Here is a 461373-nt window from a genome sequence, read left to right on the forward strand (position 1 = left end):
CCGGGGCCTTGAGCCCCCTGAAGGGCCGGAGGAGACCACTCCGTCGATAGGGCGCCCGTGGACGGCCAGCAATGGCTTCCAAGCGTAGCGCTCCTAATCGCCCGTGCGGCTTGACTACTCCCCCATAGGGGTAGACGCTTCGAGAGAAGCCGCAATACGACACGCCACTCTGCGTGTTCAGATTCCGATTCTCATCACTTCCACATCGTTTGCCAGTTTCGCTGGCGACTAGAGCGTCAGGGCCACACCCGTTCCCATCCCGAACACGGTCGTTAAGCCTGACAGCGCCGATGGTACTCCGCTCGAGAGAGCGCGGGAGAGTAGGCCGTCGCCGGCACCTCATTCCGAAGCCCCCGCGTCATCCGTGACGCGGGGGCTTCGTGTTTGCACCCCATCCGACTTTGTTTCGGTCGGCTCGGACGTCGTCGCGCGCCGCGGCGGCCACCGTCCATCCGTTGCACGTCCTCCGCCCCCACGCCCAGCCCCGCATGCCACGCGCCGGGATCGTCACCGTCGTCGGCAAGCCGAACGCCGGGAAGTCCACGCTGCTGAACCGCATCGTCGGCCAGAAGCTCGCCATCACGAGCCCGAAGCCGCAGTCCACGCGCGATCGCGTCGTGGGCATCCGCAGCACGGACGACACGCAGATGGTGGTTCTCGACACGCCCGGCCTGCTGGAGCCGCGCTACGCGCTGCACGCCGCCATGCGCGGCACCGCGATGACCGCGCTGCGCGACGCCGACGTCGTGCTCTACCTGGTCGACGCGACCGAGGGCGAGCCCGCGCCGCTCGAAGACGTCGCGGGCCTGAGTGCCGCGGAGCGGCCGCGCGCACCCGTGCTGCTGGTGTTGAACAAGGTCGACGCCCTGTCCGCCGAGCAGCGCGCGGGGCTCCAGGCCCGCTTTCCGGATGCGGCGCTCGTCTCCGCGCTCGACGGCCACGGCGTCGATGCGCTGCTGGATGCCGCCGCCGCGCGCCTGCCGGAGAGCCCGTTCCTCTATCCCGACGACGAGATCAGCACGCAGACGCTGCGCTTCTTCGCCGCGGAGCTGGTGCGCGAGACCGCGCTCGAGCAGCTGGACGACGAGGTGCCGTACAGCGTGGCCTGCGAGATCGAGGAGTTCCGGGAGAGCCGGTCGCCGGTGTACATTCGGGCGGTCCTGCACGTCGAGCGAGACAGCCAGAAGCGCATCCTGATCGGAGCCAAGGGGGCGCGCATCCGCGAGATCGGCCGCGCCGCGCGCGCCAAGATCGAGTCGCTGCTCGAGACGCAGGTCTACCTCGACCTGTGGGTGAAGGTCCTTCCGAACTGGCGTCGCGACCAGCGCGCCCTGCGCCGGCTCGGATACCACCTGCCGCCGGACTCCGACGCATGAGCCTCGCCCCACAACTGCTGGCCATCCTGGTCTGCCCGAAGTGCAAGGGAGAGCTCGAGTACCGCGAGTCCGAGGCGTCCCTCGTCTGCCGGCACTGCGCGCTTCGCTATCCGGTGCGCGAGGACATCCCGATCATGCTCGTGGATGAGGCCTCGCCGCTCTGAGGTCGTGACGACGCGCGCCCGGCGCGCGCTCGCGCTGCTGACGCTCGCGGGCGCCACACGCGTTGCGGACGCGCAGTCGATCAACGAGGCGGGCGCGCAGTCCCTCGTGCTCCCACTCGGCGCGCGCACCGTCGGCATCGGCGGCGCGGCCGTCGCGGGGCAGTTCGGCACCGAGAGCCAGCTCACGAATCCGGCGGGCCTCGGCTTCGCGACGTCGCGCGAGATCGCGCTCCTGCACGGCCAGGACTTCTTCGCGCGGCGCGACCTGCTGGGCGTCGTGCTGCCGTCGCGCCGTCTGGGGACGTTCGCGGCGTCGGGATACCTGGTGAACCTCGCGGAGACGCCGGCGACCGACGACTTCGGGAACCAGATCGGCACCGCGTACGTGCGCAGCGTCTCGGCCGCCGCGAGCTACGCCAGCACCGTCGCGCACGACTTCTCGTTCGGTCTGACGTACCGCGTGATCCAGATGCGCTACGACTGCAGCGGGACGTGCACCGTGCCGGGAGCCCCCGTGGAGGACGAGCCGGTGCGCGGTACGACCAGCATGGTCGATCTCGGCGCGCAGTACGACTTCCGGAAGCGCGTCCCGATCGCGGTGGGCGCTGCGGTTCGCCATCTCGGGCTGCGGCTGCAGACCAAGGATGCCGATCAGGCGGATCCCCTGCCGACGCAGCTCGCGGTGGGCGCGCGCTACGACGTCACCGCGCTCGCGCGGCGCGTGAAGGATGCACGCCTGCGCGTCTCCGCGGACTTCGTGAACGGCCTTGGCGCAGGCGGCGCGGACCCGGCGGTGCATCTCGGGGCCGAGGGGACGTTCCGCAGCATGATCGCGCTGCGGGGCGGCTGGGTGCAACGCACGGGCGACAGTGGGCCGAGCGTGGGATTCGGCTACCAGGGGAAGCGCCTGGGCTTCGACGTCGCGCGTCAGCTGAGCGGGTTCTCGGTGGAGGTCGGCGACCCGCCGACGTACGTGGCGCTGCGCTACCTGTTCTGATTCCGACATGCGCGCTCGTCGACTCGTACTCGCCGCGAGCATGCTCGTCGCGCTGGCCTCCAGCCGTGCGGCCGCGCAGCGTGCGCAGATGGCCGGACTGGCGCGACCTGCCGCGCCCGCGCACGACGCCGACTCCGCCCGCCATGTTGCATCGCGGGTGCTGGCCGACACGCTGCGTCGCTCCGTGCCCTGGTGGACGCCGGTGGCGTCGGCGGTGCTGCCCGGCTCCGGGCAGGCGGTCATGCGCCAGACGCGCGCGGCGGGATACGCGGCGCTCGAGCTGTACACGTGGCTGCAGTTCGCCGAGTCGCGCCGGGATGCGCGGCGCGCGCGCGGCGAGTACCGGCGCATCGCGCGCGACATCGCGCGGCAGCCGTGCGCCGCCCCGTGTCCGGACGGCGACTGGGACTACTACGAGCGCCTCGAGAATCCCGATTTCGTCGGCAGTGGACGCTTCGACGTCGTGCCGGGCGGCGAGCTCGATCCCGAGACGACGGACAGCACGTACAACGGCTCGGTCTGGACGCGCGCGCGCCAGCTGTACTTCGGCGGCAACGCGTCGCTTCCGACGACGGACCCGGCGTACCAGCGTGCGCTGGCCTACTACCGGCAGCACGCCTACGGCGACGCCTATCTCTGGAGCTGGCGCGACCGCCAGAACCTGCTCGGCGAGTACCGGCTGACGATCAAGCGGCAGAACAGCGCCGACCGGGCAGCCACGAACGCGATGGGCGTGCTGATCGCGAACCGGATGCTGAGCCTCGTCGACGCGTTCGTGACGCTGCGCGTGCGACGCCTCGGGCCGAGCGGGCCGTCGGAGCTCTCCGCAACGGTCCCGTGGGAGCGCCTCCCGGGGCTGGGCCGTCCGCGGCGCTGACCGACCGTGGCGGCGCGCTTCGTACCCTTCCGTTTCCTGGCCGGAGCGCCGATCGTCGTTCATGACCACCGCCCGCGCGGCCGCGCCGGCGGTTGCCGTCGCGCCCATCCCGTCTCCTGACACGACCGCCTCAGTGAGCGCCGTGCCCCATCGACTGCCGCCGGACACGATGCTCGACGACGCGCCGGACGCGTCGTCGGGGGCGCCGTCCGAGCCGCGCGGTGGAGCCGCGATCGAGGGAGCGCGCGTGCGGACGGTCCGGACCGGCCACCTGGTCGTCCTGGCGGTCGCGACGGCCGCGCCTCTGCCGACCGAGGTCGCCCGCTGGATCGGAGCACAGGCGCTCCGTCGCGTGCGCTACACGGCGGCGGACCAGGTGCTCGATGACGCGCTGCGCGTTCGGCCCGAAGCGATCATCGTCGACGGACGGGGCGGGGGCGCCGCGGAGGCGGCCGCCGCGTGCCGGCGTGTGAAGGCCGACTCGTTCACCGGGATCGTACCGGTTGCGGTCGTGGTGGACGACGCGCTCGCCGCGCGGGAGGCGTTCGCGTACGGCGCCGACGAGGTGCTGCGGTCCGATGCGGCCGCGTGGGAGGTCGAGGCGCGTCTGGACGCGCTGCTGCGGCGCGCCGCGCGCGACGTGGGCGTGCACCCGACGACGCGGCTGCCCGGCACGCCGGAGATCGAGGCCGAGCTGGGGCGCCGACTCGGGGCGGAGGAACGCTTCGCCGCGTGCTACGCCGACCTCGATCACTTCAAGGAGTTCAACGACCGGTACGGCTACAACGAGGGCGACCGCGTGATCCGCATGGTCGCGCGCATCCTCCACGACGCCGTCAAGGGCGTATCGGGCGAGGCGGGCTTCGTGGGCCACATCGGCGGCGACGACTTCCTGTTCATCGTGCCGCTGGACGACGTCGCGCCGGTCTGCGACATCATCGTCGAGACGTTCGAGCTGCTGACGCCCTACCAGTACTCGGAGGCGGACCGCCGCGCCGGGTACTACTTCGGGAAGGACCGCCGCGGTCAGCTGCACCGCGTGCCCCTGATGTCGCTCTCGATCGGCATCGCCACCAACGAGCGCCGCCGCTACACCGAGGCGACGCAGATCAGCCGTCTGGCTTCGGAGATGAAGACCTACGCCAAGGCGCAGCCCGGGTCGCTGTACGCCGTCGATCGACGGACGGACGCGCAGGCCGAGGGCGGCCCACGTTCTGGAGACGAGGGATGAACGTCACCTGCCCGGAGTGCCGGTCGATCTTCCGCGTGGACCCGGCGAAGGTGCCGGCCGGCGGCGTCCGCGCGCGCTGCTCCGTCTGCGGCGGCATCTTCCCGGTGGCGCCCGAGGCGCGGCCGCGCGCCGTCCACGCCGCCGCGGAGGTCGACCGTCGCCGCACGCCGCAGATGCCCGCGCCGGCGATCCCGACCCCCGCCGCGGCCATGCCGAGCGTTTCCGCGCCGAGCGCGCCCGAGCGCCCGGTGCCGCGGCACGAGCCGCCGGCCAACCCGCTGCCCGAACCGGCGAAGGACGCCTCGATCTGGGGCTCCCCGGCGGCGGTGCCCGCACAGCGGTTCACCGCGCCCGCGGCCCCGGAGTTCGGCGCGCCGAGCGCCCCCGCGATGCCGACGCCGCCCGCGATGCCGGCCGTGGCGGCCGCCGCACCTGCACCTGCACCTGCACCTGCACCCGCGCCGGAGCCGCCCCCGACGCCCGCGCCGGCTGCCGCTCCCGCGGAGGCGCCCACGCGCCGGCCGGTGAATCCGTACCTGTCGAACGACCCGAACCAGAAGGCGCGCCGCCTGGCGCGCGCGCTCGTGTCGGATCTGATCGCCTACCACCCGCAGAAGCGCGAGGAAGGGCTGCGCGCCGGGACGCTCAAGCAGCTGTTCCGCGACGAGATCCGGAAGAGCTGGGAGGAGTACGTGGAGCAGGTGGGCGCGCCGCTGGCGGAGTCGACGCCGCACTTCCAGGATGCGCTGAACGACCTGCTCGCCGGCGGGCGCAAGGTGTTCTAGGACGCACGGGGCGGCCGCGTCGCGCCCGCACGCGCGCGCCGGCCGGTCCTGCTATAATTCGGACACCTGGCGACCGGTCCACCGGGCCGCCCTCCGCGGGAGGGCGGCCCGGTGGCACACGTGGCGCCGGTGTGCGTGCGCTCCCGGCGGTCCGACCGATCGGACCCGGACGCCACGCCCCTTCACGAACCCCAGAGGATCGCCCGCGATGGACATGGAGCGCGTGCGGCAGCTCGACAGGCAGACCGAACGGGTCGCCGAGCTGCGGAGGTATCTTTGACGTCGACGGCAAGCGGGACCAGCTGGAGCAGCACGAAGCGCGGATGAGCGAGCCGGGCTTCTGGGACAACCAGGAGCGCGCGCAGGACATCGTGCAGCAGGTGAAGACGCTGCGCAGCTGGCTGGAGCCGTTCGACACGCTGGCGGCGCGCGTGGACGGCGCGCGCGAGATGCGCGAGCTGCTGGAGGTGGAGCCGGACCCGGACATGGAGTCCGAGGTCGAGCGCGAGATCGACGCGGCCGAGGACGAGCTCCGCTCGTTCGAGCTGAAGTCGCTGCTCCAGGGTCCCGACGACCACCGGGACGCGCAGGTCGAGATCAGCGCCGGCGCCGGCGGCACGGAGGCGCAGGACTGGGCGCAGATGCTGATGCGCATGTACACGCGCTGGGCCGAGCGCCGTGGCTTCGAGATCGAGATCCTCGACCTGTCCGAGGGCGAGGAGGCCGGCATCAAGGGCGCCGTGCTGGAGATCAAGGGCCAGTACGCGTTCGGCTTCCTGCGCGCGGAGACGGGCGTGCACCGTCTCGTGCGCATCTCGCCGTTCGACGCGCAGGCGCGGCGTCACACGAGCTTCGCCTCGGTGTTCGTGTATCCGGTGGTGGACACGGACATCAACATCGAGGTGCGCGACGAGGACATCGTGATGGAGGTCTTCCGCGCGAGCGGCGCCGGCGGCCAGCACGTCAACAAGACGTCGTCCGCGGTGCGCCTGCGCCACACGCCATCGGGCGTGGTGGTGTCGTCCCAGCAGGAGCGGTCGCAGTTCAAGAACCGCGCGACCGCGATGAAGATGCTGAAGAACAAGCTGTACAACATCGAGCTGGAGAAGCAGCTCGCCGCGAAGGCCGCGATCGACGCCACCAAGAGCGACGTCAGCTTCGGGAGCCAGATCCGCAGCTACGTGTTCCAGCCCTACACGATGGTGAACGACCACCGCACCGAGCTGAAGATCCCCGACGTCCAGAAGGTGATGGACGGCGCGATCGACCCGTTCATCGAAGCGTACCTGAAGGAGCACGGGGCCGGCGGCTCGTCGGGGAGGGCGGCGTGAGCGAGACCGAGCGACCGGCGGGCGACGCCGAGGAGCTGAACTTCGTCCTGCGCGCGCGGCGGGAGAAGCTCGCCGCGCTCGAGGCGCGCGGCATCGAGCCGTTCGCCTACAGCTACGACCGTACGCACGAGACGACGCAGGCGATCGCCGCATTCACCGCGATCGAGGAAGACGCGCGCGCGGTCGGCGCCGACCAGCCGAACGACGTGCCGCCGCCCGAGCCGGAAGGCCCGGTCGTGCGCCTCGCCGGGCGTCTCGTGTCGTGGCGCTCGCAGGGGAAGACCGCGTTCGCGCATCTCGCGGATGCCGCGGGTCGCCTGCAGTGCTACTTCCGCAAGGACGTCCTGGGCGACGAGCAGTTCGACGTGCTGAAGTCGCTGGTCGACATCGGCGACGTCGTGGGCATCGAGGGGCCGTGCTTCCGTACGCGCGCGGGCGAGGTGACGGTGCGCGCGGAGAAGGTGCAGCTGCTCGCCAAGTCGCTGCGTCCGCTGCCGTTCGGCAAGGAGCAGGTCGTCGATGGGCAGACGGTCCGCTACTCGGGCTTCAGCGATCCCGAGCAGCGCTACCGCCAGCGCTACGCGGACCTCGCGGTGCATCCGGAGATCCGCCAGAAGTTCGTCGCGCGCACCCGGATGATCTCGGCCGTCCGCGGCTACCTGGACGGGCTGGGCTACCTGGAGGTCGAGACGCCCGTCCTGCAGCCGCTGTACGGCGGTGCGGCGGCGCGGCCGTTCACGACGCACCACAACGCGCTCGACATGCCGCTCTACCTGCGCATCGCCGACGAGCTGTATCTCAAGCGGCTGATCGTGGGCGGCTTCGACCGCGTGTACGAGATCGGGCACGACTTCCGGAACGAGGGGATCGACCGGACACACAACCCCGAGTTCACGATGCTCGAGTTCTACGAGGCGTACGCCGACTACACGGTCATGATGGACCGGGTCGAGCGGCTCCTCGTGACCGTGGCGGACGCGATCCGCGCCGTGCCCGGCATGGCGACGCACGTGCCCGCGCTCACGCCGCCGTTCCCGCGCATCGAGTGGGTGGGGTCGCTGAACCGCGGCTTCGGCGGCGACGTGATGAGCATGGACGACGCGGCGCTGCGGAACGCGGCCGAGCGGGTCGGGGTTGAAAAGGTCGGCACGCTGAGCCGCCCGAAGGTGCTCGACGAGATGTTCCAGGCGCTGGTGGAGCGGAAGATCGACACGCCGACCTTCGTCATCGACTACCCGGTCGAGCTGTCGCCGCTGGCGAAGCCGAAGCGCGGCGCGCCGGGGCTGACGGAGCGCTTCGAGCTGTTCGCCAAGGGGCGCGAGCTGGCCAACGCGTTCAGCGAGCTGAACGACCCGATCGACCAGCGCCGCCGGTTCGAGGCGCAGGCCCGCCTGAAGGCGGCCGGCGACGAGGAGGCGGTCGAGGTGGACGAGGACTACCTGCGCGCGATGGAGTACGGCATGCCGCCGACGGGCGGCGTGGGCATCGGCATGGACCGGCTCTTCATGTACCTCACCGACACGGCGCACATCCGCGACGCGATCCTCTTCCCGCTCATGCGCCCGGAGTGACCTGGCCATGACCACCGTGACCGCGCCGCGCCCGCGCGTGCGGACGCCGGCGGTGCCGGCGCCGGCGCGGTCGCTGGCGCGCCTGGAGCTGGCGATCGCGTGGCGCTACCTGCGCAGCCGCCGCGGCTCGAGCCTGCTCTCGCTCATCAGCATGATCGCCATGGGCGGCGTGATGGTGGGCGTGAGCGCGCTGATCCTGATCATGGGCGTGATGAACGGGCTGCAGCGCGACCTGCGCGACAAGATCCTCGTCGGCAGCCCCGACATCCGCGTGCTCACGTTCGGCGAGGGGCTGAAGATGGACGGCTGGCGCGACGCGCTGGCGAAGGTCAAGGCGAACCGGAACGTCGTCGCCGTCGCGCCGGTGGTGCTGACGCAGGGGCTGATCCGGAAGCGGGGGAGCGCCGGCTTCGACGCCGGCGCGCAGATCGCGGGCATCGAGCCCGAGGGTCCGGGCGTGCCCGACGTGACGTCGATCCGCCAGCACGCGATCATGGGCAACTTCCGCTTCATCACCGGCGACGGCGAGAAGCGCGGCGCGGTGCTCGGCAAGCGGCTGGCGGAGAGCCTGAACGTCTGGCCCGGCGACTCGATCACGATCGTCACGAGCGCGCAGGGCGCGACCAACCCGCTCACCGGCGAGCCGACGCCCATCTTCGAGAACTTCCAGGTCACGGGCGTCGTGGAGACCGGGATGTTCGAGTACGACAACGCCTACCTGTTCGTCGCGCTGCCCCACGCGCAGCGCATGGCGGGACTGGGCGATGCGGTGACCGGGCTCGAGGTGCGCACGCGAGACCGCTGGCACGCGAGCGAGGTCGCGCGCGAGCTGTTCGACACGCTCAAGTTCCCGTACCGCACGGTGGACTGGCAGGAGCAGAACAGCTCCCTCTTCCAGGCGCTCAAGCTGGAGAAGCTCGGCATGGGCGTGATCCTGCTGCTGATCGTGCTGGTGGCGGCGTTCAACATCGTCAGCACGCTCACGATGGTCGTCACGGACAAGACGCGCGAGATCGGCATCCTGAAGGCGATGGGGCTGCCCGCGCGCAGCGTGCGGCGGATCTTCTTCCTGCAGGGCCTCGTGATCGGCCTCGTGGGGACGGTCGGCGGGATGCTGCTCGGACTCGGCGCGTCGATCGCGCTCGGGCACTACAAGTTCATCAAGCTCGATCCCGCGGTGTACTTCATCGATCACCTGCCCGTGTCGACCGAGCCGCTGGACGTGCTGATCACGGTGGGCGCGAGCGTGCTCGTGGCGGCGCTGGCGACGCTCTATCCGGCCAACCAGGCGGCGAAGCTGTATCCGCTCGAAGCCATCCGTCACGAATGAGCGGCGCGCTGCCCCTGGACGACGCGCTGCGGAGCGGCGAGGGCGACGCCCCCGTGCTCGAGGCGCGCGACGTGACGAAGGAGTACCGCGGCGGCGACGGCGCGGTGCTGCGCATCCTCGACGGCGTATCGCTATCGGTGCGGCGTGGAGAGATGGTGGCGATCGTCGGCGCGAGCGGGGCGGGCAAGAGCACGCTGCTGCACGTGCTGGGCGCGCTGGAGCGCCCGACGCGCGGTGACGTGTGGCTGGCCGGCCGCTCGATCGCGGGGCGCGACGACGAGACGCTGGCGGCGCTGCGCAACCACGCGGTGGGCTTCGTCTTCCAGTTCCACCACCTCCTGCGCGAGTTCAGCGCGCTGGAGAACGTGATGATGCCGCTGCGCATCGCCGGCCACACGCCGCAGGAGGCGGAGGGGCGCGCGGCGGACCTGCTGGAGCGCGTGGGGCTCGGCGGCCGGCTGCACCACCGACCGGCGGCGCTCTCGGGCGGCGAGCAGCAGCGCGCCGCGGTCGCGCGCGCGCTGGCGGCGGATCCGGCGGTCCTGCTGGCCGACGAGCCGTCAGGCAACCTGGATCACGCCAACGCCGAGCGGCTGCACGACCTGTTCGCGGCGCTCGCGCGCGACATGGAGCTCGGGATGGTCGTCGTCACCCACAACCGGTCGCTCGCGCAGCGCGCCGACCGCGCGCTGCTGCTGGAGGATGCCCGGCTGGTGGACGCCGACATGCGGGAGGGCGTCGCATGAGCGCCCGCCGCGCGGCGGCGCCGCTCGCCGACGGGGCCGGCGCGCCCCGGATGGCGCCGTCCGCCCGGGCGTGCCAACTTCCGGGTGCGGGTCGGCGCGCGGCCAGCGCGCGCCGTGTCGGGCGAGGTGACGATGCTCTGTGAGAATTGCAAGGAACGGGACGCGGTCGTGAACCTCACGCAGGTGAAGAGCGGCGCGGTGACGCAGCTGCACCTGTGCGAGAAGTGCGCGGCCGAGCAGGGGGTGGAGACGAGCGTGGCGTCGCCGCACAGCCAGATCGGCGACTTCCTCCAGGCCGTGCAGCAGCAGTCGCTGACGGTGCCGGGAGACCAGAGCTCGTGTCACTTCTGCGGCGCGACGACGCGCGACTTCCGCTCGTCGGGGCGCCTGGGCTGCGCGCGCTGCTACGGCGCGTTCGAGCGCAGCCTGCGCGAGCTGCTGCGGCGCCTGCACGGCAACTCGCGGCACACGGGCCGCCGCTACGAGCCGCCGGCGCCCGAGCTGCTGGAGCAGGCGAGCCTCGTGGGACAGCTGAAGGACCGCCTCCGCCGCGCGGTGGAGGCGGAGCAGTTCGAGCTCGCGGCCGAGCTGCGAGACCGGCTGCGCACGTACGAGTGACGCGCGTGGTGGTGCACGTGTCGCGCGCCTGCCCGAACGGGCGACTCCCGATCGGCGCGGCACGCGGTGACGTTGCGTGGTGGGCGCACTGAACCCGAGATGACGTTGGACCTCTCCCTGCTGCCGGATGGCGGCGTCGGATGGCTGGACGCCTCCGGCGATCACGCCGACATCGTGCTCTCGACGCGCATCCGCCTGGCGCGGAACGTCGAGGGGTACGCGTTCACGCCGCGCGCGCGCGACGGCGAGCGGCTGCGCGTGCTGTCGCAGATCCGTGAGGCAGCGCAGCACCTGCGCCCGTTGCAGGCGGGGATGCTGCTGCGCGTGGACGAGCTGCCGACGCTGGACCGGCAGCTACTGCACGAGCGGCACCTCGTGAGCAAGGAGCTGGCGGGGTTCGACGGACCGGCCGGCGTGCGCACCGGCGCCGCCGTGCTGCTCGGCGACGACGTGAGCCTGATGGTCAACGAGGAGGACCATCTGCGGCTGCAGGCGCTGCGCTCCGGGTTCGAGCTGCCGGCGGCGTGGCGCGCGGTGGAGCAGCTGGATCAGGACCTTGGCGGCCGCGTGCCGTACGCGTTCCACGGAGAGTTCGGCTTCCTGACCGCGTGCCCGACGAACACGGGGACGGGGATGCGCGCCAGCGTCCTGATCCATTTGCCGGGGCTGGTGCTCACGAAGGAGATCCAGAAGGTGCTCGCCGGCCTGCAGCAGATCGGCCTCACGTACCGCGGCCTCTATGGCGAGGGGAGTGAGGTGGTGGGCAACTTCTTCCAGATCTCGAACCAGACGACGCTCGGTCGCTCCGAGGAGGAGCTGATCGACCACCTGGCGCAGGTGGTACGGCGTGTGATAGAGAAGGAGGAGGAGGCGCGCCGCGTCCTCCTGCGCGATGCGGGGACCACGGTGGAGGACAAGCTGTGGCGGGCCTACGGCACGCTGCGGTACGCACGGAGCCTGACGTTCGAGGAGGCGATGAACTACCTCAGCGGCGTGCGGCTCGCGGTGGGACTGAAACTGATCAGTGGCCTCAGTGTATACACTCTCAACAAGCTCCTGATCTTCTGCCAGCCGGCACATCTCGCCTATCTGGAAGGGCGGGCGCTGACGGAGTCCGAAGTCCACGTGGCTCGTGCACGCTACGTGCGACAGGCGCTCAGCAGCGAGGCGGGGACGGCGGGGTGACCGTGCCCCGCCGGCGGCGCATCCGTGATGTCTCCGTGAGATGCGGCCGGCCAGGCGTGTGACGACGCGAGGGTCGCGATAGTCCGCAAGGATGACCGGGAGACCCACCCGGGCGGTCCCACCCGGATACGAGGGGAACCATGAACGGCTACAACTTCACCGAGCGTGTGCGGAAGGTCCTCGCGATGGCCCGCGAGGAGGCCGCGCGCCTCCACCACGAGTACGTGGGGACGGAGCACATCCTGCTCGGCCTCATCCGAGAGGGTGAGGGCGTCGCCGCGGCCGTCCTCCAGAACCTGAACGTCGACCTCGACGAGATCCAGCAGAAGATCGAGGAGACGGTCAAGAAGGGGAAGGCGGCGCAGGCTACCGGTCCGGACCTCCCCTATACCTCGCGCGCGAAGAAGGTCCTCGAGCTGGCGATGGCCGAGGCGCGCGAGCTGAATCACAGCTACGTCGGCACCGAGCACCTCCTCCTCGGCCTCCTGCGGGAGGAGAAGGGGATCGCCGCGCAGGTGCTGACCGACACGGGCGTGAACCTCGAGGCGGCGCGGGCGGAGACGCTGCGCCTCCTCGGCAACGAGTCCCCGCAGGCCAACGCCGGCGGCACCGCCGACAAGGGCGGCAGCGGCTCGACGCCCTCGACGCCGACGCCCAAGGGCGAGAAGAAGTCCAAGACGCCGGCGCTCGACCACTTCTGCCGCGACCTCACGGCGCTCGCCGCCGAGGGGCAGCTGGATCCGACCATCGGGCGCGCGAAGGAGATCGAGCGCGTGATGGAGATCCTGACGCGCCGCAAGAAGAACAACCCGGTGCTCATCGGCGAGCCGGGCGTCGGCAAGACGGCCATCGTCGAGGGGCTCGCGCAGCTCATCGCCACGGGCGAGTGCCCGGACTCGCTGCGCGACCACCGCGTGCTGTCGCTCGACATGGCGGCGGTGATCGCGGGGACGAAGTACCGCGGCCAGTTCGAGGAGCGCCTGAAGGCGGTCATGAACGAGATCGCCCAGAACAAGAACATCATCCTGTTCATCGACGAGCTGCACACGCTCGTCGGCGCGGGCGCGGCCGAAGGCGCGATCGACGCGAGCAACATGCTGAAGCCCGCGCTCGCGCGCGGCGAGCTGCAGTGCGTCGGCGCGTCCACGCTCAACGAGTACCGCAAGTACATCGAGAAGGACGGCGCGCTCGAGCGCCGCTTCCAGACCGTCGTGGTGGATCCGCCCTCGATCGACGAGACGGTGCAGATCCTCCAGGGCCTGCGGAAGAAGTACGAGGACCACCACCGCGTCACGATTCCCGACACGACGCTCTTCTCGGCGGCCAAGCTCTCGGAGCGCTACATCACCGACCGCTTCCTGCCGGACAAGGCGATCGACGTGATCGACGAGGCGGGGGCGCGCGCACGCCTGGCCAGCCAGGCGCCGCCGCCGGAGGTGGCCGCGCTCAAGGAGGACCTGGACAAGGTCAACGCGGAGAAGGAAGCCGCGGTCCGCGACCAGAACTTCGAGAAGGCGGCGAGCCTGCGCGACCGGGAGCGCGAGCTCCAGGCCGACATCCGCAAGCAGCAGGAGGAGTGGGAGCAGCGGCGCCAGTCGCACCGCCCGGTCCTCGGCGAGGAGGAGATCGCCTTCATCGTCAGCCGCTGGACGGGGATCCCCGTCACGCGCCTGCAGGAGGCGGAGACGGCGCGGCTCCTCAACATGGAAGAGGAGATGCACAAGACGGTCATCGGGCAGGACGAGGCCATCAAGGCCATCGCCCGCTCGATCCGCCGCAGCCGCGCGGGCCTGAAGGATCCGAAGCGCCCGATCGGCACGTTCATCTTCTCGGGCCCCACGGGCGTCGGCAAGACGGAGCTGGCGCGCTCGCTGGCGAAGTTCCTGTTCGCCGACGAATCCGCGCTGATCCGCGTCGACATGAGCGAGTACATGGAGAAGTTCTCCGTGTCGCGGCTCATCGGTGCGCCCCCGGGCTACGTGGGCTACGAGGACTCGGGCACGCTCACCAAGGCCGTGCGGCGCAAGCCGTACAGCGTGGTGCTGCTCGACGAGATCGAGAAGGCGCACCCGGACGTCTTCAACATCCTGCTGCAGGTGCTCGACGAGGGTCACCTCACGGACAACTACGGCCGGGTGATCGACTTCAAGAACACCGTGGTGATCATGACGTCGAACGTCGGCGCCAAGGACATCACGCGCGGCAAGTCGCTCGGCTTCACGCAGGGCGATGCGTCGGTCCGCAACTTCGAGCGGATCCAGGAGAAGGTGAAGGAGGAGATGGGGCGCGTGTTCAACCCCGAGTTCCTCAACCGCCTGGACGATGTCATCGTCTTCCACCCGCTCAGCAAGCCGCAGATCGGCCAGATCGTCTCGGTGCTGCTGCGCGACGTGCAGAAGCGGCTCGGCGAGGAGGAGATGAAGCTCACCCTCACCGACGCGGCCACGGAGTTCCTGGTCGGGAAGGGCTACGACGAGAACTTCGGCGCCCGTCCGCTGAAGCGGGCGATCCAGCGCTACATCGAGGATCCGCTCTCGGAGAAGATCCTCCTGGGCGAGTTCTCGAAGGGCGACGAGATCGAGGTGGACGTCCACGCGTCCGAGAAGGACCGCCTCGAGTTCCGGACGCTCACGAGCACGACGAAGTCCTCGGATCCGTCGGACCTGCGGACCTGAGCCGCGCCCGACGCCCGACCCGCGCCCCCGCGACCGATCCCTGGTCGCGGGGGCGCGGTGCATTCGGGGCCTCAGCTGGCGAATCGGCGCGCGAAAGCGACAACCCCGTCCGGTGGCGTGGGTGTCTCATGCGGGGTCCCCTGGACGGAGCGCCGCGCGGCGCCGCGCCAACGCGCCAGAGCCGCCGCGCCCGGAGCGGCCGCCGAGGCACGGCCGAGGCGGGCGCGGAACTCCTTTCCGGGCGTGGACCTACGCCTTCGCCGTCTGTGTATATTCCGCCCATGCGATTTCCGCTCTTCCGGATCCCGGCCGCCAAGGGAGCCGGCGCCCTGGCTTTGTGCCTCGGCGCCGTGTTCGCCGTGCGTGCCCTCCCGGCGCAGGTTCCGTCGACGTCGGCGCCCGCCGCGCGGTGTGCCACGCCCGACTCCATCGCCGTGCGCGGACTGTCGCGCGTCACGCTCAGCTCCGCGCTGGGCGACCTCGGGCTGACGCCGGGCAGCACGCTCGCCAGCCCGCAGGTCCAGGGCGCGATCCGCCGCCTGTACGGCACCGGGCAGTTCGACGACGTCCGCGCCGGCTGCGAGCTGGCCGCCGACGGCGCGAAGGCGACTCTGGTCTTCACCGTGCGCGAGCGGCCGCTGCTCGCCGACGTCGCGGTGACCGGCACCAAGGCGCAGTCCGAGGGGACGATCTCGGGGAAGGTGGACCTGCTGGTCGGCCAGCCGCTCGACCCGGCGAAGGTCGCGCGCGCGATGCAGCGCATCGACTCCGTCTACCAGAGCAAGGGCTTCTACCTCGCGCGCATCAAGCCCGAGTCGACGTTCACGAACGACGGCCGCGTGCGGCTGCTCTTCCGCATCGACGAGGGGCGCCGGCTCGCCATCTCGGGCGTGCGCGTGAACGGCAACACCGCGCTCTCCGACAAGACGATCGTCGGCGCCATGAAGACGAGCCCCGAGGGCTTCTTCTGGTGGAAGGACGGCGAGTTCGACGAGGAGGCGTACCAGGGCGACCTGTCCGAGCGCCTGCCCGCGCTCTACGCGTCGCGCGGCTACGTCGACTTCCAGCTGCTGAAGGACACCGTCATCGTCGACCGGCAGCGCGGCAAGGCGTACGTCGACCTCACGGTGCGCGAGGGGCCGCAGTACCGGATCGGCACCTTCGAGATCATCGACAACCGCCGCTTCTCGACCGAGGAGCTGGAGCGCTACTACCCGTTCACCGGCGCCGGCCCGACGCTGACCGAGCGCGTCGTGGGCCTCACGCGCGGCCGCCTGCGCGGGCCGGACAACGACGTGTTCGACCAGGCGCGCTGGGACGCGGCGACGGAGCGCGTGCAGACGGCCTACCGGAACGAGGGCTACATCTACGCCCGCATCAATCCGGTCGTCGAGCGCACCAAGACGGGGCCCGACTCGGTGCCGACGGTGAACCTCCGCTGGCAGATCGAGGAGCGGAACCCGGCGATCATCAACCGCATCGACATCGCGGGCAACGACTACACGACCGAGGAGTGCATCCGGCGCCAGCTGGTGCTCGTCCCGGGTGACGTCTTCAACCAGGACCGCCTGCTGCGCTCGTGGCAGAGCATCGGCAACCTGGGCTTCTTCGACACGCCGCTGCCGTTCCCGGACACGCATCCGTCCAACGAGCAGGGCGACCTGGACGTGACGTTCCGCGTGAAGGAGAAGCGCACCGGCTCGTTCAACTTCGGCGCGTCGATGGGCGGCGCGGGCGTCGGCGTCGGCGGCTTCATCGGCGTCGACCAGCCGAACCTGTTCGGCCTCTGCAAGCGCGGCTCGCTCAACTGGAACTTCGGGCGCTTCTTCAACGACTTCCAGCTGAGCTACAGCGACCCGGCGATCCGCAAGTCGCGCGTGTCCGGCACGGTGAGCGCGTACCGCCGCCAGAGCCGCTTCTACGTGCAGGGCTTCGGGCAGAACATCACGACGGGCTCCACGCTCCGCGTCGGCCTCCCGGTCCCCGGCTCGTACTTCTCGACGCTCGGCGTCTCGTACACGGCCGACGCGATCACGCTGCGCGACGTCGACCCGTCGATCTTCGGCATCGGCACCTGTACCAGCAACTGCTTCCGGTCGAACCTCGGCCTCGACCTGACGCACGACACGCGCATCGGGCTGCCGTTCGCGAGCGCCGGCGGGATGCAGACGCTGACGGCCGACTTCAGCGGCGGGCCCCTCGGCGGCACGACGGCGTTCCAGCGCTACACGGGCGACTTCCGCTCGTACGTGACGGTCGGGCAGTTCGGCGGCAAGGCGCCGGGCTCGCAGCCCAAGCAGTTCGTGCTCGGCCTGACGGGCAAGGCGGGCGCGCTGTTCGGCTCTCCAGGCGCGTTCTTCCTGCAGCAGGGCTTCGCGCTCGGCGGCGTGCAGTACGGCCAGCCGCTGCGCGGCTATCCCGAGTTCTCGATCACGCCGCGCGGCTTCGACCCCGACGCCGAGCAGTTCAACGCGACGTCCGGCCGCCAGGCGTTCGGCAACGCGTACCTGACGATGACCGCGGAGCTGGGCCTGCGCGTCAGCCAGCAGCTGTACGCGAACATCTTCTACGACGCGGGCAACAACTTCGCGCGCGCGAAGGAGTTCAATCCCACGCGCCTGTTCCGCGGCGCGGGCATCGGCGCCAGCGTCGTGACGCCGCTTGGACCGCTGGGCCTCGACTGGGCCTACGGCTTCGACCGCCTCTCGCGCGATCCGATCACGGGCCGGCTGCGCCCCGATCCCAAATGGCAGCTGCACTTCCGTCTCGGCCAGATGATGTTCTGAGCGCGATCGCGCTCGCATCTGTGCCGTCGGCGTCCACGTCCTCTTCTCCCTCGTAGGCAGGAGTCCTCCCCGAATGCGTTCCTCCCTTCGCGCGGCCGTCGCCGCGCTCTCGCTCGGTCTGACCTTCGCCGCGGCGCCCGCCGCCGCGCAGGGCGCGCTCAAGGTCGGCTACGTCGACGTCGCCTCCGTGATGGACCAGGTCCCGGGCCGCGCCGAGGCGCAGGCGTCGTTTGAGCGCGAGGCGCAGGGCATCCGCGCGGAGCTGCAGCGCATGAGCGACTCGCTGCAGACCGCCGTGCAGGCGTACCAGAAGGAGCAGCCGACGCTGACGGCCGCCGTGCGCCAGACGCGCGAGAAGGCGCTGCAGGACCGCCAGCAGTCGTACCAGCAGCGCGCGCAGGCGCTGCAGGAGCGTGGAGCGCAGCGCGAGCAGGAGCTGGCCGGCCAGTTCGAGACGCTGGTGCGCGACGCGATCAACGACGTCCGCACGACCGAGGGCTTCTCGATGATCTTCGCGTTCGGCCCGAACTCGGCGCTGCTGTCGGCCGACAAGTCGATGGACGTGACGGACAAGGTGCTCGCGCGCATGCGCACGATCGCGTCGTCGCGCCCGGCCGCTCCGGCGGCGCGTCCGGCGGCGACGCCGACGTCGGGCCCGGTCGCCGCGCCGGCCGGCGCCGCGCGCCCGAAGACGCCGCCCGCGAACTGAGCTCGTGACGGCAGACCCGGCGCGGGCCGCGGCTCCGGCCGGAGCGGCCCGCGACGCGACGCGCGGCGGTGGTGAGGGGACCTCCCTCACCGCCGCCGCGGTCGCGCATCTGGTGGGCGGCACGGTGCGCGCCGGCGACGACGGCAGCGCCGTCGTGCGCCGCATGGCGCCCCTCGACCGCGCGGGCGCCGAGGACCTCTCGTTCTACGCGCGCGCGAAGTACGCGGCGGTGTTCGCCGCGTCGCGCGCCGGCGTGGTGCTCGTCCCGCCCGACCTCGCCGACGCCGAGGGTGCGCCGGGCGCGGTGCGCGTAATCGTCGAGCGGCCGCACGAAGCGATGCTCCGCGTGCTGCCCGTGCTCTACCGGCCGGCGCCGCGCGAGCCCGGCATCCACCCGACGGCCATCGTCGGCCGCGGCGTGACGCTCGGCGCCGACGTGACGGTCGGCCCGTACGCGATCCTGGGCGACGGCGCGACGCTGCACGACCGCGCCTGGGTCGAGGCCCACGTCGTGCTGGGGGCGGGGAGCGTCGTCGGCGCGGACAGCCACGTCCATCCGCACGCGACGCTCTACCCGAACACGGTGCTCGGCCAGCGGGTGGCGATCCACTCGGGTGTGCGGCTCGGCAGCGACGGCTTCGGCTACGTCTTCGCCGACGGGCAGCACCGGAAGATCCCGCACGTGGGCCGCTGCGTGGTGGAGGACGACGTGGAGATCGGCGCCAACACGACCATCGACCGCGGCAGCATCGGCGACACCGTCATCGGCGCCGGGAGTCGCATCGACAACCTGGTCCACCTGGGGCACAACGTGCGGCTCGGCCGCCTGTGCCTGGTGATGGCGCAGGTCGGCGTCTCCGGCTCGACGACCATCGAGGACGGCGTGATCATCGCCGGCCAGGCGGGCATCCAGGGGCACGTCACGATCGGCAAGGGCGCACGCATCGGCGGCCAGGCGGGCATCCTCGGCGACGTGCCGGCCGGCGCGACGTACAGCGGCTATCCGGGCCGCCCGCACAAGGAGTCGCTGCGCGCGTCCGCGGCGCTCTTCAAGCTTGCCGGGATGACGCGCGCGCTCGAGCGGCTGCTGGCGCGCGAGCCGCGCGAGCAGGAGTCCACGTCGTGACCGCCGTCCTCCCGCCCGGCATCACCGCGGACGAGATCGCGCGCGAGGCCGCGCGCGTCGCGGCGCTGCCGGAGACCGGCGGACGCCGCACGATCGCGCGTGCCGCCACTGTCTCGGGCGTCGGCCTGCACCTGGGCGCCGAGTGCCGGCTGACGTTCCAGCCGGGCGCCGCGGGGCAGGGGATCGTCTTCCGCCGCGTCGATCGTCCGGGCGCGCCCGAGATCCCCGTGCACGTGTCGCAGGCGGTCGCGAGCGAGCGCCGCACGGTCATCGGGCATGACGAGGACGCGCTGCACACGGTGGAGCACGTCCTGGCGGCGGTCGCCGGGCTGCGGATCGACGACCTCGTGATCGAGATGGACGCGGCCGAGCCGCCCATCGCCGACGGCAGCGCGGGGCCGTTCCTGCAGGCGCTGCTCGATGCGGGCGTGGTGTCGGGCGACGCGCCCGCGCCGGCGCCGCTGCGCATCACGGAGCCCGTGCGCGTGATCGACGGCGAGAGCGTCTACGAGGCGTATCCGGCGGACGCGCTCTCGCTGGAGGTCTCCATCGACTTCCCGCACCCGTTGATCGGCCCGCAGGCCGGCCGCTACGTTGTGACGCCCTCGGCGTTCGCCGCGGAGCTGGCCTGGGCACGCACCTTCGGCTTCCTCCGCGAGGTCGAGGCGCTGCGCGCGAAGGGCCTGATCCAGGGCGCGTCGACGTCCAACGCCGTCGTGCTCGACGAGCACGGGCTGTTCGAGAGCACGCTGCGCTGGCCCGACGAGTTCGTGCGCCACAAGGCGATGGACTGCGTGGGCGACCTCGCGCTCGCGGGCACGCGGGTGCAGGCCCGCATCGTCGCCTACAAGCCGAGCCACCGCGGCACGGTCACGCTCGTCCGCGAGCTGCTGCGTCAGGCCGTGCCCGCGGACGCGCCCACCGGCGCCGACGCGGCCGCGGCACCCGCCGTTTCCCCTTCCACCGCGCGGCCCGCTCGTGCCGCCTCCGAGGAGCGTCGATCTCCCGTGCTCGGCATCGAAGACATCATGAAGGTGCTCCCGCACCGCTACCCGTTCCTCCTCGTCGACCGCATCCTCGAGATCGACGAGAAGCACGTGGTGGGGCTGAAGAACGTCACGATCAACGAGCCGTTCTTCCAGGGCCACTTTCCAGGGCATCCGATCATGCCCGGCGTCCTGATCGTCGAGGCGATGGCGCAGACCGGGGGCATGCTGCTGCTCGGCAACGTGCCGGAGCCGTCGCAGAAGGTCGTCTACTTCATGTCGCTGGACAACGTGAAGTTCCGGCGGCCGGTGAAGCCGGGCGACTCGCTGCGCTTCGAGCTCGAGATCGTCCAGATCCGCGGCATGGTGTGCAAGATGCGCGGCGTCGCGAAGGTGGACGGCGAGGTCGTGTGCGAGGCGGACATGGCCGCGATGGTCCGCGATCGATGATCGCGGCGAGCACGCTTCCTTCAGACGCACCTTCCGTGAGCGGGACCCGCATCCATCCGTCGGCGATCGTGCATCCCGACGCCGTGCTGGGCGAGAACGTCGACATCGGCCCGTGGGCGATGGTCGGCGAGGGCTGCACCGTCGGCGACGGCTCGGTCATCGCGGCACGGGCGACGCTCGAGCGCAACGTGCGTCTCGGGCGCAACGTGAAGGTCGGCATCGGCACGATCCTCGGCGGCGACCCGCAGGACCTGAAGTTCGGCGGCGAGGAGACGTGGGTCGAGATCGGCGACGACACGACGATCCGCGAGTACTCGCACATCAACCGCGGCACGAAGCAGTCGTACAAGACGACGGTCGGCAAGGGCGCGTTCATCATGTCGTACGTGCACCTCGCGCACGACTGCCACGTCGGCGACGGCGTGATCCTGGTGAACGGGACGCAGCTGGCCGGGCACGTGACGATCGAGGAGAAGGTGATCGTCGCCGGGCTCACGGCGGTGCACCAGTTCGTGCGCATCGGCCGCCACGCCTTCGTGGGCGGCTGCTCGCGCGTCGTGAAGGACGTGCCACCGTTCGTGAAGGCGGTCGGCAACCCGGTGAAGCTCTATGGCCTGAACACGCTCGGCCTCCAGCGCAGCGGCTTCACCGAGACGACGCTGTCGGAGCTGAAGAAGGCGTACCGGCTGCTCTTCCGCTCGGAGCTCAACCTGGGCGCGGCGATCGAGCGCGCGCGCGCGGAGGTGGACGTCGAGAACCCGGACGTGCGCGCGCTGCTCGACTTCGTCGAGAGCAGCCCGCGCGGCGTGGGCTTCTGAGCATGGCGGACAACGGCCGCACGCCACGGATCGGTGTCGTCGGTGCCGGCGCGCTCGGCTACCACCACGTCCGCATCCTGCGCGACCTCCCGGGCGCGCGCTTCGCGGGCTTCCACGAGCAGTCGGCCGAGCGCCGCGCGCAGGTGGCGTCGGAGCTCGGCGTGCCGGCGTTCGAGTCGCTCGACGCGCTGATCGACGCGTGCGACGCGCTCACCGTCGTCGTGCCGACGCCCGCGCACTACGCGGTGGCACGCGCGGCGCTCGAGCGCGGCAAGCACCTGCTGATCGAGAAGCCGATCACCGCGACGCTCGACGAGGCCGACGAGCTGCTCGCGCTCGCGGAGCGGAACGGCGCCGTCGTGCAGACGGGGCACGTCGAGCGGTTCAACCGCGCGGTGCGGGCCGCGCTTCCGTACGTCGACGCGCCCCGGTTCATCGAGAGCGACCGGCTGGCGCCGTTCTCGATGCGCGGCGCCGACGTCGCGGTCGTGCTCGACCTGATGATCCACGACATCGACCTCGTACGGACGCTCGTGGGCTCGCACGTGAGCGAGGTGCGCGCGACCGGCGTGGGGGTGCTGACGCCCACGGTGGACATCGCCAACGCGCGCCTCGCCTTCGAGTCGGGCGCGGTCGCCAACATCACGGCCAGCCGCGTGTCGCGCGAGCGGCTGCGCAAGATCCGCATCTTCCAGCAGAGCGGCTACCTCTCGCTCGACCTGGCGGCCGGCAACGGGGAGTTCTTCCGCATGCGCCGCGACGTCGACCTGGCGAAGGTGGCGGCGAGCGTCGCGTCGACCGCCGGTGCGCCCGCCGGCCCGCTGGACCTCGCGCTGTTCGTCGAGCGCGTTCCGCTCGACGCGCCCGAGGGGGAGCCGCTGCGCCTGGAGTTCGAGAGCTTCGTGGCGGCGATCCGCGGCGAGGCGCCGCCGACGGTCACCGGCGCCGACGGGCGCGAGGCGCTCGACGTCGCACTCCGCATCGTGAGCGAGATCGAGCGCACGCTTCCGGCGCTGCGCGGTGTCGCGGCGCAGCCGGCCGTCGCGTCGTGAGCGCGTCCGAAGCGGGTGCACGCCGGGAGGTCCTGTTCGTCGCCGGCGAGGCGTCGGGCGACCTGCACGCCGCGGGAGTGGCGGCGGCGCTGAAGAAGCTTCGGCCCGACCTCCACCTCACCGGCGTCGGTGGGCACCACATGCGCCAGGCGGGCGTCGAGCTGCTCGAGGACACGGGCCGCATGGCGGTGATGGGGTTCGTCGAGGTGCTGCGCCACGTGCCGGCGCACTACGCGCTGCTGCGGCGGCTGCGCGCGCGGCTGCAGAGCGGGCGCGTCGCGCTGCTCGTGCTGGTGGACTATCCCGGCTTCAACATGCGCGTGGCGGCCGAGGCGCGCCGCGCGGGCGTGCCGGTGCTGTACTTCATCACGCCGCAGGTCTGGGCGTGGCGCAAGAACCGCCTCGCGCGGATGGCGCAGGTGATCTCGCGGGCGGCCGTCATCCTCCCGTTCGAGGAGAAGCTGCTGCGCGAGCACGGCATCGATGCGACGTTCGTCGGCCACCCGCTGCTCGATCGCGCCGAGGGGCTGCCGACGTGCGAGGAGGCGCGCGCGCGGCTCGGCATCCCGCCGGACGGGCCGCTGCTGGCGCTCTTCCCAGGCAGTCGCGTCCAGGAGATCGAGCGGCACCTCGACGCGTTCGTCGCGACCGCGCGCCGGCTGGAGTCGGAGGTGAAGGGGCTGCGCGTCGTCGTCAGCGTCGCGCCCACCGTCACGATCGATCCCGCGCGCTGTCCGTATCCGATGGTGCAGTCCGGATCGCTCATGCTGCTGCGCGCGTCGACGGCGGCGCTGTGCAAGAGCGGCACGACGACCCTGGAGTCCGCGGTCGCGGGCTGCCCGCTCATCGTCGCCTATCGCACCAGCAGCTGGACGTACGCGATCGCGCGGCGCGTCGTCGAGATCCCGCGCATCGGGCTCGTGAACGTCGTCGCCGCGCGCGAGGTGGCGCGCGAGTTCGTGCAGGACGACGTACAGCCCGACGCGATGGCCGACGCGCTGCTGCCGCTGCTGCGCGGCGGCTCGGAGCGCAATCGGATGCGCGACGCGCTCGCGAAGGTCCGCTCGTCGCTCGGTCGTCCGGGCGCTGCCGGACGCGTCGCGCAGATCGCGAGCGAGATGCTCCCGTGAGCGACATGGCGGGTGCCGTGCGGACGGCCGACGCGCCGTCCGCGGCACCTGCGGTGCCCCTGCGCGTCCGCCTCGGGGTGGCCGCGGGAACCGTCGTGCTGCGGCTGCTCGCGCTCACCTGGCGCTTCCGCGAGGTCGGGCGGGAGGGGTGGCATGCGCTGCGCGCGACGCCCGGCACCGGCGTCGTGGTCGCGTGCTGGCACGGGCAGCTGCTGCCCCTCGTCTGGCACCACCGCGGCGAGGGCGTGGCGGTCCTCATCAGCGAGCACCGCGACGGCGAGATCATCGCCCGCGTCGCGCGTGCCCTCGGCTACGACACGGTGCGCGGCTCGACGTCGCGCGGCGGCGGCCGCGCGCTGCTGGAGCTGGTCGGCGTGCTGCGACGCGGCCGCGAGATCGCCGTCACGCCGGACGGCCCGCGCGGCCCGCGGCACACGTTCGCGCCCGGCGCGCTGATCGCCGCACAGCGCGCCGGGGTGCCGATCATCGGGGTCGTGGCGCACGTCGACCGGAGCTGGCGGCTGCGGAGCTGGGACCGCTTCGAGATCCCGAAGCCGTTCGCACGCATCACGGTGGCGTACGGCGATCCGACGCCGGTGCCGGGGGCGACGCCGCGCGAGGCCGCGGAGCACGGCGCGGCGTTCGCGGCGCTGATGGACGCGTTGGGCGCGCGTGCCGAATCGGCCGCGCGCGCCGCGCGATAAGCGGAGCACGGCGCGTGGATCTGGCCCGCCTCGCGGAGCGCGTCTGGTATGGTGACGACGTGGCGGCCGGCGTGGCACGCGCGGCGCTCGCTCCGCTCTCGATGCTCTTCCGCGCCGGCGTCGCCACGCGCGGCGCCCTGTACGACCGCGGGCTGTCCGCGACGCACGCGCTCCCGCTCCCCGCGATCTCCGTTGGCAACCTCACCGTGGGCGGCACCGGGAAGACGCCGGTCGCCGCCTGGATCGCACGCACGCTGCGCGAGCGCGGCGCGCGGCCGGCGATCGTGCTCCGGGGCGTCGGCGACGACGAGTCGCGGGTGCACGCGCTGCTGAATCCGGACGTGCCGGTCGTCGTCGCCCCGGATCGCGTCGCGGGTACCGAGCAGGCGCGGGCGCTTGGCGCCGACGTGGTCGTGCTCGACGACGCATTCCAGCACCGCCGCGCCGCACGCACGGTGGACCTGGTGCTGCTCGCGGCGGAGCGCGGGCTGCGGCACGCGCGGCTGCTGCCCGCCGGCCCGTACCGCGAGGGGCTCGACGCGCTGGGGCGTGCGAGCGTCGTCGTCGTGACGCGGAAGTCGACGTCGCGCGCGGAGGCCGACGCGCTGCTGGCGGCGCTCGCGGCGCGCGCGCCGGGCGCCGGGCACGCGCTCGTGCACCTCGCACCCCACGAGCTGCGCGCGTGGGAGGACCACGCCGGGACCGCGGAACGTGGGGGAGCCGCCGACGTCACGGCGCTCGCCGGCGCGCGCGTCCTCGCGGTCTCGGGCATCGGCGACCCGCGGGCGTTCGAGAGCCAGCTGCGCGCCGCGGGCGCCGAGGTCGTCACAGCGGCGTTCGCGGACCATCACGCCTACACGGCGGCGGACGTCGACACGCTCGTGGCGCGCGCGCGCGCCGTCGATCGGGTCGTGTGCACGCTCAAGGACGCGGTCAAGCTCGGCCCCTTGTGGCCTCGCGGCGCGCCGACCCTGTGGTATGTTTCCCAGCGCGTGACGGTCGAGCGCGGGGAGCGGGTCCTGGAGGACTCGCTCGGCCGCCTGCTCGCGGCGCGAACGTAGCGCGAACGTAGCGTCCCACCCGGCCGGTCCGCCGGCCCGACCGCCCTCTCCCATGGCCACCGATCTGCGCCTCCCCACGTCCAACATCGTCCTGCCCGACAAGGACCGCTTCCTCAACGAGGAGAACCCGTTCGAGGCCATGATGTCGCGCTTCGACCGGGCGGCCGCGCTGCTCGATCTGGATCCCGGCATCTACCAGGTGCTGCGGCATCCCGAGAAGCAGATCACGGTGAGCGTGCCCGTGATGATGGACAACGGCGAGGTGCGCGTCTTCACCGGTCACCGCGTGCTGTACAACACGTCGCGCGGGCCGGCCAAGGGCGGCATCCGCTTCGACATGGCGGTGAACCTCGACGAGGTGACCGCGCTCGCGGCCTGGATGACCTGGAAGTGCGCCGTCGTGAACCTGCCGTTCGGCGGCGCGAAGGGCGGCGTCGTGTGCGATCCGCTGCAGATGAGCGTCGGGGAGCTGGAGCGCCTGACGCGTCGCTACACGGCCGGCATCATCGACACGCTCGGTCCGGACTCGGACGTGCCCGCGCCCGACGTCAACACGAACGAGCGCGTGATGGCGTGGATCATGGACACGTACTCCATGCACGTCCGCCACACGGTCACCGCCGTCGTCACCGGCAAGCCGGTGGAGATGGGCGGCTCGCTCGGCCGCCGCGAGGCGACTGGCCGCGGCGTGATGTTCGTGGTGCGCGAGGCGCTCGCGCATCTCGGCCGTCCGATGGCCGGCGCCACGGTCGCCGTGCAGGGCTTCGGCAACGTCGGCTCGGTGGCCGCGAAGCTGCTGGCAGAGCAGGGGTGCCGGATCGTCGGCATCAGCGATCGCACGGGCGGGTTCCACAACCCCGAGGGCATCGACGTCGCGGCGGCCATCGCGCACGTGCAGAAGCACAAGTCGCTGGACGGCTTCAACGGCGGCGACCAGCTGTCCAACGAGGAGCTGCTGGAGCTCGACGTCGACGTGCTGGTGCCCGCGGCGCTGGAGAACGTCATCACGAGCAAGAACGCCGCGCGCGTGAAGGCCCGCATCATCGCGGAGGGCGCGAATGGCCCGACGTCGGCGGGCGCGGACGCGATCCTCGAGGAGAAGGGGATCTTCGTCATCCCCGACATCCTCGCCAACGCCGGCGGCGTCACCGTCTCCTACTTCGAGTGGGTGCAGGACCGCGGCGGCTACTTCTGGTCCGAGGACACGGTGAACGAGCGCCTGCGCGACATCATGACGCGCAGCTTCCAGGACGTGCTCGCGCTCTCGCGCCAGCACCGGGTGAACATGCGCACGGCGGCGTACATGCTGTCCATCACGCGCGTGGCGACGGTGCACAAGCTGCGCGGCATCTACGCCTGACACTCGCGGCGGGGCGCATGAGCGCCCCGCCGTTCCCGCTTCCGCCCGCGCCCGCATGCGCATCGTCCTCGCCGTCGTCGGCCGCCCGCGTGGGGAGCTCGCGTCCGCGATCGCGGACTACGAGACGCGCGCCGCGCGCTACTGGCCGCTGGCGGTGCACGAGGTGCGCGAGGAGTCGGCGCGCTCGCTGGCGCCCGAGCAGGTGCGCGAGCGCGAGGCCGAGCGTCTGCTCGAGCGCGCCGTGCCCGGGAGCGCGCTGGTCGCGTGCGACGAGCGCGGCGAGGCGTGGACGTCGCCGCGCTTCGCCGACTGGCTGCAGCGCCAGCGCGACGAGGCTCGCGACGTGACCTTCGTCGTCGGCGGGGCGTACGGCCTCGCGCCCGCGGTGCGCGACCGCGCGGCGCTGCGGCTGGCCGTGGCACCCTGGACGCTGCCGCACGAGCTGGCGCGCCTCGTCCTCGCCGAACAGCTCTACCGCGCGGGCACGATCGCGCGCGGGGAACCGTACCACAAGTGAGCGCCGGCGCCGCGCGCCGCGCGAGAGATTCCATGATGAGCCACATGCGATGTCGCGCGATGGAGAGCGCGTCGTGAGCGAGCGCTCGCACGCTTCCGCCGCGCCCGCGCGCGCGCCCGGACCGGCGACCTCGCCGCGCGCCGACGTCGGCGTCGCCGTGCGCACGGAGCCGCTGGGCGGCTCGCCGCTCGCGCGGGCGGCGCTCGCCGGCACGCTGCCGCACGCCTGGTATCCGCCGATGCCCACCGGCACGGCGGAATGGCGGCTGCACGCCGACGCCGTCCGTCTGCAGTTCTCGGCCGGCGCGTGGTTCGAGCTCCTGCGCCCGGCGTTCGATGTGAGTGGTGAGGCGGCGGCGCGGCTGGAGCGGAGCGCGGCCGGTGCTGGCATCGTCGTGACGACGGGACAGCAGCCGGGCCTCTTCGGCGGTCCGCTCTACACGCTCTCGAAGGCGATCTCCGCGCGCGCGCTCGCCGACGCGCTGGAAGAGCGCACGGGGCTTCCGGTGGCGCCGGTCTTCTGGGCCGCCACCGACGACGCGGACTTCGAGGAAGCGCGGGGAACGGTGGTGGCGCTCGACGGCGCGGTGCGCACGCTGCGTCTCGAGGCCGAGCCTATCGAGGGCACGCCGATGAGCGCCGTCCCGATGGGTGATGACGTGCGACCGCTCTTCGACGTGCTGGCCAGGGCCGCCGGCTCCGCCGCGTTCGTCGAGGCGCTCGACGCCGCGCGCGCGGCCTACGTGCCGGGTGCCACGGTCGGCGACGCGTACGTCCGGCTGCTGCGCGCGCTCCTCGAGCCGCTCGGCATCGCGGTCATCGACGCGTCGCATCCCGCGGTGCGCGAGGCCGGCTTCAACCTGCTGCGTCGCGCGCTGATGCAGTCGGCGGCGATCGAGACGGCGCTCGCCCAGCGGACGGCGGCGATCGAGGCCGCGGGCTTCGCACCGCAGGTGCCGGACGTCGCCGGACGCACGCTGGTCTTCCGCGACGACGCGGACGGCCGCAAGGCGCGCGTGGCCGTCGCCGATGCGCGCGCCATCGTGCCCTCGGTCAAGCGCGGCTCGCTCGGGCCCAACGTGCTGCTGCGCCCCGTGATGGAGCGCTCGATCCTGCCGACGGTCGCCTACGTCGCCGGACCGGGCGAGTACGCCTACTTCGCGCAGGTCAGCGCCGTCGCCACCGCGCTGGGCGTACCGCAGCCGCTCGCGGTCCCCCGCTGGTCCGTCACGATCGTGGAGCCGCACGTGCGGCGTGCGCTCGACCATCTCGGGCTCGACGTGGACGACCTGCGGCACCCGCATGCGCCGGAAGCGGACCTGGCGCGGCGCGCGATGCCGGCCGCGGTGTCGCAGGCGCTCGACGCCGTGCGCGACGCGGTGGCGCGCGCGACCGACGCGCTCCGCGAGCACGACGAGGCGCGCGCGCTGCTGCCCGCGCCCGCGGTCGAGGGTGCGGCTCGGAGCCTCGAGCACCGCATCCAGCGACTGGAGCGTCGCTACCTCGCCGCGCTGAAGCGTCGCGACGACGTCGAGACGCGTGCGCTCGCGGTCGCGCGGTCGGCGCTCTTTCCCGACGGCGTGCGGCAGGAGCGCGCGCTGAACGCGCTGCCGCTCGTCGCGCGCCACGGGCCCGCGCTGCTCGATGCGATGCTAGCGGCGGCGCGGACGCACGCGGACGCGCTGGTCGACGGAACCACCCGCGCGTGACCGGCGGCGGGCCTCCCGAGGCATTCGGCGACGACTCGCCAGCGCGCGAAGCGCCAGGCGCCATCGATCCGACGCCCGCACCGGCACCGGCGGTGCGTCGGACGATGGGCGGTGGTCGCGCGGCCGCGCTGGTCGGCATCGGCATCCTCGCGTCGCGCGTCCTGGGGCTGGTGCGCCAGGGGACGTTCAGCCACTACTTCGGCGCGGGCGCCGTGGCGGATGCGTTCAACGCCGCGATGCGCATCCCCAACTTCCTGCAGAACCTGTTCGGGGAAGGCGTCCTCTCGGCGTCGTTCATCCCGGTCTACGCGGGGTTGATCGGGCGCGACGAGCGCGAGGCCGCCGACCGCGTCGCCGGAGCCGTCGGCGTGCTCCTCGCGCTGACGACCGCGGTCCTGACGCTCGCCGGGATCGTCGCGACGCCGCTGCTCGTGCGATCCGTCGCCGTCGGCTTCGATGCTCCGACGCGTGAGCTGACCATCCAGCTCGTGCGCATCGTCTTTCCCGGCATCGGGCTCCTCGTCGGATCGGCGTGGTGCCTCGGCATCCTCAACAGCCACCGACGCTTCCTGCTGTCGTACCTCTCGCCGGTCGCCTGGAACCTGGTGATCATCGGCGCGCTTGTGGCGTGGGGTGGACGCGCGGCCGAGGCGCGCCTCGCGACCATCGTGGCGTGGGCGGCGGTCGCCGGGAGCGCGCTGCAGCTGCTCGTGCAGGTGCCGACGGTGCGGCGGGTCGCCCCGCTGCTGCGCGCCTCGCTCGGCCGCGGTGACCCGAACGTACGACAGGTGCTCCGCAGCTTCGCACCGGTGCTTGTCGGGCGTGGCGTCGTGCAGATCAGCTCCTACATCGACAGCAGCCTCGCGAGCCTCGTCGCCAAGGGCGCGGTGACCGTGTTCACCAACGCGCAGTCGCTCTCGCTGCTGCCCGGGAGCCTGTTCGGCATGGCGGTGACGGCGGCCGAGCTCCCGGCGATGGCCAGCCTGCACGGTGCGTCGGACGAGGTCGCCCGCCAGCTCTGCGCGCGGCTCGCCAGGTCGCTCCGCCGCATCGCGTTCTTCGTCGTGCCGTCGGCGGCGGCCTTCCTCGCGCTCGGCGACGTGCTGGCGGGGGCGGTGTTCGGCTACGGGCGCTTCACGCGCACGGACGTCCTGTGGGTCTGGGCCACGCTCGCGGGCTCCTCGATCGGGCTGCTGGCGTCGACGCAGGGACGGCTCTACGCGTCGACGTTCTACGCGCTGAAGGACACGCGCACTCCCCTGCGCTTCGCGCTCGTGCGCATCGCGCTCACGCTGATCCTCGGCTACCTCGCCGCGCGGCACGTGCCGCGGCTGCTCGGCATCGATCCACGGTGGGGGACGGTGGGTTTGACGGCCAGCGCGGGCATCGTCGGCTGGATCGAGTACGCGTTGCTGCGTGGAGCGCTGGCGGCGCGCATCGGAGCGGTCGGGGTACCCGCGCGCACGATGACCCGCTTCTGGCTCGCCGCCGCGGTGGCCGCGGGGGTGGGGTGGGGGACCAAGCTGCTGCTCGGGTCGATGATCCGGGGCCCGGCCGCACTGGTCACGGCCGCCGTGACCTGTGGCGTCTTCGGCGCGACCTACCTCGCCATCACGGCCGCGCTCGGTGAGGGCGAGGCGGCGGAGCTGTTGGCGCGGGTGCGGGCGCGCGTGGGCGCGCGGGCGCGGCGATGAGCGACGACGGCCTGCGTCGTGCCCAGAACGCGACCGACCCCGACGGGTATTACGACCCGATGATCGCGCCTCCCGAATCCGTCGTCTCCAAGCTCCCGCACCTCCCCGAGTCGCCCGGCGTCTACCTGTGGAAGGACGCCGAGGGCGTCGTGCTGTACGTGGGCAAGGCCAAGCGGCTGCGCTCGCGCGTGCGCAGCTACTTCGCGAGCGACCACGCCACGAGCCCGAAGACGCGCGGGCTCGTGCGCAACATCCGCGATCTCGAGACGATCGTGGTGCCCACCGAGGCGCACGCGCTCATCCTCGAGGCGAACCTGATCAAGGAGTACCGGCCGCGCTTCAACATCGCGCTCCGGGACGACAAGTCGTATCCGTACATCAAGGTCACCGTCCAGGAGCCGTTCCCGCGCGTGTTCGTGACGCGCCGGCTGCAGAGCGACGGCGCCCGGTACTTCGGGCCGTACACCGACGTCGGCGCGATGCGGCGCGCGCTCAACGTCGTGAAGCGCATCTTCACCGTGCGGTCGTGCAACTACGACATGCCGCGCGAGATGCCCGAGCGCGCCTGCCTCGACTTCGCCATCAAGCGCTGCAAGGCTCCCTGCATCTTCAACCAGACGCAGGAGGACTACGGCACGATGATCGACGAGGTGCTCGTCTTCCTCGACGGGAAGACCGCGGAGGTCGCCCGCCGCATCAACGCGCGCATGGCGGAGGCGGCGGAGAACCTCGACTTCGAGCGGGCGGCCGAGCTGCGCGACGCGCTGCGGCACCTGGAGCGCATGGAGGAGCCGACGGTCGTCCTCGAGATCGAGGGCGGTGACCGCGACGTGGTGGGCTACGCGCGCGACGGCGACGACGCCTGCGTGGCGATCATGCGCATCCGCGGCGGCAAGCTGCTGGCGCGCGACCACCGGTTCCTCGAGAACACCGACGGCGACGAGGACCCGGCCGTGCTCGCGGCCTTCCTCGCGCGCAGCTACCTGGGGAGCGAGGAGCGCGCGGCGGAGCTGCTGGTGCCGTTCGACTTCGAGGACCGCGAGGTGCTGGAGCAGTCGCTGCAGCGCACGCGCGTCGTGGTGCCGCAGCGCGGCTCGCGCCGGCAGCTCGTCGACCTCGCGCAGCAGAACGCCCGGCATCTGCTGGAGGAGTTCAAGCTCTCGACGATGGAGGCCGACGAGCGCGCCGCCGATCCGGTCTACGAGCTGCAGCGCGAGCTCGGGCTGAAGAAGGTGCCGCGGGCGCTCGTCTGCTTCGACATCTCGCACGCGCAGGGCACGGACACGGTCGCGTCGTGCGTCTGGTTCGAGAACGGGCGCGCCAAGCGCGCCGAGTATCGCAAGTTCAAGGTCGAGACGGTCGTCGGCATCGACGACTTCGCGTCGATGAAGGAGGTCGTCGGCCGCTACTTCCGCCGCCGCCTCGAGGAGGAGCGTCCGCTGCCGGACCTCGTGGTCATCGATGGCGGAAAGGGGCAGCTCAACGCCGCGAAGGAGGCGATGGACTCCGTCGGCCTGTCCGACATGCCGATGATCTCGCTCGCCAAGCGCGAGGAGGAGGTCTTCGTCATCGGACGCAGCGACCCGCTGCGCATGCCGCGGCGCTCGCCCGCGCTCCGGATGCTGCAGCAGGCGCGCGACGAGGCGCACCGCTTCGCGGTCACCTTCCAGCGCAAGCGGCGGACGATCCGCACCGTCACGTCCGAGCTGCTCAAGATCCCCGGCGTCGGGCCGATCAAGCGCCGGCAGCTGCTGACGCACTTCGGCAGCATCCAGGGGCTGCGCGAGGCGACGCCCGCCGCGGTGGCCGAGCTTCCGGGCTGGACGGAGGCGAGCGCGCGCAAGATGCTCGACGGCCTCGCGGCGAGCGACCCGACGAAGCCGTCCGCACCGATGCCAGCGCCCGCGCTGGCTGCGGACGACGAGGGCACGGCACCCGCGAGCTGAGCGTCGCGCGGACGCTCGACAGCCGGCGGTCACGGCGTGTAGCCTTCACGCCGACCTCAACCCCGCGCACTCGTGCCCCTCTGGACTCTGCACTGCTCGGCCTGCGACTACGCGCAGCCGGGCGACCAGCCCGCCGGCGTCTGCCCGGCCTGCGGCCAGCCGCTCCTCGCGCAGTACGACGCCGTCGCGGTCGACGCGCGCGCCCCGCACTGGAGCCTCTGGCGCTACGCGCCCGTCCTGCCGCTCGCCGCCGGTGAGACGCCGGTCACGCTCGGCGAGGGGATGACGCCGCTGGCCGACGCGCCGTCGCTCGCGCGTCAGGTAGGCGTGCGGCGTCTCTGGATCAAGGACGAGGGGCGCAACCCGACGGCGTCGTTCAAGGCGCGCGGAATGAGCGCGGCCGTGACGCGCGCGCGCGCGCTGGGCGCGGCGGGGCTGGTCGTTCCGACCGCGGGCAACGCCGGCGCCGCGATCGCCGCGTACGCCGCGGCCGCGGGCCTGCCGGTGAAGGTCTTCGCGCCGCGCACCACGCCGCCCGCGATCCTCATGACGATCGCCGCGCTGGGCGCCGACCTGCAGCTGATCGACGGCCACATCGGCGACGCCGGCAAGCTCGCGACCGCGTTCGCGAACGAGAGCGGCTGGATGAACGTCAGCACGCTCCGCGAGCCGTACCGCGTCGAGGGCATGAAGACGATGGGCTACGAGGTCGTCGAGCAGCTCGACGGCCGCGTGCCCGATGCGATCGTCTATCCGACCGGCGGCGGCGAGGGCACGATCGGCATCTGGAAGGCGCTCGGCGAGATGCGCGACTGGGGCTGGCTGCGGTCGGACGTGCGCATGCCGCGCATGATCGTCGCGCAGAGCTCGGGCTGCGCGCCCATCGTCCGCGCCTTCGCGGCGGGCGCCGACCGTGCCGAGCCGTGGGAGAATCCGGTGACGTACGCGGCCGGCCTGCGCGTGCCCGGGCCGCTCGGCGACCGGCTCCTGCTGCGCGTGCTGCGCGAGAGCGCGGGCGACGCGGTCGCGGTACCGGACGACGTCACGCGCGATGCGACGCGTGCGCTGTCGACGGCGACCGGCATCGATGCCGCGCCGGAGGGCGGCTGCGCGCTGGCGGTCGTCGACCGCATGGTCCGCGAGGGGCGACTCTCGCGTGACGCGGAGGTCGTGGTGTTCAACACCGGCAGCGGCGCGTCGTATCGCCGGGAGAGCAGCGACCTGGCGGCGGAGGCGCGCGGGTGACGCAGCGCATCGCCATCCTCGACCCGTTCAGCGGGATCGCGGGTGACATGCTCCTGGGCGCGCTCGTGGCGGTCGGGCTGGACCCCGACTGGCTGCGCGCGCTGCCCGCGACGCTCGGGCTGGACGGCGTGCGCGTCGACGTCCGGTCCGTGCAGCGCGCGGGCATCGGCGCAGTGAAGGTGGACTTCGAGATCCCGCCGCAGCCGCACGGCCGGCACCTCTCGCAGATCCGCAAGCTCGTCGCGGCGGCGGGCGCCGTACCCGAGCCGGTGCGTGAGCAGGCGGACCGCGTCTTCACGCTGATTGCCGAGCAGGAGGCGGAGATCCACGGGACGACGGTGGAGCGCGTGCACCTGCACGAGGTCGGGGCGGTAGACGCGATCCTCGACGTCGTCGGCGGCGTGTGGGGCCTTCACCTGCTCGGTGTCGAGCGCGTGTTCTGCGGACCGATCCAGGTGGGCGACGGCTTCGTGCGCGCCGCGCACGGCGTGCTGCCGGTGCCCGCGCCTGCGACGCTCCGCATCCTCGAGGGGCTGCGCGTGCGTCCGGGCCCCGACGGCGCGGGCGAGCTCGTGACGCCGACGGGCGCCGCGCTCGCGCGCGTGCTCTCGGAGGGCGCGGCACCACGCGAGTACGTGCCGCGCCGCAGCGGCTTCGGGGCGGGCACGAAGGAGTTTCCCGACCGCGCCAACGCGCTCCGCGTCGTGCTCGCCGACGTTGCAACGGTGGAGGACGAGCAGGTGCCCGATCACGAGGCGCTCGCGCTGCTCGCCGCTGACGTCGACGACATGAGCGGCGAGTATCTCGCGGCGGCGGCGGACGCGATCCGTGCGGCGGGCGCGCTCGACGTGGTGCTGCTGCCCACGATGATGAAGAAGGGGCGTCCCGGCACGCGCCTCGAGGTGCTCGCGCGACCCGAGGACGTGCCGCAGCTGGAGTCGCGCATCTTCGCGCACACCACCACGATCGGCGTCCGCGTCTCGCGCGTCGCGCGACTCGCGCTCGCGCGCGCCGAGCACCGAATCGCGGTGGATGGGCACCACGTGCGCGTGAAGGTGAGTCGCACGCCGGACGGCCGGGCGCGTGTGAAGCCCGAGTTCGAGGACGTGGCGGCCGCGGCCGCCGCGACGGGGCGCTCGTCCATCGAAGTGGCCGAGTCCGCCATGCGCGCCGCAGCCGCGCTGATCGCGCAGGGAACGTTGCCTGACGCGAGGTAAGTCGTAGCGGCTGCTTGATTTCGGCCCTGTGCCCTCATAGGTTCAGTGAGCCCGCCACGGTGGGCGTCATCGGGCCGTCCGACGCGAGGTCGCCGGCCGGCAGAGTCTCTGCGGGGGAAGCCAGCCGCCCGGCGCTTCCCCCGTTCCGTGTCCGTGAGGTCGCCCTAGTGGTCCGCGTCTCGAGAGTGCAGCCCGGTAGCTTCGCCGATCGACTGGGCATCGTCGTCGGCACGCAGCTGCTCGCCATCAACGGCCGCGAGCTCGCCGACTTCATCGACTGGGAGTTCCTCAGCGGCGACGACCGCTTCGTCCTCGACGCGAAGCAGCCCGACGGCGCGACCGTCGCGCTCGAGGTCGTGCGCCCGGAAGGCGAGTCGTTCGGCCTGGAGCTCGAGCCGCCCACGATCCGCCGCTGCGCGAACCGCTGCGAGTTCTGCTTCATCGAGGGGCTGCCCAAGGGGCTGCGGAAGCCGCTGTACGTCCGCGACGACGACTACCGCCTGTCGTTCGCGTACGGCAACTTCGCGACGCTCTCGAACCTCAAGGACCGCGACTTCGAGCGCATCATCGAGTACCGGCTCTCGCCGCTGTACGTCTCGGTGCATGCGACGCCGTGGGAGGCGCGCAAGGTTCTGCTCAACAACCCGCGCGTCCCGAACATCATCGAGCAGCTCACGCGGCTGAAGGACGGCGGCATCCAGTACCACTGCCAGATGGTCGTGGTGCCGGGCCTCAACGATGGCGACGTCCTCGAGGCCTCGCTGCGGGACCTCTGGAACCTCGGCGACGCGGTGCTGTCGGTGGCCCTCGTGCCCGTGGGCGTGACCCAGTTCTCGCACCTCTACACCGGCAAGCCGATGGATGCGGAGAACTCCGGGCGCATCCTCGACGCGGTGGAGCGGTGGGAGGCGCGCGCCCTGGCGGAGCGTGGCGACCGCTGGGTGTTCGGCTCGGACGAGCTGTACCTGCTGGCGCGCCGCGAGCTGCCCGACGCGGAGCACTACGGCGACTTCTCGCAGATCGAGAACGGCGTCGGCGCGGTCACCGCGCTCCGCGAGCGCGTGGCCGAGGGGCTCTCGACGCTGCCGCGGCTCGAGGGAAAGCGCATCGGCGTCGTCACCGGTGTGTCGATGGGCGACCTGATGCCGCCGCTGCTCGACCAGCTCACCCGGCAGACCGGCGCGCACTTCGAGCTGATCCCCACGGTCAACTCGCTCTTCGGTCCCACCACGACGACCGCCGGCCTGCTGGTCGGCGCGGACATCCGGCGCGCCCTCGATGGCCGCGACGATCTCGATCTCGCGCTGATCCCAGCCGAGTGCATCAACGACTCGGGCGTGTTCCTCGACGACGAGCCGTTTGTCGTCGTGCGCGAGTCGCTGCCCATGCCCGTCTATCCGTCGTACGACTTCATCGACGTGCTCGCGCTCGAAGGCGAGCCGGCGCTGTCCAGCGCGGCCTGACGCGCGATCGCTCCCGCAAGGAATTCATGAGTCTTCCGGTCGTCGCCCTCGTCGGTCGTCCGAACGTCGGCAAGTCGCAGCTGTTCAACCGTCTCGTCGGGCAGCACCAGGCCATCGTCAGCGAGGAGGCGGGCACCACGCGTGACCGGCACTTCGGCCGCGTCGAGTGGAATGGGCGCTCCTTCTGGCTCGTCGACACCGGCGGCCTGGTGGAGGACTCGACGGTCCCGATGGACGTCGAGATCCGCAAGCAGGTGGTGCAGGCGATCGGCGAGGCCGATCTCCTTCTCTTCGTCGCCGACGCGCGCGTGGGCGTGCACCCGAGCGACGCGCGCGTGGTGGACCTGCTGCGCGGGTCGGGCAAGCCGTTCCTGCTCGTCGCCAACAAGGTCGACAACCCGCAGAGCTCGGACTTCTACGAGTTCTATCGGCTGAACGCCGGCGATCCGATCCCAGTGTCCGCCGCGAACGGCACGAACTCGGGCGACCTGCTCGACGAGATCACGCAGCGCCTGCCCGACCAGGACGAGGCGATTCCGGAGGCGCTGCGCGTCGCGGTCATCGGCCGTCCCAACGTCGGCAAGTCGTCGTTCGTGAACCGCCTCCTCGGCGAGGAGCGTCTGGTCGTCACCGACGTCGCGGGCACGACGCGCGACTCGATCGACACGCCCATGCGCTACCACGGGCGCGACCTGATCTTCGTCGACACCGCCGGCCTGCGCCGCCAGTCGAAGATCGACGACGGCGTCGAGTTCTACTCGTCGCTGCGCACGCGGCGCGCGATCGAGGGCGCGGACATCTGCGTCCTCATGATCGACGCGACGCTCGGCCTCGAGAACCAGGATCTCAAGATCGCGACGCTGGCGTGGGAGGCCGGGCGCGGGCTGATCATGGTCGTGAACAAGTGGGACCTGAAGGAGAAGGACGGGAAGACCGCCGACAAGTTCAAGAAGGAGGCGATCGAGAAGGTCCCGTACCTCGCCTTCGTGCCGTGGATCTTCACCTCCGCGCTCACCGGCCAGCGCGTCACGCGCGTGCTCGAGACGATCGTCGAGGTCGAGTCGGAGTGGCGCAAGCGGATCCCGACGTCGCAGGTGAACGAGACGCTGGAGTCGCTGGTGCAGCGCCTGCAGCCGCCGCAGGCGGCCGGTCGCGAGGTACGCCTCCTGTACGGCACGCAGGTCACGGCGGCGCCGCCGACGATCGCGATCTTCGGCAACAACCCGGACGCGGTCGCGGAGCACTACATCCGCTACCTGCACAACGGCTTCCGCGCGGAGTACGGCTTCACGGGCGCGCCGCTGCGCATCGTGATGCGCCACAAGAACGCGCCCGACACGGACCACCGCCGCGTGCGGGAGTAAGCCACCATGCACCCGGCGCTGGGACTCGTGGCGGCGTACCTCCTCGGCTCCGTGCCGGCGGCCTACCTGGCCGGCCGCGCACGAGGCGTGGATCTCCGGGCTCACGGCTCGGGAAACCTCGGCGCGACGAACGCGCTGCGCGTGCTCGGCTGGAGGATCGGGGTGCCGGTCTTCCTGTTCGACGCGCTGAAGGGCTTCATGCCCGCCTTCTGGTTCCCGACGTGGTTCGCCGCGCCGGGGCACTGGGCGATGGCGTACGGCCTGGCCGCGATCGTCGGACACGTGAAGCCGGTGTTCCTGCTCGGGCGGGGCGGGGGAGGCGGGAAGGGGGTCGCCACGGCGGCCGGCGTCTTCCTCGGGCTCGCCCCGCTCGCGACGGCCGTCGCGATCCTGGCGTTCGCCGTGGTGGTCGCGGCGAGCGGCTTCGTCTCGCTCGGCTCCATCACTGCGGCCTTTGCCCTCGTCCTCGCGCTCGCGGCGACCGTCGGGGTGCGCGCGCCGGTGTTCGCGCTCGGCCTCGCGGTCGCGGTGTTCGTCGTCTGGTCGCATCGCGCGAACATCGGCCGGCTGCGGCGCGGCGAGGAGCACAGCTTCCGTCGCCGGCGGGAGGCATCGGCGCACGAGCCCGCGCAGGGGCCGACGCGATGAGCGCGCCGACGAACGGGAACGGCGTGCGCGCCGCGGTGGTCGGTGGCGGCGCGTGGGGGACTGCGCTGGCCGACCTCCTCGCCCGCAACGGACACGAGACCGTGCTCTGGGCGCGCGAGCCCGACGTGGTCGAGGAGATCAACACGCACCACGCGAACCCGCGCTTCCTCGGAGGCTTCGCGCTCGCGCCGTCGCTGCGCGCGACGACCGACCTCCGCGCGGCGGTCGACGGCGCGGCGCTCGTGGTCTACGTGGCGCCGTCGCACGTGCTGCGCACGGTCGCGGCGAGCGCCGCAGACGCAGTCGCGCCGGATGCGGTGCTCGCGGTCGCGTCCAAGGGCATCGAGCGCGAGTCCTTCGCGCTGATGACCGACGTCGTGGCGGAGGCGGTGCCGGGTCGACCCGTCGTCGCGATCTCGGGGCCGAGCTTCGCGGCGGAGGTCGCGGCGCGACAGCCGACGGCGATCGTGGCGGCGTCGGAGCAGCCCGACGCGGCGGCGCTCGCGCAGCGCGCCCTCAGCTCGCCCGAGTTCCGCGTCTACACCCATGACGACGTCACGGGCGTCGAGCTGGGCGGCGCGCTGAAGAACGTGATGGCGGTCGCCACCGGGATCATCGAGGGCCTCGGGCTCGGCTTCAACTCGCGCGCGGCGCTCATCACGCGCGGCCTCACCGAGATGACGCGTCTCGGCGTGGCGCTCGGCGCGCGTCCCGCGACGTTCGCGGGCCTCGCCGGGCTCGGAGACCTCGTGTTGACGTGCACCGGCTCGCTGAGCCGCAACCGTTCGGTCGGCGTCGAGATCGGGAAGGGGATCCCGCTCGAGCAGGTGATCTCCACGCGCGAGACGGTGGCCGAGGGCATCCTCAACACGCAGAGCGCGCGTGCGCTCGCGGCGCGGCTCGACGTCGAGATGCCGATCGTCGAGGCAGTGCACCGCATCCTGTTCGAGGGGACCCCCGTGCGGCAGGCCGCGGCGGAGCTGATGACGCGCGCGCTGCGCGCGGAGCAGGACTGAGGTGGAGGGGCCCCGTCGTCGCGGCGCGGAAGCGCGGCGCGAGCCGGTGCAGGAGTTCTTCAGCATCGGCGAGGTGTGCGAGCTGACCGACCTCAAGCCGCACGTGCTCCGCTACTGGGAGACGCAGTTCAAGGTGCTGAGCCCGGCGAAGAACCGCTCGGGCAACCGCGTGTACGCGCGGCGCGAGGTGGAGCTGATCCTCTTCGTGAAGCACCTGCTGTACACGGAGAAGTACACGATCGACGGCGCCCGCCAGCAGCTCGACGCGCAGCGGAAGGGCGGGAGCCTCCGTTCGGCCGCGCGCGCCTCACTCGCGCGCGAGACGGTCGACTCGATCGAGCGCGAGCTGCGCGCGATCGTCGACGTGCTCGAGGGACGCGTGCCGCTCACGCCGCCGGCGGTCGCTGAGCCTGCAGAGACGATCGCGGAACCGGTGGCGGAGCCGGCGAGCGCGACCGAGACGCCGACCCGTTAGATTCGCCCCGCACGCGCCGGCGGCCGACGGGCCGGCGGCGTCCCGACCCGCCTGGCCGTCCTGGAGATCCGCTCGCGATGCGTCTGCTGTGCACGAACGACGATGGCATCCTCGCCACCGGTCTGGAGACGCTGGCCCGCGCCGCGGAGCCGCTCGGCGAGGTGTTCGTCGTCGCCCCCGACCGCGAGCAGAGCGCGACCAGCCACTCGCTCACGCTGCACCATCCGTTGCGCCCCGTGCAGCGCGGCGACCGCCGCTGGCAGGTGGACGGGACGCCCACCGACTGCGTGATGCTCGCCGTCGAGGCGCTGCTGCCGGAGCGGCCGGACTTCGTGCTCAGCGGCGTGAACCACGGTCAGAACATGGGGGAGGACGTCCTCTATTCCGGCACCGTGGCCGCCGCGATGGAGGGCCTCTCGCTCGGCATCCCCGCGATCGCGGTCTCGTACGCTTGGGGCGACCTGCGCGCGGATCCGGCGCGACTCGCCGCGCAGGCGGACCTGCTGTCGTCGCTCCTCAAGCATCTGCTGTCGCTGCCCGACTTCCCGCGTGACACGCTGCTCAACGTGAACCTGCCGCCCGTCCCGCCCGACCAGGTGAAGGGCGTCCGGCTCACGCGCCTGGGCCGCCGGGTCTACTCGAACTCGATCACGCCGATGAACGATCCCTGGGGTCGCCCGATCTACTGGATCGGCGGCGGATCGGCCGAGTGGCGCGGCGAGCCGGATTCGGACTTCCAGGCGGTGCGCGACGGGTACGTCTCCGTGACGCCGCTGCACCTCGACCTCACGCACTATGATCGTCTCTCCAGCGCGGGGTCCTGGTGGCGGGAGCTGTAGGCCCCGAGTTCCGGGGGGCGCGGCGGCGGCTCATCGAGACGCTGCAGGCCAACGGGATCACCGATCTCGCGGTGCTGCGCGCGTTCGACATGGTAGCGCGCCACGCGTTCGTCCCGACCGGCGTCGCCCACCGCGCCTACGAGGACGCGGCGCTCCCCATCGGGAACGGTCAGACGATCTCGCAGCCGACGGTGCATGCGCGATCACTGCAGGAGCTGCGGCTGACCGGTCGCGAGCGGGTGCTCGAGGTCGGCACGGGCTCGGGCTACCAGACGGCGCTGCTGTCGCACTTGGCCGCGCAGGTCTTCTCGATCGAGCGTGTGCCGGCGCTCCTCGACCGGGCCCGCGAGATCCTCGCGCAGCTCGACGTGCGCAACGTCTCGCTCCTCCTGGGCGACGGCACGTTGGGATGGCGCGACTACGCGCCGTACGACGGCATCGTCGTGGGGGCGGCGTCGCCCGACGTCCCGCTCCCGTACGCCGAGCAGCTGGCGGAGGGCGGGAGACTCGTCATCCCGATCGGTACCCGTGACGAGCAGACGCTGTGCGTGTTCACCAAGCGGAACGGCGCGCTCGAGCGCCGCGACGTGGGGCCGGTGCGCTTCGTCCCGCTGCTCGGGGCGCACGGCTGGCAGTCGTGAGCGACCCGCCGGCGGACCGTCCCGACTCGGTGCACGTCCGGGTCGAGGGCCGGGTGCAGGGCGTCGGCTTCCGCTGGTTCGTCCGTGAGGCCGCGGTGGGGCTCGGCCTCTCGGGCTGGGTGCGCAACCTTCCCGACGGCTCGGTGGAAGTGCTGGCCGCCGGCGACGCGACCGCGCTCGCGACCCTGCGCACCCGGCTGGCGGAGGGACCGCCGCACGCGCGCGTCGATCGCCTGGTCGAGCTGGGCGAGGCCGCCGCATCGCCCGCCGTGGGTGACTCGTTCGAGATCGTGCGCGGCCCGCGGCCCTGAGCGCGACGGGACCGCCCTCGTTCCTCCTCAAGGATCCAGCGATGACCGTGACCCCGGCAGCGGACCTGGCGACGCGGCTGCTCGCGCGGCTGCGTGACGTGCCGGACTTTCCGAAGCCCGGTATCATCTTCAAGGACGTGACGCCCGTGCTGGCCGACGGCGCGCTCTTCCGCGACACGACCGAGGCGATGGCGGACTGGTACCGGGGGGAGGGGATCACCCGCGTCGCCGGGATCGAGAGCCGGGGCTTCATCCTCGGCGCGCCGGTCGCGCAGCACCTCGGCGTGGGCTTCGTGCCGCTCCGGAAGCCGGGCAAGCTCCCGTACGACCGCCGCAGGGTCGAGTACGCGCTCGAGTACGGCACCGACACGCTCGAGGCCCACGTCGACGCCTGTCCCGGCGACCGCGTGCTCGTCGTCGACGACGTCCTCGCCACTGGAGGGACCGCGGAGGCGGCCTGCCGGCTGGTGGAGGCGGTCGGCGGGATGGTCGTCGGCTGCGCGTTCCTGCTGACGCTCGGATTCCTGGACGGCGAGCGGCGCCTGGAGGGCCGGGCGGTGCGGAGCGTGCTGCGACTCTGAACGGCTGCGAGGCGGGGGCCGCTCCCGAGGCTCCCTTGGCGGGCACAGGGCAATGCCGCTAATTTCAAAGGCTTAGCCGCTCGACCCAGGCCGAGCTCGGCCCCTCGCCCTCGTAGCTCAGGTGGATAGAGCAGCGGTTTCCTAAACCGTTGGCCGCAGGTTCGAGTCCTGCCGAGGGCATCCGGTGCGCGACGCGCCGGCCGGCGATCACCCCTTCGTGCGTTTCCATGGCCTCCACGTCCCGCCTCGCTTCCTCGTCCGGCTCGCTGGACGACGCCACCGAGAACCTCACCGACTGGCTCCGCGACCACAGCCGTCCGGTGGCCATCGGCGCGCTCGCGATCGTCGCGCTCGCGGCCGGCACGTTCTTCTGGCGCAACGCGGCGGCGAGCAAGAACAGCCGAGCGGAGCAGGCCTACTTCCAGGCCCAGGCGCCGATCGCCCAGAACGACCTCGCGGGCGCGGAGCGCGAGCTGAAGGCGGTCGCCGACCGGTACGACGGCACGGCCGGCGGTGCGCAGGCTCAGCTCCTTCTGGCGCAGGTCATGTACGAGCAGGGCAAGTACCAGGCGGGCATCGACGTCCTGAAGGGCGCCGACGACGCACCGCCGGCGCTCCGGAACAGCGCCAAGGTCCTGATGGCCGGCGGCTACGAGGGGCTCGGCAAGCCGGCGGACGCGGCCAAGCTCTACGAGGAGGCAGCTCAGGCGGCCGCGGCCGGCCAGCGCGACGAGCTGCGGGCGAGCGCGGCGCGAGCCTATCAGGCGGCCGGCAACGCCGAGGCCGCGCGGAAGATCTGGGCGGAGCTGGCCAAGAACGAGTCCAGCCCGCTGGCCGACGAGGCCCGCGTGCGCATGGGCGAGGTCGCCGCCAAGCCCGCCAGCTGAGCGCTTCCGGCCTCCGCACCCGACCATCGGCTGGGTCGCGGAGGGGCCGCTCCGACCTGCGCGGCGCGCCCGATGTGAGCACCCAGACGGTCCTTCGCGCACGGGCGCGGGGGACCGTCTTCGTCGTTCCGGGCGCAGATTCGAGGCTCTGCGAGGGCTGCTCCTGTCGCCCGGCTGTCGGGTGCAGTGCTCGTATAATATATGTTATGTAAAGTGCGACTGTGGATAGCTGTGGGGAGAACTGCTCTGGCTCCATCCCCCGCGTTCAGGCGGCGCCATTCAGGCGCCAGTGATCCTCAGCCCAGATCGCCCAGGCGGCCGCGGAAGACGATCCGCCCCTCGCCCGCCAGCGTCGGCCCCACGCCGGCCGTCGCCGGCTGCCGCACCTCGAGCGCGCGGCCGGAGCTGGTCACGATCACGGCCGAACGTTCGGCGTCCTGCCAGGCGGCGAGCATGGCCGCACACGCGACCGCACCGGTCCCGCACGCCAGCGTCTCGCCCTCGACGCCGCGCTCGTAGGTCCGCATGCGCCAGCCGTCCCCGGCCGGCGACGGTGACACGAAGTTCACGTTGGCGCCGGCCGCGAGCGTCGGGTCGAACCGCAGCGCCCGGCCTCGCGCATCCAGGTCCACCTCGGCCACGTCGGCCACCCGGACGACCAGGTGCGGGACGCCCGCGAGCGCGAACCCGATCCGTGCCTCCCCGGCCGCCGCAGCGATGCCGGGCGCGTCGGCCACCAGCTCCCGGACCGCGGGCATCTCGATCTCGGGCCGGTCGTGGACCAGACGGGCGCGGATCGGGCCGGCGTCGGTCTCGATCACGAAGCCGGTCGGCTCGACGATCCCGAGCTCGACCGCGAGCCTGGTCGTGCACAGCGTCGCGTTGCCGCACAGCGTCGCCCGGGATCCGTCGCTGTTGTAGTACGCCATGCGGACGTCCCCGACCGTCGACGGCTCCAGGAAGACCACGCCGTCTGCGCCGATCCCGGTCGCGCGGGCACAGAGCCGCTGGATCGTCGCCGGCTCGGCCAGGGCGCCGGCCGGCTGCTCCCGAGCGTCGAAGAAGACGAAGTCGTTCCCCGAGCCGCAGAGCTTGAAGAACTCGCGGCCGGCTTCCTCGTTCGACCCGGTGTGGTCGGTCATCGCGTGTCGCCCCCGTCAGTCGGCCGGTCGCGTCAGACCCGGCCCGTCATCGCCCACCACCGCAGCCGCCAGACCATCCAGACGGCCTCGCGGACGATGCGCTTGGACATCTTGCTCTCGCCCTCCGTCCGGTCCACGAACACGATCGGGATCTCGGCGATCCGGAAGCCCTTCTTCCAGGCCCGGAAGCTCATCTCGATCTGGAACGCGTAGCCATTCGACCGCACGTCCGCGAGGTCGATGGCCTGGAGGACCTCGCGCCGGAAGCACTTGAAGCCGCCGGTCGCGTCGAAGAGCTGCAGCCCCGTGACGAGCCGCGCGTAGATGTTGGCCGAGTAGCTGAGGATCAGGCGGGTGATCGGCCAGTTCACGACCGTGACCTTGCCGAACCGGTAGCGCGACCCGAGCACGAGGTCGGCGTCACGGATGGCCGTCAGGAACTGCGGCAGGTGCGCCGGGTCGTGCGAGAAGTCCGCGTCCATCTCGAACACGTACGAGTGCCCGCTCGCGAGCGCCCAGCGAAAGCCGGCGAGATACGCGGTGCCCAGGCCGAGCTTCTTCTCCCGGTGGAGCGCGCGGACGCGCGGGTTGACCGCCGCGATCCCGTCGACGATGGCGCCGGTGCCGTCCGGTGAGTTGTCGTCGACCACCAGGACGTCGATGCGCGGGTCCTGCGCGAGCACCTGATCGATCAGCCGGCTGATGTTCTCGCGCTCGTTGTACGTCGGGACGATCACGACCGCGCGGCCGTTCCCCTCGGCCCGCGCACCGGCGTGTTCCCCTGCTGCCGTTGCGGACGCGGCCTCAGACACGGCGGCGACGCTCCATGGCGAACCCCGCGCCCATCGCCAGGAGCGACAGCGTGAGGACGCCGAGCGAGATCGCGAAGCCGGTCTCGACGCGCGGGCTGGTGAACGTCAGCAGCACCTCGCGCGCACCCGTGGGAAGCGCGACGCCGATGAGCGAGTAGTCGGCGCGGCCGATCTGCGCGGGACGGCCGTCGGCGGTCGCCGTCCAGCCGGGATAGAAGTTCTCCGACACCACGAGCGCCGCGCCGGCCGGTGCCGGACGGTCCAGCGTCAGAGCGATGCGCCCCGGCGCGCGCTCCTTCACGCGCACCGACAGGTCGAGCGGCGCAGGTAGTTGCGACGGGACGTCTTGCGTCGGCACGGCTGCGGCGGTGTCGAAGAGCGCGGCGCGCCGAACGTCGAAGCGCGGATCGAGCACGGTCGCGAGCACACTCTCGTCGGGGGCCTTCACCGCGATCGGTGCGACCCACGCCGGCGGGTTGTCGCCCGGCAGACGGAAGACGTACGACATCGTGCCGACCGCGTTGCGTGCTGGGCCCGCGACGCGCGTCGCCCCTTCGATCGGCAGCTCGGGCGTGTTCGTGAGGAAGAACCGCACGTTCGCGAGGCGCCAGAAGTTCGGGTTCGCGATGTTCTGCGCGCCCGACTCGATGCCGTAGAGCTGCTGATAGCGACCGAGCTCGTTGCCGTGGTAGCCGAGCACCTGGCGCACGCGGTGCACCATCAGCGCGTCGCCAGTCAGGAACGGGTCGCGCGGCGTCAGCCCCTCGGACGCCAGCGGCGTCGCGATCACGCGGCCGGAATCCGTCTGCGCCCTCAGGAAGTCGATCGTCGGGTCGCTCGCGAAGAGCTGCGCGGCCGGCGGCGAGAAGCGCCAGTACAGACGCTCCACGGACCAGAGGTCGATGGCGATCACGCCCGCCAGCGCCCAGGCGGCCGTGCGGGCCGGGAGCGTGCCGCGGCGCATCGCCAGGAGGACACCGGCGACCGCGACGACCGCGAGCAGCGACCGCCACGCGCCTACCGTGAGCGCGCCGCTGTTCTGGTCGACCAGCGCCGCGAGCTGCGGGTTCGCGAAGGATGCGGCCACGTTGGTCAGCATGCCGCCGGTCGCCATCAGCGCCACGAGCGCCGCCACGGCGACCCACGCGATCAGGTAACGCGGCCGGAAGCGCAGCGCGAGCGCGCGCTCGGTACCCATGGCCGCGAGCACCGCCACGCTGAACGACACGACGTACAGCATCGTGCTCGGCGCACGGAAGAACTTCGTTCCCGGGACGAGCGCGTACACGAGGTGGTAGAAGGGCGTGTGGCCGCCGAGCGCCCAGAGCGTCGCCACCACGAGCGTGGCGACCCAGAACCAGAGGAACTTCCGGCGCGCAGCGCTCACACCGAACGCCAGCCCCGCGAGCACGAGCACCGCCGCGCCGATGTACTCGCTGTGGAAGTGAATGCCGTTGCGACCCGTGTAGTGATCGAGGATCCCCGAGAACTGCGGCAGGTACGTGTTGATCAGCTCCTCGGGCGGCATCGAGTAGGAGATCGCGTGCTCCCACCCCTTCCCGCCCGCGCGCGGCGACCACGGCGTGTACTCGAGGACGGGCCAGAACTGCACGGCGCCGCCGAGCATCCCGACCGCGACCGCGACGGCTGCGAAGCCTAAACGACGGAGCGCCATGGGACGGGGCAGCGCGCCCCCTTCCCCACCGGCCGAGAACGCGCAGAAGAGCGCGTACGCGCCGGTGACGAGCAGCAGGTACTGCAGGAGCTGCGGGTGCGGCGTCAGCACCGCGAGCATGACGCCGAGCGCGAGCCCGCCCCACGCCCAGGCGCGGCCGTTGCGGGTGCCGCGGTGCACCATCAGCAGCACCAGGGGCAGCAGCGCCGAGATGAAGATCTTGCCGTCGTGTCCCGGCGAGACGAGGCCCGCGACGTTCCCGCCCAGCATGTACGCGAGGCCGCCGACGAGCGCGCCGAAGAAGCCGAGGCCCACCGCGCGGAGGAACGCGAAAGTGAACAGCCCCGCGAGGAACACGTGCAGGATCATGCCCCACGTCATGCCCGCGTCGGCCGGCAGCACGAGGCGCAGCAGGAACGTGGGATAGAAGATGTCGCCGTGCATCGCGGCGACGTACGGCATCCCGCCGAACAGGTACGGGTTCCAGAGCGGGAACGACCCCGTCTCGCGCATGAACGACGCGGCGAACTCGCGGAACGCGTAGCCGGCGATGTACTGGTCGCTCCGCGGGTTGACCAGGAACTGGCCGAGCAGCGCCGGCCAGGCCAGGAGCAGCGTGGCGATGGCGTACGTCGCGGCCGCCCAGAGCGTCGGGCGCGCGGGCGTCGCGAGGACCGGCTCGGCCACCTCGTCACGGCGGCCGGCACGCGCGGCGGACGTGCGCGGCGACGCGGCGGCGCCGTGCGTCGCGGCCGGCGTCGCGTCGGCGCTCACGGCGGGGTCAGGACGGGACATCGGTACGGGAAGGCGGGAAGCGGAGCGAGGCGTCGCGCGCGAGGAACAGCAGCCCGGGCGCCACCTCGAGCACGGTCAGCCACAGACGGGATACGAAGGCCAGCAGCCAGGCCTCCACCGGGGTCGTGAGGCCGAGGGCGGTGAGCGAGCTGACCATCGCGACCTCTCGCACGCCGATCCCTCCGGGGATGACGAGCGCGAGGTAGCCCGCGAGGTAGGAGCCGGTGAAAACTGCGACGTACTCCAGCCAATTACCAGCGGAGGCGGGCGCGAGCGAGAGCGCGAGCAGGCGGAAGGCAACGCCGTAGCCGACCCACGCGGCGACGTTGCTCAGCACCACCAGCCAGAGCACGCGCGCGGGCGCGTCGCGGACGGGGACCTCCCGCTTGAGCAGCCGCGCCATCAGGCGGAGCGCCGGCGTGAGCGCGACGGGCAGCAGCACGAGCCCGATGGTCGCGGCGACCGCGATCGCGACAGCGGCGCCGGCGCCCCCGGGGGCCACCGAGCGGAGCACCGGCAGGCCGGCCAGCAGCATGACCGCGAACCCGGCCGCCAGGTTGACGAGCGTCCCCGCGACCGCAGCGCCGGACGCGGCGCCGGCCGAGACGCCGGCCTGCCGCGAGAGGAGCCCCATCGCGGCGATCGACCAGACCTTGCCCGGGAGGTAGCGCCCGAGGTTGGAGACGGCCCAGATGCGCGACGCCGGCCAGAACGCGAGCCGTGAGCCCCAGGCGGCGACCAGCGTGCGCCACGCGTGCACGAGCAGCGCGTACGTCGCCAGCACGAGCGCGGCGGACGCGAGCACGAGCGGCCACTCCGGCCGGAGCGAGCCGGCGCGCATGCGCACCTCGTCCCACTGCCCGCTCAGCTGATCGGCAGCGCGCCAGAGCACGAGTGCGACGACGGCGAGCGTCGCGAGCCAGATCGCCGTGCGGCGCGCGCTCGCGCGGGCGGGCCCGGTGGACGTGCTCATCGCGCCGCCAGAGCGTGCTCGTAGATCGTGCGGTAGCGCGCCGCCACCGCGGACGGCGCGAACGACGTCAGCGCTGCATCGCGCCCCGCGGATCCCAGTCGCCGCGCGAGTGCCGAGTCGCCGAGCACCGCACCGATCGCCGTCGCGAGCGCGTCGACATCGCCGGCGGGAACGAGCAGGCCGTCCCGCTCGTGGTGGACGACGTCGACCAGCCCGCCGGACGCGAACGCGATCACCGGCGTGCCGCACAGCTGCGCCTCGACGGCCACGAGGCCGAGTCCCTCCTCGCGCGACGGGATGACGAGCGCCTGTGCCGCCCCGTACAGGGCACCAAGGCGCTCCTGCGGCTGGCTCGGCACCCAGCGGACGCGCGACGCGACACCCAGGCGATCTGCTAACGCGCGCAGCGCCGCCTCCTCGGGACCGGAGCCGACGATCGTCAGCGTCGTCGCGCCGGCTGCCCGCGCGAGGGCCTGGAGCAGTGCGTCGACACCCTTCTGCGCCGTCAACCGGCCGACGAACAGCAGCCCATCGCGCGGCGTGCCGGGCTCCGGGAGCGCGAACCGTGCGACGTCGACGGGCATCGGCGCGACGTCGCACGCGAGTCCCGGGGCCATCTCGATCGCCTGCTCGCGCAGCCAGCGGGACACGGCGGTCACCGCCGACGCCTGCCGGACGACGCGCGCGAACAGCGTCCGGGCGGGACCGACGCCCGCGGCCAGCCGCACGTCCGAGCCGTGCATCGTCACCACGAGCGGGGTTCGTCCGCGCCCGCCGGGCAGCGCCGCCGACAACCCGCCTGGAAACCACCAGTGCGCGTGCACGACGTCCGGGCGCCACTCGCGCACCTCGCGACGGATCGCGCGCGCGCCCGACGCGACGAGGCCCGCGAGCGCCAGCAGTCCGCGCGCGCTGCCGCGCGCCTCCTCCGCCATCGCGCCCGTGTACGCGAGCGTCTCCCACGAGCGCGGCGCGTAGCGAAAGCGCCGGACTTGGACTCCCTCGATCACGTCCTCGAGCGCGAGCCCCGCCGCGGCCGGCGCGAGCACGCGAACGTCGACGCCCTCGCCCTTCAGCGCGACGGCGAGGCGGAGCAGGAACGAGCCCGCGAGGTCACCCGCGTGCCGCGGGTACGAGTGCGCCACGAAGAGGACGCGCACCGGCCGGCCGGTCGCCGCCGAGCGGTCAGCGCGCGCCGTCGGGCGGGCGGACGGTCCGCGCGGCGCGCGACTCGTCCAGCTCCCGCCGCAACTCCGCGAGCTCCGCGCGCATGCCCGCGATCAGCTCCCCGAGCAGGCCGCCCACGAAGAGCACGACGCCGACGATCACGCACGTCGTGACGATCGTCCACACCCAGCGCAGCCCGACGCCGGTCGCAGCCAGCCACGCGAGCGCGCCAAGGCCGAGCAGCACGCCGAGCGCGAACAGGCCGGCCCCCGCCATGCCGAACAGGAGGAGCGGCTTGCGGCCGAAGCGGAGCTCGAACCAGACCGAGAGCATGTCGAGCACGCCCACGGGGATGCGTCCGATGCCGAACTTCGAGCGGCCCGCGTGGCGCGGATACAGCGGCACCGGGATCTCGGAGACGCTGTACCCCTGCGCGGCGGCGATCACGATCATGTAGCGATGCCAGTCCGGGCGGATCGGCAGCCCGGCCATGATCTCGCGGCGGTACGCCTTGACGTTGTTCAGGTCCTTCACGCGCACGTCGAACAGCGCGCGACTGAGCCGGTTGTAGATGCGCGAGACGAACGCCTTCTCGTACTTCCCCTGCTTGAAGCCCGTGACCATGTCGCTCTCGCCGGCGAGAATCGGGGCGACGAGCCGCGGGATGTCCTCGGGCTTGAACTGCAGGTCGGCCGGGTAGAACACCAGCGTGTCGCCGCGCGCGTGCAGGTACCCGGTGCGCAGCCCGTCCGCGATCCCGCGCCGCGCGCGGTGGCGCGCCATGCGCAGGAACGGGTAGCGCGTGGCGAGCTGCTGGAGAACGGCCCACGTGTCGTCGTCGGACCCGTCGTCCACGACGACGACCTCGTAGCGGACGCCCGGGTCGGCGGCGAAGGCGGCGGCCGCCTGCTCCATGAACAGGGGGAGGTTCTCCGCCTCGTCCTTGGCGGGGACGAGCACCGATACGTCGACGGCCCGGCCCTCCTGGACGGAGGAGCCGGGCGCGGTCGGGGCGGACGGGTCGTGCACGGGGGCGGCGAGAGTCGGGGTCGGCGTCATGGACGCCGAATCATACTCGCTTTCGCATCCGGGCGGAGAGGACGCCGAGCTGGTCGCGGTACTTGGCGACCGTGCGGCGGGCGATGTTGACCCCGCCCTTCTTGAGGATGTTGACGATCGCCTGGTCGGTCAGCGGGTTCTTGGAGTCCTCGCCCTGGACGAGCTTCTGGATCTGGTCCTTGATGCCGCGGGCCGAGACGTCCTCGCCGTCCGTGGTCGAGAGGCCGGACGAGAAGAAGAACTTGAGCGGGAGCACGCCACGCGGCGTCTGCACGAACTTCTCGTTCGTCACGCGACTGACCGTGCTCTCGTGCATGTTGATCACCTCGGCCACCTCGCGGAGCGTGAGGGGCTTCAGGAACTGCACGCCCTTCTCGAAGAAGTCGCGCTGCCGGTCGACGATGTAGTTCATGACCTTCAGCATCGTCTGGCGGCGCTGCTCGATCGCCTGGATCATCCAGTTCGCCGAGTTGAGCTTCGAGGAGATGAACTCCTTGCTCTCGCCGTCGAACTTCTTCTTGTCGCGCGCGATCTCCTGGTACGCCTTGGACAGCTTGAGGCGCGGGAGGTTCGCGTCGTTCAGGAAGACGTGGTACCGCTGATCGATCTTGTCGACGATCAGGTCCGGGATGATGTAGTTGTCCGTGCCCGCCGAATAGAGCAGACCGGGCTTCGGATCGAGCTTCGCGATCTCGTCGGCGGCGCGCTGCACGTCGCTCGGCGCGATGCCGAAGCGCTTCGAGATCTCGCTCCAGCGGTGCGCGATCAGCTCGTCGAAGCAGTCGCGCACGAGACGGTACGGCACCGAGTGCTCCAGCCCCGCGTCGCGGAGCTGGAGCATCAGGCACTCGCGCAGGTTGCGCGCGCCGACGCCCGGCGGATCGAGGCTCTGCACGATGCGGAGCATCTCGTTCGCCTCCGCCTCGGTGAACACCGGCGCCTCGTCGGGATCGAGGTCGCGCTCCTCGGCGGACGCGCGCACGACGTCGTTGATGCTGGCGACGATCTCCTCGACCGGGCAGTCGAGGTAGCCGTCCTCGTTGATGTTGCCGAGGAACTCGTCGGCGAGCATCAGCTGCCGCGGGTTGAGATCGAGGAGCGTGATCTGGTCGCGGAGGTGGTCGCCGAGGTCGCGCGTGTCGACGGTGACCGGCTCGTAGTACTCCTTCTCCTCGTGCTCCTCGCGCCGCCCGCCGGTGTCGAACCCGTCGAGCAGGATCTCCTCCCAGTCGATCTCGTCGTCCTTCTCCTTCTGCTCCTCCTGCTGCTCCTGCTCGGCCGCAGGCTCCTCGGTGCCCTCCTCCTCGTCCTCGTCGTCCGGCTCGACCATGTCGAGGAACGGGTTGTTGAGGAGCTCCTGCTTGAGGTGCTGCTGGAGGTCGAGCAGGGGCATGTAGAGCAGATCCATCGCCTGATAGAGGCGTGGATTGATCTTGAGCTCCTGCTTGAGCTGGGTGCTCTGGTTCAGGCCAGCTTTCATGGCACCAGTCCTTCGGTCGTCGGGCGGATGGCGCGGCGCTCAGGCAGCGTCGGCCGCGCCCGAGGGCGGCGGCGATGGCTGCGAGGGCGCGGGAGACGGGCCGGCCGGCCCGTCGTCACCGCGGTCGGCGAAGCGCGCGCGAAGTCGCGCAGTGAGTGTGGGGCCGAGGTAGATCCGGGCGACCTCGTCGTCGAAGACGAGCTCGCGCACGGTGCCGCTGACCTTCACCTGGCCGTCGAACATGATGTACGCGCGGTCCACGATGTCGAGCGTCTGCTCGACGTTGTGGTCGCTGATGAGGACTCCGATGTCGCGGTTCCGCAGGTCGGCGACGATGCTCTGGATGTCGTGCACCGCGATCGGATCGACCCCGGCGAACGGCTCGTCGAGCATCATGAACTTCGGACGGGTCACGAGCGCCCGGGTGATCTCGAGGCGCCGGCGCTCGCCGCCGGACAACTGGTACGCCTTGCTCTTCCGCAGATGCCGGATCTTGAGCTCGTCGAGCAGCGCCTCCAGCCGTTCCGCGCGCTCCTGCTTGCCGAGGTCCAGCGTCTCGAGGATGGCCAGGATGTTGTCCTCGACGGAGAGCTTGCGGAAGATCGACGGTTCCTGCGAGAGGTAACCGATGCCCAGTCGCGCGCGGCGGTACATGGGCATGTCGGTGATGTCGGCGCCGTCGAGCCGGATGCGGCCGGCGTTGGGCGCGATGAGGCCGACGATCATGTAGAACGTCGTCGTCTTCCCCGCGCCATTCGGGCCCAGCAGTCCGACGATCTCCCCCTGTTGCAAGTGCAGGGCCACGTCGTTCACGACCCGGCGGCTGCGATAGATCTTCACCAGGCCGTCCGCCGACAGCTTGCTGCCGTGCGGGCCGACGCGAGTCGCGGAGGCCGCCGGCGCCCGGACCACGTGGTGCTCGCCGGTCTGGCGGAAGTGCGCCGCGGCGTGCTCGCGGATCGGTGCCGCCTGCGCCCAGAACTCGGGGGCGAGCCGCACGTGCGTCGGCGGGGCGTCGGCCGGGACCAGCGACAGGATCCCGTGCCCCGCCAGCCGCGGAAGGACAGAGGCGATCAGGTGCTGCCGCACCTCGTCCAGGCTCAGGCGCCCCGCCTCGCGCTCGGCCTCGGTCGCGCCGTCGTGCCGGAGGGCCGCGAGGTAGTCATCGCGGTAGCGGAGGGCGAGATCGTCCAGGGGCGCCTCGCCGTGCTCGTCCGCGGCGGCGAGCGCGGCGTGCACGGCGAACGCCGTGGAGCGGTCGTCGCTCACCTGCTCGACCGCGGTGTGCACGGCGGGCGGAAGGGAGTGCATGTCCGGCCGGGGCGTCGACGACGAGTCAGCGGCGGTCAAGAGAGGGCTCCAGCGGTTCGTGGCGGAACGGCGCGGCCGCGGGCGGCGGCGTGCCGGCCGGACGGGTGGGCGCCGCCGGCGTCGGCGTCGCAGGGCTGCCCGGCGCCGGATTGCCCGGCGCCGGGCGCCCGGGGAGCGGAGCGCCCGGCCGGGCGGGCACGACCGTCGGCACGGCGATCGAATCCACGCGCGTCGAGTCGCGCGTGCTGTCCACGGGCTCGAGGTACGCGCCGGCGGCGGAGTCGGTCACGGTGACCGTCTCGACCTGCCCACTGTCGAAGTCGACGGTGATCGTCCGACCGCGCACGTAGTTGATCGCGGGCGGCGCCGTCCGTCCCTTGCTCGACGCGACCTGGTACAGCGAGCTCGCGTGGCCCGCGGCGCGGATGCGGCGCACCGGCGGCGTCTTGGTCGTGTCGCGCTTGGCGGCGAGCGTGTCGAACTGCGCGTGGATCGTGTCGCCGCGCAGCAGGTCGCGCTCCTTCGAGACCAGCTTCGCGGTATCGGGGATCGAGCTCGCCACGGCGCGGCGCACCGCCCACAGCTCGCGCACGCGCTGCCCCGGCAGCACGGCCGCGATGGAGTCCGCGGTCACGTCGCGGTCGGGCGACGTCGCGATCGCACGCGACGGACCCCACGCGAACGCCCGCTCCAACCGTCCCTCCGTCAGCCGCAGATCGACGGTGTCGGAGCGAAGGTTGATGTCCTCGCTGACGATGCGCGCGGAGTCGCGCGAGACGACGCGGGTCAGCTGCCGCTCGCGCGCGTACAGGTCGATGCGCGCGCCGGAGAGCGTGAACGGCCGGTCGCGCGTCCCACGGATCGTCGCGCGGCGCAGCAGGCGCGCGACGTCGGTCCCCTGATCGAACGTTGCGGAGTCGGAGTTGGAGAGCACGTCCGTGCGCTCGATCTGCACCTGGCCGCTCGCGTAGACGACGCTGTCGGCCTCGTTGACGATCGTGTTCGCCACGATCGTCGTGACGGACGTGTCGGGAGCACGCGCCGCCGCGGTGCCGCGCGCGGCGCCGCCGACGACCTGCAGCGTCGGCCGGCCGATGGCGGTGAGCCGCGACGCGGGCCGTACGCGCGTGACCGCGCGGAGGTACTCGACGCTCGGCCCCATCATCGTCGTGCCGCTCGGCATCGTCATGACGACGCTGCCCTCCGCCATGAGGCGCTCCTCGTTCGTGTAGTACGTGAGGCGCATCGAGGTAAGTCGCGCGCGGCGCGGCTCGTCGTAGACGACGTTCCCGACCAGGATGATCTGCCCGAGGCTCTCGTACGACTCGGCGCTGTCGGCGCGCAGCGTGCTGCCGACCGCCACGCAGCGCGCGAACACGCCGCCGCCGAAGAAGGTGATGTACTTCCCCTGGCCGTCGCTGAGGCGCTGGAGCCGCGACGTCGGATAGACCTGCGGCTCGTTGAACGTCACCTCGCCGCAGCGCGACGACGGATCGACCGACGTGCGGCGCGGCCGCCCCGCGATGCTGTCCGCGCGGGCGCTGTCGGTGCGGACACTGTCGGCGCGCCGGATCGAGTCCGCGCGGGCCGCCGAGTCGCGTACGGCCGCGGCGGGCGTCGTGTCGCGGCGCGTCGTGTCGACGGCGACGGGCGCCGTGTCACGGGGCGCGGGCGTGCCGCCGCGACGGCCCGGGAGCCGGGAGCAGGCGCCGGCGACTGCGGTCAGCAGCGCGAGCGCGCCGAGCGCCCACGCACGGGCGGCGGGGCGCGGCATCAGCGCGACCGCCCGGCCCGCCCGGCGCGCGCGGGCGGCGTGCCCACCGGCGCGCTGCCGCTGGCGCCGCGCAGCACCTGCAGGTTCCGCAGCTGCGGATCGGTCCGCAGACCGATGCCCGACATCGTCTTCTTGCCGTCGGTGAACGTGAAGCTGGTGTCGCTGGTGACCTGGTTCGACAGCCGCTCGTACACGAGCTGCGGCGAGGACAGCCGCCGGCCGTCGACGGTGCTGATCTTCACGTCGCCGCGCCCCTCGAGGCGCTGGTTGCGGACGTCGAAGCTGCCGCGCTGCGCGGTCATGACGCCGTTCGAGTCGCCGTTCACCGTGTAGAAGATCGTCCGCACGTTGCGCAGCTCGATCCGGTTCATCTGGTCGTAGAAGAACGCGGTGTCGGACACGAGCTGCGCGCGCCGCAGGCCGCCGCTCCAGACGAAGTGCCGGAGCCCGAACATGACCTGGTCCGCCGAGTCGGGGATGGCGCTTCGCGCGGGCAGCGTCGGCGGCTTCGTGTCCTGGCAGGCCGCGGCGAGCGCGGTCGCGAAGATGGCGACGCCGACGAAGCGCGACGGACGGTGGGGCATGATCGGTGATCCGTAAAGCCGGAACGCGCGCGCGCCGCTCAAGCGGCGCCCGCGCGCATCAGGTCGTGAAGGTGCACCACGCCCACGAGGGTGTGCGCCTCGTCGACGACGGGCATGGCCATGATCCCGTGGCGCTCCATGCGGTACACCACGGCGCTGCCGAGTTCCTCGGGGCGGGCCGTCTTGGGGGAGCGCACCATGACGTCGCGGACCGGGATCGCGAAGAAGTCCTCCTCGCGCTCCATCAGGCGGGTGAGGTCGCCGGCGGTGAAGACGCCGACCACCCTGCCCTCCTCGACGATGATCGCGATCCCGCGCCGCTCCGCCAGCGCGACCACCGCGCGGCGCATCGTCTCGTCGGGCGCGAGCACTGGCAGGTCGCTCGTGAGCATCACGTCCGCCACACGCGTGAGCAGCCGGCGCCCGAGCGCACCGCCGGGGTGCAGCCGCGCGAAGTCCTCGCGCTGGAAGCCCTTCACCTCGAGGAGCGTCACGGCCAGCGCATCGCCGAGCGCGAGCGCCGTCGTCGTGCTGGTGGTGGGCGCCAGGTCGTGCGGGCAGGCCTCCTCGCGCACCCATGCGTCGAGCGCGACGTCCGCGTTGCGAGCGAGCGACGACTGCAGGTTGCCCGTGATGGCGATGATCCGGACGCCGAAGCGCTCCAGCTGCTCCAGCAGCGGCAGCAGCTCCGCCGTCTCGCCGCTCTTGGAGAGGAGGATCGCGACGTCGGACGGGCCGACGATCCCGAGGTCGCCGTGCACGCTCTCGACCGGATGCAGGAAGGTCGCGGGAGTGCCAGTCGACGTGAGCGTCGCGGCGATCTTGCGGCCGATCAGCCCCGACTTGCCGACGCCGGCCACGATCACGCGCCCGGGCGACGAGCGGATCAACTCGACGGCGCGCGCGAACGCGCCGTCGAGACGGCGCTCCACCTCGGCGAGCGCCTCGGTCTCGAGCCGGATCACACGGCGGCCACGCGCGACCACGTCCTCGGCGGACTCGATCGCCGGCGCGTGCGCCACGGCGCGCTCGTCGAGCGCCAGGGCATCGCTCACGGCAGCCCCACCGCGGGCTCCACGTCGGCCGAGCAGACCGCGACGTAGCGCTCGGTGACCTCCTCCCACTGGCCGCGGGCGCGCAGCAGCACCTCGGCGAACTCGCGCACCGCTCCGTGACCGCCGCGACGCGACAGGCGGATGCCGTGGCTCGCGGCGCGCCGCGCGTCCTCCGTCGCGTTGCCGACGGCGACCGGCAGCCCGACCTCGCGCAGCACGCCGACGTCGGGCAGATCGTCGCCGAGGAAGGCCATCTCGTCGAGGCCGATGCCGCGCTCGCCGGCGATGCGCTTCAGCGCGGGCAGCTTGCGCGCCTTCGGATCCTGCACGAGATCGTCGACGCTCAGCTCCGCGGCGCGCAGCCGCACGCTGTCCGACACGCGGCCCGTGACGATGGCGACCTTGATGCCCGCCATCCGCATCATGAGGATGCCGAGGCCGTCCTGGATGTCGTAGCGCTTGAACTCCATGCGCTCGCCCGCGACGTCGCCCAGATAGATGCCGCCGTCGGTGAGCACACCGTCGACGTCGAGCCCGACCCACTTCACGCGCATGGCGCGCGCGGCATCGAGCGTGGGCGCCGCATCGTGCGTGCGTCCGGCGGACGCCGAGATCGTGGCGCTCATGCGCGCGCGGCCTCCCACAGCCGCACCATGCGCGCGACCAGCGCGTCGAGCTGGTCGAGCGGGATCATGTTCGGGCCGTCGCTGGGCGCATGATCGGGATCCGGGTGCGTCTCCATGAACAGACCGTCCGCGCCCGCCGCGACCGCCGCCGCCGCGAGCGTGGGGATGAACTCGCGCAGGCCGCCGCTCGCGCCCGCCTCGCCCCGTCCGGGCTGCTGCACCGAGTGCGTCGCGTCGAAGATCACCGGCGCGTCGCATGCCTCGCGCAGTCGCGTGAAGCCGCGCATGTCGACGACGAGATCGCCGTAGCCGAAGAAGGTCCCGCGCTCCGTCACGGCGACCGCGTCGCCCGACGGCAGCGAGAGCCGCTCGTGGCCGCGGCTCGCGCGGCGGACCTTCTGCACGGCGCCGCGCATCCCCTCCGGGTGCATCCACTGGCCCTTCTTCACGTTCACCGGCCGACCCGTCGCACCGGCGGCCTCGAGGAGGTCCGTCTGCCGGCAGAGGAAGGCCGGGATCTGCAGCACGTCGACCACCTCGGCGACGGGCGCGCACTGCTCGGGCAGGTGCACGTCCGTGAGGATCGGCAGGCCGGTCGCCTCCTTCACGCGCGCCAGCGCCTCGAGGCCCTGCTCCATGCCGGGCCCGCGCATGGCGCCGGGGTTCGAGCGGTTGGCCTTGTCGAAGCTCGCCTTGAAGACGATGCCGCCCGGCACGCGCTCGGCCAGGCGCGCGAGGTGCTCCGCGACGCGCAGGTTCAGCGCGTCGTCCTCGAGCTGGCACGGGCCGGCGATGAGGAAGAGCGCGCCGCGCGGAAACACCGGCGCGTCCGGCCGGCGCGTGCGGGCAGTCGAGGGGACGGAGACGCTCATCGCTCGCGCCTCAGTTGGAGCGGTCGGCCGTCGCCGGCTCCAGCGCCGACGTGTGGGCCGCGCCCGTGCCGTTGGACGCGCCGTCTCGCGCTCCCGCATGTCGCGCGGCCGCGCCCACGAAGCCCGCGAAGAGCGGGTGCGGCCGCGTCGGACGCGACTTGAGCTCGGGGTGGAACTGGCAGCCGAGGAACCACGGGTGATCCGCGAGCTCCACGATCTCGACCAGCGAGCCGTCGGGCGACAGCCCGCTCAGGCGCAGGCCGTGACGCTGCAGGAGGTCGCGGTAGCGGTTGGACACCTCGTAGCGATGGCGGTGCCGCTCGCTCACCTCGTCCTTGCCGTACGCCTCGCGCGCGTGCGTGTCCGGCGTGAGGCGGCAGGGATAGGAGCCGAGGCGCATCGTGCCGCCCATGTCCGTCACGTGCTGCTGCGACTCCATGAGCGAGATGACCGGGTGCGCGCACTCGGGCGCGAACTCGCTGGAGTGCGAGTCGTCGAGGCCCGCGACGTTGCGCGCGAACTCGATGATCGCCGTCTGCATGCCGAGGCAGATGCCGAAGTACGGCAGCTTCGTCTCGCGCGCCGCGCGGATCGCCTCGACCATGCCCTCGACGCCGCGCACGCCGAAGCCACCCGGGACGAGCAGGCCGTCGAAGCCGGCGAGCAGCTCGCGCGCGCGCTCGCCGTCCGTGAAGCGGTCGCTGCTGATCCAGCTGATGTCGACGCCGACGTCCTGCCCGATGCCGCCGTGGATGAGCGCCTCCTGCACGCTCTTGTAGCTGTCCACGTAGTCGGTGTACTTGCCGACGACCGCGATGCGCACGCGCGCGCGCGGCTTCACGACGCGGCGCACGAGCTCCTGCCAGGTCGAGAGGTCGGGCTCGGGCGTCTGGAGGCCGAGGCGCTGCACGACGCGCGTGTCGAAGCCCTGCTCGTGGAACGAGAGCGGGATCTCGTAGATCGACGGCACGTCGACGCTCTCGATGACGCTCCCGAACTCGACGTTGCAGAACAGCGCGATCTTGCGCTTCACGTCGTCCGAGAGCGGACGCTCGGCGCGGCAGATCAGGAAGTCGGGCTGGATGCCGATCTCCATCAGCTCGCGCACCGAGTGCTGCGTCGGCTTCGTCTTCACCTCGCCGGCGGCCGCGATCCACGGGACGAGGGTGAGGTGCACGAACATCGCGTTCGCCTTGCCCACCTCGTGGCGGAACTGGCGAATGGCCTCGAGGAACGGCAGCGACTCGATGTCGCCGACCGTGCCGCCGATCTCCACGATCACGACGTCGTTGCCGGGCGCGATGCGCTTCATCGCCCCCTTGATCTCGTCGGTGATGTGCGGGATCACCTGCACCGTGGAGCCCAGATACTCGCCGCGGCGCTCCTTGCTGATGACGTTCAGGTAGATCCGGCCCGTCGTGACGTTGTTCGCCTGCGACAGCGAGCGATCGACGAAGCGCTCGTAGTGCCCGAGATCGAGGTCGGTCTCGGCGCCGTCGTCGGTCACGAACACCTCGCCGTGCTGGAACGGCGACATGGTACCGGGATCGACGTTCAGATACGGGTCGAACTTCATCATCGTCACGCTCAGCCCGCGCTCGACGAGGAGCCGGCCGAGCGAGGCCGCCGCGATGCCCTTGCCGAGCGAGGAGACGACGCCGCCCGTGACGAAGATGAACTTCGGGGGCGCGGCCGGTGGAGCAGCGGAGGCGGAAGGAGCGGCGGTCATGCGGGCAGGGTCAGCGGCGCGCCGGAGCGCGCCTCGGAAGCGGGCGTGTGCGAATGCGAAGAGGACGGCGTCGAACCGCCACCGACGCCCGCCGCCCACTCGGGCCAGCGCGCGTTGGCTTCGACGAGGTCGTCCTCGGTGTCGATGCCGGGTGGTGGTGCCTCGTGGACGACGGCCACGCCCATCGCCATGCCGTCGGCGAGGGGGCGCAGCTGCTCGAGCCGCTCGATCTGCTCCAGCGGATGCGGCGGCAGCGCGACCCAGCGCGCGAGCGCGTCGCGCGTGTAGGCGTAGATGCCGACGTGCCGACGCACCAGCGCATCGCGCCGAGCCCGATCCGCCGCGTCGTCCGGCTCGCGGAGGAAGGGCAGCGGCGCGCGCGAAAAGTACAACGCGCGCCCCGCGTCCGTGGCGACCACCTTCACGACGTCGGGCCGCACGAGGACGTCGGCCGGCGCCGGGCAGGCGACGGTGCCGAGCGCGAAGCCCTGCTGCGTCACGAGGGACGAGGCCGCGTGCACGACTCCTGCACTGGCGAAGGGCTCGTCGCCCTGGATATTTACCACCGCGTCGTAACCGACGAACTCGTCGCGCATCGCCACCTCGGCGACGCGGTCGGTGCCGGAGGGGTGGTCGCTGCGGGTGAGGACGGCCTCACCACCGGCCGCGCGCACGACGGCGGCCACCTGCTCATCGTCGGTCGCGACCACGCAGCGTTCGGCCACGTCGAGCGCGGTGATGCGCTCCCAGACGCGGACGACGAGCGGTTGGCCGCCAAGGAGGCGCAGCGGCTTGCGCGGCAGGCGCGTGGCGCCGAGCCGCGCGGGGATCACGGCGAGCAGGCGCATCGCGAGCGGGCGGGCGCGGACGCAAAATTCACGCCATTTAACCTATCCGCTCGCGCGGCCGAACGCAAACGCGGCCGCGGTGTCCGCGCGCTCGCGCGGACCGAGCTTCGAGGATTGAGATGACGCAACCGTGGTGGCTGTGGGCGGCGTTTACCCTGTTCGTGCTCGGGGTGCTGGCGCTCGACCTGGGCGTGTTCCACCGGAAGGCGCACGCCGTCACCGCCAAGGAGGCGGGCATCTGGACCGCCGTCTGGGTGTCGCTGGCCGCGATCTTCTGCGTCGGCATCGCGATGACGATGGGACGCCAGGCGGCGCTCGAGTTCGCGGCCGGCTACCTGGTCGAGGAGGCGCTGTCGGTCGACAACCTCTTCGTCTTCATCCTGATCTTCACGTACTTCCGCGTCCCCGACGAGCTACGCCACCGCGTGCTGTTCTGGGGCATCATCGGCGCGCTCGTGATGCGCGGCGCGATGATCGGCGCGGGCGCGGTGCTGATCGACCGCTTCCACTGGATCATCTACGTCTTCGGAGCCTTCCTCGTCTACACGGGCGTCAAGATGGCCGTGCAGGGCGAGCAGGAGATCGATCCCGAGCACAACCCCGTGCTGCGCCTGGTGCGGCGCGTCACGCCGGTGACGAAGGGCTACCGCGGCCAGCACTTCTTCGTGCAGGAGCGCGTCGGCGGCGCGGAGGGCGCGCTGCGCTGGATCGCGACGCCGCTGTTCGTCGTGCTGGTGCTCGTCGAGACGACGGACCTGGTGTTCGCGGTCGATTCGATCCCCGCGATCTTCGGCGTCACGCGCGACCCGTTCCTCGTCTACACGTCGAACGTCTTCGCGATCCTGGGCCTGCGCTCGCTGTTCTTCCTGCTGGCCGGCGTGATCGAGAAGTTCCACTTCCTGCGCTTCGGGCTCGCGGCCGTCCTGGCGTTCGTCGGCCTGAAGATGCTGATGTCGTCGGTCTTCCCGATCCCGATCGGCGTCTCCCTCGGCGTCATCGCGGCGCTGCTGGGCGGATCGATCGTCGCGTCGCTCCTGTTCCCGCGCGCCGCGGACGTGGCGCACCTGCGCGGCCCGCACGACATCGAGGACGTCGCGGACGGCATCCCGGACCCGGACGAGCCGGACGCGCTGCCGCGCCGCGACTCGGCCTGAGCGATCGGTCAGCGCAGGCCGACGCCGACCGAGAAGTCGTTGCGACCGCGCCCGCTCGGGTCGAAGGTGTAGTCCAGGCGGATGAGCGCGACCGTCACGCGGATGCCGAGGTTCTGCGTGAGCGCCGGGAGCCGATCGACGCCCGCGCCCCCGACGATGTGGCGGAGCATCACGGTCGGCGTGCCCACGAGCGGCACGCGGATGCCGTGCACGGGAACGGTGTAGCGGCTCTCCAGCCACGCCAGCTGCGATCCGCCCTGCTCCAGCAGCCGCAGCGACGGGATGGTGCCGCCGCCGCCGAGGTACGCATAGCGCTGCGAGGGAACGTCCGGCCCGAGCGATCCCACCGCGTGCCCGAAGAGCGCGATGGTGTGGTCGCGGAAGCCTGGCAGCGAGACATCGGCGTCGACGGTCGCCTGCGTGAACGGCGACCCGCGCGCGACGGACACGCCCTGCTCCACGCGCAGCGTCACGTCGGTGCGCGCCTGGTCGGCCTCGGCGCGCCAGCGCGCGCCGGCGAGCACGGAGGCGACGCGGCCGCCGCTGACGCCGGGATTCGGCCGGCGGATCCCTTCGGGGTCGTCGCGGTTGACGATACTGAACGGGACGCTCGCCGCGCCGGAGTCGCGCGGGGCGGACCAGGCACGCTCCGCGAGCACGCCGACGAAGGGCTCCACGACGTGGCGCGTGGTCTCGTAGCGGCGCGACGCCGTCAGCTCGCCGCGATCCGCGCGGTAGTAGTTCCGGACGTCCGCGCCGACGCCGAGCGTGAGCGCCGAGTTGATGATGTCGCCGCGGATCCACGCATCGTTCGTGTACGTGCCGCGGGCCGCCCGCAGCTCGAGCGACGTGCGCCGCGAGAGCTCCGCCGTCGCGAGCAGGCCGGGATCGACCACGCCGAGGTGCGAGCGGTAGGTGACGGTCGGCTCGACGCGCACGCGACCCGTGTCGAGGCGGATCTCCGGTCCGAAGGTGAGCACTGCGCCGTCGATGCGGTCGTAGCCGGGGATGCGGAGGCCGGCGACGCCGGGCAGCGAGATGGCCGGGGCATCGCTGCGGTCGAGCGCGCGCACGGCCAGGGCGAGCGTGTCCCCGGGTCCGCCGGTGGCGACGAAGCCGAGCGATGGGTACGCGGTGATCCCGCCGCGCACCGTGGCGAGCGCCGAGGGCATCACGCGACCTCCGATCGCGACCGCGCGGCCCTCCACGAGGGCGCCGGGCCGCAGATACAGGTCGCCGAGCACCACGACATCGCCACGGACCGTGGCGGCGAGCCGTGCCGGGCCCACGATCACCAGCGTCCGGTCGACGCGGAGGTCCCGTCCGAGAACCAGCCCGGAGTCCGGCGCGACGACGAGGAGGTGCGGCTGCGTGAGCGTCGCACGCAGGGTCCGCCCCGCGAGACCCGGCCCGAGGTCGCGAACGAGGGCCCGTCGCGGGCTGGCTTCGGCAGCCTGGAGCTCCCGCGCGCCGAGGCTGTCCGCAGGGAGCTGTGGCAGCCCCGGCTCACCCGGCGCGAGCGGGCGGTCCGGAACCGGCGGCGGGGCCGGTCGCTCCTGGGCGCGGAGCCGGCCCGGCGCGCAGAGCGCGGCGCCGAGGAGCGCGACCGTGGCACCACGTCCCACCGTGTCGCGCAGGGGCACCGGAGTTTAGGGGGCGAGTCGGAGGAAGTTGGCGAGCAGCTCGCGCCCGCCGGTGGTCAGGATCGACTCGGGATGGAATTGCACGCCCCATACCGGATGGGTCCGGTGGCGGAGGGCGTGGATCTCGGTCGGGTCGTCCTCGGCCCGCGCGACGACCTCCAGCGACTCCGGCAGCGACTCCGATTCGACGACCAGCGAGTGATAGCGCATGACCGGCAGCGGGTCGGGCAGCCCCTCGAAGAGCTCCGTGCCGCCGTGGCGGATGGTCGACGTCTTCCCGTGCATGACACGCCGCGCGCGCACCACCCGCCCCCCGTACGCCTCGCCGATGGCCTGGTGGCCGAGGCAGACGCCGAGGATCGGGATCTCCCCGCCCCACCGCCGCACGACGGGCACCGTGATCCCCGCCTCGGACGGGGTGCACGGCCCCGGCGACAGCACGATGGCGCGCGGCCGCAGCGCGCCGATCTCCTCGACGCCGATCGCGTCGTTGCGGCGGACGACGGGCTCCACCCCCAGGTCCCCGAGATACTGGACCAGGTTGTAGGTGAAGGAGTCGTAGTTGTCGATGACGAGGATCATGACCGGGGATGATACTGCCGATGCACGCTGCGCAGGTACTCCCGGTCGACGTGCGTGTAGATCTGCGTCGTCGCGATGTCGGCGTGGCCGAGCATCTCCTGGACGGCGCGCAGGTCCGCGCCTCCCTCCAGCAGGTGTGTCGCGAACGAGTGCCGCAGCGTGTGCGGCGAGACGGCCTTCGCGATGCCCGCGCGCTCGACGTGCTTCCGCAGGATCGTCCACGCGCCCATGCGCGACAGCGGCTCGCCGCGCGCGTTCAGGAAGAGGACGCCCTTGCCCTTCCCCTTCTCGAGCGTGGGACGCAGCTCGCGCAGGTAGACCGCGGCCGCGCCGATGGCCGAGCGGCCGATGGGGACCAGCCGCTCCTTGCTCCCCTTCCCGAAGACGCGCAGCAGCTGGTCCTCGAACAGGACGTCCTGCACGCGCAGCCCGATCCACTCGGAGACGCGCAGGCCCGCGCCGTACGCCAGCTCCAGCATCGCGCGGTCGCGGAAGACGAGCGTGTCGTCCAACGACGGCGCGGCCAGGAGCCGCTCCACCTCGGCGACCGTCAGCACCTCGGGCAGCGTGCGCCAGCGCTTCGGCGTCTCGAGCCGCTCGCTGGGATCGCGCTGCACGTAGCCCTCGGTCAGGAGGAACCGGTAGTACGTGCGCACGGCGCTGACGGTGCGCCGGATGGACGCGGGCGAGAGGCCGAGGTCCTTCAGGTGGAAGACGAACTCGCGCAGCGCGCGCGGCGTGGCGTCGCCGGGCGTAGCCACGCCGGCCGTGCGGGCGAAGGCGGCGAAGCGCGCGACGTCGCGCGCGTAGGCCTCCTGCGTGGTGTCGGCGGCGCCGCGCTCCAGCGCGAGGAAGTCGTGGAACTGCTCCAGCCGGAACGCACGCGCCACCTCGTCGGGGACGGCGAACGCGCCGGCGGCATCGCGCGCGGTGCTCACGCGCTCACGCCGTGGCGCGCCGGCGGCGCAGCCACCACACCGCGAGCGCCGCTGCCACGATCACGACCGCGCCGATGCCGAGCCACTTCTGCCCCTGCGCGACCTTCGCCTGCAGCGCCTCGAAGTTGGCGCCGGCGGTGAACGCGAAGTAGGTGATGGCGCCGTACCAGACGGCCGACGCGACCCCCATCGCGACGGCGGCCTTCGCGGCGCCGAGCCGCAGCGCGCCCGCGAACGGCGGCACGAGCGCGCGCACACCGGGCAGGAAGCGGCTCACGACCAGCGCCCACACGCCGTACTTCCCGTACAGCGCCTCGAGCTTCTGCGAGCCCTTCTCGCCGCCGCCGAGGCGCTTCAGCACGCGCTCCGCGCCGTAGCGCGCGCCGACCCAGTACATGAACATCGCGCCCGCGAGGTTGCCGGTGAGCGTGGCGACGAACGAGCCGATCGCGCTCGCCTGGCCGCGCGCCGCGATGAAGCTGCCGAAGGCGACGACGGTGTCGGCCGGCAGCGGCGGGAAGACGTTCTCGGCCGCGGCGGTGACGGCGAGGGCGGCGTACAGCGCCAGCGGCGGCAGCTGCGCGAACCAGTCGAGGAGTCGCTCGAGCACGGCGGGAGGGGCGTGTGCGGCGCGCGGGCGCCGCGCGCTCAGTCGGTGGGCGCGCCGACTCGCACGAGCGAGGCCACGGCGTGGGCGGCCAGCCCCTCGCCGGCGCCGATCCAGCCGAGGCCCTCGTTGGTCTTCCCCTTCACGAACACGGCCTCCGGCGCGACGCCGAGCGCCTCCGCCAGGCGCGCGCGCATCGCCGGGCGGTGCGGCCCGACCTTGTGCCGCTCGGCCACGACCGCGACGTCGACGTTCGCCACCCGCCAGCCGCCCGCACGCAGCCGATCGACCGCGAGGCGCAGCATCTCCATCGAGTCGCGGCCCGCGTTCTCGGCGGCCGTGTTGGGAAAGAGCTCGCCGATGTCTCCCAGCCCAGCGGCGCCGAGGACCGCGTCGGTGACCGCGTGCGCGGCGACGTCGCCGTCGGAGTGCGCCACGACGCGTGCGTCACCCGGCATACGCACGCCGGCGATCACGAGCGGATGGCCGTCGGCGCCGAAGCGGTGCGAGTCGTAGCCGATGCCGACGCGCGTCTCGCCAGTGGTCACGCGGCGGCCATCGCGCCGTCGGGCGCGCCGTCCGGCAGGATGATCTGGTACGACTGCGTGCGGCGCGCGGCCGTGAAGCCGGCGTCGCGGATCAGGCGCTCCATCTCGTCGATGGTCGTGCGATGCGTCGTGTTGGCGGCCGAGACGACGTTCTCCTCGATCATGAGCGAGCCGAAGTCGTTGCAGCCGAAGCGCAGCGCCATCTGGCCCACCTTCATGCCCATCGTCACCCAGCTCGCCTGCAGGTTGGGCACGTTGTCGAGCGCGATGCGCGAGATGGCGACCGTGCGCAGGTACTCCGTGGCGTCCGTCTTCTGCATGTGCGAGAACTCGGGCGTGTTCTCGGGCTGCAGCGGCCAGGTGATGAACGCCGTGAAGCCGCCGGTGCGCGCCTGCAGGTCGCGCACGCGCTGCAGGTGCTCCAGCCGCTCGGCCAGCGTCTCCCCGAGGCCGTACATCATCGTCACCGAGGTCTTCATCCCCTCCTCGTGCGCGATCTCCATGATCTCGAGCCAGCGGTCGGCGCCGGCCTTCTTGGGCGCCGCGTAGTCGCGCACGCGCTGCACGAGGATCTCGCCGCCGCCGCCCGGAATGGAGTCGAGGCCCGCCGCCTTCAGCTCGCGCACGACGTCACGCGCGTCGAGTCGGAAGCGCGTCGCGAAGAAGTCGACCTCGCTGGGGCTGAAGCCGTGGATGTGGATCGGATGGTGCCGCTTGATGTAGCGCAGCAGCTCGAGGTACCACTCGAACGGGATGTACGGGTTGTGTCCGCCCTGGATGAGGATCTGCACCCCGCCCAGCGCCTTCGTCTCGTCGATCTTCTGGCCGATCTGCTCGTACGAGAGCGTGTAGCCCTCGCCGTGCTTGGGCCGCCGCGCGAACGCGCAGAAGCCGCAGTCGGCGACGCAGACGTTCGTGTAGTTGATGTTGCGGTCGACGATGTACGTCACGACCCCGTGCGGGTGCTTCGCCTCGCGGATCGCGTCGGCGGTCGCGCCCAGCTCGAGGAGCGGCGCGTTGGCATAGAGGTCGAGGAGGTCGCGCATGGGAGGCGGCGGAGAGGGCGCGGTCAGGCGGCCGGCAGGAACGCGAGGCGGCCGTCGGGCACGCGGCCGGCGAGCACGAGGCGACGGAAGAACTCCGTCAGCCCGGCGAGGTGCGGATACGACAGCCCATAGTCGAGGCCGGCGAAGTACTCGACGCACGCGGAGTGCGCGATGCCCGTCGCGCGGTGCGCCTGCGCGGCCAGCTCGTCGAGATGGGCGAGGCCCCAGTCGCGGCTCTCGATGAGCGAGGCGTGCACGCGCAGCGACCGGGCGACCGGCGTGGTGCGCTGCGCGACCCAGACGGCGAAGACGAACGGCTGGCCCGTCCAGCGCTTCCACTCCTCGCCCAGGTCGTAGACGTGCGCGAACGGCGGCGGCGCATCGGCGTCGTCGCCACCGCGCGGGCCGGCACCCAGCAGCAGCGCGGCGTCGCCGATGACCAGGCGCGCCGGTCGGTCGCCGCCGCGCTCGAAGCGCGCGAGGTCCGAGATCTCGGCGTCGCCCGGCACGAACTCCGGGCGGCAGCGCCACACGTTCTCGAACAGCAGCTCCAGCAGCGCGACGCTCGTCATCGAGCTGGTGCTGACGACGACGCGCTTCCCGCCGAGCTCCGTCGCCGGGACGTCGCTGAACAGCAGCACGCTGCGCACCGGTCCATCGCAGGTGATGCCGAGGTCCGGCAGGAGCAGCAGGTTGCTCGCGTTCTGCGCGTACTCGACGGCCGAGACGACGCTGACGTCGAGCGACCCGTCGGCGATGCCGCGGTTGAGCGCCGTCGGCACACCGTCGATCAGCGTCGCGTCGAGCGGCACGATGCCGCGGTCGATCGCGCCGTAGACCGGGTAGCAGTTGATGTACGGGATGCGGCCGACGCGCAGCATCGCGGCGCTCATCAGGCCGCGGCCACGGCCGGCGTCGGCCCGTCGAAGGTGCGCAGCGTCCGGTAGAAGGAGTCGCGCTCGGCGGGCAGCTTCCCCGCCCCGCGGATCAGCCGGAGCAGGTCGTCGAGCGACATCGACTGCGAGGTGCGTGCGCCGACGGCGTGGTAGATCTTCTCGCGCACGACGGTGCCTTCGAGGTCGTTGACGCCGAAGTGCAGCGCGACCTGCGAGACGGCCTGCCCGACCATGATCCAGTGCGACTTCACGTGCGCGAAGTTGTCCAGGAACAGCCGGCCGACGGCGAGGTTCTTCAGGTCGTCGAAGCCCGTCGTGGACGTCCCCTGCCGGCCGAGGCGCTTCCCGAGCTCGTTGTCGTCGGGGTGGTAGGCGAGCGGGATGTACGCGAGGAAGCCGCCCGTCTCGTCCTGCAGGTCGCGCAGCATCTGCAGGTGCTCCAGCCGCTCCTCGAACGACTCGACGTGGCCGTAGAGCATCGTGCAGTTGGAGCGGATACCCAGCTGGTGTGCCGCGCGGTGCACGCCGATGTAGTCGGCGCCGCCGAGCTTCTTCCCGGCGATCTGCTCGCGCACTGCGGCGCTGAACGTCTCGGCGCCGCCGCCAGGCAGCGTGTCGAGCCCCGCCTCTCGCAGCGCGACCAGCACCTCGGACCACGACATCTTCTCGATGCGCGCGATGTGCGCGATCTCGACGGCCGTGAGCGCCTTGATGTGGACGTGCGGGAAGTTGGCCTTGAGCGCGCGGAACATCGCGTCGTAGTACGCGAGGCCCGCCTGCATGTCGAGGCCGCCCACGATGTGGAACTCGCGCGTCAGCCCGTCGGCCGCGTGCGCCGCCTCGGCCAGCACCTGGTCCAGCGTGTAGCGGTACGCGCCGTCCTCCTTCGGAAGCCGCGCGTAGCCGCAGAACGCGCACGTCTTGCGCAGGACGCAGACGTTGGTCGGATTGATGTGCTGGTTCGACGCGAACGTCACCACGTCGCCGTGACGCGCGCGGTTCACCGCGTCGGCCATCGCGCCCACGCCGAACAGGTCGTGGGAGCGAAAGAGCGCCACCCCGTCCTCGCGCGTCAGCCGCTCGCCCGCGCGCACCTTCTCGGCGATCGGCCGGAGGGCCGGGTCGCGCAGACGGTCGACATCGAAGGCTACGGGCGACGGCATGTGCTGCTCCTCGTGCGGGGGCTGCAAAGGACGGGCTGCTGCGAAGTGCACCCTGCAGGCGATTCGCGCGGCGGCCGGCTGGGGGCCGGCGCGCCGCGCGTCGCGGTCAGGCTTCGAAGCGGCGGACGGCGAGCGTCGCGTTGTGTCCGCCGAACCCTGAGCTGTTGCTGATCGCCACCGTGATGTCGCGCTTGCGTGGCGCGTTCGGCGTGACGTCCAGCTCGATCTCCGGATCCGTCTCGACGTGGTTGATCGTCGGCGGCACGGTCTGATCACGGATCGCCAGCGCGCAGGCGATGAACTCGATCGCGCCCGCGGCGCCGAGCATGTGGCCCGTGCACGACTTGGTCGAGCTGACGCTCAACCCGTTCACCGAGTCGCCGAACACGGCGCGGATGCCGCGCGCCTCGTTCGGGTCGTTGAGCGGCGTCGAGGTGCCGTGCGCGTTGACGTACTGCACGTCCGACGGCTGCAGCCCCGCGTCGGCGAGGCAGCGGCGCATCGCACGCTGCAGCCCGGCGTGGTCCTCGCGCTGCCCGGTGAGGTGGTAGGCGTCGCCGGTGGCGGCGTAGCCCACGATCTCGCCGTAGATGCGGGCGCCGCGCGCCTGCGCGTGCTCCAGCGACTCCAGCACGACGACGCCCGCGCCCTCCCCCATCACGAAGCCGTCGCGGTCCTTGTCGAACGGGCGCGAGGCCGTGGACGGGCTGTCGTTGCGCGTGGAGAGCGCGCCCATGTTGGCGAAGCCGCCGATCGACATGGGCGTGACCGCGGCCTCGGAGCCGCCGGCGATCATGACGTCCGCGCTGCCGTACTGGATGGCGCGGAACGCCTCGCCGATCGCGTGGGCGCTGGTGGAGCACGCCGACACGATGCCGAAGTTCGGGCCCTGCGCGTTGAAGCGCATCGACACGACGCCGGCCGCGATGTCCGAGATGAACATCGGGATGAAGAAGGGGGAGATGCGCTTGGCCCCCGACTGCATGTACGTCGCGTGCTGCTCCTCGAACGTGCGCAGCCCGCCGATGCCGGAGCCGATCAGGACGCCGGTCTCCTCGGGCACGTAGCCCGTGCCCTCGCCGAAGCCGGCGTCCTGCATCGCCTGCACCGACGCCGCCATCGCGTACTGCGTGTACAGGTCGGACCGCTTGGCCTCCTTGCGGTCCATGTACGCGCCGGCGTCGAAGTCCTTCACCTCGCACGCGAAGCGGACGGCGAACGTCTCGGCGTCGAACTTGGTGATCGGCGCCGCGCCCGAGCGCCCCTCCAGGAGCGAGCGCCAGGTCGTCGGCACGTCGTTCCCGACCGGCGAGATCGCCCCGAGTCCCGTGACGACGACCCGCCGTCGCATCAACCGGCGACCTTCGAGTTCAGGTAGGCGATCGCATCGCCGACCGTGCGGAGCTTCTCCGCCTCCTCGTCCGGGATGTCGATGTTGAACTCCTTCTCGAACTCCATCACCAGCTCGACGATGTCGAGCGAGTCGGCGCCCAGGTCGTCGATGAAGCTCGCGTCGTCGGTCATCTTCTCGCGCTCGACGCCGAGCTCCTTCTCGATGATGTCCTTGACCTTGTTCGTATAGTCGGGCATAGGAGTGCCGAATGGTGGTGGGTCGTGGATGGATCGAACGGCCCAAAGATACTCGGCGCGTGGGGCGGATGGAACGCCGGAACTGGCCACCGGGCCAGCATTTCCGCCCCCACGCGCCCGCTGCGCTACCGAACGCCGCTCGCCGCGCGAAAGTGCCGGTGCCGGCTCACATCACCATGCCGCCGTCGACGACGAAGACCTGGCCGGTGATGTAGCCCGCCAGCGGCGAGGCGAGGAACGCGACCGTGCCGGCGATGTCCTGCGGCGTGCCGAAGCGCTCCAGGGGGATCATGCCCGCCATCCCCTTCTTCGCCTCCTCGGTCATCGCGGCCGTCATGTCCGTGGCGATGAAGCCCGGCGCGACGACGTTGGCGAGGATGTTCCGGCTGGCCAGCTCCTTGGCCACGCTCTTGGTGAGGCCGATGAGCCCCGCCTTGCTGGCCGCGTAGTTCGCCTGCCCCTTGTTGCCGGTGATGCCGACGACGCTGGCGATGTTGATGACCCGCCCCCAGCGCCGCTTCATCATGCCGCGCGTGGCGGCGCGCGTGGTCGCGAACGCGCCGCGCAGGTTGGCGTCGATCACCGCGTCCCAGTCGTCGTCCTTGAGGCGCATCAGCAGGTTGTCGCGCGTCAGGCCGGCGTTGTTCACCAGCACGTCCACGCGGCCGAGCGCGGCCTCGACGTCCTCGATGAGCTTCGTGGCCTGGGCGACGTCGGCGATGTCGGCCGCGAAGCCGCGGGCGCCGCGGCCGATCTCGGCGGCGGCCGCCTCAGCGCGGGCGAGGTCGCGGCCGACGACGGCCACGGTGGCGCCGCACTCGGCGAGCGTCTCGGCGATCGCGCGGCCGATGCCGCGCGTGCTGCCGGTGACGACGGCGACGCGGTCCGTCAGGTCGATCTGCATGTCGGGCGGAGTGCGGAGTGGCTCAGGCCGAGGCGGGGGCCGCGACGCGGGCGAGCAGCGCCTCGACCTCGGGCGCGGTGCCGCAGGCGACGGTCTCCACCTCGGGCGCGATCTTCTTCACCAGGCCGGCCAGCACCGTGCCCGGGCCCATCTCGACGAACAGCGCGCCCGGATGGCTCGCGGCCAGCGTGCGGACGACCTCCGTCCAGCGCACGGGCGCGCCGAGCTGCTCGGCCAGCAGCGCACGCGCGCGGGCGGCCGTGGTGACCGGTGCAGCATCGACGTTGGCGACGACCGGAAACGCCGGATCCTGCATGGGCGCCTCCGCCAGCGCGGCCTCGAGGCCGGCGCGAGCGGGCGCCATGAGCGGCGAGTGGAAGGCGCCGCTGACCTGCAGGCGCACGGCGCGCTTAACGCCCGCGGCCTTGGCGAGCTCCATCGCGCGCTCGACGCCCGCGACCTCGCCCGAGATCACGAGCTGCCCCGGGCAGTTGTAGTTGGCCGGCACGACCTCGCCCGCCTCCGCCGTCGCCTGCGCGCAGATCTCCTCGATGGGGCGATCGGGCTCGCCCAGCAGCGCGGCCATCGCGCCGGGGCGCGCGACACCCGCCTCGTACATGAGCAACCCGCGACGACGCACGAGCGCGGCGCCGGTGGCCGCGTCGAACGTCCCGGCCGCATGGTGCGCCGTGAACTCGCCGAGCGAGTGGCCCGCGGCGGCGACGACGCGCCCGCGGATGGCATCGCGCACCGTCGCCCACACCGCGGCGCCGTGCGCCAGCAGCGCGGGCTGCGCGTTGTGCGTGAGCGTCAGCTCGTCCGCGGGACCGTCGAACATGACCCGTGACAGGGCGACGCCGAGCGCGGCGTCGATGGCGGCGAGCGTCTCGCGCGCGGGCGCGAACGCGTCCGCGAGGTCGCGCGCCATGCCGGGCTTCTGCGAGCCCTGTCCCGGGAAGAGCAGTACGAGTGGCTGCATCGATCGAGTCTGGAGGCGGGTCAGAACCGCACGACCATCGAGGCCCACGTGAAGCCCGCGCCGAACGCGACGAGCAGCGCCGTCGTGCCCTCCTTCACGCGCCCCTTCTCGATGGCCTCGTCGAGCGCGATGCCGATGGACGCCGACGACGTGTTGCCGTAGCGGTCGACGTTCACGTAGACCTTGTCCATCGGGATGTTCGCGTGCTTCGCGGTCGCCTCGATGATGCGCACGTTGGCCTGGTGCGGGATCATCACGTCGATGTCGGCGCCGGTGAGCTTCGCGCCGTCCAGCGCGCGGTCCGCGGCCTCGCTCATCGAGCGCACGGCGTGCTTGAACACCTCGCGGCCCGCCATCTTCACGAAGTGCGAGCGATCCGTGAGCGTCGCCTCGGTGAACGGCTCCGTCGCGCCGCCGCCCGGACGCCAGAGCAGCTCGGCGAGCTGGCCGTCGCTGCGCATGAACGACGACAGGATGCCCTTGGCCTGATTCGGGTCGCTGATGCGGCGCGCCGTCTTGGAGGCGCGCAGCACGACCGCACCCGCGCCGTCGCCGAACAGGACGCACGTGTTGCGGTCGGTCCAGTCGACGATCGCGCTCATCTTCTCGGCGCCGACGACGAGCGCCGTCTCCGCGGCGCCGGTCGCGATCAGCCCTTCGGCGACGGTGATCGCGTACAGCCAGCCGGAGCAGGCGGCCGAGAGATCGAACGCCGCCGCGCGCTGGGCGCCGAGCGCGGCCTGCAGGTCGACGGCGGTCGCGGGGAGCAGCCGGTCCGGCGTCGCGGTGCTGAGCACGATGACGTCGAGATCCCCCGCCTGGACGCCCGCGCGCTCCATGGCGCGGCGGGAGGCCTCGGCGGCCATCGAGCAGGTCGACTCGCCGTTGGCGGCGATGCGGCGCTCGTGGATGCCGGTCCGCTCGACGATCCACTCGTGCGAGGTCTCGATGCCGCGCGACGCGAAGTCGTGGTTGGTCAGGACCGTGGCCGGGACACCACGGCCGGTGCCGGCGACGTACGCGACGGGACGCTTCACGGGCGATGAGGCTGGGCGGCGCGGCGCGGGCGAGCCCCTGAGCCGGGGCGCGCGGGGCCGGGCGCGCGGTGGGACGAAGACGGCGCCGGGACGGGCCGCCTCAGGCGGCCGGCGCGCCGTCGGTGGCGGCGCGGCTCGCGGTGCCCTCCGCGAGGCGTCGGCCGACGTGCTCGCTCATCCGCGACTCGCTGGCGCGCAGCGCGACCCGGATGGCGTTCTTGATGGCGCGGGGACCGCTCTTGCCGTGCGAGATGATGCTGACGCCCTTCACGCCGAGGAGCGGCGCGCCGCCGTGGTCCGAGTAGTCGAGCTCACGGAACGCCTCCTCGAGCGCGGCCCGCTCGGCACCGAGCGCCTTCGCGAACATGCCCATGAGGGTGGGCGCGAGCGCCTCGTAGAACTTGAGGAGGACGTTGCCGACGAAGCCGTCGCAGACGACGACGTCGATCGGCCCGCGGTCGCACTGCCCGACGGGGATGTCGCGCCCCTCGACGTTGCCGAGGAAGTTGAGGCCCGAGGCGAGGAGGAGCTGGTGCGCCTCCTTCACCGCCGCGTTCCCCTTCTCCGCCTCCTCGCCGATCGACAGCAGGCCGACGGTCGGGTTGGGGCGGCCGAGCATGTCCTCGGCGTAGACGGTGCCGATGCGCGCGAACTGGACCAGCTCCTCGGCGGAGCTGTCGACGTTCGCGCCCGAGTCGAGCACCACGACCGGCTTGCGCGCGGTCGGGAAGAGCGTGCCGATCGCGGGCCGGGCGAGGCCCTCGTGGCGCCCGAGAACGAAAGCGGACGCGGCCATCTGCGCGCCGGTGTTCCCGGCGGAGACGAACGCGTCCGATCTCCCTTCGGCCTGCAGGCGCAGCCCGACGACCATGGAGCTCTGCGGCTTGCCGCGCAGCGCCACGGACGGCTTGTCGGTCATGGTGATGACGTCGGGCGCCTCGACGAGCTCGAGGCGGTCGCGGAGGGCGGCATGCGCCGCCATCTCCCCCGCGAGCAGCTCGTCGATCGTCGCCTGGACGACCGCCGACTGCCCGACCAACTGCACAGTGTGCTCGCGCTCAAGCTCCGCGAGCGCGAGGAGCGCGCCGGCTACCGTCGCCCGGGGAGCGAAGTCGCCCCCCATCGCGTCCAACGCGACGCGCGCCAAGGTCAGGCTTCCTGGGCCGCGGCGCGCAGCTCGCCCGCATAGTAGCCGCACTCGTCGCACAGACGGTGGGGACGCTTCGGGCTGCTGCACTGCGGGCACGCCTGCAGCGCGATGGCGGGCGCGGCCTTGTGCGTGTTACGGGCGCGCTTCTTCCGCTTGGAGGTACGGCGCTTCGGGACGGCCATGGCGGGATACCAGGAGACTAGAGGATCGGTTGTCGCGCGGCGGCACCGGATGGCGCGCGCCGGTCGGCGACGCACCAGACCGCGCAGGGGCGCGGCCCCGCGCGGCGGTCGGTTTTCGAGATCAGCTGGAGATCGGCGGGTCGCCCGCCGCGCCGCCGGTGGCGTCGCGCAGGGCATCCCACCGCGGGTCGGACGCGGCGTGCGTGTGCTGCGGGTCCTCGTTCAGGTCCGCGCCACACTGGGGGCAGAGCCCCCGGCAGTCCTCGCGGCAGAGCGGGAACGCGGGCGCGGCCAGGAGCCACTCCTCGCGAATCGCCGGCCGGAGGTCGAGCAGCCGCTCGCTGGGGTCGAACGGGTACGCATCGGACTCCTCGCCCTCCGCGTCCAGCTCTTCCTCGGCGAAGATCAGGTGCGCGTCGATGTCCACCTCTGACGTCACGTCCGTGAGGCACCGCCGGCACTCGCCCGTCGCCGTCCCCGCCATCCGCCCGCTGAAGTAGAAGCGCCCGGCACCGGCCGCGGACAGACGGCCGGTGACCCGGATGGGCCCCTGCGGAAGCGGATCGCCCTCGACCCAGACCGGGTCCGTGGGCGGCAGCTCCCCGTCGACGGCTTCGGCCTTCGACTCGAGCGAGCGGATGTCAAAGGACAGCATAGCCGCTGAACCTAGCGGCCCCCGGGGGGCAATTCAAGTCGCGCCGGGGCGCGCACTTAGAGCCAGCGGTGCGCCGGCCCGCGGTGCGCGCCCCGCCCCGGCTCAGCCGACGATCTCGGTCTGGGCGAAGAAGAACGCGATCTCGCGCGCCGCGTTCTCGTCCGAGTCCGACGCGTGGATCGCGTTCCGGCCCTTCGACTCCGCGTAGAGCTTCCGCACCGTCCCCTCGGCCGCCTCGGCCGGGTCGGTGGCGCCGATCGCCTCGCGCAGGGCGGCGACCGCGTCCGCCTTCTCGAGCACGATCGGCATGCACGGGCCCGAGGTCATGAAGCTGACGAGCTCCCCGTAGAACGGGCGCTCCTTGTGGACCTCGTAGAACGCCCCGGCCTCGGCCTGGGACAGCTGCTTCGCCTTCCCGGCGATCAGGCGGAAGCCCTTGTCCTCGAGGAGCGCGAGGACCTTCCCCGCCTTGCCCGAGCCGAAGGCGTCGGGCTTGATGATCGCGAGCGTGCGGTTGCCGGCCATTGCGTGAAATCCTGTGAGAGGGGCCCCTGGGCGCGCGGCGAGCCGCGCCGTCAGGAGCCGATCAGTTTGCGGACGATGTCCCCGCGCGTGAGGAAGCCCACCAGGCGCCCCTCGCGCACGACCGGGACCCGGTCGACGTCCTTGTTGGTCATCATGGCGGCCACCTCCGCCACCGGCTGCTCGGGCGAGACGCAGAGCACCTGACGCGTCATGACGTCGCGCACGGTGCGCGAGCGCGCATCGACGACGCCGGGCGCGCCCGGGGCCGGGGCGGCGTGGCCGCGCTGAAGATAGCTGTTCAGGAGGTGCTGCAAGAGCTCGCGCTGCGAGAGCATCCCCACCACCCGCCCGCCGTCGTCCACCACGGGCAGGCCCGCCACGCCGGCGCGGACCATGTCCAGCGCGGCATCCTTGAGCGGCGCGTCCGGCGAGACGGAGCGCGGACGCTCGGTCATCAGGTCGCGCACGATCAGCTGGTCGCGCAGCGCGACCTGCGCGAAGACCGGCAGCGCGGCCAGCGCCTCGGGCGTCGGCTGCGCGACCACCGTGCCCACCACGTCGGGCTTCGAGAGCACGCGCGCGAACGCGCCGACGACCTGCAGGTAGAGCGCGGCCTGCCGCGGCGGCGCGGCGATGAGCAGCACGATGCGCGCGGACTGCGTCTCGTCGCTCTCGCCCAGCTCGCGCTCCACGGGGAGGCGCGTGATGCCGACGGCGACCACGAGCTCCTTCACCGCGTCGCTGCGGTAGTGCAGCAGGAACGCCCGGTCGCCCATGCCCACGAGGTCCTCCGCGCGCTCCTCGGCGAGGCGCGCGCGCAGGCGCTCGGGATGCGCCACCGCGCCGGCCGCGATCAGCCGGTCGAGCAGCGCGCCCGCCGCGTCCTGCAGCGTCGATCCGGGGAGCGGAACGACGACGCGGTCGGGGCGGATGAAGTCGGAGAGATGCATCGCGAAAGAAAACGCTGCGGACTGCGGGCTGCGGGTTCGAATCCGCAGCCCGGAGTCCGCAGCGCGTTCCTCAGTTCAGGCGCTCGCGAACCAGCTCGACGAAGTCGATCGGACGCTGCGCGACGCCCATGCCGGCGGCCCTGAACGCGTCGATCTTCTCGGCCGCGGTGCCCGACGAGCCGGAGATGATCGCGCCCGCGTGGCCCATGCGGCGGCCCGGCGGCGCGGTCTGGCCGGCGATGAAGCCGACGACCGGCTTGGTCATCTTCTCCTTGATGAACGCGGCGGCGTCCTGCTCGTCCGTGCCGCCGATCTCACCCATCATCGCGACGACCTTCGTGTCCGGGTCGTTCTCGAACGCCTGCAGCACGTCGATGAAGCCCGTGCCGTTGATCGGATCGCCGCCGATGCCGACGCAGGTGCTCTGGCCGAGCCCCGCCTTCGTCAGGTGGTTCACGACCTCGTAGGTCAGCGTGCCCGAGCGGCTCACGACGCCGACGTTGCCCGGCGTGCAGATGCGGCCCGGGATGATGCCGACCTTCGCCTGGCCCGGCGTGATCGCGCCCGGGCAGTTCGGCCCCAGGAGGCGCGCGCCCTGCTCGATGACGTACGGGCGCACCTTGAGCATGTCGATGACCGGCACGCCCTCGGTGATGCAGACGACGAACTTCACGCCGGCGGCCGCGGCCTCCATCATCGCGTCGGCCGCGAACGGCGGCGGCACGTAGATGACGGACGTGTTGGCGCCGGTCTCCTTGACCGCCTGCTCGACGGTGTTGAACACGGGCACCGAGCCCTCGAACTTCTGCCCGCCCTTCCCGGGCGTCACGCCGGCGACGACCTGCGTGCCGTACTCCATCATCTGCTTGGCGTGGAACGAGCCGTCGCGGCCCGTGATGCCCTGCACGATGAGGCGCGTGTCCTTGTCGATGAAGACGCTCACTTGCCGCCCTCCGTCGCGAGCTGGACGGCCTTCTTGACCGCCTCGTCCATGTCGGTCAGCGCGGTGAAGCCGTTCTCCTCGAGGATCTTCACCGCGATCTCCTCGTTCGTGCCGGTGAGGCGGATCACGATGGGCACCTTGAGCGGGTTCTGCTTGGTCGCCGTCACGATCCCGTTGGCCACGTCGTCGGTGCGCGTGATGCCGCCGAAGATGTTGAACAGGATCGCCTTGACGTTCGGATCGGCGGTGATGATGCGGAGCGCGTTGACGACCTTCTCGGGATTCGACGAGCCGCCGATGTCGAGGAAGTTCGCCGGCTCGCCGCCGTAGTACTTCACGAGGTCCATCGTCGCCATCGCGAGGCCGGCGCCGTTCACGATGCAGCCGACGTTGCCATCGAGCTTGATGAACGTGAGGTTCGCGTTGCGGGCATCGACCTCGCTCGGCGCCTCGGAGCTCTCGTCGCGCAGCTCCTCGAGGTCCGCGCGGCGCTCCAGCTCGTTGTCGTCGATCACCATCTTCGCGTCGACCGCGATCACCTCACCCTGCGGCGTCACCACGAGCGGGTTGATCTCGGCGAGCGAGCAGCCGTTCTCGACGAACGCCTTGTAGAGCTGCGCCATGATCTTCGCCGCGGCGCGCGCCTGCTTCGCGTCCTGATACAGGAAGAAGCCGAGCTCCTGCGCCTCGAACGGGAGCAGCCCGTAGCGCGGATCGACCGGGAAGTACTTGATCTTCTCCGGGGTCGTCGCGGCGACCTCCTCGATGTCGATGCCGCCCGCGGCGCTGACCATGAAGACGGCCTTCTTGGTCGCACGATCCACGATGATGCCGACGTACGCCTCGGTGCCGATGTCGGCGGCCTCGGTGACGAGCACCTTCTCGACGGTCAGCCCCTTGATGTCCATGCCGAGGATCGCCTGCGCCTTCTCGCGCGCGGCCTCGGGGGTCGGGCAGTACTTCACGCCGCCGGCCTTGCCGCGCCCGCCGACGTGCACCTGCGCCTTCACCATGACCGGCTTGCCGACGCGCTTGGCGATGGCCTCGGCCTGCTCCGGCGTCGTCGCGACCTCGCCGGGCGGGATCGGCACGCCGTAGCGGCGAAGCACGTCCTTCGCCTGGTACTCGTGGATGTTCACTGGGATCTCCGAAAGGTGAGTTGTCGCGCGGTGCGCGTCCCGAACGCCCGCGCCTCGCGCTCGGCCTCCGCGCGATGTCCGCAGCGGGGTCCGACGCGCCCGGCGTGGGCGTCAGGAAGCGGGCAAGCTACCCGGCCGGCGGGCCGGCGGGCAAGCCAGAGGGGCGCTAGCGCGGCCGCGCGCCGACGGCAGCGCCGAGCGAGTCGAGCGCCGCGCCGAAGCGCGCCCAGTCGCCGCGCTGAAGCGCCTGCCGCATGACGTCGTACAGGCTCCGCGCGCGGCCGAGGCGGTCGGTGCCGGACGTCGTATCGCCGGGGATGACGACGCCGCCGAGGACGCCGGACAGCGACCGGCCGGCGCGGACGCTGTCGGCGGTCGCGAGCGCCACCGCGGCCACCGCGGGCGCGTCGCGCGACTGATCGTACGTCGGCTGCAGGAACGTGAGCGCGCCGCGCACCGGCAGCGCGCGCAGCTGCCCGCGCACGGTGCCGGCCGGCGGCGTGGTCGCGGGCCGCGGCGCATTGGGCTCCGGCGCGGCGCGCGCGGGCTCCAGCACCGGCGTGGTGACCTCGCGCATCCGCTCCGTCAGCTCGGGCCAGCGTGGGAAGGCGCCGTTGGCGGGCATCCAGAGCGTCCGCGGCGCGGCGCCGCCGACGGCAATCAGCGCCCCGTCCACGCGGCTCGCCGCGTCGAGCAGCGGGATGGTCCACGAGGCCACCGGCGCGCGCGCGAGCGGCGGCAGCGAGTCGCCATTCGCGCGCGCGAACGCCGGGAGCGGGAGCAGCGTGACCGCCCGCGGCGCCAGCCCTGCCGCGCTGTCGCCGGCGGCGCCGCCGCTGAGCCGGCGCGGCGCGACGCTGGTCGCGCCGCGCGCGCCGTACTGCGCGAAGACCCAGCCCTGCACCAGCACCGCGTCGATCGGCGGCGGGATCGCGCCCGCGAGATCGGGCGGCAGCGCGGCGCGCGGCTGGAAGAGCCCCGGGAAGCGTCGGATCCAGACGCGCGCGAGCGCGCCTGGCGCCGCGTCCGCGACCAGCTGCACCGCGCCCGACTGCGCGTTGACGATGGCCACCGCCGCGTGCTGGAAGTAGCTCCGCTCGCGTCGCGTCACGGCCCAGTGCCCGCTCAGCGGATACGCGTCCGTCGCCGCGTAGAGGTGCACGATCCAGTGCAGCGAGTCGGCGTGCAGCGCGGGATAGATCGCCTCGCCCTGCGTGAAGAAGGGCACCAGGGCGCGCAGCCGCTCGCGCGGATCGCGCCGGAGCACCAGCTCGGGCGACGCGGTGCGCTCGAGCGCGACCGAGAAGGCGAGCCGCAGGTCGCGGCGGGCCCACGCGTGCGCGAGCCGCGCGCCCCATCCCACGACGGGATCGCCGACGATGCCCTGCGCGGGATCGCTCATCACCGCGGGGCCGATCGCGTCGGGATGCACGAGGACGCGCACGCCGCGCCCCGCGTCGCTCAGCGGCCGCGAGTCGCTCGTGACGGCGAGCGGCGAGCCGTCGCTCTCGGTGCGCACCGCGTCCACCGTGACGACCGTGAACTCGGGGAGCGTGTCCTCGGTGGGCGTGACCGCCGGGCGCTCGACGACGATCGCGCGCAGCGCGCCGTCCGGTCCCGCCGCCCATCCGACGTCACCGACGGCGGCGCCGCCGCGTCGCAGCCGCTCCATCGCGCGCAGCAGCACGGCCGGATCCCACACCGACGTCGCGCCGGAGAGCGCCGCCAGCGAGTCCAGACCGTAGCCGGCCGGCGCCGCCGTGACCGCATCCGCCGCGTAGGCGCGCCGCGTGTACAGCGCGCGCGTGGCGGCGTACGACGCCTGGAGGCGCGTCAGCTCGTCGGGCGCGGTGAGCTGCGTGACGACGACGGGCGCGAGCCAGCGCGACGCGAACGTCACCACGAGCACGCCCGTGACGACCCAGAACGCGAGCCGCGGCTGCCCTGCCCATCCGGCGCGCAGGACCGCGAGGCTCGAGAGCCCGGTGAGCACCGCGAGCGCGAAGCGGATCGGCAGCCCGATGCGATGGTCCGCGTAGGTGAACAGCCCGCCCTCGCCGCTGCCGGCCACCAGCAGCCCGAACGCGTCGAGGCGGTGGCCCCACGCGAGCAGCAGCAGCAGGCCGACGCCGAGCACCGTGACGTGGCGCCGCACGTGCCCGCTCATGCGGATGCGCCCGCGCACGATGCGAAGGCCCGGCGTGAGCGCGTAGCACGCGAGCACCAGCGCGCCCACGGCCAGCAGCACGAACAGCGCCCACGTGTACAGCGCGTGCTCCAGCGGCAGCCAGTGCACGTGAAACGCGAGGTCGTGGCCGGTGAACGGCTCGATCTCGCCGAACGACGCGCCGGCGCCCAGCGCGACGACGGGCATCCAGGTGTCCAGCGGCAGCGCGAGCAGCGCGCCGATCGCGAGCGAGATCGCGGCCGCGCTCCACAGCAGGCGCCGGCCGGGCACCGTCTCGCCGATCTCGAGGTCGCCCAGCCGGCGCGGGAGCACGACCTTCTCGACCGAGCTCACCACGCCGTACAGGTTGGCGAAGCAGACCGCCGCCGCGACGGCCGCGCACAGGCCGCGCAGCAGCCAGAGCGCCGCCTCGCGGGCGCGCCACACGTCGAGCGCGCCCGGCCCCAACGCCGCGTACCACCGCCGCTCCACCACCACCTCGGCCACCGCGCGGCCGAGCAGCAGCAGCGCGGCGATGCCGAGGAGCAGCGCCAGCCAGTGGCGGCGCGTCACGCGCGGGGCGTCCTGGTGTCGCGCCTCAATGCCCCACGCCGGGCGTCGGGTCCACGCCCTGCGACCGCAGCCATCCCTCCATCTCGGCGCGGATCTCTTCCAGGCGCTCCTGCGTCAGTGCCTCGAAGCGCATGACCAGCACGGGCTGCGTGTTCGACGCACGGATCAGCCCCCAGCCGTCGCCGAAGAGCACGCGCACGCCGTCCACGTCCACCACGTCGTGCGTGCCGCGGAAGTGCCGCACCGCGTCGTCGACGATCGCGAACTTGCGCTCCTCCGGCACGTCGACGCGCAGCTCCGGCGTCGAGACGAACTTCGGGACGTCCGCCAGCAGCTCCGAGACCGACTTCCCCGAGTCGGCGACGATGCGCAGCAGGCGCGCCGCGCCGTAGAGCGCGTCGTCGTGCCCGTAGAAGCCCTCGGCGAAGAACATGTGGCCGCTCATCTCGCCGGCGATCGGGGCGTGCGTCTCCTTCATCTTGTCCTTGATGAGGGAGTGGCCCGTCTTCCACATGATCGGGTCGCCGCCGGCGGCGCGGATCGCGTCGGGGAGCGCCTGCGAGCACTTCACGTCGAAGATCACCTTCTGCCCCTTCCCCGTGCGCGCCAGCACGTCGCGCGCGTAGAGGATGAGGATGTGGTCACCCCAGATGATGTCGCCGTTGTCGTCGATCAGGCCGATGCGGTCCGCGTCGCCGTCGAAGGCGATGCCGAGGTCCGCGCGCTCGCCCTTCACGGCGGCGATGATGTCGGTCAGGTTCTCGACGACCGTCGGATCCGGGTGGTGGTTCGGGAAGGTGCCGTCGCTCTCCGCGAAGAGGTGCGTGACCTTCGCGCCCAGCTTCTCGAGCAGCTGCGGCCCGACGATCGCGCCGGCGCCGTTGCCGTAGTCGGCGACGACGTGGAGCGGGCGCGAGAGCTTCCCGGTGCGCTGCACCACGTCGTCGACGTAGCGGTCGAGCACCGCGACCTCGCGCACGCTTCCCTGCCCGCTCGGGAACGCGCCCGCGACCGCGAGCTGGTAGAGCTCCTGGATCTCGTCGCCGTGCATCGAGTTCTTGCCGACGGAGATCTTGAAGCCGTTGTACTCGGGCGGGTTGTGCGAGCCGGTGATCTGGATCCCGCCGACGACCGGCTCGTTGTGCAGCGCCCAGTAGGTGATGGGCGTCGGCACGACGCCGATGTCGACGACGTCGAAGCCGCACTCGTTGAGGCCCGCGACGAGGCCGTCGCGGAGCATCTGCCCGCTGGGCCGGTTGTCGCGGCCGACGGCGACCGCGCCCGAGATGCCGTGCTTCGCGAGATAGGCGGCGTAGGCGCGGCCGAGGGTGCGCGCGACGTCGGCGGAGAGGTCGCGGCCGACGATGCCGCGCACGTCGTACTGTCGGAAGATCTGCTGCCGGAGCTGGTCGGCCATGCGACGAAAGGCGGAGGTCAGGGGAGCATCGCCCCGGCGAGCACGCCGCGGAGGAGGCGGCGTCGCGCCGGCGAGTATCGCCAACGACGGGTGTCCGGGCAAGCCGAGGGCCGGCGCGCGGCCGGCCCTCGGGAGCGTGCGTGCCGCGCGACCGGCGGCGTCAGCGGGCCGTGACGCGGAGCGGGTCGGCGTCGGGCCGCACGGGCGCGGGCGACGGGCGCGTGACCGCCGTGGCGGGCTCCAGCGAGCTGGAACGGGCCCAGCGCACGATCGGCGTCGGGTAGAGGCCGAGCACCAGCAGCAGCCCCGCGGCCCCGAAGATCACCGTCTGCGTCCAGCGCGGCGCCGCCGGGAGCGCGGGCGCGTCGGCGGCGCGCGGCCGCATGAACATCACCATGATCACGAACAGGTAGTACCCGGCGGAGATGACCGAGGTGATCACGAGCAGCACCGCGAGGCGGGTCTGCGGCGCGGGCGCCTGCAGCGCGGCCTGCAGGACGTACCACTTGGCGAAGAAGCCCATGCCGCCCGCGATCGGGAAGCCGAGCAGCGCGAGCATGAACACCGCCATCGCGATCGCGAGGCCCGGCCGGACCGAGAAGAGCCCCGACCAGTCGCGCACGTCGGTCGGCCGCTCGGCGCCCTCGTTGAGCGCCATGACGACCGCGAACGCGCCGACCGTCGCCAGCGTGTACGCGAACAGGTAGAAGACGAGCGCCGCGGCGCCGGCCGTCGTGTTGGTCACCAGCGCGACCATCAGGTAGCCGGCGTGCGCGATGCTCGAGTACGCGAGCATGCGCTTCAGATTCCGCTGCGACAGCGCGATCAGGTTGCCGAGCACCATCGTGATCGCGGCCATCCACCAGATGACGTCGTGCCAGCGGACGAACATGCCGGCGAAGCCCTCCATGAAGACGCGCGCGAAGGTCGCGAACGCCGCCGCCTTGACCGCCGCCGCCATGAAGGCCGTGAACGGCGTCGGCGCGCCGTCGTACACGTCGGGCGTCCACATGTGGAAGGGCGCCGCGGCGACCTTGAAGGCGAAGCCGACGAGCATCAGCGCGAGCCCGATCACGAGCATCGAGCCGGGGCCCGTGGGCGCGCTCGCCATCGCCGCGCCGATGCCGGCGAGGTTGGTCGAGCCGGTCGCGCCGTAGACGAGCGCGACGCCGTAGAGCAGGAACGCCGTCGAGAACGCGCCGAGCAGGAAGTACTTGAGCGCCGCCTCGGCCGACCGCGCGCTGCGGCGGTTGATGCCCGCGAGCACGTAGACCGCGATCGACATCAGCTCGATGCCGAGGAAGACGAGGATCAGGTCGCGCGCGCCGGCGAGGAGCATCATGCCGGACGTCGCCAGCAGCGTGAGCGCGTGCGACTCGACCGCGACCGGCTCGCTGCGCCGGCCGTAGTCGTCGGAGAGCGCGATGCTGAGGATCGTGCCGACGAGGATCACGATGTCGGCGGCCCAGCGGAAGTTGTCGATCGCGATGACGCCTGGCCCCGCCGTGACGGCGTTCAGCGACATCCAGCCGATGGCCGCCATCGCGGCCAGGCAGACGCCGATCGCGCCGACGGCCACCGGCCGGCCGGGCGCGCCCTCGGGTCGCCAGACGCCCCAGAGCAGCAGGAGCATCGCTCCCCCCACGACGACGAGGTCGGGGAGGAGCGCGGTGAGGAGCGCGGACGGGACGGTCAGGTCGAGCGGCATGGGGTCAGGGCTGGACGGCGGTGCTGGTGTCCGGGACGGCGGCCAGCTGCGCGCCGCGCTCGACCTGCTGGACGAGGCGGCTGGCGGCGGGCTCCATGCGGCGGAGCACCGGGCCGGGCGCGAGCCCGAGCCAGAGGATGGCCACGGCGAACACGCCGACGACGGCGAGCTCGCGGCGGTTCAAGTCTACCAGGGTGGCGTTCGCCTCGCCCCGGAGCGGATTGAAGAGCACCCGCTGCACGCCCCACAGGAGGTACGCAGCGGCGAAGACGACGCCCGTGGAGGCGATGATGACGAACAGCGGCGCCGTCTGGTAGGCGCCGAGGAGCGTCACGAACTCGCCCACGAAGCCGTTGGTGCCCGGCAGCCCGATGGAGCTGAGCGCCACCAGGAGGAAGAACGCGGAGAACATCGGCACCGAGCGCGCGATGCCGCCGAACTTGGCGATCTCGCGCGTGTGGGCGCGCTCGTAGAGCATGCCGATCATCAGGAAGAGCGCGCCCGTCGAGATCCCGTGGCTCACCATCACCATGAGCGCGCCCTGCACGCTCTGGGTGGTGAGGGCGAAGATCCCGAGCATCACGAAGCCCAGGTGGCTGACGCTGGAGTACGCCACGAGCTTCTTGAGGTCCGGCTGCACCATCGCCACCAGCGCGCCGTAGACGATCGACACGACGGCGAGGCCGAGGATGATCGCGCGGACCGTCGGGTGCATCGCGGCCGCCGGGAAGAGCGGCAGCGCGAACCGCAGGAACCCGTAGGTGCCCATCTTCAGCATGACCGCGGCGAGGATCACGCTGCCCGTCGTCGGCGCCTCGACGTGCGCGTCGGGGAGCCAGGTGTGGAACGGGAAGAGCGGCACCTTGATGGCGAAGGCCAGGAAGAAGGCGCCGAACAGCCAGAACGTCGCCGCCCCGGTGTGCCGGAAGTTGGCGAGGATGTGCTCGTAGGCGAAGCTCGTCGCGCCGGTGCCGGCCCACAGCCAGATGATGGCGAGGAGCATCAGCAGCGAGCCGAACATCGTGTAGAGGAAGAACTTGACGCTCGCGTACGTGCGCCGCTCCCCGCCCCACATGCCGATGATGAAGTACATCGGCACCAGCATGATCTCCCAGAAGATGTAGAAGAGCAGCAGGTCGAGCGTGACGAACACGCCCACCATGCCGGTCGTCAGGATCAGCAGCAGGATGTAGTGCGTCCGCAGCTTGGTCCGCACGCTCGTCCAGTCGCCCATGAGGGCGAGCGGCATGATGAAGGTCGTGAGCAGGATCATGAACAGCGAGATCCCGTCGACGCCGAGCGTGAAGCGCGCGCCCCAGTCGGTGATCCAGGGGAAGTCGACGCGGAACTGCCACGCGGGATCGGCCGGGTCGAACGCCCACCACATCCCGGCCGACAGCAGCGCCTCGATCAGCAGTGTCCCGAGCGCGATGGCGCGGACGCGCCGGCCGTCCACGTACTCCTCCTCCGTGTCCGGATGCTTCGCCGGACGGACCGCGACGCCGATCAGCAGCGCGCCGATCAGGGGCACGACGAGGAGCGCGGGAAGGATCCACGTGGCGTACTGCACGGCGGCGAGCCAATCACGCATGTACCGACCTCCCGGTGGACGTCCCGGGACGCGCGCGTCCGGCAGGGCGCACGCGCCATCGAGACGATGACGCGAAACGAACCGGTGCAACGGCGGCAAGTTGCACCCCGGCCCAGGATGCCGGAAGGTGCGGGCGGACGGCGTCGGGACGCACCCGGGGAGGCTCGGGCGGATCCCCTACGGCTGCGCGGCGGGCGCGCGATCGGGCGCGTGATCGAGCGCCGCGCTGGAGGCCGTGCTCGACGCGTCGCGCGTGACCTGCTCCACCACGCGCGCCGCCGGTCCCTCGAGGCGGCGCAGCACCGGCGCGGGCGCGATCCCGAGCCAGAGGATCGCCACCGCGAACGCCGCCATGACGACCATCTCGCGGCGGTCCAGGTCCTTCACGGTCCCGGTCTCCGCCGGGTTGTGCGGGTTGAAGATCACGCGCTGGAGCGCCCACAGCAGGTAGACGGCGGCGAGCACCACGCCCGTCGTCGCGATCACCGACGCGACCGGGTACACGCGGTACGAGCCGATGAGCACCAGGAACTCGCCGACGAAGCCGTTCGTCCCCGGGAGGCCGATGGTGCTGAGCGCGGCCAGCAGCAGCGACGCGGCGAACAGCGGCGCGATGCGGGCGATGCCGCCGAAGCGCTGGATCATGCCGGTGCCGGTGCGGTCCTGCAGCATGCCGACCAGCAGGAAGAGCGCGCCGAGCGAGACGCCGTGGCCGATCATGACCATCATCGCGCCCTGGATGCTCTGCACCGTCAGCGCGAAGATCCCGAGCACCACGAAGCCGAGGTGGCTCACCGAGGCGTACGAGACCAGCTTCTTGAAGTCGGGCTGCACCATCGCGACCAGCGCACCGTAGATGATGCCGGCGACCGCGAGGCCGATGATCGTGACCCGGACCGTCGGATGCAGCGCGGCCGCCGGGAAGAACGGCAGCGCGAAGCGCAGGATGCCGTACGTGCCGACCTTCACGCCCAGCGCCACCGCCCCGCTGGTGGGCGCCTCGTGCTGGGCGTCCGGGAGCCAGGTGTGGAACGGGAAGAAGGCGCTCTTGATCGCGAAGGCGAGGAAGAAGCCGAGGAACAGGTACGTCTGGACCGACTGGCTCAGCGCCCCGCGCGTCGCCACCAGCAGCGCGTCGTAGTTGAACGTCCGCGAGCCGCCGGCGACCCAGAAGGCGACGATCGCGACCAGCATCAGCAGCGAGCCGATGAAGGCGGCGATGAAGTACTTGTGGCTCGCGCGCGCGCGGTCCTTCCCGCCCGAGATCCCGATCATGAAGTACATCGGGATCAGCACCAGCTCCCAGAACACGTAGAACAGGAGCAGGTCGAGCGAGAGGAAGACCCCGATCATGCCGGTGACGAGGATCAGCAGCAGGCCGTAGTAGCTGCGGATCTTGCTCGTGACGTTGCTCCAGCTGGCGAATACGGCCAGCGGCATGAGCAGCGTCGTCATGAGCACCATCACGAGCGAGATGCCGTCGACGCCGAGCGTCACGCGGGCGCCCCACTCGGGGATCCACGGCATGTCGACGCGCGCCTGCCAGTCGGTGAGCGTGGGGTCGAAGATCGCCCACAGGCCGAGCGCCATGAGCGCCTCGCCGATCAGGACGCTCATCGTCAGCACGCGCACGTCGCGCCAGGGCGCGAAGCCCGGGTCGCGGCCCGGAAGCGCGGTGCGGCCGAACATGAAGATCAGCAGCGCCCCGAGGAGGGGCCACACGAGCAGCGCGGGAAGCACCCACTGATCGAGGTGCAGCGCGGCGATCACGTCACGCATTCCGCGTCGGGTCGTTCGGGGAGAGGAGAGGAGCGGTCACGGGCGCCGGCCGGTCAGCGGAAGGCCACGGCGCCGATCACCACCAGCGCGCCGACCGCGATGATCCACGCGTAGTTGCCGACGTTGCCGGTCTGGATGCGCGCGCCGGCCCACGCGACGCCGCGCATCAGGAGCGCGCTGCCGTTCACCAGGACACCGTCGATGAGCCCGACGTCGAGGCCGCGCCACAGCACCTTGCGCGAGATCGCGACCGTGGGCTCGATGATGAGACGGTCGATGCCCTCGTTCACGTAGTACGCGTGCTCGACGGCGTCGCCGAAGCCCACGGCCGCCTCGGCCTCGCGCTTGGGCCGCAGCGGCGCGCGGTAGCGCATCGCCGCGAACAGGATGCCCACCGCGCCCACCGCGACCGCGGCGCCGATCAGCGCGTACTCGGTGGAGTGCGAGAGGTGCGCGGCCTCGCCGCCGGCGAGCGCTTCGGACGCGCGGCCGACGACGGGCGCCAGCCAGCGGTCGAGCGCCCCCACCCCGCCCATCCAGCCGAGGATCGCCGGGATGTTCAGCCACCCGCCGAAGACCGTGAGCACGCCGAGCACGAGGAGCGGGCCGGTCATGATCCACGGCGCCTCGTGCAGGTGGTGCCGCTCGTCCTCCCCGGTGCGGTTCGCGCCGTGGAAGGTGTAGAGCATCATCCGCGTCATGTAGATCGCGGTCAGCAGCGCGGTGATCAGCCCCAGGACGTAGATCGCGTACAGGATCGCCGAGCCCGGGATGCCCGCGATCGACAGCTCGGCGATGGCCGAGTGCTGCGCGGCGGCGAACACCGAGCCGAGGATCTGGTCCTTCGAGAAGAAGCCCGAGAAGGGCGGCACGCCCGAGATGGCGAGCGTCGCGGCCCACATGAGCGCGAACGTCACCGGCATGAACCGGCGCAGCCCGCCCATGTTGCGCATGTCCTGCGCATCCTCCTCGCGGTGCGTGTGGTGGTACGCCTCGTGGAGGGCGTAGATCACCGAGCCGGCGCCGAGGAAGAGCAGCGCCTTGAAGAAGGCGTGCGTCGCGAGGTGGAAGACGGCCGCCGAGTACGCCCCCACGCCCGCGGCCACGAACATGTAGCCGAGCTGCGAGACCGTGGAGTACGCGAGGACCTTCTTGATGTCCCACTGGCGGAGGCCGATCGTCGCCGCGAACAGCGCGGTCAGCGCGCCGGTGAGCGCCACCAGCAGCGAGGCGAACGGCGCGAGCGCGAACAGCACGCCGCTGCGCGCGATGAGGTAGACGCCCGCCGTCACCATCGTCGCCGCATGGATGAGCGCGGAGACCGGCGTCGGACCGGCCATGGCGTCCGGCAGCCAGATGTAGAGCGGCAGCTGCGCGCTCTTGCCGGCGCACCCCAGGAAGAGGAAGAGGCAGATCGCGGTGATGACGGCGCCGTTCGCCGCCAGCGTCCCCGCCGCGGCGTTCACGCCCGCGTAGTCGAGCGCGCCGAGGTTCGCCCACAGCAGGAACATCGCGACCAGGAAGCCGAAGTCGCCGATGCGGTTGACGATGAACGCCTTCTTGCCGGCGTTCGCGTTGGCCTCGTCCGAGAACCAGAAGCCGATGAGCAGGTACGAGCAGAGGCCCACGCCCTCCCAGCCCACGAACAGCACCGGATAGCTGGCGCCGAGGACGAGGATGAGCATGAAGCAGACGAACAGGTTCAGGTACGCGAAGTAGCGCGAGTACCCGGGATCCGTCCGCATGTAGCCGATGCTGAACAGGTGGATCAGGAAGCCGACGCCGGTGATGATGAGCGTCATCAGCATCGACAGCTGATCCAGCTGGAAGCCCCACTCGATGCGCAGGTCGCCCGCGGGCATCCACGAGCCGTAGGTGCGCGTGAACGGGCCGGCCGTCCCCAGCGCGCTCCCCGCCCCGCGCATCGCGAGGAACATCATCACGGCGAGCACGAACGCGACGCCCACGACCGCGGGCCCGACGAAGCTCGACAGCCCGTTCCAGCGCGAGTGGAACGTCGCCGTCTCGGCGTCGTACGCCTCCTCGTGCGCCATGTCGGTGTGACCGGCCTCGGGATCGTGCGACGGATCCTCGGGCCCGACGTGGTAGGCCGGGAAGATCGAGAGCGCGCCGTTGATGACGAAGCCGAGGAGCGGCAGGAGCGGCAGCAGCCAGACGTACTCCGCCACCGTGCCCGCCAGCGGGTGGGCCGCCGGCGCGGACGCGGAGGCGGCCTCCGCGGCGGCCTGCAGGAGTGGGAGCAGCATCAGCCCTTGAGCAGGTTGATGTTCGCGAGGTCCACGGTCCCGAAGTGCCGGTAGACCGCGATCACGATGGCCAGCCCGACCGCCGCCTCGGCGGCCGCCACGGTCATCACGAAGACGACGAAGACCTGCCCCAGCGCGCCGCCGTGCAGCTTGGAGAGCGCCACGAAGCTGAGGTTCACGGCGTTGAGCATCAGCTCCACGCACATGAAGATGATCAGCGCGTTGCGGCGCGTGAGCACGCCGACCACGCCGACCGTGAACAGGATGGCGCTGAAGAAGAGCGACTCGGCGATCACGCGCGCCCCCGGCGCTTGGCGAGCACCACCGCGCCGACCAGGGCGGCCAGCAGCAGGATGCTCGTGACCTCGAAGGCCAGCAGATGTTCGGTGAACAGCGCCTCGGCCACCGGCGCCACGACGTTCGTCTCGCGCACCGTCACCGGCTCGATGACCGGCAGGCGCAGGTTCGACAGCGAGAGCAGCATCGCGAGCAGCACGATGCCGACGGCGCCCGCGCCCAGGCGCACCTTGTTCTCGCGGAAGTCGGCGGCGATGTCCGCGCTGCCCAGGTTCAGCAGCATCACGACGAACAGGAACACGACCATGATCGCGCCCGCGTACACGAGCACCTGGATGGCGCCGACGAACTGCGCGTCCAGCATGATGTACTCGGCGGCCAGGGCGAACATCGTGCTCACCAGCCAGAGCGCCGCCGCGACGGGGCTCTTGCGGGTGATGAACAGGATGGACGACGCGACGGCGAGCAGCCCGAAGAGGTAGAAGTGGAACTGGTAGAGAAGGCTCATGCGGTCACTCGCCCTTCGGGTCGGCGGGGTCCCACAGCTCGCTGACGGGGTGCGTCTGCGCCATCAGCCGCTCCAGGTCGTAGACCATCCCCTCGCGGCTGTACTCCGAGTTCTCGTAGTGCTGCCCGACGTGGATCGCCTCCTCCGGGCATACCTCCTGGCAGTAGCCGCAGAAGATGCAGCGGAACTCGTCGATCTCGAACACGAGCGGGTACCGGTTGCCCTGCTCGTCCTCGCCGGGCACCAGCTTGATGCAGTTCGCCGGGCAGACGGTCGGGCAGAGGCCGCAGGCGACGCACTTCGCCTTGCCGCTCTCCGTCGTGAGCATCCGATGGGTGCCGCGCCAGCGCGGCGAGAGGTCCCACTTCTGCTCGGGGTACTGCACCGTCACCTGGTGCCGCTTCTCGCGGTTCACGAAGTGCTTGAGCGTCATCGCCATGCCCTTGAGCGTGGCGCGCACGTAGCTCACCTCCTCGACCGGCCGGTCGAGGACCCTCACGTTGATCGTCATGGTCGCCTCGTAGGGCCTCAGTCGGCGGCTTCGCCGGCCAGCTGCCCGGCGCGGTTCGCGGCGGCCCGCTGCAGCGCGATCGCGCGCAGCCGGCGCACCTCGTCGGCGCGCGCGCGGGTGTTCGTCGGGCTGATGAGTCGCCCGCGGTCGATCCCCACGAAGACGCCGACCGCCAGCACCGCGTTGAGCGCGAAGAGGATCAGGCCGAACAGCGGCCCGCGCGCCACGCCGAGGTAGTCGAGCGTCAGGATCGCCGATGCGATCACCACGATGTAGCCGAGCGCCAGCGGCAGCATGAACTTCCACCCCAGCGCCATCAGCTGGTCGTAGCGGAAGCGCGGCAGCGTCCAGCGGATCCAGATGTACGTGAACAGGAAGAAGAGCGTCTTGGCGCCGAACATCAGCAGCGTGACGAGCGTCTTCACCCACGTCCACGGCGGCGTGTTGTCCCAGAGCGTGAACGGGACGTCCCAGCCGCCCACGAACAGCGTCGTCATCAGCCCGCTGGCGGTGATCATCGCCACGTACTCGGAGAGCGGGAACATGGCGAACGCCATCCCGCTGTACTCCGTGTGGTAGCCCGCCACCAGCTCCGACTCGGCCTCCGGCAGGTCGAACGGCAGGCGGTTCGTCTCCGCGAACGCGGCGACGAGGAAGATGAAGAAGGCGATGGAGAGCAGGAACACGTTCCAGCCCATCGTCGCCTGCTGCTGGATGATCTCGGGCAGCGAGACGTTGCCGGCCAGCAGCAGCACCGGGATCGTCGACATGCCCATCGCGATCTCGTACGACACCATCTGCGCGCTCGAGCGCAGGCCGCCGAGCAGCGCGTACTTGTTGTTCGAGCTCCAGCCGGCGAGCGTCAGCCCGTACACGCTGAGCGACGTCACGGCGAGCACGTACAGGAAGCCGATCGGCAGGTCGGCGACGACCATCGGGATCAGGCCCCACGGCGTCGGCAGCGGCGACGCGAACGGGATCACCGCGAAGGTCGACATCGCCGGGATGAACGCCATCGCCGGCGCGATCAGGAAGATCGGCTTGTAGGCGACGCCCGGGAACGTCTTCTCCTTCACGAAGTTCTTGAGGCCGTCCGCGACGGGCTGCAGCAGCCCGCCGGGCCCGACGCGGTTCGGACCGTGCCGGTCCTGGAACCACGCCGAGAACTTCCGTTCGGCCAGCGTGAGCAGCGCGGCGAGCACCATCGTCACGCTGAACACGAGGATCATCTTGATCAGGCTCGCGACGAAGAACGTCCCCGCGCCCGGATGCTCGACCTGCGGATTGTACGACTGCAGCAGCGCGAGGGCGCCCGCGACGTGGACGCTCATGCCGCCCCCGCCATCGCCGGCTCCGCCGCGAAGCGCTCGGCGTCCGCCACCAGCGCGCCGCGGAGGCCCAGCGTGTCGTACGACAGGCCGGCGAAGCTCGCGTGCGCGCCGGCGATCGCGCGGAACGCGTCCGACGCGGTGAAGTAGCCCTCGCCGTCGCCCATCGCGGCGAGCAGGTCGCCGAGCACGTACCAGCTGGGCCGCGCCAGCCCGGGCGCCGCCTTCGCCTGCATGAATCGCTGCACGCGGCCGCGGATGTTGGTGAAGGTGCCCTCCTCCTCCGCCATGTTGGCGATGGGGAGCACGATGTCGGCGCCGGCCGCCCACGCGGGGACCGTCGTGCCGAGGACCAGGATGCGCACGCCGGCGGGAAGCGTCGGCGGCGCGGCCGCGAGCTCCTCGTCCGCGACCACCAGCACGTCGCCCGACTGCAGCCCATTCAGCATTGCCGCCGCGTCGCGGCGCTCGAAGCCGAACAGCTCCGCGCCGATCACGTTCGCCGCGCGGTCCGCGCGCAGCGACAGGTCCGGCACGCCGGGCAGCGGCGCCTCGGGACCCGTCGCCACGGTGTAGACGCCGGTGCCGCCCGTGCGCGCCACGAGGCGCGCGAGCAGGCCGAGCGACTCGTTCGACAGCATCGGCGACACGAGGACGTGCGCGCGGCGGCCGTTCAGCAGCGCCGCGGCGTCGCGCAGCGCCACGTCCCAGTCGGCGGCCTTCAGCTCCGTCGCGTCACCGCGGCCGTTGGTGCGCACGTACGGCAGCTCGGCGCGATCGCGGCGCTCCAGCCAGCGGTAGTCGAGGCGGCCCTGGTCGCAGAGGAAGTACTGGTTCACCGCCTCGTTGGGACGCGGCCGCATGCGCACGACGGTGTCGTCGCGCGTCTCGAGGATGCTGTTGCACCCCTGCGTGCAGTTGGGGCACACCGAGGCGGTGCGATCCAGCTCCCACGCGCGTGCCTTGTTCAGGAAGTCCTTCGAGACGAGCGCGCCCACCGGGCAGAGGTCGATCACGTTGCCCGACCACGCATGGTCGCCGAGGTCGTGCTCGGGATGGATGCCGATGACCGCCCGGTCGCCGCGCTCGCTGACGTTGAGCACGGAGTCCTGCGCCACCTTGTCCATGAAGCGCACGCAGCGCGTGCAGAGGATGCAGCGGTTGGTGACGTACAGGACGTCGCCGCCGAAGTCCTCCACCGGGTTGAAGCGCTTGGGCTCCATGTACCGCGAGTCCGCGCGCCCTTCCTGGAAGGTGTAGTCCTGCAGCTCGCACTCGCCCGCCTGATCGCAGATCGGGCAGTCGAGCGGATGGTTGATGAGCAGGAACTCGAGCACGCCCTTGCGGGCCTCCAGCGCCTTCTCGGAGTGCACGTGCACCACCTGCCCCTCGCCGACGGCGGTGGCGCACGCGGGCGCGAGCTTCGGGAACTTCTCGACCTCGACGAGGCACATGCGGCACACGCCGGCCACCGGGAGCCCCGGGTGGTAGCAGTAGTGCGGGATGAGCACGCCGGCGTACTTCGCCGCTTCGAGGATGCTCGTGCCCTCGGGGACCACGACCTGTCGGCCCTCGATGGTGAGCGTGACCTGCTTCACGTCGGCCATGGATGGTATCGTGGCGAGGTCAGGCCGTCGGGCTCGCGGCGCGGGGCGCCGCGGCGGCGGTGGCCGTGCTGCCGTAGCCCACCACGCCCGGCGTGGGCTTCAGCTTGGCCTCGAACTCGTGCCGGAACTTCTTGAGGCCGGACACGACCGGCGTCGCGCAGCTGTCGCTGAGCACGCAGATCGTCTTGCCGGTCATGTTGTCGGCGATCGAGAGCAGCGTGTCGAAGTCGCGCACCGTGCCGTCGCCGGCCGAGATGCGCTCCATGATCTTCGTCGTCCACGCGGTGCCCTCGCGGCACTGGGAGCACTGCGCGCAGCTCTCGTGAGCGTAGAAGCGGCACAGGCGCGCGATCTGCCGCACCATGTCCTGCTGATCGTCGAAGACGATGACGCCGCCGGAGCCGAGCATCGAGCCCGCCGCGACGAAGCCCTCGTAGTCCATGATCGCGGTGCGGCACTCCTCGGCCGTCAGGAACGGCACCGAGGAGCCGCCCGGGATCACGGCCTTGATCTCGCGGCCGTTCGCGGCGCCGCCGCAGAGGTCCCACAGGAACTCGCCGAAGTTGAAGCCGAGCGGCACCTCGTAGTTGCCCGGGCGCGCGGCGTTGCCGCACACCGAGAACAGCTTGGTGCCGACGCTCTTCGGGTTGTCCGGGCGGCCGAACTGCTTGTACCACTCGGCGCCGTTGTTCAGGATGTGCGGCACCGCGGTCAGCGTCTCGACGTTGTTGATCGTCGTCGGCTGCCCGAACAGGCCCGCGACCGCCGGGAAGGGCGGCTTGATGCGCGGATTGCCGCGGCGCCCCTCCAGCGAGTTCATGAGCGCCGTCTCCTCGCCGCAGATGTAGGCGCCGGCGCCCTGGTGCACGTGCACGTGCACCGTCTTGCCGCTGCCCATCGCGTTCTCGCCGAGGATGCCGGCGGCATACGCCTCCTTCACCGCGGCGCGCACCTGCTCCAGCGGCTCGGTGAACTCGCCGCGGATGTAGATGTAGGCGACGGTGGCGTAGATCGCGTACGCGCCGAGCGCCACGCCCTCGACCAGGGCGTGCGGCGTCCAGCGCATGATCTCGCGGTCCTTGAACGTGCCCGGCTCCGACTCGTCGGCGTTGCAGCACAGGTAGTGCTGCTTGCCGTCGGGCTTCATGAAGCTCCACTTCACGCCCGTCGGGAAGCCGGCGCCGCCGCGGCCGCGCAGGCCGGAGTCCTTGACGATCGTCTGGATCTCGGCCGGGTCCATCTTCAGCGCCTTCTCGAGCGCGACGTAGCCGCCGCGCTCGCGCCACCCCTGCAGGGTGCGCGCGGCCGGGTCGCCGAAGTGCTTCGAGAGGACGGGAGTCTCGCGCTCGTGCGAGCGGTGGGGATAGCCCATGGTCAGGTCAGCGCGGCCAGGATCTCGGGGACGCGCGCCGGCGTCACCGACTCCAGGAACTGCTCGTTGATCATCACCGGCGTGGCGAAGCCGCACGCGCCGAGGCACTCGACCTCGATCACCGTGAAGCGGCCGTCGGCGGAGGTGACACCGAGCTCGCCGCAGCCCGTGTGCTGCAGGAAGGCGTCGACGACGCCCTCCGCCCCGCACACGTGGCACGGCGTGGTGGTGCACACCTGGATGAAGTACCGCCCCACCGGGTGCTGGTGGTACATCGTGTAGAACGTCACCACGCCCTTCACGTAGGCGGGCGTCAGCGCCAGCACGTCGGCCACCTCGGCCATCGCGTCGTCGCTCACCCAGCCGCGCTCGCGCTGCACGATCCAGAGCGCGGGCAGCAGCGCCGCCATCTTGTTCGGGTAGCGCGTCAGCAGCTCGTCGAGCTCCGCGCGCGCGGCGCCCGTGAACACCGCCTCGTACGGGCCGTGGTCGTGTTCCGCGCCGTGCGCCGTCAGCTGGTCGGGGGACGGCTTGGGCGTCGAGGGGCCGAAGGTCACCGGTCCACCTCGCCCATCACGATGTCGATGCTGGCGTTGACCACGATCACGTCGGAGAGCAGGTGCCCCTCGACCATCTTCGGGATGGCCGACAGGTTGATGAACGCCGGCGGGCGGATGCGCCAGCGCACCGGCTTGCTGGTGCCGTCGGACACCATGTAGTAGCCCTTCTCGCCCTTCGGGCTCTCGACCGGCACGTAGCACTCACCGACCGGCGGCCGCGGGCCCTCCATCACGAGCTTGAAGTGATGGATCATGCTCTCCATCTCGCTCGTCGCCTTGCGCTTGGGCGGGAGGATGATGCGCGGGTCCTCGACGTTGATCGGGCCGTCCGGCAGCCGCTCGATCGCCTGCTCCAGGATGCGGATGCTCTGCAGCATCTCCTCCATGCGGACCAGGTAGCGGTCGTACACGTCGCCGTGCGTGCCCACGCAGACGTCGAAGTCGTACGTCTCGTAGTCGAGGTACGGGAAGTCCTTGCGCACGTCGTACGCGACGCCGGACGCGCGCAGCATCGGGCCCGAGAGGCCGTAGTTCAGCGCCTCGTCGCCGGTCATCACGCCTAGGCCCACCGTGCGGCCGACCCAAATCGCGTTCCGGGTCAGCATCTTGTCCGCCTCGGCCAGCGTCTTGGGGAAGCCCTTCACGAACTTGCGCAGCCCGTCCATCCACCCGTCGGGGATGTCGGCCGCCATGCCCCCGACGCGCGTCAGCGACGTCGTGAGGCGCGCGCCGACCCAGCCCTCGAGCAGGTTGTAGATGTTCTCGCGTTCCTGGAACGTCCACAGGAACGGCGTGAACGCGCCCAGGTCCACCGCCGTCGTGCCCATCCAGACGAGGTGCGACATGATGCGCGACAGCTCCATCGTGATCACGCGCAGCACCGTGCAGCGCGGCGTGATCTCGATGCCGAACAGCCGCTCCGCGCCGAGCGCGAAGGCGACGTTGTTCCCCGGCGAGTTGAGGTAGTCCTCGCGGTCCGTCCAGGGGATGATCTGGTTGTACTGCCGGTACTCGCCGATCTTCTCGAAGCCGCAGTGCAGGTAGCCGACGTGCGGGATGCAGCGCACGACGGTCTCGCCGTCCAGCTCGAGCACCAGGCGCAGCACGCCGTGGGTCGCCGGGTGCTGCGGGCCGATGTTGATCAGCATGTGCTCGCCCGCGAGGTCGGGCTCCAGCCCGGGCGGCGCCTCCATCGGCACGACCTGCCCGCGGTCGTCCACGACGAGCGGCACGCGCTGCGGCCGGCCGTCGGGACCGAGGCCGGTCGTGGAGAGGGCGACTTCGACGGTTCGCTTGGTGGTGGGCATCGGGCTCCTTACTCGCCGGTCACCTCGCCGCTGGCGAGGCGTCGGCGCATCTCGTCGGGCAGCTCGGCGAACGCCTCGGCGACCGTCAGCTCCTCCATCGAGTAGCGCGCCTCCGGATTCGCGGCGAGCGCCTGCTTCAGCTGCTCCGCGCGGCTGAAGCGGCCGCGCAGCGGGAAGTCCTTCCGCAACGGGAAGCCTTCCTTGTACTGCTCCCACATCAGGATGCGGCGCAGGTCGGGATGGCCGGCGAAGCGGATGCCGAACATGTCGAAGCACTCGCGCTCCAGCCAATCCGCGCCGTGGTACACGGGCCACACGCTCGGCACCTCCAGCGGCGCGCCCTTGGGCAGCAGCGCCTTGAGGCGGAGGAAGCGGCGGTACGGCAGCGAGCGGAGGTGCCAGACCACCTCGAGCGGCTGCTCGAGGTCGCGGAACTCGACCGCGGTGACGTCGACGAGGTAGTCGTAGCGCTGCGACGGGTCGTCGTGCAGCCAGCGCACGATGTCGAGCACGCGCGCGGTCTCGACGACGACGGTCGTCTCGCCCCACACGACGTCCACGCGCAGCACGGCCGCGCCGAACTGCGCCTGCAGGTCGGCGGCGCTGGGGTTCGGCGTGCCCCCACGATGGGGGATCTGCTTCGGGGTCCGGGGCGCGTCGTGCGGAGCCGCGGACCCCGGGATCTGGATCGGCGTCGTCGGGGTCACGGAAGTCGCGAGGGGGTGGTGCCGGTCGTACGTCGGGCGAGCGCGCCGTCGCCCGAGGCGGTCACAGGCCGGACCGCGTCTGGTGCACCGAGTTCCCGAACGGCTCCGACAGCTCGTCGATGGCCGACGGCGGGATGTAGAGCTGGGACTCGGGGTCGGGGATCATCTCGTGGCGCAGCGCCTCGTCGCGGAGCCGCTCGCCCATGACCTTCTTCTGCAGCATCATGATCCCGTACATCAGCGCCTCGGGCCGCGGCGGGCAGCCGGGCACGTAGACGTCGACCGGGATGATGTTGTCGATTCCCTGCACCACCGCGTAGTTGTCGAACATGCCGCCCGTGCTGGCGCACGCGCCCATCGCGATCACCCACTTGGGCTGCGGCATCTGCTGGTAGATGCGGCGGATCACCGGCGCGAGCTTGAGCGGCACGCGCCCGGCGCACAGCAGCACGTCGGCCTGGCGTGGCGAGAAGCTCAGGCGCTCCATGCCGAAGCGCGCCAGGTCGTACTTGCTGGCGGCCGTCGCCATGAACTCGATGGCGCAGCACGCGGTCCCGAAGGGCATCGGCCACATCGAGTTGGCGCGCGCCCAGTTGACCAGGAAGTCGAGGCGGGAGGTGACCCACCCTTCCTGCGTCACGGGGTCGACCGAGACGACCTGCCGGCCGTCGTCGCGGCGCTCGGCCGCGGTCCCGTCGGGGCGGGTGATCAGTCCCATTGCAGCGCCCCCTTCTTCCAGACGTAGGCGAAGCCCACGAGCAGGATGCCGATGAAGACGAGCATCTCGCCGAGGCCGAAGAACGACACCTGCCCGGCGGGGCAGCCGGTGGGCGTGAGCGCGACCGCGCAGGACAGCTGCCGGAACGCGACGCCCCACGGGATCATGAAGACGGTCTCGATGTCGAAGATGATGAACAACATCGCGACCAGGTAGAACTTGACGCTGAAGCGCTCCCGGGCGTCGCCGAGCGGGGACATGCCCGACTCGTAGGGCTGCGACTTGATCGGGGTCGGGCGCGGCCGGAGCGTCACGGCGCTGATCCCGAGGATCAGCACGGCGTTCAGGGCCACGAAGCCGAACAGCAGGAGGAGCGGGAAGTAGGACCGAACCATGTCTGTCGCGTTGTCCGCCCAAGCTCGTGAAATTTTTCACGAGCGATGGAGAGAAGATAACGCGCGGCGCAACCGGAGTTCAACCCGAACGCTCGCGCCCGGCGCCGCGCGCCGGCTGTGTACGCGCGGGCCCGTCGTCAGCACCTGCCGCGCGTGCGTCCGCCGGGGCTCAGCCCGTGAACATCCCCGCGCCGTAGAGCACCGCCGCCAGCGCGGCCAGCAGCCCCACGATCCAGGCGACCGGGTTCAGCCCGCCGCCGGCCGACGAGTTGGCGACGACCGGCCCCTCGCCCTTCCGAACGCCGACGCGCGCGAACTCCTCGCGTCCGTCCGGTTCCGTACCGTGGCCGACGCCCCACGTCGTCTTCTGCACCGAGTCCGCCCCGCCGAGCGCCGTCTCCGCCTGCTCGTACCGATCGAGGTCCGCGCGCGGCGCGAGGCCGGTCCCGTCCGCGCGCGCCGCGCGGTCCACGGGCACCTCGCGGTCGAGGTTCCGCGACTGCGGCGCCGTCAGCTCCGGCCCGCCCTGCTCCAGATTCTCCTCGGCGGGCACCTTGTCAGGGGTGGCCATGTGGCGTGCGCTCCTGGTTGGGGTCTGCACCCAGGGTCAGCAGCAAGCGGGCCACGCACCGGAGGATGCGTGGCCCGCTCGTCGCTCCGCCGCGATCGCGCGTGCTAGCCCGCGTACTCCACCGACTTCGGCGCCGCGGTGAGCGAGGCGCGGATGTAGTCGCGGTTCATCCGCGAGATCGTGTCGATGCTGATCTCCTTCGGGCAGGCCTCCTGGCACTCGCCGTACAGCGTGCAGTGCCCGAAGCCCTCGAGGTCCATCTGCTCGACCATCGCCAGCACGCGGCGGAAGCGCTCCGGCTGTCCCTGCGGCAGGTGGCCGAGGTGCGCCACCTTCGCGGAGGTGAAGAGCGACGCCGACGCGTTGGGGCACGCCGCCGCGCACGCGCCGCAGCCGATGCAGGCCGCCGCGTCCATCGCGGCGTCGGCGTCCGGCTTCGGGACGAGGATCTCGTTCGCGTCGCGCGCGCCGCCCGTGTTGACCGACACGTAGCCGCCCGCCTGGATGATGCGGTCGAGCGCCGAGCGGTCGACGACGAGGTCCTTCATGATCGGGAAGGCGCGGGCGCGCCACGGCTCGACCCAGATCTCGTCGCCGTCCTTGAAGCTGCGCATGTGCAGCTGGCAGGTCGCCGTCCCCTTCATGGGGCCGTGCGCGGCGCCGTTGATCATCATCGCGCACGAGCCGCAGATCCCCTCGCGGCAGTCGTGGCTGAACGCGACGGGCTCCTTCCCTTCCTCGACGAGCTGCTCGTTGAGGACGTCGAACATCTCGAGGAACGACATGTCGGGCGACACGTGGCCGAGCTGGTAGGTCTCCAGCTTGCCCGCGGCCTTCGGACCGGCCTGTCGCCAGACGTGCAGGGTGATCTTCATCGTCACTTGTAGCTGCGGGTGGCGAGCGGCACGTTCTCGAACACGAGGGGCTCCTTGTGCAGGCGCGGCGCGCTCACGTCGCCCGTGTACTCCCAGGCGGCGACGTACGCGAACTCGTCGTCGTTGCGGAGCGCCTCGCCGTCCGGCGTCTGATACTCCTCGCGGAAGTGGCCGCCGCAGCTCTCCTCGCGGTGCAGCGCGTCGCGGCACATCAGCTCGCCCAGCTCCAGGAAGTCCGCGACGCGCGCCGCGATCTCGAGCTGCTGGTTGATGGTGCCCGCCTCGCCCACGACGTTCACGTTCTGCCAGAACTCCTCGCGCAGCGCGGCGATCTCGCCGATCGCCTCGGTGAGCCCCTCGCGCGTGCGGGCCATGCCGCACTTGTCCCACATGATCTTGCCGAGCTGCCGGTGGATCGCCGTCGGCGTGCGCTTCCCCTTGATCCCGAGCAGCTGCGAGACGCGCTGCCGCGTCTCCGCCTCGACCGACTTGAACTCCGGCGCCGACGTGTCGACCGGCGTCGGCTTCAGCGTCGAGAGATAGTCGCCGATCGTGTACGGGAGCACGAAGTAGCCGTCCGCGAGGCCCTGCATGAGCGCCGACGCGCCGAGGCGGTTCGCGCCGTGGTCGGAGAAGTTCGCCTCGCCGAGCACGTAGAGGCCCGGCACGGTGCTCATCAGGTTGTAGTCCACCCAGAGGCCGCCCATCGTGTAGTGCACGGCCGGGTAGATGCGCATCGGGACCTCGTACGGATTCTCGTCCGTGATGCGCTGGTACATCTCGAACAGGTTGCCGTAGCGCTCCGCGATGGCCTGCTTGCCCAGGCGCTTGATCGCGTCCGAGAAGTCGAGGTACACGCCGAGGCCGGTCTCGCCGACGCCGCGCCCCTCGTCGCACACGTACTTGGCCGAGCGGCTGGAGATGTCGCGCGGCGCGAGGTTGCCGAAGCTCGGGTAGCGGCGCTCGAGGTAGTAGTCGCGCTCGTCCTCGGGGATCTGCGCCGGCGGCCGCTTGTCGCCGGCCTTCTTGGGCACCCACACGCGGCCGTCGTTGCGCAGCGACTCCGACATCAGCGTCAGCTTCGACTGGTGGTCGCCGCTGACGGGGATGCACGTCGGGTGAATCTGCGTGTAGCAGGCGTTGGCGAACGCCGCGCCGCGCTTGTGCGCGCGCCAGATGGCCGTGGCGTTCGAGTGCTTGGCGTTCGTCGACAGGTAGAAGACGTTGCCGTAGCCGCCCGTCGCCAGCACGACGGCGTGCGCCGCGTGCGTGCTGATCTCGCCCGTGTTCATGTCGCGCACGACGATGCCGCGCGCCACGCCGTCCACCGTCACGAGGTCGAGCATCTCGTGGTAGGTGTACATCTTCACGCCGCCCTTCGCGATCTCCTTCTCCAGCGCCTGGTAGGCGCCGAGGAGCAGCTGCTGGCCGGTCTGGCCGCGCGCGTAGAAGGTGCGGCTGACCTGCGCGCCGCCGAACGAGCGGTTGGCGAGCAGCCCGCCGTACTCGCGCGCGAACGGGACGCCCTGCGCGACGCACTGGTCGATGATGTTCACCGAGACCTGCGCCAGGCGGTGCACGTTCGCCTCACGGGCGCGGAAGTCGCCGCCCTTCACCGTGTCGTAGAAGAGGCGGTGGACCGAGTCGCCGTCGTTCTGGTAGTTCTTCGCCGCGTTGATGCCGCCCTGCGCCGCGATCGAGTGCGCGCGGCGCGGCGAGTCGTGGTAGACGAAGCACTTCACCCGGTAGCCGAGCTCCGACAGCGTCGCGGCGGCCGACGCGCCGGCCAGGCCCGCGCCGACGACGATGACCTCGTATTTCCGCTTGTTCGCCGGATTGACCAGCTTGAGGTTGAACTTGTGCTTGTCCCACTTCTCCGCGATCGGGCCCGCGGGAATCTTCGAGTTCAGCTCCATGACGGTCTCAGTGCCCCGCGAGCGTGGACGGCTGGGCCGGCGCCGGCGCGGCGGCCGCCTCGATGGCCTCGGCGGGCACGCCCGCCTCGGGCGGCGCGGCCTTCACCGCGCCCAGGAAGACGCCGAGCGGCACGGCGGTGAAGCCCAGCGTGATGATCGCGGCGACGAGCGTCGCGACCGCGCGCTGCGTCGGCCGCGCCGACGGACGGTTGAGCCCCAGCGTGCGGAACGAGCTCCACGCGCCGTGGAACAGGTGCAGCGCGAGCGCCCCCATCGACAGCACGTAGAAGCCCACGATCCACGGCACCGTGAACGCCTTCACGACGTTGTTGTACACGTCCGTCTTGCTGTAGTCCGCGAACAGCGAGAGCGTCGTGAACTGCAGGATGTGGAACACGATGAACGCGAGCAGCAGGAAGCCGCCCCAGCGGATCGTGCGCGACGCGAACGTCGAGATCTGCGGCTCCAGCTTCGCGTAGCCCTGCGGCCGCGCGGCCTGCTTCTGCCGCGTCAGCTGCACCGCCGCGACGACGTGCAGGATCACCGACGCGAGGAGCACCCCGCGCACCGCCCACAGCGCACCACCCACGGTGTGCTTCAGGAAGTACCCGTAGGCGTTCATCTTCGCGGCCGACTGGAACATCTGCAGGTTGCCGACCATGTGGCCGAGCACGAAGCCGACGCCGATCAGGCCGGTGATCGCCATGACCACCTTCTTCCCGATCTGCGACTGCCAGAAGTTGCGAACCAGCTGCATCTCTCGGTGCGGAGAAAGGAAACGCCGCGGGCGCATGTGCCCCCGCGGCGTCGGAGAACTCAGAGCTTGATCGCGGCCATCGGGTCGCGCACCGCCTGCGCGCTCTGCTCGAGCGCCGCGCGCTCGGCGTCCGTCAGCTCGACCTCCACCACCTGCAGCAGCCCACCCCTGCCCAGCTTGCACGGCACGCCGAGGTAGAGGCCCGACATCCCGTACTCGCCTTCCAGCCACGCGGCGCACGGGAGGATGCGGCGCTGGTCGTTGACGATCGCCTCGACCATCTGCACCGCGCCGGCCGACGGCGCGTAGTACGCGGAGCCCGTCTTGAGGTGCTTCACGATCTCGGCGCCGCCGTTGCGCGTGCGGTCGACGATCGCGTCGAGCTTGTCCTTCGCGAGCAGCTGCGTGACCGGGATCCCGCTGACGCTCGTGTAGCTGATGAGCGGGACCATCGTGTCGCCGTGGCCGCCCAGCACCATCGCCTGGATGTCGCGCACCGAGACGTCCATCGCCTCGGCGAGGAAGCCGCGATAGCGCGCCGTGTCGAGGACGCCCGCCATGCCGATCACGCGCTCGCGCGGGAAGCCCGTGACTTCCTTCGCGACGTAGCACATCACGTCGAGCGGGTTCGACACGACGATGACGATCGCGTTCGGCGACGTCGCCTTGATCTGCTCGCTGACCTGCTTGACGATGCCGGCGTTCGTGTTCAGCAGGTCGTCGCGCGACATGCCCGGCTTGCGCGCGATGCCCGCCGTGATCACGACGATGTCCGAGCCCGCCGTCTCGTCGTAGCCGTTCGAGCCGATGACGCGCGAGTCGAACCCTTCGATCGGCGCCGACTGCCACTGGTCGAGGCCCTTCCCCTGCGGAATGCCTTCCGCGACGTCGACCATCACGACGGTGCGGGCGAGCTCCTTCTCCGCGATGCGCTGCGCGGTCGTGGCGCCGACGTTCCCGGCGCCCACCACCGTGATCTTGTTGACCATGTGGCCGGGTTGCTGAGGTTTTTTGGGGGACAGCGCCGGAAAGCTATCGGGGCCGTCCACATGCGGCAACGGACGAGCTTGCGCGTCGCGGCGTGGACGACGCGCGGATCAGCCGCCGACTTCCGAGAGCGCGCGCAGCCCGCCGATGCGCCGCGTCAGCAGCGCGTGCTCGAGCGGCTTCCCCGCCAGCGCCTCGTGCACCAGGGGTCCGAGCGGCCGCCCCGCGCGCAGCGCGTCGCGCAGCCCGACCTCGTGGTCGCCGTACAGGCACGTGCGCAGCCGGCCGTCGGCGGTGAGCCGCACGCGGTTGCACGAGCCGCAGTAGGTGTGCGTCATCGGCGTGATGACGCCGACGCTGCCGGCCGCCCCCGCGAAACGGTGATACGCCGCCGGTCCGTTCCCGCGCGCCGGGGCCCCGCCCGCCTGCAGCGGCCGGCCGAGCGTGCGGCCCATCGCCGACAGGCGCGCGAGCACGTCGTCGGAGGGCACCACGAGCGCGAGGGGATCGCGCCCCGTCGCCGCCTCCATCTCCGCCAGCTCGCCGACCGGCATCAGCTCGATGAATCGCACGTGCCACGGGCGGTCGAGCGTGAGCGCGGCGAGCATCTCCAGCTCGTCGTCGTTGCGCCCAGCGATGACGACGACGTTGATCTTGATGGGCGCGAGCCCCGCCGCCTGCGCGGCCTCGAGCGCGGCGATCGGGTCGAACGGCTCGCGGCGGCGCGCCAGCTCGGCGATGCGCTCCGGGCGCAGCGAGTCGACGCTCACGTTCACGCGGTCGAGCCCCGCGCGCCGCAGGTCGTCGGCGATCGGCGCCAGCCGCGTCCCGTTGGTCGACAGCGAGAGATCCTCGATCGCCGCGACCTCGCGCAGCCGCGCCACGAGGTCGACGAGCCCGGGGCGCAGCGTCGGCTCGCCGCCCGTGAGTCGCACGCGCCGCAGGCCGAGCGGAGCCAGCTCGCGCACCACCTGCACGATCTCGTCGTCGGTGAGCAGCGTCTCGCGCGGCAGCCACGGCAGCCCCGCCAGCGGCATGCAGTAGACGCAGCGGAAGTTGCACCGGTCCGTGACCGAGACGCGCAGGTACTCGATGCGCCGGCCATGCTGGTCGCGCAGCGCGCGCTCGACGTCCGCGGCCGCGGCGGCGGCGATCACGGCGTGGCTCCGGTCGTCGGCGCGCCGGCGGCGCCCGCGGTCGACGCGTCCACCCAGGCGCGCGTGCCGTCGACGTAGTGCTCGCGCTTCCAGATCGGCACGCGCGCCTTGATGGCCTCGATGGCGAAGCGGCAGGCGTCGAACGCGGGCGCGCGATGCGCATGCGCGACCGCGATGCCGACGCTGATCTCGCCGACCGCGAGCGTGCCGATGCGATGCTCGATGGCGATGCGCACGCCGGGCCACCGCTCCGCGGCCTCCGCGGCGATCGCGGCGAGCTCGGCGTCCGCCATGGGCTCGTACGCCGCGTAGTCGATGCCCGTCACCGCGCGCCCGGCGTTGTGGTCGCGTACCGCGCCGAGGAAGGCCGTCTGCGCGCCGGCCGTCTCGTGCGCGACGGCGTCCAGCAGCGCGGCGCCAGAGATCGGCGTGCGCACGAGGCGCCCGCTGACGGCCGCACTCACCGCGACGCGTGACACCAGCGTCATCCGCCCGCGACCGGCGGCAGCAGCGCGACCTCGTCGCCGTCGGCGAGCGCGGTGGCCGGCGCGGCCCAGCGCGCGTTCACCGCGAGCATGGGCGCGGGCGGCAGCGCGACGGCGCCGGGGCGCGCGCGCAGCGCGGTCACGACGTCGGCGGCCGTCGCGCCGGCGGGCAGCTCCAGCGGCAGCGGGCCCGGTCCGAGTGCGTCGGCATAAGAGGCGAAGAGCAGCACACTTACGCGCATGCGCGCAACATAATCGCGGGTCGGGAATGCGACACGGCCCCGCGCGGGTGCGCGGGGCCGTACGTCGTGATCCGTGCGTTTCAGCAGTTCGAGCGACACACCGGACGCTCACTGCGCGCTCACTCGGCGCCTTCGTGCTCGTAGTCGTGCAGGTCGCTGTCGTGCAGCTCGCTGATGTCGATCCCCGCCACCAGCGCCCGCAGCTCCTTCGAGGGCTTGAACACCGGGACCGGACGGGCGGACACCTCCACCGGGGATCCCGTGCGCGGGTTGCGCGCCATCCGCGTCTTGCGCTGCCGGATCTTGAAGGTGCCGAACCCGCGGACCTCGATGTTGCGCTGCTCGTGCAGCGCGTCCTTGATCGACTCGAGGAATGCGTCGACGACCCGCGCGCAATCCTTCTTCGAGATGGTCGGCCCGGCCGTGCGGGCAATGGACGCGGTCACGCGCTCGACCAGGTCAGCTTTGGTCATCAGGGTGCTCTCGAAGTCAGACGAACCTGCCGCGCGCCGGCCCGAGCCCGCACACGCTCCGACCCCGATATTAGGAGCTTACTCATTGTGTGTCAACCGCTTGGCTCACTTCTGCCCGCTTGCCGCGCGGGCCCGGACGGTGGCCAGGAAGCGGTCGAAGAGCGGGCGCGCGTCGTGCGGACCGGGCGCCGCCTCGGGGTGGTACTGGACGCCGAAGATGGGCAGCTCGCGGTGCGCCAGCCCCTCCACCGACCCGTCGTTCAGGTTCACGTGCGTGACCTCCAGCGCCGGCGCTCCCTCGACGCCCTCGGCCGAGCCCGCCACGGCGAAGCCGTGGTTCTGCGACGTGATGATGACGTGGCCCGTCGCCAGCTCCTGCACCGGATGGTTCCCGCCCCGGTGGCCGTAGGGCATCTTCAGCGTCCGGCCACCGAAGGTAAGCCCGAGCAGCTGATGGCCCAGGCAGATGCCGAACATCGGCACCTCGGCGTCCGCGATCGCCCGGATGTTGGCCGGCGCGTACTCGACGGCCTCGGGGTCGCCCGGGCCGTTCGACAGGAACACCCCGTCCGGCTGGTACGCCAGGACGTCCTCCGCCGGCGTATCCGACGGGACGACCGTGATCCGGCACCCCTGCTCCTCGAACAGGCGCAGGATGTTGCGCTTGATGCCGAAGTCGTACGCCACGATGTGCTGCGGCGCCTGCGGGTTGCCCCAGACGTACGGCTGCTTCGTGCTGACGCGCGTGGCGAGGTCCAGCCCCTCCATCGATGGGCAGGCGTCGAGCGCCGCCAGCACCTCGGCCGACGGCTCGTCGCCGGCGGCGATGGCGCCGCGCATCACGCCCACGGTGCGCAGGTGGCGCGTCAGGCGCCGCGTGTCGACCTCGGTGAGGATCGGCACGCCCGCGGCGCCGAGCCAGCTCGCGAGGTCGCCGCTGGCGCGCCAGTTCGAGTGGACGGGCGACAGCTCGCGCATCACGACGCCCGCGATCTGCGGCTGCGCCGACTCCGGATCCTCGGCGTTCACGCCGTAGTTCCCGATCATGGGCGCGGTCATGACCACCACCTGGCCGCGGTACGAGGGGTCGGTGAAGACCTCCTGGTACCCCGTCATGTTGGTCGTGAAGACGACCTCGGCCACGGAGAGCGCCGACTGGCCGATCAGCTGGCCGCGAAAAAGGGTCCCGTCCTCGAGGAGGAGGAACCCTGGAGTCTTCTGCACGGGCGGGCGGGTTGCGAGCGGAGAACGAGGCGCGGTCCGGGCGTGGACCGCGCCGCGGAACCGATCACGGACGGGGCGCCGGCGTCGTCGGGGCGGCGGGCGCCTTGGTGCCAGTGGCCGGCTGCTGGCCGGCGGGCGTCAGCGGGACCGCCGGAGCGGCGCCGGCGGGCGCGTTGGGCGAGGCGGGCGCCGCCTGCGTGGCGGGCGCGGTGCCGAACGAGCGGTCGAGCACCGACTCCGGCGTGCGGCCGCGCGAGCCGGCCAGCTGCAGGATGAACGCGAGCCCGACGAAGATCCCGCCGGCCCACCAGCTCGTCTTCGTGAGCAGGTTGCCCGCCTGCCGGCTCCCGATCACCGACTCGGCCGCCGACGAGGCGCCGCCGAAGCTCGCCGCGAGCCCGCCGCCCTTGCCCGACTGCAGCAGGATCGCGGCGATGAGGACGAGCGCGTCGAGGATCAGCAGGACGAAGAGGAACGTGTACATCGCGCGGCGGGCGAGGAGAGGGCGGGAGGCGGCGCGCCGTGGACGCACTGGCGCACGCAAGCTCCGAATATCACAGGAGTTAGGCGCCGGGGTCAAGGGCGCCGCCCACCCGCAGCTCCCCGTCTACTCCGTGACGATCGCCGCCCAGTTCCCCGCGTCGAGGCTCGCGCCACCCACCAGCAGCCCGTCGATGTCGGGCGCCTGCAGGAGGAGCTTCGCGTTCCCGCGATTGACGCTGCCGCCGTACAGGATGGGCATCGTCAGCGCGCGGTCGCCGACGCGTTCGCGCAGCCAGCGCCGGATGGCGCCGTGCACGGTCGACGCGTCCTGCGGCGTCGCGGTGCGCCCCGTGCCGATGGCCCACACCGGCTCGTAGGCGATCAGCGCGTTCCCCGCGTGGTGCGCGTCGAGCAGCGAGAGCCCGGCCTCCAGCTGGCGGAGCACGACCTCCTCGGTCTGCCCGGCCTCGCGCTCCTCCAGCTTCTCCCCGACGCACAGCATCGGGATCAGCCCCGCGCGGACGACCAGCTCGCACTTCTTGGCGGACTGCTCGTCGGTTTCGCCGAACACGTGCCGGCGCTCCGAGTGGCCCACGAGCACGAGGCGGGCGCCCGCGTCGCGGGCCATGCCGACGGACGTCTCGCCCGTGAAGGCGCCCGAGGCCTCGTGGTGGACGTTCTGCACGCCGACGAGGATCTCGTGGCGGTCCTGCAGCTGCTCCTGCACCGCGTGCAGCGTGAGCGCCGGCGGGAAGAAGGCGAGCGTGCGGTCGGACGACCGCGGCACCTGCTGGAGGAACTCGCGCAGGAACGCGCGCGCCTCCGTCGGGCCGTGGTTCATCTTCCAGTTGGCGGCGAAGATCGGCTTCAGCATCGCGAGTGACTCCTCAGGCGTCGTCCAGTGCCGCCACGCCGGGCAGCTCCTTCCCTTCCAGGAACTCCAGCGAGGCGCCGCCGCCGGTCGAGACGTGCGTCACCTGGTCCTCCAGCCCCGCCTGCGCGATCGCGGCGGCCGAGTCGCCGCCGCCGACGATCGTCGTGGCGCCGGCGCGCGTCGCGTCCACCAGCGCGTGCGCGACGCCCAGCGTGCCGCGGTCGAACGGCGGCGTCTCGAAGACGCCCATCGGGCCGTTCCAGAGCACCGTCTTCGCGCCGCGCACCAGCGCCCCGTACTCGGCCACCGTGCGCGGGCCGACGTCGAACATCGCCTCGTCGGCGCCGACGCCGTCACGCGCCACGGTGCGCGACGGGGCTCCTTCCTTCAGCTCCGTCGCGACCTCCGCGTCGCTCGGCAGCACGAGCTTGTCGCCGGCGCTCGCCAGCAGCTCGCGCGCGAGGTCCACGCGGTCCGGCTCGACGAGCGACTTGCCCGTCTCGAGCCCCATCGCGCGGAAGAAGGTGTTGCCCATCGCGCCGCCGATGAGCATGTGATCGACCTTCGGCAGGAGCGCGCTGATGACGTCGAGCTTCCCCGAGATCTTCGCGCCGCCGAGGATCGCGACGAACGGCCGCTTCGGCTCGGCCAGCGCGCGCCCGAGGTACGCGAGCTCCTTCTCCATCAGCAGGCCGGCGACCGCGGGGCGCAGGTGGCGCGCGACGCCTTCCGTGGACGCGTGCGCGCGGTGCGCCGCTCCGAACGCGTCGTTGACGTAGACGTCGCCCAGCTGCGCCATCTCGCGCGCCAGCGCGTCGTCGTTCGTCTCCTCGCCCGGGAGGAAGCGCGTGTTCTCGAGCAGCACGACGGCGCCTAGTGCCGCCTCCTCGGTCGTGCGGCGCGCGTAGTCGCCCACCGTGCTGCGCACGAAGGTGACCTTCGGCCCCTCCAGCAGCTGCGCGAGGTGCGTCGCGACCGGGAACAGCGAGTAGCGGTCGTCCGGCGCGCCTTTCGGGCGGCCGAGGTGCGACATGAGGATCACGCGCGCGCCGCGCTCCAGCAGCGCGTGGATCGTGGGAAGCGCGGCGCGGATGCGCGTGTCGTCGCCCACCTGCCCGTTCTCGAGCGGGACGTTGAAGTCGACACGGACGAGCGCGCGCTTCCCCTGCAGCTCGTCGTCGCGCAGGTCGCGGATGGTCTTCTTGTTCATCGGGGCGGCTGGGGCAACGCGGGTGGTCGGAAGGGGCGCAAACGCCGACGGGGCGCGCCGGGGGAGACCCCGGCGCGCCCCGTCCGCATCGCGCTCAGAGGCGGGCGCCGATGAAGCGGAGCAGGTCCACGCAGCGCGAGGAGTAGCCCCACTCGTTGTCGTACCAGCCCGAGACCTTCACCATCGTCCCGTCGATGACGTTCGTGCTGAGCGAGTCGAGGATGCACGAGTGCGGGTTGCCGATGTAGTCGCTCGAGACGAGCGGCTCCTCGGTGTACGCGAGGATCCCCTGCAGCGGGCCGTTCTCCGCCGCCGCCTTGAACGCCGCGTTCACCTCGGCGATCGTCGTGCCGCGCTCGACCTCGACGGCCAGCTCGGTGAGCGAGACGTCGGGCGTCGGGACGCGGATCGCGATGCCGTCGATCTTCCCCTTCAGCTCGGGCAACACGAGCGACGTGGCCTTGGCCGCGCCCGTGCTGGTCGGGATGATCGACATCGCCGCCGCGCGCGCGCGGCGCAGGTCCTTGTGCGGCAGGTCGAGGATCGACTGGTCGTTGGTGTACGAGTGGATCGTCACCATCGTGCCGTGCCGGAAGCCGAAGCTGTCCTTGACGACCTTCACCATCGGCACGAGGCAGTTCGTCGTGCACGACGCGTTCGAGACGATGTGGTGCTTCGCGGCGTCGTACTTGTCGCTGTTGACGCCCATCACGATCGTCAGGTCCTCGCCCTTGGCCGGCGCGGAGATGATGACCTTCTTGGCGCCCGCCTGGATGTGCGCGCCCGCCTTGTCGGCGTCGGTGAAGCGGCCGGTCGACTCGAGCACGATGTCGACGCCGAGGTCCTTCCAGGGCAGCTTGCCCGGGTCCTTCTCGGCGAAGATCTTCACCTCGTCGCCGTCGATCGTGATGCTCCCCTCGCCCGCCTCGACGTCGCCCTGGAAGGTGCGGTGCACCGAGTCGTACTTGAACAGGTGCGCGAGCGTCTTGGTGTCCGTGAGGTCGTTGACGGCGACGAAGTCGAGGTCGGCGACGCCCTGGAGCTTGGCGGCGCGGAGGACCTGGCGGCCGATGCGGCCGAAGCCGTTGATGCCGACGCGAATGGCCATCGCGGTGGATCTCCTGTCGAGGCGGACGGCCGGACATGCGGAGCGGCCCCGCGCGCGCCACCCCGGACGGGCGACCGCTCAGGACCGTGCCCGGCCGAAGGTCACGTAGCTGACGATGCGCGCGCCGCCGTCGACGAGCGCGGCGGCGCAGGCGTTGAGCGTGCACGCGGTGGTCACCACGTCGTCCACCAGCACGACGTGCGTGCCGCGCAGCCTCGGACGGGCCGACTCCACCACCCCGAAGGCGCCGGCAACGTTGCGCAAACGGTCTGCCGGTGTCAACCGCGCCTGCGCCGCGGTGGACCGCGTGCGACGCAGCACGTCGTCCCACACGGGCACGCACCACGCCGGTGCGAGCGCGTTCGCAAGGAGCGTGCTCTGGTTGAAGCCGCGCTCCCGCTCGCGCTCGCGCGCGAGCGGCACGGGCACCAGCGCCGCGCGCTCGTCGCCCACGTCGCGCGGCCACTCGAGCGCCGCCATGCGGCGCGCCATCCCGGTCGCGACGGCGGGCCAGTCCTCGTACTTGCACGCGTGCACGAGCGCGCCGCCCGCGCCCTCGGGCACCCAGCAGACCGAGCGCACCGCGCGCACGTACGGCGGCAGCAGGTCGCACCAGCGGCAGCGGCGTGGCTGCGCGGCCGCGGGCAGGTCGCGCACGCGGGTGGGATGCCCGCAGCGCTCGCACTGTGGATTGGCGAGGCGCGGCAGCGCGGCCCAGCAGCGGCCGCAGATGGGCTCCGCACGTCCACGCTCGACGGCGCGGCCGCACGCCGCGCAATGGCGCGGCAGCAGCAGGTCGAGGAACGCGTCCGTGACGGCGGCCGCGAGCGCGGCCGGCGCGCTCAGGACGATCCCGCGGGGCGCCCTCCGACGGCCGCCCACATCGCCTCGGTGTCGGGCGCGACGCCGAACCAGCGGACGAACGACGCCGCACCCTGCGCGATGAGCATCGGCAGTCCGTCGATCGCGCGGCGCCCGCTCGCGCGCACCGCGTGCACCCACCGGGTCTCGCCGGGGCGGTACACGAGGTCGAGCACGGCGGCGTCCGTGCCGAGCGCGGCGGGCGGCGCGGGGAGCACGTCGTCGGGGCGGATGCCCAGCGGCGTCGCGTTTACCACCAGCGTCGCCCGGTCGAGCGCATCGGCGAGCGCGTCGACCGCGTGCGCGACCGCGGGAAAGCGCTGCGTCAGCGCGTCGGCGCGCTCGCGGGTGCGCGACCACACGCGTACGCGCGCGTCCGGCCACGACTCCGCCGCCGCGAGCACCGCGGCCGCGGATCCGCCGGCGCCCAGCAGCGCGACGCGCTGACCGGCCGGCACCCGCCCGCCGAACAGCTGCCGCACCGATGCATCGACGCCCGCGACGTCGGTGTTGTCGCCCCAGAGCGCGCCGTCGAGCGTGCACCAGTAGGTGTTCACCGCGCCGACGCGCGCCGCGAGCGGCGTGCGCAGGTCGCAGCGTGCGGCCACGGCCTCCTTGTGCGGGAGCGTCACGTTCCCCGCCGCGCGCGCTGCGACCAGCGCGTCGAGCACGCCGGGCAGCGCGTGGGGCGCGACGTCCGCGGCCCGGTAGGTCAGCGGGATGCCGGCCGCGCGCAGCGCCGCGTTCTGGAAGCGCGGCGAGAGCGAGTGCGCGACCGGGTGGCCGAGGAGGACGAGCTGGCCGATCGCGCTCGGGACGTCGGGCTGGGCGGCGCTTGGCGGTGCGAGCGTGGCGGGCATCGGCGGCGGGTGAAGCGACGCCTCAACCTCGCCCGTCGGCGCGCGATCGGTGGGATCCGGCGGACGCACCGCGGTGTGCGGCGACGCGGTCGAAGGGCGAGGCGGCGCCGGTCAGCCCGCGTCGCCCGCGGCGCCGGTCGGCACCAGGCGGTCGAACGTCGCGCGGATCTCGCGCTCCAGCTGCTCGAACGTCACGCGGTACGCCGTCAGGTCGCCCCCGAAGGGATCCTCGATCCCCTCGGCCAGCGCACCGTTGCTGGCGAAGGAGGTCAGCAGGTGCGCCTTGGACGAGCCGCCCAGCTCCGCGACGCGCGCGAGGTGCCGCTCGCCCATCGCCAGCACGAGGTCCGCCTCGTCGACGAGGTCGCGCGTCAGCGGGCGCGCGCGGTGGCCCGCGAGGTCGATGCCGTGCTCCAGCGAGACGAGGATCGCGCCGTCGGACGCGCCGAACTCCGGCATCGGCGTGCCGGGTGGGAACGGGTTGGCGCCCGTCCCCGCGCTGCCCACCGCGACGTCGCTCAGCGCGCGCTCCGCCACGACGCGGCGCGCGATCGCCTCGGCCATCGCGCTGCGGCAGGTGTTGCCCGTGCAGACGAAGAGAATGCGCATGCCTGTGATACCTCAGCAGTCCCCGATCAGGTCCGGCGCGCTCTCGCGCAGCGTGGCCGCGGCGATCGCGCCCGGACGGATGACGCGCGGATGCCGGCCCGTGCAATCGACGACGGTCGACGGCGCCGATGGCGGGATCCGCCCCCCATCCAACACGCGCAAGATGCCGCGATTGACGGCGTCGGGCCACTGCGCGACGATCTCGCTCGCCGCCATCGCCGGGGGCACGCCGGGCCGGTTCGCGCTCGTCGAGGTGATCGCGTCGCCCAGCGTGCCGATCAGACGCGTGAGGCCCTCGTGCGGCGTCCAGCGGACCGCGACCCCACCCTCGGGCCCGCGGAGCCGGCGCGGCACTCGGCGGTCGCCGCCGGGAAGCACGAGCGTCAGCGGGCCGGGCCAGTGGCGCGCCGCCAGCCGCGCGGCGGCGGGCGGAAGGTGGAGTCCCAGCCGGTCCAGCATGTGGCTGCCGGCGATCAGCAGCAGGAACGGCTTCGAGGGCGGCCGCTGCTTGAGCCGCACGAGCGTCTCGACCGACTCGTGGTCGATGGCCGTGCCGAAGCCGTACACGGTCTCCGTCGGGTAGGCGAGCACGCCGCCCGCCTCGAGGTGCAGCTGCGAGCCGCGCAGCGACGCCGCGACCTCCTCGGGCGACCAGAACGGGACCGCGCCCGGCGCCGCGATCATGCCGGCAGCGCGAAGAGGGCCTCGGCGCGCGCGAAGTCGCCCTCCTCGGTCACCTTCATCGCGCGCTCGCTGCCGGGCACCACGACGACGGGAAAGCCGAGCCGCTCGCACAGCCCAGCGTCGTCGGTGGCGACGATGCCGTCGCGGCGCGCGACCGCGTGCGCCTGCTCGATCATCTCGCGCGGGAAGCCCTGCGGCGTCTGCACCCGCCAGAGACGCGCGCGCTCCACGGTCCGCACGATGCGCCCGGACTCGTCGACCTCCTTGATGGTGTCGACGACCGGGAGCGCCGGCACCGCGCCGTGCCCGCGCCGCGCCTCCTGCACCACGCGCTCGATCAGGTCGTCCGGCACCAGCGGCCGCGCGGCGTCGTGCACGAGCACCGTGCGCACGTCGTCGGGGATGTCCTCCAGCCCGTTGGCGACGCTCTCCGCGCGCTCGCGGCCGCCGGTGGACACGAGCAGCCGGTCGATGTCGCACTGGAAGAGCCACGGCGGCGGATCGGCGGCGTGCGACCGTGGCAGCACCACGACCACCGTGTGCACGTCGGGCCGCGCCATGAACGTCTGCAGGCTGTGCAGCAGCATCGGCTTGCCGGCGACCCAGCGGAACTGCTTGAGCTCCGTGCCGCCGGTGCGCGTCCCCTGCCCGCCCGCGACGATCACGACGCCGACGTCGCGCACGACGTCGGACGCCGCGCGCGACTCGGCGCCCGGGCGGCTGGTGATCGCCGGCGGCGGGACGATGCGCCGCGGCGCGGAGGGCGGGAGGTCGAAGTCGGACACGCGCGAAAGCTAATCGCGCCGAGCACGCGGCCGGCGCACGCCCGACGCCCGCCGTTACGAGAAGACGCGCTCGAAGAGGTCGCGCACGGTGCGCACGCCGACGGCGCGGATCCCGGCGGGCGGCCGCTTCGGCACCCCGCGCTCCGCCACGTACGCCACGGTCATCCCCATCTTCGCCGCCTCGGCCAGCCGGCGCTCGGTCTGCGAGACCGGGCGGATCTCGCCGCCCAGGCCCACCTCGCCCAGAAAGACCGCCTCGCGCGGGAGGGCGCGGTCGTAGAGGCTGGACGCGAGCGCCGCCGCGACCGCGAGGTCGCCCGCCGGCTCCTGCAGCCGCATGCCGCCGACGACGTTCAGGAAGACGTCGAGCTGCGAGAAGTTGAGCCCCGCGCGCTTGTCGAGCACCGCGAGGAGCAGCGCGAGACGACGCCCGTCGTAGCCGGTCGCGACGCGCTGCGGCGTGCCGTAGCCGGCCTTCGCGGCGAGCGCCTGGATCTCGACCAGCACGGGCCGCGTGCCCTCGAGCAGCGCCGTGACCGCGCTGCCGGAGGCCGCGTCGTGCCGGTCGCCCATGAACAGCTCCGACGGGTTCTCGACGGCGAGCAGCCCGCCCTGCGTCATGCGGAAGACGCCGATCTCGTCGACCGAGCCGAAGCGGTTCTTGGTCGCGCGCAGCACGCGGTGGTCGAGCGTGCTCTCCCCCTCGAAGTAGAGCACCGTGTCGACGATGTGCTCCAGCGTCTTCGGCCCGGCGATCCCGCCGCCCTTGGTGACGTGGCCGACGACGAAGGTCGCGGTGCCCGTCTCCTTCGCGAACCGCATGAGGCGCGCGGCGCATTCGCGCACCTGGCCGACGTTTCCGGGCGCGCCCTCGAGGTCCTGCGTGAAGACGGTCTGGATCGAGTCGACGATCATCAGGTCGGGCGCCGACGCGGTGCCCGTCGCGATCATCGTCTCCAGCAGCGTCTCGCTCAGCAGCGCGACGTCGCCCGCCGGCTCGTCCAGGCGGTCGGCGCGCAGCTTCACCTGCAGCGGCGACTCCTCGCCGGACACGTAGAGCGTGTTGCGCCCGGTCTGCTGGAGCCGCGCCGCGATCTGGAGCAGCAGCGTCGACTTGCCGATACCCGGCTCGCCGCCGACGAGCACCATCGACCCGGGCACGATCCCGCCGCCGAGGACGAAGTCGAACTCGTCGAGGCCCGTGGTCCAGCGCTCACGCTCGGAGCCCGAGACGTCGCGCAGCCGCGGCGCGACGGCGACGCTCCCGCCCTCCCCCAGCGACGCGCTGCCGCCCATGCGCCGCGCGGAGCCCGCGCCCTTAGCGGCGACCTTGGGCGCCGCGACCTCCTCGACGAGCGAGTTCCACTCGCCGCAGGTCTCGCAGCGACCCTGCCACTTGGAGTACTCAGCGCCGCACTCGGTGCAGCGGTAGACGGTCTTCGACTTGGCCATGGGGAGCGTCGAGCGGTGAGCGGCGAGCGTCGAGTCGGCTCCGTGCCGGTCTGCGCCTCCCCGTTCCCGATTATACACCGAAGGCGACGCCGCGGGCGACCGCCGGAACGCACGAAGGGCCGGCGCCACGCACCGGCCCCCCTCGACGCTCGCCGCTACACGCTCGACGCTGCGGTCGCTACTCCCCGTGGTACTGCTGGCGCGCGAGGCCCTCGAAGCGCGTGTACTGCTTGTGGAAGAAGAGCGGCACGCTGCCGATCGGGCCGTTGCGCTGCTTGCCGATGATCACCTCGGCCTTCCCCTCGACGCTCGGGTCCTTGAGGACGCCGTTCTCGCGCTCCGCGTAGACCTCCTCGCGGAAGAGGAACATGATCAGGTCGGCGTCCTGCTCGATGGCGCCCGACTCGCGGAGGTCGGAGAGCACCGGGCGTCCCTTCTCCGCGCCCGCGCGGCTGTCGACCGCGCGCGAGAGCTGCGACAGCGCGACCACGGGGACGCTCAGCTCCTTGGCCAGCGCCTTCAGGCCGCGCGAGATCTGCGACACCTCCTGCTGGCGGTTCTCGGCCGACGGGCCGGTCATCAGCTGCAGGTAGTCGACGATGATCAGATCGAGCCCGTGGTCCGACTTCAGGCGCCGCGCCTTGGAGCGCATCTCGAGCACCGAGATGCCGGGCGTGTCGTCGATGAAGACGGGTGCGTGCGACAGGATGCCCGCCGCGCGCGCGAGGCGGGGATAGTCGTCGTCGCGCAGGCGGCCCTTGCGGAGCGTCTGCGCGTCGATGCGCGCCTCGGACGTGAGCATGCGCTGCACGAGCGAGTCCTTGCTCATCTCCAGCGAGAAGAACGCGACGCTCTTCTGCTCCGTGATCGCCACGTGCTGCGCGATGTTGAGCGTGAACGCCGTGTTGTGCACGCACACGTCGTTCGCCACGAAGTTGTGCGTCTCCGGGATCGTCAGGTCGTAGACCTGCTTGATGCCGACCGATTCGATCTCGACGATCTCGTCCCAGTACACCTGACTGCCGGACAGCTCGCGCAGCGGCGCGTCGTCCAGCGCGAGCGCGAACGCCTCCAGGCGGGCGCGCGAGAGGGCGCGCGTGCCCACGTGCACGTTCGACTCGCCGGCGATCCCAGCGCGACCCGCGAGCGACGCCCAGCTCTCGTCGCCCGTCGCCTCGCGCAGCTGCTCCCAGATCTCCGCCGGGATCAGGTCGCGGTTCGTCTGGTAGCGGCGACGCTCCGTCGCCTCGACGGCCGCGTCGAGCGCCGCCTCCTTGCCGAAGATGCCGATCTCGCGCGCGAAGGTACGGATGGCGCGCGCGTCGGTGACGTCGAGCTGCCACGCGATGCGGCGCTCGTCGCGATAGCGCACGGTGCGCCGGCGCAGGGACGCCACGACGCCGAAGCGCAGCAGCAGGTGCTGCACCTGGCGCGCGAGACGCTCGCTCACCGACGCGAAGCCCAGCTGCGCCTGACCGCTCGCGAGCACCGTGGCCCAGCCGTCCGTGGCGAACAGCCGGTTCACGAAGACGGCGAGCTGCTCGCGCGGCAGCGTGAAGACCGGTGTCGGGACGTGCTTCTCACGCGCGCCGCAGCCCCACACGCCCAGCGCCGTGAGCCAGCCGGTGAGCGGGTTGGGCATGCGCGAGCCGCGAGGGCCGCCGCGCACCGACAACGTCGTCGCGCGCTCCGGCCGTGCGTCCTCCGTGACCTCCACGCCGCCGAACGCCGTCACCGCGTCGCGGAAGTCGGCGAGCACGCGCGGGTCCGTGTTCGTGAAGCGCGGCGTGGTGCCCGTGAGGCCGCCGTCGCCCAGCAGGTAGCCGAGCAGGCGCACCTCGGCGTCGCGCATCGGCTGCGCGCCGAAGACCGGGAGCTCGCGCGGCACCGCCACGCGCGTCCCGACGCCGATCTCCGCGAGCGGACGCCAGCCGTCGGCCGTCAGGAACGGGTGCGTGATGGTCGTCTCGATCGTGCGACCCAGGCGCGTCCTGACGCGAAAGACCGGCTTCATCCCGTCGTCGACGTACGCGCTCGGCCACGTCGCCGAGAACTTCCATCCCTTGCCGAGCGTGAGCACGCGGCCGCGACGACCGCGATGGATCTCCTCGATGGTCGCGACGCTGCCGTCCTCGAGGAGGATCTCGGCGTCGTGCGCGAGGCACTTGCCCATTGACGGGCGAGCCGCGACGATCACGAGGTCCGACGGCTGGAAGCCCGACGTCATCTCGTCGAGGTCGCGGAAGCCGGTGGCCACGCCCGTGACGGCGTTGCCCGCCTTGCTCTGCGCCTCGATCTTCTCCATCGCGGGCCAGAGGAGCTCCTTGATCCGGGTGAAGTTCCCGGAGTTCTGCTGCTCGCCGATCTGGAAGATCTTCGCCTCGGCCTCGTCGAGCAGCTCGTTGGCCAGACGGCGGCCCTCGAACGCCTCGGAGACGATACCGGTCGAGACCTCGATCAGGCGCCGGAGCGTCGCCTTCTCGCGGACGATCTTCGCGTGGTACTCGACGTTCGCGGCGGTCGGCACCGCGTCCACGAGGAACGCGATGTAGTCCTTGCCGCCGCTCGCTTCCAGCTCGCCGCGGCGCGCCAGCTCGTCGCTCAGCGTCAGCGGATCGACGACCGCGCCGCGCTCGGAGATCGAGAGCATCGCGCGGAATATCCGCCGATGGCCCTCGCGGTAGAACATCGTGTCGTCGACGTGCTCGCCGGCGCGCAGGATCGCGTCCTGGTCGAGCAGCATGGCGCCCAGCACCGCCTGCTCCGCCTCCTCGGTGTACGGGGGGCGGCGGTCGCGATACGGGTCAACCCGCGGCGGCGGGGCGATCGAGAATTCGACGGGCAAGCTGGACATCTTTCCAGGTTGGACGCTTCCAGGCTTCGTTGCGCAGGAGCGCGGCGGGATGGTAGGTCGCGATCAGCGGCACCCCGCGATAGAGGTGCACCTGCTCGCGCAGCTTGCCGATGCCGAGCTTCGTGCCGAGGAGCGTCTGCGCGGCGAAGTTCCCCACGGTGAGGATGACCTTCGGGCGCACCAGCTCGAGTTGACGGGCGAGGTAGGGACTGCAGGCCTCGACCTCGTCGGGGGTGGGGTTCCGGTTTCCCGGCGGACGGTGCTTCACCACGTTGCAGATGAAGACGTCCTCCCGGGCCAAGTTAATCGCGCCCAGGATCTTGGTAAGAAGCTGTCCCGACGCCCCCACGAAGGGGCGTCCGGAGGCGTCCTCGTCGGCACCCGGCGCCTCTCCCACGACGACGAAGTCCGCGTCGGGGTTACCCTCGCCGGGGACCCCGTGCGTGGCGGTCCTGTAGAGGGGGCAGCGGGTGCAGTCGTGGACCGTCCGGGCGATCTCGTCGAGGTCGCGCAGATGGTCGAACTCGCCGCCGATCAGCCCCAGCTCCGCGCCCGCGACGATGCCGATCGGCACGTCGGTCCCTGGGTAGGGGCTGCCCGTGATCAGGCGGCCCGCGTCGGCGGCGGGGCGCGCGGTCGGGCGAGCGGGTGGCGGCTCCGCGGCGCGTGGCGCATCGGCCGGCGGCGTCGCGGGAGCGCCCGGTGCCGTCGGCACCGTGCTGCCCAGCCCCGCGGCACGCAAGGCGGCGCGCCAGTCGCCGGTCTCGGCCCCCGCGACGTCGATCTCGCGTGCGAGCCCGCCGCGCTCCTCCATCGCGGGCTGGGCGCCGGGGCGCGGCGGCAGCTCCTGCACGCCCGGCTCGCCCTCGCCGCGCAGGCGCGGATGGTCGGCGGGTGCCGCCGCGTCGTCGTCCGCCGCGGCGGCGGGCGTCGCCGGGCGATCGCCGCCCAGGGGACGCATGGGCGACGCGGGCTTGGCGAGCGGCGCGCCGGGCTGCCGCAGCGCGCCCATGACGCCCAGCACCTCGTCGATGCTCATGCCGTCGAGCACCAGCTCGGACTCGCCGAGCTCGCGCCGCTGCTCCAGATAGCGGCGCAGCCGCTCGCGTGCGTCCATCGAGGCTCTACTCCTGCGGCCGGGGCGTCCGGCTCAGCGCACGCCGCGCGCCGCGAGCAGCGCGGCCACGCGGTCGAGGATCGCGTCGGCGACCTCGCCCTTCGGCAGCAGCGCCTGCGGCGCGACGGCGCCGTCGGGCGTGAGGAAGGTGACGCGGTTGGTGTCGACGCCGAAGCCGGCGCCCGGCTCGGTCGCGTCGTTCAGCACGATCAGGTCGAGGCCCTTGGACGCGAGCTTCCGGCGCGCATTCGCCTCGAGGTCCGTCGTCTCGAGCGCGAAGCCGACGATCACCGCGCCGTCGCGCCGCCGCTCGCGCGTGCCCGCGAGGATGTCGTCGTTCGGCGTCAGCTCGATGCTCAGCGCGCCGGCGCCGCGCTTGATCTTCTGCGACGCGACGTTGGCGGGGCGGAAGTCCGACGGCGCCGCCGCCATCACGAGCGCGTCGGCCTCCGGCAGCTCGGCCGCGACGGCGTCGTGCATCTGCTGCGTGCTCTCGACCGGCACCACGCGCACGCCGGCCGGCACCGGCACCTGCAGCGGACCGGCGACGAGCGTGACGTTCGCGCTGCGGCGCCACGCGGCCGCGGCGAGTGCGACGCCCATGCGCCCGCTGCTGTGGTTCGTCACGTAGCGCACGGGATCGATCGCCTCGCGCGTCGGCCCGGCGGTGACGAGCACGCGCCGCCCCGCGAGCGCGCCGTCGGATTCCAGCAGACGGCCGACGTGCGCGAGGATCGTCTCAGGCTCCGGCATGCGCCCCGGGCCGGTCCCCTCGCCCACCGCGAGCGCGCCGTCGTCCGGATCGAGCACGTGGTACCCGATCTCGCGCGCGTGCGCGCTGTTGCGCTGCACCTGCGGATGCGCCCACATGCGGTCGTTCATCGCCGGCACGAGCAGCACCGGGGCGCTGGTCGCGAGCAGGCACGCGGACAGCAGATCGTCGGCGTGGCCGTGCACCGCGCGCGCGAGGAAGTCCGCGGTGCACGGCGCGACCACGACGACGTCGGCCGCACGCGCGATCTTGATGTGATCGAGCGCGTGCCCCGCCGCGATGAGCGCCGTGTGCACGGGGCGACCGGTCAGCGCCTCCAGCGTCACCGCGCCGACGAACTCGGTCGCGGCGCGCGTCATCACCACGTCCACCTCGGCGCCCGCCTGCTGGAGCAGGCGCGCCAGCCACGCGGCCTTGTAGCTGGCGATGCCGCCGGTGATGCCGAGGAGGACCCGGCGGCCCTGGAACGGACGCATGGCGGCGGACGCCGGCGGCTGGAGCGGCGGGACGTGCTTACGGCTCGCCGGCGCGGCGACGCGGCACGACCTGGTAGTCGATGTTGCCGCCCGACAGCTCCTCGAGCGCGCGCGTCGTCAGCTTCTTCTCGCCCGTGCGGCCGGGGACGCGCGGGAACTCGTTCAGGACGCGCGCGTACTTCGCCGCCACGAGCACCGCGAGGTACTTGTTGGCGGAGTGCTTGGCGATCTCGTTCGGCGTGAAGACCTGCATGCGATTGCCTCTCGGTGTGATGTAGAACGAACTCAGTGGGCGCTCAGTGTGCGGCAGCGGGCACGCCGTCCAGGCCGCGCTCGATCTCGGCGATCAGGTCGGCGACCTGCTCTTCCAGCGCGCGCAGCCGCTCGCGCCGCGCGCTCTCCGCGTCGATGATCGAGGCGACCTGCGCGACCGCGCGGTCGAGGTCCTCGTTCACCACGACGTAGTGGTAGTCCGCGATCGCGCGCAGCTCGTCGCGCGCGTTGCGCAGCCGCAGCGCGAGGATCTCGGGCCCCTCGGTCGAGCGCGCGGCCAGCCGGTCGCGCAGCACGTTCGCCGACGGCGGCAGGACGAACACGAGCACCGAGCTGGGGAAGGCCTCGTGGAACGCCTTCGCGCCCTGCACGTCGATGTCCATGATGACGTGCTGCCCGCCGTCGAGGACGCGCTGGACCTCGCTCTTCAGCGTGCCGTACATGTTGCCGTGCACGCGCGCCCACTCCGCGAACTCGCCCGCCTCCCGCCGCGCCTCGAACTCGTCGAGCGTCAGGAAGTGGTAGTCCTTCCCGTCCACCTCGCCCGCGCGCGGCGTGCGCGTCGTGCACGAGACCGAGTAGCCGAGGTCCCGGCGCGTCGCCAGCAGGCGGCGAGCGATGGTCGTCTTGCCGCCGCCCGAGGGCGCGGAGAGGATGACGGGAAAGTGGATCACGACGCGCGGTGCGGGGGAATCATCACTCGACGTTCTCGACCTGCTCGCGGATGCGCTCCAGCTCTTCCTTCACCAGCACCACGTCGTGCAGCATGGCCGCGTCGTTCGCCTTGCTCCCCGTCGTGTTGGCCTCGCGCAGCATCTCCTGCAGCAGGAAGCCGAGGCGCTTGCCCACCTGGTCCGCGCCGGCGTCCGACAGCGCGGCGCGGAACGCCGTGATGTGAGACCGGAAGCGGTCCAGCTCCTCGTTCACGTCCAGCCGGTCGGCGAGGATCGCGATCTCCTGCGCCAGCCGCTGATCGTCGACCTTCACGTTCTCCACCAGCTCCTGCACGGCCGTGCGCAGCCGGTCGCGCTGCTCGGTCAGCCGCTCGGGCGCGCGGGCCGCGATGCGGGCCAACGCCGCCTCGACGATCGCGATGCGCTCCAGCAGCACGACCGCGAGCCGCCGCCCCTCGTCCTCGCGCATCGCGGTCAGCGCCGCGCCCGCGCGATCGACGATCGCGAGCAGCTCCTCGGCCGTGCCCTCGGGCTCGGGCGTCGCGTCGGTCGTGATGACGTCGGGGAGCCGGAGCACCGTCGCCACGTCGAGCGTGTCGGCGATCCCGTGCCGCTCGGCGAGCGCGCGCAGCTGCGCGACGTAGCCGGCGAAGCGCGCCTCGTCGATCGCGAGCCCGCCGCGCGCCTCCTGGGCGTCGCGCTCGTGCCGCGCCATCAGCGTCACGTGCCCGCGGGCGACGCGCTGGCGCAGCGCCTCGCGCACCTCCGACTCCCAGCGCGCCAGCGGCGCCGGGAGCTTGAGGCTCGGGCTGAAGAAGCGGTGGTTGACGGTGCGGACCTCCACGGTGACGCGCGCGGCTCCCACGCGCCCGTCGGCGGTCCCGAACCCAGTCATGCTGCGAATCATGATGAACCGCGCAAGCTATTGGGGCGCAACGACCTGGTCAACCGTGGAGCCCGCCGGCGCCCCGTTCGGATCGCGGGTCAGTTGAAGAAGTACCAGCGCACGCCGTAGAAGCTGAGGGGCCGCGGCATCCGGATCCCCGGCACGAGCTCGTACTCGCGGTTCAGGGCGTTCCGGATCTGGTAGCTCACCGTCGCCTGCTGGATCCGGATCTCGAGCAGCGCTCCGAGCGTGTTCGAGGCGCTCGTGAACAGCTCGGCCACGCCGGTCGCCGAGGAGTCCGATCGCACCGGGAAGAGCGTGCGACTGCGGTACTCGTCGGTGATGGCCAGGACGAGCCCGAAGTTCCCGGTCGGGAAGCGGCGCAGCCAGTTGGTCTCCAGGCGGACCTCGGCGCGGGTCTGGTACTGCGGCCGGTAGGCGCCGCCCGCGTCCCAGGCGGTCCCGTGGACGTCGAGCACGATGTCCTTGTAGACCCGACCGCGCAGCGTCACCACCGTGCCGTTGGCCCGCGGCTCGGCCACCGTCACGAGCGGCAGCGGGTTGGCGGCGTACGCCTGGAAGTCGACGGTCGGGACGCGCGACAGCGCCTGCGGCGGGAAGACCTCACCGCCGCTGCGTATCACGCGGCCGCCGGTGAGCCACAGCCGCCCAAGTCGCACGCCCACCTCGCCGCGCGCGACGTGACGCGTCGCGTCGCCGGCCGTGTACTCCACGGTGGTGCGGCTGACCGCGCCCAGCACCGCGAGCCAGGGCAGCGGCTGCAGGCGGCCGTTGACGTCCAGGCGCAGCGTCGAGTCGGGCGCGCCGCGCTCGCCGAACGCGGACACCGAGAGCCACGAGCGGTCGAACGACGCGCGCACGGCCGGCGAGTGCCAGTTGCGGCCCGCGTAGACGCGCCAGCGATCCGCCGCGGACAGTCGCACGCCCCAGCGCGTGAAGCCACCGGTCAGGAGGTACTGCGTCCGAGAAGCGCCGCTGTCCGGCGCCACGAGCGTGTCGAGCGCGGTGATGACGCCGCCCGCGTCGCGCGTCGTGTCGACGCCGACGACGTAGCCCGTCCCGTCGAGGCGGAAGCGCATCACGTTCGCGACCGCCTGCACCCATGGCCCGGCGTCCGGGGTGCCGAGGCCGATGCGGACGTAGCCCTCGTCGCGGCGCGACTCCGCGCGCACGAGGATCGTGTCCGCCTCGTTGAACGGGAACGTCGGGTTGCGCTGCCGGTCCAGGCGCGAGAGGTAGGCGTCGATCGAGAGCCGCCCGCGCGCCCAGCCCACGCGCGCGAACGCGGACAGCCCGTCGCCGCCGCCGCCGGTGCGGCGGTTGCGCGCGCCCGACCCGAAGTTCTGCGCGCCGATCTGCAGCGCGCCGCCGTTGCCGAAGCGTCGGCCGAAGAAGCCGCGGTACAGGTTCGTGTCGTCGTCGCCCGTGGAGATGTCGACGCGCGTCGCGGGCGTCGTGCTCCGCACGCTCCACGTGCGCATGTGCAGCCGCACCTCCGCGGCCGCGCGCTCGATCACGACCTCCTCGAGCTGCCAGAGCTGCGCGTCGTGCAGCTCCAGCGCGCCGCCCATGCGCGGGTCGACCGGGTCCAGCTCGATCCCGTCACGGAAGACGCGCAGGCGCTTGAAGTCGCCGAGCACCGACGCCGTCTGCAGCGACGCGAGCCAACCGGTGCGGAAGCCCGTGAGCTCCGGCACGCGGTCCAGCAGGTCGAGGGCGGTCAGGCTGCCGGTGCGGAAGAGCGAGTCGCGCGTCCAGCGGTACGGCTGGCCGACGCCGATCGTCGGCGGCAGCTCCGACAGCGCGAGCGGCGGCTGGATGCTGTCGGCGCGCGCGCGGCGCGTCGCGAGCGAGTCCGGGATGCCGCGGATCGAGTCCGAGCGCGCGGCCGCGGCCGAATCGCGCGGCGGCACCGGGACGGCCACCTTCACCGTGTCCCGCCTGAGCGTGTCGGCGGGCGGGCGCGGCGGAGGCGGGACCGGCTGCTGTGCGCCGGCCGTCCCAGACGCGCCGGCGCCGATCAGGAACGCCGCGGCCGCGGCGAGGAGCCCGCGGCCGCGCCACCAGCGGCGACTCAGCTCGCCCTCCCCCGCACGAACTCGATGAACGTGCCGGTGGGCGTGCCGGTCGGGCCCTTCGGCAGCCAGCCGAGGTCCGTCTCGGAGTACGCGGTGCCGGCGACGTCGAGGTGCACCCAGGGGTACGCGTCCTCGACGAACTCGCGCAGGAACCAGGCAGCGGTGATGGAGCCCGCCGCGCGGCCGCCGACGTTCTTGAGGTCCGCGACGTCGCTCTTGAGCTGCTCCTTGTAGTCGTCGAACATCGGCAGCTCCCAGCCGCGCTCCGAGGCGCGCCGGCCCGCGGCCAGCACCTCCTGCGTCAGCGCGTCGTCGCTGCCGAACACGCCCACCGTCGAGTTGCCGAGCGCGATGACGATCGCGCCCGTGAGCGTCGCGGCGTCGATGACGGCCGCGGGCTCGTACTTCTTCACCCAGTGCAGCAGGTCGCACAGCACCAGGCGCCCCTCGGCGTCGGTGTTGTGGTTCTCGATCGTCTTGCCAGACATCGCGCGCACGACGTCGCCCGGCTTCATCGCGGTGCCAGACGGCATGTTGGTGGTGGAGCCGATGACGCCGACGACGTTCACCGCGAGGCCGAGCCGCGCGATCGCCTCCATCGCGCCCAGCACGCCCGCCGCGCCGCACATGTCGAACTTCATGTTCCACATGCCGTCGCCGGGCTTGATGTTGATGCCGCCCGTGTCGAAGCACAGGCCCTTCCCCACCAGCACGATCGGCTTCGCGTCGCCGCCCTTCCGGTACTCCAGCGCGACGAGCTTGGGATCCTGCGGCGTCCCCTGCGCGACCGAGAGGAACGACCCCATCCCCTCGGCCTCCAGCTCCGCGCGGCCGAGCACCGTCAGCGCCATGCCGTGCGCGTCGGCGATCTCCTGGCCGACCTGCGCGAACGTGTCGGGTGTGCAGACGTTGCCGGGCATCATCGCGAGGCGGCGCGCCGTCGCGTAGCCCGCGGTCACCGCCTCCGCCGCCGCGAGCCCCGACTGGTGGGCCGCGTCGGCCACGACGGTGACCGTCGAGACCTGCGCGCGCCGATCCTTCTCGGGCGGCTTCGCCTTCAGGTCGTCGTAGCTCCAGGCGCCCAGGCCCATGCCGACGGCCGCCTCCTCGACGCCGCGCGCGTCGAGATCGGCCGCGTAGAACGCCAGCGCGCCGGTGCCGAGCTTCGTCGCGGCGCGCGCGGCGACGGCGCCGGCGCGGCGCAGCGCGACGTTGCGGTCGGTCGCCTTCCCCATGCCGACGAGGAGCACGCGCTCGACGCCCTGCTCGCCGCCCGCGAGGTGCAGCGTCTCGTCGCGGCCGCCGCGGAAGTCACGGCGCGACAGCGCGCGGCCGAGGGTGCCGTTCAGGCGCGCGTCGAGGTCCGCGAGCGCGGCGGGCAGCGCCTCGTCGGCGGCGAGCGCGATGGCCAGGAGCGGCGTCGACAGCGCGTCGGGCGCGTCGGAGGAGAGCGCGAACTGGAGTGGCATCGGATCGGATGGACGTACGGGGACGTACGGGGACGTACGGAACGCGGAACGGGCGGTCGCCGGGAGGAGTCCCGGGACCGCCCGCCCCGCCGCAAGCGTCAGGCCTGCATCGCCGCGATGATCGCGTCGCCGAAGCCCGAGCAGGAGACCTCGGTGGCGCCCGGCATCTGGCGCGCGAGGTCGTACGTGACCGTCTTCTTGCCGATCGCCTTCTCCATGCCGCTCACGATCAGCTTCGCGGCCTCGTCCCAGCCCATGTACTCGAGCATCATGACGCCCGAGAGGATCACGGAGCCCGGGTTCACCTTGTCGAGGCCCGCGTACTTGGGCGCCGTGCCGTGGGTGGCCTCGAACACGGCGAGGCCGTCGCCGACGTTGCCGCCCGGCGCGATCCCGAGGCCGCCGACCTGCGCCGCCGCGGCGTCCGACAGGTAGTCGCCGTTCAGGTTGGGCGTCGCGATCACCGAGTACTCGTCGGGGCGCAGCAGCAGCTGCTGGAACATGGCGTCGGCGATCACGTCGGTCACCGTGATCCCGCCGTCGGCGATCGACTGCCACGGGCCCTTGTCGATCACCTGGCCGCCGAACTCGTCGCGCGCGACCTCGTAGCCCCAGTCGCGGAACGCGCCCTCGGTGAACTTCATGATGTTGCCCTTGTGCACCAGCGTGACCTTGTCGCGCCGGGTCTTCTGGGCGTACTCGATCGCCATCTTCACGAGGCGCTTGGAGCCGAACGCGGAGATGGGCTTGATGCCGATCCCCGAGCCCTCGCGCACGTCCTTCCCGAACTGGTCCTTCAGGATCCCGCGCAGCTGGTCGACCTCGGGCGAGCCGGCCTTGAACTCGATACCCGAGTAGACGTCCTCGGTGTTCTCGCGGAAGATGACGATGTCGAGCTTCTGCGGCTCCTTCACCGGTGCGCCCACGCCCTCGAAGTAGCGCACCGGGCGGATGCAGGCGTACAGGTCGAGGATCTGGCGGAGCGCCACGTTGAGCGAGCGGATGCCGCCGCCGACGGGGGTGCTGAGCGGGCCCTTGATGGAGACGCGGAACTCGCGCAGCGCCTCGATGGTCTCCTCGGGCAGCCACTCGCCGGTCGTCGCCACGGCCTTCTCGCCGGCGTAGACCTCCATCCAGGCGATCTTGCGCTCGCCGCCGTAGGCCTTGGCGACGGCCGCGTCCATCACGCGGACCGACGCGCGCCAGATGTCGGGGCCGGTGCCGTCGCCTTCAATGAAGGGGACGATCGGGCGGGCCGGGACGGAGAGGACGCCGTTCGAGTACTCGATGGGCGCGCCGTCGGCGGGCACTTGGGCGAAGCGATAGGTCGCCATGGGACCGGAGGGCGGAGAGACGACGGGCGGGCGACGCCGGAGGCGAGCCCGCCACGGAGGCGAAATCGGGACCGGCGTCACGCTGCCGGCCGCGGACGGGGCGCCCCCGCCGCGGGGCGGAAAGCTAGCGGCCGCCCGTCCGGGGCGGCAAGCGCGCCTCCGACGCACCAGCCGCGGCGCGCCGCGCGTCCCCGACCGTCACGCTGCGCGCCAGCCCCTCCGACGGCGTGACACCCCATGCGCTTCGCGTGACGATCTCGCGCTCAAGTTTCTCGCGAAAGCGCGAAAAAGCGCTCAAGTGCGTGCGGGTGAACGTCGATACATGACGGCGAGGGAAGAATGGGATCCTCCGACATGCGGAGCCGATCCAGCCCCCCTCCAACACACCCACGCCCAGGACGCCCGCATGACGCCCCTGCGCCACACGATTCGCTCGCTGTCGCCCGCCCGGCTGGCCATCGCCGGCGGCGCGATCGCCATGACCGTCCTCGGCGCCTGCGCCGACGGTCCGACGGCGCCCGCTGCCGCGCCCCTGACGCCCACCGCCGCCCCCCAGACCGGTCGCATCAACGATGTGCTCGGCGCCACCGTCGGCAGCCTCGCCACGGTGCTCAAGCGCAGCACGCCGCTCCCGGCGCAGCTGACCGCCAGCGCGACGATCGGCAGCGCCGGCGGCACGCTCTCGCTCCCCGGCACCGGGCTCACGCTGACCGTGCCCGCCGGCGCGGTGCACGTGCCGACCGTCTTCACGATCACGGCGCCCGCGGGACGCGGCATCTGGTACGAGTTCGGCCCGAGCGGCGCCCACTTCGACGTGCCGCTGACGGTCACGCAGGAGCTGCCGGCGACGCTCCTCAGCAAGCTGTTCGGCGGCCAGATGCTGGACGCGGTCTACTTCGCCGACGGCACGCAGAACGAGGCCACGGGGACGGCGCTCGCCAAGGAGATCCTCCCGATCACGCTCAACGCCACGGGCACGCGGGCGACCTTCAAGGTCAATCACTTCTCGGGCTACATGGTGTCGAGCGGCCGCTCGCGCTCGTTCTCGGACGAATAAGGAGACCACGACATGACGCGCATGCCGAAGATCCGTACGCTGGTCTCGCTGAACGTCGCGGCGCTCTCGCTGCTCGCCGCCTGCAGCGATGCCCCGACCGTCCCGACGTCGTCGCGCCTCGCGCCGGCCGACGCGCCGAGCCTCGCGAGCTACACCATCGCCGACACGACGGTCAGCACGTTCGACTACAACCCGCTGCTGTCGTACGACCTGTCCCTCGGCGGCGGCGACCGGCTGTCGGTGCCCGCGGGCTCCGTCTGCGACCCGAACCTCTCGGGCTACGGGCCGTCGCTCTGGGACGCGCCCTGCGTCCCGCAGCTGCTGCCGTTGCAGTTCACCGTCCGCACCTGGCGTGACGGCACCGGCCGGCCGCGCATGGTCGTCACGCCGGACGTCCGCTTCGTGCCCGGCAGCAACGTCGTGCTCCGCTTCAAGGACGACGTGGCCGCCGCCGGCGGCAAGAGCGTGATTGTGTGGTGCCCGACGGGCGCCCTCACCTGCGTGAACGAGGGGCTCCAGGATGCCTCGATGATCACGAAGTCGAATCCCAACAACGGCTTCGTGTACCGCCGCCTCAAGCACTTTAGCGGCTACAACGTGGTCGTCGACCGCTCGGGCGAGGAGCCGATCAGCGACACCGGCTTCGGGTTCGAGTAACCGAGTCGGGACACGAGCGACCGGGGGTCGTCGGGCGGGTTGCCGACGACCCCCGGTTCGCGTCCTGTGTGGGTCCGGGCGCACCACGAATGTGTGAGGTTTGCCCGGACCTGCCGACACTCTCCCCGGTACGCTTCGCCACGCACGCGCCCCGAGCCCCGATACCGTTGATCCCGCGCCCCGCTCCCGCCGCATCCCGTGGCGCCCACCTCTCGCTGCTCCCCACCGGGGACGGCGCGGGGGCGGGACGGTCGGCGAGCGCGTGGATCGCCGAGGCGCGCGCCGCCGAGCGGGTGGGCCAGCGCGAGCAGGCGCGCGGGGCGTTCGAGCGGGCGCTCTACGCGATGGCGAGCCTCGAGGATGCCTCGCAGGCCTCCGCGACGCTGCGCTGGATCGCGCGCACGTACGTGGAGGACAGCAACTTCGACGCGGCGTGGGACTGCCTCGAGGCGGCGCTGGCCGTCGCGGAGGCGACCGCCGACGACGCGGCCGCCGGGCACGCGACGAACCTCCAGGCCATCGTGCGCTGGCGGCAGGGCGAGCTGGACGAGGCCGAGCGCCTGTACCTGACCGCGCGCGGCCGCGCGCTCCGGGCCAAGGACGCCAAGCTGGCCGCCATGACGGCGCAGAACCTCGGCGTGCTGGCGAACGTGCGCGGCGACTACGAGGTCGCGCGCCGTCACTACGAGGCGAGCCTTGCCGAGTACCGCGCGCTCGGCCTCCTGCGCGACGTGTGCGTGGCGCTCAACAACCTCGGCCTGCTGCACACGCACGAGCGCCGCTGGGAGGACGCGCACCGCGCGTTCGCGGAGGCGAGCGAGATCGCCGACCTCGCGGGCGATCTGAGCACGCGCATCATGCTCGACGTCAACTTCGCCGAGCTGTGGGTCGCGCGCGGCGAGTACGCGTACGCGCAGGGCGCCGTGCGGCACGCCCTGGACCTCGCCGCGCGCACGGGCGACGCCGCCGCCATCGGACAGGCGACGAAGCTCCAGGGGATCATCGCGCGCGAGGCGGGCGACCTCGAGGAGGCCGAGCAGCACTTCATCCGCGCCGAGGAGATCGCGGCGTCCCGGACCGACATCCTGCTGCAGGCCGAGATCGCGCGGGAGCGCGCCGACCTCGCGCGACGGCTCGGGCGCAACCGCGACGTGCTGCAGCAGCTGAACCGCGCGCACAACCTGTTCGAGCGGCTGCGCGCGGCGCAGGAGCTGGCGGACATCGACCAGCGCTTCGCGGGGCTCGAGGATCAGTTCCTCCACGTCGCGCGGCGCTGGGGCGAGTCGATCGAGGCGAAGGACCGCTACACGCAGGGTCATTGCGTGCGCGTCGCGGACCTGTCGTGCGCGATCGCGGAGCTGGCCGGCTTCGAGGGGCGCTCGCTCTTCTGGTTCCGCATCGGCGCGCTGCTGCACGACGTCGGCAAGATCGTGATCCCGGCCGAGGTGCTTAACAAGCCCGGGAAGCTCACCGACGAGGAGTGGGCGCTGATGCGCAGCCACACCACGGCGGGCGTCGAGGTGCTGGCCGACATTGAGTTCCCGTGGGACGTCCGCCCGATCATCCAGTACCACCACGAGCGGTGGGACGGCACGGGCTACCACGGCCTGAAGGGCGAGGAGATCCCGCTCGTCGCGCGCATCCTCTGCGTCGCCGACGTCTACGACGCGCTGACGAGCGTGCGCAGCTACAAGCGCGCGATGTCGCACGACGAGACGATGACGATCCTGCGGCGCGACGTAGGCACGATGTTCGACCCGCAGGTGTTCGCGTGGTTCGAGACGCTCGCGCCGGCGTGGGCGAAGCGCACGCGCGAGGCGCACGACGCGGCGGCGCAGGCCCCGGCCGAGCCGGTCGCGCGCGCCGAGGCCGCGCCCGCAGCCGCGGCGCCGGCCGCGCCCAGCGCGCCCGAGGTCGACGACCTCACCGGCATGCCGCTCCGCCGCGCGTTCCGCGAGACGGCGGAGCGCGTGCTCGCCGCGCGCCGCACGACCGAGCGCCCGGTGTCGCTGCTCGTGATCGACATCGACCACTTCAAGCTGGTCAACGACACCTTTGGCCACCTGCAGGGCGACGACGTGTTGCGCCTGGTGGCCGACCAGCTGCGCGTCAACACGCGGCCCACGGACTACGTCGCGCGCTACGCCGGCGACGAGTTCGTGGCGATGCTGCCGGGCACGCGGCTCGAGGACGCGGTGATCGTGGCGGAGCGCATCCGCGTCGCCGTCGCCGGCCTTGCGTGCCCGCGCCGCGACGCCGAGGGGCAGTTCGTCCAGGTCTCGCTCTCGATCGGCGCGGCGTCGGCGCCCATGCACGGCGACCAGCTGGACACCCTGTTCGCCTCGGCCGACGCGGCGCTCTACGACGCGAAGCGGCGGGGCCGCAACGCCGTGGGCACCGCGTCCACGGGCGGCGACGGGCGCGATGCGCGGCTGCTGCTCGACTGCTTCGTGGGGCGCGGCGAGGAGCGCGCGCGCCTCGGCCGCCTGTTCGACGAGGCCGCGCGCGAGAACCCCGCGATGGTCGCGCTCGTGGGCGAGGCCGGCGTCGGCAAGACGACGCTGCTGCGGCAGCTCGCGCCCGACATCGTCGTCCGCGCAGGCGCGCTGCTCACCGGGCGCTGCATCGAGGCGGACGTGCAGCCGCCGTACGGGCCGTGGACGGAGGTCATCACGGCCGCGATGGCCGCGGGGCTCGTGCAGCCGGCCGCGTGGCCGCAGCTGCGCCGCCTCGTCCCCACCCTGCCCGGCGCGTTCGCGACGCCCACCGACGCGCTCAACGACGGGACGCGCTTCGCGCTCCTGCAGGAGCTCGAGACGCTGCTGACGCAGGCGTCGTCCGAGCGGCCGCTGGTGGTCGTGCTGGAGGACATGCAGTGGGCCGACGGCGCGACGTGGGACGCGCTCGAGTACCTGCAGCAGCGCTTCGAGAAGCAGCGCGTCCTCGTCTGCCTGACCATCCGGACCGAGGACCTCACGGACGCGGGCGTCGCGCGCCGTCGCCGCCTCACGCGCGCCGAGCGCTTCAGCGAGCTGCCGCTCGCGCGCCTGACGCGCGACGAGCTCGCGCACTGGCTGAAGACGATCTTCGGTGGCCAGACGCCGGACGACGCCCTCGTCGACCACCTGGTGACGCACACCGAGGGCAACCCGCTGTTCGCGGTGCAGACGGTGCGCGCGCTGTACGACGACGAGCGCCTGCGCTGGGCGGACGGCCGCTGGCAGTACGTGCCCGACGGCGGCATCCCCGTCCCTACGGCCGTCGAGGACCTGCTGTCGCGGCGGCTCGACCGCCTCACGCCCGCGACGCGCGACGTGCTCATGGTCGCCGCCGTCATCGGGCGCGAGTTCGATGCGGAGACGCTGCTCGCCGCGTCCGAGAAGGACGAGGGGACGGTGCTGGACGCGATCGACGCCGCGCTCGCGGGCACCGTGCTGGTGCCGACCGCCGGCCGTGCCTCGTCCACGCTCGCCTTCGCGCACCGCCTGCTGGCCGAGGTGCTGCTGCGCAGCGCGAACCCGCTGCGGCTGCGACGCGCCCACGCGCGCGTCGCCCGCGCGATCGAGGCGCGCGCGGCCGGCACGTCGGGCGAGGTGGCGCTGCACTACGACCGCGCCGGCATCGCGGCCGAGGCGTACCGCAGCGCGATGGAGGCGGCGACGCACGCCGCCGGCGTCTACGCGTTCGAGACGGCGCTCGACTTCTTCGCCATGGCGCGCCGCCACGCGGATTCGCTGGGCGAGAACGCCGACGTCGAGTGGCGCCTGGCGCAGCTGCATGAGCAGGCCGGCCGCTACGTCGAGGCGGAGCGCCACTGCCAGTTGGTGCTCTCCAACTACTCGGCCGGCGCGGCGACGCTCGGCGTGCTGCCGGCCGCGCGCCGCATGCTGGAGCGCCTCAAGCTGCAGCGCGGCGTCGCCGCGCACGACGTCCTGGCGGCCTGCTTCGAGCTGCTGGAGGAGGCGCGCGCGCGCGAGGACCGCTCCGAGATCGTCGCGCTGCTGACGATGGTGTCGCAGGCGTACGGCCGGCTGGGCGACGTGGAGGCGTCGGAGCAGGTCGCCCGCCAGGCGCTCACCGAGGCGCAGCAGAGCGACGACCTGCGGCTGCAGGCCGACGCGATCATGCGCGTCGGCTCGACGCTGCTCGGCGCCAACCCGGCGGACGCGGTGCCGCACTACCGCCGTGCGCTCGACCTGTTCACGCGCCTCGACGACCGGCGCGGGCAGCTGCGCTGTCACATCAACGTCGGCGTCGCGTGCGACCGCGCGGGCAATCACCCGGCCGCCGAGGTCTCGTACGCCACGGCGCTCGACATCGCGCGCGAGGTGAACGCGGCCGACCTCGCGGGTGCGACGTCGCTCAACCTCGGCGTCCTGCAGATGAAGTCCGGACGCTTCGCGCCCGCGCGCGAGCGGTTCGAGGAGGCGCTGCGGCTGTTCGCGTCGATCGGCAACGAGCCGTTCCGCCTGATCGCGCTCTACAACCTGGCGCATCTCGCGCGAGAGGAGGAGAACCCCGCGGGCGCGCTCGAGCTGTACAGCGCCTCCGTGTCGCTCGCGACGTCGCTGGGGCAGCGCGACGTGCACCTCGGCGCGCTCGCGGGCGCGGGGCTCGCCGAGCTGGCGCTGGGCTTCGCGCAGAGCGCGGAGCAGCAGCTCGCGGATGCGCGCCAGCTGGCGAGCGGCCGCGAGGAGTGGTGGTTCCAGGGCCGCGAGCTGTACGACGCGCTCACGCTCAAGCTGGCCGGGCAGCGCGGCGACGATCGAGACGCGGTGCGCGACGCCATCGTGCGCGCGCTGCAGCGCGCGGACGAGCACGATCAGTACGCCGCGGTCTGGCTGGCCGCCGAGTGCGCGAGCGTGCTGCGCGCGCTGGGCCTGGAGAGCGAGGACCTGCTGCACCGGTACGCCGTGCACGCGCGCGCGCTGGGCTACCAGCCGCTGGTGACGCGCCTCCGCGCGCCGGAGTAGGCGTGGGGTAGCGGCGCCGCTCGCGCCGTCGCGGCACGGACGAACGAAGAGCGGGGCGGCACCGAGATCGGTGCCGCCCCGCTCTTCGTTCGAGAACCGCGCGGCGCCGCGTCAGCGACCGCCCGCGTCCGCCGTCTGCAGCGGGCCCGCCGGCTTCCACTCGGCCAGGTGCGCCCACCACGCGTCCGCCCGCATGCCGACCGGCTGCACGCGACGGCTCACCGCCGCGAGGTTGCGAGGCTCGTAGAGCCAGATCGCGGGCGCGTCGTCGAGCACGATGCGGTAGGCGCGGCGGTACATCGCGAGGCGCTGCGCCGGCGCGAACTCCGCCGCCGCGCTGTCGAGCACCGCGTCGAACGTCGCGTTCGCGTAGCGGCCGAAGTTGGCGCCCACGTCGTCGCCGCGCGGCGTGCCCCACGACTGCCGCAGGCCGGCCGGGCTCGGGTCGGTGCGCCACACGTTGAGCGCGGCGTCGAAGCTCCCCTTCGTCAGGCGCTCGACGAAGGTCGGCGCGTCCACGGGCTCGAGCTCGACCTGCGCGCCCACCGCCTTGAACTGCGCCTGCAGCAGCACCGCGAGCCGCATGCGCGTGCTGCTGGAGCTGGGCACGAGCAGCGAGAACGCGAGCGGCTTGCCGCCGCGGCGCCGCACGCCGTCCTTCGGATCCACGCGCCAGCCCGCGGAGTCGAGCGCCGCACCGGCCGCCGCCAGGTCGAACGCCGGCGCCTGCAGCGACGGATCGTGCGTCGCCTGCGCGCGCGTCACGGGACCGAGCGCCACCTGCCCCAGCGAGTCGAGCGCGCTGCGCACGACGGCCTCGCGGTCCACCGCGCGGCTCAGGGCGAGGCGCACCGTGCGGTCGGCGAACAGCGGGTTCGCGCGCCTCGCAGCCTTCGCGTCGCGCTGGTTGAAGACGAGGTAGCCGTAGTCGAGCGAGCCGTACGGCTCGGCGCGCACGCGCTCCGACTGCGCGACCTTCTTCACGACGTCGCCGCGCACGGTCTCGAGCACGTCGGCCTCGCCCGCGAGCACTCGCAGCGCGGCGGCCGCGGGATCCGGCGCGATCGTCCACACGAGACGGTCGAACGCGGGGCGACCGCGATAGTTCGCGCTGTCGGCCACCAGCTCGATGCGGTCGCGGCGACGCCAGTCCTGCAGGCGGAAGCGCCCGCTGCCGAACGGCTTCTTCGCGTAGTCGGACGCCAGCAGGTCGCCACGCGGCGCGCTGCCGAGCGCGTGCTCCGGCATCACGACCAGGTTGTACGCGATCTGGTAGAACTGCTCGGGGCTGCGGCGCTTCCACCAGACGACCGCCGTCAGCGAGTCGCGCACCGTGACCGAGTCGATGCCCGCGAACGTCGCGGCGTGCGGCGAGCCGACCGCCGGGTGGACGTAGAGGCCGAACGAGAACCGCACGTCGGACGCGGTGACCGGCTTCCCGTCGTGCCAGCGCGCGCGCGGATCGATCGCGAACGCGACCGACATGGAATCGGGCGCCCACTGCCAGCTGCGCGCGAGCTGCGGCGTGAAGCCACGGTCGCCGTCGACCACCATCGAGTCGCCGAGCGTGGCGAGGTAGTCGAACATCATGTCCATCACCTGCTTGCCCGCGGTCGAGGCGACCAGGGGCGGCACGAGCGCGTCCGCGTCGGCCGGCGTCGCGATCACGAGGGACTGCGGGGCGCTGCTCGGCTGCGGGCCGCGGGAGTCGCCGCAGGCGGCGAGCGCCAGCACGGCGCTCAGGAGGACGGGACGGGTGCGCATGGCAAGCGGGCGTGGGGACAGAGGGCCTGAATCCCCCGTGAGTATCGGCACCTCACGGCCGGCTCCACACTCCGCACGGCCGGCTGCCTTCACGGGCCGCGATACCGAGGACGGGACTCGAACCCGTACGTCCTTGCGGACAGAGGTTTTTGAGACCTCCGCGTCTACCATTCCGCCACCCCGGCGCCCGCGCGGTCGCCCGCCGGCCCGGCCGGAAGCTAGCGCGGCGGAACGGGCCGCTCAACGCACGACGCCCGTCGGCACGACCGGCGGGCGTCGTGGCTCACGCGGTGGCTCAGGGAGCGGGCGGGCGGCGCGGGCTCCCGCGCTCGCCGGGCTCGCCGGCGCGTCCCTCGCGCTGCATGCGCATCTGCTGCGCGGCGCGGAAGGCGCGCTCCTGCATCGCCAGGAACTCGGCGCGCTGGATGGGCGTCAGGAAGCGCGCGAGGTCGCGCTGCTCCGCCGACACGAGCTCCATCCGGCTGCGCTGGATGCCGAGCAGCGAGTCGAGCATGCGCCCGACGCGCTCCTGCTGCGCCGCGCTGCCGCGCGCCAGCTCGTCACGCATCTCGCGCCGCAGCGCGCGCTCGCGGCGGAACAGCTGCTGCCGCTCGTTCGCGTAGCGCGCGGTCGCGTCGCGCAGCCGGCGCGCCTGCTCCTCGTTGAGGCCGAGGCGGCGCTTGACCGCCTCCGCCAGCCGGTCCATCGACGGGCGCGCGCCCATCACGCGCTCGCTCACGCGGTCCCGCTGCGTGTCGGCCGGCGCCTGAGCGCCCGCCGTGGTCGTGCCCAGCATCAGCAGCGCGCCCGTGAGGACGCGCCAGTCCCTCGTGCGCATCACGCGCCACCTCCTCGATATTCGCTCGCGTGCTCCGCCGGCTCCAGCGCCGGCAGCGACGCGTCGTCGCTCTCGATCGCGCGCAGCACGGCGCGCAGCTCCTCGTCGGTCAGGTCGTCGAAGCCCTCGCCCAGCGCGTGCGAGCGCCCGGTGGCGGCCGGGCGCTCGACGCGCGGCGCCTCGCTCCCGGCGGGCGAGGGCGTCGTCTCCGGGCGCGCGGCGCTGTCCGTCGTCGGCGACGCGGACGCGAGCACCGCCGCGGGCGGGTTCGCCGCGCTCGATCGGGTCGTGGGCTCGTCGCGCCGCGCGACCGTCACCGCGCCCGCGCCGAGCGCCACGAGCAGCGCGGCGGCCGCGGCGCGCAGCCCGCCGCCCGCGTACCAGCGCCGCGCGGCGGACACGCGCTCGGCGCGCGCGATGCGGGGCGCCAGCGGGATCACGTTGGTGGGAGCCGACGCCGCCGGGCGGACCGTCGCCGCGACCACCGCCAGCGCCAGCCGGTCGAGATCGAGGGGCGGCGCGTCGCCGCCGACGGCGCCACGCACGTCGCGCAGCAGCGCCAGCTCCGCGGTGCACGCCCCGCAGCCGGCGAGGTGCGCCTCGACCGCGCGCCGCTCCCGCTCCGCCAGCCGCCCGTGCTCGAGCGCCGGCAGCGCGTCGCGCATCGCCTCGTCGGCGCACTCCGGCGCCTGGTTTCCGCTGTGGTCACGCATCGACGAACTCCTTCATCGCCCGCATGGCGTTGTGGTAGTGCACCCGCGCCGCTCCCTCGGTCGTGCCCGCGATCCCGGCGATCTCCTTGTACGACCTGCCCTCCGCGACGCGGAGGGTGAAGACCTCGCGCTGCATCGGCGTCAGCCGGTCCAGCGCGGCCGTGAGCCGCTGCTGCGTCTCGCTCGCCACCACGGCGTCGAGCGCCGTGTGGCCGATCGCCGCGTCGGCCTCCTCGGCCGACTCGCGCGCCCGGCGCCTGGCCTGCGAGCGGCGCCGGTCGAGCACCAGGCGCCGCTCGATGGTGAAGAGCCAGGTGCGGAGCGAGCTGTCCGCCCGGAAGCCGTCCAGCGCCTGGAAGGCGCGCACGAACGTGTCCTGCACCAGCTCCTCGACCTCGTCGCGCTCGCCGAGGCTGACCGCGAACCGCGCCAGCGCCGGCGCGTGGCGCCGCACCAGCTCGGTGGCCGCGCGCTCGTCGCCCGCCTGCCAGCGGGCCACCAGTGCGGCGTCGACCGCGTCGTCGTTGCTCGTATCAGCGATCGTCTCGGTCATCACCCGCGTGGTAGACGCGCCCCCTGCGCGGGCGTTAAGCTCTCGCCCGGTCCCGTCCGGCGCCACCGGCCGGGCGCTCCCCGACGCGTCCCGCCGCGAGCCGATGCCCCGCCCCGAGATCATCGCCCACCGCGGCACCCCGCGCGTGCACCCGGAGAACTCCCTGCCCGGCTTCGCCCGCGCGCTCGAGCTGGGGGTGGACGGGATCGAGCTGGACGTGCACCTGACCCGCGACGGCGTGCCGGTGGTCCATCACGATCCGGACCTGGGCCCCGGCGCGGAGTCGCCGGTCGCGGGGCGCCGCATCGTCGACCTCACGCTCGACGAGCTGCGGACGCACGCCCTCGCGCCCGGGGTCCCGGTGCCGACGCTGGCCGAGGTGTGCGCGCTGGCGGACGGGCGCGCGGTCCTGTACGTCGAGGTGAAGGCGCGCGACGCGGAGGACGCCGTGGCGGCGCTCCTGGCCGCGCGCGGCGACCGCACCCCCGTCCACAGCTTCGACCACCGCGTCTCGCGCGGTGTGCGCGACCGCGCGCCCGCGACGCCCGTCGGCGTGCTCTCGGTGAGCTACCTCGTGGACACGATCGGCGCGATGCGCGCGGCGGACGCGCGCGACCTCTGGCAGCACTGGAGCATGATCGACGCGCCGCTGGTGGAGAGCGTCCACGCCGCCGGCGGCCGCGTGATCGCCTGGACGGTGAACGATCCCGCGCACGCGGTCGCCCTCGCGCGCATGGGCGTCGACGGCGTCTGCACGGACCTGCCCGACCAGATGGCGGCCGCGCTCGCGCCGCGCATCTCCTGATCCCCACCCCTGAGCGGAGGACCCGTCTCTCGATGCGCATGGCCGCCCCACGATCCTCACCCGCCACCGCCGCGCTGCTCGCCGGCGCGCTCGCGGTCACGCTCGGCGCGTGCGCGCGCTCGCGCGCGGCGACGCCGAGCACCGGCGCCACGCCGGCGCAGTCCGCCACGACGGCGTCTCCCGCGACACCTGCGGGTGCCGCGCGCAGCGGTCCCGGCGCCGGGGCCCTCTCGCAGCCGAACGCGGATCCGTTCCCGAGCACGTATCGCGTCGCGGCGACGCGACCGACGGTCATCCGCAACGTCACCATCATGACGGCAGCCGGACCGTCGATCCGCAACGGCGCCATCCTGCTGCGCGACGGCAAGGTCGCGGCGGTCGGCGCGACGGTCGACGCGCCGGCGGACGCCGTGGTGATCGACGGCGGCGGGCGATTCGTCACGCCCGGCATCATCGACACGCACTCGCACCTCGGCGTCTATCCGGCGCCGGGCACGCAGGCGCTGAGCGACGGCAACGAGGCCACCAACCCGGTGACCGCGAACGTCTGGGCGGAGCACTCGGTCTGGCCGCAGGACCCGCAGTTCCCGCGCAACCTCGCGGGCGGCGTGACGACGCTGCAGGTGCTGCCTGGCTCCGCGAACCTGATCGGCGGACGCAGCGTGGTGCTCAAGGTCGTGCCGTCGCGCACCGTGCAGGGGATGAAGTTCCCCGGCGCGAAGTACGGGCTGAAGATGGCGTGCGGCGAGAACCCCAAGCGCGTGTACGCGAGCCGCGGCCCGTCGACGCGCATGGGCAACGTCGCGGGCTACCGCGCGGCGTGGATCGGCGCCGAGGCGTACCGACGTCGCTGGGACGCGTGGCTGGCGGGCAACCGCAGCGGCGACGCGCCGGCGCGCGACCTCGGGCAGGAGACGCTGGCGGAGGTGCTGCGCGGGAACATCCTCGTGCACAACCACTGCTACCGCGCCGACGAGATGCAGATTATGACAGATGTGTCACGAGAGTTCGGCTACAAGATCAGGTCTTTCCACCACGGTGTGGAGGCCTACAAGATCGCCGATCTGCTCGCACGTGACTCAATCTCGGCGTCGATCTGGTCCGACTGGGGCGCGTTCAAGATGGAGGCGCTCGATGGCGTACAGGGCAACCTTGCTCTCGTCCACAAGGCCGGAGCCATCGCCATCGTTCACAGCGATGACCCGTCGGGTTCGCAGCGCCTCCTTCAAGAGGCTGCGAAGGGTATCGCGGCGGGGCGGCGCCTGGGGATCGACATCCCTGAGGACGAGGCGATCAAGTGGGTGACCTGGAACGCCGCTTGGGCGCTGGGTCTGCAGGACCGCATCGGGTCGCTTGAGGTGGGAAAGAACGCCGACGTGGTGCTCTGGTCCGGCAACCCGTTCTCCGTCTACACGCGCGCCGAGAAAGTCTGGATCGACGGCACGCTGTACTACGACCGTAGCGACCCGCGCCAGCAGTGGAGAACGGACTTTGAGCTGGGTTTCGTTCCCGCCGCGCCAAGGTAGTCAGTAGCACCCGCACGATCATGGGTGCGCGACGCCGCGCACGAACCGGAATGATGTCCAGCACGAGCTATCCTCATGCTCCTCAGCCAAGTCGAAGTCAATCAGTTCAAGTCAATCGAGAAGCCGCTCACGGTTTCAATCGACCCGAACGTCACCGTGTTCGTCGGCATGAACGAGGCCGGCAAGTCGGCGTTTCTCCAGGCGCTGCACAAGTCGGATTCGGTCGACGACAGCGACTCCTTCAACCCCGTCGCCGACTACCCACGCCGCGCCCTGACGACCTACCTGAAGGAGCACGGCGCAGGGAACGTCGCTGTGGCGACCGAACTCACGTACACGCTGTCGGACGATGAGATTGCCGAAATCAATCGTACGTACGGAACGTCTCTGCCGAAGAACGCCGAGTTCTCCGTAGAGCATAAGTACGACAACACGATTGCCATCGGGCTTGACGTCGATGAGGAGCCGGTTGTGAAGCGTCTCGTCGCGAACGCGTCGCTGAGCAAGGATGCACGAGACGCCGCCGATGGCGCGAAAGACGTTCGTGACCTCGCCGAGAGGCTTTCCGATATCGAAGGCACCGACGCAGACGACGCGTTTCTTGCGGAACTTCAGGGGCGAATCAAGGCAGCCTCGGACAACTGGAAGAGCGTCGTCGCTAATGAAGTCTGGCGTAACTACCTCAAGCCGCGCCTTCCGAAGTTCCTATACTTCGACGATTACCACATGCTGCCCGGAAAGGTCAACCTCGCTGACCTTGCCGCGCGCAGTAAGGCTGCGAAGAATGACCCGAGCCGCCTGACGACAGCACACCGAGGGGTGCTCGCGCTGCTCCGCATGGCGGACATCGACCTGGCTGACCTCTCAAACCCGGACGGGTACGAGACGATCAAAGCGAAGCTCGAAGGAATCTCGAACTCGATCACGGACCAGGTTTTTGAGTACTGGAAGCAGAACGAGAATCTCGAAGTCGAGTTCGACATCCGAGCTGATGCCAAGGAAGAGCCACCGTTCAACGATGGCCCGAACCTGTACATCCGCATCCGCAACAAGCGGCATCGTGTAACCGTCCCGTTCGACCAGCGCAGCAAAGGCTTCATCTGGTTTTTCAGCTTCCTCGTGTGGTTCGACAGCATCCAGCACCAGGTCGCCAATCCTGACGGAACACCGCCAGGCCTCATCCTCCTGCTCGATGAACCGGGCCTCAGCCTCCACGCGTTGGCGCAGGCGGACTTTCTCGCCTACATCGAACAGTTGTCAGCAAATCATCAGGTGCTCTACACGACACACTCGCCCTTCATGGTCGAGTCAGCGCGCTTTGAGCGTGTACGGGTCGTGGAGGACCGAGTTGCGGTTGGTACGGTCATCAGCGAGAACGTGTCGGGCTCCAGCCCGCGAACGCTCTTTCCGCTTCAAGCCGCCTTAGGCTACACAATCGCGCAGAACCTGTTCATCTCGAAGCGCAACCTCCTGGTTGAGGGGCCCGCCGATTTGATCTACCTGCGGTTCGGGTCTGCGAAGGTTGAAAACGCTGGGCTTGAGGCGCTTCGAGACGACGTAACAATCGTTCCGACCGGGGGGCTGGATAAGGTCGCGACTTTCATCGCGCTCCTTGGTGCCAATGAGTTGGAACTCGTTGTCGTCCATGACTCCGCCGGCGCTCCCGATACTCGGCTTGGCGATCTCGTCCGCGAGAAGCTGCTGCCACAGAAGGCTATTCTGACGTATGGCGACGTGGTTTCGCCGGCGTCGAAGAAGGGCGGTGCCAAGGCCGGTGCGACACCGCTGCACGCGGGTCCTGCCGACGTTGAGGACATCTTTACCGTGGCCGAGTACTTGAGCCTCTTCAACGGCGCATTCGCGGCCTCCCTACCGAAGCCGGTGACTGAAGCCGATCTGCCTCCTGGTGATCGGATCGTGGACCGACTGACCCGGTACCTCAAGTCGAATGGCATTCAGCTTCGAGCGAAGGGCGGGTATAACCACTACGCGGTCGCGGCGTACCTCGCGTCGAACCCGCTCGCGACTCTCGACCCTGCGACACTCGCACGCTTCGGAGCCCTCTTCAAACGCGTGAATCCCCTCTTCTCCGCGCCGGACGACGAGGACGAAGGGGAATAGTCCCTCCTTGCTAGTCGCCACTGACCGACCGGGGATCGTATGGACGACCGCCTTAGGCTGGCGAGTCTGCCGTAGATCCCTCAGTCGGGTCAGGCTGTAGCAACCATTCAGGTAATGGTCGTCGCGGCACGAGCCGGTCAGATCAGAGCGAAGTCTGTCATGTCAGCGCCGTGCTACCGAAAGCTCAGCGGTAGGCATGAGACTACTTCGCGAGGCGCCTCGCCCATTCCCGGAAGTATGCATCGATAGCGGCCAAATCTCCGGTCGACTCTTGGACGAGCCAGAGCCATTCGCTGACACCCTGACCGCCTACACGTCGCTCGATCACGCCGCGATTTCGAGCGCCACCTCGCGAATAATCGAACGAGACGATGAAACCTGTTACCGTCGAGAAGATCGTGGCGCCTGAGTGGTCGCCCTCGCCACGATATAACGCCAACCAGTATTGGAGTTCCGTCGACTCCGGGTTAGACGCGTCGGGCGATCGTCCACAACCGGCTGGCGAAGCTAATCCAGACGAGATGGCGCAGATGATCGACATCGCGAAGGAGTTCGGGTACAGGATCCGCAGCTTCCACCACGGAGTGGAGGCGTACAAGATCGCCGACCTGCTGGCGCGCGACTCGATCTCGGCGTCCATCTGGTCCGACTGGGGCGGCTTCAAGATGGAGGCGCTCGACGGCGTGAAGGCGAACCTCCCGATGGTGCACCGGGCCGGCGCGCGCGCGATCGTGCACTCGGACGATCCGTCCGGCTCGCAGCGGCTGCTGCAGGAGGCCGCGAAGGCGATCGCCGCCGGCCGGCAGATCGGCATCGAGGTCACCGACGACGAAGCGATCCGCTGGGTGACGATCAACGCCGCGTGGGCCCTCGGCCTCGACGACCGCATCGGGTCGTTGGAGGTCGGCAAGAACGCCGACGTCGTGCTCTGGTCGGCCAACCCGTTCAGCGTCTACGCACGCCCGGAGAAGGTGTGGATCGACGGCACGATGTACTTCGACCGCAGCGACCCGCGCCAGCAGTGGCGCACGGACTTCGAGCTGGGCTTCGTGCCGGCGAACGGAGGGACGCGCTGATGCGCCGCCTCATCACCGCGCTCGCCGCGACCGCCGTCCTCGGCGCGCCGCTGGCCGCGCAGACGATCGCCATCACGGGCGGCACCGTGTATCCGGTGTCGGGCCCGAAGCTGGAGAATGCCACGGTCCTGATGCGCGACGGGCGCATCGTGGCCGTCGGCACGAACGTCACGATCCCCGCCGGCGCGCAGCGCATCGACGCCACGGGCAAGTGGGTGACGCCGGGCCTCGTGAACGCGTACACGCAGCTCGGCGTCGTCGAGGTCGGCGCGGTGACCGAGACGCGCGACGTGAGCGCGCGCGGCCGCGACGCCATCTCCGCGGCGTTCACCGTGTGGGATGGCCTCAATCCCGCCAGCGTGCTGCTCGCCCCGGCGCGCAACGAGGGCGTGACCACCGTCGGCGTGATCCCGGGCAGCGGATTGATCGCCGGACAGGCCGCGATCGTCGACCTCGTCGACGGCACCGCGACGGACATGGTGCGTCGCGCACCCGTGGCGATGGTCGCGACGATGACGCCGCCCGGTGGCCAGGGCAACGTGCCCGCGTCCCGCGGCGAGCTGCAGGTGCGCCTGCGCGAGATCCTGAGCGACGTGCGCGCCTACATGCGCAACAGGGCCGCGTACGAGCGCGCCGAGTCGCGCGAGCTGGCGGTGAGCCGCGCGGACCTCGAGGCGCTGATCCCCGTCGTGCAGGGGCGGCTCCCGATGCTCGTGCAGGCCGATCGCGCGAGCGACATCGACGCGGCGCTGCGCCTGTCGCGCGAGTTCGGCTTCAAGCTGATCGTCGGCGGCGGCGCGGAGGCGTGGCAGGTCGCCGATCGCCTGAAGGCGGCGAACGTGCCCGTGCTCACCGGCGCGATGAGCAACCTCCCCTCGAGCTTCACCACGCTCGGCGCGCGGCAGGAGAGCGTCGGCCTGCTGCGCCGCGCCGGCGTGAGCGTGGCCATCATCGGCAACGGCGGCGGCGACGAGGAGACGTTCAACGCGCGCAACATCCGCTACGAGGCGGGCAACGCGGTCGCGTACGGCGCGACGTGGGACGACGCGCTGCGCGCGATCACGCTCGCACCGGCGGAGGTGTTCGGCGTCGCGGATCGCATCGGCTCCCTGGCGGTGGGCAAGGACGCGAACGTCGTCGTCTGGAGTGGCGACCCGTTCGAGTTCCGCACCGACGCGGAGCACGTGTTCATCCGCGGGCGCAGCGTGAAGGCGCCGTCGCGGCAGGACCAGCTGATGGAGCGCTACAAGACGCTGCCGCCGACGTACCGCACCCCCTGAGCGCGTCGACGTGCGATACGAACACGAAGGGGGCGCGGGCCCATGCGGCCCGCGCCCCCTTCGCGCTCAGGTGGCGGCTCGCGTCAGAGGTGCTCGCGGTTCCACTCGTCGCGCTCGGACGGACGTCCGCCCGGCGCGTCGAAGGTGTCGGCGGCTCCGCCCGCGTGCGACGTCGTCCCGCCGGCGGCGGCGGCGCCGCCCGTGTCCACCGTGCCGTCCGGCCGGTGCGACGCCCCCGAGTTCCCGCCGAAGTCGGTCGCGCCCTCGGCCGTCGTGCTCGGCGCATCGGTGGAGGCGGTGCCGGCCGACGTGGTGCCGCTCGTCGAGGCGCTGGCCGTCGACGTGTCGTCCGCGCGCGGCGTGCGGCGCGTGATCGCGTCGAGCTCGGTCTCCAGGCGCGTCGCCTCGGCCTCGTGCTCGGTCAGCGTGGCGTGCAGCCGGGTGATCTCGGCGTCGTCGTCGATCGGGCGGCCATCGGTCCGGGCGCGCGAGTAGGCGTAGCCCAGGCGCTGCGCCGCCTTGTCGGCGAGCTGGCGGGCGCGCACCTGCTCGAGGCGGATGCGCCCCTCGTCGATCGCCTCCTGGGCGACCTTGCCGGCGCGGTCGAGCTCCTGCTTCACCTTGTCCCACAGTGCCATCGGACTCCTCCGGGAGAGCGGTCGTGGACCCTACGGCCTGCCGGGGTGCAAGGTTGCGGCCGGCCGGCGCGGGTGCCAGTCGGGAAAACCGGAGGACCGAAAACGCGAACGCCCCCGCGCGGGGCGCGGGGGCGTTCGGCGATGTCGCGGGTGCAGCGGGGTGCTGCGGGCGGGTCAGGCCGACGCGGGCGCGTCGATCGAGACCTCGGCCGGCTGCTGCACCGGGTAGACGCTGACCTTCTGACGCGTCTTGCTCTTGTGCTCGAACTTCACGACCCCGTCGATGAGCGAGTAGATCGTGTAGTCGCGGCCCAGCCCGACGTTGTTGCCGGGGTGCCACTTCGTGCCGCACTGGCGGACGATGATGTTGCCGGCGATGACCTTCTCGCCGCCGTACTTCTTGATCCCGCGGTACTGCGGATTCGAATCGCGGCCGTTCTTGGACGAGCCGACGCCCTTCTTATGTGCCATTGTATCGCTCGCCGTCAGCCGAGGGTGATGTCCTTGATGCGGATCTCGGTGTAGCCCTGCCGGTGGCCCTGCTTGCGGGCGTAGTTCTTCCGGCGCTTGAACTTGAAGACCACGATCTTGTCGCCGAGGCCGTGCTTGACGATCTCCGCCGTGACCTTCGCACCGGAGAGCGTGGGGACGCCCGTGCGGACGGTGCCGTTGTCGGAGCCGAGGAGGACCTCGTTGAACTCGACGTCGTGGCCCGCCTCGCCCAGGAGCGAAGGCACGCGCAGCGTCTTGCCCGGCTCGGCGCGGAACTGCTTGCCGCCGGTGCGGATGATAGCGTAGGTCATGACAGGAAACCTGATGCGGTGACGTGAGAGCCTAGAAGCTTATCCTGCCTAGGCTTAGGTGTCAACCCAACGGCTCAGGCCACCGCATACTGGTCCGTGACGTCCCGGCCGGCGCCCTTCACCACCAGCTTGAACTCGTCCGGCTTCAGCAGCGGATCGTCGCGCAGCTCCAGCGTGAAGCCCACCGTCTTCTCGAGCTTCCGCACCAGGTCCTGCTCCTCGGTCAGCACGTGGAGCGCCGTCTCGGGGTGCAGGCGGACCATCAGCGGGTCGCGCTTCCCCTCCGACGCCATCCGCTTCACCGAGCGTTCCATCCGCCGCAGCACCGTCTCGGGGGTGAAGATCCGGCCCGTCCCGGCGCAGGTCGGGCACGGCGCCGTCATGCTCTGCAGGTGGCTCTGTCGCACGCGCTGGCGGGTCATCTCGATCAGCCCCAGGTCGCTCACCTGGTAGGCCTTGGTCCGCGCCCGGTCGCGCGACAGCGCCTGCCGCAGCTCCTGCAGCACCCGGTCGCGGTTCGACTGCGTCTCCATGTCGATGAAGTCGCAGACGATGATCCCGCCCACGTCGCGCAGCCGCAGCTGCCGGGCGACCTCGCGGGCCGCCTCGACGTTGGTCTTGAGGCTCGTCTTCTCGGGATCCTTCTTCCCGACGAATCGGCCCGAGTTCACGTCCACCGAGACCAGCGCCTCGGTCGGCTCGATGATCAGGTAGCCGCCGGATGGCAGGTCGCAGCGCCGCTTGAACAGGTCGCGGATCTCGGTCTCGATGTCGTACTTGTCGAACAGCGGGACCGGCTCCTCGTACAGCTTGACCCGCTCCGCCAGCTCGTCGGCCGCGATCCCCTTGAGGTACTCCTGGATCTCGTGGAAGACGGCCTTCGAGTCGACGACCAGCGAGTCGACCTTGTCGCTGAACAGGTCGCGCACCAGGCCGCGCGTGAGGCTCGTCTCCTGGTGGATGAGCGCCGGCGCGCGCATGAAGCGGGTCTTCCGCTTGATGCGCTTCCAGTTGTTCATCAGCGTCGACAGCTCGCGCCCGAACGTCTCCTGCGAAGCGTCCTCGGAGACGGTGCGCACGATCACGCCCCCCTCGTCGGGCGGCAGGACGGCGCCGGCCATCTCCTTCAGCTTCCGGCGCTGGTCGCGCTCCGAGATCTTGCGGCTCACGCCCACGCGCGAGGCGTGCGGCATGTAGACGAGGAAGCGGCCGGCGAGCGAGACCTGCGCGGTGACGCGCGGTCCCTTCGTCGAGATGGGCTCCTTCGAGACCTGGACGAGGAGGTCCTGCCCCTTCTTCAGGACGTCCTGGATCGGCGGCGCCTCCTTCCGGCGGCGTCCCCCCGTCTTCTTGGGGGGCGCGTCGGGCGCCTCGTCCTCGTCGTCGTCCTCGTCAGGCTCGTCCGGGTCCTCGTCCTCGTCGAAGACGAGGTCGGAGGCGTGCAGGAAGGCCGCCTTGTCCGTCCCGATGTTGACGAACGCCGCCTGGATGCCGGGCAGCACCGCCTCGACCTTGCCGAGGTAGACGTCGCCCACCATGCGGCGGGCGTCCGGACGATCGACCAGCAGCTCGACGAGCTGGTCGTCCTCCAGGATCGCGACCCGGGTCTCCCGCGGGGACGCGTTGATGAGAATGTCGCGCTTCATTCCGGACGGCCCCGGCGACGGCCGCCGGCGACCCGGCGGTGCGGCGGGCGGGGCCCGGCGAGAAGGTGGGGGCGGCCTGCACGCCCGGACGGGCCGGGACGGGCGGAGCGCCGGCTGGAGGACTCGTCACCCCGAGCGCGATCGTCCATGCGCCGCCCGGCCGGACTTCAGCGCCGCGAGGCCGGCCACGCCCCAGGGGCGTCGCGCGGCCGGGCACGTCCGGCGTGGAACGAGGGTGCATGCGATCGGGTGCGCGGGGGTGCGCGCGTATAGCCTGGCGCGGGACGAGGCGGCGCCCGCCGTCGGCGGGCACCAATGGCCGTGCGCGGCGGGCCGGAGTCGCCGACCCGCCGCACGCGTGGCGTCGTTCGACGGCGCCACGTCCCAACGTTACTCGCGCGCGCGCCCTCCCGGCAATGCGCCGGGCGCGCTCCGCCCCCTCAGCCCCCGGTCTGCCGCCGCCAGGTCCAGTAGGCCAGCCAGGCCATCACGCCCAGGAATCCCAGCGCCGCCTGCCACTCGCGGTGGAACAGGTAGAGCTTGAGGTCGAACGGCGGCGCGTCGCCCGAGGCCGCGGAGCCCCCGCCCCGCCACGGCGTCACGCGCGGCACGAACGACGGCACGTGGCGCTCCCACTCCGCGTACGCGTCCGGGAAGCGCGCGCTCACGAACGCGCGCTCGCGCTTGATGACCGGCGCGTAGACAGCCAGCCAGAACACCGCGACCGCCACCAGCAGCGCCCAGTGCACCGCGAGCGCGCACCCGGCCGCGAGGAGGAAGCTGCCGAAGTAGAGCGGGTTGCGCGTGTGCGCGTACGGGCCGGTCGTCGCGAGGCGGTCGTTCTTGACGATGTGGCCCGCGGCCCACGCGCGGATCACGAGGCCGATCACCGCGACCGCCGCGCCCAGCGCGAGCGACCGCCACGAAAGCCAGGGCGAGCGGGTCGCGCCCCACAGGTAGAGCGCGGCGACGACGAAGCCCAGCGGCACCCGGAGCCGCTGGATCGACCAGGGCTTCTTGCTCAATCCGCGAGCTCCTTCAGCAGGTGCCGCGCGATCACCAGGCGCTGGACCTCGCTCGTGCCCTCGCCGATCTCGCAGATCTTGGCGTCGCGCATCATGCGCTCGACGGGATAGTCCTTCGTGTAGCCGTAGCCGCCGTGGATCTGGATCGACTTGATCGTGGCGCGCATCGAGAGCTCGCTGCAGAACAGCTTCGCCATCGCCGCCTCCTTGCCGAACGGGCGGCCCGCCTGCGCGAGCTTCGTCGCCGCGTACAGCAGGTGCTTCCCGGCCTCGATCTCGGTCGCCATGTCGGCGAGCGGGAACGAGACGCCCTGGAAGTTCACGATCGCCTGCCCGAACTGCTTGCGCTCCGTGCTGTACTTCAGCGCCGCCTCGAACGCCCCCTCGGCCAGGCCGAGCGAGAGCGCCGCGATGCCGATGCGTCCCGCGTCGAGCGTGCGCATGAAGTTCACGAAGCCCAGCCCCTCCTCGCCCAGGAGGTTCTCGGCCGGCACCTCGACGTCCTCGAAGATCAGCTCCGACGTGTCGGAGGCGCGCCACCCGAGCTTGTCCTCCTTCTTGCCGGCGCGGAACCCGGGGAGCGGCGTGATCGAGTCGTCGTGCCCCACGCCGAGCGCGCGCGCCTGCGCGACGTCGCACGTCTCCTTCGTGAGGATGAAGGAGCTGATCCCCTTCGTCCCCTTCGACGGATCGGTGACGGCGGTGACGACGAACACCTCGCCGACGGAGCCGTGCGTGATGAAGCGCTTGGCGCCGTTCAGGACGTAGTGGCCGTTCTTCCGCACCGCCGTCGTGCGCGTGCCGCCCGCATCGCTGCCGGCGTCGGGCTCCGTCAGGCCGAAGCCGCCGAGCACCTTGCCGCTCGCGAGGAGCGGGAGGTAGGCGGCCTTCTGGGCCTCCGTGCCGAAGTGGAAGATCGGCGACGTGCCGAGCGTCGTGTGCGCGGAGATCGTGATCGCGTGCGACGCGTCGACCTTCGCCATCTCGTAGATGGCGATGATGTAGCTCGTGAGGTCGAGGCCCGCGCCGCCGACCTCCTCGGGCCACGGCACGCCGAGGAGCCCGAGCTCCCCCATGCGCTTCACGTTCTCCCACGGGAAGCGCGACTCCTCGTCGAGCCGCGCCGCGACCGGCTGCACCTCGTCCTGGGCGAACGCGCGCACCATCTCGCGCACGGCGTGGTGCTGGTCGTCGAAGTACTGCGAGTCGTCCATATGCCGTCGCCGCCCGCGGGGCGTGTCCACTGGTCCGGGAGGGGCGCGCCGAACGCGCCGCGCCGCCCGTCGGGCGGCAGCACCGAAAGCTCGCCGGTCGGGCGACCGCGCACCAGTCGGCGCGCGTTCGCGCGCGGTCAGGCCGCCTCGGTGCCCTCGGCCTCGCGGAGCGCCGTCAGGAAGCGGGCGCCGTACTTCTCCAGCTTCGCCGGGCCCACGCCACGCACCTCGCCCATGGCGGAGAGCGTGCGCGGCCGCCGCACCGCCAGCTCCGCCAGCGTGCGATCGGGGAACACGACGTACGCGGGCACCTGCTCCGCGCGCGCCAGCTCGCCGCGCACGGCCTTCAGCGCCGCGAAGAGCGCTGCCTCCTCGGGGCCGAGCACCATCTCCTGCGACGGGGCGGGCGCGCTGGCGCCACCACCCGAGCGCGCGCGCGAGCGGCCGCCACCCGGCTTGGGCACCGCGGTCGGCAGCGCGGGCGCCGTCACCGTGTGCTTGATGCCGAGGCAGTTGTCACACCCCGAGCACTGGTTGCGCGCGGCCGGATCGCCGAAGTAGCGCAGCACGAAGTGCCGGCGGCACCCCGTGTGGTACGCGTACCGCTGCATCGCGTCGACCTTCGAGAGCTCGGCCCGGCGCCGGCGCTCCAACCCGTTCCAGTCGATGGGCGCGTCGGCGAGCGCGCGCCGTGGATCGGTGAGGCGCGTGCCGCCGCCCGCCCGCTCCACGACCACGAACTGGCGCGCCTGCAGCGCCTCGAGCACCGGAAGCGCCCCCTGCCCGCCGCCCATGCCCGGCGGCAGCGCGTCGAGGTCGACGATCGCTCCCGACTCCAGCTGCTTGCCCGCGATGCGCCAGAGCGCGCGCAGGAGCTCGAGCGCCATCGGGTCGCTGCCGAGCTCCCGCTTGATGCGGTCGGGCGTCGCCAGCAGGCGCACGTGCACGCGCGACGGCGACTCCGACTCGGTGCGGATGAGGTCCGCCTGCGACATCACGCGCAGCGCGCTCTCGACCTCGCGCGCGCTCACCTTCCCCGGCAGCGCGACCGCGAGATCCTCGGCGCCGTACTGCACGAGGCCCGAGCGGTCGGCGTCGCGGCGCAGGCGCTCGAACACCTGCTCGACCAGCTGCCGCTCCGGATACGCGCCCTTGATGAAGAACTCGTGCGTGAAGCGGTCGGGGAACGAGTGCAGCAGGAAGACCTCGGACGGCAGGCCATCGCGGCCCGCGCGTCCCGCCTCCTGGTAGTACGCCTCCAGCGAGCCGGGCATCGCGTGGTGCACGACGAGGCGCACGTTGGGCTTGTCGATGCCCATGCCGAACGCGTTGGTCGCCACGATGGCGCGCACGTCCTCGTTCATGAACGAGTCCTGCACCTCGTGGCGGTGCGCGTCGTCGAGGCCCGCGTGATACGCCACCGTCGGGATCTTCGCGCGCGTCAGCACCTCGGTCACGCGCTCCACCGACTTGCGCGTGGACGCGTAGACGATCGCCTGGCCGTCGTTGCGCGCGAGCACGTCCGCGAGCGCCGCGTCCTTCTCGCGGTCGCCCTTCACCGGCACCACGTGGTAGTGCAGGTTCGTGCGGTCGAAGCCCGTGATGACCGTCTCGGGCTCGTGCAGGCCGAGCTGCGCGGCGATGTCGCGGCGGACCTCGGGCGTGGCCGTCGCGGTGAGCGCGATCGTCACCGGATCGCCGAGCGCCTCGCGCACGCGCCGCATGCGCAGGTAGGAGGGCCGGAAGTCGTGCCCCCACTCGCTGATGCAGTGCGCCTCGTCCACCGCCAGCAGCGCCACGCCCATCTCGCGCAGCCGATCGGCCGTGTTGCCGAAGTCGAAGCGCTCGGGCGCGACGTAGAGCAGCTTCAGCTCTCCGCGTGCCGCGCGCGTGAAGCGCTCCTGCGCCTGCGCGGTCGTGAGCGTGCTGTTGATGAACGCCGCCGGCAGGCCGCGCGCGGTGAGCGCGTCGACCTGGTCCTTCATCAGCGAGATGAGCGGCGACACGACGACCGTGAGGCCCGGCAGCAGCAGCGCCGGCACCTGGTAGCAGAGCGACTTGCCGCCGCCGGTGGGCAGGATGACGAGCGTGTCCCGCCCCTCGAGCACGGCGCGCACGGCGCGCTCCTGTCCGGGGCGGAACTCCGGATAGCCGAAGCGCGCCCGCAGCAGCGCGCGGGCGTCGTCGAGCGTCGGCGTCGTCACCTGCTGCGACATTCGGTCAAGCTACTCGCGTCGCGCGTGCTCGGCGGACCACCGCCACGCGCCAGGGATGATTCGAACGCACCACGGCGGTGCGCGGGAGCGGCAGGATCAGACGGCGCGCGCGAAGTGGCCGCGCGTGAACGCGGACCCGACCACGGCGCGCACCGCGGCCACGTCGGGGCGCAGCCCGCCGGCGAGCGCGTCGAGCGCCGCGCGGTAGCCGCCGACGATCTCGCGGATCGGGTCGCCCGGCACGTTGAACACGAGCTGGAAGCCGCGGATCCCCGAGCGCCACAGCCGCGGCAGGTACTCCGCGCCCTCGACCGGCCGCGAGTGCAGCAGCCGGTTGCGGCAGGCCGAGTCGGTCGCGACCGGGAAGGTGTAGCCGGCCGGATCGGTGAGCTGCACGTTGGTGTGCTTCTTCACGCACAGGTCGCGGCACGTCGTCGGCTCGCGGTCGAACGCGGCGGAGAGGACGCAGTGCTCGATCGTCATCCCCTCGGGGCGGCCGTAGACGAACGCGTCGAAGCCGTCGCCGTCCCACGGCGCGACCACCTGCGCCATCTCGTCGGCGGTCAGCTCGACCGAGAGGGTGAGCCGGCGGGCGCCCAGGCGGAACAGCTCCGCGGCCGTGTGCTGGTTGAAGCAGTTCACCGCATAGTCGGCGACGACGTCGCGGCCCGCGCGGCCGAACTCCATCATCAGCCCCGTGTGCCCCGTCAGCAGCGGCAGGCCCAGGTCGAGCCACTTCTGGACCGCGCGGCGCTCCTCGGGGCGCACGATGGTGGGCGTGCGGAGCCGCAGCGCGACGCCGCGCGCGGCCAGCTGCTCCTGCGCCGCGCGCACGCGCGCGACCGGCGGCGCGGGGTGCCGCAGGAACGGATCGAACACGACCTCCGTCGCGCCGCCCTCGGCTGCCAGGAGGGCGTCCTCGAGCGAGTAGACCGACGCCCGCAGCGCGAACGGCGCGACCGGCGCAGCAAGCTCGGCCGCAACGACGCCCCCCGCGTTCAGGGTTACGGCCTCCGCCGGCTCGATCCCCGACCATTCCGACGCGTCGGCGACCGGCGCGACGCGCGCCGGCACCTCGCTCGCCGTCCGCGCGCGCCCGATCGCCGCGGCGATGCGCTCCTCGCGCTCGGCCACGACGGCCTGGTGCGCCCAGTCGCGGCGCAGCAGCAGCTCGTCGGTCGCCTCCTGCCGCAGGCGATTCAGCTCGCTCACGGGCAGGAAGAGGCCGACGCCCAGCCCCGCGATGTCGAGCGCGCCGAGCGAGAACGGCGTCCCGCCCATGCGCCCGAGCTGCTCGCGAAGCTGCGGGACGTCCAGCGCGCGCTTGGAGGCCTGCGCCAGCGGCACGTCGCTGCGCACCGTGACCTCGTCCTCGCCCGCGCGGAAGACGGCCTTCAGCGGGCCGCCCCCGTGGCCGAACAGGCGCACGTCGACGCGCGTCCGGCGCGCCTTGCTGCCGTCCGGCATCGCGGCGAAGCTCGCGCGGGCGCGCTCCAGCAGGGCCGCGTGCGACGTGCGCACCACGCGCCAGCCCAGCGGCACGCGACCGCGGGCGGCGATGGCCTGACGCGTCATGCCGGCGCGCGTCGCCAGCGTACGCGCCGCCGTGACGGTGAAGCCGGTGCTCGTGCCCGGCGTGCCGACCGGCGGCTCGAAGCCGACGCCGTCGCCCACGGCCAGCGGCTCGCGGACCTCGATCAGCAGGTCCGCGCCCTCGCGGCCGACGACCACGCCCAGCTCGACGCCGGCGTTGTCGGGCTGCGTGCGCGTGATGTACTCGCGCCCCTGCCGGCCGCCGTACATGCCGCCCGTGAACCCGCGGCTGTAGATCTGCACCAGCGGCTGCACCTCGGCGTCCGTCGGCGGCGCCCAGCTCCCGCGCTCGATCTGGTCGAGCCACTCGCGGTAGCCCTTCGTGACCGTGGCGACGTACTCGGGCTTCTTCTTGCGCCCCTCGATCTTGAGGCAGCCGACGCCCAGCTCCGCCAGCGCGGGCAGGTGGTCGTGCGCGGCGAGGTCCTTGGTCGAGATGAGGTAGCCGCGATCGAGCTCCTGCCCCTGGAGCACGTCCGTGAGGACGTAGTCCTTGCGGCAGCTCTGCGCGCACGAGCCGCGGTTGGCCGAGCGCTCGGAGATCATGCCGGACATGAAGCACTGCCCGGAGTACGAGATGCAGAGCGCGCCGTGCACGAACGTCTCGAGGCCGAGGTCCGGGACCGCGTCGCGGATCGCGCGGACGTCGTCGAGCGTGTTCTCGCGCGCCAGCACGACGCGCTCGACGCCCAGCTCGCGCATCACGAGCGCGCCGCTGACGTCGTGCACGGTCATCTGCGTCGAGCCGTGGATCTCCAGCGTCGGGTAGACCTGCTGGATGAGGCGCACGATCCCCAGGTCCTGGACGATGGCCGCGTCGATGCCGCGGTCCATGCACTCGCCCAGGTAGGTCAGCGCGTCGGCCAGCTCGTCCGGCTTGATGAGGACGTTGAACGTCAGGTAGACGCGCGCGCCCTTCGCGTGCGCGATGGCGCACGCCTGCTCGAGCTCGTCGAGCGAGAGCTGGGCGCCCTCGTCGCGGGCGTTGAAGCGCGAGGCGCCCAGGTACACGGCGTCGGCGCCGTTCGCGACGGCAGCGCGGACGGCCTCCAGCGTACCGGCCGGGGCGAGGAGCTCGGGAACCTGACGGGTGCTCATAAGCTGCGAAATATAAACGACTTGGGCACCCTGCGGCACCTCGGCTGCCGCGCTACTCTGGCGGCTTGGCAGCCACGCGCGTACCCCGGCGGCAATGCCAGGTTCGCCGTCGCGCGAGGGCCCGATGTGCCGGCCGTTGCATCTGCGCCAGCACGCGCGGCGGCTTGCATCGCGCCCATGAATGGCGGAGCTTGCCGGCAACGACTGCGGCCTCGGCGAGAACACGCGCGGCCGTCCACCTGCCTGTGCCTCCATGCGTACCATGACCACCGGCGGGCGCTACGCCGGCCGCGCGCGACGCATCGTCACCGCGCTCGTTCTGGCGACCGCCTGCGGTGGGTCCGACGATGCGACCGGTCGTCTCCCGAGCGGACCCGACGCGGGCCCCACGCCGGCCTCGGTGACGATCGCGCCGCGCACGGTGGCGACGATCGCGGGACGCTCGACTGCGTTGGTGGCCGTCGTCCGTGACGCGCGCGGCGTCGTCATGCTAGCGGCCCGTCCGACGTGGACGAGCAGCGATCCCCTGATCGCCGACGTCGACGGGAGTGGCGTCCTTCGTGGCGTCGAGGCGGGCACGGTGCTGGTGCGCGCCACGGCCGGTAGGGCGACCGACTCCGTGTACGTCACGGTCGCGCGCGCGCCTGTCGCCTCGGTGACCATCGTCGCCCCGGTCGACCGCGTGGTTGCCGGCGAGACCCTGTCCCTCCAAGCGAACGTACTCGACGATCGGGGCGTGCGCGTCACCGATCGGTCGGTCATGTGGACCAGCTCCGACACGACCCTCGCGCGCGTCTCCGCCGATGGCGTGGTCGCCGGCGTGAGGCCCGGCACGTCCACGATCTCGGCGGAGGTGGAAGGACGGACGGCCCACCTGCCGCTCACGGTGGCACCGGCACCGGTTGCCGCGGTGCGGATCACGACAGCTGCCACCGCGCTCACGGTCGGCGAACGCATCACGCTCATCGCGACGCCGCTTGACGCCCGTGGCGCGCCGCTGACGGGACGCTCGGTCGTGTGGCGCTCATCGGACGAGAGTGTGGCGACCGTGAGTGCGACGGGTGACGTGCTGGCGATCGGGCCCGGGCGCACGATGATCTCCGCGTCGGCGGACGGCGCCTCCTCCAGCGTCGCCGTCGACGTGTCGTCGCTCCCGCCGGCCACCGTGCGGGTGAGCGCACCGACGGCGCCACTCCTGGTCGGGAGCACCGTGCATGTGCGCGCGACGGTGCTCGACGCACGTCGCGAGGAGGTGGCCGGTGTCGCGATCGCCTGGAGCAGCTCCAACGCCGCCGTCGCAGCCGTATCGCCGACGGGCGTCGTGACAGGGGTCGCCGAGGGGCGCGCCACCGTGACCGCGGCCGTGGCGGGCGTGCGCGGATCCGCCGACATCGTGGTGGTGCCACGCGGCGCGCGCAGCCAGGTCGACCTGCCAGACGACGTGCCCGCCCCGCAGTTCCACGTGCTCTACGTCCTGCCGAGTGACGCTGTCGATCGTGCGTACGACACGACGGGAACGATCGCCACGACCATCGCGTCCATGCAGAACTGGCTGGCGATGCAGACGGGTGGGCGACGCCTACGGATGGACACCTACCAGGGCCGGCTGAACGTCTCGTTCGCGCGGCTCGCACGGACCAACGCGCAGCTTCGGGCCTTCACCGTCGCGATGCACGACTCCATCGCGGCAGAGCTGGCGGCGCGTGGCTTCCGCGATCCGAACAAGCGGTACGTCGTCTACTTCGATGGAAGCCACCCGACCAACTGCGCCGAGGCGAGCTGGCCGCCCACGGTCCCCGGCCAGACAGCGACTCTCTACCTGCGCGGCAAATCGGACGTGCCCTCGGGTTGCGGCACGACGGCGTTCGCTCCGACGCCGACAACGCCCGCCGGGTACCTGGAGTTCCTCGTGCTGCACGAGATGCTTCACACGCTCGGAGCGGTTTCTCGCGAGGCCCCGGACCACGTGTACTGGGCGCACGTCGACTACGATGCGCGCGACCTCATGTTCAGCGGGTCCCGTCCGTGGACACCGAGCATGCTCGACGCGAACCGACGCAACTACTACAACCCGGCTGGCCTTCCCGCTGGCGTGTTCAACCTCGCGACCAGCCCGTTCCTAATGCCGTGAGGCGGCCCCCGGGTTTTCGCTATTCCGGGGGCCGGCGTCGCCCACCCACTAGGCGAAGGACGAACGCAACCGCGAGCAGCCCGATCGCCGTCAGCCGCGGCCACTCCTCGCCGGTCCAGAACGACCCGGCGAGGAAGATCAGCGCCATGACCACCAGCGCGAGCTTGGCGACCGCCAGCCGGTCCATCGCTCAGCCGGCGTGCACCGGGAGGCCGAGCTGCCGCGCCTCGTCCGCCGGGACGTCGAGGACCATCCGCAGCAGCGCGGTCGAGTAGACCTTCCCCTGCGCATCGGTCTTGAGCGACAGCGTCCCGCCGCCGCCCAGCGCGCCGTGCAGGAGGAAGTTGAGCGCGAGCAGGTTGGGCAGCTCGAAGCGCACGACGTCGCCGGTGATCATGCCGCGGAAGTGCTGCGCCACGCGATCGCGCGTGACGTATCGATCCAACAGCGCGTACCACTCGGGCTTCAGCGCGATGACGCCGACGTTCGCCGTGTCGCCCTTGTCGCCGCTGCGCGCGTGCGCGACGTCCAGCAAGCGCACCTTCACGGTGTCCGAGCTCACGACAGCACCTCGACGTTGGTGTGCACGACGGTCTTGTCCACCAGCGCGGGCCAGTAGGCGACGATCTCCTCGACCTTCGGGCGCCCGCCCGCGAAGCCGGTCACGCTCGGCGGGCCGTTGAGCACCAGCGGCGCGATCTCGCGCGTGAAGCGCTCGACGCTCGCGCGGTCGGTGCCGCGCACGCCCACGCGCAGCTGCACCTCGGGGAGGTCCGCGGCCGGCGCGCCCGCGAGCGGGCCGTGCGTCGCGCTCGCGCCCACGAACTCGGTCAGCACCTCGTCGAACTTCAGGCCGAGCCGATCCAGCCGCTCGCGCAGCACGCGGTCGGCCAGCTGCGCCTTCTCCATCGCGTCGGGCCACGAGTACACGAGCGTGCCCACGGCCTTCCACCCGAAGCGGTAGGCGATCGACACCTTGAGCTTGTCGGTCGCCGGCTTGCCGGTGATCCCATGCACGCGCACGCGGTCCGGCCCGACCTCCTCCAGCCGGATGCTCGTGAAGTCGGCCACGACGTCGGGCGTGATGTACGCGTGCGGATCGCCCATCTCGTACACGAGCTGCTCGGCCACCGAATGGAACGACACGCGCCCGCCGGTGCCCGGATGCTTCGTCACCACGAACGTGCCGTCCGCGCGCGCCTCGGCGATCGGGTAGCCGACGTTCGCGAGGTCCGGGATGCTGCGCCAGTCGTACAGGCAGTTGCCGCCCGAGCACTGCGCGCCGCACTCCAGGATGTGGCCCGCGATGATGCCGGCGGCGAGCGCGTTCCAGTCCTCCGCGCCCCATCCGAACTCGTGGCGCAGCGGCGCCATCGTCAGCGCCGTGTCGGTCGAGCGGCCGGTGACGACGACGTTCGCGCCGCGCGCGAGCGCCTCGACGATCGGCGTCGATCCGATGTACGCGTTGGCCGAGAGGACGCGGTCGCGGATGACCGACAGCGGCTCGCCGGTGTCCATGTTGCGCAGCTCGTGGCCCGACGCCAGCAGCTCGTCGAGGCGCGGCAGCAGGTCGTCGCCGGTGACGACGCCGACCTTCACCCTGCCCGCCGCGCCGCGCTTTGCCGCGACGTCGAGCACCGCGCGCGCGCAGGCCACCGGGTTCACGCCGCCCGCGTTCGCCACCACGCGCACGCCGCGCTCGACGATGGCCGGCAGCACGCTCTCGATCGCGCCCAGGAAGTCGCGCGCGTAGCCCATGTCCGGGTCGCGCTCCTTCTGCTTCTGGAGGATCGACATCGTGACCTCGGCCAGGTAGTCGAGCATCAGGTAGTCGACCTGACCGCCCTCCACCTGCTGCCGCGGCGCGTCCAGCGAGTCGCCCCAGAAGCCCTGCCCGCTCGCCACGCGCACGACGCGGTCCTGCGTCCCTGTCGAAGTCATCCTGAGCGAAGCGAAGGTCAGAGGCCGCGCGGCAGCACGAAGGCGCCGAGGTGCGGCCCGGGGTTCTGGAGGGCGGCGCGCAGCGCGGCGGTCAGCACCGTGCGCGTCTCCTCGGGGTGGACGATCGCGTCGACGAAGCCCCGGGCCGCCGCGTAGCGCGCGTCCAGCTGGTGCTCGTAGTCGGCGCGCATCTCCTCGATGGACGCCTGCACTTCCGGCGGCACGGGCTCGCCCGCCCTGCGCGCCTTCTCGATGGACGGGCCGTGCACGGCCTGCACGGCCGACTCCCCCTCCATCACGCCCATGCGCCCGCTGGGCCACGAGAAGATGAAGTCGGGGTCGAAGCCCTGCCCCGCCATCGCGTAGTAGCCTGCGCCCGACGCGTGGTTCACCGTCAGCACGATCTTCGGCACGCGCGCGGTCGCCATCGCCTCGACGAAGCGCGCGCCCGAGCGGATGATCCCCTCGTGCTCGGCCTCGGGGCCGACCATGAAGCCCGAGACGTCCTGCACGAAGAGCAGCGGGATCCCCTGCCGGTCGCAGCGGTCGATGTAGTACGCGACCTTCTCCGCGCTCTCGGCGTAGAGGATGCCGCCGAAGCGCGGCTTCTCGCCGGCGCGCCCCTTGATCAGCCCGCGCTGGTTCGCGATCACGCCCACCGGGATGCCGGCGATGCGCGCGTCGGCGCAGATGATCTCCTTCGCGAGGTTCGCCTGGAACTCGTCGAGCGCGCCGTCGTCGACGATCGCGCGCAGCACGTGGTGCATGTCGTACGACATGCGGTGGTCGGCGGGCAGCACGTCGTACAGCGTCTCGGGCGCGGCCGCGGGATCGGCGGCGGCGCGCGTCGCCACCTCGCGCTGCGGCGGCAGTCGGTCGATCAGCTCGCGCAGCTTCTCGATCGCGGCCGGATCGTCGTCGGCCGCGTAGTGCGCGACGCCCGACAGCTCCGTGTGCGTCACCGCGCCGCCGAGCGTCTCGTTGTCGATCGTCTGGCCCGTGGCGCCCTTCACGAGGTTCGCGCCGCCGAGGCCCATGAACGACGTGCCCTTCGTCATCACGATCACGTCCGACAGCGCGGGCAGGTAGGCGCCGCCCGCGACGCACGGCCCCATCACCGCGGCCAGCTGCGGGATCCGCAGGTGGCGCCGCATGATCGAGTTGTACTGGAAGATGCGCGCGGCGCCGTACTGCCCGGGGAACACGCCGCCCTGGTAGGGCAGGTTCACGCCGGCCGAGTCGACGAGGTACACGATCGGGATGCGGCAGCGCATCGCGACCTCCTGCGCGCGCAGGATCTTGGGGATCGTCTCGGGCCACCACGAGCCGGCCTTCACCGTCGCGTCGTTGGCGACCACGACGACCTCGCGCCCATGCACGACGGCGAGCCCCGTGACGACGCCGGCGGCGGGCGCCTGGCCGTCGTAGCGGTCGTGCGCGACCAGCAGCCCGATCTCGACGAAGGGCGTGCCCGCGTCGCACAGCCGGGCGATGCGCTCGCGCGCGGTCAGCTTCCCCTGCCGGTGCTGGCGCTCGATCTTGTCGGCGCCGCCGCCCTCGCGGAGCGTCGCCTCCAGCGTGCGCACCTCGGCGCTCAGCTGGCGCAGGCGACTGGTCGGGCGGTCCTGCTGCGGATGCTCCTGCTGGACGGCCGCCGTCACGCCTGCTGGCTCTCCTGCCGCTGGCGCTCGGCGAACCAGCCCTTGATGTAGTCGATCAGGTCGGACGTCGGCGTCCCGGGGCCGAAGAGCTGCCCGACCCCCTGGGCGTACAGCGCCTCCATGTCCTCCTTCGGGAGGATGCCGCCGCCGGTGAGCAGGATGTCGTCGCGCCCCTGCTCGCGCAGCAGCTGCAGCACGCGCGGGAAGAGCGTCATGTGCGCGCCGCTGAGGATCGACAGGCCGACGACGTCGACGTCCTCCTGCACGGCCGCGGTCGCGATCATCTCGGGCGTCTGGTGAAGGCCCGTGTAGATGACCTCCATGCCGGCGTCGCGCAGCGCCGCGGCCACGACCTTGGCGCCGCGATCGTGTCCGTCGAGCCCCGGCTTGGCGACGAGCACGCGAATGGGACGGTCCATGACTGTCGGAAGTGAGAAGTGGGGAGCGGGGAGCGCGTTCTCCCTGCTCCCCACTCGCCGTTCGGCAGACTCAGAAGCTAGCGGACGGCCCCGCCGCCGGGCAGGGCGTCACTCCTTCCGGGCCACCAGCAGCATCTCGCTGGAGCGGCGCGTCATCGGCCGGTCGCGCCAGGCGTCGAAGGCCTGCTCGACCACGAGCCCCGCCTCCGCGCACAGCTCGGAGAGCCGGGTCGCCGTGTAGAGCCGGATGCGATGCTCGCGCTCGCCCCGGGTGCGCTTCCCCTCCCAGGTCGTCAGCACCGTGAGGACGCCGGACAGCGGGTCGAACGAGCGCTCGTGGCCGATCATCGTGCCATCGTCGCTCACCCACCAGTCGCGCTCGAGGAACTTCGCCATCACCCCGTCGCGGCTGCCCCCGTGCCACACCAGCACGCCGCCGGGCTTCAGCACGCGCGCGAACTCGCGGATCACGCGCGCGTCGTCGGCCGGGTCGAGGAAGAAGCCGAAGCTGGTGAACAGGTTCACGACCGCGTCGAAGCGACCCGTCCAGCGGCCGGGCAGCTTCCGCATGTCGCCCTGCGTGTAGCGCAGCGTCTTACCGGTGCCGCGCTTGCGCGCGACGGCCAGCAGCTCCTCCGAGTAGTCGAGCGCGTCGACGTCGAAGCCCGCCTCGGCCAGCAGGTGCGCGTGGCGCCCCTGGCCGCACGGGCAGTCGAGCACGCGCGAGCCCGCGGGCAGCTCGAGCACGTCCAGCAGCCGCGCGACCTCGTGCCGGTCGCGCTCGGGCGTGAAGAGCGGCTGGTACTCGCGCAGGTACTGGGCGTCGAACTGGTTGGCCCACCAGTCGGCGGTGCCGCCGGACTTCTTCGCGGCGGGCCGCCGCGCCGGGATCTTCCGCGCCGCGCTCAGAAGAACACCGGCTCGCGGTACGCCCCGAACACGTCCTCCAGCGCCGCACGGATCTCGTAGAGCGTGCAGTAGGCGCGGGCGCAGTCGAGGATGAAGGGCACGACGTTGGCCGTCCCGCGCGCCGCCTCGCGCAGCGCCTCCAGCCGCTGCTGCACGAGCGCGTCGTCGCGCCGCTCGCGGAGCTCGGCCATGCTGCGCTTCTGCTCCTCCTCGGCCTCCTGCCCGATCTTGAGCAGCGGGATCGACAGCTCCTCCTCGTCGGTGACGAACTCGTTGACGCCGACGATCAGCTTGCGATGCTGCTCGATCTCCCACTGCTGGCGCGCCGCGCTCTCGGCGATGCGGCGCTGGAACCAGCCCTCCTCGAGCCCCTGCACCACGCCGCCCTGCGCGTCGATCTGCTCGAACAGCGCCTCGGCCTCGCGCTCCAGCTGGTCGGTGAGCGCCTCGACGTAGTAGGAGCCGCCCAGCGGGTCCATCACGTTCGGCACGCCGGTCTCGTAGGCGAGGATCTGCTGCGTGCGCAGCGCGACCTGCACCGCCTGCTCGGTCGGCAGCGACAGCGTCTCGTCCATCGAGTTGGTGTGCAGCGACTGCGTGCCGCCGAGCACCGCGGCGAGGCCCTGGTAGGCGACGCGCACGACGTTGTTCATCGGCTGCTGCGCCGTCAGCGTCACGCCCGCGGTCTGCGAGTGAAAGCGCATCATCCACGAGCGCGGATCCTTGGCGCCGTACTTCTCCTTGAGGCGGCGCGCCCAGATGCGGCGGGCGGCGCGCAGCTTGGCGATCTCCTCGAAGAAGTCGTTGTGGATGTCCCAGAAGAACGACAGCCGCGGCGCGAAGTCGTCGACGTCGAGGCCGCGCGCGATGCCCCGCTCGACGTACGTGAAGCCGTCGGCGAGCGTGAACGCGAGCTCCTGCGCGGCCGTCGCTCCCGCCTCGCGGATGTGGTAGCCGCTGATGGAGATCGTGTTCCACTTCGGCGTGTGCGCCGACGACCACTCGAACATGTCGACGATCAGGCGCAGCGCGGGCTCGATCGGGAAGCACCACGCGTGCTGCGCCATGTACTCCTTGAGGATGTCGTTCTGGACCGTCCCCTGGAGCTGCGCCAGCGACACCCCCTGCTTCTCGGCCGCGGCCGCGTAGAAGCAGAACAGGATGATCGCCGGGCCGTTGATCGTCATCGACGTCGAGACCTTGCCGAGGGGGATGCCCTCGAACAGCGTCTCCATGTCGGCGAGCGACGAGATCGCGACGCCGCACTTGCCGACCTCGCCCTCCGAGCGCGGATGGTCGGAGTCGTAGCCCATCAGCGTCGGGAAGTCGAACGCCACCGAGAGCCCCGTCTGCCCCTGCGAGAGCAGGAACTTGTAGCGGGCGTTGGTCTCGCGCGCCGTCCCGAAGCCGGCGAACTGGCGCATCGTCCACAGCTTCCCGCGGTAGCCCGTCGGGTGGATGCCGCGCGTGAACGGGTACTTGCCCGGGACCTCGAGGTCGACGCGGCCTTCCGTGTCGAGCGCCGTGTGCAGCGGCGCGACCTCGCGCGCCGAGTTGGTGAAGGCGACGTCGCGCGTCGTGCCCTTCGTGAAGGCGGCGCGCCAGGCGTCCACCTCGGCCCGCAGCCGCGCCAGCTCGTCGTCGCGATCGCGCAGCGTCTGCTCGAGTTCGTGCACGGAGGCCATGGAAATCCTCGGGATGCTCAGCCGTTGGTCGTGGTCAGCAGCGCGCCGCTGCGGGCGAGGAGCGCGTCGGCGACGCCGAAGGGCGTCTCGGTGCCCTCCTCCATCGCCTCCAGGTGGCCGGCGACCCACGCGTTCGTCGCCGCGTCGGTCCAGAGGCGCTGCCGCACCTTCTGCTCCACCACCTCGACGACGCGCTCGCGGAGCCGGGTCCGGCGCCGCTCGCGCAGCTGGCCGCTGGCCTCAAGATAGCGAAAGTGGCGGTCGAGCGCGGCGAGCACGCCGTCGATCCCCTCCCCCTTCGCGGCGACGCTCTGCAGCACCGGCGGCGTCCAGCGGTCGGACTGCTCGCCCGCGGCGGCGCGGCGGGCCGCGCGTGCGGGGTTCATCACGTCCTTCACGAACTCGCGATGCTCGGGGTCCTTCGCGAGCGCGGTGAGATCGACGCCGTGGTGCGCCGGCAGGTCGAGCGACGCGGGCCCGCCCCGCAGGCCGAGCATCAGCTCGATGTCGTTGCGCAGCCGGTCGGAGCCGGGACGGTCCGCCTTGTTGACGCAGAAGACGTCGGCGATCTCCATCACGCCCGCCTTCAGCGTCTGGATCGAGTCGCCGCTCTCGGGCACCAGCACGACCAGCGTCGTGTCGGCGGCTCGCGCCACATCGAGCTCGCTCTGCCCCACGCCCACCGTCTCGATCAGGATGACGTCGAAGCCCGCGGCATCGAGGACGTCGCACACCTCGCGCGTCGCCGACGACAGCCCGCCGAGCGAGCCGCGCGTGGCGAGCGAGCGGATGAAGATCCCCGGATCGAGCGCGATCGACTCCATGCGGATGCGATCGCCCAGCAGCGCGCCGCCGGTGAATGGCGAGGTCGGATCGACCGCGACGATCGCGACGCGCTTGCCCTCGGCGCGCAGCGTCTTCGCCAGCAGCGTCGTCATCGTGCTCTTGCCGGCGCCCGGCGGCCCGGTGATCCCCACGCGCCGCGCGCGCCCGACCGACGCGTGCAGCGTGGCGAGGATGCGGTCGAAGCCGGCTCGGTGGTTCTCGACGATGCTGACGGCGCGCGCGATCGCGGCGGGCTTGCCGGCGCGCAGGTCGTCGATGAGCCGCGCGGTCGCGCTCGTGGTCGCGCTGGCGGGCGTGGCGGGTGCGGTCACGGGAAGATCGAAGGGGAGTCGGTCGACGGCGCCGGGTCGTCGTGCTCGTCGCGGATCTCGCCCACGAGCTCCTCGAGCACGTCCTCCAGCGTCACGATGCCGAGCGTCGGGCCGCCGACCTCGCGCACGACGGCGAGGTGCCGGCGCTGCCGCAGCATCGCGACCAGCAGGTCGTTGCACGGCGTGCCCGGCGTGGCGACGTGGACCGGCAGCACGGGCGGCAGCTCCTCGCCGCCGGTGGTCAACACGTCGAAGGCGTGCACGATGCCGACGATCGCGTCGAGCGTGCCCTCGTACACCGGCACCCGGCTGTAGGCGGACTGCGCCAGCCGCGCGGCCAGCTCGCGCGGCGGCAGCGCCAGGTCGAGCGCGAACACCTGCTCGCGCGGCGTCATGACCTCACGCACGGTCTTCTCGGCGAACTGCACGACGCCGGTGATGATCGCCATCTCCCCAGGCTCGCCGACGCCCTCCAGCTGGCCCTCGCGCAGCAGGTCCTCGATGTTGTCGCGCGCCTCCTCCTCGGGCTCGACGGGACGCCGGCCACCGACCGCGCGCGCGATCGCCGCGCCGGCGGCGCGCATGGGGAACAGGAGCGCGTCGACCGCGTGCAGCAGCGGCACCAGCACGGGCACCACCCGCGCGGGCCATCGGCGCGCGAGCGCGCGCGGCACCACCTGCCCCGCGCCGATCACCAGCACCGCGAGCAGCACGGCGTGCCACGCGAGCGAGAGCGGCGACGCATCGAGGCTCGCGACGCCGACGCCCGCGAGGAACACGGTGAGCGCGATCCCCGCACCCGCCGAGACGATCAGGCGCTGCGGCCGGTCGAGGTACACCTCGGCCAGCGACGCGCCGGTGAGTCGGCGCTCGACCCAGTGGCGCAGCCAGATGCGGCTCACCGTGCGCACGGCAATGGAGCCCGCGGTGAGCGCGGCCGTGACGACGAGCGTGAGGAGGACGAGGAACGCGAAGCTCACGGCGCACGCTCCACGGACGCGTCGCCATCGGTTCGCGCCCCGCTGCGCGTCGCGGCGCGCGCCGCCCGGCCGGCCGGCTCACGCACGGTCTCGTCGGCGGTGTCGCCCGCTTCCTCCACGGTCACCGGCGTCGCCTCGGGCAGCCGCTCGAAGTACAGGCGCAGGATCTTGCGCCGTACCACGCGCTCGACGACCACGCGGAAGCCGGCGATGGCGAGCGACTCGCCCGCGCGCGGCACGCGGCCCAGGAGCTCGTACACGAGGCCACCAGCGGTCGTGACCTCCTCGTGCTCGATGGGCACGCCGAGGACGTCGGACAGCTCGTCGAGCGTGACGCGCGCCGAGACCCAGAAGCGGCGGTCGCCCTCGGCGACCACCGGCGCCTCCTCCTCGTCGCGCTCGTCGCGGATCTCGCCGACGATCTCCTCGAGGATGTCCTCGATGGTGACGATGCCCGCCGTGCCGCCGTACTCGTCGACGACGACGGCGAGGTGCGAGCCGCTCTGCCGGAAGTCGCGCAGCTGGTCGTGCACGCGCTTGGTGGCCGGGATGTAGTGCGTCGGCCGCACGAGCGACGTCCACCCCTCGGCCGGCTCCTCGCCCGCGATCACGGCTGGCAGCAGGTCCTTGGCGTACAGCACGCCGTCGATCTCGTCGATCGTCTCCTCGTACACCGGCAGCCGCGAGTGCTCGCTGCTGCGCACACGGTCCACGACCTCGGACCACGGCGTCTCGCGCTCGACGCCGATGACGTCGATGCGCGGCACCATGATCTCGCTCACCTGCGTGTCGCCGAGCGTGAACACGCCCGCCAGCAGCGCGCGCTGCGGCTCGCTCACCTCCGCCTCGGCCGACACGATCTCGCGGAACTGCTCGGCGGTCTCCTCGCGCGTGCTCTCGCTGACCTCCTGCGGCGGCAGCGCGCGGCGCATCGCGTCGTCCAGCGACGTCGCCAGCGCCACGACGGGCATCAGCACGACCTCCGCGACGGCGGCGAGCGGCTGCAGCGGCCCGAGCGCGCGCTCGCCCAGCGCGTCGCCGATCTCGCGGGCGGCGACCTCGGTGAGCGCGACGAGGACGAGGCCCGCCGCGAGGCCGATCAGCACCGCGTGCGTGGTGCTGCGCGCCGGCAGGTCGAGCGCGAGCGCGACGGCGACGCCGGCGCCGATCTGTGCCAGCAGCCGCGCGAACGCGAGCGCGCGGTGCCTGCGCTCCACCGAGGCCTCCTCGTCCCGCTCGAAGGCGCACGCCAGCAGCGCCGAGTCGGCCATCGCGAACAGGAAGGCCAGCGTCGCCAGCGCGAGCGCGAGCACGGCGCTCATTCGCGCGCTCCCGCGCCCGTGTGGAAGCGGCGCACGTAGCGCTCCTGCGCGAGCCACATCGGCGACCGGGTGCGCGACGCGTCCTCCGGGTGCTCGTGCCCCAGCACGTGCAGCATCGCGTGCACCACGAGGCGCGCGGTCTCCTCGCGCACGCCCACGCCGTGCGCGACCGCGTGCTCGCGCGCGACCGCCGGGCAGATGTAGACGTCGCCCGTCACGGGCGCCCCGGGCACGGGCGCCAGCGCGAAGGTGATGACGTCGGTCGGGCCGCGGTGCTTCAAGTGGCGCCAGTTGAGCCGCGCCATCTCCTGGGCGTCGACGAAGGTGATCGACACCTCCGCGGCGCGCACGCCCTCGGCGCGCAGCACGCGGCGCGCGAGGTCGGCCACCGCGTCACGCGCGAGCGCGACGCGGGTGCCCTGGGCGGCGACGTCGACCTGGAGCGACGTGCGGGAGGCGGCTCCTGCGGCGGCGCGTGGGCGCCGACTGTCTCCGGCGCCGGTCATGCCGACGCGAACTCGGCGGTCACCCCGCCGCTGGCCGCCGGATACTCGATGCGGGCGTGGTGCATGCCAAGGAGGACGCGGACGAACTGGTCCTTCACGATCTCCAGCTGTCGCAGCGTGAGCGGCGCGTCGCGCAGCTGTCCCTGCTCGATGCGCATGCGGACGATGTGCTCGACGAGCTCGCGCAGCTTCTGCGGCGTGGGCTCCTGCAGCGCGCGCGCGGACGCCTCGACGCCGTCGGCGAGCATCACGATCGCCGTCTCGGCGCTCTGCGGCGTCGGGCCCGGGTAGGTGAACTCGGCGGCGTTGGGCGAGGTCGCGTCGCCGCGCTCCTTCGCCTTCTCGTAGAAGTAGACGATGCGGCCCGTGCCGTGGTGCTCGGTGATGAACGCGCGCAGCACCTTTGGCAGCTTGATCTCGTCCGCCAGCTCCAGCCCCTCGCGCACGTGGTTGCGGATGATCGCGGCGCTGGCCGAGGGCTTGAGCTTGTCGTGCGGGTTGCGCCCCTTCGCCTGGTTCTCGACGAAGTACTGCGGGCGCTCCAGCTTCCCGATGTCGTGGTAGTAGGTGCCGACGCGCGCCAGCAGCCCGTTGGCGCCGATCGCGTTGCACGCCGCCTCGGCCAGGTTGGCCATCGCGATCGTGTGCGCGTACGTGCCCGGCGCCTCGAGGCTCAGGCGCTGCAGCAGCGGGCGGTTGAGGTCCGACCACTCCAGCAGGCGCAGGTACGTGTCGATGCCGGTGAACTCCTCGGCCGGGGCGAGGAGCCCCATCGCCAGCGCGACCGACACCAGGGCGTTGAGCGCGCCGAACCCCGCGGCGATCCCCGCCTCGCGGAGGTTCCAGCCGAGCGCCAGCGCGAGCGTGATGGACGAGAGGACGTAGCCCGCGCAGACGACGAGCATGGCGGAGAACGCCTGCGTGCGCCGGCTCAGCGTGCGGACGCTCGCCGCCGCGGCCACGCCGCCCACGAGCACGACGAAGAGCGTGTTCGACCCGCGGAACGGCCCCTGGCTCCCCACCAGGATCGCGACGACCAGCACCGCGACGAGGCTGATGCGGGCGTCGAACAGCACGCTGAAGAGCACCGCCGCGAGCGCGATCGGGATCAGCTCGGGACGCGGGTTGGGCATGCGCGCGACGACCGCGGCCGCCACCAGCACCAGCAGGAAGCCGAGCGCGAACAGCGACACCGCGCGGAACGAGCGGTAGAGCTGCGGCCGGAAGAGCGCGAGCGTCACGCCGAAGACGGCGATCAGCACCAGGTTGTGCAGCAGCGCTCCAGCGACGCGCGTCGCGCCGCGCGCCAGCGAGCGGTCCGACATCCCGCGCTGCGCGACCGCCGTGCGGAGCGCGCGCATCTTGTCGAACTCCTCGCGCCCCACGACCTCGTGCGCGCCGACGATCTTCTCGCCCGCCCGCACGAGCCACTTGTTGGGATCGACGCCGCGCAGCGCGTCCGCGCGCAGCCGGTCGGTGGCGGCGCGATCGGCGGCCAGCGTCGGGCGGAAGAACGCGCTCAGCAGCTTCACGTACAGCGCCTCGGCGATCTCCGAGCCGGCGTCGGGGCGGGCGCGGCGCGCGTCGGCGAGCACGGTGGAGAGCGTCGGCACGCTGTCGGCCGGCACGACGCGATACTGGCCGCCGCGCGCGATGGCGACGTCGGCCGGCGCATCGGGCACGGCGCCGGTGGACGCGACGCCGCGCGGGAGCCAGCGGTCGAGCGTCGTCGCGACGCCGTCCATGAGCGCCTGCCGGCGCGGCGCGCTGCGCAGGTACGCGACCTCCGCAGGCGTGATGCGGACGCCTACACGCGCCGCGTCGGCCACCAGCGCCGTCGCCTGGGCGGCGGACGCGCCCGGCGCGAGCGACGCCTCCAGCAGCGCGCGGAAGCGCGCGACGTGGAACCGCGCCGAGTCGACACCTGTCGCGTCGAACGCAAGGACGGCGGCGGTGCTGCGCACCGCCTCCTCACGCTCCGCCTGAAGCTCGGCGTCGGTCTTGGGGACGCGGAACGCGAACGGCGCGATGACGTTGTCGGGCGCGACCGAGCCCACCTCGTAGAGCGGGGCGTCGGCGGCGGGCGCCGTCGGGAACAGCAGGTACGTGACGAACGCCAGCGCGAGCGCCAGCAGCACCCGGCCGCCGTGCGCCCGCACCAGCGCGCGTCGTGATCCCTCGCCCTCGTCGGGCTCGGGCTGACCCCAGAGACCCACGACGGTCAATCCCCCGCGTCTTCCGCGTACGCCTTGATGATGTCGCGCACCAGCCGGTGGCGCACGACGTCCGCGTCGGTGAAGTAGTGGAAGGAGATCCCCTCGATCTCGTGCAGGATGCGCTCGACCTGCATCAGCCCCGAGTCCTCGCGGCGCGGCAGGTCGATCTGCGTCTTGTCGCCCGTGATGACGATCTTCGAGTTCACGCCCAGACGCGTCAGGAACATCTTCATCTGGAGGTTCGTCGCGTTCTGCGCCTCGTCGAGGATCACGAACGCGTCGCCCAGCGTGCGCCCGCGCATGAACGCGAGCGGCGCGATCTCGATGGTGCGCGTCTCCAGCGCCTTCGCCACGCGCTCGGGCGGCATCATCTCGTCCAGCGCGTCGTAGAGCGGCCGCAGGTAGGGATCGACCTTCGCCTGCATGTCGCCCGGCAGGAAGCCGAGGCTCTCGCCCGCCTCCACGGCCGGACGGGCGAGGACGATCTTGCGCACGCGCTTGCGCACGAGCGCGTCGACCGCCATCGCGACGGCGAGGAAGGTCTTGCCTGTGCCCGCGGGCCCGATGCCGATCACGATGTCGTTCTCGGCGATCTTCTTCATGTACTCGGACTGGCCCGACGTCTTCGCCTGGATCAGGCGGCGGACGCCGGGGAGCGCGAGGCGCCCCTCGCCTCCGGTGCCCGGGATCGGCGCCGCCGCGCCGTCGCCGTCGTCGCGGCTGCCGCCCTGGTCGAGGCTCACGCGCAGCACGTCGTCGGGCGTCAGCGGGATCCCCTGCCGGGCCATGTCGATCATCCGCTGGCCGATGCCGGCCGCGCGCGCGACCGCGTCCGCCGGGCCGCTGAGCATCATCGCCTCGCCGCGCAGCGCCACCTTCACGCCGCCGATCCGTGCCAGCTCGACGAGGTTCGCGTCGTTCACCCCCGCGAGGGTGAGCAGGTCCGCGCCTTCGGTGGAGAGGCGCTGCTGCGCCCCGTCCTGGGCCCCGCGCGTGGAGCCGCCGTCTTCGCTCACTCAGTGCCTCCGTGGTCGGCCTGGAGTCCCAGCTCGTGCAAGTCCTCAGCCGGGACCGGCGTCGGCGCGCCCTCGAACAGGGCGCGCGCCGCCGTCGTCTTGGGGAACGCGATGACGTCGCGCAGCGAGCCGGCGCCCGACAGGAGCATCGCGATCCGGTCGAACCCGAGGGCGATCCCGCCGTGCGGCGGCGCCCCGGCGCGCAGCGCCTCCAGCAGGAAGCCGAAGCGCTTCTCCGCCGTCTCCGCGTCGATGCCCAGCAGTTGCAGCACCTGGGCCTGGTCCGCCGGGTCGCTGATGCGGATGCTGCCGCCCCCGAGCTCGGTGCCGTTCAGCACGACGTCGTAGGCCCGCGCCCGGGCGCGCCACGGCTCGCTCGCGAGCAGCGCGCGGTCCTCGGGCTGGGCGGACGTGAACGGATGGTGCATCGCGGCGAGCGCTCCCGTCTTCGGATCCCGCTCGAACATCGGGAAGTCCACCACCCAGAGCAACTCGTGCGCGTCCGCGGGCACCAGGTCCAGCCGGCGCGCGACCTCCTGCCGCAGCCGGTCGAGCGCGGGGCTCGTCACGTGGTCCGGACCGGCGACGACGAGCGCGAGGTCGCCGTCGTTCAGCCCCAGCCGCGCGATCGCGTCCGGACGCAGGAACTTCGCGACGGGCCCCTCGAGCGCGTCGCCGTGGCGCTTGAGGAAGATGATCCCCTGCGCGCCCGCGCCCTTGGCCATCGCGGTCAGCTCGTCCTGCTCCTTGCGCGAGAACTTCGCGCCGCCCGGCGCGACGACCGCGCGGAAGCGCCCGCCCGCGTCGAGCACGGTCGCCGCGACGCCGAACTCGGTGCCGCGGAAGACGTCGCTGACGTCGCTCAGCTCCATCCCGTAGCGCAGGTCCGGCCGGTCGATGCCGTACCGCTCCATCGCGTCCGCGTACGCCATGCGGCGGAACGGCGTCGTGACCTGCACGCCCGCCTCCGCGAACAGCGCCTGCACCAGCCCCTCGGTGAACGCGATCACGTCGTCCTGCTGGACGAACGAGGCCTCGATGTCGATCTGCGTGAACTCGGGCTGGCGGTCGGCGCGCAGGTCCTCGTCGCGGAAGCAGCGCGCGATCTGGAAGTACCGATCGAAGCCCGCGATCATGAACAGCTGCTTGTAGATCTGGGGGCTCTGCGGGAGCGCGTAGAACTCGGTCTGGTGCACGCGGCTGGGCACCAGGTAGTCGCGCGCGCCCTCCGGCGTCGGCTTGGTGAGGATCGGCGTCTCGAGCTCGAGGAAGCCGTTCTCGCTCAGGTACCGGCGCGTCACCTGCGCCAGGCGGTGCCGCAGGATGAGCGCGCGCTGCAGCTCCGGACGGCGCAGGTCGAGATGGCGGTGGCGCAGCCGCAGCTCCTCGGCCGGCAGCGGCGTGCCGCGGCCGCGCGCCACGGGAATCGCGGGCGTGTCGGCGGGTCCGACGACGGTGATCGCCGACGCCCGCACCTCGACCTCGCCCGTCTCCAGCTCCGCGTTGCGCAGCTCGGCCGGGCGCAGCGCGACCTCGCCCTCGATCAGCACGACGCTCTCGACGCCGACCTTTGCCGCCCGCTCCAGCGCCGCGGCGTCGGTGAACGCCGGATCGAACGACACCTGCACGATCCCCTCGCGGTCGCGCAGGTCGAGGAACACGAGCGCGCCGAGGTCGCGGCTCCGGTGCACCCAGCCTCCCAGGCGCACGCGCTGGCCGGCATGCTCGGCGCGCAGGGCGCCGGCGGCGTGGGTGCGGAGCGTGGTGGCGACGACGGGCACGGGCGAGGACATGAGCGGGCGAGAAGAGGGACGGACGGGAGGAGCGGCGGCGCTCAGGCCGCGGAGGCAGCGCCGAGCGCGCGGCGGCGGCGCGCCGCGTACAGCAGGAGGCCGACAAGGGCCCCGACGGCATCGGCCAGCAGGTCGGCGCCGCTGGTGGCGCGCCCCGGGATGAAGCCCTGGTGCCACTCGTCGAGCGCGCCGAAGGCCACCAGCCCGGCGAACGCGGCGGCGAGCTGCCCGCGCGTGCTCGCGGGCACCGCACGGCCCACCAGCCAGCCGAGCAGGCCGTAGGAGAGGGCGTGCAGCACCTTGTCGACGCGGCCGGCCTGCGGCAGCCCGGGGTTCGGCCACGAGGTGGCGACCAGCACCAGCGTCGCCCAGACGGCGGCGGGCGCCCAGCGCCCGCGAGCCCTGTCGCTCACGCGGCCTCCGAGGTGCGCACGAGCTCCAGGAACTCCTCGGGCGAGGCGCACTGCTTCAGCGCGTCGCGGAGGGGCGCCCGGTAGAGCAGCCGCGAGATCCGGCCGAGCGCCTTCACGTGCGCGCCGGCGGCGCTCTCGGGGCCCACGAGCAGGAAGCACAGCTCCACGGGGCGGCCGTCCAGCGACGAGAACTCGACCGGCGACTCGCACACGCCGGCGGCGACGACGAGCGAGTCGAGCATCGGGGTGCGGCCGTGCGGGATGGCGACGCCCTCGCCGATGCCGGTGCTCAGCACGGCCTCGCGGTCCCGGACGCTGCGGAGCAGCGCCTCGACCACGTCCTGGCCTCGCGAGCCGGCGGCGAGCTCCACCAGCTCGCGCAGCAGGTCGTCCTTGGCCCTGCTCCGGAGCGGCACCCGCACCCGTTCCGGGGCGAGCAGCTCAGTCAACTGCACGGCGATTCCGCGATGGCATACGAGCGGTCGAATCTAAGCGGCCCGGCCGGGCCGGGGTAGCGCCGCGCTTGACCTCGCCCCCCCGCGCCCGGTAGTCTCAACTTCATGCGCCACTTGTGCTTCGCCGCCACGCTGGGGGCCGCCCTCGCCGTCGCCCCCCGCGTGAGCCCGGCGCAGACCGTGCCCGGTCGCGACCTGTACGACTTCGCGATCGGCGCGCTCGGCGAGGCTCCCGCGCTGGCCATCGAGGCCGCCGGCGGGCTGTACAACCCGGCGGCGACGCTGCTCGCGCCGACGGGCCGGATTCGGGGCTCGGTGACCCACCTCAACGCTCCCGGCGACCGCGGACTGAGCGGCGAGGTGATCGGGCTGGAGTGGCGCCAGACGCCGAAGCGAGCGTTCGCGATCACGGTCGCGCGCGCCGGCGTCTCCGACATCCCGCGCACCGACGACACGCCGACGGCCGTCGGCAGCCCGGTCGTCTACGACAGCTACCTCGTCTCGGCCGGCGCCAGCCAGCGGGTGCTGCGGCACCTCGCCGTCGGCGCGGCGCTGCGGTACCGCGTCGGACGCCTCGACACCGCCTCGGCCTCGACGGCGGGCGCCGACGCCGGCGTCGTCGTCGATGGGCTGCTCGGCCGACGCGACCTGCGGCTGGGGGCGTCGACCTTCCTCTGGCGCCCGGGTGCCGATCGCGACGATCGGCCGCTGACCTCGCTCGGTGCCGACGCGCGCGTCGCCGGACGGGCCGTCGCCCGCGAGGTCCGGGTGGGCGCGTCGTACCTCGGCAGCCGTGGCGGCGAGCACGAGGGCTACGGCTACGTCAGCGCGCGCCTCCGCAACGTCGAGGGCCGCGCCGGCCTGGCCCGCGCCGCCCGCGGTGGCGAGGCCGACACCCGCACGCGCCTCGGCCTCGGCCTGCGGTATGCCGGACTGCTGGTGGGCGTGGCGCGCGACGAGAGCGCGTCGGGCTTTGGCAGCATCTACCAGATCACGCTCAGCTCGATCTTCAAGTGACCGCTCCCGACATCCCCACGCCTGCGCACGCCGACGACGCCGCGCCCGCGGGCCGCGCGCTCCCCGTGGCGCGACGCCCCGCGGGCATCCCGGCGGAGGCCGAGGGCAAGGTCAACCTGCTCGACATGACGCCGGCGGAGGCCGAGCGCGCGCTGCGCGAGTTCGCCGTGGCGCAGGGGCAGCCGGCCTACCGCGCGACGCAGGTCCTGCCGCGCCTCTGGCAGAAGCCCGCGCGCGACTTCAGCGAGATGCGCGAGCTGCCGGCGGCGTTCCGCGAGGCGCTGGCCGAGCACTTCGTGCTGCCGCGGCTGCAGCTCGTCGCGAACCAGCGGTCGAGCGACGGCACGCGGAAGTTCCTCTTCCGCCTCGCCGACGGTCAGGCGATCGAGACGGTCGCGATCCCCGACCGCGACCGCCTCACCTTCTGCATCTCGTCCCAGGCCGGGTGCGCGCTGAAGTGCTCGTTCTGCGCCACGGGCGTGATGGGCTTCCAGCGCAACCTGCACGTGTTCGAGATCGCCGGGCAGGTGCGCGAGCTCGCGCTGCTGGACGAGGAGCCGATCCGTGCGACCAACATCGTCTTCATGGGCATGGGCGAGCCGCTCATGAACTGGAAGGCGGTCGACCCGACGCTGACGATCCTGAACGATCCGCAGGGCTTCGGCATCGGCGCGCGGCACATCACCGTGTCGACGGTCGGCGTGCTGCCCGGCATCGTCGCGCTGGGCGAGCGCCCGGAGCAGTTCCGCCTCGCGATCTCGATCCACGCGCCGACGGACGCGCTGCGCGGGGAGCTGATGCCGGTGAACGTGAAGTTCCCGCTCGCCGACGTGATCGCGGCGGCGGCGGCGTTCGACCGGCGCGTGACGTTCGAGTACGTGATGCTGGGCGGCGTCAACGACCGCGCGGAGCACGCGATGGAGCTGGCGCGACTGGCACGCGAGTGCCGCGCGTTCGTGAACCTGATCCCGCTGCACCCCGGCGGCGCGATGGGCTTCACGCCCACGCCGCCCGACCGCATCCAGCGCTTCGCGGAGACGATGCGCAACCGCGGCGTGGAGGTCGCGGTGCGCAAGAGCCGCGGCGTCGACATCGCCGCGGCGTGCGGGCAGCTACGGGTGGAACGGCTGGGCCGGCGCGCGCCAGGACGCGCCGATGACGACCGTGACGTCCAGGTAGCGTGAGGTGTCGGGGCGCGTCTCGATGCGCGCCCCGCCCATCGCGTACGCCACGCGCTTCGCCCACTCGGGATGCCCCGAGCGGTCGATGACCACGACGCTGTCCTGCTGCGCGCCGCTCGTCCCCACCGCGACGACGTCGAAGCCGCGGTCGCGCAGGTAGAACATGCCGCGGCGCCCCAGGCCGCGCGTGCGCGTCGCGTTCAGCACCTCGACGCGCACGCGCGCGTCGCCCGGCGGCCGGCCGAGCGTGTCGTCGGCGGCGGGGAGCTTCGGCCCGGCCTCGTCGCTCGCGGTGCCTGCGGGCGCGTCGTCGAACGCCGCCTTCACGCGCGGCCACGCAGCGCCCGCCGCCATCACGAGCGCCAGCGATCCGAGGATCAGCCAGCCGGGGCGCATCCAGCGCGGACGGTCCTCGCGCATCACGCCGTCACCGCACCGCGTTCCAGAGCGTGACGGCCTGCGGGAAGAGCTCCTTCCCCTCGCGCAGCGACCACTCGAGGCGCATGCGGACGACCTGCCGGAAGACGGCGTCGAAGTCCGTGGGCACGTGCGCCGCGAGGAACGCGCGGTCCGCCGCCGCGAACTTCCGCCCCGGCTCCAGGAAGTCGGCCATGTACAGCGCGCGGCCCACACGCCCCCACTCCGCGGAGCCGAGCGTGTGCCAGCGGATGGCTTCCAGCAGGTCGGTGCGCGTCTCACCGCGGCGCGCCAGCAGCGTCGCGGCCGCCGGGCCGTGCAGCACCTCGACCGGCGAGGTCGCGTCGTCCGAGAGCTCGCGCAGCAGCGCATCGGGCGCGTCGCGCAGCGCATCGTGCAGCAGCCCCGCGTCGCGCATCGCGGCCGCTTCCGCGGCATCGCGGGCGACGTGCGGCGCCCATGCGTCCAGCAGCGCGGTGACGCGCGCGATGTGCGCGCGGCGCTTGTCGCTCACCTGCGCCCACTCGGGGAGCGCGAGCGTCGTGGACGGATCGCCGATCGGTGCGGTCATGAGGGAACGCTCAGTCGTCGCCACGGCGTGCGTACGCCTCCAGCACCGCGCGGCTGCGCACGCGGGTGCGACACAGGTAGTTCCAGCCCTTGAGCTCCGCGCCGCGTCCCACTTCGGAGTCGACGATGCGCGAGTACGGCCCGATGACGCACTCGCCGGCGACGTCGGTGCTGCCCTCGAGCACGACGCTCGGATAGACCAGGGTGTCGGCGCCGATGCGCACGTCGACGTCGAGCCATGTGGTGGCGGGGAGCAGGAACGAGACGCCGCCGCGCTCGTGCTGCCGCACCAGCCGGTCGCGCAGCGCGACCGCCGCGTCGGACAGCGTGTGCCGGTCGAGCACCTGCAGCAGCTCCTCGGCGTGCGTGGGCGCGACGAGCGCGGCGCCGTTCGGCACGCGCGGGTCGTCGGCCGACGCGAGCGCCGGCCCCTCGCCGGCGACGGCGATGCTCGTCGCCAGCTCGGTGTCGCCGCGGACCGATGCGACGCCGTGCTCCGCGGCGCGCAGCAGGCGCGTGATCGTCGCCGGGGTGACGAGCGCGGCCGACCCGTCCACGAGGACCGTCATGCCCGGGGGCGTGACCGCGGCACGCAGCGCGCGCGACTCCGTCCCCGGCTCCACCGCGACGTAGCGGATCTGCACGTCGGCGTCGACGTCGACCTGCGTGTTGGAGCCCTGCAGGTGCACGACCACGATCTCGCGCGGCGGTGGCGACACGGCGAGCAGCGCGCGCACCACGTGCCAGAGGGTCGCGCGGCCCGCCAGCGGGTGCAGGTAGAGGCTCACCTGCGACCGGAAGGCCGCGTGCTCGTCCAGCGCGGCGACGACGGCGCGCCAGCTCATGCGTCGTCGCTCGCGGGGATCCGCGGCGAGGCGCCGAGGATCGCGTTGTCGAGCAGGCGCGTGCGGCCGACGCGCGCGGCGAGCATCGCGATCGTCCCCTCGGTCGCGACGTCCACCGGCTCCAGCGTCTCCCCGTCCGCGAGCGCGAGGTAGTCGGGCACGACGTCGGGCTCCGTCGCGAGCACGGCGCGTCCCGCCGCGAGGAGCGCGTCCGCCCGTCGCTCGCCTGCGGCGAACATCGCCTCGATGCGCGCGAGCGCGCGCGGGATCACGCGCGCGCGCCGGCGGTCGTCGCGCTCGAGGTAGACGTTGCGGCTGGAGAGCGCGAGGCCGTCCGGCTCGCGCACCGTCGGCGCGACGACCAGCTCCACCGGCATGTCGAGGTCGCGCACCATCGCGCGCACCAGCGTCGCCTGCTGCACGTCCTTCTGCCCGAAGACCGCGACGTCCGGCTGCACGAGGTTGAGCAGCTTCGCCACGACCGTCAGCACGCCGGCGAAGTGGCCCGGCCGTACCTCGCCCTCCCAGCGCGTCGCGAGGTCGCCGGGCACGACGCGCACGCGCGCCTCGCGCGGATACATCTCCGCGACGCCCGGCGTGAACAGCAGGTCCACGCCGCGCGCCGCCGCCTTCGCCGCGTCGCCGTGCGGGTCGCGCGGGTAGCGCGCGAGGTCCTCGGTGGGCGCGAACTGCAGCGGGTTCACGAAGATGCTCATCGCCACGACGTCCGCGCGGCGGCGCGCCTCCTCGACCAGCGCGAGGTGGCCCTCGTGCAGGAAGCCCATCGTCGGCACGAACGCCACGCGCCCGCCGCCCAGCACGCGCGCGTCCTCGCGCAGCCGGCGCAGCTCCGCGCGCAGCTCGGCCACCGTCGACAGGGTCAGCACGCTCGCTCCGCCGGCGTCAGAAGGCGTGCTCGTCGCCGGGGTACGCGCGCGCGCGCACCTCGGTCGCGAAGCGGCGCACCGCGTCCCGCGTGTCCGCGGCCATCGTCCCGTAGCGCTTCAGGAACTTGGGCGTGAACGCGTCGGTCAGGCCCAGCAGGTCCGCGAGCACCAGCACCTGCCCGTCGCAGCCGAGGCCCGCACCGATGCCGATGGTCGGGATGGACACGGCCTCGGTGACGCGCGCGGCGACATCCGCGGGCACCAGCTCCAGCACGATCGAGAACGCGCCCGCGTCCTCCAGGCGGCGCGCGTCGTCGACCAGCTGCCGCGCCGCGTCGTCGCCGCGCGCCTGCACGCGGAAGCCGCCCAGCGTGTGCACCGACTGCGGCGTGAAGCCGAGGTGGCCCATCACCGGCATGCCGGCGCGCACCAGCGCGCGGATCGTCTCCGCCATCTCCGGCGAGCCGCCCTCCAGCTTGAGCGCGTCGCAGCGCGTCTCCTGCATCACGCGGCCGCAGTTGAGCAGCGCGCGCTCCGTCGTCACCTGGTAGGTGAGGAACGGCATGTCCACCACGAGCAGCGCGCGCGTGGTGCCGCGGCGCGCGGCCGCGCCGTGGTAGATCATCTGGTCGAGCGTCACGGGCACGGTCGTGTCGAGCCCCGCGACGACGTTGCCGAGCGAGTCGCCGACGAGGATCGCGTCGACGCCGCCCTCGTCCGACAGGCGCGCGAAGAGCGCGTCGTACGCCGCGACCATCACCAGCGGCTCCCTGCGCTCCTTCGCCTGCGCGAACGAGCGCACGGTGACCTTCTTCGGCGCGGGGGCCGAGCCGGCGGCCTGGCTCACGGCGCCTCCGTCGCGTCGCGCATCGCGCGCGACCAGTCGACGTCGAGCGCGGCGAGCTCGCGCTGCCAGAAGTCGCGGTTCGCGAGCTCCGGATGCGGCACGAGAAGCCGCGGCGTCGTGATGCGGCGCGTGCCGTACAGCACGACGTCGACGTCCAGTGTGCGCGCGCCCCACCGCGGCGACGCCGCGCGGTCGCGCCCCGCCTCGCCCTCGATGGCCTGGCAGGCGTCCAGCAGCGCCTCGGCGGGCAGCGTCGTCTCCACGCGCAGCATCTGGTTCAGGTAGGGGCCCTGCCCTGCGGGACCGATGGGCGGCGTCTCCTCGACCGGCGACGCGGCGAGCACGCGAGTCGCAGGCAGCGCGTCGAGGCGCGCGCGCGCCAGCGCGAGGTGCGCCTCCCGGTCGCCGAGGTTGGAGCCGAGGGCGAGGTACACGATCTCACCCATCGCGGTGCGAGACGTCGGGCGCGTCGCGCTCCAGCACGACGCCGGCGTGCGCGAGCGGACCCGCGAGCGCGACGTGCGGCTTGCGCACCGCGACGCGCACGCGCGAGACGCGGCCCAGCGCGAGCGCGCCGTCGGCGACGCGCGACGCGACGTCCTCCAGGTAGAGCAGCTCGGTGGTCGCGACGACCGACGCGGCCACGTCGTAGAGACCGCGATAGTCGAGGACATCACCGGTCGGCACGCGCGCCATCCACGCGTCGACGTCGATCTCCAGCGGCTGCGGCAGCTCGCGCTCGTGCGCGAGGATGCCGACGCGCGCGTGGAAACGCATGCCGGAGAGGGAGACGCAGAGGCGGTCGGTCACGGGCGGAACGTATCGGCGGCCCGCGGGCCGGTCAACGAACCGCCCGCCGGCGGGCGACGCGGACGGTCAGGCGTCGTCGATGGCCGAACGGAGGTCGCGCGCGAGCGCGAGGGCGCGGTCCACGCTCTCGTCGGCCGCGCGCACGAGGGCGCTCCCCACCACCACGCCGTCGGCGATGCGCGCCACCGCTGCTGCCTGGTCGGGCCGCGAGATGCCGAAGCCGACGCAGATCGGCAGCGTCGTCGCGGCGCGCAGGCGCGCGACCGTCTCGGGCAGCGTGGCCGACAGCGCGTCCTGCTCGCCCGTCACGCCGAGCCGGCTGATGAGGTAGACGAACCCGCTGCCGTGGCGCGCGATCTCCGCCATGCGCGCGGGTGGCGTCGTCGGCGCGACCAGGCGCACGAAGTCGAGCGGGCCGCCGCCCATCCACGCCTCGCGCTCCGGATCCGCGCCGACCGGCAGGTCGGTGACCAGGACTCCGCTCGCGCCCGCGTCGGCGGCGCGCTGCAGCACGCCGTGCCCCGCGGCCATGAGCGGGTTGAGGTAGCTGAACAGCACCACCGGCACGGTCGGCCGCGCGCGCGACAGCAGCGCGAGCGCGCCGTCGAGGTCCACGCCGTGCTCCAGCGCGACCTGGGAGCTGTGCTGGATCACCGGCCCGTCGGCGAGCGGCTCCGAGAACGGCACGCCCAGCTCGATGACGTCGGCGCCCGCGGCCTCGAGCCCCTGGAGCAGCGCGACCGACCGCTCCGGATCGGGGTGACCGGCGGTGACGTAGGCGACGAGCGCACGACGGTTCGCGGCGCGCAGGTCGGCGAAGCGGCGGTCGATCGCGGAGGCGGCGCGTGCCGCGGGCATCGTGGGCGCGCTCACGCGGGGTACTCCGGCAGCGGGCCGACGTCAGGCAGCGCGCCCATCTCGCTCACCTGCGCCACGTCCTTGTCGCCGCGGCCGCTCAGGCAGATCAGCACCGGCTCGTCCTTCGCCCAGCGCCCGCGGCTCTTCTCGACCCACGCGATCGCGTGCGACGTCTCGAGGGCGGGGATGATGCCTTCGGCGCGGCTGAGGAGCGCGAAGCCGCGCAGCGCCTCGTCGTCGGTGATGCTCACGTACTCCGCGCGCTTGCTCTGCTTGAGGTGCGCGTGCTCCGGTCCGACGCCGGGATAGTCGAGGCCCGCCGAGATCGAGTGCGCGTTGATCACCTGGCCCTTCGCGTCCTGCAGGAGATAGCTCAGCGATCCGTGCAGCACGCCGGGCGTGCCGAGCGTGAGCGAGGCCGAGTGGCGACCGCTCTCGAGGCCCTCGCCGGCCGCCTCGACGCCGACCAGCTCGACCTCCGCGTCGTCGACGAAGCCCGCGAAGATCCCCATCGCGTTGGAGCCACCGCCGACGCACGCGACGACCGTCTTCGGCAGGCGGCCCGTGCGCTCCAGCATCTGCGCGCGCGCCTCGCGGCCGATCGCCGCCTGGAACTCGCGCACCATGCGCGGATACGGCGCCGGCCCGACGACGGAGCCGATGATGTAGTGGCTGTCCTCGACGTTCGTGACCCAGTCGCGGATCGCCTCGCTCGTCGCGTCCTTGAGCGTGCGCGTGCCGCTGGTCACCGGCATCACGGTCGCGCCCATCAGCCGCATGCGCCACACGTTCAGCGCCTGGCGGCGGATGTCCTCCTCGCCCATGAAGACGACGCACTGCAGCCCGAAGCGCGCGCACACGGTGGCCGTCGCCACGCCGTGCTGCCCCGCGCCCGTCTCGGCGATGATGCGCCGCTTGCCCATGCGCCGCGCCAGCAGCACCTGGCCGACGGTGTTGTTGATCTTGTGCGCGCCGGTGTGGTTCAGGTCCTCGCGCTTCAGCCACACGGGTGCGCCGACCATCGCCGACAGCCGCGGCGCCTCGCTCAGGATCGACGGGCGGCCGACGTAGTGGCGCAGCATGTCGTCGAGGTCGCGCTGGAACGACGGATCGCGCAGCGCGGCGTCGTACTCGGCCTCCAGCGCGTCGAGCGCGGGGATCAGCGTCTCGGGGACGTAGCGGCCGCCGAAGGGTCCGAAGCGGTCACTCGTGGCAGCTGGGGCGACGGCGGCGGCGCCGGAAGTGTCGGGCGTGGTCATCACGAAGTCGTAGCGGAACGGGCGGCGGCGAGGAAGGCCGCCAGCCGGTCGGGGTCCTTCACGCCGGGCGCGCGCTCGACGCCGGACGAGACGTCGACGGCGTCGGGGCGCAGCGCGCGGATGGCGACTGCGACGTTCTCCGGTCGCAGGCCGCCGGCGAGCACGAGGGCGGCGCGGCCCCGGCCTCGGAAGGGCGCGAGCGCGGCGGCGAGTCCGTCCCAGTCGAGCGCGACGCCCGTCCCGCCGAGCTGGGTGCCGTCGACCTTCGCGTCGAGGACGACCGCGTCGGCGACGTCGAAGAGCCCCGCCGTCTGCGGCGGGAGCGCGGTGCCGGCGATCCGGAGCACGGCCCACACCTCCCCGCCCCACGCGGCCCGCACCGCGGCGACCGCGTCCGCGTCCGGATCGGCGTGGAGCTGCACCGCGTCCAGGGTGGCCTCCTCGGCCAGGCGGGCGATCGCGTCCGGCGTCTGCGCGCCCATGACGCCCACGGCATGCGGCGGGTGGCCGGGCACGGCCGCGCGCGCCGCCGCGACGTTCGCGCGCGCGGTCGCGGCATCGATCAGCCGCGGGCCGCCCGCGAAGATGCTCCCCACGTGGTCCGCGCCCAGGCGCGCCGCCAGCGCCGCGTCCTCCGCCCGGACCAGCCCGCAGATCTTGACCGCGGGGCGGGATCGCTCGCTCACGCCGCCGCCGGCGCGCGCCCGCGCCGCGGCACGCCGGCGAGCGCGCGCACCGCCGCCACCGGATCCGCCGCGGCGGAGATGCTGGAGCCGACGAGCACCGCATCGGCGCCGGCGGCCGCCGCGCGCTCGACCTCCGCCACGCCGTACACGCCGCTCTCGAACACCGCGACGCGGTCGGCGGGGATCAGCGGGACGATCCGCTCACCCGTCGCCAGGTCGATCAGCAGTGTCTCGAGGTTGCGGTTGTTGACGCCGATGACCGCCGCATCGGCCGCCAGCGCGGCGTCCAGCTCGCGCTCGTCGCGGATCTCGACCAGCGTCTCGAGCGCGAGGTCCCGCGCCAGCTGCGACAGCGCCTTCAGGTCGCGCGGATGCAGGGCCCGGGCGATCAGCAGCGCCGCCGACGCGCCCAGCGCCCGCGCCTCGACCAGCTGCAGCGGCTCGACGTGGAAGTCCTTCTTGAGGATCGGCAGCGCCGTCGCGGCGCGGGCCGCGGCGATGTCCGCGTTGCTGCCACCGAAGCGCGCCGGCTCGGTGAGGATCGAGAGCACGGCCGCGCCGCCCGCCTCGTACGCGGCGCTCTGCTCGCCGGCCGACAGCCCGGGCGCGATGTCGCCCTTGGACGGCGACCTCCGCTTCACCTCGCCGATCACGGCGACGCTCGGGCGCCCCAGCGCGGCCGCGAATGCGGGTCCGCGAGGCGCCTCGGCGGCCAGGCGCTCCAGCTCCTGGCGACGCGCGGCCAGCGCCGCGGTCCGCTCCCGGGCGGCGGCGCTCAGCTCGCCCAGCACGCCCTCGGGGGGCGTCCATCCTTGAAATGCTTGCACTTCGGCCGATCTTCGGCTAATGTGGCATTCGGCAGCTATTCGGGGCGCATCGGGCCCCGTGCGCCCCATACCCGCTCGAGGCCGCCCCATGCCGCTCACGAAGCGCCAGCGCGAGATCCTGACCTACCTCGGCTCGTACTCGGAGAACCACGGCTACGCGCCGAGCTTCGAGGAGATCGCCGACCAGTTCCAGTATAACTCGCTCGCGACCGTCCACGAGCATCTGAGCAACCTGGAACGGAAGGGCTACATCAAGCGCGGCTACAACGAGAGCCGCGCGATCGAGATCCTGCCGTCCGAGGCGTTCCAGCGCTCGGTCGAGCTGCCGCTCCTCGGCACCGTCGCCGCCGGTCTCCCGATCGAGCAGATGGCCTCGGGCGAGTCGCTCTGCGTCCCCGATTCGTTCCTGCGGAAGTCCGGGAACCACTACGTCCTCAAGGTGCGCGGGAACTCGATGGTCGACGCGCACATCGGCGACGGCGACTTCGTCATCGTCAACGAGCGCCGCTCCGCCGACAACGGCGAGATGGTGATCGCGATGATGCAGGGCAGCGCGGCGACGGTGAAGAAGTTCTACCGCGAGCGCGACGGCCGCATCCGGCTGCAGCCCGCGAACGAGACGATGGAGCCGATCTACGTGCACGAGAACGACATCAGCATCCAGGGCGTGGTCGTCGGCGTGCTGCGGCGGTACTGACCAAAAGAGGATAGTCCCGAGCGCAGCGAGGGACCTGCTTTCCAGGCGAGGTTGGTCGCTTGGAAAGCAGGTCCCTCACTGCGTTCGGGACTAATCCCGATACACCCGCCGCAGCGCCGCCAGCGTCGCGCGCCCCGCCCCGCCGTCCAGCGCCGCCGTCGCGCGTGCCACGCCGTCCGCGTAGTCGGACGCCAGCCCCGCGACGTAGAGCGCCGCCGCCGCGTTGAGCACGACCGCCGCGCGCGCACCCCGCGGCCCGCCGCCCGCCAGCACCGCCTCGATCACGGCCGCGTTCTCCTCCGGGCTTCCACCGGCGAGGTCCCGCGCATCCACGTCGCGGAAGCCGTACGCCGCCGGGTCGATCGTCCACTCGCCGACCGTCTCTCCGCCGTTCGCGCCGCGCCGGATCTCGAGCACGCGCGTCGGCCCGATGGGCGAGACCTCGTCCATCCCGGGCTCGCCGTGCACCACCAGCGCATGCACGCTGCCGAGCGCCGCCAGCGCGCCGGCGATGAGCGGGACGCGATGCGCTTCGGCGACGCCCACCACCTGCCGGCCCGCCGACGCCGGATTCGCCAGTGGGCCGACGATGTTCATCACCGTCGGCACGGCGAGCTCGCGCCGCACCGGGCCCACGTGCCGCATCGCGGGGTGCATCAGCGGCGCGAACATGAACACCAGCCCGGCCTCGTCGAGCGAGCGGCGCATGGTGTCCACCGGCCGGTCGATCGGGACGCCGAGGGCCTCGAGGACGTCGGCGCTGCCGGAGCGCGAGGTGAAGGAGCGGTTGCCGTGCTTCGCCACGCGCGCGCCGGCGCCCGCGGCCAGCAGCGCCGCCGCCGTCGAGATGTTGAACGTGGAGACCGCGCCGCCGCCGGTGCCGCACGTGTCCACCAGCTCGTCGGGCCGCTCGGCCGGCAGGTGCAGCATCGCCGTGCGCAGCGAGCGCGCGACCGCCGCGACCACGTCCGACGTCTCGCCCTGCACGCGCAGGCCCATGAGCAGCCCCGCGATCTGCGCGGCAGTCGCCTCGCCGCGCATGACGACGTCGAACGCCTCCGTGACCGCGTCGGGCGACAGGCGCTCGCCCGCGGAGAGCGTGCGCAGCGCGGTGCGCAGCGCGTCGGGCGTGGGGGCGTTCACGCGACCTCCAGGTGCGCGACCAGCCGCTCGGGCAGACGCGCATGCGTGGCGACGAGCGCGATCAGGAGGCCCAGCAGGCGCACGCGCTCGACGTCCGCGTCGGTGTAGCCGGCCTGCGTGGCGCGGTTCGTCAGGTTCACCACTCCCACCAGCTCGTCGTGGTAGACGAGCGGGAAGCTGATGAAGCTCCCGCTCGTGAAGTACTGGTCGCGGAGCAGCGGATGGCTGCCCGCGTCGCGCACGTCGCGCACGAGCATCGGCTCGCGCGACTGCGCCACGCGCCCCGCCACGCCCTCGCCCAGGCGCACGCGCGCGCCCTCGGTGATGTGCGGCGAGAGCCCGCGCGCGGCGGCGAGATACAGGTTGTCCGGCTCCGGCGCGCGCAGCATCAGCGAGCAGCGCTGCGCCTGCATGTCGTCGCCCACGAGCGCGAGCAGCCCATCCACCAGCTGCCGCGGATCGTGCGCCGCCGCGTCCAGCGACAGCACGCGGTCGATCAGGTAGAGCGTGCGCTCGGTCTGCCGCAGCGTCTCGCCGCGGCGCAGCAGCTCGACCTGCGTCTGCTCGACGGTGACCGACGCCGCCGCCAGCTGCTCCTCCAGCCGCTGCGCGCGGCGCTCGGCGCGGCGTACGGCCTCCGCCTGCTGCGCCGCCTGGCGCTCCGCCGCCACGCGCTCGGCGCGGGTCTCCTCGCGCGGCGGCAGCGTGTCGAGCGCGGGGAGCGTCGCCACGCCGGCGGCCGGCGTGCGTCGCGCGGCGTCCAGCTCGCGCTCCAGCTGCGCGAGGCGCTGCACGTACGCGCCGTGCACGTGCTGCGTCACCTCCTCCAGCGTCTTGACCGCCTCGTCGCGCGCCTCGCGCTCCCAGAAGCGCGCCACGCACAGCTCGAACAGCTCCACCGCGGGCGCGAAGCGATCGAGCACCCGCGCGCCGAAGATGCGCCGCGGCTCGAGCAGCGCCAGCACGGACACCAGGTGGCCCTCGATCACCACGCCGCGCAGCGCGAGCTGCCCGTCCATCGGCGTCGCGAAGCCGAGCAGCCGCCCGTAGTCGGGCGAGCGGTCGGTCAGCTCGACGAAGCGCGCGCCGCCCAGGAGCGTCTGGCGCACGGCGGTCGGCAGGTGCTCCAGGCTCGCCTCGGCCTCCGTCCGCACGAGCGCCGTCCCGTTGGGCGACAGCCGCTCGCGCAGCAGCTCGCGCCGCGCGTCGTACGGGAAGAGCGCCAGCTGCGCCCCGCGATCGAGCTCGGACAGCGTCTCCCCGAGCGCGAGGAGCGCGGCGTCCAGATCCGGGGCCGCGCCGAGCGCGAGGGCGAGGGAGGCGAGCGGGCGTGGCGGCATGCGGGCGGTGAGGGGCGGCCCGGGAGCGCCGCGGCGGGGACGCGCGGGGCGTCGGGGCGAAATGTGCCCGGGGCGCACGCACGCGGTCAATCGCGGCGCGCCCCGGGTCGGCTTGATCGCGTTTCCGGCGACCGCTTACCTTGCGTCGATGCCCGACCGAACGTTGCAGCTCGTGTTGCACTACGACGGCGCCCGGTTCGCCGGGTGGCAGCGGCAACGCGACGCGCGCACCGTCCAGGGGGAGCTGGAGGCGGTCCTCGCGCGCCTCTGCGGCGCCCCGGTCGCCGTGCTCGGCGCCGGTCGGACCGACGCGGGCGTCCACGCGCGCGGGCAGGCCGCCGGAGTGCGCGTGGACGGGAAGTGGACGGCGGAGCGCCTCCGCCGCGCGATGAACGCGCTCCTGCCCGACGACGTCTGGGTCGCGGCCGCGCACGAGATGCAGCCGGCCTTCCACGCCCGCTTCGACGCCACCGCGCGGCGCTACGCCTACCACGTGGGCACCGACGACGCGGCGCACTCGCCCTTCCGCCGCAGCCACGAGTGGGCGGTCGACCGGCCGCTGGACCGCGCGCTGCTGGATGCCGCCGCGGCACTTCTGCTGGGTGAGCACACCTTCCGCGGCTTCGCCGTGAAGGGGACCGCGCCGCCGGACGACCACCATCGCTGCATCGTGCACGAGGCGCGCTGGCGCGAGCGCGAGGGCGGCCTCGCCTTCGAGGTCGAGGCGAACCGGTTCCTCCACCACATGGTGCGCTTCCTCGTGGGCACGATGATCGACATCGGGCTCGGGAAGCGGCCGCCGGAGGACCTCCCCCGCTTGCTCGCGGCAGGCGACAACAGCGAGGTTTCACCGCCGGCCCCGGCGCGCGCGCTCTTCCTGGACGCGGTGCGCTACCCCGCACACCTCTATCTCACGCGCGCATGAAACTCCTCCTGGCGTCCGCCTCGGTAGCAGAGATCGCGTGGGCCGTGGACCACGGGCTGGCCGACGGGCTGGTCCCCTCCCCCGCGCAGCTCTCGGAGCAGCGCCCGGGCACCGACGGCCGCGAGCTGCTGGCCGAGCTGGCGCGCTCGGTCGCGCTGCCGGTGCATGCGAGCGTGGCGTCGGTGGATCCGAGCGACATGTACCGCGACGGCCGCGAGCTGGCGCGCCTCGCCGACAACGTCGTCGTGCAGGTGCCGCTGGTGGACGACGCGGTGGTGGCGATCCGGCGGCTGGCCGGCGAGGGGGCGCGCGTGGCGGCGACGCTCGTGTTCAGCGCCGCGCAGGCGCTGCTGGCCGCGAAGGCCGGCGCCTCGGTCGTCACGGTGCCGGTCGACCAGCTCGACGCGCTGGGCCAGGACAGCATGACGGTGCTCGCGCAGATCCGCGCGATGTTCGACCGCGGGAACGTCGAGTGCGATCTCGTCGCCGGCTTCCCGCGCGGCGCCGCCGCCTTCACCGCCTGCGCGGCGGCCGGCGCGGACGCGGTGATCGTGGACCTCGAGACGGTGCGATCGCTGCTCGTGCACCCGCTCACCGACCGCGGCATCGACGCCTTCCTGCGCGAGCTGACCTCCCGCGCCAAGCCGCGCATCACCCCGATCTGAACGACCGACCGGACCATGGCTGCCCGATCATCCTGCCCGCCGCACGCCGCCGCCAGCTCGCCCCGCCCGCGCTGGACGCGGGTCGCCGCGACGACGCTGCTGCTGGTCGGCTGCCAGGGTGGGACGCCGTCCGACACCGCCGCGCAGAACCCCGCGCCGCCGCCGCCCGCGCCCGCGTCGGCGCGGCTGCCGGAGCCCGCGTCCGTGTCGGTGACGGCGTCGCGACGCACCGCGGTGGTGACGGCGGTGTCGCGCGTCGCGCCGGCGGTCGTCACGGTGCAGACGGAGTCGGTCGAGCGCACGGCGGTCGATCCGTTCGACGTGTTCTTCGGCCGGCGTCCTGGCGCGCAGACCCGGGCGGGCATCGGGACGGGCTTCATCGTCCGTGAGGACGGCGTCGTCGTCACGAACGCGCACGTCGTCGCGGGCGCGACGCGCGTCTCGGTGGCGATGCGCGACGGCACGACGTACTCCGCGCGCGTCGTCGGCGCCGACGTCACCAACGACCTCGCGGTCCTCAAGATCGACGCGCGCCGGCTGCCGGTGGCGCCGCTCGGCAACTCCGACAGCCTGCTCGTCGGCGAGTGGGCGGTCGCGATCGGCAACCCGTTCGGCTTCGTGCTCGGCAACGCGGAGCCCAGCGTGTCCGCGGGCGTCATCAGCGCGACGGGGCGCAATCTCGTCGGCGGTGGCGGCGGGCCCGATGGCGGCGGCGCGTCGTTCGACATGATCCAGACCGACGCCGCGATCAACCCCGGCAACTCGGGCGGGCCGCTCATCAACGCCGACGGCGAGGTGATCGGCGTCAACAGCTCGATCTACACGCCGAGCGGCGGCTCGGTGGGCCTGGGCTTCGCGATCCCGATCAACCGCGCGCGCCGCGTCGCCGAGGACCTGCTGGCGCACGGCACCGTGCGGCGGCCGTGGGTCGGCATCGTGCTCCGCACTCCCGAGGCGACCGGCAACCCGCGCGACCTGCTGACAGCCGGCGTGGTGGTCCGCACCATCGTCCCGGGCTCGCCAGCCGCGCGCGCCGGGATCCAGCCGGGCGACGTCCTCGCGCGCGTGGGCACGCGCACGCTGCGCAACCCGTTCGACTGGGAGGCCGCGCTGCTGGACCTGCGCCCGGGCGAGGAGGTACCGGTCGCGGTGCGCCGCGGCGGCCGCGACGTGTCCGCGACGCTGCGCGTGGCGGACCTCCCCGAGGTCACCGCGCCCAAGGTCACCGTGCTGCGCGAGCTGCAGCTGGTGACGCTCACCGCCGCCATCCGCACCGAGCGCCGGCTGCAGTCGTCGGCAGGCGCGCTCGTGTACCAGGCCTCGGAGCGCGTCAGCACCGAGATCGGGCTCGAGCCGGGCGACGTGATCGTGCAGATCAATCGCGCGACCGTCACCAGCGCCGACGACGTCGCGCGCGCGATCGACTACTACGCAGGGCGCGACCCGATCCGCATCTTCTTCGAACGACAGGGTCGATACAGCTTCACCGACGTCATCATCCGTCAATGACACCGCGCGAGGGCGCGCGACCCGGGTCGCCGCCCTCGCGCCGCTCTCTACATCGCCGTGACCACCGCCCAGCACGATCGCTACTCCTCGCCGCTCGCCGAACGCTACGCGTCGCGCGCGATGCTCGCCCTCTGGTCGCCGCGCGAGCGGCACGGCCTCTGGCGCCAGCTGTGGCTCGCCCTCGCCGAGGCGGAGCGCGAGCTCGGCGTGCCGATCCCGGACGAGGCGATCGCGCAGATGCGCGCGCACCTCACGGACATCGACTTCGCCGCCGTCGCCGAGTACGAGCGCCGCTTCCGCCACGACGTGATGGCGCACGTGCACGCGTTCGCGGACGTCGCGCCGGCCGCGCGCCCGTACATCCACCTGGGCGCGACGAGCTGCTACGTCACCGACAACGGCGACCTGCTGCTGATGCGCCGCGGCCTCGAGATCCTGCGGCAGAAGGTGCTGAACACGCTCGGCGAGCTGGCGAAGTTCGCGCGCCAGTGGCGCGACGAGCCCGCGCTCGGCTACACGCACCTGCAGCCCGCGCAGCTGGTGACGGTCGGCAAGCGCGCGGCGCTCTGGATGCAGGACCTCGTGCTCGACCTGGCCGACATCGACCACCGCATCGCCACCCTGCCCTTCCGCGGCGTGAAGGGGACGACGGGCACGCAGGCCAGCTTCCTCTCGATCTTCGAGGGCGACCACGAGAAGGTGCGCGCGCTCGACCGGCTCGTGACGGGGAAGCTGGGCTTCGCGCAGTCGATCCCCGTCAGCGGCCAGACGTACTCGCGCAAGATCGACGCGCAGGTGCTGTCGGCGGTATCCGGCGTCGCCACGAGCGCGGCGAAGTTCGCGTCGGACCTGCGCATGCTGCAGGCGTTCGGCGAGATCGAGGAGCCGTTCGAGAAGGAGCAGATCGGCTCGTCGGCGATGGCGTACAAGCGCAACCCGATGCGCTGCGAGCGCATCAACGCGCTGGCGCGGTTCGTCCAGTCGGTGGAGCCGAACGCGAACCAGACGCACGCCGTCCAGTACTTCGAGCGCACGCTCGACGACTCGGCCAACCGCCGCCTGGCGATCCCGGAGTCGTTCCTGGCGACGGACGCGATCCTCGTCCTGTATGGCAACGTGGCGGCCGGTCTCGAGGTGCACCCGGCGCGCATCCGCCGCCGCGTGGACGACGAGCTGCCCTTCATGGCGACCGAGGAGATCATCGTGCGCGCCGTGCGCGCCGGCGGCGACCGCCAGGCCGTGCACGAGGTGATCCGCCGCCACAGCGTCGAGGCGGCGCGGGCGCTGAAGGATGGCGGCGCGGCGCGCAACGACCTGCTGGAGCGGCTCGCCGGCGATCCCGAGTTCACCGCGCTCGGCCTCTCGATGGACGACCTGAGCGCCGCCACCGAGCCGTCGCGCTTCGTGGGCCGGGCGCCGCGCCAGGTCGACGACTTCCTGGCGGAGGTGATCGAGCCGCTCCTCGCCGCGCACGGTGCCGACGTGCACGCCGCGCGCGAGGAGGTGAGGGTATGACGGAAGCCCTCCGCCGCACCGAGCTGCCGCTGCCGGTCATCCGGCGCGGCAAGGTGCGCGACGTCTACGCGGTGGGCGACGACCGCGTGCTGCTGGTCGCGACCGACCGCGTGAGCGCGTTCGACGTCGTCATGCACGAGGCGATCCCGCACAAGGGCGCGGTGCTGACGCAGCTCACCGCGTGGTGGCTCGGGCAGCTGGACGGGCGCCTCGCGCACCACCTGCTGAGCGCCGACGCGGACGCGATCGTCCGGGAGGTGCCGGAGCTCGCGCCGCACCGCGCGCTGCTCGCGGGCCGCGCGATGCTGTGCGTCCGGACGGACGTCTTTCCCGTCGAGTGCGTGGTCCGCGGCTACCTCTCGGGCTCCGCGTGGAAGGAGTACGCCGCCGCGGGCACGCTGGCGGGCGAGCCGCTGCCGGCCGGCCTCCGCGAGAGCGACCGCTTCGACCCGCCGCGCTTCAGCCCCGCGACGAAGGCCGAGGAGGGCCATGACGAGAACATCACGCCGGCGCAGGTCGCGGCGCTGCTGGGCGCGGAGACGGCCGCCGAGCTGGAGCGGCTGGCGCGGATCGTGTATGGCGCCGGACGCGATCTCGCGGCGGAGCGCGGGATCATCATCGCGGACACCAAGTTCGAGTTCGGCGCCCGCGACGGGCGGATCCTGCTGATCGACGAGGTGCTGACGCCCGACAGCTCGCGCTTCTGGCCGGCCGACGGGTACGAGCCCGGCCGCTCCCAGCCGAGCTTCGACAAGCAGCCGCTGCGCGACTGGCTCGACGCCGAACGGCGCGCCGGCCGCTGGAACGGCGAGGCGCCGCCGCCGACGTTGCCGCCCGAGGTCGTCCAGGCCACCAGCCTCCGCTATCTTGAGGCGTACCGGCGACTCACCGGCTCCGCGCTGGCCGTCGCCTCCACGTGACGCACACCCCGCATCCGTGAGATTCGCGCGCGAAGGCCGACCGTTCATCATCGCGAGCGCGCTGCTCGCCCTGATCCTCCTCGTGCTCGCCGCGCAGCGCGGCGGCCTCTGGTGGGTGCTCGCGATCGTCGTCGCCGTCATCGCGGCGTGGGTCGCGTACTTCTTCCGCGACCCCGAGCGCGCCGGTGACCGCGGCCACCACCTCGTGGTGGCGCCGGCCGACGGCAAGGTGGTGCTGATGACCGAGGTCGACGAGCCGACGTTCGTGCAGGGACGCGCGACGCGGATCTCGATCTTCATGAACGTCTTCAGCGTGCACGTGAACCGGTATCCGGTCTCCGGCATCGTGCGCCACGTGCAGTACGTCCACGGCAAGTTCCTCAACGCGGTCTCCGAGGCGTCGAGCGCCGAGAACGAGCAGAGCTCCGTGGGCATCGACACCGGGAGGCACCGCGTGCTGATGCGCCAGATCGCGGGCCTCATCGCCCGCCGCATCATCACCTACAGCCGCGAGGGCGAGCAGGCGACGCAGGGCGAGCGCATGGGCCTCATCCGCTTCGGCTCGCGCGTCGACGTCTTCGTGCCGCTCGGCTCCGTGGTGCACGCGAAGATCGGCGACCTCACGGTCGCCGGATCCACCGTGATCGCGGAGCTGCCCACCGACACCGACCGGTGAGCGCGCTGATGCGGCGTCCCGCGCTCCGCCGTCCGAACGTCCGGCGCGCCGGCCCCTGGCTCCCGAACGGCTTCACGCTCGCGAACCTCGGCTTCGGGATCTTCGCGATCATCTCGGCGTCGCACGGCAACTTCGAGACGGCGGTGCGCTGCGTCGTCTTCGGCGGCGTCTGCGACCTGTTCGACGGCGCCGTCGCGCGCGCCACGCGCACCGGCTCGCAGCTCGGCGAGCAGCTTGACTCGCTGGTGGACGCGATCTCGTTCGGCCTCGCGCCGGCGATGATCGTCTACTACGCGGTGCTGCCGCAGCGGGGCTGGGGCTGGCTGCCGGTGTTCATCTACGCGGCCAGCGCGGTCTTCCGCCTCGCGCGCTTCAACGTCACGCAGGCCGGCGCGGCGAAGACGTACTTCATCGGGCTTCCCAGCCCGGCCGCCGGCGGCACGCTGGCGACGTACTACTGGTTCACGCAGACGCGCCTGTTCCAGGACACGCGCATCGTGGACCTGCCGTGGCAGGAGATCATGCCCGGGCTGATGCTGCTGCTCGCGGCGATGATGAGCAGCACGGTGCCCTATCCGTCGTGGCCCAAGGTCGGCGTGCGCTCGTGGCGCGGCGTCGCGGGCCTCGTCGGCGTGCTGGCGATCGTCATCGGCGGCATCTTCTTCAGCAAGTACTTCTTCTTCCTGTTCGGCGTCGGCTACCTCGCGTACGGGCTGCTGCGCGCGCTCCTGCTCGGCCTGTTCGAGCTGCCCGGCGCCGCGAACCGTCGGCGCGCCGGCGAGTACGTCGACCCGATGGCCGAGTCGTACGGCATGTCGTCCGACGGCGACGGCGAGTCGCCCGACGGCTTCGAGGACGACGTCACCGACGACGAGCTCCGTCGCCTCAGCCGCCGTCGCCGCCGTCGCAAGCACCACACGGGCGAGCATCCGCGCCCGGTCCGTCCGTCCGACACGCCCGGCGGTCCCGCCGATCCCGCCGGCTGATCCCTTCCGTCCGCACTCCCGCTCTCTCCGCATGCCCGCCTACCGCATCGAGATCCGCGTCGTCCCGCGCCGCGGCATCCTGGACCCCCAGGGCAAGGCCGTCGCCGACGCGCTGCACTCCCTGGGCTTCCCCGAGGTCACCGACGTGCGCGTGGGCCGCCATGTCGTCGTCGAGACGCGCGCGGCGAGCGCCGACGAGGCCCAGCGTCGCGCCGCCGAGATGTGCGAGCGTCTGCTCGCCAACCCGGTGACCGAGGACTTCGAGATCGAGCAGGTGGTCGAGATCGCGGCCGTCTCGGCGGCCGCGCACGGCTAGGAGGCGGCGCATGAAGTTCGGCATCGTGACCTTCCCTGGCTCGAACTGCGACTACGACGCGTACCACGCGGTCGTGGACCAGCTGGGCGAGCAGGCGTTCTACCTCTGGCACAAGGACACCGACCTGCAGGGCGCCGACGTGGTGATCCTGCCGGGCGGCTTCAGCTACGGCGACTACCTGCGCTGCGGCGCGATCGCGCGCTTCAGCCCGATCATGGAGGCGGTCGCGGCGCACGCCGCGCGCGGCGGACCGGTGCTCGCCATCTGCAACGGCTTCCAGATCGCCTGCGAGGCCGGGCTGCTGCCCGGTGCGCTGCTGCGCAACGCATCGCTCAAGTACGTCTGTGAGCAGCGCCACCTCCGCGTCGAGAACGTCGACTCGCGCTTCACGAGCGGCTACACGGCTGGCCAGATCGTGCGCATTCCCATCGCGCACGGCGAGGGACGCTACGTCGCCGACGGCGCGACGCTCGACCGGCTCGAGGGTGATGGCCGGGTCGTGTTCCGCTACGTCGGCGCGGAGGGCGGCTCCGACGAGCGCGCGAACCCCAACGGCTCGTTGCGCGACATCGCCGGCATCCTGAACGACAAGCGCAACGTGCTCGGCATGATGCCGCACCCCGAGCGCGCCGTCGAGCCGATCGTCGGCTCCGGGGACGGCCTCGCGCTCTTCGAGTCGATCGTCGGCGCCGTCCACGCCTGATCCCCGTCGCCACCGCTTCCCACCGACACTCTCCGCGCACCATGGCCATCGAGAACAAGCCGAGCAAGAACGAGGACGAGTACTTCGCGCGCGAGAACGCGGCGCTGATCGAGCGCCTGCGCGCCGAGGCGGACGCGACGCGCCGGCAGGCGGAGCGCGCGTCGCACACGATGCGCTGCCCGCGCTGCGGCGGCCACCTGCAGGAGAAGGAGCAGCACCGCGTGAAGATCGATCAGTGCCCGGACTGCGGCGGCGTGTGGTTCGACAAGGGCGAGCTGGAGATCTTCGACCACGTGGACCGCAGCGGCGTGCGCCGCTTCGTCGCGGACCTGTTCGGCATCAAGTACTGACCCCGCCTCAACCCTCGTATCGTGCCCGTCACGCCCCGCCCCGGCGACCCGAAGATCACCCCCGCGCTCGTCGCCGAGCACGGGATCACGCCCTTCGAGTACGAGCGCCTGCTCGCGATGCTCGGCCGCGAGCCGACCTTCACGGAGCTCGGCATCGTCAGCGCGCTGTGGAGCGAGCACTGCTCGTACAAGCACTCGCGCCCGCTCCTGAAGACGCTGCCGACCGAGGCGCCGTGGGTGCTGCAGGGGCCCGGTGAGAACGCCGGCGTCATCGCCGTCGGCGATGGGCTCGCGGTCGCGTTCAAGATCGAGTCGCACAACCACCCGTCGGCGGTGGAGCCGTACCAGGGTGCGGCGACTGGCGTGGGCGGCATCCTGCGCGACGTGTTCACGATGGGCGCGCGGCCGATCGCGCTGCTCGACTCGCTGCGCTTCGGCGACCTCGAGACGCCGCGCGTGCGCTACCTGTTCGCGGGCGTCGTGAAGGGGATCGGCGACTACGGCAACTGCGTCGGCATCCCGACCGTCGCCGGCGAGGTCGTGTTCGATCCGGCGTACGAGGGCAACCCGCTCGTCAACGCGATGTGCGTCGGGCTGCTGCGCGAGGAGGAGCTGATCCGCGCGGTGGCCGAGGGCGTCGGCAACCCGATCATCGCGGTCGGCGCGCGCACGGGCCGCGACGGCATCCACGGCGCGTCGTTCGCGTCGGAGGACCTGTCGGAGGCGACCGAGGCGAAGCGCCCGCGCGTGCAGGTCGGCGACCCGTTCACCGAGAAGCTGCTGCTCGAGGCGTCGCTGGAGCTCATTCGCTCCGGGCACATCGTCGCGATCCAGGACATGGGCGCGGCCGGCCTCACGTCGAGTAGCGCCGAGATGGCCGCGCGCGGCGACGTCGGCGTCACGATCGACACGCTCAAGGTGCCGGCGCGCGAGGAGGGGATGACGCCGTACGAGCTGCTGCTCTCCGAGTCGCAGGAGCGCATGCTCGTCGTCGCCAAGAAGGGGCACGAGGACGACGTCGTCGCGATCCTCACCAAGTGGGACCTCACGGCGGCGGTCATCGGCGAGGTGATCGCGGAGCCGGTGTACCGCGTGACCGAGGGTGACCGTGTCGTGGCCGAGTTCCCGGGCATCCGCCTGGTGACCGACTGCCCGACGTACGAGCCCGAGGCGCGCGAGTCCGACGAGATCGTGCGGCTGCGCGCGACCGACGTGCACGCGATCGCCGAGAAGGCCGAGGAGCGCGATCCGGCGTGGACGCTGGCGCAGCTGCTCGCGTCGCCGACCATCGCCAGCAAGCGCTGGGTGCACCGGCAGTACGACACGATGGTGCGCACGAACACCGTCATCGGCCCGGGCGGCGACGCCGCGGTGGTGCGCCTGCGCGGCACCGACAAGGCGGTCGCGCTCAAGACCGACTGCAACGGCCGCTACTGCTTCCTCGATCCGTACGTCGGCGGGATGGCGGCGGTGGCCGAGGCGGCGCGCAACGTCGCGTGCGTCGGCGGCCGGCCGATGGCGATCACGAACAACCTGAACTTCGGCAACCCGAAGCGGCCGGAGGTCTACTTCCAGCTGCGCGAGGCCGTGCGTGGCATGGGCGACGCGTGCCGCGCGCTGCAGACGCCCGTCACCGGCGGCAACGTCTCGCTGTACAACGAGAACCCGAACGGCGCGATCTATCCGACGCCCGTGGTCGGCATGGTCGGCCTCGTCGACTCGCTCGATCACGTCACGCGCGCCGGCTTCCAGGCCGCCGGGCACGCCATCGTGCTGCTCGGCGAGAACACCGACGAGCTGGGAGGCAGCGAGTACCTCGCGCGCATCCACGGCACCGTCGCCGGCGCGCCGCCGCGCGTGGACCTCGACGGCGAGAAGCGGCTGGTCGCGGCGCTGCTGGACGCGGTGCGCGCCGGCCACGTCGCGAGCGCGCACGACTGCAGCGACGGCGGCCTCGCGGTCGCGCTGGCCGAGTGCGCGATCGGCGACGAGGAGCGCTGGCTCGGCGCCGACGTCGACCTCTCCGCGTGGACGGCGCTGCCGCGCCGCGCGCTGCTCTTCGGCGAGGCGCAGGGGCGCATCGTCGTCACGTCCACGAACGCCGACGCGGTGCTCGCGGCGGCCGCGCGCCACGGCGTCCCGGCCCGCGTCATCGGCACGGTGGGCGACGCCACGCGCGGGCTCACCATCCGCATCGGCGCCGACAGCTTCACCGCGCCCCTCGCCTCGCTCGCCGACGCCTATCACGGCGCGATCCCGCGCCTGATGGACCGCACGGCCACCGCCGCGACCACCGTCGCGGCGACGTCTCACGCTACCGCCTGACCAAGGAACGACTCGCGATGTGTGGCATCTTCGGTGTGCGCGGCCATCCCGACGCGGCGGCCGTCACGCAGCTCGGCCTCTACTCCCTCCAGCACCGCGGCCAGGAGTCGGCGGGCATCGCGGCGCTCGACGTCGCGGGCCAGCCGCACGCGGTCAAGCGCATGGGCCTCGTCAGCGAGGGGCTGCTGGAGGATGAGGCGGAGCTGCTCCGCGGCGGCGCGCTCGCCATCGGGCACACCCGCTACAGCACCGCCGGGTCGTCCACGCTCGAGAACGCGCAGCCGGTGCTGGCACGCTCGCGCGGCGGCCACATCGCGCTGGCGCACAACGGCAACCTGACGAACGCCACGGAGCTGCGCTTCGAGCTGGAGGAGGCCGGCGCGATCTTCCAGTCGACGATGGACAGCGAGGCGATCGTCCATCGCATCGCCCGCTCCAACGCCCGCACGCCCGAGGCGCGCGTCGCCGAGGCGCTCCAGGGCGTCGAGGGCGCGTACTGCCTGCTGATCGTGATCGGTGAGACGCTGGTCGCGGCCCGCGATCCGCGCGGCTGGCGCCCGCTCGTCATGGGTGACCTCAACGGCGCGGTGGTGTTCGCGTCGGAGTCGTGCGCGCTCGACATCGTCGGCGCGCGCTACGTGCGCGACGTCGAGCCGGGCGAGGTCGTGGCGGTCGACGCGGAGGGCGTGCGCAGCGCCTTCCCGCTGCCGCGGCTGGAGTCTCGGAAGTGCGTCTTCGAGCACGTCTACTTCGCGCGCCCCGACAGCCGCATCTTCGGCGGCTCGGTGGATCGCGCGCGGCGCGCGCTCGGCCGGCAGCTCGCGCGCGAGTGCCCTGCCCCCGGGGCGGACCTCGTCTTCAGCGTGCCCGACTCCTCCAACTCGGCGGCGCTCGGCTATGCCGAGGAGGCGGGCATCAGCTACGAGCTGGCGCTGATCCGCAATCACTACGTCGGCCGCACCTTCATCCAGCCGTCGCAGGGCGACCGCGACTCCAAGGTGCGCGTGAAGTACAACGCCGTGCGCGAGGTGCTGGAGGGGCGCAGCGTCGTGATGGTCGACGACTCGATCGTGCGTGGCACGACGACGCGCGGCCTGGTGGCGATGGTGCGGGCCGCTGGGGCCCGGGAAGTGCACATGCGCGTGAGCTCGGCGCCCATCACGGGGCCGTGCTACTACGGCATCGACACGCCGAACCGGGAAGAGCTGATCGCGGCCAACCTCTCGCTCGAGGAGATCGCGCGCGAGATCGGGGTGGACACGCTCGGCTACCTCTCGCTCGACGGGATGCTGGCGTCCGTTCCCACGGGACCCGAAGGCTTCTGCCATGCATGCTTCTCCGGGGACTACCCCACCCCACCACCCACCGACCCCGACAAGCTCCGCTTCGGGTGCGGCTGCTGACCTGAGCGACGCGGGCGCGAACGCGAGCTCGCGCCTCGTCTACGCCTTCGGCCAGGGGAAGGCCGAGGGCACGCGCGACATGAAGGCGGTGCTCGGCGGCAAGGGCGCGAACCTCGCCGAGATGACGAACCTGGGCGTGCCCGTCCCGCCCGGGTTCACCATCGCGTGTCAGGCGTGCATCGACTACCTGCGCGATGGTGCGGTGCCGGATGGACTGCGCCAGGAGGTCGCGCAGCACCTCGCGCGGCTCGAGGCGTCCAGCGGTCGCCGGCTGGGCGACCCGGAAGATCCGCTGCTCGTCTCCGTGCGCTCCGGCGCGCCCGTGTCGATGCCCGGGATGATGGAGACGATCCTCAACCTCGGGTTGAACGACCGCACGGTGCAGGGCCTCGCGCGCAACAGCGGCAACGCGCGCTTCGCCTTCGACTCGTACCGGCGCTTCCTGCAGATGTACGGCGACGTGGTGCTCGGCGTCCCCGCGCAGCGCTTCGAGCAGCTGCTCGGCGCCAAGCGCCTCACCGAGGCCGTGGAGACCGACGCCGAGCTGTCCGAGGGCGCGCTGCGGACGCTCGTCGAGGAGTACAAGTCGCTCGTCCGACACGCGATCGGCCGCGACTTCCCCATGGATCCGGCCGAGCAGCTGTGGGGCGCGATCGAGGCCGTGTGGCGCTCGTGGACGCTGAAGAAGGCCGTCGACTACCGCCGCGTGCACGCCATCCCCGAGACGCTGGGCACCGCGGTGAACGTCGTCGCGATGGTGTTCGGCAACATGGGCGAGGACTCGGGCACTGGCGTCGCCTTCACGCGCGACCCGTCCACCGGCGAGCGTCGCTTCTACGGCGAGTTCCTGGTGAACGCGCAGGGCGAGGACGTCGTCGCGGGGATCCGCACGCCGCTGCGCATCGAGGAGATGGCGGAGCGCCTGCCCGAGGCGTACGCCGAGCTGCTGGACACGCAGCAGCGGCTCGAGGCGCACTTCCGCGACATGCAGGACATCGAGTTCACCGTCGAGCGCGGGAAGCTCTACCTGCTGCAGACGCGCACCGGCAAGCGCGCGCCCACGGCGGCGCTGCGGGTCGCGGACGAGATGGTGCGCGAGGGGCTGATCGACCGTGCGGAGGCGGTGCGGCGCGTCACGCCGACGCAGATGGACCAGCTGCTGCACCCGGTGATCGATTCGACGGTGCGCGCGACGCCAATCGCCACGGGGCTACCGGCGAGTCCCGGCGCGGCGGCCGGGCGTGCGGTGTTCGATCCCGACACCGCGGAGCGCCGTGGCGCCGCCGGCGAGGCGGTGATCCTCGTCCGCGAGGAGACGACGCCCGAGGACTTCCACGGCATGGTCGCGGCGCGTGCGATCCTCACCGCGCGTGGCGGCATGACCAGCCACGCGGCCGTCGTCGCGCGCGGCATGGGCAAGTGCGCGGTCGTGGGCGTGAAGGGCATCCACGTCGACGCGGACCGCCGGCGGCTCACCGCGGGCGACGCCAGCATCGCCGAGGGCGACTGGATCACGCTCGACGGCGGGAGCGGGAACGTCTACGCGGGCGACCTGCCGACGGTGCCGAGCGAGATCGTGCGCGTCGTCGGTGGGCAGCTGATGCCCGACCGCGCGCCCGTCTTCCGCGCCTTCTCGCGCGTGCTCGGCTGGGCCGACGAGGTGCGCACGCTGGGCGTCCGCGCCAACGCCGACACGCCGCGCGACGCGCGCATGGCGCGCGCGTTCGGGGCCGAGGGGATCGGGCTCTGTCGGACGGAGCACATGTTCTTCGAGGGCGAGCGCATCACCGCCATGCGCGAGATGATCGTCGCCCGCGACGAGGGCGGGCGCCGCCGCGCGCTCGCGCGCCTGCTGCCGATGCAGCGGTCCGACTTCGAGGGGATCTTCGAGGCGATGGCGGGCTTGCCGGTGACCGTCCGCCTGCTCGACCCACCGCTTCACGAGTTTCTCCCGCACGGCGGCGAGGAGTCCAAGCTGCTGGCGCGCACGCTCGGCATGGGACGCGACGAGCTCCATCGCATCGTGGACGACCTGCGCGAGGCGAACCCGATGCTCGGGCACCGTGGCTGTCGCCTCGGCGTCACCTATCCCGAGATCACCGAGATGCAGGCGCGGGCGATCTTCGAGGCGGCCGTGCGCTGCTCGCGGCGCGGGATCGACGTGCGGCCGGAGATCATGATCCCGCTCGTCGCGACGGTGCGCGAGTTCGAGCACCAGGCCGCGATCATCCGGAAGGTCGCGGACGACGTCATGGGCGCGATGGGCGAAGCGGTGCCCTATCTCGTCGGGACGATGATCGAGCTGCCGCGCGCCGCGCTCACCGCCGACGAGATCGCGCGGTCGGCGGAGTTCTTCTCCTTCGGCACGAACGACCTCACGCAGACGGTGCTCGGCCTGTCGCGCGACGACGCGGGCCGCTTCCTCGGCGCCTACATCGAGAAGGGGATCTTCGCCGACGACCCGTTCCAGGTGCTCGACGAGCCGGGCGTCGGGAAGATCGTCCGTCGCGCGGTGTTCGACGGGCGCTCGACGCGCCCCGACCTCAAGGTGGGCGTGTGCGGCGAGCACGGTGGCGAGCCGCGCTCGGTGCGCTTCTTCCACCGCAGCGGCGTGGACTACGTCTCGTGCTCGCCGTACCGCGTGCCGGTCGCGCGGCTGGCGGCGGCGCACGCGGCGCTGCAGGGCGAGGACGACAGCGAGGCGGCGGGGGCGCTGAGCGTGCGGCGCGGGGACTGACCGTCATTCCGAGCGCGCGGAACGCGCCGCGAGGAATCTCGGGTTTGCCGTCCTGAGCGCGCAAAACCCGAGGTTCCTCGCCGCGCTGCGCGCGCTCGGAACGACCAAAAGGGGCGTCGCATGCGCGACGCCCCTTTTTGGTCAGTGGAGGTGAGGGGATTCGAACCCCTGTCCGAGAAAAGATCGACTGCAGCGTCTACGCGCGTAGCCCACCGATTGAGGTCTCCGGTCGCTGGCCAGTGGGCGGCCCACTCCCGGACGAGTCTGCTAGAGTTTCGCCCGCCGCCGGCAGACGCACCGGCGGGCTAGCCCAGATTTGCGATACTCACGCGACGCCCCGGGCGGGCTTCCTCGTGAGCACTGCCGCGCTAACCCCTAAGGGTTAGGCAGCGAGAGCCAGGTTGTTGTTGGCAGTTGGATCTTTCCCGAGTGTTTTACCAGGAACCCGAGGACCTGGGCGCGCAGCCACGGCTTCACTGACCCCGTCGAAGCCAGATCACCCCCGTGAACTACGGGAAGGAATCTAGCCGATGCGCACGCGAATTCAACCCGCGGCGGGTGCCGGATCCGGTCAGGTCGCGACGCCGAACTCGTTGCCGGGCTTGGCGTTGGACGATGCGTCCGGCGTGACGTTCGAGCTCGCGCGGGAGCCCAGGATCCGGAGCGCGGCCATCGCCGCGCCGAAGCCGTTGTCGATGTTCACGACCGTGATCCCGGCGGCGCACGAGTTCAGCATCGTCAGCAGCGGCGCGAGGCCGGCGAAGCTGGCGCCGTAGCCGACGCTCGTCGGCACCGCGATCACGGCGCCGCGCACGATGCCCCCGACCGCCGACGGGAGCGCACCGTCCATCCCGGCGATCACGATGACGACGTCGGCCATCGCCAGCTGGGACGCACGCGCGAGCAGCCGGTGCACGCCCGCGACGCCGACGTCGGTGACGCGATCCGCGACCACGCCGGCCGACCGCAGCGTCTCGGCGCACTCCTCCGCCACCGGCAGGTCGGCGGTCCCGGCCGTGACGATGCAGACGCGCCCGCAGTGCGAGCGCACGGGCTCGTCGGGCGCGAGCCGGACGGTCCGGCCGAGGACGTTCTCGACGGCAGCGGGATACGCGGCGAGCAGGGCCGCGCGCATCCCGTCGTCCGCCCGCGTCACCAGGAAGCCCTCGCCACGCACCGCCAGCCGCCCGACGATCGCGACGGCCTGGGCGGGCGACTTCCCCGCCCCGTAGACGACCTCGGGCACGCCCTGCCGCAGCGCGCGGTGGTGGTCCAGCGTGGCGACGTCGCCCGCCGCGTCGGCCACCGCCTCGAACGGGGCGAGCGCCAGCTGGTCCAGCGCGCCCTCCGGCGCGACCTCGCCGCGGGCGACGGCCCGCAGCAGCGCCATCGCCCGGTCGCGCCTCACCGGTGCGCGCCCCGCCCGGTCACGCCGCCGCGTCCTCGCAGCACGGCTCCTCGACCCCGGCGTCCGCCGCCGCATCACCGATGTCCGGCGTCGCGAACGTCTCGGCGAAGTCGCCGCGCTGCATGCGCGCCACGTAGTCCCGGAAGATCCCCTCGACTTCGGAGAACGACGACACCGTGTGCAGCTTGCGGCGCAGGTCGGCCGAGTTGGGCAGCCCCTTCGCGTACCAGCCGAGGTGCTTCCGGAACTCGATCGCGGCGCCCACCGGGTCGGCCTCGTACTCCTGCACCATGCGCGCATGGTCCAGCGCGACGGCGAACCGCGTCTCGACGTCAGGCGTCGGTCGCATCGGCCGGCCCGCCAGCAGGTCCTTCGTCTGGTCGAAGATCCACGGCTGCCCGTACGACCCGCGCCCGATCATGATGCCGGCCGCGTTGGTCATGCGGAGCATGCGCAGCGCATCCTCGGGCGTCTTGATGTCGCCGTTGCCGATCACGGGGATCTCCAGCGCCTCGACGACCGCGGCGATCTCCTCCCAGCGCGCGTGCCCCGTGTACATCTGCGTCCGCGTGCGCGCGTGCAGCGTGAAGGCGCGCGCGCCGGCGTCCTGCATCCGGAGCGCGATTCCCACCGGGTCGCGCGTGTCCTCGCTCCAGCCGCTGCGCGTCTTCACCGTCACCGGCAGGTGCGTCGCGCGCGACACCGCGCGGATGATCGCCTGCACCAGGTCGAGGTCCTTCAGGCACCCCGAGCCGCCGTTCCGCTTGACGACCTTCTTGACCGGGCAGCCGAAGTTGATGTCGACGAACTCGGGCTGGAAGACGTCGGTCACCAGGGCCGCCGCGTCCGCCATCGCCGCGGGGTCGGCACCGAAGATCTGCACGCCGATGGGGCGCTCGTCGGGGCCGAAGCGCAGCTTGTCCAGCGTCGCCTCGTTCTCGCGGCGGATGCCCTCGGCCGAGAGGAACTCCGTCACCACCACGTCGGCGCCGTGGTGGGCGCAGAGGCGCCGGAACGGCGACTCCGACACGCCGGCCATCGGGGCCAGGTAGAGCGGCACGTCGGCCGCGACGGGGAACGGGAAGCGGGGCATGCCCGAAAGCTAACGGCGCCCGGTAACTCGCGGCAACGCTTTCGTTTACAGCGAGTTAGCCCGCGAGCCCGGCCGGGTTGCCCGGAAATCGCCACCCGGGTAGCTTCGGACCACCTGCGGCCGACCCATCCGGGGCGCCGCGTCGATCGATACGCCCGAGGCCCGCGATGGAACTGCGCGAGTTCTTCTCCGAGGACGCCGTGAAGCTGGAGCTGGAGGGGACGTCGAAGGACGACATCCTCAAGGAGCTCATCTCCCTGCTCAAGCTGGACGACAAGTCCGAGGGGATGCTCTTCAAGATGCTGAAGCGCCGCGAGAACCTCGGCTCCACGGGCATCGGCCGCGGGATCGCGATCCCGCACTGCCGCTCGCTCGTCGTCAACAAGCTCCGCGTCGCGTTCGGCCGGAAGCCGGGCGGCGTCGACTTCAAGGCGATCGACGAGAAGCCGGTCAACTTCTTCTTCCTGATCGTCGCCCCGCCGCTCGAGGTCTCGAACCAGTACCTCCCCGTGCTCGGCAAGATCGCGCAGTTCAGCAAGGAGCCCGACGTGCCGACGCGGCTGCTCTCGCTGACGGAGCCGGCGCAGTTCATGGAGCTGCTGAAGGAGAAGGGCGTCTGAAACGCGAAGGGGCCGCCTCACTCGAGGCGGCCCCTTCGTCATTCACGCCGCGCGCTCATTCCCACTCGATCGTCGCCGGCGGCTTGGAGCTGACGTCGTAGACGACGCGGTTGATGCCGGTGACCTCGCGGATGATCCGGTTCGAGATCCGCCCCAGCACCTCGTGCGGGAAGTGGAACCAGTCCGCCGTCATGCCGTCGGTGCTGGTCACGGCGCGCAGCGCGAGCACGTTCTCGTACGTGCGCTCGTCGCCCATCACGCCCACGGAGCGGATCGGCAGCAGCACCGCGAACGCCTGCCAGATCTCGTTGTACAGGCCCGCGCTGCGGATCTCCTCGAGGTAGATCGCGTCGGCCTGCCGCAGCACGTCGAGCTTCTCCTGCGTGACGTCGCTGATGACGCGGATCCCGAGGCCCGGTCCCGGGAACGGGTGCCGGCCGACCATCTCCTCCGGCAGCCCGAGCTCGCGCCCGACGTTGCGCACCTCGTCCTTGAACAGCTCGCGCAGCGGCTCGATGAGCGCGAACTTCATGTCCGGCTTGAGGCCGCCGACATTGTGGTGCGACTTGATGGTCACGCTCGGCCCGCCCGTCGGCGACACGCTCTCGATCACGTCGGGATAGAGCGTCCCCTGCACGAGGAAGCGCACGTCGTCGCCCACCGACTGCGCCGCCTCCTCGAAGACGTCGATGAAGGTGTGGCCGATGCGCTTGCGCTTGGTCTCCGGATCGTCGACGCCCGCCAGCGCGTCCAGGAACTGCTGCGACGCGTCGACCACGCGCAGGTCGATGCCGAGGTGCGCGCGGAAGGTGCGCTCCACCTGCTCGCGCTCGTGCAGCCGCAGCAGCCCGTTGTCGACGAAGATGCAGGTGAGCTGGTCCCCGATCGCGCGGTGCACCAGCGCCGCCGCCACGGAAGAATCGACGCCACCGGAGAGACCGCAGATCACGCGCGCGTTCCCCACCTGCGCGCGGATCTTCGCCACCTCCTCCTCGATGAACGCGCCCGGGGTCCAGTCGGGCGTGCAGCGGCAGGTGTCGAACAGGAAGTTCGCGATGATCTCGGAGCCGCGCGGGGTGTGCGCGACCTCGGGATGGAACTGCACCGCGAGGATCGGCTTCGACTCGTGGCGGATGGCGGCGATGGCCTGCTTCCCGGAGTGCGCGACGACGCGGAATCCCGGCGGCGCCTTCTCGACGTGGTCGCCGTGGCTCATCCACACCTGCGTGCGCTCGCCCGGCGTGAAGCCGGCGAACAGCGCCTCGCCCTCGTCGATGATCACCTCGTCGCGTCCGTACTCGCGATGCGCGCCGCGAATGACCTCGCCGCCCAGCAGGTGCGAGATGAGCTGCATGCCGTAGCACACGCCGAGCGTGGGCGCGACGTCGAGGAGCGCGGGATCGGCGGTCGGGACGTTCTCGCCGTACACCGAGTTCGGCCCGCCCGACAGGATGATCCCCGTCGGGTTCCACTCCCGCACCCACTCGACCGAGCGCGTGGGCGGATGGATCTCCGAGTAGACGCGGGCCTCGCGCACGCGGCGCGCGATGAGCTGCGTGTACTGCGAGCCGTAGTCGATGATCAGGATGCGGCTGGACATGTCGGTCAGGTGCGCCACTCGGGCTCTTCGAGCTTCAGGAACTCCACGCGCCGCGCGGTGAGGTCGAGGATCGCGCCGGTGGGCACGCCGTGCAGCCAGCCGCACGCCTCGCCCGGGTTCACCAGCAGCGCCCCGCCGCGCTCGCGCATCTCCGCGTGGTGCGAGCAGCCGTACACGATCACCTGGTGCGACTCGAGCGAGCGCGGGTTGGCCTCGGCTAGGTCGTGCACCAGCAGCACGCTGTGCCCGCCAACGTCGTGGCTGTGCGGCGCCTCGTACAGCTCCGCGCCCGCGGGCAGCGTCGCCGTCATCGCCGTCAGGCCGTCGCGGTCGCCGTCGTTGCGGCCGAACACGCCCAGCAGCGGCAGCTGCAGCTCGCGGAACGGGAGCATCGAGAATGGCGCGCAGTGGTCGCCCGCGTGCATCACCAGCTCCACGCCGCCGGCCTTGAAGCGGCGCAGCAGCTCGGCTACCGCGGGGATGCGGTCGTGCGTGTCGGAGAGCAGCCCGATCCTCATGCGACCCTCCAGTCGAGCGACGCGCGCTCCTGGCGCACGAGGTCCTCGTAGCGCTCGCGCTCCGTGACGATCGCGAACCGGTCGCCGTCCACCAGCACCTCGGCGGGGCGCGGTCGCGAGTTGTAGTTCGACGCCATCGAGAAGCCGTACGCGCCCGTCGTGCGCACCGCGAGCAGCGCGCCCGGCGGCGCGTCGTCGGTATCGCGGTCGAGCGCGAGGAAGTCGCCGCTCTCGCACACCGGGCCCACGACGTCGGCCACCACGCGCTCGCCCGTTGGCTTCACGGCGTCGATGCGGTGGAATGCCTCGTAGTGCGACGGCCGCAGGAGGTCGTTCATCCCCGCGTCGGTGATCACGTACTCCTTGCCGCCGCTGCGCTTCCGGAAGAGCACCTCGGTCAGCAGGATGCCGGACTCCGCGACCAGGAAGCGGCCCGGCTCCAACACGAGCGTCACGTCCAGGCCGCGCGTCGCCTCGATCACGCCGGCCGCGAAGCGCGACACGTCCGCGGGCGCCTCCTCGTCGTACGTCACCGCCAGCCCACCGCCGACGTCGAGGTAGCGGATGTCCTGCGCGCCGTCGGCGCGCACGCGCACCAGCAGCGCCACCAGCCGCGCCAGCGCCGCGTCGTACGGCTCCCACGACGAGATCTGCGACCCGATGTGCATGTCGAGCCCGACGAGCTTCAGGTTCGGCAGGTCGCGCGTCTCGCGCGCCACGCGCGGGACGTCGTCGAACGGGATGCCGAACTTGTGGCCCTTCTCGCCCGTGCGGATGTACTCGTGCGGGTTGTCGACGGCGACCTCGGGATTCACCCGCAGCGCCACCGGCGCGATCACGCCCCGCTCGCGCGCCACCTGGTCGAGCAGCAGCAGCTCGCCCTCGCTCTCGACGTTCACGAACAGGACGCCGGCGGCAAGCGCCTCGTGCAGCTCGCGTGCGCGCTTGCCCACGCCGCTGAACACGACGTCGCCGCCGGTGAACCCGGCCTCGTGCGCGCGGTACAGCTCACCGCCGGACACGATGTCGACGCCCGCGCCCTCGGCCTGCAGCAGCCGAAGCACCGCGAGGTTCGAGTTCGCCTTCACGCTGTAGTGGATGCGGTGCGGCACACGCGCGAACGCCGCGTCCAGCCGCCGGTACTGCTGGCGGATGAGCCCCGCGCTGTACACGTACGTCGGCGTGCCGGCCGCCTCGGCGATCACGGGCGCGGGGATCGCATCGCAGTGCAGGACGCCGTCCACGTGGACGAAGCCCGGCTCCACCGTCGTGGCGCTGCCCACGGTCAGTACGCTCTCGCCCACAGGACCTCGTGCTTCGCCGGCTCGCCGGTCACCAGGCAGCGCGTGGGTGCCTCGGCGCTGCGGAACTCCGGGTCGGGGATGACGCGGATCGTCGCCTTGGTCTCCTCCTTCACGCGCGCCTCGCTCGCCGGGTCGCCGTTCCATCCCGCGTACACGAAGCCGCCCGCGTCCATGATCTCCCTGAACTGGTCGTAGGAGGTCACGCCGCGGTGCGTGCGCGCGTCCATCCGCTCGCGCGCCGCCGTCAGCAGGTCGGCCTGCATGCGCATCAGCAGCTCCGCCACGTCCTCGCCGATCGTGTCGAGCGACGCGACCTGCTTCGCGCGCGTGTCGCGGCGCACCAGCACGCACTGGTTGGCGGCGACGTCGCGCGGCCCGAGCTCCAGGCGGAGCGGGATGCCGCGCGTCTCCCAGTGGTAGTACTTCGCGCCCGGCTTGATCCCCTCGCGGTCGTCCAGGTGCACGCGCAGCCGCGCGGGTGCCCGACGCTCCCACGCGCCGAGCGACTGCTTGAGGTTGCGCGCGGCCTCGAACACCGTCGCCTTCTCCTCGTCGGTGCGCCAGATCGGGACGATCACCAGCTCGATCGGCGCCAGCAGCGGCGGCGTGATCAGGCCGTTGTCGTCGCCGTGCGTCATCACGAGGCCGCCGACCATGCGCGTCGACACGCCCCAGCTCGTGTTCCACGCGTGCTCGATGGTGCCCGCCTCGCTCTGGAACGTGAGGTCGAACGCCTTCGCGAAGTTCTGCCCGAGGTTGTGCGAGGTGCCGGCCTGCAGCGCCTTGCCGTCCTGCATCATCGCCTCGCACGCGTACGTGCGCAGCGCGCCGGCGAACTTCTCGCTCTCCGTCTTCTGCCCGGTGATCACGGGCATCGCGATCCACCCTTCCATGAAGTCGCGGTAGACGCCGAGCATCTTCCGCGCTTCCTCCTCGGCCTCGTCGTGCGTGGCGTGCGCCGTGTGCCCCTCCTGCCAGAGGAACTCCATCGTGCGCAGGAAGAGGCGCGTGCGCATCTCCCACCGGACGACGTTCGCCCACTGGTTGTAGAGCAGCGGCAGGTCGCGGTAGCTCTGCACCCACTTGGCGAACATCGAGTAGATGATCGTCTCGGAGGTGGGGCGTACGACGAGCGGCTCCTCGAGCTTCTTCCCGCCGCCGTGCGTTACCACGGCCGTCTCGGGCGCGAAGCCCTCGACGTGCTCGGCTTCCTTGGACAGGAAGCTCTCCGGGATGAACATCGGGAAGTACGCGTTGACGTGGCCCGTGGCCTTGAACATGTCGTCGAGCGCGCGCTGCATGCGCTCCCAGATGCCGTAGCCGTTGGGGCGGATCACCATGCAGCCGCGCACCGGCGAGTAGTCGGCCAGCTCGGCGCGGAGCACCAGCTCGTTGTACCACGCGCTGAAGTCCGCCGCGCGGGTGGTCAGCTTCTTCTCGTCAGCCATGCGTGCAGGCGTGGGCGCCCGGGGCGCCGGAAAGGTGGACGGGGCTGTGCGGAGCGAGATCGCGCATCGATCGGTCAGAACACCGGCGGGGTGGGCGGCGCGCCGTTCGTGCCGGGACCACCGGCGGCGGCGATGCGCTCCTCGAGCCACCGGCCGAGCTCGAGCGACTCCTCGTGGCCGTCGGTGAGCGAGCGGAGCACGACCTCGCCGCGGCCCGCGAGCGCGTCGCGCCGCAGGATCACCGCCTCGCGCGCGCCGGCCGACACCGCGGCCTTGAGCTGCTTGGTGAGCGCCTGCTCGCGCAGCGGGTACTCGACGCTGTGTCCCAGGCGGCGGAGCAGCGATGCGGTGCTCTGCGCGACGGGCAGCAGGTCCTGATCCTCGACCGCGATCCAGTAGTCGAGCACCGGATCGGATGACGGCATCAGCCCGCGCGCCTTCAGCAGCTCGCCGAGCACCACGTCGCCCATGCCGAAGCCGAGCGCCGGCAGGTCCGCGCCGCCGAGCGCGTTGAGCAGCGTGTCGTAGCGCCCGCCGCCGCAGATCGCGCGGAACTCGCCGCGCAGGTCGAAGAGCTCGAAGACGATGCCCGTGTAGTACGCGAGCCCGCGCACGATCGTCAGGTCGAGCACGACCCAGTCGGCGACGCCGAGCGCGTTGAGGTGCGCGGTGTACCGCGCGAAGCGGTCGAGCTGCTCGGCGACGCGGGGATCGTCGCCGTGGCTCGCGCGCAGCTCCTCGACCGTCGCGAGGCGCGCGAAGCCGAGCACCTGCTCCGCGACGTCGGCGGTCATGTCGGCCTGCGTGAGCCGCTCCAGCAGCACGTCACGCGGATCGCGCTCGACCTTGTCGATGACCGCGTACGCCGCGGGCATCTGCTCCTCGGTCACGCCGACGCGCGCCAGCAGCGCGGAGAGCAGCCGGCGGTCGGAGACGCGCGCGCGGACGTCGTGCTGCGTCAGCCCGAAGCCGCGCAGCATGTCGATCGCGACCGCCAGCAGCTCGGCGTCGGCCGTCACGTCCGCCTCGCCGACGATGTCGACGTTCAGCTGGAAGTGCTCGCGCAGGCGCCCCTTCTGCTGGCGCTCGTAGCGGAAGAGCTGCGGGATCGAGAACCAGCGCACCGGCTTGCGGAGCGCGTTCGCGCGCGCGGCCACCATGCGCGCGAAGGTCGGCGTCATCTCGGGCCGGAGCGAGACCTGCCGATCGCCCTTGTCCGTGAAGTTGTAGAGCTGGCCGACGATCTCCTCGCCGCTCTTGCGGGTGTAGAGGTCGAGCGGCTCGAGCGGCGGGCCGTCGTACTCGACGAAGGCGTAGCGGCGGGCGACCTCACGCCAGACTCGCATGATGTGCGCGCGCTCGGCGAGTTCCGTGGGATAGAAGTCGCGGAACCCGGGGAGTGGCTTGGCGGACATTCGGGAAAGCTATCGGGCCAGCGGATCGACCTGCAAGCGAAGCATGGCGTCGCCGACCGTGTGGAAGGAGCCGGTGACCAGCACCGTCTCACCCAGCGACTCGGCGCGGGCGAGGGCCTGGTCGAAGTCCGGCTCCAGCATGGCGGACCATCCGTGCGCGGCGGCGAAGGCCTGCGCCTCCTCGGGATGCCAGACGCGGCCCGGCGGCGCGGTGGGCGCGGTCGAGAGGACGAAGTGGTCCACCGCCGGCGCCAGCGCCTGCAGCATGCCGCGCCAGTCCTTGTCCGCCAGCACGGTGACGAGGGCCGCCACCGGGCGCGCCGGCGCCAGCTCGGCGAGCGTCGCCGCCAGCACGCGGGCGCCGTCCGGGTTGTGCGCGACGTCGAACAGGTAGCGGCCGGCCCACTGGAAGCGGCCCGGCAGGCGCACGTCGGCCAGCGCCGGCGCGGCCTCCGCGGCCGTCACGCGCCACGCGGGTCCCGCCGCGTCGAGCATCGTCAGGGCCGTCGCCACGTTGTGCGCCTGGAAGCCGCCGAGCAGCGGCGTCACGAGCCGCGCGCGGCCGAACGGCGCCTCAAGCTCGAACGCGGTCCCCTCGTGCCCCACGCGGACGTCGCGCACGGTGCACTCGGCCGCGACCTCGCGGATGGGCGTCGCGCCCGCGGCCTGCGCCCGCCCCACCAGCACCGCCCGGATCGCGGGATCGAGCTCGCCCACGACGGCGGGCGCGCCCGCCTTGTAGATCCCCGCCTTCTCGACGGCGATGCGCTCGCGCGTGTCGCCCAGAAGCTCGGTGTGATCGAGGCCGATCGCCGTAACCCCGGCGACCAGCGGCTCCACGACGTTGGTCGAGTCGAGCCGTCCGCCGAGCCCCGTCTCCACGACCGCGACGTCCACGCCCGCGCGCGCGAAGTGGTCGAACGCGAGCGCCGTCGTGATCTCGAAGAAGGTCGCGCCCACGCGCTCGGCCGTCGGCATCCAGCGCGCGAGGAAGTCGACGACCGCCGCCTCCTCGATCGGGCGCCCCTGCACCACGATGCGCTCGCGGAAGTCGACCAGATGGGGCGACGTGAAGCGCGCGACGCGATGACCGCGCGCGCGCAGCACGGCCTCCAGCGTCGCGACCGTGCTCCCCTTCCCGTTCGTGCCGGCCACGTGGAAGACCGGCACGGCGAGGTGCGGGTCGCCCAGCGCGCGCAGCAGCGCGCGGATGCGATCGAGGCCGTACCGGCTGGTGCCGCCCGTGCGCGCGAACAGGCGGGAGAGCGCGTCCTGGTAGGCGCCGGCGGGGAGCGACGCCACGGCGGACGGCAGGGCGGCGGCGCTCAGGACGCCGCGCTGGGGGCGGCCGCCGGCTTGCCCGTCATGTGGCGGAGCAGCTGGCCGACCGTCGCCTTGAGGTCGCGCCGGTGCACCACGGCGTCCAGCATCCCGTGCTCCAGCAGGAACTCCGCCGTCTGGAAGCCCTCCGGCAGGTCCTGCCCGAGCGTCTGCTTGATCACGCGCGGCCCCGCGAAGCCGATCACCGCGCCCGGCTCGGCCAGGATCGCGTCGCCGAGCATCGCGTAGCTGGCGCTCACGCCACCCGTGGTGGGGTTGGTGAGGATCGAGACGTACGGGATGCGCCGCTCCGCGAGCTGCGACAGGATGGCCGCCGCCTTGGCCATCTGCATCAGCGACAGCACGCCCTCCTGCATGCGCGCGCCGCCCGACGCCGACACGATGATGAAGGGCTGCTTCTTCTCGAGCGAGCGCTGGCCGGCGCGGGCGATCTTCTCGCCCACCACGGAGCCCATCGAGCCGCCCATGAACGCGAAGTCCATGACGCCGACGTTCGTGGGGATGCCGCCCAGCGTGCCGCTGGCCGTGAGGATCGCGTCCGTGTCGCCGGCGTTGTTCTGCGCCTTCTTCAGGCGCGCGGCGTACTCCGGGAAGCCGAGGGGATCGGCGGAGCGGAGGCCGTCCTCCGTCTCCTCCCAGTCCTCGTCGAGGAGGATGTTGACGTACTCCACGGCGCGGATGCGACGGTGATAGTCGCACTCGGGGCACACGTTGAGGTTCCGGGCGAACTTCTCCCGGATGTCGGTGTGCCCGCACGCCTCGCACTTCTCCCAGGCGTCCGGCGGGATCTCGAGGCGCTCGCGGCGCGGGACGCGCGGCTTGCGCTCTTTACGGAACCAGGCCATAGCGGCGAAATGTCGGCAGAGCGGGCAGCCTGAGCAAGTGATCGCTGGCCGTCCGGCCAGTCCGCGCCCACCCATGCACGACCGGCGCCGCTCCGGTGCGGCGCCGTGGCCGGCTCAGCGCCGCTGCGGCGCCCGCTCAGACCGCGAGGTGCTCGCCCCGCCCGCGCCCCTCGGCCGAGAAGCGCGCCAGCACGCCGATCGCCAGCCAGCTGATCAGCATGAACGATCCGCCATAGCTGAAGAACGGCAGCGGGATGCCCGTGATCGGCATCAGGTTCAGCGTCATCCCGATGTTCACGATGACGTGCACGAACCAGCTCGCGAGCAGCCCGAACGCCGCCAGGCTGCTGAACGCGTCGGTCGCGCGCGTGGCGATCCGCGTGCACCGCAGCAGCAGCGCGAGGAAGAGCACGAGCGCCACGCACACGCCGATGAAGCCCATCTCCTCGCCGACGACGGCGAAGATGAAGTCCGTGTGCTGGGCCGGCAGGAACGCGAGCCGCTTCTGCGTCCCGAGCGTCCACCCCTTCCCGAACCAGCCGCCCGAGCCGATCGCGACCTGCGACTGGATGACGTGGTAGCCCGACGCCCGCGGGTCGTTCATCGGGTCGAGGAACACGAGCAGGCGGCGCTGCTGGTACGGCTTCAGCGCGTCCCAGAGCAACGGCGCCAGCACGCCCATCACGACGTTCGCGACGACGAGCGTGATCCCCTCCGCCAGGTACGGCTTGTACCAGACGACGAGCGCCACGAGGAGCAGGAACCAGGCGCCCCACAGCGCCGTGTTGAACGAGAGCACGAGGCTCACCGCGGGGCTCGCGAGCAGCGCCAGCATCTGCCAGGGCACGCCGGCCCAGAACAGCATCGCGAACAGGATGCCGATGAACGCCAGCCCCGACCCGAGGTCCGGCTGCAGCATGATGAGCACCCACGGCACCGCGACCACCAGCACCGGCTGCCACAGGTCGAGCAGCGACTTGGGCTCCTCGCGGCGCTGCGTGAGCACGCGCGCGAGCATCAGCGCGGTGACCGGCTTCGCCAGCTCCGCCGGCTGGCCGAGTCGCACGCCGCCGATGGTGAGCCACCCCTTCACGCTGGCCGCGGTGCCGGCGCCCGAGCCGAACACCAGCGTGACCACCAGGAGCACGAGCGTCAGCAGGTAGGCGGGCCACGCCACCCACTCGATGAAGCGCGCGGAGCCGCGGCTGACGAACAGCGCCATGCCCACGGCCAGCAGGAACCACGCGCCCTGCCGCAGCCACGCGCCGGTGACGTACGTCGTGCCGACGTCCACCTGGCCGGCCGAGTAGACCATCGCGATGCCGTAGAGCGACAGGAGCAGCGCGATCGTGATCAGCGGCCAGTCGAAGGCGATCCCACGCCTCATCGCTGCCCTCGCGGCGAGGTGGCCGCGCCGCCGGCCGGCGCACTCGCCGGGGCCGCCGCGGGAGCCGCGGCCGGCGTCGGCGGCGCCTCGGAGGCGGCGACCGTGCGCGCCCCCGACAGATCGTCGGTCATCGGCGGCGCGATGGTCGGCTTCTTCAGGTAGCGCTCGATGATCTTCGAGGCCAGGCGCGCGGCCGCGTAGCCGTGCTCACCGAACTCGATGAAGGTCGCCACGACGATCTTCGGGTCCTCGGCCGGCGCGAAGCCCACGAACCAGGCGTGGTCCGGATACGGCGGCGCCTGGGCGGTGCCCGTCTTGCCGGCGATCGTGACGTTCTGCAGCGCCGCGCTGCCGGCCGTGCCGCGCGACGACACCACGCCCGCGAGCGCCGTGCGGATGCCGGCCAGCTCCTCGGGCTTGAGGGTGAAGATCCGCTCCTGCTTGGTCGGCCGCCGCGCGAGCGACGGCCGCGACACGATGCCGCCGTTGGCGAGCGCCGTGTAGAACTTGGCCATGTTGATGACCGTCTGCGCGTCGACGCCCTGGCCGATCGAGAGGTTCAGCGCCTCGGAGTTCTTCACGTACCCGCGCGGGAACTTCTTGCGGAAGTACTCCGTGCCGGTCGGGAACTCGGGCTTCGTCTCGTTCGGCAGGTCGATGTCGCTGCGCTCCGTGAAGCCGAGGCGCACGCCGCCCGCCACCAGGGTGTCGAGCGACAGCCGCATGCCGAGCTGGTAGAAGTAGACGTCGCACGACTTCTCGATCGCCTGCGCGAGCGTCACGTTGCCGTGCCCCTTCTTGTCCCAGCAGCGCCAGTAGCGGCCGTACCAGTAGCCGCCCGTGCAGGGCACGCTCATGCGGTCGTCCAGGTGGACGAGCCCCTTCTGCAGCGCGATGACCGACGTCGCCAGCTTGAACGTCGACGCGGGCGGGTAGCGGCCCTGGATCGCCTTGTTGTACAGCGGGCGCCGCGGGTCGTTGTTCAGCGAGTCGTAGTAGCTCTTCGGGATGCCGCCGGTGAAGCGGTTCGGGTTGTACGTGGGCGCGCTGTGGAGCGCGAGCACGCCGCCCGTCTTCGGGTCGATCGCGACCGCCGCGCCCAGCACCGTATCGCCGAACAGCTGCGACGTGAAGCGCTGCAGGTCCAGGTCGATGTACGTGTGCAGGTCCGGGCCCGGCACCGGCTCCTGGTCGGCGCGCGCCTGCCCCGCCTCGCGCACCACGCGGCCGCGCGCGTCCACCTCGACGAAGCGGTAGCCCTCCTGGCCGCGCAGGTTGCTCTCGTACTGCCGCTCGATCCCCTGCTTGCCGATCCGCATGCCCGCCTTGTACTCGCGGAAGCGGTCGGTCGCGAGCTCGGTCTCGGAGATCTCGCCCGTGTAGCCGACGAACGCGGCGACCACGGAGCTGTCCGGGTACCAGCGCTTGGGCGCGCTCTGGATGATGAGCGCAGGGAACTCCGTGCGGTGCTCCTCGAGCACCGACACCTGCTGGAAGTTCGCGTCGGCGAGGATGACGGCCGGACGGGTCGGCGCGCGGTTGTACCGGCGCACCGCGGTCTCGACGTCCTCCTCGCTGTACGGGATGATCTCGTTGAGCCGCCGCAGCGCCGCGCGCAGCGAGTCCGGCGACGTGGCGACGATCGACACGGTGTAGCCGGGGAGGTTCTCCGCGATGACCTTGCCCGTGCGATCGTAGATGATCCCGCGCGGCGCCGGCAGCGGGACCTCGCGCAGCCGGTTGTCCTCCGCCTGCACCACCCACTCGGAGTGCTGCAGCACCTGCGCGCGGTAGAATCCGCTGCCCAGCAGGGCGAACGCGACGACGAGCAGCAGCCGCGCGATGCGCGACCGGCGGGCGACGTCGTTGGGATGGAAGCTCACGCGAGGATCCGGCGGCGGCCGGGGATCAGGCCGAGGAACGCCCGAGGACCGGCCGCAGCACGAGCAGCAGGACGATCCCGGCGAAGGCGGTGACCGTGGCGGCGAGCGGCGACCACATCATCAGCTGCATCGCCAGCTCGGTGCCACGCACCCGACGCTCTGCTACCAGATACAGCAGGTCGAAGGTCCACTTCCCGCCGAAGAAGAACAGCAGGCTCAGCGCCAGGTTGTCGGCGAAGAACACCGCCTTCAGCCACGACGCCAGGAAGGCGACCGCGCTCAGCGCCAGCGCTCCGCTGCCGAACGCGCTCGGCGTCAGCGCGTCCGCGGCGAGCCCCAGCAGCAGCCCGACGACCGCCGCCACGCCCGGGCGCAGCCGCACCGCCGCCAGCAGCGCGGCGATGACCAGGAAGTCGATGGGCGCGCGCCAGCCGAGCAGCGGGCGCAGCGTGAAGTGGAGCAGGACGAGCAGCGTCACCGCGAAGGTGACGCGCAGGAATCCGACGAGGCTCATGGGCGCGCCGCGCCCCCGGCGGGGGCCGGCACGGTGGGCCGGGGCGCGGGCGCCCGCGTGCCGGTGTCGGCGCGCGGCCGTGGGGGCGTCGTGGTGGCCGGCCGCGGCGTCGCGGGACGCGCGGCCGAGTCGCGCACGACCGGCCGCGGGCGCGGCGGGGTCGTCGTGGCGCCCGTGGCCGGCGCGCCGGTCGTGGGCGTGGCCGCGGGGACCGTCGGACGCGACACGGGCGGCGTGGAGGGCGCCGTGGCCGGCGGCGTTGTGGGCGGGGCGGTCGGCGCGGGCGCAGCCGCGCTGTCCGTTCGCAGGGAGTCGGGGCGCGTCGAGTCGACGGGCGCCGACGTGTCGAAGGCCGCACGGCGCGCGGCCGCCTCGCGCAGCAGCGTCGCGCGCACGATCGAGTCGCCGGCCGCCGCCGCGGCGCGGGCCGCGGAGTCGGACGCCTGCACCGTGGTCCACACGCTGTCGACGCCCGCGTTCGCGCGCGGCTTGGTCAGCAGCAGCACCGGGCCGACCGACGCGAGCGGCACCACCGGCTGCAGCAGGTAGGTCCGCGCCCACTTCTCGGGCGTCTGCACCTCGCGCAGCACGGTGCCGATGGCGATGCCGCGCGGATACGTCGCGCCCAGCCCCGAGCTGACGAGCAGCGTGCCGGCCTTGAGCTGGCTGCGGAACGGCACGCCGCGCAGCTCCAGCAGGCCGCGCTCCGGCCCGCGCCCGAGGTGCGGCTGCACGATCCCGAACGCCGACGCGTCCGTGGTCATCGCGCTGACGCGGAAGTCCTCGTGCAGGTACGAGATCGCGAGGCTCATCGCCGGGTCGACCTCCTGTACCATCCCCACGAGCCCCTCCGCCGTCACCACCGGCGTGAACGGCTGGACGCCCGCGCGCCCGCCGGCGGTCACCATGAACGTGCGCAGGATCTGCGTCTGGATCAGCTCACCCGTGAGCTGGTTCGGGATCGCCTCGGCGGTCACGAAGCCCCAGCCGAGTCGGCGCGCGAGCCCGAGCAGCTTGCGCAGGTGCTCGTTCTCGGAGCGCAGCGACTCCGCCTCGGCCACCGCGCGCGCGGTGCCGCCGCGCGCCGTCATGCGCGTGTCGTAGCTGACGAACGCCGCGCGGCTCAGCTCCGCGCGCCGCTGCAGCTCGGCCAGCGGCGAGACCACCGACCGGCGCAGCGCGCCCGCCGCCCGGTCGCGCAGCGTCCCCGGAAGGAACACGAGGACGAGCGACGAGAGGAGGCAGATGCCCAGCAGCGTCGTGTCGACGACGGTGCTGCTGGCGCGTGCGCCGCGTGCCACGGCCCGGCCTCGCTGGCTCAGGTGGTGAGGACGGACCAGTACTTCTCCTCGTCGTCGAGGATCTTGCCGGTGCCGCGCACGACGCACGTCAGCGGATCCTCGTCCACGTGGATGGGGAGGCCCGTCTCCTGGCTCAGCATGTGATCGAGCCCGCGGATCAGCGCCCCGCCGCCCGTCATCACGATGCCGCGGTCGACGATGTCGGACGCCAGCTCGGGCGGCGTGATCTCGAGCGCGCGGCGCACGGCGTCGACGATCTGCTGCACCGGCTCCTGGATCGCCTCGCGGATCTCGCTGCTGTGCACGCGCACCGTCTTCGGGATGCCCGAGACGAGGTCGCGGCCCTTGACCTCCATCTCGCGCTCGTCGCCGATCGGGTAGGCCGAGCCGATCGTGATCTTGATCTGCTCCGCCGTCGGCTCGCCGATCAGCAGGTTGTAGTTCTTGCGCATGAACTGGACGATCGCGATGTCCAGCTCGTCGCCACCGGTGCGGATCGACGTGTCGCTGACGATGCCGGCGAGCGCGATGACGGCGATCTCCGTCGTGCCGCCGCCGATGTCGATCACCATGTTGCCCGTCGGGCTCTCGACCGGCAGGCCGACGCCGATCGCGGCGGCCATCGGCTCGGAGACCATGAAGACCTCCTTCGCGCCGGCGCCCATCGCGGAGTCGCGCACGGCGCGCTTCTCCACCTCGGTGATCCCCGACGGCACGCACACGATCACGCGCGGCTTCACCTTGAAGACGTGCTTGTCGATGACGAGCGTCAGGAAGTAGCGGAGCATCTTCTCCGTGACGTCGAAGTCGGCGATCACGCCGTCCTTCATCGGCCGTACGGCGATGATGCTCTCCGGGGTGCGACCGAGCATGCGCTTGGCCTCGAGGCCGACGCCCCGGATCTTCTTCGTCTCGCGGTCGATCGCGACGACCGACGGCTCGTTGAGGACGATCCCCTCGCCCTTGACGTAGATCAGCGTGTTCGCGGTGCCGAGATCGACGGCGATCGCGTTGGCGGGGAACAGCGAACCCGCTCTCTTGAAAGGCCAGCGCATCAACGAGGTCGGTGGACTTGCGAGGCGTCGGGCCGCGACGCACGGACGGCCGAACGGCCGGCAACGCGGCCGTTCGGCGAACGCGTGCGGCCCCTGCTGGGACGGGGGGTGGCCGCCGCGCGTAACCTAGCCGGCGCCCCCCACTGCTTCAAGCGAAAGTCCGCGCCGCGACGTGACCTACGCCGCGTGCTCGCGGTCGTCGGATCGCGCGCCGCGCGGCCCGGGAGCGCGACCCTCCCACGACGCGCGACGGGGGGCGCGGCAACCGCCGCACCCCCCGTCGACTCCCATGCAGGCCCGAGGCCGCGGGACGCCCGTTCCGACGCTCAGACCAGCGCCGGCTCGGCCAGCGCCTCGGCCGGGTCCACGGCCTCCAGCCCGAACGCCTCGGCGACGCCGGCGTAGGTCACGCGGCCGTCCACCACGTTGAGGCCCTTGAGCAGCGCGGGGTTCTCGCGCAGCGCCCGGCGCCACCCCTTGTTCGCCAGCTGCAGCACGTACGGCAGCGTGGCGTTCGTGAGCGCCAGCGTCGAGGTGCGCGGCACGCCCCCCGGCATGTTCGCGACGCCGTAGTGGATGATCCCGTCGATCGTGTAGGTCGGGTTCTCGTGCGTCGTCGGCTTGATCGTCTCGATGCAGCCGCCCTGGTCGACCGCCACGTCCACGATCACCGCGCCCGGGCGCATCAGCTTCAGGTCCTCGCGCTTCACCAGCTTCGGGGCCTTGGCGCCGGGGATCAGCACCGCGCCGACCACCAGGTCCGCCGTCGAGATCTGCTCGCGGATGTTCTGGTGGTTCGAGTAGATCAGCTGGACGTTGGCCGGCATGACGTCCGACAGGTAGCGCAGGCGATCGAGGTTGATGTCCAGGAGGACGACCTTCGCGCCCAGGCCCGCGGCCATCTTCGCCGCGTTGATGCCGACGATGCCGCCGCCCAGGATCACGACCTTGGCCGGCGCCACGCCCGGGACGCCGCCCAGCAGCACGCCGCGGCCGCCGTACAGCTTCTCCAGGTACTTCGCCCCCTCCTGCACCGCCATGCGCCCCGCCACCTCGGACATGGGCGTCAGCAGCGGCAGCTCGCGCGACGGCAGCTCCACCGTCTCGTAGGCGATGCACGTCGCGCCGCTGTCCAGGTGCGCCCGCGTCAGCTTCTCGTCGGCCGCGAAGTGGAAGTACGTGAAGAGCGTCTGCCCCTTCTTGATCCGCTTCCACTCCGGCTCGATCGGCTCCTTGACCTTCAGGATCATCTCGGCCGCGGCCCACGTCGCGTCGGCGTCGGGCGCGATCTGGGCGCCGACGGCCGTGTAGTCCGCGTCCGTGAAGCCGCTGCCATCACCGGCGCCCGTCTCGACGACGACGGTGTGGCCGGCGGCGACGAGCGCCTCCGCGCCCGCGGGGACCAGCGCGACGCGGTTCTCGTTGGTCTTGATCTCTTTGGGAACGCCGATCTTCATGGCAGCGAGGCAGACGAGAGGGGATGGAGGCGGGCGCGGGCCGCGCGTCGAGCGCGCGGGCCCGGCCGGGGCGCGAGCGGGCTGGGACTCCGGGGCGCGCGCCGCGCGGAAATCTGCGTCGGCGGCGCCCCAAATGCACGAGGGGTGAACGAAAGCGGGGCGCCGCCCCGCGTCCTCAGCCGACGGCCTTCGGACCGAGGCTGAGGACCGTGTGGATCTCGGGCGCGAAGAACTCGCGCGAGACGGCCAGCACCTCCGCCTCGTCGATCGCGTCGATGCGCGCCAGGACCTCGTCGAGCGGCCGGAACGGCTCGTCGTAGAGCACCTGCCCCGCCGCGCGGTACATCCGGTTCGTCACGCTCTCCATCGACAGCGTGACCTGGCCCTTCAGCTGGCGCCGGGCGGCCGCCAGCTCGTCGGCGGGGAGCCCCTCGTCCACGAGGCGCGCCAGCTCGCCGCGGATCGCGTCCGCCGCCTTCCGCGCCGTCTCAGGCGCCGACGCGACGTAGACGCCCTGCATGCCGACGTCGTGGTGGAACGACTGGAAGGTGTGCACCGCGTACGCGAGCCCGAGCTCCTCGCGCACGCGCTGGAAGAGGCGCGAGCTCATGCCGCCGCCCAGCACCATGCTCACCAGCGACAGCGCGTACCGGCGCGGGTCCGCATGCTTCGGCATCGGCGCGCCGAAGACGACGTGCGTCTGCGTCAGCTCCTTGTCGGTGTGGTGCGCGTACGCCGGCGCGGACGCCGTCGGGACGTGCGTCGCCAGCGGCGTCGCGTCCCCGGGCGTCAGCGCGCCCCAGCCGGTGCGCACGAGCGCGTCCACCAGCGCGTCGTGATCCACCAGCCCCGACGCCGCCACCACCACGCGGCCGGGATGGTACGCGCGCGCATGCAGCGCGCGCAGCGCGCCCGTGTCGAGTGCGCCCACCGTCTCGCGCGTGCCGAGGATCGAGTAGCCGTATGGATGCTCGCCCCACATCAGCGCGTTGTGCAGCTCGAACACGAGGTCGTCCGGCGTGTCCTCCATCATCCCGATCTCCTCCAGGATGACGTTGCGCTCGAGCTTCAGGTCGTCGTCACGCAGCAGCGGCCGGAACACGAGGTCCCCGATCACGTCCGCCGCGATGTCGAGGTGCTCGGCCAGCACGCGCGCCTGGTACGACGTGTACTCGCGCGTGGTGTAGGCGTCGAGCGAGCCGCCGAGCGTCTCGATCTCGAGCGACAGCTGCTTCGCCGATCGCGTGGGCGTGCCCTTGAACACCATGTGCTCGAGCAGGTGCGAGACGCCCATCGTCTCGCGCCGCTCGTGGATCGAGCCGGCCAGCACGAACGCCCCGAACGCGACCGACCGTACTCCCGGGATGTGCTCCGAGAGTACGGTCAGTCCGTTGTCGAGCGTCGTGCGGCGCGGCCCGACCTCGGCGAACGCCGAGGCCGGACTCACCGTCGACGTCGTCACTCGCGGTCGCGCCCCCCGCGACGCGGGCGGTCGCCCGCACCGGCGCCGGCGCGCGGCGGACGGTCGCCGCGCGGCTCGCGCCGCGGACGCTCGCCCTCGCCGCCACCCTCACCACCCTCGCCGCTGCCGTTGCCCTCGGCCGCCTCGGGCGTGCCCTCGGGCTTCGGCTCCAGCGCCTTCATGGACAGGCGCAGGCGGCCACGCTCGTCGCGGTCGATGAGCTTGACCTTCACGCGGTCGCCCTTCTTGACCACGTCCTCGGTCTTCTCGACGCGCGCGTGCTTCATCTCGGAGATGTGGAGCAGCGCCTCGGTGCCCGGCATGATCTCGACGAAGGCGCCGAACGCGGTCGTGCTCTTGACCGTGCCCTCGTAGATCTCGCCGACGATCGGCTCCGCGGTGATCGCCATGACCATCTGGCGCGCGCGCTCCATCGCCTCGCCGCCGACGGCGGCGATGGTGACGAGACCCGTGTCGTCGACCGTGACCTCGGACTTCGTCTCCTCCTGGATGCCACGGATCGTCTTGCCCTTCGGGCCGATCAGGTCGCCGATCTTCTCGGGGCTGATCTGGATCGTGACGATGCGCGGCGCGTACGGCGACAGGTCCGTGCGCGGCGCGGGGAGCGCCTTCGCCATCTCGCCGAGGATGTGCAGGCGGCCTTCCTTGGCCTGCGCGAGCGCCTCGGTCATGATCCGGAGGTCGAGCCCCTGGATCTTGATGTCCATCTGGATGGACGTGATGCCGCGCTCCGTGCCGGCGACCTTGAAGTCCATGTCGCCGAGGTGGTCCTCGGTGCCGAGGATGTCCGTCAGGATGGCGTACTTGTCGCCCTCCTTGATCAGCCCCATCGCGACGCCCGCGACCGCGGCCTGCATCGGCACGCCGGCGTCGTAGAGGGCGAGCGAGCCGCCGCACACCGACGCCATCGACGACGAGCCGTTCGACTCGAGGATGTCGGACACGATGCGGATCGTGTACGGGAACTCCTCGAACGCCGGCAGCACGCCCTGCAGCGCGCGCTCGGCCAGGTTGCCGTGGCCGATCTCGCGGCGGCTCGTGCCGCGCACCGGGCGCACCTCGCCCGTCGAGAACGGCGGGAAGTTGTAGTGCAGCATGAACGACTTCGTCGTCTCGCCCGGCTCGTCGATCGAGTCGAGGCGCTGCACGTCGTTCGCGGTGCCCAGCGTCACGGCGACGAGCGCCTGCGTCTGGCCGCGCGTGAAGAGCGACGAGCCGTGCGCGCGCGGGAGCACGCCGTTGTCGATCGTGATCGCGCGCACCTCGTTCGGCTTGCGGCCGTCGACGCGCAGGCCGGTGCTCAGCACCTGGCCGCGCAGCGCGTCATACTCGAGGTCCCCGAGGATGCTGCCGAAGTCCTTGCTGTTGTCCGGGAACTCGGGCAGCAGCTGCTCCTTGACCGCCTTCTTCACCGCCTCGACGGCCTGCACGCGCGTGTGCTTGTCCGCCTGGTTGATCGCCTCGAGGATCTTGCCCTCGGCGAGCTCCTTCACGCGGGCCTGCACCGGCTCCGGGATCTCGGCCTTCGTCCACGCCATCTTCGCGGGGCGCTCGATCTTGGCGAGCAGCTCCTCCTGCGCGGCGATGAGCTCGCGAATGCCGTTGTGCGCGATGCCGAGCGCACCGACGACGTCCTCCTCGCTCACCTCGAGCGCGCCGCCCTCGACCATCACGATCGAGTCCTGCGAGCCGGCGACGACCAGCTCCAGATCGCTGTACTGGAGCTGCTGGAACGTCGGGTTGAGGATCCAGTTCTCCTGCACGCGGCCGACGCGCACGCCGGCGATCGGGCCCATGAACGGGATCTTCGAGGCGTTGATCGCGAACGAGGCCGCGACCAGCGCGAGCACGTCGGCGTCGTTCTCCTGGTCGGCGGAGATGACGTAGACGAAGACCTGGACCTCGTTCTTGAAGCCCTCGGGGAACAGCGGGCGGATCGAGCGGTCGATGATGCGCGCCGACAGGATCTCGTTGTCGTGCGGGCGCCCCTCGCGCTTGATGAAGCCGCCCGGGATCTTGCCGGCGGCGTACGTCTTCTCGCGGTACTCGACCGTGAGGGGGAAGAACGGCAGCGGGCTCTGGCTGTCGCTCACCGTGACGGCGGCGAGCACCATGGTCTCGCCGAACTGCACCAGGGCCGAGCCGGCGGCCTGCTTCGCCATGCGGCCGGTCTCGATGACCAGCTTGCGTCCGGCGAACGTACGCTCCACGCGTTGCATCATTGCTTGATCGCTTTGTAGCTGTGGGCGCCGGGTCCGCATGTCGGACGCCGGCGGCGGCGCGTATCGTTGACGCGCCTGAGAGATGCGGCCGCGCTCCCCGGCCGCGCAGGAGAATCGACCCGCCGGAACGCAAAACGCGCGGGCGGCAAATGCTGCGCCCGCGCGTCCACGCGCCTGGGGGTACGACTCAGTGCCGGAGTCCGAGCTCCTGCACGATCTGGCGGTAGCCCGTCACGTCCGTCCGCTTCATGTACGTGAGGAGACGGCGACGCTTGCCCACCATCTTCAGCAGCCCGAGGCGGCCGTGATGGTCCTTGTGGTGCGTCCGGAAGTGCTCCGTCAGGTAGTTGATGCGGTCCGTCAGGACTGCGATCTGGACGCGCGCCGACCCGGTGTCCGAGTCGTGCGTCTGGTACTTGCTGATCGTCGGTGCCTTGTCGAAAGCCATGATGGTATATTCTCCGCACGTCCAGGCGCGCGTGCCGCGCAACAGTCGTAAGCACACCAACTTATCGGACCGGACGGGGGCTGTAAAGGCTCGCGCCCGCGCCGGGACGTCCCTGCCGTGACCGGAATCGCCCGTCCGAGGCCCGGTCCGCCGTCCGGGGCCTCCGACGACGCCCCCTCCGCTCCCACGTCCGCGCCCGCTCCGCGCTTGCCCGACTCCCGCACGCCGGATTCGCCTCCAGCCGACGCCGCGCACGACCCCGCCTTCCGGGAGGTCGCGGCCGGCGACCCCCTCGACGCGCTCGTCGAGCGCCCCCTCGGGCGCTACCGGGTGCGCCGCGTCGTCGGCGCCGGAGGGTTCGCCCGCGTCTACCGGGCGTTCGACCCCGAGCTCGAGCTGGACGTCGCGCTCAAGGTCCTGAAGCCCGACCTGGCGGCGGAGCCGGAGACCGTCGAGCGCTTCCGCCGCGAGGCCAGCACGGCGGCCAAGCTCCGGCACCCGAACATCGTCACGGTCCTCAACGTGGGCCGCCTCGACGAGCCGTTCGACGACGCGCCGCGCGGGACGCCCTACCTCGTCATGGACTTCCTCCCCAGCTCGCTCGAGCGGCGGCTGACGGAGCGCGGCGCCCTGCCCGAGGCCGAGCTCGCGCGGGTCGGCGAGGACGTGGCCCGCGGGCTCGCCCACGCGCACGAGCGCGGCGTCGTCCACCGGGACGTGAAGCCCGACAACGTGCTGTTCGCGGCCGACGGGCGGGCGATGGTGACCGACTTCGGCATCGCCCGGGCGGTCGACGCGACGACCTCCTCGGTCAGCCGGCAGGTGGTCCTCGGCACGCCGAGCTACTTCTCGCCGGAGCAGGCGCGCGGGCTGCCGCTCGATGGGCGCAGCGACATCTACGCGCTCGGCGTCACGCTCTTCCAGGCCGCGACGGGCACCCTGCCCTTCGCCGGCGACGACTGGTACGACGTGATGCGGCAGCACGTCGAGACGCCGCCGCCGGGTCCCCGCGAGCGCGCCCCGCACCTCTCGGCCGCCTTCGAGGCGGTGCTGCTGCGCTGCCTCGCCAAGGACGCGGCCGATCGCTTCCAGTCCGCCTCCGAGCTGGCCGACGCCCTGGCCGCCCTGCGGCTGCACGGGGCCGAGGCGATGACGGTCGCGGTGCCGGCGCTCCCCGCGGGCCGCCGCGCGCCCGCCCGGCGGCATCGCGCCGCGGCGCTCCTCGTCGGCGGCGGAGTCCTGGCGGCGGCAGGCGCCTGGCTCGCCCTCTCGGACGGTGCCGCGAACACCCGCGCCCGGCTCGCGCCCGGCGTCGCCGCGCGCGTGGACACGACGACCGCGCCCGCGGCCTCGATGGACTCGGTGCCGGCCGCGGGGACCGACTCCCTGACGCCGCTCGTGCCCACCGTCGCGACGCTCGACATCCAGGCGCCGGCCGGGACGGCGGTCAGCGTCGACGGGCGCAAGCTGCCGGCCGGGACGCTGCGCGTCGATTCCATCCCGCCGGGCACGCACGTCGTCCGCGGCATCCTCCGCTCGCTCGACGGCTGCGCCAGCGCGACCGACGTGCGCAAGGTCGAGCTGCTGCCGGGTGAGATCGAGACGGTGGCGCTGCGCCCGGTCCCGTGCGGCGAGCTGTCGCTCGACGTGCGGCCGTCGCGCGCGCACTTCACGATCGCGCCGTCGCGTGGCGGCGCGGCGCGTGAGGGCGCGCTGCCGCTGGCGGCGCCGCTCGTCCTCGCGGAGGGCTGGTATCGCGTGGTCGTGCAGGCGAGCCTGTGCGCGGAGTACCGCGACAGCGTGCGCGTCGGCGCGGGCACGCCGACCCGGCTCCCGATCCGGCTGATCTGCGACTGAGCGGCCGCGCCGCCGGGCGGCCCGCTAGTCGAGCAGGATCCCGACGATCAGCCCGAGCGCCCCGCCGACGATCGCGCCGGTCCAGAAGCGCCGCCGCTCGATGCGCCGCACGATCGGCGTCTGTACCACCGGCGGGCGCGCGATCAGCGCGACGTGGTCCGTGCTGACGCGCATCGTCTGTCCCGTCACCAGCGCGTCCGCGGTGTCCGCGCGCAGCGCGAGCAGGGAGAAGCGCGCCACCAGCACGTCGCGCCGCCGCGGATCGACGACGATGCCCATCATGCCTTCGCGCAGCCAGCTCGGGTCGGGCGCGAGCAGCTGGAAGGTGCTGTCGCCGACGGCCACGATCTCGAACCGCACCGCGGTGCTTGGATCGGGAAGCGCGCGCGCGCTGCCGTCCGGGCGCGTCGAGTCCGCGGGCGCGGCGGCGCTGTCCACGCGCGCCGGCGCCACGGGTCGCACGGAGCGGCAGGCGCCCGCCGTCGCGGCCAGGACGAGCGCCGCGATCGCCGTGCGCCTGCGGGCGAGGAACGACGCGCGGCCGGTCAGCGGAGGAGGTCCCGCGCGAGCCGCGCCAGGTCGTTCCACATCACGGTCACGAACAGCAGGCCGATGGCGACGAGCCCGACGCGGAGGATGTTCTCGCGCGTCCGCACGCTGAACGCGCCGCCCTTGATCGTCTCGGCGACGTTGATGAGGACCTGCCCGCCGTCGAGCACCGGGATCGGCAGCAGGTTGAGCACCGCGATGTTGATGCTGAGGAAGGCGAGCAGCCGCAGCAGCGACTCCAGCCCCAGCCGCGCCGCCTGCACCGAGGTGCGGGCGATCGCGATCGGACCGCCCAGGTTGGAGACGGCGACGTCGCGCGTGAAGAGCCCGCGCACCACGCCCACCACCGACGTCGCCGCGTAGCGCGTCTCGATCGCGCCCTCCCGCAGCGCCGTGCCGAAGTCCACCGGCTCGCGGGCGATGCTGTCGCGCGGCATGACGCCGATGCGGCCCACGCGCCGGCGCTCGTTGGTCACCGGATCGGTCGCCTCCTCCGCTCGCGGCGTCACGGTCAGTCGCTGGGGCGCGCCGCCGCGCGAGACGTCGAGGACCACGGCGCGCGTCGTCACGGCGCTCACGCGCTCCACCACCTCGCTCCAGGTGCGCACGGGCGTGCCGTCCACGGCGAAGATGCTGTCCCCGCGCTGCAGCCCCGCGGCGGCGGCCGGGCGTCCAGCCACCACCGAGTCGATGACGGCCGGCACGTAGGCACGGCCCCAGGCGGCGTAGCTCCCGGCGTAGACGACGAAGGCCAGCACGGCGTTCATCGTCACGCCCGCGAGGAGGATGAAGAGCCGTGCGGCCAGCCCCTTCGACTCGAACCAGCGGTGCTCGGGTACCGGCTTGGGCCCGAACGGCGCCAGCGCCTCCGGGTCCCAGTCCCTGCCGCGGTGCACGTCGCCGGTGTGGTCGTCCACCGCGCGGCCGGCCGCGTTCCCGCCGGTCGTCGGCAGGGCGTCGGGGCGGCGCTCCTCGGGGCCGCCCTCGAGGACGGCCATAGTGCTCTCGTCCTCGCGAGACGCCATGCGGACATAGCCGCCGAGCGGGAGCGCGGCGAGCACGTACTCCGTCTCGCCGACGCGCTTCTTCAGCAGCGCGGGCCCGAAGCCGATCGAGAAGCGCGGCGCGTAGACGCCGGTGAGCTTCGCGGCGAGGAAGTGGCCGAGCTCGTGGACGAAGACCACGAGCCCGAAGACGATGATCGGGGCGACGTAGACCAGCATGCGGGGGAACTTACCTCCGGGGCCGGCCCGTCCGCAGCGGGCGGGGCGCCGGCCCGGTCAGCGACCGTGGCGTTCCAGCACGACGCGCCGGGCGGCGGCGTCGGCGTCCAGCAGGGCCTCGCGGGTGCCGCCCGGAGCGCCCGCCAGCCGGCCGAGCGCGTCCTCGATGGCCCGCGGGATGTCGAGCAGGCCGATGCGGCCGTCCAGGAAGAGGGCGACCGCCTGCTCATTGGCGGCGTTGAACACGGCCGGTGCTGCCCCGCCGGTGCGTCCGGCCGCCATCCCGAGCCCCAGCGCCGGGAAGTCGTCGCCACGCACGCGCTCGAAGGTCAGCGGTCCGAGCTCGACGGGGTCGAACGGCGGTACCCCGGTGTCCGACACGCGATCCGGGTGCGTCAGCGCGTACAGGACCGGCAGCTCCATGCTCGGCACGCCCATCTGCGCGAGCACGCTCCCGTCCACGAACTCGACGAAGGAGTGCACGACGCTCTGCGGGTGCACCACGACCTCGATCCGCTCGTACGGGATCCCGAACAGGAAGTGCGCCTCGATCACCTCGAGCGCCTTGTTGGCGAGCGTCGCGCTGTCGACGGTGATCTTGCGCCCCATGCTCCACGTCGGGTGCTGCAGCGCGTCCGCGAGCGTCGCGCGCTCCAGCCGCTCGCGACTCCACGTGCGGAACGGCCCGCCCGACGCGGTGAGGACGAGTCGCCGCACCTCGTGCTGCGGCCGCCCCGCGATGCACTGCAGGATGGCCGAGTGCTCGCTGTCGACGGGCACCAGCTCGCCGCCGCCCGTGCGGGCCGTCGCGTTCACGAGCTCGCCCGCCACGACGAGCGTCTCCTTGTTCGCCAGCGCGACGCGCTTGCCCGCGCTCAGCGCGGCGAGCGTGGCATCCAGCCCGGCCGCGCCGACGACCGAGTTGAGCACGATGTCGGCGTCGGCCCGCGTCGCCGCCTCGACGAGGCAGTCGGTGCCGCAGCCCCACCCCGCGGCCGCACCGACCGAGCCGCCGCCGTTGCCGACGAGCCCCACGTAGCCGGGCGCGAAGCGCGCGGCCTGCTCGGCCAGGAGCGCGGCGTTGCGGTGCGCGGTGAGCGCGACGACGCGGAAGCGGCTCGCCTGGCGCTCCAGCACGCGCAGCGCCGTCGTGCCGATCGAGCCGGTGCTGCCGAGGATCGCGACGCCGCGCGGCGCGCCGTCCGTCATCCGCCGTACGCGGGCAGCAGCAGCGCGCGCAGCAGCAGGTAGCTCACCGGCAGCACGAACAGCAGCGAGTCGACGCGATCGAGCACGCCGCCGTGGCCGGGGATCAGCTGCGACGAGTCCTTCACGCCGGCGTCGCGCTTGAGCAGCGACTCGACCAGATCGCCGAGCTGCGCGACCACGCTGATGACGACGCCGAACAGCAGCGCGCGTCCCGGCGCGAAGCCGAGCTGCGCCACGGGACGCAGCACGTACGGCGCGTACGCCGCGGCGAGCGCCGCGGACGCGATGACGCCGCCGACCGCGCCCGAGATCGTCTTGCCGGGGCTGACCGCCGGGATCAGCTTCGGCCCCTTGAACGTCCGCCCCGCGACGTAGGCGCCGATGTCGCTCGCCCACGTGCAGAGCACGGGGAGCAGCAGCACCGCCGCGCCCGCCGCGCGCCCGACCGTCCAGTCGAAGTAGCGCAGCGCGTAGCCGTACGCCACCGGCACGCCGACGTACAGCACGCCCATCAGCGTCGTCGCGACGGCGAGCAGCGGCTTGCCCGTGACGCCGCGGCGCCAGATGGAGAGCGCGAGCAGCGCCAGCACGACCATCACGCCCGCGGTGGGCGTCGGCGTCGCGAGCCGCAGCACGTGCGCATGCACGACGAGCGGGATGATCGCCGACAGCGCGATGCCCGTGCGCGCGAACGGCGCGCCGCCCGCCTGGCGCGCCATGCGGTAGAACTCCCACGCGCCCGTGGCCGCGATGATCGCGAGCAGCGTCGCGAGCGCGGCATCGCCGTACCAGATGCAGGCGATGGCGATGGGCGCGCCGACGAGCGCGGAGGCGACCCGCTTGGCGAGCTCGCTCACGGGCGGGTGGCTGGCGTGACTGCGGACGCGCGCGTCAGGCCGACACCCGGCCGAAGCGGCGCTCGCGGCTCTGGTAGGCGACGATCGCCTCGAACAGCTCGCGGCGGCCGAAGTCCGGCCACAGCACGGGCGACATGAACAGCTCCGTGTACGCGATCTGCCAGAGCAGGAAGTTCGAGATGCGCAGCTCGCCCGACGTGCGGATCAGCAGGTCGGGATCGGGGCAGTCGGCCGTGTACAGGCGCGCGGCGATCGCCGCGTCGTCGATGTCGGACGGCGCGAGCACGCCCGCGGCCACGTCCTCGGCCAGCGCGCGCATCGCGCGCACGAGCTCCGCACGGCTGCCGTACGAGATGAAGAGGTTGAGCGTGAGCTTCTCGTTGGCCGCCGTCTCGCCGACGACGCGCTCCACCGCGCGCGCCGCGGCCGGCGTGAGCCGCGACAGGTCGCCGAGCACGCGCACGCGCACGCCCTGCTCGCGCAGCTCGCTCACCTCGCGCGCGATGTACTCCTCCAGCAGCGACATCAGCGCGCCCACCTCGGTGGCCGGCCGCTGCCAGTTCTCCTGCGAGAAGGCGAAGAGGCTGAGGTACTCGACGCCGGCCTGCAGCGCGCCCTCGACCACCTCGCGCACGGCCTTCATCCCCGAGCGGTGCCCGAGCGGACGCGGGAGCAGGCGCTCGCGCGCCCACCGCCCGTTGCCGTCCATGATGATGGCGACGTGGCGCGGGATCGCGCCGTGGACCCGCAGGCGCGCGAGCAGCTCGTCCGCGAGCGACTCGGGATGCACGGAGGAACGCGCGGCAGTCACCAGTCTCACACTTCCATGATCTCGGCTTCCTTCACCTTCAGGAGCGCCTCGATCTTCCCGATGTAGTCGTCGTGCAGCTTCTGCAGGTCCTTCTCGGCGTGCTTCTTGTCGTCCTCGCTGACGCCCTCGAGCTTCTTGATCTTGTCGCGGGCCTCGGTGCGCGCGTGGCGGATGGTCACGCGGCCCTCCTCGGCGAGCTTGTGGACGACCTTCACCAGCTCCTTGCGGCGCTGCTCGTTGAGCGACGGCAGCGGCACGCGGATCACGCCGCCCATGTTCGACGGCTCGACGCCCAGGTCGCTCTCGCGGATCGCCTTCTCGATCGCCTTCGCCTGGCCCTTGTCGAAGGGCGTGACGAGGAGCAGGCGCGGCTCCGGCGCCGTCACCGTGGCGACCTGGTTGAGCGACATCGACGAGCCGTACGCCTCCACGCGCACGGTGTCGAGCATGTTGGGGCTGGCCTTGCTGGCACGGATGGATCCGAACTCGCGCTTCGAGCTCTCGATCCCCTTGTCCATCGCCGTGCGGCTGTTCTGGAGGATGTCCTTGATCGTGGCCATCGTGGCGTTCGCGCTGAGGTGAGTCCGGTGCGGCGCAGGGGTCGGCCGGCGCGCGTGCCTCGCGCCGGCCCGATGGTCAGCTGACCAGGGTGCCCACCTTCTCGCCGCGCACGGCGCGGAGGACGGCCCCGGTCTCGTTGATGTTCAGGACGATCAGCGGCAGGCGGTTCTCCTTGCACAGCGTGATCGCCGTCTGGTCCATCACGCGCAGCTCCTCGAGCATGACGTCGCGGTAGCTGATCGTCTCGTAGAAGCGCGCGTTGGGGTCCTGCTTCGGGTCGGCCGAGTACACGCCGTCGACGCTGGTCGCCTTGATGATCACGTCGGCCTTGATCTGGATCGCGCGCAGCACGGCCGCCGTATCGGTCGAGAAGTACGGGTTGCCGGTGCCCGCCGCGAAGATCACGACGCGCCGAGTCTCGAGGTGCCGCACGGCCCGGCGCCGGATGTACGGCTCCGCCAGCTCCTCCATGCGGATCGCCGTCATCACGCGCGTGTCCATGCCGCGCTTCTCGAGCACGTCCTGCAGGGCGAGCGCGTTGATGACCGTGCCGAGCATTCCCATGTAGTCGGCGCCGACGCGGTCCATCCCCATGCGCGACAGCTGTGCCCCGCGCACGATGTTGCCGCCGCCGATGACGAGGCCCACCTCGGCCCCCGTCGCGACCACGTCCTCGACCTGCTGGGCGAAGAAGGTCAGGCGGTCGAAGTCGAAGCCGAAGCCGCGATCGCCCGCGAGCGCCTCCCCGGACAGCTTGAGGAGGACGCGGGGGTAGCGCAGCGTGTCGCTGCGCTGCCCGCCTTCCACGAGGGTCGAGGCCTCGCTCACTCCTGCCCGAGCTGGAAGCGCGCGAAGCGCTTCACGGTGATCGGGCCGCCCACCTTCTTCGCCGCGTCGGCGACGACCGAGGCGATCGACGTCTTGGGCTCGCGCACCCACATCTGGTGCAGCAGCGCGACGTCCTTGTAGTACGCCTCGACCTTACCCGTCACGATCTTGTCGATCATGTTCTCGGGCTTGCCGCTCTGGCGCACCTGGTCCACGAAGATGGCGCGCTCGCGCTCCACGACGTCGGCCGGCACGGTGTCCTTGTCGACGCCGAGCGGCGCCGCGGCGGCCACGTGCTCCGCCAGCGTCTTCGCGAGGTTGACGAGCTCCTCGCCCTTGTCGCCGTTCGCGGCCTCGACCTCGACCAGCACGCCGATCTTGCCGTTGAAGTGCACGTACGAGCCGACGACGCCGTTGGCCGCGTCGTAGCGCACCGCGCGGCGGACGCCGAGCGCCTCGCCCATGACCGCGGCCGACTCCTTCATCACGTCGTCGAGCGCCTTGCCGCCCTTCGACGCGACGGGCGCGGCGAGCAGCGTGGCGGCGTCGCCGGCGCCCGGCGTCGCCAGCGCGTGCTGCGCGACCGAGCGCGCGAGCGCCTGGAAGTCGGCGTTGCGCGAGACGAAGTCGGTCTCGCTGTTGACCTCGACCATCACGCCCGACGTCGCGTCCGGGGCGATCTCGATCATCACCGCGCCCTCGCTGGCCGTGCGGCCGGCGCGCTTCTCGGCCTTCGCGATGCCCTTCTTGCGAAGGTAGTCGACGGCGGCCTCCATGTTCCCCTGGTTCTCCTCCAGGGCCTTCTTGCAGTCCATCATGCCGGCGCCGGTCCGCTGGCGCAGCTCCTGGACGTCCTTCGCGGTGAACGTAGCAGTCATCGTGGGTCGTCTCTGGCGTGAGAACGCCGCCGGCGCGGGGCCGGCGGCGCATCCTAGTTTACAGCGGTCCGCAGGGCGAGACTACCGCCCGACCTGAGTCGGGGCGCGGATGCCCGCGCCCCGGCCCGGCCTCACTCGGCGGCGTCGTCCGCGCCCTCGTCGCCGGCGTCGGCGCCCTCGGCGCCCTCGGCACCGGCCTCACCCTCGGCGCCCGGCTTGCGGAGCGCGGCGATCGCCTCGGGACGCGCGCGGCGGCGTCGCGGACGGCGCTTGCGGTCACCCTCGCCGCCACGGCCACCCTCGGCGCGCTCGCTGCCGCGCTCGGACGAGTAGACCGTCGCCTCCTGCTCGTCCTCCTCCTGGCGCTGGGGCGCCGCCTGGCGCGCCTCGGCGACCGTGTCGGCGATCGCCTTGGCGATCAGCTCCACCGAGCGGATCGCGTCGTCGTTGCCGGCGATCGGGACGGTGATGAGGTCCGGGTCCGCGTTCGTGTCGACGATCGCGACGACCGGGATGCCGAGCTTGCGCGCCTCGTCGACGGCGATGTGCTCCTTCTTGGAGTCGACCACGAACATCAGGCCCGGCAGGCGGCCCATGTTCTTGATGCCCGAGAGGTTCTTCGAGAGCTTGTCGCGCTCACGGGACATCATGAGCTGCTCCTTCTTCGTGTAGTTCTCGAACTCGCCGCCCGCCTCGGAGCCCGCCTCGAGCTCCTTGAGCTTCTTGATCTGCTTCTTGACGGTCGAGAAGTTCGTCAGCAGGCCGCCGAGCCAGCGCTCGGTGATGTGGAAGGCGCCGGCGCGCTCCGCCTCGGCCTTCACGATCGACGCCAGCTGGCGCTTGGTGCACACGAAGAGGACCTGCTCGCCGCGCGCGACGACCTCGCGCACCAGCTTCTGCGCGAGCTCGAGCTGACGCAGGGTCTTCTGCAGGTCGATGATGTGGATCCCGTTGCGCTCGGCGAAGATGAACCGGCGCATCTTGGGGTTCCAGCGGCGCGTCTGGTGCCCGAAGTGGACACCGGCGGCCAGGAGCTGCTCGAGCATCTGCTGCTGCGACATCGTGGTGGGTGCTGGGAGGTTGGTATCGTCCGCCGTCGTCGTCGCGCCCGCCGACCAGGTCGTGGACCCGGCACCAGACGAGCGCTCGAACGGCGTGTGAGATGGCTGCGTGCTGCGTGAGGAATCCACGCAGCACGCAGCACGCAGCAGTCGGTCAGCGCTTCGAGAACTGGAAGCGCTTGCGGGCCTTCGGACGGCCCGGCTTCTTGCGCTCGACCGCGCGGGCGTCGCGCGTGAGCAGGCCGAGCTCACGGAGCTTCGGCTTGTGCGCCTCGTCCTGCTTGACGAGCGCGCGGGCGATGGCGAGGCGCAGCGCGCCGGCCTGGCCGGTGACGCCGCCACCGTTCAGGTTCGCCATCACGTCCCACTTGCCCAGGTTGTCCGTCGCCGAGAGCGGCAGCTGGATCGAGGAGACGAGCGTCGGGCGCGGGAAGTAGTCCCCCAGCGCGCGGCCGTTGATCTCCCACTTGCCCGAGCCGGGCTTCAGGTACACGCGGCAGACCGCTTCCTTGCGGCGGCCGATGGCGTGCAGGTTCGCGTCGGCCATGGGTTACTTCGCCTCGCCGTTGAAGGTCAGCGCGGTCGGCTGCTGCGCCGCGTGCGGGTGCTCGGTGCCGGGGAAGACGCGCAGCTTGCGGCGGATCTGCGTCCGCGCGAGCGTCGTCTTCGGCAGCATGCCGAACACGGCCTTCTCGATGACGCGCTCGGGGTGCTTCGCGATCATCGTGGCGAACGGCGTGAAGCGCTCGTGGCCCATGTAGCCGGTGTGGCGGAAGTACTGCTTCTGCTCCGCCTTGCGGCCGGTCACGCGCACCTTGCTGGCGTTGATCACGATGACGTGATCGCCGGTGTCCATGTGCGGCGTGAAGATCGGCTTGTGCTTGCCGCGGAGGATCTTGGCGACCTCCGAGGCGAGCCGGCCGAGGACCATGCCCTCGGCGTCGACGACGTACCAGCGCGGCTCGATGTCCGCGGGCGTCGCGGTGTACGTGGAACGCATCCTACCCCAATAGATCGAACGTGCGCGCCTCACCGGTGCGTCATGCAACCCGGGTCTCGGCCCCCACCGGTTCGGACGGCGGGCGTTTTCGTGCAGTCCCGCAACCTATCGGGGCCGTAAGTCCAAGTCAACCAACGCCAAAGGGCCCTGCGCCCGGCCGCGCCCGGCGAGGGCCGTCAGGCCAGCTCCACCAGCAGCGCGCCCTTCTCGACCGCCGTGCCGGGCACCGCGTGGATGGCCGCCACCGTGCCGCCGGCCGGGGCGCGCAGCTCGTTCTCCATCTTCATCGCCTCCATGACCACGAGGCCCTGCCCCGCCGCCACCTGGTCGCCCACCTGCACCGCGACCCGGACCACGAGCCCCGGCATCGGCGCCACGAGCGGCGCGGGGCCGGCGGCGGCCGCGGAGGCGGCCGAGAGGTCGCGGATCGTCCGCGTGCGCTCGTCCAGCGCCTCGACGTCGAAGCGGCGGCCGTCGAGCGAGATCGCGTAGCGTCCCCGCGCGTCCCCGCGGCGGGCGACCAGCCGGTAGACGCGGTCGCCGATGGTCAGGAGGCTCACCGGCGTCCCCTCGACGTCGACGAGATGGGCGTGCAGCACCTCGTCGCCGACGCGCACCTCGTCGCCCGAGAGCTCCACGGCGACGCGCTCGCCGTCGATGTCGACCACGTACTTCATGCGGATGGCTCCGGAGGCGGGGAGGCGGGGACGAGCTCGACGAGCGTCTCGACGTGCGCGGTCTGCGGGAACATGTCGAAGGGCTGGACTCGGCGGACGGCCCACGACGGCATGCGCGCGAGGTCGCGCGCGAGCGTCGCGGGGTTGCAGCTGACGTAGAGGAGCGCGCGCGGCGCCGGCCCCGCGCCCTGCAGCGCGGCCTCGAGCGTGGCCGTGACCTGCGCGTCGAGCCCCGCGCGCGGCGGGTTCACGATCACCAGCTCGGCCGGCAGCGCCTCGGGGAGCGCGTCCTCCACGCGCGCGGCGACCGCGCGCGATCCCGCGGGCAGCCGCGACGCGGAGTAGGCCGAGGCCTCGGCATCGAGCTCGATGGCGACGACACGCGCACCTGCCTCGGCGAGCCGCAGCGCGACATCACCCGCGCCCGCGTACGCGTCCACGACGGTGCGCGGCGCGTGCGACTGCGCGGCGGCGACCACGGCGTCGGCGAGCAGCGCGCCGACCTGCGGGTTCACCTGCACGAACGACGCGCCGGGCGCGGCGTCCGAGCGGCGGTCCAGCATCAGGCGGCGGCGCGTCGCGCCCGCGGGCTGCCACCAGAGCGCGGCGATCGCGGGGACCGCGTCGAAGAACCGCTCCGCCGTCGGCCAGCGCTCCCCGCCCTCCAGGGTGAAGGCGACCGACGCGTCGTCGAGCAGGCGCACGGCGCCGCGCAGCTCGCGCGCGTCGCGCGGCAGCAGCTCGGCGGCGTCGATGATCGCGCGCCATGCAGCGACCACGCGCTCGTCGGTGATCGGGCAGTCCTGCAGCGCGAAGACCGCATCCGGATCGTCGAACTCGCGCAGCCCGGCGATCCAGGCACTTCCGCGGCGGCGCATCGCGAGCGTCAGCTTGCGCCGGTAGCGCCACTCGCGCGGGCTCGCGACGACGGGCGGCACCGCGACCTCGCGCCGCGCGATGCGCGACAGCGAGTCCTCGATGATGCGGCGCTTGGCCTCGTGCTGCGCCTCCAGTGCGAGGTGCTGCAGCTGGCACCCGCCGCAGCGATCGCGCTCGTAGTGCGGGCACGGTGGGGCGACGCGCACGGGCGATGGGCTCACGACCGCGTCGAGCACCCCGCGCGCGAAGCGGCCGGCCGACTGCAGTCGCGCCCGCACGACGTCGCCCGGCGCGGTGCGCGGGACGAAGGCGACCATGCCCTCCGCGCGCCCCACGCCGTCGCCGCCCGCCGCGATGGAGTCGATGGTCAGCTCCGTCTCCATGACGGGTGCGCGCGCGACGTCGCCGTCGCGGCGCCGCACGGGGCGCCCGGTGCGGCGGTCGCCCGGACGTCGCGGCCTCACCGCTCCCTCATCGCGGGCGCAGGCCTTCGACTCGCGCGGCCTGACGCCACGCGTCGGCCGATGCCGCGGGAGCGCCGTTCGATGCGGCGGGCGCCGGTGCCGCGCTCGTCACCGCCGGACGACGGCCCGCGCGGTCGCGGTCCGCGACCAGCGCCGCGGCGATCGCCGCGATGCGCCGCTCCTCCGCGCTCGCCGGCGCGCCGACGATCTCGGCCAGGTTCTGCTCCAGCCACTGGATCGAGATGTCGCCGCGCCGGAAGTCGTCGTGCTCCATCACGCGCAGGTGGAAGTCGCGCGACGTCTCCACGCCCTCGACCGTCAGCTCCAGCAGCGCGCGGTGCATGCGCGCGATCGCCAGCTCGCGCGTCCGCGCGTGCACGATGAGCTTCGCCAGCATCGGGTCGTAGAACAGCCCGACCTCGCTGCCCGTCTCGATGCCGCCGTCCCAGCGCACGCCCGGCCCGCTGGGCAGGTGCAGGTACTGGATCCGGCCCGTGCTCGGCAGGAAGCCGTTCGCCGGATCCTCCGACGTGATGCGGCACTCGATCGCCCAGCCGCGCGGCACCAGGTCCTCCTGCGCGAACGGCAGACGCTCGCCCGCGGCGACGCGCAGCTGCCACTGCACCAGGTCGACGCCCATCACCAGCTCGGTGACCGGATGCTCGACCTGGATGCGCGTGTTCATCTCCAGGAAGTAGAAGTTCCCGTCGCGGTCGAGCAGGAACTCGCAGGTGCCCGCGTTCACGTAGCTGGCCGCACGCGCCGCCGCGACGGCCGCCGCGCCCATGCGCGCGCGCAGCTCCGGCGTCACCGCGACGCTCGGCGCCTCCTCGATCATCTTCTGGTGGCGGCGCTGCACCGAGCATTCGCGCTCGCCCAGGTGCAGCATGTTGCCGTGCTGGTCGCCGAGCACCTGGATCTCGACGTGGCGCGGGCCCTCGATGTACTTCTCGACGTAGACCGCGTCGTCGCCGAAGCTGTTCTTCGCCTCGCGTTGCGCGGCGGCGAGCGCGCCCGCCACCTCGTCGGGGCTGCGCACGACGCGCATCCCCTTCCCGCCCCCACCGGCCGCCGCCTTCAGCAGCACCGGGTAGCCGAAGGACGCCGCGATCTGCGCCGCCTCGTCCGCGTCGCGCAGCGGCTCGGTCGTGCCGGGGACGACGGGCGTGCCGGCGCGGATCGCGAGCTGGCGCGCCGCGGTCTTGCTCCCCATCGCCTCGATCGCCTCCGCCGGCGGGCCGACGAAGACGAGCCCCGCGTCGCGCACCGCGCGCGCGAACCACTCGCGCTCGGAGAGGAAGCCGTAGCCGGGATGGATCGCCTCCGCGCCCGTGCGGCGCGCGGCCTCGATCAGGCGGTCGCCCAGCAGGTAGCTCTGCGCCGACGGCGGCGGGCCGACGTGCACGGCCTCGTCGGCCTCGCGCACGTGCGGCGCGCGCGCGTCGGCGTCGCTGTACACCGCCACGGTGCGCACGCCCAGCTCCTGGCACGCGCGGATGACGCGCAGCGCGATCTCGCCGCGATTGGCGACCAGCACCTTGTTGAACATGGTCGCGGGACTCAGAGCGGCAGGTTGCCGTGCTTCTTGGGCGGATTGCGATCGCGCTTGCCCTGCAGCGTCTCCAGCGCGTCGATCAGCCGCGGGCGCGTGTCGCGCGGGTCGATCACGTCGTCCACGTAGCCGCGCGCCGCCGCCACGTACGGGTTCGCGAAGCGCTCGGTGTACTCGGCGACCTTCTCGTCCATCGCGGCGGCCGGGTCGTCGCTGGCCGCGATCTCCTTGCGGTAGATGATCTCGACCGCGCCCTTCGGGCCCATCACCGCGATCTCCGCCGTCGGCCACGCGACGTTGAAGTCGCCGCGGATGTGCTTCGAGCTCATGACGTCGTACGCGCCGCCGTACGCCTTGCGCGTGATGACCGTCAGCTTCGGCACGGTCGCCTCGCAGTACGCGTACAGCAGCTTCGCCCCGTGCTTGATGATGCCGCCGTGCTCCTGCGAGACGCCCGGCAGGAAGCCGGGCACGTCCTCGAAGGTCACGAGGGGGATGTTGAACGCGTCGCAGAAGCGGATGAAGCGCGCCGCCTTGAGCGAGGCCGCGATGTCGAGCACGCCCGCGAGCACCGCCGGCTGGTTGGCGACGATGCCGACGCTGAAGCCTCCCAGATGCGCGAAGCCGCACACGATGTTCGGCGCGTAGGCCGGCTGCACCTCGTAGAAGTCGCCGTCGTCGATCACGCGGCGGATGACGTCGTGGATGTCGTACGGCTTGTTCGGGTGGTCCGGCACGACGTCCAGCAGCGCCTCGTCGCGGCGCTCGCGCGGATCGGTGCCGCGCCCACGCGGCGGGTCCGCCATGTTGTTGCTCGGCACGTACCGGAACAGCTCGCGGATCGCGGCCAGCGACGCGAGCTCGCTGTCGTGCACGAAGTGCGCGACGCCCGACGTGCCGGCGTGCGTGTCGGCGCCGCCCAGCTGCTCCATCGTCACGTCCTCGTGCGTCACCGTCTTCACGACGTTCGGGCCGGTGACGAACATGTACGACGTGCCGCGGACCATGTAGATGAAGTCCGTGATGGCGGGCGAGTACACCGCGCCGCCCGCGCACGGCCCCAGGATGGCGCTGATCTGCGGCACGACGCCCGAGGCGAGCGTGTTGCGGAGGAAGATGTCCGCGTAGCCGCCGAGCGAGACGACGCCTTCCTGGATGCGCGCGCCGCCCGAGTCGTTCAGGCCGATCACGGGCGCGCCGTTGCGCACCGCGAGGTCCATGACCTTGCAGATCTTCTGCGCATGCGCCTCGGCCAGCGAGCCGCCGTAGACCGTGAAGTCCTGCGAGAAGACGTAGACGAGTCGCCCCTCGATGCGCCCGTACCCGGTGACGACGCCGTCGCCGTAGATCGGCTCGTCGCCGTTCTCGGAGGTGCGCGCCGCGACGAAGCGGTCGAGCTCCACGAAGCTGCCCTCGTCCAGCAGGACGTCGAGGCGCTCGCGCGCCGAGAGCTTGCCCTTGTCGTGCTGCGCCTTGAGGCGCGCCGCTCCGCCCCCGAGCTCGGACTGCGCGCGGCGGCGCCCGAGCAGGTCGAGTTTGTCTCGCATGGTCATAGGCGGGGCAAGCTACGCACGGCGCGCGGGGCGTTCCACCCTCCGCCCTATGGCCTGCACGACGAAGGCCCCGGTCCAGGGGACCGGGGCCTTCGCGTCATGCAGGGTCAGTCTCGCGACCGCGGGAACCTCAGAGGTTCTCCCCCTCGCTCGAGTGCACCGTGGGCGGCTCCTCCGGACGGGGCGGCTGCTCCTCCGGGATGTTCGTCACGGCCAGCACGATCCGGCGGTGGATCGGATCCACCTCGAGGACGCGCAGGTCGAGGTTCATCCCCTCGAACGCCACGTCGGCCGGGTTCGACACGATCTTGCCCGTGATGTTGAGCTGCGAGAGCGGGACGAAGCCCTCGATGTCGTTGCCGATCTCGACGACGACGCCCTTGTCCATCAGACGGACGACGTGCCCGCGCACCTCCATGCCGACCGGGAAGTTCTCCCCGATGCGGAGCCACGGATCCTCCTCGGCCTGCTTGAGGCCGAGCGAGATGCGCTTGTTGTCGCTGTCGATGTTGAGGATCACCACGTCGACCGTGTCACCCTTCTTCACGACCTCCGACGGATGCTGGACGCGCTTGGTCCAGCTCATGTCGGAGATGTGAATGAGGCCGTCGATGCCCGGCTCGATCTCGACGAAGGCGCCGAAGCTCGTGAGGTTGCGGACCTTGCCCGTGATGCGGGTGCCCACCGGGTACTTCAGCGGCAGCACCGTCCACGGATCCGTCTCCGTCTGCTTCATGCCGAGCGAGATCTTCTCCTCGTCCGGATCGACCTTCAGCACCACCGCCTCGATCGTCTCGCCGATCGACACCAGCTTCGACGGGTGCCGGACGTTGCGCGTCCAGCTCATCTCGCTGATGTGCACGAGGCCCTCGATGCCCGGCTCGAGCTCGATGAAGGCGCCGTAGTTCGTGATCGAGACGACCTTGCCCTGGACGCGCGTGCCGACCGGGTACTTGGCCGCCACGTCCTTCCACGGGTAGGCCTGCAGCTGCTTCAGGCCGAGCGAGATGCGCTCGCGATCCCAGTCGATGTCGAGGACCTTGATCTCGAGCTCCTGGCCGATCTGCACCATCTCGCTGGGGTGCGAGATGCGCCCCCACGACATGTCGGTGATGTGCAGGAGGCCGTCCACGCCGCCCAGGTCGATGAAGGCGCCGAAGTCCGTGATGTTCTTCACGACGCCCTTCCGGACCTGATCCTTCTCCAGCTCCTTCATCAGCTTCTCGCGCTTGCCCGCGCGCTCCTGCTCGAGGATCACTCGGCGGGAGACGACGATGTTGCGGCGGCGCTTGTTGAGCTTGATGATCTTGAAGTCGTACGTCTGCCCGAGCAGCTCGTCGATGTTCGGGACGCGACGCAGCGCGATCTGGGAGCCGGGGAGGAACGCGTCGACGCCCATCAGGTCGACGACCACGCCACCCTTGATCTTCTTGACCAGCGTGCCGGTCACCGGCTGATCGTTCTCGTAGGCCAGACGGATGCGCTCCCACACGCGCATGAAGTCCGCCTTCTTCTTCGAGAGCACGACCGAGCCCTCGGCGTCCTCGAGGTGCTCGAGCAGGACCTCGACCTCGTCGCCCGGCTTGAGGTCGGGCATGTCCTTGAACTCCTCGAGCGGGATGGTGCCCTCCGACTTGAAGCCGATGTCGAGGACGACCATGTTCTCGCGGATCTCGAGAACCTTGGACTTGACGATCTCCCCTTCCTCGATCGAGGCGAGGGTGCCGTTGTACATGTCCAGCATCTGCTCGTACTCGTCCGACGAGTACTCATCCTCGTCGTAGAGCTCGGGCCGACGGTTCGCGAGCGGACGCAGCTGGTTCTTCTGCAGGTCCCGCTTCTCACGCTGGGTGAGGGCGGGGGCAGGGGCGGCGTTGGACGCCGCGTCGGTGAGGGTGGTTTCGAGCTCGGCCATACTGGAGCGGGTCTCCAAATCGCGGATCTTTAGGCTCGCCGCGGCGAGTCAGAGAGGTGAGGCGCGTAGAATCGGTCGGAACCGCAGGACGGTCCGCCGGCAATCGCGCGCGAACCGTGCAACCTAGTGGCCCGGCCCGACCGCGTCAACGCGGCTCATCCAGCAAGTCGCGGTGGCAGGCCAATTTGCGCGCTTCGTGAACGAATCGCCGCGGCCCCGCGCCACCGGCCCTCGGCCGCGCTCAGCCGCCTGCGGCCCCGGCCTCGTCCGCGCCGTCCGGCGCCCACCCGCGCTCCAGCGCGCGGGCCAGCGCCACGATACGGTCGACCTGCTCCGCCTGCGTCAGGTAGGTGGTATCGAGCAGGATCGCGTCCTTGGCCTGGACGGTCTGCGTCGCGTCCTTGGCGTCCCGCTGCACGAGGCGCTCGGTCTCCTCGGCGATCTCGTCGTCGGTGGGGCGGCGGTTGAGCCGCTGCACCAGGCGCCGCCGCGCGCGCTCCCACGGATCGGCGACGAGGAAGATCTTGAGCGGCGCCGCGGGAAAGACGACGGTCCCGATGTCGCGGCCGTCCACGACCACGGCGTTCCCCTCGGCCGCCGTGCGGACGCGGGCGTTCACCCAGTCCCGCACGCCCGGCATCTGCGCGACCTTCGAGACGCAGCGCGTCACCTCGGCGCCGCGGATCCCGTCGCCGGCGGGCCGCTCGTCGATCAGCGGCTCGAAGCCGCCCGGAATGGGCGCCAGCCGCACGCGCGCCGCGAGCGCCAGCAGCACGGCCTCGGTCCACCCCTCCACCGCCCCGGCCTCCTGGGTCGCCAGCAGCGTCAGCGCCCGGTAGAGCGCGCCCGAGTCCACGTGCCGGTAGCCGAGCCGCTCCGCCACCCAGTGGGCGGTGGAGGACTTGCCGCTGGCGGCGGGGCCATCGATGGCGACCACCACCAGCGGCGTGTCGGACGGGACGGCGGGCGAGTGCGGCACGATGGGAGTGGCGAGGATCAGGCGATGGCGCCGGCGAGCGCGCGCCAGAAGCCGGGGAACGACACGTCCACGCAGGCCGGATCATCGACGGCGACGTCGCTGCCCGGCAGCGCTCCCAGCACGCCGAAGGCCATGGCGAGCCGGTGGTCGGCATGCGTGACCACGTTCCCGGCGAACGCGCGCGGTCCGCGGCCGTACACCACGAAGCCGTCCGGCAGCTCCTCCGCCTCCGCGCCGACCGCGCGCAGCGCCGTGACGACGGCCGTGATGCGGTCGCTCTCCTTCACGCGCAGCTCCGACGCGCCGCGCACGATGGTCTCCCCCTCGGCGCACGCGGCGACGCAGGCGAGCAGCGGCAGCTCGTCGATCATCGACGGCACCTCCTCGCCCTCGACGGTCGTGCCGCGCAGCGCGCGCCCGCCCTCGACCACGACGGTCCCGACGTCCTCCCCGCCCTCCTGCCGCTCGTCGTCGACGGTCAGGCGCGCGCCCATGCGCGCGAGCGCGAAGAAGAAGCCCGTGCGTGTCGGATTGAGACAGACGTCGGGCAGCCGCAGCTCGCCCTCGCTCGCGAGCGCACCCAGTGCGGCGAAGAACGCCGCCGAGGATGGATCGCCGGGGACCGCGGTGTCGAGCGCCGCGACGCGCGCGCCGGCCGGCACGTGGACCGCGCGGTCGTGCACCCAGACGTCCACGCCGCGCGCGGCGAGCATGCGCTCGGTGTGGTCGCGCGAGCGGTGCGGCTCGCGGACGGTGACCTCGACGCCGGCCGCGACGCCGGCGAGGACGATCGCGCTCTTCACCTGCGCGCTCGACGTCTCGCTCGTCCAGTCGAGGTCCTGCAGCGCACCGCCGTGCACGGTCATCGGCAGGCGGCCCGCGTCGCCGTCGTAGGTCACGCGCGCGCCCATGGCCTCCAGCGGCCGCGCGACGCGGGCCATCGGCCGGCGGCTGAGCGACGCGTCGCCGACGAAGCGCGCGGCGAACGGCTGCGCCGCGACGATGCCCGCGGTCAGCCGCGTCGTCGTCCCGCTGTTGCCGCAGTCCAGGTCCGACGACGGCGCCGTCAGCCCGCGCACGCCGCGCCCCTCGACCACGACGTCCGGGCCGAGCGCGGGCACCGCGACGCCCATCGCCCGCAGCACGCCCGCGGTCGAGCGCACGTCGGCCGAGTCAAGGATGCGGGTGACGCGCGACCGCCCGTCGCCCAGCGCGGCGAGCAGCAGCGCGCGATGCGAGATCGACTTGTCGCCGGGAACGCGGACCGAGCCGGCGACCCTCACCGCAGCCACTCCTCCAGCGCGGTGGCGAGATCGGTCTTCTCGTCGCGGTACTTCACGATCACGGGCGTCTGGAGCGCGAGCCCCTGCTCGCCCGCCCACGCGCCCTTCACCTGCCGCGCGCCCGGCACGACGACCGCCCCCTCCGGGATCTCGAGGGCCTGCTCGGGGGTCGCGCGGTAGACCGTCTCGCGCACCAGGTCGAAGACCGGCGTGCCGCGTGTGAGCACCACGCCCGCGGCGAGCACCGCGCGGCGGCGCACGATCGTCCCCTCGTAGACGCCGCTGTTGCCGCCGACGACGACGTCGTCCTCGATCACGACCGGCGACGCGTTCACCGGCTCCAGCACGCCACCGATCTGCGCCGCGGCGCTGAGGTGCACGCGCTCGCCGATCTGCGCGCAGGAGCCGACCAGCGCGTGCGAGTCGACCATCGTGCCCGCGCCGATCCACGCGCCGACGTTCACGTACATCGGCGGCATGCAGACCACACCGGGCGCGAGGTAGGTGCCGCGCCGGATCGTCGAGCCGCCGGGCACGACGCGCACCTGCGACTCCAGCCGCATCGTGCGCGGCGGCACCGTGTGCTTGTCGAAGAACTGGAACGGCGAGTGGCCGCCGTTGCCGCCGACCGACATGTCCACCATGCGGCCCGCGCGGAAGGCGAGCAGGATGCCGCGCTTCACCCAGGGCACCGCACGCCACCGCCCGTCGTCGCCACGGGACGCGGCGCGCACGTCGCCGCGCTCCAGCGCCGTCAGCAGCTGCTCGACGGTCGTGGCGGCGTAGTTGGGGAGCGCGCTGCCGGCCGGCGTCTCCGCCGCCTCGAGGATGCGGTGCTCCAGCTCCTGCAGGTTCACGGTCACGCGACGGTCTCCGGGGAGTGCGAGTCGGGCAGCGCGCCGGCGGCGCGCAGCGCGGCGGCGACGACCTCGTGATGCGCGTCGAGCAGCGGCACGAGCGGCAGGCGGAGCGCGTTCTCGCAGCGCCCCATCATCGCCAGCGCCGCCTTCACGGGGATCGGGTTGGACTCGACGAACGCCGCCTGCATCCACGGCAGCAGCCGGTCCTGCGTCGCGCGCGCGGCGGCGAGGTCGCCCGCGAGCGCCTGCGCGCACAGCTGCGCCATGAGCCGCGGCGTCGCGTTCGACACGACGGAGATGACGCCCTCGCCGCCGGCGGCGATCATGGGCAGCGTGAGCGCGTCGTCGCCCGAGAGCACGGCGAAGCCGCGCGGACGCTCGCGCAGGATCTCCTGCACCTGGGGCAGGCTGCCCGACGCCTCCTTCACGGCCACGACGTTCGCCACCTCCGCCAGCCGCAGCGTGGTGGCCGCCTCCATGTTGCTGCCCGTGCGTCCGGGGACGTTGTACAGCACGATCGGCAGCTCCACCGCGTCGGCGACGGCGCGGAAGTGCGCCTCGATGCCGCGCTGCGGCGGCTTGCTGTACGCGGGCGAGACGTGCAGCAGGTGCGTGGCGCCGGCCTGGCGCATCGCGCGCGACTGCGCGATGGCGCGCTGCGTGTCGTTGGAGCCCGCGCCCGCGACGACCGCGACCCGGCCCGCGACCTCCTCGACCACGATCGCGACGACGCGCTGCTGCTCCTCGAGCGTCATCGTCGCGGCCTCGCCGGTGGAGCCGCACGGCACGAGGAAGTCGATGCCCTCCGCGAGCTGCCAGCGCACGAGGGCGCGCAGCGCCGGCTCGTCCACCGCGCCGTCCGTGGTGAACGGCGTCACGAGTGCGGTGCCGCACCCGCGCAGCGCCGCGGTCCGTTCGCCCGCGTGACGTCCGCTCTCGCTCATGTGCGCGCCTCCGCGCCCTCGCGTCCGGACGCGAGCACGTCCTGCATGGTGTAGACGCCCGGCGTGCGCCCCGCCGCGAGCCACCGCGCCGCGACGAGCGCGCCTTCCGCGAACACGCGCCGGTCGCGCGCCTCGTGCGTCAACGTCACCTGCTCGAACGGCGCGTCGAACACGAGCGCGTGCGTACCCGGCACGTGACCGACGCGCACCGCGGTGATCGGCACCTCGTCGCCGCCGCCTGCCCGCACCGCCCGCGCGATCGCCAGCGCCGTGCCCGACGGCGCGTCCTTCTTGGCGGTGTGGTGCGTCTCGACGAGGTGCGCGTCGAACCCCGCGTCGCGCAGGACCCGCGCCGCCGCGGCGGCCACCGCCAGCATCGCGTTCACACCGACGGAGAAGTTCGCCGCCCAGAGGAGCCGCCCGCCCGCCGCGTGCACGTCGTCCGTGAGCCGCGGCAGCGCGTCCAGCCAGCCCGTGGTGCCGACGACGACGGGAACGCCTGCCGCGAGGCAGGCGCGCGCGTTGCCCACGGCGGCCCCCGGCTCCGTGAACTCGATGGCGACGTCGGCGCCCGCGAGCGACTCCGCGGTCACCGCGTGCTCGTGGTCGAGCGTCGCGACGACCGGGATGCCGCGTTCCGCCGCGAGCGCGGCGATGGTGCGGCCCATGCGGCCCATGCCGATGAGCGCGACGCGCGGGACGTCGCCGGCCGGCGCAGTCATGAGGCGGAACCCGCGGCGCCCCCGGGCGCGCCTCCAAAGAATGCGTCGTGCAGCCGCTGCATCGCCGGCGTGACCTGGTCGGCGTCGAGCACCAGCGTGAGGTTGATCCCCGTCGCGCTCACCGACGCCATGTGCACGCGCGCGTCCCCCAGCGCGGCGAAGGCGCGCGCCATCGCGTTCGAGCCGTCGGTGAGGCCCGCGCCCACCACGCTCACGATGCCGCGGCCGCGATCGACCGACACGTCGCCGAGCGCGCGCAGGTCGACGAGCAGCGCCTCGAGGTTCTCCGCGTCGTCGAGCGTCACCGAGATCGAGACCTCCGACGTCGCGATGACGTCGATCGACGTGCGGTGCCGCTCGAATATGTCGAACACCGTGCGCAGGAAGCCCGGCGCCAGCAGCATGCGCGCGGAGCGCAGCTTCACCACCGTCGTCGAGGGCTTGGCGGCGATGGCGCTCACGGGACGGCGCGGCGCGTCCGACGTGATCAGCGTGCCCGCCCCTTCCGGACGTCGCGAGTTGTAGACGTAGACCGGTATCCCGCGGCGCACCGCCGGCGTGATCGTGCTCGGGTGCAGCACCTTCGCCCCGAACGACGCCAGCTCGCTCGCCTCGTCGAAGCGGATGCGCTCGATGAGCTTCGCGTCGGGCACCACGCGCGGATCGGCCGTGAGCATCCCGTCCACGTCGGTCCAGATCTCGATCGCGTCGGCCTGCAGCGCCGCGCCGAACAGCGACGCGCTGTAGTCCGAGCCGCCGCGCCCGAGCGTCGTGGTCACGCCCTCCGACGTCGCGCCGATGAAGCCGCCCGTCACCGGGATGCGCCCCTCGCGCAGGATCGGCAGGAAGCGCTCGCGCGCCCGCTCCGCGATCGCGTCGACCTGCGGCTCGGCGCGGCCGTACCGATCGTTGGTGATCATCACCTGCCGCGCGTCCACGAACTCGGCCGGGATGTCGCGCGCGCGGAACGCGGCCACCACCAGCTGCGACGAGAGCAGCTCGCCCTGCGCGGCGATCGCGTCCTGGCTGCGCGCCGTGAGGTAGCCGAGCACGCTCAACGCCTCGGCCAGCCGCGCGAGGTCGTCGAAGCTCGCGCTCAGCTCCGCGCCCACCTCGCGCACCACCGTCTCGTCGGGCACCAGGTCGGCGAGCGCCTGCAGGTGCTTCTCGCGCAGCACCTCGACGCTGCGCACCGCGCCGACGAGATGCCCCTTGGACGCCTGCTCCGAGATCGCGATCAGCGCGTTCGTCGCGCCCGACATCGCGGACACCACCACCAGCGGCCGGCCGGGCATGCGACCGCGCACGATCGCCGCCGCGCGATCGATGGCCGCCGCGTCGCCGACCGACGTGCCGCCGAATTTGACGACGATCACGACGCCCGCGCCGCGGCGGCGCCGGTGATCTCGGCCAGCAGCCCAGCGGGCACCGGCGGCGCGCCCATCACGCACAGCTCCGCGTTCAGGATCGAGCCGCCCGCCGCGCCGCGGATGGTGTTGTGCCCCATCGCGACGAGCTTGACGTCCAGCAGCGCGTCCTCGCGCACGCGGCCCACGACGACGCTCATGCCGCGCCCCGCGTTCACGTCGCGGCGCGGCTGCGGCCGGTCCGGCGCGTCGGTGACGACGATCGGGCGCGCGGGCGCGCTGGGACACGCCTCCAGGAAGCCGACGATCCCGTCGGGCCCGCGCCACGCGCGCAGCGCCTCGCTCACGTCGGCCGGCGACACGCGACGCGCGAAGCCGACCGAGAGGCAGACCGTGTGGCCGTGCTCCACCGCGACGCGGTTGGCGTGCGCGCTCACGCGCAGCGGCGTGTGCGTCACCGCGCCGTCCCCGTACGTGCCGAGGAGCTTGCGCATCTCCTCCTCGATCTTGGGCTCCTCGTCGGCGATGTACGGGATCGCGTTCCCGAGGATGTCGAGCGAGGGCACGCCGGGATAGCCGGCGCCCGACACGGCCTGCATCGTCGCCGCGAAGACGCGCTCGATCCCGAACGCCTGGTGCAGCGGCGCCAGCGCCATCGCCGCGACCGTCACCGAGCAGTTCGCGTTCGTGATGAGTGCGCCGCTCCAGCCGCGCAGCATGCGCTGCTTCTCGAGCAGCGCGACGTGCGACCAGTTCACCTCGGGGATGAGCAGCGGCACGTCCGCCGCCATCCGGTAGTTCTTCGCGTTGCTGAACACGAGACGGCCCGCGGCCGCGAACGCCGGCTCCACGTCCCCCGCCGCCGACGAGTCGAGCGCCGAGAAGACGATGGGCGCGCGTACGGCGGCCGGATCGCACGGCAGCACCTGCACCTCGCGCAGGCGCGCCGGCATCTGCCCCTCGATCCAGCGTGCGGCCTCGTGGTACGGCCGGCCAGCGGAGCGCTCGGACGCGGCGAGCTCCGTCACCTCGAACCAGGGATGGCCTTCCAGCAGCCGCACGAAGGTCTGCCCCACCGCGCCCGTCGCGCCGAGGATCGCGACCGGGATGCGCTTGCCGCGCAGCGAGGCGGGAGCGGGCGTATGCGCGGGCGGCGTGGGCGCGACGGAGTCGTGAGGCATGGTGGTCACCGGTCGGCGAGCAGCGCGCGCACGATGCGCTCGTAGGCGTCGACGCTCGCGCGCAGCTCGTCCACGTGGACGTACTCGTCCGGCGTGTGCGCGACCTGGATGGAGCCCGCGCCGAAGAGCAGCGGCGTGCCCCAGCGCGAGAGCAGCGGGATGTCGGACGTGTACGCGACCGGCGCGACCTCGAAGCCGTCGATCGTGTGGAAGCGCTGCGCGGGGATGTGCGAGCCCCACTCGAGCTCCGCGTGGCCGTCGGCCCACGTCTGCAGCTGCGCCTTCAGCGGCTCGACGTCGCCGACGAGCCGGAACATCACCTCCGCCTCGGCGTGCGCGGGGACGATGTTGGCCTCGGTGCCGCCGCGGATCACGCCGATGTTGTACGTCGTGTCGCCGAGCACGGGATCGCTCGGCAGCGGCAGGTCACGCAGCGTCGGCAGCAGCGCGAGGAGCGGCTCGATCGCCGAGCGGCCGAGGTGGGCGTAGGCCGAGTGGGCTTCGCGGCCGCGCGTGCGGACGATGACGCGCAGCGAGCCCTTCGCCCCCGTCGCGAGGCGGCTCTCGGTGGGCTCGCCGTTGACGAGGAAGCGGCTGGTCGCGGGGAGCGAGTTGGCCGCGCGCGCCCCGTCGGAGCCCTTCTCCTCCCCGACGACGAACAGCAGGTCGACGCGCTCCTCGCCCGCCTGCGCGAGGCGATCCGCGGCGACGAGCATCGCCGCGGCGATCCCCTTCGCGTCGCAGGCGCCGCGGCCGTACAGCCGGCTGCCCTCGAGGCGCGGCGGGTAGTACGGCGGCACCGTGTCGAGGTGCGTGGAGAGCGTGACGCCGCCACCGGCGCGCGACGCCCACACGTTCCCGCGGCCGGGCGAGACCTCCTGCACGGTGACGTTCCAGCCGCGGCGCACGAGCCAGCGGGAGACGAAGTCGACGGCGGGTCCCTCGCCCGCGGTGGGCGACTGGATGGCGAGCAGTTCGGCGGCGAGCGCGACGACGTCGGTCATGCGCGCAAAGCTAGCGGAGCCGTGTACCCGTCGCCACGCGGCGTCGGGCACACGGCGTGGTCTCCGCGATCGGTCAGAGCGTCGTGCGCGGCGTCGTCGCGTCGCCCAGCTGCGACGCCGACATCGTCGGATCGGTCCCGCGCACGTGCTCGACGAACATCTGCTGCACGAGGCGGTTCGCCTCCTTCGCGTACTCGTCGTGGTGGCGCTCCCCCATCTCGCCGATCTGCGCGAGCTGCGCGTCGCCGAGCACGCGGCCGGCCTCGCGGAACGTCTTGAACGTGTCCTCGGACTGCCGCGACGTGACGATGTCGCCGACGAGGCGGAGGAAGTCGCTCTCGCGTGCCGCATCGGCCAGGTCGCGCGCGAAGCCCAGCGCCGCGCCGAGCGCCTTCTTCCCGGCGCCCGCCTCGGCGCCGATGGACATCTGGTACTGCTCGAGCATGCGCTGGTGCTCGCGCACCTGCGGGATGAAGCGGCTGCAGAGGTCGCGGAAGCGCGGGTCCTCCGCCTGGCCCTCGTGGTCCTCGAGGTTCTTGAGGAAGGTCCGGTGCTGCATCACGGCGTTGTTGATCTGGCTCTTCAGGAAGTCCTGTCCGCGATCCATGTGCGTCTCCTCGTGTCGGTGGTGGTGAGCCGGCCTGCAGGGTGCACGAGACGCGCCACCCGCGGCCGCGCCGCGTTCCGGCGCGGTCGCGGGTGGCGAGCCGGACCGGAGCCGGCCCGGCCGCCGCCGCCAACCCGGGAGCGTGCCCAGGGAACCAAAGCTATGCCGTTGCGTATCAATAACTTGCGCGAGGCGCCGAGAAGACGCGGGACCGGTCGAAAAGTGTTGCTTGCGCGCGACGTTTCGGTTATTCTTCGGGACCGCGCGACGACCGCGCGGCGACCGAATCGACGTCAGGAGCCCGCGTGAAAGTCCCTCAGAAATCCCCGTCGCGGGCCCCCCAGCGGACGTCCGGCGCGGCGCGTCCGGCAGCGCCGAAGCCGGCGGTGGCGGCCCCGCCACAGGCGGCGGCGAAGCGCCCGGCGAAGGCTTCCTCGACGCCCGCGGCGGTTCCGCTGGCGACCGTGAAGCCGGCGCCCGTCGCAAAGGCGCAGCGCAAGGCCGTCCCGAAGCCGGTCCCGAAGCCCGTCGTCGTGCCCGTCGCGAAGGTGGCGACGAAGGCTGCACCTCGGGCTCCCCTGGGGCCGGCGAAGACCGCGACGGCCAAGGCCCCCACGGCGGCGCCCGCGAAGGGAGAGCGACCGGCGGCGAAGCCGGCGGAGCAGCCGAGTCCGAAGGGAAGCACCCCGAAGGCGAGCACCGCGAAGGCGAAGGCGCCGGCGGCGGCGCCCGCGAAGAAGGGCGCGGCGAAGAAGGCGGCGGCGAAGGCCGCCTCTCCGGCGCCCGTGAAGAAGGCGACCGCGCGCAAGGCGAAGGTCGCGAAGGTCGCGAAGGTCGCGAAGGTCGCGAAGGTCGCGACCCGTGCCACGAAGCAGGCGGTGGTCGCGGCCAAGCGCGCGCGGCCCGAGCCGTCGCGTCCGGTGCGTGCCGCGAGCACCAGCCGCGTCGCGCCGACACGGACGCCGGCGCGCACCGCACGTACACTGTCGACGCCGGCCCGCCCGACCAAGCGAGCCGTCGCCGGCAAGGCCGCAACCGCTACGAAGGCAGGAAAGGCGGGGCAGAAGGGCAAGGCTGCACGTCCGGTCGTCCCGGTCGAGCGGCTGGTGAAGATCCGGGAGCTGGACCCGTTCGCGCGCTGCGGGCCGGACACGTCGGTGGAGCAGCTCTATCGCGTGGACGAGTCGCTCGACGGACGGCCCACGGTGCACCTGGTCTTCCTCGACCGGCACGGGTGGTACTGCTTCCACGGGCGGACCTGTCCCGCGGTGACGGACGTGCACCGCGAGTTCCGGATCCCCCGCCCGAACAACACGAACGCCGCACTGCGGGCGCGCGCCTGACTGGCGCTGACGGCGCGCCCTCGAGTCGCTCACGCGACGCCCTCGCAGCGCCGACCACGACACGACAACCGGACGGACGAGAGCAGGACAGGCAGCGATGATTGCGAGACACGAAGCGCAGATGGACAAGACGGACCTCTGGTCCGCACTGGCGGCCCCGCTCCCGGCGGGCGCCATCTCGTGGCGGCAGGACGGGCGGGCGGTGGAGCGCGACGGGCGGTGGATCGCCCGGTTCGTGGCCTACGTCGACGCCAACACGGTGCGCGAGCGGCTGGACGCCGTCGTGCCCGGCGAGTGGGACCTCACGCTCGACCTCCTGCCGCCGCTGGCGGGGCGCGAGGACGACGAGGTCGTGCAGCAGGCGTCCTTCAAGGCGCGCCTGCAGATCCTCGGCGTGATCCGCGAGGACGTCGGTACCGGGCGCGATTACAAGGCCGCGGCCACGGATGCGTTCAAGCGCGCGGCCGTGCGCTTCGGCATCGGCCACGAGCTGTACGCGATGGACCCGAACTGGGTGCAGGTCGAGGGCGAGGGTCGCTTCGCGAAGCCCGTCGAGGATCCGCAGGAGGCCTACGCGCGCCGGCATGCACGGCGCGGGACGGCCGAGCGTGCGGTGACGCGCGTGGCGGAGCCGGCGTCCGATCGCCCGGTGCGTGCGGCCGCGTCGGCAGTGCGCGCGGACCGTGCGGCCGACAAGGCGGCGGAGGCGTCGCTCGACGCGATGCCGGCGAGCGCCGTGGCGGTGACGCTCGACCCCGAGCAGGTGGCCTGCCCGAAGTGCGGCGGCCGGATGTGGGACAACCGGCTGACCAAGCGCAATCCGAAGGCGCCCGACTTCAAGTGCCGCGACCGCAGCTGCGACGGCGTGGTGTGGCCGCCGCGCGCGGCCTCGCCGGCCGCGGAGTCGGAGCCGATGGACGGTCCGCCGCCGGCCGCCGAGGAGGCGCCGGCGACGCCGGCCCGCCGCAAGCGGGCGCGGAGCGCGGAGCAGCCGGCCGCGATCGCCGCGGACTCCGGCACCATGGGGCTCGACGCCTCGCCGCTGGGCGCGGGCGCGCACGACGACGACCTGCCGTTCTGACGACGGCAGGCGTCGGGCGCCATGCCGGACGTGCCTGGGCCGGGACTCGAACCCGGACGACCGAAGGTCAGCGAGGTTTAAGCTCGCCGCGGCTACCGATTACGCCACCCAGGCAGGGCTGAACACTCATCCGCCGATTGCATCCGCGATCGGCATGCACGAAAACGCGGGGGCGGCCACTGGCCGCCCCCGCGTTGCGTCGTGCTGAGAGCGGGAAACGGGACTCGAACCCGCGACCCCAACCTTGGCAAGGTTGTGCTCTACCAACTGAGCTATTCCCGCGTCGTGCGCTGGAGTATAGCGGGGCGTCCGGGACGCGACAAGCGGGGCCGCAACGTCAGCCCGCGGTGGGCTCCAGATCCACCCGCGCACCGGCGGCCGCGCGCGAGATCCACGCGCGCGGCGTGAGCCCGAACGCTGCCACGTAGCGCGGAACCAGTCGGGCGGCCGCCGCCTCGAGCGCGTCGTGCGCGCCGACCGCGATCGCGCAACCGCCCCATCCCGCGCCCGTCAGCCGAGCGCCGCGCACGCCGTCCTCGCGGAGCGCCTGCTCGACGAACCAGTCCAGCTCCGGGGACGAGCACTCGTACAGGTCGCGCAGCGACGCGTGCGACGCGTTCAGCAGGTCACCGGGCAGCGCGCCGCCGTCGCGCAGCAGCGCCACGGTCTGCCCCACCCGCGCGGTCTCCTCGACGACGTGGCGCGCGCGCCGGTCGAGCGGGTCGGGGAGCGCCGCACGCTCCAGCAGCGCGGGCGTGGCCGCCGCGAGATGCGGAAGCTCGGGCTGCAGCGCGCGCAGCGCCGCCAGCGCGGCGTCGCACTCGGCGCGACGCGTGTTGAACGCCGACGAGCGCAGCGACCGCGGGACCGCCGTGTCGAAGATCAGCACCGACTCCGACATCGGCAGCCGCTCCCACCGCGCGGTGTCGCACCACACGTGGACCGCGTGGTCGACGCGCCCCAGCGCGGACGCGAACTGGTCCATGATGCCCGAGTTCACGCCGACGAAGCCGACCTCCGCGCGCTGCGCGAGCAGCGCCAGCGGCTCCATCTCGCGCGACGCGCCGGCGAGCGCGCTCGCCGCGAGCGCGAACGCGACCTCCAGCGCGGCCGAGGAGCTGAGGCCCGCACCCGCGGGAACGTCGCTCCACACCGCGACGTCGCAGGTCGGCAGCGTGACGCCGGCCGCCGCCAGCTCCGACACCACGCCGGCCAGATAGTCCCACCACGCGCCGGCGCGCTCGCGGGGCGCCGGATCGAAGCGCCCGCGCGTCGTCTCGCTCGCGCTCACCGCGCGCCACTCGGGCCCGCGGTTCGGCCGTACGGCGACGACCGTCCGCCGGTCGATGGCGATCGGCAGGACCTCGCCGCCGTTGTAGTCGGTGTGCTCGCCGATCAGGTTCACGCGCCCGGCCGCGGAGGCGATCACCGCGGGCTCGCCGCCGAACGCTTCGGCGAACAGCCGGCGCACGTGCTCCGTGCGCGGATCGTCGGCGACGTGCGTTCGCGCTGTCGTCATCCGGTCTACGAGTGCGAGGGTCAGGCGTGAATCACGCGTCGACGTTGAGGACCTGGACAGCGTACCAGGCCATGTAGGCCAGCAGCCCGGAGAGCGCCGCGTCGCCGCCGTTCGCGACCGCGCGCCCCTTCTCGTCCACCAGCTCGGCCGCGACGCCGTCGTCCAGCAGCGCGCGACGCAGCCATTGCAGGACGAGGGCCGCGTCCGGACCGAGGAGGCGGGCGCACTGCTGCGCCAGCTCGCGCGGGACGGTGCCGAGCCGCTTCGCGGTGCGCTTGTACGTCTGGTCCGCACGGTCGGCCGCGGCGTACAGCGGCAGCCAGAGCGCGGTGCCGATCGGGTCGTCGTCGAGCGCGCGGCTCCCCTTGAGGTCGATCGCCGCCGCCAGCGTCGGCTTACCCTCCGACTCCGCCGCGAAGTGCTTCTGCAGCGCGGCGCGCACGGCGTCCGGCTCCTGCACCTCCTTCGCGGTGTCCTCGTCGAGCGTGCGGCGGAAGACGTCGAGCGCCTGTGCGACGACCGCGTTCCCGTGCAGCGTGAAGGGGTGCGCGACCGGCGCGCCCGACACGCTCACCTCGGTGCTGTAGAGCGGGATGCGCTCGTCCTGCCGCGCGGCGATGTCGTCGTGCGCGAGGTACAGCGTATCCGCGACCACGGGCTCCTCGACCAGCTGGTCGTCGCCGGTGTCGCGCAGGTAGCGGTCGACCGCGAGCGCGTACGCGGCCGCGCCCTCCAGCGAGAACCCCGGCTCGAACAGCGTGCCGTCGATGTAGTGCACGCCCTGCCCCGGCGCGTAGCCGTGCAGCTCGCACGCGCGGATCAGCAGCTCGCGCGCGAGGCCGGGATCCGCGAGCTGGATCGCGGGCAGCGTCCAGGTCAGCGCCTCCCAGTCGCGCACCGTGAGCCCGCGGTCGTGCCAGGGCGCGCGCGTGCGCATCAGGTAGAAGTGCGCGTCGTCCAGCGCGCGCCCGCAGCCGTAGAAGTAGGCGAACAGCAGGTTGCGGTTGATGAGGCGATCCACCGCCTCGCTGCCCGTCACCTGCTCCAGGGCGCGCAGCGCCTCGCGCGTGGACGTCAGCAGCTCGCGCCAACCGCGGCGGCGCATCGCGGCCACGGTCGCCTCGGCGCCGTCGCGCTCCGGACCGGCCGCCAGGTAGAACGCCGCCTGCCGCGTCATGCCGCGCTCGACGCGCAGCGCGCGACGCACCGCGAACGTCGGACGCGTGCCCTCCGTCACCTCCACGCCCGCCTCGCCGTCGGCGCCGAGCGCGAACGAGACCAGGCCGGGGAGCGCGGCACCTTCGAGGACGACGAGGTCGCCCACCCGGCTCGCGCGGTGCGCGTCGTCGAACGCGCGCGGCGAGCGCACGCGCAGCTGCCGGTGGCCCAGCGTCCCCTCGAGCGCGAGCTCGACGTCCACCGTCTCGGGGCCGCGATTCTCGACGGCGATCGTGTAGACGGCGCCCGAGAGGTCCGTGTCGCGGCCGTGCGGTGCGAAGATCGTCCCGCGCACGATGAGCGAGCCCACCGTGCACGTGAACGTCGGCAGCCACTGCACCGCGCGCTCCCACGCGATGCCCTGCTCCGACAGCTCGCGCAGCACGCCGTTCACGCGCAGCGTCGGCTTGAGGAGCGGCGCGCCCGTGCCGGCCATGAAGTCGGCGTCGCCCGCGAACTCCACCGCCGCCCGCGAGCCCCGGTGCAGCACGCCCACGGCGTGCAGCGACCCGTCGGCCGGATGCACGCACGGAAGCGACAGCCAGTGGTTGCCGGTGACCTGCCAGGGGATCTGCGGAGGGGCTCGCATGCGTGCGGAACGGAATGAGCAGAGGGAGACGCCGCGCGGTTTGGTTGACGGCGCCCGGCGGCGCCGCTAATCTAGCCGCTCCGCGCCCGGACGGGTTCCGAGGCGCGGTTCTCGTTGCCTCCCAACGACTTGCGAATCCTCACGACGACCCGCGCGCGACCGCGCACCGGCGGCTTCCGGCTGCCGTCGGCGGGGCGCGCGGCGGCCGTCGCGCTGTGCCTGGCCTCCCTTCCCGCCGCGCTCTCCGCGCAGGCCGTGCTCGGCGGCGGCGACGACGCGACCGTGCTGCGGCGGGGCCGCGCGCGCATCCGGATCGGCGGCATCCTCGAGACCGCGACGGAGCGCTTCGGCGGGCGCGGCGGTGCGCTCCGCCAGCGCGAGCCGATCGGCGCCGACGCGTCGTTCGACTCGCTCGGCGTCGGCTTCCTGCCGACCTTCCTCCAGCCCGTGCAGGACACGCTGCGCGCGCTCACGGGGACTTCCGGCTACGTCGCGTCGCTCGGCCAGCTGCGCAGCGACGTGCGCGTCGACGTGCAGACGATCCCGTTCCTGATCGAGTACGGAGTGCTCGACCGGCTGACGGTGTCGGCGCTGCTGCCGTACGTGCGCACGCGCTCCTCGCTCAACCCGGTGTTCAACCCGACGGGCACCGAGGGCACGCTCGGCTTCAACCCCGCGACGGCGCTCGGCGGCTCCGGCGCGTCGACGGCGCTGCAGCGCAACGGGCTGGTGGCGCAGCAGCTCACCGCCGCGACGACGGCGCTGCGCGCGCTCGTGACGACCTGCGCCGCGCCGAATCCCACGGACCCGCGCTGCACGGGCTTCTCCGCCTCCGCGGCGAACGCGCTGGCCGCCGAGGCGGCCGCGGTGCAGTCGCGCATCGCGTACGTGTACGGCACCGGCACGTCGGGGTCGGGGCGCGCCTTCGTGCCGATCGCCGGCACCGCGCCGCAGCGCGCCGTGGAGGCGCGGCTCGCGGACCTGTCGCGCCGCTTCGGCACGTATCAGATCACGTCGCTCGCGGCGACGACGGCACCCGCGGGCGCGACGGCGCGGCTCGGCCTCGCGGGGCTGCAGACGCTGCTCAGCGACGAGCGGTTCGGCATCGCGGGTGACTCGCTGCGCGGCCTGGTACGGAGCGGCAGCGGCGACATCGAGCTCGCCGGCACGGTGCAGTGGCTCGACACCTTCCACGGCAGCGAGCAGGCGCGGCTGGCCCCGCGCGGGCTACAGCTGCGCAGCTCGGTGACGGCGGGCTACCGCGTGGGCGCGGGCAGCGGCGACTTCCCGAAGTACTGGTTCGACATCCCGACCGGCACCGGCGTCGACGCGTTCCTCTTCCGCTCCGCGACCGACGTCGTCTTCGGCCGCCGCTTCTGGGCGTCGGCGATCGTCCGGGTGATCCAGCCGCGCGCGGACCAGCCGATCGTCCGCATTCCCGCGACGCCCGACGAGCTATTCGTCCCGGCCGCACGCGAGGCGCAGATCGAGCGCACGATCGGCCGCGAGCTGCAGCTCGAGGTGAATCCGCGCGTCGCGCTCTCGGACTTCCTCAGCATCTGGGGCCACTGGCAGATGCGCAGCAAGGCGGCGGACGAGCACCGCGGCACCTTCGAGCTGCCGGCCGCCGGCGGCCAGCCCGCCGTGACGATCGACGCGTCGGTGCTCGACGTGGAGTCCGAGGCGCGCGAGCAGCGCGCGGGACTGGGGCTCAGCTACTCCACGCTCGCGGCGTACACGCGCGGCAAGGCGTCGCTGCCGCTCGAGGTCAGCTGGCTGTATCGCCGCACGCTGAGCGGCGAGGGCGGGCAGGTGCTGCGCGCGTCGGCCACGCAGCTGATGGTGCGCGCCTACCTGCGCGTGCTCGGCGACCGCACCCGGAACGTCACCGGCGTCCGCTGACGCGCTTCTCGCGCGCCGGGCGCGGCGCGGCGCCGTTCGACGCCGGCTCGCTCGCCGACGGCGCGGTGCGCAGCGCCGCGCCCGCGGCGGCATCGAGCAGCTCGCGCGCGTGGGCGCGACTGACCTCGCTCTCCGGATCGCCGCCGAGCAGGCGCGCGACCTCGCGCACCCTGTCGTCGCCGGCGAGGACGCGGACGTCCGCCGTCGTCACGCCCGCGCGCGCGCCCTTCGCGACCTGGATGTGGTGGTGCGCGCGCGCCGCGAGCTGCGGCAGGTGCGAGATCGCGAACACCTGATGGTGCTCGGCGACGCGCCGCATCGTCTCGCCGACCATCAGCCCCACGCGCCCGCCGATGCCCGCGTCCACCTCGTCGAACACGAGCGTCGGCACGCGGTCGAGGCGCGCGAGGATCGTCTTGAGCGCGAGCATCACGCGCGAGAGCTCGCCGCCGGACGCCACGCGCGCGAGCGGCCGCGCGTCGTGGCCGACGTTGAGCGCGACGCGGAACTCGACGTCCTCGGCGCCGGTCGGCCCGGGCTCCTCGCGCGGCGTCAGCGCGGCGCGGAAGCGGCCGTCCGCCATGCCGAGGTCCGGGAACACCGCCTCGACCGCGGCCGACAGCCGCTCGGACGCGGCGTGGCGTAGCGCCGACAGCGCGGCCGCCGACTCGTGCAGCCGCTCGCGCGCCTGCGCCTCGCGCGCCTCCAGCGACTTGAGGTCGATCCCGGCCGAATCCACCAGGTCGAGCTCCTCGCGCGCCTGACGCCCGGTCTCGATGACTTCAGCCAGCCCCGGCCCGTACTTCTTGCACAGGCGGAAGATCAGGTCGCGGCGGCGCTGCACGTCGGCCAGCCGCTCGGGATCCAGCTCGACGGCGCGCTCGTACTCCACCAGCTCGCGCGACAGCTCCTCGAGCGCGTAGAAGGCGTTGTCGTACAGCTCGTTGAGCCGCGCGAGCCCCGGGTCGATGCGCTCGAGGTTCGCGAGCGTGCGGTGCAGCTGCGCGAGCTGGTGCAGCACCCCGTCCTCGCCGCTCTCCAGCAGCCCGGCCGCGCCGCCCGACAGCGTGCGCAGCTCGTCGGCGTGCTCGAGGCGGCGCGCCTCCTCCTCCAGCCGCTCGTCCTCGCCGGCCTGCAGCTTCGCGTCCTCGATCTCCTTCACGACGTGCCGCAGGTAGTCGGCGCGACGCTCCGCCTCCGCGCGGCGCGCGGCGAGCGCGCGCATCTCCTCGCGCACGCGCGCCAGCTCGCCGGCAGCCTCGCGCACGCGCTCCGCCTCGGCCGTCGCGCCGCCGAACGCGTCGAGGATGCGGCGCTGCGAGTCCGCGTCGAGCAGCGTCTGCGCCTCGTGCTGCCCGTGCAGGTTCACCAGCAGCCGGCCGATCTCCGCGAGCACACCCGCCGTCACCGGCGAGCCGTTCACCCACGCGCGCGCGCGCCCGCCGGCCGCCACCTCGCGCTTGAGGACGACCGTCTGCTCCTCGACCTCGATGCCGCGCTCGTCGAGCGCGCGCGCGACGTCCTCGCGTCCCACGACGTCGAACACGCCCTCCACCGACGCGCGGTCGCTCCCGGTGCGGATCAGGTCCGTGCTCGCGCGCTCCCCCAGCAGGAGCCCGAGGGCGCCGACGATGATCGACTTGCCCGCACCCGTCTCGCCCGACAGCACGTTGAAGCCGCGGGCGAAGGGGACGGACAGCGACTCGATGATCGCGAAGTTCTTGATCCGGAGCTCGGTGAGCATGCGGCTGGAAGCGAAGCTACGTCCGTCGGGCCGTCCGTCCGTGCCCGGTCGACGCGTGGAGGTGCGCCGTTCCGCGCGCCGGTCGGCGGCGCGCGAATGGCGGCCTCAGGGCCTACCCGAAGATAGCCCGTCAGTCGGGCTCGCGCCGCCCGTCCCGGTGACGGCGCGTACGCTCGCTGGCGTCTGGCGCAGCAGCGCCGCGGCGGCGTCCTCGCGCGAGCGCTCGTCGCGCTCCGACAGCCCGCCCCACCCCATCTTCGTGCGCAGGCGCGCGAAGAAGCTGCTGTCGGCGAACCGCACGATGAGGACCGGCGTCGCCGCCCGGTGGATCACCAGCGTCTCCGACTCGCCGAGCGTGGTACCCGGCTGCCCGTCGAGGGTCACGAGGAGCTCCTCGGGGCCGTCGTCGGCCATCAGGCGCAGCTCGGCCGTCGGAGGCAGCACGAGCGGCCGGATCGCGAGCGTGTGCGGCGAGACGGCCGTCAGCACGATCGACTCGACGGTCGGCACCACGATCGGTCCGCCCGCGGACAGCGAGTACGCCGTCGATCCGGTGGGCGTGGCGACGACGACGCCGTCGGCCGCGAACGCGCCGATCGGCTCCCCGTCGACCCACACCGCGAAGCGCACGACGCGCGCGAAGCCGCCCTTGTGCAGGACGACGTCGTTGAGCGACCGCCAGCGCGCGTGCACCCGTCCGGAGGCGTCCACCGCGGCGGCGCGCAGCGCCATGCGCGGCTCGGCGTGGTAGTCGCGCTCGACCAGCCGGCGCACGCCCTCCTCCAGCCCGTCGGCGTCGCAGCTGGTCAGGAAGCCGAGCCGTCCCAGGTTCACGCCCAGGATCGGCGCGGCGCGGTCGTCGAGCAGCCGCGCGGCGCGCAGCAGCGTCCCGTCGCCGCCGAGGCTGAGCACCGCGTCGACTTCGGTATGCTCGTCGAAGACGTCGGCGTCGGACAGGAACGGCAGCAGCGGCGGCTCGAGGGCCAGCGACATGCCGAGCTGCGGCACGAGCGCGCGCAGCCGCTGCATGACGTCCGGCAGCCCGCCATAGTCGGAGTTGCCGACGATGCCGAGGCGCATCAGCGCGTGGACCGGGGTGACGTGCCCGACGTCGGGCGTGAGGCGCTGCGCCGGCGGCGATGCACGCTCAGCCCGCGACCGCCTCGCTCTCGTGCAGCGCGCGCACCCGCTCGGCGATGCCCGTCGCGTCCAGACCGCAGTTCGCCAGCTGGCGCTTCCGCGGCGCCGCGTAGATGATGCGATCGGGGACGCCGTGCGCCACCACGCGTACCGACGGCTCGCGGCGCTCGACCACCGACGCCATGTACGCGCCGAAGCCGTTCACCACGGTGCCCTCCTCGACCACCAGCAGCGACCGGTGGTCCGCCAGGAGCGCGGTCAGCGTGAGCTCGTCGTACGGCTTGAGGTAGCGGCAGTTCACGACGGTCACGTCGAGCCCCTCGGCCGCGAGCGTCTCGGCCGCCTCCAGCGACGGGCCGACCATCGTGCCGACGGCGAGGATCGCGACCTCGCGTCCGCGGCGCAGCACCTCCCACGTCGCGTGCGGCGTCGCCTCGATCTTCGCGAGGTCCGGCACCGCGTCGGGCACCACGTCGCGCGGATAGCGCACGCAGAACGGGCCCGCGTCCTGCTCGACCCCCGCGCGCAGGAGCGCCAGCAGCTCGGTGCCGTCCTTGGGCGCGGTGACCGTCATGCCGGGCACAGCGAGCATGTACGCGATGTCGTACAGGCCCATGTGCGTCTCGCCATCCTCGCCGACGAGGCCCGCGCGGTCCATCGCGAACACCACCGGCAGGTGCTGCAGCGCGACGTCGTGCACGACGTTGTCGTAGCCGCGCTGCAGGAACGTCGAGTAGATCGCGACGATGGGCTTCACGCCGCGCGTCGCGAGGCCGGCCGCGAACGTCACCGCGTGACCCTCCGCGATGCCGACGTCGAAGAAGCGCTTCGGGTGCGCCTTCGCGAACGCGCCCGTGCCCGTGCCGCTCGGCATCGCCGCGGTGATGACCGCGACGTCGGGATCGAGCGTGCCCAGCTCCGCGAGCCCCTTCCCGAACACCGCCGTGTAGGCCGGGTTCGCGGTCGACGCCTTGAGCTGCTTGCCGGTGGACGGATCGTGGCCCGGCGGCAGCGCGTGCCACTTCTCGACGCTCTCGCCGGCTGGGAAGCCCTTGCCCTTCTGCGTGATGACGTGCACGAGGCGCGGGCCCTTCAGCTCGCGCACCGCCGCGAACGTGTCGACCAGCTGGTCGATGTCGTGGCCGTCGATCGGGCCGAAGTAGCGGAAGCCCAGCTCCTCGAACAGCACGCCCGGCGTCAGGAACGCCTTGACGCTCTCCTCCCACTTCCGCAGCAGCGTGCCGGGGACGCCGGTCTTCCCGCCCATGCCGTCGGCGATCTCGCCGATCTTCGAGCGCAGGCGATTGTACAGCGAGTTCCGCTGGACGGAGGTGAGGTACTTGTGCATCGCGCCGACGTTGGGCGCGATCGACATCTCGTTGTCGTTCAGCACGACGATGATGTCGCGCTCCGAGTGGCCCGCGTTGTTCAGCCCCTCGTACGCCAGGCCGCACGACAGTGCGCCGTCGCCGATGACCGCGGCGACCTTGAAGTCCTCGCCGCGCAGGTCGCGCCCCACCGCCATGCCAAGGGCGGCCGAGATGGAGGTCGCGGCATGGCCGGCGCCGAAGGCGTCGTACGGGCTCTCCGTGCGCTTGAGGAAGCCGGAGATGCCCTCCTCCTGGCGCAGCGTCTCCATCCCCTCGTCGCGGCCCGTGAGCAGCTTGTGCGGGTAGCCCTGGTGCCCGACGTCCCACACGAGCTGATCGCGCGGCGTGTCGAGGACGGCATGCAGCGCGATCGTCAGCTCGACGACGCCCAGGCCCGCGCCGATGTGGCCGCCCGTGCGCGAGCAGACGTCGATCAGGCGCGCGCGCATCTCGTCGGCGAGCGCGCGGAGCTCGTCGCGGGAGAATGCCTTGAGGTCGGACGTCGACTTCAGGCGGGCGAGCAGGCTCATGACGATGCGAGGGAATGGGGCGGACGGACGACGGCGGGCCAGGGCTGCGGGCCCTCTTCGGTCAGCGCCGCGACACGGAATCTACTGACCAACGGCCGGGACGGCAGGACCGATCCCGGCCGGGCCCCTCACGGGCCCGGGAGCGGCCTCAGGACCGGCGGGCGACCGTGAACCGGGCCAGGTACTCGAGCGCGGGCGTCAGCAGCCCGACGGCGGCGAGCGCCCCGCAGGCGTCGTCGATCAGCGCCTCGGCGCGGCGCATCGCGCCGTCGACGCCCAGGAGCGCCGGATAGGTGCTCTTCTGCAGCGCCAGGTCGCGCCCCGCGGTCTTACCGAGCTGGTCGGTCGTCGCCGTGACGTCGAGGACGTCGTCGGCGATCTGGAACGCGAGGCCGACGGACGAGCCGTAGCGCCGCAGCGCCTCCAGGCGGTCCTCGCCCGCGCCCGCCGCGATCCCGCCAAGGACCGCCGCCGCGAGGATCAGCGCGCCCGTCTTGGCGCGGTGGATCCGCTCCAGCCGCTCCAGCGACAGCGCCTCCCCCTCCCCTTCCAGGTCGAGCTGCTGGCCGCCGATCATCCCGCCGGCGCCGGAGGCCTGCATGAGCTCGCGCACGATCGCGCCGCATGCGTCGTCGGGGAGCCCCAGCGCGACCGACGCGTCGAGCGCGCACCGCGCCGCCAGCGGCACCATGGCCAGCCCGGCGGCGGTGGCCGCGGCGACGCCGTAGACGCGGTGCACGGTCGGCCGGCCGCGCCGCATGTCGTCGTCGTCCATGCACGGCAGGTCGTCGTGCACCAGCGAGTAGGCGTGCACGACCTCGACGGCCGCAGCGAGCTCCGCGCCGTCGCCCGCGCCGCCCGCGGCCTCGTACGCCGCCAGCACGAGGATCGGGCGCAGCCGCTTCCCCTCGCCCAGCAGCGAGTAGCGGATCGCGTCGGCGACCACCGGCTCCAGCGGGCCGAGGTGGCGGTCGCAGAACGCGCGCAGCGCCTCGTCGACGCGACGCCGCTGCGCCGCGAAGCCGCGCGCGGCCTCCTCCAGCGCCGCGTCCTGCACCGCGTCCACCCCGGTCGTCATCGCTCAGCCGTCCAGCGCGGGCAGCTCGAAGGTGCCGTCGGTCTTCTCGACCAGCAGCTTCACCTGTGCCTCGGCGCGCGCGAGCTCGGACGACGCGTCGCGGAGCTTCGCGACGCCTTCCTCGAACAGCCGCAGCGCACGGTCGAGCTCCAGCTCGTCGTGCTCCAGCTCGTCCACGATCTCCTGCAGGCGGGCGAGCGTCGTCTCGAAGGTCATCGTCGGGGCGGTCAGGCGTCGTCGCGCGGGCGCGCGGTGGCGGGCACGGTGCCGTCGCGCACCTGCAGCTCGAAGGGCATGCTCGCGGCGAAGTCGGCGACGCGGGACAGCGGTCGGCCGTCCGCCGAACGCGCGACGGCGTAGCCGCGTGCCAACGTGGCGAGGGGGCTGAGCGCGTGCAACCGGCCGGCGAGCGTCTCGACCGCCGCGCGCCGTCGCTCGGTGACGCGCGTCGCGCCCAGCACGAGATCCTCGCGCGTGGCGACCAGCCGCTCGCCGGCGCGGCGCACGTGCCACGCGCCCAGGTCGCGCAGCGCGTCGGCCAGTGCGCGCACCTCCGCGCGCACCTCGGCCAGCACCGGCACGCACGCCTCGGCCGCGGCAGAGGGCGTCGGCGCACGCAGGTCGGCGACCAGGTCGCAGAGCGTGATGTCGACCTCGTGCCCGACCGCCGACACGATCGGCACCGGGCACGCGGCCACCGCGCGCGCGAGCTGCTCGTCGTTGAACGCCCACAGGTCCTCGCGCGCGCCGCCGCCGCGCCCGATGATCACGACGTCGACGTCGCGCCACCGCCCCACGCGCTCGACGGCCGCGCGCAGCTCCTCGGCCGCGCCGTCGCCCTGCACCTTCGCCGGCACGACGACGATCTCGACGAGCGCCGAGCGACGCCGCGCGACGGCGACGATGTCGTGGAGCGCGGCGCCGTCCGGGCTCGTGATGACCGCGACGCGACGCGGGTAGCGCGGCAGCGCGCGCCGGCGCGCGGGATCGAGCAGCCCGTCGGCCATCAGCTTGGCGCGCGTCTGCTCCAGCGCCTTCCGCCACAGCCCGTCGCCCTGCGCCTCGATCGCCTTCACGCTCAGCTGCAGGTCGCCGCGCGCGGCATAGACCGATACCTGACCGAGCGCGACCACCTGCATGCCGTCGTCGGGCATCGCGGGGAGGCGCCGCGCGTCGCGCGACCACATGACGCACTTCACCTGCGCCACCTGGTCGCGCAGACAGAAGTAGTAGTGGCCGTTGCGGTGTGCCTTGAAGTCGCTGATCTCGCCGCGCACCCAGAGCGGCACGAACGCGCCCTCGACGACTTCCTTCAGCGTCTGCGTGAGCGTCGAGACCGTGATCGCCGCGTTGGGCGTCGCGCCTGGGATGCCGGCGTGGGCCGCGGGCGCGCGCTCCTCCTCCTGCAGCATCGCGTCGAGCGCGGCCTGCAGCTCCGCCTCGCTGCTCGCGGCGTCGAGCCCCGCGGCCGCGGCGAGCGCGGCGAACGCCTCCATCTCGGGCGTCGGGCGCGCGTACGGATCGACCGCGGGCGCGGGCGTCGCACGCGCGGCGGTCGGACGCGGCGCCGCCTTCGGGGTCGCACGCGGCGGGCCGAAGAGCGCCTCACCCACGTCGCGACGCGGCGCGGGCGGCTCCGGCGGGAACAGGTCCAGCGCGTCGCCGTCCGGCGCGCCCGCGCGCCGGCGGCGCGTCACCGGGCGCCCGCGTCCGCGACGCCCGCGAGCTGTCGCGCCGCGCGGACGGTGTTGGCGAGGAGCATCGCGATCGTCATCGGGCCGACGCCGCCGGGCACCGGCGTGATCGCCGACGCCACCGACCGCACGGCGTCGAAGTCGACGTCGCCCACCAGCCGCGTCCCCGTCTTGGTCGTCGGGTCGTCGATGCGGTTCATCCCGACGTCGATGACGACCGCGCCCGGCTTCACCATGTCGGCGGTGACGAAGCGCCCGCGCCCGATCGCGGCGATGAGCACGTCCGCGCGACGCGTGTGCGCCGCGAGGTCGCGCGTGCGGCTGTGGCAGACCGTCACGGTCGCGTCGACGCCCGGCTGCATCAGCAGCGCCGCCATCGGCTTGCCGACGATGTTGCTGCGGCCGACGACGACCACCTCGGCGCCCTTGAGCGGCACGCCCGCCTCTTCCAGCAGCACCATCACGCCCGCGGGCGTGCAGGGCGCGAAGCCGTCCCGTTCGCCGATCAGCAGCTTGCCGACGTTCGCCGGATGGAACGCGTCGACGTCCTTGTCCGGGCGGATGCCGCGGATCACCGCCGCCGGTTCAATCTGCTTCGGCAGCGGCATCTGCACGAGGATGCCGTGCACGCGCTCGTCGGCGTTCAGCCGGTCGACGACGGCGAGCAGCTCCTCCTGCGTCGTCGTCGCGGGCATGCGGATCGTCTCGCCGCGCATCCCCGCCTCGACCGACTGCTTCTCCTTGTTGCGCACGTAGACGGCGCTCGCGGGGTCGTCGCCCACCAGCACGACGGACAGCCCGGGCGTGAGCCCGTGCTCGGCCTTCAGCCGCGCGACCTCCTCGGCCACGCGCGCGCGGACGCCCCGGGCGACCGCCGCGCCGTCGATGAGGCGCGCGCTCCCCTCGTCCTGCACGACGGCGTCCGTCGCCGACGCCTCAGCGCGCAAAGTCCACCGCCCGCGTCTCGCGAATCACGACCACCTTGATCTGCCCCGGATACTGCAGCTCCGCCTCGATGCGCCGCGCGATCTCCTCGGAGAGCGCCGTCATGCGCACGTCGTCCACGTCCTCGGGCGTCACCACGATGCGCACCTCGCGGCCCGCCTGGATCGCGAACACCTTCTCCACGCCGCGGTAGCTGGACGCGATCTTCTCGAGCCCCTCCAGCCGCTTCACGTACGTCTCGAAGGCCTCGCGGCGCGCGCCCGGGCGCGACCCGCTGATCGCGTCGGCGGCCTGCACGAGCACCGAGACCTCGCTCTCGTGCGGCACGTCGTCGTGGTGCGCGGCGATCGCGTTCACCACCAGCGGATGCTCGCCGTAGCGCGTGGCCATCTCGACGCCGAGCTGGACGTGCGTGCCCTCGTGCTCGTGCGTGAGCACCTTGCCCATGTCGTGCAGCAGCGCGCCGCGCTTCGCCATCGCCACGTCCAACCCCAGCTCGGCCGCCATGATCCCGGCCAGCCAGGCGACCTCCTTGGAATGCTGGAGGATGTTCTGCCCGTAGCTGGTCCGCCACCGCATGCGCCCCACGAGCTTGATGATCTCGGGGTGCAGCCCGGCGACGCCGACCTCGTAGGCCGCCTGCTCGCCGGTCTCGAGGATCTGCTTCTCGACCTCCTGGCGCGCCTTGTTGACGACCTCCTCGATGCGCCCCGGGTGGATGCGCCCGTCGGAGACCAGCTTCTCCAGCGCCTGCCGCGCGACCTCGCGCCGCACCGGGTCGAAGCACGAGACGACCACCGTGTCCGGCGTGTCGTCGATGATGACGTCGACGCCCGTCGCCAGCTCGAAGGCGCGGATGTTCCGCCCCTCGCGGCCGATGATGCGCCCCTTCATCTCGTCGTTCGGCAGCGCCACCGACGACACGGTCGTCTCCGCCGTGTGCTCGGCGGCGATCCGCTGCACCGCCAGCGCGACGATCTTCTTCGCCTCGCGCTCGGCGTTCCGGCGCGCGGTCTCGCGGATCTCGCGGATGCGGTTGGCGGCGTCGGCCTGCGCCTGCTCCTCCATGCGGCGCATCAGCTCCGCCTTCGCGTCCTCGGCGGAGAGGCCGGCCAGCTCCTCGAGCCGGCGCGTCGCGTCGGCCTTCAGCGCGTCGATCTCGCCCTGCTGGTCCGCCACGACCTTCTCGCGGCGCCCCAGCTCGCTGGCGCGGCGCGCCAGCTCGCGGTCCCGCTGGTCGATGGTCTCGCTCTTCCGGTCGAGCTGCGCCTCGCGCTCCTGCAGGCGGCGCTCCTCGCGCTCGACCTCCTCGCGCCGGCCGCGCACCTCGCCGTCCTGCGCCTCGCGGAGCTTGAGCAGCTCCTCCTTTCCGCTGACGACCGCGCTCTTGCGCGCCGCCTCGGCCTCGCGCTCGGCGTCGGCGAGGATGCGCTGCGCGCTCTCCTCGGCCGTCGCCTTGGCCGCGCGCTGCCGCTCGACCTCCTCGGCGCGGCCGACGGCCCGGCCGGCGCCCTTGCCGTACACGAACGCCCCGACGGCGGCGCCCAACGCGACGAGCACGCCCAGCAGGGCGAGGATCGCTTGCTCTCCCATGTCGGATCTATGCTCCAGCGCGGCGCAGGCGCCGCGCAATCGACCGAGTATGCGCCCATCCGGGAGGCGGACCGGACCACCGTCCACGCGCGCCCGGCGCGGCGCGCCGGACCACCCTCCCATCCCAGCGCCTGATCACGCACCTAACCACAACGCACGCTTGCACCTACGGAGTCCTGCCTGACGCGCAAGCTACCCGGCGCCCCCGGGAAAGGCAACGCGGCCTCGACCACGGCCCCGCGCGGGAGCGTGCCCTCAGCCCTGCGACTCGCCGCGCTTGGTCGGGGGGAGCCAGCGCCGCACCTCGGCGGCCAGCTCGCTCGTGCGCGTGCCCAGGTCGCGCGCCTCGGCGCGCGCGCGGAACAGCTCGTCCGTGATCTGCAGCGCCGCCAGGATCGCCGCCTTGTGCGTCTCCACGACGGTGCCGCTCGACATCACCTGCCGGATCACGCGGTCCACGTGCGCCGCGACGTCGCGCGTGTGCGCGGCCGGCGCGTCCGTGCGGATGTTGTAGTCGTCGCCCAGGATCGAGACGCGGACCGAGCTGCGCCCGCCGCGCGGCGCGGTGTGGTCCTCCGCGCGCTCCTCCGTGCGACCTTCCTCGTCAGCGCTCACCGTCGGCCTCCTGCTGCTGGCGGAGGAACCGCATGCGGTCCGCCATGGTGCGCGTCCGCTCCGCCGCCTCGGCGAGCCGCGCGCGCAGCTCGACGTTCTCCGCCTCGGCGCTCGACAGCCGCGCCTGCAGGCTCTCCACGCTCTCGCGCGGCGCCTCCGTGCCGTTCGCGGGACCGGACAGCTCCTTCACGCGCCGCTCGGCCTCCAGCGCGCGGCGCCGGAACCACGCCAGCTCCTCGCCGAGGTGCCGCACCAGGCGCTCCAGCTCCGCGAACGCCTCCGCCGCGGGTGCGACCACCGTCCCCGCCATCAGCCGGCCCGCGGGCGCACGCCCAGCTCGGAGTCCAGCGCCTTCAGCAGCTTCTGCCGCCGGCCCTCGACCTCCTTGTCCCGCAGCGTGCGCGACGGATCGCGTAGCGACAGGCGCCACGCGAGGCTGCGCGAGCCCGCGGGGACGTCGCCGCCGCGGAACTCGTCGAACAGCGTCACCCGCTCCAGCAGCTCGCCACCGGCGGCCCGCAGCACGCGCGCGACGTCCGCCGCCGTGACGGCGTCCGGCACCAGCAGCGCGAGGTCGAGCTCCACCGCCGGCGTCGACGGCAGCGCGCGCGCCTTCACGTGCGGCGGCGCGGCGGCGGGCGCGGGCGGCGTGGAGAGCCGCGCGCCGCGCGCCGCGACCGGCGCGGACTCCACGGGCGCCAGCGTCAGCTCGACGCCGAACGCCGGCGACGCCCACGGCGGGGAGTCGAGCGCCACGCGCCGCACCGCGCCGACCTCGTGGCCGTCCACCTGCACGCTCCAGAGCCGGCCGGTCTCGTCCTGCGCTGGCACCAGCGCCACCGCCGCTCCGGGGAACGCCGCCGCGGCCGCGACCTCCGCGATCCCCTTCGCGTCCCAGGCGTCGAACGCCGGCGGCTTGGGCTCCGTGAAGTGCGGCGGCCGGCGCTCGCCCATGATCAGCGCGCCGAGCTGCCACCGCTCGTCGGGGCGGCCGTCCGATCCGGGCGCGAACACGCCGCCGATCTCGAACAGTCGCACGTTCCCCTGCATGCGCGACAGGTTGTACTCCGCGCGACGCGCCAGCGTGTCGAGGACGTACGTCCGCAGGTGCGGCTCGTCCTCGGCCAGCGGGTTGCCGACGCGCACGTGCGTCGCGTCGTCGCCGCGCACGAACGGCAGCGGCTTCGTCTCGAGCAGCCCCTGCGCGACGAGCGCATCGCGCACGCGCAGCGTGACGACGTGCATCGGGTCGTCCGGGACGCTCCCCGCGCGGAACGGCCGCAGCTCGTCAGGCAGCGCGTCGAAGCCGACGAGGCGGACGACCTCCTCGATCAGGTCCACCTCGCGCGTGACGTCCTGCCGCCACGACGGCGGCGTGACCGTCCACGCGGTCTCGCCGCCCGCGGGCTCTCGCGCGACACCGAAGCCGATCGCCGACAGCAGGCGCTCGACGTCCGCGTCCGGGACGGACTGGCCGAGCAGGCACGTGATGCGCGAGGCGCGCAGGCGCACGGCCGGCAGCGCGGCCGGCGCCTCGCCGACGTCGAGCACCGTCTTGATCGTGCCGCCCGCGACCGCGACGATCAGCCCCGCCGCCTGCGCCAGCCGCTCCAGCGTCGCGCCGCGGTCGACGCCGCGCTCGAAGCGGTAGCTGGCGTCGGTGCTCACACCCGCGCGGCGGCGCGACACGCGCACGCGCCGTGGGTCGAACAGCGCGACCTCCAGCAGCACGTCCGTCGTCGCGCCGCTGACTTCCGAGTCCTGCCCGCCCATCACGCCCGCGATCCCCTGCGCGCGCTCGGCGTCCGCGATCACCAGCGACTCGCCGTCGAGGATGCGCGCGTGGCCATCGAGCGTCGTCAGCGCCTCGCCCGCCCGCGCGCGCCGCGCCACGAGCGTCGCGCCGCCGACGCGCGCCAGGTCGTACGCGTGCGCCGGCTGCCCGAGCCCGTGCAGGACGTAGTTCGTGACGTCGACCACATTGTTGATGCTGCGCGCGCCGACGCCCGCGAGTCGCTGCACGAGCCACTCCGGGCTCGGGCCCACGCGCACGCCGCGGATCACCGCCGCCGTGAAGCGCGGGCACCCCTCCGCGTCGTCGATGCGGACCGTCACGCCACCGGCGCTCGCCTCGCGCGCGCCGCGCACCGCGGCCGGCGCCGGTGCCAGGTCGCGCAGCTCCGGCGGGAGAACGAGCGGCACGGCGGTCAGCGCGGCCGCCTCGCGCGCCACGCCGAGCTGCGAGAGCAGGTCGGGGCGGTTCGCGAGCACGTCGAGCTCCAGCCGCACGTCGCCGGTCGGCATGATGTTCAGCAGCGGCGTGCCCGGCGCGGCGTCGGTGGCGAGCGTCATGATGCCGTCCGCGTCCTCCCCGAGCCCGAGCTCCGCGGCCGAGCAGAGCATGCCGGCCGAGGTGAAGCCGCGGATCTTGCGGCGCTCGATGACCATCCCGCCCTTTCCGGGGATCACGGTCCCGACGCGCGCGAGCGGGTACTTCGCGCCCAGCTCCACGTTCGGCGCGCCGCACACGACCTCCAGCAGCGTGCCGCTGCCGTCGTCGACGCGATTGAACGAGAGCCGCGTCTCCGGGATCTTCTCGGTGTGCACGACCTGCCCGACGATGAAGGGCGCGAGGTCGCCGCGCAGCGCCTCCATCCCCTCCAGCGTCGCCGTGTGCGTGCTGAGCAGCTGCCCGATCTCGGCTGCCGTGCGCCCGTGCGGGACGAAGGCGCGCAGCCAGTCGTGAGAGACGATCATCCCTCGCCTCGGCTCGGGACTGCGAACTGTTCGAGGAAGCGCACGTCGGAGTCGTAGAAGCTGCGGATGTCGGGCACGCCGTGGCGCTGCTGCGCGATGCGCGCGGGCCCCATGCCGAACGCCCAGCCCGTGTAGCGCTCGCTGTCGAGCCCCGCCGCCTCAAGCACGGCGGGGTGCACCATGCCGGAGCCGAGGATCTCGGACCAGCCGGTGTGCTTGCAGGTCGCGCAGCCGCTGCCGCCGCACACCTGGCACTGCACGTCCATCTCGGCCGACGGCTCGGTGAACGGGAAGAAGCTCGGACGGAAGCGCGTCTTCGTCTTGCCGAAGAAGCGACGCGCGAACTCCGCCAGCGTGGCCTTGAGGTCGACGAAGCTGATCCCCTCGTCGACCGCGAGCCCCTCGAGCTGCGCGAACGCGGGCGCGTGCGACGCGTCGAAGAAGTCGCGGCGGTACACCATGCCCGGGATCACGACGCGCACCGGCGGCGCGTAGCGCTGCAGCGTGCGCACCTGCACCGGCGACGTGTGCGTGCGCAGCAGCACGCTCTCACCGGGCGCGGCGCCGTCCTGGCCCGCGAGGTAGAGCGTGTCGTGCACGTCCATCGCCGGGTGGTCCGACGGGAAGTTCAGCGACTGGAAGTTGTACCACTCCGACTCGGCCTCGGGGCCGAGGGCCACCGTGAACCCGAGCTCGCGGAAGATCGCGCAGATCTCGTCGATGACCGCGGTGACCGGATGCACGGCGCCCCGCCAGGTGTGGCGGGCCGGCATCGTGAGGTCGAGCGCGGGGCCGTGGCCGGCGGCGGCGGCCTGCCGCGCGGCGAAGGCGTCGAGCGCGTCCTGGATCGCGGTCTTGAGGCGGTTGAACGCGACGCCGGCGTCGCGGCGGTCCTCGGGCGCGAGGCTGCGCAGCGCGCCCTGGAGCTCGCCCACGCGCGCGTCCTTCAGCGCGTTGAGGCGGCCCTTCGCGTCGTCGAGACGCATCGCGGGGTCGAGCCCGTCCAGCAGCGCGCGCGCGTCCTGCTCGAGCTGCGCGGCCTGGGCGAGGTAATCGGAGAGTTGCACGGGCGGACGGAGGGTGCGGAAACGACGACGGCGGTGCGCCGTAAGGTCGCACCGCCGTCGGTCACTTTCAACGGAACGCCGGCGGCTCGCGCCGCGCGGTGTCCGGGAGCACAGCCTCGCGGCGTCGCGCCGCGCGTCAGGCCGCGGTCTGCGCCTTGTCGAGCGCCTGGCGCGCCTGGTCGGCGATCGCGCCGAAGGCCTGCGGATCGCGCACCGCGATGTCCGCGAGGATCTTCCGGTCGATCTCGAGGCCGGCCTTCTTCAGGCCGTCGATGAAGACGCTGTAGCTCATGCCGTGCTGGTGGGCCGCGGCGTTGATACGCACGATCCACAGGCGACGGAAGTCGCGCTTCTTGTTCTTGCGGTCGCGGTAGGCGTAGCGCCAGCCGCGCTCCACGGTCTCCTTGGCGGCCTTCCAGAGCTTGGACCGGCCACCGTAGGCGCCCTTGGCCGCCTGGAGGATCTGCTTCTTCCGCTTGAGGCGCGGGACGTTCGAGACTGCGCGAGGCATGGGTCAGGTTCCTCCGGTCAGGACGCGAGGAGGAGGCGCTTCATCCGCTTCGCCTCGCCGTTGGTGGCGACCGTGGTCGCGCGGCGGAGGTTCCGCTTCCGCTTCGGGGACTTCTTGGTCAGGATGTGGCTCTTGAACGCCTTGAGGCGCCGCACCTTTCCGGTGCCCGTCACCGAGAAGCGCTTCGAGGCGCCCCGGTGGCTCTTCATCTTCGGCATACGTGCACCCGCTCCGAGATCACTTCGGGGTGAGAATCATCGTCATGGCCTTCCCTTCGAGCCGTGCGTCCGCCTCGATCTTCGAGATGTCGGCGAGCTCGGTGGCGACCCGCGTCACGACCGCGCGCCCCAGTTCGGGGTGCGTGATCTGTCGACCGCGGAACATCAGGGTGACCTTGACCTTGTTGCCTTCCTCGAGGAACCGGCGGGCGTGCCGCGTCTTCGTCTCGAAGTCGTGCTCGTCGATGCCAGGCCGGAACTTCACTTCCTTCAGCTGGATGACGTGCTGCTTCTTCTTGGCGATACGGGCCTGCTTCGCCTGCTCGAACTTGAACTTCCCGTAGTCCATGATGCGGGCCACGGGAGGGCGGGCCATCGGGGCCACCTCGACGAGGTCGAGCCCCTGCTCTTCGGCGATGGCCAACGCCTTGTCGACCTCGAGAATACCGAGCTGGCTGCCGTCAGCGGCGATGACGCGGATCGGACTGATGCGGATCTGCCGGTTCACGCGCACGCGCTGCTTCGTCGAGTCCTGAATGGTGGTGCTCCTCGGGAAGGGGGAACGAAAAAACGCGGCCTCCGGGATGGAGTCCGCGCAACGCGTCCAAGCGCCGCGGGCGACGGATCGCCCACGACGAGAGTCGGGTAGTCAGGACTCCTGCAGCACCTGTCCGCCGGAAGCGGCGCGAGGGCCAGAGGGTGGGGGCGGCGACTAGCCGCCCCGCTTCGCGAATTGTGACCCTACAAGCTATCCGGGCTGCCGGGCGACGTCAACGGGAGCCTCCCCGCCGCCCGGTCCGGCCCCCGCGGGGTGCTTCACCGCGTTCCCCACCGCCTCGGCCAGCGCGTACGCCTTGCCGTCGTGCGCCACGTGCCCGAAGCCCGTGTCGGGGTCGTGCTCGAAGATCAGGAGCCACCCCTCCTCCTGCGCCCGCCGCAGCACCCGCCGCTTGCTCTCCAGCGTCACCAGCGGCTCGACGTCGTAGCCCATGATCCAGGGCAGCGGCAGGTGCGCCGCCGTCGGGACCACGTCGCCCAGGAAGCAGGCCGTCTCGCCCGCGCTCCGGATCACGACGCTCTGGTGAAACGGCGTGTGGCCGGGCGTGGGGAGCGTGCTGATCCCCGGCACGATCTCCCCCTCCCCGATCACCTCGTCCATCAGCCCCGCCTCCATCAGCGGGACGAAGTTGAGCGGCAGGTAGCTGGCCGCCGTGCGCTCGGTCGTGTGCGTGGCGTAGTGGTACTCGCCGCGCTGCACGACGTAGCGCGCGTTCGGGAACGCCGGCCGCACGGTGCCCGACGGGTCGCGCCACGTGTTGCCGCCGGCGTGGTCGAAGTGCAGGTGCGTGTTGATCACCAGCCGGATGTCCTCGGGGCGCACGCCGACCGCGGCGAGCCCGTCCTCGAGGTGCGTGCGGCCATCCGCGCCCGCGTTGTCGATGGCGTAGAGCGCGTGGAACTTCTCCGGCTCCTTGTTGCCCAGCCCCGTGTCGATGAGCACGGGACCGTCCTCGTGCTCGACGAGCAGGCAGCGCATCCCCATGCGGATGCGGTTGCTCGCGTCGGCCGGTGCGCGGCGCTCCCAGAGCGGCTTGGGCACGATGCCGAACATCGCGCCGCCGTCGAGCGCGATCCCGCCGGCCTGGATGGCGTGCAGCGTGAGGCGTCCGACGCGGCGGGTCTCGACGAGAGGCGTGGGTGCGGGCACGGGCGCGAGAGAGGAAGTGGTCAGGCCGTGGTGTCGCGGTCGACGGCGGACGGCAGCGCGGTGCGACGGCGGCGCGCCGCGCCGGTCCCGCCGCTCAGCCAGCGATCCAGCTCGCCCCACGTGTGCACGCCGCGCTCGCGCGCGTCCTGCAGGAGCCGCAGCAGGCAGTGCGCCGTGGCGACCGCGTCGCCCGCCGCGCTGTGTCGCCACGGCCGCGCGCGCCCGTGCCGCGCCTCGAAGTACGTCTTGGCGAAGGCGTCCGCGCCATACCAGTCGGCGACGTAGCCCAGGGAGCGCGAGCGCAGGTGGGGCAGCAGCTTGCGGGCGAGGCGGACGGTGCAGAGCCGCCGCCCCTCGAGCGCCACGCCGGACGCCCGCTCCACCTCGTGCGACACGAAGCGCCAGTCGAAGGCGACGTTGTGGGCGACGAAGACGTGGCCCTGCAGCGCGCCCACGACGTCCGGCGCCACCTCGCGGAAGCGCGGCTTGTCGCGCACCATCTCGGACGTGATGCCGGTCAGCCGCACGATCTGCGGCGGGATCACGCGGTCCGGGTTCACGAGCGTCTCGTAGACCTCGCGCACCTCGCCGCCCGCGACCACGACGGCCGCGATCTCGGTGATGCGATGCCCCGCGAACGGGCTGCCGCCCGTGGTCTCGACGTCGACGACGACGTACGACAGCTCGGTCAGCGACTCGTGGTCGCCGGGCAGCGCGGGCCGCGGCAGCTCGGCCGCCGCGGGCCGGCGCTCGCGCACGCGACGCGCCGGGGCGGCCGGCGCGTCGCCGTTCGCGCCGGCTCCGGTCTCCTGAGCCCCCGTCGCGCCGGCCGCGCGCGCGGCGCGCCACTCGTCGAAGCTCGGCACGGGCGGGGGCGCGGCGACGCGAACCGGCGCGCCGGCCTCGCGCGGCGCGGGCACGGCCTGCAGCGACCAGCGCCCGTCGGCCGACAGCGCGAACTCGCGGTGCGGGGCCAGCAGCTCCAGCGCGATCCGTTCGGCCATCTCGCGCTTGAGGCCGGGCAGCTGGCAGACGCGGCCCACCAGGGTCGCGGCGTCGGCCGGCCCGCCGGCGAGGAAGTCGCGCGCGCGCTCGACGAGGAGGTTGTCGGGCGCGCGGGTCTGCACCCCGCCGCGCGGGTCGGATCGGTCGGTCACGGCTGCTGGTTCGGGGACGGCGCGTGCGACGGCATCGGTGCCGCCCCGCCGGCCCAGCGTGCTACCGGAAGCGGGAGCGAGAAGATCCGCGCGCGCCTCGCAACATAACGCGCCGATCGTGCCCGGCCGTGGCGCGGGAGCGCGCGGCGGTGCCGGCCAACGCGCGCACGCTCACGACCGCTGGCCTCCGCCCAGCTCGGCGGCTATCTTTGTGAAGTATTTCACAAAGTCCCGCAGAGTCCCACAGAGTCCAGCGAGCGTACCCCGCTGCCGACCGAGCCGACACCGGAGCCGTGACCGGAGCTGTGACCGGAGCTGTGAAGCGCATCGCCGATTCGACCGTCCGCCGCCTGTCCGTCTACCTCCGCTACCTGGAGGAGCTCGAGGCCAGGAGCATCGCCACGACCTCCAGCGACGAGCTGGCCGCCCACAGCGGGACGACCTCGGCCCAGGTCCGGAAGGACCTCTCCTTCTTCGGGTCGTTCGGGAAGCGGGGCCTCGGCTACTCGGTCCCCGAGCTGACGGCCCGCATCCGCCAGATCCTCGGCCTAGGGCGCGAGTGGCGCGTCGTGATCGTCGGCGCCGGCAAGATCGGCTCGGCACTCAGCGCCTACCGCGGCTTCACGCAGCGGGGCTTCACGGTCGTCGGCGTCTACGACAACGACCCGTCCAAGATCGGCAAGCGCTGGAACGGCGAGACGATCCGCGACATCTCGGCCCTCGAGACGGATGCCGTGCGCGACCGCCCGGACATCGCCGTGCTCGCGATCCCCGCCGACGACGTGCAGGGAGAGGTCGACCGCATCGTCCGCGCGGGGATCAAGGCGATCCTGAACTTCGCGCCCGCGCAGGTCATCGCCCCGCCGGGCGTGACGATCAAGAACGTCAACATGGCGATGGAGCTCGAAGGGCTCTCGTACGCGCTGAGCCACCGCGAGTAGGCGTGACGCCGATCGCGCGGCCGCTGGTCGTGGTGCTCACGGGCCCGGAGAGCACCGGCAAGACGACGATCGCCGCCTGGCTCGCGCGCCGCTTCGACGTGCCATGGTCGGCGGAAGGCGCCCGCGCGTACGTCGATGCGCGCCTCGCCGAGGATCGCGCGGTGCAGCTCGGCTTCGACACGGTGACGCCGATCGCGGAGCTGCACGTCGCGCTGGAGGACGCGGCCGACGCGGACGCCGCGCGCCGCGGCTCGCCGATGGTCGTGCGCGACACGGACCTGATCAGCACCGTGGCCTACTCGCGCGCGCTCTACGGCACGGCGCCCGAGTGGGTGGTCGGCGCGGCCCGCGCGCGGCGCGGCGACCACTATCTGCTCTGCGACGTGGACGCCCCCTGGGTCGCCGACCACGTGCGCGGCGAAGCCGGTGACCGCTTCGCGATGCGCGACGTCTTCATGGAGACGCTGGCCGAGATGGGGGCCGACTTCACGGTGCTCGCCGGCGCCTGGGAGACGCGGCTGCGTGAGGCCGAGTCGATCGTGGCTGGCTGGCTGCGCGTGAGATCGAACGACGAACTGCATCAGCAAGGATGAAAGTCCGACAAGATCGGATAACGATGGATGGCTCCGGTGGAGTGCGATCGACGTCGCACCACGCGGAGCCATCCGTCGTTATCGGATGTTGTCCGATCTTATCCTTGCCAATGCCGTTGAAGTTGCCGCTTCAGAACCGCAGACGCGCGTTCACCTCGACGCTGCGTGGCGCGAGGATGAAGTAGCGCGGCACGCCGCGGCTGCTCACGTCGCCGGCGGTGAGCGCGAAGCGGTCGAGGAGGTTGCGGCCCTGCACGAGCAGCTCCTGCCCCGCCACGCGGATCACCGCGCCGCCGTCGAGCACGAAGAACGCCGGCGCGGTGCGCGCGGGATCTCCCGTGGGATCCAGGAACTGGCGCGACTGGTAGCGGCCGTCGAGCGTCAGCGCGAGTGCGCGCGTCGCCTGCCACGTCGCCTGCTGGCCCGCGACCAGCGACGGCGTGAGCACCGTCGGTACGTCGAGGTACTCGGCGCCGCTCGCCTCGTCCCGGTATCGCAGGATGCGGTTGCGGCTCAGCGCCGCGGTGGTCGCGAGCGTCAGCGTCTCGACCGGACGCCAGCTCGCCTCCGCCTCCACGCCGCGACGGTAGCTGCGCCCGACGTTGCGCCGCACGTCGTAGCCGAGCGGCGTCGTGAGGCCCACGAGGGCGATCTCGTTGCGGAACTCCATCGCGTAGGCGTTCGCGCGGAGCGCCGCCGTGCCCGTACGCCACTCCGCACCCGCCTCGTAGTCCGTCACGCGCTCGGGGCGCACGCGCGACAGCGGGAAGAGCGCGTCGACGTCGTCCGGCGCGACGTCGTCGGCGCCTGCCAGCAGGTCCGCGCGCGTCGGCTCACGACCGGTCGCGCCGACCGACGCGAAGGCGCGGAGAACGGGCGTCGCCTGCCACGACAGCCCGACGCGCGGGTTGAGGAAGGTCCACGACGCGCGCGCCGCAGGCACCGGCGATCCCTCCGTCGGCCGGTAGTGGAAGTTGGACGCGCGCGCCTGCAGGTCGCCGTACGCCGTCGCCGCGCCGAACGCGTAGGCGAGCTTCGCGAACGCGCTCCCCTCCTGCTTCGTGCCGCGATTGCCGTAACCCGGCGACTCCAGGTCGGCGCGTGCGTCGAACATGTGGTCGCGGCGGTACGCGAGCGCGTGCACGCCCGCGTCCATGGTCGCCGCGCCGCGCACCGCGTGCAGCGCGCTCAGCACGCCGCCCCAGCGCGACGCGAGGTTCCAGCGCGGCGCGGCCGTGCCGTCCACCCAAGTCGGGTACTCGTACCAGCCGCCGGCGTCGAAGCCGTACGCGGTCGTCGCCAGAGACGTCGTGGCCGAGAGGAGCCGGGTGTACGTGAGCGCGGCCATCGACTGGCGGAAGCGGTCCCCTACCCCATCGATCGGATTGGCGCGCGGGTCGGTGCGCAGGGTCTCCAGCGGCACCGCGGTGTACGCCTGCCCGTTCGACTCGGCGCCGCTCAGCAGCGTGAGCTTCAGCAGGTCGCGGTCGCCGAACCAGCCCGCGCTCGCCATCGCGCTGTTGCCCGCGTGGCTGGAGCCACGGCGGTAGCCGTCGGCGCGCTGGTTGGAGAAGCGCGCGTACACCGCGGTGCGGTCGTCGCCCAGGCCGCTGCTGTACTCGACCGCCGCCCGCCGCGCGCCGAACGAGCCGGCGCCGAGCTGCACCTCGGCGCCGTGCCTGCTCGCCGCCAGCGGCACCGTCTCGAAGTTCACCGAGCCGCCGAACGACGCCTGCCCGTACGTGCTCGTGCCGACGCCGCGCTGGATCTGCACGCTCTGGATCGAGTTCGCGAGGTCCGCGAAGTTCGAGAAGTAGAGCTGCTGGTCCTCGGGCTCGTTCAGCGGGATCCCGTCGAGCGTGAGGTTGATGCGCGACTGGTCGAGGCCGCGCAGCCGGAAGTACGAGTAGTTCCACTGCGAGCCGCTCTGCGCGAACGTCGTCACGCCGGGCGCCTGCTGCAGCAGCAGCGGCACGTCCTGGCCGGTGTAGCCGCGCGCGAGCGCGGGCGCGCCGAGCGTCGTCTGGGCGGCGGCGGCGTCGCCGCCACGGACGGCGCGGACGGTGACGGTCTCCAGGGCGCGGGCGCGCGTCGTGTCGCGCGCGGAGTCGCGCGGCGCACGGACGGTGTCCTGGGACGCGAGCGGCAGTTGGGCCGCGAGAAGCAGGAGGGAGAGCACGGATGGGTGCCGGTGAGGGAACGCCGGCGCCGGCGCCTGACGGCGCGACGCGACTCACCGGGATGCCCGCACGCGCGAGCGGCCCTCGGGCCGCCCTGCCGTTGCTGCGTCGTGCTGCGGACTCGCGACTCCCTACGCCGGTACGAACCGGATCAGGTTCTGCGGGACTCTCTCAGCCCGCGCGCTTGCGCGCACGGGCACCCCGGTCGAGTTGCAGCGAAAGCTAGGCGGACGCGCCGCCCGCCGGTAGCGCCCGCACCAGCCGCGCGAACGCCTCGGGCGACAGCGTCTCCGGGCGCGCCTCGGGGGCGAGCCCCGCCGCGGCCAGCACGGCGTCCGCGCGCTCCGCGTCGAGCCGCGCGATCGTGCGGACCACGCGGCGCAGCTGCTTCCGGCGCAGCCCGAACGCCTCCTGCACCACGCTGCGGAAGCGCGCCTCCTCGTCCGGCGCGACGACGGGATCCGGGCGTGGCGTCACGCGGATGACGGCCGAATCCACCTGCGGCGGTGGCTGGAACGCGCCGGGTGGAACGCGCGACAGCAGCTCGACGCGCGCGACCGACTGCACGTTCACGCTCAAGGCGCCGTACTCCTTCCCGCCGGGCGCCGCGGCCGCGCGCTCGGCCACCTCGCGCTGCACCAGGTAGACCGCGCGCAGCGGGCGCGGGTGCTGCAGCGCGTGGAAGAGGATCGGCGTCGTGATGTAGTACGGCACGTTGCCGGCGAGCACGTACTCGCCGCCCGCGAGCTGGCCGAGATCGACCGTCAGCACGTCCGCCTCCACGACGAGCACGTGCGAGCGATCGGCGTAGCGCTCGCGCAGGTGCGCCGCGAGGTCGCGGTCCACCTCGATCGCGAGCAGGCGCCCCGCGCGCTCGACCAGCAGGTCGGTGAGCGCACCGCGCCCCGGTCCGATCTCGACCACCGTCTCGCTGCCGGTGAGCTGCAGCGCGTCGGCGATGCGCGTCAGCACGCCGCGGTCGCGCAGGAAGTGCTGCCCGAACCGCTTGCGCGGCCGCGGCAGCCCGCCGCCCTTCGGAGGACGCTCGTCCACGGTCAGCTCCGCAGCACGACCAGCGTGAGGTCGTCGAGCGGCCGCGCGCCGCCCTGGTAGACCTCGAGCTGCGCGAACACGGCCTGCACGATCTCGTCCTCGGGGCGATCGCGCACGGCGCGCACCGCCTCGATCACCGGCTCCTCACCGAGGCGCCGGCCGGCGCGGTCGACGGCGTCGCTGATGCCGTCGGTGAAGAGCAGCAGCAGGTCGCGCCCCGGCTGCCAGTCGCGCGTCTCGGTGGCCGGCGGATCGTCGATCATGCCGAGGGGCGGCGTGCTCGCGCCGAGCCGCTCGACGGTGCCGTCCGCGCGCATCAGGAACGCGTGCGGATGCCCCGCGTTGGCGAAGTGGAGCCGCCCGCGCGACGGGTCCACCACGGCGTAGAACGTCGTGATGTACATCTCCGTGCTGGAGAGCTCCTCGTGCAGCGAGTGCAGCACCGCGTCGAGCGTCGCCGACGGGTCGCTGGAGCCGCGCGCGTGGATCGCAGTCGCGCTCATCGCCAGCGCCATGATGAGCGCCGCGCGGTAGCCGTGGCTCGACACGTCGCCGATCATCACGCCCGTCCGCCCCTCGTCCAGGCGGAACAGGTTGTAGAAGTCGCCGCCGACGCTCTCCGCGGGCACCACCCGGGCGGCCACCCGCGCGTGCGGCGCCGCGACGTCCACGCGCGGGAGGAGCCGCATCTGCAGGTCGTGCGCGAGCACCATCTCCTGCGCCATGCGCTGCTGCTGCAGCGAGGCGCGCACGAGCCGCGCGTTCTGCACCGCGGCAGCGATCTGCGTGGCGATCGCCGTCACGAGCTTGAGGTCCCCGGCCGTGAACTCGCCGAACCGGCGCCCCGACAGGTGCACGACGCCGAGCGGCTCGCCGCCGGCGGGGGTGGACCAGACGAGCGGCACCGAGAGCATCGGCCCGAGCCGGAACGGCGCCTCCGCCTCCGAGATCGCCTGCTCCCGCTCGACGATGGTCGGGTGCAGCGTGCGGAACACGCGGCCGCTCGCGCTGTGCGGATCGTCGGCCGCGATGGGCTGCAGCTCCGCGACGCGCGCGCCGACCGCGGCCACCGCCTGCAGCGTGTCGGTCACGCGGTCGTGCAGCAGCAGCGCCGCGCGGCGCGCGCCCGTCGTCTCGGCCAGCTCGGTGAGGATCGTCGTCGCCGTCTCCTCGAGCGTGACGGCGCGGCCCAGGATCTCGCTGATCGTGTAGAGGAGGTTGATCTCCTCGTACCGCTCGCTCAGCTCGTGCGCCGACTGCTCCACCTCGACCGCGGACTGCAGGTGCTCCGCCACCGCGAGGCGCAGGAACTCGGCATGGCGCGTCAGCTGCGAGGCGTCTCCCGTGCAGGGGCCCACGACGAGCCACACGTCGCTGAAGCCCGCGAGCCCCAGCACGAGCGCGTCGCCGTCGGCCTCGCGGACCGCCACCGGACCGTTGGTGCTCGCGGGGAGCGGGAGGTCGTCGCGCGGCGCGGCATGGTCGCGGCGCGACGCGCTGCGGCGCTCGGGCGGCGCCCCGGCCGGTGCGCTCGCGGCGCGCGTCCAGATCGCCGCGTGGCAGCCGGTGCTCGCGTGGTACGCCGCGAGGAGCGCGTCCAGCTCTCCGGCGGCGCGGTGCGCGGCGCGGGCGCCGCTCGGCGCGCTCACCACGGCGCCCTCCGCGCGCGGCTCACGCGCGGCGGAGCGTCAGCCGGACGACGTTGCCGCGCGGCTGCGCGTCCAGGCGCTCCACGCGGTCCATGAGCCGCCGCATGAGGAACAGCCCGCGGCCGTCCTCGCGCAGCAGGCGCTCGGGCGTCGTCGGGTCGTGGCAGGACTCGTCGAGGTCGAAGCGCTCGCCCTCGTCCTGCACCTCGACGACGAGCTGCGCGTCGTCCACGCGGGCGCGCACCTGCACCTGCTTGTCGGCCGCCTGCCGGTTGCCGCGCAGGATCGCGTTCGCCAGCGCCTCGGTCAGCGCGACGGGCACGTTGAGCGCGCACGCCTGGCGCGAGAAGTGGTGCGCGGTGCACTGCCCGAGCACCGCGTCGACGACGCCGGGAATCGCGTCGGCATCGCTCGGGATGGTCATCTCCAGCACGGACGCGCCGGCGGAGCGGGAGCCCTCGGGCTTCCCGTCCGCCGGCGCGCCGCCCGCGGCGCGGCGCGCGCTCACGGGCGACGTCGGCTCCGACGCGTCACAGCGCTCGCGTCAGAAGCTGTCGAGCGCGCGCTCGCGCGTCTCGGCGATCTGGAAGAGCGTGTCGAGCTTCGTCAGCTCGAAGAGCGTCTTCAGGTCGTCGTTGAGGTTGGCCAGCCGGAGCTCGCCGCCCTGCTCGCGAATCTTCTTGGAGAGCGAGACCAGCACGCCCAGCCCCGAGCTGTCGATGTAGCCCGTCTGGCTGAAGTCGATCAGGAACTTCCGCTCGCCGCGCTCCAGCTCGTCCAGCACCTTCTGCTTCAGCTCCTGCCGATTGCCGACGATGAGCTGCCCCTCCACATCCACCACCGTGACGTCGCCTTCGCGATGCATCTGGAAGCTCATGAGTCGGTCTCCCGGTCGCCCCGTGTGCGCACCGTGTGTGTCCAGCGTGGTCTTTTAGAAGTCGGGCCGCGCGGCCCGCGCCGCGGGGAGCTCCCCCGCCTGCAACGCGGTGATCGCGGCGACGTTGATAATGTCATCCGGCACGGCTCCGCGGGAGAGATCGCTGCACGGCCGCGCGAGCCCCTGGACGATCGGCCCGATCGCGGCCGCGCCGGCCAGACGCTGCACGAGCTTGTACGCGATGTTGCCCGCGTCGAGCGAGGGGAAGACCAGGACGTTCGCCTGCCCCCCGACCGGGCTGCCCGGGGCCTTGCGCTCCGCCACCGCCCGGATGAGCGCGGCATCGCCTTGCAATTCTCCGTCCACCGCGAGCTCGGGCGCGATGGCCCGCACCCGCGCCAGCGCCTCGCGCACCAGCGTGATGCTCGCGCCCTCCCCGCCGCTGCCGCGCGTCGAGAAGGACAGCAGCGCCACCCGCGGCGCATCGCCGACGATCCGGCGCCGGTCCGCGGCGGCCGCCACGGCGATGTCCGCCAGCTGCTCGGCGGTCGGATACGGCACCACCGCGCAGTCGGTGAAGGTCAGCACCTCCGGCCGGTCGTCGCGGAACGGCCGCACCACCATGTAGAACGCGCTCGACACCGTGCGCACGCCCGCCGCGGGCCCGACGCACCAGAGCGCGGCGCGGACGACGTCCGCCGTGGTGTGCACCGCACCCGCCACGCAGCCATCGACGTCGCCGAGGGCGACCAGGGCATCGGCGACGTAGAGCGCCCGTGCGGCGAGCGCCCGCGCCGTCTCCGCGGTCAGCCCCTTCGCGGCGCGGCGCGCCAGCAGCAGCTCGACGACGCGCTCCCGCACCGCCGGATCCGCGACGTCGACGATCTCGGCGCCGGCCGACTGCCACGCCGCCAGCCGCGCCGCCGACAGCGCCGCGTCGGTGCGATCGACGACGAGCCACGGGCGGACGACGCCCTCGGCGAGCAGCGCGTCGATCGCCGTCTGCGTGCGCGGGTCCGCGGTCTCGGCGAACGCGATGCGGCGGCGCGCGACGGTCGCGCGCGCGCGGACGTCCGCGAGGAAGTCGAGGTCCTGGCTCACTGGGGGAAGCGCGTGCGCAGCGCCGCGGCGACGTTGGGCGGGACGAGCGCGTCGACGTTGCCGCCGAGCCGCGCCACCTCGCGCACGAGGCTCGAGCTGATGAAGGTCGTGTCGACCGACGGCACCAGGAACACGGTCTCCAGCGCCGGGGCGAGGTGGCGGTTCATCAGCGCCATCTGGAACTCGTACTCGAAGTCGGCGACGGCGCGCAGCCCGCGCACGGAGACCGTCGCGCCGACGTCGCGCGCGAAGTCCACGAGCAGCCCCCGGAAGTGCCGCACCTCGGCACGGGGCGCGTCCCCGGCGGCGACGTCGCCGAGGGCGTCGCGGATGAGCGCCGCGCGCTCCTCGAGCGTGAAGGCGGGCTGCTTGGTCGAATTGACCGCGACGCCGATCACCAGCCGGTCGACGAACTCCAGGGTGCGCCGCATCAGGTCGAGGTGCCCGAGCGTGACCGGGTCGAAGCTGCCCGCGTAGATGGCCGTGCGCATGAGCGTCGCGTGAGGGGTCGCCGAGCGCCTAGACGCCGGCTCGGTAGATCGTGATCGCGGTATCGCCGTACACCCGCGTGTCGCCGCCGGCCGGCAGCGTCACACGCGACGAGTGCTCCACGCCCAGCACGTGCGCGAACGGCACCGCGAGCCAGCGCTCGGCCACCCGCACGGCGGCGTCGTGCGCGTACGGCGGGTCGGCGAAGGCGAGGTCGTAGGCGCCCGCCTGCAGCGCCTCGACGAAGCGCAGCGCGTCGCCGCGTCGCACGTGCGCGACGTCCTCGGCGCCCAGCTTCGCGATGTTGGCGCCCAGGGTGCGGAGCGACGGCGGGTTGAGCTCCACGAAGTCGGCGCTCGCGGCGCCACGCGACAGCGCCTCCAGCCCGAGCGCGCCGGAGCCCGCGAAGAGGTCGAGCACGCGCGCGTCCGCGACGTCGGCGGAGACGATGCTGAGCCAGGCCTCGCGCACGCGGTCGGCGGTCGGGCGCACGCGCGAGTCCCGGGGCGCGTCGATGGTGCGGCCGCGCCAGCGGCCGGCGACGATGCGCACGCGCGGCTCAGCTACCACGCAGGGCGAGCGGTCCGCCGCGCGACGGCACCACGTCCGCGAGCCGCGCCTGCAGCCGGCTGACGCCGCGGAACTCGTCGCGCTCCAGGCGGAACGCGGCATCCACGCGCATGCCCGGCAGCAGCCCCTCCGCGCGCGCCGCGAGCCCCCAGCCGATCGCCTCGAGCTCGCGGCCATCGGTGCAGCGCAGCTTGAGCCGCACGCCGTCCTCGCCGACGCGCTTGGGCGTCGCGCCCAGCTCGACGTCGCGCGTCACGAGCACCGGCGCGGCGTTCCCCATCCCGTGCGGCTCGAAGTGGCGCAGCATCGCCTCGAGGTCCTCCGTCACCTCCTCGATGGGCAGCTCGAGGTCCACGCGCAGCTCGGGCACGAGGTCGTCGGGCGTCAGCCGGGCGCGCGCCACCTCGTCGAAGCGCTGCGCGAAGCGCTCGATGCGGTCGGCGGCAATGGTGATGCCGGCCGCCGCGCGATGGCCGCCGAAGCGCTGGAACAGCCCGTCCGCGTCGCACTCGGTGAGCGCCGCGTGCAGGTCGAAGCGCGCGATCGAGCGGCCGCTCCCCTTCCCCACGCCGTCCTCCAGCGCCACGAGCACGGCGGGCCGCGCGGTTTCCTCGACGATGCGCGACGCGACGATGCCGATCACGCCGGGATGCCACTTCTCACCGGCGAGCACGAGCCCGTACGTCGAGTCGAGATCGAGGCGGTCCACCTGCCGGCGCGCCTCGTCGAGCGTCGCGCGGTCGAGGTCCTGCCGCTGGCGGTTCAGCTCCTCCAGCTCGCGCGCGATCGCGTGCGCCACGTGCTCGTCGTCCGTCGTCAGCAGCTCGACGCCACGCAGCGCGTGCCCCAGGCGGCCGACCGCGTTGAGGCGCGGCGCGAGGATGAAGCCGACGCGCCCCGCGGTGAGCGGCTTGCCGTCGAGCCCCGACGCGCGCACGAGCGCGCGCAGCCCCGCGTTCTGCGACTCGGCCAGCAGCTTGAGGCCGTAGCGCGCGAGCACGCGGTTCTCGCCCTTCAGCGGCGCGATGTCGGCGATGGTCGCCAGCGCGACGAGGTCGAGCTGCTTCCAGACGATCGCGTCGTTGACGCCGAGCGCCTTCACGAGCGCGAGCGCGAGCTTGAACGCCACGCCGGCGGCGCAGAGGCCGCGGTCCGCCTCCGGATAGTCGCTCTCCGGCAGGTTGGGGTTCAGCACCGCGAAGCACGCCGGCGCGCCGCGCCCGTGCCCGGGGAGGTGGTGGTCGCTGACGATGACGTCGATCCCCGCGGCGCAGAGCGCGCCCACGGGCCCGTGCGCGCTCGTGCCGCAGTCGCACGTCAGCACGACCTGCGCGCCCGCGTCGACCGCGGCGCGGACGCCGGCATCGGTGAGGTCGTACCCGTCGCGCAGGCGGTGCGGGATGAACGGCACCACCTTCCCACCCACCGCGCGCAACACGCGCGTCATCAGGGCGGTCGACGTCATGCCGTCGACGTCGTAGTCGCCGTGCACGAGCACCGTCTCGCCACGCCGCACCGCGTCCGCGAGCCGGTCGGCCGCCGCACGGATGCCGTCGAGGCGGTCGGGCGCGTGCAACTGGTCGAGCCGCGGGCGCAGGTAGCGCCGCACCGCGTCGCCCGCGCGGTAGCCGCGCGCCGCGAGCAGCCGGCTCACCGCGTCCGGCAGCCGCAGGTCCTGCACGAGCGCCGCCACGATGGCGGGGTCCGCGGGCGGCGTCAGGACCCAGCGCGCCGCCGGGCGGATGCGTCGGCGGACGGGAGCGGAGGCGGCTACGGTCGGGGCGGTCACGCGAGCAATCTAGGCCGCGCGGTGTGGGGCGAACAGTCGCGCGCGCCGCACCGCGGGTCCGCAGAGCGCGTGCGTCAGTGCGCGCCGCTCGCGTTGGCCGTCGCGGGGGCCGCGTAGAGCAGCACGCCGCACGACTCGCACACCTCGATGTTGCCGGCCGCCATCCCCGCGCGGCGCTGCGTCGGGATCGCCGTGTCGCAGTTCCCGCAGGTGAAGTGGTGCAGCGGGAAGACCGCCGGCCCGTGGCGACGGCCGCGCACGCGCTCGTACTTCATCAGCAGCCGCGGCTCGACCGCACGGGCGAGCGAGGCCCGTGCGGCGCGCGCGTCGGCCAGCTCACGGTCGATCCCCTCGCGCTCCACGCGCAGCTCGTCGCGCGCCGGCGCCTGCTCGGCGTCGATGGACCCGGTGCGCTGCTGCGCGGAGTCCAGCGTGGACTGGAGCGTCGCGAGCCGCTGACCGGCGGCGTGCAGCTCGGACTCCGCGTCGGCGAGCGCGCGGCGCGTGACGTCCACCTGCGCACCGGCCGCCGAGGCGTCGCGCGCCTTGCGGACCATGTCGAGCTGGCCCACCGCGCGCTCGTTCATGCGCCGGAACTCGCCGGCGCGCTCGCTGAGGTGCGCATGCCGCTCGCTCTCGCGCTCGAGGGCGGCCTGGGCGCTGGCGACCGCCTTGTCGGCCGCCTGGCGCTCGGCGTCGAGGCGGCCGAGTCGCGGCGCGAGTGCTGCCAGGCGCCCCTCCAGCGCCTGAATGCCGTCGTCGGCGGTCTGCAGGGCGAGGAGCGCGTCGAGCTGGTCGTTCACGGCTGGTCCTCCGTCAGGGTCGTCGGCCTTCCCGCCACGGGAAGATGCATACCGGCGCGGAAGCGTGACAACCGGCCGGGGCCAGACGGCGCCTCAAGGGTTGAGCCGTGGCCCCACGCGCGAGAAGTGCTTGGAGAGGGCCGCCCGCTCCTCCTGCAGCTCGCGGATCCGCACCGTCACGCCGTCCTTCGCGGCCTCGTCGAGCGTGGGGAGCTGCGCGATGAGCCGCTCCTTCTCCTGGTCGAGCGCCATCGCCTGCAGGCGGCTCACCCATCCCTGCACCGTGTGGAACGGATCGGGGTCGGGCAGGTCCAGCAGGCGGTCGAGCTGGGCGACGACGTCGGCGGGCAGCGTCTGCGCGAGCGCGTCGAGCGGCTGGTCCGGGTCGAGCAGCAGCCGCTCGAACACCAAACGCCACTCGGTCCGGTTGAAGCTCTCGGGCGGCCACTTCTCCGCGACGGCCTCGACCAGGTCGCGCTCCTGCACCATCGCGCGGATGAGCTGTCCCTCCGCGCGCAGCACGGCGCCCGTGGGCGCGACGCGCGGCACGGCGAGTGAGCTCTTCCAGTCCTCCTCGCGGCGGTACTTTCCCTTGCGGCGGTCGTTCTCCCAGCGGCGCTTGAAGTCGCGCTGCGGCGGCGGCTCCACGAACGTGACCTCGGGCGTCGTGTCCTCGGGGTGCGGCGCGGGCGCCTCGGGCTCGCGCCACCGGTCGCGCCCCCATCCGCCGCGCCCGCGCTCGGCCACGTGCTGCTGCGGCGGCGCCTCGGGCGACGACGCGACCGCGCTCGGGCCGGGACGCCGCTCCTCGTGCTCCACCTCGCGCTGCAGCACCTCGCGGTCCATCCCCGCGACCTCCGCGACACGCGACAGATAGAGCTCGCGCGTGACGGGATCGGCCGCCGCGCGCAGCGTCGGCAGCAGCTTGTCGATCGCGCGCCGCTTGCGGTGCAGCTCCGCGAACCAGCCGCGCCGCTCGAGCAGCTGGATCTGCCGCTCCAGGATGTCGACGCCCTGCGCCAGCGCGTGCTCCAGGCGATCGGGCCCGTGCGCGCGCACGTAGGTGTCGGGATCCTCGCCGTCGGGGAGCGTGACGACGCGCGCCGAGATGCCGAGGCGCAGCAGCTCCAGCCCCGCGCGGAAGGTCGCCTTGAGCCCCGCCTCGTCGCTGTCGTAGAGCAGGAAGACGTTCTTCGTCAGCTTGCCCAGCAGCGCGGCCTGCGACTCGGTGAGCGCGGTGCCGAGCGGCGCGACCGTCTCGTCGATGTCCGCGAGCGACAGGCGGATCGCGTCGAAGTAGCCCTCGACGACGAGCACGCGGTCCGCCTTGCGGATGGGATGCTTCGCCCACGACAGCCCGTAGAGCTGCCGGCCCTTGTCGAACAGCGTGCCCTGCGGGCTGTTGAGGTACTTCGGCTCGCCCTCGCCGAGCACGCGGCCGCCGAACGCGATCACGCGGTTGCTCCCGTCGTGGATCGGGAACATGAGGCGGCCGCGGAAGCGCGGGCGCGGCGGGCTGCCGTCCTCGCGCGCGACGAGCAGCCCGACCTCCAGCAGCCGCGCGTCGTCGTGACCCAGCGCGCGCAGGCGCTCGATCCACTTCCCCTCGCGCGGCGCGTAGCCGAGCGTGAAGCGGTCCGCCTGCTCGCGCTCGATGCCGCGCGAGGCGAGGTATGCGCGCGCGACCTGCGCCTCCGGGTCGTCCCAGAGCGCCTCGCGGAAGATGTCCGCGGCGGCGTTCATCGCCTCCCACAGCGGCTCGCGCGGATCCTTCTCCTCGGGCCCGCGCGCGGCGCGCGTCTCCTGCACCTCCACGCCCGCGCGCGCGGCGACGTAGCGCACCGCCTCGACGAAGTCCATGCCGAGGTGCTCGCGCACGAAGCCGATCGCGTCGCCGCTCGCGTGGCACTTGAAGCAGTAGTACGCGTTGCGCTTGGGCGAGACCGAGAAGTTCGGGTTCTTCCCGCCGTGGAACGGGCACGGCCCGCGGAAGTCGCTGCCCGAGCGCTTGAGCTTCACGTGCTCGCCGACGATCTCGAGGATGTCGGCGGCCTCGCGCACGCGGTCGATGCTCTCGGGCGTGATCACGCGATCATTCCAGCTCGACCACCGTGACGCCCGCGCCGCCCTCGTTCCACAGCCCCATGCGGAACGACTTGGCGCGCGTCTCCTTGCGCAGCAGCTCGACGACGCGCTCGCGCACGGCGCCCGTGCCCTTGCCGTGGATGATACGGATCTCGCGACGGTCCGCGCGCACGGCCTGGTCGATCGACGAGAGGAGGAAGCCGTCCACCTCGTCGACGCGCAGCCCGCGCAGGTCCACCTCGCCGGAGTGGTACACGTCCGCGGCGTCGAGCATCGCGGGCACGAACACCTCGGCCTTCGGCATCTGCTGCTTGCTGCGCACGAGCGTCTTCACCGGCACGGTGAGCTTCATGACGCCGACCGTGACGACCGCGTCGCGGCCGCGCCGCTCGACGACCTTCCCGAGCTTCCCGCCGAGCGTCCCCACCTCGACCGTGTCGCCGGCGGCGATCTCCTCGCGCGGCGCGCCCGGACCGCCCGGCTTCGACTGGTGCGCCTGACGGACCGCGACGTTCCGCTCCTCGCGCTGCAGGCGATCGAGATGCTCGCCCTGGCGCGCGGCCAGCTCCTCGACCTTGCGGCGCGCGTCCTTCGCCTGCTCCTCGACCGCGTCGGCCGCGCCCTGCTTCAGCTCCCTGAGCGTGCGGTCGATCTCCTTGCGCGCGTCGAGCAGGTACTTGCGCGCCTCCTGGCGCGCCTGCTTCTCGGCCGTGCGCTCGCGCTCGCGCACCGCCTTCTCGCGATCGGCCAGCCGCTGCGCGCGCGCCTTGCCGCTCTCGATCAGCTCATCGGCGAGCTTCTCGCGATCGGCGAGCTCGGTCTCCCGCTTCTCCAGCTCCGCGAGCAGCGCGTCGACGTCGCGCTCGCCCTTGGGGATGCGCTCGACCGCGCGCTCCACGATGTGCACCGGCATGTTGAGCCGCTGCGCGATCGAGAGGCCGTACGAGCGCCCGGGCACGCCCTTGATGAGGCGATAGGTCGGCGCGAGCGCGACCGCGTCGAACTGCAGCGACGCGTTCACGACGCCGCGCACCTCGGTCGCCAGCTCCTTGAGCGCACCCAGGTGCGTCGTCGCCACCGTCGTCGTGCCGCGCGACGTCAGCTCCTCGAGGATCGCGCCGCCGAGCGCCGCGCCCTCGACCGGGTCGGTGCCGGAGCCCAGCTCGTCGATGAGCACGAGCGAGGCGTGCGTTGCCAGCCCGACGATCTCGGTGAGGTTCTTCAGGTGCGCCGAGAACGTCGAGAGCGACGCCTGGATGGACTGCTCGTCGCCGACGTCCGCGAAGACGTCGTCGTACACGGGCACGCGGCTCTCCTCGCCCACCGGCGCGGGGATCCCGCTCTGCACGAGCAGCGAGAGCAGCGCGACCGCCTTCAGCAGCACGGTCTTGCCGCCCGTGTTGGGACCGGAGACGAGCAGCGTGTGCTCGTTCGTGTCCATCGCGAGATCGAACGGCACCACGGGCACCCCCTGCGCGAGCAGCAGCGGATGGCGGCCGTCGCGGATGGCGAAGCCCTCGCCCGCGGGCACCATGTCGCACGGGCTGCACCCGAACTCCGCGGCCCAGCGCGCGCGCGCGTACAGCGTGTCGAGCGCCACCAGCGCGTCGGTGCTGTCGATCATCGGCTCGCGCAGCGGGCGCAGCTCGTCGGTCAGCTCGGTCAGGATGCGCTGCACCTCCTCGTGCTCCGCCGCCTCCAGCTCGCGGATGCGGTTCCCGAACTCGATGGCCGCCGGCGGCTCGACGAAGACGGTGGCGCCGGTGCTGGACGCGTCGTGCACGATGCCGCCCACGACCGCGCGGCCGCCCGCGCGCACGGGGATCACGTAGCGGCCGTTGCGCACCGTGACCGAGGCATCGGCCACCTGATGGTGCGGCTCCAGCTTCCCCATGATCCGCTCGAGGAGCGCGACGAGCTGCCCCTGCGCGCCGCGCAGGTCGCGGCGGATGGAGCGCAGCTTCGGGCTCGCGTCGTCCCGGACGGTCCCGTCCTCGGCGATCGTGCGCTCGACCTGCTGCTCCAGCTTCGAGTGGCTGATCAGCCGGTCGGTGAGCACGGCCAGCACCGCGCTCACGACGGGCGGGCGCTTGGGGTCCGAGAGCGCCTCGCGCGTGCGGCGCGACGAGCGCAGGAGCGTCCCGCCCGCAAGCAGCTCGGGCGCGCTCCAGACCGTGCCGAAGACGCGCAGGCGCGCCAGCGGCTCGGTGAGGTCGGGGACCGGCTCGGGCGACCAGCCGCCCTCGCTGGCGACGAGCGCGCGCATGGCGGCGACGCGGCGGTGCTCGGACGCCAGCCAGGCGAGATCGGTGGTGGGGAGCGTCGCGCGCAGGCGCCGCGCGCCCAGCATCGAGGTGGCGCGGTCGGCGACGACGGCGAGGACGCGGGGGAACTCCAGGACGTTGAGCGCGTGCTGATTCATCACTCGCAAGATACCCCGAACGCCAGCCGAGCGTTTCCCGAAAGCGCTGCGGGCTGCGGACTGCGGGTCGGACCCCGGGATGCCCCGTCGTCCAGACCCGCAGTCCGCAGCCCGCAGCCGTACTGGTCGGGGGCCCTACTTCGCCAGCTCGGCCTTCGCCATGGCGTTGATCGCGCTCCCGTCCACGCGCCCCTTGAAGAGCGGCATCACCCTGCCCATCACGGCGCCGATGTTGGCGGCGCCGCCGGCGATGGCCGCGCGCACGGCGGCGCGCAGCTCGTCGTCGCTCACGGCCGGGGGGAGGTAGCGCTCCAGCACTTCCAGCTCCGTGCGCTCCTTGGCCGCGAGCTCCGGCCGGTTCCCCTTGTCGTACATGTCGATCGACTCGCGCCGCCGCTTGATGCCCTTGCGGAGCACGTCCACGACGTCCTCGTCGGCCGGATCGCGCCGGAGCTCGATCCGCTTGTTCTTGACGTCCGAGAGAACGGTGCCCAGGACCAGCACGAGCGCCTTGTCCTGCGCCTTGCGGGCGTCGTTCAGGTCCTGCTGCAGCCGATCGGCCAGGTCCGACATGGGGTCTCCGGTCAGGTGGCCGCGATCAGGCGCGCGTGCCGCTGCGGCGGCGCGAGTTGCGCGCGGCCTGCTCGCGCTCGCGCTTGCGGCGCTCGCTGGGCTTCTCGTAGCGCTGGTGCTTGCGGACGTCCGCGAGGATGCCCGCCTTCAGGACCATGCGCTTGAAGCGACGCAGCGCCCGCTCGACGTTCTCGTCGTCGTTGATGACGATTTCCAAAACCGATCTCCCCCCTTCGTGGCGTTGGCGCGCCGGCTGGTGGTGAAGCGGCCGGGGAAGCTAGGGGGGCCCGGGAGCCCGAGCAACCCGGCGGGCCGGGGCGGTCAGCCCGGTGGCCAGCGCAGGTCGCGCCCCGCCAGGAGGTGCAGGTGGACGTGGTGCACGGTCTGCCCCGCCTGCGGCCCCGTGTTCACGACCGTCCGGTACCCGGTCTCGGCGTAGCCCTCGCGGCGCGCGATCTCGGCCGCCAGGAGCGACAGCCGCCCGAGCTGCGCGGCGTCGGTGGCCTCGTTCAGCGACGCGACGTGCTCGCGCGGGATCACCAGCACGTGCAGCGGCGCCTGCGGGTTGATGTCCCGGAACGCGACGCACTCCGCCGTCTCGGCCACCAGCGTCGCGGGGATCTCGCCGCGGACCACGCGGCAGAAGAGGCAGCTATCGGACATGGAACGGGCTCTCGCGGCGGAGGCCGTGGTCAGGGAAGCGCGGGGCCCGCGCGCTCCACCAGCGCCCGGGCCAGCGCGGCCGCCACGACGGCGGCCGTCTCGAAGCGCAGGATGTTGCCGGGGAGCGCGGCCGGCCGGAAGCCCGCCTCCCGCAGCGCGGCCAGCTCGTCCGGCTCCAGCCCGCCCTCGGGCCCGACGACCACGGTCGCCGCCTCCTCGGGCGCGACCGACCCGGCGATCAGCGGCTCTCCCTCCGGGTCGCACACCCACCGCGCACCCGCAGGCGCGGCGGCGATGACCCGCTCCAGCGGGGCGTCCGGGTGCAGGTGGGGGAGCCACGCGGCCTCGCTCTGGGAGAGGGCGGCCAGCATGCGCGCCCGCACCTTCGCCTGGAACGCCGGCCCCTCACCGCGCGCACCGACGCTGCGCGAGCGGCGGAAGAGCACCGGTCGCCAGCTCGCCACGCCGATCTCCACGGCCTTCTCGGCCAGCCAGAGCATGCGGTCGCGGTCGGCGACCGGGACGACGAGGTGCACGGGCGGCGGTGGCGCGTGCTCGTGTACCGCGCCCAGCTCCACGACGGCGTGGCTCTTCGCGAGCCGCACGAGCCGGCCCTCGCCCGAGTGCCCCGCCCCGTCGCGCAGCGCGACCGCGTCGCCGACGTCCAGCCGACGGACACGCATGTGGTGCGCGGCGTCCTCGCCGAGCGTGAGCTGCGCGCCGGCGACGAGCGGCTCGTGCGCGACGAAGGTCGCGACCGTCGGCGCCGCGACGCGCGCGCTCACGACGCCGCCCTCACGCCCGCACGCAGCGGACGCTCCACCACACGTCCTCGTGATCCTCGGCCACCGCGCGCCAGCCGCGCGCGGCGATCACGCGCAGCATCGCGTCGCGCTCCTCCCACAGGATGCCGCTGAGGATCACGTCGCCGTCCGGTGCGAGCGCGGCGTCGATGGCGGGCATCAGCTCCACGAGCACGCTCGAGATGATGTTCGCGAGCACCAGCCGCACCGGCGCGACGAGCGGCAGCAGCACGTTCGCGTCGCCCTCGACGACCGTGACGCGTCCGGCCACGCCGTTGCGCACGACGTTCTCCTCGGCGTTCTCGATCGCGTCGCGGTCGTACTCGATGGCCGCGACGCGCGCGGCGCCGAGCTTCACCGCCGCGATCGCGAGCACCGCGCTGCCGGCGCCGAGGTCCGCGACGACGTCGCCCGCGCGCACGACGCCCTGCATCAGCCGCACGACGCCGCGCGTGGTCGGATGGTCGCCGGTGCCGAACGCCATGCCCGGATCGATGACGATCGTCGTCTCCGGATCACGTCCTTCCGACAGCCACGGCGGGACGACCGCGAGGCCGCCCAGCTCGTGCGCGCCGATGAGCGCCTTCCAGCCTTCGGTCCAGTCGACGGGATCGGCGGGCGAGATGGCGACGTCGGCGCTCGGGTCGGCGTCGAGCACCGCGGCGCGGATCGCCTCGACGTCGGCGTCGGGCGGGAACTGCGTGAGGACCGTGTCGCCGTCCTCCTGCACGCCCTGCGAACCTGCGGCGAACAGCGCGGCGACGACGGCCTGCGCGGCCTCGGCGCCGCCGCGCGGACGCGCGCGGACGGCGAACCAGGGGCGGTTGTCGGAGGCGTTGCTCACGCGCCCAGCGCTTCCTTCATCTTCGACCAGAAGCCCTTCGAGCGGCCGCTCGTGGGCGCGGCGGCCTGCAGCTCCGCGAGCTCGCGCACGAGCTGCTCCTCGCGGGCCGAGAGCTTCTCGGGCGTCCAGAGCTGCACGCGCACGTGCAGGTCGCCGACGCCGCTCGCGTTCACGCGCGGCAGCCCGCGGCCCTTGAGGTGGAAGACCTGCCCGCTCTGCGTCCCCGACGGCACGCGGAGCGAGAGCTCGCCCGTCACGCCCGGCACCATCACGTCGGCGCCGAGCACGAGCTGCCCGTAGTTCAGCAGCACCTCGGTGTAGAGGTCCTCGCCGTCGCGCTCGAAGCGCTCGTCCTCCTCGACCTCGAACAGCACGATCACGTCGCCGCGCGGGCCGCCGCGCGGACCGACGTTGCCCTGCCCGCGCAGCGTCATGTACTGCCCCGTCGCGACGCCGGCCGGGATGCCGACCTTGATCGTCTTCTCGGCGCGCACGCGTCCGTCGCCCTTGCACTTCTTGCACGGCGTGGCGATGACGGTGCCCTCGCCCGCGCACGTCGGGCACGGCGCGACGCTCACGAACTGCCCGAAGAACGACCGCTGCGCGCGCCGCACCTCGCCGGTGCCCGCGCACGTGGTGCAGCGCTCGGGCTTCGAGCCCGGCTCCGCGCCGCTCCCCTCGCACTTGTCGCAGCCGTCCAGCAGCTTCGCGACGACCGTCTTCTCGACGCCGGTCGCGACCTCCGCGAGCGTCAGCGGGATGCCGATCTTCACGTCGCCGCCCGTGCGCGGGCCGGCGCCGCGGCCGCCCTGCTGGCCGAACAGGTCGCCCAGCCCGGAGAAGCCGCCGAAGTCGCGCATGAAGATGTTCAGCGCCTCCGACAGGTCGACGTGGTGCATGCCGCCCATGCCGCCCGCGCCCATCCCGCCGCGCTGGAACGCGGCGTCGCCGTAGCGGTCGTACGCGGCGCGCTTCTGCGGATCGCGCAGCACGTCGTACGCCTCGGTGATGAGCTTGAAGCGCTCCTCGGCGTCCTTCGACCCATTGTTGCGGTCGGGATGCCACTGCATCGCGAGCTTGCGGTACGCCTTCTTGATGTCGTCGTCGGACGCATCGCGCGCGACGCCGAGCTGTTCGTAGAGGTCGGCCATTCTTCTATGTGCTCCCGCGGACGGGATGGAATCGTGTGAGCGTCGAGCGGTGAGCGTCGAGCGTCGAGCGGATGGCGCGGCGTCCCTCGACGCTCGACGCTACACGCTCGACGCTTCGGTTCAGTGCAGCAGGTCCGAGACCAGCCGCGAGGTGTGGCTGACGAGCGAGACGACCTTCTCGTAGGGCATGCGCGTGGGGCCGATGACGCCGATGACGCCCGACAGCCCGCCCGCGTGGTACTCCGCCGTCACGACCGTGAACGGGTCGAGCCGCGGATCGCCGTGCTCGCTGCCGATGGTGATCGAGAGGCCGGCGGCGCCCTCGCGCTGGCGCAGCAGCACCGCCAGCTCGTCGCGCGTCTCGGTCAGCTCCAGCAGGCGCCGCAGCCGCTCGCCGGACGCGAACTCCGGCTGCTCTGCCAGCAGCGATGGCTGGCCGAGCACGACCTGCCCGTCGTCGCTGGTCGCGCGGTCGAACAGCTGTCCGCCGCCCGAGATGAAGATGTTCAGCAGCTCCTCCGCCTCGGGGCGCGGCGTGGCGTCGCGCAGGCGCTCGGGGAGCGTCGCGCAGACGTCGCGCAGCGTCAGGCCGGCCAGCCGCTCGGTCAGCACGCGCGCGACCTCGCTCACCGCGTCCTCGGCGATCTCTCCGGGGACCTCGACGAAGATCGTGCGGATCGCGCCGCGGTCGAGCGTCAGCACCATGAGGACGCGGTCGCTGGCCAGACGCACGAGGTCGATGCGCCGCAGCGCCGCCTCCTCGAAGCGCGGGCTGACCGCGACTCCGAGCTCCTGGGTGAGGACGCCGAGCGACTGGGCCGCGCGCCGGAGGATCGTCTCGATGGTCGAGGCGCCGGCGAGCTCCTCCTTCAGCCGGGCCTGCCCGAGCGCGTCGAGCGGGGCGACGTGCATCAGCGAATCGACGTACAGGCGATACGCCTTGTGCGTCGGGACGCGGCCGGCGGAGGTGTGGGGGTGGTAGAGGAACCCCTTCGCCTCCAGGTCGCTCATCGTGTTGCGGATGGTCGCGGCGGACACGCCGAGGCCGAACCCGCGCGCGATCATGCGCGACCCGGCCGGCTCGGCGGTGGCGACGTAGCTCTGGATGACCGCCTCGAGCACGCGGCGCTCCCGCTCGGAGAGCTCGTTGGACGACATAAGTACAATCCTAGGAACGACTTCGGGCGACCGTCAAGTCCGCCGCCAGCGCGTCGAGCCGCAGCCAGCCCGGCGCGGTGAGCCGCAGCCGATCCCCGATGCGCTCCGCCCACCCGGCCTCCTGCCAGCGCGAGGCGCGCGAGACCTCGGACGCGTCGAGCACGAGCCCGTCGGTCGTCCGCAGGCCAAGGTAGACCGACTCGGCCGTCCGCATCTCGGTGTCGAGCGTCTCGCGCCCCTCGACGGGATCGCGCCCCTCGGCCACCACGCGGACCCAGGAGGCGTAGGCGGCGACGTTCCAGCGGCGCTCGGTCCCATCGAAGCCGTGCGCGGACGGACCGAGGCCCAGGTAGGGCGCGCCCGACCAGTAAGCGGAGTTGTGGCGGGCGCGCTTTCCGGGCTTCGCGAAGTTCGACACCTCGTAGTGCTCATAGCCCGCGGCCGCGAGCGCCTCGTGCGCGTGGAGGAACTCGGCCGCGTAGCGGTCCTCGTCGGCCTCGCCGACCTCGCCGCGGTCGGCCCAGCGGCCCAGCGGCGTCCCGGGCTCGACCGTGAGCCCGTAGAGCGAGAGGTGGCTGGGCCCGAGCGCGAGGGCGCGCGCGACATCCGCCTCCCAGTCGCGCGGCACCTCGGACGGCAGGGCGAAGATCAGGTCCAGCGAGAGGTCGTCGATGCCGCCGGCGCGCGCCGTCTCGATGGCGCGGGCTGTCTGCCCGCCGTCGTGCGTGCGGTGCATCCAGCGCAGCGCCGCCTCGTCGAAGGTCTGGCCGCCGAGCGAGAGGCGATTCACCCCGGCGGCGCGCCAGGCGGCGACCGCACCGGCCGTCACGTCGTCCGGATTCGCCTCGATGGTCACCTCCGCCCCGTCCGCGAGCCGGAACCAGCGAGTGACCAGCGCGACCCCGCGCGCGACGCCCTCGGCGCCCAGGCGCGACGGGGTGCCGCCGCCGAAGTAGAGCGTGTCGATCTCGGGGCGCGCGTCGGTGGACGGCGCAGGGCCCAGGCGGAGCGTGAGCTCGCCCTCGAGGGCGCCGAGGTACTCGTCCACGGGCACGCGCGCGCGGACCGCGATGGCGAAGTCGCAGTACGAGCAGCGGCGCGCGCAGAAGGGGACGTGGACGTAGACGTGGCGCAAGGACGGCGGACGGCGGGGCGGGCTTCCGGGCCCGGCAATGTACCCCTCTGGGCCTCCGAGGGTGCGCGCTCAGCGCCGCGCGATCTCGCCGCTCCAGCGGCTCTCGACGAGGCCGGCCAGCTCCAGGGCGGTCAGCGCGGTGATGCAGCGCTTCACCGGGAGGCCGGTCCGCTCGACGAGCGCGTCCGCGCCCGGCGCTGGAGCGCACAGCGCGTCCCACAGCGCGCGCTCGTCGGGGCCGAGGCCGGCCGGCGCGACGGCGGGAGCCCGACCAGCCGCCGCCGTGGAGGGCCGGGCCGCGACGCCTGCCAGCGCGAGCACGTCGTCCACCGTGGCGACGAGCTGCGCGCCGTCGCGGAGCAGCGCGTTGCCGCCCGCGGCGCCCGGGACGTCGATCGGTCCCGGGACCGCCGCGACCGTGCGACCGAGGTCCGCCGCGACGCCCGCCGTGATCAGCGCGCCGCTCTTCACGCCCGCCTCGACGACCACGGTGACGCGCGCCAGCGCCGCGATGATGCGATTGCGGCGTGGGAAGGCGCCCGGCGTCGCGACGGCGCCGGGTGGCGCCTCGGAGAGCACGAGGCCATCGCGGACGAGCCGCGCGTGCAGCGCCCGGTGGGCGGTCGGGTAGGCGACGTTCGCGCCGGTACCCAGGACCGCGATCGAGGGCGCGCCGGCGTCGAGCGCCGCCTCGTGCGCCGCGCCGTCGATCCCGCGCGCCATGCCGCTGACGACCACGACGCCAGCGCGGGCGAGGGCGGCGGCCATGGCGCGGGCGCAGCGCAGCCCGTAGGCCGAGGGCGCACGCATCCCGACCAGCGCCGCCGCGGGTGCGGCGACGTGTGACAGGTCACCCGCGTACCAGAGCGCGGGCGGGGCGTCGGGCAGGTCGTACAGCGACGCGGGATAGTCCGGCTCCCCGAGCAGCGTCAGCGCGAGTCCGGCCACGCGAGCGCGCCGCAGGCGCTCCTCCGCCTCGTCGAGCAGGGCGGCGCGTGCGCTCGATGCCGGCGCCTGCTCGCGGAGCGCGCGGCCGGCGCGTCCGTCGTGCCGGGCGAGCAGCGCGCGGAAGCGCACCGGGCCGACCGTGGGCGCGCACGCGAGGGCGAGCGCGAGGCGGCGGTCGTCGGGCGCCGGGGGGTGGTCGCCCGCGATCGGGAGCGTGGTCATCGCGGTCGACTCCGGGCGCGCCGGCGCGAGCTACGGCAGCTCGAGCGTCGTCGTCGCGCGGCGCTCCTGCTCCTTGCGCATCCCCTGCAGCTGCCCCCACCAGCCGCTCAGCAGCTCCTCGAGGCCCTCGCGCGCGGCGGCGCTGATCGCGAACGATCCGAAGCTGCCCGGCGCCTCGATGGGCGGCTTGTAGTCCTCGCCCAGCAGGTCGAGCTTCGTGAAGACGACGCAGTGCGGCTTGGCGGCCAGCTCCGCGGAGTAGGTGGAGACCTCGCGCCGCAGCTGGTCGTACTCCGCCTGCCAGTCCATCGCGTCGATCGGGATCATGAACGCGAGGACGCGCGTGCGCTCGATGTGCCGGAGGAACTGGAGCCCGAGCCCCTTCCCCTCCGCCGCGCCCTCGATGATGCCCGGGATGTCGGCCACGACGAAGGTGCGCTGCCCCGTCATCTGCACGACGCCGAGGTTTGGTGCGAGCGTCGTGAAGGGATAGTCGGCGATCTTCGGGCGGGCGGCCGAGATGACCGAGAGGAGCGTCGACTTGCCGGCGTTGGGCTGGCCGACGAGGCCGACGTCGGCGATGAGCTTCAGCTCGAACTCGATCGAGCGCGCCTCCCCCTCCTCGCCCGGCTCCCACTCGCGCGGGGCCTGGTGGGTGGCGGTCGCGAACTTCGCGTTGCCGCGGCCGCCGCGGCCGCCGCGCGCGATCGTGATCTGCTGCCCGTCCTCGACCAGCTCGCCCAGGAACTCGTTCGTGGTCGCGTCGCGGATCACGGTGCCCGGCGGCACCGGCATGATGACGTCCGCACCCGAGCGGCCGGTCTTGTTGGAGCCCGACCCGTGCTCGCCGCGCTCCGCGCGCCAGGCGTCGCGGTACGTGTAGTCGAGCAGCGTGGCGAGGTTGCGGTCGGCACGGACGATGACGTCGCCGCCGCGGCCGCCGTCGCCGCCGTCGGGGCCGCCCATCGGGACGAACTTCTCGCGGCGGAAGGAGCTGGCGCCTGAGCCGCCGGTGCCGGCTTCCACCTGGACGACGACGCGATCGATGAACATCGGGAGTGCGGTGGTGAGCGCCGTGGGCGTCAGGTGGCGTGCTGCGTCGCGCGGACGTGCGACCAGAGGTGCTGCGCGTGCGCGAGGGCGTCCGGCGACATGAGGTCGGCGAGCGCGTCGAGCGCCTCCTCGACGAGCTGCGCGGACGCGCCCACGTGCAGCGCGCCGTGCAGGTGCGAGTGGAGCTGGCGATCCTGGCGGCCGACCGCGCAGACCGCGATCACGCACAGCTCGCGGCGCACGATGTCGAGCCCCGGGCGCGACAGCACCTTGCCGTAGCCGTCGACGATCATCCACATGTCGAGCGCGGGGTGCAGCGCGGCGATGTTGGGGCGGAGCCGCTCGTAGAACGGGCCGTACACCGCCGCGCAGGTCTCGACGCCGTCGGCCGCCCACTGTGGCGCCGCGTCGATGTGCGCGCCCGGATCGTCCTTCGGCGCCTTGCGGCCGGACGCCCGCCGCCACTCGCGCATCGCGTTGAGCGTGCGCGGGAAGCCCGCGAACAGGTAGCTCTGCAGGATCAGCTCCTCGACCCACTCGCCCGGGATCTCCGCCGCGGCCTTCACGAGGGCGGCGCGCATCGTCGCCTCGTCGCTGGCGGCGATGATCGCCGCCAGCCGCACGAGCGCCCGCGTCGGCGCATCGAGCGCCCCGAGCATCGCATCGGACGACGCCTCGGACCCCATCGTGGCGACGCGCGCCGGCTCCTGGCGACGCGCGGCGCCGGTGTCGGACGCGCTCACGCGGCGGGCACCAGCTCGCCGACCACCTCGCCGCGCGTGTTGCGCACGGGCTTGGTGAGGAACTCCGCGAGGCGCGGCGTCAGCCGCTCGGGCAGCACGTCGAGCGCCTGCAGCAGGCGGAGCACCGCCGGATACTGCGCGCGCTGTGCGCCGTCCTCGACCTTCACGGCCAGCCCGAGCCCGCGCGAGGGCACCGCCACGCTGTGCACCCCTTCGGCGCCGATCTTCACCAGCAGCTCGCCGTCGGTCTCTTCCATCATCACGGTGTCGAAGCGGTCGGTCCCGCCCACGAGGAATGGACGCGTGCGCATGGCGTGCACGATGCGCGCGGGGACGTCGTCGCCCGCCGCGTACGCGGCTCCGAGCCGCGCGTACGCGCGCGCCATCGCGTCGAGGGGCATGGCGTAGACCACGACGCCGCAGCCGTCGACCGCGCACGCGATGCGCTCGCTCGGGACGCCGGACCAGCGCGCGACGGCCTCGGTGCAGGCGCGCTGCACGCGGTGCTCCACGCGCTCGTACCCCTCCCGCGGCCACCCCTCGGCCACGGCGCGCGCGAGCATCGCCGCGTGCTTGCCGGAGCAGTTGTTGTGGAGGCGCGTGGGGCGCAGCCCCGCCTCGCGGAGGACGCGGGCGCCGCGCGCGGCGAGCGGCTCGTGCGGGCCGCACGCCAGGTCGCCCTCCTCGAGACCGAGCGAGGCGAGCATGCCGGCGGCGATGGCGACGTGCTCGGGCTCCCCGCCGTGCGAGGCGCAGGCGAGCGCCAGCTGGTCGTCGCCCCACCCCACGCGATCGAACCCGCCGTCCTCGACGAACGGCATCACCTGGAACGGCTTGGCGCACGAGCGCCAGAACGTGACCGTCTCGGGGTCGCCGGCGGCCGCCACGAGACGGCCGCTCGCGTCGACCGCCGCGGCGTGCACCCGGTGCCGGGATTCGACGACGCCCCCGCGCGTGGCGACGACGTCGAGCGTGAGGGTACGCATGCGAACAAGCTAACGACCCCCTGCACCCGGCCGGCAGCGGTGCGACGCGCCCGGCCGCGACGCCGCCTCAGAAGACCTTGATCAGCCCCTTCGTGTAGCGGCCCGGGTTGCGGCGGACGTCGGCGAGGATCGCGTTCAGCTCCGTCAGCGCGCGGTTGAGCTGGTCGTAGCCTTGCTGATCCGTCAGGAGCTTCGCCGCCATGCCGTTCCCCTGCGTCATCAGCTTCATGAGCGAATCGGCGCCGGCGGTGATGCCGAGCATGCGCACGTAGAGCGAGTCGTCGCGCAGCAGGCGGCCGACCGTGCCCTCCGAGCGGGCGATCTGGTTCGTGAGCGTGTCCAGCGTGCCCGTGACCCGCACCAGGTTCGCGTAGAGCGCGGGGTCCTCGAGCAGACGGCCGACGGTGCCGTTCGGGTTCTGCATCCGGCGCAGCAGCGCGTTCGTCTGCGTGAGCGTCGTCGTGAGCTCGTCGTACAGCAGCCGGTTCGTCACCAGCTGGCCGACCGTGCCCTCGCCCTTGGCGATGCCGCCCGTGATGCCGCGCAGGTCCTTGGTGAGCCCGACGACGTCGCCGACCGCGCCCGACGCCTGGCCGATGATCTGGTCGTAGTCGAGCGACGGCGCGAGCGGCAGCGTGTCGCCGGGCGTCAGCACGGCGTAGCGCGGCGTGCCGGGCGAGATGTCGAACACCTTGTCGCCCAGCAGGCCCTGCGTGCGCAGCTTGGCGCGCGAGTCGGCGCGGATCTGCTCGCGCACGTCCTCGCTCAGCTCCACGGTGACGCGCAGGTTGCGCGTCGTGTCGGCGTCGGGCGCGAGGAACTGGATGTCGGTGATGCTGCCGACCAGCTGCCCGGCGACCGTCACCGAGCCGCCCACGCGCAGCCCGTTCGCGTTCGGGATGAAGGCGATCAGCTTGTAGCGGTCGCCGAACAGGTTGGCCGCCTCGCCCAGCTTGTAGCCGCCGAAGCCGAGGATCGCGAGCGCGACCAGGATCACCGCGCCGACGCGGAGCTGCTCCCAGGTGATGACGCTGTTACGGCGCATGCGGCGCTCGGGGCTCGGACGTGGATGAGAGGGGCATGGGCTAGAAGCCGCCCAGGAAGTCCTGGATGTAGCGGTCGTCGCTGGCGGCCATCTCCTCGGGCGTGCCGAAGAAGCGGATGTGCTTGTCCGCCAGCACCGCGACCTGGCTGGCCATGCGGAAGACCGACCGGATGTCGTGCGACACGACGATGCTGGTGACGTGCAGCTCGCGCTGGAGCTTCATGATCAGCCGCGTGATCGTGCCCGTCGTCAGCGGATCGAGCCCCGAGGTCGGCTCGTCGTAGAGCATGATCTGCGGGTCGTTCGCGATCGCCCGCGCGACGCCGACGCGCTTGCGCATGCCGCCCGAGAGCTCCGACGGCAGCTGCTCCATCACGCGGTCGGGCTCCAGGTCCACGAACTCCAGCTTCTCGCGCACGCGCCGCTCGATCTCGTCCTCGTCGTACTCGGTGTGCTCGCGCAGCGGGTAGGCGACGTTCTCGTAGACGGTCATCGAGTCGAACAGCGCCGCGCCCTGGAACACCATCCCCATGCGCTTGCGGACGCGGAGCGCCTCCTGGAACGACAGCGACGCGATGTCCTCGCCGTCGACGTAGACGCGGCCGCTGTCGGGCTGCAGGTGGCGCAGGATCAGCTTGAGCGTCGTCGACTTGCCGGTGCCCGACTCGCCGACGACGGCGATCGTCTCGCCGCGCTGCGCGAGGAACGACACGTCCTCGAGGATCTGGTTCTCGCCGAATCCGAGGAACACGCGCTCCAGCTCGATGATCGCGCCGGCCGCGGGCCCCGGATCCTCGGCGCGCGGCCGCTCCGCCGTGGTGCCGTCGTGGAGCGAGTCGCGGATCGTCTGGCGCACGCGGCGCTCCGCCGTCTCGTCCATCGGGCGTCCGTCGCTGCGGCGCTGGCCCTCGCGGGCGTCGGTGGCGTCGTCGCGAGGGCTCACGTGCCGAGCACCGAGAGGAGGATCTGCGTCAGGAAGTAGTCGCTGATCAGGATCGCGATGCTCGCCGACACCACCGTGCGCGTCGTGGCGATGCCGACGCCCTCGGTGCCGCCGGTGGTCGCGAGCCCGTGATAGCACGCCGTCGTGGCGATGATGCCGCCGAACACGAACGGCTTGATCAGCCCCTGGATGAAGTCGTTCGGGACGTAGCCGAAGGAGAAGCCGCCGCCGGCGATCTGCTCCCACACGGTGCGCCAGTAGAAGGTGCTCGGCAGCCCCACGTAGACGCGGGCGATCAGGTTGCCGCCGAGGATCCCGACCATGTCGTTGATGACCGTCAGGATGGGCAGCATGATCAGCCCCGCGAGCACGCGGGGCGTGACGAGCTTCTTGATCGGGTCCGTGCCGAGCGTGTTGAGAGCGTCGATCTGCTCGGTGACCTTCATCGACCCGATCTGCGCGGCGACGCCGGAGCCCACGCGGCCGGCGACCATGAGGCCCGCGAGCACGGGCCCCAGCTCGCGGATCATGGAGGCGGAGACGAGGCTGCCGATGTACTGCGTGGCGCCGAACGTCCGCAGCTGCACGGAGGACTGGAGCGCGAGCACCATCCCCGTGAAGAAGCCGGTCAGCAGGACGATGCCGAGCGACTGCACGCCCATCGCATCCATCTGCTGCACCAGGTCGCCCGCGTAGAACGGGCGCGCGAACACGAAGCGGATCGCGTTCCACGCCAGACGGACGTAGTTCTGGACGCCGAGGACAGTGCCCTGGGCGGCCGCGTTCAGACGGGCGGCGAGTGCGGTCACGCGTGGGAGCGAAGGGGGCGCCGGAGGCCGGCTGCGCCGCGGAAGGGCAAGCCCCGTGCCCGTGGCGAGCCGTGGCGTAAGGGCGCCGGGGGTGCGCGTGAGGACGCGCGACGACGCGCGGCGCCTCGCGTTGACCCTCCCGGCCGGCCCGGATAGCGTTCCCGCCCATGTCCGTCCCCCTCTCCCGCGCCCGCCTCGAGGCCCTCCTCGCCGCCGCCCCCGCCCAGCGCGTCGTGATCGTCGGCGACGCGATGCTCGACGTCTACCTGCGGGGGGACGTGGAACGGATCTCCCCGGAGGCGCCGGTCCCGGTGGTGCGCGTGCGCGAGCGGAAGGACGCGCTGGGCGGGGCGGCCAACGTCGCGCAGAACGTGGCGGCGCTGGGCGCCGGGTGCGCGCTGGTGGCGGCCGTCGGCGACGACGTCGCGGGCACGCGCCTGCGCGGGATGCTGGGCGCGATCGGCGCGGACACGGAGGCGCTGGTGCAGGTGGGGCGGCCCACCACCACCAAGACGCGCGTCCTGGCGCGCGCGCAGCAGGTGGTGCGCTTCGACGAGGAGGACGACGCGGACCTCGACGATGCCGACGTGGCGCGCGTCCTCGACGCGGTGCGCGCGGCGCTCGAGGGCGCGACCGCGCTGGTCCTGGAGGACTACAACAAGGGCGTCCTCGTGCCCGGCGTGATCGGCGAGGCGATCGCGATGGCGCGGGCGGCGGGCATCCCGGTCGTCGTCGACCCGAAGTTCCGCAACTTCTTCGCGTTCCGCGGGGCGACGGTGTTCAAGCCGAACCGCCGCGAGCTGGAGGCGGCGCTGGGCGCGGCGGTGGACCTCGCGCACCCCGAGGCGCTCCCCGCGACGCTGCAGCGCCTGGGCGTCGAGCACCTGCTGCTCACCCTCGGCGAGCACGGGATGGCGCTGCTGTCGGGTGCCGGCGAGCCGTTCCGGGTGCCGACGACGGCGCGCGAGGTGTACGACGTGGTGGGCGCGGGCGACACCGTCACCGCGTTCCTCGCCGTGATGCTGGGCGCGGGCGCGACGCCGCAGGAGGCCGCAGTGGTCGCGAACTTCGCGGCCGGGGTGGAGGTCGGGAAGCTCGGCGCGCAGTCGGTGAGCGCGGCCGAGGTGCTGGAGGCGTACGACCTGTTCACGGCGCACGAGGCGGCCGCGACGGGCGGCGTGACGCTCGTCGAGCCGGCGCTCACGAAGTAGGTTGGCTCGGTCGGGGCCCTTAGCTCAGCGGTTAGAGCAGCGGACTCATAATCCGTAGCGCGTGGGTTCGAATCCCACAGGGCCCACTTGGATCGCACGAGCGCGGCGCGCGTCGCCGAACGGCGCGAGACACTTCCGTTCCCGGCCTCGGCCGCTTACAATCCGGGTCCGCACCGCTGGCTCGCCGGCGTGCGTTCGGGCGCATAGCTCAGCTGGTTAGAGCGCTGCTTTCACACAGCAGAGGTCCGGGGTTCGAGTCCCTGTGCGCCCACTCCTCCCCTCGCGACGATCCGTCGCTACGAGAGCAATCCGAAGACATGCGTCTGCGCCTCGCTAGGCCGCTGCTCACCGCTGCGGCCCTTTTCGTTTGTGCCCCCTTCGCCGGCGCGCAGTCGCCGGCGCGGCCCACGCCCGGACAGGCGGAGGAGATCCTCCGCAGCCGCCCGGACCTGCAGACGCAGCTCCAGCAGCGCCTGCGCAGCAGCGGCATGACGCCTGACCAGGTGCGCGCCCGCCTGCGCGCCGAGGGCTACTCGGAGTCGATGCTCGACGCCTACCTGCCCGGGAGCGCGGGGCGCCGCGCGACGGGCGCCGCCGCGCCCTCCAGCGCCGAGCTCCTCGAGGCGATGGAGATCCTCGGCCTGGCGGAGGAGGACGAGCTGGATGCGCTGCGTCAGGCGCAGGGCGATTCGCTGGGCGGGCGCTTCGGCCAGGACTCGACGCGACGCGTGCGGCGTCCGACCGGCCTCCGCACGGGCGCGCGCGACTTCCTGCCCGATACGCTGCCGGTGGACACGCTGCGCCTCACGGATCCGGCGCGGCTCCCCGACACGACGCGCGGCGCGGCCGTCGACTCGGTGCGCCGCCGCTACTACGGCGACGCGGCCGCGGAGCGCGACTCGCTCGCGCGCGAGCGGCGCCGCCGCGAGCTGCGCGCGCAGCGCGACAGCGGGCTCGCGATCTTCGGCCTCGACCTGTTCGCCAACGGCACGTCGCTGTTCGACGCGAACCTCGCGGGCCCGGTCGATCGCAACTACCGGCTCGGGCCGGGCGACCGCCTGATGCTGCTGCTGACGGGCGACGTCGAGCAGGCGTATCCGCTGACCGTCACGCGCGAGGGCTTCGTCGTCATCCCGCAGGTCGGGCAGCTGTTCGTCGCGAACATGACGCTGGCGCAGGTCGACGACCTGCTCTACCAGCGACTGGGCCGCGTGTACTCGGGGGTGCGGCGCGGCGGCGGCACGACGCGCTTCTCGCTCTCCGTGGTGCAGCTGCGCAGCCTCCAGGTGTTCGTCGCGGGCGACGTCGAGCAGCCGGGCAGCTATCGCGTGTCGAGCGCCGGGACCGCGCTCACCGCGCTCTACGCGGCGGGCGGTCCGACGGAGGCCGGCTCGCTGCGGCGCATCGAGGTGCGCCGCGGTGGCCGCGTGGCCGGCACCCTCGATGTCTACGACTACTTGATCCGCGGCGACGCGTCGGGGGACGTGCGGCTCGAGTCGGGCGACGTGGTGTTCGTGCCGCCGCGCCTGGCCCGCGTGCGCGCCGTCGGCGAGGTGCTGCGCCCCGCGACGTACGAGCTGAAGCCCGGCGAGACGCTGGCGGACCTGATGCGCAGCGCGGGCGGGCTGACCGCGCTCGCCGCGCCGCGGCGCATCCAGATCGACCGCATCGTCCCGCCCGCGCAGCGCGCCGAGGGCGGGCGCGACCGCCTCACGGTGGACGTGGCGGCGGAGGCCGCGGCGCCTGCCCTGCCCCTCGTGAACGGCGACGTCGTGCGCGTCTTCCGCATCGCGGAGCGCGTGCGCAACCGCCTCACCATCGTCGGCAACGTCTGGACGCCCGGGCCGCAGGGCTACCGGCCCGGCATGCGCCTCTCGGACGCGCTCCGGGCCGCCGGCGGCGTGAAGCCCGACACGTACCTCGGCCGCGTGCTCGTCGCGCGCCTGCAGCCCGACTCCACGCGCGTGCAGCTGCGCGCGATGCTGCGCGACACCTCCGGTGCCGTGCTGCAGGACCTGGAGCTGCGCGAGGACGACGAGATCCAGGTCTTCTCGACGACGGCGTTCCGGCCGGAGCGCTACGTCGCGATCGCCGGCGCCGTGAAGAAGGGCGGCCGCTTCAGGTACCGCGAGGGGATGACGCTGCGCGACCTGACGCTGCTCGCGGGCGGACTGGAGGAGGGCGCGCTGCTCACGGAGGCGGAGGTCGCGCGCCTGCCCGAGAGCCGCGCCAACGGCGTCACGGCGACCACGGTACGCGTGCCGCTCGACTCGACGTACGTGAGCGAGCGCGGCCCGGGCGGCGACGTGGATGCGCCGCCGGGCGTGCCCGCGCCGGCGAGCGGCGCGGCCGAGGTGACGCTGGAGCCGTACGACCAGGTGCTGATCCTCCGCCAGCCGGACTTCGCGCTGCAGAGCAGCGTCTGGCTCGGCGGCGAGGTGCGCTATCCGGGCCGCTACGCGCTGCGCTCCAAGACGGAGCGGCTGAGCGAGGTGATCGCGCGCGCGGGGGGCACGACCCCGGAGGCCGACCCGAACGGCGTCGAGTTCTTCCGCCACCGCGAGCGCCAGGGGCGCGTGGGCGTGGACCTGCGCGGCGTGCTGCGCGACGCGCGGAGCCGCGAGAACCTGCCGCTCGTCGACGGCGACTCGATCGTGGTCGCGCCGCGCGTGCCGCTGGTGATCGTGGACGGCGAGGTCAACGCGCCGACGTCCGTGCCCTTCGTGCCCGGCGCGAACCTCGACTACTACATCCAGGCCGCCGGCGGCCGCGGTGCGCGCGCCGACGTCTCCCGCGCGTACGTGACGCAGCCGAACGGCAAGGTGGCGGGCGTGCGGCGCCGGCGCTGGCTGCCGGACGACGTGCCCGATCCGCTGCCCGGCGCGCGCGTCTACGTGCCCGCCCGGCCCGTGGAGCCGATCCCGGAGAACGTCGGGCAGACGCTGACCGCGATCTCGCAGATCGTGGGCGTGATCAGCGCGCTGGTGTTCGCGTACGTGGCCATCCGGCGCAACTGACCGGCATCGCCTACCAGGCGACGCGGGCGCCGGCCTGCAGCCGCAGCCCCACCGCGTCGCGCCGGTAGTTGCGATTGAGCTCGTACACGAGGGTCGCGCCGCCCAGCAGGTCGACGGGGCCGCGGAAGAGCGTGGCGGTGGACGTGAGCGCGTACTGCACGTCCACCGAGTCGGGCGACGCGGCGCCCTCGCGCAGCGACGACAGGCGCAGCACGCGGCTCAGGTCCGCGCTCACGCGCCCGCGCGGCGTGTAGTGGTCCACGCCGACGCTGGCGCCCGCGCCGCCCATCGCGGCGGTGGAGCCGAGCGGGCGCCCGCGCTGCGTGTGCCCCTGCACCAGTTGGCTGTGCTGGTAGAGGCGCGCCTGCGGCCGCACGCGGTCGATGTGCGAGAGCCGCGCGTTGACGAGCTCCCCCCACACCAGCGTGCGCCGCACCGAGTCGCGGGCCAGCGCCTTGCGCAGCCCGAGCCCGTAGCCCGACGCGTGGTCGGGCTCCACGATCAGGTCGCGGATGTCGAGCGCCGCGTCGTTGCGGAGGTACTCGCCGTACACCTCGACGCCCGCGCGCGGCAGCCGCCAGCGTCCGTAGAGGCTCGCGAGCTCGTTCTGCACGTCGAACTTCGGGTTCTCGGGATCGTCGATCTCGAGGTTCCCCGCCTTGAACAGGAAGCCGCGCAGCGGCAGCAGTAGGTCCTCGCGCGCGCCGCGGTAGCCGCGCCACGGGCGGTGGAAGAAGCGTGTCGCGCCGAGCTCCAGCTCTTCGAGCCCGCGCGGCGTGAACGCCACGAGCATGGCGTGCGCGCCGCGGTACGGGGTCGAGAAGCCGATCGGCGAGACGGGGCTCTCGTCCATGCGCCCCGCGATCAGCGCGCCGTGCACGCGGCCGATGCCGATCGACAGCGGGCGCGCGGTCCCGAAGAACGCGTGCAGGAAGCCGGGGCCCTGTCCGCCGAGCATCAGCGGGTGGCGCGTCATCGGGCCCCACGCGAGGGGCGCGGTGCTGCCACCCGCCGTGAGGCCGAAGGCCGTCAGCCGCACCTCGGAGGTGCCGAGGTCCACGCGCTGGTACGCGCCCGCGCCGAAGCGCTGCGGGTTGTCGACGAACTCCGGCTCCAGCGGATCGCGGAAGCGCGCATCACCCGCGCGACGCTCGTCGTACAGGGGGAAGGCGTCGTTCTGCGCGCGGAAGGCGACGGGGGCGACGCGCACGTGCAGCGGACCCGCGAGGAGTCCGACGCCACCCTGCATCGCGACGGTCGCCCCGCGGCCCGCCCACACCGGCCCGTCCTCGGGCGACTCGATCGGGAACGCGCTGCCGTACACCATGCGCACGGTCGGGCGGAGCCAGTAGATTCCGCGCGCCGGCAGCGAGTCGGGGCGACCGAAGCGGGCGCGCCACGGATGCGCGGCCGCGCTGCGCGCGAGGCGCAGCAGCTCCGCGGGTGGGAGCGGACGCACGGTGAGCGCGACGGGCGCCGCGCCCGAGTCCAGCTGCAGCGCGCGGAGGTACGCTTCGAGCTCGCTGCCCACGGCGGCCTCCTGCCACGAGGGACGCAGCGCGGGCCGCTGCGCGGCGAGCGCGCGTGGAAGCGCGAGCACGGCGGCAGACAGCACGACGGACGACGCAACCGCGACGCGAGGACGATGCACGACGAGGCAACCGGGAAGCGAGCGCACGAGCGGACGGCGGGCCGGCCGCGGGGACCGCGTGAATCTAGCGCGGGCACGCGGGTGGTCACGGCGGTCGTCCTGCTGGCCGGCGTCGCGCCCGTCGTCCACGGCCAACGCCCGGCGCGTCCCGCTCCCGCGTGGGCGACGCTGCGTCCGCTGGTCGGCGCCGGCGACGACCGCGCCCGCGACGCGCAGCTGAAGGGCGACGCGCGCACCGACGGCTACCTGCTCCGCTCCGGCACCGCGAACCCGGACTCCGCGCCGTCGGGGCTGCGCGTGGTCGCTCCCGTGCTCCGCATCGCGTACAACTCCGCCCTGCCCTATGGCCTCAACGACGGCGCGGCGTGGGCGGGACGCGGCGCGTCCGCGCTCGTGCGCGCAGGCGCCGAGCTGCGCGCGGGCCGCGTGCGGCTGGTGCTCGCGCCCGAGCTGGCGGTCGCGGCGAACGACCCGTTCGAGTTCCGCGCGCTGGACTCGGCGGGACACAGCCCCTTCGCCTCACCGTTCTACGTGGGGCGTGCGTCGATCGACCTGCCGACGCGCTTTGGCGACCGCCGCTTCGCGCGCCTCACGCCCGGTCAGTCCACGCTCGCGGTACGCGTCGGCGGCGCCGAGGTGGGCGCGAGCAGCGAGAACTCGTGGTGGGGCCCCGGCCAGTGGAACGCGCTCGTGCTCGGCCCGAGCGCGGAAGGCTTCCCGCACCTCTTCGCGCGCACGCGCCGGCCCGTGCGCACGTGGCTCGGCGAGGTCGAGGCGCGCGCGCTGGCGGGCGTGCTGACGCCATCCATCTACCTCGATGCGGAGCTCCTCGACACGCAGCGCGCCTTCAGCGGCGTGGCCGCGACGCTGCGGCCGGCGCGCGTGCCGAACCTCACGCTGGGCGTCGCGCGCACCGTGGTGACGTCGATCGACCGCGACGGGGAGTTCCTCGGCCACTTCGCGGACGCGGTGACGGTTTGGAGCCCCACGCCCGACGGCGACGCACGGCCGCGCGGTGACCAGCTGACGGGATTCTTCGCGCGCTGGCGCCTGCCCGAGGAGGGCACGGAGCTGTACGGCGAGTGGGCGCGCAGCGGCACGCCGCGCTCGGTCCGCGACTTCTTCCTCGTGCCGCACGACGGGCAGGCGTTCACGCTCGGCGCGCGCGTGCTGCGCCCGCTGGGCGCGGGCGGGCGCGCGGTGCGCGTGCAGGCGGAGCTGACCGACACGGAGCAGTCGCTGGCGATCCGCGATCGCCCACAGCCGGCGCCATTCTACACCGGCCTCGCCACGCGCGAGGGCTACACCAACCGCGGGCAGCTCCTGGGCGCCGCGATCGGGCCCGGCGGCTCCGCGCAGTGGCTCGCCGCAGACCACGTGACGCGGCGCACCTCGCTCGGCCTGCTCCTCGGCCGCATCCGCTGGAACAACGACGCGCTGTACCAGCAGCAGAACCCGACGTTCCTGCGCCACGACGTGAGCACGCTGCTGGGCGCGCGCGCGACGTACGGCACGCGCGCCTTCGACCTGCGCGGCGAGGCGACATGGGCGCGGCGCTACAACTACCTGTTCCAGAACGGCAGCGCCAATCCCGGTGGACGGCGCACGGTGGACGTCACGAACCTGACGTTCGGGCTTGCCGTCGAGCCGCGATGAGCGAGGCGACGGCGAGCGACGCCGTGGCCTGCCTGGTGTGCGGCGCGCGCGCGTGGGGCGCGCGCCTCGAGGCGCGCGAACGGCAGTTCGGGCTTCCGGGCTCGTTCACCTACGCGACGTGCACGGCGTGCGGGTCGCTGCAGCTGCTCGACCCGCCCGCCGATCTCGCGCCGTACTACCCTAGCGGCTACTACAGCTTCGACGGTGGCGACGACGGGGGCCTCGTCGCGCGGATCAAGGCGGCGGCGTCGCGCTACGGCGTGACGGGGCACGGCATCGTCGGGCGGGCGGCCGCGATGGTCGCGCCACCGCCCACCGCCGGCATGCACGCGTGGCTCGCGCGCGCCGGCGCGACGGCTACCGCGCGCATCCTGGACGTCGGCAGTGGCGGCGGCGCGCTGCTCCGCGCGCTCGACGCGGCGGGCTACGCGCACCTCACCGGCGTCGATCCGTTCCTGGGCGGCGACGCGCGCGTCGGGCGCGTGTCCCTGCGACGATCGACCGTGGAGCAGCTCGCGCGCGAGGCGCACGGCGCCTTCGACCTCGTGATGATCCACCACGCGCTGGAGCACGTGCCGGCGCCGCGCGAGACGCTCGCCGCGATGCGCGCGCTGCTCGCACCGGGCGGTCACTGCCTGGTCCGCGTCCCGCTCGCGCCGTCGTGGGCGCTGGAGCGCTACGCCGATCGCTGGGTGCAGCTGGACGCGCCGCGGCATCTCGTGATCCCGTCGGAGCGCGGGCTCGTGGCGCTGGCCGCGGAGGTCGGTCTCGCGCTCGACGCGAGCCGCCACGACTCCGAGGCCATTCAGGTCTGGGGAAGCGAGCTGTATCGCCGCGACGTCACGCTGAGCGCCGGCGCGCGCGAGGTCGGGTGGCTGGCGAAGCAGCGCGGGCGTCGCTTCGCGCGGCGGGCGAACGCGGCGCGGCGCGGCGACCAGGGCGCGTTCCTCTTCCGCGCCGTCTGATCGCGCGCGAGCCGGCGCTCAGGCCGCGTCGGTGACCGCGGGCGCGCCGCGCCGCACGCGCGCGCGCATCATCGCCTGCACCAGCGCGCGCTCGTCCGGCGCCACGAGCCGCGTCCACACGACGACCGCGAACGCCACGAGCGCGGCGACCGCGTAGGCGACGCGCAGCGCGCGCGTCGGCAGGAAGGCAGGCAGCAGCAGGAGCGGCGTGCCGACGAGCGTCAGCACCGCGAGTCGTCGCAGCACGACGCGCGCCTCGGGAACCACGCGCCCGCCCATCCAGAGCAGCGCGGCCGTGTCGAAGGCGACGCGCGCGCCCCATGCGACGACGACGCCCACCGCGCCGAGTCCGTGCAGGAGCGCCCAGAGCGCGCCCAGATACGGCACCAGCTCGACGAGGTGCAGCTTGCCGGTGACGTCCGCGCGCCCGGTCGCCTGCAGGAGCGTGTACGCGATCTGGCCGGCGATGTTGATGAACACCGCCACCGCGAGCCCCTGCGCGAGCGGCGCCGCGTGCCGCGCGAAGTCGGCGCCGAGCCAGACGCCGAGCCACTCGGGCGCGAGCGCGATGATCGCGAGCGCCGCCGGGAACACGGCGAGCAGCCCGGCGCGTCCACCGCGGTCCAGCAGGAGCGCCGCCTGCGCCCGGTCGCGCTGCACCGCGACCGCGAGCGCCGGGAAGAGCACGGGCAGCAGCACCGACGTCACGATCCAGAGCCGCGTCACCGCCTCGTACGCCGTCGCGTAGTACGTCACCGCCGCGATCGAGAGGACGGCGCTGACCGCGAAGCGGTCGAGCGAGTACATGAGCGGGCTGACGACGTTGCTCACGGTCATCCACCCTCCGACCGCGAGCAGCGGGCGCACCATGGCACGGTGGGGCGCGACGACGTGACGAACCGGCGGGAAGGCGCGGCGGCACTGCACCACGTGCGCCCACCAGAGCAGCGCGCGCCCGAGCGCCAGCACGCCCACCGTCGCGGGCAGCGTCGCGGACCACGGCAGCACCGCGAGCGGGCCGAGGAAGGTCAGCAGCGCCAGCGGAACGCGCAGCGCGTTGACGCGCGCGAAGTCCTGCGTCGCCTCGAGGATGCCGCGGAAGCCCGCCGTCGAGACCGTGAAGGGGATCGCCAGGCCGAGGATCTGGAACGCGCGCACGCTCTCGGCCTGCAGCGCGGCCGGGATCTTCAGCACGCCGGTCACCAACCATGGCGCGAGCAGCGCGATCGCGAGGCCGCCGGCGATGCCGAGCGGCGCCATGAGCCAGAGCGCGGTCCACGTCAGCGCCGGCAGCTCGTCGTGCGCCTCGCGGCCCAGACGCTCCGACACGAGCTGCGTCAGCGCGCGCCCGAGCCCGAGGTCGAAGAGGCTGAAGTAGCCGACCATCGTCCACGCGAGACTGAGCACGCCGAAGCGCTCGGTGCCGAGCGCGTGCACGAGCACCGGGATCGCTCCCAGCGCCAGCACGACCGGCAGCAGCCAGCCGAGCGCGTTGAGGCCGACATTGCGCACGAGCAGGCGGCCGCTCGCGAGGCGCTCGGGTCGGAGCTGGGAGGTCGGCACGGCGCGGCGGTCAGCGCGGCGGTCAGCGCGGCGGCGCGAGGCGCCAGACGTCGCGGAGCCGCACCTCGTCGGTCTCGAACGTCGGCAGCCGGACGCCGGTGAACACCGTGTCGCGCAGCGGCGCGGGGGGCACGATGCGCAGGTCGCCGATCACCTCTCCGCTCGCGAGCGGCGTGGGCGCCAGGCGGAAGCGTCCCGCCGCGTTGCTCGTCTCGACCAGCAGGCTCTCGGCCACCGCGATCCCGCCCGTGCGACGGAACTCGATGCGCGCGCCCACCACCGGGCTGCCGTCGCTCGCCTGCACCTCGCCCACGTAGAGCAGGCTGGGGCCGACGCGGAACTGGCCCGCGAAGCGCACGCTGTCGGCGTCGAACGTCGAGAGCCGCACGCTGCCGATCGGGACGTCGCGCGTGTCGCCGGGGGCGCGCGCGGTCAGCACGCCCTCGACGGTGCCCTCCTCGCGCGTGTCGGGCGAGAGCGCGAAGCCGCCCCAGTCGAGCGTCCGCACGGTGAACGTGTCGGCGCGCAACGCGATGCCACCGGTGCGACGGAAGCTCACGCTCCATCCCGCCGCCGCCGCGCCCGTGGCGCGCTGCACCAGCTGCCCCGCGTACGAGAGCTGCTGTCCGACGCCAAACCTGCCGAGGAAGCGCACGGAGTCGTCGGCGCTCGCGCGCACGCGCACGCCGCGGAACGTCACCGGCGCGGCCGGGCCGCCGCGGCTCACCGTGAGGTCGCCGATCACGTCGCCCGTCGAGTCGGCGAGCAGCGTGAGGCCGAAGCGTCCGTCGCTCGTGCTGCGCGTCTGCACCGTCGCGGGCGTGGCCGCGACGCCGCCGGTGCGCGTGAAGGTGACCTGCGCGTCCGCCAGCGGCGAGCGGTCGCCGCGATACACGAGCTCACCCGCGGCGACCGCCTGGATGCCGATGCCGAGCACTCCGAGGAAGCGCAGCTCGTCCGAGTCGTAGACGGGCAGGCGCACGCCGCGGATCACGAACGGAGCCGCGAGGCCGCCTCCTCGCACCGTGAGGTCGCCGACGGCCTCACCCGCGGCCTCCGTCTGCGGCACGGGCCGGAGCAGGACGCGCCCGTTGGCGTCCGTGGCAGCGGTGAACACGGGCGTCGACAGCAGCACGCCTCCGGTGCGCCGGAACTCCACGGTCGCGCCGACGAGGGGCCGATTGGTGCCGCGCTCGCGCACCTCCGCCACGTACTCGAGCGTGGCGCCGACGCGGAACGAGCGGTCGAACGTGGGCAGGCGATCGGTCAGCCGTACCGGAAGGCGCACGCCGCGGACGACGTAGGGCCTCGGAAACTGCGGCGCCGTGAGGGTGAAGTCGCCGACGACCTCGCCCGCGTCGAGGGTCGTGCGCTCCAGGTAGAAGTAGCCGTCGGGGCCCGCGGCGGTGTACGCCGTGTCGCCACCGGCCAGCCGCGCGCCGGACGTGCGGACGAAGCGCACGTTGCTGTACGCGAGCGGGACCCCGAGGCGCCGGTAGACCAGCTCCCCGACGTAGTCCACGAAGGGCTGCGTGACGTACGTCGGCAGCAGGCCGCCCCCACCGCGGACGGTCGACGGCGTCAGGTGCACCCCGGTCACCACGTAGCCGGGCAGCCCGGGCGGACGCACCGCGAGATCGCCCACCACGTCGCCCTCGTCGCCGGCATCACCACGCAGCTCGTACCGTCCGCTCGCGTCGGTGCGCGCGACGATAGAGTCACCGGCGAGCGCGGACCCGTTGGTGCGCCGGAAGACGATCGACACGCCGCTCGCGGCGCGCCCGGTCGTGAAGTCGATCACCTTCCCCGCGTAGCTGACGTGGCTCTCGACGCGGCAGCCCGCGACCTCGCCGACGCACGGATCGCACGCCGCCACGAGCGCGGCACCCACGATCGCGGCCGCGCCCAGCGCGCGTGCGGCGCGCGCGCTCACGTCAGCGCCCCGCGCACGATCGCGCGCGCCCGCGCCCAGTCGCCGCGCAGCGCATAGCGCGCGAGCAGGCCCACGCGCGTGGCGTAGAACCATGCGGCGAAGCGCGCGCGCACGAGCGGCCCCGCGCGCAGCGCCATGAAGCGGCGGCGGTTGCGGTCGCGCTGCGCGATCTGGAACGGCGACGGCTCCGCGCCGGCCGGCGGCACCTTGTGCGCGAGCCGCGCGCGCGGCTCGTAGACGAGCGCGAAGCCCGCCTCGCGCAGGCGGTACGACAGGTCCACGTCCTCGTTGTAGGCGAAGAAGCTCTCCTCGAACCCCGACACGGTCTCGAGCGCGTGCCGCGTGATGAGGAAGCAGCACCCCGTCATGAACGTCACCGGCGCCGGCGCGTCGTGCCCGCGATCCGGCGCGTACTCGGCGCGGTGCAGCCCGGCGCCGCGCGCCAGCGCGAGGTCGCCGCCCGCGTACCAGAGCGTGTCCGGCTCGCCGTGCACGAAGATCTTGGGCGCCACGCCGCCGACGCGCGCGTCGGCCTCCGCGGCCTCCACGAGGTGCGTGATGAGGTCGGGCTCGACGACGGTGTCGTTGTTCAGCACGACCACGTGGTCCGCGCCGTGCGCGAGCGCCCACTCGAAGCCGCGGTTGTTGCCGCCGGTGTAGCCGAGGTTCGCGCCCGTCTGCAGGTACGGGAGCTCGGGAAAGCGCGCGTGCAGCCGCGCGCCCGACCCGTCGGGCGAGCCGTTGTCGACCAGCAGCACGGTGAGCCGCGGCCAGTCGCAGCGCGCGAGCGACTCCAGGCACGCCGCGGTGTCGTCCTCACCGTTCCAGTTGAGGACGATGACGACGACGTGCGCGGCGGTGGTGCGCGTCGTGTCCGCGTCGAGCGCCTGCTCCTCCGGCCGCGCGGTCACGCGCGCACCTCCGCCGGCGACGCGGACTGCGCCATCGCGAGCGCCGCCTCCTCCACGCGCGCGACGCCGAGGTCCTGCATGCACCGGTTGTCGCGGCAGGGCGCGACCTCGCGGCCGTCGTAGCACGGACGGCACGCCAGCGCCGCCCCGCCCCACAGCACTGTCGTGCGTGCGTCCTCGGGCGCGAAGTCGTGCGGTGACGTCGGGCCGAAGAGCGCGACCAGCGGCGCGCGCACGAGCCGCGCGAGGTGCATCGGCCCGGTGTCGTGCGACACGACGACGTCGGCGACTTCCAGCACCGCGGTCGACTCGACGATGCGCAGCCGGCCCAGGCGATCGATCACGGGCACGTCGGCGAACGCGGGCAGCACCTCGCGGTCCGCGGCGTCGCCGACCAGCACGACCGCGTGGCCGCGCGCGTGGAGGCGCCGCGCCAGCTCGACGTAGCGTTCGACCGGCCAGCGGCGCTGCGGCGTGTCGCGCAGCGCGTTGCGCGCGCCGCCGGGCACGAGCACCGCGATCGCCCGCCCGTCCGCCTCGGGCACGAGCGCGCGTCCCTCGGGCAGCCGCCCGCGCAGGTCGGCCAGCTCCCATGTGCGCGTGACGGGACCCTCGTCGGGGTAGCCGAGCGCGAGCCGGACGTACTCGTCGGCGAACCAGCGGCCGGCGACCGGCAGCGGACGCGCCGTCGTGCCGCGGCGCATGCGACGCCGGCGGCCCCGCGCGGGGAGCGCCAGCACGCCGTAGCGCGCGTCCTGGTGCGCGATCACGACGTCGTCGAAGCGGCGGCCGGCGAGCGGCCGCCAGGCGGCGAGCACGGCGCGGGTGCGCGCACCCAGGCCGCCGCGCAGCAGCGCGCCCGCGTCGACCGGGAGCACCTCGTCCACGCCGGGAAAGAGCCGCACGAGCTCCGCGAGCCCGTTCGCGCACACCCACGTCACGCGGCACGCCGGATCGCGCGCCTTGAGCGCCGCGGGCGCCGCCGACGCCAGCACGACGTCGCCGAGCGCCATCAGCTTCACGAACAGGATGCGGGCGCCGAGCGGCGCGGCGTCGGTGCTCACGCCGCCTCCCGCTCGGCGACCGCGCCGTCCAGCACGAGGACGCCCGGCAGCGCCCAGAGGATCCAGAGCGGCTCGAGGAGCAGCGGCAGCAGCAGGCTGTTCACGAACAGGCTGTGCACGACGATCGCCGCCATCGCCGCGACCGCGCCCACGGCCACCGCGCGCTCCTCGGCCGTCACGCTCACCGAGCGCCACACGGCGCGCGCGCGCGACACGATCCCGCCGAGCATGCCGAGGTAGATCCCGAGGCCGATGCAGCCCGTCATCACGGCGATGAAGAGCAGCCCGCCGTCGAGCGAGAACGAGAACGCGCCGCGGCCGGCCTCGTAGCCGTAGGCGCGCTGCGCGAAGCCGTAGGTGTTGAACCCGACGCCGATCAGCAGGTTGTCGCGGAAGAGCTCCAGCGCGCGCAGCCACGAGACCACGCGTGAGACGGCCGATGCGTCGACCGAGAGCTTGCCATAGGTGCGCGCGAACGAGAGCAGCGCCGGCAGCGCGGCCAGCAGCAGCGCGCCGAACGCCAGCCCGATGCGCACGATGCGCCGCGTGAGCCCCGCGATCCCGACGACGACGCACACGCCGACGAACGCGGCCAGCATCGAGCTGCGCGACGCCGTCAGCACCAGCGCGACGGCCAGCAGCGCGATGTGCAGCCGCGACACCGCGACGCCGCACGACTGCCGCGCCAGGGCCAGCAGCAGCCCGATGGCGATCAGCGCGCCGGCGAAGTTGGGGTCGAGGAAGCTCGAGACGAGCCGGTGCCCCTGCGGATCCCAGTCGATGTAGAGCGCCGACTCGGGATAGACGATCTGCGCGAAGCCGGGCAGGAAGATCGACTGGAAGATGCCGAACGCCGCGAAGGCGAGGATCACGCGCTCCAGGGTGCGCACCACCGCCAGCACGTCGCGCCGCCGGAGCGTGTTGACCGCGAGCACGTAGACGCACAGGTAGACGAGCCAGCGCACCAGGTACGCGAGGCTGAAGCCGACCTCCGCGGCGCTGAGCCCGAAGCGCGGCATCGCCAGCACCGCGGACGTGCCACCGACGAACGCGAACAGCAGCGCGCGGCGCGTGACGCCATCGAGGATCAGCGAGCGGCCGCCCACGCACGCGAGCGCGCCCGCCGACAGCAGCAGCAGGACGACGAGGTCGTTGAACGAGAGCGGCGCCTCGCGCGCGCCCGACGTCAGCGCCGGCAGCCGCACGAGGTTCCCCGCCAGCAGCGCCCACAGCGCGGCGCGCAGCAGTGTGGCGACGCGGATCGGCGCGACGCGCGCCGTCGGCGACGCGGCCGCCGCGCCGCCCACGGTCACCGGACCACGCACGCGACCAGCTCACCTCCGGCCAGTCGCACCGCGGCCGCCGCGTCCTCGACGTCGGAGCGCGCCGTGCCTGCGCGCACCGCCAGCACGACCGGCGTGCCGCGCGCCAGGCGGGCGGCGACGCCCGCGCCGCTGTCCAGCGGCGGCAGCGCGACGAAGCCGTCGCCGTCGCCGTCCGCGGGACCGATCGAGTCGAGGACCGACGCGTCCGCGCCGACGAGCGCGGGCGCCATGCGACGGCCGCCGACGCGCGTCGTGGCGACCGGTGCGGGCGCGGAGGCACCGAGCCAGCGCGCCGCGTCGTGCGCCAGCTCGGCGTCGTCCAGCGGGACGATCAGGCGCGCGTTGGCGCGGGCGATGGTCGCGAAGAACAGCGGACGTCCAGCGCCGAGGGGCGCCGCGGGCACGCCGAGCATCCGGCCCACCTCGTCCGCCGTGCGCACGCGCGGCGAGAGGAAGCCGACCGCGAGCGCGCCGAGCGTCCCGAGGGCGAGGCCGGCGAGCAGGCCCGTGGGCAGCACGATCGACGGACGCGGGAAGACGGGCTTCTTCGGCACGAGCGCGGCGTCCACCTGGCGCACCTCCCCGCCCTCGCCGATCGCCGCCATGCGCGCGTCGAGGAGCTGCGTCTGCAGCGCGAGCGCCGTCTGCCCCAGCCGCTTCACCTCGCGCGTCAGCCGCGTGAAGCTCTGCGCCTCGGCCGGCAGCGCGCTCAGCGACGCGTCGAAGCGCGCCGCCTGCCCTTCGAGCTCGGCGCGCTGGCGACGGAGCGACTGCGCGTACGCGTTCCCCATCGGCAGCAGCTGCCGTTCGAGGTCGGCGGCGCGCGTGCGCATCACCGTGACCTCGGGATCGGCCTCGGTGCGGCGCTCGCGCAGCGTCGCGAGCTCGGTCTCCAGCTCGGCCAGCTGGCCGAGCATGTCGTTGATGGCCGAGCTGCGGAGGAAGCTGGGATACGCGGCGAGCTGGCGCGCGCTCATCGTCCCCTCGCCCACCTGCCGCAGCAGCTGCTCCAGCGCCACGCTCTCGACCTGGTTGGCGGCGAGCGACTCGCGGATCTTCGAGGCGGCTTCGAGGTCGATCTTCCCGACCAGCTCCGGATCGACGACGCCGCTGCTCTCCTGGTAGCGGCGCAGCGCCGCCTCGGCGTCCGTCAGCTGCCGGCCGACGCTGTCGACCTGCGCCTCCAGGAACTCGGCGCGGTGCTGGTTGACGCCGCGGTCCGTCGTGCGGCGGCGCTCCAGGTAGACCGCGACCACCGCGTTCGGCACCGCGCCCGCCGAGAGCGAGTCGGGCGCCGCGTAGCCGACGCGCGCCACCTCGCCACCCGCCTTCTCGACCGACACGCGCTCGCCGAGGCGCTCCAGCGCGTCCTCGCGGTCGAGGAGCTGCACCTCGAAAGCGGGCGGTAGCGTGCCGCTCGCGAGTGCGAGCGTGCCGTACGGCGTGACGAGCGGGCGCCCCGCGGCCACCTCGCCGTTCACGTCGCGCCCCGTGACGCGATAGCGGTCGGCGGCGGCGCGCTCGAAGCGCAGGCGCACCTTGCGGAAGCTGCCCGGGTACGGGCGTGGCGCGAGCAGTCGCCACGGTGGGATGCCGGCGGGCGACAGCACGCGCACCTGCAGGCCGAGCGAGTCGCTGACCGTGCCGAGCACCGCGCGGCTCTCGAGGATCTGCAGCTCGGTCTCGAGCGGCGACTTCATGGCCGAGCCGAGGCTCGCCGGCGCCAGCTCCGCGGGGACGCCGAGGCGGCTGAGCAGCGAGCCGCCGCCCTCGTTGCTGCTGCGCAGGAGCACCGTGGCACCGCCCGCGAAGCGCTTGGGCGCGTACGCGACGATCGCCGCGGCCGCCGCGAGCCCGAGCAGCCCGGCGCCGAGGATCCAGCGCCGGCCGCGCCGCAGCGCGCCGCCGATCTCCGCCAGGTCGATGACGTCCGTCGCCGCGCGGCGCGGATCGGGGCCCACGCGCACGACGGTGCCGTTGCCGTTCGCCTCGCCGCTCATCGCCGGAACGCGGAGACGAGCACGGAGACCGCGACCGCGGCCGACGACACCGCGGCGAGCGCGTTGCGCGCGAACCACCCCTTGCGGCCGACGACGATCTGGTCGCCCGAGCGTACGGGCGCGACGGTGCTCTGGATGTCGTTCCAGCGGCCGAGTCGCACGCGCTCCCCGTCGCGCACGATCTCGATGCGGTTCGGGTCCCCCTCCTCGTCGATCCCGCCGGCCTGCGCGATGAGGTCGCGCACCGTGCTCACCGGCTCGACGAACAGGACGTCGGGCTTCCGCACGGCGCCCAGGACCGCGACGCGGCGGAGGACGATGACGTCGACCACCGGCTCGCGCAGGTAGACCGCGAGGCGCGCGCGCACCGAGTCGCGCAGCGCCCGCGGCGCGAGGCCGGCCACGTGCATGGGGCCGATGCGCGGCAGCGTCGCGAACCCGGTCGCGTCCACCGGATAGGCGTCGCTCCAGGTGGGCTCGCGCCAGACGCGCAGTACGACCTTGTCGCCCGCGCCCACCGGATCGTCGCTCCCCGCCACGGCGGCCGTCGGCGCCGGTACCGGCGTCCCCGCCGGCGTCTGCGCGCGCACCACCGGCGCTGCCGCGAGCAGCACGCCGAGCGCGGCCACGATGGTCCGGGCGCGGCGCGGCGCGAGGGACCGACCGTCGGCGCTGGAATTGGTCGTGACGGGCGCCGAATGGCGCGGGTATGGACGACGACGCATAGCTAGGTGATGCTAACCGGCCAGGCCTGGGGACGACAGGGACCGGCCAGTCGTCCTGCCGGGTGGGGCACCGTTCGTGCACCGCGCCGCGCGGCGCGGTCGCCACGGATGGGCGCACTGGACGGAACGTCCGGCGGCCGTGCGACTTTCATCACATCGAAAGGTGGGGCGCGCTGGTTGTCCCACCGTAGGACCCGTTACCTTTCGCGCCGACCATGGGGCGCATCGCGTGCGACGCCGTCGCGATGTGCTGCCCATCCTGGACCCCGCCCATTCCCGCATGCCCTCTCGCCCGCTGCGCGCCCCCCTGCCGCCCGCCGAAGGTGCCGTGGGCGACGAGGACTCCGCAGTGGCGGCGGCCACCCGGGTCGTGACGCGAGGGGCCGCGCGTGCGCGGGCCACGGGAGCCACGCCGACGCTCGTCGTCAGCGAGCCGCCGCGCGCGCTCACCGGTCGCAAGCAGCGCCGGGCCGCCGCGCGCGCCGCGCTGGCGCTGACGCCCGCCGTCGACGCCCCCGCGCCGGTCGCAGCCTGGCGTCTCGCGGTCAAGCGCGCGCTCGACGTCGCGGGCGCGCTCGTGGGCCTCGTGCTGGCCGCGCCGCTCCTGGTCGTGCTCGCGCTCGCGGTCAAGCTCGCGTCGCCGGGCCCGGTGCTCTTCGGCCAGAAGCGCATCGGTCAGGGCGGCCGCCGCTTCACGTGCTACAAGCTGCGCACGATGTGCGCGGACGCCGAGACGCGCCTCGCCACGGACCACGACCTCCGGGCCACCTACGAGGCGAACCACTTCAAGCTCCCGGCGCACCACGACCCGCGGGTCACGGCGCTCGGCCGCTTCCTCCGCATGACCAGCCTCGACGAGCTGCCGCAGTTCTGGAACGTGCTGCGCGGCGACATGTCGCTCGTGGGCCCGCGCCCGATCGTCGAGGCGGAGCTGGGCCACTACGGCGCGTCGCGTGACGTGCTGCTGGCCGTGAAGCCGGGCCTGACCGGCGCGTGGGCCGTGCAGGGGCGCAGCCGCATCGGCTACCCGATGCGCGCGCGCATCGAGCTCGACTATGCACGCAGCTGGACGCTCCGCGGCGACCTCGCGATCATGCTGCGCACGGTGGGCGTCGTCCTCCAGCGCCGCGGCGCCTACTAAGGAGTCGCGCGGCGGTCGCTCAGCGTCCGCCGACCAGCGTCCCCAGCTCGGCCTCGCCGCGGGCCGGCAGCCCGCGCGACCGCCGCGCCTCGAAGGCGTCCCAGGCCCGCTCGACCCACGTCTCGAAGGCGGCGCGAAAGCGGTCCGGCGCGAAGCGCTCCGCGTTCTCGCGGCAGGCGTCGGCCGTGATGCGGTCGCCCTCGCGCTCGAAGCGCCGCACGGCGTCGCGGATCCCGGCCGGCGTCTGCGCGTCGTACAGCACCCCGCACGGGCGCTCGGCGTCCAGGCCGGGGATCGTCTCGGGAAGCGCGCCGCCCGCGTACGCGATCACCGGCGTGCCCACCGCCTGCGCCTCCAGCGGCGCGATGCCGAAGTCCTCGATCGCCGCGAACAGGTAGGCCCGCGCGCCGCGCAGCCAGCGCAGCAGCTCCGGGAACGGCTGGTGGCCCAGGAGCGTGACGTTGGGCGTCGCGCGCGAGCGCACGAGCGGCATCTGCGGCCCGTCGCCGATCACGACGAGGCGGCGATCCGGCATGTCGCGGAACGCCTCGACGATCAGGTCGACGCACTTGTACGGGACGAAGCGCGACGCGGTGACGTAGTAGTCCTCGCGCGCGCCCGCCGGCGTGAAGCGCTCGACGTCCACGGGCGGGTAGACCACGGTCGAATCGCGGCGGTACGTCTTGTCGATGCGTCGGCCGACGAACTCGGAGATCGCCGCGAACTCGTCGACGCCGTTGGCCGAGCGCGCGTCCCAGTCACGGAGCTTGTGCAGGAGCCAGCGCGCCGCGAGGCCGCGCGGCCCCCAGCCCAGCCCCGCCTGCCGCAGGTACTGGTGCTGCAGGTCCCACGCGTAGCGGATGGGCGAGTAGCACATGCAGACGTGCAGCTGGTCCGGACCCGTCAGCACGCCCTTCGCGACCGCGTGGCTGCTCGAGATCACGAGGTCGTACGCCGACAGGTCCAGCTGCTCGATCGCGAACGGCATCACGGGCAGCCAGCCCCGGTACTTCGAGCGCGCCAGCGGCAGCCGCTGCACGAACGTCGTCTGCACCGGGCGCCCGCCGAGGAAGCGCCGCTCGTCCGGCGGGAGGAACTCGCACACCGCGAACAGGTCCGCGTCCGGGTAGACCGCGAGCATCTGCTCCAGGACGCGCTCCGAGCCCGCGTACGTCACGAGCCACTCGTGGACGATCGCGACGCGCCGCGGACGCTTCACCGCGCGCCCTCGCGCTCCGCCGCCAGCCAGGCCTGGAACATCAGCACGCACCACAGCGCGTGCTGCCAGTTGCGCGCGCCGGACAGGTGCTCGCGCAGGCGGCGCTGCACGAGGTCGACCTCGAAGAAGCCGTCCGCGCGCAGGCGGTCGGCCGCGAGCATGTCCTGCGCCCACGCGCGCAGCGGGCCGCGCAGCCACTGATCGAGCGGGATGCCGAAGCCCATCTTGGGCCGGTCCACCAGGGAGCGCGGCACGTAGCGGTAGAGCAGCTCCTTCACGACCTGCTTGCCCGCGTTCCCGCGGATCTTGTGGTGCAGCGGGACGCGCAGCGCGTACTCCACGACGCGGTGGTCCAGGAACGGCGCGCGCGTCTCGAGGCTCACCGCCATCGCCGCGCGGTCCACCTTCACGAGGATGTCGTCCGGCAGGTACGTCAGCAGGTCGGTGTACATCATGCGCGACACGAAGTCCGGCGGCACGTCGGCCCCGGTCATGCGCGCCAGCCGCGCGTCGCGCTCCCGGCCGCCCAGCACCGCGGCCTCCGGCTCGTGCCAGATGCTCGCCAGCCCGTGGTACATCTCGTCGCCGCTGCGCGCGTGCAGGATGCCCGCCATCTTGTGCAGCCGGTCGCCCGGACCGGGGCCCATGTACCGGTAGCGCCGCGGCAGCAGCTTCACCATGGCGCCCGCCACGCTGTCCCAGCGCGCCGGCGACACCGCGCGCACCCCGTTCGCGGCCGCGCGACGCAGGCCGTGCGGCACCAGGCGCGCCGCGCCCCAGACGCGGCGTCCCCAGAAGTAGCGGTTGTAGCCGGCGAACAGCTCGTCGCCGCCGTCGCCCGACAGCGCGACCGTCACGTGCTGGCGCGCCAGCCGCGACACGAGGAACGTCGGCACCTGCGAGGAGTCCGCGAACGGCTCGTCGTAGAGCGCCGGCAGCGTGGGCACGACGCCCAGCAGGTCGTCCGGCGTGACGTAGAGCTCCGTGTGGTCGGTGCCCAGATGCCGCGCGACGTCGCGCGCGTACACCGCCTCGTCGAACGCGCGCTCGTGGAAGCCGATCGTGAACGTGCGCACGGGCCGGCTGCTCTGCGCCTGCATGAGCGCGACGATCGTGCTCGAGTCGATGCCGCCGGAGAGGAACGCGCCCAGCGGCACGTCCGCGACCATCTCGTCGCGCACGGCCTGGCGCAGCACCGCGTCCAGCCCGTCCACCACCGTCGCGCCGTCGCCCTCGACCGGATCGGTCGCGCCCCGGCGGAACGCGTCGCCGACCGTCCAGTACGCGGCGCGCTCCTCGACGATGCGCCCCTCCTCGCGGCGCAGCGTGACGATCGTGCCCGGCTCGACCTTCCGGATCCCGGTGTAGATCGAGTACGGCCCGGGCACGTAGCCCGTCCGCAGGAACGCCGTGAGCGCGTCGCGGTCGACCTCGCCCTGCCACGCGGGGTGGCGCCGGAGCGCCTTCAGCTCGGAGCCGAACAGCAGCGTGCCGCCCATCTCACCGTAGTACAGCGGCTTCTCCCCCAGCCGGTCGCGCACCAGGTGCAGCCGCCGCCCCTCACGGTCCCACGCCGCGAGCGCGAACATCCCCGCCGCGCGGCGGATGGTCTCGGGCAGCCCCCACGCATCGAAGCCCGCGAGCAGCACCTCCGTGTCCGAATGTCCGGCGAAGCGCGCCCCACGCCCCTCGAGCTCCGCGCGCAGCGCGCGGAAGTTGTAGATCTCGCCGTTGAACGCGACCATCCACCGCCCCGAGGCCGACACCTTCGGCTGGTGCCCCTCCGCGCTCAGGTCGAGGATCGACAGCCGGCGGTGGCCCAGCGCGACACCCGCCTCCGGATCGCACCAGGTGCCGAAGTCGTCGGGCCCGCGGTGCTCCACGGCGTCGGCCATCGCCCGCACGGCGTCGGCGGAGGCGGCCTCGCCGCGCACCGCCAGCAGTCCCGCGATCCCGCACATCAGCGCGTCCCTCCAGCGAGGGCGACGCCGGCGCGCGCCTCGTACAGCGTCTCGTACCGGGCGACCACGGCGTGCAGGGCGAACTCCCGCTCGGCGCGCGCGCGCGCGCGGGCGCCAAGGGTCGCGCGCGCGGACGCCGGCAGCGCGAGGATCTCCGAGACGGCCTCGCCCAGCGCGGCGGGATCGCGCACCGGCACCACGCGGCCCGCGTCGCCGACGACCGCGCCCGAGTCGCCCGCGTCCGTCACCGCGCACGGCAGCCCGCACGCCATCGCCTCGCCCACCGTGTTGGGGAAGCCCTCGTACAGCGACGCCTGGACGTAGACGTCCATCGCGCTCATCACGGCCGCCACGTCGTGCCGGGCGCCCATCAGGTGCACGGCGTCGTCCAGCCCGGCCCGGCGCACCTCGCCGGCGAGCTCGGCGTTGGAGCCGTCGACTCCTGGCCCGACGAGGGCGAAGCGCGCGGCCGGATGCCGGCGGCGCACGTGCGCGGCGGCCTGCAGGAAGTTGGGATAGTCCTTCATGGGGTCGAAGCGGGCCACCGTGCCGACGAGCGGCGCGTCGTCCGCCACGCCGAGCGACGCGCGCACCCGCGCGCGCGCCCCGCTGTCGGAGCGGAACTCGCCGAGGTCGAAGCCGTTGGGGATGACGTGCCACGCGCGCGGCCGGTAGCCGCGGCCCTCATGGTACGCGATCGCCCGCTCCGAGTTCGTGATCACGTCGGTCGGCTGGCGCGAGATGAATCGCGAGAGATCCGCCACCGTATGCGGGCCGACGCCCGCGGTGCGCAGGTTCCACATCGTCGGCACGCCGGTCAGCAGGCCAACCACGCTCGCGAGGGCGTTGCCGTGGTACATCCAGCCCTGCAGGAGGTGCGGCCGCGAGCGACGCACCAGCGCGCGCAGCCGGTGCACGAGCCGCACGTCCACGCGGCGCGCGTCGCCCAGCAGGTGCACCGGGATTCCCGCCGCGGCGATCCGGTCGGCGATCGCGCCCCCGCCGGTCATCGACGCCACCTCGTGCGCGAAGCGCCCGCGGTCCGACCCGGTCACGAGCTTCCACAGCATCATCTCCGCGCCGCCCAGCTGCAGCCCGGTGATCACGTGGAGCACGCGCACCCGCGGGCCGTCGCGTACCGGGGCGCGCGCCGGAGCGGCGGGCCGCGGAGTCGGAAGGACGGCGGACGGGAGCGACATCAGGGCGTGGGGCGCGGACGGATCGGCACGTGAAGTCGGGCGGCGGCGACGCGCATCGGCCACGGTGCGGACACGTCGCGCGCGGCGATCGCCTGGTGCGACTCGGCCGCGAACGCCGTCGCAAGATAGGCCGGCCGGACCGTGCACGGCAGGGCGCGGCGCGGGGTGGCCGGCATCCCGCCTCGCGTCGGCGCACCGGCGGCCGATATACTTCCCGCGCTCCCCGCGCGGTGCCGCACCGCGCCTTCCCCCGACCGGCGTCGATGTCGTCCCCACTCGTCGAGACGAGCGCTCCCCCGCTTCCCTCCTCCGCGCGTCCCAGCCGCAGCATGCCCTCCGCGGACGCGCCCGGAGGCCCGGACGGCGACGCCGGCGCGTTCGAGCTGCTGCGCGTCCTGCGGCGACACTGGATGGTCCTGGTGCTGGTCCCGATGGCGTGCGCGGCGCTGGCGGGCGCCTATCGCTACACGCGCCCGCGGACCTACGCCTCCGGCGCCTCGTTCCTGCCACAGGCCGGCGGCGGGTCGCGCTCCGCCATCAGCGGGCTGGCGGCGCAGTTCGGCGTCTCGGTCGGCGGAGGGGAGCCCGGCCAGTCGCCGCAGTTCTTCGCCGAGCTCGCCCGGTCGCGCGCGGTGCTGGAGCGCGTGGCGGGCGCCTCGTACCGCGCCGCACCGGGCGCGCCCGAGCGGCCGCTCGCCGACCATCTCGAGATCCCGCCCGGCTCACCGGCCGCGCGGCTCGACCGCACGATCGACCGCGTGGGGCAGATGTCCTCGGTCGCCTCCGACCCGCAGACGGGACTGGTGCGGCTGCGCGTGAGCGCCTCCACGCCCGAGCTCGCGCGCGGCGTCGCCGACCGCATGCTGCGCGAGATCAACGCCGTGAACCTCGAGCGCCGGCAGGCGCGCGCCACCGCCGACCGCGAGTTCTCCGAGGCGCGGCTGACCGAGCTGCGCGCCGAGCTGGGCGTCGCGGAGGCACGCCTCTCGTCGTTCCAGCGTGCCAACCGCAGCGTCTTCGGCTCGCCCGAGCTGCAGGCGCAGCAGGACCGGCTGGAGCGCGACGTCGGCTTCCGGCAGCAGGTCTACACGTCGCTCGCGCAGGCGTACGAGCAGGCGCGCCTGGATGAGGCGCGCGCGACGCCGGTCATCACGATCATCGACGTCCCCGCCACGCCCACGCGCCCCGAGTCGCGCGGCACGGTGGCGTTCGCGATGGTCGTCGGGATCTGCGTGCTCGCCTTCGTGGCCTTCTGGGTGTTCGCTCGCGAGTATCTCGGCCCGCGCGGCCGGTCGGCGGCGCGCGCGGCCTGAGCGACACCGCCCGGGGCGCGCCCATGCAGGAGTCGCTGAACCGGTACGCCCCCACGCAGATCGTGGGCATGGGCGACGCGTGGGCGCTGGTGTTCGCGGCCGCCACCTTCCTCGTGCCCTTCGCCTTCGCGTCGCTGCGCCGCGACCGCGGGGCGATGCTCGTCGTCTGGGCCAGCCTGCTCCTGCACCAGGTCGCGGCGACGGTGCACGCGTTCGCCCGGCTCCTCCCCGGCGGTGAGCTGGACGCGGTCAGCTTCCACCGGCAGGGCGTCGAGTGGCTCGTCGAGTCGCGGCTCACGCTCGGCTTCGATGGCCACATGTACGTGCAGCTGCTGGGCGTGCTGTATCGCGCGTTCGGCGCGTCGCGCCTGCTCGGCGCCGAGACGTCGATCCTCGCGTTCGCACTGGCGGCGGGCACGGTGAGCGCGCTCGCCGACGAGCTGTCGGTGGCCCGGTGGCGCCGGTGGATCCTCGCCGGCTTCGGGCTCCTGCCCACGATGCTGTTCATCACGTCGGTGACGCTGCGCGAGTCGCTCCAGATCCTGTTCTTCGTCGTCTCCACGTACTGGGCGGTGCGCTACGTCCGCACGCACAGCCCGTTCGCGCTGGTGGCGACGGTCGGCTCGGTGCTGGCGCTCGCGCTCTGGCACAAGGGGCTGATGCTGATGGTGCCGCTGGTGCCGATCCTCGCGGTCGCCTGGCCGTCGCCCGGCGCCGCGCGACGCCCGACGGGGAGCGCGGCCGCGCGCCGTCTCAAGCGGATCGGCCTCGCGGCCGTGGCCGTGGCGATGGTCGGCGGGCTCGCGCAGGTCGGGATGCGCATCCTCAAGTCCGGCACCGTGGGCGGCATGGAGGTGGTCAGCGCCCTCGGCGAGGACCGCGCGCTGCAGTACGCGGCCAAGTACCGCAGCGGCGGCATCGGGAACCGCGCGCGCGCCGACTACGGCGTCACGCTCGACGTGTCGAGCCCGGGCCGGCTCGCGGTGTCGCTGCCCCTCGTCTACGTGAACTACCTGTTCGCGCCCTTCCCCTGGCAGATCCGCGCGGCGGTGGACCTGTACGGCGCGGCCGAGGCATTCGGCCGGCTGGTGCTGGCCCTGGGCGCCATCGTCGGCGTGGCGCGCGCGGGGCCCGAGCGTCGCGCGCCGATGCTGCTCTGCCTCGTGCTCTTCGGCGCGATGACGTTCGTCTGGGCGCTCGGCACGGTGAACTACGGCACCGCCATCCGGCACCACCTGGTCACGAACTGGCTGCTGCTGCTGCTCGGCGTGCCGACCGTGGCGGAGGCGCTGCGCCGGCTCGCGCCCCGGCGTTCGCGCTCGCGCGGCGTCGCGCGCGCCCTCGGCGAGCCCGCGCTGACGTGAGCGTGCGACGCCTGCGCGTGGCGCACGTGGTGCCGGCCGCGGACTTCGTGCGCCACATCCTGATCCACGACCTGCGGCGCATGCGCGACCGCGTGGACTCGATCGTGATCTGCTCCCCCGGCGCGGCGCTCGACGACATCCGCGCCGAGGGCTTCACGGTCCTCGAGATCCCCATCGCGCGGAAGATCGCGCCGGGCACCGACGTCGTCTCGCTCGCGCGGCTCGTGCGCGCGCTGCGCGCCGCGCGCGTGGACCTCGTCCACTCGTACACGCCGAAGGGTGGGCTCCTCGGCCAGCTCGCGGCGCGCCTCGCGGGCGTGCGCCGTCGCATCCACAGCTGCCGCGGGCTGCTGTACACGCCGGGGATGTCGCCGTCGCTGCGCCGCCTGCTGCGCGCCACCGACCGGGTCACCTTCGCGGCCGCCGACCGCTCGCTCTTCCTCAGCGGTGCCGACCTCGCGCACGTGGTGGAGACGGGGCTCTGCGCGCACGATCGCGCGACGCTGACCGGCAGCGGCATCGACCTCACGGCGTTCGACCCCGCGGCGCTGCCGGCCGGCACGCGCGAGGCGGTACGCGCGGAGCTCGGGATTCCCCCGGATGCGCCGCTCGTGCTCACGGTCGGCCGCTACGTGGCCGACAAGGGCTACCGCGAGCTCGCGGATGCCGCCGCGCGGGTGCTCGCCACGCATCCGGACGTGCACTTCGTCTGGATCGCGCCCGCGATGGACGGCGAGGCCGGCGTCCTGCCCGATGCGTTGCACGCGGAGCCGCCGCTTCGCGGGCGCGTGCACCGTCTGCCGCTCCGACACGACGTCGCGCGCTTCTACGTGGCCGCCGACCTGCTGGCCCATCCGAGCCACCGCGAGGGCGTGCCGCGCGTGGTGATGGAGGCGGCCGCGATGGGACTCCCGATCGTCGCGTCGGACATCCCGGGGTGCCGCGAGGTCGTGCGCGACGGCGAGACCGCGCGTCTGGTGCCCGTGGGCGATGCGGCCGCGTGGGCCGCGGCGCTCCGGGACGCGCTGGACGACCCCGCGGGGACCGCGGCGCGGGCCGCGGCCGCACGCGCGGACGTGCGGGCCCGCTTCGACCAGGACGCGCTGACGCGCCGTATCCTGGCCGCATATGATTCGGTGCTCGCCGGCCGCGAGTGACGCCCGGCGCGACGCGCGCGGCGCCGCCGCCGACCGGCCCTCGCGATCACACGTGCCCTGCATCTCCGTGACGAACAAGCGGATCTATCTCTCGGTCCCCCACATGGGCGGCCAGGAGCTCGACTTCATCCGGGAGGCCTTCGAGACGAACTGGCTCTCGTCGGTCGGCCCGCACCTCGACGGGTTCGAGCAGGAGATGGCGGCGCGCCTGGGGCACGGCGTCCATGCGCTCGCGGTCTCCAGCGGCACGGCCGCGTTGCACCTGGTGCTGCGCCACATCGGCGTGACGCGCGGCGACCGCGTGGCCTGCTCGACGCTGACGTTCGCCGGCTCGGCGTTCCCGATCCTCTACCAGGGCGCGACGCCGGTCTTCCTCGACGCCGAGACGCAGTCCGCGAACCTCGATCCGGCCATCGTGCGCGAGTACCTGCGCGACGCCGCCACGCGCGGCGAGCTGCCGAAGGCGCTCATCGCGGTGCACCTGTGCGGCCAGCACGCGGACATCGACGCGATCGCCGCCGCGTGCGACGAGTACGGTGTCGTGCTGGTGGAGGACGCGGCCGAGTCGCTCGGCGCGACGTACAAGGGGCGCGAGACGGCGACGACGGCGCCGTACTCGATCCTCAGCTTCAACGGCAACAAGATCATCACCACCACCGGCGGCGGGATGGTGATCGCGAAGGACCCCGCCGCGATCGCCACCATGCGGAAGTGGTCCCAGCAGTCGCGCGAGCCGGCCGTGGAGTACGTGCACGCGGAGCTGGGCCACAACTACCGCATGAGCAACGTCCTCGCGGGCATCGGGCGCGGGCAGCTGCGCGTGCTCGACGAGCGCGTGCGGCAGCGCCGCCGGGTGGCCGAGCGCTACGAGCAGGCCTTCGCCGACGTGCCGGGAATCGCGCTGCAGGGCGAGGCGCCGTGGGGCACCAACTCGCGCTGGCTCACGGTGGCGTATCTCGACCGCGACGCGCACGGCCGCACGCCGCTCGACGTCATCCAGGCGCTGGAGCAGGTGAACATCGAGGCACGCCCGATGTGGCGCCCGATGCACACGCAGCCGATCTTCGCCGACGCGCCGCGCGTCGGCGGCGCCGTGGCCGAGGACCTCTACGCGCGCGGGATCTGCCTGCCCTCGTCGTCGAGCCTGACGGAGGCGGAGCAGGACCGCGTCACCGACGTGGTCCGGAGCTGCCTGCTCCGCGCAGCACCGGCGCGCGCGTGACCGGCGGTGCGGCGGCACCCTCCGGTGCCGCCGCGCCGTAGCCGGTGAACACAGACATCGTCGCCTCGCCCTCCGCGCTCACGCCGCGACCGCCGAACACGGCGCGCACCGTCTGCCAGAGGATGCGTGCGTCGAGCGCGGGCGAGCAGCGGTCCACGTAGTCGACGTCCAAGTCGAACCGCGACGGCCAGTCGAGCGCGTTGCGGCCGGAGACCTGCGCGAGCCCCGTGAGGCCGGGGCGCAGCTCGTGGCGCCGCGCATGCGCCGCCGAGTAGAGCGGCAGGTACTGGAGCAGCAGCGGCCGCGGGCCGACGAGGCTCATGTCGCCGCGCAGCACGGTCAGCAGCTCCGGCAGCTCGTCGAGCGAGGTGCGGCGCAGCCAGCGGCCGGCGGCCGGCAGCCGCTCGGCATCGGGCAGCAGGGCGCCGTCCGCGCCGCGCGCGTCGGTCATCGTGCGCAGCTTCAGGATGTCGAAGGGCATGCCGCCCCACCCGGCGCGCCGCTGCCGGAAGAACACCGGCCGCCCCATCGTCGCGAGGACGACGGCCGCGCCGACGGCCAGCAGCGGGAGCCACACGGGCGCCGCCAGCACGACGAGCGCGACGTCGAGGGCCCGCTTGCCGACGTAGCCCGCACGGCGCGGGACCATGCCGCGCGGATCGCTCACGCCAGCTGCCACCCGTCCGCGCGTACACGCGCGACGCGCGCGGGCACGCCGACGGCCACCGCGTTCGGCGGCACGTCGCGCACCACGGCGGCGCCCGCGCCCACGACGCTCCAGGCGCCGAGGCGGCGTCCCTGGATCACCGCCGCGCCGATGCCCACGTCCGCGCCCTCGTCCACGTGGACGTTGCCCGCCAGGTGCGCGCCCGGCGCCACGTGGGTGAACGGCGCGAGCGCCACGTCGTGGCTCACCGTCGCGCCGACGTTCACGTGCGCGTGCGCCCCCACGCGCACGGCGACGCTGACCACCGCGCCCGCGGCGACCAGCGCGCCGGGGCCGAGCGTCGCGTCTGCCGCGACGACGGCCGACGGATGCACGAGCGTCGCGAACTCCACGTCGAGCGCGTGCAGCCGGTCGGCGACGCGCCGGCGCACCGCGTTGGCGCCGAGGCCGAGGAAGACCGCGGGCGCGGGCGCCGGCCGCTCCGCCAGCCACGCCGCGCCGCCGAGCACCGGCAGGTCGCCGACGGTCGTGCCGTGGCGCGCCGCGTCGTCGTCGAGGTGGCCGAGCAGCGTGAACGTCGGCCGCACCGCGTTGAGCGCGCGCACGAGGTCCACCGCCTCGCGCGCGTGGCCGCCGCCGCCGTAGATGACCAGCTCGCGCGGCGCGGCCGTCGTCACAGCGGCAGCAGCTCCTCCATCGGCTCGCCGGCCAGGCGGTGCCGCAGCGCCTGCACGTTGTGGAAGAGCGGGTGCTGATAGGTGCGCAGCTCCTCGCGCGCCCGGACCGCGGCCGCCACCTCGCGGATGCCGTCGGCCACCGAGTACTCCGGCTTGAAGCCGAGCACGCGCTCGATCTTGTCGAAGTTGACCCGGTAGTTGCGGCGGTCCGTCACGTCGTCGCGCATCGTGACCTCGACGTCGCCGACGATGTCGGCGACCATCGTGCCGATGTCGGCGATGCGGTGGTTCAGCGCACTGCCGCCGACGTTGAACACCTGCCCGCTGACGTCGCGGCCGTCCGCCTCGAGCGCCATCAGGAAGGCGCGCGCCGCGTCGCGGCAGTGGACGTTCGGGCGCCACTGGTCCCCGCCGAAGATCGCGATCCGGCCGTCGACCACCGCGCGCACCGTCAGCGTGTTCACCACCAGGTCGAAGCGCATGCGCGGCGACAGCCCGAACACCGTGGAGAGTCGGAGGATCACCGGCTCGACCTCGCCGCGCCGGTCGAAGATGATGTTCTCGCTCAGCACGCGGGTGCGGGCGTACAGCGACACCGGGTTGAGGCGCGAGCGCTCCGTGAGCTCGCCGTCCTCGCTGGCGCCGTACACGCTGCAGCTGGACGCGAACACCAGCCGGCCGACCCCGTACATGTTGCAGGTCTCGATCAGCAGCTTGGTCGACGCGTAGTTCAGGTTCAGCGTCTCCTCGGGATCGAGGCTGCAGGCCGGGTCGCCGACGATCGCCGCCAGCGCGATCACGCCGTCCACGCCGCGCACCGCGCGGCTGACGTCGCGCAGGTTGCAGATGTCGCCGTCGATGAGCTGCAGCTGCGGATGGCGCTCCAGGTCCTCGAGGCCGTGGCGCCCGTACGCGAAGCTGTCGAGCACGCGCACCTCGTAGCCGCGGTCGAGCAGCATCCGCGTGAGGTGCGCGCCGATGAAGCCCGCGCCGCCCGTGACGAGCACCGACTTCCGCTGCTGGGCCGTGCGCGGCTCCGCCGCCGGCACCTGCGCGTCGAGCGTCGCCAGCTCGGCCAGCGTGATGTCGCCGGGCCGGTAGGGCTGGGCGGAGCCGAACAGCACCTCGCCGCCGACGGCCGCGCTGACGCGCACGCCGGACTCCTCGACCCGGCGCACGAGCGGGCGGACGTCCGCGCGCGCCGCCTCGGGCGACGCGATCACCACCTCGTCGATGCGGCGGTCCTCGGCGATGCGCGTCAGCTCGTCCAGGCGGCCGAGGATCGGCGCGCCGCAGACCACGTTGCCGAGCTTCGAGCGGTCGTCGTCCAGGAAGCCGATGAGGCGCACGCCCGGCGGCGCGGAGTGCTGCAGCTCGCGCGCGACCAGCATCCCCGTCTCATCCGCGCCGAGGACGAGCACGCGGTGCTCCTGGGTGGGTACCGTCATCAGCAGCCGGCGCTGGCGCTTGCGGATCTGCTCGACCTGCAGGCGGCGCAGCGTCCGCACGCCGAGCCCGATCATGAAGAGCAGCAGGCCGACGAGCACCACGGTGTCGGTGGCCAGCGGCAGCCCCCAGCCCGCCCGCGCCGCCAGCAGGACGCCGGTGGTCAGCGCGCCCGTGCCGCCGAAGACGAGGATCTCGCGGACGCCGGTATAGCTCCACACGTGGCGGTGGCCGCCCGCGAGGCCATTCAGCGCCGCGACCAGCGCGCCGACGACCAGCGCGAGGGTGAGGACGGCCTCGGACCCGGGCCGGCTGGCCGGCTCGGACAGCATCACGGCCAGCACGACCGCCAGGGCGCCGGACGCGAAGTCGATCGCCGACTTGACGGTGCGACGGGCGGCGACGATCGGGTAGCGTGGCGTTTGCGGCGACGACGGCATGATGACCTGGTTGATGACCCTCCCGGCCCGGCGGCATGGGACACCGCGGCGACCGGCGCTCGAGGGCGCGGGCGGCGGCGCGCGACGTCGCACGCTCCGAGCCGGCCGCACGCTTCAGGCGCCAGTCATGATGGCCGGTTCGGAGGTCGGATGGTAGGCCGGCGCTGCGACGAGCGTCACAGTTTTGCGACCGCGCCAGGCCGCAGTACCTCGAGGGCGGCGCGGCGGTTACCGGGCGCGGGCATACGCGTGGCCGGCCGCGCACGTCGCGCCGGGAGCTTCGCGCGTCAGGCCTGGAGCTTCGGGCGGAGGCGGTTCAGCAGCCCGCCGGCGTTCGGCACGAGCGTCGACAGGTAGCCCGCGCCGTCGAGCAGCGTCGGATGCTCGCGGAACGCCGCGCCGAAGTAGCGCCGTGCCAGCCGCGCGTCGCCCTTCCGCAGCGCGGCGATGCCATGGCTGCGATGGAGCGCCCCGCGCCCGATCCGGCAGCTCTCGAGCAGCCACGGGTAGCGCGACTCGACCAGCGCCAGCGACACGTACTGGTCGTCGCGGCGGGTGGCGGCGTGGTTGCGCGACACGTTCTCGGGGTGGCGGCGATAGCGGGCGAGCACGCCGGGGACGTGGCCGAAATGCCCCCCGTGCGCGAGCACCTCCATCCACATCAGCCAGTCGGCGGCGAAGGCGACCCGTGGGTCGTACCGCCAGGGCGGCAGGGCGCTCGCCCGCACCATGATCGACACGCCGCCGAAGAGCGTCCCCCGACAGATGAACTCGGCGGCGCCCTCGCCGCTGGTGAGCGGGACGATCTCGGACATCAGGTACATGCGGGCGTCCGTGCGGTTGTCGAACGCCTCGACGTCGTGCCCGCACAGGACGCGGCGCGGATCCTCCGCGAACCAGTCGACCTGGAGTCGCAGCTTTCCCGGCAGGAAGACGTCGTCGCCGGCGTGGAAGGCGACCAGGTCCCCGGTGCACCGGGCCAGCGCGCGGTTGCAGTTCAGCGTCATCCCCACGTGGCCCTCGCCCACCACCGCCACCACGCGGTCGGGATAGCGCGCGGCCAGCTCCAGCACCACGCGATCGGTGCCGTCGGTCGATCCGTCGTCGGCCACCACGACCTGCACGCGCGGATAGTCCTGCTCGACCGCGCTGCGGACCGCCTCCTCGACGAAGTCGACCTGGTTGTACGTCGGCAGCATCACCGACACGAGCGGCGTCCCAGGGCTGGGCGGCAGGGGGGCGCGAGCGGAGGTCACAGCCGACGGAAGAGGTGCTCGTCGCAGCCGGAGCCGAACAGACCGATCCCGCCCGGACGCGCCCACTGCTGCACGACCTCGAAGCCGAGCGGCTCGACGAAGCGGCGCAGCGCGACCGGCCCGATCGACTCGTAGGGATAGCCGCCCATCCAGTCGTGGATGTCGTGGTCGAGGCTCATCCCGCGGCGCCCCCGATACTCGGCCTCGTGGCGCTGGGGGTCGCGCCCCGTGAGCCGCATCCCCAGCTGGAACGCGCGCTTGTACAGGCCGCTCATGAGGCGCTGCGTCCGCGGGCTGCGCCGCGTGTAGAGGCGCTTCTCCGCGCGCCACAGCGGGCACAGGAGCGTGCGCCGGTAGAGCGCGAGGCACAGCAGCCCGCCCGGCGCCACCAGGCGCGCCGCCGACGCGATGGCCTCGAACATCGCGCCGGTGTGGTGCAGCACCCCCCACGAGTACACGACGTCGAAGGTGCCCAGGGCGTCCGGATCGAGGTCGAAGACGCTGATCTGCCGCGCGGACCAGTCGCTCTCCGCCGGCGCGTGGTCGCGCAGCATCCGGCGCGTCGTCGCCACGGAGAGCGGGTCGAGATCCGTCGCCAGCACCCGCGCGGCGCCCAGCTGCAGCGCGGCCAGCGAGTGGATGCCCGACCCGCACCCCACGTCGAGGAAGGACCGGCCCCTGACCGCGTCGCCCAGCAGCCGCTCGAGGGCCTGCCGCGCATGGCTGATGCGCTCGTCGTCGACGCCGCGCGCATAGTCGGCCCAGTTCGCGCCGAACGCGAAGTGTTCCGAAAGGTCCTTCAGGGGGTTCGCGCGGGACATCGGCAGCGGGAGCGGCAAGAGCGCGCGACTCACCGGGCGGAGGGCGCCGGGAAGCCGCGCTGACGGTGCGACGTCGCGCAATCTCGCGCGCCACGGGAGCGATGGGAAGCGCGGCGGGTGCTTCCCGCCCCGATCATGCGCCCCCGGACGCGCCTCCCGCCTCGCGCCCACGCAACGCTCGCAGCGGGCCGCTCGTGCTGGACGCCAGGCGGCCGAGCAGGTGCGCGCGGTCGAGCCGCAGCACCGTGGGCAGCACGCGCTCCCGCCACGGCGTCGCCGCGCCGCGGGCGCGCCGCCAGTCCGCGAGCGATGCCAGCAGCGCGCGCGCGAGCGCGTAGTCGCCGCGCTTGGTGGCGCCCAGCGCCCCGCCCCATAGGAGCCGCGGACGCAGCCCCGCCGCGAGCTCCGCGAGCTCCGGATGGCGGGTCTCGACCAGGTCGAGCGCCAGCAGCTGCTCGCGCACGATGCGCTCGACGCCGTTGGTGATGTTGTGCGCGTGCCGCCGGTAGCGGGCCAGCACCTCGGGCACGTACCCGACGCGGCCGTTGATCGCGGTCTCGACCCAGAACAGCCAGTCCGAGACGATGGACAGCGACGGCTCGTAGCCGTGGGGCGGGCACGCGCTGCGGCGCGCCATCGCCGACGTCCCGTTGAAGAACGCGGGCGAGAGGAAGAGCTGCTCGACCGAGCCCTCGCGGAACGGGTTCGAGCCCGGCATGTGCTGGAGGCGCAGCCGGCGCCCGCTGTCGCTGTCGAACTCCTCGACGTTCGTGTAGCAGATGACCGCGTCCGGGTTCTCGGCGAACCACGCGAGCTGCTTGCGCAGCTTGCCGGGCAGCCAGAGATCGTCGCCGGCGAAGAACGCGATGAACTCCCCACGGCAGGCGGCGAGCACGCGGTTCTGGTTGGCCGTGATCCCGGTGTTCACCGGCGACAGGAGCGGCACCACGACCCCCGGATGGCGCGCCGCGTAGTCGGCCACGATCTCGCGCGTGCCGTCGGTCGAGCCGTCGTCGCCGACGACGATCTCGAAGTCGCACCCGTCCTGCGCCAGCACCGAGTCGAGCGCGTCGGCGATGAACGCGCGGTGCTGGTAGGTCGGGAGGAAGACGGAGACGGTCGGCGTCATGACAGGGCGCCCCGGCGCCAGCGCAGCTCGAGGCGCAGCGCGAGCCCGAGGTTGACCAGCGTGCCGAGCGCGTAGGTGCCGACCGCGGACCAGGCCGCGCCGACGGCGCCGTGCGCCGGCACGAGGAGCAGGTTGGCGACGACCGCGCCGGCGCCGCACACGAGGCTCGTCGCGGAGACCTGCAGGAAGAGGCCCCGCGCGATCCACTGGCTGGCCATCACGGCGGAGACCGCGGCGCCAACGGTCGTCAGCAGCAGCAGTCGCAGGATCGGCACCGCAGGGAGGAACGCCGCCCCTCCGACCAGCCGCAGGATCAGCGGCGCGGCGATCGCGCCGACCACGCTGAGGAGCGTCGTGGCCGCGATCGCGGCCACGAGGAGCCGGCGCTGCACGGTCCACGCGGCGTCCGGCCCCAGCTCGGTCACCTTCGCGTAGCCGACGGTGCTCATCGCCGACGAGAGGAGCTGCAGCGCGACGGTGAGCTGGAGCGCGAGATGGTACTGCCCCACCTCCGCGCCGGGCCGATAGCGCGAGAGGATGAGCGTCCCCGCCTGGGCGGACAGGAACGAGGCGACCGCGGTGACGTGGAGCTGCGCCCCGCCGTGCAGCAGCCGCCGCGCGCCGGCCCAGGTGGCGCGGAACGGTCCCGCCGCCGCGTGCGCCGCGCGCAGGGCGACGTAGACCAGCACGACGTTGGCGGCCAGCAGGCCCGCGATGCCGCCCGCGGCGCCGCCGTGCAGGACCACGACCGCGACGACGGTGGCGAGGACGCTCATCCCGGCCCCCGCCAGCACGGCGCGGTTCAGCGTGTCGAGCCGTCCGAGGCCGATGAGGATGGAGCTCGCGCTCTCGATGAGCAGGAGCAGCGGGAGCCCCGCGAACGCCACCGCCAGCACGGGCCCGGGGATCGCGGTGAAGAGCGGCGGCCAACCGACGAAGAACGCGGACGCCGCCACGGCCCAGCCGACCAAGGTCGCGACCGCCGTGATCGCCAGCAGGCTGCCGACGGACTCCGCCACCCACGCGGCCGGACGCTCGCGCGCCGCGCGGTGGGCGATCACCTGCGACAGGCTGAGGTAGCCCAGCGTGCCGAACAGCGTCACCCAGCCGTAGGCGGCGGCCATGTGGCCACGGCCCACGGGCCCCAGCGCCCGCGTCGTCAGCATCGTCACCAGGAGGAGCGCGGCCATGTTCGCGCCGCGCGACGCGGCCGTCCGGGCGATCGCCCACCAGGCCGCGCGGTGCGGCGCCGGGGTCTCCCCGTCCGTCGGGCGGTGGCGCTGCCAGCGCGCCGCGACCGCCGCCGGGATCGGGCTGCGGAGGCTCACGGCCCGTCGAACGATCGCAGCGCGGCGGCCACGTGGTCGACGTCGCGCTCCGCGAGGTGCGGGCCCATGGGCAGGCTCAGCACCTCGTTCGCCAGCCGGGTCGCGAGCGGCCACGGATCGGCGTCCGTGATCGCCGGCGCGAGGGCGGCGTACGCCGCCTGGCGGTGGGGCGGCGTCGGATAGTGCACGAGCGTCTGGACGCCGTGCGCCTCCAGGTGCGCGGCCAGGCGGTCGCGGGCCGCGCTCCGCACGACGAACAGGTGCCAGACGGGCTCCGCGCCCTGGCGCACCTGCGGCAGCGCGACGGGGCCGTCGGCGAGCGCCGCCGCGTAGCGCGCCGCGACCTGGGCGCGCCGGGCGTTCCACTCGTCCAGGCGGCGCAGCTTGACCCGGAGCACGGCGGCCTGGACCTCGTCCAGGCGCGCGTTGAAGCCGGCCTCCTCGTGCACGTACTTCCGCGACGAGCCGTAGTTGGCCAGGCGCCGCACCCGGTCGGCGAGGGCGGCGTCGTCCGTCGTGATGCCGCCGGCGTCGCCGATCGCGCCGAGGTTCTTGCCCGGATAGAAGCTGAACGCCGCGGCGTGGCCCAGCGCGCCGGCACGGCGGCCCTGGTCGCGGGCGCCGTGGGCCTGGGCGGCGTCCTCCAGCACGCGCAGGCCGTGGCGCTCGGCCACCGCCATCACGCCCGTCATGTCGGCCGGCTGCCCGTAGAGGTGCACGGGGATCACGGCCTTCGTCCGCGGCGTCACCGCGTGCGCGATCGCGTCCGGATCGATCGTGTAGGTCGCCGGGTCGACCTCCACCGGGACGGGCGTCGCGCCGGCGAAGGTCACCGCCAGCCAGGTCGCGACGAAGGTGTGCGACGGGACGATCACCTCGTCGCCGGGTCCCACGTCCCACGCGCGCAGCACGAGGTGCAGCGCGTCCAGCCCGTTGCTCAGCCCCACGGTGTGACGCACGCCACAGTACTGCGCGAATTCGGCCTCGAACGCCTCCAGCAGCTGGCCGCGGATGAACCACCCGCGATCGAGGACGTCGGCGATCGCGGCGTCGATCTCGGCGCGGAGCTCGTGGTGCGGGGCCTGAAGGTCGAGGAACGGAACGCGCACGTGCACGGAGCAGGGACGGCGGGTGAGCGACGGATCGCGAGCGTCGGCGTGAGGGGCCGGATGGCGCGCGGCGGCGGCGGCACGCGTCGCCACTGTGCTCACCGGACTGCGCGATTACTATAATCGGGTCCGAACGCCCTTGCACCGCCCGCGTCCCCGAGTCGCGCGCGGGACGCCGGCACGCTGCAACGCCAGAGCCGGTACCGCGTCCGCCCCTCATGCCGATCCTCGCAGAGCCGTACTCCGACCGCTGGGCCGACGAGTGGGACGCGTTCGTCGCGGAGCGCGCGCGCAACGGCACGCTGCTCCACACGCGGCGCTTCTTCGCCCACAACGACGCCAATGCGCGGGACGATGCGTCGCTGCTCTTCCGCGACCGCGCGCGGGTGATCGGGCTGCTGCCCGCGGCGCTGCTCGGCGCCGACGGCGCGGAGGCGGTGCTGCACTCGCACCCGCGGTCCACGTACGGCGGCTTCGTGGTGGCGCCCGAGGTCGGAACGGCGGCGACGCTCGAGATGGTGGACCTCGCGCTGGCGTACGCGCGCGAGCGCGGCGCGCGGCGCGTCGTCGTGCGCAACCCGTTCCGCATCTTCCACGCGATGCCGAGCGACGAGTCGGACTACGCCCTCTGGCTGCGCGGGTTCACGGTGCTGTCGCGCGAGCTCGAGGTCGCGGTGCCGACGGGCAGCATCACACCGGGCGACGCGCTCGCGCACTTCGACGGCAAGACGCGCAACCAGGTGCGCAAGGCGCAGCGCGCGGGCGTCGTCGTGGAGGCGTCGGACGACTACGCGGCGTTCTGGCCGATGCTCGAGGAGAACCTGCGCGCGCGGCACGAGGCGCAGCCCACGCACTCGCTGGAGGCGTTCGCGCGCCTGCGCGCCTGCGTCGGCCCGGACGCCGTGCGCCTCGTGCTCGCGCAGCACGACGGGCGCGTGATCGCGGGCGCCGTCGTCCTGGTCGCGAACGCGCGCGCGCTGCACGTGCAGTACATCGCCAGCCGCGCCGACGCGCTGCATCTCTGCCCCGTCAACGCCGTGCTGCACCACCTCGTCGAGATGGCCGCCGCGGGCGGCTACCACTATCTCAACCTCGGCATGTCGACCGAGGACGCCGGCCGGCGCCCCAACCTGGGGCTGTTCGCCTTCAAGGAAGGCTTCGGCGGCCGTGGCGTGCTGCGCGAGACCCTCGCGCTCGACCTCGCGACCTGACGCTCCCTCCATGACGACGCCCCGCAAGCTGGTCCTGATCGGCGCCGGCGAGTTCGCCGAGATCGCATACGAGTACTTCACGCACGACTCGCCATACGAGGTCGTCGCGTTCGCCGTCGAGGATCGCTTCCGTGACGCCCCGTCGCTGTTCGACCTGCCGATCGTCTCGGTCGAGGACCTGGAGCGCACGCACCCGCCCGACGATCACGCCGCGTTCGTCGCGATCACCAACACGCAGCTCAACCGCGTGCGCGCGCGGCTCTACGCCGCCACGCGCGACCGCGGCTACCCGATCGCGAAGTACGTGAGCTCGCGCGCGTTCGTGTGGCGCAACGTCGAGATCGGCGAGAACAGCTTCGTCTTCGAGCACAACGTGCTCCAGTATCACGTGAAGGTCGGCAACGACGTGGTGCTCTGGAGCGGCAACCACGTCGGGCACCGCACGGTGATCCGCGACCACGTCTTCATGACGTCGCACGCCGTCATCTCGGGCTACTGCGACGTCGGCGAGTCGTCGTTCATCGGCGTCAACGCCTGCGTCGGCGACCACCTCACCATTGGCCGCGACTGCACGGTGGGCATGGGATCGGTCGTCGTGCGCGACACGGAGCCCGGCAAGGTCTACGTCGGCAATCCCGCGAAGCCGCTCGAGAAGTCGAGCTACGACACCTGGAAGGTGCCGGAGGCGCTGCGGTGAGCTGGCGCAAGATGGGGCGCATCTTCGCGCCCTCCGGCGATCTGCCGTGGGCGGCGCACTCCGCGCTCCAGCCCACGCCCCTGCTGCTGGACGCGGAGAACCGCATCCGCCTCTACCTCGGGATGCGCGACGAGGCGGGCGTGAGCCGCGTGGGCTGGATCGAGGTCGACGCCGACGACCCGTCGCGCGTGCTGGACGTCGCGACGACGCCCGCGCTGGACGTGGGCGCGCCGGGTTGCTTCGACGACAACGGCGTCGTGCCGTGCGCCGTGGTGCCGCGCGACGACGGGATCTACCTCTACTACGCGGGCTACCTGCTGCCCCGCCGCGTGCGCTTCCACGTCTTCGGCGGGCTGGCGGTGAGCCGCGACGGCGGCCGCCGCTTCGAGCGCGTGCGTCACACGCCGGTCGTCGACCGCACGGAGGACGAGCTGCTCTTCCGCGTGATCCATTCCGTGCGCTGGAACGGCCAGGCGTGGCAGGCGTGGTACGGCGGCGGCAGCGCCTTCGAGGCGCCGGACGCCGACGGCCACACGCGCGCGGTCTACAACATCCGCTACATGGAGTCGCCGGACGGGATCCACTTCCCCGACCGCGGCGAGGTGAGCATCGACGTCGCGGCCGACGAGCACCGGGTCGGGCGTCCCTTCGTGCTGCACGATCCGTCGCGCGGCTACGAGATGTGGTTCGCCGGCGCGACGCGCGCCGAGAACTACCGGCTGCGCTACGCGCGCTCGGAGGACGGACGCCGCTGGCGCATGGCGACCGACGATCTCGGGCTCGCGTGCTCGCCGGACGGCTGGGACTCCGAGATGATGTCGTATCCGGCCGTCGTGCGCCGGGGCGGGCGCTCGTACCTGTTCTACAACGGCAACGGCTACGGCCGCACGGGCGTCGGCTGGGCGCTGCGGGAGGACGGGTGAGGGCGCGCCCGCTCCGGTCGCTGCGCGAGGCGCGGCTCGTGTACCTCCCGCGGATCTCCGACCCGCGCGGCGCGCTGACGTTCGCCGAGTCGCGGCGCGGCGTGCCGTTCGGCATCCGGCGCGTGTACTGGGTCTACGACGTGCCCGGTGGCGGTGATCGCAGCGGCGGCCACGCGTACCACGAGGCCGAGGAGCTGATCATCGCGCTCTCCGGCAGCTTCGACGTGACGGTGGACGACGGGACCGACCGCCGCACCTTCACGCTCAACCGCTCGCACATCGGGCTGCACGTGCCGCCCGGCCTGTGGCGCCGCATCGGCAACTTCGCGACGAACGCCGTCTGCTTCGTCGCGGCGTCGACGCCCTACGACGCGGGCGACTACCTGCGCGACTACGAGCTGTTCCAGCGCTGGCGCGCGGGGGCACCGTGAGCCACGCGCACACGCGCCTCGACGACTGCCGCCTCGTGGACCTGGCGCGCTTCGTCTCGCCCGAGGGCTCGCTGACGCCGGTGGAGGGGGAGCGCGACGTCCCCTTCCCCATCGAGCGCGTCTACTACCTCTACGACGTCCCGGGTGGCGAGGCGCGCGGCGGACATGCCCACCGTGAGCTGCGTCAGCTCATCGTCGCGGCCAGCGGCGCGTTCGACATCCTCATCGACGACGGGCACGAGCGGCGCACGATCCGGCTCGACCGCGCGTTCCGCGGGCTGCTGCTGCCGCCGATGATCTGGCGCGAGCTGGAGAACTTCTCGTCGGGCGCCGTGTGCCTGGTGCTCGCCTCGGCCTCGTACGACGAGGCCGACTACGTCCGCGAGTACGACGCGTTCCAGCAGGACAAGCACGCCGCGCCGCCGGGCACCGCCGGCGCCTAGCGACGCCACCCGCCCGTCACGCGGTGTGCCCCTCGCGACGGCCCTCCTGCACGAGGGATCGCAGATAGGCGCCGTAGCTGCTCTTCCCGAGCCGCTCGGCGAGCCGCTCCAGCTGGTCCACGTCGATCAGCCCGAGCCGCCACGCGATCTCGTCCGGGGACGCGATGTTGAGGCCCTGCCGCTTCTCGATGGTCTGCACGAAGCTGGAGGCTTCGAGCAGCGACTCGTGCGTGCCGGTGTCGAGCCACGCGGTCCCGCGGCTGAGCAGCTCCATGCGCAGCTGGCCGCGGCGCAGGTACTCGACGTTCACGTCGGTGATCTCGTACTCGCCGCGCGCCGACGGCTTGAGCGCGGCCGCGATCTCGCTCACCTGCGCGTCGTAGAAGTAGAGCCCCGTCACGGCCCAGTGGGACTTCGGCTGCGCCGGCTTCTCCTCGATGCCGAGCACGCGACCGTCGGCCGCGATCTCCGCGACGCCATACCGCTCGGGATCGCGCACGCGATAGCCGAAGATCGTCGCGCCGACGGCCGTCGCGGAGGCGCGCTGCAGCTGGTCGATCATCCCGCTGCCGTAGAAGATGTTGTCGCCGAGGATCAGCGCGGATGGATCGCCACACAGGAAGTCGCGGCCGATGACGAACGCCTGCGCCAGCCCGTTCGGCTCCGCCTGCTCAGCGTACGAGAACGAGACGCCCCACTGCGAGCCGTCGCCGAGCAGGTGTCGGAAGCGCGGCAGGTCGTACGGCGTCGAGATCAGGAGGATCTCCCGGATCCCCGCCAGCAGCAGCGTGGACAGCGGGAAGTAGATCATCGGCTTGTCGTAGACCGGGAGCAGCTGCTTGCTGACCGCGAGCGTCAGCGGGTGCAGGCGCGAGCCCGCGCCACCGGCCAGGATGATGCCCTTCCGCGGGCGCGCGAGGGCGCCCGACGCGGAATCGGTGTGCATGAAGGACGTGCGAGGGGATCGGCGCGTCAGCTCGCGCGGTAGGCCGCGAGCTCCGGCATCAGCCAGTTGGGAATGCGCGCCGTGACCCGCAGCGCGCCATCGTCCGACGCCACGTCCACGACGTCGGCCATCTTGTACAGGCGCGCCAGGAGCGACCCGTCCTCCGCGGGCAGCGTCAGCGCCACCAGCGGGAACGCATCCTCCGCCCGCGCGCGCAGCGCCGCCCGCAGCGCGAGCAGCCCGTCCGCCTGCAGCGCCGACACGAACACCGCGTCGATCCCCTCGCCGGCGGCGCGCGCGCGCAGCGCCTCGACGCTCTCGGGATCGAGCGCGTCGATCTTGTTGAACACGTACAGCACGGGGCGCTCCTGCGCGCCGATCTCCGCCAGCACCTCCTCGACGACCTCGCGCTGCTCCTCCCAGCTCGGGTGGCTCGCGTCGATGACGTGCAGCAGGAGGTCCGCTTCGCGCGTCTCCTCCAGCGTCGCGCGGAACGACGCCACGAGGTCGTGCGGCAGCTTGCGGATGAAGCCGACCGTGTCGGTCACCAGCACGCGGTAGCCCTCGCCCAGCGTGGTCTCGCGCGTCAGCGGATCGAGCGTCGCGAACAGGCGGTCCTCGACGAAGACGTCCGCGGCGCCCGAGAGCCCGCGCAGGATCGACGACTTGCCCGCGTTCGTGTAGCCCACGAGCGCCGCCCGGAACTCGCGCCGGCGCGACGCCCGCTGCACCTCGCGGGAGCGCAGCACGTCGGCCAGCCGCTCCTTGAGGATCTTGATGCGGTGGTTGATCAGCCGCCGGTCCGTCTCCAGCTGCGTCTCGCCGGGACCGCGCATGCCGATGCCGCCGCGGAACTTCTCGAGGTGCGTCCACATGCGCGTGAGGCGCGGCAGCAGGTACTCCAGCTGCGCCAGCTCCACCTGCATCTTCGCCTCGTTCGTCCGCGCGCGCGTGGCGAAGATGTCGAGGATCACCTCCGCGCGGTCCATCACGCGGACGTTGAGCGCCTGCTCGATGTTGCGGCCCTGTGCGGGCGAGAGCTCGTCGTCGAACAGCACGAGCGTCGCCTCGCGGCTCGCCGCGAGCTGCTTCAGCTCCTCGATCTTGCCCTTGCCCAGGTAGGTGCCCGGGTGCGGCCGGTCGAGCTGCTGGGTGAGCGAGCCGACCACCTCCGCGCCCGCGGTGTCGGCCAGGCGGGCGAGCTCCTGGAGGTGCTCCTCCACGAGGTGGCGGTCCGACGAGCGCTTGAGCGGGGCGCCCACCAGCAGGGCGCGCTCGACGGGCGGGACGAGATCGATCAGGTCGCGTGCGATGGGAGGTTCCTCACGGAAAGGTGGCCGGGCCGCGTTCGCGGCCCTCCGAATGCTGCTACGCGAGCGGCGCCCGCCGCAAGCGAGGCTCGCGGGGGCGCCGGCCGGCGACGATCGCGTCGGGCGGCGGCGAGCCGCCCCGACGGGAGGCTCAGCGGGTGCCGCTGAGGGCCGAGAAGCGGCCCGTGCCCGAGTACGGCCGGGTAAAGCTGCCGAGCGGCGTCTTCACCGTCACGTCGCCGAGGACGCGGTAGTTCACGCTGCCGGACTGGATGAGCTGCCGGCCCGCGGCGCCCAGCCCCGCGTACGTGAACGAGACCGGCAGGCGCACGAGCGAGGAGTCGTTCTCCTGCACCACGAACTGCTGGTCCAGCGCGCCCGTCCCGACCTGGATCGAGTCGACCTGCAGCTGGTAGGTCAGCCGCGTCGCGTCGAGCTTGAACCCGTTCGGGTTGTAGACGCTGAGCACGACGTCCAGGCTGCCGCCGGAGAGGCCGAGGCCCTTCACCTCGACGTTCCGGAAGTTCACGATGGGCTCCTTGAACACGCCGCGGCCCAGCGTCGCACAGGCCGCGGTGGTCACGGCGAGAAGCGTGGCGGCGACTGCTCCGACGAATCGACTGCGCATGTGTGGATCCTCCGCGGGCGCGGAGCCCGCGCCGTCAGTGGTCCCCGCCGCCGCCCGTGGCGCTGTCGCCCGTCGCGTCGTCCGAAGACCGGTCCGTCCCCTCGGGAGGTCGCGCCGCGTCGTCGGCCGGGGACACGCGGCGGCGCCGCTCCTCCCACCAGGCCAGCCGTTTGGCGATCTCCCGCTCGTAGCCGAAGGGTCCGGGCTCGTAGAAGGCCGTCCCCCGCAGCTCCTCGGGCAGGTACTCTTGCGGGATGTATGCCTCGGGGGAGGCGTGCGCGTACTGGTACCCCTCGTGGTACCCCAGTTCCTTCATCAGCGTCGTCGGCGCGTTGCGGATGTGCAGCGGAACGGGAGCCGCCGGCGTCTGCTGGGCCGCCTCCAGCGCGGCGTGCAGCGCCATGTACGACCGGTTCGACTTGGGCGCGGTCGCGAGGTAGATCGTGAGCTGCGACAGCGGGAGGTAGCCCTCCGGCGCACCGAGCATGTGATACGCGTCACGCGCGGCGATCGCCAGCTTCAGCGCCTCCGGATCCGCCAGCCCGATGTCCTCCGACGCCATCGCGATCGCGCGCCGGAAGATCGTCATCGGGTCCTCGCCGCCCTCGATCATGCGCGCCATCCAATACAGCGCGCCCTGCGGGTCGCTGCCGCGCAGCGACTTGTGGTACGCGGAGAGCACGTTGAAGTGCTCCTCGCCGGTCTTGTCGTAGCGCGGGACGCGGCGCTGCAGCGCCTCCTGCACCGCGGTGGCCGTGAGCCGTCCGCCGGTGCCGATCGCCTCGGCCGCCGCCTCCAGCACCGTCAGTGCACGGCGCGCGTCGCCGTCCACGAGCCGCGCGAGGAGCGCGATCGCCGCGTCGTCCGCGGTGATGCCCTGCGTCCCCAGGCCGCGCTCCGCGTCGGTGAGCGCGCGGCGCACGAGCAGCTCCAGGTCGTCCGTCGACAGCGGCTCCAGCACGAACACGCGCGTGCGCGACAGCAGCGCGCCGACGATCTCGAACGATGGGTTCTCCGTCGTCGCCCCGACCAGCGTCACCGTCCCGCTCTCGACGTGCGGCAGGAAGGCGTCCTGCTGGCCGCGGTTGAAGCGGTGGATCTCGTCGACGAAGAGGATCGTCCCCCGCCCCTCCGTGTCCCACCGCTCCGCCGCCTCGGCGACGATCTCGCGCACGCGCGGCACGCCCTCGGTGACCGCCGAGAAGGGGACGAACGCGCGGTCGGTGGTGTTGGCGATCAGCCGCGCCAGCGTCGTCTTCCCGGTGCCCGGCGGCCCCCAGAAGATCATCGAGCCGACGCGCCCCTGCTCGATCGCCTCGCGCAGCGGGCGGCCCGGCGCGAGCAGGTGCTGCTGCCCGACGTACTCGTCGAGCGTGCGCGGGCGCATGCGCGCGGCGAGCGGCGCGCCCGAAGCCTCGCGCTCGCGCCGCGCGGCGGCGAACAGCGTGTCCTGCGCCTTCGTCCGGCTGCGCTTCGCGCCCATGGTACCCGTCCCGCTCAGTGTCCGCCGATGAGCGCCCGCGCCGCGAAGTACAGCGCGCTGCCGGCGAAGAACGCCGTCGGCAGCTGCCAGCCGCGCTTCGACTGGAACTCGGGCACGAGGTTGCACGCCGCGACGTACAGCGTCACGCCCCCCGAGAGCGCGAGCCCCACGTCGCCGACCAGCTTCGTCGACTCCGCCACCAGCACGCCCACCAGCGTCGCGGCGCCCAGCAGCGCCGCGGCGCCCAGCGCGCGCGCGCGGCCCAGCCCCGAGGCGAGGAAGAGGCTCGAGATCGCGAGCCCCTCGGGCAGCTTGTGCAGGAAGATCGCCGTCGAGAGCAGCACGCCCAGCTCGCGGCTGACCGCGAAGCCGCTCGCGATCGCGACGCCGTCCACGAACGTGTGCAGCAGCAGTCCCACCAGCGCCGACGCGCTCACCACCGGCGTGACGTGGTGCGTCTCCTCGCCGAAGTGGAAGTGCCGCGCGAACACGTGCTGCGTGAGGTGCACGAGCAGGAAGCCGATGACCGCGACGACCGCGGCGCGCCGCCCCCCCTGCTCGATCGCCTCGGGCAGCACGTCGGCCAGCGCGACGGCGATCATGAAGCCCGCGGAGAGCGCGACCATCGTCTCCAGCGACCGCACGCTCCACCGACGCCGCGACGTCACCGCCGCGGCGCCCGCCATGTTCGCCAGCGCCGCGATGACCGCGAACCCGAAGGCCGCCGCGTTCACTGCGCGCCCAGCCCCAGCCGCTCGGCGGTCGCGCCCAGCGCGTCGGTGAGCTCGGGCGCGGGCCCCAGCTCGTCGGGGCGCAGCCGCCACGCCTCGGGCGCGGGCGTGACCGTCTCGACGAGCCCCTTCCCCTGCAGGATGTAGAGCCAGCGGTCGGTGCGCGCGAACACGTACAGCTCGAGGTCCGGCGTCAGCGTCAGCTGGTCCTCGCTCGTGTAGACCGCGAGCTCGACGCCGCCGTAGACCGCGAGCGGCACCTTCAGCCGCGCGATCGCCTCGCGCACGTCGGGCAGCCCGACGTCGACGCCCTTCCACACGCGCCCGTCGCGCACGTCCTCCAGCGCGACGTCGACCGCCGGCGGCAGGTGCTCCGCGAGCGCGTGCAGCAGGTCCACGGCGCGCTCGGCGTTCGCCGCGACGCGCGCCTCGTAGTGGTCGCCCTGGCGCGTGAACGTGAAGTCGTCCGCGCCCGAGCGGAACCGACGCCACACGGAGGGCGCGGGCTGGCGGCCGCGGAAGAGCATCAGGAGGGCTCCGGAACGAGAGTGAGGGCGGGGCCGAGCCGTGCGTCGAGCACGCGCTCGAGCTGCGACTGCCACGACTCGGCGACGAGGCCGAAGGTGCGCGCGGCCAGCGACGTGTCGAGCACCGAGTACGCCGGCCGCGTGGTCGGCGACGCGTACTCCGCCGTGGTGATGCACTCCACCGGTGGGACGCGCACCCCGCGGCGCGCCGCGCCCGCGAAGATCGCGCGCGCGAACTCGCACCACGTCGTCGCGCCGGCGGCGGCCACGTGGTACAGTCCCCACGCGCCGCTCGGCTCCGCGCCCTGCAGCAGGCGCGCCGTCGCGTCGGCGATGAAGGCGCTGCTGGTCGGCGCACCGCGCTGGTCGCCCACGACGCGCACGGGCGCGGCGTCCTCGCGCTGCGCGAGCCGCAGCATCGTCGCCAGGAAGTTGCGGCCGTGCGCGCCGTACACCCAGCTGGTGCGCAGCACGAGCGCACGCGCCCCGCTGCTGAGCACCGCCCGCTCGCCCGCGAGCTTCGACGCGCCGTAGGCGTTCAGCGGCGCGGTCGCGGCCCGCTCGGCGTACGGCTCGCGCGCCGCGCCATCGAACACGTAGTCGGTCGAGTAGTGCACGAGCGGCACGTCCAGGCGCGCCGCCTCCGCCGCCAGCACGCCCGGCGCGTCGCCGTTGATCGCTTGCGCCAGCGCCGGCTCGCGCTCCGCCTGGTCGACCGCGGTGTACGCGGCAGCGTTCACGATCGCGCGGGGCGCCACGTCGCGCACCGTGCGCCGCAGCGCGTCGGCGTCGGCGAGGTCGAGCTCCGCGTGCGGCGGGGCGACGATCGCGCCGCGCGGCGCCAGCGCGCGCCGCAGCTCCGTGCCCACCTGCCCGCCGCCGCCGAGCAGCAGCACCGCCGGCCGCCCGGCCGATCGCTCGCTCACGCCAGCGCCCCGACCCCTCGGTCCGCCCGCACGTCGTACTGCGGCAGCCGCTCGGCCGGCACGTCGCGCAGCCGCGGCGCCGCCGCGTCGCGCGGCGACAGGCGCGGCGCCGCGCCCGTGGGCCACGGGATGCCGAGGTCGGGATCGTCCCAGGCGATCGTCAGCTCGCTCTCGGGATGGTAGGGCGCGGTGACCTTGTACGTGACGAGCGCCTCGTCGCCGACCACCATGAAGCCGTGCGCGAACCCCTCGGGCACCCACAGCTGTCGCGCGTTGTCGGCCGAGAGCCGCTCGGCGCACCAGCGCCCGAACGTCGGCGAGCCGCGGCGCACGTCCACCGCGACGTCGAAGATCTCGCCGCGCAGCACCGAGATCAGCTTCCCCTGGCCGTGCGGGAACTGCAGGTGCAGGCCGCGCACGACGCCGCCGGTCGAGTAGGAGACGTTGTCCTGCACGAAGCGGTCGGGCAGGCCCCACGCGGCGTAGCGCTCGGCGCTCCAGCTCTCGAAGAACTGCCCGCGCTCGTCGCGCACGACGCGCGGCGTGACGAGCACCACCTCGGGCAGCTCGGTCGCGACGGCGCTCATGCGCGCGCGCTCCGCGTGCGGCGGATCGCGATCCGGCGTCGCGGCGAGACGTCGACCGACTGCGCGGCCGTACCGGGGCGTGCCGTGGTGTTCGGTTGCTGCACGAGGATGAGCTAGTCGTTGGAAGCCGCGGCGCGCGCGAGCAGCCGCTCGCGATCGTTCTCGGCCGGGTCCTCCACCACCGCGGCCAGCAGGCGCTGGAGAATGATACCGACGCCCGGGCCGGCTGCGATACCAGCCGCGAGGAGGTCGCCGCCGTCCACAGCCAGGTCCGCCAGCTCGATCGGCTGGCCATAGGCGACGCGGATCATGCGCCGGTGGAGCGCGCGCACGCGCGCCGCGTCGGGCGCCTCACGCCCAGCGGCGCGCTCCGCCGCCCAGCGCGCGGCGCCCAGCCGGAGCACGTCCGCGACCATCACGCGCCCCACCGCCGACGCCCAGCGCCGCAGCTCTGCCTCGGCCGGCGCCGCATCGGCGAGGAGCGCCCCGCGGATCGATCCGGCCACGCGCTGCCAGCGGTCGACGAGGTCCGCGACCCAGCGCACCTCCTGGTTCGAGCAGCGCAGCGCCCGCAGCGAGCGCTCGGCCGTCACGCGGTCGCGCTCGAGCCACGGCGCCGCGAGTCGGTGCAGGTAGCGGCCGCGCTCCCGGCGGCCCCGCGGGACCGGCAGGTGGTCGAGCGTCGTGAACGCGACCGGCGAGACGTCCGCGAGCGCGGGGATCAGCGTCGCGAGCGCACCGCTCTCGCGCCACCGCTCCAGCGCCCACGACGGCGCGCGCACCTGGCGCAGCGTCTTGTCCAGCTCCTCCCGCACGCGCTCGGCCGACAGGCGGCCCAGGTGCGGACCGCTCGCCACGACGGCCGCCCACGTGGGGGGATCGAAGTCGAACTCGAAGCGGGCCGCGAAGCGGATCGCGCGCAGCGCGCGCAGCCGGTCCTCCCGCAGCCGCGCGTCCGCGTCGCCGACGGCGCGCACCACGCCGCGCCGCAGGTCGCCCACGCCGTCGAAGGGGTCGTGCAGGGTGCGCCCGCGCGGCGAGAACGCGATCGCGTTGATCGTGAAGTCGCGCCGCGCGAGGTCGTCGTACAGCGACGCGCCGAACTCCACGACCGCGTGGCGTCCGTCCGTCTGCACGTCGCGGCGGAAGGTCGTGACCTCGTGCATCACGCCGTCCTGGTCGAACAGCCCCAGCGTCCCGAACTGCTCGCCCTTCGGCACGACGCGCCGGAAGACCTTGCGCATCTCGGCCGGCGTCGCCGACGTCGCGAGGTCCCAGTCGAGCGATGGACGGCCGAGCAGCGCGTCGCGGATCGCGCCGCCCACGCACCAGGTCTCGTGGCCAGCGTCGAGCAGCCGGTTCGCGATCTCGAGTACGCCGCGTGGCGGCTCGAGCGCGTCGAGCCGCCTGCGCAGCGTCGCCTCGTCGATCCCGTGCGCCGTCATCGCGCCGCGTAGGCTGAGATTCCGAGCTCGCGCACGATCTCGTCGCCGATCGCGAGCGACGCCGTGGCCGCGGGGCTCGGCGCGTTGAGCACGTGGAGCGCGCCCTCGGAGCGCACGAACGCGAAGTCCTGTACCAGCGAGCCGTCCGGCGCCATCGCCTGCGCGCGCACGCCCGCGCCGCCGGGCATGAGGTCGGCCTCGCGCACCTCGGGCACGAGACGCTGCAGCGACGCCGCGAACAGCCGACGGCTGAACGAGCGCTTCAGCTCCGACATCGTCATCCCCGGATAGCGCGCCATGAAGCGCCACAGCCCGCGGAACGTGAGCGCATCGGCGAGGTCGGTCGGGCTGACGTCGCGCTTGCGGTAGCCCTCCCGCTTGAACGCGAGCACCGCGTTCGGCCCGCACTCCACGCCGCCGCCGATCATGCGCGTGAAGTGCACGCCGAGGAACGGGAAGCTGGGATCGGGTACGGGATAGACGAGGTGCCGCACGAGCGACGCGCGCTCGGGCCGCAGCTCGAAGTACTCGCCCCGGAACGGCACGATGCGCAGCGCGGGCGCGGCGCCCGCCATGCGCGCGATGCGATCGCAGTGCAGCCCCGCGCAGTTCACGAGCAGGTCCGCCGTGTGCTCGCCCGCGTCGGTGCCGATGCGCCACCCGCCGTCGCGGCGGGCCAGCGATCGCACGCCCGCGCCCGTGCGTACGTCCACGCCCTCGGCCGCGAGCACGCGCACCAGCGCGTCGGCGACGCCGCGGTAGTCGGCGATGCCCTCCTCGGGCACGTGCACCGCCGCCACTCCCGCGGCGTGCGGCTCGATCTCGCGCAGCTCGGCTCCGCTCAGCCACCGCAGCCCCTGCAGCCCGTTCGCGGTGCCGCGCTCCAGCAGCGTGCGCAGGCGTGGGACCTCCGTGTCGTCCACCGCGACGACGACCTTGCCGCAGATCTCGTGGCGAACGCCCTGCTCGCGGCAGAACGCCGTCATCTGGCGGATGCCGTCGGTCGCGAGCCGCGCCTTCCGGGAGCCGGGCGCGTAGTAGAGCCCCGCGTGCAGCACCCCGCTGTTGTGCGTGCTCTGGTGCTCCGCGACCCGCGCCTCCTTCTCCAGCACCGTCACGCGCACGTCCGGCCGCGCGCGCGCGAGCTTGAGCGCGGTCGCCAGCCCCACGAGCCCCGCGCCCACGATCACCGCGGACCCGCGGGCGGGGAGCGAGGCGTCGTCGGAGGGGCGGATCGAGGTCATGGCGGCGATGGAGGAGCGGGAAGCGGCCGCGGATGCGGCCATCGAGGTGGCGGGACGTTACCGGGCACCCCGGGCGTGAACAATGCCCGAACGCGACCGCCGGGCGCCGCGCGGCTAGATTCGGAGCATGCTGCCGTACCACTTTCGCGAGGAGCTCGACGCGCTGCTCGCCGCCTCGAGCGCCGAGCCGGCGTTCCGCGACGACGTGCTGGCGTACGCGGAGGGCCGGCCCGCCACGCGCGTGGAGCTGCACCGTCCGTCCCCGCGCATCAAGGTCCTGCGCCTGCTCGCGCACCTGCTGCACGCGGAGCCGGGGCTGCGCATCGCGCGGGTGCAGGTGGACGCGTGGTCCGGCTGCGCCGACTTCCGCGGCGGCATCGACGTCCACGCGGCCGACGGGCGGCGGAGCTGGCGCTTTCGCTGGGACTGCCGGTGGGCGGCCGAGCAGGAGGGCTGGATGACCGCGTGGGGGACGCCGGACCAGTCGCGCGCGGCCGACGAGCTGGGGTGGCGCTGCTTCGCGCGGTGGGAGCTCGCCACCGCCGACGACCCGCGCGCCTCAGCCGTCGAACAGGACGCGTAGCTCCTCGACGCTCAGCCCCGCGCCGAGGCCCAGCATCAGGTCGATGCGGGCCTGCGCGGGGCGGCGCGAGCCGGCGAACAGCGCGCCCAGCTCGGACAGCTTCCGCCCCCCGCCCGGATACGCGTAGGTGCGCCCCACGCGGCCGCGGCCCGCGCGCGAGGCGATGACGACCGGCCGCCCCGCCGCGACCCACCGCTCGATCCCCGGCACGACCTCGGGCGGGACGTTCCCGCGGCCCATCGCCGCCACGACGACGCCGCGCGCGCCGCTCGCCAGCGAGGCGTCCAGCAGCCGCGAGTCGCAGCCGGCCCACGTGGCGATGATGTCCACCGGCGTCGCCGGCGCGTCGGGCGCGAGCACCGCGGGCGTGCCGACCACCCGCCGCCGGAAGATCACGCGGTCCTCGTCCACGACACCGATCGGCCCGAGCCCCGGCGCCTCGAACGCGTCCAGCTGGTGCGTGTGCGACTTCGTGTCCTCGAGCCCCGCGAACACCCGCCCGCCCATCACGACCATCGTGCCGACGCAGCGGGCCTCCTCGCTCGCCGCGACGCGCACCGAGTCGATGAGGTTCTGCGGCCCGTCGTAGCCCAGGTCGCTCGCGGCGCGCATCGCGCCCGTGAAGACGACGGGCTTGTCGCTCGCGACCGAGCGTGCGATCAGGTACGCGGTCTCCTCGAGGGTGTCGGTGCCGTGCGTGATGACGACGCCGGCGACCGCGGGCTCCGCGAGCACCTCGAGCACGCGCGCGCGCAGCGCCCACTGCCGCTCCACGGTCATGTGCGGCCCCGGATAGCGGCCCCACTGCTCCGCGCGCACCTCGGCGATCTCGTCGATCCCGCGCGCGGCGCCGAGGATCTCGTCGGCGCTGAGCGACGGCACGGCGCCGCCCTCGTGCGCGTCCATCCTCATCGAGATCGTGCCGCCCGTGAACAGCGCGGCCACCAGCGGGCGCGTCACCCGCACAGGACGCTCCCGCCGTTCACGTTGAGGATCTCGCCGGTGACGTGCCGCGCGAGCGGGGAGCAGAGGAAGAGGATCGGCCCCGCGATGTCCTCGGCCGTCGCGACGCGGCCGATCGGGATGTTGGCGGCGATGCGCTCGCGTCCGCCCTCGCGCATCGCGCTGTCGGTCATCTCCGTATCGACCCAGCCCGGCGCCACGCTGTTCACGGTGATGCCACGCGGCGCGAGCTCCACGGCCATCGACTTCACGAACGAGATCATCGCGCCCTTGGTGGCTGCGTAGTCCGCGTGCATCGCCTCGCCGCGCTGGCCGGCGGTGCTCGACACCATCACCAGCCGCCCATCCGGCGCCAGCGCGCGCGCCGCCGCGCGCGACAGCCAGAACATCGAGTCGACGTTCTGCAGGAGCGTGTGCCGCCAGCGCGCGTCGTCCATGTCGGCCACCGGCACCTCCTCGACGGGCCACACGCCGTGGTTCACGACCACGACGTCCACGCCGCCGAACGCGCTGACGGCCGCCTGCACGAGCGACTCGGCGCCCTCGGACGACGTGAGGTCGGCAGCGTGCGCCACGGCCTTCACGCCGGCGCTGCGCGCCTCCGCGACCACCGCGTCGGCCTCCTCACGACGCGACCGGTAGCCCACCACGACGTCGGCGCCCGCACATGCGAGCAGCCGCACCGTCGCCGCGCCGATGCCGCGCGAGCCGCCGCTGACGACGGCGCGCTTCCCGCGCAGCCCGAGCAGCGGGCTCACAGCTCCTGCTCCACGAGGTCGCAGATCAGGTGCTGGATGCAGAGGTGCAGCTCCTGCGCGCGGTCGGTGCGGTCGGTCGGGACGATCACGTTGTGGTCCGCGAGCGCGCGCAGCGGTCCGCCGTCGCGTGCGCTGAGCGCGAGCACCGCGACGCCCTTCGCGCGCGCGGCCTTCGCCGCCTCCAGCACGTTCGGCGAGTTGCCGCTGGTCGAGTGGATGATGAGCAGGTCGCCCGGGCGGCACAGCGCCTCGACCTGGCGCGAGAACACGTGGTCGAAGCCGAAGTCGTTGCCCGCCGCGGTGAGCAGCGACGTGTCGGTCGTCAGGGCGACCGCGGGATACGCGCGGCGGTTGCGCCGGTAGCGGACGACGTACTCGGTCGCCATGTGCTGCGCGTCGGCGGCGCTGCCGCCGTTCCCGCAGAAGAACAGCGTGCCGCCCGCGCGCACGGTGTCGCGCACGATCGTCGCCGCGCGCGCCACGTGGTCGGCCAGCGTGTCGGCCGTGCGCGTGGCCGTCTCGGCCAGCTCCCGCAGCGCGGTGCGCACGTCGCTCGCGGCCACCGGCGCATGGCCGGCCGCCCTCGTCTCGCTCATCGGTCGTGTCTCCAGGGGATTCAGCGCGCGGCGTCGGGCCCGGCGAGCGCGGCGAAGCGCCGCATGGCCGCGTCGGCGAGCGCCGCCAGCTCTTGCGGGCGCTCGCTCGCGAGCTCGAACGCGTAGGTGGCCAGCGCGTCGGCGGCCAGCAGGTCGAGCGCGGTCGCGCGCGACGTCGCGCCGTCGGTGAGCAGCGCGCCCACCGCGCGCGCCGCCGCGTCCACGCACTGCTCGGCGCTCACGGCCGCGCGATCGTCGGGCGGCGCCCCGTCGTACAGCGCCGCGATGCGCGACGTGAGCAGTGGGGGCGGCGTGGGCGCCCGCTCGGACACCCACGCCGCGAAGTCGGACGTCACGCCGCGCCCACCAGCGGCCCGACCAGCGTGGGCGCCTGCGCGAGCGCCTCGGCGAGCTTCGACGCGTCGGGGATGCCCGCCTGCGCCATGTGCGGCTTGCCGCCGCCCTTCCCGCCCGCCACGGCGGCGACGAGGCGCACCACCTCGTCCGCGCGCACGCCGCGGTCGCGCAGCTCGTCGCCGACGACCGCGAGCATCGTCGTCTTCCCGTCCTCCAGTCGTGCGCCGAGCACCGCCACGATCGCGGGGAGCTGCTCGCGCAGCGCGTCGCCGAGCGCCTGCAGCGCCTTCACGTCGGCGACGTCCACCTCGCTCGCCACCAGGCGCGCGTTGCCGAGCGGCTGTGCCGCCGCGGCGAGCGTCTGCACCTGGTTGGCGCCGCCGCCCTTGCGCGCCTCCTCGATGCGCTTCTCCAGCTGGCGGCGCTCGTCGACGAGCGCCTGCACGCGGCGCACCACCTGATCCGCCGGCGCCTTCACGATCTCGGCGACGCGCTCCAGGCCGCGCTCGCGATCGCGCAGGAACTCGTACGCCTTGGGACCCGTGAGCGCGAGCACGCGCCGGACGCCCGCCGCCACGCCGGTCTCCTGCACGATCCGGAACAGGCCGATCTCGGACGTGTTGCGCACGTGAGTGCCGCCGCACAGCTCCGTCGACAGCCCGGGGATCTCGACCACGCGCACGACGTCGCCATACTTCTCGCCGAAGAGCGCCATCGCGCCGCCCGCGACCGCCTCCTGATACGACTGCTGCGTCGTGCGCACCGGCTGCGCGGCCCAGATGCCGCGGTTCACCATCGCCTCGATCTCCTCGAGCTGCTCGGGGCGGATGGGGCCGTGGTGCGTGAAGTCGAAGCGCAGGCGGTCCGGCTCGACGACGGAGCCCGCCTGGTGCACGTGCTCACCGAGCACGTGGCGCAGCGCCGCGTGCAGCAGGTGCGTGGCCGTGTGGTTGCGCTCCGTGTCGCGACGCCGATCGCCCGGCACGCGCGCCTCCGCGCGGCCGAACTGCAGCGTGCCGTGCAGCGTGCCCACCGCGGCGACGCGCCCGTCGATCTTGCGCACCTCGTCGACGTCGACGCGCCACCCCTCGCCGACGATCTCGCCCTGGTCGGAGACCTGGCCGCCGCTCTCGGCGTAGAAGGGCGTCTCCTCCAGCAGCACCGCCACGCGCCCGCCGTCCAGCCGGCGCACCGCCGCCACGCGCGACTGCACGCTCGTCGCGTCGTAGCCGACGAACGCGCCCGCGCGACCCAGCTCCTCGTCGGGCGACGGCCGCTCCCAGCTCGCGAGGTCGCCCAGCGCGTCCGCCGCGACGCCGAGGTTGCGCGACTTGCGCTCCTCCTGCGACTGCGTGCGCTGGCGCTCCAGCGACGCCTCGAAGCCGACGATGTCCACGCGGTACCCGCGCTCGCGCGCCATCAGCTCCGTGAGGTCGATCGGGAAGCCGTAGGTGTCGTACAGGCGGAACGCGTCCTCGCCGCTGATCTCGCCGCGCAGCGCGGACGAGCCCTGCGTCGAGCGCACCGGCGCGAGCTCGTCGAAGCGCGCCATGCCACCCTCGATCGTCGCCAGGAAGCGCTCTTCCTCCGCGCGCGTCGTGGTGACGATGTGCTGCGCGCGCTGCCCGAGCTCGGGATACGCGTCGCCCATCGTGTCGATCACCGTCTGCACCGCGAGGTGCAGCGTCGGCTCCTTGGTGCGGCCCAGCAGGTACGCGTGGCGCACCGCGCGGCGGAGGATGCGGCGCAGCACGTAGCCGCGCCCCTCGTTCGACGGGAAGACGCCGTCCGCGAGCAGGAACGCGACCGCGCGCGCGTGATCCGCGAGCACGCGGTACGACGCGGGGTCGTTGCCGTTCACCACCGCGTCCGTCTCCCGGCCGCGGTAGCCCGCGCCGACGATCGACTCCACCTTCGCGATCAGCGGCGCGAAGACGTCGGTGTGGAAGTTGTTCGAGACGCCCTGCAGCACGGCCGCGATGCGCTCCAGGCCCGCGCCCGTGTCGACCGACGGCTTCGGCAGCGGCACGAGCGTGCCGTCCGGCTGCCGGTCGTACTGCATGAAGACGAGGTTCCAGATCTCGAGGAACCGGCCCGCCTCCGCCCCCTCGACGAACGCGTCCGTCGAGAAGTCGGTGCGATCACGCTCGGTCCACTCGCCGTTCGCGCCCTCGGGGAAGCGATAGTCCTTCGCCAGGTGCGCGAGGTCGACGTAGATCTCGGTGCACGGGCCGCACGGGCCGGTGTCCGCCATCTGCCAGAAGTTGTCCTTCGCGCCCAGCCCGTAGATGCGCGACTCCGGCACGCCCGCGATCTCGCGCCACAGCTGCCGCGCTTCGTCGTCCTCGTGGAAGACCGAGACGCGCAGGTGCTCGCGCGGGATCTGCAGCTCCTCGGTGACGAAGGCCCACGCGAAGCGGATCGCGTCGGCCTTGAAGTAGTCGCCGAACGAGAAGTTGCCGAGCATCTCGAAGAAGGTGTGGTGCCGTGCGGTGTGCCCCACCTGTTCGAGGTCGTTGTGCTTGCCGCCCGCGCGCACGCACTTCTGCGACGTCGTGGCCCGGCGGCGGCCCTCGGGCGGCTCCTCCATCCCGAGGAACACCTTCTTGAACGGGACCATCCCTGCGTTCGTGAACAGCAGGGTCGGGTCGTCGCCGGGGACGAGCGAGGACGACGGGCGGATGACGTGGCCCTGTCGCTCGAAGAACTGCAGGAAGCGGGTACGGATCTCGGAGGCGCGCATCCGGAGAAGTGTAACGGCCGCCGGGGAGCGCGCTCAAGCACGCGCCAGCACGCAGCTTCGGCGGAGCGCGCCGCGTCAGAGGCCGAGCGAGAGCTGATCGCGGGGCGCGGTGCTCCGCGGGACGGCGGGCGCCGGCGGCGCAGCGGCGGCTGTCGGTTCGGGCGCGCGCGGCTCATCGACCACCGGGACTGTCGTCGTCGCGAGCTCCGCTGCCGGCCGCGCGACCTCCAGCAGGCTCCCTGCGCCCGCGGGCCGGCGCTCCGCCTCGATCAGCGCCAGCACCTCGCGCACGGACACGTCCAGCCGGCGCGCCAGCGCGGTCGCCACGTGCTCGCTCGGCGTCCCCGCGAGCGTCGCCCAGACCGCCGAAGGCTGGAGCCCGCGCAGCCGCGCCCACTCGGTCAGCGTCTCGGGCCACATCGCCAGCCCGACGACGGTGGCCGCCGGCATCGCCGCGACCTCGCGCTCGACGCGGGCGACCGCGCGCAGCTCCAGCGGGTTCGTGCCCGTGCGGCGGCGCCATCCGGGCGCGCCGTCGGCCGTCGGCTCCGGGGCGCCGCTGGCGTCGGTGTCCGCCGGCGCCCCGTCCACCAGCATCGCCAGGTGACCCGTGGGCACGCCGAGGTGCGCCGCGAGCCGTTCGCGGATCCGCACGTACGGCTTCCGCCGCGCCAGCAGGTTGTACACGACCGACTCGGCCACACGCTCGGCCCGTGCCCAGCGGGCCAGCTCGTCGGGCCAGAGGGCGAGCTGCACGACGAGCGAGGCGGGCATCGCCGCCACGGACGCCCGGACGCGCTCGACCGCCATCCGCTCGATCCGGCTGTCGCCCGTTCGGGGCGGCCGCTCGACCGGCGGAAGGTCGTCGACGTGAGGATCGCGGGCCCGCACCTGTCGCTCGGCCACGAGAGGGCTCCTCGAAGGGACGCCGGCGCACGCCGCAAGCGCCGTTCCGCAACCGGGCCGGACCGCGTCGCGGTCTGGCGGCACGTGCAGGCAGGCCAGGCCGGCTCCCAATGGCCGGGCGTGAGGCGATCAACGAGGGAATGTTCCCCAAAGGGAATCATCCCCTGTACATACAGGGCCACCCCCACTCCACCAGCAAGCTCCTACCCACCTCCGCTCAGCTACACGAGCGGAGCGGCAGGCCTCGGCGTCAGTCCTCGACGTCGGCCTCGAGATCGTCGAAGGCCGCCTCGTCGTCCGCAGCCGCATCCAGCACGCGCGCCATCACGCGACGGATGACGTCGGAGTCGTGGCCGCGGCGCGCGAGGTAGCCGTACAGCCGTCGGCGGCGCGTCGCCGCGTCCTCGGCGCCGAGGCTCCGCAGCTTCTTGCGGGCGGACGCTTCGGCCAGCGCCTCCTCGTCCACCGATTCGTCGGCGAACACCTCCGCCACGGCCTCGTCGACGACGTCGCGCGCGACGCCCTTCTGCGCCAGGACCTGCGACACGCGGCGGCGGGAGTCGCCGCGACCGCTCACGCGCGACCGCGCCACCTGCCGCGCGTACGACGCGTCGTCGATGAGCCCCGCATCGCTCAGGCGCGCCAGCGCGGATGCCACGTACGCCTCGGGCTCCCCGCGCTGCTTCAGCTTCCGCCCCAGCTCCTTGGCCGAGCGTCCCTGGACCGCCAGCAGCCCGATCGCGCGGTCATAGGTCGCCAGCTCGGCCGCCGCGTCCGCGAGACGCCGCCCCGCGGGCTCGTCCAGCACGCTCCCGACCCGCAGCGACAGCCGCTCCACGATCTCCACCGACACGACCGCTGCCGGCTTGCCGTCCACCGCCACGTCGAACCGCCCCGGCCGTCGCGACGCCGCGGCGATCGCCGTCACCACGCCGACGATCGGCGGCCGCTCCTCGGTGGTCCCGACCGGTCTCCTCGCTCTCATCCGACCGCTCCTCGTTTCTCCACACCCCCAAAGCACGCGTCGCCGAGTGGGTCGGCGGGTCGTCGGAGATTCCGGGCTCCGCCGCCCCAGCCCGCCCCATTCGGCGACGCTGATCGTGCACTTCCGCGTACTGCCGGGGCGACGGCAGACCCGTCGCCCCGCTCCGAGCTCAGTCCTCGGCGCCCTCGGCGTCCTGCCCCTCGGCGCCGATCCCGAGCACGCCCTTCACCTTGACCTCGACCTCGGCCATCAGCGCGGGGTTGTCCTTCAGGAACATCTTGGCGTTCTCGCGGCCCTGGCCGATGCGCTGGCCCTGGTAGCTGTACCAGGCACCCGACTTCTCGATGATCGCCGCCTCGCTGGCGATGTCGAGCACGAGCGACGCGTGGCTGATGCCCTCCGCGTACATGATGTCGAACTCGGCCTGCTTGAACGGCGGCGCGACCTTGTTCTTCACCACCTTCACGCGGACGTGCGAGCCCACCACGTCCTCCTTGTCCTTCACCGGGCCGATGCGGCGGATGTCGAGACGGACCGAGGCGTAGAACTTCAGCGCCTTGCCGCCCGTCGTCGTCTCCGGGTTGCCGAACATGACGCCGATCTTCTCACGCAGCTGGTTGATGAAGATCACCGCCGTGTTCGAGCGCGCGATCGCGCCGGTCAGCTTGCGGAGCGCCTGGCTCATGAGGCGCGCCTGCAGGCCGACGTGGCTGTCGCCCATGTCGCCCTCGATCTCGGCCTTCGGCACGAGCGCCGCCACCGAGTCGACCACCACGACGTCCACCGCGCCCGAGCGCACCAGGATGTCGCAGATCTCGAGCGCCTGCTCACCCGTGTCGGGCTGCGAGATCAGCAGCGCCTCGACGTCCACGCCCAGCTTGCGCGCATACTCGGTGTCGAGCGCATGCTCGGCATCGATGTACGCCGCCACGCCACCCTGCTTCTGCGCGTTGGCGACGACGTGGAGACAGAGCGTCGTCTTACCCGACGACTCCGGCCCGTAGATCTCGGTGATGCGGCCCTTCGGGATGCCGCCGATGCCGACCGCGGCATCGAGGTTGATCGCGCCCGTCGGGATCGACGCCACCTTCACCTTGGTGTCGTTCCCGAGGCGCATGATGGACCCCTTCCCGCAGTTCTTCTCGATCTGCGCGATGGCCAGGTTCAGCGCCTTCTTCTTGTCGTCCGTGCTCACCGTCGTCGCCATACTCTCGCCCACCCTTTTGATGTCGTGAAAACGCTGTGGCCACCGGGGGCAATGTACGCCGAGCGGCCCATGGCCGGCGACGGAAATCGGCACCCCGAAGAACCCGAACAAATTACGAAGATTGCGCCCCGAGATCAAGCACGGGATGGCACCTGGAAGGCGTCCGCGACGTGCCGGACGCGCACCGCCGGCCCCTCGCCCGCCCCCGCTTGCGCCGGCGGGAGGACTACCCCGACGACGTCGAATCGGTACGCGTCCCCGGCCCGTCCGTGCCGGTCGATCCAGACGTTGGCGCTCCGGACCAGCTCGCGCTGCTTCCGCCACCGGACCGCCTCGATCGGGTCGCCGAACGCGAGCCCGCGCCGCGCCTTCACCTCCACGAACGCGACCAGCGTCCCGAGGCGTGCCACCAGGTCCAGGTCGCGGTGCCCCGACCGGAAGCGGCGCGCCAGGATCTCCCAGCCGCCCCGCTCCAGCCACCGCGCGGCCACCCGCTCCCCGAGCACCCCGACGGCCTGCCGGCGGTCGGACTTGCGGCCGGGCTCGCGGCCGGGCTCGCGGCGAGCGGCGGATGGACGGGGCGCGGTCGACATGGGCCCACGATACCGCCGCGCGGTCCGCCTACCGTGCCGCCGCGACGCAGGCCGGCACCGGACGCCGCGAGGCTCAGAGCGTGGCGCGCGCGGCGAGCATGGCCGCGGGATCGTCGCTGATGATCCCCGCGATCCCCGAGCGCCAGAGCCGGAGCGCGACCGCGGGGTCGTTCACCGTCCAGACGTGGACGGGCACGGCGAGCGGGCGAAGGGCCGCCGCGAAGCGCGCGACGGGCAGCGGGAGGCCGTAGTAGCCCAGCGGCACGCACACGGCGCGATACGGCACGGCGCGCGGCCGCAGCCCCGCCGTCGTCGCCAGCAGACGCGCCACGTCCCCCCGGCTGCTCCCGATCGCGATCCCGGAGTCGCGGAAGGGCGCGAGCGCGGCGCCGTCGAACGCGTCGACGACCGCGCGCGCCTGTGCGCCGTGGCGCTCGAGCACTGCGCGGACCGCCGGTGCCGCCGACGGCACCTTGATCTCGATCAGCACCGGCATGTCCGGGAAGCGCCCGAGCAGCTCGTCGAGGGTCGGGACGCCGATGCCGCGCTCGCGATACGGGAAGGTGCGGCCGCCGTCCGTGGTGAAGCGGCAGCCCGCGTCGCACGCGGCCAGCTCCCGCGAGGTGCGCGTTGCGAGGCGGCCCGAGAGCGCCGTCGTGCGGTCGAGCGTCGGGTCGTGGTGCACGACCGGAACGCCGTCCGACGCCAGGTGCACGTCGAACTCCAGCGCGTCGACGCCGAGCGCGACGGCCTGCGCGAACGCTTCGAGCGTGTTCTCGGGCGCGTGCGCGCGGTTGCCGCGGTGCGCCACCACCGGCCGGCGCGACGGGTCGAGGATCGGGTGCACGGTGGGAGGCGGGTGGGCGATGCGACCGCGGGGCGGCGCGCCGGCATCGGCGCGCCGCCCCGCGGTCGTCCGTCAGTGGGCGATCAGAACGAGTACTGCAGGCGCGTCATGATCACGCGGCCGATCGCCGCCGTGCCGGCGAACGTCGGCACCTCGTTGTCGAGGACGTTCGAGCCGTTGAGCGACCAGAGCACGCGCTTGCCGTTGACGAGGAAGCGGTAGTTGATGCCCGCGTCCAGCAGCATGTTCACCGGCACCGCGTCGTACTGGAAGTTCGTCGGGCCGCCCGCCGTCGGGTTCGGGAGCGGGAAGTTGACGCCCGACGCGTACACGCCCGAGTTCACCGGGAACGCGTTCGCGTAGCGGCCGCGCAGCTCCCAGCCGAAGCCGCGGTCGGCCGGCGCCTGCATGCGCACCGCGAGCGACGCGGTGTAGTCCGGCGCGTTCAGCATCAGCGCGCGACCATCCGCGCCGCGCACGTCCTCGAACACCTTGTCGCTGATGCGGCTGAAGGTGGCCGCGGCCGAGAGGCGGTCGGTGAACAGGTAGTCGAAGGCGACGTCCGTGCCCCAGAGGTTGACCTTCTTGTCGAGCGTCTGGTACGTCGCGAGGATGTCGACCGCGTTCGTGTTGCCGTTCGCGAACGTCACCAGGCCGACCGGCACCGCCGCCAGCGTCGGCGCGAGCGCCGCGGCGATCGCCTGCGCCTGCGCCGCCGGCAGTCCGGCGCCGCCCGCGGCCTGCGGCGTCGCGAGGCGCGTGCCGATGTACGCGCCGAGCGCCTGGCCGCTGAAGAAGACGTTCGGGGTCGCGAGGCCGGCGGGCGTGCCGACGTCGCCGCGCTCCTGCGACCAGAGGTCGATCGCGAGCCGCGCGCGCGTGCCGAGCAGGCCCTTGTAGCCCAGCTCGTACGTCGTGTTGTACGAGGCCTCGAGCGGCTTGATGTCGCGGAACTCCGACGGCGCGCGGTTCACCGTGCCCGGATCGTTGATGAACGCGATGCGGGTGCCGACGTCCGCCGCGGCCGGCGACTGCGCGCGAAGGAAGCCCACGATCTGCGCGGCCTGCGCGGCCGCCGTCGCCTGGGGCAGCCCCTGCGCGACGAACGCCTGCGTGAGCGAGGTCGTGATGCGCGGCGCGAGGGCGGTCAGCGTGCCCTGGTAGGCGAGGTTCGCCGACGCGGGCACGAACGCGCCGTTGTTCGGCAGGAAGGGCGAGCGCATGCAGATGCCGCCCGTCGCGACGCCCGTGCAGCCGCGCTCGTACTGCCACCCCTCCTTGGGCGGGTTGCCGCGCGCGCGCACGTTGTATGGCAGGCCGCCGACGTTCGACTGCTGCGGCAGGTCGAGGAAGAACGAGAAGTTCGCCGGCGTCTGGAACGCGCGGTTGTACGTCGCGCGCAGATTGTGGTTCTCCGTCGGCTTGAACACGAGCGCCGCGCGGGGCGACACCTGCGTCCCCTCGATCTGGTCGTTCTGGTCGACGCGCAGCGCGCCGATGACGTCGAACTTGGACGTCACGCGCGTCGTGGACTGCACGTACGCACCGATCTCGCGCACGTCGTCGACGTCCTCGTTGTTGCCGTTGATCGTGCGGCCCGTGCGCGGGTTGGTCATGATGTAGTCCGCGCCGTACAGGAACCGCTGGCGGTCGCCGCCGAGGTCGACGCCGTGCTGCAGCTGCGCGGCGAAGACGCGCGACTGGTCGACGATCGGCACGCCCGTGCGCAGCAGGTAGGTGCCGCGCAGGTCGAGCGAGTCGCGGTTGCCGGCGTCGCTCAGGTTGACGAAGATCTGCCCGAACAGCCGGTTCCAGCGCAGGCGCTGCTGCAGCGACGTGTACGTCCAGTTGCGGATCTGCGCCGCGCCGTTCGCGCCGGTCAGCTCGACGCCGTTGCCGACGTTCGTGTAGCCGATCGTCGTCACCGCCTCGGTGTTCGGCGTCGGGCGCAGGTCCAGGCGCGCCTCGCCGCTGTACCGCTCGACGTCGTAGTCGCGCGCGTTCGCCGTGCCCCGACGGCCCGGCGGCGCCTGATTCCCGAACTGCGCCGGCTCCGCCTGGTCGCGGAACTCGAAGTCGCGGCCCGTGAAGTACTCGCCCGACACCTTGATCGCCGCCTTCTCGCCCAGCAGCTGCGCGTGGCGCAGCGCGCCGCGGAAGATCGAGCGCTCGCCGCCGTCGACGGTGATCGTCGTGCCCGGGGAGCTGAACGGCGACTTCGTGATGATGTGCATCACGCCGTTGGCGCTGTTCGGCCCGTAGAGCGCGGACGCGGGCCCGAGGAGCACCTCGATGCGCTCGATGTCCTCGTTCGTGCCCGGCACCAGGAACGGCACGTTCACGCGCAGCGAGGGGACGCCCGCGAACTTGTAGTCCTGCAGCGTCAGCAGCGCGCCGGAGAAGGCGTTGTTGAAGCCGCGCGCGACGACGTTCGACTGCGCGATGCCCGCCGTCGAGATGTTGATGCCGGGCGTCTCGCGCAGGTGCTCGATGGCCGTGACCGTGGGCCGCGTCTCGATGACCTCCGTGTTCACGACCGAGATCGAGGCCGGGACCTCCTGCAGCCGCTCGGAGGCGCCGCGCGACGCCGTCGTCACGACCTGCGACAGGATCGACGCGCCCTCGCCGATCGCGACGTCGTGCGTGGTGGCCGCTCCCGCGCTGACGCGCACCGTGTCGGTGCGCGGGCGGTATCCGATGCGCGAGACGTTCACCGCGTACGTGCCCGGCTGGAGGTTGCCGACGCGGTACCGGCCGTCCTCGTTGCTGTTCGCGCCGCCGACGACGGCCCGGGTGGTGAGCACGAGGACGCGGATGCTGGCACCGGCGACGGGCGTCGCGGCCCCGGCCTCCGTCACGCGTCCGGTGAGGCTCCCCACCTCGCCCTGCGCCCGCAGGGCGGCCGGCGCGCCGAGCGTGACCGCTCCGACGGAGAGGGACAGAAGAGCAGTGGCACTTAGGGACCAGCGGCCTCCACGCAGCACGACCATCAGCACACCTCCGGGGTGGGTAGGCGCCAGCAGCGGCGATCAACGTTCGGTGCCGGCGCCGTCGAGTGCCTCGGGCGCACCGCGGGTGGGGGGCGGCGACCGGAAGCGTATGGCTGGGACGACACGATACAGCCGGGGCAGAATTGGTCAACCGTCTGAACGAACATTCTGCAGTCCGGCGGGCCCGTACGCAGGAGGGGCGGCGATCCTCCCGGATCGCCGCCCCTCGCACTGCCGGGCCGACCGCCCTGGCTCAGGGCTTCTGCAGCACCGACTCCATCGTCCCGCCCATCTGCGGGACGGCCTGGACCAGCCGCACCACCGGGCCGCCCTTCGCGACGTAGAACGTGAGCGCCGCCGGCCCGCCCGTGCTCTCGACGACCCACGTGTCGAACGCGCCCGCGGGCACCGTCACCTTCTCGCTCCCCTTCACCGCGAGCGTCAGCGGCATCGTCGCGCCGGACTGCGGGTTGAGCAGCTCCACCCGGCCGCTCCACTTCTCCGACAGCGGCAGCCGCCCGAGCGCCAGCAGCAGGACGCCGTCGTTGGTCAGCGCGCCCTTGACGTTCCGGGTCGCGATCGTCTGCGACTGTCCCGGCGCGTTGAGCGCGCCCTTCACGCTGTCCGCGGTGAAGGTCATCGCCAGGCTCGCGTCGCCCATGGGCGTCTTCATGTTCAGCGAGCGGCTCACCGCGCCCAGGTCGGCCGCGGCGAGCACCAACGAGTCGGACATCGTGACCATCGCGTTCGACTGGGCATCGAGCAGCAGCCAGCCGGTGCCGACCTTGGCCTTCTGCAGCGTCAGCGTACGCGTGCCGAACTCCTGCGGCGCGCCGTTGGCGGTCAGCTTGGCCGTCCAGGTCCACGTGCCGGGCTTGATGGTCGCCGCGACCTGCTCGAACGGCAGCGCGGCCGGCTCCTGCGCGCCGGCGAGGACGGGCAGGACGAGGCCGGCGGCGAGCAGCGCGCTGCGGCGGGGGAACGACGACATGGACGACTCCTGACTGTTGGGGCGCCCGCTCGAGCGCCGGGTTCGGGGCGCACGCGTCGCGCCCCGCGGATCGGAAGCTACTGATGCCCGGCCGGTCCCGCTCTGACCTTCTCAGTCGCGGGCGTTCCCGCCGCCGACGAACCGCGGCAGCTCCTCGATGCCGACCAGCACGTCGCGAGGCTTGGACCCGTCCGGCGGCCCGAGGATCCCTGCCGCGTGCAGCTGGTCGATGACGCGCGCAGCGCGGCCGTAGCCGATCTTCAGCCGGCGCTGCAGCAGCGACGTGGAGCCGCCCTGGTTCTGGATGCACACCTCGGCCGCGTCGAAGAACAGCTTGTCGCGCTCGCCGCTGGCCGACTCCTCGTCGCCCGCGTCCTGGCCGGCCGCCAGCGCCTCGCGCTTGCGCACCATCTCGAGGATGTCCTCCTCGTCGTCGGCCTGCGCCGCGTCGATCGCGGCCGCGAGATCGCGCGCCTCCGCCGACGTGCCGTTCTTCCGGTCGCGGTACCAGTCCATCAGGCGCTCCGTCTCCTCGCTGGAGAGGTAGGCGCCCTGCAGGCGCGACGGCTCGCTCTTCCCCGGCGGGATGAAGAGCATGTCGCCGTTGCCCAGCAGCGTCTCGGCCCCCATGCCGTCGAGGATGGTGCGGCTGTCGATCTGCGACGCCACGCGGAACGCGATGCGGCTCGGGAAGTTCGCCTTGATGAGGCCCGTGATGACGTTCACGCTGGGGCGCTGCGTGGCGATGATCAGGTGGATGCCGATCGCGCGCGCCTTCTGCGCCAGCCGCGCGATGGGCGTCTCGACCTCACCCTGCACCGTCATCATCAGGTCCGCCATCTCGTCGATGATGACGACGATGTACGGGAGCGCGCCCTTCGTGTACGTGCGGTCCTCGAACGCGACTTCCGGGTTGCGCGGCTTCAGCAGCGGCACGCCGTCGCGCACGCGCTTGTTGAAGTCCTGCAGGTTGCGGCAGCCGTTGGCGGCGAGGAGCTCGTAGCGCTCCTCCATCGTCATGATCGCCCACTTCAGCACCGACGCCGCGTCCTTGCTGTCCGTGATGACCTTGTGTCGCATGTGCGGCAGGTCGTTGTACACGGACAGCTCGACCATCTTCGGGTCGACCATCAGGAAGCGCAGCGTCTCGGGCGTGTGCCGGTAGATGAGGCTCGTGATGATCGTGTTCACGGCCACCGACTTGCCCGCGCCCGTCGCGCCCGCGATCAGCAGGTGCGGCATCTTCGCCAGGTCGGCGATGACCGGCTTCCCTTCGAGATCCTTGCCGAGCGCGATCGGGAGCGCCGCCTTGGCGTGGTCGAACTCGGGGTGGTCGACGAGCTCGCGGAAGACGACCATCTCGCGCGTCGCGTTCGGGACCTCGATGCCGACGGCGCCCTTCCCCGGGATCGGCGCGACGATGCGGATGCTCGGCGCGCGCATCGCGAGCGCCAGGTCGTCGGAGAGCGACGCGATCTGCCGCACCTTCACGCCCGCGGCGGGCTCGTACTCGAACTGCGTCACCGTCGGGCCGACCGTGCGGCCCGTGATGCGCCCGTCGATCTTGAAGGTGCGCAGCACCTCCTCGAGGCGCTGCGCGGCGGCGTCGAGCTCCTTGCGCCCGACCTCCGCGTTGCGCGGCGGCGCCTCGGACAGGATCGCCTTGGGCGGGCGCTCGGCCATCGTCTCGGCCGTGGCCGCGTCGGCGGCCTGCATCTCCGCGACGAGCTTCCCGACCGCGGCCGCGTCGGTGTCGGCCTTCGCGTCGGCCTTCGTGCGCTTGCCGCGCCTCGCCTCCTCGGCCGGCACCACGGGCTCGGGCGCGGCGGGCGTGAGCGCGCGCTTCGCCAGCACCGGATCGAGCGCGGGCATCTCCTCGGGCGCGGGCTCCAGCGCGACCGCGATGTCCTCGACGATCGCGGCCGCGCGGCTGCGGCGCTTGCGCGGCGCGACCTCGCCGTCGATCGCGGCGACGTCCGCCGTGTCGTCGGCTTCGGACGCCGCCGCCGCGGGACGCCCCGCGAGCAGCGCGCGCACCGGGTTCCAGGCGAGCGTGCCGATCGTCAGCGCGCAGAGCGCGAACGCCATCAGCAGCCAGGCGCCGAACGCGCCGAAGCCGGTGACCGCGTAGAACGCGACGAACCCGCCCCACACGCCGACGGCGAGGTTCGAGTCGCGGCCGACGCCCAGCGCCAGCGCGACGACCACGGGCGTGAGCAGCGCGCAGCCGCCCAGGAAGAGGAGCCAGTTGCGGTCGTCGCGCGCGCTCAGCCGCCCGAAGCGGCGGAGCGCGTGCACGAACGGCGCGAACGGAAGGAAGAGCGCGCCCGTCCAGCCGAGGATCGTGAGCAGCGGCGTCGCGACGAGGGAGCCGATCGCGCCGAACGGGCCGCGCACCGCGTCGGTGCCGTCGCCCGCGCTGATGGCGCTCCACGCGGCGGCCAGCAGCACGCCGCCCAGGAAGATCGCGAGCGCCAGCCACGCCAGCGCGCCGACCTCGTCGCGGAGCGCGGCGCGCCGCTGTGCGCGCAGCAGGTCGCGGGGATTGGGCTCGGGCGCTACCTCGACCGCGGCGCGCTTGCGGGCGCCGCGGGCGGTCGTCACCTCGGGCTCGTCGGGCCCCGCACCGAACAGGGCTCTCACGCCCACGTTGCACCTCTGCCGTTCACCTGCCGCCGACCCTCCGACCCGGGCCGAGCGTCACCGCTCCCAGCCGGGTCCCAGCTTCGTGATCTGTCGATCGTAGTAGACGGGCACCACTTCCTGCGCGTCGATCGCCGCGCACGCGTCGAGATCGGCCGAGAAGCCTGCCTCGGCCAGCGCGCGCCCGTGCACCGCGTCGGCGAACAGCAGGTCGAGCCGGTCGCCGTAGCGGCGGTCGAGCAGCACGCACGCCTGCGCCGCGTCGTTCAGCGCCACGTCCGGCCGGCGCCGCATCAGCCCACGGACGATGCGCCCCGCGCAGGCCGCGTCCTCGAGCGCGAAGTGCCGCTCCCGGCCCGCGCAGAGGATCATGACGTCGGCCCCGCCCCGGGCCGCCGTCCGCAGGAAGGCGAGCGAGGCCTTGAGGTTGACGTACGAGGCCACGATCACGTCACGCGCGCCCTGCGTCGCCACCAGCGCGGGCGTGCCGTTGGTGGTGGCGAACAGGATCGTCTTCCCCTCGACCGCCTCGGGCGTGTACTCGCCCGGCGAGTTCCCGAGGTCGAAGCCGGGGATCGGGAGCATGCGGCGCTCGCCGGCCAGCTTCACGTCGCGCCGCTCGAACTGGCGCGACCGCAGGACGACCTCGTCCGAGCTCTCGAGCGGCACGATGCTGCGCGCGCCGTTGGCGAGCGCCGTCGCGATCGTGGACGAGGCGCGCAGCACGTCGATGACCGCGACCACGCGCCCCGCGACGTCACCCGGGGTGAGCGCGCCGACCCCGAAGAGGACGTCGAGTCGCACTCAGTGCTCCCGCAGCCCCGGACCGTGGGGCGCGTGCGGGTCCGGCTTCAGCACCTCCGCCTTCAGCCGGTCGAACTCGCGCTCCAGCCACTTGGTGTCGACGTCGCCGGCCTGGAACTGCGGGTGCTGCATCACGCGCGCGAGGAACGGCATCGTCGTCGAGACGCCCTCGATCACGAACGTCTCGAGCGCCAGCTGCATGCGCTTCATCGCCTCCTCGCGCGTGCTCCCCTGCACGATGAGCTTGGCGACGAGCGAGTCGTAGAACGGGGGCACCGAGTAGCCGGCGTAGACGTGCGTGTCGAGCCGCACGCCCGGCCCGCCCGGCGGATGGAACGTGGTGATGTGCCCCGGAGACGGCTGGAAGTTGCGCACCGGGTCCTCGGCGTTCACGCGGCACTCGATCACGTGGCCGCGCAGCGGCGGCAGCTCGGTGACCGTCATCGGCAGGCCGGCCGCGACGCGGATCTGCTCCTTCACGAGGTCCACACCCGTGAGCTGCTCCGTCACCGGATGCTCGACCTGGATGCGGGTGTTCATCTCCATGAAGTAGAACGAGCGGTCCTCGTTCAGCAGCATCTCGATCGTGCCGGCGCCGACGTAGTCGATCGCCTTCGCGCCCTTCACCGCCGCGTCGCCCATCGCCTGGCGCAGCTCCGGCGTCATCACCGGGCACGGCGCCTCCTCGACGAGCTTCTGGTGGCGGCGCTGCACCGAGCAGTCGCGCTCTCCCAGGTGGATCACGTTCCCGTGCTTGTCGCCGAGGATCTGGAACTCGACGTGGCGCGGCCGCGTGAGGTACTTCTCGACGTAGACGTCGCCGTTGCCGAACGCCGACAGCGCCTCGGAGCGCGCGAGCTGGAACGAGCGCGCGAAGTCGTCGACGTCGTTGGCGACGCGCATCCCCTTCCCGCCGCCGCCCGCCGCCGCCTTGATGATGACCGGGAAGCCGATCTGCTCCGCGAACGCGAGCGCCTCGTCGGGATCCTCGACCGGGCCCGGCGTGCCGGGGACGATGGGGACGCCGACGTCCATCATCGCCTTGCGCGCGGCCGCCTTGTCGCCCATCACGCGGATCTGCGCCGCGGTGGGGCCGATGAAGGCGATGTTGCTCGCGGCGCACGTCTCCGCGAACTCCGCGTTCTCGGCCAGGAAGCCGTAGCCGGGATGGATCGCGTCGGCGCCGGTGATCTCGGCGGCCGCGATGATGCGCGGGATGTTGAGGTACGACTCGCGGCTCGAGGCGGGACCGATGCACACGTCGTCGTCGGCGAAGCGCACGTGCAGGCTCTCGCGGTCCGCCTCCGAGTAGACGGCGACCGTCTGCACGCCCAGCTCGCGGCAGGCGCGGATGACGCGCAGGGCGATCTCGCCGCGATTCGCGATGAGGACTTTCTTGAACACGATCAGCCGTTCGGATCGATGCGGAACAGCACCTGGCCGTACTCGACCGGATGCGCGTCCTGCGCGAGGACCTCGGTGATCACGCCGTCGTACTCGCTCTCGATCTCGTTCATGATCTTCATCGCCTCGATGATGCAGACGATCTGGCCCTTGCTGATGCGCTGGCCGACGGTCGCGTACGCCTTGGCGCCGGGCTCCGGCGAGGCGTAGAACGTCCCGACCATCGGCGACTTGATCTCCAGCCCCTTGGCCTTCGGCGCCTCGCTGCGCGCGCCCTCGTCGCGCGACTCGACGATGGTCGAGAGGCCCTCCGACGGCGTCGGCCGCCCGACGCCCGACGGCACCGGCGCCATCATCGGCGGCATCGAGACCGGCGCCGCCATCTGCACCGTGCCCCGCTGCTGCGGCGTCTTCGAGATGCGGAGCTTCATCCCCTTGTCGGAGGAGATCTCGATCGAGTCGACGGACGAGCCGTCGAGCATCTCGATGAGCTTCTTGACGTAGCGGAGGTCGATCATGGGACCGTGGAGGGTGGGACGGACGGCGCGCGGCCGGAGCGGCGGAACGCGACCGCGCCGCGCGGAGGCCGGAGCCGTCCGCGAGGCGCGCCCGCGTGCAGTGTTCACGAGAGCTCGAGCAGCTCCCGCGTGAAGTGCGTCAGGACTTCGGGGCCGGTCGGAGCGAGATGCACGTCGTCCTCGATGCGCACGCCGCCCCAGCCGGGCAGGTAGATCCCGGGCTCGATGGTCACGACCGAATCGGGCGGGAGGATCGCCTCGGCCGACCGCGCCAGCCGCGGGGCCTCGTGCACCTCCAGCCCGATTCCGTGGCCGAGGCTGTGCCCGAAGGCATCGCCGTAGCCGCGCCCGTCAATGTAGTCGCGCGCCAGGGCGTCGGCATCCCGGCCCGTCTGGCCGACCCGCACCTGCGCGCTGGCCAGCGCGTTGGCCGCGCGCACGACGTCGTAGACCTCGCGCTGCCGCTCGTCGGCCCGTCCGAGCACGACCGTACGGGTCACGTCGGCGCAGTAGCCCTCGACGATGGCGCCGAAGTCGATGAGCAGGAAGTCGCCGCGCTGCAGCTCGCGCGCGGCCGCGCGCGCATGCGGGAGCGCGGCGCGCGGCCCGCTGGCGACGATCGTCTCGAACGGGAAGCCCTCGCTCCCCGCCTCGCGCAGCGCGCGCTCGAGGATGCCCGCGACGGCCAGCTCGGTGAGCCCGGGCCGCACCTCGGCCAGCGTCCGCTCGAGCGCGGTCACCGCGACGACGCCCGCCTCGCGGATGCGCGCGACCTCGTCGGCGTCCTTGTGCTCGCGCAGGCGCTCGACCAGATCGGCGGTCGGACGCCACGTCCAGCGCGCGCCGGCGTCGAGCAGCCGCTGGAAGTCGCGGTGCAGCACGTGCGCGCTCTCGAAGCCGACCACCTCGACGTACGCGAGCGCGGCGAGCTGCTGCCAGAGGCCGGTCCACAGGCTCTGCGCCTCGATCACCACGCGCGCGCGGTCGCCCACCTGCTCCGCCGCCTGCGTCTGGTAGCGGAAGTCGGTGATGAGCACGACGTCGCCGCGATGCGTGACCAGCAGCAGCGCGCTCGTGCCGCCGAAGCCGGTCAGGTAGCGGACGTTCGGCAGGCTGGTGACGAGCAGCGCGTCGAGATGCGCGTGCTGCATCGCGTCGACCAGCGCGGCGAGCCGCGACGACCGTGCGTCAGCCACGCGACGCGACCTCACGTGCGCGCAGGTGCGCGACGAGCCCGCGCAGCGCGAGCTCGTAACCCATCACGCCCAGGCCGCACACGACGCCCACCGCGGCCGACGCGAGCATCGAGTGACGGCGCTCGGGCTCGCGCGCGTAGACGTTGGTCACGTGCACCTCCACGAAGGGGAGCGCGACGCCGGTGAGCGCGTCGCGGATGGCGAGGCTCGTGTGGCTGTACGCGCCCGCGTTCAGCACGACGCCGTGCGCGTCGCCGCGCAGCGCGTGGATGAGGTCCACCAGCTCGCCCTCGCCGTTGCGCTGCGCGGCCGTGACCTCGACGTCGAGCTCCGACGCGACGCGCTGCAGGTGCGCCTCCACGTCGGCGAGCGTGTCGCGGCCGTACAGCGCCGGCTCGCGCGTGCCGAGGAGGTTCAGATTGGGGCCGTTCAGGAGGGCGATCCTCACACCGACAGCCCCTTCAGCCACGCGTGGAACTGCGCGAGGTCCTCGTCGTCGGTCGTCGTGCGCGCGGGCGTCTCGTCGACGACGGGCATCGGCGCGGCGGGCGTCGCGGGGCGCGCCGGCTCCGGCTGCACCTCGGCGACGGCGCCGGCATCGCTCCACGCGTGCGCGGGCGCATCGCTGGGCGGCGTCGCACCGTCCGCGGGCGCGCCCTCCTCGAGCCCCTCGAAGAACCGCTCGAACGAGAAGTCGCCGAGGCCATACGGCGCCTCCTCGGCCGGCGGAGCGGGCGCCGGCGGCGTGGCGGCGGCCGGCAGCGACGGTGGGCTCACGAAGAGCGCGTCGGCCAGCGACGTCGCGGGCGACGCCGACGACGAGAACGCGTCGGCGAGCCGGCGTGCGGCCCGCTCGTCATCCGCGTGCGCGTCGCCGCCGAACAGCCCGCGCGGCGAGGTCTGGATCGCCTCGGGCGCGGCCGGCGTCTCCGTGGCCGGCAGCTCGGCGGGCGGCGCGGCCGGCGGCTCGGCGACCGCCGACGCGCCGCCCGCGAGCGCCGCGAAGAAGGCGCCCGCGGTGGACCCCGTCTCGACGGGCGCCGCGACCGGCTCCTCGACGCGCGGCTGCTGGCTCGCGCGCAGGTCGGCCACCCGGGCGGCCAGCGCCTCGTCCTGCGGACGCTGCGCGGCCAGCTGCACGTAGACGTCGAGCGCCTGGTCGAGGTGTCCCTGGCTCAGGAGCAGGCCGGCCATGGTCTCGGTCACGAACGGCACCGAGGGGATGCTGATCGCCGGCGTCGGGCGCTCGTTCGCGGCCGGATACGGCTCCGGCTCGTCGGTCGCGATCGGCGGCAGGTCGAGCCCGACGACCGGGTCGTACGTGGGCTCCGGCTCCGGCTCGGTGACCGGCTCGGTGACCGGCTCGGTGACCGGCTCCACCGACGCCGTCTCAGCCGCCGGTTCGAGCAGCTCGGTCCACGCGTCCTCGGCCAGCGGCGACTCGACCTCCGTCTCGACCGCGGCCTCCACGACGTCGAGCAGGTCGGGCGACGCGTCCTCGGGCAGTGCGTCGACCCAGCCGGCCTCGCTGACGACGGGCTCCGGCTCGTCGACGGGCAACGGCTCGCTCGCGGACTCGGCCGCATCGCTCCAGTCGTGCACGAACTCGAGCGCGACCGGCACCGGCTCGGGCTCCGGCTCGACGGCCGACGCGGGCTCGGGAGCGACGGGCTCCTTCACCTCCTCGGGCGCCTCGACCGCGGGCTCCTCCGCGACCGGCGCGTCCGCGAGCGGCTCCTCGGCATCGGGCTCCGGCGCCGGCTCGACGGTCTCCTCGACCTCGACGACCGGGCTGGACGCCGCGGGCACCCACACCTCCTCGATCGTCGAGACCACGGCGTCGGGCCCGGGCTCGACAGGCGCTTCAGCCACCGGCTCGATCTCGGGCTCCGCGTCGGGCTCCGCGTCGGGCTCCACGTCGGGCTCCGCGTCGGGCTGTGTGGCCGGCTCCTCCTCCGCCGTCGGGGCGACCTCCGCCTCCAGCTCGTCCGGCAGCAGCTCGGCCCAGTCCACCGGGTCCAGCGCCACCGGCTCGGGCAGCGGGTTCGTCACGGCCGCGTCCACGGCGGGTGCCGCGGCAGCGTCGGCCTCGGGCGTGGCGGACGCCGCGGGCGGCAGCTCGAGCAGCTCGTCGTCGAGGTCGAGCGGCCCGGTCCAGCGCTCCGGCTCCGACGCCGGCGCGGCGGGCGGCTCCGCCAGCGGCGCCTCGTTGCTCGGCGCGGCCACGGGCAGCTCCGCGGTCTCGTGCGGCGTCTCGGCGGCCGTGGCATCGCCCGGGAGCTCGAGGTCGAGGGCGGACCACTCGAGCGGCTCCAGCGCGGGGGCCGGCGGTGGCGGCGGCGCGACGTACGTCTCCGTCACGGGCGCCGGCGCGGGCGGCGCGACGCGCTGGGCCGCCGGCGCCAGCTGCTGCAGTTGCGCGGCGATGTCGTCGTTGCGCGGGTCGGCCTCCAGCACCCGCTGGTACCAGGCGCGCGCCGCCGTTCCGTCGCCGCGGTCGCGGGCGATGTCGCCCAGGTGCCGGAGCGCGATCAGGTTCTCGGGGTCGAGCTCCAGCGCCCGCTCGAACGAGCGCTGTGCCTCCTCCGGCTTCCGCGACTCGTAGAGCGCCTGCCCCAGCACCACGTGCCCGCTCATGTGGCCGGGATAGCTGGCCAGCTGCTCGCGACAGATGCGGATCGCGGTCGCGAGGTCGCCGGACTTCCGGTACTCGTTGGCGAGCGGGGCGAAGTAGCGCCGCGGGTTCTCCGCGAACTTGCGCTCTAGCTCGTCGAGCCGGTCGGGATCGGCCATGTCCTGGCGGCGGGCGGGAGGGACCGTCGGCGGAACGCGGTCCGCGGCCGGCGGGTATCGCCGCGGACGACGCCGCGGACCGCGACGCCCGGCGCGACCGGCCCGGGCTGCGAGGCCCGGGAAGATATACGGGCCGGCCGAGCAGCGTCAACGCGACCGGGCGCCCGAAGTCCCGCGTTCCCTTGATTTTAGCCGTCGGCGCCCGGTAGCTTTGGCGGCTGTTCCGCTCCCGTCCGCACGCGCTGCGAGCCCCACACGCGCGCGGACGTCGTCCCCCGTTCCATCCCCTCTCGCTTCCCGCCAGGAGTTACGCCCCGTGCTGCAATCGATGCGGAGCGCCGCGAAGTACGTCTGGATCATCCTGATCGTCGCGTTCGTCGGCGGCTTCCTGCTCGTGGAGACGTCCGGCCTGCTGAACCGCGACGTCGTCACCTCCAACACCGCGATCGCGGAGGTGAACGGGGAGGACATCCTCGCGACGGAGTACTTCCGCGCGGTGCAGCTCCGCGAGCAGCAGGAGAGCCAGCGCCTCGGCCGCGGCCTCACGCTCGACGAGCGCCAGCAGCTCGAGCAGGCCGTCTTCGACGACCTGGTGAACGACCGCCTGGTGCGCCAGGAGCTCGATCGCCGCGGCATCCAGGTGACCGACGCGGAGATCATCGCGGCGGCGCAGACGTCGCCGCCGCCCGAGCTGCTGCAGAACCCCGAGCTGCAGACGGACGGGCAGTTCGACCCCGAGAAGTACCGTCGCTTCCTCGCCAACCCGGCGGCGAAGGCGCAGGGCATCCTGCAGTACCTCGAGGCGTACTACCGCAGCGAGATCCCGAAGCAGAAGCTGTTCGCGCAGGTCGCGAGCGACGTCTACGCGTCCGACGCGCGCCTGTGGGCGCTCTGGCAGGACACGCACGACTCGGCGCGCGTGACGTACGCCGCGTTCCGCCCGGAGCTCATCCCAGACTCCGCGGTGAAGGTGAGCGACGCGGACGTGTCGGCGTACTACGAGCGCAACCGCAAGACGTTCGAGCGGCCCGGCCGCGCGGTCGTCTCGCTGGTCGCGATCCCGCGCACGGTGACGGCGGAGGACTCGACCGCCGCGCGCCAGCGCGCGCAGGCGCTGCGCGACGAGATCGCGGCCGGCGCGAAGTTCGAGGACGTCGCGCGCCGCGAGTCGGCCGACAGCGCGTCGGGCGCGCAGGGCGGTGACCTGGGCCGCGGCCCGCGCGGCCGCTTCGTGCCGGAGTTCGAGGCCGCGGCGTACGCGCTGCAGCCCGGCCAGCTCTCGCAGCCGGTGGCGACGCCGTTCGGCTATCACGTCATCCGCGTCGACGCGAAGAACGGCGACACGCTCGCGGTGCGCCACATCCTCGTGCGCATCGGCCAGAGCGACTCGACGGCGGCGCGCACCGATCGCGCGGCCGACGCGCTGGCGAAGGACGCCGCCGCCGCGGAGGATCCGAAGAAGTTCGATGCGGCCGCGGCGAAGTACAACCTGCCGAAGACGCAGGTCGTCGCGATCGAGAAGGAGCCGCTGACGGCGAACGGCCGCTACGTGCCGAGCGTGAGCGCGTGGGCGTTCGGCGGCGCGAAGGTCGGCGAGTCGAGCGACCTGTTCGACGCGCCCGAGGCGTACTACCTCGCGCGCCTCGACTCGCTCACGCCCGGCGGCGCGCAGCCGCTGGCCGAGGTGCGCGACGAGATCCTCCGCCGCCTGCAGCGCGAGAAGAAGCTGGAGCTGCTGCTGCCGCGCGCGCAGGAGTTCGCGGCCGCCGCGCGCACGAAGGGCTTCGAGGCGGCGGCGCAGGCGACGAAGGGCGTGGAGCTCGGCACGACGCCGATGTTCACGCGCACGTCGCTGGTGCCCGGCCTCGGTCAGTTCACGGCGGCGCACGGCGCGGCGTTCGGCGTCCCGGTGAACCAGATCAGCGCGCCAGTCATCTCGCGCGACGCGGTGGTCGTGCTGCGCGTGGACCAGCGCGTCAACGCGGACAAGGGCGCGTGGCAGGCGCAGAAGACGCAGCAGCGTCGCCAGATCACGCAGGCGCTCCGCCAGTCGCGCGTGCGCGAGTACCTCTCCAGCCTGCGCGAGAGCGCGAAGCTCGAGGACAACCGCAAGGACGTCCTCGCGGCGCAGCGCGCGCAGTCGGCGGGCTGACCGGCGCCGCACGCGAGCGACGCGGGGCCGCGACTCGGATCGAGTCGCGGCCCCGCGTCGCTTTCAGCACCTCACGACCGGTGGATGCACGAAGGCCCCGGAGGCGCGATGCATCCGGGGCCTTCTCGCGTGGTGCGAGGCTCAGCTCAGCAGACGCTTCGGCTGCCGGGCCTCTTCCTCGGCCGCCGTCTCGACCGGCCGGGGCACCTCGCGCTCGGCGCCGATGCTGCGCGTCTCGTCGCGCGCCGGCTCCGTGATGGCGCGCTGCGCCTCGCTCATGTTGCGCTTGAACTCGTTGATGCCCTTGCCGAGCGAGCCCGCGACCTCGGGGATGCGCTTCGCCCCGAAGAGGATGAGGACGATCAGCAGGATGATGAGGATCTCGGGCAGGCCGATGTTGCTGAACATGGCGGTCTCCTAGAAGAGCGACCGAGCGATGAGGTAGGCGAGCAGGACGCCGACGAGGCTCAGGAGCGACACGTCCAGCGCGATCGGTCCGAGTGCGAACTTCAATATAACGAGGTCGATCGAGAGCGGTCCCAGCGCGGGCGTGACGCCCGTGGTCAGGAACTCCTTCACCGCGCCCGGCGGCAGGAAGCGCCGCGCGACCTGGGTGAGCAGCCCACCGGCGATGAAGCCAGCGGCGAGCACGCCGGCGTGGAAGCGCGGCCGGCGGCGGGACGACGTGTTGCGCGTTGCCATACCCCGGCCTACCAGCGGCGGTCCAGAACGTACCCGATGGCGTCCACCAGGGACGCGCGCACCGGCGTGTCGGGCAGGTCCGCGAGCGCCTCCTCGGCCTCGCGGGCGAACTGGTCGCCGCGGCGGCGGGCGTACTCCAGCCCCCCGTGCTCGCTCACCAGCGCGATGATCTCGGCCACCTGGGCGTCGGTCGGCTCCGCGGTCGCGAACAGCTCCTCGACGCTCCGGCGGCCGGCCGGCGCCATGCTCCGCAGCGCGGCGATGAGCGGCAGCGTGACCTTGTGCTCGCGAAGGTCGAGGCCCGTCGGCTTGCCGGTCATCTCCTGCCCTTCGGTGTAGTCGAGCAGGTCGTCGGCGACCTGGAAGGCCATCCCGAGCCGCTCGCCGTAGCGCACCAGCGCCTCGCGGTGGCGGCGCGCGCCGGTCAGCGCGCCGAGCTCGCAGGCGGCGCGGAAGAGCGACGCGGTCTTGGCGCGGATGAGCGCGTCGTAGTCGTCCTCGGAGAACGCGAGCGCGTCGATCGCGCCCAGCTGCCGCATCTCGCCGAGGGTCATCGTGGTGGACGCATCGGCGAAGACGCGGGCGACGTCCCAGTCGTTCAGGCGCACGAGCTCCGTGAGCGCGCGGGCGTAGAGGAAGTCGCCCATGATCACGCTCACCTGATGGCTGAACAGGGCGTTGATCGTCGGCATGCCGCGGCGCAGCACCGAGTGGTCCACCGCGTCGTCGTGCACGAGCGTCGCGAGGTGCAGCACCTCGAGCGTGGCGGCGATCGGGATCGCGCGCTCCTCCGGCGTGTCGTCGACCGCGCTCGACAGCAGCACGAGCGTGGGGCGGAACATCTTGCCCTTCATCGCCGCGAGGTGCTGGTTGACCTCGTCGGCGATCGCCAGGTCGGTCGCCACGATGCGCCAGATCTCGCCCGACACTCGGTCGAGGCGTGCGCGCACGGGGGCCTGGATGTCCTGCAGGGCTGCGGCGACGTCGGCGCGGGAGCGCGCGGACACGGTCATCTGGTCGGCGGTGAGAGCGAGGCGAGCCGCGTGGCGGCGTCGCGGAAAGCATAGTCGGTCGCCAGGACCCGGAGGTACCAGGCCCGCGCGTCGTCGACACGACCGACCTCCTGCGACGCGGCTCCCAGAAGGTAGCACAGGGCGACCTGCTGCGGTGCCTCCGATGTGGCCGGCGCGTCGCCCGACAGCGTCCCCGCGACCGGCGCGAGCGTCGAGAGCACGAGATCCGGCTCGCCACGCTCCAGGAAGCACGACGCGAGCGCCTCCATCGCGCGCAGCGGACGGCCCGGCGCCCGCGCGGCCTTCTGGAACTCGCCGATCGCCTCCTCCAGCAGCCCCATCTCCTTGTACGCGACGCCGAGGTCGTAGTGCGCGTCGAAGTCGGCGTCCTCCAGGGAGCGCGCGATGCCCGCCTTGAACGCCTGCAGCGTCGCCTGGAAGTCGGCCTCCTCGTCGCCCGTCGTGGGCATCGTGGGCGCGATCAGGCGCGTGCTCTTCGCGGGCTCGCTGTCGCGGAGCCATGCGCCGAGGTCGAGGCCGTCGGAGTCGGGGACCACGGCGGCCGCGGGCGCAGGCTCCGGTGCCGGAGCGGGCGCCGCGACCTGCGCGACCGGCGATACGAGGTCGTGCGCTTCCAGCTCCAGCAGCGGCTCCTCGGCCTGCTCCGCCGCCTGCTCAACCGCGGGCGCTGCCGCCACGTCGGCGGCGAAGTCGTCGACCAGCAGGGGCAGGTCCACACTCGCGTCGCTCCACGCGACGGGCGACTCGTCGGGCGTATCGGGAGCCTCCACGTCCAGGGGCTCGACGTCCAGCAGCTCGAGTCCGAGCCCCACCGGCGCCTCGACCGCGTGCTCGACGACGGCCGACTCCAGATCGATGCTCGCGAGGTCCGCGTCCGCGAACGCCGGCACGCCGACCGGGACGTCGACGTCGATCGCCAGCGGCGACTCGGCGGCGTGCGCCCAGTCGCCGTCGCCACGTCCCCCGTCCAGCGCGACCATCGACGGCGCGAGGGGCGGGAGCTCGCCGGGCAGCGAGGCCAGCGGTGCGCCGGTCGCGGCCGGCGCGGACAGGTCGAGGTCGATGGACGGCGCATCCGCCCACGCGGGCGCCTCGGCCGCCGCGGGCTCGGAGAAGTCCACCGACGACAGCAGGTCGAGCGGCGCCTCGTGCGCGGCCGCCGCCTCCTCGATCGCCGCCGCGTCGAGGTCCAGGAAGACGAGGTCCGCCGCCGCGGCGTTGCGCGATGCGCCACCGGCCCGCGGCGTCTCGAACTCGGCCGTCGCCTCGTCGCCGAGGCCGGCCGCGCGCAGCGCCTGGTCGAGGAGCTCCTGCAGCTTGGCCGACTGGTCGGCCGGGCGCGCGCCGCCCGTCGCGAGGTGCGCGGCCAGGCCCGCCCGCGCATCCGCGGCCCCGTCGCAGAGGACGACGTAGTCGGCCAGGCTGCGCGCCACCTCGCCGCCCTGCCCGCCCCGCTGCATGCGCTCCGCGTAGGTCAGGAAGTGCTGCCGCGCGTCGCTGCGGAAGCCCTTCTTCGCGTGCAGCACGCCCAGCGTGTAATGCGTGGCCGCGCGCTCCGGCGCCTGGCGCAGGATCTTGGCGCCGAGGGCGATCGCATTGTTGAGGAAGCCGCCGGCGGCGTACAGGTCGAGGGCGCGCTCGTAGTACGTGACCGCGCGCGGCGTGTCGCCGGCACGCAGCGCGACGTCGCCCGCCCGGTTGTAGAGCGCGACGTCGATCTCGTCGTCGGCCTCGGGCGACGCGTCCAGGAGGCGCGTGTAGAGGGCCAGCGCCTTGTCGTACTGTCGGTCGTGCTCCAGCTGGGCCGCTTGCTTCTTGATCTTGGCGAGCGCGGACATCACCGGTCAGGGCTGCGAGGTGAAACGTGCCTCGAACGGGTGACAGGCCACGCCGCCCACCCACGTCCCGCGGCACAGCCGGTCGCCGTACCAGTACGGGAGCTCGCGCACGTCCTCGGCGTCGAACAGCGCCAGGTCCGCCGAGAATCCGGGCGCGAGCTGCCCCGTCTCCCCTGCGAGGGAGAGCGCGGCGGCACCGTTCACGGTTCCGGCGACCACCGCTTCGGCGGCGGTCAGGCGGAGCTGGCTGACGGCGAGGGTGAGCACGAGCGGGAAGTTGACGGTGGGGCTCGTCCCCGGGTTGAAGTCCGACGCCAGGGCCACGGGGGCCCCGGCGTCGATCAGCGCGCGCGCGGGCGCCTGCCGCGCGCTCCCCAGGAAGAGCATGGTCCCGGGGAGGAGGGTCGCCACGGTGCCGCCGGCCGCGAGCGCCCGCACGCCGTCCTCGCTCACCGCCGCCAGATGGTCCGCCGAAGCGGCCCCCAGAGCGACGGCCAGCTCGGCCGCGCCGGACGTCTGCAGTTCGTCGGCGTGCAGCTTGAGGCCGAGGCCCGCCACTCGGGCAGCCTCCAGCAGCACGCGGCTCTCCGCCACGGTATAGACGCCCGGCTCGCAGAAAACGTCAGCAAATCGGGCCAGCCCCTCCGCCGCCACCGCGGGCAGCATCTCGTGCACGAGGAGTCGGAGGTAGTCGGCCCGCCCCTGGTCCCCCCGCGCCCGGTACTCCTGCGGCACCTCGTGCGCCCCCAGCCAGGTCGGCACCAGCCGCAGAGGGAGCAGCTCCTGCAGCCGGCGGATCACCCGCAGCGTCTTCAGCTCGTCCACGACCGTGAGGCCGTAGCCCGACTTCACCTCGACGGTGGTCGTCCCGTACGACGCGATCCGCCGCAGCCGCGGCAGCGCCAGCGCCACCAGCTCGTCCTCGGCCCGCGCGCGGAGGTCGCGCACCGAGCTGTGGATCCCGCCGCCGCGCTTCGCGATCTCCATGTACGGGAGCCCCATCGCGCGCAGCTCCTGCTCCTCGAAGCGCGGGCGGCCGAAGATCGCGTGCGTGTGCGAGTCCACGAGGCCGGGCATCAGCAGCCGCCCGCCGCAGTCGATCCGGTCGGCATCGGCGAAGCGCAGCTCCAGCGCGTCCTGCGGCCCGACGGCGGCGATGCGACCGTCCACGACCGCGACCGCGGTGCCTGGCGGCTGCACGCCAGCGTCACGCAGCTCCGCGCCGCGACGGGCGCGCGCGGGACCGGCGCAGGTGACGACCTGAGCGGCGTTGGTGAAGAGGAGCGTCGAGCGTCGAGCGTCGAGCGGCGGGTCTGCCTCTCTCGTGAGCGGAGCACCGGTTGCCGACGGATGTCCCTCGACGCTCGACGCTCGCCGCTCGACGCTCACGAGATCACCCCGGGCGTCCGCACGTTCCCCATCACGTCCCGCACGCGCGACGCGATCCGGATCGGGGCCTGCGCCTCGCCGCGGCAGGCGTAGTAGCACGCGTTGCAGTCGATCGGCTCGTACTTCCGGAACTCCGACCAGTGGAAGTCGCTCGGGAAGTCCGGGCAGCGCCGCACGCCGCCCGTGGGGCTGACGTGGATCGTGTCGATGCCGCTGCGACACGGCTCCGTCATCTCGCCGCGCACGTAGCGCGGGATCTGCTCGAGGTAGTAGTCGGAGTTCGTGATGACGCCGCGGCGGCGGCGCTTGAACGCGAGCAGCCGCGCCACCAGGTCGTCGATCTCGTCGTACTGCGGGTCGCGGATCAGGTGCTCGACGTTCCCGTTCTTCGAGTCCGTGTAGACGCTCAGGTTCACGCCGCAGCCCAGCGACTCCGCCTTCTCGACGATCGGGAAGACCTGCGAGAGGTTGTCGTCCTTGATGACCGTGTTGAAGCGGATGTTGTCGATGCCGCGCGCGCGCATCGCATCGACGGTGCGGAAGATCTTCTCGGTCAGGCCGGGAATCCCCCGCGCCACGTCGTGGCGGCCGTCCAGGTAGTCGAGCGAGATGCTGAACTGGTTGATGCCCGCGTCCCACAGCGACTGCGCGCGCTCGGGCGTCAGCATGCCGCCGTGCGTGATCAGCGTGACGTACTTGAGGCGCACCGCGCCGTTCACCGCCGCCACCAGCGACTCGAGGTCGCGGCGCAGCAGCGGCTCGCCGCCCGTCCACGTGACGAGCATCGGGTTGAAGTAGCGCGCGGCGTCCGCGAAGCTCTTCAGCTCGTCCGCCTTCGTCTCCGCCGGCGTCTTCCAGTAGTCGCAGAAGCCGCAGCGCGCGTTGCAGCGCAGCGTCGCCTCGAAGTGCACGAGGACCGGCCGCCGGCGCGCCTTGAGCCACGCGTACTTGGCGAGGAAGAGCGGGACGTGGTAGGGCTTGAATCTGGCAGAGAGCATCGCGCGCCTCCGGCTCCGCGTACGACGGCCGTCGGCGCTCGGCGCTGGGCGCTCACCCGGCCGCCGGGTGAGCGCCCAGCGCCGAGCGCCGAGCCGTCACCGCATGGGAAGGTTGAGTCCGTGGCGGCTCGCCGCCGCAATGGCTTCCGGGTATCCCGCGTCCGCGTGCCGCGCGACGCCCATCCCCGGATCGTTCGTCAGCACGCGCTGCAGCCGCTCGCGCATCAGCGGCGATCCGTCCGCCACGGTCACCTGGCCGGCGTGCAGCGAGTTGCCGATGCCGACGCCGCCGCCGTGGTGGAACGACACCCACGACGCGCCGCTGGCCACGTTCACGAGCGCGTTGAGGATTGCCCAGTCCGCGATCGCGTCGCTGCCGTCGCGCATCGCCTCCGTCTCGCGGAAGGGCGACGCGACCGAGCCCGTGTCGAGGTGGTCGCGCCCGATCACGATCGGCGCCGAGAGCTCGCCGCGCGCCACGAGGTCGTTGAGCGCGACGCCGAAGCGCGCGCGGTCCCCCTGCCCCAGCCAGCAGATGCGTGCCGGCAGCCCCTGGAAGTGGATCTTCTCGCGCGCGAGCGTGATCCAGCGGCGCAGCGCGTGGTCGTGCGGGAACAGCTCCAGCGCGAGCGCGTCGGTGCGGTGGATGTCGGCGGGATCGCCCGAGAGCGCGACCCAGCGGAACGGCCCCTTCCCCTCGCAGAAGAGCGGGCGGATGTACTCGGGCACGAAGCCCGGGATCTCGAACGCCTCCGCGAAGCCCGCGTCGTAGGCGACCGTGCGGATGTTGTTGCCGTAGTCGAACGCGACCGCGCCGGCCTTCTGCAGGGCGCGCATGGCGGCGACGTGCCGCACCGCGCTCGCCGTCGAGCGGCGGACGTACTCCGCGGGATCGTCGACGCGCAGCGCGGCCGCCTCGGCCAGCGTCAGGCCGGCGGGCACGTAGCCGTGCAGCATGTCGTGGGCGCTCGTCTGGTCGGTGACGACGTCGGGCACGACGCCGCGGCGCACCAGCTCCGGCAGGACGTCCGCCGCGTTGCCGACGAGCCCCACCGACAGCGCCGAGCCGCTGCGCCGCGCGTGCTCCACCTGCGCCAGCGCCTCGTCCAGGTCGTGCGCCTTGCGGTCGCAGTAGCCCGTCGCGAGCCGCTTGTCGATGCGCGACTCGTCGACCTCGACGCCCAGCACGACGGCGCCGTTCATCGTGCCGGCCAGCGTCTGCGCGCCGCCCATCCCGCCGAGTCCCGCCGTGAGCACGAGGCGGCCGGCGAGCGAGCCGCCGAAGTGCCGGTTCGCGACCGCCGCGAAGGTCTCGTACGTCCCCTGCACGATCCCCTGCGAGCCGATGTAGATCCACGAGCCGGCGGTCATCTGCCCGTACATCGTGAGCCCGAGCTGCTCCAGCCGGCGGAACTCGTCCCACGTCGCGAAGCGCGGCACGAGGTTGCTGTTGGCGATCACGACGCGCGGCGCGGCCGCATGCGTGCGCAGCACCGCCACCGGCTTGCCGCTCTGCACGACCAGCGTCTCGTCGCCCTCGAGCGCGCGCAGCGCCGCGACGATCGCATCGAACGCCTCCCAGCTGCGCGCCGCGCGCCCGGTCCCGCCGTACACGACCAGGTCGTCCGGCCGCTCGGCGACGTCGGGATCGAGGTTGTTCATCAGCATGCGCAGCGCCGCTTCCTGCTCCCAGCCCTTGCAGGTGAGCGCGGTGCCGCGCGGCGCGCGCACGGGCCGCGCGCCGGGCAGGCCGGCATTCGGCGCGGTGGACGAAGCGGTGATGGGAGCGCTCACGTCTGGACCTCCGCGAGGATCGAGTCGGCGAAGCGCGACGCCTGGGGCACGAAGCGCCCTTCGGCGATCGCGTCCGCGAGGCGGCGTACGTCGGGGGACGGCGGGCGGTCGCCCGTCAGCGGCGCGACGAGCGCGCGCACCGCGGCGTGCGTGGCGGCCACGCCGGCGGATGGCCGCAGCGGCGCGCGCAGGTCGATCCCGCGCGCGCCGCACAGCAGCTCGATGGCGAGCACGTGGCGGACGTTGTGCACGACGCGGCGGAGCTTGAGCGCCGCCCCCATCGCCATCGGCACGACGTCCTCCTTGCTGCCGTCCGTCGGGATGGTGTCGACGCTGGCGGGATGCGCGAGGGTCTTGCACTCGCTCGCCAGCGCGGCGGCCGAGACCTGCGCCATCATGAAGCCGGACTCCAGCCCGGGCTCGTTCGCGAGGAAGGCCGGCATCCCGTGGTTGAGGTCCGGGTGCACCAGCCGGTCGATGCGGCGCTCGCTCATCGTCGCGAGGTTCGTGAGCGCGATCGCCAGCACGTCGGCGGCCATCGCGCCCGCCTGCCCGTGGAAGTTGCCGCCGCTCAGCATCGTCCCGTCGGCGAAGACGAGCGGGTTGTCGGTGGCGGCGTTCAGCTCGCGCCCCAGCAGCCCGCCCGCGAAGCGCAGCGCGTCGAGCACCGGGCCGTGCACCTGCGGCATGCAGCGCAGCGCGTAGGCGTCCTGCACGCGCGGATCGTTCGTCCGGTGCGACTCGCGGATCTCGCTGTCGGCGAGCAGCGCGCGCAGCAGCGCGGCGCTCTCGCGCTGCCCGTGCTGACCGCGCACGTCGTGGATGCGCGCGTCGAAGGCGTCGGGCGTGCCCATGAGCGCCTCGACGGTCATCGCGCCCGCCGCGTGCGCCGTCTGCCAGAGCGCGACCGCCTCGGCCAGCGCGAGCGCGCCCACCGCGGCGTGCGCCTGCGTGCCGTTCACCAGCGCGAGGCCCTCCTTGGGCTCGAGCGTCGCGGGCGACAGGCCGGCCGCGGCCAGCGCCTCGCAGCCCGCCATCACGCGGCCGCCATGCTCGGCCTCCCCCTCGCCGATCAGCACCAGCGCCAGGTGCGACAGCGGCGCGAGGTCGCCGCTCGCGCCGACGCTCCCCTGCTCCGGCACCACGGGATGCACGCCCTGCGCGAGCATCGCGAGCAGCAGCTCGACGAGCTCCGGCCGCGCGCCGGAGTGCCCGCACGCGAGCACGTTGGCGCGCAGCAGCATCATCGCGCGCACCTCGGGCGTGGACAGCGGCGTGCCCACGCCCGCGGCGTGGCTGCGCACCAGGTTCACCTGCAAGGCGCGCAGCCGGTCGGGCGGGATGGCGACCTCGGACAGCTTGCCGAAGCCCGTCGTGACGCCGTAGACCACGGCGTCGCGCGCCACGATGTCGTCCACCACCGCGCGCGTCGCCAGCATGCGGGCGCGCGCTTCGGGCGACAGGACGGCGCGCGCCGAGCCGTCGGCGACCGCGCGCAGCGAGGCGAGCGTCAGGGCCCGCCCGTCGATGACCACTTCGGTGCCGTTCATCCGGGGAATGTCGACCGCGCGACGCTCCCCGACAAGGCGGCGGGCGCGACTAGAACGTCCCGCTCTGGCCCGGGGCGCGGAAGGTCTGCCGGTTGTAGTCGAACTTCAGGTCCGGCTGCGCCTTCAGCGCGACGAAGAAGTTGAAGCCGAAGTTGCCGTTCGGCGACTGCGTGAAGGCGAACACCGCGCGCCAGTCGTGCAGCTCGCGCTGCAGCGTCACCTGGTTGCTGGCGAAGCCGCCGCGCTGGGCGTCGTAGGTCGTGGACCACTGCGCGGCCCACTTCTGCGTCACCGGGAAGCTCGTGTTGAGCGTCAGCGACTGCTGCGGCGGCGAGGCGTACACCGGCGCGCCGAACGTCGTGGAGCCGAGGGGCGTGCCCGCCGGCGGCGCGGTGCGCGCCTGGATCAGGCAGTTCTCGTAGATGTACGCCGGCTGGTTGACGAAGGCGCGGCAGGCGACGGTCGGATCGGCCTGGATGATGGGCCCGCGGATGTCCGGGCGCTGGCGCGACGCCGTGTACGTGACGCTCGCCTGCCAGCCGTTCGTGTTGGGGATGTCGTACGCCGCGTTGCGGGCGGCCGAGCCGGCGACCTGCTGCGCGACCGCCTGCCGCGAGAAGAAGGCGTCGCCGCCCGGCGTGGCCGCCTCGCGCGACTGCGACGGCGTGGCCGCGCCCGTCGTGGACGACGGCTGCACCTTGCGGCCGAACAGCCGCGCCAGCGTGCCGAAGATCGCGGAGTTCTGGTCGAGCGAGAAGTTGACGCCCATCTCGGTGCGGTACGGCTTGAACACCGCCGTGTCGCTGGCCGGATCGCCGAGGAAGAGCGAGTACGTCGTGCGGAAGTCGAGGCCCGGGATCAGGTCCGAGCGCGCGCTGAAGCCGAACGTCTGGTCCGTGAAGCCGCGCTGGTTCAGCAGGCTCCCGCCGATCGAGTCGGCGCGCACGAAGTCGTAGTTGAGCCCCGTGAAGTTCAGCGACAGCAGGCGGACCTTGTTCCCCTCCGCGACGGCCGAGCCGCCCGCGTCGGTGCGGACGGGCCGCGTGGTCGTGTCGGTGACGGCGGCGCTGTCGGCCGGCGTGGGCGCGGCGCTGTCGCCGGGCGCTCGCGCGGGCGTCCCCGTGGCCGGCGCGGACGGCGCGCGCGCGCGCATCTTCGCCTCGAGGTTCGTCGAGAGCTGCAGCGACACGCGGCTCTGCACCAGCGCGCCCAGGTAGCCCTGCGGCGCGCGGCCAATCGCGTTCAGGTACTCGTCGCTCACCCGCGCCTCGGGCGAGTAGCTGTACGAGATGACCGGGTTGATCGAGTGGCGGAACCGCTCGACCTTCCCGAAGCCCGGCGGGAAGGCGTAGAACGTCGGCGACGAGCTGACGCCCACCGACGCGCGCTTGCGCTGCGCCACCCACTTGCCGCCCGTGCGCTCGCTGCGCACGAACAGGCCACCGGCGTCCACGTTAGACAGGCTGACCGTCGGCGAGACGTTCCAGGTGCCCTGCAGGAAGCGCGGCAGGTTGAACGACGTGTTCCAGTCGAGGCTCGACAGGTACGTCTGGTTGAACACCCGCGTCTCGCGCGTCGTCGTGTCGCGGATGTCGCGGTAGACGGGGCGCGTCTGCGGGAAGTCCTGGACCTCCTCGGTGAAGCTGAAGGAGTTGGCCCAGTTGAAGTCGAAGATCTTGATCGGCGACTCGACGCGCACCGACGTGTTGCGCCGCGACGGGTTCACCGACGCGCTGTCCAGGCGTCCCGACGCGTCCCGCCGGTAGACGTAGGCGAACTGCGTCCCCTGGTCGATCCGGAAGCTCTGCGTGTTGGTGAGCGAGAGCGTCGGCGTCCAGTCCACGTTCTCGCCGAACGAGATCGTGCGGGTCGTCAGGTTCAGGTTCGGGAAGTCCTGGTCGACCTGGTCGCGCCCGGGGAACTGCTTGCGCGTGCCGCCGATGCTCATCGACGTCGGGCCGAACTTGTCCTGGAAGTTCAGCTGCGACGCGATCGTGCCGAGGGCGGCGTTCGGGTTCAGGCTGTTCTGCCGCTGGACCGTCGTGTTCTGGACGTAGTTCAGGTTCGCCGACAGCCGGCGCTGCTGGTTGAACGCCTGCTCGTGCCCCAGCGAGACGGCGAGGTTCCGGGTGCCGCCGCGGTTCGCCGTGTAGGACGCCGAGAGGCGGCCCTGGATGAAGCGGTCGATGATGCGGTAGCGCGTCTCGGCGTTCGCGCGGATCCACCCCGGGTCGAAGCCGTCGCCGCGCGAGCCGCTGCGCCAGTCCATCCACGCCGACGCGTCGGCGTAGCTGCCGAGGTTGAAGTAGTAGCCCAGGTTCTCGATCGACCGCTTGTACGACGGGGAGTTGCGGATCAGCTCCGCGACGCCGAAGCGCGGCGTCAGCAGCCCGCTGCGACGGCCGCTGCGCATGTCCTGGAAGACGAACGGGAGCCACATCACCGGCACGTCGGCGATGTACAGCACGGCCGGCCGCACGACGAGCAGGTTGCGCGTCACCATCTTGATGTCGCGCGCCTCGAAGTGGTAATGCGGCACGGTCTCGCTGCAGCTCGTCACCGAGCCGTCGCGCGCGAAGACGTAGCGGCGCCCCTCGATGATCGAGTCGCTCACGAGCGCGCCGCGCTCGCCCGACACGAACCAGGTCTCGCCCTCGGTGACCGCCGTCTGGAACTGCTCGATCGTGCCGCGCTTCTCGGCCACGTAGTAGACGATGCGGCCGCGCACCGAGACGTCCGCCTGCGACGGGTCGCGAAGGAAGACCGTGTCGCCGCGCACCGAGTCCGGGCGCGCCACGATGACCTGCGTCGAGTCGTCGTACTCGACGTGGCTGCCGACGAGCAGCGTACCCTCGCGTTCGACGGCGGCGGGCTTCCCCTCCAGCACGAGCAGCCGGCGCTCCGCCTGGAAGCGCACCGTGTCGCCCTGGTAGCGCGTGGCGGTGAAGCCGGGGCGCGCGAGCAGCGCGGTCAGCGTGGAGTCGGGATCGAGGAACTTGACCAGCGCCGAGTCGCTGCCGGGGCGCCGCGTGGGCTGCTGCGCGCCGCCCCCGATGTTCGGCAGGCGGACGCCGCCCGGAAGCCCCGGCGGCTGCGCGCCGGCCGCCGCGGCCAGCGCGGCGAGCGCGATCCCGCACGCCGCGAGCGCGCGTCGCATCGGCGTCCTGACGCCCGCGCTCACGCGATCCCGCCCTGGTCGAGGCGCACCGGGCCGGCGTCCGCGTCGAGCGGCCGTACCATCGCCGCGGCCGTCTCCGCCTCCTCCAGCGCCGCGCGGCGCGCCTCACGGCGCACCCGCTGGCGGTAGATCACCGTCGACAGCACGACGCTCAGCTCGAACAGGAAGTAGAGCGGGATCGCCAGCGCGAACAGCGAGGTCGGGTCCGCGCCCGGCGTCACGAAGGCCGCGCCGACGATGCAGAGCACGATCGCGTGCCGGCGGTACTTGTTCAGGAACGCCGGCGTGAGGATCCCGAGCGCCGTCAGCGCGAGGATCACGATCGGCAGCTCGAACACGATGCCGAACGCCACCGCCATCCCGATGGCGAAGTCGAAGTACCCGCTCACCGTCAGCATCGGCTCGATCGCCGAGCTCTGGAACGAGAGCAGGAACTGCAGCGTGAACGGCAGCACGACGAAGAACGCGAGCGCGGCGCCGGCCAGGAACAGCCCCACGCCGCCCGCGAGCACCGGGATGATGATGCGCTTCTCGTGCTTGTAGAGCGCCGGCGAGAGGAACGCCCACAGCTGGTAGCCGATCACCGGCGACGCGAGCAGCAGCCCGAGCGCGAACGACGCGTTCAGGACGATGCCGAAGGGATCGGCCGGGTTCGTGTACACCAGCTTGCGCCCGCCGAGGAACGGCAGCACCGGCGCCTCGAGCCACTTGATGATGTCGAACTGCGACACGATCGCGAACGCGACCACGAGCGCGACGCAGAACGCCGCGAGCGACCACACGAGGCGCCACCGCAGCTCCTCGAGGTGGTCGAGGAACGGCATCTCGGCCGCGGCGCTCTTGATCGGCGAGGTCATCGCGGGTGCGGCAGGGCGCGGCGCGCGGGCGCGCCCGTGTGGCTCAGGATCGGTCGCGCGTCCCCGAGGGACGCGTCGTCTCGCGCAGGGCCTCGCGCGCCAGCTCCGCCTCGTCCGAGCGCGGGAAGCGACGCACGAGCTCCTCGAACAGCGGGCGCGCCTCGGTGCGGCGGCCGGCGGCCTGCCGGGCGCGCGCGCGCTTGTAGAGCGCGGTCGCCGCGCGCGGCGACTGCGGGTAGCGCGTCACCACGGCCTGGTACGCGCTGTCGGCCGCCGCCGCGTTGCGCTCGCTCGCGTACGACTCGGCGACGTAGAACTGCGCGTCGGCCGCGACGTCGGCGGTCGGGAAGCGGCGCAGGAGATCGAGGAACCCCGTGCGCGCCGTCGCGAAGCTGCCGCGGCGGAACTGGTCGAGCGAGATCTCGTACAGCTGGTTCGGCCCCGGGCCGCCAGTGGAGTCGACCGCGGCGACCGGCGCGCCGCCCGCGGGTGGCGCCGTCTCCGCACGCTGCTCCATCGAGGCGCGCAGCTCCTGCAGGCGCCGCTGACTCTGGCCGGTGAGCTCCTGCACCTGGATCAGCTGCTCGCCGAGCCCGCGCAGCGCGTCGCGCGCGTCGCCCTGGAAGCGGGCGGCACGCGACGACATGGCGCGGAGCGAGTCGTTCACCGCGCCGAGCTGCGACGTGACGCGGTCCAGCTGCGCCACGCGCGCCGAATCCGCCCGCGCCGTCTCGCTGCGCACGGTCGCGATGTCCTGCTGCAGCACGCGCACGTCGGCACGCGTGGCGAAGCAGGCGGCCGTCGTCAGCGGCAGGGCCGCGACGACGGCGAGTCGGCGCGCGTGGCGCATGCTCACTGGGCCCCGCCCGGAACCGTGAGGCGCTCGCCGCCCGCCGTCACCTCGAACTCGGCGCGACGGTTCTGCGACCAGCACGACTCGGCCTCCTCGGTGCAGCCCGGGCGCTCCTCGCCGAAGCTGACGATCTCGATGCGACCGCCGTCGATGCCGCGGCCCGTCAGCCAGTCCTTCACCGCCGACGCGCGGCGCTGGCCGAGCGCGAGGTTGTACTCGTCGGAGCCGCGGCTGTCGGTGTGACCGGCGATGCGGATGCGGAGACCCGAGTTCGCCGTCAGGATCGGCAGCTTGGCCTCGAGCACGCCGCGCGCGTCGTCGCGCAGGTCGGCCGCGTCGTAGTCGAAGTACACCGGAGCGTTGAGCGTCGCGCGCGCCGCGTTCACGATGCTGTCGAGGCGGGCCTGGGCGCGGGCGGCCGAGTCGCGCGCGGCGGCGTCGCGGGCGGCGCGGTCACGCTCCTCCTGCGCCCGGCGGGCGGCGTCGATGCTGTCCTGGTTCACACGCGTCGTCGGCGCGGGCGCGGGGGCGGCCGCCGGCTTCTTGCGGCACGCCGCGAGCGTCAGCCCGGCGATGGTGAACAGGACGGTGGCACGGGCGAACTGGGCGCGACGAGCGATGGGCATGTCGAGAAGTCTCCGGTGAGGACCGCGGGTGGTCTGCTGCGGATGGGACGGCGCGCCGGCCCCCGTCGCTTCAGGGCCGGGCGGATGCCGCGGAGGCCAGCCAGGGCGACCAGGCCCCCATGCGCGCGCCGCCGCCCCCTCGGGTCAGCTGCCGCGCGCGCCGGGTCTCCACGTCGAGCACGAACAGCTGCTGCTGCCCGGTCCGCGTGGAGGTCACCACCACGTGGCGCGAGTCGGGAGCCCAGGACGGCGCTTCGTTCCGTCCCTCGGCCGTGAGCTGCTTCACTCCCTTGTCGCGCAACCCGATGGTCATCACCTGGAACACCCCGCCGATGAGCGACTGGAACGCCACCAGGCGTCCGTCCGGCGACCAGTCCGGGTCGGACCGGTAGCTCTGCTCGCCGTACGCGAACTGCGTCAGCAGCTCGGCGTTCGTCCCATCGGCGTCGGTAATATACACCTCCGGGTGGCCGGAACGGCCCGAGGTGAACACCAGGCGCCGCCCGTCCGGGCTGAAGCTGGGCGACATGTTGTCGGTGCCGCGCCCGATCGTGATGCGCCGCGGGCTCCCGCCCGTGAACGGCACCGCGAACAGGTCCACGCCGCGCTCCTGCCCGTTCGCATAGACGACGGTCTCGCCGTCGGGCGACACGGTCGGCGTGATGTTGGTCACCCCGCCCTGCGCGACCACGCGCTGCCCGCCGCCGATGTCGCGCACCACGATCTGCTGATAGCCGCGGTCCGTCAGCACGCTGTGCACGACGCTGCGGCCGCTCGGGTGCCACGCCGGCGAGAGCGCGCCGCGGTCCGAGATCGCGCGCGCGTTCTCGCCGTCGCTGTCGACGATCCACACGCGGCGGTCGCGGATGAACGCGATGCGCGACGACGCGATGCCGCGCACGCCCGTCAGCCACCGCTCCACCTCGTCGGCGGCCAGGTGCACGCTCTGCCGCCACTCGCCGCTCAGCGGCTGCCCGGCGAGCGCGAAGTCGCGCACCGCGAGCAGCTGCCGTCGCGCCACGTCGTGCACCGCCAGGTGCAGCGCGCCCTGCGCGTTCACCGTCGGCTGCACCACCGCCGCGGCGCCGAGCCGCTTCGCGAGGTCCCAGTTGATCGACGTGCCCGTCGCCAGCGCGTCGCCCGCGGATCCGGTGACGACGGTGACGCGGTCGCCGAAGTCCCAGTCGCGCTCCAGGATCGCGCGGATCGAGTCGCCCGCCGTCCCCTTCACGGGGAGCACGACGACGCCGGGTCGCGTGCCCGACTCGTACATCAGGCGGACGCTGACGCCGGCCGTCGAGTCCTGCGCGCGGAGCGGCGCGGCGAGCGTCGGGGCGGCGAGGAGGGCGGCGGCGAGCGCCAGGGGCGCGCCCAGAGGGCGGGCGATGCGGGAGGGCGTCACGAGGCGATGTTGGGAAGCGCGCGCGTCAGCGGATGACGCGCGGGTCGAAGCTGAAGGTCACGGGCAGCACGTCGTCGCGGAAACCCTCGGGCAGCGGCCCGAACGCCTTCGCCGCGCCCACCGCCTCGATCGCGCCCTGCGCCTCGAGGTCGAAGGCGTAGTTCCCCGACCGCCGCACGATGCGGACGTTGGACACGGACCCGTCGCGATGGATGAGGAACGCGAGGTCCGCGGTCAGCGCGCCGCCGCCGCCGGGCGGCGTGAACCGCAGCGCCACCTGCCGGACGATGTTCTGCAGGTACCCAGGGAACGGGAATTCGAGCCCGCGGATGCTGACGTTCGCGACGTCCGTGCCGCGCCCGCCCTCGGGGCCACCGCCCGCGCGTGGCGGCGTGGCCGGCTTCGCGGGCGTCGTCGGCTTCGCCGCGTCGGGCTTCGCGGGCGCGGGCTTGGCCGGCGCCGGGTTCGGCGTCGCGCGCGCCGGCGGCGGCTTCCGGCTCGGCTCGGGCGTGGCCTTGGGCGCGGGCATCTCCTTCGGCGTCGGCTCGGCGGCGCGCGGGGGCGCGGGCTTCGGGGCCGGCGGCTCGGGCGCGGGCGGCGTCGGCGGCGCGGGCGTCGGCGGGACGATCCCCTCCGCGCGCGGGCCCGGCGGCGCCGCCACCAGGTCCACGCGATACACGGGCGGCAGCGGCGGCAGCGGCGCCGGGCGCACGATCACCAGCGCCGCGATGACCGCCGCGTGCACCACCGCCGAGAAGGCGATCGGGCCGCCCAGCCGCGTCGACTTGGCGCGCGCGCGCGCCGACGGGCGCGGCACGTAGCGCCCCACCACCGCCGGCTCGCCGCCGGCGGCCGCGCCGCCGGTCGCCCGTGTCACGGCGTCGCCTCGGGCTCCGCGACGAGGCCCACGTCGCCCACCCCGCTCGCGCGCATCACGCCCAGCACGCGCACCACCGTACCGTACGGCACGCCCGCATCGGCGCGCAGGTACACGCCGCCCGCGCTCCCCTTCTGCTCCGCCAGCGTGCGGAAGCTCCCCTCGAACTCCGCGAGCGACAGCGGCGTCTCGTCGACGAAGATGCGGCCGTCGCGCGTCACGGAGACCGACAGGCTGCGCTTCGCCTCCAGCGGGCGCGCCTTCGCCGTGGGAAGCGCGATGTCGACGCCCCCCTGCATCATCGGCGCGGTGATCATGAAGATCACCATCAGCAGCATCATCACGTCGATCAGCGACACGACGTTGATCTCGGCGTTGAGCGCGAAGCGCTCGCGACGACGGCGGCTCACGGTGCGGTCTCCCGGTCGGCGCGGCTCAGATGCGGTCCTCGCGCACGAGCAGCGCGATCAGCTCGGACCCGAAGCCGTCCAGCTCTCCCTGGATGCGGTTCAGTCGGTTCGCCAGGGCGTTGTACCCGAACACCGCGGGAATGGCCACCGTCAGCGCGGCCGCCGTCGCCACCAGCGCCTCGGCCACGCCCGGCGCGACCGCGGCGATGTTGCCCGAGCCCTTCTGCGCGATGCCCGTGAACGCCGAGATGACGCCGAGCACCGTGCCGAGCAGCCCGATGAGCGGGCTCACCGAGCCGATGGTCGCGAGCCAGGAGACGAAGCGGCCGAGGCGGTCGCTGCCACCGTCGCTCTCGGCGTCGAGCACGAGGCGCAGCGCCTCCACCTGCGACGCGCTCAGGCGCGCGCCACGATCCGAGCTGCCCGGCAGCGCGGGCCGGGTCTCCGAGAGGAAGAGCATCGCGCGGCGGAAGACGTCGACGAACGGGCTCGCGCTCGCGCGGCCCGCGACGCGCTCGGCCTCGGTCAGCGAGCCCGCGTGCTCGAACTCGCGCACGAACTGGCGGCCCGCCTTCTCCACGCGCCCGAACTCGCGGAACTTCGCGAGCATGATGCCCCAGCTCACGAGCGAGAGCACGAGCAGCAGCACGAGCACGACCTTCGTCTCGGTGGAGCCGGCGACCACCAGCTCGTAGGCGCTGCTCGGCACGCCGCTCGACGCCGCGGCGCTGCCGCCGCCGAGCGCCGGCGTCTCCTGCGCGCCGGCGCCGGCACTCGCCGTCATGCTCGCGAGCGCCAGCAGCGACGTGGTCGTCATCGTGCGCATCACGGACCTCACCCTCACGCCGTCGCTCCCGCGGAACGCACGCGACGCTCGGCGAAGAAGCGGTACGTCTCGGCGAGGCCGTCGGCGAGCGAGACCTGCGGCGTCCACCCGAGCTGCTCGCGGGCCTTGTCGACCACGAGCGCACTGCGCTGCAGCTCACCGGCGCGCGCGGGCGCGCGCTCGACGGGCGTGTGGCTGTTCGCCGCCTGCTGCAGCAGCTCGGCCAGGCGGTTGACGCTCGTCTCGATGCCCGTGCCGACGTTGAACGCGCGCGCGTCCAGCGGGCCGACGGGGGGCAGCGCGGTGGTCGCGGCGAGGAAGTTCGCGCGCGCGACGTCCTTCACGAACACGTAGTCGCGCGTCTGCTCGCCGGTGCCGAACGTCGTCATCGCGCGGCCGTCGAGGATGCGGTTGCAGAAGATCGCCACCACGCCGGCCTCGCCGTGCGGGTCCTGTCGCGGGCCATAGACGTTGGCGAAGCGCAGCGCGACGCACTCCATGCCGTGCTGGCGCGCGTAGTACGCCATGTAGTACTCGACGCTCAGCTTCGCGATGCCGTACGGCGACTCGGGATCCTTGGGATCCGTCTCGCGTGCGGGCGGCTGCACGAAGTCGCCGTACAGCGCGCCGCCGGTGCTCGCGAACACGACGCGCGGCGCGCGGCCGCCCTCCGCCTTCGCCTGCCGCGCCGCCTCCAGCACGTTGAGGGAGCCGAGGACGTTCTGCGTCGCGTCGAAGCGCGGATCGGTGACGCTCTTGCGCACGTCGATCTGCGCGGCGAGGTGGCACACGACGTCGAAGCCGCCCGTGCGCACCAGCGCCGCCGTCTCGGAGGCGCCGATGTCGCCCTCCACGAACGTCACCGCGGGGTTCAGGTTCTCGCGCCGCCCGCTCGACAGGTTGTCGACGACGGTGACGGCGTACCCTTCGGCGACGAACAGGTCGGCGACGTGCGAGCCGATGAACCCGGCTCCGCCGGTGACGAGCGCCTTCTTGGCCATGGTGCGCGGATGACGGTGAGGGAGGCCGCCGGACGGGGCCCGCGAGGGCCCGGCCGGCGTTGCGGCGGCGGAATCTAACCGGCCACGGGCGGGCGCCGGCACCGCGCGCCGACGGCCGACGTCCCATCCGTGACGCACGCCGCGCCCGCCTCGTTTCCCCAGCGGACCCGCGTGACCTGCCCTTCACCCCACCCGGACGTGCCCACAGCTCCACGCCCCGCCCTCCGCACCGCCCTCGTCGCGCTCGCCGTCGCCACGCTCCCCGCGGCCGCACGTGCCCAGGACCTCGGCGGCTGCGACCCCGACGGGCCGACGCCGCCCATGCTCTCCGCCGCGAACCTCGTCTTCTACGGCTGCGGCTACCTCTTCAAGTCCTCGCCTTCCCAGCCGGCGCTGGCGCAGAGCTACTTCGAGCGCGCGGCGCTCCTGGAGCCGCGCAGCGCGGTCGCGCACTTCCTCCTCGGCGCGTCGCTCGCCGGACAGGGGCGGGCCGACAGCGCCCGGGCGGTCGTGACGCGAGCGCTGAAGCTCGACCCCGAGGTCGGCCGTCGGCTGGGCGCGCGCTTCGCCGAGCGTCCCGAGCTGCGCGAGCGGATGGAGGCGCTGTTCCGCCCCGCGCCCGCCACGCCGACCGCTCCCGCCGCCGCCCCGGTGCCGGCTGCCGCACCCGCGGCGCCGCCCGTCCGTCCCGCCGCCGCGCCGGTGGCACCCGCCGCACCGGCCGCACCGGCTCCCGCGCCCGCGGCCCCCGCAACGCCGGCCACTCCCGCCTGGGGCGGTGCGCTCGTGCTGGGCAGCTACGCGTGCACCTACGACTACTGGAGCGGCGCCGGCGCCTATCGGCGAATGGTCTCCGATCCCAAGGGCTCGCTCACGCTCCGCGCGGACGGCACCTACCGTCGCCTCGACAACGGCGGCACGGGGCGCTACGCGTACGAGGCGGCCACGGGCGAGATCCGCTGGCTCACCGGCCCGATGGCCGCTATGAAGCCCGAGCGCACGCGCTTCCGTCGCAACCAGCGCACGGCGCAGATCGACATCCGCCTGAGCGGCGTCTACGAGTGGAGCTGCGGCATCGACCTGCCGTGACGCGACGCGGGGGGACGACACGAGGGCCGCGGCGCATGCGCCGCGGCCCTCGCTGCATGCGGGATCGTGCGTCGCTCAGCGCGCCGCGGCCATACCGCGACCGCGCGATGCGCGGGCGGGCCCACGCGCGACGCGAGCCTGCTCGGTCAGCTGGAACTGCGCCACCACCGAGTGCAGCGTCGCGGCCTGCCCCGCCAGCTCCTCCGCGCCGCTCGCCGACTCCTCAGCGCTCGCCGCGACCTGCTGCGTCACCCCGTTCATCTGGTCCACGGCGTGGTTCAGCTGCTCGACGCCGTCGGCCTGCTGCTCGCTCGCGGCGGAGATCTCGCCGACCATCGCCGAGACGCCGTCGATCTGCGTGTGGATCGCCTGCAGGCTCTCCAGCACGTCCGCGTTCAGCGCCACGCCGCGCTCCGCGCTCTGCACGCCCTGCGCGATGAGCGTCGCGGTGCTCTTCGCCGCCTCGGCGCTGCGCAGGGCCAGCGCACGGACCTCCTCCGCGACGACCGCGAAGCCGCGGCCCACGTCGCCGGCGCGCGCGGCTTCGACCGCGGCGTTGAGCGCGAGCAGGTTGGTCTGGAACGCGATCTCCTCGATCGTGCGGATGATCTTCGCGGTCTCGCCGCTGGCGTGCTTGATCTCGTCCATCGCGCCGGTGAGCCGCTCCATGCGCGCGACGCCCGTCTGCGCGCTCTCGCGCGCCTGCGCCGCCATCGCGCGCGCCTGCACCGCGTTGTCGGCGCTCGTGCGCGCCATCGCCGCCACCTCCTGCAGGCTCGCCGCGACCTCCTCCAGGCTGGCCGCCTGCTCCGACGCGCCGGACGCGAGCGCCTGGCTGCCCGACGCGATCTGCCCGCCCGCCGCCGCCACCTGCTCGGCGGACGTGCGCACTTCGGAGAGCGCCGCGTCGAGGTTCTCCGTGGCCGTGTTGAGCGCGCGCTGGATGCTCGCGAAGTCGCCGTCGTAGCGTCCCGTCATGCGCGCCGCGACGTCGCGCCGCGCGACGCGCTCCAGCACCGCGCTCGCCTCGCCGATGGGCGTCACGACGGCCGCCAGCAGCGCGTTGACGCCACCGACCAGCTCCCGATACGCGCCCTCGAAGCGCGCCTCGTCGCCACGGCGCGCGAGGTCGCCGCGCTGCGCGGCCTCGATCAGCGCGCGCGTCTCGTCGGCCACGCCGCGCACCGCCGCCGCCGCGGCCGCGAACGCCGTCGTCGTCTCGGCCGTCTGCGCGACGATGCCGTTGATCGCCCGCGTCAGCACGCCCACCTCGTCCTCCGAGTCGACCGACAGCGCCGCGATGTCTACGACCGCAGGCTGCGAGAGGTCGCCGCGCGCCATCGCCGCGCCCGTCGCGCCGAGGCCCGCGATCGCCTCGGTGCGCACGCGCTCGGCCGTCGCCGCCAGCGCCACGAGCGGGCGCGTCACCTTGCGCACGAGGTACGTCACGACGCCGGCGAGCAGCAGCAGCGTGGCGCCGCCGAGCAGGATGATGAGGTCGCGCAGCGCGGTCGCCTCGCGCAGGATGGCAGCGCGCGGGACCGTGAGCACGAGCGACCACGGCGCGGCGTCCGGCGCCACGCTGATGGGCACCGCCACCTGCACGATCGGCTCGCCCGAGGGATCGGTCGCGGTGCCCACGTGCAGGCGGCCGTCGCGCGCCGCCGCGAGCGTCGCGCTGTCGGAGAACGCCGACGTCACGTCCTTGCCGAGCAGCGCGGTGTCGCGGTGCGCGAGCAGCTTGCCGCCCCCCGAGACGAGCGCGGCGCGCCCCTGTTCGAACGGATGGATCGCGGCCACCGTGCGCTGCACCTCGGCGAGCGCGATGTCGACGCCGGCGACGCCCGCGATGCGCCCGTCCACCTTGACGGGAACCGCGAGGCTCGTGATCAGCGTCGGCGTCCCGGCGACCGCGTACACGTACGGCTCGACGACCGCCTCCTTCCCGGTGTTCTTCGGCACCTGGTAGTAGTCGCCCGCGCCCGCCTTGTCGTAGTCGACGAGCGCCTCGCGCACGATGCCGCCCGACCCGCGGTTGAAGTACGGGACGTAACGCCCCGTCGCGTCGCTCGTCGGCGTGCCCGCGAACGACGAGTCGCGCCCGTCGAACGCGTTCGGCTCCCAGCCCGTCCACAGGCCGAGGATCGACGGGTTGCTCGCGAGCATGCGATGGATCGTCGAGTCGGCGGTCGCACGGCTCGCCGCGCCAGCGGCCCGCGACGCCTCGAGCGACTGCCCGAGGATGCGCGCGGTCGTCATCGCCGTGCCGAGCTCCTTGCCGAGCTTCTCCGCGTACTGCTCCGCGATCGCCTGCACGTTGGCCGTCGCCTGCCGCTCGCTCTGCGCGGCGGTGCGCGTGGCGACGGTGGCGACGAGCGTCACCAGGGCGGCTGCGGTCACGCCGCAGATCGGGACGAGGAGTCGCGCGGAGAGGCTCCGGCGGGACGTGGCCGCGGCGCGCGCGCCGCGGCTCGAGATCCAGGACATGATCGGTGGAGAAGCGTGGTACCGGTGCGTGGCGCTGCTGCGCGCCGCGCGATGTGGCGCGCGCACCGCTGTGTGGCACGCGCGCCGCCGTCAGACTCGATTCTCGTCCCGCGCCTGATGCGTCTTGAGGTCCGCACCGCATCCCGACGATGACATTCGCATGACGCCTTCGTGAGCCTGCTGTCATCACGCGCGCGACGCGAATCGTGACGAAAACGCGAGGCGAGGAGTGGTCAAGCGCGCGTGTGCGGCGTCCGAGCCTCTGCAGATGGCGGCGTGCGAGATGCGCCCTTCCGCTTCCGTTCCCATCGCCCTCCCGATCCGTGCGTCCTCGTCCGACCGTGTTCCTGCGCGCGCCGTTCGCCCTCGGCATCCTCGCGGGCGTGTTGCCCGCCGTGTCCCACGCGCAGTCGGTGCTGAACGCCGACGTCGCCGTCGCCAGCGCCTACGTCTGGCGCGGCGTGACGTTCACCAATCGTCCCGTCATCCAGCCCGACGCGTACGTCACGTTGACCGCCGGCCGCGGGACGGTCGTCGCGGGCGCCGCGCTCAACGTGGAGCCGCGTGCGTACGATGGCGCGCGCGACATCAGCGTGCTGGGCGCGGAGTCGGGCACGCTCGTGACGGCGACGTCGCTGTGGACCGAGTACGCGCGCCCCGTCGGCATCGCCTCGGCGACGCTCGGCGTCGCGGGCTACGTCTATCCGCACGCCAACGGGATCGCGGCCGCGTACAACACGGCGGAGCTCTATGCGAAGCTCGCCTTCGGCGGCGCGCTCGCGCCGTCGCTCGCCGCGTATCACGACGTCGGCCAGGTGCGCGGCACCTACGTCGAGGGCGCGCTCCGCCACGTCGTGCCCGCCGGCGAGCGTCTCTCGATCGCGCTCGGCAGCGTCGTCGGCGTGAACCTCGGCCAGGGCCCGGACGCGGCCGGCACGCAGACGGCGTACTTCGCGGCGCGCGGCCTGACGCACGTCGACCTGTCGGCGGCGGCGACGTGGACGACGGGCGCGACGACGATCACGCCGTCGGTGCACGCGATGCTCGTGCGCGACGCGGCGACGCGGCTCACCGCGCCCGGCGAGCAGCACCGGAGCAAGCTGACGGCGGGCATCGCGCTCGGGTGGGCGCGTACGCTACACCGGTAGGCGCCTGAGGCACGGCCTGCGGCACTACCGGCACGATGCGAAGCGGGGCACACCGGAATCCGGTGTGCCCCGCTTCGCATGCGGACGACGTGTGGACTCAGAACGGCAGGTCGTCGTCCTCGTCCTCGAGCGCGCCCGGGAAGTCCTCGAAGTCGTCGTTCCCCGCTGCGCCTCCGGCGCCGGCGCCCGCGGCGGCCGGACGCGCGTTGCCCGTGGCGGCACGCTGCGGCGCGGGCGCGGCCTGGCGGCGCGGCGCCGAGTAGCTCTCGCCGCCGTCCATGTCCCCCCCTTCACGGCGCCCGCCGAGGAGGATCAGCTCACGCACGTTGATCTCGGTGGAGTAGCGCGTCTGGCCGTCCTTGTCCTGCCACTGGCGGTACTCGATGCGCCCCTCGACGTAGATCTTGTCGCCCTTCTTCACGTAGCGCTCGACGATGTCGGCCAGCTGCGAGCCCTTCGTGTTCCAGACGACGCAGCGGTGCCACTCCGTCTTCTCCTGCTTCGTGCCGCTCTGGTCGTTCCAGGTGCGGCTGGTGGCAAGGGAGAACTGGGCCACGCGGTTCCCGCCGGGCGTGGCACGCACCTCAGGATCGCTGCCGAGGTTTCCGATCAACGTCACCTTGTTCAAGCTTCTGCTCACGATATCCTCCCGGTTGAGTAAGGTCCGACCTCGTACAGCACCTCGTACAGCGCACGGTACCGGCGTCTCGTCGCCAGGCCCGCATCCAATCTACGCACGCCGGGTCCGTTCGACGCCCCCGGCCGTGTCCTGCCCGCGCGGCGCCGCCAGCTCGCAGCGCAGCACCAGCGCGTCCTCCACGGGCTCGCGGTAGTATCGCTTCCGCCGCCCGAGCTCGATGAAGCCGCGCGACGCGTAGAGCCGCCGCGCGACCGCGTTCGACTCGCGCACCTCCAGGAACATGTGCCCGACGCCGCGCCGGCGTCCCTCGGCCAGCGCGGCGTCCAGGAGGCGCGCGCCGACGCCCGTGCCGCGCGCCGACGGCGCGACCGCGATGTTCGCCACCTCGCCCTCGTCCAGCACGTACCATGCGACCAGGTAGCCCACGGGCGCGCTCGCGCCGGGCGCGCTGCCCGCATCCGCGACGAGGAAGAAGACGTCCCCGTTCCGCGCCAGCGTCGCGAACGAGTCGCGCGACCACGGATCGCTGAACGCGAGCCGCTCGATCGCGGCGATCGCGTCCACGTCGGCCAGGGTCGCGCGCCGCAGGCGGACCGTCGGCGCCGACGCGTCGCGCGCGGCGAGGTCGCGCATCGCGCTCACGGCAGCAGCGCGCCCACGGCGTCCGCCGGCAGCGCGCGCCCGTGCTGCGCCTCCCACTTCACCTGCGCCTCCGCCTTGCGGCCGTAGTCCGGCTCCCAGAGGGCGAGATCCACCGGCGCGAGGGCGAGCGCCGCCGCGTCGCCCACGCGGCGCTCGTCGAGCGCGAGCGCGAAGCCCGCGACGCCGCGCGCCGTGGCGGTCGCCGCGTTCGCGTCGAGCACCCCACGCGCATGATGCGTCGCGACGAGTCCGTCGACCGCGTCGCCCCCGTGCACACCGAGGAAGTCGTAGCCGACGACGCGCGGCGCGTGCCCCGACGCCTCCAGCGTCACGAGCGCCGCGTACCGCTCGCCGCGCATCGCGTCGAGCGTCACGAGCCAGCGGCCGTCGTGGGGCGCGGTCGACGCGGCCGCGAGCGCGAGCGACGGCGCGGCCACCAGCGCGCAGTCCCACACCGTCGCCAGCCCCTTGGCGATGGCGCCCGCGATGCGCAGGCTGGTGAAGCTCCCCGGGCCGCCGCCGCACACGATCGCGGCCAACGCGCCGGCCGGCACGCCCGCGTCGTCCAGCGCGGCCGCGACCGCGGGCATCAGCCGCTCCTCGTCGGCGCCACGCATGGCCGCCGTCCGCTCGGCCACCACCACGCCGGCGCGCAGCACCGCGACGCTCGCGGCGGCGGTGCTCGCGTCGAGCGCGAGGATCGCGTCGTCCGGGCGATTCGACCGGGACATGCGCGTCACCCGGCGAGCAGCAGGCGCCGCGACGCGTCGCCCGGCAGGTGCTCGAGGTCGAGCGGGACGTGTCCGGGCAGGCGGTCGCCCGCGCGCTCCGGCCACTCCACCAGCACCAGCGCGTGCGCGCCCATCACGTCGTCCCACCCGATGTTCTCGAGGTCGCGCACGTCTTCCAGACGATAGAGATCGAGGTGGTAGACGGGCCCGCGCGGCGACGCGTACTCGTGCACCAGCGCGTACGTCGGGCTCGTGACCTCACCCGTCACGCCGTAGCCGCGGCAGATCGCCTGCACGAGCGTGGTCTTCCCCGCCCCGAGGTCGCCCGCGAGCGTGACGACCATCGGCGCGTGGGCCGCGCGCCCGAAGCGCACGCCCCACGCGTCCAGCTCGTCGCGCGTCAGCGCGAGCCGGCTGCGCCCCGCCAGCGGCGGCACGCGCGGGCCGTGATGCCCGCTCGGCGACGTGAACCCGGCGTCCACGTCAGCGCTCCGCGCGCAGCGAGGCCAGCCCGCCGCCGCGGCTGCCGCCGGCCGCCGCCGACGCGCCGCCCATGCGCGCCTTCACCTCGAACAGCTGGTCGCGCAGGCGCGCCGCCTGCTCGAAGTCGAGCGCCTTCGCGGCCTCCTTCATCTCCGCCTCCAGCTCCGCGATGAGGGTGGCCGGATCCTTCGTGTCGTAGCCCGGCGCGCGCTCCGCCACCTTCGCGGCCGCCTTCTTCTTGCCGCCGCGGCCGCGGCCCTTCTCGTCCTGCTCCTCCTCGCGCTCCTCGCGGGCGTCGGCCACGCGCGTCACGAAGCGCACGTGCTCGATGCTCTTCGCCACGGTGAAGGGCGTGATGCCGTGCTCCTCGTTGTGCCGCATCTGCGTCTCGCGGCGCCGCGCCGTCTCGTCGAGGCAGCGCTGCATCGAGCCGGTGACGCGGTCCGCGTAGAAGATCGCGCGGCCGTTCACGTTGCGGGCGGCGCGGCCCACGGTCTGGATCAGCGAGCGGTCGCTGCGCAGGAAGCCCTCCTGGTCCGCGTCGAGGATGGCCACCAGCGACACCTCGGGCATGTCGAGCCCCTCGCGCAGCAGGTTGATGCCCACCAGCACGTCGAACTCGCCCAGCCGCAGCCCGCGCACGATCTCGACGCGCTCAATCGCGTCGATGTCGGAGTGCATGTACTTCACGCGCACGCCGACCTGCTGCAGGTAGTCGGTGAGGTCCTCGGACATGCGCTTGGTGAGCGTCGTGACCAGCACGCGCTCGCCGCGCCGCTCGCGGATGCGGATCTCGTTCAGCAGGTCGTCGACCTGGCCCTTCACCGGGCGGATCTCGATCTCGGGGTCGATGAGCCCCGTCGGGCGGATCACCTGCTCGACGACGACGCCCTCGGACAGCTCGAGCTCCAGCTCACCCGGCGTCGCCGACACGGCGACCATGCGCGGCGTCAGCGCCAGGAACTCGTCGAAGATCAGCGGGCGGTTGTCGAGCGCGCTCGGCAGCCGGAAGCCGTAGTCGACGAGCGTCAGCTTGCGCGCGCGGTCGCCGTTGTACATGCCGCGGATCTGCGGCAGCGTGACGTGGCTCTCGTCCACCACCACGAGGAAGTCCTCGGGGAAGTAGTCGAAGAGGCACGCCGGGCGCTCGCCGCCCTCGCGGCCCGAGAGGTGGCGCGAGTAGTTCTCGATGCCCGCACACGTCCCGATCTCGAGCATCATCTCGATGTCGAAGTTCGTGCGCTGCTCCAGCCGCTGCGCCTCCAGCAGCTTCCCCTCGTTGCGCATCACCGCGAGGCGCTCCTCGAGCTCCGCGCGGATCGCCTTCACCGCGCGCTCCAGGCTGGGGCGGTTGGTGATGAAGTGCTTGGCGGGGTAGATGGCCGACTTCTCGAGCGTCGCGATCGTCTCGCCGGTGAGCGCGTTGATCTTGGAGATGCGCTCGATCTCGTCGCCCCACAGCTCCACGCGCACGCCCTGCTCCTCGTAGGCCGGCAGGATCTCGACGGTGTCGCCGCGCACGCGGAAGGTGCCGCGCTCGAACGCGACGTCGTTGCGGCTGTACTGGATGGCCACCAGCTGCCGCAGGATCTCGTCGCGCGCGACCTTCTGGCCGCGCTGCAGCTCGACCATGCGCGCCTTGTACTCGACCGGATCGCCGAGGCCGTAGATCGCGCTCACCGTGGAGACGATGATGACGTCCTCGCGCTCCATCAGCGACGACGTGGCGCGCAGCCGCAGCCGGTCGATGTCCTCGTTGATCGACGCGTCCTTCTCGATGTACGTGTCGCTCGACGGGACGTACGCCTCGGGCTGGTAGTAGTCGTAGTACGAGATGAAGTACTCGACCGCGTTCGTCGGGAAGAAGCTCTTGAGCTCCCCGTACAGCTGCGCCGCCAGCGTCTTGTTGTGCGACAGCACGAGCGTCGGGCGCCCGTGGTTCGCGATGACGTGGGCCATCGTCATCGTCTTGCCCGAGCCCGTGACGCCCAGGAGCGTCTGGAAGCGGTCGCCGCGGGCGAGGCCGGCGGTCAGCTCCTTGATGGCGCGGGGCTGGTCCCCCGCGGGGGCGAACGGGGCCTGCACGTGGAACTCGGCGCGGTCGGTCATGCGAGCAATCTAACCTCCCCTGCCGGTTTCCGTTCGGTGGACCTGCGCGGGCCCCGCCCGCGGGCGCTGGCGCTACTGGAGACGCGGGTACTCGGGCCGGGCGCCGCCGCCTCCCGCCGACGGTGCGGCGGGCTGGCGGGCGGGCGGCGCGGTCGGCTGGCCGGCCGCCGGCTGCGCCCCGGCCGGTGGCAGGGGAGGCATGTGCCGCGCCGCGCGGCGCACGAACACCGCCCCGGCGACGGCGGCCAGCAGGGCGACGCCGAGCGCGACGAGGGCCCGCGCGGGCGGCGCGGCGGCGGGACGGGACTCCGAGCGCACGTCACTCATCGGAGACGTCCAGCCGCTCGCGGCGGGCCACCTCGCCGATCCCCTTCACCCGCCGGATGACGCGGATGATCTTCTGCAGGTGGGTGAGGTTCTCGACCTCCACCACCACCGAGCCGGTCGCGCGCCCGTCCGCCGTCTTCAGCTCCATGTGCCGGATGTCGGTGCCCGTCGTCGTGACCGCCTGCGCCACGTCGGCGTAGAGCCCGCGGCGGTCGTAGCCTTCCAGGGAGAGGCGGACCGTGAACCGCTCCCCCTCCATCTCCTGCCAGTCGATCTCCAGCCGCCGCTCGGGCTCGTGCACGAGCATGAGCAGGTTGGGGCAGTCCGAGCGGTGGATGCTGACGCCGCGGCCGCGCGTCACGTAGCCCACCACCGGGTCGCCCGGCACCGGCTGGCAGCACTGGGCGTAGCGCACCATGAGGCCGTCGGCGCCCTGGATGCGCACGCCCTTGCCGCCGCCGCGCATGCGGTCCACCAGGCGCTCGAAGGCGCTGGCCGGCTTCGCGGGCTCGGTCGTCGGCTCCAGCTCCGGGTGGAGCGCGCGCAGCACCTGCAGCACCGGGACGTCCCCCTGGCCGATGGACGCGATCAGGTGCGTGACGTCCTGCAGCTTGAGCTGCCGCGCGATGGTCAGCAGCTGCGCGTCGTCGGGCTTCGCCAGCTTCCGGCGCCGCAGCTCGCGCTCGAGGATCTCGCGGCCCACCTTGGCGGCCGTCTTCTGCTCCTCGATGCGCAGCCACTGCCGGATGCGGTGCCGCGCGCGGCTCGTGCGCACGTGCGCCAGCCAGTCGCGGCTCGGCCGCGCGGTGGGCGCGGTGATGATCTCGACCGTCTCCGAGTTCTTCAGCTGCCGCGCGAGCGGCGCGATGCGCCCGTTGACCTTCGCGCCCGAGCAGTGGAGCCCGACCTCGGTGTGCACGGCGAACGCGAAGTCGATCGGCGTCGCGCCCTTGGGCAGCTGGATGACGTCGCCCGTCGGCGTGAAGACGAAGATCTCGTCCTGGTACAGGTCGAGCTTCAGGAACTCGAGGAACTCGTCGGGATCCTTGGCGTCGACCTGCAGCTCCAGCACCTGCCGGAACCACGCCAGGTGGCGATCGAGGTCGTCCTGCCCGTTCGGGCCCGTCTCCTTGTAGCGCCAGTGCGCCGCGATGCCGTAGTCGGCGGTGCGGTGCATGTCGCGCGTGCGGATCTGGATCTCGAACAGCTGCTTGCCGGGGCCGAACACCGTCGTGTGCAGCGACTGGTAGCCGTTCGACTTGGGCTGCGCGATGTAGTCCTTGATGCGCTCCTGCACCGGCGTCCAGTACTCGTGGATGACGCCGAGCGTGTGGTAGCACTCCGGGACCGAGTTGACGAGCACGCGGATCGCGAGGAGGTCGTAGATCTCCTCGTAGGGCTTCTCGCGCTGCTTCATCTTCTTGTAGATCGACCACAGGTGCTTCGGCCGGCCGGCCACGTCCTGCACCTCGATCCCCGCGCCGCGCAGCTGGCGCTCCAGCGGCTCGCGCAGCTGCGCGATGAGCGCCTCGCGCTCGCCGCGCTTGGTGGCGACGAGCTTCGCCAGCGCGCGGTACTCCTCGGGCTCCAGGTGCTTGAACGCCAGGTCCTCGAGCTCCCAGCGCACCTTGGCCATGCCGAAGCGGTGCGCGAGCGGCGCGTAGAGGTCGCGCGTCTCCTGCGCGATCCGGCGGCGCTTCTCCGGCGCCAGGTAGTCCAGCGTGCGCATGTTGTGCAGCCGGTCGGCCAGCTTGATAAGGATGACGCGCGCATCCTTGGCGACCGACAGCAGCAGCTTGCGATAGTTCTCGACCTGGCGCTCCTGGCTGGAGTGCATCGGCAGGTTGCCGATCTTCGTCAGGCCGTCGACGATCTGCGCGACCTCGTCGCCGAACTCGCGCGCGACGTCGTCCACCGTGATCTCGGTGTCCTCGACGACGTCGTGGATCAGCCCTGCGGCGACGGTGACGCTGTCGAGCTGCAGGTCGGCGAGGATCTTCGCGACCTCGACGCAGTGCGACACGTACGGATCGCCCGAGGAGCGCGTCTGGCCCTCGTGGGCGCGCTCGGAGTAGCGGTACGCCTTGACGAGCAGCTCGGGGTCGAGCCGCTCGTGGACCGCGTCCGCGCCCAGGTCCCAGCCCGGGATGATCTCGCTCAGAACCGTCGTGCTCACACGCCTCCTGCCCTGGTCGGGCGCGCCGTCCGGCGCCGCGCGGCCGCCGGGCCCGCCGTCGCGGGACGCCTCCTCGCAAGATACGGAGACATCGGCGGTTGGCGACAGGCGCGGAGGACCGGCTGCGGGCTGTGGATCCTGCTTCGAGCCCTCGGCGCCCCGCGTTGCGCCATGCCTGCACGAACGCCGCGTCCTGATACGGACCAGACGGATGAGAAGGATCAGATGGATCTCCTCTGCACCGGCTCATGGAGCGTCGCAGCCGCGAGGAATGGATCCATTTGATCCCTCGCATCCCATCTCGCCACTTCAGGAACACCCGCGCCGGCCTTGCGCACGGAGCCCAGCCGCCACGCGGAGCGATCCGGAGCATCCGCCTCATCCGGAGCATCCGTATGCTCTCCAACAGGCAACAGGACCGGCACGCTGGAGCGTCCCGAGGCCGTACACGCAGCACGCAGCACGCAGCACGCAGCGTCAGAGCAACCCTGCCTCCGCGAAGCTGCTGTACCGCCCCCGCCCCACGATGATGTGATCGTGCACCGGGATGTCGAGCAGGCGCCCCGCCGCCACCAGCTGCTCGGTCACGGCGCGATCGTCGGGCGACGGCGTGGGGTCGCCGCTGGGGTGGTTGTGCACCAGCACGATCGCCGCCGCCCGCTCGGCGATCGCCTCGCGGAACACCTCGCGCGGGTGCACGAGCGAGGAGTTGAGGATCCCGCGCGTCACGAGGACGTCGCGCTCCAGGCGGTGCTGCGCGTCGAGCACCGCGACGTGGAACTCCTCGACCGGCAGGTCCTGCAGGCGCGGCGCGTAGAGCTGGAAGACGTCGCGCGGCGAGCGGATCGGGGCGCCCTCCTCGCGTGTCTCGAGCGCCAGGCGACGCCCCAGCTCGAGCGCCGCGTGCACCGCGACGGCCCGCGCCGGCCCGACCCCGCGCACCGCGGTCAGCGCGGCCACCGGCTGGCCGGCGAGCCGCCGCAGCGAGCCGTCACCGTGGCCCAGCACGCGCTGCGCGACCTCGACGGCGGAGTCGCCGCCCGCCCCCGTGCCCAGCACCACGGCCAGCAGCTCCGAAGCGCTCAGGGCCTGGGGTCCGAGCTGCTTCAGCCGCTCGCGCGGGCGCTCGCCGCGGGGCTGCTCCTGCAGGGTGGAGCGCCACCGGCGAGGGCCGGGCGCGAGGGGCGCGGGCGGGATCGGCGGCTCGTGGGGCATCGGGGCGGGTCGGGGCACGCGGCCACGATGGCGGCGACACGCGCGACCCGCACAACCCCCGCGACGCGTCGCGGCCCACGGCGCGGCAGCCCGGAGACGGAGCCAGCCCCGCGGCCGGAGATCACCGCGGGGCTGGCTCGTCTGTGCGAGGACCCACCTGCGCTTCCTGCGTTCCTACCTCTGGTTCACTGGTAGACTGGTGCGGAGCCCTGATCGCGCGGCTCCCGTTCACTCACGTTCCACGTACTGTCGTTCCACGTTCTGAAGACGAGCTCTCGTGCACGTGCTGACCGGGTCCTCACCGCCGGCGACTCGTCGACCGGAGGCGCGGACTACTCGCGCATCCAGCATGCCGCCGTCACGACGAGCAGGCCGAGAATCGAGGCGCCCCGCAGCCGCGCGGCGAGCCCACGCGCCACGATCGCGCGACCACGCCCGACGGGTCCGGCAGCCGCGTTGACCGCGCGCAGGGACGCACTATCGTAGGCGCAAGCTCAGAGGCGGTGATGCGCGGAGCGACTCGTCACGAGTCGACCGGTCGCCCATGCTCTGCGCGGAGTCAATCGCGAGACCGGCTGAGTCGAGGCTCCCCGTTCGGGGAGCCCCGTGCGGCCGGTCTCGTTCGTCGTCCGACCGGTGCGTGCGCGGCCTGCGCGCACGCCCGTCGACGCGGCCGCGCGGTCCTCGCATCCCTCTGGAGACGTCGCATGACACGATCCGCGCTCGTCCTCCGCACGCTGCGCGGCCTGCTCGGTGCGGGGCTCGCGCTGGCCGCGTGCGCCGATCCGCCCACCACGTCCCGCGTGTCGCGCGCTCCCGCGGCCAACCGCGGCACGGGCTCGGGCCCCCGCGCCGACGCCGCGCTGCTCTCCGTCGCCTGGGAGGCGACCGCGCGGCAGCTGATCGCGAGCCATCCGACGTTCACCCCCGTGACGGCGGTGCGCGTCTACGCGCTGCACGCGCTGGCGCAGTACGGCGGCCTCGTGGCGGCCGACTTCGGCGGCGGGACCGCGCAGTTCGAGGTGCGCCGCGGCGCGATCGCAGGCGCGTCGGCGCAGCTCCTCGCCTTCGTCTTTCCCGACGCGGCGGCGATGCTGGAAGCGCAGCTCGCCGCGCAGGCCGCGGGCGGCGACGGCCGCGTGCATCCGCAGTTCGCGCGCGGCGTCGCGATCGGGCGCGCGATGGGTGACCTGATGATCGCGTGGGCGCGTGCGGACGGCGCGACGACGCCCTGGACCGGCCCGCCGCTGCCCACCGGCGCGGGGATCTGGACACCGGCGCCGAACAGCGTGCCCGCGGGCATCCAGGTGCCCCGCACGCACCCGTACTTCCTGACGTCGGCCAGCCAGTTCCGCCCGCCGCCGCCGCCCGCGTTCGGTACCGCCGCGTTCGACGTCGAGGTGGCGCGCGTGCTCGCGGTGACGCAGGCGCGCACGCCCGCACAGGCCGCGATCGCGAACCTCTGGAACCAGGGGAGCGGCACCGAGACGACGCCCGGCTTCTGGCTGCGCGAGGCCGCGGAGCTCGCCGTCGCGGCGGGCCTCGACGAGCGCGAGACCGCCCACCTGCTCGCGCTCCTGGGCGCCACGATGCTCGACGCCAGCGTCGGCTGCTTCGACGCGAAGTACTTCTACCTCGTGCTGCGCCCCTCGCAGGCGAACCCCGCCATCACGCGGCCGGAGGGGTTGCCGGGCTTCCCGTACGCGCTCCCCAACCATCCGTCGTACCCCTCCGGGCACATGTGCCTTTCGGGTGCGGCCGTCACCATCCTCTCCGCGTACTTCCCGCGCAGCGCCGACATGCTCGCGGCGCAGCTGCAGGAGGCGGGGCTGTCACGCGTCTATGGCGGCATCCACTACTTCATGGACATCGCCGCCGGCCAGACGCTCGGGCGGCAGACGGCGCTGCTGGCGCTCGCGTACGACGACGCCTACGGCCTGCTGACGGCCGTGCCCGGACTCGGCGTCTCGCCATGACGCGTGGCCGCGTCCGCGCCCGATGCGCGAACGGAGGGCTGCCCTGCGGGCAGCCCTCCGTTCGCGTCGTGCCGTCATCCCGCGATGCGCGCTCAGAGGTGCGCGCCGTGGCACTTCTTGAACTTCTTCCCCGACCCGCACGGGCACGGATCGTTGCGGCCGACGTTGCTCCAGTCGCCCGCGGGGAGCGGCTGCGGCGCGGCCAGCGAGCGCACCGGACCGGCGCCCACGACCGCGGGATCGCGACGCGCGGCGACCGGCGGCTGCGCGGCCGGCGCCGCCGGCGGCTCGGCCGGCCCGACGTCCACCGCGCCCTGCGGCTCGCCCGCCGCGGGCGCGTCGTCCGCACTGCCCGCGTCGTACGTCGCCTCCACGATCTGCGGCTCGTCGCCGTGCGCGCCGTTGCCGGCCGCCGCCTGCTCGGGCCCCGTCTCCTCGATCTCCTCCAGGATGCCGAGCGCGTTGTAACGGCGCTTCTTGCCGTCGCTCGGCGGCGCCGCCTGGCCGCCGTCGTAGCCGCCCGGCAGCGCGCCCGCATACGGATCCATCGGCGGCATCGGGTCGAACACCAGCTGCGCCTTCAGGAAGCGCTCCGTGAACGTGCTCGCGACGTCGTTCATGAGGTCGACGAACATCGTGTAGGCCTCCTGCTTGTACTCGACCAGCGGGTCCTTCTGGCCCCACGAGCGGTAGTGGATCGCCGCGCGCAGCTGGTCGAGATCGTACAGGTGGTCCTTCCACTTCTCGTCCAGGACGTTCAGCATGACGAGCGCGAGGAGCCGCTCGCCGTAGCCCTGCCCGCCGTCGTCCGTGACGTCGTCGAGCTCCTTGATCTTGCGGTCGAACGCCTCGAGGCCCGCCGTGCTCGCGAGGGCCTGCGCGTCCGCCACCGAGGCCGGACGCGCCGGCTCGGTCCCGTTCTCCGCCTCGAACGCGGGGACCGTGACGAGGTAGTGCATCAGCAGGTCCTGGCGCAGCAGCGCCGGGTCCCACGCCTCCGCGTCGTCCTCCGCGAACTCGCCGAGCGTGGTCTCGACGCGCCGCGCGAGCGCCTTCTCGACCATCTTGCGCGCCTCGCCCTTCAGCTCCTCGCCGCCCTCGAGCGCGAACGCGCGCAGCGAGTAGATGACCTCGCGCTGCTGGTTCATCACGTCGTCGTACTCGAGCAGGCGCTTGCGCTGCTGGAAGTTCTGCAGCTCGACGCGCTTCTGCGCGCTCTCGATCGAGCGCGTGATCATCGGGTGCGTGAGCACCTCGCCGTCCTGCGCGCCCAGCCGGTCCATCAGCTTCGCGATGCGCTCCGACCCGAAGAGGCGCATCAGGTCGTCCTCGAGCGACAGGAAGAACTGCGACGCGCCGGGATCGCCCTGACGGCCCGCGCGGCCGCGCAGCTGGCGGTCGATGCGGCGCGACTCGTGGCGCTCGGAGCCGATGATGTGCAGGCCGCCGTCCTCGGTGACCTCCACGTCCTTTCCGTCCAGGTCCTTCACCGTGCTCGGACGCGACTCCTTCACGCCGGCGCCGAGTTTGATGTCGGTGCCGCGGCCGGCCATGTTCGTCGCGATCGTGATCGCGCCCGGCTGGCCGGCCATCGCCACGATCTCGGCCTCGCGCTGGTGGTACTTGGCGTTGAGGACGTTGTGCTTGAGCCCCGCGCGCGCGAACAGGCGCGCCAGCGTCTCGGACGCCTCGACGCTCGTCGTGCCGACGAGCACCGGCAGCCCCAGCTCATGGAGGCGGCGCGTCTCCTCGACGATCGCGTTGTACTTCTCGCGGCGCGTCTTGTAGATCAGGTCCTGGCGGTCGTCGCGGGCGATCGGACGGTTCGTCGGGATCACGGCCACCTCGAGGCCGTAGATCTGGTGGAACTCGCCCTCCTCCGTCTCCGCGGTGCCCGTCATGCCGGCGAGCTTCTCGTAGAGGCGGAAGTAGTTCTGGATGGTGATGGTCGCCATCGTCTGCGTCTCGCCCTTCACCTGCACGCGCTCCTTCGCCTCGACGGCCTGGTGGAGCCCCTCGCTCCACCGGCGCCCCGGCATCGTGCGGCCGGTGTACTCGTCGACGATGAGCACCTGCCCTTCCTGCACGACGTAGTTCACGTCCTTCTCGTACAGGGCGTGCGCGCGCAGCAGCTGGTGGACGATGTGCAGGACCTCGCTCTTGCGGGCGTACTCGATCTCGACCGCGCGGCGCTGCTCCAGCTTCTCCGACGCGCTCAGATCGTGGTCGTGCTCGATGCGGTGCACCTCGGTCGAGATGTCCGGCAGCACGAACTCGTCGTGGTTCTGCGGCGCCAGGAAGTCCACGCCGCGGTCGGTCAGGTGGACGGTGTGGCCCTTCTCGTCGAGCACGTACAGCAGGTCGTCCTCGAGGTCGCGGTACTGCTGCTTGCTCGCCGGCAGCTTGCGGTCCGCGAGGTAGTCGAGCTCCATGCGCTGCACGAGCTGCTTGACGCCCGACTCCTGGTAGGCCTTCAGCAGGCGCTTGTTCTTCGGCGCGCCCAGCTGCGCCTTGAACAGCAGCAGCGACGCGGTCGACGTGTCGCCCGACTCCAGCGCGCGCTCGCCCTCGCCCACCAGCCCGTTCACCATCTCGTTCTGGCGGCGGACCAGGCGCTGCACCTTGTCGTTGTGCTCCGCGTACATCACGTCGCCCTCGTTCCCCACGGGGCCCGAGATGATGAGCGGCGTGCGCGCCTCGTCGATCAGGACCGAGTCGACCTCGTCGACGATCGCGAACCAGTGCGGACGCTGCACGCGCTGGTCCAGCGACGTCACCATGTTGTCGCGCAGGTAGTCGAAGCCGAACTCGTTGTTCGTGCCGTACGTGATGTCGCACTCGTACGCGGCGCGCCGCTCGGGCGTGCCCGGCTCCGTGTCGTCGATGCAGCCGACGGTGAGCCCGAGGTACGTGTAGAGGTGCCCCATCCACTGCGAGTCGCGGCGGGCGAGGTAGTTGTTCACCGTCACCAGGTGCGCGCCGCGCGCGGGGATCGCGTTGAGGTAGAGCGGCAGCGTGGCGACGAGCGTCTTCCCCTCGCCCGTCGCCATCTCCGCGATCTTCCCCATGTGCAGCTGCACGCCGCCGATCAGCTGCACGTCGTAGTGCACCATGTCCCACGTCAGCTCGGTGCCCGTTACGTTGACGGTCGAGCCGGAGAGGCGCCGCGCGGCCTCGCGCGCCGTGGCGAACGCCTCGGGAAGGATCTCGTCGAGGACCTCCGCGATCGTCTCGCGCAGCTCGGCCTCGAGACCGCCGCGCCCGTCGAGCCCGGACAGCTCGGCGTCCAGCCGCTCGCGCTCGGCCGCGTCGCTCGTGTCGTGCTTCGCGGCCTTCAGCTCGGCGATCCGGGCCTCCAGCTCCGCGGTGCGCTCGCGCAGGATCTCGCGGAACTTCGCGGTCTGGCCGCGCAGCTCCGCCTCCGAGACGCCCTGGAGGCGCTCGTACTGCTCGTTGATCGCGTCGACGATCGGGGCGACACGGCGGCGCTCCCGGTCGTGCCGGGTGCCGAAGACGCGGTTGACGATACTCTTGAGCATCGGATCCTCTATCGGTACAGCCCCGCCGATCGGATGAGATCGGCGACGCTCTCGGGCACGAAGCCCCGAATCGGGCGCCCCGCCGCCAGGCGGGCGCGCACCTCCGTGGACGACACGTCCACGCGGCGGGTCGGCAGGAAGACGGGCGCCCCTCCGGGGAAGTCCGGCGGGGCCGCGGTCGGCACGGTCCCGTCCTCCCCTCCGCGCGTCAGCACCACGAGCGTGGCCTGCCGCCGGATGCGCTCCGGCTCCCGCCAGCGCGCGAACGTGGTCAGCACGTCCGCACCTGCGAGCAGGAACAGCTCGGCCCCCGGCTGCTGTGCCGCCAGGGTCCCGAGCGTGTCGACGGTATATGATAACCCGCCGCGATCGATTTCGATGGGGTCGACGACGAAGCGCGGATCGTCCCCCACCAGGGCGCGCACCATCGCCAGCCGCACGCCCGGCGGGGTCTGCGCGGACCCCGGCTTCAGCGGCTGCAGCGCCGCCGGGATGAACACGACGCGGTCGAGCGACAGCTGCTCGACCGCGTCGGACGCGATCAGGAGGTGCCCCACGTGGGGCGGATCGAAGGTCCCGCCGAGGACGCCCAGGCGCACGGCCGGATCGCGACCGGGACGACTCAGCCGCTCGGCGCCGCCGCGGGGGGCGGCGTGCCGGGCGTGCCGGTGGCCGGCGCGCCCGTGGCGGGCGACACGGCCTGCGGGATGGTCTGCGGCGCCGACTGCGGGACCGTCGGCGGGGTGGCCGGCGCGGCGCTGGCCGCCGCCGGCGGCGCCGGGCAGGCGTTCGCCACCTCGGCGTCGGTCGGGTAGAAGCGGCGCATCTCGGCGCACACCTCCGCCTGCTCCTCCTTGTAGTTGATCGCGCGGTAGGACTCGAGCATCCGGAAGTACGCGCGGCGCGCGGCCGGCGTCCCCGGGTACAGGCGCACGACGTCCTTGAAGTAGATCAGCGCCGGGTCGTAGGCCTTCCGCCGGAAGTAGTGCATCCCGGTGTCGAAGTCCTTGGTCGCGAACCACTCGTTCAGCATCGTGATCTGCTTCCCCGTCTCCGCCGTCAGCGGCGACTCCGGGTAGAGCGAGAGCACCTGCCGGAACGTCCCCAGCGCGGTCGTGCCGTACTGCGCGTCCAGCTGCGGCTTGCGCCAGAGCTTCTGGTACTCGCGCGCCTGCTGGAACAGCGCGTCGTCGGCCAGCGAGTCGTCGGGGAAGGCGTCGCCGATGCGCTGGTAGGCCTGGGCGGCCAGCAGGTGCTCCCCCTTGCGCGCGTGCGCCTGCGCCTGGTGGTAGTAGACCAGGGGCAGCAGGGTGTCGCGCGCCGGCAGCTGCGACGCCAGCAGGTCGAAGCCCGCCAGCGCGTTGTCCCACTTCTTCCGCTGGAACTCGCGCATCGACGCCGTGAACAGCTCGGACGCCTGCGTGAACTTGCGCGGCTGGAAGCCGCGCCCGCCGCAGGCCGCGGCGGTGGCCGCGGTCGCGACGACGAGGCAGGCCAGCGCCAGGCGGCGCCGGGCGGCGGGCGAGGAGAGAGGACGCATCACGCGTGTCGTACCCGGGATCGGCAGGGCGGGTCCCGGCGGGCTCAGCGGGCCACCGGCGCGGCCGGGGCCGCGGGCGGGAGCGTCGGCACCCCGTTCCCCTCCCCCGCCCCCGTCACGCGCGACGTCGACAGCGGGACGATGCGCGCCCGGCTCGGACGCAGCTTGGCCACCGCGTTCCGCGTGTCCACGACGACGCCCGCATGGTCGACCACGAACTGCCAGTCGATCGCCTTGTGGTCGGTCACGATGACGACCGCGTCGGCGCGCCGGAGCTCCTCGGCCGTCAGCTCCACGCCGTGGTGCGTCTGCCCCTCCTCGCGGAAGGTCGGCACGTGCGGGTCGTGGTACGCGACCTCGGCGCCGCGCTGCTCCAGCAGGCGCATGACGTCCAGCGCGGGGCTCTCGCGCATGTCGTCGATGTCGCGCTTGTACGCGATGCCGAGGACCAGCACGCGGCTCCCCTTCACCGCCTTGCGGTCGTCGTTCAGCGCGTGCGCGACCTTCTCGACCACGAAGTCGGGCATCGACGAGTTGATCTCGCTCGCCAGGTCGATGAAGCGCGTCTTGTAGTTCAGCGTCCGCATCTTCCACGCGAGGTAGTGCGGATCGAGCGGGATGCAGTGCCCGCCGATGCCGGGCCCCGGCGTGAACTTCATGAAGCCGAACGGCTTCGTCGCCGCCGCGTCGATGACCTCCCAGACGTCCACGCCCAGTTTGTCACACACGATGGCGATTTCGTTCACCAGCCCGATGTTCACCGCGCGGAACGTGTTCTCGAGCAGCTTCACCAGCTCCGCGGCCTCGGGCGACGACACCGGCACCACGGTGTCGATGCACGACTCGTAGAGGCGCGACGCCACCTCCACGCAGGCGGGGGTGATGCCGCCGAGGACCTTCGGCGTGTTCTTCGTGTGGTACTTGGCGTTGCCGGGATCGACGCGCTCGGGGCTGAACGCCACGAACACGTCCTCGCCGACCGTCAGGCCGGCCGCCTCGAGGCGCGGCTGCAGCAGCTCGCGCGTCGTGCCGGGATACGTGGTGCTCTCGAGCACGACGACCATGCCCGGGCGTGCCTGCCGCTGGATCGCGTCGGCGACGGCGAGCACGAACGCCATGTCCGGGTCGCGCGTCTTGGAGAGCGGCGTCGGCACGGCGATCGAGATCGCGTCGCACTCGCGCAGCCGCGCCTCCTCGGCGCTGGCGACGAAGCGGCCCGCGTCCACCTGGGCCTTCACCTCGGCCGCGGGGACGTCCTGGATGTGCGAGTCGCCGCGGTTCAGCAGGTCGACGACCCGCTGGCTCACGTCGTAGCCGATGACCGTGAAGCCGGCCTTGGCGAACTCCATCGCCAGCGGGAGGCCGACGTATCCGAGCCCCACCACGCCGACGACGGCGGAGCGGTCCGCGATCTTGCCCAGCAGCTGCGCTTTCATGGAGACGACGTCAGGGCGGTGGGAGGAGGGCACGGCTCAGCGGCCGTAGAACGCGCGCACGGCGCCGATCACCTCGTCGAGCTGCGCCTGCGTCAGCTCGGGGTAGATCGGCAGCGACAGGACCTCGTGCGCGGCGCGCTCCGCCTCGGGGCACTGCCCCTCGCGGTAGCCCAGGTACGCGAAGCAGGGCTGCAGGTGCAGCGGGAGCGGGTAGTAGATCGACGAGCCGATCCCGCGCTCCTTCAGGTGCGCCTGCAGCGTATCGCGCCGGTCGGCGCGGATGGTGTACTGGTTGTAGATCGACTCGTTGGCCGGGTCGACGTACGGCGTGCGGATCTCGGCCACGTCGGCGAGCGCCGCGTCGTAGTAGGCGGCGTTCTCGCGGCGCTTCGCGCTCCACGCGGCCAGGTGCGGCAGCTTGGCCCGCAGCACGGCGGCCTGCAGGGCGTCGAGGCGGCTGTTGTACCCCACCAGCTCGTGGAAGTACGTCTTCTGCGAGCCGTGCGTGCGCAGCTTGAGGAGGCGCGTGTTGAGCGCCTCGTCCTGCGTCACCATCATGCCGCCGTCGCCGTAGCCGCCCAGGTTCTTCGACGGGAAGAAGCTGAACGTGCCGATGGTCGCGGCCTCGCCGGCCATGCGCCACTCGCCGTCGATCATGCGGCGCGCGCCGATCGTCTGCGCGGCGTCCTCGATGACCGGCAGGCCGCGCGCGGCCAGCTGCACCTGCTCGATCGGCGCCATCTGGCCGAACAGGTCGACGGGGATCACGGCCTTCGTCTTCGGGCCGACCGCCGCCGCGACCGCGTCGGGGAGGATGTTGAACGTCGCCGGGTCGATGTCGACGAACACCGGCCGCGCGCCCGCGTTGTGGATCGTGCCGGCGGTCGCGAAGAAGGTGAACGGCGTCGTCACCACCTCGTCGCCGGGCCCCACGTCGAGCGCGCGCAGCGCGAGCAGGATCGCGTCCGTGCCGTTCGCGCAGCCCACCGCGTACCTCGTGCGCGAGAGCCCCGCGACCTCGCATTCCAGCTTGGCGACCGGCTCGCCGAGGATGAACGCCTGCGCGTCCACCACCTCGAGCATCGCGGCGACGACGTCGTCGCGGATGGTGGCGTGCTGGGCGCGGAGATCGAGGAGCGGGACGGGCATGTGGGGACGCGGGGGACGGTGCCGGGCGGCGCGACCGCGACCGCGCCCGCACCTGAGGCACGGGGGCGCGACGCGCCGAACCCGTGCGAACAGCGAAAGGTGCCCGGCCCGCCAGGCGAAGTCAACGGAATCGGGCCGCGGCAGGCGGGGCCGGGCCCGCCGTCGTTCAGCGCACCCGGAGGGGGATCGGCACCTCGCGCCCCGTCCGCGCCGACTCGTAGATCCCGAGGATCAGCTCCAGCGACTTGCGGCCCGCCCGCCCGTCCGTCTCCGGCGGCGCCTCGCCGCGCAGCACGGCCAGCACGTTGTGGTAGTACGCCTCGTGCCCGAAGCCGTAGACCGTCGGCGGGTTGGTGCTCGCCTGCTCCACCAGCTTGTCGTCGTCGTCGTAGTCGGCGAACTGCCAGGTCTCGACCCGGTTCACCGCCGTGCCGCCGATCTTCACGGTGCCCTTCTCGCCCAGGAGGGTGATGGAGCCCTCGAGGTTGCGTGGGAAGGTCAGCATGGTGACGTCCATGACCCCCAGCGCGCCGCTGCGGAAGCGCATCACCGCCGCGCCCGAGTCCTCGGCCTCGATCCGCCGGGCCAGCGTCGCGGTCTTGGCGACGACGCTCTCCACGGGGCCCATGAGCCACTGCACCAGGTCCACGTAGTGCGACGCCTGGTTCATGAACGCGCCGCCGTCGAACTCCCACGTCCCGCGCCACGGCGCCTGGTCGTAGTAGTCCTGCGGGCGCGTCCAGTGCACGGTGCAGGTGGCCATGTACAGCCGGCCGAAGCGTCCCTTGTCGATCGCGCGCTTCACGAGCTGGATGGGCGCGTTGAGGCGGTTCTGCTTCACGACGAACAGGTGCACGCCCGCGTCGTCGCACGCCTGCACCAGCGCGTCGGCGCCCTCGAGCGAGATCGCCATCGGCTTCTCGGAGATGACGTGCTTCCCCGCCCGCGCCGCCGCCACGCCGTGCGCCGGGTGCAGCCCCGACGGCGTGCAGATGGCCACCGCGTCGAACTCCGCCTCGCGCAGCATCTGCTCGTAGCTCGTGAACGCCGGCACGCCGTGCGCGGCACCGGCGGCCTGCGCCCGCTCGGGCACCACGTCGCACACCGCCGCGAGCTCCAGCCCGTCCACGCGCGCGATCGACTCGAAGTGGTTCTTGCTGATGCGCCCGCAGCCGACGAGCGCGATGCGGAACGTGCGGCCGGTCCCCGCCGCGGCGCTCACGCGTCCGCCTCCCGCACCTCGGCCAGGCGCAGCACGTCGCCCACCAGCAGGTAGCGGGTGCCGCAGGCGCGGCACGTCGAGCGCACCGCGGCGTCGGGCGTCGCCACCGGCAGCTCCAGCTGCTCGCCGCACTGGCACATCCAGCCGCGCTGCCGCGCGGGCACGCCCACCACGAGCGCGTACGCCGGCACGTCGCGCGTCACCACCGCGCCCGCGCCCACGAACGCGTACTCGCCGAGCGTCGTGCCGCAGACGATGGTCGCGTTGGCGCCGATCGAGGCGCCGCGCCCGACCTTCGTCGGGCGGTACTCGTGCTTGCGCGAGACGTGGCTGCGCGGGTTGAGCACGTTGGTGAACACCATCGACGGCCCGCAGAACACGTCGTCCTCCAGCTCCACGCCCTCGTAGACCGAGACGTTGTTCTGGATCTTGACGTTGTCGCCGATGCGCACGCGGTTCATCACCACGACGTTCTGGCCCAGCGAGCAGCGCTCGCCGATGACCGCGCCGGGCATCACGTGGCAGAAGTGCCAGACCTTCGTGTCGGCGCCAATCTGCGCGCCCTCGTCGACGAAGGCGGAGGCGTGGATGGAGGCCGTCGGATGGATCGTCACGAGCGCGTCGGGCCGGAGGCGTCGAGCGTGGCGGCCGGCTCGGCGTGCGCGGCACCCGCGCCACCGTTCTCGCCCAGCGTGGCGTGCCACTCCTGCAGCGAGCGCACCTGCCCCGGCCGCGACCGCATCGACAGGATCGCGTCGCTCGCCGCGTTGGCCGCGGAGAGCGTGGTCGTGTAGGCGAGGCGCCGCGCGATGGCCGCCTGGCGCAGGCGGTAGTCGTCCACCTGCGCGCTCTTGCCCATCGGCGTGTTGATGAGGAGCTGGATGTCGCCGTTGACGATCAGGTCCAGGCCGTTCGGCCGCCCCTCGTGCAGCTTGAACACGCGCTCGCAGGGCACGCCGCGCTGCGTCAGGAAGCGCGCCGTGCCCTCGGTGGCGTAGAGGCGGAAGCCCATCTCGTAGAAGCGGCGCACGATCGGCAGCACGGTCGGCTTGTCGCGATCGTTCACCGTCACGAAGATCGCGCCCTCGGCCGGCAGCTGGTTGTCGGCGGCCAGCTGCGACTTCAGGAACGACGCGCCGAACGAGTCGGCGATGCCCATCACCTCGCCCGTCGAGCGCATCTCGGGGCCGAGCACCGGATCGAACTCGCGGAACTTGTTGAAGGGGAACACCGCCTCCTTCACCGCCACGTAGTGCGGCACGATCTCCTGCGTGTAGCCGATCTGCTCCAGCGTCTCGCCGAGCATGACACGCGCGGCGACGGACGCCAGCGGTACGCCCACCGCCTTGCTGACGAACGGGATGGTGCGGCTGGCGCGCGGGTTCACCTCCAGCACGTACACCTGCCCGTCGCGCATCGCGTACTGCACGTTGATCAGTCCCACGACGCCGAGCTTCCTCGCCAGCGCGACGGTCTGCTCGCGCATCGTCGCCTGGTCCTGCTCGGTGAGGATGTACGGCGGCAGCACGCACGCCGAGTCGCCCGAGTGGATGCCCGCGTCCTCGATGTGCTGCATCACCGCGCCGATGACCACCCGCTCGCCGTCGCTCACCGCGTCGACGTCCGCCTCGTACGCGTCCTCGAGGAAGCGGTCGATCAGCACCGGGCGGTCCTCGGAGACCTGCACCGCGCGCGTGAAGTACTCGCGGAGCGACGCCTCGTCGTACACGATCTCCATCGCGCGCCCACCGAGCACGTACGACGGGCGCACGAGCACCGGGTAGCCGACGCGGTTGGCGATCGCCACCGACTCCTCGACGCTCGTCGCGGTGCCGTTGGGCGGCTGCGTCAGCCCCAGCTCGCGCGCCAGCTCCTCGAAGCGGCGGCGGTCCTCGGCGATGTCGATGGCGTCCGGCGAGGTACCGAGGATGCGCACCCCCGCGGCCTCCAGCGGCCGCGTGAGCTTGAGCGGCGTCTGGCCGCCGAGCTGCACGATCACGCCCACCGGCTGCTCACGCTCGACGATCTCCAGGACGTCCTCGAGCGTCAGCGGCTCGAAGTACAGCTTGTCCGAGATGTCGAAGTCCGTCGAGACGGTCTCGGGGTTCGAGTTGACCATGATCGTCTCGTAGCCCGCATCGCGCAGCGCGAGGGCGGCCCGGACGCAGCAGTAGTCGAACTCGACGCCCTGTCCAATCCGGTTCGGGCCGGAGCCGAGGATCACGACCGACCTGCGGCCGCTGCGGGGTGCCTCGCTCTCTTCGTCGTAGCTGCCGTACAGGTACGGCGTGGACGACGGGAACTCGCCCGCGCACGTGTCGACCATCTTGTACGCCGGCCGCACGCCGAGCGACCAGCGGCGCGCGCGCACGTCGCCCTCGGTCTCGCCGCGCAGCGCGGCCAGCTGGCGGTCCGAGAAGCCGAGGCGCTTCATCTGGCGCAGGTCGGTGCTCTCGACCGCGCCAAGCGCCGCGTACGCGCGCTCCGCGTCGATCAGCTCCTGCAGCTGGTGCAGGAACCACGGATCGACCTTGGAGAGCTCGTAGACCTCGTCGACCGACAGGCCGGCGAGCAGCGCGCGCTTGATCTGGAAGACGCGCTCGGGCGTCGGCTGGCGGAGCGCGGCGCGCAGCGTCGTCAGCTCGTCGTCGGCCAGGCGGTCGTCCGAGGGCGTCGCGCCGATCGCCCATCCCGGACGCCCCGTCTCCAGCGCGCGCAGCGCCTTCTGGAACGCCTCCTTGAACGTGCGGCCGATCGCCATGCTCTCACCGACGCTCTTCATCTGCGTCGTGAGGCGCGGGTCCGACGCGACGAACTTCTCGAACGCGAAGCGCGGGCACTTCACGACCACGTAGTCCAGCACCGGCTCGAACGACGCGGGCGTGGTCTTCGTGATGTCGTTCGGCACCTCGTCCAGGCGGTAGCCGACGGCCAGCTTGGCGCCGATGCGCGCGATCGGGAACCCGGTGGCCTTCGACGCCAGCGCCGAGGAGCGCGAGACGCGCGGGTTCATCTCGATCACGACCATCTCGCCGTTGGCCGGGTTGACGGCGAACTGGATGTTGCACCCGCCGGCGGCGACGCCGATCTCGCGGATGATCGCGCACGCCGCGTCGCGCATCGTCTGGTACTCGCGGTCCGTCAGCGTCATCGCCGGCGCGACCGTGATCGAGTCGCCCGTGTGCACGCCCATCGGATCGAAGTTCTCGATCGAGCAGACGATCACGACGTTGTCGGCGGAGTCGCGCATCACCTCCAGCTCGAACTCCTTCCAGCCGAGCAGCGAGCGCTCGATGAGCACCTGCTTCACGGGCGACAGGTCGAGCCCGCGGCGCACGATCGCCTCGTACTCGTCGCGGTTGTACGCGATGCCGCCGCCCGAGCCGCCCAGCGTGAACGACGGGCGGATGATCGCCGGGAAGCCCGTCCACTCGACGATCGCCAGCGCCTCGTCCCACGTCGTCGCGAACTTGCCGGCCGGCGTCTGCAGCCCGATGCGCTGCATCGCCTTCTCGAACTCCTGGCGGTCCTCGGCCATCTTGATCGAGCGCGCGTCGGCGCCGATCAGCTCCACGCCGTAGCGCTCCAGCACCCCGTTCTGCGACAGCGCCATCGCGACGTTGAGCGCCGTCTGGCCGCCCATGGTCGGGAGGATCGCGTCGGGGCGCTCGCGCGCGACGATCCGCTCGACGTACTCCGGCGTCACCGGCTCGACGTACGTGCGGTCCGCGAACTCCGGATCCGTCATGATCGTCGCCGGGTTCGAGTTCACCAGGACGACCTCGTAGCCCTCCTCGCGCAGCGCCTTCACGGCCTGCGTCCCCGAGTAGTCGAACTCGGCGGCCTGCCCGATGATGATCGGGCCCGAGCCGATGACGAGGATCTTGTGGAGGTCGTTGCGGCGAGGCATGGCTGGCGTGGTGAGTCGGACGGAGTGGCGGTCAGGCGGGCGGCGGCGGTGCGGCGATCAGGTCGTCGAGCAGCGCGTCGAACGAGCGGCGCGGCGCCCAGCCCGTGTGCGCCTGCAGCTTGGCGGAGCTGCCGACGAGCGCCGGCACGTCCACCGGGCGGACGAGCGCCGGATCGCTCTCGACGGGCACGTCGAGCCCGAAGCGGGCGAGCACGACGCGGGCGAGCGCGCCGACGCTGTGGCCGACGCCGCTCGCCACGTTGTACACGTCGCCCGGCCGGCCGCGGGCGATCAGGGCAATATAGGCGGCCACGACGTCGCTCACATGCAGGAAGTCCCGCGACGTGTCCTGGTTGCCGACGAGCAGCGGGCCGGCGCTCGCGCCGGCGGCGGCCAGCTTCCGCGCGCGTCCCACGAGCCCGGGCAGCAGGAAGCGCGACGCCTGCCCCGGCCCGCTGTGGTTGAAGCTGCGCGTCGCTATCACGCGCACGCCCGCGGAGCGCCACGCCTCCAGCGCCATCGTCTCCTGCGCGACCTTGGTCGCCGCGTAGACGGTGTGCGGGCGCAGCTCGGCGTCCTCGGTCAGCGGCAGCTCCGCGTCGTCGTGGCGGCCGTACTGCTCGGCGCTGCCGACGACGAGCACCGTCGGGTCCAGGGTGCCGGCGGCGCGCCGCTCGCGCACGAGGCCGAGCAGCCGCGCCGCGGCGACGACGTTGACCTCCGCGGTGGCGCCGGGATCCTTGGAGGCCGCCGGCACGAACGTCACGCCCGCGAGGTGGAAGATCGCGTCGGGGCGCGCGACGTCGAGCGCCTCGGTCAGGTGTGCGAGGTCGCGCACGTCGCCGGCGATCCACCGCGCCGCGCGCCCGGCATCGCTGAGCGACGCGGCGTCGGGTTGATGCGGGGCGGCGGCCGTGACGTCCCAGCCGTCCGCCGCCAGCGCGTCGATCAGCCAGCGGCCGACGAAGCCCGACGCGCCGGTGACGAGCGCGCGGCCGCTCACCGAGCCGGTCACCGGGGAGCGTGCCCCTGCAGCCGGTAGCGCTCCATGTCGGCGTGCACCATCATCGACACGAGGTCCGGGAAGCTGACGCGTCGCTCCCAGCCCAGCTGCGCCTTCGCCTTGCTCGGATCGCCCACGAGCAGGTCTACCTCCGCGGGACGCTCGAAGCGCTTGTCGGTCTTGACGAACTCGCGGTAGTCGAGGTCCGCGACCCTGAACGCGAGCTCGCAGAACTCGCGCACGCTCCACGTCTCGCCGGTGCCGATGACGTAGTCGTCGGGGGCGTCCTGCTGCAGCATGCGCCACATCGCGTCGACGTAGTCCCCGGCGAAGCCCCAGTCGCGCCGCGCCTCGAGGTTGCCCAGGCGCAGCTCCGTCGACAGCCCGCACGCGATGCGCGCAACGCCGTCGCTGATCTTGCGCGTGACGAACTCCAGCCCGCGCCGCGGCGACTCGTGGTTGAACAGGATCCCGCTCACCGCGTAGAGGCCGAAGCTCTCGCGGTAGTTCACGGTGATCCAGTGCCCGTACACCTTGGCCACGCCGTACGGCGAGCGCGGATAGAAGGGCGTCGTCTCGCGCTGCGGCGTCTCGACGACCTTGCCGAACTGCTCGCTGGAGCTGGCCTGGTAGAACCGCGCCCTGGGGGCGGCCTTCTTCATCGCCTCGAGCATGCGCGTCACGCCGAGCGCGGTGAACTCGCCGGTGAGCACCGGCTGGTTCCAGGACGTCTGCACGAAGCTCTGCGCGGCGAGGTTGTAGATCTCGTCGGGCTGCGTGTCGGCGACGGCGTCGGTGAGCGACGTCTGGTCGAGCAGGTCGGCCGACACCAGCTCGATGCGGTCGACGAGATGGCCGATGCGCTCGTAGGGCGTGGTGGAGCTGCGGCGGACGATCCCGACCACGCGGTAGCCCTTCTCGAGCAGCAGCTCGGCGAGGTACGACCCGTCCTGGCCGGTGATCCCGGTGATGAGCGCGGTAGGCATGGCGCGGAATATATGCGCACGAAGAAGGGGAGCCCGCGGGGGCTCCCCTTCTTCACGACGACGAGTCGATCAAGCGCGCGGTCGGACGCTGTCAGACGGCGGCGACGCCGCGCGGCGCGCGCTGCACCTTGCCCGCGTTCAGGCAGGACGTGCAGACCTTGACCTTGATGATCTTGCCCTCGGACGCGATGCGGGCGACCTGGAGGTTCGGCTTCCAGGTGCGGCGCGTCTTGTTGTTCGCGTGCGAGACGTTGTTGCCGAACGCGACACCCTTGTTGCAGGTGTAGCAGCGGCTGCGGTTGATGGCCATGTGTCGGTTCCTCAGCTCACGAACTCGATGCGCGCCATCTCCGCCCCGTCGCCCCGGCGGTGGCCGGTCTTCAGGATGCGGGTGTAGCCGCCCGGTCGCGTGGCGAACTTCGGGCCCCACTCGCGGAACAGCTTGTCCGCGGCGTCGCGCTTCTGCACGTGACGGCCGGCCAGGCGGCGCGCGTGCAGCGTGCCGTTCTTCGCCTTGGTCACGAGCTTCTCGACGAAGGGACGGAGCTCCTTCGCCTTCGCCTCGGTGGTCTCGATCGCGCCCTGCTCGATGAGCGAGGTCGCGAGGTTGCGGAGCAGCGCGAGGCGCTGCTCGCTGGTGCGGCGCAGCTGCCGCCCGGCCTTACGGTGACGCATTGTCTACTCCTCGTCGTCGTCTTCCGGCGCGTTCGCGGCCGCCCGGCTCGGCGCGGTTCCCCAATCGGTGATCCGCACGCCGTCGCCGGCTTCCTCGTAGCGCATGCCAAAGTTCAGTCCCTCGCGCTCGAGGAGATCGGCGATCTCCTGGAGGGACTTCTTGCCGAAGTTCTTGACCTGGAGGATCTGGCTCTCCGTCTGCCGGACCAGGTCGCCGAGCGTACGGATGTTCGAGTTCTTGAGCGAGTTGACGCTCCGCACCGAGAGCTCGAGGTCGTCGATGGGCGTGCGCAGCAGGTCGGCCATCCGGCGCGCGTCGCCGCCCGAGGCGTCCCCACCCGCGGCCACCGCGGCCGCCGCGTGCGAGCCGAAGCCCGCGAAGTACTGGAAGTGCGTCTGCGCCAGCGCGGCGGCGTAGCTGACCGCCTCCTCCGGCGTGATCGTGCCGTTCGTCTCGACCGTCAGCGTCAGGCGGTCGTAGTCGGTGCGCTGCCCGACGCGCGTCTCGGCGACGGCGAAGTTCGCGCGGCGCACGGGATTGTAGATCGCGTCCACGCGCACGAGGTCCACGGGCAGGCCGCGGTCCACCGGGTGCTGGTCGCTCTCGACGTAGCCGCGCCCCTTGTTCACGTAGAGCTCCACGTTCAGCTCCCGGTCCTCCTGGAGCGTGAACAGGTGGTGCCCCGCCTCGACCACGCGCACGCCCGACTGCGCCTGGATGTCGCCGGCCGTCACCGGGCCCGCCTCCGACTTCTGGATGCGCAGCACGGCGTTCTCGACGTCCTCGTCCATCTGCAGGACGAGCGTCTTGAGCTGGCCGATGATCTGGTGGACGTCCTCGACGACGCCCGGGATGGTCTGGTGCTCGTGCACGACGCCGTCGATGCGGAAGCCCCAGACGGCCGCGCCGCGGAGCGACGACAGCAGGAGGCGGCGCATCGCGTTGCCGAGCGTGTGCCCGAAGCCGCGCTCGAGCGGCTGCAGGTTGAACTCGGCGACGTTCGGGTTGTCCGTGCGCTTCGTCGACTCGACGAGCTGCGGCCGGACGAGCCCGCGGAGATCGATGGTGGTGGCCATGCGGTGAGTTCTGTCCTGGTCCGACCGGGGAACCGTCTCACGACGGGCTCCGGCGACGCCCTGCCCCGCCCTTCACGCGCGGCAGGCTCGTTGGGGAGTGAAGGTCCCGACCCGTGCCGACCGCGATGCGTCGGCACCGGGTCGGTCCATCTTATTTGAACGCGGGCGCGGTCTGGGACCGCGCCCGCGGACACTCCGCGCGCCCCGGAGGGCGCGAGGAGGATACGGCTTACTTCGAGTAGAGCTCGACGACCAGCTGCTCCTGCGCCGCGATCGGGATGCTCTGGCGCGCGGGGCGCTCGAGCATGCGGCCGGAGTACGACTCCTTGTCGACCGCGATCCACGACAGCGGGGCGCCGCGCGACGACTGGTCCATCGCGGCCATCACGAGCGGCATCTCGCGCGAGGCCTGCTTCACGCGGATCTCCTCACCCGGCTTCACCTGGAAGCTGGGGACGTCCACCGTGCGCTGCTTGACCTCGACGTGGCGGTGCCGGATGAGCTGGCGGGCCGCCTTGCGGCTCGGCGCGAAGCCCATGCGGTACACGATGTTGTCGAGACGGCTCTCGAGCGCGGCGAGCAGGTTGTGACCCGTGATGCCCTGCTGGGTCGCGACCTTCTCGAACGTGTTGCGGAACTGGCGCTCCGAGATCCCGTAGATGCGCTTGATCTTCTGCTTCTCGCGCAGCTGCTTGGCGTACTCAGAGACCTTGCGGCGGCGGGCCGTCGCCTGGCCATGCTGGCCGGGGGCGTACGGGCGACGCTCGACCGGGCACTTCTCGGTGAAGCACTTGGTGCCCTTCAGGAACAGCTTCGTCCCTTCGCGCCGGCACTGCCGGCAGCTGGGACCCGTGTAACGCGCCATTGGTTAGACCCTCCGGCGCTTCGGCGGCCGGCAGCCGTTGTGCGGAATCGGGGTGACGTCCTTGATGGACTTGACCTGCAGGCCGGCCGACGCGAGCGCCTGGATGGCGCTCTCGCGACCCGAGCCCGGGCCCTGGACGCGCACGTGCACCCGACGCACGCCGGCGGAGAGCGCTTCCTTCGCGCACTGCTCCGAGGCGACCGTGGCGGCGAACGGCGTCGACTTCTTCGACCCCTTGAAGCCCGCCTTGCCCGACGAGCCCCAGGCGATCGCGTTGCCGCGGCTGTCGGTGATCGTGACCGTCGTGTTGTTGAACGTGGCCTGCACGTGCGCCACGCCCTCGGCCTCGACGACCTTCTTGGTCTTCTTCGCAGTAGCCATTACTTGGTCACCTTCTTCTTGCCGGCGATGGCGCGGCGCGGGCCCTTCTTGGTGCGCGCGTTCGTGTGCGTGCGCTGACCCCGGACCGGCAGGCCACGGCGATGACGGATCCCGCGGTAGGACCCGATGTCCATCAGCCGCTTGATGTTCATCGCGACTTCGGTGCGGAGGGCGCCCTCGACCTTGTGGGCACGCTCGATCTCCGCGCGAAGTCGCGCGACATCGGCGTCGCTCAGATCACGGACGCGCTGTGCGGGGTTCACCCCCGTCGCCTCGATGATGGCGAGCGCCGTGGCGCGGCCGATCCCGAAGATGTAGGTGAGCCCGATCTCGACCTTCTTGTCGCGAGGGAGATCGACGCCGGCAATACGTGCCATATCAGCCCTGACGCTGCTTGTGCTTGGGATTGCGCGAGCAGATGATGCGAGTCACGCCGTCGCGCTTGACGACCTTGCAGTGCTCGCAGATCGGCTTCACGCTGCTGCGGACTTTCACAGTGCGCTCCAGTCGAACCGGATGAAATTTGCGGCCAAGACCCGGAATTAAATGGGCTTAGCCTCATCATGCAACCCCCCGTGCTCGGCCGCGGCACGGAAAGGGCACTCGCGTCACCGCAGCGCCGCGCGCGCCGCGTGCATCGCCGCCACCGGGTCGGGCGCCGCCGTCACCGTGCGCCCCAGCACCACGTAGCGCGCCCCCGCGGCCACGGCCCCCTCCGGCGTCACGACGCGCGCCTGATCGTGCGCGGCGTCGCCCGCCAGCCGCACGCCCGGCACCAGCGGCGCCAGCGCATCGCCGTGCGCGGCCCGCACCGCCGCCGCCTCGTGGCCGCTGCACACCAGGCCATGCGTGCCGGCGGTGCGCGCCAGCCCCGCCAACCGGAGCACCTCCTCCCGCACGTCGGACACGGGGCGACCCACCGCGGCGCCCAGATCGGCGGCCGAGTGCGACGTCAGCACCGACACGGCGAGGATCCCGCAGCCGTGGGCGTCGCCCTGATCCCCCGCCCCCTCGACCGCCGCGGCCAGCATCGCCGGCCCGCCGTACGCGTGCACGGTCGCCAGCCGGACGCCCAGCCGCGCCGCCGACCGGCAGGCGCCGCGCACCGTGTTGGGGATGTCGTGGAACTTGAGGTCGAGGAAGACGTCCTTCCCGAGCCCGCGCAGCCAGCGCACGACGTCGGGCCCCTCCGCCGTGAACAGCTCCAGCCCCACCTTGTAGAAGTCGCAGGCGTCGCCCAGCCGGTCCACGAGCGCCACGGCGGCGGCGCGGTCGGGGACGTCGAGGGCGACGATGCCGCGCGCGGGCGCCGGATCGGTCGGGGTCATGTCGGCCACTGAAGGGTTCCCACGACGTCGGCCAGCCGCGCCACGCCGTGCCGATCGCGCCAGCGGTCCAGGTCGCGGACCACGCGCTCCGGGAGCCGGGGGTCCTGCATCGCCGCGGTGCCGATGCCCACCAGCGACGCCCCGGCCAGCAGGTACTGCAGCGCGTCGTGCGCGCTCCGGACGCCGCCCAGCCCTACGATCGGGACCCGGACCGCCTGCCGCACCCGCCACGTCGCGAGCACCCCGACGGGCACCAGGCCGGCGCCGCTCACCCCGCCCGAGCCGAAGCCCAGGGCGGGCCGCCGACCGTCCACGTCGACGACGAGGCCCGGGATCGTGTTGGTCAGCGTCAGCGCGTCCGCCCCCGAGTCCACCGCGATCCGCGCCGTCTCGGCCACCTGCGGGAGCACCGGCGAGAGCTTCACCACGAGCGGCTTCCGGGTCGCCCGGCGGCAGCTCTCGACCACGGTACGCAGCGCGAGCTGATCGGAGCCAAACTCAGCCCCGCCAGCCTTTACGTTGGGGCAGCTCACGTTCAGCTCGAACCCCTCGACCGCGGGCGCGTCGTCCAGGCCCTCGACCACGCGCGCGAACTCGTCGACCGCGAAGCCGACCACGTTCACCAGCACGCGGGCGCGCGAGACGAGCGCCGCGAGGCGCGGCAGGTGGTCGCGGCGCACGACCTCGAGCCCGGGATTCGCGAGGCCGACCGCGTTGATCATCCCGCCCGGGAACTCCGCCACGCGAGGCGCCGGGTTCCCCTTCCGCGGCTCGACGCTGACGGCCTTGGTGACGATCCCGCCCAGCCGCTCGAGGTCCACGACCTCGCGCAGCTCGTGGCCGTAGCCCGCCGTGCCGGACGCGAGGACTACCGGGTTCTGGAACGACAGCCCCGCGACCGCCATCGCGAGCGGGCCCGCGTCGGCGACGCTCCGTGGGAGCGTCGGCGCCGGCGGCGCGACCGCGGTCACTGGCGGACTCCCGCGCGCTGGCGCTGCTCGTACCGCTTCAGGTAGTCCACGGCCGCGTCCGCGACCGCCTCCGCGATCTCGCGCTGGCCGGCCGCGCTGCTCATCCACGCCGCGTCGGCCGGGTTGGAGCCGAAGCCGACCTCCACCAGCACCGCCGGCATGAACGCCGACACGAGCACCCGGAACCCGGCCTGCCGCACGCCGCGGCTCGGCCCCGGATGCGCCCGCGCGAGCCGCCGCTGGACGATCGACGCCAGCTCGCTCGACTCGCGCAGGTGCTCGTTCTGCGCCATGTCGCGCATGATGAAGGAGAGCGGGTCGTCCTTCCCCGCCGTCGACGCCCCCTCGAAGCGGACGGACTCGTTCTCGAGGTCGGCCACCCGTCGGTCGTCGGCGGTCTTCGCCTCGGAGAGGAAGTAGGTCTCGAAGCCGCGCGTCGCCGCCGGATCGCGCCACGCCGGATTCGCCGCGTTGACGTGGATCGAGACGAACAGGTCGCCCTGCTTCTGGTTGGCGATCCGCCCCCGGTCCGCGAGCGCGATGAGCGTGTCCGTGGTCCGGGTCATCGCCACGCCCACGCCGCGCTGCCGCAGCGCGTTTCGCAGCGCCAGCGACACGGAGAGGGTCACGTCCTTCTCGCGGATGCGCGGCCCGCCGCCGAGGGGGCCCTGCATCCCGGCGTCCGGGCCGCCGTGTCCGGCGTCGATCACCACCACGCGCTGCCCCAGCGAGCTCGGCGGCGGCGCGGACGCGCGTTCGACGACGTCCGGGGCCGGGCGACGCGGCCCGATGATGGTCGGCAGGCGGACGCTGGAATCCTCGGCCACCGGCGCGGGCGCCGGAGCGGCAGCCACCGCGCGCGGCGGCGCGCTCGGCGCCGTCGTGCGCCGGCGGCCGAAGGTCAGCGCGCGCCGCTCGGCGTCGTACGCGATCTCCGGCGCGACGGTCGGCAGCGCGTCGGTCAGGAGCTGCAGCGGGAGCCAGAGCCGCTCCCCCTCGAGCATCGGCGCGCTCGCCAGCGGCAGCTCGTCGGCGGCCGAGTCGGCGCCGAGGATCGCGAAGGGGATCCCTTCGCGGAGCGTCAGCGTCCGGCCGGGGAGGCGCAGCCGCCAGCGCCCCGGCCCATCCTCCGCGAGTGCGCCCGAGACGGCGGCCGCCAGCTGGTCGGCCCGCACGTAGCTGCGCGTCCCGCCGCCGGCGTCACGCTCCTCCATCAGGAGCACCTGCCGCTCGATGCCTCCCTGCCCCACGACGAGCAGCGTGCCCGGCCCGGCGACCGTGGCGGCGCGGCGCGTGGCCGACGGGCGTGCGGGTGCCGTCGCACTGGGGCGCGCCGGTGGCTGCGCCGTCTGCAGGAGCCAGAGGAGTGGGAGCAGCACCTTCGCTCCGTCAGCGCGCGCGCGCGAAGCGCGCCATGTCCCGCTCGTCGTCCTTCTTGCGCAGGTCCTGCCGCTTGTCGTGCTCCTTCTTGCCCTTGCCCAGGGCGAGCGCGACCTTCGCGCGGCCGTTCTTGAAGTAGAGGTCGAGCGGGACGAGCGTGAGGCCCTGCCGCTCGACGGCGCCGATCATCTTGCGGATCTCCTTGCGGTGCAGGAGCAGCTTCCGCGTGCGCGTCGGCTCGTGGTTGAAGCCCCCGCCCATCCCGTAGTGGCCGATGTGCAGGTTGAGCAGGAACACCTCGCCGTCCTTCACCACGCCGTAGGCGTCGGTGAGGTTGGCGCGCCCGTCGCGCAGCGCCTTGACCTCGGTGCCGAGCAGCGCGATGCCCGCCTCCCACGTCTCGAGGATGTGGTAGTCGTGGCGCGCGCGCTTGTTGCGCGCGATCGAACCGTCGGCGGACTTCTGGTCGCCGTGCTGCGCGGACTTGGCCATCGTGTGGGGAGCGGCGTGAGGCGGAGCGGCGGCAAGTTAGTCGTGGCCGGCGAAGCGCGGCAACGCGGCGGCCGTGCCGCGGCGCGGCCGGGCGAGCGTTGACGCACGCACCTGCCTCGACTACACTTACTGCTCTCGCGCGGTCCATGCCGCGCGCGCCGCTCAGGTGGTGGAACTGGTAGACACGCAGGTCTCAGAAGCCTGTGTCGGAGACGACGTGGGGGTTCAAGTCCCCCCCTGAGCATGGTACGACAGCAGAAGGGGCGAGCCAGCCGGCTCGCCCCTTCGTCGTTTCAGCGACTCACCTGCCGCATCAGTGCGAGCGGCCCAGCGTCGAGGGACGCGCGTCCTCCGGCAGGTCCACCGACCCGAAGGCCTGGCGGAGCGCCGCGTTGGCCTCGTCGAGGTAGCGCGCGAGCAGCTCGCCCGCCGGCTGCAGCCCGGCGCCCCGCGCCGCGCGCACCGACCCAGCGAACACCAGCAGCACGCGTCCCAGCCGGGTGCCCGGCGTCTCGCGCGACCGCTGCTGCAGTGCGTCCCGGTAAGCCGTCAGCCGGTCGTTGAACTGCCGCTCGGCCAGCGCGGCGGCGCTCACGGCGACGGCGGGGTCCGAGAGCATGGCCTCGGACACGGCGTGGGCCACGAGCGAGCCCGTCCGGTCGTCGAGCGCGTCGCGCTGCGCGGCCAGGAGGCCGAGCGCGCGGCGGGCGTAGCGCAGCTCCCAGCGCGCGTGGTCCAGATCGCCGCCAGTCGCGGTGGTCGCGAGCCAGGCGACGTCGGACTCCGCGGGATCCGCCCAGATGGCGCGGACGTAGCCGGCCGCCTTCTGCCGGCCCTCGCGCGCCGCGCCGCCACCGAAGAGCGACGGCATGCGGTCCTCAGTCCTGGAGGATGGGGAGGCGGCGGTCGACGGCGACCGCCGTCGTGCGACGCCGGCGCTCGTGCGCCGCGGCCAGCTGCGTCGGCGCCTTGGGGCCGAGCCCCACGCGCGCCCGCACCACCATCTCGTCGTGCATCAGGTCCGACAGCCGGACGCTGTCCAGCACGTCGTCGATCCGCTTCTGCAGCATCATCCACACGGGGCGGATGGAGCAGCTGTGCGCGGCCGAGCAGCGCTCCTCCCCGACCGGATGCGTGGCGCAGTGCAGCTCGAAGGTCTCGAGCTCGGACGCCGCGATCACCTCGCGCACCGTGATCTCCTCGGCCGGGCGCGCGAGCGTATAGCCGCCGCGCGCGCCGCGGGCCGAACGGATGATCTCCGCGCGGCGCAGCCGCAGGAGGATCTGCTCGACGTAGTCCGTCGGCAGGTTCTCCTTCGTCGCGACGTCGCGGCCCGTGACGGGACCCTCGCTCGCGCGGCGGGCCAGGTGGAGGGCGCAGATCAGGCCGTATTCGGCCCAGGTGGTGATACGCACAATCGGAAGCTACCTCAAACCCATTCGGCGCTCAACGCTCGGCGCTCGGCGCTCGGCCAGTCGAACACCCTGGCCGAGCGCCGAGCGCCGAGCGCCGAAGGGGCGCGAGTCCGCGTTCGCTCCCGTCAGCCGCCCGCGACCATCGCGTGCGCGCCGCCCGGCACGCCGATCTCGGTCATCTTCCGCAGGTCGAGCACCTCGTCGATCTGCTCGGCCGGCAGGAGCTGGTCGCGCTTGACCATGTCGCGGATCAGCACCCCCTCCTTCACCGACTGCTTGCTCAGCTCCGCGGCCTTCGCGTAGCCGATGTGCGGCATGAGCGCGGTCGCGAGGGCGGCCGAGCGCTCCACCCAGTACGCGAGCATCGGCTCGTTGGCCTCGATGCCCTTCACGCACTTCTCCGTCAGCACGGTCGCCGTGCTGGTGAGGATCTGCATCGAGAGCAGGATGTTGTGCGCGATGACGGGCATCATGACGTTCAGCTCGAGCTGCCCGTGCTCGCTGGCGATGGCCACCGTGGTGTCGCATCCCATGACCTGGAAGCACACCTGGTTGACCATCTCCGGGATCGACGGGTTGATCTTGCCCGGCATGATCGAGCTGCCCGGCTGCACGGCCGGCAGCTTGATCTCGTCGATGCCCGTGCGCGGGCCCATCACCATGAGGCGCAGGTCGCTGGCGATCTTCGAGAGGTCGATCGCGAGGCCGCGCAGCGTCGCGCTGAACGCCGCCGCGTCGCCCATGCTCTGCATCAGCTGGATGCGGTCCTCGCCGACGCGCAGCTCGAGACCCGTGATGGCCTTGAGGTGCTTGTTCATCAGCTCGGGATACTCCTTCTCCACCGTCACGCCGGTGCCGACGGCCGAGCCGCCGATGCCGAGGTCGCGCAGGTAGTCCGCCGCCTCCTTCACGCGGCGCGTCGCGCGGTCCATCGAGCGCGCATAGGCCGCGAACTCCTGGCCGAGGCGGATGGGCATCGCGTCCTGCAGGTGCGTGCGGCCCGCCTTCACGATGTGGTCGAACTCGCGCCCCTTGTCGGCCAGCGCGTCGCGCAGCCCCTCGAACGCGGCGACCAGCGCCGGCAGCTGCGACAGCGCGCTGAGGCGGATGTTCGTCGGGATCGTGTCGTTGGTCGACTGCGCCATGTTGACGTGGTCGTTCGGGTGCACGGGCTTGTACTCGCCGCGCTTCCCGCCGAGGATCTCGTTGGCGCGGTTCGCCAGCACCTCGTTCGCGTTCATGTTGTGCGACGTGCCCGCGCCGGCCTGGTACGGATCGACGACGAAGTGCTCGTCGTGCTTGCGCGCCAGCACCTCGTCGGCCGCCTGCACGATCGCGTCGGCGACCTTCGCGTCCAGGCGCCCGGTCTCCTTGTGCGTCAGCGCCGCGGCCTTCTTGATCCACACCTGCGACTGCACGAACGGCCAGAGCGGCTTCAGGCCGCTGATCGGGAAGTTCTGGCGGGCGCGCAGCGTCTGCACGCCGTACAGGGCGTCGGCCGGGACCTCGAGGGGGCCGAGGGGATCCTTTTCGGTGCGGAAGGCGTCGGACATGAGAGCAGTCGTGAAGGTCGACGGAGGCGTGCGGAAGGTGCGGACGATCGATGGTGCGGTCAGCGGATCGATCAGCGCTCGCGCGTCGCGGCGACCGCGGTGAGCACGAGCGCGGCGCCGGCGGCCAGCAGGCCGGCGCCCATGAAGGCGACCGAGATCCCGTGCAGGCGCCCGAACTGCGCGCGCCGCGGGTCGGTCGTCGGCAGCGCCTCGATGGAGGGACCCATCTCGGCGCGCAGGCGCTGGATGCGCGGCGCGATGCCGAACTGCGCGACGCCGCAGGCGAGCGCGGTGAGCAGCGGCAGCACGAGGCGCGTGCGCGCGAACGCGGGGGCGACGTGCCAGCCGAGCACCGCCGCGCCCAGCCCGACGGCGAGGCCGGTGAGGAAGATGACCGGCAGCACCCGGCCCACCAGCGCGCCGGCGAGCGCGCGCGTGGGCAGCACGCTGAACGCCGCCGGCGCGACGACCGCCGCGACGAGCGCCGCGGCGCCGATCCACGCCGCGAGCAGCGCGGCCGCGGCGAGCAGACGCCCCGGCATCGCGAGGCCGACGGGGCTCATGGTCGCGCTCATCCGCCGAGCACCCGCGCGCCGCCGTTCAGGAACGGGTTCTCGGCGCGCTCGCGCCCGATCGTGGTCGACGGGCCGTGGCCCGGGTGCACGACCGTCTCGGCCGGCAGTGCGGCGATGCGCGCGAGCGAGCGCGTGAGCGCGGCCGGCTCGGAGAGCGGCAGGTCCGTGCGGCCGACGGAGCCGTAGAACAGGCAGTCGCCCGCGAGCGCGACGCCGTGGCCGTGGATCACGACGTGGCCGGGCGCGTGCCCCGGCGCGTGCATGACGTCGAACGTGAGCGCGCCGAGCGTGAGCTGCTGCCCCTCCGCGAACTCCGCGGTCGGCGCGGGCTGCGGCTCCATGTACAGGCCGTACATCTGCGCGGCGCGCGGCGCGTAGTCGAACACCGGCCGGTCGAGCGGATGCAGGTGCACCGGCACGTCCCACGCGCGCACGACGTCGGCGATCGCGCCGATGTGGTCGAGGTGGGCGTGCGTCAGCCAGATCGCCTCGAGCTGCACGTTCGCGGCGCGGATCCAGTCCACGAGGCGCGCGCCCTCCGCACCGGGATCGACGACGGCGGCCACGCGCGTCTGCGGATCGACCACCAGGTAGCAGTTCTCCTGGAAGGCCCCGACGGTCTGCACCAGCACCTCGGGCGCGAGCGCCGTCGCCGTCGCGCTCACGACCGCGCCTCGACGCCGGCCGCGCCGTTCACGGCCGCGAGCGACGCGTTGATCTGCGCGACTCCGACCTGCGGTGCGTCGTCCTCCGCGCAGACGACCGTCTCCGCCGTCTCCAGCACGGGCGATTCGCCGATGCCGTGGTGCGCGAGCCACCGCTCGGCCTCGAGCGCGGCCATGCAGCCCGTGCCAGCGGAGGTGATCGCCTGCCGGTAGTAGTCGTCGATGACGTCGCCCGCGGCGAACACGCCGGGCACCGTCGTCGCGGTGCGGCCCGGCGTCGTGACGACGTAGCCGTGCGGCGTCGTCTCCAGCTGGCCCTTGAGGAAGCCCGTGTTCGGCTCGTGGCCGATGGCGACGAACAGCCCGCCGACCTCGAGGTCGCGCTCCGCGCCGTTCACGGTGTCCTTCAGCCGCACGCCCGTGATCACGTCGGCGCCGAGCACGTCGACCACCTGCGTGTTCCAGAGGACGCGGATCTTCGGATGCGCGAGCACGCGGCTGGCCATCGCCTTCGACGCGCGGAAGCTGTCGCGGCGGTGGATGACGAGCACCTCGGAGGCGAACTTCGTGAGGTACATCGCCTCCTCCATCGCCGTATCGCCGCCGCCGACGACCGCGAGGACCTTGTTGCGGAAGTGGGGCAGCGCGCCATCGCACACCGCGCACGCGGACACGCCGCCGCCGATCTGCGCGAGGCGCAGCTCGTTCTCGAGGCCGATCCACTTCGCCTTCGCGCCCGTCGCGACGATGACGGTGTGCGCCGTGATCGGCTCCGAGTAGTTGGGCTTGAGGCGGAACGGGCGCGCCGAGAGGTCGGCCTCGACGATCAGCTCCGACACGACGCGCACGCCGTAGCGCAGCGCCTGCTCCTTCATCCGGTCCATCAGCGCGGGGCCGCTGACCGGCTCCGGGAAGCCCGGGAAGTTCTCGATATCGGTGGTCAGCATCAGCTGCCCGCCCGGGAGGTCGATGCCGACCGGCTCGCCCTCGAACAGCACCGGGTTCAGGTTGGCGCGGCCCGCGTAGATCGCCGCCGTCCAGGCGGCGGGGCCGGAGCCGATGATCACCAGCTCGTGCGTCGTCGAGTCGTCAGTCGTGGCCACGTGCGCCTCAGTCGGTGTCGGCGGGCGCTCCCGGCCGGGCGCGTCCCGACCCGAAATGTCGCCAATCGGCCCGGCCGGCGGCAGCGGCCGGCGTCGCAGCGGCCGGCGCCGGCCCGCCGCTCACTTCCGGACGTGGCGCCCGCCGTCGACGACGAGGACCTCGCCGGTCACGAAGTCCGACTCCAGCAGGTAGAGCACGGCCTGCACGACGTCGTCGGGCGTGCCGATGCGCTGCAGCGGCGTCGTCCGGCGCAGCCGGTCGGCCGACGCCTCGTCCCAGCCGGTGGGCAGCAGCACCACGCCCGGCGCGACGGCGTTCACGCGCACGTGCGGCGCGAGCGCGTGCGCCAGGGCGCGCGTCATCTGCACGACGCCCGCCTTGCTGATGCCGTGCGGGACGTAGCCCGTCCACGTCTCGAAGGCCGCGAGGTCGGCCATGTTCACGATCGCCCCGCCGCGCTCGCCCATCGCGCGCGCAGCGGCCTGCGCGGCGAAGAAGGGCGCGCGCAGGTTGATCGCGAACATGGCGTCCCACTGCGCCTCCGTCACCTCGCCGACGGGCGTGCGCTCCATGACGGCGGCCGAGTTGACGAGGACGTCGAGCCCTCCGAAGGCGCCCACCGCGTCGCCGACGACGCGCGCGGGAACACCGGCTTCAGCGAGGTCCCCCGCGACGATCGCGGCCTCGCCGCCCGCGTCCCGCACCAGTCGCGCGGTCTCCTCGGCCTCGGCCGGCGACGAGCGGTAGTGCACGACGACGCGCATTCCGCGCGCGCCCAGCCCCACGGCGATCGCGCGGCCGACGCGATGTCCCGCGCCCGTCACCAGCGCGATGCGGCCGCGGAGCTCCATCGTGCTATGCCCGTGCCGCGTCCGCGCCCGCGCGGCGGCGCGCCGCGACCCGCGCGTCCTGCCGCTCCAGCACCTCGATCGGGACCTGCATGATGCCGAGCTGCCGCGGATGGTCCGGGATGCCGTGCCAGTCGGAGCCGCCGCTCGTCACGAGCCCGAAGAAGTCGGCGAGCGCCTGCAGGCGCGCGCGGTCCTCGGCGTTGTGCACGGGGTGCTGCACCTCCAGCCCGTCGAGCCCCGCGGCGACGAGCGGCTCGACGCGGTCGCGCTTCCCCTCCCCCTTGGGATGCGCCCACACGGCGATGCCGCCGGCGGCGTGCGCGAGCGCGATCGCGTCCTTGGCGTCGAGGCGCGGCTTGTCGACGTACGCCGGCCGGCCGTCGCCGAGGAAGCGGTCGAACGCCTCGCGGATGTCCCTCGCGGCGCCCGCGGCGACGACCGCGCGCGCGACGTGCGGGCGCCCCACCGCGCCGCCCGCGGACTCGCGCAGCACGTCGTCCATCGTCACCGACACGCCGTGCACGCCCAGCAGCTGCACCATCCGCTCGGCGCGGGCGACGCGGTCGTCGCGGAAGCGCGCGAGCTCCGTGGCGATGACGTCGACGTTGTCGAGGTGCAGCGCCAGCAGGTGGATCTCGTTCTCACCGAGGTGCGCGCTCAGCTCGCAGCCGGCCACCACGCGAAGGCCGAGTCGCGCCCCCGCCGCCTGCGCCTCGGGGACGCCGGCAACGGTGTCGTGGTCGGTGAGCGCGAGCGCCGCCAGGTTCGCGGCGCGCGCCGCCTCCACCACCGCCGCTGGCGCGAGGTGGCCGTCGGACGCGGTGGAGTGCGCGTGCAGGTCGACGAACGGCCCAGCGGCGCTCGGAGGCCCGGCGGGAGCGGTCACGCGCCGGCGCCGGGCAGCGTGCTGGTACGGTAGCCCGCCTCCGGCGACGTCTCGCTCGGCTGCGACGCGCGCAGGAGCTCCAGCAGCTGGGCGTCGCTCATCTCGGCGAGCGAACGCTCGCGCGAGCGCTCGCCGTGCGGCGAGTAGCGCGTCACGCGCACCTCGCGCTCGTCGCCCTCGCCGGCGACGAAGATCAGCCCGAACTCGTCGAGGTTGTACTGCGTGACGAAGCCGGACGGGAAGACGCGCCAGGTGCGGCCGTCGGCGGTGATGCGGCGGGTCGGCATGGGTCGGAGATCAGGAAGCGTGCGGGATGCCGAGGTAGCGCTGCCACTCGGCCGCCTCGGCGTCGGGCGCGGCGCGGAAGTCGAGCGACTCCGACAGCAGGGCGTCCTGCACCAGCGCCGTCTGCAGCGCCGACGCGTCGCCGGCCTCGATGAACTCGACGACGCGTGTCTCGTCGTCGTGCTGCTCGAACGCCCACAGGTGGTACCCCACCGCGCGCGCGCTCGCCGTCCGTTCGGCGAGGCGCGCGCGGTAGGCGCCGCGCGCGTCCGCGTCGACCGTCAGGTGGCGGATGGCGAGGGCGCGCGGCATGGCAGCTCCAGCGGGATCAGAAGCCCTGCTCGGGCCAGCTCTCCAGCGTCTGCTTCACGAACGCCATGAAGCGGTCGGCGTCCGCGCCGTCGACGATGCGGTGGTCGAACGAGATCGAGAAGTAGCTGCACGTGCGGATGGCGATCGTGTCCTCGCCGTCCGGGCCCGTGATGACCTTGGGCCGCTTCTCGATCGCGCCCACGCCCATGATGCCGGACGTCGGCACCGGGATGATCGGCGTGCCCATGAGCGAGCCGAAGACGCCGGGGTTCGTGATCGTGAAGGTCGCGTTCTGGACCTCGGCCGGCTGCAGCTTCTTCGTGCGCGCGCGGTTGGCGAGGTCGTTCAGGTTGCGCGTCAGCCCGCTCAGCGACAGGTCGTCGGCGTTCTTGATCACCGGGACGATGAGGCCCCAGTCGAGCGCCACGGCGATGCCGATGTTGTACTGCTTGCGCAGCACGATCTCGTTGCCCCGGACCGCGGCGTTCATCGTCGGGAACCTCTTCAGGCCGTCGGTGACCGCCTTGATGATGAACGGGAGGTACGTGAGCTTCTCGCCCGTCGTGCGCTCGAACTGCGCGCGCAGCTTGGCGCGGATGCGCGCGACGCGCGTGAGGTCCATCTCGAAGAAGCTGGTGACGTGCGCGTTCCAGTGCCGCGACAGCGTCATGTGCTCCGCCGTCAGCTGGCGGATGCGGCTCATCGGCTCGACGACGTCGCCCGGGAGCGACTCGACGTGCGGCGCGGCGTGACCGCCGAGCAGCGCACCGGCCCGCGCCGACGGCGTCGCCGGACGCGCGGGCGCGGCGGGTGCGGCGGGCGCACTCGCCGACGCCGTGGCGGGCACGCCCGACTCCAGCAGCCCCATGATGTCGCGCTTGGTCACGCGGCCCGCGATCCCGCTGCCCTGCAGCGCGCCGAGCTCGATCCCGTGCTCCGCGGCGATCTTGCGGACGAGCGGGGAGCTCTTGCTGCGCACGCGGTCCTCGAAGCCGTTGCCCGAGGGCGCGGCCGCGTTGGACGCCGCGGCGGGCGCGGAGGGCGCGGCGCTCGCCACGGCCCCGGACGACGGCGCGGATGCCTCCGCGGCGGGCGCCGGCGCGGCGGCCGGCGCGCCGATCGGCGCGCTCTTGTCGGTCTCGATGCGGGCGACGATGGTGCCGACGGCGACCGTCTGCCCCTCGGTCACGGAGACCTCCGCGAGGATGCCGCCCGTCGGCGCCGGGATCTCCGCGTCGACCTTGTCGGTCGAGATCTCGAAGATCGGCTCGTCGCGCTTCACCTCGTCGCCGACTTTCTTGAGCCAGCGCGAGAGCGTGCCCTCGGCGATGGACTCGCCCATCTGCGGCATGATGACGTCTACACGAGCCACGGGATCAACTCCGGTTGGTGTTCGATGGGATGTCGCGCGGCGGGGCGCTCTGCAGCAGCCGCCAGCTCACGAGCGCGGGCAGCGAGAGCGCGCCGAGCAGCGCGCCCCAGCCCGCGTACACGTACCAGTCGCAGGACGGGATCCCCGAGCAGGACGGGGCCTTGGTGATCCACGCGACGATCTTGCTGACGAGCACTCCCGTCATCCCGCCGCTCGCGGCCCCCAGGGGAACCATGAAGCAGCCGATGGCGACGTTGCGCCCGCGGTCCGGATTGCTCGCCATGCTCAGTAGGCCGCCAGGCGACGCACGGCGCGCACCACGTCGGGCGTCTGCGGCAGCACGAAGTCCTCGAGCTGCGGCGCGTACGGGAGCGGGATGTCGTGCGCCGTCACGCGCAGCACCGGCGCGTCCAGCCACTCGAAGCAGGTCTCGCTGATGCGCGCCGTGATCTCGCCCGCGATGCCGCCGGTGCGCGTGTCCTCGTGCAGCACGAGCACCCGGTTGGTCTTCTTCACCGTCGCGACGATCGCCTCGTCGTCCAGCGGCGCCAGCGTGCGCAGGTCGATGACCTCGACCGACAGCCCGTCCTCCGCCTGCAGCTGCTCCGCCGCCTCGAGCGCCTTCCACGTCGCCGCGGCGTACGTGATGATCGAGACGTCGGTGCCCTCGCGCGCGACGCGCGCCTTGCCGATCGGCACGACGTGGTCGCCCGCGGGCATCACGCCCTTGATGCGGCGGTAGAGGTACTTGTGCTCGAAGAAGAGCACGCAGTCGTCGTCGCGGATCGCGGCCTTCATCAGCCCCTTCGCGTCCTCGGCCGTCGACGGATAGACGACCTTGAGGCCGGGCGTGTGGATGAAGCCCGCCTCCGGGTTCTGCGAGTGGAACGGGCCGCCGCGCACGTAGCCGCCGCTCGGCCCGCGCACGACCATCGGGCACGGCAGGAACGCGCGGTAGCGCGCCGTCGCGACGTAGTTCGTGAGGATGTCGTAGGCGTTGGCGATGAAGTCGATGAACTGCATCTCGACCACCGGCCGCATGCCCATGTGGGCCGCGCCGGCCGCCGCGCCGACGATCCCGATCTCGCTGATGGGCGTGTCGATCACGCGCGCCTCGCCGTACTTCGCGAGCAGCCCCTCCGTGACCTTGAACGCGCCGCCGAACGCGCCGATGTCCTCACCGAGGCAGAAGACGTTCTCGTCGCGCGCCATCTCCTCGAACAGCGCCTCGCGGATCGCCTCGAGGTAGGTGATCTCGGTCGTCACGCGTCCTCCTGCGACACGCGCGACTCGGTCTTCGCGTCGGCCTTGAAGACTCCCCAGCCGTCGGCCGCGCGCTCGCTCGGCGCGACGGCGCCCTCGACGCCCTCGCGGAACCAGAGCGGCCGCTCGCGCGGCGGATCGGCGTACACGCCCACGAGCGCGTCGAGCGCCTCGGGGAAGCCGGATGCCTCGGCCTCGTCGGTCGCGGCGTCCACCTCGGCGCGCACGCGGTCGTCCACCGCGGCCAGCTCCGACGCGTCGAAGCCGAGCTCCGTCGTCAGCCGCGCCACGTAGCGGTCGATCGGGTCGTTCTCGGCGGCCCAGCGCTCGATCTCGCCCGCGGGCACGTAGCTCTGGTTGTCGTGCTCCGCGTGGCCCTTGCGGCGGTACGTGAGCAGCTCGACGAGCTGCGTGCCCTCGCCGCGACGCGCGGCGTCGACCGCCTGCTTGGTCGCGTCGTAGGTCGCGAGCACGTCGTTGCCGTCGGCCTGGTAGCCGGGGATGCCGTAGCCGATCGCCTTGTCGATGAACTGCTTCGCGAGCGTCTGCTTCTCGGTCGGCGTGGAGTACGCGTAGTGGTTGTTCTCGATCACGACGACGAGCGGGCAGCGCTGCACGGCGGCGAAGTTGATCCCCTCGTGGAAGGCACCGGTGGACGTGGCGCCGTCGCCGACGTACACGAGGCCCACGCGGTCCTCGCCGCGCATCTTGAAGGACAGCGTGACCCCGGCCATCACCGGCACCATGTCGCCGAGCGGCGAGATCTGGCCGAGGAAGCCGCGCGTCGTGGCGGGATCGCCGACGTCCCCGAAGTGGATGTTCAGCTCGCGACCACGCGTGGGGCTGTCGCCCTTGGCCATGTACTGCTTCAGCACCTCGACCGGCGTCGCGCCCTTCACGAGCATCGAGCCGAGGTTGCGGATCAGCGGCGACATGACGTCGCGGCGCTCCAGCGCGAAGCAGCTGCCGACCGCGTCGGCCTCCTGCCCCAGCGAGCGGAAGAGCCCCCCGACGACCTTGGTCTGCCGGTACAGCGCGACGAGGCGCTCCTCGAGCGTGCGCGTGAGCCGCATCCAGTAGTAGAGCTCCAGCTTGGCCTCGCGTGACAGGGCGTCGCTCGGGCGCGCGCCACCACCGGTGACGGCGTCCTTCACGCGGCGCGCGATGCTGGATGCGCGTGCCGCCATCAGTACCCCGCCTCCATGGCGTGGCGCGTGTCGACGCGCCGGTGGAGCTGCACGAAGAACTTCTTCACGTTCTTATCGAGGCGGCTCTCGCCCACTTGGTCGGTGTGCACTTCGACGAACGTGTAGTGGCCGCCCTCCATGCGGACGGACAGCGCGAGCGTGCCGAGGGGGCCCGCGAAGCTGCGGGTGCGCTCGGCGGAGGCGGTGGTGGCCAGGCCCAGCGCCCCGAAGAAGGCGTCGGCCTGCTGCATCACGACGTCGGTGCCGACGCTCGTGCGATGGAAGTGGCGCATGGCGGTTACTTGAAGGGGCGCTCGCTCAGCGGGCGCGGCGCGGCGACGGTCTGCACCCAGTCCTCGACGCGCTCGATGGCCTGCGTCGAGTCGCGACGGAAGCGCATGCCGACCTTCCAGTCGCCGGCCGTCACGAACGTGATGCGCGCGATGTACGTCCCGACCTCGGGGGCCGGCGTGAACGAGTCGTACCGGTTCACGCGGTCCTCGCTGGTGGCGAAGATCTGCCCCTCGCCCCCCTCGATCGGCTGCTTCGTCTCGCGGTCGAGCACCACCACGCGATAGACCGTCGGCTCGTTCGCGTGCGGCGGCCGCGGGTCGATCGTCATGCGGAACTCGTAGTGCGGCGTCCAGTGCCGCAGGGGCTGCGGCTCGGCGGGGCCGCACGCCGCGGCGGCGGCGAGCAGCCCGGCCATCCCGAGGGACTGCGCGGCGCGCCCGACCGCGCCGCGGCGTGCGATCCCGCCGGCGATCATGCGTAATACTCCAGGCCGAGGTGCGTGATCTGGTCCTCGCCCATCAGATGACGGAGCGTGTTCTTGAGCTTCGTCTGCTGGATGAACAGGTCGTGCTCCGGCTGCAGGCCGGCCGCCGTCATCGGGCTCTTGTAGTAGAACGAGAGCCACTCCTGGATCCCCTTCATGCCCGCGCGCTGCGCGAAGTCGCTGAACAGCGCCAGGTCGAGCACGAGCGGCGCGGCCAGGATCGAGTCGCGGCAGAGGAAGTTGACCTTGATCTGCATCGGGTAGCCCATCCACCCGACGATGTCGATGTTGTCCCAGCCTTCCTTGTTGTCGCCGCGCGGCGGGTAGTAGTTGATGCGCACGACGTGGCTGAAGCCCTCGTACAGGTCCGGGTACTTCTCCGGCTGCAGGATCGTGTGCAGCACCGACAGCTTCGACTCCTCCTTCGTCTTGAACGACGCCGGATCGTCGAGCACCTCGCCGTCGCGGTTGCCGAGGATGTTGGTCGAGTACCAGCCCGCGAGGCCGAGCATGCGCGCCTTCATGCCGGGCGCGATGATCGTCTTCATCCAGGTCTGGCCGGTCTTGAAGTCCTTGCCCGAGAGCGCGACGCCCTTCTGGTTCGCCAGCTCCAGCAGCGCGGGCACGTCGGTCGTCAGGTTGGGCGCGCCGTTGGCGAAGGCGCAGCCCTCCATGATGGCCGCCCAGGCGTACAGCATCGACGGCGCGATCGCCTCGTCGCTCGCGTCCATCGCCTGCTCGAAGGCCTCGATGGTCGCGTGCTGCGGGCCGGCCTTGATGTAGATCTCGGTCGACGCGCACCACACGAGGACGACGCGGTCGCAGCCGTTCTGCGCCTTGAAGTCGCGGATGTCCTGGCGCAGCGCCTCGGCCTGCTCGCGCTTGGAGCCCGTCTTGACGTTGGTGCCGTTGATGCGCGTGACGTACTTGTTCTCGAACGCGGCCTTCATCGGCTTGATCGTGGACAGGAAGTCCTTGATCGGCTCGAGGTCGCGGTCCTCCAGCACGCCCGCCTTCTTGGCGGCCGTGTACGCGTCGTCCGGGATCGGGTCCCAGGCGCCGAACACCAGGTCGTCCAGGTTCGCCAGCGGGACGAAGTCCTTGATGAGCGGCGACCGGTTGTCGGTGCGCTTGCCCAGGCGGATGGTCGCCATCTGGGTGAGCGAGCCGATGGGCTTGGACAGCCCGCGGCGCACGCTCTCCACGCCGGCGATGAACGTCGTCGCCACGGCGCCGAGGCCCGGGGTGAGGATGCCGAGCTTGCCGGTGGCCGGCGCGATGGGCGAGGCCTGGCGGTCCTGCGCGGTCGAGGAACCCGTCACGGGGGAAAGTCTCCGAAGGATCAGGAAGGAAGGCCGGGGTCGCGGCCGCCGGTGGCGACGGCGGGCGGCACGGACGCGCCGGCGGGGTGGAGCTCCGGGTGGTCGATCGCCTGCGTCACCCGGTGGACGTACACGATGCGCTGCACGGCGGTGATCCAGGCCGTGACGGTCAGCAGCGTCACGATCAGCATCAGGACCCAGCCGCCCAGCGCCAGGCCGAAGAACGCCTGCGGGGCCGAGAGCAGCACGACGCGCTCGGGGCGCTGCATCATCCCGACCTTGGCGTCGATCCCCAGCGCCTCCGCGCGCGCGCGCGTGTACGACGTGAGGAAGGTGCCGATGATGCCCAGCAGCGTCATCGCGACCATCGGCGTGCCGGCCCACGGCGGCACGCCGTGCAGCACGTCGTTGCGGGCGAAGAAGATCGCCAGCCCGCCCAGCACCGCGCCGTCGGCCACGCGGTCGAGCGTCGAGTCGTAGAAGGCGCCGAACACCGTCGTCCTGCCCGACGCGCGCGCGACCTTGCCATCCAGCACGTCGAAGCACGCCGTCAGCCCCAGGAACCAGCCCGCCGTGCGGATGTGGCCCGTGGCGTAGATGGCGCCGCCGATCACGTACGTCAGCGTGCCGACGGTCGTGATCGTGTTCGGTCCGACGTTGTTCCGGACGAGCCAGGCGGCGAATGGATCAACGATCCGGAGGTAACCGGCCTTGATCCATTCCCAGAGTCGGAGCATGCGGGGAGGGGCGGGCGCATATAGGGACCCGCCCGCCCCGGGCGACGGCCGGACCGGCGGGGCCGGCGCGGCACGACGGCTCGAGGCGGGCGTGAACGCACGACGGGCCGAAGCAGAGGACTTCGGCCCGGAAAGCTATCGGCCGGTCGGAGGGGGATCAACGGGCGCCACCGTCGGCGCGCCGCTGCGCCCCCCGACGTCATCGCTCAGGGCACGCGCCAGGCGACACCGCGGCCGAGCACCACGTTCTCCTGCGAGTAGCTCACCGAGCCGTCCACCGGCGCGGCGCGCAGCGTCACGGCGGTGCCGGCCGCGATGCCGCGCACCGGGATCGACTCCGACGTGCGCGCGCCGACCTGCCGCAGGAACTGCTCGGCGCCGCTCGGGACGCGCACGTACACGTTCACCGCCTGCGCGAGGTTGTTCGTGAACTCGATGCTGCTCTCGGGCGCGCGGGCCTCGCCGGTGCTCACTTCCACCTGCCGCGGACCGCAGGCGACGGGGCCCGCCGCCAGCGCGGCGATGAGGGCCGTTCGGGCCAGCAGCGGGAGCCGGCGGCGCGGGGCGCCCGTCGGACGCTGGGTCATGCCTACCTCGTGAAGATGGGGATCGCGGATCGTCCGGCGAGCCCGGGGGTGCAAGAGCCATGCACCAGCGTGCGTCGGACGGCCGGGCCCGTGTACCGGGCGCCGGTGCCGCCGGGTATCATTCCCCCGCCTGCGCGGGCAGCCGCGGCGGGCCTCCCGCACCCCGGACGATGTCGACGACGATGCCCTGGTTCCCACGCGCGCGGGCGGCGCGCTCGCTCGCGCTGGGCTGCGCCGCGCTGAGCGCCGCGCTCGGCGCCTGCGCGCGCCCCGCCGCCACCTCCTCCCCCTCGCCGGCCGGGCCGGGCGGCGCCGCGGCGCTGCCGCCCGCCCCCACCGCGTCCGCCTTCTCGCGCTCCCTCACCGCGGCCGAGCAGGCGTGGGTCGAGCGGACCGTGACGGCGCTGCCGCTCCGCGACCGCGTCGCGCAGCTGGTCAACGTGTGGGTGCTCGGCGACTACGTGAACGCCGACGACCCGACCTTCGTGCGGGTGCGCGAGTGGATCGCGCAGGAGCACGTGGGCGGCGTCATCATGTCGCTCGGCTCCCCGCTGGAGGTCGCGGCGAAGGTCAACTCGATGCAGCGGATCGCGCTCGCGCAGCCGGCGCGCATCCCGCTGCTCGTGTCGAGCGACCTGGAGCCGGGCCTCGGCCGCTTCGAGGGCGGGACCTTCCTGCCGGTGAACGCGGGCTGGCTCAGCGCCGGCACCGCGACCGTGCTGCCGACGAACATGGCGATCGGCGCGACGGGCCGCCCCGAGGACGCGCGCGCCGCCGGCGCGATCATCGGACGCGAGGCGCGGGCGGCGGGCATCAACGTCGTCTTCGCGCCCGTCGTGGACGTCAACAACAACCCGAACAACCCCGTCATCAACGTCCGCTCGTTCGGCGAGGATCCGGCGTCGGTGGCACGCATGTCGGCCGAGTTCGTGGCCGGGCTGCAGGGCGAGGGCGTCGCGGGCGTCGCGAAGCACTTCCCCGGGCACGGCGACACCGACACCGACTCGCACAACGCGCTGCCGGTGATCCGCTCGGACCTCGCGCGCTTCCAGTCGGTGGAGCTGGTGCCCTTCCGCGCGGCCGCACAGGCCGGGATCGCGGGGATGATGAGCGCGCACATCGCGCTGCCGGCAATCCAGGGCGACGCGACGACGCCGGCGACGCTGGCGCCGGGCGTGATGACCGGGCTGCTGCGCGACTCGGTGAAGTTCCAGGGCGTCGTCTTCACCGACGCGATGACGATGGAGGGCGTGGGCCAGGGCTATCCCATCGAGAAGAGCTGCCCGCTCGCCGTGCAGGCCGGCAACGACGTGCTGCTGATGCCGAGCGACGTGAAGCGGTGCGTGGACGCGGTGGTCGCGGCCGTCGGTCGCGGCGAGATCGCGCCGGCGCGCATCGACGCGTCGCTCCGCCGCGTGCTCGCGCTCAAGGTGCGCACCGGCGCCGTCTCGCGGCCGATCGTCGATCTGGAGGCGCTGCGCGCGACGGTCGGCGCGCCCGCGCACTGGGCGACGGCGCGCGAGGTCGCGCAGCGCGCGGTGACGCTGCTGCGCGACAGCGCGGGGCTGGTGCCGCTGGGCGCCGCGGGCACGATCACGGCGGTCGTCTACGCGCCGGAGACCGAGGCGGTGGCCGGCATGTCGTTCGTGAGCGAGCTGAAGGCGGGCGCGAAGACGGTGCGCGACACGCGCATCACGCCGCGCTCCTCCGTCGCCGCGCTCGACTCGCTGGCCGCGCAGGCGTCGACGAGCGACCGCATCGTGGTGATGACGTACACGCGCACGCTCGAGGGCTCGGGGCGCCTGGCGATCCCGGCGCACATCAACGCCTGGATCGACCGGCTGGCGAGCACCGGGAAGCTGATCGTGGTGGCGGGCGGCAATCCGTACGTCATCAAGCAGTTCCCGCACGTCGGCACGTACCTGGTGACGTACGGCCGCGGCGACGCGCTGGAGCGCGCGGCCGCGCGCGCGGTGCTGGGCAGGGCCCCGATCTCCGGCCGGTCGCCGGTGACGCTGCCCGGCTTCTTCGCCCGCGGCGACGGCCTCCAGCGCGGAGCGGCCCAGTGAGCCGCGCGCGGGTGACGATGACGGCGCTGCTGCTCGCGGCCGGTGCGAACGTCGCGGGCGCGCAGCCCGCGGCGACGCGCGTGAGCAAGGACGCGCCGGCCGCCCCGGGCGCGCTCTCCGACGCGGCGACGCGCGCGGCGGTGCTGGCGGCGGTGCGCGGCGTGATGGAGAAGGCGATCGCCGACAGCGCGTTCCCCGGCGGCGTCGCGGTCGTGGGCGACGCGACCGGCGGCTACGTGATGCACGGCGCCGGGCGCATCGACTGGGCGCCCGACGCGCCGGCGCCGAACGCGGCGACGATCTGGGACATGGCGTCGCTCACCAAGGTCGTCGCCACGACGTCCGCGATGCTG

420 protein-coding genes, 7 tRNA genes, 2 rRNA genes, 1 other RNA gene and 1 riboswitch (1 of these 431 only partly in view) are annotated in these 461373 nt (G+C 72.9%); of the genes, 99 read left to right on the forward strand and 331 right to left on the reverse strand.

Going from position 1 to position 461373, the window contains the following annotated elements:
• From rosag_RS18320 to rosag_RS18525, 42 genes are all read left to right on the forward strand, one after another.
• A 23S ribosomal RNA gene (locus tag rosag_RS18320) occupies positions 1–118 on the forward strand; the annotation flags it as partial.
• A 102-nt stretch (positions 119–220) separates the two neighbouring features.
• Positions 221–337, forward strand: a 5S ribosomal RNA gene (rrf, locus tag rosag_RS18325).
• A 151-nt stretch (positions 338–488) separates the two neighbouring features.
• Positions 489–1376 (forward strand): GTPase Era, encoded by an 888-nt coding sequence (era, locus tag rosag_RS18330; RefSeq protein ID WP_284351621.1) that lies wholly within the window; start codon positions 489–491, stop codon positions 1374–1376.
• On the forward strand, positions 1373–1540 hold the full coding sequence (locus tag rosag_RS18335) for a Trm112 family protein (RefSeq protein ID WP_284351622.1): 168 nt from the start codon (positions 1373–1375) through the stop codon (positions 1538–1540). The genes era and rosag_RS18335 overlap by 4 nt, the downstream gene beginning before the upstream one ends.
• Positions 1541–1544: 4 nt before the next feature.
• A complete protein-coding gene (locus rosag_RS18340) occupies positions 1545–2537 on the forward strand; it encodes a PorV/PorQ family protein (RefSeq protein WP_284351623.1) in 993 nt (330 codons plus the stop codon).
• A 7-nt stretch (positions 2538–2544) separates the two neighbouring features.
• Positions 2545–3414 (forward strand): hypothetical protein, encoded by an 870-nt coding sequence (locus tag rosag_RS18345; protein ID WP_284351624.1) that lies wholly within the window; start codon positions 2545–2547, stop codon positions 3412–3414.
• 142 nt (positions 3415–3556) lie between these two features.
• Positions 3557–4645, forward strand: coding sequence for a GGDEF domain-containing protein (locus rosag_RS18350; protein WP_284351625.1), 1089 nt, complete (start codon positions 3557–3559; stop codon positions 4643–4645).
• Positions 4642–5430: a zinc-ribbon domain-containing protein gene (locus rosag_RS18355; RefSeq protein ID WP_284351626.1), complete on the forward strand. Its 789-nt coding sequence runs from the start codon at positions 4642–4644 to the stop codon at positions 5428–5430. The genes rosag_RS18350 and rosag_RS18355 overlap by 4 nt, the downstream gene beginning before the upstream one ends.
• Positions 5431–5638: 208 nt before the next feature.
• Positions 5639–6761, forward strand: a protein-coding gene (prfB, locus tag rosag_RS18360; protein WP_425607520.1) for a peptide chain release factor 2 whose coding sequence is annotated in 2 segments (ribosomal slippage) — positions 5639–5707 and positions 5709–6761 — 1122 coding nt in all. Because the reading frame shifts where the segments join, the coding sequence is not laid out codon by codon here.
• A complete protein-coding gene (lysS, locus tag rosag_RS18365; RefSeq protein WP_284351628.1) occupies positions 6758–8332 on the forward strand; it encodes a lysine--tRNA ligase in 1575 nt (524 codons plus the stop codon). The genes prfB and lysS overlap by 4 nt, the downstream gene beginning before the upstream one ends.
• A gap of 7 nt (positions 8333–8339) precedes the next feature.
• Positions 8340–9662 carry an ABC transporter permease gene (locus rosag_RS18370; RefSeq protein ID WP_284351629.1) on the forward strand — a complete coding sequence of 441 codons (1323 nt, stop codon included), beginning with the start codon at positions 8340–8342 and terminating at the stop codon, positions 9660–9662.
• Entirely contained in the window at positions 9659–10408 is a 750-nt protein-coding gene (locus tag rosag_RS18375) for an ABC transporter ATP-binding protein (protein ID WP_284351630.1), read from the forward strand. The genes rosag_RS18370 and rosag_RS18375 overlap by 4 nt, the downstream gene beginning before the upstream one ends.
• 132 nt (positions 10409–10540) lie before the next feature.
• Positions 10541–11026, forward strand: a complete 486-nt coding sequence (locus rosag_RS18380) for a UvrB/UvrC motif-containing protein (protein ID WP_284351631.1) — start codon at positions 10541–10543, stop codon at positions 11024–11026.
• Between the two features lie 105 nt (positions 11027–11131).
• Positions 11132–12211 carry a protein arginine kinase gene (locus rosag_RS18385; RefSeq protein ID WP_284351632.1) on the forward strand — a complete coding sequence of 360 codons (1080 nt, stop codon included), beginning with the start codon at positions 11132–11134 and terminating at the stop codon, positions 12209–12211.
• A gap of 140 nt (positions 12212–12351) precedes the next feature.
• Positions 12352–14886 (forward strand): ATP-dependent Clp protease ATP-binding subunit, encoded by a 2535-nt coding sequence (locus rosag_RS18390; protein WP_284351633.1) that lies wholly within the window; start codon positions 12352–12354, stop codon positions 14884–14886.
• A gap of 281 nt (positions 14887–15167) precedes the next feature.
• Complete coding sequence (bamA, locus tag rosag_RS18395; protein WP_284351634.1) at positions 15168–17672, forward strand: outer membrane protein assembly factor BamA; 2505 nt, start codon at positions 15168–15170, stop codon at positions 17670–17672.
• Positions 17673–17745: 73 nt separating this feature from the next.
• The gene (locus tag rosag_RS18400) at positions 17746–18381 is read left to right on the forward strand and encodes an OmpH/Skp family outer membrane protein (RefSeq protein WP_284351635.1); all 636 of its coding nucleotides are present in this window, start codon (positions 17746–17748) and stop codon (positions 18379–18381) included.
• A gap of 4 nt (positions 18382–18385) precedes the next feature.
• Positions 18386–19507, forward strand: coding sequence for a UDP-3-O-(3-hydroxymyristoyl)glucosamine N-acyltransferase (gene lpxD, locus rosag_RS18405; RefSeq protein WP_284351636.1), 1122 nt, complete (start codon positions 18386–18388; stop codon positions 19505–19507).
• A complete protein-coding gene (locus rosag_RS18410; RefSeq protein ID WP_284351637.1) occupies positions 19504–20943 on the forward strand; it encodes a bifunctional UDP-3-O-[3-hydroxymyristoyl] N-acetylglucosamine deacetylase/3-hydroxyacyl-ACP dehydratase in 1440 nt (479 codons plus the stop codon). The genes lpxD and rosag_RS18410 overlap by 4 nt, the downstream gene beginning before the upstream one ends.
• Before the next feature lie 35 nt (positions 20944–20978).
• Complete coding sequence (lpxA, locus tag rosag_RS18415) at positions 20979–21761, forward strand: acyl-ACP--UDP-N-acetylglucosamine O-acyltransferase (RefSeq protein WP_284351638.1); 783 nt, start codon at positions 20979–20981, stop codon at positions 21759–21761.
• Positions 21762–21763: 2 nt separating this feature from the next.
• Positions 21764–22813: a Gfo/Idh/MocA family oxidoreductase gene (locus rosag_RS18420; RefSeq protein ID WP_284351639.1), complete on the forward strand. Its 1050-nt coding sequence runs from the start codon at positions 21764–21766 to the stop codon at positions 22811–22813.
• Positions 22810–23943: a lipid-A-disaccharide synthase gene (lpxB, locus tag rosag_RS18425; RefSeq protein ID WP_284351640.1), complete on the forward strand. Its 1134-nt coding sequence runs from the start codon at positions 22810–22812 to the stop codon at positions 23941–23943. The genes rosag_RS18420 and lpxB overlap by 4 nt, the downstream gene beginning before the upstream one ends.
• A gap of 53 nt (positions 23944–23996) precedes the next feature.
• On the forward strand, positions 23997–24647 hold the full coding sequence (locus tag rosag_RS18430) for a lysophospholipid acyltransferase family protein (RefSeq protein ID WP_284351641.1): 651 nt from the start codon (positions 23997–23999) through the stop codon (positions 24645–24647).
• Positions 24648–24661: 14 nt separating this feature from the next.
• Entirely contained in the window at positions 24662–25708 is a 1047-nt protein-coding gene (gene lpxK, locus rosag_RS18435) for a tetraacyldisaccharide 4'-kinase (protein ID WP_284351642.1), read from the forward strand.
• 52 nt (positions 25709–25760) lie between these two features.
• Positions 25761–27068, forward strand: a complete 1308-nt coding sequence (locus rosag_RS18440; RefSeq protein WP_284351643.1) for a Glu/Leu/Phe/Val family dehydrogenase — start codon at positions 25761–25763, stop codon at positions 27066–27068.
• Positions 27069–27123: 55 nt separating this feature from the next.
• On the forward strand, positions 27124–27585 hold the full coding sequence (locus tag rosag_RS18445; RefSeq protein WP_284351644.1) for a 23S rRNA (pseudouridine(1915)-N(3))-methyltransferase RlmH: 462 nt from the start codon (positions 27124–27126) through the stop codon (positions 27583–27585).
• A 73-nt stretch (positions 27586–27658) separates the two neighbouring features.
• A complete protein-coding gene (gene bshC, locus rosag_RS18450; protein ID WP_284351645.1) occupies positions 27659–29293 on the forward strand; it encodes a bacillithiol biosynthesis protein BshC in 1635 nt (544 codons plus the stop codon).
• 92 nt (positions 29294–29385) lie between these two features.
• Positions 29386–30987 carry a murein biosynthesis integral membrane protein MurJ gene (murJ, locus tag rosag_RS18455; protein WP_284351646.1) on the forward strand — a complete coding sequence of 534 codons (1602 nt, stop codon included), beginning with the start codon at positions 29386–29388 and terminating at the stop codon, positions 30985–30987.
• The gene (gene uvrC / locus rosag_RS18460) at positions 30984–32933 is read left to right on the forward strand and encodes an excinuclease ABC subunit UvrC (protein WP_284351647.1); all 1950 of its coding nucleotides are present in this window, start codon (positions 30984–30986) and stop codon (positions 32931–32933) included. Before murJ ends, uvrC begins: the two co-directional genes overlap by 4 nt.
• 72 nt (positions 32934–33005) lie before the next feature.
• Positions 33006–34178, forward strand: coding sequence for a threonine synthase (locus rosag_RS18465; protein WP_284351648.1), 1173 nt, complete (start codon positions 33006–33008; stop codon positions 34176–34178).
• Positions 34175–35395 carry a nickel pincer cofactor biosynthesis protein LarC gene (gene larC / locus rosag_RS18470; protein WP_284351649.1) on the forward strand — a complete coding sequence of 407 codons (1221 nt, stop codon included), beginning with the start codon at positions 34175–34177 and terminating at the stop codon, positions 35393–35395. The genes rosag_RS18465 and larC overlap by 4 nt, the downstream gene beginning before the upstream one ends.
• 185 nt (positions 35396–35580) lie before the next feature.
• The gene (locus tag rosag_RS18475; RefSeq protein WP_284351650.1) at positions 35581–36858 is read left to right on the forward strand and encodes a DUF512 domain-containing protein; all 1278 of its coding nucleotides are present in this window, start codon (positions 35581–35583) and stop codon (positions 36856–36858) included.
• A gap of 26 nt (positions 36859–36884) precedes the next feature.
• Positions 36885–38222, forward strand: a complete 1338-nt coding sequence (gene der / locus rosag_RS18480; protein ID WP_284351651.1) for a ribosome biogenesis GTPase Der — start codon at positions 36885–36887, stop codon at positions 38220–38222.
• 6 nt (positions 38223–38228) lie between these two features.
• Positions 38229–38870, forward strand: a complete 642-nt coding sequence (gene plsY, locus rosag_RS18485; protein ID WP_284351652.1) for a glycerol-3-phosphate 1-O-acyltransferase PlsY — start codon at positions 38229–38231, stop codon at positions 38868–38870.
• Positions 38867–39886 (forward strand): NAD(P)H-dependent glycerol-3-phosphate dehydrogenase, encoded by a 1020-nt coding sequence (locus rosag_RS18490; protein ID WP_284351653.1) that lies wholly within the window; start codon positions 38867–38869, stop codon positions 39884–39886. Before plsY ends, rosag_RS18490 begins: the two co-directional genes overlap by 4 nt.
• 1 nt (position 39887) lies before the next feature.
• Positions 39888–40361: a MerR family transcriptional regulator gene (locus rosag_RS18495; protein ID WP_284351654.1), complete on the forward strand. Its 474-nt coding sequence runs from the start codon at positions 39888–39890 to the stop codon at positions 40359–40361.
• A 77-nt stretch (positions 40362–40438) separates the two neighbouring features.
• A complete protein-coding gene (surE, locus tag rosag_RS18500) occupies positions 40439–41200 on the forward strand; it encodes a 5'/3'-nucleotidase SurE (protein WP_284351655.1) in 762 nt (253 codons plus the stop codon).
• Positions 41185–41841, forward strand: coding sequence for a protein-L-isoaspartate(D-aspartate) O-methyltransferase (locus rosag_RS18505; protein WP_284351656.1), 657 nt, complete (start codon positions 41185–41187; stop codon positions 41839–41841). Before surE ends, rosag_RS18505 begins: the two co-directional genes overlap by 16 nt.
• Positions 41838–42152, forward strand: coding sequence for an acylphosphatase (locus rosag_RS18510; protein WP_284351657.1), 315 nt, complete (start codon positions 41838–41840; stop codon positions 42150–42152). The genes rosag_RS18505 and rosag_RS18510 overlap by 4 nt, the downstream gene beginning before the upstream one ends.
• Before the next feature lie 41 nt (positions 42153–42193).
• The gene (locus rosag_RS18515) at positions 42194–42733 is read left to right on the forward strand and encodes an adenine phosphoribosyltransferase (protein ID WP_284351658.1); all 540 of its coding nucleotides are present in this window, start codon (positions 42194–42196) and stop codon (positions 42731–42733) included.
• 106 nt (positions 42734–42839) lie between these two features.
• A tRNA-Arg gene (locus rosag_RS18520) sits at positions 42840–42913 on the forward strand.
• A 47-nt stretch (positions 42914–42960) separates the two neighbouring features.
• Complete coding sequence (locus rosag_RS18525) at positions 42961–43620, forward strand: tetratricopeptide repeat protein (protein ID WP_284351659.1); 660 nt, start codon at positions 42961–42963, stop codon at positions 43618–43620.
• A 296-nt stretch (positions 43621–43916) separates the two neighbouring features.
• Here the strand turns inward: rosag_RS18525 and dapF are convergent, their stop codons facing one another.
• From dapF to kdsB, 15 genes are all read right to left on the reverse strand, one after another.
• Positions 43917–44762 carry a diaminopimelate epimerase gene (gene dapF / locus rosag_RS18530; RefSeq protein WP_284351660.1) on the reverse strand — a complete coding sequence of 282 codons (846 nt, stop codon included), beginning with the start codon at positions 44760–44762 and terminating at the stop codon, positions 43917–43919.
• 32 nt (positions 44763–44794) lie between these two features.
• A complete protein-coding gene (locus rosag_RS18535) occupies positions 44795–45499 on the reverse strand; it encodes a polyprenol monophosphomannose synthase (protein WP_284351661.1) in 705 nt (234 codons plus the stop codon).
• A gap of 67 nt (positions 45500–45566) precedes the next feature.
• Positions 45567–48023 (reverse strand): glycosyltransferase family protein, encoded by a 2457-nt coding sequence (locus tag rosag_RS18540; protein ID WP_284351662.1) that lies wholly within the window; start codon positions 48021–48023, stop codon positions 45567–45569.
• Between the two features lie 7 nt (positions 48024–48030).
• A complete protein-coding gene (locus rosag_RS18545; protein ID WP_284351663.1) occupies positions 48031–49017 on the reverse strand; it encodes a lysylphosphatidylglycerol synthase domain-containing protein in 987 nt (328 codons plus the stop codon).
• On the reverse strand, positions 49014–50177 hold the full coding sequence (locus rosag_RS18550; protein WP_284351664.1) for a glycosyltransferase: 1164 nt from the start codon (positions 50175–50177) through the stop codon (positions 49014–49016). Before rosag_RS18550 ends, rosag_RS18545 begins: the two co-directional genes overlap by 4 nt.
• Before the next feature lie 25 nt (positions 50178–50202).
• Entirely contained in the window at positions 50203–51243 is a 1041-nt protein-coding gene (locus tag rosag_RS18555; protein ID WP_284351665.1) for a glycosyltransferase family 2 protein, read from the reverse strand.
• Positions 51244–51253: 10 nt separating this feature from the next.
• On the reverse strand, positions 51254–52723 hold the full coding sequence (rpoN, locus tag rosag_RS18560; RefSeq protein ID WP_284351666.1) for an RNA polymerase factor sigma-54: 1470 nt from the start codon (positions 52721–52723) through the stop codon (positions 51254–51256).
• Between the two features lie 39 nt (positions 52724–52762).
• On the reverse strand, positions 52763–53581 hold the full coding sequence (gene lptB / locus rosag_RS18565) for an LPS export ABC transporter ATP-binding protein (protein WP_345784862.1): 819 nt from the start codon (positions 53579–53581) through the stop codon (positions 52763–52765).
• Positions 53582–54059: 478 nt separating this feature from the next.
• On the reverse strand, positions 54060–55808 hold the full coding sequence (locus rosag_RS18570; RefSeq protein ID WP_284351667.1) for a hypothetical protein: 1749 nt from the start codon (positions 55806–55808) through the stop codon (positions 54060–54062).
• On the reverse strand, positions 55808–56392 hold the full coding sequence (gene lptC / locus rosag_RS18575) for an LPS export ABC transporter periplasmic protein LptC (RefSeq protein WP_284351668.1): 585 nt from the start codon (positions 56390–56392) through the stop codon (positions 55808–55810). Before lptC ends, rosag_RS18570 begins: the two co-directional genes overlap by 1 nt.
• Positions 56393–56430: 38 nt before the next feature.
• On the reverse strand, positions 56431–57447 hold the full coding sequence (locus rosag_RS18580) for a KpsF/GutQ family sugar-phosphate isomerase (RefSeq protein WP_284351669.1): 1017 nt from the start codon (positions 57445–57447) through the stop codon (positions 56431–56433).
• Complete coding sequence (locus rosag_RS18585; RefSeq protein ID WP_284351670.1) at positions 57444–58073, reverse strand: KdsC family phosphatase; 630 nt, start codon at positions 58071–58073, stop codon at positions 57444–57446. Before rosag_RS18585 ends, rosag_RS18580 begins: the two co-directional genes overlap by 4 nt.
• Positions 58070–58945, reverse strand: coding sequence for a 3-deoxy-8-phosphooctulonate synthase (gene kdsA / locus rosag_RS18590; RefSeq protein WP_284351671.1), 876 nt, complete (start codon positions 58943–58945; stop codon positions 58070–58072). The genes rosag_RS18585 and kdsA overlap by 4 nt, the downstream gene beginning before the upstream one ends.
• Positions 58946–58955: 10 nt before the next feature.
• The gene (pyrG, locus tag rosag_RS18595) at positions 58956–60674 is read right to left on the reverse strand and encodes a CTP synthase (RefSeq protein ID WP_284351672.1); all 1719 of its coding nucleotides are present in this window, start codon (positions 60672–60674) and stop codon (positions 58956–58958) included.
• Positions 60671–61522, reverse strand: coding sequence for a 3-deoxy-manno-octulosonate cytidylyltransferase (gene kdsB / locus rosag_RS18600; protein WP_284351673.1), 852 nt, complete (start codon positions 61520–61522; stop codon positions 60671–60673). Before kdsB ends, pyrG begins: the two co-directional genes overlap by 4 nt.
• 119 nt (positions 61523–61641) lie before the next feature.
• Between kdsB and rosag_RS18605 the strand changes: the two genes are divergently transcribed.
• Positions 61642–62676: a TerC family protein gene (locus tag rosag_RS18605; RefSeq protein WP_284351674.1), complete on the forward strand. Its 1035-nt coding sequence runs from the start codon at positions 61642–61644 to the stop codon at positions 62674–62676.
• Positions 62677–62684: 8 nt separating this feature from the next.
• Here the strand turns inward: rosag_RS18605 and rosag_RS18610 are convergent, their stop codons facing one another.
• The 66 genes from rosag_RS18610 to icd all read right to left on the reverse strand — a co-directional run bounded on the left by rosag_RS18610 (position 62685) and on the right by icd (position 130532).
• Positions 62685–64319, reverse strand: a complete 1635-nt coding sequence (locus rosag_RS18610) for a bactofilin family protein (protein WP_284351675.1) — start codon at positions 64317–64319, stop codon at positions 62685–62687.
• Positions 64320–64325: 6 nt separating this feature from the next.
• On the reverse strand, positions 64326–64901 hold the full coding sequence (locus rosag_RS18615) for an anthranilate synthase component II (RefSeq protein ID WP_284351676.1): 576 nt from the start codon (positions 64899–64901) through the stop codon (positions 64326–64328).
• Complete coding sequence (gene xerD / locus rosag_RS18620; protein ID WP_309298190.1) at positions 64898–65839, reverse strand: site-specific tyrosine recombinase XerD; 942 nt, start codon at positions 65837–65839, stop codon at positions 64898–64900. Before xerD ends, rosag_RS18615 begins: the two co-directional genes overlap by 4 nt.
• A 4-nt stretch (positions 65840–65843) precedes the next feature.
• Entirely contained in the window at positions 65844–66449 is a 606-nt protein-coding gene (locus tag rosag_RS18625; RefSeq protein ID WP_284351677.1) for a DedA family protein, read from the reverse strand.
• 38 nt (positions 66450–66487) lie between these two features.
• Positions 66488–66994, reverse strand: coding sequence for a 2-C-methyl-D-erythritol 2,4-cyclodiphosphate synthase (ispF, locus tag rosag_RS18630; RefSeq protein WP_284351678.1), 507 nt, complete (start codon positions 66992–66994; stop codon positions 66488–66490).
• Positions 66991–68040 carry a cyclic dehypoxanthinyl futalosine synthase gene (gene mqnC, locus rosag_RS18635; protein ID WP_284351679.1) on the reverse strand — a complete coding sequence of 350 codons (1050 nt, stop codon included), beginning with the start codon at positions 68038–68040 and terminating at the stop codon, positions 66991–66993. Before mqnC ends, ispF begins: the two co-directional genes overlap by 4 nt.
• Positions 68041–68063: 23 nt before the next feature.
• Positions 68064–68933, reverse strand: coding sequence for a menaquinone biosynthetic enzyme MqnA/MqnD family protein (locus rosag_RS18640; RefSeq protein ID WP_284351680.1), 870 nt, complete (start codon positions 68931–68933; stop codon positions 68064–68066).
• Entirely contained in the window at positions 68933–70099 is a 1167-nt protein-coding gene (mqnE, locus tag rosag_RS18645) for an aminofutalosine synthase MqnE (protein WP_284351681.1), read from the reverse strand. Before mqnE ends, rosag_RS18640 begins: the two co-directional genes overlap by 1 nt.
• A gap of 106 nt (positions 70100–70205) precedes the next feature.
• Positions 70206–71450 carry a beta-ketoacyl-ACP synthase II gene (gene fabF, locus rosag_RS18650; RefSeq protein WP_284351682.1) on the reverse strand — a complete coding sequence of 415 codons (1245 nt, stop codon included), beginning with the start codon at positions 71448–71450 and terminating at the stop codon, positions 70206–70208.
• Positions 71450–71689 carry an acyl carrier protein gene (locus rosag_RS18655; RefSeq protein ID WP_284351683.1) on the reverse strand — a complete coding sequence of 80 codons (240 nt, stop codon included), beginning with the start codon at positions 71687–71689 and terminating at the stop codon, positions 71450–71452. The genes fabF and rosag_RS18655 overlap by 1 nt, the downstream gene beginning before the upstream one ends.
• Before the next feature lie 166 nt (positions 71690–71855).
• Complete coding sequence (fabG, locus tag rosag_RS18660) at positions 71856–72593, reverse strand: 3-oxoacyl-[acyl-carrier-protein] reductase (RefSeq protein WP_284351684.1); 738 nt, start codon at positions 72591–72593, stop codon at positions 71856–71858.
• A 22-nt stretch (positions 72594–72615) separates the two neighbouring features.
• On the reverse strand, positions 72616–73572 hold the full coding sequence (gene fabD, locus rosag_RS18665) for an ACP S-malonyltransferase (protein WP_284351685.1): 957 nt from the start codon (positions 73570–73572) through the stop codon (positions 72616–72618).
• A gap of 20 nt (positions 73573–73592) precedes the next feature.
• A complete protein-coding gene (locus rosag_RS18670) occupies positions 73593–74609 on the reverse strand; it encodes a beta-ketoacyl-ACP synthase III (protein WP_284351686.1) in 1017 nt (338 codons plus the stop codon).
• Between the two features lie 100 nt (positions 74610–74709).
• Positions 74710–75756: a phosphate acyltransferase PlsX gene (gene plsX / locus rosag_RS18675; protein WP_425607521.1), complete on the reverse strand. Its 1047-nt coding sequence runs from the start codon at positions 75754–75756 to the stop codon at positions 74710–74712.
• A gap of 2 nt (positions 75757–75758) precedes the next feature.
• Complete coding sequence (gene rpmF, locus rosag_RS18680) at positions 75759–75941, reverse strand: 50S ribosomal protein L32 (protein WP_284351688.1); 183 nt, start codon at positions 75939–75941, stop codon at positions 75759–75761.
• A 121-nt stretch (positions 75942–76062) separates the two neighbouring features.
• Positions 76063–76596: a YceD family protein gene (locus rosag_RS18685; protein ID WP_284351689.1), complete on the reverse strand. Its 534-nt coding sequence runs from the start codon at positions 76594–76596 to the stop codon at positions 76063–76065.
• Positions 76597–76698: 102 nt separating this feature from the next.
• Complete coding sequence (ndk, locus tag rosag_RS18690; protein ID WP_284351690.1) at positions 76699–77121, reverse strand: nucleoside-diphosphate kinase; 423 nt, start codon at positions 77119–77121, stop codon at positions 76699–76701.
• A 50-nt stretch (positions 77122–77171) separates the two neighbouring features.
• Positions 77172–78071 (reverse strand): CBS domain-containing protein, encoded by a 900-nt coding sequence (locus tag rosag_RS18695; RefSeq protein WP_284351691.1) that lies wholly within the window; start codon positions 78069–78071, stop codon positions 77172–77174.
• Positions 78072–78141: 70 nt separating this feature from the next.
• Positions 78142–79014 (reverse strand): succinate--CoA ligase subunit alpha, encoded by an 873-nt coding sequence (gene sucD, locus rosag_RS18700; RefSeq protein WP_284351692.1) that lies wholly within the window; start codon positions 79012–79014, stop codon positions 78142–78144.
• Positions 79011–80153, reverse strand: coding sequence for an ADP-forming succinate--CoA ligase subunit beta (gene sucC / locus rosag_RS18705; protein ID WP_284351693.1), 1143 nt, complete (start codon positions 80151–80153; stop codon positions 79011–79013). The genes sucD and sucC overlap by 4 nt, the downstream gene beginning before the upstream one ends.
• Before the next feature lie 166 nt (positions 80154–80319).
• Positions 80320–82893, reverse strand: a complete 2574-nt coding sequence (locus rosag_RS18710; RefSeq protein ID WP_284351694.1) for a UPF0182 family protein — start codon at positions 82891–82893, stop codon at positions 80320–80322.
• 25 nt (positions 82894–82918) lie between these two features.
• Positions 82919–84310 (reverse strand): phosphomannomutase/phosphoglucomutase, encoded by a 1392-nt coding sequence (locus rosag_RS18715; protein WP_284351695.1) that lies wholly within the window; start codon positions 84308–84310, stop codon positions 82919–82921.
• A 160-nt stretch (positions 84311–84470) separates the two neighbouring features.
• Complete coding sequence (locus rosag_RS18720) at positions 84471–86018, reverse strand: NADH-quinone oxidoreductase subunit N (protein WP_284351696.1); 1548 nt, start codon at positions 86016–86018, stop codon at positions 84471–84473.
• A gap of 4 nt (positions 86019–86022) precedes the next feature.
• Entirely contained in the window at positions 86023–87609 is a 1587-nt protein-coding gene (locus tag rosag_RS18725) for a complex I subunit 4 family protein (protein ID WP_284351697.1), read from the reverse strand.
• A gap of 177 nt (positions 87610–87786) precedes the next feature.
• A complete protein-coding gene (locus tag rosag_RS18730; RefSeq protein ID WP_284351698.1) occupies positions 87787–89388 on the reverse strand; it encodes a complex I subunit 4 family protein in 1602 nt (533 codons plus the stop codon).
• 53 nt (positions 89389–89441) lie between these two features.
• Positions 89442–91655 carry an NADH-quinone oxidoreductase subunit L gene (nuoL, locus tag rosag_RS18735; protein ID WP_284351699.1) on the reverse strand — a complete coding sequence of 738 codons (2214 nt, stop codon included), beginning with the start codon at positions 91653–91655 and terminating at the stop codon, positions 89442–89444.
• A complete protein-coding gene (gene nuoK, locus rosag_RS18740) occupies positions 91655–91951 on the reverse strand; it encodes an NADH-quinone oxidoreductase subunit NuoK (protein WP_284351700.1) in 297 nt (98 codons plus the stop codon). Before nuoK ends, nuoL begins: the two co-directional genes overlap by 1 nt.
• Positions 91948–92460 (reverse strand): NADH-quinone oxidoreductase subunit J family protein, encoded by a 513-nt coding sequence (locus tag rosag_RS18745; RefSeq protein ID WP_284351701.1) that lies wholly within the window; start codon positions 92458–92460, stop codon positions 91948–91950. The genes nuoK and rosag_RS18745 overlap by 4 nt, the downstream gene beginning before the upstream one ends.
• 4 nt (positions 92461–92464) lie before the next feature.
• Complete coding sequence (locus tag rosag_RS18750) at positions 92465–92971, reverse strand: NuoI/complex I 23 kDa subunit family protein (RefSeq protein WP_284351702.1); 507 nt, start codon at positions 92969–92971, stop codon at positions 92465–92467.
• 17 nt (positions 92972–92988) lie between these two features.
• Positions 92989–94302, reverse strand: a complete 1314-nt coding sequence (gene nuoH / locus rosag_RS18755) for an NADH-quinone oxidoreductase subunit NuoH (RefSeq protein WP_284351703.1) — start codon at positions 94300–94302, stop codon at positions 92989–92991.
• A complete protein-coding gene (locus rosag_RS18760; protein WP_284351704.1) occupies positions 94299–95906 on the reverse strand; it encodes an NADH-quinone oxidoreductase subunit G in 1608 nt (535 codons plus the stop codon). The genes nuoH and rosag_RS18760 overlap by 4 nt, the downstream gene beginning before the upstream one ends.
• A 19-nt stretch (positions 95907–95925) precedes the next feature.
• Positions 95926–97278, reverse strand: a complete 1353-nt coding sequence (gene nuoF / locus rosag_RS18765; protein ID WP_284351705.1) for an NADH-quinone oxidoreductase subunit NuoF — start codon at positions 97276–97278, stop codon at positions 95926–95928.
• Positions 97279–97280: 2 nt separating this feature from the next.
• A complete protein-coding gene (gene nuoE, locus rosag_RS18770; RefSeq protein ID WP_284351706.1) occupies positions 97281–97835 on the reverse strand; it encodes an NADH-quinone oxidoreductase subunit NuoE in 555 nt (184 codons plus the stop codon).
• Positions 97832–99145, reverse strand: a complete 1314-nt coding sequence (gene nuoD, locus rosag_RS18775; protein WP_284351707.1) for an NADH dehydrogenase (quinone) subunit D — start codon at positions 99143–99145, stop codon at positions 97832–97834. Before nuoD ends, nuoE begins: the two co-directional genes overlap by 4 nt.
• A gap of 8 nt (positions 99146–99153) precedes the next feature.
• Positions 99154–99852 (reverse strand): NADH-quinone oxidoreductase subunit C, encoded by a 699-nt coding sequence (locus tag rosag_RS18780; RefSeq protein WP_284351708.1) that lies wholly within the window; start codon positions 99850–99852, stop codon positions 99154–99156.
• A 61-nt stretch (positions 99853–99913) separates the two neighbouring features.
• The gene (locus tag rosag_RS18785) at positions 99914–100570 is read right to left on the reverse strand and encodes an NADH-quinone oxidoreductase subunit B (protein WP_345784855.1); all 657 of its coding nucleotides are present in this window, start codon (positions 100568–100570) and stop codon (positions 99914–99916) included.
• Positions 100561–100965 carry an NADH-quinone oxidoreductase subunit A gene (locus rosag_RS18790; RefSeq protein WP_284351709.1) on the reverse strand — a complete coding sequence of 135 codons (405 nt, stop codon included), beginning with the start codon at positions 100963–100965 and terminating at the stop codon, positions 100561–100563. Before rosag_RS18790 ends, rosag_RS18785 begins: the two co-directional genes overlap by 10 nt.
• A 169-nt stretch (positions 100966–101134) precedes the next feature.
• Entirely contained in the window at positions 101135–101536 is a 402-nt protein-coding gene (locus rosag_RS18795; RefSeq protein ID WP_284351710.1) for a hypothetical protein, read from the reverse strand.
• A gap of 104 nt (positions 101537–101640) precedes the next feature.
• On the reverse strand, positions 101641–102411 hold the full coding sequence (locus rosag_RS18800) for a succinate dehydrogenase/fumarate reductase iron-sulfur subunit (RefSeq protein WP_284351711.1): 771 nt from the start codon (positions 102409–102411) through the stop codon (positions 101641–101643).
• 2 nt (positions 102412–102413) lie between these two features.
• A complete protein-coding gene (locus rosag_RS18805; protein WP_284351712.1) occupies positions 102414–104327 on the reverse strand; it encodes a fumarate reductase/succinate dehydrogenase flavoprotein subunit in 1914 nt (637 codons plus the stop codon).
• Positions 104328–104334: 7 nt separating this feature from the next.
• A complete protein-coding gene (locus tag rosag_RS18810) occupies positions 104335–105084 on the reverse strand; it encodes a succinate dehydrogenase cytochrome b subunit (protein WP_284351713.1) in 750 nt (249 codons plus the stop codon).
• Between the two features lie 59 nt (positions 105085–105143).
• A complete protein-coding gene (gene mdh, locus rosag_RS18815; RefSeq protein ID WP_284351714.1) occupies positions 105144–106073 on the reverse strand; it encodes a malate dehydrogenase in 930 nt (309 codons plus the stop codon).
• A gap of 108 nt (positions 106074–106181) precedes the next feature.
• Positions 106182–107228 carry a GTP 3',8-cyclase MoaA gene (gene moaA / locus rosag_RS18820; protein ID WP_284351715.1) on the reverse strand — a complete coding sequence of 349 codons (1047 nt, stop codon included), beginning with the start codon at positions 107226–107228 and terminating at the stop codon, positions 106182–106184.
• On the reverse strand, positions 107225–107707 hold the full coding sequence (locus rosag_RS18825; RefSeq protein WP_284351716.1) for a molybdenum cofactor biosynthesis protein MoaE: 483 nt from the start codon (positions 107705–107707) through the stop codon (positions 107225–107227). The genes moaA and rosag_RS18825 overlap by 4 nt, the downstream gene beginning before the upstream one ends.
• 5 nt (positions 107708–107712) lie before the next feature.
• Positions 107713–107955: a MoaD/ThiS family protein gene (locus tag rosag_RS18830; protein ID WP_284351717.1), complete on the reverse strand. Its 243-nt coding sequence runs from the start codon at positions 107953–107955 to the stop codon at positions 107713–107715.
• 119 nt (positions 107956–108074) lie between these two features.
• Entirely contained in the window at positions 108075–108428 is a 354-nt protein-coding gene (locus rosag_RS18835) for an HU family DNA-binding protein (RefSeq protein WP_284351718.1), read from the reverse strand.
• Positions 108429–108533: 105 nt separating this feature from the next.
• Positions 108534–109652, reverse strand: coding sequence for a glutamine-hydrolyzing carbamoyl-phosphate synthase small subunit (gene carA / locus rosag_RS18840; protein WP_284351719.1), 1119 nt, complete (start codon positions 109650–109652; stop codon positions 108534–108536).
• 64 nt (positions 109653–109716) lie between these two features.
• Complete coding sequence (secG, locus tag rosag_RS18845; RefSeq protein ID WP_284351720.1) at positions 109717–110136, reverse strand: preprotein translocase subunit SecG; 420 nt, start codon at positions 110134–110136, stop codon at positions 109717–109719.
• 123 nt (positions 110137–110259) lie between these two features.
• Complete coding sequence (gene tpiA / locus rosag_RS18850) at positions 110260–111009, reverse strand: triose-phosphate isomerase (protein WP_284351721.1); 750 nt, start codon at positions 111007–111009, stop codon at positions 110260–110262.
• A gap of 13 nt (positions 111010–111022) precedes the next feature.
• Positions 111023–112219, reverse strand: coding sequence for a phosphoglycerate kinase (locus tag rosag_RS18855; RefSeq protein ID WP_284351722.1), 1197 nt, complete (start codon positions 112217–112219; stop codon positions 111023–111025).
• Between the two features lie 94 nt (positions 112220–112313).
• Positions 112314–113327: a type I glyceraldehyde-3-phosphate dehydrogenase gene (gap, locus tag rosag_RS18860; protein WP_284351723.1), complete on the reverse strand. Its 1014-nt coding sequence runs from the start codon at positions 113325–113327 to the stop codon at positions 112314–112316.
• Positions 113328–113405: 78 nt separating this feature from the next.
• Positions 113406–114209: a ComF family protein gene (locus rosag_RS18865; protein ID WP_284351724.1), complete on the reverse strand. Its 804-nt coding sequence runs from the start codon at positions 114207–114209 to the stop codon at positions 113406–113408.
• Positions 114170–115048, reverse strand: coding sequence for a shikimate dehydrogenase family protein (locus tag rosag_RS18870; protein ID WP_284351725.1), 879 nt, complete (start codon positions 115046–115048; stop codon positions 114170–114172). The genes rosag_RS18865 and rosag_RS18870 overlap by 40 nt, the downstream gene beginning before the upstream one ends.
• 111 nt (positions 115049–115159) lie before the next feature.
• Positions 115160–115657, reverse strand: coding sequence for a low molecular weight protein arginine phosphatase (locus tag rosag_RS18875; protein WP_284351726.1), 498 nt, complete (start codon positions 115655–115657; stop codon positions 115160–115162).
• A 12-nt stretch (positions 115658–115669) separates the two neighbouring features.
• Positions 115670–116341 (reverse strand): L-threonylcarbamoyladenylate synthase, encoded by a 672-nt coding sequence (locus tag rosag_RS18880; RefSeq protein WP_284351727.1) that lies wholly within the window; start codon positions 116339–116341, stop codon positions 115670–115672.
• Positions 116338–117126: a 2-C-methyl-D-erythritol 4-phosphate cytidylyltransferase gene (ispD, locus tag rosag_RS18885; RefSeq protein ID WP_284351728.1), complete on the reverse strand. Its 789-nt coding sequence runs from the start codon at positions 117124–117126 to the stop codon at positions 116338–116340. The genes rosag_RS18880 and ispD overlap by 4 nt, the downstream gene beginning before the upstream one ends.
• Positions 117127–117180: 54 nt before the next feature.
• Positions 117181–118578: a DNA repair protein RadA gene (gene radA, locus rosag_RS18890; protein ID WP_284351729.1), complete on the reverse strand. Its 1398-nt coding sequence runs from the start codon at positions 118576–118578 to the stop codon at positions 117181–117183.
• Between the two features lie 178 nt (positions 118579–118756).
• Positions 118757–121423, reverse strand: a complete 2667-nt coding sequence (gene dnaB, locus rosag_RS18895) for a replicative DNA helicase (protein WP_284351730.1) — start codon at positions 121421–121423, stop codon at positions 118757–118759.
• The gene (locus rosag_RS18900; protein ID WP_284351731.1) at positions 121383–122483 is read right to left on the reverse strand and encodes a uracil-DNA glycosylase; all 1101 of its coding nucleotides are present in this window, start codon (positions 122481–122483) and stop codon (positions 121383–121385) included. Before rosag_RS18900 ends, dnaB begins: the two co-directional genes overlap by 41 nt.
• Before the next feature lie 99 nt (positions 122484–122582).
• On the reverse strand, positions 122583–123797 hold the full coding sequence (coaBC, locus tag rosag_RS18905) for a bifunctional phosphopantothenoylcysteine decarboxylase/phosphopantothenate--cysteine ligase CoaBC (protein ID WP_284351732.1): 1215 nt from the start codon (positions 123795–123797) through the stop codon (positions 122583–122585).
• A 37-nt stretch (positions 123798–123834) separates the two neighbouring features.
• Positions 123835–124050, reverse strand: coding sequence for a DNA-directed RNA polymerase subunit omega (locus tag rosag_RS18910; RefSeq protein WP_284351733.1), 216 nt, complete (start codon positions 124048–124050; stop codon positions 123835–123837).
• A gap of 43 nt (positions 124051–124093) precedes the next feature.
• Positions 124094–124744, reverse strand: a complete 651-nt coding sequence (gene gmk, locus rosag_RS18915; RefSeq protein WP_284351734.1) for a guanylate kinase — start codon at positions 124742–124744, stop codon at positions 124094–124096.
• A 22-nt stretch (positions 124745–124766) separates the two neighbouring features.
• On the reverse strand, positions 124767–125639 hold the full coding sequence (locus rosag_RS18920; RefSeq protein WP_284351735.1) for a YicC/YloC family endoribonuclease: 873 nt from the start codon (positions 125637–125639) through the stop codon (positions 124767–124769).
• Between the two features lie 89 nt (positions 125640–125728).
• Positions 125729–127582: a hypothetical protein gene (locus rosag_RS18925; RefSeq protein WP_284351736.1), complete on the reverse strand. Its 1854-nt coding sequence runs from the start codon at positions 127580–127582 to the stop codon at positions 125729–125731.
• A gap of 143 nt (positions 127583–127725) precedes the next feature.
• Positions 127726–129198 carry a leucyl aminopeptidase gene (locus rosag_RS18930; protein WP_284351737.1) on the reverse strand — a complete coding sequence of 491 codons (1473 nt, stop codon included), beginning with the start codon at positions 129196–129198 and terminating at the stop codon, positions 127726–127728.
• Between the two features lie 98 nt (positions 129199–129296).
• Positions 129297–130532 (reverse strand): isocitrate dehydrogenase (NADP(+)), encoded by a 1236-nt coding sequence (icd, locus tag rosag_RS18935; protein WP_284351738.1) that lies wholly within the window; start codon positions 130530–130532, stop codon positions 129297–129299.
• 406 nt (positions 130533–130938) lie between these two features.
• Between icd and rosag_RS18940 the strand changes: the two genes are divergently transcribed.
• From rosag_RS18940 to rosag_RS18950, 3 genes are all read left to right on the forward strand, one after another.
• Positions 130939–131589 carry a hypothetical protein gene (locus rosag_RS18940; RefSeq protein ID WP_284351739.1) on the forward strand — a complete coding sequence of 217 codons (651 nt, stop codon included), beginning with the start codon at positions 130939–130941 and terminating at the stop codon, positions 131587–131589.
• A gap of 21 nt (positions 131590–131610) precedes the next feature.
• Entirely contained in the window at positions 131611–132246 is a 636-nt protein-coding gene (locus tag rosag_RS18945) for a hypothetical protein (RefSeq protein WP_284351740.1), read from the forward strand.
• Between the two features lie 167 nt (positions 132247–132413).
• Positions 132414–137219: a diguanylate cyclase gene (locus rosag_RS18950; RefSeq protein WP_284351741.1), complete on the forward strand. Its 4806-nt coding sequence runs from the start codon at positions 132414–132416 to the stop codon at positions 137217–137219.
• Between the two features lie 111 nt (positions 137220–137330).
• On the opposite strand, the gene rosag_RS18955 is transcribed toward rosag_RS18950, so the two are convergent.
• From rosag_RS18955 to rosag_RS18975, 5 genes are all read right to left on the reverse strand, one after another.
• On the reverse strand, positions 137331–138983 hold the full coding sequence (locus tag rosag_RS18955; RefSeq protein WP_284351742.1) for a peptide ABC transporter substrate-binding protein: 1653 nt from the start codon (positions 138981–138983) through the stop codon (positions 137331–137333).
• 102 nt (positions 138984–139085) lie between these two features.
• Positions 139086–139168: transfer RNA gene (locus tag rosag_RS18960), tRNA-Leu, on the reverse strand.
• Positions 139169–139278: 110 nt separating this feature from the next.
• Positions 139279–139824 carry a Spy/CpxP family protein refolding chaperone gene (locus rosag_RS18965; RefSeq protein WP_345784856.1) on the reverse strand — a complete coding sequence of 182 codons (546 nt, stop codon included), beginning with the start codon at positions 139822–139824 and terminating at the stop codon, positions 139279–139281.
• Entirely contained in the window at positions 139821–140534 is a 714-nt protein-coding gene (locus rosag_RS18970; protein WP_284351743.1) for a zf-HC2 domain-containing protein, read from the reverse strand. The genes rosag_RS18965 and rosag_RS18970 overlap by 4 nt, the downstream gene beginning before the upstream one ends.
• Positions 140527–141087, reverse strand: coding sequence for an RNA polymerase sigma factor (locus rosag_RS18975; RefSeq protein WP_284351744.1), 561 nt, complete (start codon positions 141085–141087; stop codon positions 140527–140529). The genes rosag_RS18970 and rosag_RS18975 overlap by 8 nt, the downstream gene beginning before the upstream one ends.
• A 103-nt stretch (positions 141088–141190) precedes the next feature.
• On the opposite strand from rosag_RS18975, the gene rosag_RS18980 reads away from it, so the two are divergent.
• The 5 genes from rosag_RS18980 (at position 141191) to rosag_RS19000 (ending at position 147895) form a co-directional block, all read left to right on the forward strand.
• Positions 141191–141892, forward strand: a complete 702-nt coding sequence (locus tag rosag_RS18980; RefSeq protein WP_284351745.1) for a glycerophosphodiester phosphodiesterase — start codon at positions 141191–141193, stop codon at positions 141890–141892.
• Positions 141893–141930: 38 nt separating this feature from the next.
• Complete coding sequence (locus rosag_RS18985) at positions 141931–143418, forward strand: amidohydrolase (protein WP_345784857.1); 1488 nt, start codon at positions 141931–141933, stop codon at positions 143416–143418.
• A gap of 75 nt (positions 143419–143493) precedes the next feature.
• Positions 143494–145539: an AAA family ATPase gene (locus rosag_RS18990; protein ID WP_284351747.1), complete on the forward strand. Its 2046-nt coding sequence runs from the start codon at positions 143494–143496 to the stop codon at positions 145537–145539.
• A gap of 521 nt (positions 145540–146060) precedes the next feature.
• On the forward strand, positions 146061–146615 hold the full coding sequence (locus rosag_RS18995) for an amidohydrolase family protein (RefSeq protein WP_284351748.1): 555 nt from the start codon (positions 146061–146063) through the stop codon (positions 146613–146615).
• The gene (locus rosag_RS19000) at positions 146615–147895 is read left to right on the forward strand and encodes an amidohydrolase family protein (RefSeq protein ID WP_284351749.1); all 1281 of its coding nucleotides are present in this window, start codon (positions 146615–146617) and stop codon (positions 147893–147895) included. The genes rosag_RS18995 and rosag_RS19000 overlap by 1 nt, the downstream gene beginning before the upstream one ends.
• A gap of 83 nt (positions 147896–147978) precedes the next feature.
• On the opposite strand, the gene rosag_RS19005 is transcribed toward rosag_RS19000, so the two are convergent.
• The 8 genes from rosag_RS19005 to rosag_RS19040 all read right to left on the reverse strand — a co-directional run bounded on the left by rosag_RS19005 (position 147979) and on the right by rosag_RS19040 (position 158128).
• On the reverse strand, positions 147979–148533 hold the full coding sequence (locus rosag_RS19005; RefSeq protein ID WP_284351750.1) for a hypothetical protein: 555 nt from the start codon (positions 148531–148533) through the stop codon (positions 147979–147981).
• Between the two features lie 174 nt (positions 148534–148707).
• Positions 148708–149004: a 50S ribosomal protein L27 gene (gene rpmA / locus rosag_RS19010; protein WP_284351751.1), complete on the reverse strand. Its 297-nt coding sequence runs from the start codon at positions 149002–149004 to the stop codon at positions 148708–148710.
• 14 nt (positions 149005–149018) lie between these two features.
• The gene (gene rplU, locus rosag_RS19015) at positions 149019–149336 is read right to left on the reverse strand and encodes a 50S ribosomal protein L21 (RefSeq protein ID WP_284351752.1); all 318 of its coding nucleotides are present in this window, start codon (positions 149334–149336) and stop codon (positions 149019–149021) included.
• A gap of 74 nt (positions 149337–149410) precedes the next feature.
• Entirely contained in the window at positions 149411–150982 is a 1572-nt protein-coding gene (locus rosag_RS19020; protein WP_284351753.1) for an Rne/Rng family ribonuclease, read from the reverse strand.
• A gap of 440 nt (positions 150983–151422) precedes the next feature.
• A complete protein-coding gene (locus rosag_RS19025) occupies positions 151423–152007 on the reverse strand; it encodes a methyltransferase family protein (protein ID WP_284351754.1) in 585 nt (194 codons plus the stop codon).
• Positions 152004–153221, reverse strand: coding sequence for an acyl-CoA dehydrogenase (locus tag rosag_RS19030; RefSeq protein ID WP_284351755.1), 1218 nt, complete (start codon positions 153219–153221; stop codon positions 152004–152006). The genes rosag_RS19025 and rosag_RS19030 overlap by 4 nt, the downstream gene beginning before the upstream one ends.
• Positions 153222–153358: 137 nt before the next feature.
• Positions 153359–155437, reverse strand: a complete 2079-nt coding sequence (locus rosag_RS19035) for a RecQ family ATP-dependent DNA helicase (protein ID WP_284351756.1) — start codon at positions 155435–155437, stop codon at positions 153359–153361.
• Between the two features lie 96 nt (positions 155438–155533).
• A complete protein-coding gene (locus rosag_RS19040) occupies positions 155534–158128 on the reverse strand; it encodes a U32 family peptidase (protein ID WP_284351757.1) in 2595 nt (864 codons plus the stop codon).
• A 181-nt stretch (positions 158129–158309) separates the two neighbouring features.
• On the opposite strand from rosag_RS19040, the gene rosag_RS19045 reads away from it, so the two are divergent.
• Entirely contained in the window at positions 158310–160259 is a 1950-nt protein-coding gene (locus tag rosag_RS19045; RefSeq protein WP_284351758.1) for an Ig-like domain-containing protein, read from the forward strand.
• A gap of 19 nt (positions 160260–160278) precedes the next feature.
• On the opposite strand, the gene rosag_RS19050 is transcribed toward rosag_RS19045, so the two are convergent.
• From rosag_RS19050 to rosag_RS19125, 16 genes are all read right to left on the reverse strand, one after another.
• Positions 160279–160446 carry a hypothetical protein gene (locus rosag_RS19050; RefSeq protein WP_284351759.1) on the reverse strand — a complete coding sequence of 56 codons (168 nt, stop codon included), beginning with the start codon at positions 160444–160446 and terminating at the stop codon, positions 160279–160281.
• A gap of 3 nt (positions 160447–160449) precedes the next feature.
• Positions 160450–160806 (reverse strand): AtuA-related protein, encoded by a 357-nt coding sequence (locus rosag_RS19055; protein WP_345784864.1) that lies wholly within the window; start codon positions 160804–160806, stop codon positions 160450–160452.
• An 11-nt stretch (positions 160807–160817) separates the two neighbouring features.
• Positions 160818–162200, reverse strand: a complete 1383-nt coding sequence (locus tag rosag_RS19060) for an acyclic terpene utilization AtuA family protein (protein WP_284351761.1) — start codon at positions 162198–162200, stop codon at positions 160818–160820.
• A 17-nt stretch (positions 162201–162217) separates the two neighbouring features.
• On the reverse strand, positions 162218–163861 hold the full coding sequence (locus rosag_RS19065) for an acyl-CoA carboxylase subunit beta (protein WP_284351762.1): 1644 nt from the start codon (positions 163859–163861) through the stop codon (positions 162218–162220).
• The gene (locus rosag_RS19070) at positions 163858–164280 is read right to left on the reverse strand and encodes a cobalamin B12-binding domain-containing protein (RefSeq protein ID WP_284351763.1); all 423 of its coding nucleotides are present in this window, start codon (positions 164278–164280) and stop codon (positions 163858–163860) included. The genes rosag_RS19065 and rosag_RS19070 overlap by 4 nt, the downstream gene beginning before the upstream one ends.
• Before the next feature lie 108 nt (positions 164281–164388).
• Entirely contained in the window at positions 164389–165273 is an 885-nt protein-coding gene (locus rosag_RS19075) for a class I SAM-dependent methyltransferase (protein WP_284352174.1), read from the reverse strand.
• Positions 165186–166874 (reverse strand): acyl-CoA mutase large subunit family protein, encoded by a 1689-nt coding sequence (locus rosag_RS19080; protein ID WP_284351764.1) that lies wholly within the window; start codon positions 166872–166874, stop codon positions 165186–165188. The genes rosag_RS19075 and rosag_RS19080 overlap by 88 nt, the downstream gene beginning before the upstream one ends.
• A 17-nt stretch (positions 166875–166891) precedes the next feature.
• Positions 166892–168031: a methylmalonyl Co-A mutase-associated GTPase MeaB gene (gene meaB, locus rosag_RS19085; protein ID WP_284351765.1), complete on the reverse strand. Its 1140-nt coding sequence runs from the start codon at positions 168029–168031 to the stop codon at positions 166892–166894.
• Positions 168028–169011 carry a CNNM domain-containing protein gene (locus rosag_RS19090; RefSeq protein WP_284351766.1) on the reverse strand — a complete coding sequence of 328 codons (984 nt, stop codon included), beginning with the start codon at positions 169009–169011 and terminating at the stop codon, positions 168028–168030. The genes meaB and rosag_RS19090 overlap by 4 nt, the downstream gene beginning before the upstream one ends.
• The gene (locus tag rosag_RS19095; protein ID WP_284351767.1) at positions 169008–170333 is read right to left on the reverse strand and encodes a hemolysin family protein; all 1326 of its coding nucleotides are present in this window, start codon (positions 170331–170333) and stop codon (positions 169008–169010) included. Before rosag_RS19095 ends, rosag_RS19090 begins: the two co-directional genes overlap by 4 nt.
• On the reverse strand, positions 170330–170839 hold the full coding sequence (gene ybeY / locus rosag_RS19100) for an rRNA maturation RNase YbeY (RefSeq protein ID WP_284351768.1): 510 nt from the start codon (positions 170837–170839) through the stop codon (positions 170330–170332). Before ybeY ends, rosag_RS19095 begins: the two co-directional genes overlap by 4 nt.
• The gene (locus rosag_RS19105; RefSeq protein WP_284351769.1) at positions 170836–173055 is read right to left on the reverse strand and encodes an HD family phosphohydrolase; all 2220 of its coding nucleotides are present in this window, start codon (positions 173053–173055) and stop codon (positions 170836–170838) included. The genes ybeY and rosag_RS19105 overlap by 4 nt, the downstream gene beginning before the upstream one ends.
• Positions 173056–173060: 5 nt before the next feature.
• Positions 173061–174071 carry a PhoH family protein gene (locus rosag_RS19110; RefSeq protein WP_284351770.1) on the reverse strand — a complete coding sequence of 337 codons (1011 nt, stop codon included), beginning with the start codon at positions 174069–174071 and terminating at the stop codon, positions 173061–173063.
• Positions 174068–175864, reverse strand: coding sequence for an aspartate--tRNA ligase (gene aspS, locus rosag_RS19115; RefSeq protein WP_284351771.1), 1797 nt, complete (start codon positions 175862–175864; stop codon positions 174068–174070). The genes rosag_RS19110 and aspS overlap by 4 nt, the downstream gene beginning before the upstream one ends.
• A 41-nt stretch (positions 175865–175905) precedes the next feature.
• Positions 175906–176277, reverse strand: coding sequence for a VanZ family protein (locus rosag_RS19120; protein WP_284351772.1), 372 nt, complete (start codon positions 176275–176277; stop codon positions 175906–175908).
• Positions 176274–176732 carry a PTS sugar transporter subunit IIA gene (locus rosag_RS19125; protein WP_284351773.1) on the reverse strand — a complete coding sequence of 153 codons (459 nt, stop codon included), beginning with the start codon at positions 176730–176732 and terminating at the stop codon, positions 176274–176276. The genes rosag_RS19120 and rosag_RS19125 overlap by 4 nt, the downstream gene beginning before the upstream one ends.
• 105 nt (positions 176733–176837) lie before the next feature.
• Here rosag_RS19125 and rosag_RS19130 point away from each other — a divergent pair, with 105 nt between their 5' ends.
• The gene (locus tag rosag_RS19130) at positions 176838–177749 is read left to right on the forward strand and encodes a hypothetical protein (protein WP_284351774.1); all 912 of its coding nucleotides are present in this window, start codon (positions 176838–176840) and stop codon (positions 177747–177749) included.
• Positions 177746–178933, forward strand: a complete 1188-nt coding sequence (gene rlmN / locus rosag_RS19135) for a dual-specificity RNA methyltransferase RlmN (protein WP_284351775.1) — start codon at positions 177746–177748, stop codon at positions 178931–178933. The genes rosag_RS19130 and rlmN overlap by 4 nt, the downstream gene beginning before the upstream one ends.
• Here rlmN and rosag_RS19140 read toward each other — a convergent pair.
• From rosag_RS19140 to rosag_RS19190, 11 genes are all read right to left on the reverse strand, one after another.
• Positions 178862–179350, reverse strand: a complete 489-nt coding sequence (locus rosag_RS19140; RefSeq protein ID WP_284351776.1) for a LytR C-terminal domain-containing protein — start codon at positions 179348–179350, stop codon at positions 178862–178864. The genes rlmN and rosag_RS19140 overlap by 72 nt on opposite strands.
• Positions 179351–179357: 7 nt before the next feature.
• The gene (locus rosag_RS19145; RefSeq protein WP_284351777.1) at positions 179358–179918 is read right to left on the reverse strand and encodes a hypothetical protein; all 561 of its coding nucleotides are present in this window, start codon (positions 179916–179918) and stop codon (positions 179358–179360) included.
• Between the two features lie 10 nt (positions 179919–179928).
• The gene (locus tag rosag_RS19150) at positions 179929–180762 is read right to left on the reverse strand and encodes a hypothetical protein (protein ID WP_284351778.1); all 834 of its coding nucleotides are present in this window, start codon (positions 180760–180762) and stop codon (positions 179929–179931) included.
• Positions 180759–181649, reverse strand: coding sequence for a pantoate--beta-alanine ligase (gene panC, locus rosag_RS19155; RefSeq protein WP_284351779.1), 891 nt, complete (start codon positions 181647–181649; stop codon positions 180759–180761). The genes rosag_RS19150 and panC overlap by 4 nt, the downstream gene beginning before the upstream one ends.
• A gap of 16 nt (positions 181650–181665) precedes the next feature.
• The gene (panB, locus tag rosag_RS19160) at positions 181666–182496 is read right to left on the reverse strand and encodes a 3-methyl-2-oxobutanoate hydroxymethyltransferase (protein WP_284351780.1); all 831 of its coding nucleotides are present in this window, start codon (positions 182494–182496) and stop codon (positions 181666–181668) included.
• Entirely contained in the window at positions 182493–182942 is a 450-nt protein-coding gene (gene folK / locus rosag_RS19165) for a 2-amino-4-hydroxy-6-hydroxymethyldihydropteridine diphosphokinase (protein WP_284351781.1), read from the reverse strand. Before folK ends, panB begins: the two co-directional genes overlap by 4 nt.
• Positions 182935–183306 carry a dihydroneopterin aldolase gene (locus tag rosag_RS19170; protein WP_284351782.1) on the reverse strand — a complete coding sequence of 124 codons (372 nt, stop codon included), beginning with the start codon at positions 183304–183306 and terminating at the stop codon, positions 182935–182937. Before rosag_RS19170 ends, folK begins: the two co-directional genes overlap by 8 nt.
• 66 nt (positions 183307–183372) lie before the next feature.
• The gene (gene trpA, locus rosag_RS19175) at positions 183373–184179 is read right to left on the reverse strand and encodes a tryptophan synthase subunit alpha (protein ID WP_284351783.1); all 807 of its coding nucleotides are present in this window, start codon (positions 184177–184179) and stop codon (positions 183373–183375) included.
• On the reverse strand, positions 184176–185423 hold the full coding sequence (trpB, locus tag rosag_RS19180) for a tryptophan synthase subunit beta (RefSeq protein ID WP_284351784.1): 1248 nt from the start codon (positions 185421–185423) through the stop codon (positions 184176–184178). The genes trpA and trpB overlap by 4 nt, the downstream gene beginning before the upstream one ends.
• The gene (locus rosag_RS19185; RefSeq protein ID WP_284351785.1) at positions 185423–186109 is read right to left on the reverse strand and encodes a phosphoribosylanthranilate isomerase; all 687 of its coding nucleotides are present in this window, start codon (positions 186107–186109) and stop codon (positions 185423–185425) included. The genes trpB and rosag_RS19185 overlap by 1 nt, the downstream gene beginning before the upstream one ends.
• Positions 186106–186900, reverse strand: coding sequence for an indole-3-glycerol phosphate synthase TrpC (locus tag rosag_RS19190; protein ID WP_284351786.1), 795 nt, complete (start codon positions 186898–186900; stop codon positions 186106–186108). The genes rosag_RS19185 and rosag_RS19190 overlap by 4 nt, the downstream gene beginning before the upstream one ends.
• Positions 186901–187024: 124 nt before the next feature.
• Here rosag_RS19190 and lexA point away from each other — a divergent pair, with 124 nt between their 5' ends.
• A complete protein-coding gene (lexA, locus tag rosag_RS19195) occupies positions 187025–187633 on the forward strand; it encodes a transcriptional repressor LexA (RefSeq protein ID WP_284351787.1) in 609 nt (202 codons plus the stop codon).
• A 90-nt stretch (positions 187634–187723) separates the two neighbouring features.
• Here lexA and trpD read toward each other — a convergent pair whose 3' ends face one another.
• Together trpD and rosag_RS19205 are read right to left on the reverse strand one after the other, a co-directional pair.
• The gene (trpD, locus tag rosag_RS19200) at positions 187724–188776 is read right to left on the reverse strand and encodes an anthranilate phosphoribosyltransferase (RefSeq protein ID WP_284351788.1); all 1053 of its coding nucleotides are present in this window, start codon (positions 188774–188776) and stop codon (positions 187724–187726) included.
• A complete protein-coding gene (locus rosag_RS19205; RefSeq protein WP_284351789.1) occupies positions 188773–190116 on the reverse strand; it encodes a GAF domain-containing protein in 1344 nt (447 codons plus the stop codon). Before rosag_RS19205 ends, trpD begins: the two co-directional genes overlap by 4 nt.
• A 148-nt stretch (positions 190117–190264) precedes the next feature.
• Here rosag_RS19205 and truA point away from each other — a divergent pair, with 148 nt between their 5' ends.
• The 13 genes from truA to ppdK all read left to right on the forward strand — a co-directional run bounded on the left by truA (position 190265) and on the right by ppdK (position 205146).
• On the forward strand, positions 190265–191041 hold the full coding sequence (gene truA / locus rosag_RS19210) for a tRNA pseudouridine(38-40) synthase TruA (protein WP_284351790.1): 777 nt from the start codon (positions 190265–190267) through the stop codon (positions 191039–191041).
• A complete protein-coding gene (locus rosag_RS19215; RefSeq protein WP_284351791.1) occupies positions 191038–191706 on the forward strand; it encodes a transaldolase family protein in 669 nt (222 codons plus the stop codon). Before truA ends, rosag_RS19215 begins: the two co-directional genes overlap by 4 nt.
• Before the next feature lie 15 nt (positions 191707–191721).
• Positions 191722–193215: a trypsin-like peptidase domain-containing protein gene (locus rosag_RS19220; protein WP_284351792.1), complete on the forward strand. Its 1494-nt coding sequence runs from the start codon at positions 191722–191724 to the stop codon at positions 193213–193215.
• Positions 193216–193335: 120 nt separating this feature from the next.
• Positions 193336–194730, forward strand: a complete 1395-nt coding sequence (gene purB, locus rosag_RS19225) for an adenylosuccinate lyase (protein ID WP_425607525.1) — start codon at positions 193336–193338, stop codon at positions 194728–194730.
• The gene (locus rosag_RS19230) at positions 194727–195650 is read left to right on the forward strand and encodes a phosphoribosylaminoimidazolesuccinocarboxamide synthase (RefSeq protein ID WP_284351794.1); all 924 of its coding nucleotides are present in this window, start codon (positions 194727–194729) and stop codon (positions 195648–195650) included. Before purB ends, rosag_RS19230 begins: the two co-directional genes overlap by 4 nt.
• Positions 195651–195666: 16 nt before the next feature.
• Complete coding sequence (locus rosag_RS19235; protein ID WP_284351795.1) at positions 195667–196326, forward strand: phosphatidylserine decarboxylase family protein; 660 nt, start codon at positions 195667–195669, stop codon at positions 196324–196326.
• Entirely contained in the window at positions 196323–197312 is a 990-nt protein-coding gene (locus rosag_RS19240; RefSeq protein WP_284351796.1) for a CDP-alcohol phosphatidyltransferase family protein, read from the forward strand. Before rosag_RS19235 ends, rosag_RS19240 begins: the two co-directional genes overlap by 4 nt.
• Positions 197313–197343: 31 nt before the next feature.
• Positions 197344–197628: a phosphoribosylformylglycinamidine synthase subunit PurS gene (purS, locus tag rosag_RS19245; RefSeq protein WP_284351797.1), complete on the forward strand. Its 285-nt coding sequence runs from the start codon at positions 197344–197346 to the stop codon at positions 197626–197628.
• 10 nt (positions 197629–197638) lie between these two features.
• Positions 197639–198331 carry a phosphoribosylformylglycinamidine synthase subunit PurQ gene (purQ, locus tag rosag_RS19250; protein ID WP_284351798.1) on the forward strand — a complete coding sequence of 231 codons (693 nt, stop codon included), beginning with the start codon at positions 197639–197641 and terminating at the stop codon, positions 198329–198331.
• A 41-nt stretch (positions 198332–198372) separates the two neighbouring features.
• On the forward strand, positions 198373–198681 hold the full coding sequence (locus rosag_RS19255; protein WP_284351799.1) for a TFIIB-type zinc ribbon-containing protein: 309 nt from the start codon (positions 198373–198375) through the stop codon (positions 198679–198681).
• A gap of 21 nt (positions 198682–198702) precedes the next feature.
• Positions 198703–201006 (forward strand): phosphoribosylformylglycinamidine synthase subunit PurL, encoded by a 2304-nt coding sequence (gene purL, locus rosag_RS19260; protein ID WP_284351800.1) that lies wholly within the window; start codon positions 198703–198705, stop codon positions 201004–201006.
• A 17-nt stretch (positions 201007–201023) separates the two neighbouring features.
• A complete protein-coding gene (gene purF / locus rosag_RS19265; RefSeq protein ID WP_284351801.1) occupies positions 201024–202409 on the forward strand; it encodes an amidophosphoribosyltransferase in 1386 nt (461 codons plus the stop codon).
• A 1-nt stretch (position 202410) separates the two neighbouring features.
• On the forward strand, positions 202411–205146 hold the full coding sequence (gene ppdK / locus rosag_RS19270) for a pyruvate, phosphate dikinase (protein WP_345784865.1): 2736 nt from the start codon (positions 202411–202413) through the stop codon (positions 205144–205146).
• Positions 205147–205288: 142 nt separating this feature from the next.
• Here the strand turns inward: ppdK and ssrA are convergent.
• The 3 genes from ssrA to dusB all read right to left on the reverse strand — a co-directional run bounded on the left by ssrA (position 205289) and on the right by dusB (position 207647).
• Positions 205289–205650: a transfer-messenger RNA gene (gene ssrA / locus rosag_RS19275) on the reverse strand.
• A gap of 67 nt (positions 205651–205717) precedes the next feature.
• Positions 205718–206554: a nickel pincer cofactor biosynthesis protein LarB gene (larB, locus tag rosag_RS19280; protein WP_284351803.1), complete on the reverse strand. Its 837-nt coding sequence runs from the start codon at positions 206552–206554 to the stop codon at positions 205718–205720.
• 19 nt (positions 206555–206573) lie between these two features.
• Complete coding sequence (gene dusB / locus rosag_RS19285; RefSeq protein ID WP_284351804.1) at positions 206574–207647, reverse strand: tRNA dihydrouridine synthase DusB; 1074 nt, start codon at positions 207645–207647, stop codon at positions 206574–206576.
• 167 nt (positions 207648–207814) lie between these two features.
• On the opposite strand from dusB, the gene rosag_RS19290 reads away from it, so the two are divergent.
• Positions 207815–208267 carry a PTS sugar transporter subunit IIA gene (locus rosag_RS19290; RefSeq protein WP_284351805.1) on the forward strand — a complete coding sequence of 151 codons (453 nt, stop codon included), beginning with the start codon at positions 207815–207817 and terminating at the stop codon, positions 208265–208267.
• A gap of 55 nt (positions 208268–208322) precedes the next feature.
• Here the strand turns inward: rosag_RS19290 and guaA are convergent, their stop codons facing one another.
• From guaA to rpsO, 16 genes are all read right to left on the reverse strand, one after another.
• On the reverse strand, positions 208323–209867 hold the full coding sequence (gene guaA, locus rosag_RS19295; RefSeq protein ID WP_284351806.1) for a glutamine-hydrolyzing GMP synthase: 1545 nt from the start codon (positions 209865–209867) through the stop codon (positions 208323–208325).
• A 5-nt stretch (positions 209868–209872) separates the two neighbouring features.
• Positions 209873–210385, reverse strand: coding sequence for a YfcE family phosphodiesterase (locus tag rosag_RS19300; RefSeq protein WP_284351807.1), 513 nt, complete (start codon positions 210383–210385; stop codon positions 209873–209875).
• Complete coding sequence (gene lysA / locus rosag_RS19305) at positions 210382–211668, reverse strand: diaminopimelate decarboxylase (protein WP_284351808.1); 1287 nt, start codon at positions 211666–211668, stop codon at positions 210382–210384. The genes rosag_RS19300 and lysA overlap by 4 nt, the downstream gene beginning before the upstream one ends.
• A gap of 2 nt (positions 211669–211670) precedes the next feature.
• Positions 211671–213137 carry a proline--tRNA ligase gene (gene proS / locus rosag_RS19310; RefSeq protein WP_284351809.1) on the reverse strand — a complete coding sequence of 489 codons (1467 nt, stop codon included), beginning with the start codon at positions 213135–213137 and terminating at the stop codon, positions 211671–211673.
• A 74-nt stretch (positions 213138–213211) separates the two neighbouring features.
• Complete coding sequence (hisS, locus tag rosag_RS19315) at positions 213212–214552, reverse strand: histidine--tRNA ligase (protein WP_284351810.1); 1341 nt, start codon at positions 214550–214552, stop codon at positions 213212–213214.
• A gap of 9 nt (positions 214553–214561) precedes the next feature.
• Entirely contained in the window at positions 214562–215854 is a 1293-nt protein-coding gene (locus rosag_RS19320; RefSeq protein WP_284351811.1) for a bifunctional folylpolyglutamate synthase/dihydrofolate synthase, read from the reverse strand.
• Between the two features lie 23 nt (positions 215855–215877).
• Positions 215878–216738, reverse strand: coding sequence for an acetyl-CoA carboxylase, carboxyltransferase subunit beta (accD, locus tag rosag_RS19325; RefSeq protein WP_284351812.1), 861 nt, complete (start codon positions 216736–216738; stop codon positions 215878–215880).
• A 136-nt stretch (positions 216739–216874) separates the two neighbouring features.
• Positions 216875–218125, reverse strand: a complete 1251-nt coding sequence (gene rodA, locus rosag_RS19330) for a rod shape-determining protein RodA (RefSeq protein WP_284351813.1) — start codon at positions 218123–218125, stop codon at positions 216875–216877.
• Complete coding sequence (gene mrdA, locus rosag_RS19335; protein WP_284351814.1) at positions 218122–220008, reverse strand: penicillin-binding protein 2; 1887 nt, start codon at positions 220006–220008, stop codon at positions 218122–218124. Before mrdA ends, rodA begins: the two co-directional genes overlap by 4 nt.
• A 25-nt stretch (positions 220009–220033) precedes the next feature.
• On the reverse strand, positions 220034–220522 hold the full coding sequence (locus rosag_RS19340) for a hypothetical protein (RefSeq protein WP_284351815.1): 489 nt from the start codon (positions 220520–220522) through the stop codon (positions 220034–220036).
• The gene (gene mreC / locus rosag_RS19345; protein WP_284351816.1) at positions 220519–221823 is read right to left on the reverse strand and encodes a rod shape-determining protein MreC; all 1305 of its coding nucleotides are present in this window, start codon (positions 221821–221823) and stop codon (positions 220519–220521) included. The genes rosag_RS19340 and mreC overlap by 4 nt, the downstream gene beginning before the upstream one ends.
• Positions 221824–221840: 17 nt before the next feature.
• Complete coding sequence (locus rosag_RS19350) at positions 221841–222878, reverse strand: rod shape-determining protein (protein ID WP_284351817.1); 1038 nt, start codon at positions 222876–222878, stop codon at positions 221841–221843.
• Positions 222879–223204: 326 nt separating this feature from the next.
• Positions 223205–224335, reverse strand: a complete 1131-nt coding sequence (gene ald / locus rosag_RS19355) for an alanine dehydrogenase (RefSeq protein ID WP_284351818.1) — start codon at positions 224333–224335, stop codon at positions 223205–223207.
• Positions 224336–224510: 175 nt separating this feature from the next.
• On the reverse strand, positions 224511–225782 hold the full coding sequence (locus tag rosag_RS19360; RefSeq protein WP_284351819.1) for a M16 family metallopeptidase: 1272 nt from the start codon (positions 225780–225782) through the stop codon (positions 224511–224513).
• Positions 225783–225793: 11 nt separating this feature from the next.
• The gene (locus rosag_RS19365) at positions 225794–228040 is read right to left on the reverse strand and encodes a polyribonucleotide nucleotidyltransferase (RefSeq protein ID WP_345784858.1); all 2247 of its coding nucleotides are present in this window, start codon (positions 228038–228040) and stop codon (positions 225794–225796) included.
• 187 nt (positions 228041–228227) lie between these two features.
• Positions 228228–228488 carry a 30S ribosomal protein S15 gene (rpsO, locus tag rosag_RS19370; protein WP_284351820.1) on the reverse strand — a complete coding sequence of 87 codons (261 nt, stop codon included), beginning with the start codon at positions 228486–228488 and terminating at the stop codon, positions 228228–228230.
• A gap of 207 nt (positions 228489–228695) precedes the next feature.
• Here rpsO and rosag_RS19375 point away from each other — a divergent pair, with 207 nt between their 5' ends.
• Positions 228696–230345 carry a serine/threonine-protein kinase gene (locus rosag_RS19375; RefSeq protein ID WP_284351821.1) on the forward strand — a complete coding sequence of 550 codons (1650 nt, stop codon included), beginning with the start codon at positions 228696–228698 and terminating at the stop codon, positions 230343–230345.
• 24 nt (positions 230346–230369) lie between these two features.
• On the opposite strand, the gene rosag_RS19380 is transcribed toward rosag_RS19375, so the two are convergent.
• From rosag_RS19380 to rosag_RS19505, 26 genes are all read right to left on the reverse strand, one after another.
• Complete coding sequence (locus rosag_RS19380; RefSeq protein ID WP_284351822.1) at positions 230370–230798, reverse strand: hypothetical protein; 429 nt, start codon at positions 230796–230798, stop codon at positions 230370–230372.
• A 92-nt stretch (positions 230799–230890) separates the two neighbouring features.
• The gene (gene rseP, locus rosag_RS19385) at positions 230891–232117 is read right to left on the reverse strand and encodes an RIP metalloprotease RseP (RefSeq protein ID WP_284351823.1); all 1227 of its coding nucleotides are present in this window, start codon (positions 232115–232117) and stop codon (positions 230891–230893) included.
• A gap of 57 nt (positions 232118–232174) precedes the next feature.
• Positions 232175–233326, reverse strand: a complete 1152-nt coding sequence (dxr, locus tag rosag_RS19390) for a 1-deoxy-D-xylulose-5-phosphate reductoisomerase (protein ID WP_284351824.1) — start codon at positions 233324–233326, stop codon at positions 232175–232177.
• A complete protein-coding gene (locus rosag_RS19395; protein ID WP_284351825.1) occupies positions 233323–234183 on the reverse strand; it encodes a phosphatidate cytidylyltransferase in 861 nt (286 codons plus the stop codon). The genes dxr and rosag_RS19395 overlap by 4 nt, the downstream gene beginning before the upstream one ends.
• Positions 234184–234217: 34 nt before the next feature.
• Positions 234218–234994 (reverse strand): undecaprenyl pyrophosphate synthase, encoded by a 777-nt coding sequence (gene uppS, locus rosag_RS19400; RefSeq protein WP_284351826.1) that lies wholly within the window; start codon positions 234992–234994, stop codon positions 234218–234220.
• A gap of 5 nt (positions 234995–234999) precedes the next feature.
• Positions 235000–235554, reverse strand: coding sequence for a ribosome recycling factor (gene frr, locus rosag_RS19405; protein ID WP_284351827.1), 555 nt, complete (start codon positions 235552–235554; stop codon positions 235000–235002).
• Positions 235555–235630: 76 nt separating this feature from the next.
• The gene (gene pyrH, locus rosag_RS19410; protein WP_284351828.1) at positions 235631–236383 is read right to left on the reverse strand and encodes a UMP kinase; all 753 of its coding nucleotides are present in this window, start codon (positions 236381–236383) and stop codon (positions 235631–235633) included.
• The gene (gene tsf, locus rosag_RS19415; protein WP_284351829.1) at positions 236380–237261 is read right to left on the reverse strand and encodes a translation elongation factor Ts; all 882 of its coding nucleotides are present in this window, start codon (positions 237259–237261) and stop codon (positions 236380–236382) included. The genes pyrH and tsf overlap by 4 nt, the downstream gene beginning before the upstream one ends.
• A gap of 131 nt (positions 237262–237392) precedes the next feature.
• Positions 237393–238322 carry a 30S ribosomal protein S2 gene (rpsB, locus tag rosag_RS19420; RefSeq protein ID WP_345784859.1) on the reverse strand — a complete coding sequence of 310 codons (930 nt, stop codon included), beginning with the start codon at positions 238320–238322 and terminating at the stop codon, positions 237393–237395.
• Positions 238323–238476: 154 nt separating this feature from the next.
• Positions 238477–238869 carry a 30S ribosomal protein S9 gene (gene rpsI / locus rosag_RS19425; RefSeq protein ID WP_284351830.1) on the reverse strand — a complete coding sequence of 131 codons (393 nt, stop codon included), beginning with the start codon at positions 238867–238869 and terminating at the stop codon, positions 238477–238479.
• A 3-nt stretch (positions 238870–238872) separates the two neighbouring features.
• Positions 238873–239322: a 50S ribosomal protein L13 gene (gene rplM / locus rosag_RS19430; RefSeq protein WP_284351831.1), complete on the reverse strand. Its 450-nt coding sequence runs from the start codon at positions 239320–239322 to the stop codon at positions 238873–238875.
• A gap of 176 nt (positions 239323–239498) precedes the next feature.
• On the reverse strand, positions 239499–239999 hold the full coding sequence (locus rosag_RS19435) for an acyl-CoA carboxylase biotin carboxyl carrier protein subunit (protein WP_284351832.1): 501 nt from the start codon (positions 239997–239999) through the stop codon (positions 239499–239501).
• Complete coding sequence (locus rosag_RS19440; RefSeq protein WP_284351833.1) at positions 239996–241342, reverse strand: class I SAM-dependent RNA methyltransferase; 1347 nt, start codon at positions 241340–241342, stop codon at positions 239996–239998. Before rosag_RS19440 ends, rosag_RS19435 begins: the two co-directional genes overlap by 4 nt.
• Positions 241343–241349: 7 nt before the next feature.
• The gene (gene accC, locus rosag_RS19445; protein WP_284351834.1) at positions 241350–242891 is read right to left on the reverse strand and encodes an acetyl-CoA carboxylase biotin carboxylase subunit; all 1542 of its coding nucleotides are present in this window, start codon (positions 242889–242891) and stop codon (positions 241350–241352) included.
• Positions 242892–242902: 11 nt separating this feature from the next.
• The gene (locus rosag_RS19450; protein ID WP_284351835.1) at positions 242903–244441 is read right to left on the reverse strand and encodes an acyl-CoA carboxylase subunit beta; all 1539 of its coding nucleotides are present in this window, start codon (positions 244439–244441) and stop codon (positions 242903–242905) included.
• Between the two features lie 136 nt (positions 244442–244577).
• On the reverse strand, positions 244578–246362 hold the full coding sequence (locus rosag_RS19455; protein ID WP_284351836.1) for a 30S ribosomal protein S1: 1785 nt from the start codon (positions 246360–246362) through the stop codon (positions 244578–244580).
• A gap of 241 nt (positions 246363–246603) precedes the next feature.
• Positions 246604–247341: a (d)CMP kinase gene (gene cmk / locus rosag_RS19460; RefSeq protein WP_284351837.1), complete on the reverse strand. Its 738-nt coding sequence runs from the start codon at positions 247339–247341 to the stop codon at positions 246604–246606.
• A gap of 17 nt (positions 247342–247358) precedes the next feature.
• Complete coding sequence (aroA, locus tag rosag_RS19465) at positions 247359–248624, reverse strand: 3-phosphoshikimate 1-carboxyvinyltransferase (protein ID WP_284351838.1); 1266 nt, start codon at positions 248622–248624, stop codon at positions 247359–247361.
• A complete protein-coding gene (locus tag rosag_RS19470) occupies positions 248621–249481 on the reverse strand; it encodes a 2,3,4,5-tetrahydropyridine-2,6-dicarboxylate N-succinyltransferase (RefSeq protein WP_425607526.1) in 861 nt (286 codons plus the stop codon). Before rosag_RS19470 ends, aroA begins: the two co-directional genes overlap by 4 nt.
• Before the next feature lie 2 nt (positions 249482–249483).
• The gene (dapA, locus tag rosag_RS19475; RefSeq protein ID WP_284351840.1) at positions 249484–250428 is read right to left on the reverse strand and encodes a 4-hydroxy-tetrahydrodipicolinate synthase; all 945 of its coding nucleotides are present in this window, start codon (positions 250426–250428) and stop codon (positions 249484–249486) included.
• Positions 250425–251150: a 4-hydroxy-tetrahydrodipicolinate reductase gene (locus tag rosag_RS19480; RefSeq protein WP_284351841.1), complete on the reverse strand. Its 726-nt coding sequence runs from the start codon at positions 251148–251150 to the stop codon at positions 250425–250427. The genes dapA and rosag_RS19480 overlap by 4 nt, the downstream gene beginning before the upstream one ends.
• The gene (lysC, locus tag rosag_RS19485; protein ID WP_284351842.1) at positions 251147–252526 is read right to left on the reverse strand and encodes a lysine-sensitive aspartokinase 3; all 1380 of its coding nucleotides are present in this window, start codon (positions 252524–252526) and stop codon (positions 251147–251149) included. Before lysC ends, rosag_RS19480 begins: the two co-directional genes overlap by 4 nt.
• Complete coding sequence (gene asd, locus rosag_RS19490; RefSeq protein ID WP_284351843.1) at positions 252523–253698, reverse strand: aspartate-semialdehyde dehydrogenase; 1176 nt, start codon at positions 253696–253698, stop codon at positions 252523–252525. The genes lysC and asd overlap by 4 nt, the downstream gene beginning before the upstream one ends.
• A 5-nt stretch (positions 253699–253703) precedes the next feature.
• Complete coding sequence (locus rosag_RS19495; protein WP_284351844.1) at positions 253704–254702, reverse strand: M20/M25/M40 family metallo-hydrolase; 999 nt, start codon at positions 254700–254702, stop codon at positions 253704–253706.
• Positions 254703–254775: 73 nt separating this feature from the next.
• Entirely contained in the window at positions 254776–255309 is a 534-nt protein-coding gene (locus rosag_RS19500; protein ID WP_284351845.1) for a hypothetical protein, read from the reverse strand.
• 316 nt (positions 255310–255625) lie between these two features.
• Positions 255626–256117: a hypothetical protein gene (locus tag rosag_RS19505; RefSeq protein WP_284351846.1), complete on the reverse strand. Its 492-nt coding sequence runs from the start codon at positions 256115–256117 to the stop codon at positions 255626–255628.
• On the opposite strand from rosag_RS19505, the gene rosag_RS19510 reads away from it, so the two are divergent.
• The gene (locus rosag_RS19510) at positions 256095–256652 is read left to right on the forward strand and encodes a hypothetical protein (protein WP_284351847.1); all 558 of its coding nucleotides are present in this window, start codon (positions 256095–256097) and stop codon (positions 256650–256652) included. The two genes, rosag_RS19505 and rosag_RS19510, sit on opposite strands and share 23 nt — an antisense overlap.
• A gap of 97 nt (positions 256653–256749) precedes the next feature.
• Positions 256750–257733: a Rad52/Rad22 family DNA repair protein gene (locus rosag_RS19515; protein WP_284351848.1), complete on the forward strand. Its 984-nt coding sequence runs from the start codon at positions 256750–256752 to the stop codon at positions 257731–257733.
• A gap of 31 nt (positions 257734–257764) precedes the next feature.
• Here the strand turns inward: rosag_RS19515 and rosag_RS19520 are convergent.
• The 4 genes from rosag_RS19520 to rosag_RS19535 form a co-directional block, all read right to left on the reverse strand.
• Positions 257765–257847 (reverse strand) — tRNA-Leu (locus rosag_RS19520).
• A 95-nt stretch (positions 257848–257942) separates the two neighbouring features.
• A tRNA-Gly gene (locus rosag_RS19525) sits at positions 257943–258015 on the reverse strand.
• A gap of 55 nt (positions 258016–258070) precedes the next feature.
• Positions 258071–259252, reverse strand: a complete 1182-nt coding sequence (galK, locus tag rosag_RS19530) for a galactokinase (protein ID WP_284351849.1) — start codon at positions 259250–259252, stop codon at positions 258071–258073.
• A gap of 31 nt (positions 259253–259283) precedes the next feature.
• Positions 259284–261059, reverse strand: coding sequence for a glucosidase family protein (locus rosag_RS19535; protein WP_284351850.1), 1776 nt, complete (start codon positions 261057–261059; stop codon positions 259284–259286).
• Between the two features lie 129 nt (positions 261060–261188).
• Here rosag_RS19535 and rosag_RS19540 point away from each other — a divergent pair, with 129 nt between their 5' ends.
• Positions 261189–262961 carry a hypothetical protein gene (locus rosag_RS19540; RefSeq protein WP_284351851.1) on the forward strand — a complete coding sequence of 591 codons (1773 nt, stop codon included), beginning with the start codon at positions 261189–261191 and terminating at the stop codon, positions 262959–262961.
• Here the strand turns inward: rosag_RS19540 and recN are convergent.
• The 17 genes from recN to rosag_RS19625 all read right to left on the reverse strand — a co-directional run bounded on the left by recN (position 262945) and on the right by rosag_RS19625 (position 281088).
• Complete coding sequence (gene recN / locus rosag_RS19545) at positions 262945–264705, reverse strand: DNA repair protein RecN (protein WP_284351852.1); 1761 nt, start codon at positions 264703–264705, stop codon at positions 262945–262947. The genes rosag_RS19540 and recN overlap by 17 nt on opposite strands.
• A 105-nt stretch (positions 264706–264810) precedes the next feature.
• Positions 264811–265785 (reverse strand): NAD(+)/NADH kinase, encoded by a 975-nt coding sequence (locus rosag_RS19550; protein WP_284351853.1) that lies wholly within the window; start codon positions 265783–265785, stop codon positions 264811–264813.
• Between the two features lie 67 nt (positions 265786–265852).
• On the reverse strand, positions 265853–267745 hold the full coding sequence (gene dxs / locus rosag_RS19555; RefSeq protein WP_284351854.1) for a 1-deoxy-D-xylulose-5-phosphate synthase: 1893 nt from the start codon (positions 267743–267745) through the stop codon (positions 265853–265855).
• A 148-nt stretch (positions 267746–267893) separates the two neighbouring features.
• Positions 267894–268823 carry a polyprenyl synthetase family protein gene (locus tag rosag_RS19560; protein WP_284351855.1) on the reverse strand — a complete coding sequence of 310 codons (930 nt, stop codon included), beginning with the start codon at positions 268821–268823 and terminating at the stop codon, positions 267894–267896.
• 3 nt (positions 268824–268826) lie between these two features.
• Entirely contained in the window at positions 268827–269039 is a 213-nt protein-coding gene (gene xseB / locus rosag_RS19565; protein WP_284351856.1) for an exodeoxyribonuclease VII small subunit, read from the reverse strand.
• A gap of 11 nt (positions 269040–269050) precedes the next feature.
• Positions 269051–270520 (reverse strand): exodeoxyribonuclease VII large subunit, encoded by a 1470-nt coding sequence (gene xseA, locus rosag_RS19570; RefSeq protein WP_284351857.1) that lies wholly within the window; start codon positions 270518–270520, stop codon positions 269051–269053.
• Positions 270517–271431 (reverse strand): bifunctional methylenetetrahydrofolate dehydrogenase/methenyltetrahydrofolate cyclohydrolase FolD, encoded by a 915-nt coding sequence (gene folD / locus rosag_RS19575; protein ID WP_284351858.1) that lies wholly within the window; start codon positions 271429–271431, stop codon positions 270517–270519. The genes xseA and folD overlap by 4 nt, the downstream gene beginning before the upstream one ends.
• A 22-nt stretch (positions 271432–271453) precedes the next feature.
• Complete coding sequence (gene rny, locus rosag_RS19580) at positions 271454–273055, reverse strand: ribonuclease Y (RefSeq protein WP_284351859.1); 1602 nt, start codon at positions 273053–273055, stop codon at positions 271454–271456.
• Between the two features lie 255 nt (positions 273056–273310).
• Positions 273311–273670, reverse strand: coding sequence for a cell division protein ZapA (locus tag rosag_RS19585; RefSeq protein ID WP_284351860.1), 360 nt, complete (start codon positions 273668–273670; stop codon positions 273311–273313).
• Positions 273660–273968, reverse strand: a complete 309-nt coding sequence (locus rosag_RS19590; RefSeq protein ID WP_284351861.1) for a hypothetical protein — start codon at positions 273966–273968, stop codon at positions 273660–273662. Before rosag_RS19590 ends, rosag_RS19585 begins: the two co-directional genes overlap by 11 nt.
• An 11-nt stretch (positions 273969–273979) precedes the next feature.
• Positions 273980–276427, reverse strand: a complete 2448-nt coding sequence (gene pheT / locus rosag_RS19595; protein ID WP_284351862.1) for a phenylalanine--tRNA ligase subunit beta — start codon at positions 276425–276427, stop codon at positions 273980–273982.
• Positions 276424–277494 carry a phenylalanine--tRNA ligase subunit alpha gene (gene pheS, locus rosag_RS19600; RefSeq protein WP_284351863.1) on the reverse strand — a complete coding sequence of 357 codons (1071 nt, stop codon included), beginning with the start codon at positions 277492–277494 and terminating at the stop codon, positions 276424–276426. Before pheS ends, pheT begins: the two co-directional genes overlap by 4 nt.
• A 136-nt stretch (positions 277495–277630) precedes the next feature.
• Positions 277631–278005 carry a 50S ribosomal protein L20 gene (gene rplT / locus rosag_RS19605; protein WP_284351864.1) on the reverse strand — a complete coding sequence of 125 codons (375 nt, stop codon included), beginning with the start codon at positions 278003–278005 and terminating at the stop codon, positions 277631–277633.
• A gap of 17 nt (positions 278006–278022) precedes the next feature.
• Positions 278023–278223: a 50S ribosomal protein L35 gene (gene rpmI / locus rosag_RS19610; protein ID WP_284351865.1), complete on the reverse strand. Its 201-nt coding sequence runs from the start codon at positions 278221–278223 to the stop codon at positions 278023–278025.
• 19 nt (positions 278224–278242) lie between these two features.
• Positions 278243–278737 (reverse strand): translation initiation factor IF-3, encoded by a 495-nt coding sequence (infC, locus tag rosag_RS19615; protein WP_284351866.1) that lies wholly within the window; start codon positions 278735–278737, stop codon positions 278243–278245.
• Positions 278738–278971: 234 nt separating this feature from the next.
• The gene (locus tag rosag_RS19620; protein WP_284351867.1) at positions 278972–279931 is read right to left on the reverse strand and encodes an MBL fold metallo-hydrolase; all 960 of its coding nucleotides are present in this window, start codon (positions 279929–279931) and stop codon (positions 278972–278974) included.
• A 20-nt stretch (positions 279932–279951) separates the two neighbouring features.
• Positions 279952–281088: a 3'-5' exonuclease gene (locus rosag_RS19625; protein WP_284351868.1), complete on the reverse strand. Its 1137-nt coding sequence runs from the start codon at positions 281086–281088 to the stop codon at positions 279952–279954.
• Between the two features lie 317 nt (positions 281089–281405).
• Here rosag_RS19625 and rosag_RS19630 point away from each other — a divergent pair, with 317 nt between their 5' ends.
• Complete coding sequence (locus rosag_RS19630; RefSeq protein WP_284351869.1) at positions 281406–282029, forward strand: redox-sensing transcriptional repressor Rex; 624 nt, start codon at positions 281406–281408, stop codon at positions 282027–282029.
• Positions 282030–282031: 2 nt separating this feature from the next.
• Complete coding sequence (locus rosag_RS19635) at positions 282032–282622, forward strand: AAA family ATPase (RefSeq protein ID WP_284351870.1); 591 nt, start codon at positions 282032–282034, stop codon at positions 282620–282622.
• A 130-nt stretch (positions 282623–282752) separates the two neighbouring features.
• Here the strand turns inward: rosag_RS19635 and rosag_RS19640 are convergent, their stop codons facing one another.
• The 27 genes from rosag_RS19640 to rosag_RS19770 all read right to left on the reverse strand — a co-directional run bounded on the left by rosag_RS19640 (position 282753) and on the right by rosag_RS19770 (position 310716).
• Entirely contained in the window at positions 282753–284801 is a 2049-nt protein-coding gene (locus tag rosag_RS19640) for a TonB-dependent receptor (RefSeq protein ID WP_284351871.1), read from the reverse strand.
• Between the two features lie 112 nt (positions 284802–284913).
• A riboswitch (TPP riboswitch) is annotated at positions 284914–285016 on the reverse strand.
• Positions 285017–285024: 8 nt separating this feature from the next.
• Positions 285025–285855: a 16S rRNA (adenine(1518)-N(6)/adenine(1519)-N(6))-dimethyltransferase RsmA gene (gene rsmA, locus rosag_RS19645; RefSeq protein WP_284351872.1), complete on the reverse strand. Its 831-nt coding sequence runs from the start codon at positions 285853–285855 to the stop codon at positions 285025–285027.
• 2 nt (positions 285856–285857) lie between these two features.
• Positions 285858–287504: a PP2C family protein-serine/threonine phosphatase gene (locus rosag_RS19650; RefSeq protein ID WP_284351873.1), complete on the reverse strand. Its 1647-nt coding sequence runs from the start codon at positions 287502–287504 to the stop codon at positions 285858–285860.
• A 22-nt stretch (positions 287505–287526) separates the two neighbouring features.
• A complete protein-coding gene (locus rosag_RS19655; protein WP_284351874.1) occupies positions 287527–288012 on the reverse strand; it encodes an ATP-binding protein in 486 nt (161 codons plus the stop codon).
• A 36-nt stretch (positions 288013–288048) separates the two neighbouring features.
• Positions 288049–288381 (reverse strand): STAS domain-containing protein, encoded by a 333-nt coding sequence (locus rosag_RS19660; RefSeq protein ID WP_284351875.1) that lies wholly within the window; start codon positions 288379–288381, stop codon positions 288049–288051.
• 54 nt (positions 288382–288435) lie between these two features.
• Positions 288436–289482 (reverse strand): phosphate acyltransferase, encoded by a 1047-nt coding sequence (locus tag rosag_RS19665; RefSeq protein ID WP_284351876.1) that lies wholly within the window; start codon positions 289480–289482, stop codon positions 288436–288438.
• Positions 289479–289973 carry a pantetheine-phosphate adenylyltransferase gene (coaD, locus tag rosag_RS19670; protein WP_284351877.1) on the reverse strand — a complete coding sequence of 165 codons (495 nt, stop codon included), beginning with the start codon at positions 289971–289973 and terminating at the stop codon, positions 289479–289481. The genes rosag_RS19665 and coaD overlap by 4 nt, the downstream gene beginning before the upstream one ends.
• A 28-nt stretch (positions 289974–290001) precedes the next feature.
• Complete coding sequence (rsmD, locus tag rosag_RS19675; RefSeq protein ID WP_284351878.1) at positions 290002–290523, reverse strand: 16S rRNA (guanine(966)-N(2))-methyltransferase RsmD; 522 nt, start codon at positions 290521–290523, stop codon at positions 290002–290004.
• A 7-nt stretch (positions 290524–290530) separates the two neighbouring features.
• A complete protein-coding gene (gene recJ, locus rosag_RS19680; protein ID WP_284351879.1) occupies positions 290531–292330 on the reverse strand; it encodes a single-stranded-DNA-specific exonuclease RecJ in 1800 nt (599 codons plus the stop codon).
• 74 nt (positions 292331–292404) lie between these two features.
• A complete protein-coding gene (locus tag rosag_RS19685; RefSeq protein WP_284351880.1) occupies positions 292405–293133 on the reverse strand; it encodes a zinc ribbon domain-containing protein in 729 nt (242 codons plus the stop codon).
• Positions 293134–293226: 93 nt separating this feature from the next.
• Positions 293227–295221, reverse strand: a complete 1995-nt coding sequence (dnaG, locus tag rosag_RS19690) for a DNA primase (protein WP_284351881.1) — start codon at positions 295219–295221, stop codon at positions 293227–293229.
• A gap of 4 nt (positions 295222–295225) precedes the next feature.
• A complete protein-coding gene (locus rosag_RS19695; RefSeq protein WP_284351882.1) occupies positions 295226–297640 on the reverse strand; it encodes an endonuclease MutS2 in 2415 nt (804 codons plus the stop codon).
• 135 nt (positions 297641–297775) lie between these two features.
• Positions 297776–298213: a GatB/YqeY domain-containing protein gene (locus tag rosag_RS19700; protein ID WP_284351883.1), complete on the reverse strand. Its 438-nt coding sequence runs from the start codon at positions 298211–298213 to the stop codon at positions 297776–297778.
• A 25-nt stretch (positions 298214–298238) separates the two neighbouring features.
• Positions 298239–298430, reverse strand: a complete 192-nt coding sequence (rpsU, locus tag rosag_RS19705) for a 30S ribosomal protein S21 (protein WP_284351884.1) — start codon at positions 298428–298430, stop codon at positions 298239–298241.
• 104 nt (positions 298431–298534) lie between these two features.
• Positions 298535–298876 (reverse strand): histidine triad nucleotide-binding protein, encoded by a 342-nt coding sequence (locus rosag_RS19710; protein WP_284351885.1) that lies wholly within the window; start codon positions 298874–298876, stop codon positions 298535–298537.
• A 29-nt stretch (positions 298877–298905) separates the two neighbouring features.
• The gene (locus tag rosag_RS19715; protein ID WP_284351886.1) at positions 298906–299661 is read right to left on the reverse strand and encodes an RsmE family RNA methyltransferase; all 756 of its coding nucleotides are present in this window, start codon (positions 299659–299661) and stop codon (positions 298906–298908) included.
• Positions 299662–299671: 10 nt separating this feature from the next.
• Entirely contained in the window at positions 299672–300523 is an 852-nt protein-coding gene (locus rosag_RS19720) for a 50S ribosomal protein L11 methyltransferase (protein ID WP_284351887.1), read from the reverse strand.
• Positions 300520–301674 carry a molecular chaperone DnaJ gene (gene dnaJ, locus rosag_RS19725; protein ID WP_284351888.1) on the reverse strand — a complete coding sequence of 385 codons (1155 nt, stop codon included), beginning with the start codon at positions 301672–301674 and terminating at the stop codon, positions 300520–300522. Before dnaJ ends, rosag_RS19720 begins: the two co-directional genes overlap by 4 nt.
• 120 nt (positions 301675–301794) lie before the next feature.
• Complete coding sequence (gene hrcA / locus rosag_RS19730; protein WP_284351889.1) at positions 301795–302832, reverse strand: heat-inducible transcriptional repressor HrcA; 1038 nt, start codon at positions 302830–302832, stop codon at positions 301795–301797.
• A 10-nt stretch (positions 302833–302842) separates the two neighbouring features.
• Entirely contained in the window at positions 302843–303967 is a 1125-nt protein-coding gene (gene hemW, locus rosag_RS19735; RefSeq protein WP_284351890.1) for a radical SAM family heme chaperone HemW, read from the reverse strand.
• Positions 303968–304036: 69 nt separating this feature from the next.
• Positions 304037–305137, reverse strand: coding sequence for a DNA-processing protein DprA (gene dprA / locus rosag_RS19740; protein ID WP_284351891.1), 1101 nt, complete (start codon positions 305135–305137; stop codon positions 304037–304039).
• 30 nt (positions 305138–305167) lie between these two features.
• On the reverse strand, positions 305168–306190 hold the full coding sequence (gene obgE, locus rosag_RS19745; protein ID WP_284351892.1) for a GTPase ObgE: 1023 nt from the start codon (positions 306188–306190) through the stop codon (positions 305168–305170).
• 29 nt (positions 306191–306219) lie between these two features.
• Positions 306220–306933 carry a carboxymuconolactone decarboxylase family protein gene (locus rosag_RS19750; protein ID WP_284351893.1) on the reverse strand — a complete coding sequence of 238 codons (714 nt, stop codon included), beginning with the start codon at positions 306931–306933 and terminating at the stop codon, positions 306220–306222.
• Complete coding sequence (locus tag rosag_RS19755; protein WP_284351894.1) at positions 306930–307919, reverse strand: asparaginase; 990 nt, start codon at positions 307917–307919, stop codon at positions 306930–306932. The genes rosag_RS19750 and rosag_RS19755 overlap by 4 nt, the downstream gene beginning before the upstream one ends.
• A gap of 67 nt (positions 307920–307986) precedes the next feature.
• Positions 307987–308964 carry an MlaD family protein gene (locus tag rosag_RS19760; protein WP_284351895.1) on the reverse strand — a complete coding sequence of 326 codons (978 nt, stop codon included), beginning with the start codon at positions 308962–308964 and terminating at the stop codon, positions 307987–307989.
• A 40-nt stretch (positions 308965–309004) separates the two neighbouring features.
• A complete protein-coding gene (locus rosag_RS19765) occupies positions 309005–309907 on the reverse strand; it encodes an ABC transporter ATP-binding protein (RefSeq protein ID WP_284351896.1) in 903 nt (300 codons plus the stop codon).
• Positions 309904–310716, reverse strand: a complete 813-nt coding sequence (locus rosag_RS19770) for an MlaE family ABC transporter permease (protein ID WP_284351897.1) — start codon at positions 310714–310716, stop codon at positions 309904–309906. The genes rosag_RS19765 and rosag_RS19770 overlap by 4 nt, the downstream gene beginning before the upstream one ends.
• Before the next feature lie 167 nt (positions 310717–310883).
• On the opposite strand from rosag_RS19770, the gene rosag_RS19775 reads away from it, so the two are divergent.
• The 4 genes from rosag_RS19775 (at position 310884) to rosag_RS19790 (ending at position 314944) form a co-directional block, all read left to right on the forward strand.
• Positions 310884–311927 carry a bifunctional heptose 7-phosphate kinase/heptose 1-phosphate adenyltransferase gene (locus rosag_RS19775; protein WP_284351898.1) on the forward strand — a complete coding sequence of 348 codons (1044 nt, stop codon included), beginning with the start codon at positions 310884–310886 and terminating at the stop codon, positions 311925–311927.
• 13 nt (positions 311928–311940) lie between these two features.
• Positions 311941–312013: transfer RNA gene (locus tag rosag_RS19780), tRNA-Ile, on the forward strand.
• Between the two features lie 111 nt (positions 312014–312124).
• Positions 312125–312198 (forward strand) — tRNA-Val (locus tag rosag_RS19785).
• A 46-nt stretch (positions 312199–312244) separates the two neighbouring features.
• A complete protein-coding gene (locus tag rosag_RS19790) occupies positions 312245–314944 on the forward strand; it encodes an SLBB domain-containing protein (protein ID WP_284351899.1) in 2700 nt (899 codons plus the stop codon).
• 10 nt (positions 314945–314954) lie between these two features.
• Here rosag_RS19790 and rosag_RS19795 read toward each other — a convergent pair whose 3' ends face one another.
• Positions 314955–316544 carry a capsule assembly Wzi family protein gene (locus rosag_RS19795; protein ID WP_284351900.1) on the reverse strand — a complete coding sequence of 530 codons (1590 nt, stop codon included), beginning with the start codon at positions 316542–316544 and terminating at the stop codon, positions 314955–314957.
• Positions 316545–316676: 132 nt separating this feature from the next.
• On the opposite strand from rosag_RS19795, the gene rosag_RS19800 reads away from it, so the two are divergent.
• On the forward strand, positions 316677–318251 hold the full coding sequence (locus tag rosag_RS19800; RefSeq protein WP_284351901.1) for a capsule assembly Wzi family protein: 1575 nt from the start codon (positions 316677–316679) through the stop codon (positions 318249–318251).
• Positions 318248–319216, forward strand: a complete 969-nt coding sequence (locus tag rosag_RS19805) for a class I SAM-dependent methyltransferase (RefSeq protein ID WP_284351902.1) — start codon at positions 318248–318250, stop codon at positions 319214–319216. The genes rosag_RS19800 and rosag_RS19805 overlap by 4 nt, the downstream gene beginning before the upstream one ends.
• An 18-nt stretch (positions 319217–319234) precedes the next feature.
• On the opposite strand, the gene rosag_RS19810 is transcribed toward rosag_RS19805, so the two are convergent.
• From rosag_RS19810 to rosag_RS19840, 7 genes are read right to left on the reverse strand one after another with little or no spacing between them, the layout of a single operon-like run.
• Positions 319235–320779, reverse strand: a complete 1545-nt coding sequence (locus tag rosag_RS19810) for a flippase (RefSeq protein WP_284351903.1) — start codon at positions 320777–320779, stop codon at positions 319235–319237.
• Positions 320780–320801: 22 nt separating this feature from the next.
• Complete coding sequence (locus rosag_RS19815) at positions 320802–322712, reverse strand: hypothetical protein (RefSeq protein WP_284351904.1); 1911 nt, start codon at positions 322710–322712, stop codon at positions 320802–320804.
• A complete protein-coding gene (locus tag rosag_RS19820; protein ID WP_284351905.1) occupies positions 322709–323623 on the reverse strand; it encodes a glycosyltransferase family 2 protein in 915 nt (304 codons plus the stop codon). Before rosag_RS19820 ends, rosag_RS19815 begins: the two co-directional genes overlap by 4 nt.
• Positions 323620–324687 carry a glycosyltransferase family 9 protein gene (locus tag rosag_RS19825; RefSeq protein ID WP_284351906.1) on the reverse strand — a complete coding sequence of 356 codons (1068 nt, stop codon included), beginning with the start codon at positions 324685–324687 and terminating at the stop codon, positions 323620–323622. Before rosag_RS19825 ends, rosag_RS19820 begins: the two co-directional genes overlap by 4 nt.
• The gene (locus rosag_RS19830) at positions 324684–326012 is read right to left on the reverse strand and encodes an O-antigen ligase family protein (RefSeq protein ID WP_284351907.1); all 1329 of its coding nucleotides are present in this window, start codon (positions 326010–326012) and stop codon (positions 324684–324686) included. The genes rosag_RS19825 and rosag_RS19830 overlap by 4 nt, the downstream gene beginning before the upstream one ends.
• Positions 325997–328012 (reverse strand): GumC family protein, encoded by a 2016-nt coding sequence (locus rosag_RS19835; protein ID WP_284351908.1) that lies wholly within the window; start codon positions 328010–328012, stop codon positions 325997–325999. Before rosag_RS19835 ends, rosag_RS19830 begins: the two co-directional genes overlap by 16 nt.
• Positions 328009–328737, reverse strand: a complete 729-nt coding sequence (locus rosag_RS19840) for a polysaccharide biosynthesis/export family protein (protein WP_284351909.1) — start codon at positions 328735–328737, stop codon at positions 328009–328011. The genes rosag_RS19835 and rosag_RS19840 overlap by 4 nt, the downstream gene beginning before the upstream one ends.
• A 280-nt stretch (positions 328738–329017) precedes the next feature.
• Between rosag_RS19840 and rosag_RS19845 the strand changes: the two genes are divergently transcribed.
• Positions 329018–329878 carry a sugar transferase gene (locus rosag_RS19845; protein ID WP_284351910.1) on the forward strand — a complete coding sequence of 287 codons (861 nt, stop codon included), beginning with the start codon at positions 329018–329020 and terminating at the stop codon, positions 329876–329878.
• Positions 329879–329897: 19 nt separating this feature from the next.
• On the opposite strand, the gene rosag_RS19850 is transcribed toward rosag_RS19845, so the two are convergent.
• Genes rosag_RS19850 through rosag_RS19865 form a run of 4 tightly spaced genes read right to left on the reverse strand, consistent with a single transcriptional unit; the run spans position 329898 to position 334433 of the window.
• Positions 329898–331097 (reverse strand): glycosyltransferase, encoded by a 1200-nt coding sequence (locus rosag_RS19850; RefSeq protein ID WP_284351911.1) that lies wholly within the window; start codon positions 331095–331097, stop codon positions 329898–329900.
• A complete protein-coding gene (asnB, locus tag rosag_RS19855; RefSeq protein WP_284351912.1) occupies positions 331094–333058 on the reverse strand; it encodes an asparagine synthase (glutamine-hydrolyzing) in 1965 nt (654 codons plus the stop codon). The genes rosag_RS19850 and asnB overlap by 4 nt, the downstream gene beginning before the upstream one ends.
• Positions 333058–334257, reverse strand: a complete 1200-nt coding sequence (locus rosag_RS19860; RefSeq protein WP_284351913.1) for a glycosyltransferase — start codon at positions 334255–334257, stop codon at positions 333058–333060. Before rosag_RS19860 ends, asnB begins: the two co-directional genes overlap by 1 nt.
• Positions 334257–334433, reverse strand: coding sequence for a hypothetical protein (locus rosag_RS19865; RefSeq protein WP_284351914.1), 177 nt, complete (start codon positions 334431–334433; stop codon positions 334257–334259). Before rosag_RS19865 ends, rosag_RS19860 begins: the two co-directional genes overlap by 1 nt.
• A 153-nt stretch (positions 334434–334586) precedes the next feature.
• Between rosag_RS19865 and rosag_RS19870 the strand changes: the two genes are divergently transcribed.
• From rosag_RS19870 to rosag_RS19885, 4 genes are read left to right on the forward strand one after another with little or no spacing between them, the layout of a single operon-like run.
• A complete protein-coding gene (locus rosag_RS19870) occupies positions 334587–335570 on the forward strand; it encodes a Wzz/FepE/Etk N-terminal domain-containing protein (protein ID WP_284351915.1) in 984 nt (327 codons plus the stop codon).
• Positions 335571–335593: 23 nt separating this feature from the next.
• Entirely contained in the window at positions 335594–336934 is a 1341-nt protein-coding gene (locus tag rosag_RS19875; protein ID WP_284351916.1) for a hypothetical protein, read from the forward strand.
• Positions 336931–338091, forward strand: coding sequence for a glycosyltransferase (locus rosag_RS19880; protein ID WP_284351917.1), 1161 nt, complete (start codon positions 336931–336933; stop codon positions 338089–338091). Before rosag_RS19875 ends, rosag_RS19880 begins: the two co-directional genes overlap by 4 nt.
• Before the next feature lie 52 nt (positions 338092–338143).
• Positions 338144–339313, forward strand: a complete 1170-nt coding sequence (locus tag rosag_RS19885) for a DegT/DnrJ/EryC1/StrS family aminotransferase (RefSeq protein WP_284351918.1) — start codon at positions 338144–338146, stop codon at positions 339311–339313.
• Here rosag_RS19885 and rosag_RS19890 read toward each other — a convergent pair.
• From rosag_RS19890 to rosag_RS19925, 8 genes are all read right to left on the reverse strand, one after another.
• Positions 339261–339962 (reverse strand): sugar transferase, encoded by a 702-nt coding sequence (locus rosag_RS19890; protein ID WP_284351919.1) that lies wholly within the window; start codon positions 339960–339962, stop codon positions 339261–339263. The two genes, rosag_RS19885 and rosag_RS19890, sit on opposite strands and share 53 nt — an antisense overlap.
• A gap of 14 nt (positions 339963–339976) precedes the next feature.
• Complete coding sequence (locus rosag_RS19895) at positions 339977–340657, reverse strand: acetyltransferase (protein ID WP_284351920.1); 681 nt, start codon at positions 340655–340657, stop codon at positions 339977–339979.
• Positions 340654–342543, reverse strand: coding sequence for an NAD-dependent epimerase/dehydratase family protein (locus rosag_RS19900; RefSeq protein WP_284351921.1), 1890 nt, complete (start codon positions 342541–342543; stop codon positions 340654–340656). The genes rosag_RS19895 and rosag_RS19900 overlap by 4 nt, the downstream gene beginning before the upstream one ends.
• A gap of 287 nt (positions 342544–342830) precedes the next feature.
• Positions 342831–343799 carry a glycosyltransferase family 2 protein gene (locus tag rosag_RS19905; RefSeq protein WP_284351922.1) on the reverse strand — a complete coding sequence of 323 codons (969 nt, stop codon included), beginning with the start codon at positions 343797–343799 and terminating at the stop codon, positions 342831–342833.
• Positions 343796–344620, reverse strand: a complete 825-nt coding sequence (locus rosag_RS19910) for a class I SAM-dependent methyltransferase (RefSeq protein ID WP_284351923.1) — start codon at positions 344618–344620, stop codon at positions 343796–343798. Before rosag_RS19910 ends, rosag_RS19905 begins: the two co-directional genes overlap by 4 nt.
• Positions 344621–344753: 133 nt before the next feature.
• On the reverse strand, positions 344754–345749 hold the full coding sequence (locus rosag_RS19915; RefSeq protein WP_284351924.1) for a glycosyltransferase: 996 nt from the start codon (positions 345747–345749) through the stop codon (positions 344754–344756).
• On the reverse strand, positions 345746–347077 hold the full coding sequence (locus tag rosag_RS19920; protein ID WP_284351925.1) for an oligosaccharide flippase family protein: 1332 nt from the start codon (positions 347075–347077) through the stop codon (positions 345746–345748). Before rosag_RS19920 ends, rosag_RS19915 begins: the two co-directional genes overlap by 4 nt.
• Positions 347074–348186, reverse strand: coding sequence for a DegT/DnrJ/EryC1/StrS family aminotransferase (locus tag rosag_RS19925; RefSeq protein WP_284351926.1), 1113 nt, complete (start codon positions 348184–348186; stop codon positions 347074–347076). Before rosag_RS19925 ends, rosag_RS19920 begins: the two co-directional genes overlap by 4 nt.
• A 218-nt stretch (positions 348187–348404) precedes the next feature.
• On the opposite strand from rosag_RS19925, the gene rosag_RS19930 reads away from it, so the two are divergent.
• From rosag_RS19930 to rosag_RS19950, 5 genes are read left to right on the forward strand one after another with little or no spacing between them, the layout of a single operon-like run.
• A complete protein-coding gene (locus rosag_RS19930; protein WP_284351927.1) occupies positions 348405–349397 on the forward strand; it encodes a GNAT family N-acetyltransferase in 993 nt (330 codons plus the stop codon).
• Positions 349398–349407: 10 nt separating this feature from the next.
• Positions 349408–350094, forward strand: a complete 687-nt coding sequence (locus rosag_RS19935; RefSeq protein WP_284351928.1) for an acetyltransferase — start codon at positions 349408–349410, stop codon at positions 350092–350094.
• A complete protein-coding gene (locus tag rosag_RS19940) occupies positions 350091–351017 on the forward strand; it encodes a glycoside hydrolase family protein (RefSeq protein WP_284351929.1) in 927 nt (308 codons plus the stop codon). Before rosag_RS19935 ends, rosag_RS19940 begins: the two co-directional genes overlap by 4 nt.
• A complete protein-coding gene (locus tag rosag_RS19945; protein WP_284351930.1) occupies positions 351014–351448 on the forward strand; it encodes a sugar 3,4-ketoisomerase in 435 nt (144 codons plus the stop codon). Before rosag_RS19940 ends, rosag_RS19945 begins: the two co-directional genes overlap by 4 nt.
• The gene (locus rosag_RS19950; RefSeq protein ID WP_284351931.1) at positions 351445–351891 is read left to right on the forward strand and encodes a sugar 3,4-ketoisomerase; all 447 of its coding nucleotides are present in this window, start codon (positions 351445–351447) and stop codon (positions 351889–351891) included. Before rosag_RS19945 ends, rosag_RS19950 begins: the two co-directional genes overlap by 4 nt.
• Positions 351892–351907: 16 nt before the next feature.
• Here the strand turns inward: rosag_RS19950 and rfbA are convergent, their stop codons facing one another.
• The 10 genes from rfbA to lhgO form a co-directional block, all read right to left on the reverse strand.
• Positions 351908–352837 (reverse strand): glucose-1-phosphate thymidylyltransferase RfbA, encoded by a 930-nt coding sequence (gene rfbA / locus rosag_RS19955; protein ID WP_284351932.1) that lies wholly within the window; start codon positions 352835–352837, stop codon positions 351908–351910.
• A gap of 26 nt (positions 352838–352863) precedes the next feature.
• Positions 352864–354099, reverse strand: a complete 1236-nt coding sequence (gene hflX / locus rosag_RS19960; protein WP_284351933.1) for a GTPase HflX — start codon at positions 354097–354099, stop codon at positions 352864–352866.
• Positions 354100–354298: 199 nt separating this feature from the next.
• Positions 354299–354730, reverse strand: a complete 432-nt coding sequence (locus rosag_RS19965; RefSeq protein ID WP_284351934.1) for an LEA/WHy family protein — start codon at positions 354728–354730, stop codon at positions 354299–354301.
• A gap of 79 nt (positions 354731–354809) precedes the next feature.
• A complete protein-coding gene (locus tag rosag_RS19970) occupies positions 354810–356258 on the reverse strand; it encodes a replication-associated recombination protein A (RefSeq protein WP_284351935.1) in 1449 nt (482 codons plus the stop codon).
• A 14-nt stretch (positions 356259–356272) separates the two neighbouring features.
• Positions 356273–356992: a ZIP family metal transporter gene (locus rosag_RS19975; RefSeq protein ID WP_284351936.1), complete on the reverse strand. Its 720-nt coding sequence runs from the start codon at positions 356990–356992 to the stop codon at positions 356273–356275.
• Entirely contained in the window at positions 356989–357516 is a 528-nt protein-coding gene (locus rosag_RS19980) for a hypothetical protein (RefSeq protein WP_284351937.1), read from the reverse strand. Before rosag_RS19980 ends, rosag_RS19975 begins: the two co-directional genes overlap by 4 nt.
• A complete protein-coding gene (gene rfbD / locus rosag_RS19985) occupies positions 357516–358442 on the reverse strand; it encodes a dTDP-4-dehydrorhamnose reductase (protein WP_284351938.1) in 927 nt (308 codons plus the stop codon). The genes rosag_RS19980 and rfbD overlap by 1 nt, the downstream gene beginning before the upstream one ends.
• Positions 358439–359029 (reverse strand): dTDP-4-dehydrorhamnose 3,5-epimerase, encoded by a 591-nt coding sequence (gene rfbC, locus rosag_RS19990; RefSeq protein WP_284351939.1) that lies wholly within the window; start codon positions 359027–359029, stop codon positions 358439–358441. Before rfbC ends, rfbD begins: the two co-directional genes overlap by 4 nt.
• Positions 359030–359142: 113 nt before the next feature.
• A complete protein-coding gene (locus rosag_RS19995) occupies positions 359143–360474 on the reverse strand; it encodes a CCA tRNA nucleotidyltransferase (protein WP_284351940.1) in 1332 nt (443 codons plus the stop codon).
• Positions 360471–361718, reverse strand: a complete 1248-nt coding sequence (lhgO, locus tag rosag_RS20000) for an L-2-hydroxyglutarate oxidase (protein ID WP_284351941.1) — start codon at positions 361716–361718, stop codon at positions 360471–360473. The genes rosag_RS19995 and lhgO overlap by 4 nt, the downstream gene beginning before the upstream one ends.
• 127 nt (positions 361719–361845) lie before the next feature.
• Between lhgO and rosag_RS20005 the strand changes: the two genes are divergently transcribed.
• Positions 361846–362301 carry a hypothetical protein gene (locus tag rosag_RS20005; protein WP_284351942.1) on the forward strand — a complete coding sequence of 152 codons (456 nt, stop codon included), beginning with the start codon at positions 361846–361848 and terminating at the stop codon, positions 362299–362301.
• Here the strand turns inward: rosag_RS20005 and rosag_RS20010 are convergent.
• The 19 genes from rosag_RS20010 to rosag_RS20100 form a co-directional block, all read right to left on the reverse strand.
• Positions 362278–363261 (reverse strand): asparaginase, encoded by a 984-nt coding sequence (locus rosag_RS20010; RefSeq protein WP_284351943.1) that lies wholly within the window; start codon positions 363259–363261, stop codon positions 362278–362280. The genes rosag_RS20005 and rosag_RS20010 overlap by 24 nt on opposite strands.
• Entirely contained in the window at positions 363258–364022 is a 765-nt protein-coding gene (locus rosag_RS20015) for an SDR family NAD(P)-dependent oxidoreductase (RefSeq protein ID WP_284351944.1), read from the reverse strand. The genes rosag_RS20010 and rosag_RS20015 overlap by 4 nt, the downstream gene beginning before the upstream one ends.
• Positions 364019–364618: a D-sedoheptulose-7-phosphate isomerase gene (locus rosag_RS20020; protein ID WP_284351945.1), complete on the reverse strand. Its 600-nt coding sequence runs from the start codon at positions 364616–364618 to the stop codon at positions 364019–364021. Before rosag_RS20020 ends, rosag_RS20015 begins: the two co-directional genes overlap by 4 nt.
• Positions 364619–364638: 20 nt before the next feature.
• The gene (locus rosag_RS20025; RefSeq protein WP_284351946.1) at positions 364639–364974 is read right to left on the reverse strand and encodes a hypothetical protein; all 336 of its coding nucleotides are present in this window, start codon (positions 364972–364974) and stop codon (positions 364639–364641) included.
• Positions 364971–367718: an alanine--tRNA ligase gene (gene alaS, locus rosag_RS20030; RefSeq protein ID WP_284351947.1), complete on the reverse strand. Its 2748-nt coding sequence runs from the start codon at positions 367716–367718 to the stop codon at positions 364971–364973. Before alaS ends, rosag_RS20025 begins: the two co-directional genes overlap by 4 nt.
• Before the next feature lie 75 nt (positions 367719–367793).
• Positions 367794–368492 carry a hypothetical protein gene (locus tag rosag_RS20035; RefSeq protein WP_284351948.1) on the reverse strand — a complete coding sequence of 233 codons (699 nt, stop codon included), beginning with the start codon at positions 368490–368492 and terminating at the stop codon, positions 367794–367796.
• A gap of 382 nt (positions 368493–368874) precedes the next feature.
• Positions 368875–369609 (reverse strand): regulatory protein RecX, encoded by a 735-nt coding sequence (locus rosag_RS20040; RefSeq protein WP_284351949.1) that lies wholly within the window; start codon positions 369607–369609, stop codon positions 368875–368877.
• A gap of 169 nt (positions 369610–369778) precedes the next feature.
• Positions 369779–370816 (reverse strand): recombinase RecA, encoded by a 1038-nt coding sequence (recA, locus tag rosag_RS20045; protein ID WP_345784867.1) that lies wholly within the window; start codon positions 370814–370816, stop codon positions 369779–369781.
• Positions 370817–370950: 134 nt separating this feature from the next.
• Positions 370951–371409, reverse strand: coding sequence for a YraN family protein (locus tag rosag_RS20050; RefSeq protein WP_284351951.1), 459 nt, complete (start codon positions 371407–371409; stop codon positions 370951–370953).
• Positions 371410–371482: 73 nt separating this feature from the next.
• Positions 371483–372256 (reverse strand): glycerophosphodiester phosphodiesterase family protein, encoded by a 774-nt coding sequence (locus rosag_RS20055; protein ID WP_284351952.1) that lies wholly within the window; start codon positions 372254–372256, stop codon positions 371483–371485.
• Between the two features lie 83 nt (positions 372257–372339).
• Entirely contained in the window at positions 372340–375246 is a 2907-nt protein-coding gene (locus rosag_RS20060; RefSeq protein WP_284351953.1) for a TonB-dependent receptor, read from the reverse strand.
• A gap of 253 nt (positions 375247–375499) precedes the next feature.
• A complete protein-coding gene (locus rosag_RS20065; protein ID WP_284351954.1) occupies positions 375500–376237 on the reverse strand; it encodes a DUF3108 domain-containing protein in 738 nt (245 codons plus the stop codon).
• Positions 376238–376348: 111 nt separating this feature from the next.
• The gene (locus tag rosag_RS20070) at positions 376349–378880 is read right to left on the reverse strand and encodes an FtsK/SpoIIIE family DNA translocase (protein WP_284351955.1); all 2532 of its coding nucleotides are present in this window, start codon (positions 378878–378880) and stop codon (positions 376349–376351) included.
• A gap of 57 nt (positions 378881–378937) precedes the next feature.
• Positions 378938–379684 carry a 2-phosphosulfolactate phosphatase gene (locus tag rosag_RS20075; protein WP_284351956.1) on the reverse strand — a complete coding sequence of 249 codons (747 nt, stop codon included), beginning with the start codon at positions 379682–379684 and terminating at the stop codon, positions 378938–378940.
• Positions 379685–381088, reverse strand: coding sequence for an acetyl-CoA carboxylase biotin carboxylase subunit (gene accC / locus rosag_RS20080; protein ID WP_284351957.1), 1404 nt, complete (start codon positions 381086–381088; stop codon positions 379685–379687). It abuts the gene before it with no gap.
• A gap of 2 nt (positions 381089–381090) precedes the next feature.
• A complete protein-coding gene (gene accB, locus rosag_RS20085) occupies positions 381091–381606 on the reverse strand; it encodes an acetyl-CoA carboxylase biotin carboxyl carrier protein (RefSeq protein WP_284351958.1) in 516 nt (171 codons plus the stop codon).
• A 104-nt stretch (positions 381607–381710) separates the two neighbouring features.
• A complete protein-coding gene (locus tag rosag_RS20090; protein WP_284351959.1) occupies positions 381711–382802 on the reverse strand; it encodes a M24 family metallopeptidase in 1092 nt (363 codons plus the stop codon).
• The gene (aroQ, locus tag rosag_RS20095) at positions 382795–383250 is read right to left on the reverse strand and encodes a type II 3-dehydroquinate dehydratase (protein ID WP_284351960.1); all 456 of its coding nucleotides are present in this window, start codon (positions 383248–383250) and stop codon (positions 382795–382797) included. The genes rosag_RS20090 and aroQ overlap by 8 nt, the downstream gene beginning before the upstream one ends.
• Positions 383247–385595 (reverse strand): tetratricopeptide repeat protein, encoded by a 2349-nt coding sequence (locus tag rosag_RS20100; protein WP_284351961.1) that lies wholly within the window; start codon positions 385593–385595, stop codon positions 383247–383249. Before rosag_RS20100 ends, aroQ begins: the two co-directional genes overlap by 4 nt.
• Positions 385596–385911: 316 nt before the next feature.
• On the opposite strand from rosag_RS20100, the gene rosag_RS20105 reads away from it, so the two are divergent.
• Positions 385912–387747: a peptidyl-prolyl cis-trans isomerase gene (locus tag rosag_RS20105; protein ID WP_284351962.1), complete on the forward strand. Its 1836-nt coding sequence runs from the start codon at positions 385912–385914 to the stop codon at positions 387745–387747.
• A 141-nt stretch (positions 387748–387888) separates the two neighbouring features.
• On the opposite strand, the gene rosag_RS20110 is transcribed toward rosag_RS20105, so the two are convergent.
• The 17 genes from rosag_RS20110 to rosag_RS20190 all read right to left on the reverse strand — a co-directional run bounded on the left by rosag_RS20110 (position 387889) and on the right by rosag_RS20190 (position 407082).
• The gene (locus rosag_RS20110; protein ID WP_284351963.1) at positions 387889–388155 is read right to left on the reverse strand and encodes a Sec-independent protein translocase subunit TatA/TatB; all 267 of its coding nucleotides are present in this window, start codon (positions 388153–388155) and stop codon (positions 387889–387891) included.
• Between the two features lie 9 nt (positions 388156–388164).
• Positions 388165–388449, reverse strand: coding sequence for a DUF4321 domain-containing protein (locus tag rosag_RS20115; RefSeq protein WP_284351964.1), 285 nt, complete (start codon positions 388447–388449; stop codon positions 388165–388167).
• A gap of 8 nt (positions 388450–388457) precedes the next feature.
• On the reverse strand, positions 388458–389456 hold the full coding sequence (locus tag rosag_RS20120; RefSeq protein WP_284351965.1) for a polyprenyl synthetase family protein: 999 nt from the start codon (positions 389454–389456) through the stop codon (positions 388458–388460).
• A gap of 2 nt (positions 389457–389458) precedes the next feature.
• Positions 389459–391321, reverse strand: coding sequence for a tetratricopeptide repeat protein (locus rosag_RS20125; protein ID WP_284351966.1), 1863 nt, complete (start codon positions 391319–391321; stop codon positions 389459–389461).
• A 6-nt stretch (positions 391322–391327) separates the two neighbouring features.
• Entirely contained in the window at positions 391328–392521 is a 1194-nt protein-coding gene (gene hutI / locus rosag_RS20130; RefSeq protein WP_284351967.1) for an imidazolonepropionase, read from the reverse strand.
• Positions 392522–392706: 185 nt separating this feature from the next.
• A complete protein-coding gene (locus rosag_RS20135) occupies positions 392707–393708 on the reverse strand; it encodes a radical SAM protein (RefSeq protein WP_284351968.1) in 1002 nt (333 codons plus the stop codon).
• A gap of 96 nt (positions 393709–393804) precedes the next feature.
• Positions 393805–395457: a urocanate hydratase gene (gene hutU / locus rosag_RS20140; RefSeq protein WP_345784868.1), complete on the reverse strand. Its 1653-nt coding sequence runs from the start codon at positions 395455–395457 to the stop codon at positions 393805–393807.
• A gap of 41 nt (positions 395458–395498) precedes the next feature.
• Entirely contained in the window at positions 395499–397052 is a 1554-nt protein-coding gene (gene hutH, locus rosag_RS20145; protein WP_284351970.1) for a histidine ammonia-lyase, read from the reverse strand.
• A 49-nt stretch (positions 397053–397101) separates the two neighbouring features.
• A complete protein-coding gene (locus tag rosag_RS20150) occupies positions 397102–400209 on the reverse strand; it encodes a putative LPS assembly protein LptD (RefSeq protein ID WP_284351971.1) in 3108 nt (1035 codons plus the stop codon).
• Between the two features lie 20 nt (positions 400210–400229).
• Positions 400230–401087 (reverse strand): twin-arginine translocase subunit TatC, encoded by an 858-nt coding sequence (tatC, locus tag rosag_RS20155; protein ID WP_284351972.1) that lies wholly within the window; start codon positions 401085–401087, stop codon positions 400230–400232.
• 43 nt (positions 401088–401130) lie between these two features.
• Complete coding sequence (locus rosag_RS20160) at positions 401131–401937, reverse strand: tetratricopeptide repeat protein (protein WP_284351973.1); 807 nt, start codon at positions 401935–401937, stop codon at positions 401131–401133.
• A 2-nt stretch (positions 401938–401939) separates the two neighbouring features.
• A complete protein-coding gene (locus tag rosag_RS20165; RefSeq protein ID WP_284351974.1) occupies positions 401940–402566 on the reverse strand; it encodes an OmpA family protein in 627 nt (208 codons plus the stop codon).
• 70 nt (positions 402567–402636) lie between these two features.
• Entirely contained in the window at positions 402637–403968 is a 1332-nt protein-coding gene (locus rosag_RS20170; RefSeq protein WP_284351975.1) for a hypothetical protein, read from the reverse strand.
• Between the two features lie 25 nt (positions 403969–403993).
• The gene (locus rosag_RS20175; RefSeq protein ID WP_284351976.1) at positions 403994–404845 is read right to left on the reverse strand and encodes a TonB family protein; all 852 of its coding nucleotides are present in this window, start codon (positions 404843–404845) and stop codon (positions 403994–403996) included.
• Complete coding sequence (locus tag rosag_RS20180) at positions 404842–405255, reverse strand: ExbD/TolR family protein (RefSeq protein ID WP_284351977.1); 414 nt, start codon at positions 405253–405255, stop codon at positions 404842–404844. The genes rosag_RS20175 and rosag_RS20180 overlap by 4 nt, the downstream gene beginning before the upstream one ends.
• A gap of 25 nt (positions 405256–405280) precedes the next feature.
• Entirely contained in the window at positions 405281–406081 is an 801-nt protein-coding gene (locus rosag_RS20185; RefSeq protein WP_284351978.1) for a MotA/TolQ/ExbB proton channel family protein, read from the reverse strand.
• Positions 406082–406095: 14 nt separating this feature from the next.
• On the reverse strand, positions 406096–407082 hold the full coding sequence (locus rosag_RS20190; protein WP_284351979.1) for an NAD-dependent epimerase/dehydratase family protein: 987 nt from the start codon (positions 407080–407082) through the stop codon (positions 406096–406098).
• A gap of 198 nt (positions 407083–407280) precedes the next feature.
• Between rosag_RS20190 and rosag_RS20195 the strand changes: the two genes are divergently transcribed.
• The gene (locus tag rosag_RS20195) at positions 407281–408171 is read left to right on the forward strand and encodes a hypothetical protein (protein WP_284351980.1); all 891 of its coding nucleotides are present in this window, start codon (positions 407281–407283) and stop codon (positions 408169–408171) included.
• Positions 408172–408246: 75 nt separating this feature from the next.
• Here rosag_RS20195 and rosag_RS20200 read toward each other — a convergent pair whose 3' ends face one another.
• Positions 408247–410571, reverse strand: a complete 2325-nt coding sequence (locus tag rosag_RS20200; RefSeq protein ID WP_284351981.1) for a methyl-accepting chemotaxis protein — start codon at positions 410569–410571, stop codon at positions 408247–408249.
• A gap of 410 nt (positions 410572–410981) precedes the next feature.
• Between rosag_RS20200 and rosag_RS20205 the strand changes: the two genes are divergently transcribed.
• Positions 410982–411806 carry a TorF family putative porin gene (locus tag rosag_RS20205; RefSeq protein WP_284351982.1) on the forward strand — a complete coding sequence of 275 codons (825 nt, stop codon included), beginning with the start codon at positions 410982–410984 and terminating at the stop codon, positions 411804–411806.
• 97 nt (positions 411807–411903) lie between these two features.
• Here the strand turns inward: rosag_RS20205 and rosag_RS20210 are convergent, their stop codons facing one another.
• The 8 genes from rosag_RS20210 to radC all read right to left on the reverse strand — a co-directional run bounded on the left by rosag_RS20210 (position 411904) and on the right by radC (position 420129).
• On the reverse strand, positions 411904–412446 hold the full coding sequence (locus rosag_RS20210) for a single-stranded DNA-binding protein (protein ID WP_284351983.1): 543 nt from the start codon (positions 412444–412446) through the stop codon (positions 411904–411906).
• 90 nt (positions 412447–412536) lie between these two features.
• Complete coding sequence (gene rimI / locus rosag_RS20215) at positions 412537–413079, reverse strand: ribosomal protein S18-alanine N-acetyltransferase (RefSeq protein ID WP_284351984.1); 543 nt, start codon at positions 413077–413079, stop codon at positions 412537–412539.
• 5 nt (positions 413080–413084) lie between these two features.
• On the reverse strand, positions 413085–413819 hold the full coding sequence (gene tsaB, locus rosag_RS20220; RefSeq protein WP_284351985.1) for a tRNA (adenosine(37)-N6)-threonylcarbamoyltransferase complex dimerization subunit type 1 TsaB: 735 nt from the start codon (positions 413817–413819) through the stop codon (positions 413085–413087).
• Positions 413820–413824: 5 nt separating this feature from the next.
• On the reverse strand, positions 413825–414301 hold the full coding sequence (gene tsaE, locus rosag_RS20225) for a tRNA (adenosine(37)-N6)-threonylcarbamoyltransferase complex ATPase subunit type 1 TsaE (RefSeq protein ID WP_284351986.1): 477 nt from the start codon (positions 414299–414301) through the stop codon (positions 413825–413827).
• A 1-nt stretch (position 414302) separates the two neighbouring features.
• The gene (uvrB, locus tag rosag_RS20230) at positions 414303–416411 is read right to left on the reverse strand and encodes an excinuclease ABC subunit UvrB (protein ID WP_284351987.1); all 2109 of its coding nucleotides are present in this window, start codon (positions 416409–416411) and stop codon (positions 414303–414305) included.
• 72 nt (positions 416412–416483) lie between these two features.
• Positions 416484–416738: a hypothetical protein gene (locus rosag_RS20235; protein WP_284351988.1), complete on the reverse strand. Its 255-nt coding sequence runs from the start codon at positions 416736–416738 to the stop codon at positions 416484–416486.
• Positions 416731–418914: a RelA/SpoT family protein gene (locus rosag_RS20240; RefSeq protein ID WP_284351989.1), complete on the reverse strand. Its 2184-nt coding sequence runs from the start codon at positions 418912–418914 to the stop codon at positions 416731–416733. The genes rosag_RS20235 and rosag_RS20240 overlap by 8 nt, the downstream gene beginning before the upstream one ends.
• A gap of 477 nt (positions 418915–419391) precedes the next feature.
• A complete protein-coding gene (gene radC / locus rosag_RS20245) occupies positions 419392–420129 on the reverse strand; it encodes a RadC family protein (RefSeq protein WP_284351990.1) in 738 nt (245 codons plus the stop codon).
• Between the two features lie 707 nt (positions 420130–420836).
• Here radC and rosag_RS20250 point away from each other — a divergent pair.
• Positions 420837–422105: a vanadium-dependent haloperoxidase gene (locus tag rosag_RS20250; RefSeq protein WP_284351991.1), complete on the forward strand. Its 1269-nt coding sequence runs from the start codon at positions 420837–420839 to the stop codon at positions 422103–422105.
• 92 nt (positions 422106–422197) lie between these two features.
• On the opposite strand, the gene secA is transcribed toward rosag_RS20250, so the two are convergent.
• The 21 genes from secA to smpB form a co-directional block, all read right to left on the reverse strand.
• Complete coding sequence (gene secA, locus rosag_RS20255; protein ID WP_284351992.1) at positions 422198–425644, reverse strand: preprotein translocase subunit SecA; 3447 nt, start codon at positions 425642–425644, stop codon at positions 422198–422200.
• A gap of 8 nt (positions 425645–425652) precedes the next feature.
• Complete coding sequence (gene nadD, locus rosag_RS20260) at positions 425653–426243, reverse strand: nicotinate-nucleotide adenylyltransferase (RefSeq protein ID WP_284351993.1); 591 nt, start codon at positions 426241–426243, stop codon at positions 425653–425655.
• A 23-nt stretch (positions 426244–426266) separates the two neighbouring features.
• Positions 426267–427184: an outer membrane protein assembly factor BamD gene (locus rosag_RS20265; protein ID WP_284351994.1), complete on the reverse strand. Its 918-nt coding sequence runs from the start codon at positions 427182–427184 to the stop codon at positions 426267–426269.
• Between the two features lie 44 nt (positions 427185–427228).
• Positions 427229–428620, reverse strand: coding sequence for a nucleotide sugar dehydrogenase (locus rosag_RS20270; protein ID WP_284351995.1), 1392 nt, complete (start codon positions 428618–428620; stop codon positions 427229–427231).
• A gap of 36 nt (positions 428621–428656) precedes the next feature.
• The gene (locus rosag_RS20275) at positions 428657–429769 is read right to left on the reverse strand and encodes a DegT/DnrJ/EryC1/StrS family aminotransferase (protein WP_284351996.1); all 1113 of its coding nucleotides are present in this window, start codon (positions 429767–429769) and stop codon (positions 428657–428659) included.
• 166 nt (positions 429770–429935) lie between these two features.
• Positions 429936–430991, reverse strand: a complete 1056-nt coding sequence (locus tag rosag_RS20280; protein ID WP_284351997.1) for a Gfo/Idh/MocA family protein — start codon at positions 430989–430991, stop codon at positions 429936–429938.
• The gene (locus rosag_RS20285) at positions 430988–431605 is read right to left on the reverse strand and encodes an acyltransferase (RefSeq protein WP_284351998.1); all 618 of its coding nucleotides are present in this window, start codon (positions 431603–431605) and stop codon (positions 430988–430990) included. The genes rosag_RS20280 and rosag_RS20285 overlap by 4 nt, the downstream gene beginning before the upstream one ends.
• The gene (gene carB / locus rosag_RS20290; RefSeq protein ID WP_284351999.1) at positions 431602–434901 is read right to left on the reverse strand and encodes a carbamoyl-phosphate synthase large subunit; all 3300 of its coding nucleotides are present in this window, start codon (positions 434899–434901) and stop codon (positions 431602–431604) included. Before carB ends, rosag_RS20285 begins: the two co-directional genes overlap by 4 nt.
• 31 nt (positions 434902–434932) lie before the next feature.
• Positions 434933–435916 carry a GDP-mannose 4,6-dehydratase gene (locus rosag_RS20295; RefSeq protein ID WP_284352000.1) on the reverse strand — a complete coding sequence of 328 codons (984 nt, stop codon included), beginning with the start codon at positions 435914–435916 and terminating at the stop codon, positions 434933–434935.
• Positions 435913–436890, reverse strand: coding sequence for a GDP-mannose 4,6-dehydratase (gmd, locus tag rosag_RS20300; protein ID WP_284352001.1), 978 nt, complete (start codon positions 436888–436890; stop codon positions 435913–435915). Before gmd ends, rosag_RS20295 begins: the two co-directional genes overlap by 4 nt.
• A gap of 91 nt (positions 436891–436981) precedes the next feature.
• Entirely contained in the window at positions 436982–437200 is a 219-nt protein-coding gene (gene rpmB / locus rosag_RS20305; RefSeq protein WP_284352002.1) for a 50S ribosomal protein L28, read from the reverse strand.
• Positions 437201–437211: 11 nt separating this feature from the next.
• On the reverse strand, positions 437212–437565 hold the full coding sequence (gene rplQ / locus rosag_RS20310) for a 50S ribosomal protein L17 (protein WP_284352003.1): 354 nt from the start codon (positions 437563–437565) through the stop codon (positions 437212–437214).
• 3 nt (positions 437566–437568) lie between these two features.
• Positions 437569–438642 carry a DNA-directed RNA polymerase subunit alpha gene (locus rosag_RS20315; protein ID WP_284352004.1) on the reverse strand — a complete coding sequence of 358 codons (1074 nt, stop codon included), beginning with the start codon at positions 438640–438642 and terminating at the stop codon, positions 437569–437571.
• A 229-nt stretch (positions 438643–438871) separates the two neighbouring features.
• Positions 438872–439507: a 30S ribosomal protein S4 gene (gene rpsD / locus rosag_RS20320; protein ID WP_284352005.1), complete on the reverse strand. Its 636-nt coding sequence runs from the start codon at positions 439505–439507 to the stop codon at positions 438872–438874.
• 3 nt (positions 439508–439510) lie between these two features.
• On the reverse strand, positions 439511–439888 hold the full coding sequence (rpsK, locus tag rosag_RS20325; protein ID WP_284352006.1) for a 30S ribosomal protein S11: 378 nt from the start codon (positions 439886–439888) through the stop codon (positions 439511–439513).
• Positions 439888–440265 (reverse strand): 30S ribosomal protein S13, encoded by a 378-nt coding sequence (gene rpsM, locus rosag_RS20330; RefSeq protein WP_284352007.1) that lies wholly within the window; start codon positions 440263–440265, stop codon positions 439888–439890. Before rpsM ends, rpsK begins: the two co-directional genes overlap by 1 nt.
• A gap of 1 nt (position 440266) precedes the next feature.
• Positions 440267–440383 (reverse strand): 50S ribosomal protein L36, encoded by a 117-nt coding sequence (rpmJ, locus tag rosag_RS20335; RefSeq protein WP_275830641.1) that lies wholly within the window; start codon positions 440381–440383, stop codon positions 440267–440269.
• 113 nt (positions 440384–440496) lie between these two features.
• On the reverse strand, positions 440497–441216 hold the full coding sequence (gene pyrF, locus rosag_RS20340; RefSeq protein WP_284352008.1) for an orotidine-5'-phosphate decarboxylase: 720 nt from the start codon (positions 441214–441216) through the stop codon (positions 440497–440499).
• Positions 441213–442187 (reverse strand): dihydroorotate dehydrogenase, encoded by a 975-nt coding sequence (locus tag rosag_RS20345; protein WP_284352009.1) that lies wholly within the window; start codon positions 442185–442187, stop codon positions 441213–441215. Before rosag_RS20345 ends, pyrF begins: the two co-directional genes overlap by 4 nt.
• The gene (locus rosag_RS20350; protein WP_284352010.1) at positions 442184–443566 is read right to left on the reverse strand and encodes an N-acetylmuramoyl-L-alanine amidase family protein; all 1383 of its coding nucleotides are present in this window, start codon (positions 443564–443566) and stop codon (positions 442184–442186) included. The genes rosag_RS20345 and rosag_RS20350 overlap by 4 nt, the downstream gene beginning before the upstream one ends.
• A gap of 10 nt (positions 443567–443576) precedes the next feature.
• Positions 443577–444059: an SsrA-binding protein SmpB gene (smpB, locus tag rosag_RS20355; RefSeq protein WP_284352011.1), complete on the reverse strand. Its 483-nt coding sequence runs from the start codon at positions 444057–444059 to the stop codon at positions 443577–443579.
• A gap of 160 nt (positions 444060–444219) precedes the next feature.
• Between smpB and rosag_RS20360 the strand changes: the two genes are divergently transcribed.
• Positions 444220–444303: transfer RNA gene (locus rosag_RS20360), tRNA-Leu, on the forward strand.
• A 69-nt stretch (positions 444304–444372) separates the two neighbouring features.
• On the opposite strand, the gene rosag_RS20365 is transcribed toward rosag_RS20360, so the two are convergent.
• The 19 genes from rosag_RS20365 to rosag_RS20455 form a co-directional block, all read right to left on the reverse strand.
• Positions 444373–444930, reverse strand: a complete 558-nt coding sequence (locus rosag_RS20365) for a hypothetical protein (RefSeq protein WP_284352012.1) — start codon at positions 444928–444930, stop codon at positions 444373–444375.
• A 7-nt stretch (positions 444931–444937) separates the two neighbouring features.
• Positions 444938–445474 (reverse strand): RrF2 family transcriptional regulator, encoded by a 537-nt coding sequence (locus tag rosag_RS20370; RefSeq protein ID WP_284352013.1) that lies wholly within the window; start codon positions 445472–445474, stop codon positions 444938–444940.
• A 125-nt stretch (positions 445475–445599) separates the two neighbouring features.
• Positions 445600–447027: an aspartate ammonia-lyase gene (locus rosag_RS20375; protein WP_284352014.1), complete on the reverse strand. Its 1428-nt coding sequence runs from the start codon at positions 447025–447027 to the stop codon at positions 445600–445602.
• 71 nt (positions 447028–447098) lie between these two features.
• Positions 447099–447590 carry a DUF4149 domain-containing protein gene (locus rosag_RS20380; protein ID WP_284352015.1) on the reverse strand — a complete coding sequence of 164 codons (492 nt, stop codon included), beginning with the start codon at positions 447588–447590 and terminating at the stop codon, positions 447099–447101.
• A gap of 8 nt (positions 447591–447598) precedes the next feature.
• Positions 447599–448267, reverse strand: coding sequence for an MBL fold metallo-hydrolase (locus tag rosag_RS20385; protein WP_284352016.1), 669 nt, complete (start codon positions 448265–448267; stop codon positions 447599–447601).
• Positions 448264–449370 carry a thioredoxin-disulfide reductase gene (gene trxB, locus rosag_RS20390; protein ID WP_284352017.1) on the reverse strand — a complete coding sequence of 369 codons (1107 nt, stop codon included), beginning with the start codon at positions 449368–449370 and terminating at the stop codon, positions 448264–448266. Before trxB ends, rosag_RS20385 begins: the two co-directional genes overlap by 4 nt.
• 120 nt (positions 449371–449490) lie before the next feature.
• Entirely contained in the window at positions 449491–450222 is a 732-nt protein-coding gene (locus rosag_RS20395; RefSeq protein WP_284352018.1) for an SDR family oxidoreductase, read from the reverse strand.
• A 4-nt stretch (positions 450223–450226) separates the two neighbouring features.
• Entirely contained in the window at positions 450227–451108 is an 882-nt protein-coding gene (locus rosag_RS20400; protein WP_284352019.1) for a PHP domain-containing protein, read from the reverse strand.
• A complete protein-coding gene (locus tag rosag_RS20405) occupies positions 451105–451395 on the reverse strand; it encodes a hypothetical protein (protein ID WP_284352020.1) in 291 nt (96 codons plus the stop codon). The genes rosag_RS20400 and rosag_RS20405 overlap by 4 nt, the downstream gene beginning before the upstream one ends.
• A 10-nt stretch (positions 451396–451405) precedes the next feature.
• On the reverse strand, positions 451406–451705 hold the full coding sequence (locus rosag_RS20410) for a hypothetical protein (RefSeq protein WP_284352021.1): 300 nt from the start codon (positions 451703–451705) through the stop codon (positions 451406–451408).
• A gap of 16 nt (positions 451706–451721) precedes the next feature.
• Positions 451722–453077, reverse strand: a complete 1356-nt coding sequence (locus tag rosag_RS20415) for a dihydrolipoamide acetyltransferase family protein (RefSeq protein ID WP_284352022.1) — start codon at positions 453075–453077, stop codon at positions 451722–451724.
• Positions 453078–453081: 4 nt separating this feature from the next.
• The gene (locus rosag_RS20420) at positions 453082–453360 is read right to left on the reverse strand and encodes a hypothetical protein (RefSeq protein ID WP_284352023.1); all 279 of its coding nucleotides are present in this window, start codon (positions 453358–453360) and stop codon (positions 453082–453084) included.
• 2 nt (positions 453361–453362) lie between these two features.
• Positions 453363–454343: an alpha-ketoacid dehydrogenase subunit beta gene (locus tag rosag_RS20425; RefSeq protein WP_284352024.1), complete on the reverse strand. Its 981-nt coding sequence runs from the start codon at positions 454341–454343 to the stop codon at positions 453363–453365.
• Positions 454340–455527: a thiamine pyrophosphate-dependent dehydrogenase E1 component subunit alpha gene (locus tag rosag_RS20430; RefSeq protein ID WP_284352025.1), complete on the reverse strand. Its 1188-nt coding sequence runs from the start codon at positions 455525–455527 to the stop codon at positions 454340–454342. The genes rosag_RS20425 and rosag_RS20430 overlap by 4 nt, the downstream gene beginning before the upstream one ends.
• A complete protein-coding gene (locus rosag_RS20435; protein ID WP_284352026.1) occupies positions 455527–455820 on the reverse strand; it encodes a hypothetical protein in 294 nt (97 codons plus the stop codon). Before rosag_RS20435 ends, rosag_RS20430 begins: the two co-directional genes overlap by 1 nt.
• Before the next feature lie 5 nt (positions 455821–455825).
• Complete coding sequence (locus rosag_RS20440) at positions 455826–456296, reverse strand: hypothetical protein (protein WP_284352027.1); 471 nt, start codon at positions 456294–456296, stop codon at positions 455826–455828.
• On the reverse strand, positions 456293–457627 hold the full coding sequence (locus rosag_RS20445) for an inositol-3-phosphate synthase (RefSeq protein WP_284352028.1): 1335 nt from the start codon (positions 457625–457627) through the stop codon (positions 456293–456295). The genes rosag_RS20440 and rosag_RS20445 overlap by 4 nt, the downstream gene beginning before the upstream one ends.
• Positions 457628–457647: 20 nt before the next feature.
• Entirely contained in the window at positions 457648–458364 is a 717-nt protein-coding gene (locus rosag_RS20450; RefSeq protein ID WP_284352029.1) for a CDP-alcohol phosphatidyltransferase family protein, read from the reverse strand.
• 206 nt (positions 458365–458570) lie between these two features.
• Positions 458571–458951 (reverse strand): hypothetical protein, encoded by a 381-nt coding sequence (locus rosag_RS20455; protein ID WP_284352030.1) that lies wholly within the window; start codon positions 458949–458951, stop codon positions 458571–458573.
• Between the two features lie 170 nt (positions 458952–459121).
• On the opposite strand from rosag_RS20455, the gene rosag_RS20460 reads away from it, so the two are divergent.
• On the forward strand, positions 459122–461020 hold the full coding sequence (locus tag rosag_RS20460; protein WP_284352031.1) for a glycoside hydrolase family 3 protein: 1899 nt from the start codon (positions 459122–459124) through the stop codon (positions 461018–461020).
• Positions 461017–461373, forward strand: the start of a protein-coding gene (locus rosag_RS20465; protein ID WP_284352032.1) for a serine hydrolase domain-containing protein. The gene runs 939 nt beyond the window's last position; only the first 357 of its 1296 coding nucleotides appear in the window; its start codon is at positions 461017–461019; its stop codon lies beyond the right edge, outside the window. The genes rosag_RS20460 and rosag_RS20465 overlap by 4 nt, the downstream gene beginning before the upstream one ends.

It is taken from the genome of Roseisolibacter agri, from assembly GCF_030159095.1.
In the GTDB taxonomy this organism is placed as follows: Bacteria; Gemmatimonadota; Gemmatimonadetes; order Gemmatimonadales; family Gemmatimonadaceae; genus Roseisolibacter; species Roseisolibacter agri.

Coding starts and splice junctions, on each gene's coding strand:
- era (WP_284351621.1), top strand. CDS start 489: ATGCCACGCGCCGGGATCGTCACCGTCGTCGGCAAGCCGAACGCCGGG.
- rosag_RS18335 (WP_284351622.1), top strand. CDS start 1,373: ATGAGCCTCGCCCCACAACTGCTGGCCATCCTGGTCTGCCCGAAGTGC.
- rosag_RS18345 (WP_284351624.1), top strand. CDS start 2,545: ATGCGCGCTCGTCGACTCGTACTCGCCGCGAGCATGCTCGTCGCGCTG.
- rosag_RS18355 (WP_284351626.1), top strand. CDS start 4,642: ATGAACGTCACCTGCCCGGAGTGCCGGTCGATCTTCCGCGTGGACCCG.
- rosag_RS18370 (WP_284351629.1), top strand. CDS start 8,340: ATGACCACCGTGACCGCGCCGCGCCCGCGCGTGCGGACGCCGGCGGTG.
- rosag_RS18375 (WP_284351630.1), top strand. CDS start 9,659: ATGAGCGGCGCGCTGCCCCTGGACGACGCGCTGCGGAGCGGCGAGGGC.
- rosag_RS18380 (WP_284351631.1), top strand. CDS start 10,541: ATGCTCTGTGAGAATTGCAAGGAACGGGACGCGGTCGTGAACCTCACG.
- rosag_RS18390 (WP_284351633.1), top strand. CDS start 12,352: ATGAACGGCTACAACTTCACCGAGCGTGTGCGGAAGGTCCTCGCGATG.
- bamA (WP_284351634.1), top strand. CDS start 15,168: ATGCGATTTCCGCTCTTCCGGATCCCGGCCGCCAAGGGAGCCGGCGCC.
- rosag_RS18400 (WP_284351635.1), top strand. CDS start 17,746: ATGCGTTCCTCCCTTCGCGCGGCCGTCGCCGCGCTCTCGCTCGGTCTG.
- rosag_RS18420 (WP_284351639.1), top strand. CDS start 21,764: ATGGCGGACAACGGCCGCACGCCACGGATCGGTGTCGTCGGTGCCGGC.
- rosag_RS18440 (WP_284351643.1), top strand. CDS start 25,761: ATGGCCACCGATCTGCGCCTCCCCACGTCCAACATCGTCCTGCCCGAC.
- rosag_RS18445 (WP_284351644.1), top strand. CDS start 27,124: ATGCGCATCGTCCTCGCCGTCGTCGGCCGCCCGCGTGGGGAGCTCGCG.
- uvrC (WP_284351647.1), top strand. CDS start 30,984: ATGAGCGACGACGGCCTGCGTCGTGCCCAGAACGCGACCGACCCCGAC.
- der (WP_284351651.1), top strand. CDS start 36,885: ATGAGTCTTCCGGTCGTCGCCCTCGTCGGTCGTCCGAACGTCGGCAAG.
- plsY (WP_284351652.1), top strand. CDS start 38,229: ATGCACCCGGCGCTGGGACTCGTGGCGGCGTACCTCCTCGGCTCCGTG.
- rosag_RS18490 (WP_284351653.1), top strand. CDS start 38,867: ATGAGCGCGCCGACGAACGGGAACGGCGTGCGCGCCGCGGTGGTCGGT.
- surE (WP_284351655.1), top strand. CDS start 40,439: ATGCGTCTGCTGTGCACGAACGACGATGGCATCCTCGCCACCGGTCTG.
- rosag_RS18515 (WP_284351658.1), top strand. CDS start 42,194: ATGACCGTGACCCCGGCAGCGGACCTGGCGACGCGGCTGCTCGCGCGG.
- rosag_RS18525 (WP_284351659.1), top strand. CDS start 42,961: ATGGCCTCCACGTCCCGCCTCGCTTCCTCGTCCGGCTCGCTGGACGAC.
- dapF (WP_284351660.1), bottom strand. CDS start 44,762: ATGACCGACCACACCGGGTCGAACGAGGAAGCCGGCCGCGAGTTCTTC.
- rosag_RS18545 (WP_284351663.1), bottom strand. CDS start 49,017: ATGAGCACGTCCACCGGGCCCGCCCGCGCGAGCGCGCGCCGCACGGCG.
- rosag_RS18555 (WP_284351665.1), bottom strand. CDS start 51,243: ATGACGCCGACCCCGACTCTCGCCGCCCCCGTGCACGACCCGTCCGCC.
- rpoN (WP_284351666.1), bottom strand. CDS start 52,723: ATGAAAGCTGGCCTGAACCAGAGCACCCAGCTCAAGCAGGAGCTCAAG.
- rosag_RS18570 (WP_284351667.1), bottom strand. CDS start 55,808: ATGCCGCGCCCCGCCGCCCGTGCGTGGGCGCTCGGCGCGCTCGCGCTG.
- lptC (WP_284351668.1), bottom strand. CDS start 56,392: ATGCCCCACCGTCCGTCGCGCTTCGTCGGCGTCGCCATCTTCGCGACC.
- rosag_RS18585 (WP_284351670.1), bottom strand. CDS start 58,073: ATGAGCGCCACGATCTCGGCGTCCGCCGGACGCACGCACGATGCGGCG.
- kdsA (WP_284351671.1), bottom strand. CDS start 58,945: ATGAGCGTCTCCGTCCCCTCGACTGCCCGCACGCGCCGGCCGGACGCG.
- pyrG (WP_284351672.1), bottom strand. CDS start 60,674: ATGACCGCCGCTCCTTCCGCCTCCGCTGCTCCACCGGCCGCGCCCCCG.
- kdsB (WP_284351673.1), bottom strand. CDS start 61,522: ATGCGCCTGCTCGCCGTGATCCCCGCGCGGCTCGGCGCCACGCGCCTG.
- rosag_RS18605 (WP_284351674.1), top strand. CDS start 61,642: ATGACGCAACCGTGGTGGCTGTGGGCGGCGTTTACCCTGTTCGTGCTC.
- rosag_RS18615 (WP_284351676.1), bottom strand. CDS start 64,901: ATGATCCTCGTCATCGACAACTACGACTCCTTCACCTACAACCTGGTC.
- mqnC (WP_284351679.1), bottom strand. CDS start 68,040: ATGCGCGACCTCCTCGACCTCTATGCCAACGCGCCGCTCCTCGAGCTG.
- rosag_RS18640 (WP_284351680.1), bottom strand. CDS start 68,933: ATGAGCGCCGCGATGCTGCGCGTCGGCCGCATCCCGTACATCAACTGC.
- mqnE (WP_284351681.1), bottom strand. CDS start 70,099: ATGCCGTCGCCCGTAGCCTTCGATGTCGACCGTCTGCGCGACCCGGCC.
- fabF (WP_284351682.1), bottom strand. CDS start 71,450: ATGCGACGGCGGGTCGTCGTCACGGGACTCGGGGCGATCTCGCCGGTC.
- rosag_RS18655 (WP_284351683.1), bottom strand. CDS start 71,689: ATGCCCGACTATACGAACAAGGTCAAGGACATCATCGAGAAGGAGCTC.
- fabG (WP_284351684.1), bottom strand. CDS start 72,593: ATGCAGATCGACCTGACGGACCGCGTCGCCGTCGTCACCGGCAGCACG.
- fabD (WP_284351685.1), bottom strand. CDS start 73,572: ATGCAGCCACTCGTACTGCTCTTCCCGGGACAGGGCTCGCAGAAGCCC.
- rpmF (WP_284351688.1), bottom strand. CDS start 75,941: ATGGCCGTCCCGAAGCGCCGTACCTCCAAGCGGAAGAAGCGCGCCCGT.
- rosag_RS18685 (WP_284351689.1), bottom strand. CDS start 76,596: ATGCTGTCCTTTGACATCCGCTCGCTCGAGTCGAAGGCCGAAGCCGTC.
- ndk (WP_284351690.1), bottom strand. CDS start 77,121: ATGGCCGGCAACCGCACGCTCGCGATCATCAAGCCCGACGCCTTCGGC.
- rosag_RS18695 (WP_284351691.1), bottom strand. CDS start 78,071: ATGCATCTCTCCGACTTCATCCGCCCCGACCGCGTCGTCGTTCCGCTC.
- rosag_RS18715 (WP_284351695.1), bottom strand. CDS start 84,310: ATGGCCGACCAGCTCCGGCAGCAGATCTTCCGACAGTACGACGTGCGC.
- rosag_RS18720 (WP_284351696.1), bottom strand. CDS start 86,018: ATGCCGCTCGACCTGACCGTCCCGTCCGCGCTCCTCACCGCGCTCCTC.
- rosag_RS18725 (WP_284351697.1), bottom strand. CDS start 87,609: ATGCGTGATTGGCTCGCCGCCGTGCAGTACGCCACGTGGATCCTTCCC.
- rosag_RS18730 (WP_284351698.1), bottom strand. CDS start 89,388: ATGCGTGACGTGATCGCCGCGCTGCACCTCGATCAGTGGGTGCTTCCC.
- nuoL (WP_284351699.1), bottom strand. CDS start 91,655: ATGCTGCTCCCACTCCTGCAGGCCGCCGCGGAGGCCGCCTCCGCGTCC.
- rosag_RS18745 (WP_284351701.1), bottom strand. CDS start 92,460: ATGAGCCTTCTCTACCAGTTCCACTTCTACCTCTTCGGGCTGCTCGCC.
- rosag_RS18750 (WP_284351702.1), bottom strand. CDS start 92,971: ATGACGATCAACGTGAGGGTCCTCGACCGGCCGGTCGAGGAGGTGAGC.
- nuoH (WP_284351703.1), bottom strand. CDS start 94,302: ATGAGCGTCCACGTCGCGGGCGCCCTCGCGCTGCTGCAGTCGTACAAT.
- rosag_RS18760 (WP_284351704.1), bottom strand. CDS start 95,906: ATGGCCGACGTGAAGCAGGTCACGCTCACCATCGAGGGCCGACAGGTC.
- nuoF (WP_284351705.1), bottom strand. CDS start 97,278: ATGGGCTATCCCCACCGCTCGCACGAGCGCGAGACTCCCGTCCTCTCG.
- nuoD (WP_284351707.1), bottom strand. CDS start 99,145: ATGCCCACCACCAAGCGAACCGTCGAAGTCGCCCTCTCCACGACCGGC.
- rosag_RS18785 (WP_345784855.1), bottom strand. CDS start 100,570: ATGGGACTGATCACCCGCCCCGACGGGACCGCGGCCGAGCGCCGCGAC.
- rosag_RS18790 (WP_284351709.1), bottom strand. CDS start 100,965: ATGGTTCGGTCCTACTTCCCGCTCCTCCTGCTGTTCGGCTTCGTGGCC.
- rosag_RS18795 (WP_284351710.1), bottom strand. CDS start 101,536: ATGGCCACCCCTGACAAGGTGCCCGCCGAGGAGAATCTGGAGCAGGGC.
- rosag_RS18800 (WP_284351711.1), bottom strand. CDS start 102,411: ATGAAGATCACCCTGCACGTCTGGCGACAGGCCGGTCCGAAGGCCGCG.
- rosag_RS18805 (WP_284351712.1), bottom strand. CDS start 104,327: ATGGAGCTGAACTCGAAGATTCCCGCGGGCCCGATCGCGGAGAAGTGG.
- rosag_RS18810 (WP_284351713.1), bottom strand. CDS start 105,084: ATGCAGCTGGTTCGCAACTTCTGGCAGTCGCAGATCGGGAAGAAGGTG.
- mdh (WP_284351714.1), bottom strand. CDS start 106,073: ATGGTCAACAAGATCACGGTGGTGGGCGCCGGGAACGTCGGCGCCACG.
- rosag_RS18830 (WP_284351717.1), bottom strand. CDS start 107,955: ATGCGCGTAAGTGTGCTGCTCTTCGCCTCTTATGCCGACGCACTCGGA.
- rosag_RS18835 (WP_284351718.1), bottom strand. CDS start 108,428: ATGACCAAAGCTGACCTGGTCGAGCGCGTGACCGCGTCCATTGCCCGC.
- secG (WP_284351720.1), bottom strand. CDS start 110,136: ATGTACACGTTCCTCTTCGTCCTGCTGATCCTCGACGCGCTCGTCCTC.
- tpiA (WP_284351721.1), bottom strand. CDS start 111,009: ATGCTGAAGCCGATCTTCGCCGCCAACTGGAAGATGAACCACGGCCCG.
- rosag_RS18855 (WP_284351722.1), bottom strand. CDS start 112,219: ATGAACAAGAAGACCATCCGCGACCTGCGCGACGACGAGCTGCAGGGG.
- gap (WP_284351723.1), bottom strand. CDS start 113,327: ATGGCCATTCGCGTCGGCATCAACGGCTTCGGCCGCATCGGCCGCCAG.
- rosag_RS18870 (WP_284351725.1), bottom strand. CDS start 115,048: ATGCCCGCCACGCTCGCACCGCCAAGCGCCGCCCAGCCCGACGTCCCG.
- rosag_RS18875 (WP_284351726.1), bottom strand. CDS start 115,657: ATGCGCATTCTCTTCGTCTGCACGGGCAACACCTGCCGCAGCGCGATG.
- rosag_RS18880 (WP_284351727.1), bottom strand. CDS start 116,341: ATGATCGCGGCGCCGGGCGCGGTCCCGTTCTGGTCGCCCGAGGAGGTC.
- radA (WP_284351729.1), bottom strand. CDS start 118,578: ATGGCCAAGTCGAAGACCGTCTACCGCTGCACCGAGTGCGGCGCTGAG.
- coaBC (WP_284351732.1), bottom strand. CDS start 123,797: ATGCGTCCGTTCCAGGGCCGCCGGGTCCTCCTCGGCATCACCGGCGGC.
- rosag_RS18910 (WP_284351733.1), bottom strand. CDS start 124,050: ATGCAGGTCTTCACGCCGAACGAGATCGCCAAGCACTCCGCCAACAAG.
- rosag_RS18920 (WP_284351735.1), bottom strand. CDS start 125,639: ATGACTGGGTTCGGGACCGCCGACGGGCGCGTGGGAGCCGCGCGCGTC.
- rosag_RS18930 (WP_284351737.1), bottom strand. CDS start 129,198: ATGCCACTCCAGTTCGCGCTCTCCTCCGACGCGCCCGACGCGCTGTCG.
- icd (WP_284351738.1), bottom strand. CDS start 130,532: ATGGCGACCTATCGCTTCGCCCAAGTGCCCGCCGACGGCGCGCCCATC.
- rosag_RS18940 (WP_284351739.1), top strand. CDS start 130,939: ATGACGCCCCTGCGCCACACGATTCGCTCGCTGTCGCCCGCCCGGCTG.
- rosag_RS18945 (WP_284351740.1), top strand. CDS start 131,611: ATGCCGAAGATCCGTACGCTGGTCTCGCTGAACGTCGCGGCGCTCTCG.
- rosag_RS18955 (WP_284351742.1), bottom strand. CDS start 138,983: ATGCGCACCCGTCCCGTCCTCCTGAGCGCCGTGCTGGCGCTCGCCGCC.
- rosag_RS18970 (WP_284351743.1), bottom strand. CDS start 140,534: ATGCGTGACCACAGCGGAAACCAGGCGCCGGAGTGCGCCGACGAGGCG.
- rosag_RS18975 (WP_284351744.1), bottom strand. CDS start 141,087: ATGACCGAGACGATCGCTGATACGAGCAACGACGACGCGGTCGACGCC.
- rosag_RS18980 (WP_284351745.1), top strand. CDS start 141,191: ATGCCCCGCCCCGAGATCATCGCCCACCGCGGCACCCCGCGCGTGCAC.
- rosag_RS18985 (WP_345784857.1), top strand. CDS start 141,931: ATGGCCGCCCCACGATCCTCACCCGCCACCGCCGCGCTGCTCGCCGGC.
- rosag_RS18990 (WP_284351747.1), top strand. CDS start 143,494: ATGCTCCTCAGCCAAGTCGAAGTCAATCAGTTCAAGTCAATCGAGAAG.
- rosag_RS18995 (WP_284351748.1), top strand. CDS start 146,061: ATGGCGCAGATGATCGACATCGCGAAGGAGTTCGGGTACAGGATCCGC.
- rosag_RS19000 (WP_284351749.1), top strand. CDS start 146,615: ATGCGCCGCCTCATCACCGCGCTCGCCGCGACCGCCGTCCTCGGCGCG.
- rosag_RS19005 (WP_284351750.1), bottom strand. CDS start 148,533: ATGGCACTGTGGGACAAGGTGAAGCAGGAGCTCGACCGCGCCGGCAAG.
- rpmA (WP_284351751.1), bottom strand. CDS start 149,004: ATGGCACATAAGAAGGGCGTCGGCTCGTCCAAGAACGGCCGCGATTCG.
- rplU (WP_284351752.1), bottom strand. CDS start 149,336: ATGACCTACGCTATCATCCGCACCGGCGGCAAGCAGTTCCGCGCCGAG.
- rosag_RS19020 (WP_284351753.1), bottom strand. CDS start 150,982: ATGAAGCGCGACATTCTCATCAACGCGTCCCCGCGGGAGACCCGGGTC.
- rosag_RS19030 (WP_284351755.1), bottom strand. CDS start 153,221: ATGGACGACTCGCAGTACTTCGACGACCAGCACCACGCCGTGCGCGAG.
- rosag_RS19035 (WP_284351756.1), bottom strand. CDS start 155,437: ATGTCGCAGCAGGTGACGACGCCGACGCTCGACGACGCCCGCGCGCTG.
- rosag_RS19040 (WP_284351757.1), bottom strand. CDS start 158,128: ATGAGCACCCGTCAGGTTCCCGAGCTCCTCGCCCCGGCCGGTACGCTG.
- rosag_RS19045 (WP_284351758.1), top strand. CDS start 158,310: ATGGCGGAGCTTGCCGGCAACGACTGCGGCCTCGGCGAGAACACGCGC.
- rosag_RS19050 (WP_284351759.1), bottom strand. CDS start 160,446: ATGGACCGGCTGGCGGTCGCCAAGCTCGCGCTGGTGGTCATGGCGCTG.
- rosag_RS19060 (WP_284351761.1), bottom strand. CDS start 162,200: ATGACTTCGACAGGGACGCAGGACCGCGTCGTGCGCGTGGCGAGCGGG.
- rosag_RS19070 (WP_284351763.1), bottom strand. CDS start 164,280: ATGGACCGTCCCATTCGCGTGCTCGTCGCCAAGCCGGGGCTCGACGGA.
- rosag_RS19080 (WP_284351764.1), bottom strand. CDS start 166,874: ATGGCCTCCGTGCACGAACTCGAGCAGACGCTGCGCGATCGCGACGAC.
- rosag_RS19095 (WP_284351767.1), bottom strand. CDS start 170,333: ATGAGCGCCGTGCTCGCGCTCGCGCTGGCGACGCTGGCCTTCCTGTTC.
- ybeY (WP_284351768.1), bottom strand. CDS start 170,839: ATGACCGGCGCCGGAGACAGTCGGCGCCCACGCGCCGCCGCAGGAGCC.
- aspS (WP_284351771.1), bottom strand. CDS start 175,864: ATGTCCTCGCCCGTGCCCGTCGTCGCCACCACGCTCCGCACCCACGCC.
- rosag_RS19130 (WP_284351774.1), top strand. CDS start 176,838: ATGCGCCACTTGTGCTTCGCCGCCACGCTGGGGGCCGCCCTCGCCGTC.
- rosag_RS19140 (WP_284351776.1), bottom strand. CDS start 179,350: ATGCGCGAGGACCGTCCGCGCTGGATGCGCCCCGGCTGGCTGATCCTC.
- rosag_RS19145 (WP_284351777.1), bottom strand. CDS start 179,918: ATGACCGCACCGATCGGCGATCCGTCCACGACGCTCGCGCTCCCCGAG.
- rosag_RS19150 (WP_284351778.1), bottom strand. CDS start 180,762: ATGAGCTGGCGCGCCGTCGTCGCCGCGCTGGACGAGCACGCGGCCTTC.
- folK (WP_284351781.1), bottom strand. CDS start 182,942: ATGGGTGAGATCGTGTACCTCGCCCTCGGCTCCAACCTCGGCGACCGG.
- trpB (WP_284351784.1), bottom strand. CDS start 185,423: ATGACCACGCCCGACACTTCCGGCGCCGCCGCCGTCGCCCCAGCTGCC.
- lexA (WP_284351787.1), top strand. CDS start 187,025: ATGCCGCTCACGAAGCGCCAGCGCGAGATCCTGACCTACCTCGGCTCG.
- rosag_RS19205 (WP_284351789.1), bottom strand. CDS start 190,116: ATGCCGCCACGCCCGCTCGCCTCCCTCGCCCTCGCGCTCGGCGCGGCC.
- truA (WP_284351790.1), top strand. CDS start 190,265: ATGCCCGACCGAACGTTGCAGCTCGTGTTGCACTACGACGGCGCCCGG.
- rosag_RS19215 (WP_284351791.1), top strand. CDS start 191,038: ATGAAACTCCTCCTGGCGTCCGCCTCGGTAGCAGAGATCGCGTGGGCC.
- rosag_RS19220 (WP_284351792.1), top strand. CDS start 191,722: ATGGCTGCCCGATCATCCTGCCCGCCGCACGCCGCCGCCAGCTCGCCC.
- purB (WP_425607525.1), top strand. CDS start 193,336: ATGCTCGCCCTCTGGTCGCCGCGCGAGCGGCACGGCCTCTGGCGCCAG.
- rosag_RS19230 (WP_284351794.1), top strand. CDS start 194,727: ATGACGGAAGCCCTCCGCCGCACCGAGCTGCCGCTGCCGGTCATCCGG.
- purS (WP_284351797.1), top strand. CDS start 197,344: ATGCCCGCCTACCGCATCGAGATCCGCGTCGTCCCGCGCCGCGGCATC.
- purQ (WP_284351798.1), top strand. CDS start 197,639: ATGAAGTTCGGCATCGTGACCTTCCCTGGCTCGAACTGCGACTACGAC.
- rosag_RS19255 (WP_284351799.1), top strand. CDS start 198,373: ATGGCCATCGAGAACAAGCCGAGCAAGAACGAGGACGAGTACTTCGCG.
- purF (WP_284351801.1), top strand. CDS start 201,024: ATGTGTGGCATCTTCGGTGTGCGCGGCCATCCCGACGCGGCGGCCGTC.
- dusB (WP_284351804.1), bottom strand. CDS start 207,647: ATGCCCCGCTTCCCGTTCCCCGTCGCGGCCGACGTGCCGCTCTACCTG.
- rosag_RS19290 (WP_284351805.1), top strand. CDS start 207,815: ATGGAACTGCGCGAGTTCTTCTCCGAGGACGCCGTGAAGCTGGAGCTG.
- guaA (WP_284351806.1), bottom strand. CDS start 209,867: ATGTCCAGCCGCATCCTGATCATCGACTACGGCTCGCAGTACACGCAG.
- rosag_RS19300 (WP_284351807.1), bottom strand. CDS start 210,385: ATGAGGATCGGGCTGCTCTCCGACACGCACGACCGCATCCCCGCGGTA.
- proS (WP_284351809.1), bottom strand. CDS start 213,137: ATGGCTGACGAGAAGAAGCTGACCACCCGCGCGGCGGACTTCAGCGCG.
- hisS (WP_284351810.1), bottom strand. CDS start 214,552: ATGTCCGCCAAGCCACTCCCCGGGTTCCGCGACTTCTATCCCACGGAA.
- accD (WP_284351812.1), bottom strand. CDS start 216,738: ATGGCCTGGTTCCGTAAAGAGCGCAAGCCGCGCGTCCCGCGCCGCGAG.
- rodA (WP_284351813.1), bottom strand. CDS start 218,125: ATGAGGCGTGGGATCGCCTTCGACTGGCCGCTGATCACGATCGCGCTG.
- rosag_RS19340 (WP_284351815.1), bottom strand. CDS start 220,522: ATGAGCCTCGTCGGATTCCTGCGCGTCACCTTCGCGGTGACGCTGCTC.
- rosag_RS19350 (WP_284351817.1), bottom strand. CDS start 222,878: ATGCGCTGGCCTTTCAAGAGAGCGGGTTCGCTGTTCCCCGCCAACGCG.
- ald (WP_284351818.1), bottom strand. CDS start 224,335: ATGAAGATCGGCGTTCCCAAAGAGATCAAGACCAACGAGAACCGCGTC.
- rosag_RS19365 (WP_345784858.1), bottom strand. CDS start 228,040: ATGATGCAACGCGTGGAGCGTACGTTCGCCGGACGCAAGCTGGTCATC.
- rpsO (WP_284351820.1), bottom strand. CDS start 228,488: ATGGCTTTCGACAAGGCACCGACGATCAGCAAGTACCAGACGCACGAC.
- rseP (WP_284351823.1), bottom strand. CDS start 232,117: ATGCTGGTCTACGTCGCCCCGATCATCGTCTTCGGGCTCGTGGTCTTC.
- dxr (WP_284351824.1), bottom strand. CDS start 233,326: ATGACGGACGGCGCGCCGCGCGGCGTCGCGATCCTCGGCAGCACCGGC.
- frr (WP_284351827.1), bottom strand. CDS start 235,554: ATGGCCACGATCAAGGACATCCTCCAGAACAGCCGCACGGCGATGGAC.
- tsf (WP_284351829.1), bottom strand. CDS start 237,261: ATGACTGCTACGTTCACCGCGAAGGACGTCCAGGAGCTGCGCCAGCGG.
- rpsB (WP_345784859.1), bottom strand. CDS start 238,322: ATGTCGCAGCAGCAGATGCTCGAGCAGCTCCTGGCCGCCGGTGTCCAC.
- rpsI (WP_284351830.1), bottom strand. CDS start 238,869: ATGGCCGACGCGAACCTGCACGCCATCGGCCGCCGCAAGGAAGCGGTC.
- rplM (WP_284351831.1), bottom strand. CDS start 239,322: ATGCGTTCCACGTACACCGCGACGCCCGCGGACATCGAGCCGCGCTGG.
- rosag_RS19435 (WP_284351832.1), bottom strand. CDS start 239,999: ATGAAGTACGTGGTCGACATCGACGGCGAGCGCGTCGCCGTGGAGCTC.
- accC (WP_284351834.1), bottom strand. CDS start 242,891: ATGTTCAACAAGGTGCTGGTCGCCAATCGCGGCGAGATCGCGCTGCGC.
- rosag_RS19450 (WP_284351835.1), bottom strand. CDS start 244,441: ATGCGAGACAAACTCGACCTGCTCGGGCGCCGCCGCGCGCAGTCCGAG.
- rosag_RS19455 (WP_284351836.1), bottom strand. CDS start 246,362: ATGGCCGAGCTCGAAACCACCCTCACCGACGCGGCGTCCAACGCCGCC.
- dapA (WP_284351840.1), bottom strand. CDS start 250,428: ATGAGCGAGAGCGGACGTCACGCGGGCGAACGGACCGCGGCGCTGCGC.
- rosag_RS19480 (WP_284351841.1), bottom strand. CDS start 251,150: ATGACTGCGCCGGCCGGCGACGTCCCGCGCGTCGCGCTCATCGGCATG.
- asd (WP_284351843.1), bottom strand. CDS start 253,698: ATGCCTCACGACTCCGTCGCGCCCACGCCGCCCGCGCATACGCCCGCT.
- rosag_RS19495 (WP_284351844.1), bottom strand. CDS start 254,702: ATGACCGACGTCGTCGCGCTCGCCGCCGAACTGCTCGCCATCCAGTCG.
- rosag_RS19500 (WP_284351845.1), bottom strand. CDS start 255,309: ATGGATCGCGGACAGGACTTCCTGAAGAGCCAGATCAACAACGCCGTG.
- rosag_RS19515 (WP_284351848.1), top strand. CDS start 256,750: ATGATTGCGAGACACGAAGCGCAGATGGACAAGACGGACCTCTGGTCC.
- galK (WP_284351849.1), bottom strand. CDS start 259,252: ATGACGACAGCGCGAACGCACGTCGCCGACGATCCGCGCACGGAGCAC.
- rosag_RS19535 (WP_284351850.1), bottom strand. CDS start 261,059: ATGCGAGCCCCTCCGCAGATCCCCTGGCAGGTCACCGGCAACCACTGG.
- recN (WP_284351852.1), bottom strand. CDS start 264,705: ATGCTCACCGAGCTCCGGATCAAGAACTTCGCGATCATCGAGTCGCTG.
- rosag_RS19550 (WP_284351853.1), bottom strand. CDS start 265,785: ATGCGCCTCGGCATCGTCGGCAACTCCGACTATGGCGGGCTGCCGGAC.
- dxs (WP_284351854.1), bottom strand. CDS start 267,745: ATGAGCCTGCTCGCCCGCCTGAAGTCGACGTCCGACCTCAAGGCATTC.
- rosag_RS19560 (WP_284351855.1), bottom strand. CDS start 268,823: ATGACGACCGGGGTGGACGCGGTGCAGGACGCGGCGCTGGAGGAGGCC.
- xseB (WP_284351856.1), bottom strand. CDS start 269,039: ATGACCTTCGAGACGACGCTCGCCCGCCTGCAGGAGATCGTGGACGAG.
- rny (WP_284351859.1), bottom strand. CDS start 273,055: ATGGGAGAGCAAGCGATCCTCGCCCTGCTGGGCGTGCTCGTCGCGTTG.
- pheT (WP_284351862.1), bottom strand. CDS start 276,427: ATGATCGTCTCTCACGACTGGCTGCGCGCCTTCGTCCCGCACGGGCGC.
- rplT (WP_284351864.1), bottom strand. CDS start 278,005: ATGCCTCGCGCAGTCTCGAACGTCCCGCGCCTCAAGCGGAAGAAGCAG.
- rpmI (WP_284351865.1), bottom strand. CDS start 278,223: ATGCCGAAGATGAAGAGCCACCGGGGCGCCTCGAAGCGCTTCTCGGTG.
- rosag_RS19660 (WP_284351875.1), bottom strand. CDS start 288,381: ATGAGCTTCCAGATGCATCGCGAAGGCGACGTCACGGTGGTGGATGTG.
- coaD (WP_284351877.1), bottom strand. CDS start 289,973: ATGCGCACGGCCATCTACGCGGGCAGCTTCGACCCGGTCACGCTCGGG.
- rosag_RS19695 (WP_284351882.1), bottom strand. CDS start 297,640: ATGAATCAGCACGCGCTCAACGTCCTGGAGTTCCCCCGCGTCCTCGCC.
- rosag_RS19700 (WP_284351883.1), bottom strand. CDS start 298,213: ATGTCGGACCTGGCCGATCGGCTGCAGCAGGACCTGAACGACGCCCGC.
- rosag_RS19710 (WP_284351885.1), bottom strand. CDS start 298,876: ATGTCCGATAGCTGCCTCTTCTGCCGCGTGGTCCGCGGCGAGATCCCC.
- dnaJ (WP_284351888.1), bottom strand. CDS start 301,674: ATGGCCGACCTCTACGAACAGCTCGGCGTCGCGCGCGATGCGTCCGAC.
- hrcA (WP_284351889.1), bottom strand. CDS start 302,832: ATGTCGTCCAACGAGCTCTCCGAGCGGGAGCGCCGCGTGCTCGAGGCG.
- dprA (WP_284351891.1), bottom strand. CDS start 305,137: ATGACCACGCTCCCGATCGCGGGCGACCACCCCCCGGCGCCCGACGAC.
- obgE (WP_284351892.1), bottom strand. CDS start 306,190: ATGTTCATCGATCGCGTCGTCGTCCAGGTGGAAGCCGGCACCGGCGGC.
- rosag_RS19755 (WP_284351894.1), bottom strand. CDS start 307,919: ATGCGTACCCTCACGCTCGACGTCGTCGCCACGCGCGGGGGCGTCGTC.
- rosag_RS19760 (WP_284351895.1), bottom strand. CDS start 308,964: ATGCGCCGTAACAGCGTCATCACCTGGGAGCAGCTCCGCGTCGGCGCG.
- rosag_RS19775 (WP_284351898.1), top strand. CDS start 310,884: ATGTCCGTCCCCCTCTCCCGCGCCCGCCTCGAGGCCCTCCTCGCCGCC.
- rosag_RS19790 (WP_284351899.1), top strand. CDS start 312,245: ATGCGTCTGCGCCTCGCTAGGCCGCTGCTCACCGCTGCGGCCCTTTTC.
- rosag_RS19805 (WP_284351902.1), top strand. CDS start 318,248: ATGAGCGAGGCGACGGCGAGCGACGCCGTGGCCTGCCTGGTGTGCGGC.
- rosag_RS19835 (WP_284351908.1), bottom strand. CDS start 328,012: ATGAGCGGCGAGGCGAACGGCAACGGCACCGTCGTGCGCGTGGGCCCC.
- rosag_RS19840 (WP_284351909.1), bottom strand. CDS start 328,737: ATGCGTCGTCGTCCATACCCGCGCCATTCGGCGCCCGTCACGACCAAT.
- rosag_RS19845 (WP_284351910.1), top strand. CDS start 329,018: ATGCCCTCTCGCCCGCTGCGCGCCCCCCTGCCGCCCGCCGAAGGTGCC.
- asnB (WP_284351912.1), bottom strand. CDS start 333,058: ATGTGCGGGATCGCGGGACTGCTGGCGGTGCGCGGCGAGGCCGCCTCC.
- rosag_RS19860 (WP_284351913.1), bottom strand. CDS start 334,257: ATGTCGCTCCCGTCCGCCGTCCTTCCGACTCCGCGGCCCGCCGCTCCG.
- rosag_RS19865 (WP_284351914.1), bottom strand. CDS start 334,433: ATGCCGGCCACCCCGCGCCGCGCCCTGCCGTGCACGGTCCGGCCGGCC.
- rosag_RS19870 (WP_284351915.1), top strand. CDS start 334,587: ATGCCCTCCGCGGACGCGCCCGGAGGCCCGGACGGCGACGCCGGCGCG.
- rosag_RS19875 (WP_284351916.1), top strand. CDS start 335,594: ATGCAGGAGTCGCTGAACCGGTACGCCCCCACGCAGATCGTGGGCATG.
- rosag_RS19890 (WP_284351919.1), bottom strand. CDS start 339,962: ATGGTCCCGCGCCGTGCGGGCTACGTCGGCAAGCGGGCCCTCGACGTC.
- rosag_RS19900 (WP_284351921.1), bottom strand. CDS start 342,543: ATGCCGTCGTCGCCGCAAACGCCACGCTACCCGATCGTCGCCGCCCGT.
- rosag_RS19910 (WP_284351923.1), bottom strand. CDS start 344,620: ATGTCCCGCGCGAACCCCCTGAAGGACCTTTCGGAACACTTCGCGTTC.
- rosag_RS19915 (WP_284351924.1), bottom strand. CDS start 345,749: ATGACGCCGACCGTCTCCGTCTTCCTCCCGACCTACCAGCACCGCGCG.
- rosag_RS19930 (WP_284351927.1), top strand. CDS start 348,405: ATGCCGATCCTCGCAGAGCCGTACTCCGACCGCTGGGCCGACGAGTGG.
- rosag_RS19935 (WP_284351928.1), top strand. CDS start 349,408: ATGACGACGCCCCGCAAGCTGGTCCTGATCGGCGCCGGCGAGTTCGCC.
- rfbA (WP_284351932.1), bottom strand. CDS start 352,837: ATGCACACCGATTCCGCGTCGGGCGCCCTCGCGCGCCCGCGGAAGGGC.
- rosag_RS19970 (WP_284351935.1), bottom strand. CDS start 356,258: ATGGGCGCGAAGCGCAGCCGGACGAAGGCGCAGGACACGCTGTTCGCC.
- rosag_RS19980 (WP_284351937.1), bottom strand. CDS start 357,516: ATGCTCTTCCGCGGCCGCCAGCCCGCGCCCTCCGTGTGGCGTCGGTTC.
- rfbC (WP_284351939.1), bottom strand. CDS start 359,029: ATGAGCGCCGTCGCGACCGAGCTGCCCGAGGTGGTGCTCGTCACGCCG.
- rosag_RS19995 (WP_284351940.1), bottom strand. CDS start 360,474: ATGACGGCGCACGGGATCGACGAGGCGACGCTGCGCAGGCGGCTCGAC.
- lhgO (WP_284351941.1), bottom strand. CDS start 361,718: ATGACCTCGATCCGCCCCTCCGACGACGCCTCGCTCCCCGCCCGCGGG.
- rosag_RS20005 (WP_284351942.1), top strand. CDS start 361,846: ATGCTGCCGTACCACTTTCGCGAGGAGCTCGACGCGCTGCTCGCCGCC.
- rosag_RS20020 (WP_284351945.1), bottom strand. CDS start 364,618: ATGAGCGAGACGAGGGCGGCCGGCCATGCGCCGGTGGCCGCGAGCGAC.
- alaS (WP_284351947.1), bottom strand. CDS start 367,718: ATGCGCGCCTCCGAGATCCGTACCCGCTTCCTGCAGTTCTTCGAGCGA.
- rosag_RS20035 (WP_284351948.1), bottom strand. CDS start 368,492: ATGCCCGCCTCGCTCGTCGTGCAGCTCGCCCTCTGGCCCGACGAGCTG.
- rosag_RS20040 (WP_284351949.1), bottom strand. CDS start 369,609: ATGAGAGCGAGGAGACCGGTCGGGACCACCGAGGAGCGGCCGCCGATC.
- recA (WP_345784867.1), bottom strand. CDS start 370,816: ATGGCGACGACGGTGAGCACGGACGACAAGAAGAAGGCGCTGAACCTG.
- rosag_RS20050 (WP_284351951.1), bottom strand. CDS start 371,409: ATGTCGACCGCGCCCCGTCCATCCGCCGCTCGCCGCGAGCCCGGCCGC.
- rosag_RS20060 (WP_284351953.1), bottom strand. CDS start 375,246: ATGGTCGTGCTGCGTGGAGGCCGCTGGTCCCTAAGTGCCACTGCTCTT.
- rosag_RS20065 (WP_284351954.1), bottom strand. CDS start 376,237: ATGTCGTCGTTCCCCCGCCGCAGCGCGCTGCTCGCCGCCGGCCTCGTC.
- accB (WP_284351958.1), bottom strand. CDS start 381,606: ATGATCGACCTCCGCTACGTCAAGAAGCTCATCGAGATGCTCGACGGC.
- rosag_RS20100 (WP_284351961.1), bottom strand. CDS start 385,595: ATGGCCGATCCCGACCGGCTCGACGAGCTAGAGCGCAAGTTCGCGGAG.
- rosag_RS20110 (WP_284351963.1), bottom strand. CDS start 388,155: ATGTTCAGCAACATCGGCCTGCCCGAGATCCTCATCATCCTGCTGATC.
- rosag_RS20115 (WP_284351964.1), bottom strand. CDS start 388,449: ATGGCAACGCGCAACACGTCGTCCCGCCGCCGGCCGCGCTTCCACGCC.
- rosag_RS20125 (WP_284351966.1), bottom strand. CDS start 391,321: ATGTCCGCGCTCGCCAAGATCAAGAAGCAAGCGGCCCAGCTGGAGCAC.
- rosag_RS20135 (WP_284351968.1), bottom strand. CDS start 393,708: ATGCTCTCTGCCAGATTCAAGCCCTACCACGTCCCGCTCTTCCTCGCC.
- hutH (WP_284351970.1), bottom strand. CDS start 397,052: ATGAACGGCACCGAAGTGGTCATCGACGGGCGGGCCCTGACGCTCGCC.
- rosag_RS20150 (WP_284351971.1), bottom strand. CDS start 400,209: ATGCGACGCGCGCTCGCGGCGTGCGGGATCGCGCTCGCCGCGCTGGCC.
- tatC (WP_284351972.1), bottom strand. CDS start 401,087: ATGACCTCGCCGATCAAGAGCGCCGCGGCCGAGATGCCGTTCCTCGAC.
- rosag_RS20160 (WP_284351973.1), bottom strand. CDS start 401,937: ATGCGCCACGCGCGCCGACTCGCCGTCGTCGCGGCCCTGCCGCTGACG.
- rosag_RS20165 (WP_284351974.1), bottom strand. CDS start 402,566: ATGCCCATCGCTCGTCGCGCCCAGTTCGCCCGTGCCACCGTCCTGTTC.
- rosag_RS20185 (WP_284351978.1), bottom strand. CDS start 406,081: ATGCGCACGATGACGACCACGTCGCTGCTGGCGCTCGCGAGCATGACG.
- rosag_RS20190 (WP_284351979.1), bottom strand. CDS start 407,082: ATGGCCAAGAAGGCGCTCGTCACCGGCGGAGCCGGGTTCATCGGCTCG.
- rimI (WP_284351984.1), bottom strand. CDS start 413,079: ATGCGCGACCTCGCCGCGCGCGACGCGTCGGCGCCGACGGTCCGCCTG.
- tsaB (WP_284351985.1), bottom strand. CDS start 413,819: ATGTCCCGGTCGAATCGCCCGGACGACGCGATCCTCGCGCTCGACGCG.
- uvrB (WP_284351987.1), bottom strand. CDS start 416,411: ATGACCGACCGCGCCGAGTTCCACGTGCAGGCCCCGTTCGCCCCCGCG.
- rosag_RS20235 (WP_284351988.1), bottom strand. CDS start 416,738: ATGAGTGACGTGCGCTCGGAGTCCCGTCCCGCCGCCGCGCCGCCCGCG.
- radC (WP_284351990.1), bottom strand. CDS start 420,129: ATGCCCCACGAGCCGCCGATCCCGCCCGCGCCCCTCGCGCCCGGCCCT.
- rosag_RS20250 (WP_284351991.1), top strand. CDS start 420,837: ATGACACGATCCGCGCTCGTCCTCCGCACGCTGCGCGGCCTGCTCGGT.
- secA (WP_284351992.1), bottom strand. CDS start 425,644: ATGCTCAAGAGTATCGTCAACCGCGTCTTCGGCACCCGGCACGACCGG.
- rosag_RS20265 (WP_284351994.1), bottom strand. CDS start 427,184: ATGCGTCCTCTCTCCTCGCCCGCCGCCCGGCGCCGCCTGGCGCTGGCC.
- rosag_RS20270 (WP_284351995.1), bottom strand. CDS start 428,620: ATGAAAGCGCAGCTGCTGGGCAAGATCGCGGACCGCTCCGCCGTCGTC.
- rosag_RS20275 (WP_284351996.1), bottom strand. CDS start 429,769: ATGCCCGTCCCGCTCCTCGATCTCCGCGCCCAGCACGCCACCATCCGC.
- carB (WP_284351999.1), bottom strand. CDS start 434,901: ATGCCTCGCCGCAACGACCTCCACAAGATCCTCGTCATCGGCTCGGGC.
- gmd (WP_284352001.1), bottom strand. CDS start 436,890: ATGCCTACCGCGCTCATCACCGGGATCACCGGCCAGGACGGGTCGTAC.
- rpmB (WP_284352002.1), bottom strand. CDS start 437,200: ATGGCCATCAACCGCAGCCGCTGCTACACCTGCAACAAGGGTGTCGCG.
- rplQ (WP_284352003.1), bottom strand. CDS start 437,565: ATGCGTCACCGTAAGGCCGGGCGGCAGCTGCGCCGCACCAGCGAGCAG.
- rosag_RS20315 (WP_284352004.1), bottom strand. CDS start 438,642: ATGGCCACCACCATCGATCTCCGCGGGCTCGTCCGGCCGCAGCTCGTC.
- rpsD (WP_284352005.1), bottom strand. CDS start 439,507: ATGGCGCGTTACACGGGTCCCAGCTGCCGGCAGTGCCGGCGCGAAGGG.
- rpsK (WP_284352006.1), bottom strand. CDS start 439,888: ATGGCTACTGCGAAGAAGACCAAGAAGGTCGTCGAGGCCGAGGGCGTG.
- rpsM (WP_284352007.1), bottom strand. CDS start 440,265: ATGGCACGTATTGCCGGCGTCGATCTCCCTCGCGACAAGAAGGTCGAG.
- pyrF (WP_284352008.1), bottom strand. CDS start 441,216: ATGACCCCGACCGATCCGGCGCCCGCGCGCGGCATCGTCGCCCTCGAC.
- smpB (WP_284352011.1), bottom strand. CDS start 444,059: ATGGCCAAGTCCGCGCAGCACGGCGACCAGAAGTCCGCCGACGGTTCG.
- rosag_RS20365 (WP_284352012.1), bottom strand. CDS start 444,930: ATGCCGTCGCTCTTCGGTGGCGGCGCGGCGCGCGAGGGCCGGCAGAAG.
- rosag_RS20375 (WP_284352014.1), bottom strand. CDS start 447,027: ATGTCCGACGCCTTCCGCACCGAAAAGGATCCCCTCGGCCCCCTCGAG.
- rosag_RS20380 (WP_284352015.1), bottom strand. CDS start 447,590: ATGAGCCCCGTCGGCCTCGCGATGCCGGGGCGTCTGCTCGCCGCGGCC.
- rosag_RS20395 (WP_284352018.1), bottom strand. CDS start 450,222: ATGGAGCTCCGCGGCCGCATCGCGCTGGTGACGGGCGCGGGACATCGC.
- rosag_RS20405 (WP_284352020.1), bottom strand. CDS start 451,395: ATGCCGACCCGCCGCATCACCGCCGACGGCCGCACCTGGCGCGTCTTC.
- rosag_RS20410 (WP_284352021.1), bottom strand. CDS start 451,705: ATGCCGCGCGCCCTCGCCATCCGCCACCTGACGGTCGACGCGGACGCG.
- rosag_RS20420 (WP_284352023.1), bottom strand. CDS start 453,360: ATGGCGAGCAATCCGGACCGCGGGCGCAACGTCGCCATCGGCTGCTTC.
- rosag_RS20430 (WP_284352025.1), bottom strand. CDS start 455,527: ATGGCGGCACGCGCATCCAGCATCGCGCGCCGCGTGAAGGACGCCGTC.
- rosag_RS20435 (WP_284352026.1), bottom strand. CDS start 455,820: ATGCGCCACTTCCATCGCACGAGCGTCGGCACCGACGTCGTGATGCAG.
- rosag_RS20440 (WP_284352027.1), bottom strand. CDS start 456,296: ATGATCGCCGGCGGGATCGCACGCCGCGGCGCGGTCGGGCGCGCCGCG.
- rosag_RS20450 (WP_284352029.1), bottom strand. CDS start 458,364: ATGCTCCGACTCTGGGAATGGATCAAGGCCGGTTACCTCCGGATCGTT.
- rosag_RS20455 (WP_284352030.1), bottom strand. CDS start 458,951: ATGACCCAGCGTCCGACGGGCGCCCCGCGCCGCCGGCTCCCGCTGCTG.
- rosag_RS20460 (WP_284352031.1), top strand. CDS start 459,122: ATGTCGACGACGATGCCCTGGTTCCCACGCGCGCGGGCGGCGCGCTCG.